Origin of the sequence: Streptomyces tendae (assembly GCF_008632955.1) — a bacterium.
Taxonomy (GTDB): Bacteria; Actinomycetota; Actinomycetes; order Streptomycetales; family Streptomycetaceae; genus Streptomyces.
This window is the reverse complement of sequence record NZ_CP043959.1, coordinates 913,329-1,370,642: the sequence shown is the minus strand read 5'-3', so window position 1 is coordinate 1,370,642 and position 457,314 is coordinate 913,329. Positions and strand designations below refer to the sequence as shown.

The window sequence follows — 457,314 nt, the reverse complement described above, 5'->3', positions numbered from 1 at the left end:
GCTGAGCCGGCTGCTGGCGGGCGTGGACGCGCCGACCGCCGGGAGCGTGACCGTGGGCGGGGTACCGGTGGCGTCGCTGGACCCGGAGCGGCTGCGCCGGCAGGTGGTGCTGGTGACCCAGGAACACCACGTCTTCCTGGGGTCGGTACGGGACAATCTGCGGATCGCCGAACCGGCCGCCGGGGACGCGGAGTTGTGGGCGGCGCTGGCCGTGGTCGGCGCGGACGGCTGGGTACGGGAGCTGCCGCACGGCCTGGACACCGAGCTGGGTGAGGGCGGTCACGCCACGGACGGCCCGCAGGCCCAGCAGCTGGCGCTGGCGCGTGTGGTGCTGGCCGATCCGCACACGCTGATCCTCGACGAGGCCACCGCGCTGCTCGACCCGACGACCGCCCGGCACACCGAGCGCGCCCTGGGCGCCGTGCTCCGGGGCCGTACGGTCATCGCCGTCGCGCACCGGCTGCAGACCGCGCACGACGCGGACCGGGTGGCGGTGATGGAGGACGGCCGGCTCTCCGAACTCGGCACGCACGACGCCCTGGTGGCGGCGGACGGGGTGTACGCCGCGCTGTGGCGGTCCTGGCACGGGGACCGGCCGGCCACCGCGCCGTGACGTCGGCGACACGGGTCCGTCACCGGGGTGACGGTGGCGGACCCGCGTCGGCCGGGTCTCCGTCCGCCGGGCCCCGGGCGACCGCCCGCTCTCCCCGTTCGTATACCGAACCCCGCCTCCCGGACACCGAACGGGTTCCGGCCAACTTTCTGACGCGCTCCTGACAGAAACCGCGATCCCCTGCCACTCTTCCCACGGCCGCTTCACAGCAACCCCACAGCTTCGTCTGCCTGTTGTCCGGCGGCCACTGCTCAGAGCACTTCCGTTCTGCCCGGCCGGCTGACCCGCCGACCGGTCTCCCCAGGCCGCGCACCCCGCGGCCCCGCAGAAGGAGTACGCGTTGAGAAGCAGGACGTCCCACAGACGCACCCCCCACGCCACACACCGCCGTGCCGCCGCCGTCGCCCTCGCCGGGGTGGCCGCGCTGATCGCCACGGCCGTGCAGTCCGGCACCGCCACCGCCGCCCCGGAGCAGACGCCCCGGGCGCAGAGCGCGGCCGCCCCGGGCACGGAGCCGGTCCGGCTCACCCCCGCCCAGCGCGCCGAGCTGATCCGCGAGGCGAGCGCCGGCACCGCGCGGACCGCCCGTGACCTCGGGCTCGGCGCGAAGGAGAAGCTCGTCGTCCGTGACGTCCTCAAGGACCGCGACGGCACCGTGCACGTGCGCTACGAGCGCACCTACGACGGACTGCCCGTCCTCGGCGGCGACCTGGTCGTCCAGGGCGACCACGCCGGCGAGGCCGACTCTGTCGTCAAGGCCACCCGGGCCGCGGTGAAGCCCGCCACCACCACCGCGAAGGTGCCGGCCGCGAAGGCCGAGCAGCAGGCCCTGTCCGCCGCGAAGGCCGAGCAGGCCGAGGGCGCGGACGTCGACCGGGCGCCGCGCAAGGTGATCTGGGCCGCCGACGGCAGGCCGGTCGTGGCCTACGAGACGGTCGTCGGCGGTCTCCAGCACGACGGCACCCCGCAGGAGCTGCACGTCGTCACCGACGCCACCACCGGCGAGAAGCTCTTCGAGTGGCAGGCCGTGCAGAACGGCACCGGCCACACCGTCTACAGCGGCACCGTCGACCTGACGACCACCCAGTCCGGGTCGACGTACAACCTCACCGACGGCGCGCGCGGCGGGCACAAGACGTACAACCTGAACCGGGGCAGCTCCGGCACCGGCACGCTGTTCTCCGGCCCGGACGACGTCTGGGGCAACGGCTCCCCGTCGAACGCGGAGTCGGCCGCCGCCGACGCCCACTACGGGGCCGCGCTGACCTGGGACTACTACAAGAACGTGCACGGCCGTTCCGGCATCCGCGGTGACGGTGTGGGCGCCTACTCCCGGGTCCACTACGGCAACAACTACGTCAACGCCTTCTGGCAGGACAGCTGCTTCTGCATGACCTACGGCGACGGCTCCGGCAACGTCAACCCGCTCACCGCCATCGACGTGGCCGGCCACGAGATGACGCACGGCCTGACGTCGGTCACCGCCCGCCTGGTCTACAGCGGCGAGTCCGGCGGTCTGAACGAGGCGACCAGCGACATCTTCGGCTCGGCGGTGGAGTTCGGCGCGAACAACTCCGAGGACGTCGGTGACTACCTCATCGGCGAGGAGATCGACATCAACGGCGACGGCACGCCGCTGCGCTACATGGACAAGCCGAGCAAGGACGGCGCCTCCAAGGACAGCTGGTACTCCGGCATCGGGTCGGTCGACGTGCACTACTCCTCGGGCCCGGCGAACCACTTCTTCTACCTGCTCAGCGAGGGCAGCGGCACCAAGACCATCAACGGGGTGACCTACAACTCGCCCACGTCGGACGGCCTTCCGGTCACCGGCATCGGCCGCGCCAAGGCGGAGAAGATCTGGTTCCGCGCGCTGACCACCAAGTTCACCTCGACCACCAACTACGCGGGCGCCCGCACCGGCACCCTGGCGGCCACCGGTGAGCTGTACGGCACGGACAGCGCCGAGTACAAGGCGGTGCAGGACGCGTGGGCGGGCGTCAACGTGGGCGCGCGCTCCGGTGGCGGCGGAGGCGGCGGCACCACCTTCGAGAACACCGCCGACGTGGCGATCCCCGACGCCGGCGCCGCGGTGACGTCCTCGATCACCGTCTCCGGCCGGACCGGCAACGCGCCCGGCAACCTCCAGGTCGCGGTGGACATCGTGCACACCTGGAGCGGTGACCTGGTGGTCGACCTGGTGGCCCCGGACGGCACGGCGTACCGGCTGCGCAACCGCACCGGCGGCTCGGCGGACAACATCAACGAGACGTACACGGTCGACGCCTCGTCGGAGACGGCCAACGGCACCTGGCGGCTGCGGGTGCAGGACACGGCCCGCTACGACACCGGCTACATCAACGGCTGGAGCCTGACCTTCCCGTAGACAGCGGAGGTCGGGGCGCCGCTCCGGGTGGTTCACACCGCCCGGGGCGGCGCCGCTTTTTGCCGTTCCCATACGTCCGTCGGGTTGCGCCTTTACCGAGGTCAGGCGGGTCCACCCGCGCGCACCGTTCGTTCGGACGTCACCTTTCGGCCAACATCATTCGACCCTCCTGACATGTACGCGTCGCAGGTGTCAGTCTTCCCTCGCTCGGCGCACCACCGGACGGCCCCCCAGCCGTCCGCACCCCCACTCACCCCCCGAGGAGCTTCGAGTGACTCCCCTCCACGCGCGTCGCCGTACCGCCCTGGCCGCCGCCACCGCCGTCGTGGCCGGTGCCCTGCTCACCACCGGCCTGGCCACCGGTGCCGCGACCGCCGACTCCGCCCCGGCCGGCAAGCCGGTCCTGGGCGGGGCCCCCGTGCTGCTGTCCGCCGCCGCCCGCACCTCCCTCATCCAGGAGCGGGAGGCGACGGCCACCGAAACCGCCGAGGCGATAGGCCTCGGCGCCAAGGAGAAGCTGATCGTCAAGGACGTCGTGCGGGACGTGGACGGCACCGTCCACACCCGCTACGAGCGCACCTACGACGGACTTCCCGTGCTCGGCGGCGACCTCGTCGTGCACGAGCCGGCCGGCGGCACCAGAACCGTCACCAAGGCCGTGAAGGCCGCCGTCAAGGTCTCCTCCGTGACGCCCGAGGTCACCGCGGGCAAGGCGAAGACGCAGGCGCTCGCCGCCGCCGAGGCCGCCGGGTCGGAGCGGGCCGAGGCCGGCTCCGCGCCCCGCAAGGTGGTCTGGGCCGCCCAGGGCACGCCCGTCCTCGCCTACGAGACCGTCGTCGGCGGCCTGCAGGCGGACGGCACCCCGAACGAGCTGCACGTGATCACCGACGCCACCACCGGCGAGAAGCTCCACGAGTGGCAGGGCGTGCACACCGGCACCGGCAAGGGCCTGTACTCGGGCACGGTCACCCTGGGCACCCACAAGTCCGGCTCGACGTACCAGCTGTACGACACCTCACGCGGCGGTCACAAGACGTACAACCTGGCGCGCGGCACCTCCGGCACCGGCACGCTGTTCACCGACGCGGACGACACCTGGGGCACCGGCACCGCCTCCAGCTCCTCCAGCGACCAGACCGCCGCCGTGGACGCCGCCTACGGCGCCCAGATCACGTGGGACTTCTACAAGAACACCTTCGGCCGCAACGGCATCAAGAACGACGGCAAGGCCGCCTACTCCCGCGTCCACTACGGCAGCAACTACGTCAACGCCTTCTGGCAGGACAGCTGCTTCTGCATGACCTACGGCGACGGCTCGGGCAACACCCATCCGCTGACCTCGCTGGACGTGGCGGGCCACGAGATGAGCCACGGCGTCACCTCCAACACCGCGGGCCTGCGCTACAGCGGCGAGTCCGGCGGCCTCAACGAGGCGACCAGCGACATCTTCGGCACGGGCGCGGAGTTCTACGCGGCCAACTCCTCCGACGCCGGTGACTACCTCATCGGCGAGAAGATCGACATCAACGGCAACGGCACGCCGCTGCGCCACATGGACAAGCCGAGCAAGGACGGCGCCTCCAAGGACTACTGGTCCTCCAGCCTCGGCTCGGTCGACGTGCACTACTCCTCGGGCCCGGCGAACCACTTCTTCTACCTGCTCGCCGAGGGCAGCGGCAGCAAGACCGTCAACGGCGTGAGCTACAACTCGCCGACGTACGACGGCTCCACGGTCACCGGCATCGGCCGCGCCAAGGCGCTGCAGATCTGGTACAAGGCACTGACCACGTACTTCACCTCGACGACCAACTACAAGGCGGCCCGTACGGGCACCCTGAACGCGGCGTCGGCGCTGTACGGCTCCAGCAGCACCGAGTACAAGGCCGTCGCGGCGGCCTGGAAGGCGATCAACGTCAGCTGACGCGTCGCGGCGGGCACACCGGGCGGCATCCTGAGCGCATCGCGCTCCGGGTGCCGCCCGGGCACGTGGGCCCACCACCTAGGCTTGTGTCCCATGTCTTCGGCGGACTTCACCTACGACCACGTCGGCGCGAGCCGCGATCCCGACTTCTGCCCTCCCGGGTTCCACCACCTCAGGGAGCGCACCCGGCTCGGCGAGGGGGAGAAGGTCTTCCGGCAGGCGGCGGAGGCGCTGCTCACCTGGGAGCTGCACCGGGAGATGGGGGTCGGCATCGACGCCTCCGCGGAGCGGGCGGCGCCGGACGTCGACGTCACCGTCACCCTTGCCGGAGTGGTGAAGGCGCCCTGCCGGGTGGTGTGGACGGTGGAGGAGCACCGCAGGGCGGGCTGGGCCTACGGCACGCTGGCCGGGCACCCCGAGTGCGGCGAGGAGGCGTTCGTCGTGCACCGCACGGGGGACGGGACGGTGTGGCTGACGGTCTCGGCGTTCAGCAAGGCGGCGCGGTGGTACAGCCGTGCGGGTGGGCCCGCTACGCGGCGGCTTCAGCAGGCGTATGCGCGCCACTGCGGCAAGACGCTCCGCCGCCTGGCCACCCACGGTGTCTCCGACACCTGACCTCCCCCGGGACGCAGGGGACTGTCCGGCGTCCCGGGGGAGGGCGATCGCGGCAGCCCCCGCCGCCTGCGGCCACCGGGGTGCCGGGCACTGTCGCACGCCGGGTGCGGGCCGGTGGGGGCCGGTCGCGCAGTTTCCCGCGCTCCTGAAGGGCGCGGCCCAGCCGCCGCCTGCGGGCAGTCGTGCCGCTGGGGCGGCACGGGTGGGCGCAGGCGGCACCCCGCAACGCCGAGCAGCGCAACGCCCCCAACGGCCACCGGGGTGCCAGGGACTGTCGCACGCCGGGTGCGGCCCGCCGGGGCCCGGTCGCGCAGTTCCCCGCGCCCCTGAAGGGCGCGGCCCAGCCGCCGCCTGCGGACAGTCGTGCCGCTGGGGCGGCACGGGTGGGCGCAGGCGGCACCCCGCAACGCCGAGCAGCGCAACGCCCCCAACGGCCACCGGCGTGCCAGGGACTGTCGCACGCCGGGTGCGGCCCGCCGGGGCCCGGTCGCGCAGTTCCCCGCGCCCCTGAAGGGCGCGGCCCAGCCGCCGCCTGCGGACAGTCGTGCCGCTGGGGCGGCACGGGTGGGCGCAGGCGGCACCCCGCAACGCCGAGCAGCGCAACGCCCCCAACGGCCACCGGCGTGCCAGGGACTGTCGCACGCCGGGTGCGGGCCGGTGGGGCCGGTCGCGCAGTTCCCGCGCCCCTGAAGGTGCGCGGCCCAGCCCCGGCCTGAGGGAGCGGGCGGCACCCGCACCCCCGCCCGGCCGGCGCGGCGTCACCGCATCAGTAAGCCCGCCGCCTCGGCGACGTCCTCCGGTGGCACCGCCACCAGCCCCAGCTCCGCGCCGGACGCCAGCATCCGATGGCTCGGCAGGATCCGCACCGTGTAGCCGAACGGCCCCGTCCGGTCCAGGGACAACGGGCCCTCGTACACCCACCCTCCCCCCGGCGCGGGCGCCCCCACCGGCTTCAGCGCCACGGCGGTCGCATCCGTGATGCGATCCTCCTCGTCCACCCGCCCGGACACCGCCTGCACCTCCACGTCCTCCGGCCGCAGGCTGCCGAGCCCCACCCGCACCCGCAGCGCGAGCGTGGTGCCGAGCTCCGCCGTGGCCATGGCCGTCGCGACGGACGTCTCCACGTGGTCGACGGTCACGCCCTGCCAGGCGCCCCGCACCGTCGCCTTCCACTCGGCGAGCTCCCGCGCCGCGTCCGGGCCCATCGCCCGGTGCGCGTGCGCGGCGGGCGTGTACAGCCGCTCGACGTACTCCCGCACCATGCGCCCCGCCAGCACCTTCGGCCCGAGCAGGCTCAGCGTCCGCCGCACCATCTCGATCCAGCGGTCCGGCAGCCCGCTGCGCCCGCGCTCGTAGAAGACGCGGGTCACCCGCTGCTCCAGCAGGTCGTACAGCGCCGCGGCCTCTATGTCGTCGCGCCGGTCCGGGTCGGTTCCGACGCCGTCCGCCGTGGGGATCGCCCAGCCGAAGTCGGGCTGGAACCACTCGTCCCACCAGCCGTCCAGCACGGACAGGTTGAGCCCGCCGTTGAGCGCGGACTTCATGCCGCTGGTGCCGCACGCCTCCAGCGGCCGCAGCGGGTTGTTCAGCCAGATGTCGCAGCCGGGGTACAGCTTCTGCGCCATGGCCATGCCGTAGTCGGGCAGGAAGACGATCCGGTGGCGGACCCGCGGGTCGTCGGCGAAGCGGACGAGCTCCTGGATGAGCCGCTTGCCGCCGTCGTCCGCCGGGTGCGCCTTGCCCGCGACGACGATCTGCACCGGCCGGTCGGGGTGCAGCAGCAGGTCCATCAGCCGGTCCCGGTCGCGCAGCATCAGCGTCAGCCGCTTGTACGACGGGACGCGCCGGGCGAAGCCGATGGTGAGCACGTCCGGGTCGAGCACGCCGTCGATCCAGCCCAGCTCGGCCGTCCCGGCGCCGCGCTGCCGCCAGGAGGCGCGCAGCCGCTCCCGCACCTCCAGCACCAGCAGTTCGCGCAGCGACCGGCGCAGCTCCCAGATGTCCTGGTCGGCGATGTCGGCGACGGAGTCCCAGCGGTCGGAGTCGCCGACGCTCAGCGCCTCCTCCGCGCGCTGGGTGCCGATCTGCCGGGCACCGAGCCGGTACACCTCGGGGGCGACCCAGGTGGGCGCGTGCACCCCGTTGGTCACGGAGGTGATCGGCACCTCCTCGGGGTCGAACCCGGGCCACAGCCCGGCGAACATCTCCCGGCTGACCTGGCCGTGCAGCAGGGAGACGCCGTTGGCCCGCTGGGCGAGGCGCAGGCCCATCACGGCCATGTTGAACAGGTTGGGCTCGCCGCCGGGGTAGGTCTCCATGCCCAGCCGCAGGATGCGGTCGACCTCCAGGTCGGGCAGTTCCGCGTGCGGGCCGAAGTGCCGGGCGACCAGTTCGCGGTCGAAGCGGTCGATGCCGGCCGGGACGGGGGTGTGCGTGGTGAACACGGTGCCGGCGCGGACCGCCTCCAGGGCCGCGTCGAAGTCCAGCCCCTCGGCGCGCAGCTCCGCCATACGTTCCAGGCCGAGGAACCCGGCGTGCCCCTCGTTGGTGTGGAACACCTCCGGTGCGGCGTGCCCGGTGAGCCGGCAGTACGTGCGCACCGCGCGGACTCCTCCTATGCCGAGGAGCATCTCCTGGAGCAGCCGGTGCTCGCTGCCGCCGCCGTAGAGCCGGTCGGTCACCCCGCGCTCGATGAGGTCGTTCTCCTCGATGTCGGAGTCCAGCAGGAGCAACGGGATCCTGCCCACCTGGGCCACCCAGATCCGGGCGCGCAGGGAGCGGTCGCCGGGCAGGGCGAGGGCGATCTGGGCGGGCGTGCCGTCGGCCTCCTTGAGCTGGTCCAGGGGCAGCTCGTGGGGGTCGAGGACGGGGTAGTGCTCCTGCTGCCAGCCGTCCCGGGACAGGGACTGACGGAAGTAGCCGTGCCGGTAGAGCAGGCCGACCCCGATGAGCGGGGCACCGAGGTCACTGGCGGCCTTGAGATGGTCGCCGGCCAGGATGCCGAGACCGCCCGAGTACTGCGGCAGGGCGGCGGTGATGCCGAACTCGGGGGAGAAGTAGGCGACGGCCGCCGGCAGCCGCTCGCTCCGCTGCTGGTACCAGCGGTCGCCGGTCATGTAGGTGTGCAGGTCGTCCGAGACCGCGGCGAGGCGGTCGAGGAAGTCACGGTCGCCGGCCAGCTCGGTGAGCCGCTCGGTCGACACGCTGCCGAGCAGGCGTACGGGGTCGCTGCCGGCCGCCGCCCAGCGTTCGGGGTCGACGGAGCGGAAGAGGTCACGGGTTCCGGTGTGCCAGGACCAGCGCAGATTGCGGGCCAGATCGCTCAGCGGCCGGAGGGGTTCGGGGAGCACGGGTCGGACGGTGAATCGACGGATAGCCTTCACAAAAGCCACCTCGGCGCGTTCGTGAGAGACGCGGTGTGCGTCCGGGTATCGCTGCCGACAGTACCGGCGCGGAGACGGTCCGCGGGGGAAGCCGGGAGACACGGGTACCTCGCCGGCCGTGTCCAAACGATTCACCGCACAGTGGACATGGCCGATTCCGCTCCTATGTGCGGCCTTGTCGTACTTCACCCGGCGCGACGCGCCGCCGCTCCGTGACGCCTGTCCTGCCGTGCGCCCCGGGCCGGCCGCCGGACGGGGCAAAGAACCGGCCGTTTCCGTCCGCCGGCCCGCCCGCGCCCCGGCCACCCTGGGACTGCGCGCCCCCTCGGATCCCTCCCGTCCCACTCTGCTCACCGGTCACGCGCGGCCGTACGGGGACGGCGCGGGCGTGTCGCCGTGCCCCGGTCCGGTCTGGCCGCCGAAACTCCGGGAGTGGACGCGGAAGACGCAGGTCACAGGTGTGACGGGCGGAGAGGTGAGGGTGCGCGGAACCCGTCCGCCGCGGGACCCGCGTGCGCGGGGCGCCGGCAACGCTCCAAGGCGCCCGCCACCCTCGCCGACCGGTGGGAACGAACCCATCGTGGGCGTGCTCCGGACCGGCCGCGCGCCGGGCGGCCCCGGCCGGTCTTGTGTGTCGACATACGCGTGAGTAGTTAACAAAGGGCCGGATTGCCCACCCGAACAGTGTGGGAAGGCTCCTGCGGGTACACCCCACTGAGACCCCGCAGGACCCACCTCCCCACAGTCATCCGCCCACCCTCGTTGACGCGGACAGGAGCGGTCATGCCCGCCAAGCACCACTCGTCATCCCCCCCGACGCCCGCAGCCCCGGCACCCGCGCGCCCCGGCGCCGCGCCCCGCCCGACCGCACCACCGGAACGGGCCACCCCGCCCGCCACGACCCGCCCGCCGCGACCGCGCCCGCCAAGGCCTCGCCCGTACCGCCGGCAGCTCCGGCACCTCCCCGGACGTCCGTGGGACGCATCCCGGTGCTGGACGTGCGCCCACTGGTGCGGCAAGGGCTCAGGCCCGCGAAGGCCGTCGTGGGCGAATCGTTCGAGGTGACGGCGACCGTGTTCCGGGAGGGGCACGACGCGGTGGCGGCGAACGTGGTGCTGAGGGATCCGGAGGGGCGCCCTGGCCCGTTCACGCCGATGCGGGAGCTGGCTCCCGGCACGGACCGGTGGGGGGCGACCGTCACCCCGACGGAGACGGGCCTGTGGACGTACGCGGTGGAGGCGTGGAGCGACCCGGTCGGCACCTGGCGGCACCACGCGCAGATCAAGATCCCGGCGGGCCTGGACACCGAGGTCGTCCTCGAGGAAGGCGCCCGGCTGCACGAGCGGGCGGCGGGGCAGGTGCCCGCGACCGAGGACCGGGAGGTGCTGCGCGGGGCCGTGGACGCTCTGCGCGACACGGCCCGTCCGGCGGCGGCCCGTCTTGCGGCGGCGTTGACGCCGGAGGTGGCGGCGGTGCTGGCCCGGCACCCGCTGCGCGAGCTGGTCACCAGCAGCGACCCGCTCCCCCTGCTCGTCGAACGCGAACGCGCCCTCTTCGGCTCCTGGTACGAGTTCTTCCCCCGCTCCGAAGGCACCCCCGAGCAGCCGCACGGCACCTTCGAGACGGCCGCCCGCCGGCTGCCCGCGATCGCCGCGATGGGCTTCGACGTCGTCTACCTCCCGCCGATCCACCCGATCGGCACGACGTTCCGCAAGGGCCCCAACAACAGCCTCGACGCCGGCCCCGACGACGTCGGTGTGCCCTGGGCGATCGGCTCCCCCGAGGGCGGCCACGACGCCGTGCACCCGCGGCTGGGCACGCTGGAGGACTTCACCCGCTTCGTCACCCGCGCCCGCGACCTCGGCATGGAGGTCGCCCTGGACTTCGCGCTGCAGTGCTCCCCCGACCACCCCTGGGTGCACAAGCACCCCGAGTGGTTCCACCACCGCCCCGACGGCTCCATCGCCTACGCCGAGAACCCGCCGAAGAAGTACCAGGACATCTACCCCGTCGCCTTCGACGCCGACATGGACGGGCTGGTCGCCGAGACCTGCCGGGTGCTGCGGCACTGGATGGACGCGGGCGTGCGGATCTTCCGGGTGGACAACCCGCACACCAAGCCGGTGGTGTTCTGGGAGCGGGTGATCGGGGAGATCAACCGCACCGACCCGACGTCATCTTCCTGGCGGAGGCCTTCACCCGCCCGGCGATGATGCACACCCTGGCCCAGATCGGCTTCCAGCAGTCGTACACGTACTTCACCTGGCGCACCACCAAGCAGGAACTGACGGAGTACCTGACCGAACTGTCGGGGGACGCCGCCTCCTACATGCGGCCCAACTTCTTCGCCAACACCCCCGACATCCTGCACGCCTACCTCCAGCACGGCGGCCGGCCCGCCTTCGAGGTCCGCGCCGTCCTCGCGGCCACCCTCTCCCCCGCCTGGGGCGTCTACAGCGGCTACGAACTGTGTGAGAACACCCCGCTGCGCGAGGGCAGCGAGGAATACCTCGACAGCGAGAAGTACCAGCTCAAACCCCGCGACTGGGACGCGGCCGCCCGCGAGGGCCGTACCATCGCCCCCCTCCTCACCCGGCTCAACACCCTCCGCCGGGAGAACCCGGCCCTGCGGCAACTGCGCGACATCCACTTCCACCAGGCGGACAAGGAGGAGGTCATCGCGTACTCGAAGCGCCGGGGCGACAACACGGTCCTGGTGGTCGCCAACCTCGACACCTCGCACACCCAGGAGGCCACGGTCTCGTTGGACATGCCGCAACTCGGCCTGGAGTGGCACGAGTCGGTGCCGGTGCGCGACGAGCTCACCGGCGAGACCTATCGATGGGGCAGTGCCAACTATGTGCGTCTCGGCCCGGGCGGGGCACATGTACTCGTCGTCGGCGGGGGGTCCGAGGAGGAGCCTCCCGGGACGCACAGCACGGTTCTGCGACCGTCCACCCCGCAGATCGGAGGGTCATCCGCCACATGAGCGTCAACGAACCCGTCCCGGACACCTTCGAGGACACCCCCGCCAAGGACCGGGACCCCGACTGGTTCAAACGCGCCGTCTTCTACGAGGTCCTCGTCCGCTCCTTCCAGGACAGCAACGGCGACGGCGTCGGTGACCTGAAAGGCCTGACCGCCAAGCTGGACTACCTGCAGTGGCTGGGCGTCGACTGCCTGTGGCTGCCGCCCTTCTTCAAGTCGCCGCTGCGCGACGGCGGTTACGACGTCGCCGACTACACCGCCGTCCTGCCGGAGTTCGGTGACCTCGCCGACTTCGTCGAGTTCGTCGACTCCGCCCATCAGCGCGGCATGCGCGTGATCATCGACTTCGTCATGAACCACACCAGCGACCAGCACCCGTGGTTCCAGGAGTCGAGGCGGGACCCCGACGGGCCGTACGGCGACTACTACGTGTGGGCCGACGACGACAAGCAGTTCCAGGACGCCCGGATCATCTTCGTCGACACCGAGGCGTCGAACTGGACGTACGACCCGGTACGCAAGCAGTACTACTGGCACCGCTTCTTCTCGCACCAGCCGGACCTCAACTACGAGAACCCGGCGGTGCAGGAGGAGATGATCTCCGCACTGAAGTTCTGGCTGGACCTCGGGATCGACGGGTTCCGGCTGGACGCGGTGCCGTACCTGTACCAGGAGGAGGGGACGAACTGCGAGAACCTCCCGGCGACGCACGCGTTCCTCAAGCGGGTCCGCAAGGAGATCGACACCCAGTACCCGGACACGGTCCTCCTCGCCGAGGCCAACCAGTGGCCCGAGGACGTGGTCGACTACTTCGGCGACTACGCCGCCGGCGGCGACGAATGCCACATGGCCTTCCACTTCCCCGTCATGCCCCGCATCTTCATGGCCGTCCGCCGCGAGTCCCGCTACCCCGTCTCCGAGATCCTCGCCAAGACCCCCGCCATCCCGTCGAACTGCCAGTGGGGCATCTTCCTGCGCAACCACGACGAGCTGACCCTGGAGATGGTCACCGACGAGGAACGCGACTACATGTGGGCCGAGTACGCGAAAGACCCCCGCATGCGCGCCAACATCGGCATCCGCCGCCGCCTCGCCCCGCTCCTCGACAACGACCGCAACCAGATCGAACTCTTCACCGCCCTGCTGCTGTCCCTGCCCGGCTCGCCGATCATCTACTACGGCGACGAGATCGGCATGGGCGACAACATCTGGCTCGGCGACCGCGACGCCGTCCGCACCCCCATGCAGTGGACCCCGGACCGCAACGCCGGCTTCTCCTCCTCCGACCCCGGCCGCCTCTACCTGCCCACGATCATGGACCCGGTCTACGGCTACCAGGTCACCAACGTCGAAGCCTCCATGGCCTCACCGTCGTCGTTGCTGCACTGGACCCGGCGCATGATCGAGATCCGCAAGCAGAACAAGGCGTTCGGCCTCGGCTCCTACACCGAACTGCCCTCCTCCAACCCCGCCGTCCTCGCCTTCCTCCGCGAGTACGAGGACGACCTCGTCCTCTGCGTCAACAACTTCTCGCGCTTCGCACAGCCCACCGAGCTGGATCTCAGTGCCTTCGAGGGCCGGCACCCGGTGGAGCTGTTCGGCGGGGTGCGTTTCCCGGCCGTGGGCGAACTGCCGTACCTGATGACCCTCGGGGGCCACGGCTTCTACTGGTTCCGGCTCCGCAAGGACGCCGCCTAGAACCCCGGGCGGGGCGGTTTCCCCCGCCCCGCCCGGGGCACGCATGAGTAACACCCCGCCCACCGGCGGCGCCCCGTGGCGCGCCGACAGAGGGGAAAGGACGCGACGCCATGTCGGAAGCCGTCACACGCACTGTCACGACCCCGCCCGGCCTCCTTGCGTCACTGGATCCACTGTTGCGGGAATGGCTGCCGAGACAGCGCTGGTTCGCGGGCAAGGGGCGCCCGGTCACCGGGTTCGGCCTGGTCGCGGCCACCGAGCTGCTGCCGCCCACCGCCAAGCTGGGCCTCTACCACCTGCTGGTGCGCGCCCACCAGCCGCTCCAGCCCGGGCACGGCGGCCAGGAGCAGCCCGGTGACTGCTACCAGCTGTTCATAGCCGTGCGCGAGGCGCTGCCGCCCCGGCTGGCGCCCGCGCTGATCGGTCATGTGACGCGGGGCCCCCTGGCCGGACGTACGGTCTACGAGGCTCTGCACGACACCCGGCCCGCCGACCTGCTCCTGGAGGCCCTGCGCACCCAGGCCCGGATCGGCGGGCTTCGTTTCGAGCGGGACCCGGGCCAGGAGGTCCGGCCCGGGCTGGTGCCGCGCCTGATGACCGTCGAGCAGTCGAACTCGTCGGTCGTCTACGGGGACACCTTCGTCCTGAAGCTGCTGCGCCGGGTGGTGCCCGGCGTCAACCCGGACCTGGAGCTGCCGCTGGCGCTGGCCCGCGAGGGCTGCCCCCGGGTGCCCCCGCCCACGGCGTGGATGGTCGCCGACGCCGAGGACACCGCCGGTCCCCCGCACGCCGCCGAGCCGTACGTGCTGGGCGTGCTGCAGCCCTTCGTGCAGGGCGCCACGGACGGCTGGGAGCTGGCGCTGCGGGAGCTGGCCAAGGGGGAGGACTTCGTCGCCGAGGCCCGGGCCCTCGGGCGGGCCACCGCCGAGGTGCACACCGCGCTGGCGCGTGCGCTGCCGACGGTCACCCTGGGCCACGCCCAGCTGCGCACCCTGGTCGACGGCATGACCGAGCGGCTGGAGGCGGCCGTGCACGCGGTGCCGGCGTTGCGGCCGTACGCGGACGGGCTGTGCTCCGCGTACACGGCGCTGGACGACCTGGCCTCCGAGGGCCGTACCTGGACCGCCCAGCGGGTGCACGGCGACCTGCACCTCGGGCAGTGCCTGCGCTCCCCGGCCGGCACCTGGTCGCTGATCGACTTCGAGGGGGAGCCGGCCCGGCCGCTGGCCGAGCGCCGCATGCCGCAGCCGGTGGTGCGGGACGTGGCCGGCATGCTGCGGTCCTTCGACTACGCGGCGCGTTCCGTGGACCCGCCGCAGCCGGACTGGGCCACGCACTGCCGGGCCGCGTACTGCGCCGGTTACGCCGAGGCCGCGGGCCGCGACCCGCGCACCGAGCCGGTGCTGCTGCGCGCGTACGAGACCGACAAGGCGGTCTACGAGGCGGTGTACGAGGCCCGGCACCGCCCCGACTGGCTGCCCGTGCCGCTGGCCGCCCTGCGCCGGCTGGCGTCGTCCGACCCGACCTGACCCACCCGACCCGCGTCCAGGAGGCTTCGCCCGTGACCCCCCGCCCCGAGTCCAGCGGTTCGCATCCGGAGCAGCCGGCCGATCAGCGGCGCACCGAGCCGCCGACGCCCGCGCGGAAGAAGACGGCCGCGAAGAAACAGCCCGCGACGGCCGCGGCGAAGAAGTCCGCCGCGCGGAAGACGCCCGCGAAGAAGACGGCCGCCGCCGCGGCGCAGAGCGCCCCGGCGGCCAAGGCCACGGTCCAGAAGGCGGCCGCGAAGAAGACGGCCAGGAAGACGGCCAAGAAGGCGGTCGGCAAGGCGCCGGCCGATAAGCAGCCGCCTGCCGGGACGGCCGCCGGAAGCCGGGTGAGGGACACCGCGCGGACGGCACCGGCACCCGTGGAGGAAGCGGCCGGGCAGCTCGCGCCGCCGGAGGCGGAGATCGCCGTGTCGCCCGCCGTGGACGCCGGTGACCGGGAGCGGCTGTTGGACGGGTGGCACCACGCCCCGCACTCCGTGCTGGGCGCGCACCCGGTCCCCGGCGGGGTGGCCTTCCGGGCGTTGCGGCCGTACGCGCGGGCGGTGACCGTCGTCTCCGGCGGCATGTCCGTCGCTCTGCACGACGACGGCGACGGATTCTTCTCGGGGCTGCTGCCGCTGCGCGAGGTCCCGGCGTACCGGCTGCTCGTCACGTATGAAGAGGCGGAGCTGGACACCGAGGACGCCTACCGCTTCCTGCCCACGCTGGGCGAGCTGGACCTGCACCTGATCGGTGAGGGCCGGCACGAGGAGCTGTGGACGGTGCTGGGCGCGCACCCGATGACGCACCAGGGCGTGGCCGGCACCCGGTTCTCGGTGTGGGCGCCGAACGCCCGCGGGGTGCGGGTGGCGGGCTCCTTCAACTTCTGGGACGGCACCGCCTTCCCCATGCGGTCGCTGGGCTCGACCGGGGTCTGGGAGCTGTTCGTGCCGGGGATCGGCGAGGGCGAGCTGTACAAGTTCGAGATCACCCGCCCCGACGGGTCGAAGACCCTGCGCGCCGACCCGATGGCGCGCCGTACCGAGGTGCCCCCGGCCACCTCGTCGATCGTGACGTCCTCGCATTACGAGTGGGGCGACTCGCAATGGCTGGAGCGGCGGGCGGAGCTGCCCGCGCACCGGGCGCCGTTCTCCGTGTACGAGGTGCACCTGGCCTCCTGGCGTCCGGGCCTCACCTACCGGCAGCTCGCCGAGCAGCTCCCCGCCTACGTCAAGGACCTCGGGTTCACGCACGTGGAGCTGATGCCGGTCGCCGAGCATCCCTTCGGCGGGTCCTGGGGCTACCAGGTCACCGGCTTCTACGCGCCCACGGCCCGGCTCGGCACCCCCGACGACTTCAAATACCTGGTGGACGCGCTGCACCGGGCGGGCATCGGCGTGATCATGGACTGGGTGCCCGCGCACTTCCCGCGCGACGAGTGGGCGCTGGCCGAGTTCGACGGCCGCCCGCTGTACGAGCACTCCGACCCGCTGCGTGCCGCGCACCCCGACTGGGGCACCCTGGAGTTCGACTTCGGGCGGCGCGAGGTGCGCAACTTCCTGGTGGCCAACGCCCTGTACTGGTGCGAGGAGTTCCACATCGACGGGCTGCGGGTCGACGCCGTCGCCTCGATGCTCTACCTCGACTACTCGCGCGAGCCCGGCGAATGGACGCCGAACGAGCACGGCGGCCGGGAGAACCTGGACGCGGTGGCCTTCCTGCAGGAGATGAACGCGACCGTGTACCGCAGGGTGCCCGGGGTCGTGACGATCGCCGAGGAGTCCACCGCCTGGGACGGCGTCACCCGGGCCACCCACCACCGCGGCCCCAGCGGCTTCGGCGGGCTCGGCTTCGGCCTGAAGTGGAACATGGGCTGGATGCACGACTCGCTGCAGTACATGAGCCACGAGCCGGTGCACCGCGCGTACCACCACGGCGAGATGACCTTCTCGATGGTGTACGCCTACAGCGAGAACTACGTGCTGCCGATCTCCCACGACGAGGTGGTGCACGGCAAGGGGTCCCTGGTGTCGAAGATGCCGGGCGACTGGTGGCGCCGGCGCGCCGACCTGCGCGCCTACCTCGGCTACATGTGGGCCCACCCGGGCAAACAGCTCCTCTTCATGGGCCAGGAGTTCGCCCAGGGCGCGGAGTGGTCGGAGGCGCACGGCCCGGACTGGTGGCTGCTGGACCCGCACTACGGCGCGGAGGCCGACCACCGCGGGGTGCGCGACCTGGTGCGTGACCTGAACACCGTCTACCGCTCCACCCCGGCGCTGTGGCAGTACGACACCGAGCCGTCCGGCTTCCGCTGGGTGACCGGGGACGCCGCCGACGACAACGTGTTCGCGTTCCTGCGGTACGACGCCGACGGCTCCCCGCTGCTCGCGGTGTGCCACTTCGCTCCGGTGGTCCGGCACGACTACCGGATCGGGGTCCCGGACGACGTGCCCGCCTGGCACGAGGTCCTGAACACCGACCAGGCCCGCTACGGCGGCGGTGGCGTCACCAACCCGGACCCGGTCAAGCCGGAGCCGCAGGGGTGGCACGGCCGGCCGGCGAGCATCCGGCTGACCCTGCCGCCCCTGGCCACGGTGTGGCTGCGCCCGGCCTGACAAGGGCCGTGGCTTTCACGCCAGTGCGTTCGCCAGCGGCTCCGGGAGCGGCTCGGTGTGCAGCACGCCGAGCCGCTGGGTGGCGCGGGTGAGCGCCACGTACAGGTCGCTGGTGCCGTAGCGGCCCGGTTCGACCACCAGCACCGAGTCGAACTCCAGCCCCTTGGCCTGGCGTGGTTCCAGCAGCACCACCTGGTGGGTGAGGTCCGGCTCGGCACCGGCGGTCACCCCGTCCAGCCGGGCGGCCAGGGCGCGGTGCAGCTCGCGCGGGGCGACGACCGCGAGGCGGCCCTCCTCGGGGGTGAGCTCCGCGACCGCCTCGGCGGTGGCGCCGGGCAGGTCGTCGGTGGCGCGGGCCCACGGCCGTACCCCGGTGGCGCGCACCGAGCTGGGCGGCTCGAAGCCGGGGTGCTCGGCGCGCACCATGGCGGCGGCGACGTCCATGATCTCCGCGGGGGTGCGGTAGTTGACGCCGAGCCGGTGGTGGTCCCAGCGGTCCTCGACGTACGGGGTCAGGATGCCCTCCCAGGAGCCGACGCCGCCCGCCTCCGAGGTCTGCGCCGGGTCGCCGACGAGGGTCATCGACCGGGTGGGGCTGCGCCGCATGAGCAGCCGCCACGCCATCGGGCTGAGTTCCTGCGCCTCGTCCACGATGATGTGCCCGAAGGCCCAGGTGCGGTCGGCGGCGGCGCGTTCGGCGGCGCTGCGGTGGTCCTCCTCCTCGTGCCGCTCGGCGAAGCGCTCGGCGTCGATGATGTCGTGCGCGGAGAGCACCTCGGAGGACTCCGGGTCGTCGTCCTCCTTGTCCTCGAACTCGAAGGTCCGCGAGGCGTACGAGACGTCCAGCACGCCCTGCGCGTAGGCGATCTGCCGCTGCCGCTCCTGTTCGGCCCGCTCGCGGGCCGAACGGTCGTCCTCGCCGAGCAGTTCGGCGGCCTCGTCGAGGAGCGGCACGTCGGAGACGGTCCAGTGCCGGGTGACCGGGCGGCGGATCGCGGCGGCGTCCTCGTCGGACAGGTAGCCCTCCGGGGCGGCGAGGAAGTCCGCGACCAGGCGCTGCGGGGTGACCCTCGGCCACAGCTGGTCGATCGCGGACCACACCTCGGGGTTCTCGGCGAGTTCGTCGCGGATCTGGGTGACGTCGCTCGGGTCGAGCAGGTTGGACCCGTCGTACGGGTCGGTGCCGATGCGCTCGGCGAGCATGTCGGTGAGGGTGTTGAGGATGTACCCCTCGAAGTACTCGCGGGCCACGTTGTGCGGCAGTTTCGCGGCGCGGGTGCGTTCCCGGGCGACGTTCACCAGGCCGTCGTCGAGCATCAGGATCTCGCGGTCGTGCTCGATCGCGATGACCGGGTCGGGCAGCGTCTGCCGGTCGCGTACGGCCTCGGCGAGCACGTCGGCCATCTCCGCCCGTCCCTTGACGGCGGCGGCCTCCGGGGTGTCGGTGCGGGTGGTGCGCACCCCGGGGAAGAGCTCGCCGACGGTCGCGAGCAGCACCCCGGTCTCGCCGAGGCTCGGCAGCACCTCGCCGATGTAGCCGAGGAACGCCGGGTTGGGGCCGACGATCAGGACGGCGCGGCGGGCCAGCAGCTCGCGGTGCTCGTACAGCAGGAAAGCGGCGCGGTGCAGGGCGACGGCGGTCTTGCCGGTGCCGGGGCCGCCCTCGACCACCATGACACCCCGGTGCGGGGCGCGGATGATCCGGTCCTGGTCGGCCTGGATGGTGCGCACGATGTCGCCCATGCGGCCGGTGCGCGCGGAGTTCAGCGCGGCGAGCAGCACGGCGTCGCCGGTGGGGTCCTCGTGCCCGGTGCGGGTGTCGTCGCCGAGGTCGAGGATCTCGTCGTGCAGGCCGGTGACCCGGCGGCCCTCGGTGGCGATGTGCCGGCGGCGCCGCAGCCCCATCGGGGTGTGGCCGGTGGCCAGGTAGAACGGGCGGGCGACACCGGCCCGCCAGTCGATGAGGACCGGGGTGCGTTCGGCGTCGTCGGCGCGCAGGCCGATGCGGCCGATGTGGTGGGTCTGCCCGGAGGTGAGGTCGATCCGGCCGAAGCAGAGGGAACCGTCCACCGCGTTGAGCGCGGCGAGCAGCCCGGAGCGCTCGGCGACCAGGATGTCCCGTTCCAGCCTGGCCTGCCGGGGGGTGTGCCCCTGGGCGAGGGCGTCCGCCACACCGGCCTCGGCGTCACCGCGCAGGAGGTCCACCTGTGCGTACAGTCCGTCGATGAATTCCTGTTCCTGCCGCAATTCATCGTCCGGAAATTCGGTGTTTGACAATTCCACTCCCGCCCGGATATACTGTGCTCACTGAACTTCTCCGCGACTTCTCATAACGAAGTCGCGAATTCACGAATATACGCAGAGAAAGCCCCCGGGCGCAATTGCCCGGGGGCTTTCTCTGTGTGGCTCGGGCGGCGGGCGTCAGAGCACGTCGCGCAGCTCCTCCCGCAGCCGCCGCTCCGCCCGCGCGCCCACCATCGACCGCAGCGGCTCCCCGTCCCGGAAGACCATGAAGGTCGGCATCGACAGCACCTTGTAGGCGTTGGTCGTCGCCGGGTTGGTGTCCACGTTCAGCTGGACGACCTTCAGCCGGCCCTCCTCCGCCGCGGCCAGCGACCGCAGCACCGGCGCCATCTGCCGGCACGGCGGGCACCAGTCGGCGGTGAACTCCACCAGCACCGGAAGACCGGCCCCGAGCACCTCCTCCGCGAAGTCCGCGTCCGTCACCTCGGGCACACCGCTCATCGCACTCCCCCTCCCAGTTCGCACACCGGTTCCGGACCTCCCGGGACCGACGCGTCGGCGGCCAGCGCCTCCCGTGCCGCCTCCGCCCGCTCGAGCTGCCGCCCGACCGTCGCCCGCACCGCCCGCAGCTCGCCGATGAGCGCGTCCAGCTCGTCGAGCTTGCGCCGGTAGACCTGGAGCGAGGCCGGGCAGGAGTCGCCCTCCGGGTGCCCGGCCCGCAGGCACTCCACGAAGGGCCGGGTCTCCTCCAGGTCGAACCCGAAGTCCTGCAGCGTGCGGATCTGCCGCAGCAGCTTCAGGTCGTTGTCGTCGTAGGTCCGGTAGCCGTTGCCGGACCGCCGTGCGGGCAGCAGCCCGCGGGACTCGTAGTACCGCAGCGTCCGCGTGGTGGTTCCGGCGCGTGCGGCCAGCTCGCCGATTCGCATGCCGTCGAACGTAAGGCTTGACGTGGGCGTCAACGCAAGGGCGTCCCACGACGGAAGAAGGCCGGGCGGCCGGACTCACGGGGGAGGAGTCCGGCCGCCCGGCGGCGGAGGCCCTGTCAGTGGGGGTGGGCCTCGGTGACCGGCCGGCCGGGGCGACGGGGGAAGTGTGTCCCGGCCGGCCGGGGTGCGCGGGTGCGGCGCCGGCCCGGTCAGGCCTTGGCCAGCTCCTTCTCGCTGCCCGCCTCGGACGCCGGGACGGAGTCGTCGCGGTCGGCGCCGTGGTCGTCCAGCAGCGTCCGCTCGTCGAACGGGGCGCGGCCGGCCAGCACCTCGGCCACCCGCTCCTTGTCGATCTCCTTGGTCCAGGTGCCGATCAGCACCGTGGCGATCGCGTTGCCGGCGAAGTTGGTCAGCGCGCGGGCCTCGCTCATGAAGCGGTCGATGCCGACGATCAGGCCGATGCCGTCCACCAGAGCGGGCTTGTGCGACTGCAGGCCGCCGGCCAGGGTCGCGAGGCCCGCGCCGGTGACACCGGCGGCGCCCTTCGAGGCGACCAGCAGGAACAGCAGCAGCGGGATCTGCTCGCCGACCGACATCGGGGTGCCCATGGCGTCGGCGATGAACAGCGAGGCCATGGTCATGTAGATCATGGTGCCGTCGAGGTTGAAGGAGTAGCCGGTCGGGACGGTGATGCCGACCACCGGCTTGCTGACGCCCAGGTGCTCCATCTTCGCGATGAGCCGCGGCAGCGCCGACTCGGAGGAGGAGGTGGACAGGATCAGCAGGAACTCGCGGCCCAGGTACTTGAACAGGGTCCACACGTTCAGGCCCGCGACGATCTTCAGCATCGCGCCGAGCACCACGAAGATGAACAGCACACAGGTGACGTAGAAGCCGAGCATCAGCACGGCGAGGCTCTTGAGCGCGTCCAGGCCGGCCGAGCCGGTGACCGCGGCCATGGCGCCGAAGGCACCGACCGGGGCCGCCCACATGATCATGGCGAGGACCCGGAAGACCAGCCGCTGGATGTGCTCGATCCCGCGCAGGACCGGCTGCCCGGCGTTGCCCATGGCCTGCAGGGCGAAGCCGCACAGCAGCGCGATCAGCAGGGTCTGCAGGACCTCGCCCTGGGTGAAGGCGGACACGATGGTGGTCGGGATGATGCCGAGCAGGAACTCGGTGGTGTCCTTCGCCTCCGCGTCGATCTGGGCGTGGCCGGTCTCCTTGACCGCGTCGGTGATCGCGAGGCCGCTGCCCGGCTCCAGGATGTTGCCGACGACCAGGCCGATGGCGAGGGCGACGACCGACATGACCATGAAGTAGCCGAGCGCGATGCCGCCGACCGCGCCGACCTTGGCGGCCTTCCGCACGGACCCGATGCCCAGCACGATGGTGCAGAAGATGATCGGCGAGATCATCATCTTGATCAGGTTCACGAACCCGGTGCCGATCGGCTTCAGCTCGACCGCGAAGTCGGGCGCGATCAGGCCGACGGCGATTCCGAGGGCGACCGCGATGATCACCGCGATGTAGAGATAGTGCGTGCGGTCCCGTTTGGCCTTGGGTGCGGCAGGTGCCGTATCGGCGGTGCTGGTCACGGCGGCCCTCCTTGACGTCGTCGTCGGCATCACCGGCGTGCGGCTCACGTCCGGGGGATGGTTCGCGGGGAACGCCGTGACTATGTCGCGCCTTGTGAGCGTGGTCACCCTTCCGTTCATTTAGTTCACCGCGGACGTGCGAGGCAGACTGGCGGGATGCGCCTCCCCCTCCCCCGGCCCCGCAGTCTCGCGGGGCAGCTGTTCGCCGTGCAGGCCGTGCTCCTCACGGTCGTGGTGGCGGGGTACGCGCTGGCCACCTACCTGAGCCACCGCAGCCAGGCCGAGGAGGCGGCGGGCCGGCAGGCCACCTCGGTGGCGCTCTCGGTCGCCGACTCGCCGTCCGTGCGGGAGGCGATCCGCTCGCCCGACCCGTCGGCGCGGCTCCAGCCGTACGCGCTGGAGGTGGTGCGGGACACCGACGTCGACTTCGTGACGATCATGGATCCGCGGGGCATCCGCTGGACCCACCCCGACCCCGCCCAGATCGGCCTGGTCTTCCAGGGGCACACCGGTCCGGCCCTGGAGGGCCGTACGTTCACCGAGACCTACACCGGCACGCTCGGCCCGTCGGTGCGCGCCGTCACCCCGGTACGGGACGGCGACCGGATCGTCGGCCTGGTCAGCGCCGGGATAAGGGTCGAGGAGATCGGCCGGCGGGTGCGGGAGCAGCTGACCGCGCTGCTGGTGGTCGCGGCCGGCGCACTCGGGCTCGGCGCGATCGGCACGTACGTGGTCAACGCCCGGCTGCGCCGTCACACCCACGGGATGAACGCCACCGAACTCAGCCACATGCACGACTACCATCAGGCCGCGCTGCACGCCGTGCGCGAGGGCCTGCTGATGCTGGACGGGCAGTACAGGGTGGCGCTGATCAACGACGGCGGACGGGTGCTGCTCGGGGTGGACCAGGAGGAGGACGTGGTGGGCAGATCGGTGGCGGAGCTGGGTCTGCCGGCTCCGTTGACGGGCGCGCTGCTCGCCTCCGAGCCCCGCATGGACGAGGTGCACCTGACGGCCGACCGGGTGCTGGTGGTGAACACCTCGCCGGTCAGCGGCGGCCAGCGGCGCGGCTCCGTGGTGACCCTGCGGGACGTGACCGAGCTGCAGTCGCTGATGGGCGAGCTGGACTCGGAGCGCGGCTTCACCCAGGCGCTGCGGTCCCAGGCGCACGAGGCGGCCAACCGGCTGCACACCGTGGTGTCGCTGATCGAGCTGGGCCGCGCGGAGGAGGCCGTGGACTTCGCGACCGCCGAGCTGGAGCTGGCGCAGGCGCTCACCGACCAGGTGGTGGACGCGGTGGGCGAGCCGGTGCTGGCGGCGCTGCTGCTGGGCAAGACCGCGCAGGCCAACGAGCGGGGCGTGGAGCTGGTGGTCTCGCCGGACAGCCGCCTCGACGACGGTCTGCTGCCCGACGCCCTGCCCGCCCGCGACCTGGTCACCATCCTCGGCAACCTGATCGACAACGCGGTGGACGCGGCGCAGGGCGGGGTGCGGCCCCGGGTGACGGTGACGGCGCTGACCGAGGAGGACGGCTCGGAGCTGGTCCTGCGGGTGCGCGACACCGGCCCCGGTGTCGCCCCGGACCGCGCGGAGGACGTGTTCCGGCTCGGCTTCACCACCAAGCCGGCCGGTCCGGGCGGCCGGGGTCTTGGCCTCGCCCTGGTCCGGCAGGCGGTGGCCCGGCACGGCGGCACCCTGTCGGTGGCCACGGGTGAGGAGGGCGGCGCGGTGTTCGACGTACGGATCCCGCTGCGGGACGCCCGCCGGGCCGCGGAGCCTTCCGCGGTCGGGCACGGCACGGGCGGTGCCGGGTGACCGGGCAGCCCATCCGGGTGCTGGTCGTCGAGGACGACCCGGTCGCCGCCGACGCGCACGTGATGTACGTCGGGCGGGTGCCCGGCTTCGAGCCCGTCGGCACGGCGCACACCGGGGCCGAGGCCCGCCGGATCCTCGACCGCACGCCCGTCGACCTGCTCCTTCTCGACCTGCACCTGCCCGACGTGCACGGCCTTCAGCTGGCCCGTTCGCTGCGCGCGGCAGGCCATCAGGCGGACGTGATCGCGGTGACGTCGGCGCGGGACCTGGCGGTGGTGCGCGAGGGGGTGTCGCTCGGCGTCGTGCAGTACGTGCTGAAGCCGTTCACCTTCGCCACGCTCCGGGACCGGCTGGTGCGCTACGCGGAGTTCCGCGCGGCGGCCGGCGAGGCCAGCGGCCAGGACGAGGTGGACCGCGCCCTGGCGGCGCTGCGCGCCCCGCGTCCGGCCGCCCTGCCGAAGGGCCTGAGTGGCCCGACCCTGGAGCGGGTGACGGTGGTGCTCCGGGACGCGGGCGAGGGGCTGACCGCCACGGGTGTCGCGGAGGCGGTCGGCATCTCCCGCATCACCGCCCGCCGCTACCTGGAACACCTCGTCGACGCGGGCCGCGCGGCCCGCCGCCCGCAGTACGGGACGGTGGGCCGGCCGGAGCTGCAGTACCGGTGGGTCACCGGCCAGTGAGCCGCGCCGGGCGGGGTGGCCGCGGGGTGAGCGGCGGGTTTGCGCCGCCGGTCCGCGGGCGGGCGGAGGGGCTGAGGGGGCCCGTGTCCCGTACGCCGATGCGAGTGACGGGTGCGTGTTCCGTCCGACGGGCGCGCGGGCCGTCGACGCGGCCTTACGCATATGCTCCTTGAGCTTGCCGTTCACCTGCGGGAGTGTTCTCCGGCGGGCGTGAACGCCCTGCGCCCCCGAAACCCGACCGACCGGTAGCCGTACGTTCCTACAACGAGTGATCCTGGCCGAACAGACCGTAGTCACCCCCTGCGTACGGGCCTAGCTTGTGGGCCGTGCGCCGACCTCCCCCTCGCAGTGACCGTCATCCGCCCCCGCCGTTCAACGCCCCCGCCGCCCGGCGGCTGAGGGCCGCGCTGGGTCTCGACCCGGACCACGTGGCCCAGGCGTTACGCGTCTCCTACGACCTGCCGTACGTCACGCCGGCCCTCGTCGCCGCCTGGGAACGCGGGAGGGCGTCCCCCTCCCGCCCCGAACTGACGGCACTCGCGGGCGTGTTGTGGTGCTCGCCGGGCGAACTCATCGGGCGCCCGCGCACCTTGCGCGAACACCGGGTCGCGCGGGGCCTGGCTCCCGAGGACGTCGCCCGCACCGCCGGGCACGAACTCCACGCGTATCTGCGGATGGAGGAGACGGGTCGGTGGCGCGGCACCGAACGCCAGTCGGCCGCCCTGGCCCGGATACTCGGCCTCTCCCTGGCCGACGTCATCGCCGTCACCGGCCGCGAGGACCAGCTCGCGGAACTGCTGCGCGCCGCGGCGACCACACGCTGGCAGGCGTACGTCCGGCCGGTGTCGAAGATCGCCCCGCTGGAGCGGCGGCTGCTGGAGACGGTGCTGCACCGGCTCCACCAGGACTACCAGGGCCACATGGCCGCCACCCTCAGCTGGGGCGGCGGCCCCGGCGACGCGGGCGACACGGGCCGCGACTTCCTCGACCGCATCGTCGACCACTTCTGGCACACGACGGCAGCGGAGGGCGGCCCGGCGCAGGTGTAGCGGGCGGCGTCGTGGGGGCCGGGACGCCGACCCCCACGGGAGGAACGGACCGGTCTAGAAGACCGACTCCGCCTCGTCCATGCGCTCCTTCGGGACCGTCTTCAGTTCCATGACCGCCTCCGCGAGCGGGACCATCACGACGTCCGTGCCGCGCAGCGCGGTCATCCTGCCGAAGTCGCCCCGGTGGGCGGCCTCCACCGCGTGCCAGCCGAAGCGGGTGGCGAGGACGCGGTCGTACGCCGTCGGCACACCGCCGCGCTGGACGTGACCCAGGATGACCGGCTTGGCCTCCTTGCCGAGCCGGCGCTCCAGCTCGTAGGCCAGCGCCGTGCCGATGCCCTGGAAGCGCTCATGGCCGAACTTGTCGATCTCGCCCTTGCCGTAGTCCATGGTGCCCTCGGCCGGGTGGGCACCCTCGGCGACGCAGATCACCGCGAACTTCTTGCCCCGGTCGAAGCGTTCCTCGACCATCTTGACCAGCTGCGCCGGGTCGAAGGGCCGCTCGGGCAGGCAGATCCCGTGGGCGCCGGCGGCCATGCCGGACTCCAGGGCGATCCAGCCGGCGTGCCGGCCCATGACCTCGACGACCATCACCCGCTGGTGGGACTCGGCGGTGGTCTTCAGGCGGTCCATCGCCTCGGTGGCGACACCGACGGCGGTGTCGAAGCCGAAGGTGCGGTCCGTGGAGGAGATGTCGTTGTCGATCGTCTTGGGGACGCCGACCACGGGCAGACCGGCGTCGGACAGCATGCGGGCCGCCGTCAGGGTGCCCTCGCCGCCGATCGGGATCAGCGCGTCGATGCCGAACTCGTGGATCATGTCGGAGGCGTTCTCACAGGCCTCGCGGAGCCGGTCGCGCTCCAGCCGGGAGGAGCCCAGTATGGTCCCGCCGCGGGCCAGGATGCCGCTGACCGCGTTGAGGTCGAGGGTGCGGTAGCGGCCGTCCAGCAGACCGGAGTAGCCGTCCTCGAAGCCGATGACCTCGTCGCCGTAGTTGTCCACCGCTCGGTGCACGACCGACCGGATCACTGCGTTCAGCCCAGGGCAGTCGCCGCCTGCGGTGAGGACTCCTATACGCATCGTGCTGTGTCTCCTGGTCGCTGTCGATACCGGTGAGCCACTGCCGATTCTTTCACGTCCCCCAGGGCACCGCCGACGCCGGATACGGGGGCGCCTTAACCAGCGGCGAAGGTATTGTCAAGAGGGATCCGCTCACCTGTGTGAGCGGTTTCGTGGCCCGGCCGTCGGCCCCGCCGTCGCCTTCGCGGCCCCGACGAGCCCCCGACGAAACGGAGAGCGCGCGTGACCCGCAGCGTGTACGTGACCGGCATCGACCGCGGCGACGGCCGCCAGGTCGTCGAACTCGGGGTCATGGAGCTGCTGACCCGGCAGGTCGACCGGGTGGGTGTGTTCCGTCCCCTGGTGCACGACGGGCCCGACCGGCTCTTCGAACTGCTGCGGGCCCGCTACCGGCTCACCCAGGACCCCGCGACCGTGTACGGCATGGACTACGCGGAGGCGTCCACGCTCCAGGCCGAGAGCGGCACGGACGAGCTGGTGTCCACCCTCGTCGACCGGTTCCACCTGGTCGCCCGCGACTACGACGTCGTCCTGGTCCTCGGCACCGACTACGCGGACACCCAGTTCCCGGACGAACTGTCGCTGAACGCCCGCCTCGCCAACGAGTTCGGCGCCTCGGTGATCCCCGTCGTGGGCGGCCGCAAGCAGACCGCCGAGGCGGTCCGCGCGGAGACCCGCAACGCCTTCCGCGCCTACGACACCCTCGGCTGCGACGTGCTCGCGATGGTCGTCAACCGGGTGGCGCGCGAGGACCGGGACGAAATCGCCGAGCGGCTCGCCACCCGGCTGCCCGTGCCCTGCTACGTGCTGCCCGACGAGCCCGCGCTGTCCGCGCCCACGGTCTCCCAGATCGCCCACACCCTCGGCGCGAAGGTGGTGCTCGGCGACGACTCGGGGCTCGCCCGCGACGCCCTGGACTTCGTCTTCGGCGGCGCCATGCTGCCGAACCTGCTCGCCGCCCTGACCCCGGGCTGTCTGGTGATCACCCCCGGCGACCGGGCCGACCTGGTGGTCGGCTCGCTGGCCGCGCACAGCGCCGGCACCCCGCCGATAGCCGGGCTGCTGCTGACCCTGGACGAGGTGCCCGGCGAGCGCGTCCTCACCCTCGCCGACCGGCTGGCGCCCGGCACCCCGGTGCTGTCGGTGCCCAGCAACAGCTTCCCCACCGCCGAGCAGCTGTTCTCCCTGGAGGGCAAGCTGAACGCGGCCACCCCGCGCAAGGCGGAGCGGGCGCTCGGCCTGTTCGAGCGGTACACCGACACCGCCGAGCTCACCCGCACGGTGTCCGCGCCCAGCAGCGACCGCGTCACCCCGATGATGTTCGAGCACAAGCTGCTCGAACAGGCCCGCTCCGACCTGCGCCGGGTGGTGCTCCCCGAGGGCACCGAGGAGCGGGTGCTGCACGCGGCGGAGGTGCTGCTGCGCCGGGGCGTGTGCGAGCTGACCCTGCTCGGTGACGTCGACCTGATCCGCAAGAAGGCCGCCGACCTGGGCATCGACCTCGGCGACACCCAGCTGATCGACCCGGCCGTCTCCGAACTGCGCGACTCCTTCGCGGAGAAGTACGCGGCGCTGCGCGCGCACCGGGGCGTGACCGTGGAGCTGGCCTACGACGTCGTCTCCGACGTGAACTACTTCGGCACGCTGATGGTGGAGGAGGGCCTCGCCGACGGCATGGTCTCCGGCTCGGTGCACTCCACGGCGGCGACCATCCGCCCGGCGTTCGAGATCATCAAGACCCGCCCGGACGCGGACATCGTCTCGTCGGTGTTCTTCATGTGCCTGGCCGACAAGGTGCTGGTGTACGGCGACTGCGCGGTGAACCCGGACCCGGACGCCGAGCAGCTCGCCGACATCGCGGTGCAGTCGGCGGTGACCGCCGCGCGGTTCGGGGTGGAGCCGCGGATCGCGATGCTGTCGTACTCGACCGGCACCTCCGGCTCCGGCGCCGACGTGGACAAGGTGCGCACCGCGACCGAGTTGGTGCGCGAGCGCCGGCCCGACCTGCGGATCGAGGGGCCGATCCAGTACGACGCGGCCGTGGAGCCGTCGGTCGCGGCGACCAAGCTGCCCGGCTCCGAGGTCGCCGGCCAGGCGACCGTGCTGATCTTCCCGGACCTGAACACCGGCAACAACACCTACAAGGCCGTGCAGCGCTCGGCCGGCGCGATCGCCGTCGGCCCGGTCCTCCAGGGGCTGCGCAAGCCGGTCAACGACCTGTCCCGGGGCGCCCTGGTGCAGGACATCGTCAACACGGTCGCGATCACCGCGATCCAGGCCCAGTCCCCGGCCCCGAGCGAGAAGGCAGCCGCCCAGTGAGCCCCTCCCGTGTCCTCGTCCTCAACTCCGGCTCCTCGTCGGTGAAATACCAGCTGCTGGACATGGGCGACAGCAGCCGGCTGGCCTCCGGGCTGGTCGAGCGGATCGGCGAGCGCACCTCGCTGGTGCGGCACACCCCGCTGGCGTCCGGCGGGGAGACCCGGGAGCGGACCGGCCCGGTCGCCGACCACGACGCCGCGCTGAAGGCGATGGCCGAGGAGCTGGCGGCGGACGGGCTGGGCCTGGACTCCCCCGAGCTGCTCGCGATCGGCCACCGGGTGGTGCACGGCGGCAAGTACTTCACCGAGCCGACGGTGATCGACGAGCGGGTGCTCGCCGAGATCGAGCGGCTGATCCCGGTCGCGCCGCTGCACAACCCGGCCAACCTCACCGGCATCCGCACGGCGACGACGCTGCGCCCGGACCTGCCGCAGGTCGCCGTCTTCGACACCGCGTTCCACACCACGATGCCGGAGTCCGCGGCCCGTTACGCGATCGACGTGGAGACCGCCGACCAGCACCGGGTGCGCCGCTACGGCTTCCACGGCACCTCGCACGCGTACGTCTCGCGGGCCACGGCCCGGCTGCTGGGGAAGGCGCCCGAGGAGGTGAACGTCATCGTGCTGCACCTGGGCAACGGGGCGTCCGCCTCGGCCGTGCGGGCGGGCCGCTGCGTGGACACCTCCATGGGGCTCACCCCCTTGGAGGGGCTCGTGATGGGTACGCGGTCCGGAGACATGGACCCGGCCGTCATCTTCCATTTGATGCGCGTCGGCGGAATGTCCGCCGACGACGTCGACACCCTTCTGAACAAGAAGAGCGGTCTGGTCGGTCTGTGCGGGGACAACGACATGCGGGAGATCCGGCGCCGGATCTCCGAGGGTGACGAACGGGCGAAGCTCGCCTTCGACATCTACATTCACCGTCTGAAGAAGTACATCGGCGCCTATTACGCCGTTCTCGGACGGGTGGACGCGGTGGCCTTCACCGCCGGGGTCGGCGAGAACGCGGCCGAGGTGCGCGAGGCCGCCGTGGCGGGCCTGGACGGGCTCGGCCTGGCGGTGGACGGCGAGCGCAACGCGGTGCGCGGCGGCGGGGCGCGGCTGGTCTCGCCCGAGGGGGCGAGGGTCGCCGTCGCGGTGGTACCCACGGACGAGGAAATGGAGATCGCACAGCAGACATACGCACTGGTCGGAAAGAACAACTGAGCAGCGACTTTCTCATGTGTACCTTCCGCCAGACGGAATATTCCGGAGCGAAACAAACCGATAGGATCGCCCCATGCGCCGTTCGAAAATCGTCTGTACTCTCGGCCCCGCGGTCGACTCCCACGAGCAGCTTGTCGCCCTGATCGAAGCCGGCATGAACGTGGCCCGCTTCAACTTCAGCCACGGCTCGCACGCCGAGCACCAGGGCCGGTACGACCGGGTCCGGGCCGCCGCCAAGGAGACGGGCAGGGCCATCGGTGTCCTCGCCGACCTCCAGGGCCCCAAGATCCGTCTGGAGACCTTCGCCGAGGGCCCCGTCGAGCTGGTGCGCGGTGACGAGTTCACCATCACCACCGAGGACGTACCGGGCGACAAGACGATCTGCGGGACCACCTACAAGGGGCTCCCGGGCGACGTCTCCCGCGGCGACCAGGTCCTGATCAACGACGGCAACGTCGAGCTGAAGGTCGTGGACGTCGACGGCTCCCGGGTGAGGACGATCGTCATCGAGGGCGGCGTCATCTCCGACCACAAGGGCATCAACCTGCCCGGCACGGCCGTGAACGTGCCCGCGCTGTCCGAGAAGGACGTCGAGGACCTGCGGTTCGCCCTGCGGATGGGCTGCGACCTGGTCGCCCTGTCCTTCGTCCGGGACGCCAAGGACGTCGCCGACGTCCACCGCGTGATGGACGAGGAGGGCCGCCGGGTCCCGGTCATCGCCAAGGTGGAGAAGCCGCAGGCGGTGGAGAACATGGAGGACGTCGTGATGGCGTTCGACGGTGTGATGGTCGCCCGTGGTGACCTGGCCGTCGAGTACCCGCTCGAGAAGGTCCCCATGGTGCAGAAGCGCCTGATCGAGCTGTGCCGGCGCAACGCCAAGCCGGTGATCGTGGCGACCCAGATGATGGAGTCGATGATCACCAACTCCCGTCCGACCCGCGCCGAGGCCTCCGACGTGGCCAACGCGATCCTGGACGGCGCCGACGCGGTCATGCTGTCCGCCGAGTCCAGCGTGGGCGCGTACCCGATCGAGACCGTGCGGACGATGTCGAAGATCGTCCAGGCGGCCGAGCAGGAGCTGCTCTCCAAGGGGCTCCAGCCGCTGGTGCCGGGCAAGAAGCCGCGTACCCAGGGCGGTTCGGTGGCCCGCGCCGCCTGCGAGATCGCCGACTTCCTCGGCGGCAAGGGCCTGGTGGCCTTCACCCAGTCCGGCGACACGGCCCGCCGGCTGTGCCGCTACCGGGCGGCGCAGCAGATCATCGCGTTCACGACGGACGAGTCCACGCGCAACCAGATGACCCTCAGCTGGGGCGTGGAGCCGCACGTGGTGCCGTTCGTGAACAGCACCGACGAGATGGTCGCGCTGGTGGAGCAGGAACTGGTCCGCCTGAGCCGCTTCAACGAGGGCGACATCGTGGTGATCACCGCCGGCTCCCCGCCCGGCGTCCCCGGCACCACCAACATGGTCCGCGTCCACCACCTCGGAGAAGTGACCTCCTGACCGGACACCCGCCCCACACACCCGAGGGCGCCCCCTGCGAACAGGGGGCGCCCTCGGTGTTCCGCGGCTCCCGGAAGGTCCGGACGGTCAGTCGGTGACGTACTGCTGAAGTCCCGGCACGTGCAGGGTTCCGCCGAACTGGCCCGCCTGCTGCACCGTCACCTTGGTGAAGTAGATCAGCGGGATGTTGAGCGGCGGCGGGTTCTCCGGGTCGAACGTGATCGGGATCAGTCCGAGCAGGTTGCCGGAGATGCTCTCGGTGTACATCACCGTGTCGCCGTCGCGGATCGTGGACGTCGAGCCCTTGGCCGCCTGGACGTGGTACGTCTTGCCGGACTGCTTGTCCTTGACGGTCTGGTGCAGGTCGCCGATGTCGGTGCCGTCGGATATGACGTACTTCAGCACCTTCTTGGTGGTGCCGTTGGCGGTCCGCACCTCGACGATGCCCTTGTAGTCGGCGCCCTTCAGCAGCAGCGAGCTGGCGTTCAGGTACCACGGGTCGTCGGGCAGCGGGACGTTGTTGTCGACCCCGCCCTCGGCGTCGGTGGCGACCGGGCAGTCCTCCAGGTCGACGCCGGACGACTCCGACGGGCTCGGCGACGCGGTGGCCTCCGGCTCCTCGGACTCCTCCTCGACGGCCTCCTCGGCCTTCTCCGTGAGGTCCTCGACCGCCTCGCCGGCCTTCTCGCCGGTGCCGGCGGTCTCCGCGGCCTTGGAAGGCTTCTGCGGCGACTCCTCGCCCTTGTCGTCCTTCTCCTCCGACCCGCTCGCGGGGGCGGACTCGGACGCGGACGGCGTGGGACTCGGGGTCTCCTCCTCCTTGTCGCCCGGGGTGAGGACGTCCTTGATGGTGTCCCCGATCTGCTCCAGCAGATTCCGGTCGGTCTCGGAGGGGGAGGGCGTGGGCTCGGTCCGCTCCGCGGCCTGTCCGCCCGCGGTCGCGGAGGGCGTCGGCGTGGGGTCGGCCTCGTCGTCGGAACCTGAATCCGGCGAAGAGCCCGAGCCCTTGTCCGTGCCCTCGTCCGGGGCCTGCTGGCCGGGGGCGGAACCGGTCGGGTCCGCCGAGGGCTCGTCGTCCTCGGAGCCGGTCCCGCTCGGGGTGGCGGACGGTGTGGGCGACGCGCTCGCGTCCTCCCCCTTCTCCGCCTTCTCGATGGCCTCCAGACACTCCTTGAACTCGTCGGCCGTGAGGTTCCTCGACGACGGCTGGTCGTCGGCCTGGGCGAGTGTCGGGGTGAAGCCCATCCCCATCAGCACCGCGGTAGGCATCGCCGCGAGGGCTATCGCCTTCCCCGCGGGCATGTGGAACCTGGTGAACAGCGGCTTCTTGGGTGCCGCGTGTCGCGGCCCGGTTCTCACACGGGATGCCTCCACATCAGCCCCGTGGGTCACCTCGTCAGCCGGCACTGTGCCTCCCGTTCGCCCCGTTCGCCGGGCTCGTTCCTGACAGATCCTTCGGCTCACCCGTCGCCGCGGCGCCCTCTGCGGGGCCGGTGACCGTGGTGTCGGGGAGGGCGCCCTCGGGTGCGCCGCCGTACCCGGCCTCGTCCGCCGGCGGCTCCTGCGCCGGCGGCTCGCCCGGCACCCACGACACCGCCATCGCCCCGCCCACGAGGGCGAAGAGGAAGCCGATGAGGAAGCCACCGAGGTTGGACACGGGGATGGACACCAACGCCAGCAGGATCGCCGCGACACCCGCGAAGACCCGGATGTGCTTCTGGAACCAGAGGCTGATGCCGAGGACGACGAGCAGCACGCCGATGATCAGGGACCCGGCGCCCGCGGTCGTCGCCATCGCCAGGGTCAGATGACCGATCCGCAGGTTCGCGTACGGGAAGTAGGCGATGGGGAGTCCGCCGAACATGATGAACAGACCGGCCCAGAAAGGCCGCTGGCCACGCCAGGCGCGGAACTGCAGCCGTCGGCGGGTGAACTGGCCGGAGGCGGCAGGAGTCTCGGCGCTCATGAGAAACAGCTCCCTGGATGGCGTTGCTGTGGTGGTGATGTGCGCCGCGCGTGAAAGCGCGGCGGGAAGGTGGACGGGCGGGGGCGCCACCGGCTCCCCCGCCCGTCAGCGAGTGCTTAGTAGCACTCCTTGACGCCCGTCGAGAGCGACATCTTCAGGCCGCTGAGCTTGAAGGTTCCGGCGGTGGTCGCCCACGCCGTCTGCTTCACGTCCTTCAGCACGGCCTTCTCGGCCTGCTGCGCGAACCCGAAGGGGTTGGCCTGCTCGCCGCCGCCCTTCATGCCCGGACCCTTGGTGGCGTCCTTGGCGGCAACACCGATGTCGATGTTCGTGAACGTCGCGTCGGCGTTCAGTTCGGCGACGTCGATGTACAGGTTCTTGGCCTCGACCGGCTGCGCGCCGTCGCCGGCCCGCAGGATCAGGCTGACGTTACCGAACACCGGAATGTTCGGGGTGACGACCGACTGGCACAGGCTCTTGATGGTCGCCGACTTGAAGGCCGAGACCGCGACAGGGTGAGCCGTCTTCTTGCCGTCCGCGGTGTAACCCTCGTCGATGGCGCCGTACTGAGAGAAGCCCTCTCCGACGAGCTCCTTCGTGGTCACCTTGAACGACTGGCCGGAAACGCTGAACGACGCCGCGAGGGCGCCCTGCGCGAGAGCGACACCTATGCAAGCCGTGGCGGCCACGCTGGGCACCATGACCACAGCGAACCGCTTCCATCTGGTCCCGCCACGCACCTGGGACTCCATATTTCCTCCTTCTCGGACGTACATCTCCTGTCCTGGCTCGCCGCCTTGACCGGCGGCCGAGTCGGGCAGGGATGGGAGAAGTGCTACGTCCTCGGGAAGGAGAGCGCCCGCACTCGGCGGCGCGGAGACCGCGCCCGAATCACCGGCGATCACCCCCGAGCGACAACCACTGGTCGCGCCTGACACGCATCACGCACAACCCTGCTGGACAGGCTTCACCCGCGGGCGAAGACCCCCCTGTCCAAGGAACGCCGTCCTTGCCGGCGCTCCTGCTCGGTGGGGACCCAGGAGTTCCCGTGGCCCGACCGGCTGTCGGGGTGCGGGTAATGGACCGAGCGTCGCCGATCGTGGTGCATTCTCGCCGCCCGCACAAGGGGGTTCGTTACTCGCTAGTAACGGCCGGATAACCGCAGGGCGACCCGCCGGACCCGAGCGGCGACGCTGGGTGCACCGGCAGGGGGGTGCATATCTGTTGATCGCTGGACAGAACCAGACAGAACAATGCCTGTGACTTACTAGCAGTAACAGCGGCCGCGATTACCAAGATTTGGTAAAGCGCGGCCGCTTCGGTTTCCGTCGACCAAGAAGCACCTCGGGCCCCACCGACCACCGGATCGGGCAGAACGGTCGTTAACGGGCGCCCGGGTGCGGGTGGTTCAGAACAGGGCCCGCGCCAGGGCCCGGCGCGCGGCGACGACGGCCGGGTGGTCGGCGCCCACCACCTCGAACAGCTCCAGCAGCCGCAGGCGTACGGTGTCCCGCTCGTCGCCCGCCGTGCGGGCGACGGTGTCGGTGAGCCGGCCGAAGGCGTCCTCGACATGACCACCCGCCAGATCCAGGTCCGCGGCGGCGATCTGCGCCTCGATGTCCGCCGGCTTCTCCGCGGCGTCCCTGCGCACCTGCTGCGGGTCCATGCCCCGCACCCGGCGCAGCAGTTCGGACTGGGCCAGCCCCAACTTCGCCTCGGGGTTGCCCGGGTCGTCGGCGAGCACGTTCTTGTAGGCCTGCACGGCGCCGTCCAGGTCGTCGGCGTCGAGCGCGCGGGCGGCGGCCTCGAGGAGGGCGTCGTAAGGGCCGACGGGGACCTCGGCGGCCGCCGGAGCGCCGCCGCCCGGCTCGGCGTCGGGGTCGACGACGAGTCCGGTCAGACCGAAGCGCTCCTCGGCGACCTGGACGAGCTGGTCGAGGGTCTGACGGATCTGGGCCTCGCCCGCGGCGCCCTGGAAGAGCGGCAGGGCCTGTCCGGCCACCACCGCGAAGACCGCCGGGATCCCCTGGATCCCGAACTGCTGCATCAGCATCTGGTTGGCGTCGACGTCGATCTTGGCGAGGAGGAAGCGCCCGTTGTACTCGACGGCGAGCCGCTCCAGTACGGGGCTCAACTGCTTGCAGGGCTCGCACCACTCGGCCCAGAAGTCGATGACGACCGGGACCTCGGTGGACCGCTGCAGGACGTCGCGCTCGAAGCCGGCTTCGTCGACGTCGATGACGAGATCGGCCGGGGAGACGGCACCTCCGCCGCCCTGCCGGGCCGCTTCGGCGCGCGCCTGCTCCGCCTTCGCCTTGGCCTCCTGGGCCGCCTTCACCGCGGCGAGGTCGACGACTCCGCTCATGGACATGTTCCGTGGCTGCATGCGTCTATCCTCCCCCGTACTGCGCGCGAGTGTGAAAAGCGCCCGGGAAAGCCAGGCGTACGTGTGGTGCGGTGCGCCGGGTCCCCACCCGGCGCGGTGGTCGTCGCTCGGGCACGCCGTGTTTCCCACGTGCTTTCGCTACGAGTCGTAGCGTAATGGCAAGGGACGGATGCGGGGCACCGCTTTCCGGTGATCTCCCTCACCAGGACACGGAATCCGCCGGTTATGGTCGAGCCATGCAGCGCCGCAATCCAGCCAGCCGCACCGGGCGCCCCCGCAGCGCCACGGCCGACGCCGCGATCCTCGACGCGACCCGGCAGGCGCTGGTGGACCTCGGCTGGTCCAAGCTCACCCTGTCGGACGTCGCGGTGCGCGCCGGGGTCGCCAAGACCACGCTGTACCGGCGCTGGTCCGGCAAGAACGAGCTCGTCGTGGACGCCGTCGCGGAGCTGTTCGACGAGCTGACGCTGCCCGACCGGGGGTCACTGGCGGCCGACATAGAGGGTGTGGTGCTGCAGTTCGCCGCGATCCTGGCCCGGCCCGAGGCCCGCAGCGGGCTGATGGCGGTGGTCGCCGAGGCCACCCGGGACGAGGCCCTGCGCGAGCGGATCCGGGCGTCGATCGTCGACCGGCAGAAGCGGCTGGTGGTGGCGGGGCGGGCCCGGGCACAGGAGCGGGGGGAGCTGCCGCCGGAGTCCGACGCGCTGCGGTCCGCCCGCGCGGTCGACCTGATCTTCGACATGGTGGCGGGCGCGGTGGTGCACCGGACCCTGGTCAGCAACCAGCCGGCCGACGAGGAGTGGGTGCGCGGGCTGACCCGGGTGCTGCTGTCGGGCCTCGCCGCGAGCGCCCGCTGAGCGTGTCCCGGGCGGGGGTGCGAGGCCCCGAATCCGCCACGGTCGGCCGACAGTCGTCCGTCACCCTCCGGTCTCGCGCTGCGACGATCCTGATCGGAGCGGTCGCCCGCACGCCCTGAACGCGCCGCGCCCCGGCGGGCGCGGGGCCTGCCGGGGCGGTGCGTCGTCCGGGGGCGGCTCAGAAGCCGGCGGGCTCCGTGTACACGCCCCACTCGTCACGCAGGACACCGCAGATCTCGCCGAGGGTCGCCTCCGCGCGCACGGCGTCGAGCATCGGCTCGATCATGTTGGCGCCCGAGCGGGCCGCCGCGACCATGGCGTCGAGCGCGCCGCGCACCTTCGCGTCGTCACGGCCCGCCTTGCGCTCGCCGAGCAGCCGTACCTGCTCGCGCTCGACCTCGTGGCTGACCCGCAGGATCTCCAGGTCGCCGGTGACCGACCCGGTGTTGACGTTCACCCCGACGACCTTCTTGTCGCCCTTCTCCAGCGCCTGCTGGTAGCGGAACGCCGACTCGGCGATCTCGCCGGTGAACCAGCCGTCCTCGATGCCGCGCAGGATGCCGGAGGTGATCGGGCCGATCGGGTGCTGCCCGTCCGGGTGGGCGCGCAGGCCCCGCTCCTTGATCTGCTCGAAGATCTTCTCCGCGTCGGCCTCGATGCGGTCGGTGAGCTGCTCGACGTACCAGGAACCGCCCAGCGGGTCGGCGACGTTGGCGACGCCGGTCTCCTCCATCAGCACCTGCTGGGTGCGCAGGGCGATCTCGGCGGCCTGCTCGCTGGGCAGCGCGAGGGTCTCGTCGAGGGCGTTGGTGTGCAGGGAGTTGGTGCCGCCGAGCACCGCCGCGAGCGCCTCCACGGCGGTCCGCACGACGTTGTTGTACGGCTGCTGCGCGGTCAGCGAGACGCCGGCGGTCTGGGTGTGGAACCGCAGCCACTGCGCCTTCTCGCTCTTCGCCCCGTAGACGTCCCGCATCCAGCGCGCCCAGATGCGGCGGGCGGCGCGGAACTTGGCGATCTCCTCGAAGAAGTCGACGTGCGCGTCGAAGAAGAAGGACAGTCCCGGCGCGAACACGTCGACGTCGAGTCCGCGGCTGAGGCCCAGCTCGACGTAGCCGAAGCCGTCGGCGAGGGTGTACGCCAGCTCCTGCGCGGCCGTCGAGCCGGCCTCGCGGATGTGGTAGCCGGAGACCGACAGCGGCTTGTAGGCGGGAATGCCGGCCGCGCAGTGCTCCATCAGGTCGCCGATCAGACGCAGGTGCGGCTCGGGCTGGAAGAGCCACTCCTTCTGCGCGATGTACTCCTTGAAGATGTCCGTCTGCAGGGTGCCGTTGAGCACGGCCGGGTCGACGCCCTGGCGTTCGGCGGCGACGAGGTACATGCAGAAGACGGGCACGGCGGGCCCGCTGATGGTCATCGAGGTGGTGACGTCGCCGAGCGGAATGTCCTTGAACAGGACCTCCATGTCGGCCGCCGAGTCGATCGCCACCCCGCAGTGGCCGACCTCACCCAGGGAGCGCGGGTCGTCGGAGTCGCGGCCCATGAGCGTCGGCATGTCGAAGGCGACGGAGAGGCCGCCGCCGCCGTTGCCGAGGATCATCTTGTAGCGCTCGTTGGTCTGCTCGGCGTTCCCGAACCCGGCGAACTGCCGGATGGTCCACGTCCGCCCCCGGTAGCCGGTCGGGTACAGCCCGCGGGTGAAGGGATACTCCCCCGGCCAGCCGATCCGCTCGAATCCCTCGTAGCTGTCCCCGGGCCGGGGCCCGTACACCGGCTCCACGGGGTCGCCGGAGAGCGTGGTGAAGTCTGCGTCGCGCTTGCGCGCGGCGTCGTACCGGGCCTGCCAGCGACGGCGGCCCTCCTCGATGGCGTCAGCGTCCATACCCTCGAATTTACTAGGACGTCCAAGTAAATGTCGATGGCAGACCGCCGCACGCTCGTCCGTACGGCGGTGCGACGCGCTGCGTCAGGCCTTGGCGACCTCGGGCGCGCCGTCCTCGACCTGGGCCTCCAGCTCGCGGCTGATCCTGCGCTCGACGAAGAACGCGGCCGTGGGGACGGTGCCGGCGAGCAGTACCCAGAGCTGCTTCTTGACCGGCCACTTCGCCTTGGAACCGAGATCGAAGGCGAAGATCAGGTACAGGACGTAGAGCCAGCCGTGCGCGATGCTGACCACCTGAGTGAAGTCGTCGGCGGCATCCAGCTCGAGCGCGTACTTGCCGATCATGCCGATGGTCAGTGCGACGAGGAGGACACCGGTGACGTAGGCCATGACCCGGTAGCGGGTCAGCACGCTCTTCTTCATGCCGTCGAGCGTAACCGCACGTTCCGGGCGATCTTCCGGGGGGTCACTCCCCCTCGAAATCCCCCGCGGCCAGCCGCAGTGGGCGGAGGATGGCGAAGAGTTCCGAGCATTCCTCGGCGTCGTAGGCGCTCAGGCCGAAGTCCATCGCCATGAGGTCGCGGGTGGCCGACTCGACGACCTCACGGCCCTTGTCGGTGATGGAGGCGAGGGTGCCGCGGCCGTCGTTGGGGTTGGGGCGCTTGGCCACCAGACCAGACCTGACCAGCCGGTCCACGGTGTTGGTCACCGACGTCGGATGCACCATGAGCCGCTCGCCGATCTTGGACATGGGCAGCTCGCCGGACTTGGAGAAGGTCAGCAGGACCAGCGCCTCGTACCGCGCGAAGGTGAGCCCGTACGGCTTGACCACCGCGTCCACCTGGGCCAGCAGGATCTGGTGGGCCCGCATGATCGAGGTGATCGCGGCCATCGACGGCACGCTTCCCCAGCGCTGCTTCCAGAGCTCGTCGGCACGGGCGATGGGGTCGAACGAGAGACTGAGCGGCTTCGGCACGGACCAGACCCTACCGGCGGGTCAGATGCCGGTCAGCCCCGTCTCGCCCTTCGGTCCACGGGGCGGACGGCACGGTGGTCGCACCGCTGCCGCCCACCCCACCCCGCACGGGGTCAGTCGGAGAGGTGCCGTTCGACGGTTTCCACCTTGGACGTCAGGCCGTCCCGCACGCCCGGGCGGATGTCCGCCTTGAGGACGAGGGAGACCCGCGGCGCGCGGGCCTCCACGGCGGCCACGGCGCGCTTGACCACGTCCATGACCTCGTCCCACTCCCCCTCGATCGAGGTGAACATCGCGTCGGTGCGGTTCGGCAGCCCGGACTCGCGCACCACGCGTACGGCGTCGGCGACGTACTCCCCCACGTCCTCGCCGACGCCCAGCGGCGTCACGGAGAAGGCGACGATCACGCGTTCACGACCCCTTCGCTCCGGGCGCGGGAGGCGATCACCGCGTCCTCGGCCTCACGCCTCAGCCGCCGCTCGGCGAAGAAGCCGCCGGTCGGCAGCACCGACATGACGAAGTAGTACGCCGCGGTGCCCAGCGACCACTTCGCGCGGTTCCAGGCGTCCGCCCAGAAGATCACGTAGAGGACGAACAGGATGCCGTGGATCGCGCCCATGACCGGGACGGCGTTGAAGTCGGTGGTCCGCTTCAGGACCGAGCAGACGAGCAGCAGCAGGAAGGAGATCGCTTCGGGGCCCGAGACCAGGCGGAGGCGGCGGAGGGCGGAGGCGGTCTTGATGTCCACGGGTCACCTTCGAAAGGGAGAGACGTCGGCGTCGACGGTGCGGTCGGCTTGTGAACGCGCGCACAAGCGTAGCCATTGTGGCAAACCCCGTGGGCGATCACCGCAGGGGGTCGGGGTGGGGCCCGTAGGGGTCGCGGAGAGCCCGTGCGGGTCGGATCAGGGTGTGACTCCCCCTGCGGGACCTGTCGGCGGGGCGAAGGGGCCGCTAACGTCGCAATGTGGCGATGTTCCGACTTCAGAGCAGCAAGGTGCTCGCCGTCGACATGACCGGGGACGCCGTGAAGGCGAAGAACGGCTCCATGGTCGCGTACGACGGGCAGATGGCCTTCAAGAAACTCACGGGTGGCGGCGAGGGCCTCCGGGGGATGGTGACCCGGAGACTCACGGGTGAGCAGATGACGCTCATGGAGGTGAAGGGGCACGGAACCTGCTTCTTCGCGGACCGCGCCTCCGAGATCAACCTGGTGACCCTCAACGGCGACAAGCTGTACGTCGAGTCCAGCAACCTGCTGGCGACGGACGGCGGCCTGCGCACGGGCACGACGTTCACGGGCCTGCGCGGCGCCTCCCAGGGCAACGGGCTGTTCACGACCACGATCGAGGGGCACGGCCAGGCCGCGATCATGTCGGACGGCCCCGCCGTGCTGCTGCGGGTCGGCCCGCAGTACCCGCTGACGGTCGACCCGGGCGCATACGTCGCCCACCAGGGCAACCTGCGGCAGTCCTTCCAGTCGGGCGTGACGTTCCGCACGTTCATGGGCGAGGGCGGCGGCGAGGCCTTCCAGATCCGTTTCGAGGGCGACGGAGTGGTCTACGTCCAGCCCAGTGAGCGCAACACCATCGCGGGGGACGTCTGACAATGGGCTTCCGGGAGATCAACTCCAAGATGATCGAGGCGACGGTCGCGCCCGGCCAACGGCTGTTCAGTCAGCGCGGCGCGATGCTCGCGTACAAGGGCGAGGTCGGCTTCACCCCGAACCTGCGCAGCGGCCAGGGCGGGGTGATGTCGATGATCGGCCGGCGCGTGGCGAACGAGGACACGCCCCTGATGACCGTCGAGGGCAACGGCACCGTGCTGTTCGGGCACGGCGGCCACCACATCCAGGTGATCAACCTTTCGGGGGACACCCTGTACGTCGAGGCGGACCGGCTGCTGGCCTTCGAGGGGACGCTGGAGCAGGGCACGGTGTTCCTCGGCTCCCAGGGCGGAGTGATGGGCATGGTCCGGGGCCAGGTCTCCGGGCAGGGCCTGTTCACCACCACACTCAAGGGGCACGGCGCTGTCGCCGTGATGGCCCACGGCGGTGTGATCGAGGTGCCCATCACCCCGCAGCGCGCGGTCTACGTCGACCCGCAGGCGTACGTCGCCCACCACGGTGACGTCCGCAACAAGCTGTCGACGGCACTCGGCTGGCGGGACATGGTGGGCCGGGGCTCCGGCGAGGCCTTCCAGCTGGAGCTGAGCGGCAGCGGCGCGGTCTACGTCCAGGCCTCGGAGGAGAAGCTGTGAGCACCTACGGAACGCCGGGCACCGGGACGGCGGCCTTCGACCCGGCGACCCTGCCCACCGACGACAACGTGAACGCCTACACCTTCTGCGTGGAGCTCAAGGGCACCCAGTGGTTCATGCAGAAGGGGAAGATGATCGCCTACTACGGCGCCATCGAGTTCAACGGCATCGGGCACGGGCGACTCGACCGACTTGTCCGTACGGCGTTCCATTCGCCACTGCACGCGAGCGACTGGGTGGTGGCGGAGGGCTCGGGCAAGATGCTCCTCGCCGACCGGGCCTTCGACGTCAATTCGTACGACTTGGACGACGGCAATCTGACCATTCGCTCGGGCAACTTGCTCGCTTTTGAGCCAAGCTTGTCGCTGAAGCAGTCGATCGTGCCAGGTTTTCTCACACTGATCGGAACCGGAAAGTTCGTGGCGGCGTCCAACGGACCGGTGGTGTTCATGGAACCGCCGATCAGGGTGGACCCGCAGGCGCTGGTCGGCTGGGCGGACTGCCCGTCCCCGTGCCACCACTACGACCACGGCTACATGACCGGCCTCCTGGGCGGTCTACGTGCGATGACGGGCCTGGGCGGGGCGTCCGGCGAGGAGCACCAGTTCGAGTTCGTCGGCGCCGGCACGGTGCTGCTGCAGTCGTCCGAGGCACTGATGACGGAGCAGGCCGTCGGGGCGCCTCCGCAGCAGCCGGGGGTGCCCGGAGGGGGCGGACCCGCCCGGTCCGGACCGGCCGGAAGCGGACAGCGCCTTCCCGGACAGCTCGGAGACCTCCAGCGTCGCTTCGGGCTGTGAGCGGTAGTGTGCGGGGTGTGACATCGAACGCCTGCACGTGACGTCACACGGAAGCCCTATTAGTTCGCCTTTCAACTTCCTTAGGTAGACTTCATTCATGGAGACCGAGACGGCCACCCGCTGGCTGACCAATGCGGAGCAGTGCGCCTGGCGCACCCACCTGGAGGTCAACAAGCTGTTGACCTACCAGCTCGAGAAGGATCTGCAGCCGTTCGGCCTGACAATGAACGACTACGAGATCCTGGTGAACCTGTCCGAGTCGGAGGACCGGCGGATGCGCATGAGCGACCTGGCCTCCGCCACCATGCAGTCCAAGAGCAGGCTCTCCCACCAGATCACCCGGATGGAGAACGCCCACCTGGTCCGCCGGGAGAACTGCGAGTCCGACCGCCGCGGACTGTACGCCGTCCTCACCGAGCACGGCATGGAGACGATGCAGAAGGTCGCGCCGCACCACGTGGCGTCGGTGCGCCGGCACTTCATCGACCTGCTCTCCCCCGAGGCGCTGATCGAGCTCGACAAGGCCCTCAAGCCCATCGCCGAGCACCTGCGGGGCCAGCGGGGACGTCTCTGACCTCCTCCTGACCGCCTACGCCCGGGGCGTGCCCCGGTCCGCGCCGGCGAGCGGCAGGCGGAGTTCGAAGAGGGCTCCGCCCGCCGGCGCCGCGCCCGCGGTGAGCGTGCCGCCGTGCCGTACGGCGACGTCCCGCGCGATGGCCAGGCCCAGACCGGCCCCGCCGTCGTCCCGGCTGCGCGCCGCGTCCAGCCGTACGAACCGCTCGAAGATCCGCTCCCGGTCGGCCTCGGCCACGCCCTCGCCGTCGTCGCCGACCCCGAGCACCGCCCAGGCGCCCTCACGGCGCACGGTCACCATGACCCGTTCACGGGCGTGCCGCGCGGCGTTGTCGAGCAGGTTGCCGAGCACCCGCCCGAGCTGCCCGGGCGACCCGGACACCTCCGCGGATTCCGCCTCCACCGTCACACCCGTGCGCCCCGCGGCCCCCTCCCGGGCCAGCGCGGCCAGGTCCACCCGGGTGTCGGCGGGCCGCTCCCCCGCGTCGAGGCGGGCGAGCAGCAGCAGGTCGGCGGCGAGGTTCTGCAGCCGCACGGTGTCCTCGACCGCGCCGTCCAGGTCGAGCAGCTCGGGGTGCGCGGCGGCAACCTCCAGCTGGGTGCGCAGGGAGGCGATGGGACTGCGCAGCTCGTGCGAGGCGTCGGCGACGAACCTGCGCTGCCGCTCCACGGACACCTCCAGGGCGGTGAGCGTGGCGTTGGTCGTGCGGGCGAGCCGGGCGACCTCGTCGTGCGTCGCCGGTTCGGGGACGCGGCGGCCCAGGTCCTCGGAGGCGGTGATCGCGGCCATCTCGCGGCGGATGCCCTCCACCGGGCGCAGGGCGCGGCCGGTGACCAGCCAGGTCACCGCGGCGACGACACCGAGCAGCAGCGGGAAACCGATGAGCATGGCGGTCAGCGCGGTGTCCACGGCGCTGTGCTCGGCGGCGAGCGGGGCGCCCGCGTGCACGGTGAGTCGGCCCCGGTCGGGGGTCTCCACCTGCACGGCGGCGAAACGGTAGTCCTCGGTGTCGCCGTCGACGGTGGCGGAGCCGTTGGCGAAGGTCGTCCCACGGTCGATCTCGCCGGGGGCGAGCGGGTCGTCGTCATCGTCGTCGGAACGGCCGGAGTCGTCGGCGCGGGCGTCCCGGTCGTCGTCACCGTCGTCGTCGCGGGCGTCGCCCCCCGCGGTCCCCGTCGGCGCGGGCGTCACCTCGGCGGTGCCCGTCCCGGTGATCCGCTCCAGGTCCTCCGAGGCGGCGACCAGGGTGCCGTCCTCGTCGACGATCTGCACCGGCGCGTCCTCGGCGTCCAGACCGGAGAGCTTGTCCAGCGGTGTGCGGACGGCCAGTTCGGAGGCGACGGCCTGCGCGGATCGCTCCGCCCGGGTGCCCGCCTCACCGGTCAGGTTGGCCCGCAGGGACAGCAGGACGGCGGTCCCCGCGGCGACCAGGGCCACGGCGACGACGAGCGTGGCGCCGAGCGTCGCCCGGGAGCGGACCGAGCCGAACAGACGGCTCACGGCGCCGTCTCCAGCCGGTAACCGGCGCCGCGCACCGTGCGGATGAGGTCCGCGCGCAGCTTGCGGCGCAGGGCGCTGACGTAGACCTCGACGATGTTGGGGTCGCCCTCGTAGGCGAAGTCCCAGACGTGCTCCAGGACGTCCGCCTTGGACACCACCTCGCCGGCCCGCAGCACCAGGTGCTCCAGCACCGAGAACTCCTTGGCGGTCAGCTCGATCTCGTCACCGCCGAGCCAGACCCGGCGGGCGGCGGTGTCCACCTTCAGGTCACCGTGCACATGGACCGGGGACGCGTCCGCGGCCGGCCGGCGGCGCAGCAGCGCCTTCACCCGGGCGACGAGGACCACGTACGAGAACGGCTTGGTGAGGTAGTCGTCGGCGCCGGTGTCCAGGCCCTCGGCCTCGTCGTACTCGCCGTCCTTGGCGGTGAGCATGAGGATCGGCACGTCGTGCCCGGCGGCGCGCAGGGCGGCGCAGACCCGGTAGCCGTTGAGGCCGGGCAGCATGATGTCGAGGATCACCAGGTCGTACGCTTCCGCCGTGGCCCGGTCCAGCCCCTCCCGGCCGTCGTGCACGACGTCGACGGCGTGGCCCTCGGCGGTGAGGCCCTTGGCGAGGGAGAGGGCGAGGCGCTTCTCGTCCTCGACGATCAGGAGTCGGAAGGGGCGGCGCGAAGCGCCTCCCTCAGGGCGGTGGTGGGAGACGGGTGGGCGCATGCGGTCCAGGGTCGCAAAGGGAAGCTGAAGATCACTTCAGGCTGCTTCAGCTTCCACTCAGCGTCGGTGGGCGACATTGATGTCGTACAGCGCGAAGCACACCGACTCGGGAGGAACGCACATGAAGCGCAACATCGTGATCGCCGTCGTCACGGCCGCGGCTCTGGTGGGCGGGGGCACGGCGACGGCCCTCGCGGTCGCCGGGGACGACGACGACTCGGCGTCGGTGACGCGGACGGACGACGACCGCGACGACCGTTCCGGCGAGGACGACGACGCGGGGCGCGCCGCCGTCCCCGGAGACGTGACCGCCGCGGAGGCCGTCGCCGCCGCGCTCAAGCACACCCCGGGCACGGCCGTCTCCGCCGAACTGGACGACGGCTCCTGGGAGATCGACGTCCTCGGCAAGGGCGACACCTGGCACAGCGTCAGGATCGCCCCGGACACCGGCAAGGTGCTCGGCGCCCAGAAGGACGACGAGGACGACGCCGCCGAGGTGCGCGCCGCGCTGAAGAACGCCTCGGTGACGGCCGGACAGGCCGCGGAGGTGGCGGAGTCCAAGGGCAGGGTCGTCTCCGTCGACCTGGACGACGACGGGGACGACCGCGGCTGGGACACGGAGACGCGCGCCTCCGGCGGGGACGAGCGGGAGTGGAAGGTCGACCTGAAGTCCGCCGCGGTCACGGCGGACCGCGACGACGACTGACGGTCCCTGGGGGCTGCGCCCCCGGACCCCCCTTGTCGGCCCTGGCGGGCCTCGTCCTCACACGCCGGAGGGGCTGATCTTCAGCCCCTCCGGCGTGTGAGGACCGGGGTCCGGGGCGGAGCCCCGGCGCGGGAGTCAGTTGCCGGTGAGTCCTTCCACCAGCTCGTCCGCCGCCCGGTACGGGTCGAGCTGACCCGTGACGATACGTTCCGCGAGCGCCCCCAGGCGGCGGTCTCCGTGGAGGTCGCCGATGCGTTCGCGGAGGGCCGTGACCGCGATGGTCTCGACCTCGCGGGCGGCACGCGCCTGGCGGCGCTCCGCGAGGACCCCCCGCTCCTCCATCCAGGCACGGTGCTTCTCCAGCGCCTCGACGACCTCGTCGACGCCCTCCTGGCGGGCGGCGACCGTCTTGACGATCGGGGGGCGCCAGTCGCCGGGGCCACGGGACTCGCCGAGGCCCAGCATGTGGTTCAGCTCGCGGGCGGTGGCGTCCGCCCCGTCGCGGTCGGCCTTGTTGACGACGTAGACGTCGCCGATCTCCAGGATTCCGGCCTTGGCGGCCTGGATGCCGTCGCCCATGCCGGGGGCGAGGAGGACCACGGAGGTGTCGGCCTGGGAGGCGATCTCCACCTCCGACTGGCCGACGCCCACCGTCTCCACCAGGATCACGTCGCAGCCGGCCGCGTCCAGGACGCGGATGGCCTGCGGCGCGGCCCAGGCGAGGCCGCCGAGGTGGCCGCGGGTGGCCATGGAGCGGATGTAGACGCCCGGGTCGGAGGCGTGCTCCGACATCCGGACGCGGTCACCCAGAAGGGCGCCACCGGAGAAGGGGGAGGACGGGTCGACGGCCAGGACGCCGACCCGCTTGCCCTGTTTGCGGTACGCGGTCACCAGCGCCGAGGTGGACGTCGACTTGCCGACGCCCGGGGAGCCGGTGAGGCCGACCACGTAGGCGTTGCCGGTGAGCGGCGCGAGAGTCGCCATGACCTCCCTGAGCTGCGGGGACGCCCCCTCCACCAGGGAGATCAGCCGGGCCACGGCCCGTGGCCTGCCCTCTCTGGCCTGGGCCACCAGAGTGGAGACGTCCTGCATCACAGCTCCGTTCACGTAAGGGAAGTCGGCAACAACCGGTTCAGGCCTTGGGTACCCGTACGATCAGCGCGTCACCCTGGCCGCCGCCACCGCACAGCGCCGCGGCGCCCACGCCGCCGCCCCGCCGCTTCAGCTCCAGCGCCAGGTGCAGCACCAGCCGCGCGCCGGACATCCCGATCGGGTGGCCGAGGGCGATGGCGCCACCGTTGACGTTCACCTTTTCGGTGGAAACACCCAGGTCCTTCATTGACTGGACGGCAACCGCGGCGAAGGCCTCGTTGATCTCGATCAGGTCGAGGTCGGAGACCTCCAGTCCCTCCTTCTTCAGGGCGTGGCGGATGGCGTTCGACGGCTGTGACTGGAGCGAGTTGTCGGGGCCGGCCACGTTGCCGTGGGCGCCGATCTCGGCGATCCACTCCAGGCCCAGCTCCTGCGCCTTGGCCTTGCTCATCACGACCACGGCCGCCGCACCGTCCGAGATCTGCGAGGAGGAGCCGGCGGTGATGGTGCCGTCCTTGGCGAACGCCGGGCGCAGCTTGCCGAGGGACTCCGCGGTGGTGTCGCCGCGGATGCCCTCGTCCTTGCTGAAGAGCACCGGGTCGCCCTTGCGCTGCGGGATCTCGACCGGGGTGATCTCGGCCTCGAAGACGCCGTTCTTCTGCGCGGCGGCGGCCCGCTGGTGGGACAGGGCGGCGATCTCGTCCTGCTCCGGGCGGGCGATGCCGAGACGGGTGTTGTGCTTCTCGGTCGACTCGCCCATGGCGATGTTCTCGAAGGAGTCGGTCAGACCGTCGTGCGCCATGGCGTCGAGCACCTGGACCGCGCCGTACTTGTAGCCCTCGCGGGACTTGGGCAGCAGGTGGGGGGCGTTGGTCATGGACTCCTGGCCGCCGGCCACGACCACGTCGAACTCACCCGCGCGGATCAGCTGGTCGGCCAGCGCGATGGCGTCGAGGCCGGAGAGGCAGACCTTGTTGATGGTGAGCGCCGGGACGCTCATCGGGATGCCTGCCTTCACGGCCGCCTGGCGGGCCGGGATCTGGCCCGCGCCGGCCTGGAGCACCTGTCCCATGATCACGTACTGGACCTGGTCGCCGCCGATCCCCGCACGGTCGAGGGCGGCCTTGATCGCGAAGCCGCCGAGGTCGGCTCCGGAGAACGACTTCAGCGAACCGAGCAGCCGACCCATCGGGGTGCGGGCGCCCGCCACGATGACGGACGTCGTGCCGTTCGTTGCGGATGATGCAGATGATGCAGAAGTCATGAGCTGCGGTCCCCTTCCGGCTGCACAGCCGAGGAGTGAACGAGGGTTTACTTCGAATGTACTGACGCGCGGTGGACCCCGTCATCGGCCTTTCGGTGTGATCGCGCGCACGTTGCGTAACCGCCGCGGGGGCGCTGCACTGATTTCATGCTGACGCGAATCGACCACATCGGGATCGCCTGCTTCGACCTGGACAAGACCGTGGAGTTCTACCGCTCCACCTACGGCTTCGAGGTGTTCCACTCGGAGGTCAACGAGGAGCAGGGCGTGCGCGAGGCCATGCTCAAGATCAACGAGACCTCGGACGGCGGAGCCTCCTACCTGCAGCTCCTCGAGCCGACCCGCGAGGACTCCACCGTCGCCAAGTGGCTCGCGAAGAACGGCGAGGGCGTCCACCACATCGCTTTCGGTACGGCGGATGTGGACGCGGACGCGGCCGACGTCAAGGAGAAGGGCGTACGCGTTCTGTACGAAGAGCCCCGGCGCGGCTCCATGGGGTCACGGATCACCTTCCTGCACCCGAAGGACTGCCACGGCGTACTGACAGAACTGGTCACTTCCGCGCCCGTTGAGTCGTCCGAGCACTGACCCACGTACATAAGGGCCGGTAGGGTTGGGTCTGGTCGCCGCTCGATGCGTGGTGACCGAGTCCCGTCGTGTTCGGCGACGGGATCGCCGGGGTCCGGGTGGCGGGGGGCGAGCGCGGGGCAGCAGCCCATGCTCCGCCGATGATCTGACACCATTCCCCGGGGGCTCCGTTCGGGATGGGCGGAGCTCGGCCAGACTTGCGACCAGGGGACGGATGGGACCGCGCAGTGCGGGGCTACGAGAGCCAGGAGCGAGAGCCGGCGGCTGACGTCGACCACCTCTCTCGGTTCGAAGCCGAGATGAAGCGGCTGAAGACCGAGCGGGAAAAGGCGATCCAGCACGCCGAGGACCTCGGCTACCAGGTCGAGGTGCTGCGCGCCAAGCTGCACGAGGCGCGCCGCACCATCATGTCCCGGCCCGCCTACGACGGCGGCGACATCGGCTACCAGGCCGAGCAGTTGCTCCGTAACGCGCAGCTGCAGGCCGACCAGCTGCGCGCGGACGCCGAGCGGGAGTTGAGCCAGGCGCGGGCGCAGACCCAGCGCATCCTCCAGGAGCACGCCGAGCAGGCGGCCCGTCTCCAGGCGGAGCTGCACCAGGAGGCGGTGACCCGGCGCCAGCAGCTCGACCAGGAGCTGGCCGAGCGCCGGCAGACCGTCGAGTCGCACGTCAACGAGAACGTGGCGTGGGCGGAGCAGCTGCGGGCCCGCACCGAGGAGCAGGCCCGCCGGCTGATGGAGGAGACCCGCGCCGAGCGGGAGCAGGCGCTGGCCGCCGCCCGCGAGGAGGCGGAGCGGCTCACCGCCGAGGCCCGCCGCCGGCTGCAGAGCGACGCGGAGGCGGCCCGCAGCGAGGCCGAGCAGCTGCTGCGCCGGGCCCGCGCGGACGCCGAGCGGCTGCTGAACGCCGCGTCCACGCAGGCGCAGGAGGCCACCGAGCACGCCGAGCAGCTGCGCACCTCCACGGTCAGCGAGTCGGAGTCGGCGCGCCGTCAGGCGCAGGAGCTCAGCCGGGCCGCCGAGGAGCGGATGGCCGAGGCCGAGACCGCGCTGCGCGAGGCCCGCTCCGAGGCGGAGAAGGTGCTCGCCGAGGCGAAGGAGGCCGCCGCCAAGGCGCTCTCCTCCGCCGAGGCCGCGAACGAGACGCGTACGCGCACCGCCAAGGAGCAGGTGGCGCGGCTGGTCAGCGAGGCCACCAAGGAGGCCGAGTCCACCAAGGCGGACGCCGAGCAGCTGGTCGCCGACGCCCGCGCCGAGGCCGAGAAGATCGTCGCGGAGGCCGCCGAGAAGGCCCGCACGCTCACCGCGGAGGAGTCCGCCACCCAGCTGTCCAAGGCGGCCAAGACCGCGGAGGACGTACTCAACAAGGCCTCGGAGGAGGCCAAGCAGACCACCCGCGCGGCGGCCGAGGAGGCCGAGCGGATCCGCCGGGAGGCCGAGGCCGAGGCGGACCGGCTGCGGGCCGAGGCGCACGACATCGCCGAGCAGCTCAAGGGCGCGGCGAAGGACGACACCAAGGAGTACCGCGCCAAGACGGTCGAGCTGCAGGAGGAGGCGCGCCGGCTGCGCGGCGAGGCCGAGCAGCTGCGCGCCGACGCGGTCGCCGAGGGCGAGAAGATCCGCGCGGAGGCCCGCAAGGAGGCCGTGGCGCAGATCGAGGAGGCGGCCAAGTCCGCCGAGGAGCTGCTCGCCAAGGCCAAGGCGGACGCCGACGAGCTGCGCTCCACCGCGCAGACGGACAGCGAGAAGGTCCGCACCGAGGCCATCGAGCGCGCCACGACGCTGCGCCGGCAGGCCGAGGAGACCCTGGAGCGCACCCGCAAGGAGGCCGAGCGGCACCGCGCGGAGGCCTCGGAGCAGGCCGACGCCCTCAAGGAGGACGCCGAGCGGGCCGCCCGCGAGCTGCGCGAGGAGACCGAGCGGGCCGTCGAGGCGCGCCGCGCGGAGGCCGCCGAGGAACTGACGCGGCTGCACACCGAGGCCGAGGAGCGGCTCGCCGCCGCCGAGCAGGCGCTGAGCGACGCGCGCGAGGAGGCCGAGCGGATCCGCCGCGAGGCGTCCGAGGAGAGCGAGCGGCTGCGCACCGAGGCCGCCGAACGGATCCGTACGCTCCGGCAGCAGGCCGAGCAGGAGGCCGAGCGGCTCCGCGACGAGGCCGCCGCGGACGCCTCGGCGTCCCGCGCGGAGGGCGAGGCCGTCGCCGTGCGGCTGCGGTCGGAGGCCGCGGCCGAGGCGGAGCGGCTGAAGTCGGAGGCGCAGGACAGCGCCGACCGGATGCGCGCGGAGGCGCAGGCGGCCGCCGAGAGGATCGGCACGGAGGCGTCCGAGACGCTGGCGGCAGCGCAGGAGGAGGCGGCCCGGCGGCGCCGGGAGGCCGAGGAACTGCTCGGCGCGGCCCGCGAGGAGGCCGACCAGGAGCGCGAGCGGGCCCGGGAGCAGAGCGAGGAGCTGCTGGCGTCGGCGCGCACCCGCGTCGAGGAGGCGCAGGCCGAGGCCGTACGGCTGGTCGAGGAGGCGGACCGCCGCGCCACGGAGATGGTGTCGGCGGCCGAGCAGCACGCCCAGCAGGTGCGGGACTCCGTCGCGGGGCTGCACGAGCAGGCGCAGGAGGAGATCGCCGGGCTGCGCAGCGCCGCCGAGCACGCGGCGGAGCGCACCCGCCGCGAGGCCGAGGAGGAGGCGGACCGGGTCCGCACCGACGCCTACGCGGAGCGGGAGCGGGCGAGCGAGGACGCGAGCCGGCTGCGGCGCGAGGCGCGGGAGGAGACGGAGGACGCCAAGGCGCTGGCCGAGCGGACCGTCTCGGAGGCGATCACGGAGGCCGACCGGATCCGTTCGGAGGTCTCCGAGTACGCGCAGCGGATGCGCACCGAGGCGTCCGACGCGGTCGCCGAGGCCGAGCAGGCCGCCGCGCGTACCCGGGCGGACGCCCGCGAGGACGCCAACCGGATCCGTTCGGACGCGGCGACGCAGGCGGACACGCTCATCACCGAGGCGCGCAGCGAGGCGGAGCGGCTCACCGAAGAGACCATCACGGAGACCGACCGGCTGCGTACCGAGACGGTCGCCGAGGCCGAGCGGGTGCGCTCGGAGTCGGTCGCCAAGGCGGAGAAGCTGATCGCGGACGCCACCGGTGACGCGGAGCGGCTGCGGGCCGAGGCCGCGGAGACGGTCGGGTCGGCGCAGCAGCACGCGGAGCGGATCCGGCGGGACGCCGAGCGGGTCAAGGCGGACGCCGAGACCGAGGTCGAGCGGCTGGTGTCCGGTGCGCGCGAGGAGGCCGAGCGGACGCTGGACGAGGCCCGCAAGGAGGCCAACAAGCGGCGTTCGGAGGCGGCCGAGCAGGTCGACACCCTCATCACGGAGACCACCGCCGAGGCGGACAAGCTGCTCACCGAGGCGCAGCAGCAGGCGCTGAAGACCACGGCCGACGCCGAGTCGCAGGCCGACACCATGGTCGGCGCGGCCCGCAGCGAGGCCGACCGGCTGGTGGGCCAGGCCCGGGTCGAGGGCAACTCGCTGGTGGAGAAGGCGCGTACGGACGCCGACGAGCTGCTGGTCGGCGCGCGCCGGGACGCGACCCAGATCCGGGAGCGCGCCGAGGAGCTGCGCGACCGCATCACGACCGAGATCGAGGAGCTGCACCAGCGGGCCCGCCGCGAGGCGGCGGAGACGATGAAGTCCGCCGGCGACCGCTGCGACGCGCTGATCAAGGCGGCCGAGGAGCAGCTGGCGAAGGCGGAGGCCAAGGCGAAGGAGATCGTCTCCGAGGCCAACTCCGAGGCGGGCAAGGTGCGGATCGCCGCCGTGAAGAAGGCCGAGGGTCTTCTGAAGGAGGCGGAGCAGAAGAAGGCCACGCTCGTGAAGGAGGCCGAGGAGCTGAAGGCCGAGGCGGTGCGCGAGGCACGGCGTACGGTCGAGGAGGGCAAGCGCGAGCTGGAGGTCCTCGTACGGCGCCGCGAGGACATCAACGCGGAGATCTCGCGTGTCCAGGACGTCCTGGAGGCCCTGGAGTCCTTCGAAGCCCCGGGCGGCGGCAAGGACAACGGCGTCAAGGCGGGGGCCGCGGCGGGTGCTACCCGTACGGGTGGCAAGTCAGGCGACAGCTAGCAAACCGGGTGAATTCCCTTGTACGGTGAGGGCTTTGACCATGGCTTTGGCAAGGCTTCCGGCGGCGAGCCACTCAAAAGGGGTGTCATCTTCCGTATCAAACGTGCATCCGCTCGATGACACAGCGCTTCGGCCCCTAGGATTCCACCTATCACCTCACCGGTCTCATTCGACAGGAACCCCATGAGCGACACTTCCCCCTACGGCTTCGAGCTTGTGCGGCGTGGGTACGACCGCGCTCAGGTGGACGAACGTATCTCCAAGCTCGTCTCCGACCGTGACAGCGCTCTCGCCCGCATCACCGCTCTGGAAAAGCGCATCGAAGAGCTCCACCTCGAGACGCAGAACGCCCAGGCCCAGGTCAACGACGCGGAGCCGTCGTACGCGGGTCTCGGCGCGCGCGTGGAGAAGATCCTCCGCCTCGCCGAGGAGGAGGCGAAGGACCTGCGCGAGGAGGCCCGGCGCGCGGCCGAGCAGCACCGCGAGCTCGCCGAGTCGGCCGCCCAGCAGGTGCGGAACGACGCCGAGGCCTACGCCGCCGAGCGCAAGTCCAAGGCGGAGGACGAGGGCGTCCGGATCGTCGAGAAGGCCCAGGGCGAGGCCTCGCAGCTGCGTTCCGACGCGCAGAAGGACGCCCAGTCCAAGCGCGAGGAGGCGGACGCCCTCTTCGAGGAGACCCGCGCCAAGGCCGCCCAGGCCGCGGCCGACTTCGAGACGAACCTGGCCAAGCGGCGCGAGCAGTCCGAGCGCGACCTCGCCTCGCGTCAGGCCAAGGCGGAGAAGCGCCTCGCGGAGATCGAGCACCGCGCGGAGCAGCTGCGCCTGGAGGCCGAGAAGCTGCGTACCGACGCCGAGCGCCGGGCCCGCCAGACGGTGGAGACCGCCCAGCGCCAGGCCGAGGACATCGTGGCCGACGCCAACGCCAAGGCCGACCGGATCCGTTCGGAGTCCGAGCGTGAGCTCGCCGCGCTGACCAACCGCCGCGACTCGATCAACGCCCAGCTGACGAACGTCCGCGAGATGCTGGCGACCCTCACGGGTGCCGCGGTCGCCGCCACCGGCGCGCCCGCCACCGAGGACGAGCCGATCTCCCGCGGCGTCCCGGCCCAGCAGTCCCGGTAACACCCCCGGACAGGGCGACCGGACCCCGGCGAAGCCCTCTGCCACTGAGGTGGCAGAGGGCTTTGTCCCGTTTTAGCGTGGCCGCATGATCGAGCTCGAGGGGCTGACCAAGCGGTACGGCGAGAAGGTGGCGGTGGACAGCCTGACCTTCACCGTCAGGCCTGGCATCGTCACGGGCTTCCTCGGTCCGAACGGCGCCGGCAAGTCGACCACCATGCGGATGATCCTGGGGCTCGACCACCCCACCTCCGGGGACGTGCGCGTCGACGGCACACACTACGACCGGCTGAAGGACCCGCTGACGAACATCGGCGCCCTGCTGGAGGCCAAGGGCGTGCACCCGGGGCGCAGCGCCTACAACCATCTGCTGTGGCTCGCGCAGAGCAACGGCATCCCCGAACGGCGGGTCCGCGAGGTGCTGGACACGGTCGGGCTGACGACGGTGGCGCGGAAGAAGGCCAAGGGGTTCTCGCTCGGCATGGGGCAGCGCCTCGGCATCGCCGCCGCGCTGCTCGGCGACCCGCGGATCCTGATGTTCGACGAGCCGGTCAACGGGCTCGACCCCGAGGGCATCCACTGGATCCGCACGCTGATGAAGTCGCTCGCCGCCCAGGGCCGCACGGTCTTCGTCTCCTCCCACCTGATGAGCGAGATGGCGCTCACCGCCGACCACCTCGTGGTCATCGGCCAGGGCCGGCTGCTCGCCGACACCTCGATGGCGGAGTTCATCGAACGCAACTCCCGCTCCTACGTCCGGGTGCGCAGCCCGCAGCGCGAACTGCTCCTGGACCTGCTGCACGGGGCCGGCATCACCGCCGTGGACGGCGTGGACGGAACGCTGGAGGTGGACGGCTCCAGCGCGGAGACCGTCGGGGACCTGGCCGCCCGCAGCGGCGTCGTGCTGCACGAGCTGAGCCCGCAACAGGCTTCCCTGGAGGAGGCGTTCATGCAGCTGACGGCCGAATCGGTGGAGTACCACGCCCACACGGGCGCACCCGTCCCCCCGCAGCAGTGGGGCGACACCTGGACGAAGGGCTGAGCATGGCGACGACCCAGGCCGTACGGTCGGAGTGGACCAAGATCCGGTCGGTGGCGTCCACCGTGTGGACGCTGTCGACCGCGGTGGTCGTCACCATCGCCCTCGGCATGCTGATCTCGGCCCTGTCGAAGAACGAGTTCGGCAACCTGAGCGAGCGGGAGCGGCTCTCCTTCGACCCGACGTTCATCAGCTTCGCCGGCACCAGCCTCGGCCAGCTCGCGATGATCGTGTTCGGTGTGCTGGTGGTGTCGAACGAGTACAGCACCGGGATGATCCGCGCCTCGCTGGCGGCCGTGCCGAAGCGCGGCACGTTCCTGTTCAGCAAGCTGGCCGTGGCCACCGCGCTGGCGTTCGTGGTGGGCATGGCGACCAGCTTCGCCACCTTCTTCCTGGGCCAGCTGATGCTCGGCGACCTCGGCACGTCCATCGGCGACGACGGGGTGCTGCGCGCGGTCATCGGCGGCGGGCTCTACATGACGCTCATCGCGCTGTTCTCCATGGGCGTCGCCGCGATGCTGCGCTCCCCCCTGCTGTCGCTGGGCATCCTGATGCCGTTCTTCTTCCTGATCTCCAACATCCTCGGCAACGTCAGCGCCACGGAGAAGGTCGGCCGGTTCCTGCCCGACCAGGCGGGCAGCCGGATCATGCGGGTGGTGACGCCGGTGGACGACGACACCCCGTACGGCCCCTGGGGCGGCCTCGGGATCATGGCGCTGTGGGTGATCGCGTCGGTCGCCGGCGGATACGTGCTGCTGAAGCGGCGTGACGCCCAGTGAGTGACCGCACCGGACCGGTTCTCACCCGGCCTTGAGCGGAACCGTCAGTGTCCCGATAAGCTCCTAACCCTTACGGGGGCGTGTGCCCTGCTGTCCTGAACCTTTCGATGGGTGCGGAGCATGATCGAGGCAGTCGGCCTGACCAAGCGGTACGGCGACAAGACCGCTGTGTACAACCTCTCCTTCCAGGTGCGTCCCGGTGCCGTCACCGGCTTCCTGGGCCCCAACGGCTCGGGCAAGTCGACGACGATGCGGATGATCCTGGGTCTGGACAACCCCACGGCGGGCCGGGTCACGATCGGCGGTTATCCCTACCGCAAGCTGCCCAACGCCCCCCGTCAGGTCGGTGCGCTGCTGGACGCCAAGGCGGTGCACGGCGGCCGGACCGCCCGCAACCACCTGCTGAGCCTGGCCCAGCTGTCGGGCATCCCGGCCCGCCGGGTGGACGAGGTGCTGGGCGTGGTCGGCCTGCACGAGGTGGCCCGCCGCCGGTCCAAGGGCTTCTCCCTCGGCATGGGCCAGCGCCTCGGCATCGCGGCGGCGCTGCTCGGCGACCCGCAGGTGCTGCTGTTCGACGAGCCGGTCAACGGCCTCGACCCCGAGGGCATCCTCTGGGTGCGCAACCTGATGAAGTCGCTCGCCGCCGAGGGCCGCACCGTCTTCGTCTCCTCGCACCTGATGAGCGAGATGGCGCTGACCGCGGACCACCTCATCGTGATCGGCCGCGGGCAGCTGATGGCCGACATGAGCGTGAAGGACTTCATCTCCGCCAACTCCGCCGGCTTCGCCCGGGTGCGCACCCCCGACAGCGAGCCGCAGCAGCGGGAGAAGCTGTCGGCGGCGATCACCGAGGCCGGCGGCCATGTGCTGCCGGAGCAGGACGGCGCGCTGCGGGTGACGGGACTGGCGCTGCCGCGGATCAGCGACCTCGCCCACGAGCACGACGTACGGCTGTGGGAGCTGTCGCCGCACCAGGCCTCCCTGGAGGAGGCGTACATGCGGATGACGCAGGGCGCCGTCGACTACCGCTCCACCATCGACCAGAAGGAGGGGCTGCAGCAGCCGCTGCCGCCCGGCGCCCAGCCGCCGCTCCCGGTGCCGGGGCAGGGGCAGCCCGGCTGGTACGCCCCGCCGCCGCCCCAGCAGGGCGGGCAGCCGTTCGCCCCGCCGCAGGGCGCCCCCGCGGGCCCCTACGGCGCACCGGCGGCGCCGGGAGCCGCTCTGGGCGCCGCCGCCGCGCCGAACCCGTACGCGCAGGCGCCGCAGGGCCCGGCTCCGGCCGCTCCCCCGGCCGTCGCGCCGCAGCCCGCCCCCTCCGCCGAGCCGACCGAGTCCGAGGACGCCCGATGAGCACGCCCCAGCCCCCGATGCCGCAGAGCGCCGCACCCGAGTGGCAGGCGGCCCCCGGTACCGCACCGTCCGCGCCCGCGTATCCCGGCTACACCTCGCCGATCCCGGTGGTGCGCACCCACCTCGGGCACGCGCTCGCCTCCGAGTGGACGAAGATCAAGTCCGTGCGCTCGACCCTGTGGACGACGGGCGTGTTCGTCGCGCTCGTGGTCGGCATCGGTCTGCTCACCGGCCTGGTGGTCGCGAGCGCCGACCCCGACCTGGGCGGCGAGAGCCCGCTGTCGCTGGGCTTCTTCGGACTGCTGCTGGGCTCGATGTGCCTCATCACACTCGGCGTGCTCACCACGGCCTCCGAGTACGGCACCGGCATGATCCGCACGACGATGGTCGCCTGCCCCACGCGCGGCCGGGTGCTCGCGGCGAAGGCGCTGGTGTTCTTCGTGCTGGCCTTCGTGGTGACGCTGGTGTGCGCCACACTCGTCGGTCTGCTGCACGTGTCGCTGCTGGAGGGGTACAACGCCAAGTCCCCCTCCGGCGAGGAATGGCTGAAGGGCACGGTCGGCGTCTCGCTCTACCTGGCGCTGCTGGGCACCCTGTCGCTGGCGATCGGGTCGATCGTGCGGCACTCGGCGGGCGCCATCACGATCATGATCGGCGCGGTGCTCGCCCCGCTGGTGATCGCGCTGTTCATGTTCTCCACCTCGCTGGAGGACGTGCAGCAGGCGCTGTTCGAGTACTCCATCCCGAACCAGATGAGCATCTTCTACGCCAACTCCCTGTCGGACTCCGGCCCGTCGGGATGGGACCCGCTGTGGATCATGCTGGTCGTCACGGCGGCCGCGCTCGGCGGGGCCTTCGCCCTGCTGCAGAAGCGGGACGTCTAGGAAGCGCTCAGAACCTCGGCGCGTTACGGGACCGCTGCACCCGCGTGGTGCGGCGGTCCTTCGCGTTCCAGCAGGCCTTGTGCCAGTGCCGGCGCTCGTCCACGCCCGAGTGCTCCGGCCAGGCCACCACGTGCGGCACCCCGTCCGGGATCAACTGGTCGCAGCCCGGGCAACGGTAGGCCTTCCCCTGGGCGCTGGAGCCGGCCACGTGCCGCACGCTCCAGGACTCGCCGTGCCAGTCCTCCGAGGACTGCCAGCCGCCGTAGCGCCCGGAGCGGTCGTCCTCGGCGCTCCGGCCGGACGAACCGGCTCCCTTGGGTCGGTTGCGACGCGGGGACACAGGACACCTCACGGGGCTATACAGGATGCACGGACCGCGTCCAGCCTACGCGTCGGACGCCGGGGTACGCGTAGGGCACCAATCGTCACAAGTCACTCCGTGGCATGTGGCGGCCCCTCGTGAGCGGCCCATTCTGCAGACAATCCGCAAAATCGCTCGCCCGGCCGTGTCCTCGGCACGTGTCGGGCGGTTATGCCCTGCGGGGGAGCTCCGCGTCGGAGCCAAGGAAGCAGGAAAAAGCAATGCGCGTTGGAAGTTTCGTGTTGGCCGCCCAGTTCCCCGGGCAGGGCGAGGGGGAGGCGCTGCACCGCGCCGTCCGCTCGGCCGAGGTGGCCGAGGAGTCGGGCCTCGACACGGTCTGGCTGGCCGAGCACCACTTCGTGCCCTACGGCACCTGTCCGTCCGCCGTCACCCTGGCGGCGATGCTGCTCGGCCGCACCCGCAGGCTGCGCGTCGGCACGGCGGTCAGCGTGCTGCCCACCGTCCACCCCGTCGCGCTCGGCGAACAGGCCGCGCTGCTGCACGTCGCCAGCGGCGGGCGGTTCTCCCTCGGCCTCGGCCGGGGCGGGCCGTGGGTCGACCTGGAGGTGTTCGGGGCCGGCCTGGAGGCGTACGAGAAGGGGTTCCCGGAAGCACTCGATCTGCTGATGCGCTGGCTGCGCGAACCGTCCGTCGGGGCGGACGGCGAGCGGTACCGGTTCCGCGAGGTGCCCGTGGTTCCCCGCCCGTCGGAGGCACTCACCGAGACCGCGGGCCCGGAGGTGGTGGTCGCCTGCACCTCCCCGTCGAGCGTGCGGCTGGCCGCCGAGCGCGGACTGCCGATGCTGCTCGGCATGCACGTCGGGGACGAGGAGAAGGCCGAGATGGTCGCCCTGTGGCGGCGCCACGCACGCGCCTGCGGGCGGCCGGCCGCGGAGATCGACGGCGCGGCCCACGTCTCGGCCGGCGTCTGCCAGATCGCGGACCGGCGCACGGACGCGGCGGAGACCCTGATGAAGGCGATGCCGGGCTGGCTGAAGCAGGGGCTGGAGGCGCATGTGACGGTGGACGGGCGGGAGCGCCGGATGCGCGACCCGCTGGCGTACACCGAACTCCTCTGCGGACTGCATCCGGTGGGCACCCCGCGGCTGTGCGCGGACCGGCTCGCCGCGACCAGCGAGCGGACCGGGATCTCCCGCTTCGCCCTGCTCGTCGAGGGGTCCGGCGACCTGGCGGCGACCGAGGAGAACGTACGGCGGCTGGGGGCCGAGGTGCTCCCCCAACTCGCCTGACGATCGTGGACGTTCCAAGGATGCTTGCCGCCCCGGTACAGACCGCACCTCCCGCGTACGGAGCGGCAAGCCATCGATGGAGCGTCAGCAGTCGCGAAGCTCCGGCGACTGGTTGAGCAGTTGGTTGCGCACCGAGGTGAAGCGGGCCAGCGTCTCGTCGACCGAGGAGTCAAGCGGGAACACGGCCACCCGGTGGCAGTTCTGGAAGGCCAGCCGAACACCGAAGTGCCGTTGCAGCGCGCCGCGTATCGCGTCACTCGCGAGCGCACGCAGCAGCTGACCGCGTGCCTGCTCGTCCGGCGGGGGCGTCTGGTTGTCGGCGAAGGCTCCGCCGTCGACCTTCAGCTGGGCCACCAGGGAGCTGATCATCTCCCACGCATAGGGCAGGGAGGTCCGGACGCAGTCGACGAAGTCAGCTTCGTCGACCTCGCCTCGCTCGGCCTGTTCGAGTAGGGCCGGTGAGACGTCGAGCGACATGGGTTCTCCTCTCGCACCCCCAACGCACAGGGGTTGCCTGACAGATAAGGGAGTGCGCGAGAACGGGCACGCTGCGTACACAGTTCGCGACCTCCCGTTCAATACCGTAAGCAACGGACCGTGACCGCACCAGGAGAATGCTCGGATGCGGAACTTCCTGTGGGCCGGTAATCGGCCACCGCACAACACGCGTTTTCCAGGAGATACAGGACGCGCCTCCCGAGCCCCGCGGGGCGCCTGTGAGGGCGAATCGCGCCGACCCCGGCCGGTCGAGTAGCGTTGCCGACCATGCGTCTCGTCATTGCCCGCTGCTCCGTGGACTACGCCGGGCGGCTCACCGCGCACCTGCCGTCGGCACCCCGTCTGATCCTGGTCAAGGCGGACGGCAGCGTCTCGATCCATGCCGACGACCGGGCCTACAAGCCCCTCAACTGGATGTCGCCGCCCTGCACCCTGAAGGAGGGCACCGGCGAGGAGGAGGGCGTCTGGACCGTCGTCAACAAGGCGGGCGAGAAGCTCATCATCACGATGGAGGAGGTTCTCCACGACTCCTCGCACGAACTCGGCGTCGATCCCGGCCTGATCAAGGACGGCGTGGAAGCACACCTTCAGGAGCTCCTCGCCGACCGCATCGAGACCCTCGGAGAGGGCTACACCCTGATCCGCCGCGAGTACATGACGGCGATCGGACCGGTCGACATCCTGTGCCGGGACGCCGAGGGGCAGACCGTCGCGGTGGAGATCAAGCGGCGCGGTGAGATCGACGGAGTGGAACAGCTCACCCGCTACCTGGAGCTGCTGAACCGCGACCCGCACCTCGCACCGGTGCGTGGCGTCTTCGCCGCCCAGGAGATCAAGCCGCAGGCGCGGGTGCTCGCCACCGACCGGGGCATCGGCTGCCAGGTCCTCGACTACGACGCCCTGCGCGGCATCGAGGACGACAAGCTCCGCCTGTTCTGAGCGCGGGGCCACGACGACAGGCCAGGGGGCCGGGTTCCGTACGGGAACCCGGCCCCCTGGCGTGTCCGGTGGCTCCGGCGGGTCAGATCAGCGTCTCGGCACCGTCGGGCGTGCCCGGGGCGGTGCTCTGGTCCGCGCTCGCGGAGGTCTCCACGGGGGCGGAGGAGGCGGTGTCGCTCGCTGTCGTTTCGGGCCCGTCCGGCGGCGGCTCGGATTCCGTCGGCGGCTCGGAGCTCGTGGGCGGCTCGGAGCTCGTGGGCGGCTCGGAGCTGGTGGGCGGCTGCGAACTCGTAGGCGGCTTCGAACTGGTGGGCGGCTTCGAGGGAGTCTTCGAAGGCGACTTCGTCGGCTCCCCCGGCCTCTTGGTGCCGGTCGCCCCGTCCGTCGGCTCGTCGGCCTCCGTGGCCGTCGGCGTCGGGTCGTCCGCAGTGCCGAGCGTGCCGTCCGGGCCCGGGTCGGAGGGCCGGCTGGTGGCCCGCCCGGTGTCACCCTTGTTGCCGGACGCCGGGTCCGCGTCGAGGCTGCCGTCGTCGTCGGCGCCCTGGCTCGCGGACGGGTTCACGCCCACGTTCTCGGACGGGTTCGCCGGGTCGTTCCCGGAGGTCGCGCCGAGGGTGACGACGGTGCCCAGCACGGCGACCAGCAGCGCGCCCGCGCCGGCCGCGACCAGGTTGCGCCGGGCCAGTCCCTTCAGCCCGCCCGCCTTGCCCGCCGGCGAGGGCGCGGTGGCCGGCACCCCGCGGGTGACGACCAGGCCGGTGTCGGCCGGGGGCTGCAGGTCGGGGAAGGCCATCGGCACACCGCGGGGCGGGGGCGCCGACTCCTCGACATGGGCCTCGGGCACCTCCTCCCCCGCGGTCGGCGCGAGCGCGAGCGGGACGCCGGAGCGGTCGGCGACCAGGGCCAGCGCCCTGCGGCCCGCGACCGTGCCGCGCTTGTCGGCGAGGGCACCGCGCAGGCCGATGGAGGCCTCCAGTTCGGCGCGCGCCCGGTCGAGCTGTCCGGCGCACAGCGCGTGGATGCCGAGCTCGTGGTGGAAGTAGGCCTGTTCCGCCACGTCCCCGGCGATCCGCGCGGCCTCCGCACCGGCGCGCAGCGCCCGCTCCCAGGCACTCCAGTGCATGCCCGCGGCGAAGGCGGGCGCGGCGGTGCGGGCGAGCTGCACGGCCGTGCTCGGCTCGCCCTCGGCGGAGCCCGGGGCGAGCGGGGAGAGGGCGGTGAGAGCGGCGAGGACCGCGTCGGACTCGGCGCAGACCCGTTCCGGGGTGACCGAGGGGTGCCCCGTCCACCAGGCGTAGTGCCGTGCGGCGGCGCGGGCCTGCTCGTCGGCGTCGTCGGCGTACCCGGCGGCCTCCAGCTGGGCCGGCACACCGGCGGCCAGCCGGTAGCGGGCGCCGACCGGGGAGACCAGTCCGCAGGCGACCAGCTCGCCGAGGGCGGCGTCGGCGTGGGTGTCGCCCACCAGGGCGGGCAGGTGCGCCTGGTGGGGCACCTCGCCGCCGAGTGCGACGGCGAACCGCAGGGTGGCGCGGGCGGAGGCGCTGAGCCGGGAGGCGAGCAGCGGCGCGGGGGCTGCGGCCTCGCCGAGCGCGGGCAGCGGCACCTCGTCGTCGTCGACCGGGTCGTAGGGCGCCTCGTCGGGCCGTACGTCCTCGAAGACGCCGAACTCGTCGACGGCGCCGGCGCCGGCCCGCAGCCGGTCGCGTTGCCGCAGCAGGGCGCCGGCCTGGACGAAGCGCAGCGGCAGCCCTTCGGACTCGAACCACAGGTCGCCCGCCCAGGTGGCCTCCTCGTCGGTGAGGCCGCGGCCGACGGCGTGGCCGAGCAGGTCGAGGCCGGCCGCGCGGTCGAGCCCGGACAGCTCGACGTCCTCGACGCCGGCGTCGGCGGAGGGGTCGGCCACGTCCGGGGTGACGGCGAACAGGAAGGCGCACTCGGGGGTGGCGTCCAGCAGCTGGTCGAGCGCGGCCCCGCCGAACTCCAGGTCGTCCAGGACGACGACGGCGCCGATCTCGCGGACGCGGGTGAGCAGTTCGTCCCGGTCCGGGCGGTGCAGGGGGGCGTCGTGGACGGCGTGGAAGAGGTCGTACAGCACGTCGTCGGAGGAGCGCCGGTGGCCGCTCAGGCGGACGACACCGTCGGGGGCCAGGTCGGCGCAGTCCTCGGCGACGACGTCGAGGAGCCGGGTGCGGCCCGAGCCTCCGGGACCCACCAGGCGCACCGAGCGGCCCCGGGCGAGCAGCCGCACCAGGTTCTCCCGCTCGTCCTGCCGGGCCAGCAGCGGCAGCGCGGGCTGCGCCGGGCCAGGGGGGACGGGCGGGGTCGCGGCGCGCTCCACCTCGGCGCGTTCGGCCTCGGTGAGCTTCACGGGAGGGTCCGGTCGCTCCGCGGGCGGGCAGGGCTCGATCTCGCTGCCGTCGACGGGGTTGACGGTCAGCAGGAAGTCGCCGGAGACGAGCTGCACCGTGCGGGCGGGCACGGGCGCGTGCTGTGCGAAGTCTGACGTGAGGGATTCCCTGGGAGGGCGCTGGCGCGGCGTGTCGCCGTCACCGCCGTGGCCGTACTCCTCGGGTCCCGTGTGGTTCGGGTCCATAGGTCCTAGCCCCCCAAAAGCGTCGTGGCTGAAGCCCTCCCCGGCCTCGCTGCACACCGCGCTGTCGCTTCTGGTCCGGGCCCGCTCGAGGGTTGCAAGGCAGCGGGCAGCCGAACCCTAAACCTTCGGTCAGTATCCACGACAGTCCGGGGTGCCAGGGCGTCCGAGTGGTCACGGTCTCGTGAGGATTGTGCGCGCGGGGAGGGGTTCGCGGGCGTCGGCCCGGGTCCTTCCGCTCGTCCTTTGCGCCCCCGTACGCCCTTACACGCGGGGCAGTGTGTCCACCCCGATGCCCCCCTCGATCGCCAGGATCCGGTGCAGCCGGGTGGCCACCAACAGGCGCTGCATCTGCGGCGGTACGTCGCGCAGCACCAGGCGCCGGCCGCAGCGGCCGGCCCGTCGGTGTGCCCCCATGATCACGCCGAGTCCGGTGGCGTCCCAGGAGTCCAGTTCGGACAGGTCCAGCACCAGGTCGCCGACGCCGTCGTCGACGGCCGAATGAAGGACCGTACGGGCGTCCGCCGCGCTGCGGACGTCGAGGCGGCCCCCGACGACCAGCTCGGCGTGGTCGCCCCTGATGTGCATATGCGCTCCCCGTGATGCGTCTCGTGCTCCGCGGTGTTCTGTCGGCCGGTATTGCAACCTCTGACTGCGTAACGACCTCGGAGGTTGCTACCTGTGAGCGAACCGATACCGAATTCACCCCGGCGTGTGACGCACGCCGGGGTGATCGCGGTCTCAGTGCTCGTAGAAGCCCTGCCCGCTCTTGCGCCCGATGTCACCGGCGTCAACCATCCGGCGCATCAGCTCGGGAGCTGCGAACTTCTCGTCCTGCGACTCGGTGTAGATGTTGCCCGTGGCGTGCAGCAGGATGTCCACGCCGGTGAGGTCGGCGGTGGCCAGCGGGCCCATGGCGTGGCCGAAGCCCAGCTTGCAGGCCAGGTCGATGTCCTCGGCGCTCGCCACGCCCGACTCGTACAGCTTGGCGGCCTCGACGACGAGGGCGCAGATGAGGCGGGTGGTGACGAAGCCGGCGACGTCGCGGTTGACCACGATGCAGGTCTTGCCGACCGACTCGGCGAACTCCCGTGCCCTGGCGAGGGTTTCGTCGCTGGTCTTGTAGCCGCGGACCAGCTCGCAGAGCTGCATCATCGGCACCGGCGAGAAGAAGTGCGTGCCGACGACCCGCTCCGGGCGCTCCGTCACGGCCGCGATCTTGGTGATCGGGATGGCGGAGGTGTTGGAGGCGAGCACGGCGTCCTCGCGCACCAGCTTGTCGAGCGTGCGGAAGATCTCGTGCTTGACCTCCAGCTTCTCGAACACGGCCTCGACGACGACATCCGCGTCCGCGCAGGCGTCGAGGTCGGTGGTCGTGGTGATGCGAGCGAGGGCGGCCTCGGCGTCCTCGGCCGCCAGCTTCCCCTTGGCGACGAACTTGTCGTACGACGCCTTGATCCCGTCCGTGCCCCGCGTCAGCGCCTCGTCGGTGACGTCACGCAGGACGACCTCCCAGCCCGCCTGTGCGGAGACCTGGGCGATGCCGGACCCCATGAGACCGGCCCCGATGACGGCGAGCTTGCGTGCCACTGTGCGACTCCCCTGATACGCGCTGTCCATGTTCTCCAGGAGCGGACATTAGCGGGCGTGGGGGGCCCTGTGACCGGTAAGTAACGCGCGTCACGTCTCACATGACGGACATCACACCGGCGGCACACACACGGAGAGCCGACGGTCCGTCAGACGCCGGGAGTGACGGGCGCGAAGCCGTCGCGACGCGTCGCGGACGGGTGCGAGGGTAGGGGTCCCGGTGTCCGCCCGACGAAGGAGAAGCCCGGCATGGCCGTGATCCACCGCACCACCCTGGAGCCGACCAAACTGGAGCTCCTGGCGGCCTGGCTGCCGTCGCGCCCCTGGTACCACGGCGCCCCGGAGGGCCCGCGGCTCGCCAGGGCGGGCGGTTTCCGCCTCGACGACCCCCGGGGCGAGGTGGGGATCGAGTTCCTGGTCGCCACGGACGCCTCCGGCTCCGCGCCGGCCGCCTACCTCGTGCCGCTCACCTACCGCGGCGCACCGCTCGACGGGGCGGAAGCGGCCCTCGTCGGCACCACGGAGCACGGCGTGCTGGGCCGCCGCTGGGTCTACGACGCATGCCACGACCCGGTGGCCGTCGCCGAGTTGGCGGCGCTGGTCGAGGGTCGGGCGGAGCCGCAGGCACAGAGCGCGAGCGACACCCCCGACCGGGAGGTCACCCGCGCCCTGGCGGGCGAGGGCCCCGTGCCGGCGGAGTTCCCCGCCGTCACGGACACCGGGGAGCACACCGAGCTCACCGCCCCGGACGGCACGGTGCTGCGGGTGCTGCGCACCCTGCGGCCCGCCCCGGACGGCACACCGCAGGCGGACCCGGGCGCCGCGGGCCATGTCGCCGGGGCGTGGGACGCGGAGGACGGCACCCGCGTACAGGGGCTCATGGTGCTGCTGCTCACGCCGCCGCCCGCCCCGTAGGGGAGCGCCCGGTGAACGTCGTGCCGTGCGGGGTCGCGCCGTGACGGTGCGCACACGCGTGCCCTGGGCCGCCGGGGCGTCACTAGGCTGACCTCATGGTCAACCTGACACGCATCTACACGCGGACCGGCGACAAGGGCACCACCCACCTCGGCGACATGAGCCGGGTCGCCAAGACCGATCTGCGCATCTCCGCCTACGCCGACGCCAACGAGGCGAACGCGGTCATCGGTACGGCGCTGGCCCTGGGCGGGCTCCCGGAGGAGGTCGTCACGGTCCTCACGCGCGTGCAGAACGACCTGTTCGACGTGGGCGCCGACCTGTCGACGCCGGTGGTGGAGGACCCGAAGTACCCGCCGCTGCGGGTCGAGCAGTTCTACGTCGACCGGCTGGAGGAGGACTGCGACCGCTTCAACGAGCAGCTGGAGAAGCTGCGCTCCTTCATCCTGCCGGGCGGCACCGCGGGCGCGGCGCTGCTGCACCAGGCGTGCACGGTGGTGCGCCGGGCCGAGCGCTCCACCTGGGCCGCCCTGGAGGCGCACGGCGAGACGATGAACCCGCTCACCGCCACGTACCTCAACCGCCTGTCGGACCTGCTGTTCATCCTGGCCCGCATCGCCAACAAGGAGACCGGCGACGTGCTGTGGGTGCCGGGCGGCGAGCGCTGAGCGCGGGACCCGGGCACTCAGCGGGGCCGCCCCTGCGTGGCGCGCACCGCGCGGAACGCTCCGAGCAGTGCCTCGGCGGCCCCGACGCACATCAGCACCACGCCCGCCCTGGAGGGCGTGACCACCGGCAGGTCCACTCCCCCGGTGTACCGCCACAGCAGCAGGCCGGCGAGCGCCGTGAGGACGCCCGCGAGCAGGGTGCCGTGCGCCGTGTTCACCGGCCCACCCGGTCCCGCTCCGCGCCGGCGGCGTCCCGCACGCTCTCCTCACTGCCCTTGGGTGCCTTCTTGGGCCAGATCCAGTAGGCCAGCGCCACCAGGCCGTGGATGCCGGCCGCCCGCCAGGCGGTGAAGCGCCAGGCCTCCAGGGAGGTGGAGCGGCCCGGGTCGTCGACGTACCAGATGGCGAGCTGGAGCAGCGCGGTCGCCACGGCGGCGGCCACCAGCGTGCCGAGCCACACCGTGGTCTCGTGGCGGGCGCGCGCCAGGCCGTATCGCGGCGGCCGCACCAGGGGGCGGCCGTCGAAGCGGTGCGCCGCGTGCCCGTCGAGCCAGCGCACCGTGCGGTGGCCGTGGCCGACCGTGTAACCGATGTAGAGCGCGGCGAGCCCGTGGGTCCAGTTCGGCTCCGCGCCGTTCTTCAGGTCCCACGCGGTGGCGGCCAGCAGCACGAGCTCCAGAAGCGGCTCGCACAGCAGCAGCGCCATTCCGGTGCGCCGCATCCGCAGCAGGTACCGGAAGGCCAGTCCGGCCGCCAGCAGCACCCAGAACCCCACCTCGCAGGCGATGATCAAGGCGACGATCACGGTTCGCTCCTCTCGGTCACCCTTCCAGGCTTCCGTGCGGAGCGGCCCGGCGCGTCGTCGCCGCCGACGAACCCGCGGTACATCGAAAGTCGCAGTCACCGGTCCGGGTCGGCGGCCGCGGCGGCTCAGGCGGCCCGGTAGCGGGTGGCGAGCTCGGGGCTCTGCCCCTCGAAGGCGGCCAGTCCGGCCCGGAAGGCCGCGTCGAGCAGACCGGTGTCCTCCACGCCCGGGGCGCAGACGGTCTCTCCCAGGTCCAGGCCGCGCAGGCTCGCGGTGACGACGTCCTCGGCCGTCATCCGGGGCACCGCGCTCAGGTCCAGGCCCTGCCGCTCGTGGAACTCGGTGGCCACCACGCCGGGGCAGAGGACCTGCACGGTGATCCCGGTGCCCGCGAGTTCCGTGCCGAGCATCTGGGACATCGCGACGAGATACGCGAGGCTCCCGCCGTAGACCACCCGGTGCGGCAGCCGGCCCTGCGGCGCGGGGCCGCCGAAGGCGATCATGCCGGCCACGTTGACGACCGTGCCCGTGCCGCGTTCGCGCATCCCGGGGATCGCGGCGCGGGTGAGCAGCGTGGGGGCGAGGACCTTCACGTGGACGAGTTCCGTGGCCCTGTCGGCGGGGAGTTCGGCGAACGGCATGTAGTGGGCGACACCGGCGTTGTTCACGAGCATGGTGAGCGGCTCGGCCGCGGCGGTCCGGGCGACCGTGTCGATGCCCTCGGGGGTGGACAGGTCGGCGGCCACGGTCCTGACCGTGACCTCGGGGTGCGCGGCGGCGAACTCCTCCAGGCGTTCCCGCCGCCGCCCGACGAGCACCAGGTCGTGGCCGTCGGCGGCCAGCCGCTCGGCGTAGGCCCTGCCGATCCCGGAGGTGGCACCGGTGACGAGTGCGAGCTCGGTCATCGTCGTTCCTTTCGTCCTGCTTCCGTCCACGGGTCCGAGCCTGCGCGCCGGCCGCGCGGCCGGCCAGTCGTCCGGTGTTCCTGGGAACGGCGGTACCAGGAACACCGGATGCGGGGCGGGCACACTGGGGGCATGGCGACGACGGAGTTCGGGCGGGCGGTGCGCCGCTGGCGTGACCGGGTCCCGCCGGAAGCGGCCGGTCTCCCCGCCGGCGGTCTCCGGCGCGCCCCGGGTCTGCGGCGCGAGGAGCTGTCCCAGCTGTCCGGGATCTCGGTGGACTACATCACCCGCCTCGAACAGGGGCGTGCCACACACCCGTCGGAGCAGGTCGTGGAGGCGCTCGCCCGGGCGCTGCGGCTGTCGGACGCCGAGCGGTCACACCTGTTCCGGCTGGGCGGTCTGCGCTCGCCGGGTCCGGAGTGTGTGCCCACCCGGCTCACGCCGGGCGTGCAGCGGGTGCTGGACCGGCTGACCGGCACTCCCGTCGCCGTCCACGACGCCACCTGGACGCTGCTGGTGGCCAACCCGCCCTACGCGGCCCTCATGGGCGACCCGTCCGGATGGCACGGCCACCGGCGCAACGGCGTGTGGCGCGCCTTCCTCGGCCACGGCGAGCGGGTGCGGCACACCGCGGGGTCCCGGGAGGCGCTGCGGCGCGCGCTGGTCGCCGACCTGCGTGCGGCCACCGCGCGCTATCCGGACGACCGGCGGCTCGGGCGGCTGGTCGCCGACCTGCGCCGGGACAGCGACCGGTTCGCCGAGCTGTGGGACTCCGGGATCACCGGCCGCCACGAGTCGGCCCGCAAGACGATCGACCATCCGCGGGCGGGCGCGGTCACCCTCGACTGCGACATCCTCACCCTGGAGGGCAGCGACCTGCACATCATGGTCTACACGGCGGAGCCCGGCACCGAGGACGCCGAGCGTCTCGCGCTGATCACCACGCTCGGCATCCAGGCCCCCGCCGGCTGAGGCGCACCGGGACCCGAGGGGCGGTGCCCCAGCGGCCGACGCGCTCCCGCGCCCCGTCGGACTGCCGAGGCGGGTCGGCTTAGATGGGGGGCATGGCCCTACGACAGCTCCGTCCGCCCCGTTTCGACGTGTCGGTGGCGCTCGCCGGGCTTCTGGGCGGACTGCTGCTGTGGGGCTTCGGGCTGGGGGTGCGGCCGGGCGACGACCCGCTCGTGCTGGTCGACGGCCGGTCGGCGCTCCTGGTGCCGCTCGCGGTGATGGCGTGCTGCGAACTGCTGCGCCGCAGTGCCCCGCGCACCGCGGTGCTGGCCGGCACCGTGGCGCTGGCCGCGGACACGGTGACCCGGGGCAGCATCGCCACCATCGTGATGTACACCGACCTGGTGTACGCCGCCGTCGTCTACGGCACGCCCGCCACCGCACGCCGGCTGCCGTGGATCACCGGCGTCGTGACCATCGCGGCGACGCTGGTGCCGTACGCCGTGTGGCGGGTGCCCGAGGCCCTGCTGCTGGGGCTGGTGGCGGGCGCGTTGACGTTCGCGCCCGCGTCGACCGGCCTCATCGTGCGCAACCACCGTGACGCCGCCGACGCGGCCCGGCTGCGGGCCGAACAGACCGCGCTGCTGGCGGAGATGGACCGGGTCCAGGCGGTGACCGCGGAACGCGCCCGGATGGCCCGCGAGTTGCACGACATGGTCGCCAACCACCTCTCCGCGATCGCCATCCACTCCACCGCCGCCCTCTCCCTGGACGACCCCGGCACCTCGCGGGAGGCGCTGACGGTGATCCGGCGGAACAGCGTGCAGGGACTGGCCGAGATGCGACGGCTCATCGGGATCCTGCGCGACGGCGCCGACGACCGGGAGCCGTCCGCGACCCCCACCCTCGACGGTCTGGGCGCCCTGGTGGCGGGCGCCCGCGCCAACGGACTCGACGTCACCCTGGACACCGAGCACGGCGCCGTGCCCGCACCGGTCGAGCTGGCCGCGTACAGGATCGTGCAGGAGTCGCTGACCAACGCCCTGAAGCACGCCTCGGCCGGTCCGGTCACCGTGTGCCTGCGGCGCCCGGCCGACGCCCTGGAGATCCGGGTGACCAGTGTCCACGGCGACCGGGACACCCCGCGCGCGCCGGGGTCGGGGGCCGGACTGGTCGGCATGCGGGAGCGGGCCGCCCTGCTGGACGGCACGTTCGAGGCCGGGCCGGAGAGCGGCCCGGACGGCACCCTGTGGGTGGTACGTGCCACCCTTCCCGTCACCGACGTCGAACAAGGAGAAGCCTGATGATCCGCGTCCTGGTCGCCGAGGACCAGTCCGCCGTGCGTGCGGGACTGGTCCTGATCCTGCGCAGCGCGCCGGACATCGAGGTGGTGGCGGAGGCGGCGGACGGCGAGCGGGCGGTCGAACTCGCGCGTGAACTGCGGCCCGACCTGGTGCTGATGGACGTGCAGATGCCGCGTCTCGACGGGGTGTCGGCGACCCGGATGGTGGTCGCGGAGGACCTCGCGGACGTGCTGGTGCTGACCACGTTCGACCTCGACGAGTACGTGTTCGGGGCGCTGCGGGCCGGCGCGGCCGGGTTCCTCCTGAAGAACACGGAGGCGAAGGACCTGATCGAGGCGGTGCGTACGGTGGCCGCCGGTGAGGGGATCGTCGCCCCGGCCGTGACCCGGCGGCTGATCGCCGAGTTCGCGGCGAAGCCGGCCCGGCCGGTGACGGCAGACCCGTCGGTGCTGGACGCGCTCACCCGGCGCGAGCGGGAGGTGCTGGCCTGCCTCGGGGAGGGGCTGTCCAACGCCGCCGTCGCCCGGCGCCTGGACATGGCCGAGGCCACGGTGAAGACGCACGTCAGCCGCCTGCTGGGCAAGCTGGAGCTGCGCAGCCGGGTGCAAGCGGCGGTTCTGGCCCAGGAGTTGGGGCTGTGAAGGTTTAATTCACGAACAACCGCGCACAGTGGTCCAGACCTATTGACCCGTGGTCCAGACCTTTCTATTCTCGCCGCACCGTGGGCACGAAGGCTCAGTCGTGCCCCCATCCCCCAGAAGGAGGCGCGGCATGCGCTTCAGACACAGAGTCGCGGCAGGGATCGCGACCCTCGTGCTCCCCTTCGCCGGCCTCGTAGGCCTCGCGAGCAACGCCCAGGCGGCGACGTCCGCGACCGCGACCTACGTCAAGACCCAGGACTGGGGCTCCGGCTTCGAGGGCAAGTGGACCGTCAAGAACACCGGCACCACCAGCCTCAGCTCCTGGACCGTCGAGTGGGACTTCCCCTCCGGCACCTCGGTCACCTCCGCCTGGGACGCCGACGTCACCTCCTCCGGCACCCACTGGACCGCCAAGAACAAGTCCTGGAACGGCACGCTCGCCCCCGGTGCCTCCATCAGCTTCGGCTTCAACGGCAGCGGCTCCGGCTCCCCCGCCAACTGCAAGCTCAACGGCGGCAGTTGTGACGGCGGCACCACCAACCCCGGCGACAACCCGCCGAGCGCCCCCGGCACTCCCACCGCCTCGAACGTCACCGACACCTCGGTGCGCCTGTCCTGGTCCGCGGCCACCGACGACAAGGGCGTCAAGAACTACGACGTGCTGCGCGACGGCTCCCGCGTCGCCACCGTGACCGGCACCTCGTACACGGACAGCGGCCTGGCCAAGGGCACGGACTACTCCTACACCGTGCAGGCCCGGGACACCGCCGACCAGACCGGCCCGGTCAGCGGCGCGGTGCGGGTCCGCACCACCGGCAGCACCGAGGAGCCGCCGCCCACCGGCGACAAGGTCAAGCTCGGCTACTTCACCGAGTGGGGCGTCTACGGCCGCAACTACCACGTCAAGAACCTGGTGACCTCGGGCACCGCCTCGAAGATCACGCACATCAACTACGCCTTCGGCAACGTGAAGAACGGGCAGTGCACCGTCGACGACACGTACGCCGCCTACGACAAGGCCTACACCGCCGACCAGTCGGTCAGCGGCCAGGCCGACACCTGGGACCAGCCGCTGCGCGGCAACTTCAACCAGCTGCGCCAGCTGAAGGCCAAGTACCCGCACATCAAGGTGCTGTACTCCTTCGGCGGCTGGACCTACTCCGGCGGCTTCGGCCAGGCGGCGCAGAACCCCGCCGCGTTCGCCCGGTCCTGCAAGCAGGTCGTGGAGGACCCGCGCTGGGCCGACGTCTTCGACGGCATCGACATCGACTGGGAGTACCCCAACGCCTGCGGTCTGACCTGTGACAGCTCCGGCCCGGCGGCGTTCAAGAACCTCTCCCAGGCGCTGCGCAACGAGTTCGGCCAGAACTACCTGGTCACCGCGGCCATCACCGCCGACGGCTCCAACGGCGGCAAGATCGACGCGGCCGACTACGGTGGCGCCGCCCAGTACCTCGACTGGTACAACGTGATGACCTACGACTACTTCGGCGCCTTCAACGCGCAGGGTCCGACGGCCCCGCACTCGCCGCTCACGTCGTACGCGGGCATCCCGCAGGCCGGCTTCAACTCGGCCGACGCCATCGCCAAGCTGAAGGCCAAGGGCGTCCCGTCCAAGAAGCTGCTGCTCGGCATCGGCTTCTACGGCCGCGGCTGGACCGGCGTCACCCAGTCCGCCCCCGGCGGCACCGCGACGGGCGCCGCGCCCGGCACGTACGAGGCGGGCATCGAGGACTACAAGGTCCTCAAGAACAGCTGCCCGGCCACCGGCACGATCGCCGGCACCGCGTACGCGCACTGCGGCACCAACTGGTGGTCCTACGACACCCCCGCCACCATCAACTCCAAGATGGCGTGGGCCAAGGCCCAGGGCCTCGGCGGCGCCTTCTACTGGGAGTTCAGCGGCGACACCAGCAACGGTGAGCTGGCGAGCGCCGTCGACGCCGGACTGAGGTAACCCCTCCCCGCCCCGGCAACGCGGATCGCCCCTCCTCCCGGCCGGGAGGAGGGGCGATGTGCTGCACGGACGTCAGCAGATCAGGCGACGTTCACCCGCTGGCCGGGAGGCGCCGCCTCCAGCCAGGCGAGGAAACCGGTCAGCGCGTCCTCGCTCATCGCCAGCTCCAGCCGCGTCCCCCGGTGCAGACAGGCCAGGATCACGGCGTCCGACAGCAGCGCCAGCTCCTCCTCGCCCTCGGGGAGGCGGCGGCCGGCCACCTCGATCGCGGAGCGCTCCAGGACACGGCGGGGACGGGGGGCGTAGGAGAAGACCCGGAACCACTCGACCCGGTCACCGTTGTAGCGGGCCACCCCGTACGCCCAGCCCTTGCCGCCGGCGTCCCCCTTCTCGGGGGCGTCCCAGCGCAGGCTGCAGTCGAAGGTGCCGCCGGACCGCTGGATGAGGCGGCGCCGCAGGCCGAAGACGAAGAGCCCCACCACCACGAGGGCCACGACGATTCCGCACACAGTCAGAGCGAGGACCATCGACACCGACCTCCTCGTCTCCTAGGTAACGGAACGGAAAAATCATCCAGATCTGCCTCAGCCGCGACCGGCTCCGGATCGCTCCGGTGCCGGCCGCGGCTGAGTGACGTCATCTCACCGCGCCGGGATCAGCGCCCCGCCGTCGCCGCCCGCAGACGGACGTCCGCGGCGCGCTGGGCCTCGGCGTCGTCCTCCGCCTTCGCGCGGGCGAGCTCCTGCTCCGCGCGCTGGACGTCGATCTCGTCCGACAGCTCGGCGATCTCGGCCAGCAGGGACAGCTTGTTGTCTGCGAACGAGATGAATCCGCCGTGCACCGCGGCGACGACCGTGCCGCCCTCGGGCGTGCGGATGGTCACCGGGCCCGACTCCAGCACACCGAGCAGCGGCTGGTGACCGGGCATGACGCCGATGTCGCCGGACGTGGTGCGCGCGACGACCAGGGTGGCCTCGCCGGACCAGACCTCTCGGTCGGCCGCGACCAGCGCGACGTGCAGCTCAGCAGCCAAGGTGGCTCCTCGGGTCACCACCCGGCGGTTGTGCCGGGTGTTGGTTACAAGTCTAGTGGGCGTGACAGAGGGGGCGGGACGTGCCCGCCCCCTCAAGGGTGAGCCGTTCGGCTCACGTCAGAGCGCGGGGGTCAGGAGACGCCCAGCTCCTTCGCGTTCTTCTTCAGGTCCTCGATGCCACCGCACATGAAGAACGCCTGCTCCGGGAAGTGGTCGTACTCGCCGTCGCAGATCGCGTTGAAGGCCGCGATCGACTCGTCCAGCGGGACGTCCGACCCGTCGACGCCGGTGAACTGCTTGGCGACGTGGGTGTTCTGGGACAGGAAGCGCTCCACGCGACGGGCACGGTGGACGACGAGCTTGTCCTCCTCGCCGAGCTCGTCGATACCGAGGATCGCGATGATGTCCTGCAGGTCCTTGTACTTCTGCAGGATGTTCTTCACGCGCATCGCGGCGTTGTAGTGGTCCGCCGCGATGTACCGCGGGTCGAGGATGCGGGACGTCGAGTCCAGCGGGTCCACGGCCGGGTAGATGCCCTTCTCGGAGATCGGACGGGAGAGAACCGTCGTCGCGTCGAGGTGGGCGAAGGTGGTGGCCGGGGCCGGGTCGGTCAGGTCGTCCGCGGGGACGTAGATCGCCTGCATCGAGGTGATCGAGTGACCACGGGTCGAGGTGATGCGCTCCTGGAGGAGACCCATCTCGTCGGCCAGGTTCGGCTGGTAACCCACCGCGGAGGGCATACGGCCGAGCAGGGTCGACACCTCGGAACCGGCCTGGGTGAAGCGGAAGATGTTGTCGATGAAGAACAGCACGTCCTGCTTCTGCACATCGCGGAAGTACTCCGCCATGGTCAGGCCGGCGAGGGCCACGCGCAGACGGGTGCCCGGGGGCTCGTCCATCTGGCCGAAGACCAGCGCCGTCTTGTCGATGACGCCGGACTCGCTCATCTCGTCGATGAGGTCGTTGCCCTCACGGGTGCGCTCACCGACACCGGCGAACACCGACACACCGTCGTGGTTGTTGGCGACGCGGTAGATCATCTCCTGGATGAGCACCGTCTTGCCGACGCCGGCACCGCCGAACAGGCCGATCTTTCCACCCTTGACGTACGGGGTGAGGAGGTCGATGACCTTGACGCCGGTCTCGAACATCTCGGTCTTCGACTCGAGCTCGTCGAAGTTCGGCGCCTTGCGGTGGATCGGCCAGCGCTCGCCCGTGTACTCCTCGTCGGAGTTCAGCACCTCACCGAGGGTGTTGAACACCTTGCCCGTGGTGAAGTCACCGACCGGCACCGAGATGGAGGAGCCGGTGTCGGTCACCGGGGCCTGGCGGACCAGACCGTCGGTGGGCTGCATGGAGATGGTGCGGACCAGGCCGTCACCCAGGTGCTGGGCGACCTCCAGGGTCAGCGTCTTGAGCTGGCCCTCGTTCGCCGGGTCGGCGACCTCGACGTGCAGGGCGTTGTAGATCTCCGGCATGGCGTCGACGGGGAACTCCACGTCGACGACCGGGCCGATGACCCGGGCGACGCGGCCCGTAGCCGTCGCGGTCTCAACAGTGGTGGTCATTAGTTGTCACTCCCCGCGGTCGCGTCGGCCAGGGCACTGGCGCCACCGACGATCTCGCTGATTTCCTGGGTGATTTCGGCCTGGCGGGCCGCGTTGGCAAGACGGGAGAGCGTGTTGATCAGCTCGCCCGCGTTGTCGGTGGCCGACTTCATCGCGCGCCGCGTGGCGGCGTGCTTCGAAGCGGCCGACTGGAGCAGCGCGTTGTAGATGCGGCTCTCCACGTACCGCGGCAGCAGCGCGTCGAGGACGTCTTCCGCCGAGGGCTCGAAGTCGTACAGCGGCAGGATCTCGCCCTTGGCGGCGTCGTCCTGGGCCACTTCCTCGAGGCGCAGCGGCAGCAGCCGGGAGCCGATCGCCGTCTGCGTCATCATCGACACGAACTCGGTGTAGACGATGTGGAGTTCGTCCACGCCGCCGTCCGCGGTCTCCGTCTGCAGCGCCTCGATCAGCGGAGCCGCGACCTTCTTGGCGTCCGCGTACGAGGGCTCGTCGGTGAAGCCGGTGAACGTCTCCGCGATCTTGCGCTCACGGAAGTTGTAGTGGGCCACACCGCGCCGGCCGACGATGTACGTGTCGACCTGCTTGCCCTCGCGCTCCAGGCGCTCGGTCAGCTGCTCCGCCGACTTGATGGCGTTGGCGTTGAAGGCGCCGGCCAGGCCGCGGTCGCTCGTGAGGAGCAGGACCGCGGCACGGGTCGGGTTCTCCGCCTCCGTGGTGAGCGGGTGCTTGGTGTTCGACCCGGTTCCGACCGCCGTGACCGCGCGGGTGAGTTCCTGCGCGTACGGCGTGGAGGCCGCCACCTTGCGCTGCGCCTTGACGACGCGCGAGGCGGCGATCATCTCCATCGCCTTGGTGATCTTCTTGGTCGCGGTGACGGATCGGATGCGACGCTTGTAGACCCGGAGCTGAGCTCCCATGAGTCAGGTCCCTTCCTTACGTCACTTGGCGGCGGACGGGGCGTCCTCGCCGAGCAGCTTGCCGTCGCTCGTCTCGAACTGCTTCTTGAACTCGGCGATCGCGTCGGCCACGGCCTGCAGGGTGTCGTCCGACATCTTGCCGCCCTCGCGGATGGAGGTCATGAGGCCCTGCTCCTTGCGGTGCAGGTACTCCAGGAGCTCCTTCTCGAACCGACGGACGTCGGCGACCGGCACCTCGTCCATCTTGCCGGTGGTGCCGGCCCAGACGGAGACGACCTGGTCCTCGGTCGACATCGGCTGGTACTGGTCCTGCTTCAGCAGCTCGACCATGCGCTGACCGCGCTCCAGCTGCGCCTTCGACGCGGCGTCCAGGTCGGAACCGAAGGCGGCGAACGCCTCCAGCTCACGGAACTGGGCGAGGTCCACGCGCAGACGGCCGGAGACCTGCTTCATCGCCTTGTGCTGCGCGGAACCACCGACTCGGGAGACGGAGATACCGACGTTCAGCGCGGGACGCTGACCGGCGTTGAACAGGTCCGACTCCAGGAAGCACTGGCCGTCGGTGATGGAGATGACGTTGGTCGGGATGAACGCCGAGACGTCGTTGGCCTTGGTCTCGACGATCGGCAGACCGGTCATCGAACCGGCGCCCATCTCGTCGGAGAGCTTCGCGCAGCGCTCCAGCAGACGGGAGTGCAGGTAGAAGACGTCACCCGGGTAGGCCTCGCGGCCCGGCGGGCGGCGCAGCAGCAGCGACACGGCGCGGTAGGCGTCGGCCTGCTTCGACAGGTCGTCGAAGATGATCAGGACGTGCTTGCCGTCGTACATCCACTGCTGGCCGATGGCCGAGCCGGTGTACGGCGCCAGGTACTTGAAGCCGGCCGGGTCGGACGCCGGGGCGGCGACGATGGTCGTGTACTCCAGCGCGCCGTTCTCCTCCAGCGCGCGGCGGACCGACGCGATGGTGGAGCCCTTCTGGCCGATGGCGACGTAGATGCAGCGGACCTGCTTCTTCGGGTCGCCGGAGCGCCAGTTGTCCCGCTGGTTGATGATCGTGTCGACGGCCAGCGCGGTCTTGCCGGTCTGACGGTCGCCGATGATCAGCTGACGCTGACCACGGCCGATCGGGGTCATGGCGTCGACGGCCTTGTAGCCCGTCTCCATCGGCTCGTGCACCGACTTGCGCTGCATGACCGTGGGGGCCTGCAGTTCGAGGGCGCGGCGGCCCTCGGTCTCGATCTCGCCGAGGCCGTCGATCGGGTTGCCGAGCGGGTCGACCACGCGGCCGAGGTAGCCCTCGCCGACGGCGACGGACAGCACCTCGCCGGTGCGGGTGACCGGCTGGCCCTCCTCGATGCCGCTGAACTCACCGAGGACGATGGCACCGATCTCGCGCTCCTCGAGGTTGAGGGCGAGGCCGAGGGTGCCGTCCTCGAACTTCAGCAGCTCGTTGGCCATGGCCGAGGGCAGGCCCTCGACCTTCGCGATGCCGTCACCGGCCAGGGTGACCGTACCGACCTCCTCGCGCGAGGCCGCGTCCGGCTTGTACGACTGGACGAAGTTCTCCAGCGCGTCCCGGATCTCCTCCGGCCGGATCGTGAGCTCCGCCATCTGAGTTCCCTGCTCTCCTTGTTGGGCCCGAAGTTTCACTTGGGGGGTATGGGGACTCCCCCCAATATGAGGTGAATCCTCTTCACGGCCCAACCAGGGCCGTAAGTGCGTACTGCTTACTGCTTACTGCTTATGAAGAATGTGATGCCTAGCTCGCCAGCCGGCGGCTCGCGTCCTCGAGCCGGTCCGCCAGGGAGCCGTTGATGACCTCGTCACCGACCTGCACCCGGATCCCGCCGACGACCGCGGGGTCGACGTCGAGGTTGAGGTGCATCCGCCGGCCGTAGAGCTTCGCGAGGGCGTCGCCCAGGCGCTGCTTCTGGCCGTCGCTCAGCGGTACCGCGGAGGTGACGACGGCCACCATGCGGTCCCGGCGGTCGGCGGCGAGCTTGGACAGGGACTCCAGTCCCGTCTCCAGGCTACGTCCACGCGGCGCGGTCACCAGTCGCGTCACCAGACGCTCGGTGGCCGCGTTCGCCCTGCCGCCGAGCAGGCTGCGCAGCAGCTCGCTCTTGGAGGAGGCGGGCGCACTGCGGTTGGTGAGCGCGGCACGCAGCTCGGTGCTGGAGGAGACGATCCGGCCGAACCGGAACAGCTCGTCCTCGACGTCGTCGAGCGCACCGGCCTTCTGGGCGGCGGTGAGGTCGGCGGTGTTCGCCAGCTCCTCCAGGGCGTCCACCAGGTCGCGGGACTGCGACCAGCGGGAGCGCACCATGCCGGCCACCAGGTCGGCGGCCGGACCGCTGACCTGCGAGCCGAGGAGGCGCCGGGCCAGGTCGGCCTTGGCGTCACCGGCCTGCGCCGGGTCGGTGAGGACCCGACGCAGCGACACCTCGCGGTGGAGCAGCGCGGTGACGGCGGCCAGCTCACCGGCGAGCGAGCCGGCGTCCGTGGACGTGGAGTCCGTCAGCGCGTCGAGACGCTCGCGTGCGGCTGCCAGGGCGTCGCGGCTCGCTCCGTTCATCGTGCGGCCTCGGCCTTCTGGTCGAGCTCGTCGAGGAAGCGGTCGATCACGCGGCTCTGCCGGGCGTGGTCCTCGAGGGACTCGCCGACGAGCTTGCCGGCCAGTTCGGTGGCGAGCTTGCCGACGTCCTGGCGCAGCGCGGACGCGGCGGCCTTGCGGTCGGCCTCGATCTGGGCGTGACCGGCGGCGACGATCTCCTCGCGCTGCCGCTGGCCTTCCGCGCGCATCTCGGCGATGAGCGTGGCGCCCTGCTCCTGCGCCTCCTGGCGCAGACGCGCGGCCTCGTGCCGGGCCTCGGCGAGCTGGGCCTTGTACTGCTCGAGGACGCTCTGGGCCTCGGTCTGCGCGGCCTCAGCCTTCTCGATACCGCCCTCGATGGCCTCGCGCCGCTCTTCCAGAACCTTGTTGATGTTCGGGAGGAGCTTCCAGGCGAGGAAGCCGAAGACGATGACGAAGGCGATCAGGCCGATGACGAGCTCGGGGATCGGCGGGACGAGGGGATTCTCCATCTCCTCGGCCGCGATCGTGAGCATCGGGCTCATGGGTTTGCCTTTCGTCTAGTCGGCGGGAAGTTGATCCGCGATTACTTGCCGTAGACGAACGGCATGACCAGACCGATCAGGGCGAGCGCCTCACAGAACGCGAAGCCCAGGATCTGGTTGGCGCGGATCAGGCCGGCTGCCTCGGGCTGGCGGGCGAGGGCCTGGGTGCCGTTACCGAAGATGATGCCGACGCCGACGCCGGGGCCGATGGCAGCGAGGCCGTAACCGATGGAGCCGAGCGAGCCGGAAACAGCGGCAAGGGTCTGGGACATGCCAGTTCTTCCTTTTCTTTACGGACCGGTGGGGGTTGGCCACCGGACGATCAGGGGGTGGTGGTGCGGGGGTGCGCTCAGTGGTGCTCGGCGAGCGCGCCCTGGATGTACGTGCACGTGAGGAGCACGAAGACGTACGCCTGAAGGGCCTGGATGAAAAGTTCGAAGGCCGTCATCACGATCGTCATGATGAAGCTGACGCCCGCGTAGGCGATGCCGACGCCGTTCAGCAGGTACCAGCTGGCGATCGTGAAGAGCAGCAGCAGGGTGTGGCCCGCGAACATGTTCGCGAAGAGACGCACGGCGTGCGTGAAGGGCCGCACCAGCAGGTTCGAGAAGAACTCGATGAGCATGGCCAGCGGCAGCACCGGGCCGAGCGACTTGTCGTAACCCGTGACGTTCTTGAAGAAGCCGACGAAGCCGTGCCGCTTGAACGTCAGCGAGACCCACAGGATGTACACGACGGCCGCGAGTACCGCCGGGTAGGCGATGATCGAGGTGACCGGGAACTGGGCGACCGGGATGATCGACCAGAGGTTCATCATCCAGATGAAGAAGAAGAGGGAGACGATCAGCGGAACGTACTTCTCTCCCTCCTTCTTGCCGATGGTCTCGTACACGACGCCGCGCCGGATGAAGTCGTATCCGGCCTCGGCGACCATCTGGAGCTTGCCCGGGACGACCTTCGGCTTACGGAAGGCGGCCCAGAAGAAGCCGATGATGACGAGCGAGCCGAGCAGGGCCAGCAGCATCGGCTTGTTGAAGTACAGGTTGCTGTCCGCGTCGCCCCAGAGGGGCTCGAACAGGAACGAGTGCAGGCCGGGAGCCGGGAAGCCACAGCCGTCGAAGATGTGGCAGTCGGTCTCGAAGGCGAGCACCTGCGTCGGGTCAGCACTCACCGCGGGCTCCTTCAGCGTGGCGCATAGGTACGGCAACCTCGTTGTGTCGGCGCGGCGCTGAGCCGCGGTTCGGCACGGGACTGGTGTTACGGATGTGGGGGCGGCTGGGGGGCATCTCGCCTCGCGATTGAGCAGGCGTCAGCAGGGATGCCCGCGCCCGCGATGCCGCAGTTGGCACCGGACGATAGCAGGGTCTTGCCGGCCTCTTTATCCCGCCCCTACCCGTCACGACGAGTGCCCCGATTTTTCGGACTTCGTGTCCGTCGTCGACTCGGGTTCGACGTAGAGAATCTTGGACTTCATGTGGGCCCGCGTCTGCGCCGCGATCCATGCCAGCGTGACGGCGACCAAGGTGATCGCGAAGGCCCGGGGGTTGAACAGCGTCGTGTTCTTGAAGACGGCGAGGAAGACGAACAGCAGCAGGATCTGTGCCGCGTAGAGCATCAGGCCCATCGCCTGGAAAAGATGCGGAAGCGATTTGGCGGTGCGCTGCAGGACGTAGAGACCGATCCCCATGAAGAGCATCGCCACCACGGTCGCGACGACGGCTCCGACCGCCCCCTTGCCGCCGGCCACCACAGCACTGATGACGGCGGCGACAGCACCGACGGCAGCCGTGGGCACGGCGGCCTGGGCCAGGATCCGGACGTCATTGGACGGCATGGCGGCAACTCCGCAATTCACAGGGGGCAGTGTGTCGTCATGGACGAGCGTAAACCCCCGGGCCGGGTGCGAATTCACCGCACCGGTGAGCCGTCACCGGGCGGCTCGTCGGCTCTCTTCGGGGTTCTCGTGAACGGTATCACAAACTATTTGATGCAGTCTTTACCTGAAAGGTGTGCGTAGAGTCACACATGAGGGGCAACTCGCGCGTCTGAGCGCGACAGGCGACCGTATGTCTGATATTGGGGCGGTTGGTGACCCCAACGCCGCCCCATCGAAGCACCACGACTTGGCAATGCTCTAGTCGAATTCTTACTTTGCCCGTGATCGGTCGGCCAGGCGTGCGCGGGGTCCCACGGCACTCGCGCCGTTGACACCGGCGACACCGGCCGCCACCGGTGTACGGGCCTCGGAGGCCTCCTCCGGGCCCTGGACCGGCTCCCCGCCCGGCTCCTGGGCGTCCTCGCGCCCCTCGGTCCCGGCCGTCCTCCCGCGCCGGTAGCGCGGCGGCACGAAGGCCTCGGCCCAGTGCGGGGCACGCGGCGTGAAGCGGGGCAGCAGAAGCAGCACCAGCCCGAGGGTGGAGAGGATCACCACACTCAGCACGATCCACATCGACGCCGAGTTCACCGAGTAGGTCAGCGCGCCGAAGGCGATCAGCGCCGACCAGAAGTACATGATCAGCACCGCCCGGCTGTGCGAGTGGCCGATCTCCAGCAGCCGGTGGTGCAGGTGCCCGCGGTCCGCCGCGAACGGCGACTGACCGCGCCAGGTACGCCGGACGATCGCCAGGATCAGGTCGGCGGCCGGCACCGCGATGATGGTCAGCGGCAGCAGCAGCGGGATGTAGACCGGCACCGTCTGGTGCACGGCCTCCTTCTCCGAGCCGGCGAACAGCTTCAGCGCGTCCGGGTCCACCTGGCCCGTCACGGAGATCGCGCCGGCCGCCAGCACCAGGCCGATCAGCATCGAGCCGGAGTCACCCATGAAGATCCGCGCCGGGTGCATGTTGTGCGGCAGGAAGCCCAGGCACATGCCCATCAGGATCGCCGCGAACAGCGTCGCCGGGGCGGCCGCCTCGATGCCGTACGAGTACCAGATGCGGTAGGCGTACAGGAAGAACGCGGCCGCCGCGATGCACACCATGCCGGCGGCGAGACCGTCCAGGCCGTCCACGAAGTTGACCGCGTTGATGGTGATGACGACCAGGGCGACGGTGAGGAGCGTGCCCTGCCACTGGGTGAGCGCGACCGAGCCGACGCCCGGGATCGGCAGCCACAGGATCGTCAGACCCTGCATGACCATCACGCCGGCGGCGATCATCTGCCCGCCGAGTTTGATCAGGGCGTCGATCTCGAACTTGTCGTCCAGTACACCGATCAGCCAGATCAGCGCGGCCCCGGAGAGCAGCGCGCGCGGCTCGTTGGAGTTCTCGAAGAGCTGGTCGAGGTTGGTGAGGTGGTCGGCGACCAGCAGGCCCGCGCACAGGCCGAAGAACATCGCGATCCCGCCGAGCCGCGGAGTGGGCTCCCGGTGCACGTCACGTGCCCGGATCTCCGGCATCGCCCCCGCCACGATCGCGAACTTCCGCACCGGTCCGGTCAGGAGGTACGTCACCGCGGCCGTGATGCAGAGCGTCAGCAGGTATTCACGCACGGGCTTCCCCACAGATCTCGCTGGCCTTCACAGCCCCACACCCTAGCGAGGGGCGCATAAGAGTGGAGACTTCCGGGTACCGACGATGGTTGCACGGACAGCCGTGCCGGGGCCGCTCCCCCGTCCGGCCCGCTCAGCGGGGTACGGCGGGAAGGCCGCCGCCAGCTCCCGCACGTCCTCCCGGGCCCGCGCCGGATCCGTACCGCCGCGCAGCACGCTCGCCAGCAGTCCGGCGACCAGCGTCATCTCCCGGGCGCCCATGCCCTGTGTGGTGACCGCGGCCGTGCCCAGACGCAGCCCGCGGTCGTCGTCGTGCGGCAGGGCGCAGCAGTCCAGGACCAGACCCGCCGCCGCCAGCTGGCCCCGCGCGGCGCGTCCGTCGACGCCGAGGGGGGCGGGGTCGGCGGTGATCAGGTGGGTGTCGGTGCCGCCGGTGGTGACCGCCAGCCCCTCGGCGGCGAGCGCGGCGGCCAGCGCCCGCGCGTTCGTCACCACCTGGTGGGCGTACGCGGCGAACGCCGGGGTCGCCGCCTCGCCGAAGGCGACCGCCTTGGCGGCGATGGTGTTCATCTGCGCGCCGCCCTGGGTGAAGGGGAACACCGCCCGGTCCACGCGCTCGGCCAGGTCCTCGCCGCAGAGGATCATCCCACCGCGCGGCCCCCGCAGCACCTTGTGCGTGGTCGCGCACACGATGTCCGCGTACGGCACCGGGCTGGGGGCCGCTCCCCCGGCGATCAGCCCCATGGGGTGCGCCGCGTCCGCGATCAGGTACGCGCCCACGTCGTCGGCGACCTCTCGGAAGAACGCGTAGTCGATGTGACGGGGGTAGGCGATGGAGCCGCACACGATCGCCTTGGGGCGGTGGGCGCGGGCGAGGGCGCGCACCTGCTCGTGGTCGATCAGGCCGCTCTCCGCGTCCACCCCGTAGCCGACGAAGTCGAACCAGCGGCCGGAGAAGTTGACCGGAGAGCCGTGGGTGAGGTGACCGCCGTAGGGCAGGCCGAGGGCGAGGACGGTGTCGCCGGGGCGCAGCAGGGCGGCATAGGCGGCGAGCACGGCGGAGGAGCCGGAGTGCGCCTGCACGTTGGCGTGGGCGGCGCCGAACAGCGCCTTGGCGCGGTCCACGGCGAGGCGCTCGGCGACGTCGACGATCTCGCAGCCGCCGTGGTGACGGTTGCCCGGGTAGCCCTCGGCGTACTTGTTGGCCAGCGGCGAGCCGAGGGCGGCCAGCACGGCCGGTGACATGAAGTTCTCGGCGGCGATCAGCTGCAGCGAGGCCGCCTGCCGTTCGCGCTCGCCGAGCAGCACCTCGGCGAGCTCGGGGTCCTGCCGGCGCAGGACATCGGCCTCGAGCGCATGGGTGACCGTCATCGTGGGCTCCCGGACGTCGGCACTGACGTACGACCAATGTAGGCCCGCCCGTCCCGGTGTGCCCGAGTTCTTGCACCCTCGTCCGGGAGGGGGCCCGTCGCTTCGTCCGGAAGGCGGCAGGCCGCTCAGGTCCGCGCCGGCACTCCGGTCAGCGCCGTCACCACCGGGTCCAGCGCCTGGTGTATCTCGTCGCCGATGGAGCGGAAGAAGGACAGCGGGGCGCCGTACGGGTCGTGGACCTCGTCCGCCTCGGCGGTGGGCGCCAGGAGCCAGCCGCGCAGGGCGGCGGCGGCACGGACCAGGGCGCGGGCGCGCATGACCAGCCCGTCCTCCAGGGGCGGCAGGGTCGCCGGGTCGATCGCGTCGACCAGGCGGGTGAACTCCTTCAGCGTGAAGGTGCGCAGCCCCGCCGAGTGGCCCATGGAGATGACCTGGGCGCGGTGGTCGCGGGTCGCGGTCAGCACGAGATCGGCGCGGATGACGTGCTCGTCGAGCAGTTCCCGGCCCGTGAAGCCGGAGGCGTCCGCGCCGTACTCCCCCAGCACCGTCTCCGCGTGTGCCTCCATCGGCGCGCCCTCGTGCCCCCAGGTGCCGGCGCTCTCGACGATCAGCCCGCCGCCCAGGACGCCGAGGCGCTGGTGCACGAAATGCCGGGTCAGCCGCTCCGTGATGGGCGAGCGGCACACGTTTCCGGTGCTGACGTGGAGGATGCGGAAGCTGTCGCGCGGAAACCCGAAGGTCGTCGTCACCTCCGCGTCGGATTCCCCGTTGCCTATGCCACGCCCCGCCTCAGGGGCCGTCAATTCGCCACCTCGAGGTCGGGTACCACCTTGCGCAGTTCGTCGGGCGAGAGGGCGCCCTCGCGCAGCAGCACCGGCACCGGCCGGGTGACGTCGACGATGGACGACGGCACGTTGCCCGGGGTGGGCCCGCCGTCCAGGTAGACGGAGACCGAGTCGCCGAGCATCTCCTGCGCGGCGTCGCAGTTCTCCGGCGCCGGGTGGCCGGTGAGGTTGGCGGAGGAGACGGCCATCGGGCCGACCTCGGTGAGCAGTTCGATGGCCACGGGGTGCAGCGGCATGCGCACGGCGACGGTGCCGCGGGTGTCGCCGAGGTCCCACTGGAGCGACGGCTGGTGGCGGGCGACCAGCGTCAGCGCGCCCGGCCAGAACGCGTCGACCAGTTCCCAGGCCATCTCCGAGAAGTCGGTGACCAGGCCGTGCAGGGTGTTCGGGGAGCCGATGAGGACGGGGCTGGGCATGTGGCGGCCGCGGCCCTTGGCCTGCAGCAGGTCGCCGACGGCCTCGGAGCTGAACGCGTCGGCGCCGATGCCGTACACCGTGTCGGTCGGCAGCACCACGAGCTCGCCCCGGCGCACGGCTGACGCGGCCTCGCGCAGACCGGTCGTGCGGTCGGTCGCGTCGTTGGTGTCGTATCGCCGAGCCATTTAGCGGGCCTCCTCGTACACGTGCTGCTGGGGGGAAGAAGTATGCGCCGTGCCGGTCACGGCAGCGCCTTGCGTGCGGTGGCGAACCGGGGGCGGTTGTTGAGGTCGGGGTGGTCGGCCGCGTCGGTCCAGCCGCGGTCCTCGGCGAAGATCCACGGCACCTGGCCGCCCTGGGTGTCGGCGTGCTCGACGACGACGACCCCGCCGGGACGCAGCAGCCGGTGCGCGGTGCGCTCCAGGCCGCGGATCAGCTCCAGGCCGTCCTCACCGGAGAACAGCGCGAGCTCGGGGTCGTAGTCGCGGGCCTCCGGGGCGACGTACTCCCACTCGGTGAGGGGGATGTACGGCGGGTTGGAGACCACCAGGTCGACCTGGCCGTCGAGGTCGGGGAAGGCCGTCAGGGCGTCGCCCTGGCGCAGTTCGACCCTGGACCCCTCCATGTTCCTGCGGGTCCACCTGAGGGCGTCCTCGGACAGCTCCACGGCGTACACACGGGACCGGGGCACCTCCTGCGCCAGGGCGAGCGCGATCGCGCCGGAGCCGGTGCACAGGTCGACGATGCACGGCTCGACGACGTCCATCGCGCGCACGGCGTCTATGGCCCACCCGACCACCGACTCGGTCTCCGGGCGGGGCACGAACACCCCGGGGCCGACCTGGAGCTCCAGGTAGCGGAAGTACGCCCGGCCGGTGATGTGCTGGAGCGGCTCGCGGGCCTCACGGCGGGCGATGACCTCCCAGTACCGGGCGTCGAAGTCGGCGTCCTTCACCGTGTGCAGCTCGCCGCGCTTGACGCCGTGCACGAACGCGGCGAGCTCCTCCGCGTCGGTGCGCGGCGAGGGCACGCCCGCGTCGGCGAGCCGCTGGGTGGCCTGGGCCACCTCGGCGAGCAGCAGGTTCACGCTGGTCCTCCGGGCTGTCTTCGGGTGCTTACGCGGCGGCGAGCTTGGCGGCCGAGTCCGCGTCGACGCAGGCCTGGATCACCGCGGCCAGGTCGCCGTCCAGGACCTGGTCCAGGTTGTACGCCTTGAAGCCGACGCGGTGATCCGAGATGCGGTTCTCCGGGAAGTTGTACGTGCGGATCTTCTCGGAGCGGTCGACGGTGCGGACCTGGCTGCGGCGGGCGTCGGCGGCCTCCCGCTCCGCCTCCTCCTGCGCCATGGCGAGGAGCCTGGAGCGCAGGATACGCAGTGCCTGCTCCTTGTTCTGCAACTGGCTCTTCTCGTTCTGGCAGGAGGCGACGACACCGGTCGGCAGGTGCGTGATGCGCACGGCGGAGTCGGTGGTGTTGACCGACTGCCCGCCCGGGCCGGAGGAGCGGTAGACGTCGATGCGCAGGTCGTTCGGGTTGATCTCGACGTCGACCTCCTCCGCCTCGGGGGTCACCAGGACGCCGGCGGCCGAGGTGTGGATGCGGCCCTGCGACTCGGTGGCGGGCACGCGCTGCACGCGGTGCACCCCGCCCTCGTACTTCAGCCGGGCCCACACGCCCTGGCCGGGCTCGATCTGTCCGCGGGACTTCACGGCGACCTGGACGTCCTTGTACCCGCCCAGCTCGGACTCGGTGGCGTCGATGATCTCGGTCTTCCAGCCGACGCGCTCGGCGTAGCGCAGGTACATGCGCAGCAGGTCGCCGGCGAACAGGGCGGACTCGTCGCCGCCCGCGCCCGCCTTGATCTCGAGGATGACGTCCTTGTCGTCGCTGGGGTCGCGCGGGACCAGCAGCAGCCGCAGCTTCTCGGTGAGCTCCTCGCGCCGCGCCTCCAGGTCCTTGACCTCGGCGGCGAACTCCGGGTCGTCGGCGCCCAGTTCGCGCGCGGTCTCGATGTCGTCGCCGTGCTGCTTCCAGGAGCGGTACGTGGCGACGATCGGGGTGAGCTCGGCGTAGCGCTTGTTCAGCTTGCGCGCGTTGGCCTGATCGGCGTGGACCGACGGGTCGGCGAGCTTCTTCTCCAGGTCGGCGTGCTCGGCGACGAGTTCCTCGACGGCCTCGAACATCTTGGGCTCCTGCTGGTACGTGGGTGAAGGGCGGGCGACCAAAAACGCCGGTCCCGGCCTGCCCCCGGGCGGGGGCGCGGCCGTGGACCGGCGATTCGGTGCTCGCTACTTCTTGGAGCCGGCGGCCTTGCCGAAGCGGGCCTCGAAGCGGGCCACACGGCCACCGGTGTCGAGGATCTTCTGCTTGCCCGTGTAGAACGGGTGGCACTCGGAGCAGACCTCGGCGCGGATGTTGCCGCCGGTGATCGTGCTGCGGGTGGTGAACGACGCGCCACAGGTGCAGCTGACCTGCGTCTCGACGTACTCGGGGTGGATGTCGCGCTTCAAGGTGTCTCCTAGGTTTCGGGAGGGCACCGGGTCGCATCCGCGGGATGCGGGGCGTGAACCGGGGCCGACGTACCAGTCTGCCAGGACTGGCGCCGTCTCCCAAAACGGGGGTGGCCCCGGGATCATTCCCGGGGCCACCCCGCGGTCCCAACGGACAGCCGAAGGCTCAGCCCAGCAGGTCGTAACTCTGGTAGCCGGTGCCCATGGAGACCCGCGCCGAGAAGAACGGCGCGGTGTTGCGGCCGGTGCCCCGGTACACGTACAGCGTGCCGCTCGGCGTGCGGGCCAGCAGGTCCGCCCTGCCGTCGCCGCTGACGTCGCCGACCGTGACGATCGCGTTGTACGTGGTGCTCTTCCACGTGGCCAGCTTGGTCCGGCCGGTGAAGGAGCCCGATCCGGCCTTGCCGGTGCCCTTGTACAGGTACAGGTCGCCGGTGCTGCGGACACGGGCCACCAGGTCGGTACGGCCGTCGCCGGTGAAGTCACCGTGACCGCGCAGGACGTCGAACCCGGCCCAGCCCGTGCCCGTCTTCAGACGGGCCGAGAAGGTGCCGTTGCCCTTGCCCGGGTACGTCCACAGCACGCCCGCGGAGTCCACGATCACCAGGTCGGGCAGGTAGTCGCCGGTCACGTCACCGGGGGTGACGATCTGGCGGACGGTCTTCCAGCCGGTGCTGAGCCGCTTGGTGGCCCAGCTGTTGCTGGAGATGACGTAGTGCGCCCAGTACAGGCTCCCGTCGGTGGCGCGGTAGACGAGGTCCTGGTAGCCGTCGCGGTCGAGGTCGGTCTGGAGGACGACGTTGACGCCCCTCCAGTCGCCCCACTCCTCCTGGGCGGCGAACTTCGAGCCCAGCGAGTTGCGGGAGTAGCCGATACCCGTGGACTTCTTGCGGGCCCACAGGTCGGCGCGGTGGTCGCCGTTGATGTCGGTGTCGTCGACGCGCGGGTAGGTGACGCCGACGTAGCTCGCCACCTTGGTGAAGACGCCGTAGGCGCCCTTCGCCACGCAGTCCTCGACGCCCCAGGAGACGACGCCCACGATCCGGTTGTTGACCACCAGCGGCCCACCGGAGTCGCCGTTGCAGGCGGTGGTGGTGCCGGCGTCGCTGCCGGTGGCGGGCGTGCCCGCGCAGACCATGTGCCCGCGGACGTAGTCGCTGCCCCAGGCGCCGGCGCACGTGGCGTCGGACTGGATGGGCAGCGTCGCCGTCTTCAGGTACTCGGAGATCTCGTTGTTGGTGGAGGTGGTGCGCCCCCAGCCGTAGACCCGGGCGTTGGTCCCGGGCGCGTACGAGGCCGTGTCGCCCGCCGTGGTCATGCGCAGCGGGGTCGCCTTCACCGGCACCGGCAGCGTGAGCACCGCGATGTCGTTGTCGATGGCGGCCTCGTTGTACGCCGGGTTGTGCCACTGGCGCCAGACGGCGGTCGCGGTGCCGCCGTGCAGGTCGCCGTCGGCGGACGGCAGCTGGGTGGCTCCCGTGACGACGGCGCCGTTCAGGTACCAGTTGTAGCCCTTGACGCAGTGCGCGGCGGTGAGGATCTTCGTCGGCGCGACGACGACGCCGCCGCAGAAGAAGCCCTCGTCGGCGACCGGGTCGTAGTAGTGCAGCTGCGCCATCCAGGGCGCGGAGGCGATCGTGGTGGTGGTGCCACCGATGATCTTCGCGTCGATGCCGGACCCGGTCTTGCCGCTCGTGCTGAGCGACGCCTTGTCCTTCGCGCGCGCGGCCTCGTCCGCCGCCATCGAACCCACGATGCGGCGGACCAGTTCGGCCTGGGACGGCGACTCCATCGCCGGAGCGACCGTCGGCCGCGGCGGCGCGGGTGCGGCCTGGGCGGCCGGCGCCGACAGCAGCGCCGCGCCGACGGCCGCGGCGGCACCGGCCGCGACGACGGCGAACCGGCGTCTGCGACGGCCGGGTCCGGACATGGGTGTGTCCATGCAATTCCCCCCTCGGGATGCTGAGTTCGGGCTCTGAATCCTGTTCAAGGACAGCCCGGAGCAGCGTGATCGTACACCTGTCCGACCACATCCGTGCACGAAAAACGGCCGTCCCGTGAAGGGACGGCCGTTCGTCGTGCCCGCGCGGGGGCCCGGGAAGGGGGTGACGTCAGTCGCCGTTGCCCGGCGCCGGCGTCGTCTTCTGGATCTGCATCAGGAACTCGACGTTCGACTTGGTCTGCTTCATCTTGTCGAGGAGCAGCTCGATCGCCTGCTGCTGGTCCAGCGCGTGCAGCACGCGGCGCAGCTTCCAGACGACCGCCAGCTCCTCGTTGCCGAGCAGGATCTCTTCCTTACGGGTGCCGGACGCGTCGACGTCCACCGCGGGGAAGATGCGCTTGTCGGCGAGCTTCCGGTCGAGCTTGAGCTCCATGTTGCCGGTGCCCTTGAACTCCTCGAAGATCACCTCGTCCATGCGGGACCCGGTGTCCACCAGGGCGGTGGCGAGGATGGTCAGCGATCCGCCGTCCTCGATGTTGCGGGCCGCACCGAAGAAGCGCTTCGGCGGGTACAGGGCGGTCGAGTCGACACCACCGGACAGGATGCGGCCGGAGGCCGGGGCGGCGAGGTTGTACGCACGGCCCAGACGCGTGATCGAGTCGAGCAGCACGACGACGTCGTGACCCAGCTCCACCAGGCGCTTGGCGCGCTCGATGGCGAGCTCGGCGACCGTGGTGTGGTCCTCGGCCGGACGGTCGAAGGTCGAGGAGATGACCTCGCCCTTCACCGACCGCTGCATGTCGGTGACCTCTTCCGGACGCTCGTCGACGAGGACGACCATCAGGTGGCACTCGGGGTTGTTGTGGGTGATCGCGTTGGCGACCGCCTGCATGATCATGGTCTTGCCGGTCTTCGGCGGGGCCACGATCAGACCGCGCTGGCCCTTGCCGATCGGCGACACGAGGTCGATGATCCGCGTGGTCAGTACGCCCGGGTCGGTCTCCAGGCGCAGCCGGTCCTGCGGGTACAGCGGGGTCAGCTTGTTGAACTCCGGGCGGCCGCGGCCGTGTTCGGGCGCCATGCCGTTGACGGAGTCCAGGCGGACCAGCGCGTTGAACTTCTCGCGCCGCTCGCCGTCCTTGGGCTGGCGGACCGCACCGGTGACGTGGTCGCCCTTGCGGAGGCCGTTCTTGCGGACCTGGGCGAGGGAGACGTACACGTCGTTCGGGCCGGGCAGGTAGCCGGAGGTCCGGATGAAGGCGTAGTTGTCGAGGATGTCCAGGATGCCCGCGACCGGGATGAGGACGTCGTCCTCGTTGATCTGCGGTTCCTGCACCTCGTCGCGGCCACGGCGGCCACGGCGGTCGCGGTAGCGGCCGCGACGGCCACGGCGGCCGCTACCGTCGTCGTCGTACCCGTCGTCCTGACGGTTCCCGCCACCCTGCTGGTTCTGCTGACGGCCGCCGCCCTGGCTCTGCTGCTGGTCGTCGCCCTTGCCCCGGCGGTCACCACGGTCGCCGCGGTCACCTCGGTCGCCGCGGTCACCACGGTCGCCGCGGTCGCGGCCGCGGTCACGGTCGCGCCGGTCGCGGCGGCGGCCCTCGCCGCCGTCGTGGTCGGACTTGCCCTCACCCTGCTGCTGCGCCGGGTTGTCGTTCTTGGTCTCGGTCTTCGCCTCGGCCGTGATCGTCTCGGCCGCGGCGGCCGGGGCGCCGGCCTCGGCGGTGGCGCGACGGCGGCGGCGCTCGGCGGGGGCGCTCTCGGCGGCCTGCTCGGTGTCGGAGGCCTTCGGCGAGGGCTGGCCGGGGATCTCGATCTGCTGCTGCGCCGCGGCCTTGTCGGCGGGCGCCTGCTCGTCCTTGGCCTCGGCCTTCTTGCCGGCCTTCTCCGCCTTCTCGGCCGTGTCACCCGTGCGGGTGCGGGAGGTGGCGCGGCGCTTGGGCTTGGTCTCGCCGGCGGCCTCGGCCTTGGCCGGGGCGTCCGCGGAGGGGGCGCCCGAACCGGCGGCCTGCGCCTCCTTGATGACCTCGATCAGCTGGCTCTTGCGCATGCGCGCGGTGCCCCTGATACCGAGGCCGGATGCGACCTGCTGCAGCTCGGCCAGCACCATGCCCTCGAGGCCGGTACCGCGGCGCCGCCGGGAGCCGGCACCGGTGGCAGGCGCGGAAGCGTCCGTGGCGGGCGCGGCAGCGGTCTCCTCGACACGTGCGCCCATCAGATCGGTGGTGTCGCTCACGAAGGGTCCTTCCCTGGAGCGGACGTCGGCCTGTCTGGCTCGGCGACCGGTTGTGCTGTCCGGCATCGTTCCCTGGTGTGTGGACCGTGCCGGGGCGGTGGTCCGCCTCAGCGGCGGAAGAGATATCTGGTGATGGCGCTACCTCGAGCCGTGGCACCCAGTGTCACGTGGCGCGGTCGCACCGGTTCCGAAGCTCCCCCAGAGGGGGTACCCCCACTGGCGGGCCGTTCAGTGTCCGCGTACGACGTACGGCCTGCGTGCGTCGCAGTGAACACAGTGCGGCTTGGGGGGCTCCCGGAAGAATGTCTGTCCCGGACGGGGACACGAGGCACCTCGCCATGGTGGGGTCGGGTGCAGACTTGAGGTTAACACTACCGGATCCAACAAACATTCCCCCTCTCCAAATCCGGCAACCGTGTCAGGTGGCGAGCGGAAGGACGCTCGCTCCCCGGACGTCGAGCCCGAGCCGGTTAGCGGCCCAGTCGGTGCCGGCCAGTGCTTCGACCTTGTCGGCCGTGCCCGCGTCGGCCAGCGCCATCACCGTGGGTCCGGCGCCGGAGATCACTGCGGGAATCCCGTCCCCGCGCAGCCGCTCCACCAGTGCGGCGCTCTCCGGCATGGCCGGGCGCGGTACTCCTGGTGCAGACGGTCCTCGGTGGCGGGCAGCAGCAGCTCGGGGCGCCGGGTCAGCGCCTCGACGAGCAGGGCCGCGCGGCCCGCGTTGGCGGCGGCGTCGACGTGCGGCACGGTGCGCGGGAGCAGTCCGCGCGCGGTCTCGGTGAGGACCGGCTTCGCGGGCACGAAGACCACCGGAACGATGGAATCGGCAGGCTCCATCCTGATCGCCCGGGCGGCGCCGCCCTCCAGCCAGGACAGGGTGAACCCGCCGAGCAGGCAGGCCGCGACGTTGTCGGGGTGGCCCTCGATCTCGGTGGCCAGCTCCAGCAGCGCGGTGTCGTCGAGCTTGGCGTCGGCGCCTATCGTGACGGCGCGCGCGGCGACGATCCCGGCGCAGATGGCGGCCGACGAGGAGCCGAGACCCCGGCCGTGCGGGATGCGGTTGGCGCAGACGATCTCCAGACCGCGCGGCTGTCCGCCGAGCAGGTCGAAGGCGGTGCGCAGGGAGCGTACGAGAAGGTGGCGCTCGTCCCGCGGGAGGGTTTCACTGCCCTCACCGGCGATGTCGATGTGCAGCCCGGAGTCCGCCACCCGGACGACGACGTCGTCGTAGAGGCCCAGCGCGAGGCCGAGGGCGTCGAAGCCCGGGCCGAGGTTGGCGCTGGTGGCGGGGACGCGCACCCGGACGGCGGCGGCGCGGAACGCGGGACCGGCCATCGCTCGAAGACTCTCCTTGAGCTGCGTGGACTGTCGAATGACGTTCGATGGACATTCGATGGCGTACGAGAACCCTCGGGCCGCCGCCGGCCGGGCTGGCCGGCCGCTTGCGGGCCGCCCCGGGTCACTGGCGGGGACCACGGGGACGACGCACTACCGCGGCATATGCGGCGGGCGGGTTCGGTACAGCCTATCGAAGGAAGGTTCACCTGCGACATAGGGCGCACAGGAGGCGCACGATGCGTGTCGTAAGCCCCCCGTGCACCCCCTGTGGTGAGCCTCCCCAGGCAGGCGCGTCCTTACGCCGGTTCCGGCGGATCCGCGTCGCTGTGAGCGCGCGGATCCGCACGGGCCGGACGGGCCGAGGCCCCGTGGGCCGGACGAGCCGGGTTGCCGTCCGCCGGACGAACCGGGCCAGGGCCGGCGTGGGCCGGACGAGCCGGGGCCGCCGTGGGCCGCACGACCCGAGTCGCCATGGGCCGCGCGGCCCCGCGCCTTGGGCCGGACGAGCCCGGGTTGCCGTGGGTCAGGCGAGACCGAGCCGCTGGGCGGCGGTGGCCGCGTCGACGGGGACGGTGACCGGCTGCGGGGCGCCGGCGACGGCCCAGTCGGGGTCCTTCAGACCGTTGCCGGTGACGGTGCAGACGATCTTCTGTCCGGGATCGACCTTGCCCTGCTCGGCCGCCTTCAGCAGACCGGCCACCGACGCGGCGGACGCGGGCTCCACGAAGACGCCCTCCTGGGAGGCCAGCAGCCGGTAGGCGCGCAGGATCTCACGGTCCGTCACCTCCTCGATGTGGCCGCCCGACTCGTCCCGCGCGGCGAGCGCGAAGTCCCACGAGGCGGGGTTTCCGATGCGGATGGCGGTGGCGATGGTCGACGGGTCCTTGACCACCTCGCCGCGCACGATCGGCGCACTGCCGGAGGCCTGGTAGCCCCACATGCGCGGGGTACGGGTGCTGACGCCGTCGGCGGCGTACTCCTTGTAGCCCTTCCAGTACGCGGTGATGTTGCCCGCGTTGCCCACCGGCAGGACGTGGATGTCGGGGGCGTCGCCCAGCATGTCCACGATCTCGAAGGCGGCGGTCTTCTGCCCCTCGATGCGCACCGGATTGACCGAATTGACCAGCGCCACCGGGTAGTTGTCGCTCAGCGCGCGGGCCAGCGTGAGGCAGTCGTCGAAGTTGCCGTCGACCTGGAGGATCTTCGCGCCGTGCACCAGGGCCTGGCCCATCTTGCCCAGAGCGATCTTGCCCTGCGGCACCAGCACGGCGGAGACCATGCCGGCGCGCACGCCGTACGCGGCGGCGGAGGCGGAGGTGTTGCCGGTGGAGGCGCAGATGACCGCCTTGGCGCCCTCCTCCTTCGCCCGGGAGATGGCCATGGTCATGCCGCGGTCCTTGAAGGACCCGGTCGGGTTCGCGCCCTCGACCTTGAGGTGGACCTCGCAGCCGGTGCGCTCGGAGAGCACCTGCGCGGGCACGAGCGGCGTACCGCCCTCACGGAGCGTCACGACCGGCGTGGTGTCCGACACCGGCAGCCGGTCCCGGTACTCCTCGATGATTCCGCGCCACTGGTGGGTCATTGCTGGTTACTCTCCTTCAACCCGCATGATGCTGGCGACACCACGCACGGTGTCGAGCTTGCGCAACGCCTCCACGGTCCCGCCGAGGGCCGCGTCGGACGCACGGTGGGTGACGACGACGAGCGACGCCTCCCCGTCCTTGCCTTGCTGGCGGACCGTGTCGATCGAGACACCGTGCTCCGCGAACACGGTGGCGACCTGGGCGAGAACACCCGGTTTGTCGGCCACGTCCAGGCTGATGTGGTAGCGCGTGACGACCTCGCCCATCGGCGAGACGGGCAGCGCCGCGTACGCGGACTCGCCGGGACCGGTGGTCCCGTTGATCCGGTTGCGGGCGACGGCGACCAGGTCGCCGAGCACCGCGGAGGCGGTCGGCGCGCCGCCCGCGCCGGGACCGTAGAACATCAGCCGGCCGGAGGCGTCCGACTCGACGAACACGGCGTTGTAGGCGCCCCGCACGGAGGCCAGCGGGTGGCTGAGCGGGATCATCGCCGGGTGCACGCGCGCGGTGACGGACGCCCCGTCCCCGGCCCGCTCGCAGATGGCGAGCAGCTTGATGGTGCAGCCCATCTCCTTGGCGGAGGCGAAGTCGGCGGCGGTGACCTCGGTCATGCCCTCGCGGTGGACATCGTCGAGGCGCACACGGGTGTGGAAGGCGATCCCGGCGAGGATGGCGGCCTTGGCGGCGGCGTCGAACCCCTCGACGTCGGCGGTCGGGTCGGCCTCGGCGTACCCGAGCGCGGTGGCCTCGTCCAGGGCCTCCTGGTAGCCGGCGCCGGTGGAGTCCATCTTGTCGAGGATGAAGTTGGTGGTGCCGTTGACGATGCCGAGCACCCGGTTGACCTTGTCACCGGCGAGGGACTCACGCAGCGGGCGGATCAGCGGGATGGCGCCGGCCACGGCGGCCTCGTAGTAGAGGTCCTTGCCGTGCTCCTCGGCGGCGGCGTGCAGCGCGGCGCCGTCCTGGGCGAGGAGGGCCTTGTTGGCGGAGACGACGGAGGCGCCGTGCTCGAAGGCGGTGCTGATGAGGGTCCGGGCGGGCTCGATGCCGCCGATGACCTCCACGACGATGTCCAGGTCGCCGCGTTTGACCAGGGCGGTGGCGTCGGTGGTGACCAGGGAGGGGTCGATGCCCTCGCGCACCTTGTCCGGGCGCCGTACGGCGACCCCGGCGAGCTCCACCGGGGCCCCGATACGGGCGGCGAGGTCGTCGGCGTGCGTCGTCATGATGCGCGCCACCTCTGAGCCGACCACTCCACAGCCCAGCAGCGCCACCTTCAGCGGACGCGTACGCATCATCCGACCTCGTTTCCTGATTACCGTCTCGGTTGCACCAGTCTCACTCACCGAACGGGACTTTCTGTGCCAAGTCCGGATCGTGAGACATCTATTTCATTTCCATGACCGCGCCGGCGAAAGATCTTCCGCCGGCGCGGTAGCCGTCCGCGGAGCCTCTCAGCCGACGTCGAGCCGCAGCAGGTCCTCCTCCGTCTCGCGCCGGACGACGACGCGCGCCTCACCGTCCTTGACGGCGACCACCGGCGGCCGCAGTACGTGGTTGTAGTTGCTGGCCATGGACCGGCAGTACGCCCCGGTCGCCGGCACGGCGATCAGGTCGCCCGGCGCCAGGTCGCCCGGCAGGAACGCGTCCTTCACCACGATGTCACCGCTCTCGCAGTGCTTGCCGACGACCCGGGCGAGCATGGGCTCGGCGTCGGAGGAGCGGGAGACGAGGGAGACGCTGTACTCGGCGTCGTACAGGGCGGTGCGGATGTTGTCGGACATGCCGCCGTCGACGGAGACGTACGTCCGCAGCCCGTCGAGCGGCTTGACGGTGCCGACCTCGTAGAGCGTGAAGGCGGTCGGCCCGACGATCGCGCGCCCCGGCTCTACGGAGATACGGGGGGTGCGCAGCTTCGCGGCCTCGCACTCGCGGGTGACGATCTCGGTGAGCGCCTTGGCGATCTCGTGCGGCTCGCGGGGGTCGTCGTCGCTGGTGTAGGCGATGCCGAGGCCGCCGCCGAGGTCGATCTCGGGCAGCTCGACGCCGTGCTCGTCGCGGATGTCCTTGAGCAGCCCGACCACGCGGTGCGCGGCGACCTCGAAGCCGGACATGTCGAAGATCTGCGACCCGATGTGCGAGTGGATGCCGATGAGCTCCAGGCTGTCCAGCTGCAGCGCGCGCCGCACGGCCTCGGCGGCCTGCCCGCCGGCCAGCGGGATGCCGAACTTCTGGTCCTCGTGGGCGGTGGCGATGAACTCGTGGGTGTGCGCCTCGACGCCCACGGTGATGCGGATCTGCACCCGCTGCCGGGTGCCGAGCTCGCGGGCGATGTGGGCGACGCGGACGATCTCCTGGAAGGAGTCCAGGACGATCCGCCCGACGCCGGCCTCGACGGCCCGGCGGATCTCGGCGACGGACTTGTTGTTGCCGTGGAAGGCGATGCGCTCGGCGGGCATGCCGGCGGACAGGGCCGTGGCCAGCTCGCCGCCGGAGCAGACGTCGAGGTTCAGCCCCTCCTCGTTCAGCCACCGCACGACGGCGCGGGAGAGGAACGCCTTGCCCGCGTAGAACACGTCGGCGTTCTCCCCGAAGGCGGTGCGCCAGGCGCGCGCCCGGGACCGGAAGTCGTCCTCGTCGAGGACGTAGGCGGGGGTGCCGTACTCCTCGGCGATCCGCTTGACGTCGATCCCGCCGACGGTGAGCACACCGTGGGCGTCACGGGTGACGGTCTGCGACCACACCTTGGGGTCGAGGGCGTTGAGGTCGGCGGGCGGCGCCGAGTAGTGCCCCTCGGGGAGGACGTCGGCGTGACGGGGCCCGGCGGGGTGTGCGGAACGGCTCATGGCAGGTCTTGGGCTTCCTAGAGATGTTCGGGTGCTTCGATGCCGAGCAGGGACAGGCCGCCGGCCAGCACCGTCCCGGCGGCTTCGGCGAGGGCGAGCCGGGCACGGTGGACGGCCGAGGGTTTCTCCTCACCGAGGGGCAGCACGGCGGGCAGCAGGGGCGCGAGGGCGTCGGCGACGGCGACGAGGTACCGGGCGAGGCGGTCGGGGGCGCGGTGCGCGGCGGTGGCGGCGAGGACGCGGGGGTGGTCGGCGAGGGTCTGGCACAGCGCCGGCTGGTCCGCCACGACCCCCGGCTCTCCCGTGAACCCAAGATCGGCGGCATTACGTACAAGCGCCCGACTGCGGGCATGCGCGTACCGCACCCGGAACAGCGGGTTGCTCTCACGCTGCACCAGATGCTCGTCCCCGATCCGGGGCCGGTCGTGCGGCGCGGGATGCAGCAGGGCCCAGCGGGCGGCGTCACGGCCGAGGGGAAGCGGATCGGAGGGCGCGGGCACGGGCCGAACCCCGACCTCGGCGTTCTCACCGCAGACACCGTCGACGTGGACGCCCAGCACACTCCCCCACTCGGCCTGGAGCGGACCCGCGCACTCGGCGTGCACGAGGGCGCCCTGCGACCGGAGGATCCGGGCCATGGCATCGAGCTGAACGACAGCGCGCACTTCGCGGGCCGCGACCAGCCGTACGACTCCCTGCCCGGTGAAGGAGTCTCCGTGCCCGTACCGGCCCCCGCATCGCAGAACCTCCGCCACGACCTCGACGGACGCGGCGCCCCCGAGGGAGATGTTGAGGAAGCCCGGCCCGGTGACGACGACGTCGCTGATCCCGTCGGCGTGGAGAAGCCGGGAACGCAGCAGCGCGGCGACCTGGGGGGCGGGCTGCCCGGCCGGGCGGGCGAGCTGGAGGGCGACGTTGGTCGCGTAGTCGCCGCATCCTCCGGGCCCGGGGGGCGTGACGACGACCCGCTCGGGCACGGTGACGGCGAGTTCCCCCTCGTCGACGGCACGGCGCACCGCGTGCAGCACGGTGCGGGAGAGCTCGACGGGGGTCACGGGACCAGCGTAGGCGAGGAGGGGGGTGGGTAGGCGAACAGGTTGGGCGCCTGTCCCGGGATGTGGACGCGCGTGGACACGGCCGGACCTGCGGTTCTCAGCTGCCGGCGTGCCCGGCGGCGGCCTCGGCGTCCCCGGGCCCGCGCACGCGTCCGAGAGGATCTGCGACGAGCGCGCGGACGAGCCGGACAAGCTCCTGCGGATCGAAGGGCTTGGCGAGAAAAGCGTCGACGCCGACGTCGAGCCCGCTCTCGACCTCGTGCTGCGTGCAGGCGCTGACGATGAGGAGGGGGATGTGGGCGGTACGGGGGTCGGACCGCAGCCGCCCGGCGGCTCTGAGCCCGTTGAGGCGAGGCATGACGACGTCCAGGGTGATGAGGTCGGGCCGCACCTGATGCACGACTTCCAGACACTCGGCACCATCGGCCGCGGTCACCACCTCGAAGCCCTCCAGCTCGAGGTTGACCCTGATCAACTGCCGGATGACCTTGTTGTCGTCGACCACAAGAACCCGGCCCGAAGTGCTCGGCACCACTCGAGAGTAGGTCGGGACCGGCCACCGCGTCCGGCGTTTGCCCACTTCCACCTCGACCGGGGTACGGGCCGCACGCCGGACCGCCGTCGGCCGGGCGACCGGCTGCACGCCGGACCGACCTCGGCCGGGCGACTCGCCGCACGCCGGACCGACCCCGACCGGCGCGGAAAGTGGTTCATGACCACCCCCGTGGAACTGGTAGTGTTCTACCCGTCGCCGCGATCACCGCGACCGACACGCCCCCGTAGCTCAGGGGATAGAGCAACGGCCTCCGGAGCCGTGTGCGCAGGTTCGAATCCTGCCGGGGGCACCCTGCATGAGGTGCCCAAAGACCCCGTCACCAGCGGAAACGCTGTGAGCGGGGTCTTCGCGTATGTGCAGGGCGAATGGGGCATGGAGTGGTGCACTGTGCAGAGCCAATGGTGGCGGGGGCGAAATCCTGGGTGCTCCTGACGGAGATGGGTGGTCGGCCAGTCGGCGGAGTGAGTTCGTCCCGGGTGCTCTCCGTTCCCCGGTCTTCTGCCGAAGCCTGCGCCCCAAGCCGCGCGGAGCCCGGCGGACCAAAATGTGGTGGCGGGCGGTCAAGGTGGGAGGAGAGTTCACTGCCAGTAATCCGCGCCTGGGCGGTAGTCGCGCTCGACGACTCCGCTCCCGTTGAGTTGGGGTGGTCGGCCTGACAGCGCGGTGAGGTCCGTGATGCCAAGCCAGCCCAGTCGCACGCTGCGCCGGGTCAACCGTCTCGCCGGTATGAGCGGTATGAGCGGCCGGCGAGATGGACGTGCCGCGTGTGGAGTGGGGTGGCCGGTCCAGGCGGCGACGAGGTCGTCGGTGTCCCCAGGGCTGCTCGCCCGCCCGGCGTCCTTGGTGCCGACTCGCTCGCTCCGTAATGACTATCGGACCTGCATACCGCCCGCGGTGGTGGCATCAGCAGTAGCATATGGAGCATGAGCGAGCCTACTCAGAAGTACTCCATCACGATGCCCCGTGACATCGCCGAGGCCGCTCGTGCGCGCAGTGGCCCCTCCGGCCTGTCGTCCTACGTCGCCGCGGCCGTCGCCCGCCAGATCGAGCGCGACAACCTCAACGACCTCATTCAGGTCGCCGAGGCTGAGCACGGCGCCATCACGGAGGAGGAGGTCCAGGCTCTGCGGGACCAGCTCCACCAGGCGCGCAAGCAGCAGCGCCAGAGCGGGGCGGACGCGGCGTGACGCACACCCCCGCCACCCCGGGCGGCACCCTGGTCCTCGACAGCGAAGGGCTGGCCAAGGCCGTCCTGCGTGACCGCGCAGTGACCGGCTGGCTCGCTCTGGCTCGCGCCGATGACCTGCGCGTGATCACATCGGCAGCCACCCTCGTCGAAGTGGTACATCCCCGCATCAACCGCCCGGCTCTGGAGTGGACCCTTTCGCGTCTGGTCGTCGAACCGGTCAGCGAGCCGATCGCCCGGCAGGCGGCCACGCTCCTTGCCGAAGCCGGCCTGCACGGCCACAAGTACGCCATCGACGCCATGTTGTGCGCCACCGCCCTCGCCGCGCCCGGCCCGGTCACGGTTCTCACCTCCGACCCGGACGACCTCACAGCGCTCGGCGGCGGGCGTATCACCGTGATCAAGGTCTGACGGCGGCGCTCAGCCCTCGAAGCCGGAATCAGCTGTCGCAGCGGGGGCGGCCAGGGCGAGCCGTTCGTCGGCGGCTGCGCCTGGATGCGGCAGTCCAGCGTGCCTGCCTGGCGTGGCCAGGTGCCGTCGCACTGTCCGCGCGGCCCCCGTCATCCTCCGCGGCTGGATTTGACCGGCACGAGCGCCCGGGTCTGGTGCCGTGACCTACGTATGGGGTGGCAGCGTCGGGTGCGCGTCCGTGGGGACGAGTTGGACCAGGCCTGCCCGGGTTCCGTGCGCCTCCGTGTGCGCCGCTCGGACTCGCCAGGTGCCTGGCGGGAGGGGCAGTGGGGCGTAGGACGGGGTGCCGCCGTCGGGGTATTCCTGGTTCAGATCCGAGCCCGCTTCGGCTGAGTCCATCAGGACCGCTGGGCCGTCGGTCGTCCAGGTGCCGTACTCCTCCCAGGGGGCGTCGGCCTCGTTGTCCGCTGCCAGCCGGCGTAGGAAGAGGTCGTGTTCGGGTACGTAGTGCGTCGTGGCTGGTTCGTCCCGCGTCCGCCCACTCCGGGGCGAGCCGTCCGCCTTCCTCAGCCACGCGTCGCCGTCACCAGCCAGCTCCGTGACCTCAGTCGCACCCCCGCCTCCGTCGCGTACGCCGTGAATGCCTCGGTTGCCGCATCCCGCGCGCGGGCGACCGCCTCAGCCGGTGTGTCGCGGAGCCAGTGGCGCATCGGGCCCCAGCCGAAGAGGAACGCCGACGCGTCGGCGGGGTCTGCACCCCAGAGTTGGTGGGTTTCCAGGGGTTCCACCTCGATCGACGTGTAGCCCGCCCTGGAGAGGACGTCCCTCGACCGCGCCGGGTCCGCGAAGGAGGCCGGGCCCGTCTTCGACGCCGCCGTCAGGTCCGGCAGGGGTGCGTACTGCGCCACCGCCTCGAAGATCCTGGCCTGGTCCAGGCGGTCGAAGGACTGGGGGCACACGAACGCCAGGCGGCCTTCCGGGCGCAGGGCGCCGGCGATGTTCGTGAACGCCGCCACCGGGTCCGTGAAGAACATGACGCCGTAGCGGCTCAGGGCGACATCGAACGTCGCCCGTTCGAAAGGGTGAACCTGGGCGTCGCCCTGGACGTGGGTCACATGGGTGAGGCCTTCGGTCTCGGCGGTCGCGCGGGCACGTTCCAGCATGGGGGTCGACAGGTCGATGCCCACCGCCCGGTGCGCGCTGCGTGCGGCCAGCCGGGTCACGTGGCCGTTGCCGCAGCCGATGTCCAGGACCGTGTCGGTGCCGCGCAGTGCGGCCGCGTCGAGGAGCGGGCCGTTCAGGGAGTCGTTCAACGCGTCGTAGCGCGCCTGGTGTTCGGCCCAGTGCCGGCCCTCGTAGCCGTTCCAGGCCTCGAACTGGTGCGTGTTCGCGATGGGGGTGTCCGCCATGGGGTCATCGTGCCCTGCGGGGATCGGTTCCGGGGCCGGTTCCAGGGGTGGATTGCTCCAGCCGCGTCCCGTGAGGGCTGTGGGGTAAGCACCATGAGTTCATGTATGTAAATTCTGTTCATTGTATTGATTCGGGTGCAACTCTCTGCATAGAGTCCCGCCACCTCGCCCGTACGGAATGGACGGAGCTTCCCGTGTCGAAGCAACTCCGCAAGCCAGTACGAACGCGGCGGCTCGGCGCGTTCGCCGCCGTGGTGGTCGCCGCCGCCGTCACCGCCACCGGGTGTTCCTCGGGCTCCTCCGGTCAACAGCAGGACGACTCCGCGCCGTTGGAGGTCTGGATCCGGCAGGACGCCGGAAGCCCCGCCGCCGAGTCGGCGGAGGCGCTCACCAAGGCGTTCTCCGAGGAGAGCGGCATCGAGGCGAAGCTCGTCGCGGTCGGCGTGAACGACTTCGAGACCAAGCTCCAGCAGCGCACCGCGCAGAAGGACCTTCCCGACATCGTCATCAACGACACCGGCCAGCTGGGCAACCTGGTGACCCAGGGGCTGGTCCGCGAGGTGGACCGGAAGGGCGTGGCCGGGAGCGGCGACATCGCCGACCGCGCCTGGGAGGCGGCGCAGGGGTACGACGGCAAGTACTACGGGGTGCCCTTCAACTCGCAGGCGTTCGCCCTGCTGATACGCAAGGACTGGCGGGAGAAGGTGGGGGCTCAGGTGCCCTCCTCCTGGGACGAACTCATCCAGCTCGCCGACACGTTCACCGACAAGGACCCCGACGGCAACGGCAAGAAGGACACCGCCGGCATGGTCGTGCCCGGCAGCACCACCCGGGGCTATCTGACCTGGTGGTTCTCCACCATGCTGTGGTCGGAGGGCGGTGACTTCGTCAAGAAGGACGGTGACGGGTACAGCGCCGCCGTCGACGACCCCGCCTCCGTCAAGGCCGTCGAGAAGCTCCAGGCCATGTTCTGCGACTCCAAGGTCGTGCAGCCCGGCGCCAGCACCGCCGACTCCGCCACCACCCACACCGTCTTCGAGAGCGGCAAGGGCGGCATCTACCTGACCGGGCCGTACATGCTGCCGCGCTTCGACGGCTCGCTGGGCAAGGACAAGTACGAGGTCGTCGCCGCCCCGCCCGGCACCGGTGGCGAGGCGGCCCTGGCCGAGGGCGAGAACGTCTACCTGATGGCCGGATCCGGCAACGAGAAGGGCCAGCAGGAGTTCGCCGAGTTCGCCGCCTCCCCCGCCGGGCAGAAGATCGGCCTCGGCGTCGACAACGGCGGCATCATCGTCCGGCTGCCGGTCAACACCAAGGTCGACGGTGCCGCGGAGCGCGACGACCCGCGCTGGGACGTCTTCCAGGAGGTCTACGACGACCACGGCCGCAACGCCCCCGCCCTGCCCAACTGGGCCACGGTTCGCCAGATCTCGTCCGAGGGACTGAACGGCGTGGTCTCCCAGTGCTCGCGCGACGTCGCCGGGGCGATGGGTGAGCTCGCCGACGAGATCGACGCCGAGCTGGAGAAGCAGGAGGCCAAGGGCTGATGACGGTGACCGAGGCGCGGGCGGCGTCGCGGAAGCCGGAGGCCCGACGCCCGTCCCGTACGGCTCCGCCGGTGCGGGCGCGGCTGCGGCGCGCCGCGACACCGTGGCTGTTCCTGGCACCTGCCCTGCTGCTGTTCCTCTACTTCAAGTTCATCCCCATGGCGCAGGCCGTGCGGATGAGCTTCGAGGAGGTGCGGCCGTTCCTCGGCAACACCTACGTCGGGGGCGAGAACTACGCCGAGATCGCCGGCAGTTCCGACTTCGGCGCCGCGGTGTGGCACACGGTCGTGCTGGCGGTGGCGACGACGGCCGGTTCCATCGTGCTGGGGCTGGCGCTGGCCCTGCTGCTGGAGGGCCAGACCCGCTCGCTGTGGTTCATCCGCTCCGCGATCTTCCTGCCGGTCGTCACGGCCATGGCGGTGGTCGCCGAGGTCTGGCGGGTCATGTACTACCCGGCGGAGGGCGGCGCGCTGAACTCGGTGCTCGGCGTCCTCGGTCTGGGACCGAGCGAGTTCCTCAACTCCCCTGACAGCTCGCTGGCGTCCATCGCCTTCGTCGGCATCTGGCGCGGGGCCCCGTACGACATGATGATCTTCCTCGCCGGGCTGGCCGGGGTGGACCGGGTGCTCTATGAGGCCTCCGCGGTCGACGGCGCCTCGCGGTGGCGGCGGATCTGGCACGTCACCCTGCCGGGGCTGCGGCCGGTGTTCGCCATTCTGCTGACGCTCGCCGCGATCCGGGGGCTGCGCATCTTCACCGAGGTGTTCCTGCTGACCAACGGCGGGCCCGACGGCTCCACCGAGGTGCTGCTGACCCTCACGTACAAACTCGGCCTCGAACGCAACGAGTTGGGGGTCGCCGCGGCCGGGACCGTACTGCTGTTCCTGGTGCTGCTGGTGCTGACCGTGGCGTCGCGCCTGCGCCGGAGGGAGGTCCGATGAGGAACGAGACCGCGCTCGGGCTGGCGGAGGCGCGCGGGCCGTGGGCCCGGGTGCTGCGGTTCGTGCTGTACACCGCCCTGTTCATGGTCTTCGCCGGGCCGCTGCTGGCGCTGATGATCGGCGCGTTCACCCCGACCGTGGACCCCACGCAGTTCACCCTGCTGCCCGACCGGCTGTCCCTGGACAACCTGGAACGGGCGATCGACCGCAACGTGCTGGACTACCTGCTCAACTCCTTCGTCGTGGTGGGCGGCGGGCTGGCGCTCCAAGTGCTGGTGAGCGTGTTCGCCGGGTACGCGCTGGCCCGCAAGCGGTTCCGCGGGTCGGCGGCGGTGCTGGTGCTCATCCTGGCGACGATGATGCTGCCGGAGGAGGTGCTGGCCGTCCCCCTGTCGGTGCTGCTGGCGGACCTGCCCGTGCTGCACGTCAGCCTGGTGGGCTCACTGGTCGGCATGATCGTGCCGGTGGCCGCCTGGGGCTTCTCCATCCTGGTGATGACCGAGTTCATGAAGGAGATCCCCAAGGAGCTGGAGGAGTCGGCGCGGCTGGACGGCGCGGGCGAGTTCCGTGTGTTCTGGCAGGTCGTGCTGCCGTTGTGCCGGCCCGCGCTCGGGGTGATCGGCATTTTCGGGTTCACGATGATCTGGGACCAGTACATGCTGCCGCTGCTGGTCGCCACCGACCCGGCGCAGTACACCCTGCCGCTGGCACTGCGCTCCCTGCGCTCGGACGACCAGGTGGGCATCGGGGTGCTGCTGATGGGCGCGTTCCTGGCGATGCTGCCGTCGGTGCTGGCGTTCCTGGCGCTCCAGCGGTCGTTCATCCGGGGGCTCACCTCGGGGGCTGTGAAGGGGTAGGACGCGGCACGCCGTGCAGCTGTGGGACACGGTGTGCCGCGCGCTGACGGGGAGCACCCTGCGGCGTGTCCCCCACGCGAGCTACGTGAGGTGTCCACCGGGAGGTGACGCCTTGCGCGCGGCGGATCCGTAACGTCGGGGCGGTCGGTGCGGCGGACACCTGCCGCGGTCCACAACCCCGTTCGTCGAGGAGCTGAGTCGTGCGCGTCGTGTGGCAGTTGCTGGCCGTGGTGGTGGTGTCCCTGATCGGGGGACAGTGCGTCGCCGCCGCCGAGGACAATCCGTGGCTCACGCTCGGTCTCGGCCTGGCGACGGCGGTGCTGGCCGTGTACGTCTACGCGTGGGTCGTGGGGCGGACCGAGCGGCGGACGGTCACGGAGGTGGCCCGGAAGGGCGCGGCGGGGGCCCTCTTCCGGGGGCTGCTGATCGGCGTGCTGGTGTTCGGGGCCGTGGTGGCGAACATCGCCTTCGTGGGCCACTACGAGGTGGACGGCTGGGGGTCGGCCACGGGCGCCGTGGGGCTGGCCGGATTCATGGCCGCCGCCTCCGTCACCGAGGAACTCCTGTTCCGCGGCGTAGTGTTCCGGATCATGGAGGAGCGTGCCGGCACCTGGGCCGTGCTGATCGTGACCAGTGTGCTGTTCGGCGCGTGGCATCTGGCGAACCCCGACGCGAGCCTGTGGGGCGTGGCCGTCATCACGCTGTCGGCGGGACCGATGCTGGGCGCCGCGTACGTCGCCACCCGCAACCTGTGGGTGCCGATCGGGCTGCACTTCGGGTGGAACTACGCCGCGTCCGGCATCTTCAGCACCGAGGTCTCCGGCAACGACACCCAGCAGGGCCTGCTGGACGCCTCCACGTCCGGGCCGACCCTGATCAGCGGGGGTGAGTTCGGGCCCGAGGGCAGCATGTACACCCTGGTGTTCTGCCTGCTCGTCGCCGCCGGGTTCCTGTGGCTGGCCCGTCGGCGGGGCACGATGACGGTCCGCCGCTCGAAGCGTGTCGACCCCGTGGTGCTCGCCGGTGACTCCTCTGCGGGGGCGCGGGAGGTCTGGGCCGGCTGCACGTCACGGTCCGGGACCTCCCGTTCGCCGTGCTGCTGTTCGCCACGGCGTTCGTGCCCGACTTCCACGGGAGCGGCACGGAGATCGGCAGCACGGTGGACCGGCCGTTCGACGCGGTGGCCGTCGTGGCGATCGGTCTGCAGTGCCTTCCGCTCGCCCTGCGGCGGCGGTGGCCGCTGATCTGCCTGGTCCTGGTGGCGGGCGGGTTCGCCCTCGACCAGCTGTGCGGCTACCACTCGGTCGCCGCGAGCGCGCTGCCCCTGGCGCTGCTCAGCACGGGTGCCCATCTGGAGCGGTACCGGCGCACGGCGGTGGCCGGCCTGTCGCTGGCGTACGTCGCCCTGGTCGCCGAGTTCGTGCGGCGCGGGACGGAGGAGCCGGCGGCCGAGTTCGTGTCGTTCTACGTGGCCCTGTGCCTGCTGTGGGGCGGCGGGGTGTGGCTGCGTTCCACCCGGCTCGCGGAGGCGGAGCGGCGCCATCAGGTGGCGGAGCAGAGTCGAGCCGCCGAACGGGCGCGTATCGCTCGTGAGTTGCACGACGTGGTGACCCATCACGTGACCGCGATGGTGGTGCAGGCGGAGGCGGCCCGCTACCTGACGGCCGCGCCCGACCGGCTCGACGAGACCCTGACCGCGGTCACCGACACCGGCCGCCGCGCCGTCGCCGATCTGCGGCATCTGCTGGACCTGCTCAACCCGGACCACGGTGTGGGTTCCCGTACCCCGCCCGTGGGGCGGCTGCTCACCCTGGTCGAGCAGACCCGCCGGGCCGGGCAGCCGGTGGAGTTCACCGAGAAGGGCACCCCGGCCACGTCGACGGGGAGTGCCGATCTCGTGGCCTACCGGGTGGTGCAGGAGGCCCTCACCAACGCCCTCAAGTACGCTCACGGGCAACGTACTTCGGTCCTGGTGCAGCACAGCGAGAGGGACATCACCGTGGAGGTCGGCACGGACGGTCCCGGAACGGCGGGCGGGACCTCACCGGGCGGCAGCGGGCGGGGGCTGGCCGGTCTGCGGGAGCGGGTGGACGTCCTCGGCGGCGAGTTCGACGCGGGTCCGCGGCCCGGCGGAGGGTTCGCCGTACGGGCGCGGATACCCAACGGGAGCGGCTCGTGAGCGGCACGCCCGTGCGGGTGCTCGTGTGCGACGACCAGACGCTGGTGCGCACCGGGCTGGTGACGATCATCGGCGCGCAGTCCGACATGGAGGTGGTGGGCGAGTGCGCCGACGGGCAGGCCGCCGTCGAGCTCGCCGCGAGGGTACGTCCTGACGTCGTCGTGATGGACGTCCGGATGCCGGTGCTCGACGGCATCGAGGCCACCCGGCTGCTGGCCGGCGCAGGGGTGCGGGACCCGGTCAAGGTGCTGGTGGTGACCACGTTCAACCTCGACGAGTACGTGTACGAGGCGCTGCGCGCCGGGGCGAGCGGCTTCCTGCTGAAGGACGCCCCGCCGGACCGGCTGCTGCTGGGCATCCGCACGGTGGCCTCGGGCGCGGCGCTGCTCGACCCGGACGTCACCCGGCAGCTGGTGGGCCGGTACGCCTCCCGGATCCGGCCCAGCGAGGACGGCGCCCGGCAGATCCCGCTGACCCCACGTGAGTTGGAGGTGCTGCGGCTCATCGCGGACGGGCTGTCCAACAGCGAGATCGCGGCGGCGCTGGTGATCAGCCAGGAGACGGTGAAGACGTTCGTGTCACGCATCCTGTCGAAACTGCAGCTCCGGGACCGGGTGCAGGCGGTGGTGTACGCGTACCGGCGAGGTCTGGTCAGCTGACCCGGGGGCCTGGGCCACGCCGGGTGCGTGAAGGATCAGTCGTGCGTCCCTTCGGCGACCTGACCGTCTCCGCGCGCCAGGGGGGTTCGGCCTGCCGATCGGCTGGTCCCGAGGTGGTCCGCCGATTGCGTGGGCGCGGGCCGGGCCCCCGTCGCCCCGCCACCGCCGGCGTCGGCCGCGGACGCCAGCTCGATCTCGTCGCCCGTCCGGACCCGGTCGTGGAACCACTCGGCGTCCGCCAGGCTCATGCCCACCCAGCCCGTGGTGCCGGACAGGGCCCGCAGCAGCCGGGCGTCGAAGGAGAGGGGTCCGGCGTAGACGCGCTCGCCGTCGGGGGTGCGCAGCTGGACCAGGTAGGGGACCTTGACGCTCTGGACCGTGGTCCTGGTGGTCCGCAACGGCAGTACCCCGCCGTCGGTCCGGGCGATCACGGTGAGCCGGGTGCCGGGCGGGAACCGGCCCGAGGCCCGCGTGTCGACGCGCAGGACGCGGCCGGCGAGGGTGAGGGTCCGCAGGCCCAGGTCCAGCCGGCCGGCCGAGGGGCGGGGCGCCCGGGAGGGGGCCGCGACGCTCGGGGACCGCGCGGCCGAGGGCGAGACGGCCGGTGTGGCGCCGGGCCGGTGCCGTGTCCCGCCGGGCGGCTCGGTGTGCAGGGTGAGGGCCACCACCGTCGCCGCGCAGGCCGCCGTGGCGGCCGTGCCGAGGGCGAGGACGGCCCTGCGGCGGCGTGAGCGGCGCCGGGCGCGGTCCCTGACCTCCGCGGCGGCCAGGCGCGGCGGCCTCTCGTGCCGGGAGGCCAGTTCCCGCAGGGCACCGCGGAGTTCATCCGACACGGCCGCCCTCCTCCCAGGCCGGCTCCTCGGCCTCGTCCACCGCCAGGTGCCTGGCCAGTGCCGCCCGGCCGCGGGACAACCGGGCCTTGACCGTCCCCACCGGCGCGCCGGTCTCGGAGGCTACCTGCTCGACACTGAGGTCGCACAGATGGTGGAGCACGACCGCCATCCGCTGGGCCTCCGGGAGTTGGCGCAGCGCGGCGACCAGAGCGGTGCGGTCGGGTCCGGGGCCGGGGGTCGCCTCCGGAGGCGGGGAGTGGCGCACCAGTTCAAGCCAGCGCTTGGCGCGGCGCCAGCGGCTCACGGCGAGGCGCATGGCGACGGTGCGCACCCACGCCTCCGGCGCCTCGTCGGCCAGCAGCCGGTGGCGCCGGTCCCAGGCGCGCACGAACGCCTCCTGCACCACGTCCTGGGCCTCGCCGAGGTCCCCCGTGAAGGCGAAGAGCTGGCCGGTGAGACGGGGGAAGGCGGCCGCGTAGAAAACGTCGAACTCGTCCTCGTCCATGCCCTCCACCCCAGTCTCGGATCACCGTCGTGGACCGTTCGTCACCGCCTCGCGGTCCGGCCCGGCAGGTCGCGCACATCGAAGCACGCCCGTCTGAGAAGACGCCGAACAAGGGCGCCGGGATCAGTCGGTCCGCCGTGCCGGTGGGGCTGGGCCCGGTGCGGGGCCGCGCGGGGTGTGACGTACGGCTCGTTCCGCCGGGCGGGCAAGGCGGCCGGCCCGGGCTTCGTGACGTTTTCCACAGTGCCACTACGTCCCGGTAACTCTGCCCAGCCGTCGGTGCCTTGACCGATGTGTTCCGTGTCACCCGAAAGGCAGAACGGGTCAAATCGGACATGGATCAGAGCCGGCCATGGCCGCTTCGGAGTTCGTACAGAACACTCGGAACCTCCCGGAGTACGACAGTTCGGACCAAAGAGAGCATGCGCGGCCATGACCCACTCCCCCGAAACGCCTGAAGTACCGATACGTCCCTACGCGGTGACCGCCGCGGAGGTCGTCCCCGGCGACCTGTTCGCCCTGACGCCCGAGGACGCGGCGCGGCACCACTGGTACGTCGTCACGCACACGCTGCCCGTCTCCCCGGAGGTGATCCGGGTCACGCTGCGGCCGCCGCTCGGCGGGGTGGACCGCGAGGAGGATCTGCGGCGCGAGCAGACGGTGACCGTAGCGGGGCGCCGGCTGGATGTGGCCGCGGTGCCGCGGGTGAGCTCGCTCTCCCTGGACGGCGTGGAGTTCCGCGACGGCGACCGGCTGGTCGTCCTGCGCGCGGTGGACCCAATGGCCGACGAGGTGACGTACGTACGCCGTTTCGGTGCCTGGCACCGGGACGCCGGGGAGGACTCCGGCGCGGGCGCGACCGACACGCAGGTGCGGCGCTGGGCCGCCGGCGCCGACTCGGAGGGACGGGTCGTACGGCACGAGCCGCGTCCCGCGCGGACGGCGGCGGCGGCCGGGCCGCGCCGGGTGGTGGTCACCGGGCTCGGTGCCGTCACCCCGCTGGGCGTCGGCACCGGCGCGTTGTGGCAGGGGCTGCTCGAAGGGCGGCACGGCATACGGGAGTTGACGGACGAGGAGTTCGACGGGCTGCCGGTGCGGATCGCCGGCACGGTGCCGGTCGACCCGGCCGGGCTGCTGCCCCGGCAGGCGGCGCGGCGGATGAACCGGGCTGCCCAGTTCGCGGTGCTGGCCGCGCGGGAGGCATGGGCCGACGCCGGGTACGCCGACGGCGGCACCCGTGAGAGCGGGCTGGACCCGGAGCGGGTCGGGGTGAGCCTCGGCGCCATCCTCGGGGACGCGTCGGTGCTGGTCGGCGGGGACCGTCGGCTGCGGGAGCGGGGGCCGCGGGGCGTCTCCCCGCTCACCACGCCGATGACCGTGCCGTCACAGGCGGCCTCGCAGGTGTCGCTCGACCTGCACATCACCGGGGAGGCCCGCACGGTGACCAGCGCGTGCGCCTCGGGCACGGAGGCGATCGGGCAGGCCGTGGACCGGATCCGGTACGGCAGGGTGGACATCGCCCTGGCGGGCGGTGCCGAGGCGGTCGTCACGCCCGCGATCATGGCGTCCTTCGCGGCGATGCGGGCGCTGGCGGAGGGTGACCCGAACCACGGGTCGCCGTCGCGGCCGTTCGCCAAGGACCGGGACGGGTTCGTCAACGGCGAGGGGGCGGGGGTGCTGGTGCTGGAGTCCGAGGAGCACGCGCGGGCCCGCGGGGCGCGGATCTACTGCGAGGCGGCCGGGTGGGGGCTGTCGGCGGACGCCCACCATGTGGCGGCTCCGGACCCGTCCGGCGACGGCATCGCGCTCGCGCTGCGGCGGGCGGTGCGGGACGCGGGCGGTGAGGTGGCGGACGTCGTCCATGTGAACGCCCACGCGACCGCCACGGTCGACGGGGATCTCGCGGAGGCGCGGGCCCTGCGGGCGGTGCTGGGCGGGCGGGACGTACCCGTGACCGCGCTGAAGGGGCACCTGGGGCATCTGCAGGGGGCCGCGGGCGGGGTCGAGGCGGTGGCCGCGGTGCTGACGCTGCGGCATGGGGTGGTGCCGGCGACGGTGGGGTGCGCGGAGGTGGACGACGGGATCGATCTGGACGTCGTCCGGGGCGCTCCGCGTCCGTTGCCGGACACCGGTGATCTTGTGCTGAGCAACTCGTTCGGGTTCGGGGGGCACAACGCGGTGCTGGCGTTGCGGCGGGTGGCGTAGCCCGGGTGCGCCTCTCGGGCGCCGCCGCGCTGGTGTGGGCCGGGGGGTGTTCGCGCAGCCCGGCGCTTACGGGGTGCCGCCGCGCCCACCCTCCCCCACTCTCGGCTCCGCTCGAGCGGGGGGACCCCCATCGCCCCAGCGGCACGACTGCCCGCGGTTGGCGACCCTTGCGGCCGCCGCCCGCCCGGGCCACCGGTGTCGGTCCAGCCGCCCGCGGCGGGGAGGGGACGGGGTGGGGGTGGGCGCCCGCAGCGGCCGGCGCGTCCGCACCGTCCACCACTCAGCACGCACTCTCGCGCCGGACCGAGGACGACCACCCCCACCCCGTCCCCGCACCACCCACCCACCGCAGGCACGGCGCGCACCCCCACCCCGGCCACGCACCACCCACACACCGCAGGCACGGCGCGCACCCCCACCGCCCAGGCGGGTCAGGCCGAGCGTTTGCGGGATGCCGTCTTCTTCGCGGACGTCTTCTTCGCCGGGGTCTTCTTCGCCGTCTTCGACGTCGTCGTCTTCGACGTCGCCTCCTTCTCGGCCTGCGACGTCTTCGACGTCGACTTCCGAGGCGACGACGCCGTCTTCTTCGCCGTGGACGTCGATTTCTTGCCGCCCGTCTCCTTCGGGGACGAACGCGACGTCTTGCGCTGCGGGAGCTCCTTGACCTCGGCGTCCTCGCCACGGGACTCCTTGGCCGCCCGGACGCTGTTCTCCAGGGCCGCCATCAGGTCCAGCACCTTGCCGCCGCGCTCCGGTGCGGGCACCTCCGGCGGGGCCTCGCCGGCCGCCTTCGCGGCGACGACCTCCTCCACCGCCTCGCGGTACTCGTCGTGCAGATCCTCCAGGTCGACCTCGCCGAGCGTGTCCATCAGCGCGTCCGCGAGGTCCAGCTCCTTGTCGCGCACGGTGACGTCCGTGTCCGGCGCGACCCCCTCGGGGGCGCGGACCTCGTCCGGCCACAGCAGCCCGTGCATGGCGATGGCGTCGCCGACCACGCGCAGCATGCCCAGCCGCTCCCGCCCGCGCAGGGCGTACTTCGTGATGGCCACCTTCTTGCTCCGCTTCAGCGCCTCCCGGAGCAGTGTGTACGGCTTCGCCGCGGGCGCGCCGCCCGCAGCGAGGTAGTACGCGGCGTCCATCTGGAGCGGGTCGATACGGTCCTCGGGCACGAAGGCGACGATCTCGATCGTCTTGGCGGTCGGGAGCGGCAGCCCCGCCAGGTCCTCGTCGGTGATCGGGATGATCGAGCCGTCCGAGTCCTCGTAGCCCTTGCCGATCTCCTGGCCCGTGACCTCACGGTCCTCCAGCTCGCAGAACTTCCGGTAACGGATCCGGCCGCCGTCCTCCGTGTGGATCTGGCGGAAGGAGATCGAGTGGTTCTCGGTGGCGTTCACCAGCTTGATCGGGATGCTGACCAGCCCGAACGAGATCGCGCCGTTCCAGATGGACCTCACGTGCAGCACCTCTCCGGTCGTCTGCCGATCAGTGTCGAAGCATTTGTCACAGTTTGCGTGAGATTCTCATCGTATGGCTCCCATCACCGAGGTGGAGGGGCGACGGCTCCCGCTCAGCAATCTGGAGAAGGTGCTGTATCCCGCCACTGGCTTCACCAAGGCGGAGGTACTGCACTACTACGCGACCGTCGCCGAGGTGCTGCTGCCGCATCTGCGGGAGCGGCCGGTGTCCTTCCTGCGCTATCCGGACGGGCCCGACGGCCAGGTCTTCTTCACCAAGAACGTGCCGCCCGGTACGCCCGACTGGGTCACCACAGCCGAGGTGCCGAGGTCCGAGGGGCCGGCCCGGATGGTGCTGGTGGAGGACCTGCCGAGCCTGATGTGGGCGGCGAACCTGGTCGCGGAGTTCCACACCCACCAGTGGCGGATCACCGACCCCGGACAGGCGGACCGCATCGTGTTCGACCTGGACCCGGGGGCGCCCGCGACCGTGGTGCACTGCTGCGAGGTCGCCCTGTGGCTGCGGGAGCGACTGGCGCGGGACGGGATCGAGGCGTACGCGAAGACGTCGGGGTCGAAGGGGCTGCATCTGCTCGCGGCGGTACGCGGGGCCTCATCCGAACAGGTGTCCGACTATGCGAAGGCGCTGGCCGTCGAGGCGGAGCGGGCGATGCCCCGGCTGGTGCTGCACCAGATGAAACGCAGCCTGCGCCCGGGGAAGGTCTTCGTCGACTGGAGCCAGAACGCGGCCCGCAAGACCACGGCCACCCCCTACACCCTGCGGGCGCGGGCCGAACCGCTGGTGTCGGCGCCGGTGACCTGGGAGGAGGTCGAGGAGTGCCGTTCCCCGGACCGGATGGCCCTGCTCGCCCCGGACATCCCCCCGCGGGTGCAGGACCACGGCGACCTGCTGGCCCCGCTGCTGGACCCCGACCACGCGGGCACGCTGCCCTGACCCGCGCTCACCCAGCCCGCGCTCGCCCCGGACGCACCGCCGCGCCTGCCTGGAACAGCACCGCCGACGCCCACCGCACACGCCACCTCACACCCGCGCCCACGTGTGCCGGTCACGGGCCGCCGCGTACAGCGCCTCCACGTCCGCCGGCTTCAGCACCCCTCCCCCGCGGGCCAGACCCGGCACGTCCGCGTCCGTCAGGACGCGCACCCCGCGCGGCGGACCGGTGACCGTCATCCGCTGGGCGCCGACCGGTACCAGCACCGGGCGGACCTCGGCCGTCAGGGCGTGGGAGGCCCGGTCGGCGTCGGCGCGCAACCGGTGCAGCAGGGGCTCGGGGGCCCGGCGGCCGAGGCCCACCAGAGGGTCGGCGACGGTCACGCGCTGTCTGTGGGCGTACAGCGCGTGCAGGGCGTACAGCCCGCCGGGGCCGATCAGCAGGTGGTGGACGCGGTGGCCGCCGGGGAGCGGCAGCGAGTGCAGGACATGAACGCCGGCGCCGTCCACGCGGTCCAGGGCGCCCCCCACGGTCTGCTGCGCGGCGAGCGCCCGCCGGCGCGGGTCGGGGCGCAGGCGGCGGGCCGGGCCGGGGTCGCGGTCGAGGCCGACCAGCAGGGCCTCGCCGGGACGGTTCGGGGCGAGGTCGTCGTCGGCGTGGAGGGCGAGCCGGGTCAGGTCGGCGGAGGTGGGGACCGGGGGCGGGCCGACGGTGACCGGGCCGGTGAGGAAGGGGGCCAGGGCGGTGAGCGCCTCCTCCTCGTACTCCTCGCCGAGCAGGTTCACGCGGGCGGCCTCACGGTCGTACCAGGCGATGGTCCTGCCGTCCGGGAGGCAGACGTACAGCCGGTCCCTGCCGTGCCGGCGGGTCGGCACGACGCGCGGTCGGTCCATGCGCCATCACCCCGCATCCATGGGACCAGGCGGGGTGCTGCCGGGGCAAGAAGCCGGTTACCTTGGACAGGAGTTGGGCGTGAGGGTGGGAGGACGCCGTTGCGTACCCGCAGGAGTCAACCCGACGTACCGGCCCCGGACAGTCCGTGGGACGAGATCGTGCCCGGCCTGTGGATGGGCGGGCACCAGGTCCGCGGGCCCGCCGGGCAGCTGGAGTCCGTGGTGGTGGACCGGCAGTTCGATCTCGTGCAGACCCTGCTGCGGCTGCCCGGTCACGGGCCGGACCCCGGGGTGGAGCACCACGTGTGGCCCATCCCGGACGGGCCGCTGGACGGCACCCAGCTGGCGGGAGTGATCCGGCTGGCCGAGGCGGCGTGCGAGGCGCAGGACGCCGGGCGCACGGTCCTGGTCCGCTGCTTCCACGGCTACAACCGCTCGGGCCTGGTCGTCGCGCACGCGCTGATGCGGCGGGGCCGGACGGCCGAGTCGGCGATCCGGCTGATCCGCTCCCGCCGCTCCTCCTGGGCGCTGCACAACGACCTGTTCGTCGACTACCTGCGGTCCGGGCTCACCACGGCCCGGCTGCTCGAGGAGCTGACGGAGTGACCGGCACCAGGCCGGCGCGTCCGGGGCGCGGAAGGGGCGGGTGACCCGGAGGGCGGAGCGCCGTCCCCGATGGCGCAGCAAGGCGGGCGGGCACCAAGGGTCGCTCCTAATGTGGCGACAAGTCACCTTCGACCTGTTGTCTCCCCCCATGGAGGTACTGCCATGTCACCGCGTCCCCCGCTCGCCCGCCGTCTGCCCATGGCGCTCGCCGTCGGGGCCCTCGCGGTCGCGACCGCCGTCACCCCCGCCCTCGCCGCCGACGACCCCGGCCAGAGCAACCAGAACAACCAGAGCAGTCAAGGGAACTGGAGCCAGCAGAGCGGCAACGGTAACGGCAACAGCAACAACAACAGCGGCTCCGGCCACAGCAGCGGGGACGACGGCGGCTCGGGCAACAACACCGGCTCGGGCTCCCACCAGCAGAGCGGCAACAGCCAGCAGGGCGGGGGCAACCAGCAGAGCGGGGGCAACCAGCAGAGCGGCGGCAACGGCGACTGGGGCAACCAGGCCGGCGGCAACCACGGCGACCAGGGCGAGTACCGCGGTGTCGTGACCACGCAGAAGCTGGCCCTGCGCAGCGCGCCCAACCGCGGTTCGCACGTCATCCGGTACGCCCACAAGGGCGAGGTCGTCTCGATCTTCTGCAAGGTCCCCGGCGACAAGGTGGACGGCAACCCGCTCTGGTACCTCCTCACGGACGGCACCTGGGCCTGGGGTCCTGCCCGGCACATCGACAACATCGGTCCCGCGCCACGCTGGTGCTGATGAGCACACCACGCGAAGCGTCACATCTGGGTAAGTTCCGGACATGAGCAAGGCCGGCATCACCCTGGCGACGGCGGATCCGCCCGCGCCCACCGTCCCCCTCACCGGGCGCCGCGGCGTGGAACTCGCCCTCATCGTCCTGGCCGTCGGGCTGTCGGTGTACGGCTACTGCGCCGTCGGCCTCGCCAGGAACGGCACCGTCCCGCCCGGCGCCGCCGGATACGGCGCCGGGCTCGGCGTGCTCGCCCTGCTGGCGCATCTGGCGGTGCGCTGGCGCGCCCCGCTGGCGGACCCGCTGCCGCTGCCGATCGGGGTCCTGCTCAACGGGCTGGGTCTGGTGCTGATCTACCGGCTCGACCTGGAGGCGCCCGGTGACCGGGGCGCCCCCACCCAGCTGATCTGGTCGACGCTGGGGGTGGCGCTGTTCATCGCGGTGATCCTGGTGCTGCGCGACCACCGGGTGCTCCAGCGGTACACCTACCTCTGCGTCACCGTCGCTCTGGTCCTGCTGACGGTGCCGATCCTCTTCCCCGCGGTGAACGGCGCGCGGATCTGGATCCGGGTGGCCGGATTCTCCATCCAGCCCGGCGAGTTCGCGAAGGTGCTGCTGGCGGTGTTCTTCGCCGCGTACCTCGCCGCGAACCGCGGCGCGCTCACCTACGCGGGCCGCCGCGTCTGGGGGATGCAGGTGCCCACCGGGCGGGTGCTCGGCCCGATCGTCGCCGTGTGGCTGGTCAGCGTGGGTGTGCTGGTCCTGGAGCGGGACCTCGGCACATCACTGCTGTTCTTCGGCCTGTTCGTGGTCCTGCTGTACGTCGCCACCGGCCGCACCGGCTGGATCGCCCTGGGCCTGCTGCTGGCGTCGCTCGGGGCGGTGGCGGTGGGCCGGCTGGAGCCGCACGTGCACCACCGGATCGAGACCTGGCTGCACCCGTTCGCCTCCATCGACGCCGGTGAGGGCCCCAACCAGATCGCGCAGTCGCTGTTCGCCTTCGCGGAGGGCGGCATCCTGGGCTCGGGACTGGGGCTCGGACACTCCGTGCTGATCGGTTTCGCGGTCAAGTCCGACTTCATCCTGGCGACGGCCGGCGAGGAACTGGGCCTGGCCGGGCTGTCCGCGATCTTCCTGCTGTACGGGCTGCTGGTGGAGCGCGGCTACCGGGCGGGGCTGGCGCTGCGCGACCCGTTCGGCCGGCTGCTCGCCGTCGGCCTCGCCTCCCTGGTGGCGCTGCAGGTGTTCGTGATCGCGGGCGGGGTGACCGGGCTGATCCCGCTGACCGGGATGGCCATGCCGTTCCTGGCGCAGGGCGGTTCGTCCGTGGTGACCAACTGGGCGATCGTGGCGCTGCTGGTCCGGCTCAGCGACAGCGCGCGGCGGCAGTCCGGCGCGGGTGCGCTCCGGTGACCCGGCACATCCGGCACGCCGCGCTGTTCTGCGCGCTGCTGCTGGTCGCCCTGCTGGTCAACGCGGCGCGGGTGCAGGTGCTGCACGCCGAGGACTACGAGGCCAACCCGGCCAACCGCCGTGCCGCCATCGCCCGCTACCAGCAGCCGCGCGGTGACATCCTGGTCGCCGGCCGGCCGGTCACCGGGTCCCGGGACACCGGGGAGCACCTGCGCTTCGAACGGACGTACAGGGACGGGCCGTTGTACGCGCCGGTGACGGGCTTCGCCTCGCAGGAGTACGGCACGACGCTGCTGGAGGACACCGAGGACGGGGTGTTGTCCGGTGCCGCCCCGGTGCTCGCGCCGCTCCCGCTGTGGAACGAGTTCACCCGCTCCCGCAGCGCGGGCGGTGACGTGCTGACCACGATCGACCCGCGGGCGCAGCAGGCTGCGTCCGAGGGCCTGCGCGGGCGGAAGGGCGCGGTGGCGGCGGTGGAGCCGTCGACCGGGCGGATCCTGGCGCTGGTGTCGGTCCCGTCGTACGACCCCGAGCCGCTGTCCGGGAACGGCAGGACGGCGCGGGAGGCCTGGGCGCGGCTGAACGCCGACCCGGACCGGCCGATGCTGAACCGGGCGGTACAGCGGACCTACCCCCCGGGGTCGACGTTCAAGGTGGTCACCGCGGCGGCGGTGCTGGACGCGGGCACGGTGAAGGACCTCGACAGGCCGACCCGCTCCCCCGACCCGTACCTCCTGCCGGGGACGACGACCCGGCTGGTCAACGGCTCCGGCGACTGCGAGGACGCCACGCTGCGCGAGGCGTTCGTGTGGTCCTGCAACACGGTGTTCGCCCAGCTCGGGGCGTCCGCCGGGGTGGCGCGGATGCGGGAGACGGCCGAGGGCTTCGGCTTCAACGACCCGGACCTGCGTATCCCGTTCCGGGTGGCGACCAGCACTTTCGACACCACGGTGGACGCGGCGCAGCTCGCGCTGTCGTCGATCGGGCAGTACAACACGCGGGCCACGCCGCTGCAGATGGCGATGGTCGCGGCGGCCGTGGCGAGCGGCGGGCAGGTGCGCGAGCCGTACCTGGTGGAGCGGACCACGCGGGCGAGCGGCGGCACGGTGGCGGCGGCCGGGTCGCGGTCGGTGCGGCGGGCCATGCTGCCGGCGACGGCGGCGCACATCCGGGAGCTGATGCGCGGTGTCGTGGAGGACGGCACCGGCAAGAAGGCGGCGATCCCCGGTGCCGTGGTCGGCGGGAAGACCGGCACCGCCCAGCACGGGCTGGGCAACTCCGGGACGCCGTACGCCTGGTTCATCTCCTGGGCGCAGCGCGAGGACGAGCTGGAGCCGAAGGTGGCGGTGGCCGTGGTGGTGGAGGACGCCGAGGGCAGCCGGCGGGAGATCAGCGGGGGCGGGACGGCGGCGCCGGTCGCCCGCGCCGTGATGGAGGCGGTACTGAAGAAGTAGGCGAACTACGGGGCGCGGGCCCGACGCCGTACACCTTCACCCTGCGTACCTCCTTCCCGCCCGGCGAAGGCCCGCACGCGCCGGGCGCACCGCTCGCCGACAAGTCGTGCGCGGGGGATTGACGGGCTTGCTGACAGGCAGTCTCATAAAGGTGACCTGCCGGTAACCCGAGACGCCCCCGAGGTGGAACCGTCATGACGACCCTGCCGGAAACCGACGCGCTCGACGGCCTGCGGGACGCGCTCGGGCAGCTGAAGGACCGGGAGCAGGTGGCCCGGCGGCTGCTGGAGTCCTCCGCGAAGCACTCCTTCGACCCGGACAAGGAGCTGGACTGGGACGCCCCCTTCGAGGACGGCAAGTGGTTCTGGCCGCCGGAGCTGGTCTCGCTGTACGGCACCCCGATGTGGCGGCGGATGAGCGAGGAGCAGCGCATCCTGCTCTCCCGGCACGAGGCGGCCGCGCTCGCCTCGCTCGGCATCTGGTTCGAGCTGATCCTGATGCAGCTGCTGGTCCGCCACATCTACGACAAGTCCGCGACCAGCGCGCACGTGCGGTACGCCCTCACCGAGATCGAGGACGAGTGCCGCCACTCGAAGATGTTCGCCCGGGTGATCGAGCAGAGCGGCACCCCCTGGTACCCGGTGAGCAGGATCCACCACAACCTGGGCCGGCTGTTCAAGACGGTCTCCACCACCCCCGGCTCGTTCACCGCGACCCTCCTCGGCGAGGAGGTGCTGGACTGGATGCAGCGGCTGACCTTCCCGGACGAGCGGGTGCAGCCCCTGATCCGGGGCGTCACACGGATCCACGTGGTCGAGGAGGCGCGGCACGTCCGGTACGCCCGTGAGGAGCTGCGGCGCCAGATGATGACGGCCCCTCGGTGGTCCCAGGAGTTCACCCGCGTCTCCTCCGGCGAGTTCGCCCGGGTGTTCTCGGTGGCCTTCGTGAACCCGGAGGTCTACACGAACGTCGGCCTGGACCGGCGCGAGGCGGTCGCCCAGGTGAAGGCGAGCGGGCACCGGCGGGACGTGATGCAGCAGGGGGCGAAGAAGCTCACGGACTTCCTGGACGACATCGGCGTGCTGCGCGGTGCGGGCCGTCGGCTGTGGCGGTCCTCGGGCCTGCTGGCGTAGGCGGCCGGGGTCTCCGGACGGGCCGGTCCGGCGCGTTCCGGGGTCGGATATCGGCCTGCCGGGGCGGGCGGCCGGCGCGGAGCCGCGGTTACGCTGCGGGCATGACCTCGCAGGCCCCCACCCCCGCCTACCGGCGCCTCAGTGTCGAGGAGCGCCGCAGCCAGCTGCTGGAGGCCGCGCTGTCCCTGTTCGCCCACCGCGCCCCGGAGGACGTGTCCCTGGACGACGTGGCGGAGGCGGCCGGAGTGTCCCGGCCCCTGGTCTACCGCTACTTCCCGGGCGGCAAGCAGCAGCTGTACGAGGCGTCCCTGAAGTCCGCCGCCGACGAGCTGCGGGACTGCTTCGACGAGCCGCACGTGGGGCCGCTGCTCCCCCGGCTGACCCGGGCCGTGGAGCGCTACCTCGCCTTCGTCGGCCGGCACGACACCGGCTTCAGCGCGCTGCTCCAGGGCGGCAGCGTGGTGGAGACCTCCCGCACCACCGCCCTGGTGGACGGGGTGCGCCGGGCCGCCGCGGAGCACATTCTCAGCCATCTCGGCGTCGCCGATCCGGGACCGCGGCTGCGGATGACCATCCGCATGTGGATCACCGCCGTGGAGGCCGCCTCCCTGATCTGGCTCGACGAGGACAAGCAGCCGCCGCCGGCGGAGCTGCGGGACTGGCTGGTGGAGCAGTTCGTGGCGCTGCTGACGGTCACCGCGCGGCGGGACGCGCAGACCGACGCGCTGGTGCGGGCGCTGGCCGCGGAGCTGTGACCCGCGGCCGATGGCCGAGACTGGTGGGGTGAAGAGCGAAGACACCCCCTTCGAGGGCGGCCCCATGGACGGGCGTGTCCTGCCCGTGCTGCTGGGCATCACCGGGCATCCGCCCAAGACGTACCGGATCCCCGTGCCGGCCCCGGACGGCGGCCCGCCCACGGTCCTCGTCTACCGCCGGGTACCCCGCGGGACGGGCAGGCTCACCGGGCTGACCGCCCGCTGGAAGTACCTCTACGACCCGACCGGGCGGGCCGGCGACGGACCGCGGTGGCCCTGGCGGAAGTCCCGCCCCGCTCCAGACGCCACGCCGCAGGGCAAGCCGGACGACGCGGACGGGTGACCGGGTTGCGCCGAACCGCGCACACTCGGCGAGCGGACCGCGCCTACCGCCTCGATGCTCGCGGTGCGGAGCGGACGAGCCGCCCCGCGTCGGAGGTGATGGCGTGTCAGGAATGCTTCTGCGTCTGGTGTGTACGGCGGCACTGGCGGCCGGGACCGTTCTCGCACCCGTGCCCGCGGCGGCCGACCCGGAACCGGGCGGCTCCCCCGCCGCGTCCGGCGGTCGCTCCGTCGCCGCACTGCTGACGGATCTTCAGACTCTGTACCGGGAGGCCGAGAAGGCCACCGAGCGCTACAACGCCACCGAGGAGGCGCTGGCCGAGCAGCGCGCCGAGACCGCGCGGCTGGACCGGGCGCTTGCCCGCACCCGGCTCTCCCTGCACGACAGCCGCGGCGCGGCCGGACGGCTGGCCCGGCAGCAGTACCAGAGCGTCACCGGCCTCTCCCCCTACCTGCGGCTGCTGCTGGCGCGCGACCCGCAGCGGGCGCTGGAACAAGGGCATGTGATCGGGCAGCTGGCGCGGGAGCGGGCGCAGACGGTGGGCCGGCTGACCGGTGACGCCAAGGAGGCCGACGAGCTGGCACGCAAGGCGCGCAAGGCACTGGACGAGCGGATCGCGCTGACCGAGCGCCGCAAGAAGGAACGCGACCAGGTCGTGGAACGGCTGCACGACGTCGAGGAGTTGCTGGCCTCGCTCACGGCGGACCAGCTGGCCCAGCTGGCCGAGCTGGAGCGGACCCGGGTCGCCGACGCCCAGCGGGAGCTGGTGGCGTCCGGGGCGCTGAGCGGCGCGGGCGCGCCGTCGGCGGCCGGTGAGCGGGCCGTGCGGTACGCGGTCGAGCAGCTCGGCAAGCCGTACGAGTGGGGGGCGGAGGGCCCGGCGACGTACGACTGCTCGGGGCTGACGTCCGAGGCGTGGCACTCCGCGGGCGCCCCGATCCCCCGGACCAGTCAGGAGCAGTGGGCGCGGCTGGAGCGGATCGCGCTGGCGGACCTGCGCCCCGGGGACCTCGTCGTGTACTTCCCGGAGGCCACGCACGTCGCCCTCTACCTGGGTGACGGCATGGTGGTGCAGGCGCCCAGGCCCGGCGCGCGGATCAAGGTGTCGCCGATCGCGGCCAACCCGGTGCTGGGGGCGGTGCGGCCCGACCCCGGCGGGGAGCCCGTGGAGCACTATGTGCCGCCGGAGCTCCCCGAGGGGGCGACGGACGGGTCCGACGAGGGCTACGGCGCCACCTACGCGCCGGCCGCGCCGGAGATCTCGGCCAGGTAGGCGCTGGTCTTCTCCGGCTCGTAGAAGAAGTTCTCGAAGTCGGCCGGGTTGTTGAAGCCGTTGGCGAAGCGGTCGGCGGCCGGCTGGAGCTGGCCTGCGGCGCCGATCAGGTTGAGGACGTGCTCCGGCGGCGGGGCGAGCATGGCGTTCGTCCACTTGGTGACGTGCCGCGCCGTGGCCCAGTAGCGGTCGAAGGTCTGCCGCATCCACTCCTCGTCGAACGGTTTGTCGCCGTGTTCGAGGATGGAGGCGAGGTAGGCGGCGGCGCACTTGGACGCGGAGTTGGAGCCCTGGCCGGTGATCGGGTCGTTGGCGACGACCACGTCGGCGACGCCGAGGACGAGACCGCCGCCGGGGAGACGCCCGACCGGGTTGCGGACGGTCGGGGCGTAACGGCCGGCCAGGGTGCCGCCGGCGTCGGTCAGCTCGACCTTGGTGGCACGCGCGTACTCCCAGGGCAGGAACTTCTCCATCAGTTCCAGGGTCAGGGAGAGGTGCTCGGCCGGGTCCTTGACGTCCTTGAAGGCGTCCAGCGGGCCGCCGGGGACGCCCTCCCAGAACAGGATGTCGGCGCGGCCGGAGATGGTGTACGTCGGCATGATGAACATCTCGCCGACGCCGGGGACCAGGTTGCAGCGGACCGCCTCGGTGTCCGGGTGCTCCGGGCGCGGGCCGAGGCCGTGCACGTAGGCGACGGCGAGGGCGCGCTGCGGCTCGCTGTACGGGGAGCGCTCGGCGTCCCGGGCGAACATCTGCACCAGCTCGCCCTTGCCCGCCGAGACGAGGACCAGGTCGTAGGCGCGGGAGAAGTAGTCGAGGTCGCCGACCGCGGCGCCGTGGATGACGAGCTGCCCGCCGCGCTGGGCGAAGGTCTCCATCCAGCCGGCCATCTTCACGCGCTGGTCCACGGACTGCGCGAACCCGTCGAGTCTGCCCAGCCAGTCGATGGCGCGCTGCGAGGGGCCCGGGTCGAAGGAGCCGGGGGCGGCGACCGAGACGCCGAGGCCCTGGATCTTCGGCGCCTGGGACTCCCAGAAGTTCAGCTGGAGGTCGCGCTCGTGCTGCAGGGCCGTGTGGAACATGCACTGCGTCGACATGACCCGTCCGGTGCGGATCTCGTCCGCGGTCCGGTTGGACATGAGGGTGACCTCGTACCCGTGCGACTGGAGTCCCAGGGCGAGCTGGAGACCGGACTGACCGGCCCCGACGACGAGTATCTTCCGCATACGGGGGACGCTCCTAAGGGGGCTACTCGGGGGTTTCGTCGAGCGCGTGGCCCACGAGGGACAAGAGGGTCTCGATGACCGAGATCCGGCGGCGCGCATCCATGATCATGACAGGTATGTGCGCGGGGATCGTGAGGGCCTCCCGCACGTCCTCCGGGGCGTAACGCTCGGTGCCGTCGAAGTGGTTGACGGCCACGACGTACGGCATCCCGCAGCTCTCGAAGTAGTCCAGCGCCGGCCAGCAGTCCTTCAGACGGCGGGTGTCGGCCAGCACGACGGCGCCGATCGCGCCGCGCACCAGGTCGTCCCACATGAACCAGAACCGCTGCTGACCGGGCGTGCCGAAGAGGTAGAGCACCAGGTCGTCGTCGAGCGTGATGCGCCCGAAGTCCATGGCCACGGTGGTGGTCAGTTTGCCCGGTGTGGCGGTGAGGTCGTCGGTCTCCTCGCTCGCCTCGGTCATCAGCGCCTCGGTCTGCAGGGGCGTGATCTCGGAGACGGCGCCGACGAGGGTGGTCTTGCCGACGCCGAAGCCGCCGGCCACCACTATCTTCGTGGCGATCGGTGCCCGGGTGGGGTCCGTCTGCCAGGGCAACAGGGGCTCGTCCGCTTCGACGAGCGGGGAGACGCCGTACGCGACGTCAGAGACGGCGGAGTCCACTCAGCACCCTTTCCAGCAACGCGCGGTCCGGGCGGCCCGTGCCGTGGCCGGTTCCCGTTCCGTAGACACGGATCTTTCCCTGGTCCGCCAGGTCGCTCAGCAGGACGCGGACCACGCCGAGCGGCATGCTGAGCAGCGCAGCGATCTCGGCCACCGTCCGCATGCGGCGGCACAGTTCGACGATGGCCCGCACCTCGGGCATGACCCGGGTGCCGAACCCCCCGGAGGTGAGCTCCCGGCGCTCCTCGGCGGCTTCGAGCGCGGCCGTGCCGGCGGTGGCGCCGACGAACGTCTCGACCAGCAGCACGTGGCCGAAGCGGGTACGGCCGCCGGTGAGCGAATAGGGGCGCACGCGGGCGGGTTTACGGTCCCCGCCGCGGACCGGGAGATGTTTCTTCGGGGCAGTGGTCATCGGGGACTCCCGGCGGACTCGTGCTCCGTACTCCCCGCGCTCTCCGCGTTCTCGAGGTTCTTGCGCAGTTCGCTGCGGAGTTCGGGGGTGAGGACGTGGCCGGCCCGGCCGACGAACAGGGCCATGTGGTACGCCACGACGCTCATGTCGCAGTCCGCGGAGCCGTGCACGCCGAGCAGCGAGCCGTCGCTGATCGACATGACGAAGAGGCTGCCCTCGTCCATGGCGACCATGGTGTGCTTCACGGGCCCGTAGTCCATCAGCTTCGAGGCGCCGATGGTGAGGCTGCCGATGCCGGAGACCACGGTGGCCAGGTCGGCGGAGGAACCGCGCGGCCCGGGCCGTGCGGTGCCCCGCTCACCGCGGACCGGGGCGGTTCCGCCGCCCGGGCCGCTGCGGGCGCGGGCGAGCGTCTCGTCGGAGGAGAGGAGCAGCAGGCCGTCGGAGGAGACGACCGCGACGGAGAGGATGCCGGGCACCTCCTCGACGAGATTCGTCAGCAGCCAGTGCAGGTTGCGGGCCTCACTGCTCAGTCCGAAGGTACTGGGCGCGGTCAACTGCTTGCCTCCTCGACAGTGCCCCCCGTGGCTTCTTCGGTTGTGGCGTCCGCCCCGGCCGGTGCCCGGTCGGGGCCGCCCCCGGTCGCCAGCTCGGCCTCGACGTCGCGCCTTCCGGCGTCCGCCCCGCGGCGGAACCCGCCGAGCCGCCGGCGCAGTGCCTCGGCGTCCACGGATCCCGAGCGCGGCCGCGGCGCCGCGACCGGTGCGCTGATCTTCGGCGTCCGCTTCGGCAGTCCCTTGTCGGTGACGGGTTCGTCGGCGGTGGGGCCGTCCGCGACCCGCGTGTGCTCGTGCCCGCCGGCGGCGTCGTCGGCGACGGGGCGGCCGGGCAGCCCGCTGCGGGGCTCCTCGGGGGCGGCCGGGGGTTCGGGGGCGATGTCCCCGGGCGCCTGTGCCGCTCCGCGAGCGGGTTCCGGACGTACGGCGTCGGCGTCGGGCCGGGTGCCGGCGGGGTCCTGCGTCCGCGGGCCGGAGTCGTGTCCGTCGCCCGGACGTACGGCCTCGCCGGGGAGCTGGGCGGTTCCGGCTCCGTGGCCGCCGGCCGCCGCGGGGCGGTCGGTGTTCTCGCCGCCGGACGCGGTACGGCCGTCCGGCTGGGCCGGGATGAACAGCTCCATGGTGGTCTCGGCGGGCCGCTCGACGGGGGCGGGGGCCTGGGCCTCACCCACGGCCGGTGCGTCGGGCGCGTCCGCGGCCGGTGCGTGGGGCGTGGGGCGGGCGGCGGCCTCGTTCGTCGGCGCCTCCTCCCCGGCTGCGGGGGCGCCGGGCTCGCGCACGGCGTCCGGCACGGTCTCGTCCGCACCCGGCGGCTCGGTGTCGGCCTGAACGGCTGCGTCGAGGTCCGGCGCAGGCGCGGCGGCCGGACGGGCGTCGCCCCGGGCCGGGTTCTCGAGGTCGTCGGTGAGGGGCGCCTCGTGCGCGGCTGCCCGGTCCTCGTCGTCCGGCGCGACGGTGTCCGTCCGCCCGTCGGCGGGGGCGGGGCCGGACGTCTCCGGGGCATCCGGGGCGGCCGGCGCGGCCGGGGCCGCTGCTTCCGTGGTGGCGTGGGCCTGGATGGAGCGTTCGGCCAGGTCGACCAGGGGGTCGCCGGCCGCCGAACGGCCCGGCAGGACGTTGGAGTTGGCCTCGGCGTCCGCGCCCGGCAGGGACACCGCGTGGGCGCCGCCGGGGACCGATGCGGGGACCGCGGTGGGCGTGGCGGGCGCCAGCAGGGGGTCGGGGAGGACGACGACCGCCGCGATCCCGCCCTGCTTCTGCTTGCGCAGCTGCACCCGGACACCGTGCCGGTGGGCGAGCCGGGCCACGACGTACAGGCCGAGGCCGAGACCGTCGTCGGACTCCGCGTCGTACGCCGCCTCCGGGTCGAACTCGGACAGCCGGGTGTTGAGCCGCTCCAGCCGGTCGGCGGCCATGCCGATGCCCTCGTCCTGGACGGAGAGCATGACCTCGCCGTTCTCCAGCAGCCAGCCGGAGACCTCGACGGGCATGTCGGGCGGGGAGAACGAGGTGGCGTTCTCCATGAGTTCGGCCAGCAGGTGGGACAGGTCGTCCGCCGCGAAGCCGGCGATGTTCGCGTGCGGCGGCAGCGCCGCGATCCGCACCCGCTCGTACCGCTCGATCTCGCTCACCGCGGCGCGGACGACGTCGACCAGCGGGACCGGGCCCGCCGTGTGCCGGCCGTGCTCGGTGCCGGCGAGGACCAGCAGGTTCTCGCTGTGCCGGCGCATGACCGTGGCGAAGTGGTCGAGCTTGAAGAGGGTGGCCAGGCGGTCCGGGTCGTCCTCCCGCTCCTCGAGCCCCTCGATCACGCCGAGCTGCCGCTCGACCAGGCCGAGCGTGCGCAGGGCGAGGTTGACGAACGTTCCGCCGATGCTGGTGCGCAGCCGCTCCATGTGGGCGGTGGCCTCGGCGAGTTCGGTGCGCAGTTCCTCGCGGGCGTCGGCCATCTTCTGCCGCTGCCCGACCAGGTGCTTGCGGTCGGCCTCCAGCGTGGCGATCCGCTGGGCGAGTCCGGCGGCGTGCGCGTGCAGGGCGTTGACGGAGCGGACGACCTGGGCGAACTCGTCGTTGCGGCCGGTGAAGGTGACCGGTTCCTCGGCGGTGGGGTCCTCCGCCTCCGCGAGGCGGGCCGAGCCCCGGCGCAGCACCGACAGCGGGCGGGTGAGGGTGCGGGCCATCGCCGTGGCGATGCCGACGGCGAGCAGCATGAGGGCGCCGAGGGCGGCGATCCTGATCTCCAGCTCGGTGACGTCGTCGTCGCGCAGCTGGGCGAGTTCCTTGGTGCGCTGGTCGAACAGCGCGGACTCGGCCCCGCGCATCGTCTCGATCCGCGCGGTGAGCGCCGCCGCCAGCTTCTTGGGGCTGGTGTTCAGCTCGGAGTCGGAGAGGGTCGGCTTGTCGGTGAGCTTCTCCAGGTACTTCTCCGCGGTGTCGACCTCGGGGCCGGTGACCGTCGAGTCGTAGGAGGCGCGGGCGGCCTTCGGCGCGGCGTCCCGGAAGTCGGCGAGGGCCGCGTCGGAGCGTACCCGCGCCTGGAGCGCGGCGGCGGACAGCGCGTGGCGCCGCTCCTCGTCGGCCTCCGAGGTGCTGGTGGAGGTGACCGGCAGCCCGGTGATCGGGTCGATCACGGTCTCCGTGGTGCTCGGCACGTTCAGCACGGCGAGCAGCAGCCCGCGGGTGGCGGCGGCCTGCTGGACGGCGGTGTCCAGCTCGGCGAGCGCGTGCGCGCCGGACCCGGCGCGGGGCGGGGTCTCGTCGGCCAGGCGTGCGGCGAGCCGGTGCAGCTGGGAGATGGCGGTGGAGTACGCCTGGTGGGCCTCCAGGGCGCTGCTCCTGCCGGTGAGCGCGGCCCGGCGCACGGTGGCGACGGCGTCGAGCTCCTCGCGCAGCGCCGTCGAGGTGTCGCTGTCGGCACGCAGTTCCTCGACCTGCCGGTCCACCCGGGCGCTGTGCTCCTCGGAGGGCGCCTTGGACTTGGGGCGGCCCGCCGCGATGTAGGGGACGACCTCGTCACGCTCGTCGGCGAGGGAGTGGGCGAGGGCGAGCGCGTCCTCGGTCCGCTCGGCGAGCGTGACCAGTTCCTGCGCGTCCTTCAGCTGTTGGGAGGCCGCCAGTACGGAGGGCGCGCCGGCCCCGGCGATCGCCGCGGCCACCACGGCCACGGCGACGACGAGGCGGTTACGTACGTGGGTGGGGCGGCCTTTGCCCACGGTGGGCGTCTGCTGCGCGTCCCCCGTGAGGGCCGCCTGCTTGTCCTTGCGACGAGGCCGCGTCTTCTGCACCGGTGCTCGCATTCCTGACTCGTGTACCCGTGGGTCCGCGTGACGCTCCGTCATCGGGCGCGGGCGCTCTTCCCGAGCCGCCGGCCGCGCTCGGACAGCGAGGCGCCCCCATCGCTCCCCGACCCTCCCAGTGCCCGTGGACAGTGGATGCGCATCACCTGACCCGCCACTCGAAGGAGTGAACATCGGAGGCGAGTTGAGGGGCAAGTTCCGTTGTGCTCCGCAGCGGACCCGCGCGGCAGGCCGGTTGGACGTCTGCGGCGGGCGGTGGCAATATTCGCCGCCACGTCTTCCCGGAGCCCTTCATTACCTCCCAAACCAGGCGTCTGACCTGCGCGCCTGTGGAGAACGTACGAACCCTGCCCGGCTTTTGCGGGCGTTGTGGGGAGCTCGTGCAGACTGGCCGGATGCGCACGGAACTTGTTTCGGAGCCCGGTGATCCGGGACGCCCCAACGAGGACTTCGCGAGCGTCGGACTTCCGGCCTCCGGGCAGGGCGGTTCGCTCGTGGTCCTGGACGGCGTCACGCCGCCGTCCGACGGGGGCGGCTGTCTGCATTCGGTGCCCTGGTTCACCGCCCGGCTGGGCGGCGCGCTGACCGAACTGACCGTTTCCCTCCCGGATGTTCCGCCGGCCGAGCTGCTGTCCCGGGCCATCGCGCGCACGGCCGGGAGCCACGCGGCGACCTGTGACCTTTCTCACCCCCGAACGCCGCAGGCGACGGTGGTGCTGGCGCGCTGGTCGTCCGACTCGGTGGACTGGCTCGTGCTGTCCGACTCGGTGCTGCTGGTGGAGTCGACGGACGGCACGGTCACGGCGGTCAGGGACGACCGGCTGGACCGGCTGCCCCTTTCGGCCCTGGCCAGCCACGCCGTCGTCGACACCACGCTGCGCAACAAGGAGGGCGGCTTCTTCACCGCCGCGGCGGACCCGGCGGTGTCCTCACGGGCGGTCACGGGCTCCCTCCCGCGCGGCGAGGTGCGCGCGCTGGCGGCGCTGACGGACGGCGCTGCGCGGTGGGTGGAGCGGTTCGGCGAGGGTGACTGGGCGGACTGCCTCGCCCTGATCCGCACTGAGGGCGCGCGGGCGCTGGTGGACCGGGTCCGGTCCCTGGAGCACGCGGACGCGGCCCGCGTCCCGCCCCGCCGCGGCAAGACCCACGACGACGCGACGATCGTCCACACCGACCTGCCACCCGCCTGAGGAGCTCCCCACCGACGGGCGGCGGCCGCCCGGACGACGAGCCGCCTGCGCGCGAACGGCCGGGCTTCACCCGCGCGGGGGACACCTGCGCGCCCCGGTCACGGGCCGGCCGCCGGTCACCGCGCCCCCGGCCGGGCGGCGGGGCCGTCTCCTACCGTTCCATCCCCCGGTTCAGCCGGTTGAGCAGGCGGGCGAGTTCCGTGACCTCCGTCGGGTCCCAGTCGGCGAACCGGCCGGCGTAGCGGGCGCGGCGGGCCTCACGCACCCTGCTCACCCGCCGCCGCCCCTCGTCCGTGAGGGTGACGAGCCAGGCGCGCCCGTCGGCGGGGTCCGGCTCGCGCCCCACGAGTCCGAGCTCTTCCAGGGCACGCAGCTGGCGGGACATCGTCGCCTTGCCCACGCCGATGTACGCGGCGAGTTCGGTGGCCCGCTGCCGGCCGCACTCATCCAGACGGACCAGCAGCCCGTACGCGGACGGCTCCAGGTCGGGGTGCACCTCGCGCGCCATCTCCCCCTGGCTGGCCCGCGCCCGGCGCAGCAGAACCGTCAACTCCCGCTCCAGGGCCAGGAACGCGGGCTCCTCCACACCGGACGCGGGCTCCGGCGAGGCGGCGCGTTCCCCGCCGCCGTTTACGTCTTCGTGCACGTGTGCCCCTGCCTCGGTTTCCGGTTCTGAACGTCTGGCGCCAAGTGGCGACGTCGCCGCAGCTCCATAAGTATTTCGCAGGCGTAGACCAACGGCAGCGCGGCGGTCCGCCCGCCCGCCGTGGTCGACGTCGGCAGTTTCTCTACCAGGCCATTACGTGGCATGCCCACTACATGCGATGTGGGTCACATTCCGGGTTCGCCCCACGACCGTTCGGAGATGCGTCATGCCTGTGTCCAGATCCCGGCTCGTCCGTATACGCGCGCTCGGGGCCGCCGGCGCCGTCCTGCTCGCGGCCCTCGCCCTCCCCTCGACCGCGGCCACCGCCGACGAGTCCGCCCCCACCGTCCCGCCGCGCGGCTCCGCCCACATGGGCATGGGCGTCCTCGCCCACGACGGCGAGGCCGGCCTGCCCACCGCGCGCTCCACCCAGACGGAAGGGGTGGACGTCTCCAGCCACCAGGGCAACGTCGCCTGGCCGACCCTGTGGAACAGCGGGGTCCGCTGGGCCTACGCCAAGGCCACAGAGGGCACGTACTACACCAACCCGTACCACTCCCAGCAGTACAACGGCTCCTACGACGTCGGCATGGTGCGCGGCGCCTACCACTTCGCGACGCCGGACACCGCGAGCGGCGCCGCCCAGGCGGACTACTTCGTGGACCGCGGCGGCGCCTGGTCCGCCGACGGCCGCACCCTGCCGGGCGTCCTGGACATCGAGTGGAACCCGTACGGCGACGCCTGCTACGGCAAGTCGGCGAGCTCGATGGTGAGCTGGATCCGCGACTTCCTCGACCGGTACCGCGCCCGTACCGGCCGCAGCGCCGTCATCTACACCGCCACCAGCTGGTGGCAGCAGTGCACCGGCGACTACGCGGGCTTCGCCTCCACCAGCCCGCTGTGGATCGCCCGGTACGCCTCCACCGTGGGCGACCTGCCCGCCGGCTGGGACACGTACACGATGTGGCAGTACACCTCGACCGGCCCGACGGTCGGCGACCACGACCGCTTCAACGGCACCCTCGACCGGGTGCAGGACTTCGCCGCCGGCGGCTGACCCGAACGGCTCCAGGCACCGGCCCGCACCCCGGGCACGGGAAAGGCCCGGGTCCTCGATACGAACGTGGCCCGGGCCAGAGGAAAGGCCCGGGCCTCCCTCACGGGACCCGGGCCCTCCCTCATCCGGCGGCCTCCGTCACGCGGCCACCGGAACCTCCGGCGCCGCCCCGTTCGTGGCGGGCGACAGCGCCAGCTCCAGCACCTGGCGGACGTCGGTGACGGCGTGCACGTCCAGCTTCTCCAGCACCTCCGCGGGGACGTCGTCCAGGTCGGGCTCGTTGCGCTTGGGGATGATCACCGTGGTGATCCCCGCCCGGTGCGCGGCGAGCAGCTTCTGCTTCACCCCGCCGATCGGCAGCACCCGCCCGGTCAGCGAGACCTCACCGGTCATCGCCACGTCCGTGCGGACCAGCCGGCCGGAGAGCAGCGAGGCCAGCGCGGTGGTCATCGTGATGCCCGCGCTCGGGCCGTCCTTGGGCACGGCGCCCGCCGGGAAGTGGATGTGCACGCCCCGGTCCTTCAGGTCGGCCACCGGCAGCTCCAGCTCGGCGCCGTGACTGCGCAGGAAGCTCAGCGCGATCTGCGCGGACTCCTTCATCACGTCGCCCAGCTGGCCGGTCAGGGTCAGCCCCGCCGCGCCCGTCTCCGGGTCGGCCAGGGAGGCCTCCACGTAGAGGACGTCCCCGCCGGCGCCGGTCACGGCGAGCCCGGTGGCGACACCGGGGACGGCGGTACGGCGCTCGGCCGGCTCCTGGGCGGACTCCGGCACGTGGTGCGGCCGCCCGATCAGGTCGCGCAGGTCGCCCTCGGTGACGGTGAACGGCAGCTTCTGCTCGCCCAGTTCGTGCCGGGCGGCGACCTTGCGCAGCAGCCGCGCGACCGACCGCTCCAGGGTGCGCACGCCGGCCTCACGCGTGTACTCGCCGGCCAGCTTGCGCAGCGCCCCTTCCTCGATCGTCACCTCGTCCGCCTCGAGACCGGCGCGCTCCAGCTGGCGCGGGAGCAGGTGGTCACGGGCGATGACGATCTTCTCGTCCTCGGTGTAGCCGTCGAGGCGGACCAGCTCCATGCGGTCGAGCAGGGCCTCCGGGATGGCTTCGAGGACGTTGGCGGTGGCGAGGAACACCACGTCGGACAGGTCGAGCTCGACCTCCAGGTAGTGGTCCCGGAAGGTGTGGTTCTGCGCCGGGTCGAGGACCTCCAGGAGGGCGGCGGCCGGGTCGCCCCGGAAGTCCGACCCCACCTTGTCGATCTCGTCGAGCAGGACGACCGGGTTCATCGAACCGGCCTCCTTGATCGCCCGCACGATCCGGCCGGGCAGCGCGCCGACGTAGGTGCGGCGGTGGCCGCGGATCTCCGCCTCGTCACGGACGCCGCCGAGGGCGACGCGGACGAACTTGCGGCCCATGGCGTGCGCGACGGACTCACCCAGCGAGGTCTTGCCGACGCCGGGCGGGCCCACCAGTGCCAGCACGGCACCGCCGCGCCGTCCGCCGACGACGCCGAGACCCCGGTCGCTGCGGCGCTTGCGCACCGCCAGGTACTCGGTGATGCGCTCCTTCACGTCCTGCAGACCCGCGTGCTCGGCGTCCAGGACGGCCTGGGCGCCCTGGATGTCGTAGGCGTCCTCGGTGCGCTCGTTCCACGGCATCTCCAGGACCGTGTCGAGCCAGGTGCGGATCCAGGAGCCCTCCGGCGACTGGTCGGAGGAGCGCTCCAGCTTGTCGACCTCCTTGAGCGCGGCCTCGCGCACCTTCTCCGGCAGGTCGGCGGCCTCGACGCGAGCGCGGTAGTCGTCGGACTCCTCGCCCTCCTGGTCGCCGTTCAGCTCGCGCAGTTCCTTGCGGACCGCCTCCAGCTGACGGCGGAGGAGGAACTCGCGCTGCTGCTTGTCGACGCCCTCCTGGACGTCCTTGGCGATGGTCTCGGCGACGTCCTGTTCGGCGAGGTGGTCGCGCAGCTGCTGGGTGGCGAGCTTCAGCCGGGCCACCGGGTCGGTGGTCTCCAGCAGAGCGACCTTCTGGTCGGTGGTGAGGAACGGCGAGTAGCCGGAGTTGTCGGCGAGCGCGGAGACGTCGTCGATGGCCTGGACCCGGTCCACGACCTGCCAGGCGCCGCGCTTGCGCAGCCAGGCGGTGGCGAGCGCCTTGTACTCCTTGACCAGTTCGGACACGTGTCCCGGCAGTGGCTCGGGCACGCTCTCGTCGATGCGGGTGCCCTCCACCCACAGCGCCGCGCCCGGCCCGGTGGTCCCGGCACCGATGCGCACCCGGCCCCGGCCGCGGATCAGGGCGCCCGGGTCGCCGTCGGCCAGCCGGCCGACCTGCTCGACGGTGCCCAGTACGCCGGTCCCGGCGTAGGTTCCGTCGACGCGCGGCACCAGGAGCACCCGGGGCTTGCCCGGTTCGTCGCGGGCGGCGGCCTGGGCGGCCTCCACCGCGGCTCGCACCTCGGAATCGCTCAGGTCCAGCGGAACCACCATCCCGGGCAGCACGACCTCGTCGTCGAGCGGCAGCACGGGCAGGGCGAGCGGTGTGGACTCAGCAGCCATGATCTCCCCTTCGGCAGTCAAGTTGAGCTATGCCGACTCAATGCAGGACAGCCGCCGAATGTTCCCGGACGCGCGTTCGCTGTCAGCGATCACCGGCCGAGGGCCCCCCACCGCCGGTCCCCGGGACGGGGGGACTGCCAGGATGAACGCATGTCCACCCCGTACGACATTCCCGAAGCTCCTGAAGTCCTGGACCGCCGCGAGGGCCCGTACGGCGAGGTCGTGCTGCGCCGGCACGGCGACCTGCTCCAGATCATCGCCAACGGCTGCTTCCTGATGGACACCTCCGACGGGCGCTCCGAGCGGCTGCTCGTGGACGCCGCCCTGGCCGCCCTCGACCCGGAGGCGACCGGTCCGCGGGTGCTGATCGGCGGGCTGGGCGTCGGCTTCTCCCTCGCCCACGCCGCCGGGCAGTCCCGCTGGGGGCGGATCACCGTGGTCGAGCGGGAGCCCGCGGTCGTCGAGTGGCACCGCGCGGGCCCGCTGTCGGCGCTCTCCGAGGAGGCCCTCGCCGACCCGCGCACGGAGATCGTCGAGCAGGATCTGATCGCTTACGTCAATGAGACATCCGACACGTTCGACGCGCTGTGCCTCGACATCGACAACGGGCCCGGATGGACCGTCACCGAGGACAACGAGGGCCTTTATTCGCCGAGCGGACTCGCGGCTTGTGCAAGGGTGTTGAAGCCGCGCGGGGTCCTCGCGGTATGGTCCGCCGAACCTTCCCCGGAATTCGAGGGAACCTTGCGGAATGCCGGGTTCCGGCAGGTGCGTACCGAAGAGATCCCCGTTGCCCGGGGCGTTCCGGACGTCGTGCACATCGGCGTCAGCCCTGGATAGCAAACGAGTGGTGCATCCCCGTACGCTGCTGCCTTGGCGCGGATCATTCAAGCGTCAATCGCAGTGATGCGCAGACGACGGATCACCCCACGGATTCCGGATAAAGCACACCTCAGGGGCGGGCGATGGAGCAGACACACACCTCCCACAACGGCACGGCGACGACCACCCCCGGCGCTCAGCGCAGGGTCCTGGTGGTCGAGGACGACGCGACGATCGTGGACGCCATCGCGACCCGCCTTCGTGCCGAGGGATTTCTGGTGCAAACGGCGGGCGACGGCCCGTCGGCGGTGGACACGGCGGAGGCCTGGCAGCCCGACCTGCTGATCCTCGACATCATGCTGCCCGGCTTCGACGGCCTGGAGGTCTGCCGGCGCGTGCAGGCCCAGCGGCCGGTGCCGGTGCTGATGCTCACCGCGCGCGACGACGAGACCGACATGCTGGTCGGCCTCGGTGTCGGCGCCGACGACTACATGACCAAGCCGTTCTCCATGCGGGAGCTGGCGGCCCGTGTGCACGTGCTGCTGCGCCGCATGGAGCGCGCGGCCCTCGCGGCCACCACTCCGCGCAGCGGCATCCTGCGCCTCGGCGAACTGGAGATCGACCACGCCCAGCGCCGGGTGCGCGTGCGCAGCGAGGACGTCCATCTGACGCCCACCGAGTTCGACCTCCTGGTGTGCCTGGCCAACACCCCGCGCGCGGTGCTCTCCCGTGAGCAACTGCTCGCCGAGGTGTGGGACTGGGCAGACGCCTCCGGCACCCGCACCGTGGACAGCCACATCAAGGCGCTGCGCCGGAAGATCGGCGCCGAGCGCATCCGCACGGTGCACGGCGTGGGCTACGCCCTGGAGACGCCGACGCCATGAGCGCAGGTCCGGGGGGCCACGGACAGGGACGGCAGGGGCGACAGGGACGGCAGGGCGGACCCGCGGGACAGCCCTGGGGCGGGGTGCGCCCGTTCTCGATCAAGACCAAGCTGGGCGCCCTGGTCGTCGTCTCGGTCCTGATCACCACCGGACTGTCGGTGATCGCCGTGCACACCAAGACGGAGCTGCGCTTCATCACGGTGTTCTCGATGATCGCCACGCTGTTGATCACCCAGTTCGTGGCGCACTCCCTCACCGCTCCGCTGGACGACATGAACGCGGTCGCCCGGTCCATCTCGCACGGCGACTACACCCGCCGGGTGCGCGAGAGCCGCCGCGACGAGCTGGGTGACCTGGCGCAGACCATCAACGTCATGGCCGACGAGCTGGAGGCCCAGGACAGCCAGCGCAAGGAACTCGTGGCCAATGTCTCGCACGAGCTGCGCACGCCCATCGCGGGCCTGCGGGCGGTGCTGGAGAACATCGTCGACGGCGTCACCCGGCCCGACCCCGAGACGATGCGCACGGCCCTGAAGCAGACCGAGCGGCTCGGCCGCCTGGTGGAGACGCTGCTGGACCTCTCGCGCCTGGACAACGGCGTGGTCCCGCTGAGGAAGCGCCGCTTCGAGGTGTGGCCGTACCTGTCGGGCGTGCTCAAGGAGGCCAACATGGTCGCCTCGGCCCGCGCCGGCATGGCCTCCGGATCCGGCAGCCACACCCGTACCGACGTCCATCTGCACCTCGACGTCACCCCGCCCGAGCTCACCGCGCACGCCGACCCGGAGCGGATCCACCAGGTGGTGGCCAACCTGATCGACAACGCGGTCAAGCACAGCCCGCCGCACGGCCGGGTGACGGTCCGGGCGCGCCGGGGCGCCGAGCCGGAGTCGCTGGAGCTGGAGGTGCTGGACGAGGGTCCGGGCATCCCGCGGACCGAGTGGCACCGGGTCTTCGAGCGGTTCAACCGCGGCAGCGTCAACCGTCCGCACGGTCCCGGCAGCGACGGCGGCACCGGGCTGGGTCTGGCGATCGCCCGCTGGGCCGTGGATCTGCACGGCGGCCGGATCGGAGTGGCGGAATCCGAGCGGGGTTGCCGGATCCGGATCACTCTTCCGGGCCCCACCTCCACCCCAAGTTGACGTAAAGTTCGAAGCTGAGCTTCAAGATCCACGGTGTTCGCCCTGACGGACACGTGTGATCAGGCACAGGCCCGCGCGCGGGGCGCGTCGGGCCCCGGTCGAGCGATGCCTGATACCGTCAAGAGAAGCGGAACCTCGCTTGTTTCCCGCCAATTCCAGCGCCGAAACACCCGTTGAGATGTGATGTGCACGACGTTGCTCGGGCCCGGCCTGACCTTCTCGCGCGCGGAGGCGTAGCCTTTATTTCCGCTGTCCATCATCTTGCGAAGCGGAAGAGGGCGGTTGACGCCGTGTCGCCACAGTCCCCCAGTAACTCGAGCATCTCGACCGACACCGACCAAGCGGGAAAGAACCCCGCTGCGGCCTTCGGTGCCAACGAATGGCTCGTCGACGAGATCTACCAGCAGTACCTCCAGGACCCGAACTCGGTGGACCGAGCCTGGTGGGACTTCTTCGCCGACTACAAGCCGGGCGCGCCTGCGACCTCGGCTCCGGCGGGTGACGCGGCCGCGGGGGCCGCTGTGACCCCCACCGCTCCGGCCCAGCCGGCCGCTCCCGCGAAGGCGGACGTGCCCGCCCCGGCCGCGCAGCCCGCTGCCGCCGCTCCGGCGGCCGCCAAGGCTCCGGCCCAGGCTCCCGCCCCGGCGAAGGCGGCCGCTCCGGCCGCCCCCGCCGCGAAGCCGGCCCCGGCCAAGAAGGCCGAGCCCGCGGGTGAGGCCAAGAGCGGGCCCGAGCGGGTGACCCTGCGCGGTCCGTCCGCCGCCGTGGCGAAGAACATGGACGCCTCGCTGGAGCTGCCCACGGCCACGTCCGTGCGCGCCGTCCCGGTGAAGCTGCTGTTCGACAACCGCATCGTCATCAACAACCACCTGAAGCGGGCGCGTGGCGGGAAGATCTCCTTCACGCACCTCATCGGCTACGCCATGGTCCAGGCCATCAAGGCCATGCCGTCGATGAACCACTCGTACGCCAAGGTGGACGGCAAGCCGACCCTGGTGAAGCCGGAGCACATCAACCTCGGCCTCGCCATCGACCTGGTCAAGCCCAACGGCGACCGCCAGCTCGTCGTCGCGGCGATCAAGAAGGCCGAGACGCTGAACTTCTTCGAGTTCTGGCAGGCCTACGAGGACATCGTCCGTCGCGCCCGCGACAACAAGCTGACGATGGACGACTTCACCGGTGTCACGGTCTCCCTGACCAACCCCGGCGGCCTCGGCACCGTCCACTCCGTGCCGCGCCTGATGCCCGGCCAGTCGGTCATCATGGGCGTCGGCGCCATGGACTACCCGGCGGAGTTCCAGGGCACCTCCCAGGACACCCTGAACAAGCTCGGCATCTCGAAGGTCATGACGCTCACGTCGACCTACGACCACCGGGTGATCCAGGGCGCCGCCTCCGGCGAGTTCCTCCGCCAGGTCGCGAACCTCCTGCTCGGCGAGAACGGCTTCTACGACGAGATCTTCGAGGCGCTGCGCATCCCCTACGAGCCGGTCCGCTGGCTCAAGGACATCGACGCCAGCCACGACGACGACGTCACCAAGGCCGCCCGGGTCTTCGACCTGATCCACTCCTACCGGGTCCGCGGCCATGTCATGGCCGACACCGACCCGCTGGAGTACAAGCAGCGCAAGCACCCCGACCTGGACATCGTCGAGCACGGCCTCACCCTGTGGGACCTGGAGCGCGAGTTCGCCGTCGGCGGCTTCGCCGGCAAGTCGATGATGAAGCTGCGCGACATCCTCGGCGTGCTGCGCGACTCGTACTGCCGCACCACCGGCATCGAGTTCATGCACATCCAGGACCCCAAGCAGCGCAAGTGGATCCAGGACCGGGTGGAGCGCGGCCACTCCAAGCCGGAGCGCGAGGAGCAGCTGCGCATCCTGCGCCGCCTGAACGCCGCCGAGGCGTTCGAGACCTTCCTGCAGACGAAGTACGTCGGCCAGAAGCGCTTCTCCCTGGAGGGCGGCGAGTCCGTCATCCCGCTGCTCGACGCGGTGCTGGACTCGGCGGCCGAGTCCCGCCTCGACGAGGTCGTCATCGGTATGGCCCACCGCGGCCGGCTGAACGTGCTCGCGAACATCGTCGGCAAGTCGTACGCGCAGATCTTCCGCGAGTTCGAGGGCAACCTCGACCCGAAGTCGATGCACGGCTCCGGCGACGTGAAGTACCACCTGGGCGCCGAGGGCACCTTCACCGGCCTGGACGGCGAGCAGATCAAGGTCTCCCTGGTCGCCAACCCCTCGCACCTGGAGGCGGTCGACCCGGTCCTGGAGGGCGTCTCCCGCGCCAAGCAGGACATCATCAACAAGGGCGGCACGGACTTCACCGTCCTGCCGGTGGCGATCCACGGCGACGCGGCCTTCGCGGGCCAGGGCGTGGTGGCCGAGACCCTGAACATGTCGCAGCTGCGCGGCTACCGCACCGGCGGCACGGTCCACGTCGTCATCAACAACCAGGTCGGCTTCACCGCGGCCCCCGAGTCCTCGCGTTCCTCCATGTACGCGACGGACGTGGCCCGCATGATCGAGGCCCCGATCTTCCACGTGAACGGCGACGACCCGGAGGCGGTGGTGCGCGTCGCGCGCCTGGCCTTCGAGTTCCGCCAGGCGTTCAACAAGGACGTGGTGATCGACCTCATCTGCTACCGCCGGCGCGGTCACAACGAGTCGGACAACCCGGCCTTCACCCAGCCGCTGATGTACGACCTGATCGACAAGAAGCGCTCGGTGCGCAAGCTCTACACCGAGTCCCTCATCGGTCGCGGCGACATCACCCTGGAGGAGGCCGAGCAGGCGCTGCAGGACTACCAGGGCCAGCTGGAGAAGGTCTTCACCGAGGTCCGCGAGGCCACCTCACAGCCGTCCACGGTGGCGCCCTCGGACCCGCAGGCCGAGTTCCCGGTCGCCGTGAACACCGCGGTGACCACGGAGGTCGTCAAGCGGATCGCCGAGTCCCAGGTGAACGTCCCCGACCACATCACCGTCCACCCGCGTCTGCTGCCGCAGCTGCAGCGCCGGGCGGCGATGGTCGAGGACGGCACCATCGACTGGGGCATGGGCGAGACCCTCGCCTTCGGCTCGCTGCTGCTGGAGGGCGTCCCGGTCCGGCTCGCCGGACAGGACTCCCAGCGCGGCACCTTCGGCCAGCGCCACGCGGTCATCATCGACCGCAGCACCGGCGAGGAGTACACGCCGCTGCAGTACCTCTCCGAGGACCAGGCGCGGCTGAACGTCTACAACTCCCTGTTGTCCGAGTACGCGGCCATGGGCTTCGAGTACGGCTACTCGCTCGCCCGCCCGGACGCGCTCGTGCTGTGGGAGGCGCAGTTCGGCGACTTCGTCAACGGCGCGCAGACGGTCGTGGACGAGTTCATCTCGTCGGCCGAGCAGAAGTGGGCCCAGACCTCCGGTGTGGTCCTGCTCCTCCCGCACGGCTACGAGGGCCAGGGCCCGGACCACTCCTCGGCCCGCCCGGAGCGCTTCCTGCAGCTCTGCGCCCAGAACAACATGACGGTCGCCATGCCGACCTCGCCGTCGAACTACTTCCACCTCCTGCGGTGGCAGGTGCACAACCCGCACCACAAGCCGCTGGTCGTCTTCACGCCGAAGTCGATGCTGCGTCTGAAGGCCGCCGCGTCGAAGGCGGAGGAGTTCACCACGGGCCAGTTCCGCCCGGTCATCGGCGACACGGTCGACCCGGCCGCGGTGAAGAAGGTCGTCTTCTGCGCCGGCAAGGTCTACTACGACCTGGAGGCCGAGCGGAAGAAGCGCGGCGCGACGGACACGGCGATCATCCGCATCGAGCGCCTGTACCCGCTGCCGGGTACCGAGCTCCAGGCGGAGATCAAGAAGTACCCGAACGCCGAGAAGTACCTGTGGGCCCAGGAGGAGCCGGCAAACCAGGGTGCCTGGCCGTTCATCGCGCTCAACCTGATCGACCACCTCGACCTGGCGGTCGGTGCCGACCTCCCGCACGACGAGCGCCTGCGCCGCATCTCGCGGCCGCACGGTTCGTCGCCCGCGGTCGGCTCCGCCAAGCGCCACCAGGCCGAGCAGGAGCAGCTGGTGCGTGAGGTCTTCGAGGCCTGACCGGCGGCGTCACGCGGTACGCGGGCGGGCCGCACCCCTTCACGGGGGTGCGGCCCGCCCGTTTCCCGGCACATATCCTTGGCCTCATGTACTTCACGGACCGTGGCATCGAGGAACTGGAGAAGCGGCGCGGGGAGGAGGAGGTCACCTTCGAGTGGCTCGCGGAGCAGCTGCGGACCTTCGTCGACCTCAACCCCGACTTCGAGGTCCCGGTGGAACGCCTCGCCACCTGGCTGGCCCGCCTGGACGACGAGGACGAGGAGTAGTCCGCCCCCCCGCGCCCACCCGCCCTGTCCCGGCGCCCTCATCTCCGCCGGCGAACGCTCACCACAACCCCATACCTCACCTCCCAAGGCACCGTTCACCAGAACGAGTGCCTTGACTTTCTCCTGCCGCGATATATCGTGAGTCGAGTAATACGCGATATGGCGCGATGCCTCGCGCCCCGGGTATCCACCCGCGATCAGGAGGTCGTCCCATGCCCGAGTGGTCCGTCGCAGACCCGGCCAAACTCACCTTCGACGCCCCCCTGACCCACCTCAACGTCCGCATCGTCAACGGCACGGTGAACGTGGTGGGGACGGACGAGACCGAGGCCCGCCTCCATGTCTCCGACATCGAGGGCCCGCCCCTGGTCGTCACGCAGAAGGACGGCGTCCTGACCGTCGCCTACGACGACCTCCCCTGGAAGGGCTTCCTCAAGTGGCTCGACCGCAAGGGCTGGCGGCGCAGCGCCGTCGTCTCCCTCGCGGTCCCGGCCGGCACCAAGGTCGAGGTGGGGGTCGTCGGCGCCACCGCCGTCGTCTCCGGCATCCGGGGCCCTGCCGCGGTGAAGGGCGTCGCGGGCGACACCACCCTCGTCGCCCTCTCCGGCCCGGTCCGCGCGGACACCGTCTCCGGCAGCGTGGAGGCGCAGTCCGTCACCGGCGACCTCCACTTCGCCTCCGTCTCCGGCGACCTCACCGTCGTCGAGGGCTCCGGCCCCTCCGTCCGGGCGGACACGGTCAGCGGCTCGATGATCGTGGACCTCGACCCCGAGGGCCCCACCGACATCCGGCTGACCAGCGTCTCGGGCGAGATAGCGGTCCGGCTGCCCGACCCGGCCGACGCCGACGTCGAGGCCAACACCGCGAGCGGCGCCATCTCCAACGCCTTCGACGACCTCCGGGTGCAGGGCATCTGGGGCGCCCACAAGCTCACCGGCCGGCTGGGCGCGGGCAGCGGGAAGCTGCGGGCCACCACCGTCTCCGGCTCCATCGCCCTGCTGCGCCGCCCACCCCGGGAGGACGAGCCCGACCGGCGGGACGGCTCGGGAGACAATGCCGGTACGACCGACAAGAAGGTGCTCTGACATGCCCCCCGTCTTCGCCCACGGACGCCTCCGCCTGTATCTGCTGAAGCTGCTCGACGAGGCTCCCCGCCACGGCTACGAGGTGATACGCCTCCTCGAGGAGCGCTTCCAGGGGCTGTACGCACCGTCGGCGGGCACGGTCTACCCCCGCCTGGCCAAGCTGGAGGCGGAGGGGCTGGTCACCCACACCACCGAGGGCGGCCGCAAGGTGTACTCGATCACCGACGCGGGCCGGGCCGAACTGGCCGACCGCAGCGGCGAGCTGGCCGACCTGGAACTGGAGATCCGCGAGTCGGTCGCCGAGCTGGCCGCGGAGATCAAGGCCGACGTCAGCGGCGCGGCGGGCGATCTGCGCCGCGAGATGCGGGCCGCGGCCGGCCGGGCCCGCCAGTCCCGGGGCGGGGACGCCCCGGGCGGCAAGGAGGGCGTGGCCGGCGACTTCGGCGACTTCTCGATGTTCGGCGACAAGGACGCCTGGCGCGCCGCGAAGGAGGAGATGCGCCGCGCCAAGCAGGAGTGGAAGGAGCAGGCCCGGCGCGCCAAGGACGAGAGCCGGCGCTCCCGTGAGGAGGCCCAGCGTGCCCGGCGTCAGGCCAAGGAGGCGCAGGACAAGGCGCAGGAGCAGGTGCAGCGCATCGTCCGGCAGGTGCAGGAGCAGGTGCAGGACCACGTCACCCGTGGCGACTGGCCGTCCGGTCTGCGCGAGGGCCTGGGCGATCTGGTCAAGGAGATGAGCGACTTCGGCAAGGACTTCGCCTTCGGCCGCACGGCCGCGGGCGAACCGGCGGCCTCCCGGCCGTCGTACTCCTCGACTCCCGAGGACTTCCCCGCCGACTACGCCCCCGCCTGGGGGCACGAGAGCGCCGCGGACTCCACCGGCGACCCGGCGCGCGACCTGGAGCGGCTGCTGGACCGCTTCCGGGACGACGTCCGGGACGCCGCCCGGGACCACGGGGTCACCGCGGACCAGCTCCGGGACGCCCGCCGCCATCTGTCGACGGCGGCCACCCGGATCGGGGCGCTGCTGCGCGCGCCGAAGCCCTGAGCCCGCGTCAGCCCGCCTTGGCCTCGCCGTCGCCGTACAGCACCCGGGTCACCGACGCGTAGGTCACCCCGTGGTCGGCCAGGACCTCGGCGGGCACGCCGGGGCGCGCGGTGAGGGCGAGCAGCAGGTGCTCGTCGCCGATGTGCCGGTGCCGCCGGGCGGTGGCGGTACGCAGCGCCCCGACGAGGACGTCCATGGCCGCCCGGTCGAAGGGCCGGTGCCCGGGCCACCGGCCACGGACCCGGCTCCCGGACAGTGCTCCGGGTCCGTGGGCCTCCTCCACCCGGGCGACGATCCCCGGTACGTCGATGCCCAGTCCGGCGAGGGCGTCGGTCTCGGCCTGGGTGAGTCCGCCCCGCCGCCGCGCCTCCTCCAGCGCCTCCCGTACGGCCTCGCGGCGCTCGCCGAGTCCGAGGGCGGTCAGAGCGAAGGAGGCCCGGCTGCCTTCACGGTCGAGCAGGGCGAGGAGCAGGTGCTCGGTGCCGACGTGTCCAGCTCCCGCCCGTTCCGCCTGGACGACGGCCCCTTTGACCACGTCGCGGGCGTCCTTGGTGAACCGCTCGAACATCAATGCCTCCCGTACTTCTTGTGCACGGCCTGCCTGCTGACCCCGAGTTCGGTCGCGATCTCCTGCCACGACCAGCCGTGGTTGCGCGCGTTGCGTACCTGCACGGTTTCCAGTTGTTCGAGCAGCCTGCGCAGCGCGGCGACGGCCCGCAGGCCGACCCGCGGGTCGCGGTCACCGGCCCGCTCGGCGAGATCGGTTGCCTCAGTCATGACGTCAACTTACGTTGACACACCGATGATGTCAACCACAGTTGACATACCGACGGCCGGCCCGGGGACACCGGACCGGCCGTAGGACGAGAGCAGGGGAAGGCTCCGCCTCAGTGGTTGGTGAGCACGATCTTGCCGAACAGCTCGCCGGACGCCATGCGTTCGAAGCCCTCGCGGGCCCGGTCCAGGGGCAGCGCCTCGTCGATGACGGGCCGCACCCCGGTGGCGGCGCAGAAGGACAGCAGGTCCTCCAGCTCGTCCTTGGTGCCCATCGTCGACCCCACGATCCTCAGTTCCAGGAAGAAGACCCGGGTCAGCTCGGCGTGCGAGGGCCGGTCACCGCTGGTGGCGCCGGAGATCACCAGCGTCCCGCCGGGGCGCAGCGACTTCACCGAGTGCGACCAGGTGGCCGCGCCCACGGTCTCGATCACCGCGTCGACCCGCTGCGGCAGCCGCGCACCGGGTTCCACGGCCTCCACGGCGCCCAGCTCCAGCGCCCGCTTGCGCTTGGCCTCGTCCCGGCTGGTGGCGAAGACGCGCAGGCCCGCCGCCTTGCCCAGCACGATCGCGGCGGTGGCGACACCGCCGCCGGCGCCCTGTACCAGCACCGAGTCGCCGGGCCGTACCCCGGCGTTGGTGAACAGCATGCGGTAGGCCGTCAGCCAGGCCGTGGGCAGGCAGGCCGCCTCCTCGAAGGAGAGCTCCTTGGGCTTGGGCAGGATGTTCCAGGTGGGCACGGCGACCTGTTCGGCGAAGGTGCCCTGGTAGCGCTCGGTCAGGATGGAGCGGGGCTCCCGGGGCCCCACGCCGTGACCGCTCTGTCCGATCACCGAGTGCAGGACGACCTCGTTGCCGTCCTCGTCGACACCGGCTGCGTCGCAGCCGAGGATCATCGGCAGCTTGTCCTCCGCGAGGCCGACGCCGCGCAGGGACCAGAGGTCGTGGTGGTTGAGGGAGGCGGCCTTGACCGTGACGGTGCTCCAGCCCGGCCGGGACTCGGGAGCGGGACGCTCTCCCGACTCCAGACCCGTGAGCGGCTGGTCGCGGTCGATTCGGGCGGCGTAGACAGCGAACATGACCTTGACGATAGGGTCCGCGCCCCGCCGAAGGAACCGTGCCGGCCTGTGACACACGCCCTCTTGCCCCGGGCAGGGTCACGTTGCCCCGGACCGGGTCACGCGTACCGACACCCCCGGAAAACGCGTGGGCCCCGTCCACAGGCGTGGCGGGGCCCCTCTCACATACGCTCAGCGCCGGGCGACGCCCTCCGCCCGGGCGGCGGCGGCCACGGCGGCCGTCACCGCGGGGGCGACCCGCTCGTCGAACGGGGACGGGATGACGTAGTCGGCGGCGAGGTCGTCACCGACGACCGCGGCCAGCGCCTCGGCGGCGGCCAGCTTCATGCCCTCGGTGATCCGCGAGGCCCGCACCTGCAGCGCGCCCGCGAAGATGCCGGGAAACGCCAGCACGTTGTTGATCTGGTTCGGGAAGTCCGACCGGCCGGTGGCCACGACGGCCGCGTACTTGTGCGCGACCTCCGGGTGCACCTCCGGGTTCGGGTTGGCCATGGCGAAGACGAACGCGCCCTCCGCCATCGACGCCACCGCGGGCTCCGGCACCGTGCCGCCGGAGACGCCGATGAACACGTCGGCGCCCGCCAGCGCGGACTCCAGCGGGCCGGAGATGCCGGCCTTGTTGGTGAACGACGCCAGCTCCGCCTTGATCGGCGTGAGGTCCTCGCGGTCCCGGGAGACGACGCCCTTGCGGTCGGCCACCGCCACGTCGCCGATGCCGGCCTCGACCAGCATCTTGGCGATGGCGACACCCGCCGCGCCCGCGCCGGAGATCACCGCCCGCAGCTCGCCCAGCGGACGCCCGCTCAGCCGCGCCGCGTTGCGCAGCGCCGCGAGCGTCACGACGGCCGTGCCGTGCTGGTCGTCGTGGAAGACGGGGATGTCCAGGCGCTCCTGGAGCCGCCGCTCGATCTCGAAGCACCGGGGGGCCGAGATGTCCTCGAGGTTCACGCCGCCGAAGGACGGGGCGAGCCGGACCACGGTCTCGACGATCTCGTCGACGTCCGTGCAGTTCAGCGCGAGCGGGACCGCGTCGACGCCACCGAACTGCTTGAAGAGGATGGCCTTGCCCTCCATCACCGGGAGGGAGGCCTCGGGCCCGATGTCGCCGAGCCCCAGCACGGCCGTACCGTCCGTCACGACGGCGACGACCGACGACTTCCATGTGTAGTCGTGGACGAGTTCCGGCTGCTCGGCGATCGCGCTGCACACCTTCGCGACGCCGGGCGTGTACGCCAGGGACAGATCGTCCTTGTCACGGACGGGCACGGTGGCCTGCACGGCCATCTTGCCTCCGCGGTGCAGCGCGAACGCCGGGTCGAAGGACTCCAGGGGCTCGGCCGCCCCTCCGCCCTGCTCGGAAGCATCCCGGTTCTCGCTGTCGCTGCGAGGATTCACAATCTCCGCTGCCACTTGGTTTTACCCCTTAAGTGTTCATTGTTTGAGGGTTGCCACTCCTGGTGAGGGGTGGGCGGGACCGCGCAAGGCCCGGAGGGATGATGCGTACGGGCCGAACACGACGGGCGCGCCGCACACGCGCCCTTGAGCCCCGGATGAGGGGTGTAAAGAACCTTCTTACCGGACGGACGCCGTCGGCGACGAGTCCATAACGCGAAGGTCACATGCCGACACCGCGAATCTTCGTCCGATATCAGGACAAGACCTGGACGAACTCCCAGCAAGCCCGCAAGTGCCCCATCATCTCGGCGGGTCGCTCGCGCAACCGGGATGTCGGAGAAGATCTTGCGGCCGGAATGGAGGATTCCCGAAGAGTCTCCGGTCGCGATGTACCCAAGTGGTCGGGTTCGGGGACCCGCCGTTATCCGATTTTGACATCACAGGCCCCCTGAACGGTCCAATCCGAATGGCAAGATGCGGTAATCACACGAGGTCGCGGCACTCGAAGGTGTGTGCCCCCGTCGACCCCGAGGCGATGCCGACAGGCAGTCGCCGGCCCATCGGCACTCCACCCATCCGCCGGAGGAACCCACCATGACCGCAAGCACCACCCGTCGTACCACCGCCGCGCGCTCACGGATTGCAGCGGTCGGCGCGATCGCGGTCGCAGGCGCACTGCTTCTCACCGGCTGCGGTGACCAGACCGACGACAGCGGCAGCAGTGGCAAGGACAAGGACTCGGGCAAGACCAGCTCGGCCCCGCTGTTCGACAAGCTGCCCAAGAAGATCCAGGACGCGGGCGTCCTGAAGGCCGGCACCAACGCCGAGTACGCCCCGATGGAGTTCCAGGAGGGCGGCAAGATCGTCGGCGTCGACCCGGACATCGCCGCCGCGCTGGGCGAGAAGCTCGGTGTCAAGGTGGAGTTCACCTCGGGCTCCTTCGACGGTCTCATCACCTCCCTGAACTCGGGCCGCTACGACATCGCGATGTCGTCCATCACGGACAACAAGCAGCGTCAGGAGGGCCTGGACGACAAGGGCAAGAAGCTCGGCCCGGGTGTCGACTTCGTCGACTACTTCGTCGCCGGCACCGCCGTGTACGTCCAGAAGGGCAACCCCAAGGGGATCAACTCCATCGAGGACCTCTGCGGGCAGCCGGCCGCCGTGCAGCGCGGCACCACGTACGAGAAGGCGCTGCAGGACCAGTCCAAGAAGTGCACGGACGCCGGCAAGAAGGCGGTCAAGATCCAGTCGTTCGAGAACGACACCGAGGCGCAGACCCGTGTGAAGTCGGGCGGCGCGGTGGCGGGCGTCAACGACTACCCGGTCGCGGTCGACCTGGTCCGCAAGGCGGACAACGGCAAGGCGTTCGAGATCGTCGGCGAGCAGGTGGACGCCGGTCCGTTCGGCATCGCGGTCAACAAGGACAACAAGGAGCTCACCGCGGCTCTGGAGGCCGCCGTCAACGCGATCATCGAGGACGGCACCTACACGAAGATCCTCGAGAAGTGGGGCGCCGAGACCGGCGCCGTCGACAAGGCCGTGGTCAACGGCGGCAAGTGACGCGCTCGGGCACGTACTGAAGGGCAGTCACAGTGAGCGACAAATTCGACAAGGAGACGGCCGACGCCCGACCGGCGGCCGTCGTCTCCAAGGACGACGGGGCCCCCGTGCCACCCGCGGTGATCAAGGCCATCCCGGTCCGCCACTACGGCCGGTGGGTCAGCGCCGCGGTGGTGCTGGCCCTGGTGGCCCTCCTCGTCAACGCCTTCGCCACCGCCGAGAAGATCCAGTGGCAGGCCGTCGGCGACTACGTCTTCGACGGCACCGTCCTGGCCGGCGCCGGCCGTACCCTGCTGATCAGCATCCTGGCGATGGTCATGGGTGTGGTCCTCGGTGTGATCCTCGCCGTGATGCGGCTGTCGAAGAACCCGGTGACCAGCTGGGTGGCGTGGGTCTACATCTGGTTCTTCCGCGGCACGCCGGTGTACGTGCAGCTCCTGCTGTGGTTCAACCTGGCGCTGATCTTCCCGATGCTCAACCTCGGCCCGTTCTACAAGGACGAGATGGTCGACGTCATGACGCCGTTCATGGCGGCCCTGCTGGGCCTCGGCCTCAACGAGGCGGCGTACATGGCGGAGATCTGCCGCGCCGGCCTGCAGTCCGTCGACGAGGGCCAGACCGAGGCGTCGCACGCGCTGGGCATGAGCCACGCCAAGACGCTGCGGCGCATCGTGATCCCGCAGGCGATGCGGGTGATCGTGCCGCCGACCGGCAACGAGTTCATCAACATGCTGAAGACCTCGTCGCTGGTGTACGCGGTGACGTACAACGAACTGCTGCGCGCCACCTCGACGATCGGCTCCACGTCGTACGCCGTGATGGAGATGCTGTTCGTGGCGTGCATCTGGTACCTGGTCATCACCAGCGTGTTCAGCGTCGGCCAGTACTACCTGGAGCGCCGCTTCGCGCGCGGCTCGTCCCGGAACCTGCCCGCGACTCCGTGGCAGAAAGTCAAGGTCAACCTGACGGCCTTCAGCCGCGAGAGGAGCAGCACGGTATGACGGCCATGGTGAAGGCCGAGGGCGTCCACAAGTCCTTCGGCGGGGTGCAGGTCCTCAAGGGCATCGACCTGGAGGTGAAGACCGGCGAGGTGTTCTGCCTCATCGGCCCCTCCGGCTCGGGCAAGTCGACCTTCCTGCGGTGCATCAACCACCTGGAGAAGATCAACGCCGGCCGGCTGTACGTCGACGGCGAGCTGGTGGGTTACCGCCAGAAGGGTGACAAGCTCTACGAGCTGAAGGACAGCGAGGTCGCCCAGCAGCGCCGGGACATCGGCATGGTCTTCCAGCGCTTCAACCTGTTCCCGCACATGACGGCCGTCGAGAACGTCATGGAGGCGCCGGTCCAGGTCAAGGGCGTCAACCGGGCGAGCGCACGGCAGCGGGCGCTCGAACTGCTGGAGCGGGTGGGCCTGGCCGACAAGGCCGGCAGCTACCCCTCACAGCTCTCCGGCGGCCAGCAGCAGCGGGTGGCGATCGCGCGGGCGCTCGCCATGGACCCGAAACTGATGCTGTTCGACGAGCCGACCTCGGCGCTCGACCCGGAGCTGGTCGGTGACGTCCTCGACGTCATGCGCGACCTGGCCGAGTCGGGCATGACGATGATCGTCGTCACGCACGAGATGGGCTTCGCCCGCGAGGTGGGCGACAGCCTGGTTTTCATGGACGGCGGTGTGGTGGTCGAGTCCGGCCACCCCCGGGACGTGCTGACCGACCCGCAGCACGAGCGCACCAAGTCGTTCCTGTCCAAGGTGCTCTGACCTCGGCACCGGCGCACGGCGAAGGGGCGGTACGGGACTCCCGTACCGCCCCTTCCGTCCGTGCTACTTCAGGGCCAGCAGCAGGGTGTCCGACGGGGAGCACCACACCGGGCGGGCCTCCGCGAAGCCCGCCTCGCGCAGTACGCGCGCGTGCCACGCCGGGGACGGCATGTCGCCGTCGGCGTGCTCCCCGTAGATCTCGAAGCGGCGGGCCGTCGGTCCGGCGAGGACAGGGTCCTTCGCGGCGAGCTGCCACCACTCGGCCCAGTCGAGGGCGCCCTCGGACCTGGCCTGATCCATGCGGGCGTGGCGCTGCGCGCGCTCGGCCGCGTTGATCCGGGGCGTGGTCTCGTCGATCATGTGGTCGGCGTTCATGAAGACACCGCCGTCGCGGACCAGGCCCGCGATGTGTCCGTAGAGGTCCGCGAGGGGTTCCCGGTGCAGCCAGTGCAGGGCCGTCGCGGTCAGTACGGCGTCGTAGGAGCCGTGCGGCAGCTGCTTCGCCCAGCCGGGGTCCTTCAGGTCGGCGGTGACGAAGGTGACCCGCTCGTCGCCGGCGAACGTGCCCTCGGCGACGGCGAGCAGCGCCGGGTCCAGGTCGACGCCGGTGCTGACGGCGTCGGGGAACCGGTCGAGCAGCCGGGCGGTGATGCTGCCGGTGCCGCAGGCCAGGTCCAGGACGCGCGGCGCGGTGCCGACGAGGGCCTCGACCATGTCGAGCATGACCCGGAAGCGTTCCTCCCGGTCGGGCATGTACCACTCCTGCTGCCGGTCCCAGCTCTCCTGCCAGGCCTGCCAGTCGGTGCCGGCCGTGGTGGTGTGCGGGTCCGTCATCGAGCCCCTCCCTCGCAGCGCTACGTAATACCCTGGACACACGATCGTCTGTTACCCGACCGCACGCACGACCATAGAGCCCCTGCGTAAGGACTACAAGTGGAACTGGCCTATTACTCGGATTACGCCGTACGTCTTGTGAACACCGAGGAACCGGCCCGGGGCACGGACGCGCTGACCTCGGTCGAGGCCGTCCGCGACCTGTTCGGCGGCAACCAGTCGGCCGCCCGGCGGGCCACCGACGCCGACGTGACGCGGTTCCGCTCGGTCCGGGCCAGGCTCCGCTCGGTCTTCGAGGCGGCGGACGGCGGCGACGAGACCCTCGCGGTGGACCTGCTGAACTCGCTGCTGCTGGAGTTCCCGGTGAGCCCGCAGATCTCCGGCCACGACTTCCGTGACGACGACGGCCGCCCGCTGTGGCACATGCACCTGGCCGACCACCCGTCCAACGCGACCGCGGGCTACGCCGCGACCGCCGCGATGGGCCTGGCCTTCCACCTCACCGAGTACGGCGTGGACCGCCTGGGCCTGTGCGAGGCCGCGCCCTGCCGCAACGCCTATCTGGACACCTCGACCAACCGCTCCCGGCGCTACTGCTCGGACCGCTGCGCCACCCGTGCCAACGTGGCCGCCTACCGGGCCCGCAAGCGTTTGGAGGCGGAGCGTCCGGAGAGCACCGGCCGCGCCGCGGTGAGCGCCCAGCCCACCGCGGCCAGCGGCGAGCGCCGGCCGGAGCCGCGCGGGCGGTAGCGGAAGCGGACCCGGCCCAGCACCAGTTCGTCGGGCACGACGCCGTAGTCGGTGCTGTCGCCGCCCGCGTACGCGTTGTCCCCGAGCACCCACCAGCCGCCCTCGCGCCGCTCGGCCGCCCGCTTGACGACCAGCAGGTCCTGCTGGAACGGGTGGCGCAGCACGACCACGTCGCCGCGTTTCACCCGCGCCCCGTAGTGCACAAGGAGCCGGTCCCCGTGGCGCAGCGTGGGCACCATCGACGGACCGGTCACCTCGGCCACCCCGAAGGGCAGCGGCGCCCTCACCCGCTCGGCGTCCTGCGACAGCTCCGGCATCTCCCGGCACCTCCCCGGTTCTTCCTCCACCAGTCTCAGTCTGACCCCCGACTTTTGTCCTAAGCCCCCGGGGGCACTCGCGAAAAGCCGTCCGTCACGGAGTAATGTCCCCTGTGAGAAGACGATCACGAGGAAGGAACGCTTCATGCTTTCCCGCCTGTTTGCCCCCAGGGTCAAGGTCAGCGCGCACTGCGACCTGCCCTGCGGTGTGTACGACCCCGCCCAGGCCCGCATCGAGGCGGAGTCGGTCAAGGCCGTTCAGGAGAAGATGGCCGGCAACGACGACCCGCACTTCCAGGCCCGCGCCACGGTCATCAAGGAGCAGCGCGCCGAGCTGGCGAAGCACCACGTCTCCGTGCTGTGGAGCGACTACTTCAAGCCGCCGCACTTCGAGAAGTACCCGGAGCTGCACCAGCTGGTCAACGACACCCTGAAGGCCCTCTCGGCCGCCAAGGCGTCGACGGACCCGGCCACCGGCCAGAAGGCGCTGGACTACATCGCCCAGATCGACAAGATCTTCTGGGAGACCAAGAAGGCCTGACCGGGCCCGACTGTTCCCGACGGCCGGCGGTCGGTGCACCATCGCAGGCCGTGGGCTCTTTCCGGAGGGGGCCCGCCGCAGTGTGCGGCGGGCCCCCTTCGGGCTTCCGGGCGGCGTCCGGACGTTTTCCCGGGACCGCCCGCGCGGGGCGTGGGATGCTGGGCGGATGGAGCTCGAGGACTTGGTCCGGCTGCGGCGGGCCCGGGACCGGATGGACCGGGAGTACGCCGAGCCGCTCGACGTCGCGGAGCTGGCGCGGACGGCCCTGATGTCCCCCGGCCACTTCCAGCGCAGCTTCCGCGCGGCGTACGGGCAGACGCCGTACGCCTATCTCATGACGCGGCGGATCGAGCGTGCCAAGGCGCTGCTGCGGCAGGGCGACCTCACGGTGACGGAGGTGTGCATGGCGGTCGGGTGCACCTCCCTCGGGTCGTTCAGCTCCCGGTTCACCGAGCTGGTCGGGGAGACGCCGAGTGCCTACCGGGCGCGCTCGCACGAGGAGAGCGCGGTCATCCCGCCGTGCGTGGCACGGATGTACACCCGCCCCCTGCGGGTCCGCAGGCGGGCCGATCCGAGCGGAACCTTCTAGCGTGGACGGCATGGACGGTATGGACAGGGCAACGGACGTGAGGCTCGCGCAGTGCTTCGTCGCGGTCGACGACCACGACAAGGCGCTGGCCTTCTACTGCGACGTCCTCGGGCTCGAGGTACGCAACGACGTGGGGTTCGAGGGGATGCGCTGGGTGACGGTCGCCTCGCCGGAGCGGCCGGACGTGGAGATCGTCCTGGAGCCGCCCGCCGCGAACCCCGACTCCTCCCCCGCCGACAAACAGGCGATGGCCGAACTGCTGGCCAAGGGCATGCTGCGCGGGGTCAACTTCACCACCACCGACTGCGACGCCCTCTTCGAGCGCGTACGGGCGTCCGGGGCCGATGTGCTGCAGGAGCCGGTGGACCAGCCGTACGGGGTGCGGGACTGCGCGTTCCGCGACCCGGCGGGGAACATGGTGCGCTTCCTGGAACGTCCCGCGGACTGAACGCCCGCCGCACCCCCGACGGCGGTGACTGCGGTGACTGCGGCGACGAGGCACAGGATCACCACGGGCGGGGCGCCGTACAGGGCCGAACGTCCCTGTACGGCACGGACTCGGCGTACGGGAGGGACGCCGGCCGGGCTGTCAGTCTCGCGGGCCGGAGGTCCGGGGCTCGCGCCACAGCGGGTACATGAGCGGTCCGTCCGGGAGCCTCAGGGGCTCGCCGACCGGTTCGAAGCCGAGGCGCCGGTAGAGCCGCGCGCTGCGCTCGCTGCTCGCCTCCAGGTACGCAGGGCGCCCCTCGCGGTCGCAGCGGTCGAGGACGGTGCCGATCAGCGCGGTGCCCAGTCCCTCGCCCTGCCGGCCGGGGGCCACGCCGATCATCCACAGATACTCGTGGGCCCGCCCCTGAGGGTGGATGCCCGCGGTGAGCCGGCCGATCAGCTCCACCCGCTCGTTGTCCGGGTCGACGGCCCGGCGCAGTTCCGCGAACTCGTCGCTGCCGTTCCCCTCGTCACCGTGGCCGGGGTCGTCCGCCGGTACGGACATCCACAGGGCGCACGCCGAGCCGTCCTCCGCGAGGTCGACGCGCCCCTCGGCGAGCGTGGCGTCGGTGAAGGCGGCCATCAGCCGGTGGTGCGTCGTACGGCGGTACTCCTCGCCGGGGAACACCCAGCTGCTGACCGGGTCGTCCTGGAACGCCTCGTCCAGCAGCCGGACCACCCGCTCCCGGTCGTCGCCGCCGGCCGTCCGGATCGCCACGCCCATGTCCGTCCCTTCGTCTCAACCATCGTTGCCCGTACGGGTGTTGAGCCTATCCAGGGCGGACGGAGGGAGGGAGGCGGGCCCCGCACACCGTGGGGAAGTGCGGGACCCGCCGGACCGGGACCACGCCGCCGTGCGGGTCAGGGCCGCCCGGCGGTGCGTGGTACCGGGGTCGGGGGGACGGCCGGGGCCGCCCCGTCAGGTGCTGCGCCGGGTCACGAACTCGGCCAGGGCCAGCAGCCCGCCCGCCGCCTCCGGGTCCGGCACCGCACGGGCCACCTCCTGCATCGCGCGGGCCATCCGGTCGGCCGCCTGGGTCTGCGCCCAGTCCCGGCCGCCGGCCAACTCCACCAGCCGGGTGAGGTGTTCGACGTCCTCCTCCCGGTGCGGGGCGGCGTACGCGGTGGCGAGCTCCGCGGCCTCCGGGGTGCCGGAGGTGAGGGCGGCGACGACCGGCAGCGACTTCTTGCGGGCGGCGAGGTCCGCCCCGGCCGGCTTGCCGGTGCGGCGCGGGTCGCCCCATATGCCGATCACGTCGTCGATCAGCTGGAACGCCAGTCCCGCCTCCCGGCCGAACGCGTCCATCGCCGCGACCTCCGCCTCGCCCGCGTCCGCGTACAGCGCGCCGACGGCGCAGGCGCAGCCGAGCAGGGCCCCGGTCTTCGCCTCGGCCATGGCGAGCGTCTCGGCGAGGGTGACCTCGTCGGGGGCACGCCGCTCCATGGCGGTGTCCACGTGCTGTCCCGCGCACAGTTCGACCACGCACTGGGCGAGCCGGGCCGCCGCGGCCGGGGCCGCCGGATGGGGGTCCTCGGCGAGCAGCCGCAGGGCGAGCGCCTGGAGGGCGTCCCCCACGAGGATCGCGTCGGCGTCCCCGAAGACCGTCCACACCGTGGGGCGGTGGCGGCGGGTGGTGTCCCGGTCCATCACGTCGTCGTGGACGAGCGTGAAGTTGTGGACCAGTTCCACCGCGGCCGCCGCCCGCAGGGCCGCCGTCCGGGCGGCGGGGCCGCCCAGCGCGGAGGCCGCGGCGAGCACCAGGGCGGGCCTGATCGCCTTCCCCGCGCCTCCGTCGGCCGGTGTGCCGTCCCCGTTCTGCCAGCCGAAGTGGTAGAGCGCGACCCGGCGCATCGGGGCGGGCAGTGAGCCGAGGGCGGTCCGCAGCACCGGATCGACCGCGGCCCTCGTCCGCTCCAGCAGGGTCGTCGCCTCGTGTCCGTCCGCGGGGTGGGGCTCCGGCGCGGTGGTGCTCTCCGGCGCGGTGCGGGCCGTGCGCTGCTCCGGCCGGCCCGCCTTCGGCTGGATCATCGACTCCGTCATCGGCTTCCCCCTGGGAGCGACTCGGTGGAGGAGCGGAGAGGTGGCGCTTCCGCCCCTGTCGAGCACGTTCCTCCGTGATGTACCCGCCCGGACGGGCGGGGACACGGCGCGGGCGACGGGAGCCGGCGGTCGGTCACCGCCACCGGCCGATCTCGACGTTCTCCAGGACGCCGAGCGCGTCCGGCACCAGGACGGCCGCCGAGTAGTAGGCCGTGACCAGGTACTTGATGATGGCCTGTTCGTTGATGCCCATGAACCGCACGGACAGACTCGGCTCGATCTCGTCGGGGATGCCGGCCGCCCGCAGACCGATGACGCCCTGGTCCTCCTCCCCGGTACGCAGCGCGATGATGGAGGTCGTACGGGCCTCGGTCACCGGGATCTTGTTGCACGGGTAGATCGGCACGCCCCGCCAGGTGGGGATGCGGTTGCCGCCCACGTCGATCGTCTCCGGGACGAGTCCCCGCTTGTTGAGCTCGCGGCCGAACGCGGCGATCGCGCGCGGGTGGGCGAGCAGCAGCTTGGTGCCCCGGCGCCTGCTGAGCAGTTCGTCCATGTCGTCGGGGCCCGGCACCCCGTCGTGCGGCTGGATGCGCTGGTCGTACTCGCAGTTGTGCAGCAGGCCGAAGTCGCGGTTGTTGACGAGCTCGTGCTCCTGGCGCTCCTTCAGGGCCTCGACGGTCAGCCGGATCTGCTGCTCCGTCTGGTTCATGGGCTGGTTGTAGAGGTCGGCCACGCGGGTGTGGATGCGCAGCACGGTCTGGGCGACGCTCAGTTCGTACTCGCGGGGCCGCGCCTCGTAGTCGACGAACGTGTGCGGGATGTCCGGCTCGCCGCTGTGGCCGGCCGCGAGGTCGATCTCCTTCTCGCCGTACTTGTTGGTGCGCTCGTCCGGGACGAGGCTCCGGCGCAGGTGCTCGCGCAGGGACTCCGACCGCTCGGCGACCTGCTCCACGGCCTCGCGCGGCAGCACCAGGACCGTGCAGGCGGTGAGGGTGCGGGCCGTGTACTCCCAGATGGCGTCCTCGCCCTGGAGCGCCTGCTCACCGAAGTAGGCACCGTCGGCCAGGACGCCGAGGGACTCGTCGTCGCCGTAGGGGCCGGTGCCGACGCGCTCCACCCGGCCGTGCGCCAGCAGGTACACCTCGTCGGCCGGGCTGCCGAAGGAGGCGATCACCTGGCCGGCCTCGATCTCGCGCTGCCGGCAGCGGGACGCCAGCTCGGACAGCACCTCCTCGTCCTCGTAGGACCGCAGGACCGGAAGCTCCCCCAGCTCCGCCGGGATGATCTCCACCCGGTCGCCCGTCTTCACGAACGTCAGCCGGCCGTCGCCCACGGCGTAGGTCAGCCGCCTGTTGACCCGGTACGTGCCGCCCTGCACATCGACCCAGGGCAGCATCCGCAGCAGCCAGCGGGAGCTGATCTCCTGCATCTGTGGCACGGACTTGGTCGTGGTGGCCAGGTTCCGCGCCGCTGCCGTACCGAGGCTCTGCTGCTGCCTGTCCTGCTCCGCGCGGACCTCTTCGCCTACCGACATAGGAAATTGCCCTCCCCAATAGATCTCCGCCCGGCCGCGCCGGGCGTCGCACTGCGTGATCAAGGGTTCCTCACCCAACGTGCCCGCGCCATTACACGAACGAGCGGGGTTGGATCTTGAGAGGGGTGGGCACACTCAGGCACCGTCCAACGGCGGTCGAACGGAGGGAAATTGTCCGGATCGACTCGCACAGCAGCCGAACGAGTACTTGAACTCCCGACTTTCGGCTATAGGCCCTGTATCGGACGGCCGCGCTCGGCGGCCGTCGCCGGCACGAAGGAGGGCGGTCATGGCCCCACCCATGTCCGCGAGCGCGTTCCTGCGCGCTCTCAAGGCGGAGGGCCTCACGGTCGTCGAGGTCGGCGACTGGCGTGACCACAACCGCAACCACAAGGGCCCGTGGGGCCCGGTGCACGGCGTGATGATCCATCACACCGTGACCAAGGGCAGCGCCGCGACGGTGGACATCTGCCGCAAGGGCTATTCCGGCCTGCCCGGACCGCTGTGCCACGGCGTCATCACCAAGGACGGCCGGGTCCACCTCGTCGGCTACGGCAGGGCCAACCACGCGGGGCTGGGCGACGACGACGTGCTGCGGGCGGTGATCGCCGAGAAGAAGACGTTCCCGTCCGACAACGAGGCCAACACGGACGGCAACCGGCACTTCTACGGCTTCGAGTGCGAGAACCTCGGCGACGGCAAGGACCCGTGGCCGGCGGCTCAGCTGGAGGCCATCGAGCGGGCCGCGGCCGCGGTCTGCCGCCACCACGGCTGGAACGAGAGATCGGTCATCGGCCACCTCGAGTGGCAGCCGGGCAAGGTGGACCCGCGCGGTTTCACGATGAACGCGATGCGCAACCGGATCCGCGACCGCCTGAAGTGACACGTCCGCCCGGCGACGCGGACCCCGCCGCCGGTGTTCCGCCCCTCCGGACACCCCCCACGCGCGGAACACCGGCGACGCCCCGCGCCGCGGCGGCCACCGGCCGACGGGAGCCGTCCGCCTACGGGCCGTCCGGCAGCGGCCGTGCCCCGCTCCGGGCGACAATGGCCCCCGTGACCAGCTCCGACGCCTCCGGCCCCGACGCCCTGACCGGCCTGCGCCCGCGGCTGCCCTCGCCGTTGCGGGAGGTCGTCGACGGGCGGTTCGAGCGACACGGGATCCGGCTGCTGCTGAAGCGGGACGATCTCATCCATCCCGAGCTGGTCGGCAACAAGTGGCGCAAGCTCGCGCCGAACCTCGCGGCGGCGGACGGGCGCACGGTGCTCACGTTCGGCGGCGCGTACTCCAACCACCTGCGGGCCACGGCCGCCGCCGGCCGGCTGCTCGGCCTGCGCACGGTCGGAGTGGTGCGCGGCGAGGAACTCGCCGGCCGGCCGCTCAATCCGTCGCTGGCCCGGTGCGCGGCCGACGGCATGAGGCTGCACTTCGTCCCGCGGTCGGTGTACCGCCGCAGGACCGACCCGGACACCCTCGGGGAAGTCCTGCGCGCGGCGGAAGCCGGGGACGCGTACGTGGTGCCCGAGGGCGGCAGCAACGCCGCGGCCGTCCGCGGGTGCCAGGACCTCGGCCGGGAGCTGGCGGGAGAGGCGGACGTGGCCGCGGTGGCCTGCGGCACCGGCGGCACGCTCGCGGGACTGGCCGCCGGGTTCGCCGGGGCCGGGCGCTCGCTGGGCATACCGGTGCTCCGGGGCGGCTTCCTCACCGGGGAGATACGGGCGCTGCAGACCGAGGCGTTCGGGGGCCCGCGCGGCGACTGGAGCCTGGACGAGCGCTTCCACGCGGGCGGCTTCGCGCGCGTCCCGGCCGCCCTGGAGGTGTTCGCCGCCGACTTCGAACAGCGTCACGGCGTCCCCGTGGAACGTATCTATGTCGCCAAGTTGCTTCATGCCCTTGTCACCCTCGTGGAAGAGGGCGCCTTCCCGCGCGGGAGCGCGGTCGCCGCGGTGATCACCGGCCGGCCATTCCCCTGAGCACGGCCGTCCCCGTGAGCCCGGTCTTCCCCCGGTCCTCCCGTCCGGACCGGCCCGCCCCCGGGTCCCGGGGGCGGCCTGGTCCGTCCCCCGGGACGGACAGCGGCCCTACTCCGTCTCCCGGAAGGCCGCGGCCTCCTCCAGATCCAGCCGGCGCAGCAGCGTCCGCAGCATCTCGTCCTCGATGTAGCGCCCGTCGCGCAGTTTGACGAACATGTCCCGCTCGGCGCTGATCATCTCCCGGGACAGCCGCCGGTAGGTGTCGTCCACCGACTCGCCCGTGACGGGGTTGACCTGCCCGAGCCGCTCCCAGACGGCGTTGCGGCGGCGCTCCAATACGATGCGCAGCCGGTCGGCCAGCGGCTCCGGCAGGGCGTTTCGCTCGTCGGCGAGCAGCTCGTCGAGGCGTTCCTCGGCCACCCGGGACGCCTGCGCCTGCGCGTTGGCCTCGGCCAGGGTCTCGGCCTGCTGATCACGTCCCGGGAGCTTCAGCAGCCGGATCAGCGGGGGCAGGGTCAGCCCCTGCACGACGAGGGTGCCGATGACGGTGGTGAAGGTCAGGAACAGCAGCAGGTAGCGGTGCGGGAAGTCCTCACCCTCGGCGGTGACCGGGATCGAGAAGGCGATGGCCAGCGAGACCACGCCGCGCATCCCGGCCCACGAGATCACGAACGGGGCCTTCCAGCCGGGCCGCCGCTCCCGCGCCCGGACCCGTGCCGAGAGCAGCCACGGCAGCCAGACCGCCGGGTACACCCACACGAACCGCACGAAGACGACCACCACGAAGACGACCACGGCGTACCAGGCGGAGGCGATCCCCTCGTGCTCGCCGAGCCCCCCCATGACGACCGGCAGCTGCAGTCCGATCAGGGCGAAGACGGCCGACTCCAGGACGAACGCCACCATCTTCCACACCGCCTCCTCCTGGAGCCGGGTGGCGAAGTCGACCTCCCACGCGCGGTGCCCCAGGTACAGGGCGACCACGACGACGGCGATGACACCGGAGGCCTCCACCTGCTCCGCGACGGCGTACGCGACGAACGGGATCAGCAGCGAGAGGGTGTTCTGCAGCAGCGTCTCCCTGAGGTGGGTGCGGAGCCAGTGCAGCGGCGCCATCAGCACCAGGCCGACCGCCGCACCGCCGATCGCCGCCAGCAGGAACTCGCCCACTCCCCCGGCCCAGCTCACGCCCTCGCCGACGGACGCGGCGACGGCCACCCGGAACGCGGTGATGGCGGTGGCGTCGTTGAACAGGGACTCGCCCTGCAGGATCGTGGTGATCCGCGAGGGCAGACCGACCCTGCGCGCCACCGCCGTCGCCGCGACGGCGTCCGGCGGGGCCACCACGGCGCCGAAGACCAGCGCCGCGGTCAGCGGCAGCGCCGGGACCAGCAGGTGCACGAACCAGCCCACGGCGAGGGTCGCGAACAGCACGTACCCGACGGACAGCAGGGCCACCGGCCGCAGCTGCGCCCGCAGGTCGAGATAGGAGCTCTCGACGGCCGCCGTGTAGAGGAGCGGCGGAAGGATCAGCGGCAGCACGATGTGCGGGTCCAGCGCGTAGTCGGGCACGCCGGGGACGTAGCTGACCACCAGGCCGGCCGCTACCAGCAGCAGCGGCGGCGGTACCGGTGTCCGCCGGCCGGCGGCGGCGATCGCTGCGCTGCCCGCCACGAGCAGCAGCAGGGGCATCACGTCCATGTCGGGCCCACCCTCGTTTTCCGCGCGGTCGTCCGCGCGCCCGTCGTAATCTGGCAATCATGAAACAGTGCACGCACCTCGACGCGCTGCCGCACCCGGAGCCGGCCCCGCTCGGCACGACGTGTCCGGAATGCCTGCGGGACGGCACAAACCCGGTGCAGCTGCGTCTCTGCCTCACCTGTGGCCACGTCGGTTGCTGCGACTCGTCGCCGAACCGGCACGCGACGCAGCACCACAAGGAGACCGGCCACCCCGTGATGCGGACCCACGAACCCGGCGAGGAGTGGCGCTGGTGCTTCGTCGACCACGTACTGGTGTGACGCGGCGGGCCCCGGCGCCGGACGGTTCGACGGTCCTACGCCTGGGTACGTCAATGCGGCGCGCGCACTTCCCATTTGGCCGCCGCAGACCCCTAGCCACGGAGCGTGTTCACAGTTTTACTATGAGTGACAGCATCGGGGTCGGGGTCCCGGCGACAGGACTGCCGGGAGCGCGATAGCGTCACCGCTGAACCACGTAGCGCGTTGCCCGGGGGCGAAACCAGGCCCTGAAACGCTTGTACCACCTTGGAGGTGAGGGTGTCCCAGATCGCAGGCGAGCCCGCGACCCAGGACTTCGTGGAAGTCCGGCTGCCGGCCGCGGGGGCCTACCTGTCGGTGCTGCGTACGGCCACGGCCGGTCTCGCGGCCCGTTTGGACTTCACCCTCGACGAGATCGAGGACCTGCGCATCGCGGTCGACGAGGCCTGCGCGATCCTGCTCCAGCAGGCCGTGCCGGGCTCGGTGCTCAGTTGCGTCTTCCGGCTCGTCGACGACTCGCTCGAGGTCACCGTCTCGGCGCCCACCACGGACGGCCACGCCCCGTCCCGGGACACCTTCGCCTGGACCGTGCTGTCCGCGCTCGCGGGGAAGGTCTCCTCCGCCGTCGACGAGGACAAGACCGTGTCGATCAGCCTCTACAAACAGCGCGGCGCGGGACCCGGGCCGGCGTGAGGAGCGAGGACGGGCCGGTGCGGGACGAAGAACGCGGCACACGGGAGCTGCCGGCCGAGCGCGTGCCGGACGGCATCGACGGCATCCCCGAGCAGGCCCGGCCGCATCCGGAGGACGACCCCTCGGAGGGTGTCCCGCCGGGCGGCGGGCAGGGCGGCGGCGCCGCGCGGGGCGCGTCCGCGGCCGGACCGGCCGCACCCGGCGGGGACGCCCCCGCCCGGGCCGAGCCGGTGGCGGGGGACGAGGCGAGCGCTCGGGGAAGGGCGACGGGCGGGACGATGAGCGAGCACGAGCGACAGGCCGAGGACCGGGCGGCGCCGCCCGCCACCGGCGCGCGGAGCGCACCGGGTGCGCCGGGCACGCACGCGCATCACCACCCGCACGACCGCAGCGGGGCGCGCGCCCTCTTCCTCGAACTGCGCGCGCTGCAGGACGGCAGTCCGGAGTACGCGGAGCTGCGCAACCGGCTGGTGCGCATGCACCTGCCGCTCGTCGAGCACCTGGCGCGCCGGTTCCGCAACCGCGGCGAGCCGCTGGACGACCTCACGCAGGTCGCCACCATCGGGCTGATCAAGTCCGTCGACCGCTTCGACCCTGACCGTGGCGTGGAGTTCTCCACCTACGCGACCCCGACGGTCGTCGGTGAGATCAAGCGGCACTTCCGCGACAAGGGCTGGGCGGTGCGCGTTCCGCGCCGGCTGCAGGAGCTGCGGCTGGCGCTCACCACGGCCACGGCCGAGCTGTCCCAGCTGCACGGCCGCTCCCCCACCGTGCATGAGCTGGCCGAGAAGCTGGCCATCTCCGAGGAGGAGGTCCTGGAGGGCCTGGAGTCGGCGAACGCCTACTCCACGCTGTCCCTGGACGTCCCCGACACCGACGACGAGTCCCCGGCGGTCGCCGACACCCTCGGCGCCGAGGACGAGGCGCTGGAAGGCGTGGAGTACCGGGAGTCGCTCAAGCCGCTGCTGGAGGACCTCCCGCCGCGCGAGAAGCGGATCCTGCTGCTGCGCTTCTTCGGCAACATGACCCAGTCGCAGATCGCGCAGGAGGTCGGTATCTCCCAGATGCACGTCTCCCGGCTGCTGGCCCGCACCCTGGCCCAGCTGCGGGAGAAGCTGCTCGTGGAGGAGTGAGCGGGCGACCGCCCGGCCGGAGAACGCCCGCGACGAGCGCGCGCCCGTGACGACCGCGCGGGCGGGTCACTTAGCGGCGTCGTCCGCGTTCCCGGGTCCGCGGATGCCGAGGGCCCGGGTCGTCTCGGCGTTGATCAGCAGCACCAGCGCGGTCACGGCCACCACGGCGAGCACGATCCCGGCGGGGATCGCCACCCCGTCGGACCGCAGCATGTTGTAGGCCACCGGCAGCGCCATGACCTGCGTGATGACGGCGGGCCCGCGGCTCCAGCCGCGCCGGGCGAACAGGCCGCGCGCGGCCAGCAGCGGCAGCAGCGCCAGGACGATCAGCGTGACCCCGCCGGTGACGGCCTGCTGCCGGTCGTCCGGCTCGCCCGTGAGCCCGAGGACCAGCATCCACACCCCGCCGGCCACCAGCGCGAGGCCTTCCAGCGCGGCCAGGGCCGCCGCGTACGTCAGACGGCGCGGGCGGGTGCCGGCGTCGTCGGGGGCGGTGGTGGAGGTCTGCTCGCTGCTCACCCCTGCAGGGTAGCCCGCGCCCGGGAGCCGCCCCGTGTCGAGGTTCACGCCCCGCCCGGTCCGCGGGGTGGACCTCGGTCTGGGCCAGGTACCGCTCAGTAGGTACGCTGCACGTCATGCGCGCACTTCTCGTGGTCAACCCGGCGGCAACCACCACCAGTGCGCGCACGCGCGACGTGCTGATCCACGCGCTCGCCAGCGAGATGAAGCTGGAGGCGGTCACCACCGGGTACCGCGGCCACGCGCGCGACCTGGGCCGGCAGGCGGCGGAGAGCGGCGAGGTCGACCTGGTCGTCGCGCTCGGCGGCGACGGCACGGTGAACGAGGTCGTCAACGGCCTGCTGCACGCGGGCCCCGATCCGGAGCACCTGCCCGGTCTCGCCGTGGTCCCCGGCGGCTCCACCAACGTCTTCGCCCGCGCCCTGGGGCTGCCCAACCAGCCCGTGGAGGCGACCGGCGTGCTGCTGGACGCCCTGCGCGAGGGCCGGGAGCGGACCGTGGGCCTGGGGCTGACCTCGGGCACCCCGGGCACGGAGGACGAGGCGGTCCCGGCCCGCTGGTTCACCTTCAACGCGGGGCTGGGCTTCGACGCGGGCGTGGTCGGCCGGGTGGAGCAGCAGCGGGAGCGGGGCCGGAAGTCGACGCACGCGCTGTACATGCGCCAGGTGGTGCGTCAGCTGCTGGGCGACCCGCACCGCCGGCGCGGGGTGATCACGCTGGAGCACCCGGGCGAGGAACCGGTCGAGGACCTGGTGCTGTCCATAGTCTCGAACACCTCGCCGTGGACGTTCCTCGGCAACCGCCCGATCTACGCGTCGCCCGAGGCGTCGTTCGACACAGGACTCGATCTCTTCGGTCTGAGCCGGATGTCCACCGCCGCGGTTGCCCGGTATGGCACCCAGTTGCTCACTTCGTCCCCGGAGCGCGGCCCTCGCGGCAGACACGCGGTGTCCCGGCACGACTTGACACGCTTCACCTTGCATTCGAAGGTGCCGCTGCCCCTTCAGATGGACGGTGACCACCTCGGGCTGCGAACCAGCGTGACGTTCACAGGCGTACGCCGTGCACTGCGTGTGATTGTGTGAGCAGAAAGGGCCAAAGTCCTTTCAGTCGAACGTTTAGGCCAGGGTCCACCCCATGGAAGTACGGCTGTGACCTAGTCGACACCGAAGAATCAAAAAAAACTTTTCGGAAGGGGTTGTATCCGCCGCCGAGGTTTGCGAGTCTCTTCTTGGCGATCGGGACGGCCCGCAACACCGGCCTCCACAGATCACCGGAACCCCTCTTCAAACCCAAGGACCACGCCAGGGAACCTGGCGGTCGGCCCTTCCCTTGTTGGGGGATTCGTGAAAGCGTTCACATTCACAAGCACTTGCAGTAATACCAAGGAGAGGTAGCAGCCATGGACTGGCGTCACAACGCCGTTTGCCGCGAGGAAGACCCCGAGCTCTTCTTCCCCATCGGCAACACCGGTCCCGCGCTGCTGCAGATCGAGGAAGCCAAGGCCGTCTGCCGCCGCTGCCCGGTGATCGAGCAGTGCCTGCAGTGGGCGCTCGAGTCCGGTCAGGACTCCGGCGTCTGGGGTGGTCTCAGCGAGGACGAGCGTCGCGCGATGAAGCGCCGCGCGGCCCGCAACCGGGCGCGTCAGGCCTCCGCCTGACGACCCCACCCCTGGTGACAGCCTGAGCTTGGCGGCGCGTGTGCGCTCGTCCGGATGATTCCGTGGACGGCGCACACGCATCTCCCGCCCCGAGCCGCAGCGCGCGGTTCCCCCCGAAGCCCGACCTCGTTCGAGCAGGGGAACCCGAAGGAACGAGCATCAGCCCCGGACCCCGGTCCGGGGTCTTTTGCTGTCCGGGGCCAGGTACGGCCGGCCCGCCCCCGACGGGGACCGGAACTTACGCGTCTCCCTGGACGGGGATGTCGAGGATCACCCGGGTCCCCCGGCCCGGGGCCGGGACCATGTCGAAGGTGCCGCCCAACTCGCCCTCCACCAGGGTCCGTACGATCTGCAGGCCCAGGTTGCCGGCGGTGTGCGGGTCGAAGCCCTCGGGCAGACCCACCCCGTCGTCCTGCACGGTCACCAGCAGGCGCGCCTCCCTGGACGTGCCGCCGCGGACCGCGGACACCTCGACGGTGCCGGTCTCGCCCTCACGGAAACCGTGTTCCAGGGCGTTCTGCAGCACCTCGGTCAGCACCATCGACAGCGGTGTGGCGACCTCGGCGTCGAGTATGCCGAAACGGCCCGAGCGCCGGCCGGTGACCTTGCCGGGCGAGATCTCGGCGACCATCGCGAGCACCCGGTCGGCGATCTCGTCGAACTCCACCCGCTCGTCCAGGTTTTGAGACAGCGTCTCATGGACGATGGCGATGGACCCCACCCGCCGCACGGCCTCCTCCAGCGCCGCCCTGCCGCGCTCGGAGCCGATCCGGCGGGCCTGGAGCCGCAGCAGCGCGGCCACCGTCTGGAGGTTGTTCTTCACCCGGTGGTGGATCTCCCGGATGGTCGCGTCCTTGGTGATCAACTCGCGCTCGCGACGGCGCAGTTCGGTCACGTCACGAAGCAGCACCAGCGACCCGATGCGGGTGCCCTTCGGCTTGAGCGGGATCGCGCGGAACTGGATCACCCCGTCGTCGGACTCGATCTCGAACTCGCGGGGCGCCCAGCCGCTGGCGACCTTGGCCAGCGCCTCGTCCACCGGCCCGCGCGAGGGGGCCAGTTCGGCGGTGGTCTGCCCGAGGTGATGGCCCACCAGGTCGGCGGCCAGACCCAGCCGGTGGTAGGCGGACAGGGCGTTGGGGGACGCGTACTGCACGACCCCGTCGGCGTCGAGCCGGATCAGCCCGTCGCCGACGCGCGGCGAGGCGTCCATCTCCAGCTGCTGGTTCGCGAACGGGAAGGAACCGGCCGCGATCATCTGGGCCAGGTCCGAGGCGCTCTGCAGATAGGTGAGCTCCAGCCGGCTGGGGGTGCGCACGGTGAGGAGGTTGGTGTTGCGGGCGATGACGCCGAGGACCCGTCCCTCGCGCCGTACCGGGATGGACTCCACCCGGACGGGGACCTCCTCGCGCCACTCCGGGTCGCCCTCGCGCACGATGCGGCCCTCGTCCAGGGCCGCGTCCAGCATGGGCCGGCGTCCGCGCGGGACGAGGTGTCCGACCATGTCGTCCTGGTAGGAGGTGGGGCCGGTGTTGGGCCGCATCTGGGCGACGGAGACGTAGCGGGTGCCGTCGCGCGTGGGGACCCACAGGACCAGGTCGGCGAAGGAGAGGTCGGAGAGCAGCTGCCACTCCGAGACCAGCAGGTGGAGCCACTCGAGATCGGTGTCGTCGAGGGCGGTGTGCTGGCGTACGAGTTCGTTCATGGAGGGCACGTCAGCGAGCGTACCCGCGGGATCATCCGGCCCGGAAACACCCGCGGGCCGCGGCGCCTGGGAGGGACCCTCAACCCTCCCGGCACCGCAGCCCGGAGCAATATCGGCCGTGGGGTGTGCGGTCCCGGTCGGCCGAAGGATGAGGAGCCGGGGCAGTCAGGGCAGAGAGCTCCGGATCCTCGGTCCGCCTTCCTGTGCGGGGAAGGCAGGTCTGTGTGTCCTGCTACGCATTGTGGACTAGACCACTGCCCCTGTAAATGCGTGGAACACCGTTCTTTTGTCGTCGCTCCGCGTCCACCTGGACGCAGTCGCGTCCGCACCGCACCCTAACCCGAGCGGGTGGCCGACGGGGGCGGTCGGCGGCGGGAATTTCGGCGGAACCACGCCCGAGGGCCCGTTCCACCTCGGTCGGCGGGCCCCGCTCTGCTAGATTGAGATTGGTCTAAACCACATGGTCCCGCACCGCCGGGACCCGTCCCAGTCGAGTCCACCGGAAGATCGGCAGGCCCACCGTGGAAGTTGTCATCGTTGCGGACGCCAAGGCGGGAGGCGAGACCGTCGCCGAGGCCATGGCCCAGCTGCTGCGGCGCAAGCCGGACGCCCTGCTGGGCGTGGCCACGGGGTCCACGCCGCTGCCCGTCTACGAGGCGCTGGCCGCGAAGGTCCGCTCCGGCGCCACCGACATCTCCCGGGCGCGGGTCGCCCAGCTCGACGAGTACGTGGGGCTGCCGGCCGACCACCCCGAGTCCTACCGCTCGGTGCTGCGCCGCGAGGTCCTCGAACCGCTCGGCATCCCGATGGAGTCCTTCCTGGGTCCGGACGGCACCGCCGAGGACGTGCTGGGCGCCTGCGAGCGCTACGACAGGGAGCTGGCCGAGGCCGGCGGCGTGGACCTGCAGCTGCTGGGGATCGGCACGGACGGGCACATCGGCTTCAACGAGCCGTGCTCCTCGCTCGCCTCGCGCACCCGGATCAAGACCCTGACCGAACAGACCCGGGTGGACAACGCCCGCTTCTTCGACGGCGACATCGACCAGGTGCCGCACCACGTCATCACCCAGGGCATCGGCACCATCCTGGAAGCCCGGCACCTGGTGCTGCTGGCCACCGGCGAGGGCAAGGCGGACGCGGTCGCAGCCACCGTCGAGGGACCGGTCGCGGCGGTGTGCCCGGCCTCCGCGCTCCAGTTGCACCCGCACGCCACCGTGGTCGTGGACGAGGCCGCCGCCTCCAAGCTGAAGCTCGCCGACTACTTCCGGCACACCTACGCCAACAAGCCGGACTGGCAGGGGCTCTGACCACCGCCCGTGGTCTGGACCAGCACCAGCCCCAGGGGTATACAAAAGGGATCACGGAGCGTACGGGGGGCATCTCCCCGTCCCGAGCCGTGCCACGATGTCAGCCGTGGCCGATGGGATGTCGGTCGCTTCGGCAGCCGGAGCCGGGAAGGCAGAGCATGAGCACCGACGTCAGCAGTGCGGAGAACGAGGGTGGGACCGCGGTCCGTACGGCGCGTGTGCCCAAGTACTACCGGCTCAAGAAACACCTGCTCGACATGACCGAGACGGCGCCTCCCGGCACCCCGGTCCCGCCCGAGCGCACCCTGGCCGCGGAGTTCGACACCTCGCGCACCACCGTGCGCCAGGCACTGCAGGAGCTGGTGGTCGAGGGGCGTCTGGAGCGCATCCAGGGCAAGGGCACCTTCGTCGCCAAGCCCAAGGTGTCCCAGGCCCTCCAGCTGACCTCGTACACCGAGGACATGCGCGCCCAGGGCCTGGAGCCGACGTCGCAACTGCTGGACCTCGGGTACATCACCGCCGACGACCGGCTCGCCGGCCTGCTGGACATCACGGCCGGCGGACGGGTGCTGCGCATCGAGCGGCTGCGCATGGCCAACGGCGAGCCGATGGCCATCGAGACCACCCACCTCAGTGCCAAGCGCTTCCCCGCGCTGCGCCGCAGCCTGACCAAGTACACGTCCCTCTACACCGCCCTCGCCGAGGTGTACGACGTCCATCTCGCGGAGGCGGAGGAGACGATCGAGACGTCCCTGGCCACCCCGCGCGAGGCGGGCCTGCTCGGCACCGACGTCGGCCTGCCGATGCTGATGCTGTCGCGGCACTCGCTCGACCGGGGCGGACAGCCGGTGGAGTGGGTGCGTTCGGTGTACCGGGGCGACCGGTACAAGTTCGTCGCGCGCCTCAAGCGCCCCCAGGACTGAGCCCCGAACACCCCTCAGGACCGAGACCGGGCGGGCGCCGGACGGCCTCCTGGAGCGGCCGCAAAACCCGACGAACCGGGTGGTTGACAGGATTTTCGTTGCTGTTGCCTCTCGGTTGGGCGGCTGCTGAGTACCGCCCCTCCAACGGGGGGTTACGACCGCCCCGCCCCCTCACCTACATTGCCGCGAGCCAACGTCGGCGATCAGTGAGGGGACGGGAGCCGTCTGATGTCACAAGCCCCAGAAACAACACGAGAGCCGGTGGTGACGCCCGTGCGCGTCGTCATCGGCCTCTGTCTCGTCGCACCGTTCGTGGCCATGCTGTGGGTCGGGTCCTACGCCAAGACCGACCCGGTCCTCATCGGTATCCCGTTCTTCTACTGGTACCAGATGGCCTGGGTGCTGATCTCGACCGCGCTGACGATGATCGCGTACAAGCTCTGGCAGCGTGACCAGCGCGCCCGCACGGCCCCGAAGGGCGGTGCGGAGCAGTGAACGACGGCGTGAACGGCGTGGCACTCGCCGTCTTCATCTTCTTCTTCGTACTCGTCACGGTGATGGGCTTCCTGGCCGCGCGCTGGCGCAAGGCCGCCAACGAGCACACCCTCGACGAGTGGGGCCTGGGCGGGCGCTCGTTCGGCACCTGGGTCACCTGGTTCCTGCTGGGCGGCGACCTGTACACCGCGTACACCTTCGTGGCGGTCCCGGCGGCGATCTACGCGGCGGGCGCGGCCGGCTTCTTCGCGGTGCCGTACACGATCCTGGTGTACCCGCTGATCTTCACCTTCCTGCCCCGGCTGTGGTCGGTGTCGCACAAGCACGGCTATGTGACGACCTCGGACTTCGTGCGCGGCCGGTTCGGCTCGAAGGGCCTGTCGCTGGCCGTCGCGGTCACCGGCATCCTCGCGACGATGCCGTACATCGCGCTGCAACTGGTCGGCATCCAGGCCGTGCTGGACGTGATGGGCGTCGGCGGCGGCGAGGACACCAACTGGTTCGTCAAGGACCTGCCGCTGCTGATCGCCTTCGGCGTGCTCGCCGCGTACACGTACTCGTCGGGCCTGCGGGCGCCCGCGCTGATCGCGTTCGTCAAGGACGCGTTGATCTACCTGGTCATCGCGGTGGCGATCATCTACATCCCGATCAAGCTGGGCGGGTTCGACGAGATCTTCGCCTCCGCGAAGGAGGCGTACAGCGAGACCAACCCGGCCACGGGCGCGCCGCGCGGGGCGCTGGTGCCGGGTGAGGCGGGCCAGTGGACGTACGCCACGCTGGCGCTGGGCTCGGCGCTCGCGCTGTTCATGTACCCGCACTCGATCACGGCGACGCTGTCCTCGCGCAGCCGCGAGGTGATCCGCCGCAACACCACGATCCTGCCGCTGTACTCGCTGATGCTGGGTCTGCTGGCGCTGCTCGGCTTCATGGCGATCGCGGCCGGGGTGAAGGTGCAGAACGGCCAGCTGGCCATCCCGCAGCTGTTCGAGAACATGTTCCCGGACTGGTTCGCCGGGGTGGCCTTCGCGGCGATCGGCATCGGCGCGCTGGTGCCGGCGGCGATCATGTCGATCGCGGCGGCGAACCTGTTCACCCGCAACATCTACAAGGACTTCATCAAGCCGGACGCGACCCCGAAGCAGGAGACCGCCGTCTCCAAGGTCGTGTCGCTGCTGGTGAAGGTGGGCGCGCTGGTCTTCGTCCTCACCATGGACAAGACGGTCGCCATCAACTTCCAGCTGCTGGGCGGCATCTGGATCCTGCAGACCTTCCCGGCACTGGTGGGCGGGCTGTTCACCCGCTGGTTCCACCGCTGGGCGCTGATCGGCGGCTGGGCGGTCGGCATGATCTACGGCACGGTCGCCGCCTACGGGGTGGCCTCGCCGACCCAGAAGCACTTCGGCGGCTCGGCCAAGGAGATCCCGGGGATCGGCGAGATCGGCTACATCGGTCTCACCGCCTTCGTGATCAACGTGGTGGTCACGGTGGTGCTCACGTTCGTGCTGCGGGCGGCCAAGGCGCCCGAGGGCGTCGACGAGACGAAGCCGCAGGACTACACGGCGGACGCGGGCGACCCCGGCGTCCGGACCGAGCTCCCGCCGGCCACGGCGGGCAGCACGCACTGAGGTCGCGGGTACCCGGGCAGCGGGCCGCCGGTGGAAAACCGGCGGCCCGCTGTCGTACCCGTGCGGCAGACTCCCCGCATGGACATCGTCATCCGGCCGGTGACGCCCGGCGAGTACGCGGACCTCGGTGAGATCACCGCGCAGGCCTATCTCCAGGACGGCCTGCTGGACTTCGGGGAGAGCGACGCCTACCTCGGTGAGCTCAGGGACGTGGCGAAGCGGGCGGCCGCCGCCGAGGTGCTGGTCGCCGTGGAGCACGGCACGCTGCTGGGCGGGGTGACCTTCGTCCCGGGGCCCGGGCCGATGGCCGACATGGCGCGGCCCGACGAGGCGGAGATCCGGATGCTGGCGGTGGCCTCCGCCGGCCGGGGGCGGGGCGCCGGGGAGGCGCTGGTGCGCGCCTGCGTCGACCGGGCACGGGCGATCGAGGGCTGCGCGCGGGTCGTGCTGTCGACCCAGCGCACCATGCGCGCCGCCCACCGCGTCTACGAGCGGCTGGGCTTCACCCGCGCCCCGGAGCGGGACTGGAACCCGTTGCCGGAGCTGGACGACATCATGCTCCTCACCTACGAGCTGACGCTCTGACACCGACTCGACACAACATATGGGGTTGCTGGCGGCACCCGACACAAGATGTATGCTCATGCTCGCTGTCGCCGCAGGGGAATCCGGTGCGAATCCGGAACTGTCCCGCAACGGTGTACCCCTGCCTGCCCACGGGCGCGCACGGGAGTCAGTCCGAGGACCTGCCGACAGTGCGCCCGGCCCGTCCGGTCCGGGTGCCCTGACGTCCGGGCCTCGCGGAATGGGCCGGTGGACGCGGCGCCGCGTGCGCTCGTGTGCTGCCCCCTGCGCTCTTCGAGGCCCCCGTGCCGAGCGAGGGAGAGCCCCACGTGACCATCGCGCCAGCCGATCCGGCTTCAGCGACCCGCGTGACCGAGGAGGGCGACGGCCCCGGGGCCGCGCTGCTGCGGACCCTGACCGAGCTGACCGCCGACCTGCCCGACGCCGACCCCGGCCGGGTGGCCGCGGCCGCGCTGCGGGGGCGGTCCGCCGCCGCCGACGAGGCGGAGCTGCGGGAACTGGCCACCGAGACGGCGGCCGGCCTGATCTCCGAGGACCCCGCCTACTCCCGCCTCGCCGCCCGGCTGCTGACCCTCGGCATCCGCGCCGAGGCCGCCTCGCAGGGCGTGACCTCCTTCACCGGGTCGGTCGCCACCGGGCACCGGGAGGGACTGATCGGTGACCGGACGGCGGCCCTCGTCCGGCTGCACGCGGCCCGCCTGGACGCCCTGGTCGACACCGCGGCCGACGACCGCTTCGGCTACTTCGGGCTGCGCACCCTGCACAGCCGCTACCTGCTGCGCCACCCGGTCACCCGCAAGGTCGTCGAGACGCCCCAGCACTTCCTGCTGCGGGTGGCCTGCGGACTCGCCGAGGACGACAGCGAGCGGGCGCTGGAGGAGGTCGCCGCCCTGTACGGGCTGATGAGGCGGCTGGACTACCTGCCCTCCTCCCCCACGCTGTTCAACTCCGGCACCCGCCACCCGCAGATGTCGTCCTGCTACCTCCTCGACTCCCCCAAGGACGAGCTGGACTCCCTCTACGACCGCTACCACCAGGTCGCCCGCCTCTCGAAGCACGCCGGCGGCATCGGCCTGTCCTTCTCCCGGGTCCGCGCCCGGGGCTCGCTGATCCGCGGCACCAACGGGCACTCCAACGGCATCGTCCCGTTCCTGAAGACGCTGGACGCCTCCGTCGCCGCCGTGAACCAGGGCGGCCGGCGCAAGGGCGCCGCCGCCGTCTACCTGGAGACCTGGCACGCGGACGTCGAGGAGTTCCTGGAGCTGCGCGACAACACCGGTGAGGACGCCCGCCGTACGCACAACCTGAACCTGGCGCACTGGGTGCCGGACGAGTTCATGCGCCGGGTCGACGCCGACGCCCAGTGGTCGCTGTTCTCCCCCGTCGACGTGCCCGAGCTGGTCGACCTGTGGGGCGAGGAGTTCGACGCGGCCTACCGCGCCGCCGAGGCGAAGGGCCTGGCCCGCAGGACGCTCCCGGCCCGCGAGCTGTACGGCCGGATGATGCGCACCCTCGCGCAGACCGGCAACGGCTGGATGACCTTCAAGGACACCGCCAACCGCACCGCCAACCAGACGGCCGAGCCCGGCCACGTGGTCCACTCCTCGAACCTGTGCACGGAGATCCTGGAGGTCACCGAAGACGGGGAGACGGCGGTCTGCAACCTGGGGTCCGTCAACCTCGCGGCCTTCGTCGACGGCGACGGCGTCGACTGGGAGCGCCTGGACGCGGCCGTCCGCACCGCGGTGACCTTCCTGGACCGGGTGGTCGACATCAACTTCTACCCGACCGAGCAGGCGGCCCGGTCCAACTCCCGCTGGCGCCCGGTCGGTCTGGGCGTGATGGGGCTCCAGGACGTCTTCTTCCGGCTGCGCGTGCCGTTCGACTCCCCCGAGGCGAAGGCGCTGTCCACCCGGATCGCCGAGCGGATCATGCTCGCCGCCTACGAGACGTCCGCCGGGCTGGCCGAGCGGCACGGCCCGCTGCCCGCCTGGGAGAAGACCCGTACCGCCAGGGGCGTGCTGCACCCCGACCACTACGGTGCCGAGCTCACCTGGCCGGAGCGCTGGGAGGCGCTGCGCGGCCGGATCGCGGCCACCGGCATGCGCAACGCGCTGCTGCTGGCCGTCGCGCCGACCGCCACCATCGCGTCCATCGCGGGCGTGTACGAGTGCATCGAGCCGCAGGTGTCCAACCTGTTCAAGCGCGAGACGCTGTCCGGGGAGTTCCTGCAGGTCAACTCGTACCTGGTGGAGGACCTCAAGCGGCTCGGCGTGTGGGACGCCCGCACCCGGGAGGCGCTGCGTGAGGCGCTGCGTGAGGGGCGGCTCGGTGCAGCACTTCGCGTGGATCCCGGAGGACGTGCGGCGGCTGTACCGCACGGCCTGGGAGATCCCGCAGCGCGGTCTGATCGACATGGCCGCCGCCCGTACCCCGTTCCTGGACCAGGCGCAGTCGCTGAACCTGTTCCTGGAGACGCCGACCATCGGCAAGCTCTCGTCGATGTACGCCTACGCCTGGAAGCAGGGGCTGAAGACCACCTACTACCTGCGCTCCCGCCCGGCGACCCGGATCGCCCGCGCGGCCCGCGCCGCCGTACCCGTCCCCGTCCAGCAGCCGGCCGACCCCGAGGCCGTCGCCTGCTCTCTCGAGAACCCCGAATCCTGCGAGGCCTGCCAGTGACCACCAGCGCGACCAAGAACCTGCTCGACCCCGGCTTCGAGCTGACCCTGCGCCCCATGCGCTACCCCGACTTCTACGAGCGCTACCGGGACGCGATCAGGAACACCTGGCACGTCGAGGAGGTGGACCTGCACTCGGACGTCGCCGACCTGGCGAAGCTGACGCCCGAGGAGCAGCATCTGATCGGCCGACTCGTGGCGTTCTTCGCGACCGGGGACTCGATCGTGGCGAACAACCTGGTGCTCACGCTGTACAAGCACATCAACTCGCCCGAGGCGCGGCTGTACCTGTCGCGACAGCTGTTCGAGGAGGCCGTGCACGTCCAGTTCTATCTGACGCTGCTGGACACCTATCTGCCCGACCCGGACGACCGGTCGGCGGCCTTCGCGGCCGTGGAGAACATCCCGTCCATCCGGGAGAAGGCCGAGTTCTGCTTCCGGTGGATGGACTCGGTGGAGAAGATCGACCGGCTGGAGTCCCGGGCGGACCGGCGCCGTTTCCTGCTCAACCTGATCTGCTTCGCCGCGTGCATCGAGGGCCTGTTCTTCTACGGCGCGTTCGCCTACGTCTACTGGTTCCGCAGCCGGGGCCTGCTGCACGGGTTGGCGACCGGCACCAACTGGGTGTTCCGCGACGAGACCATGCACATGTCGTTCGCGTTCGACGTGGTGGACACCGTGCGCAAGGAGGAGCCGGAGCTGTTCGACGAGGAGCTCGGCCGGCAGGTCACCGACATGCTGCGCGAGGCGGTCGAGGCGGAGCTGCAGTTCGCGCGTGACCTGTGCGGCGACGGGCTGCCGGGCATGAACACCGCGTCCATGCGGGAGTACCTGGAGTGCGTCGCCGACCAGCGGCTGGTGCGGCTGGGCTTCGCGCCGGTGTACGGGTCGGAGAACCCGTTCTCCTTCATGGAGCTGCAGGGCGTCCAGGAGCTGACCAACTTCTTCGAGCGCCGTCCGTCCGCGTACCAGGTCGCCGTGGAGGGCACGGTCGACCTGGACGAGGACTTCTAGGGCCCGGGTGCCGGGTCCGTCTCACGCCGCGCGTGCGTGGCGGCGGGAGGCGGCCCGGCGCACCGGACGGGACGCGGCCGGCGTGCCGGGCGGCTCCGTGACGGGGGCCGCCGCGGCCCGGCGGATCTGCCGGTCGATGCGGCGGTCGCGCAGGATGCCGATCACGGCGGGCGCGGTCATCAGGACGAACAGGCCGAGAACGGCCACCATCGAGATCAGTGCTTCCATCTGCGTCGCATTCATGTACACCACTGTCGCGCCGGACACTCCTGACCGGGAGTGGCAGGACTGCCGTACAGCCTCGATTTACTGCCAACCGTGCGGCACACTGAAGGCATGCTCCGGAATGTGGCGGCCGTCCTCCTCGACGGCGTGAACCCCTTCGAACTCGGCGTCGTCTGCGAGGTGTTCGGCATCGACCGCAGCGACGACGGGCTGCCGGTCTACGACTTCGCCGTGGCCTCGGCGGACGGGCCGTCGGTGCGCTCCAGTACCGGCTTCTCGCTCCAGGTCGAGCACGGTCTCGAACGCCTGGAGACGGCGGATCTGATCACCGTGCCGGCCGGCGCCTCCTACGCGACGCGGGAGTTCCCGCCCGAGCTGCTGGACGCGCTGCGCCGGGGCGTGGACCGTGGCGCGCGGGTGCTGAGCGTGTGCTCGGGGGTGTTCGTGCTGGCCGCCGCCGGACTGCTGGAGGGCCGCCGCGCCGCCGTCCACTGGAAGCACGCGGAGGAACTGAGCCACAAACACCCCCATCTGACGGCGGAGCCCGACGTGCTGTACGTCGACGAGGACCCGGTGTTCACCTCGGCGGGCACCGCCGCGGGCATCGACGCCTGTCTGCACCTGGTGCGCAAGGAGCAGGGGCCCGAGGTGGCCAACCGGATCGCCCGGCGGATGGTGGTGCCCCCGCACCGCGACGGCGGGCAGGCCCAGTACATCGAGCGCCCGCTGCCTCAGCCCGGGGGCGACTCCGTCGCCGAGGTGCTGGTGTGGATGGAGCGGCACCTCGACGAGGAGGTCACCGTCGAGCAGCTCGCCGCCCGCGCCCACATGTCCCCGCGCACCTTCGCCCGCCGTTTCCAGCAGGAGACCGGCACCACGCCCTACCGCTGGATCCTGGGCCAGCGCGTACTGCTGGCCCAGCACCTGCTGGAGCGGACGGACGAGACGGTGGACGCGATCGCCGGCCGCGCCGGCTTCGGCAACGCGGCCGCGCTGCGCCACCACTTCGTCCGCGCGGTGGGGACCACGCCGCAGTCCTACCGGCGCGCGTTCAGGGGCCCCGAGGCCGCCTGAACGCGCGCCGCCGGCCGGTCAGCGGGGCAGCGCCCGCAGCATCAGCCGGCGTGGCCGCAGGGTGATGCCGATGCGCGGCCGGGCGTCGGACCCGGACGCGTGCTCGAAGCGGTAGGCGCCGGCCACCACCGCGGTGATGAGCGTGAGCTCCGCCATCGAGAAGTGGTCGCTCGGGCACTTGCGGTTGCCCACGCTGAACGGGCTCATCGCGAACTTGGGCACGTCCTTCGACCGCCCCGGCAGCCAGCGGTCGGGGTCGAAGTCCTCGTTCCGCTCGTACGACCGCCGGTCGCGCTGGATGGCGAACGGGCTGTAGATCAGGTCCGCGCCCTTCGGAATGCGGTAACCGCCGAGTTCGGTGTCGGCCACCGCGCGGCGAGTCAATATCCATACGGCCGGATACAGCCGCAGGGTCTCCGTGACGACATTCGCGGTGTACGTCAGGTTACGCACGTCCTCGAATGCGACCGGGCGGTCGCCGACGACCGATTTCACCTCGTCGCGGATCTTGTCGCCGAGTTCCGGGTGCTCGGTGAGAACCAGGAGCAGCGACATGACCGTGGATCCGACGGTTTCGGCACCGGGGGTCAGGATGGCGATGACCTGATCGTGGATCTCCTGTTCCCCGATGGGGTCGCCATTGTCGTCCTTCGCGTCCAGCAAAGCCGTCAGCAAATCGTCCGGTTTTTGACCGCTTGCCCGGCGGTCGGCGATGATCTCGTCCACCAGGACATGCAAATCGGCCAACGCCCGGTTGAATTCCCGATTGGACGGGAGGGGCACCTTGTAGAGCGGTCCGAGCGGTACGACCATGCGCTGGTACATGCCACTGAACAGGGTGGCCAGATCGGTGCATATGCGGTCGGCGCGCTCGTCCATGTAGCTGCCGCGCATGAGGCAGCGGGCGGTGACGCGCACCGCCGCGCGGAAGGACTCCGCCGTGATGTCCAGCGGCTTGCCGGCCCGCCAGCGCTCCACCAGCGCGTAGGCCTCCTCGGCCATGATCGGGCCGTAGGCGGGGATCGCGTCGAGCCGGAACGCGGGCTGGATGGTGCGCCGCTGGCGCCGGTGCAGCGGTCCGTTGGCGGTGGCCACGCCCTCCTTGCCGAGCAGGCTCTCCAGCGACTCCCACAGGGGCCCGGCGATGATGTAGTCCGGGCTGAGCGCCACGGCGCCGGTGAGGGCGGGGGTCGTGACGGCGTACACGGTCTTGGGTCCGAGCTTCAGCCGGACGACGTCGCCGTGGTCGCGCAGCTGGGACAGGAAGGCCAGCGGGTCACGCACCAGCCGCCAGCCGTGGCCGAGGAGCGGGAGGGTGCCGCCGGCCACGGGCGGCTCGCGCAGTTCGGTCGTCGGGGCGTTCGGGGTTCCTACCGACTCGACGGTCATTTCTCACCTTCCGTTGCGTTGTTGACGTACGGGGGGGTGGACCGGTCGTCCCAGCTGTCGACCCGGTACCGGCCGGACTCGTGGTGGAACCAGTAGACGGAACTGAACCAGTTCCGCATGTTGCCGACGCAGGCGCGCACGGCGGCGCTCGTCTCCTTTCCGCCCACCGTCCCGTCGTCGAGGCGGTCGGCGAACCGTAATGCCTCCTTCTCGGCGTCCAGGAAATCGTTGACGCATTCCTCCACGCGGCGCCTCACATCGGCGATCGCCTCTTCGAGGGTCATTCCCTCGTGGGTGACGAGACTGATGCCGAGATTGTGCACCTCGTTGCCCGCGATTTCCTTGGGCAACGAACAGAGGTCGTTGTACCAGGCGGCGAATTCCTGACTGAGCAGGGCCGCTTTCCGATAGGCCGGGTTCTTCCTCACGTCGTCCGGGAGCTCGTATCCCGCGCTCGGTTCCAGAAGGTCGGTCCAGATCCAGTGCGCGAAGGTGAGTCGACGCAGTTCCAGGTATTCCTCGACGGTCGGTACGATCCCTTCCGTACGGTTGTGGAATTCCCGGTCGTATGCCTCGATGACGGTGTGGAAGTGGCGCGCGAAGCGGGCGTTCCAGCCGCCCGGCAGGAAGGCGTACAGCCGCTGCACGCTGTCGGCGAGCCCCGCGACCACGGGGTCCGCGTGACCGAGGTGGTCACCGGGACGGTCGAGGGCGTTGTGCAGCAGGTCCTTCAGGCGCCGCCAGGAGTCGGGGCGGCCGTGCACGATGTCGCGGTCATGACGGTCGTCCCAGACGAAGAACCAGGCACTGTAGTCCGCTATCGCCTGCAGGACCTCGTCGGGCGCGCCTATGTAGTAGCCCGCCATGAGGTCCGTGTAGCACAGGCCGTCGGCATATTCCTCCACCTTCTCCGGCGTCATCAGCCGCTTTTCGAGCAGCCATGCCCGGGTCGCCCTTTGGAGCTTCGGCCAATACGGGTGGAGTTGCCGGGGAAACGCCGCCTCGATCAGCGGAAGAGACAGCGCCGGTGGAACCGCGATGGTGGTCGGTGTCGATGTGGTGCCGTGTGACAAAGCATGCACGAACAATCCCCTCTCAGCCGCCAGTTGAGCGCCCGCCCCCCGAGCCGGGCGCACGCCGTGCGTATCCCCGCACCTCCATTCAGCACCACAAGTGACCGTTCTGGGAACGGATTTGCTTCTTTCACTACCTTTGGTTGCGCACAGACGAACGGCGCCCGTCCGGGATGTGCCGGATCGGGCGCCGTGCGCGCGGGGTGAAGCGAGCCGTGATACGACCGTCAGTCGTTGGCGACCACGGGGTAGCGCGGCTCGTTCTCGGCCATCTGCTGGAGCGCGGCCTTGCGCTCCCGCTTCGACAGCCGGTCGATGTAGAGGTAGCCGTAGAGGTGGTCCGTCTCGTGCTGCAGGCAGCGGGCGAAGTAGCCCGTGCCGCGCACCCGGACCGGGTTGCCCTTCTCGTCCTGGCCGGTCACCTCGGCGTAGTCGGGGCGGGCCAGCGGCGCGTACGCGGTCGGCACGGACAGGCAGCCCTCGCTGCTGTCGTCCAGCCGGCGCTGCTCGGCGGGCAGTTCGACGAGCTTGGGGTTGCAGACCACGCCGACGTGACGCACGCCCTCGTCGTCCGGGCAGTCGTACACGAAGACCTTGAGGTCGACACCGATCTGGTTCGCGGCCAGGCCCACGCCCTCGGCGGTGCGCTGGCTGGCGAACATGTCGGCGACGAGCTGCTGGAACTCCTCGCCGAAGTCCGTGACGTGCCGGCACTCCTTGTGCAGCACCGGATTGCCGACCACGGTGATCGGCCGGGAGGTCCCGCGCTCCCGCCAGGCCGCCTCGCGCTCCTCGCAGTCCTCCGTATCGATGACGTAGCCCTCGTCGTCGACGGGGAGCACGCCCGCGTGCTGCTGATCGGTGTCCTGCTGAGCCATGACCGACGTGTGCCTTCCTGAGATGACCGGAGGTGGTGTGACAAGGGTAAGCCGCAGCGCCCCGTGAGGGGCGCGGGACGGTGTCGATGTGCGGCTCCGCCGCGCGGGCGCGATCGGCCCTCACGGACCCGCACCCGGCGACGGTGTCAACACACCTCTTCGAGGTCCCGCCAGTCCCTGGAATCAGGACTGTCCGCGACCCACCCGTCCAGCAGTCCCCGCACCAGCGAAGCCGGCGCGGCAAGCCCGCACTCCCGCTCCGGCACCCACAACTGCCCGTCGGTGCGGTGCCCCAGCGGTCCGGGGTGGCCCGGCTCACTGTGGTCGTGCGGATCGAGATGCTCGCCGTCCCCCTCGTCGGAGGGCATCCGCGACTCCGAGCACATGCGGCACAGCAGCCGCACCGACGACGACCAGTCCTCGGCCGCGAACCCGGCGTCGGAGGCGAGCTGTTCCAGCGCGTCCCGGTCGGCCTCGGACGCGGCCTCCAGCAGCACCACCCAGGTGGGCACCGGCGAGGGCGCCCACAACTCGATCTCGTCGAACACCGGATAGGTGTGCCCGGCGGCGGTGCTCCGCTCGCCGTGCGGCACCCCGTCGTGCAGGACGACCTCGCCCCAGCGGCGCCCGGAGGACGGCAGCGGGATGGACAGCACCTCGATGCGGGCCGGGTCGAGCCGTCGTCCCCACACCACCTCGGCCTCCCCCTCCGGGGACAGCCGTACGGCCGCGCTGCCCAGGTCCATGCCGAGGGGCTCGCCGGAGCCGGTGGCGGAGCCGGGCACCTTGAGGCCGTACGCCTGCCAGGCCCGGCGGGCCAGCGGCCAGTCCTGCAGGGCCGTGGCGGCGATGCCCACGTTCCACCAGTCCGGCGCACCGGTGTCCCGGTCGAGCAGGGCCACGGCGCGCAGTCCCGCCGCGCGCGCCTGCTCCCAGTCGTGCCGGAACTTGTGCAGCAGCGCGAGGTTGAACCAGGACTCCGACAGCCAGGGCTCCAGATCGGCGGCCCGGGTCAGCAGCGCGCCCGCGTCCTCGTACCGGCCGTCGCCGATGAGCGTGAACGCGCGGTCCGTGGCCTGCCGCCAGGAGGCGGAGGGCCGGTGACGTCCCTTGCCGAAGATCCTCACGATTCCCGCCTGCCAGTTCCGTTCGGTGGGCCGGCCGCAGCGGTCGGCGCCCCCGGACACCCTCTCCTTCGCATCCAACCACGTACGGCCGCGACGCCGCTCATTACCCATGGGTTACCCAGCATGGCAGGCCGCCAGACCGTCTCGCCCGGGTCCCTCACCACGACCGGTCGACCTGCTCACGCGCCCCCTCCGTGTTCCGGGACAGCACCCTCGCCAGGGCCTCCACGACCTCCGGCGCGTACTCCCCGGCGGCCTTGAGCCGCAGTTCCTCCAGCGCGGTCAGCGGCCCTCCGGGCCCTCCTTCCCGGGACTTCTCGTCGTACGCGTTCACCGCCCGGACGATCCGGGCGGCCGGCGGCTGCTCGTGATGCGGGTCGGCCTGGCGTTCCACGATCACGGCGACCCGGGGGTCCACACCGGTCTGGCGCACCACCGCGCCGCCGAGGAGCGCGATCCGCCGCTGCTCGGTGACCGGCAGCTCGGCGGTGGCGCCCGCGGGGACCGGGTCGACGAGGCTGAGCTGGCCGATGTCGTGCATGAGCGCGGCGTACTCCAGCACGGTCAGCTCCGGTTCGGTCAGGCCCAGGTCCCGGCCCACCGCCTGGCTGAGCGCGGCGACCCGGCGGGAGTGGCCGTGCGGGGTGTACCCGGCGATCTCGGTGGCCCGCGCGAGGGAGGCGATGGTTTGCCGGTAGGTGGCCCGCACCGCGGTGTACCGCCGGTGCGACAGCTGGGCGAGGAGCAGCGGCACGGAGAACACCGGCAGCGCCCACAGCCCCACGACCGCCACGCCCAGCGCCATCACGGCGCCGGTGGCGACGACGGCGGCCCCGATCCCGGGCACGGCCCGCAGTTCGTCGCGCAGCAGCGGCGGGAAGGGCCAGCCGGTGCGGGAGTGGGACAGCGCGGCGGCGAGCACGGCGTCGCACAGCGCGGTCAGCGACAGCAGGACGAGCAGCAGCAGCGCGTGCGACGGTCCGCTGAAGTCGTCGAAGGCGCCGCGGGCGTGCAGCGGCTGGAAGCACACGGCGACGAAGCCGACGGTCAGCACCCGGCGGGTCACCGGGTCCAGGGCGGGCCCGTCGCCGCGCCCCACGTGCGGGACGCTGCCGAGCAGCGACGCGGCGAGCACCACGGTGACGACCTGGGCGGCGCCGTGGTGGGTACCGTGCCCCGCGGTCTCGCCGAGCAGCGCGTACGCCAGTGAGCCGGCGGCGGCGAGTGGCGCGGCCTCCCGGATGCCCCGGCCGCCCCGCCGGGTGAGCTCGCCGACGGCGACCAGCGTGCCGAAGGCCAGGGCCGTGCCGCGGTCCTCGATGCCGTCGTGGAGCGTCATCGCGAGCGACCCGGCGGCGAGGACGGCGGCGCACAGGTGCACGACCGTGTGCAGCCGGGGCCTCACTGGCGCGCCCCGGGGCGGCCGGTGACCGGTGCGGCGGGCCCGGGAACGGCCCGCTGCCCGGGTTCGTCGGCGGTCACCGCCGGGTGCCAGCCCGCACGGCCGATCGCACGGACCAGCGCCCGCACCATCCGCGGGTCGAAGTGGGTCCCCGCGCACCGCTGGAGCTCCTCCAGCGCCACCGGCACCGGGCGCGCCCTGCTGTAGCTGCGGGTGGAGGTCATGGCGTCGAAGGCGTCGGCGACGGCGACCACCCGGGCCGACTCGGGGATCTGACCGCCCGTCAGGCCGTAAGGGTATCCGGTGCCGTCGATCCGTTCGTGGTGGTGCAGCACCGCCGCGCGGGCCTCGCCGAGGAAGGAGATACCGCGCACCATCTCGTGCCCGTACTCGGGGTGCAGTTCGATCACCCGCCGTTCCTCGGGGGTGAGCGGGCCGTTCTTGGTGAGCAGCCGGGTGGGCACGCCGAGCTTGCCGACGTCGTGCAGGATGCCGGCGAACCTGAGCGTCTCGACGCGGTCGTCGTCCATACCGAGTTCCCGCGCGATCAGCATGGAGGCCCGGCCGACGCGTTCGCTGTGGCCGCGCGTGTAACCGTCCTTGATGTCGACGGCCTGCACCAGCGCGCGGATCGTGGCCTGGTGGGCGGCGCGCTCCCGGTGGTACTGCGCGAACGCCCACCACGAGACGCCCATCGGCAGCAGCACCAGCAGCGCCGCCACCGGGCCGTACGGGCTGCGCCACAGCAGGGCCATCATCAGTCCGGCGAGACCGTGCACGGTGAGCGGCGCGAGGGAGCCGAGGAACAGCCGCGACCAGGCGGCCGGGCGGCGGCGGCCCGGCCGCGCGCCAGTCCTCCGGGGCCGGCGCCGGCACGCCGCCGTCGAGCAGCGTGAGGACCAGGCAGAACGCGAGCACGGCGGCGCCCGCCGTCGCGAGGGCGCCGGGCATGTCGCAGTGCGCGACCGCGTCCCGGCCTCCGGTCTTGAGGTGGACCAGGCTCGCGGCCCAGACGGCGATCACCAGCTGTCCGGTGCGCCAGAGCCGGCGGGCGAGGCGGGGGCGGTGCTCGACGGGGAGCAGCAGCGCGCCGGGCAGCGCGACCAGCGCCGCGGCGGTCGGCGGCAGCAGGAAGGCCCCGGCGAGGAGCACGGGGTGGAAGGTGCCGCCCGGGTGCGGGCCGGCGACGAGCCGGGACCGGGCGAGGCGCTCGCAGCCGGCGTACAGGGCGGCGAGCAGGACGACCGGCCACCAGGGGAAGCGCGGGTCGGGCAGGGACGACAGCACCCCCGGCCGGGGCAGGCCCGGCAGGGGGAGCAGACATAGCAGACCCAGCAGGGTGACGCAGACGAGATACACCCGGGCCCGCGCCGGTAACGCCTCCATGAGCCCCTCCCCCGACCGCGCCGCGCGCGATGTGCCGCCTGCCAGGCTCGGAGCCTAGGCGGGGCGGGGGTGCCGCCGCGGGCGGACCGCACGCGGATTAGCACAATCGGGTGACGCGGCGTCCGGGGAGGGACGCGCGGTCAGGACTCCTGCGGAGCCGTGGCGACGTCCTGGTCGGGCACGGACTGACCGGAACGGATCAGCTCGATCCGGCCCATGACCTTGGACCGCAGGTCGCCCGGCACGTCGTCCTGTCCGCAACACCGCTTGACGAGCTTCTTCACGGCCTGCTCGAGCCCGTACTTCTCCAGGCACGGCGAGCACTCCTCGAAGTGGTGCTCGAACTTCACACAGTCGGAATCCGGCATCTCACGGTCGAGGAACTCGTAGAGATGATCGAGGATTTCGCTGCAATCCGTCTCGTGCGGCTCTCCGCAGCTCATGACCCCGAGCCTTTCGCTTCGTTCGACTCTCCGGCACCGGCCGGGACCAGTCCGCGCTCGCGCGCGTAGTCCTCGAGCATGCCGCGCAGCTGACGACGTCCCCGGTGCAGCCGGGACATGACCGTACCGATGGGTGTCCCCATGATGTCGGCGATCTCCTTGTACGCAAAGCCCTCTACATCGGCGAGATACACCGCGATGCGGAACTCCTCCGGGATCGCCTGCAGCGCTTCCTTCACGTCCGAGTCCGGCAGGTGGTCCAGCGCCTGCGACTCGGCGGAGCGCAGACCTGTGGACATGTGCGACTCGGCGCGCGCGAGCTGCCAGTCCTCGATCTCCTCGGCCGCACTGCGCTGGGGTTCGCGCTGCTTCTTGCGGTACGAGTTGATGAAGGTGTTGGTGAGGATCCGGTACAGCCAGGCCTTGAGGTTGGTGCCCTCGCGGAACTGGTGGAAGGACGCGTATGCCTTGGCGTACGTCTCCTGCACCAGGTCCTCGGCGTCGGCCGGGTTGCGCGTCATGCGCAGCGCGGCCGAGTACATCTGGTCGAGGAACTCGAGCGCGTCCCTCTCGAAGCGCGCACTGCGCTCCGCGGTCGACTCCGCGCCCTTGTCGCCCTGGCCCTCGGGCTGCTCCGCCTGGCCGTGTTCGGTCCCTGCGTCGGTACCGGGAACCGGACCCACCTCCTCCAATGTCGTCGCGAGACCGAGACCGGCCTCACCCGAATCGGAGGATAGACGACGATCCGGTCCGCCCGCCGCCCGAATGGGGGCGGTCTTGGCCGCGTGCAGCACCGTCCAGTCCAGGTCGGCGCGGGCACTGCGGCTCGGGCAGAACGTGGAACCCATGCGGTGGACTTCCTCTCCTACGGCGGCGGTGCCGTCACCGGCACATACGACCGTCCCAACAGCGGAAGCCTCGTTCGCATTCCCGGTGTCCGTGCCGCCCCGGGCGTCCCGGGCGTCTCAACGCAGGGAGCCGGTCCAGCCCACGACCGCGTCCGTGATCACCCGCAGGGCGTCCTCCTGGGTGAGGTCCGCCCGGCGGGGCACGGCGAATCCGTGGTCGGCCCACGCCACCTCGACCAGCTCGTGGGGCCCCTCGGGGAACTCGGCCGGTCTGCCGAAGGGGTCGTTGCCGCCCTGCACGACGAGCGTGGGCACGCCCGCGCCCAGCAGTTCCGGCGCGCGGGACTTCTCCGGCCTGCCCGGCGGGTGCAGGGGAAAGCTCAGCGCGAGCACGGCGTGGGCGCCCAGCTCCGTGGCGGTGCGGCAGGCGCGCCGGCGCTGCGGCCACCCGAGATCACCGGCAGCCCCGGCTCGGCCAGCGCGGGCCAGATACCGCGCCAGCCGGTGTCCAGGGTCTTCGGCGCCGGGGCGAGCTTCCTGCCGGCCACGCGCCAGGGCTGTTCGACGAGGGCGACGGTCACGCCGTGCGCGGGCAGGGCGGCGGCGAGCGCCACGAGGTCGCGGGCCTCGATGCCGCCGCCCGCGCCGTGACTCACGGCGAGGACGAGCCGGGCGCGGCCGGACGCGCGGTGCCAGGTGATCCGGGCGGTGCCCGTGTCGGTCTCGACGTCCTGGGTCCGCGCGGAGGTGTCGGTGCTCACGTCAGAAGAGTGTGCCCTCTTCGGGCGCGGCCAGCTCCTTCAGCAGCTCCGGTCCGTTGTTGCGGACGTTGCTGACGGCGGTGGCGACCGGGTAGGCGCGCATCAGTCCGGGCGGCGGCGGGGCCAGCAGCGCGCGCAGGTCGCCGGGGTCGGTCCTGGCCGGGTCGAGCCAGGCGTCCCAGCGGTCCGGGGTGAGCATCAGCGGCATCCGCGGGTGGATCTCGGCGAGGGCGTGCGGGCCGTCCGCCGGGGCCACGGCCAGCGGGCTCGTCTCCGCCTCGGTGGTGATCACGGAGCAGGTCACCCACCAGGCCCGGGGGTGGTCGTCGGGCAGCGTGCCGTCCCGCCAGAACTCGTACAGTCCGGCCATGGCGAACACCGAGCCGTCGGCCGGCGTCACGAAGTACGGCTGCTTGCGGGGCCGCTTCTTCTTCCCCTCGACCTCCAGGTCACGCTCCTGCTTGCCGGTGACCCACTCGTAGTAGCCGTCGGCGGGCAGGATGCAGCGGCGGGAGGAGAAGGCACGGCGGTAGGACGGCTTCTCGTGCACGGTCTCCGCGCGGGCGTTGATCATCCGGGCGCCGCCCTCGGGGGTCTTGGACCAGGACGGCACCAGTCCCCACTTCAGCTTGCGCAGCTGCCGAACCGGGCGCGGGTCCTCGGCGTCCTTCAGAGCACGGTCGAGGACGGCGTAGACCTCCTTGGTCGGCGCCACGTTGTAGTCCGGCTCCAGGGTCTCCTCGGGCTCCCACTTCTCGACCTCGAAGATCCCGGCGAGATCCTCGGGCCTCCGACTCGCTGCATACCGTCCGCACATACGTGCAACACTGCCAGACTCCGAACGCGCAGAGGGAGCGATCCGAAACACATGGCAAGCATGGTCAGCACCGCGTCCGTGTCCCTGATGTCCCTCGGCTCCCTCTGGGACGAGGTCTCGGGCACCCAGCCCGACCCGGACCTGTGGGTGATCGTCGCGACGCTGGTGGCCGCCGCTGCCGTGGTCGTGCCGCAGGCGCCCTGGCGGCTGGCCCGCAACGCCATCACCATCGCCCACGAGGGCGGGCACGGCCTGGTGGCGCTGCTCACCGGCCGCACGCTGACCGGGATACGCCTGCACTCGGACACCAGCGGCCTGACGGTGAGCCGGGGCAAGCCGACGGGCATCGGCATGATCCTCACGGCCGCCGCCGGCTACACCGCTCCCCCGCTGCTGGGCCTCGGCGGGGCCGCGCTGCTCGGCGCCGGCCGCATCACGCTGCTGCTGTGGCTGGCCACGGCACTGCTGCTGGCGGTGCTGGTGATGATCCGCAACGCCTACGGGGCGGTGTCGGTGCTGGTCACCGGGGGCACGTTCGTCCTGGTGTCCTGGCTGACGGGCCCCCAGGTGCAGGCGGCGTTCGCGTACGCGGTGGTGTGGTTCCTGCTGCTGGGCGGCGTCCGCCCCGCGTTCGAGCTCCAGTCCAAGCGGGCCCACGGCGGCGCCGGCGACTCGGACGCGGACCAGCTGTCCCGGCTGACTCACGTACCAGCGGGCCTGTGGCTGTTCCTGTTCCACGCGGTGTCCTTGTCCTCACTCCTGGGCGGCGGCCGCTGGCTCCTGGGCCTGTGACCGGGGGCGCCACGGGCCGGCACCCGGGGCCGGGCGGACAGGCCCGGGCGGGGGCTGCGCGGGGGCGGCCGGGTCCGCGCTCCGGTCGGTGGCGGGGCCGACGGGCGGACCGTGTTCCGGGTGGCGGGCACGGCGCGGCCTGTCCCCTCACCTCCTTATAAAGTGGCCCCATGGCCCCGAATCCCACGCACACCGCCCTCTGGCCCGCCCCGCACGCGAGCGGAGCCGTCGACGCGACGGTCCACGTGCCCGGGTCCAAGTCGGTCACCAACCGCGCCCTCGTCCTCGCCGCCCTCGCCTCCGAGCCGGGCTGGCTGCGCCGCCCGCTGCGCTCGCGCGACACGCTGCTGATGGCGGGCGCGCTGCGGGCCATGGGTGTGGAGATCGAGGAGGGGATCGGGCCCGACGGGACCGGCGAGGCCTGGCGGGTCGTCCCGGCCGGCCTGCACGGCCCGGCCACCGTGGACGTGGGCAACGCGGGTACGGTGATGCGGTTCCTGCCGCCGGTGGCCACCCTGGCCGACGGCCCCGTCCGCTTCGACGGCGACCCGCGCTCGCACGAGCGTCCCCTGAACGGCGTCATCGACGCGCTGCGCACGCTCGGCGCCCGGATCGACGACGACGACCGCGGCGCGCTGCCGATGACGGTGCACGGCGGGGGCGCGCTGGAGGGCGGGACCGTGGAGGTCGACGCCTCCTCGTCCTCACAGTTCGTCAGCGCGCTGCTGCTGTCGGCGCCGCGTTTCAACCAGGGCGTGGAGGTGCGGCACACGGGCGCGACGCTGCCGTCGATGCCGCACATCCGGATGACCGTCGACATGCTCCGCACGGTGGGCGCTCAGGTCGACACCCCCGAGTCGGGCGGCGAGCCGAACGTCTGGCGGGTCACGCCGGGCGCCCTGCTGGGCCGGGACCTGACCGTCGAGCCGGACCTGTCCAACGCGCAGCCGTTCCTCGCGGCCGCGCTGGTCACCGGCGGCAAGGTGGTGATCCCCGACTGGCCCGCGCGGACCACCCAGCCCGGTGACCGGCTGCGGGAGATCTTCACCGAGATGGGTGGTTCCTGCGAGCTGACCGAGTACGGGCTGCTCTTCACCGGCTCCGGGGCGGTGCACGGCATCGACGTGGACCTCGGCGAGGTGGGCGAGCTGACGCCGGGCGTCGCGGCTGTCGCGGCCCTCGCGGACTCCCCCTCGACCCTGCGGGGCGTGGCCCATCTGCGGCTGCACGAGACGGACCGGCTGGCCGCGCTCACCAAGGAGATCAACGAGCTGGGCGGCGACGTCACCGAGACGGCCGACGGCCTGCACATCCGCCCGCGGCGGCTGCACGGCGGCGTCTTCCACACCTACGAGGACCACCGCATGGCCACCGCCGGTGCGATCATCGGCCTGGCAGTCGACGGCGTCCAGATCGAGAACGTGGCGACCACGGCGAAGACCCTTCCGGACTTCCCCGAGCTGTGGACCGGGATGCTCGGGGCCTAGGGGTTCACCATGCGCCGCTACGGCAAGCACACCGACGAGGACGACATCCGCTCCCGCCCCAACCGCAAGGGCAACCGGCCGCGCACCCACATCCGGCCCAAGCACGAGGACGCCACCGAGGGCATGGTCCTCACGGTCGACCGGGGCCGGCTGACGTGCCTGGTCGAGGACCGGGTCATCACCGCGATGAAGGCCCGTGAACTGGGCCGCAAGGCGGCCGTGGTGGGCGACCGGGTCGCCATCGTGGGTGACCTGTCCGGCAAGAAGGACACCCTCGCCAGGATCGTGCGGATCGAGGAGCGCTCGTCGGTGCTGCGCCGTACCGCCGACGACGACGATCCCTACGAGCGGGTGGTCGTGGCCAACGCCGACCAGCTCGCCGTGGTGACCGCCCTCGCCGACCCCGAGCCCCGGCCGCGGCTGATCGACCGCTGCCTGGTCGCCGCCTTCGACGGCGGACTCGAGCCGCTGCTGGTCCTCACCAAGTCCGACCTCGCACCCCCGGACAAGCTGCTCGAGCTGTACGGCGCGCTCGACATCCCGTACGTCGTCACCAGCCGCGCCGAGCTGGAGAGCGGCGAGGCGGTGGAGCGGGTGCGCGAGCAGCTCGACGGGCGGATCACGGCGCTCGTGGGGCACTCCGGCGTCGGCAAGACGACCCTGGTGAACGCACTCGTCCCGGAGGACCAACGGCGGATCACCGGGCACGTCAACGCGGTGACCGGGCGCGGCCGGCACACCACCACGTCCGCGCTGGCGCTGCCGCTCGCGGGGGACGAGGGCTGGGTGATCGACACCCCGGGCGTGCGGTCCTTCGGGCTGGCGCACGTCGACCCCTCACGGGTGATCCACGCCTTCCCCGACCTGGAGCCGGGTACGGAGGGCTGTCCGCGCGCGTGCAGCCACGACGAGCCGGACTGCGCGCTGGACGCCTGGGTGGAGGAGGGCCACGCGGACCCGGCGCGGCTGTACTCGCTGCGGCGGCTGCTCGCCGCGCGGGAACGCACCGACGGGGACTGACCTCCGCCGTGTTTGCCCTGACCCGCGGCCGGTAAGTGCATAATCGCACCGAGCCGGACACGAACCTGACGAAGCGGTCACTGTACGCGGGGAATGCGGGAGGACACATGGCGTGGCTGCTGGTCATCGTCGCCGGGTTGCTCGAGACCGGTTTCGCCGTGTGTCTGAAGCTGTCGCACGGCTTCACCCGGCTCTGGCCCACCATCGCCTTCTGCGCGTTCGCGCTCGGCAGCTTCGGACTGCTGACCCTGGCGCTGAAGAAGCTGGACGTGGGACCGGCGTACGCGGTGTGGACGGGCATCGGGGCGGCGGGGACGGCCATCTACGGGATGGTGTTCCTCGACGACCTGGTGTCGACGCTGAAGATCGTCTCGATCAGCCTGGTGATCCTCGGTGTGATCGGACTGCAGCTCTCGGGCTCCGCGCACTGAGCGGTCCCCCTTTCATGGGATCCGTTCGCGGGGCCTCTCACGGCACCGGCCGACGATGCAGGGCACCCCGGACCAGCTCGGCCACCCCGTCGTCCGGCGCGGACGCGACGACGCAGGACAGGGCGAGGCGGATCACGAGCTCGCAGGACCGCGCGAGGTCCGCGGTGTCGCCCCGCGTGTGCCCGGGCCCCGCGAGCACGGCGACGGCCCGGTCGCGGACCAGGTGGACGAGGTCGGCGGGTGAGGGCAGGGGCCCGTCGGCGCGGCGCTGCGCGGGCAGGGCGGACCCGGACGGCACGGCCGCGAGGGCCGGCACGGGCAGGCGTTCGCTCCAGCAGCCGGTGAGCATGGCGCGCACCAGGGCGTTCTCGCGGGCGCTCGCCGTGGTCCACTCGGCGGTCGCGGTGAGCCGGTCGCGCGGGTCGGTGTGGGCGGTGAGGGCGCGGTCGACGCCGGCCAGGTAGCTGTCGGCCTCCCGGCGCACCAGGGCCCGCGCGAGGCCGTCCTTGCTGCCGAACTCGTTGTAGAGCGTCTGGCGGGACACCCCGGCCGCGGCGGCCACGTCCACCATCCGCACCGCGGACCACGGCCGACGGGCCAGGGCCGTGTACGCGGCGTCCAGCAGAGATTCCCGCGCTGCAGGCATCATCGCCTCCCTCGGGGCGAGCGGCCGACCCTGCGGTTAGATTTGACGCGCCGTCGGGCACTGTCAAGGGGTCGCGGAACCGGCCCCCGGTGGCCCGGAACCGATCTCGGCCGATACCGTTCGGGGCATGCCCGACTACCTCGACGACCTGCGTCTCGCCCATGTCCTCGCGGACGCCGCCGACGCCGCGACCATGGACCGGTTCAAGGCTCTCGACCTCAAGGTGGAGACCAAACCCGACATGACGCCGGTGAGCGAGGCGGACAAGGCCGCCGAGGAGCTCATCCGCGGCCACCTCCAGCGCGCCCGCCCGAGGGACGCGGTCCTGGGCGAGGAGTACGGCGTCGAGGGCACCGGGCCGCGGCGCTGGGTGATCGACCCGATCGACGGAACCAAGAACTACGTGCGGGGCGTCCCCGTGTGGGCCACGCTGATCTCCCTGATGGAGGCCGGCGAGGGCGGGTTCCAGCCGGTCGTGGGCGTCGTCTCGGCCCCCGCACTGGGCCGCCGCTGGTGGGCGGCGAAGGGGCACGGCGCCTACGCCGGACGCAGCCTGTCGTCGGCCACCCGGCTGCGGGTCTCCCAGGTGTCCCGCGTCTCCGACGCCTCCTTCGCGTACTCCTCCCTCACCGGCTGGGAGGAGCAGGGACGGCTGGACGGCTTCCTCGACCTCACCCGCGAGGTGTGGCGCACGCGCGCGTACGGCGACTTCTGGCCGTACATGATGGTCGCCGAGGGGTCGGTCGACCTGTGCGCGGAGCCGGAGCTGTCGCTGTGGGACATGGCGGCCACGGCGATCGTGGTGACCGAGGCAGGCGGCACCTTCACCGGGCTCGACGGCCGCCCGGGCCCGCACAGCGGCAACGCCGCCGCGTCGAACGGCCTGCTGCACGACGAGCTGCTGGGGTATCTCAACCAGCGCTACTGAGAAGGCCGGAGATCGCGCACGCGCCCCCGACCGGCCACGTGCGCCCTCTTGTTGACCCCCGCTTTGCCTGCCACTCTGAGAGTTCCCCCACTTGTGAACTTGTGAAATCACGAACGAGCGGGCCAACCGGCCCGTGACCTCGTGTTTTCCGGTAGGAGGTGGCTCCATCCATGCTCGTCCGTGACGCCATGAGCACCGTGGTCCTCACCATCGGCCCCGCCCACACGCTCCGCCAGGCCGCCGCCCTGATGTCCGCGCGCCGGGTGGGCGCGGCCGTGGTCCTCGATCCCGACGGCACCGGCATCGGCATCCTCACCGAACGGGACGTCCTCAACTCCGTCGGCCTCGGCCAGGATCCGGACGCCGAACGCGCCCACGCCCACACCACGACCGACGTCGTCTTCGCCACCCCCTCCTGGACCGTCGAGGAGGCGGCGGGTGCCATGGCCCACGGCGGCTTCCGCCATCTGATCGTCCTCGACCGGGGTGAGCCCGCGGGCATCGTCTCGGTCCGGGACATCATCCGCCTCTGGGCACCCGCCCGGCAGCCGGCCCAGCAGGTGCCGGCCTGACCGTACGCGGAACGGGCCGGACCCCCGAAGGGAGTCCGGCCCGTCGATCGACAAGCGGTCCAGCGCTGGAAATCAGCCGCGCAGGGCCTGCACCGCGGCCTCCAGCCGCTTGCCGAAGTCCTCGTCCGCCTGACGGAAGTTGTTGATCGCGCGCTCGGCGATGTCGTCGCGCGTCACACCCGAGATGGCGTTCGCCAGGTTGTTGACCAGGCGCTCCTTCTCGTCCTCGGTCATCAGCCGGTACAGGTTGCCCGCCTGGACGAAGTCGTTGTCCTCGGCGTGGACGGGCGTGACCGTCTCGCCGGTGACCCCGTTGAGAGCGACGGGCTGCCACAGCGCGCGGTCCGTCTGGAACGGGCCGCCGAAGCTGTTCGGCTCGTAGTTCTTCGCTCCCTTGTGGCGGCCGTCGTACAGGTGGCCGTCACGGGAGTGGGTACGCGCCTCGGTGGCGTGCGGGCGGTTCACCGGCAGGTGGTCGGCGTTGATGCCGACGCGGTAGCGGTGGGCGTCGCCGTACGCGAAGAGACGGCCCTGGAGCATCTTGTCCGGGGAGGGACCGATGCCCGGCACGAAGTGGGCGGGGCTGAAGATCGACTGCTCGACCTCGGCGAAGATGTTCTCCGGGTTGCGGTTGAGCTCCAGCTTGCCGAACTCGATCAGCGGGTAGTCCGCGTGCGGCCAGACCTTGGTCAGGTCGAACGGGTTGAAGCGGTAGGTCGCCGCCTCGGCCACCGGCATGATCTGGACGGACACGGTCCAGGACGGGAACTCGCCCCGCTCGATGGCCTCGCGCAGGTCGCGCTGGTGGGAGTCGGGGTCCTTGCCCGCGAGGACCTCGGCCTCCTCGGCGGTCAGGTTCTTGATGCCCTGGTCCGTCTTGAAGTGGTACTTGACCCAGAAGGCCTCGCCGGCCTCGTTGTTCCACTGGTAGGTGTGGGAGCCGAAGCCGTCCATGTGGCGGTAGGACGCCGGGATGCCGCGGTCACCGAACAGCCAGGTCACCTGGTGCGTGGACTCGGGCGACAGACCCCAGAAGTCGAAGACGTTGTCCGCCTCCTGCGAGCCGGTGTACGGGTCGCGCTTCTGGGTGTGGATGAAGTCGGGGAACTTGATGGCGTCCCGGATGAAGAACACCGGGGTGTTGTTGCCGACGAGGTCGTAGTTGCCCTCCTCGGTGTAGAACTTCACCGCGAAACCGCGCGGGTCACGCACGGCGTCGGCGGCGCCCAGGTTGCCCGCCACCGTGGAGAAGCGCAGGAAGACCTCGGTCTCCTTGCCCACCTCGGACAGGAACGCGGCCCGGGTGTACTTCGTGACGTCGGCGGTCACCGTGAAGGTGCCGTACGCGCCGGCGCCGCGGGCGTGCACCACGCGCTCCGGGATGCGCTCACGGTTGAAGTGGGCCAGCTTCTCGAGCAGGAGCTGATCCTGGACGAGGACCGGGCCGCCGACGCCCGCGGTCTCGCTGTTCTGGTTGTCGGCGACCGGAGCTCCGGCCTCCGTCGTAAGCGGTCCCTGCGTCACGTGCGCCTCCTGCGTCATTACTGCAACTTGTGCCTTGGCTAAAGCCGAGCTCGATCCTACAATGGACATTGTCTAAGTCAAGTAAAGCTCCAAAGTCACACCCGTTCGGGGTTCGACTCCCCCCTGCTGTTAGGCTGGTGCCTATGAGTGACCTTCTGGAACGGCTTCGCGGACGTGGTTGGCGGATGACCGCGCAGCGCCGTGTGGTGGCCGAGGTCCTCGACGGCGAACACGTCCACCTGACGGCCGACGAGGTGCACGCCAGAGCTGTCGCCAAGCTGCCCGAGATCTCCCGGGCGACCGTCTACAACACCCTGGGCGAACTGGTGTCGCTCGGCGAGGTGCTGGAGGTCGCCACGGACAAGCGGGCCAAGCGCTACGACCCGAACGCGCACCGCCCCCATCACCACCTGGTGTGCGCGCAGTGCGGAGCGATCCGCGACGTCCACCCGACCGGCAACCCGCTGGCCGACCTCCCCGCCACGGAGCGGTTCGGTTTCACGGTGTCCGACGTCGAGGTGACGTACCGCGGCCTCTGCCCGAACTGCGCGGCGGCCTAGCCGCCACCCGACGCACGAGGCCCCGGCACCTCAGGGTGCCGGGGCTTTTCGTCGCGCCCGCGCCGAGCGCTCCGCTGTCGTACACGAACGAACGACCGAGGACCGGAACCCTTTCGGATTCCGGCCCTCGGCCTTCAGTAGCGGGGACAGGATTTGAACCTGCGACCTCTGGGTTATGAGCCCAGCGAGCTACCGAGCTGCTCCACCCCGCGGCGATGAATGCAACGCTACGTCAAGACACCCGATGGAAGCAAATCCTTTCCCCGCAGGCTTCCCCGAGGCTCCTGAAGGGCGCGGCGACCGCGCCAGGGGGCCGGGAAGGCGCCCCGTAGGGGCGCGGGAGCTGCGCGAGGGCGGTCCGGGGCTCAGCCCTCGCATTCGGCCGCGCTAGGCGGACAGCTCCTCCCGGAGAGCGTCCCGCAACCGCGTCGCCCGTTCCGTGACCGCCTGAGGCCCCAGTTCCGCCGCCCGGTCCGCCCACCGCTGCCCCTCCGCCAGTTCGCCACGGCGGGCGTACACCAGGGCGAGCCGCAGAGCCGCACGGCCATGGCCGGCATCCGCCGCGCGGGTCCACCACACCGCCGCCTCCGGCTCGCTCCCCTCCCGCGCCAGCAGCAGCCCCAGGTTGAAGGCGCCGTTGCGCGAGCCGGCCTCCGCGGCCTCCCGGTACCACCGGGCCGCCTCGACGACGTCCCCGCGGGCCGCGGCCAGCATGCCGACCCGCACCTGGGCGCGCCGGTGCCCCTGGGTGGCAGCGCGCTCGTACCACTCCTCGCACTCGCTGCGCCGGTGCACCGGCTCCCCCAGCTCGTGCGCGGGCTCCGGCGGCCGGCGGGCGTCCAGCACCGTCGCCAGCCGGTACGCCGCCTCCGCGCTGCCGCCGCCCGCCGCGCACCGCAGGAACCGCTCGGCCTCAGCTTCCTCGCCTTCCCGCAGCCGCGCCATGCCGACCTGGAGCGCCGCCTCGGTGTGCCCGGCGCCCGCCGCCCGCTCGTACCAGCGCAGCGCGGCCCGCTCCTCGCCCCGCCCGGCGTGCAGGATGCCGAGGTTGAAGGCGGCGTCGACGCTGCCGGCCTCCGCGGCCTTGGAGAACCACGGCTCCGCGCCGGTCTCGTCCCCGGCGCGCAGCAGCAGGATCGCCAGCGCGTTCGCCGCCTCGCGGTGACCGGCGTAGGCGGCGCGGCGGTACCACTGCTCGGCCTGGGTGGTGCGCCCCTGGTCGGCGCAGAGCAGCCCGAGGTTGTAGGCGCCGTTGATGTCGCCGGCGTCCATGGCGGCCCGGTACCACCGCTCGGCGGTCTGCGTCTCGCCCCGCTCCGCGTGCAGCGCGCCCAGGGCGTTGGCGGCGTTGCCGTCACCGTCCTGCGCCGCCCGCAGCCACCACACGGCGGCGTTCTCGGTGTCCCCGGCGTCGCGCAGCAGGAAACCCAGCGCGCACGCGGCGCGCGGCTCGCCGTCCTTGGCGGAGGTCAGGTACCAGCGCCCGGCCTCCTTCAGCTCGCCGCGCTTCTCCAGGATCGTGCCCAGGTGCAGAGCGGCCCGGCGGTGTCCGCGTGCGGCGGCCTGCCGGTACCACTGCTCGGCCTCCTCGACCAGCGCGGCACCGGCGTCGGCGGAGTCGCGCGCGGCCCGGCGGTCCACGGCCCGGGCGAGCCGGTAGGCGCCCTCCCGGTGCCCGCGCTCCGCCGCGGCCCGCATCCAGCGCTCGCTGCCCTCCGCGTCGCCCCGGTGCTCCAGGAGGTCGGCGAGGGCGTACGCGCCGAGGGTGTGGCCCTGCTCGGCGGACTGGCGCAGCCAGTACTCGGCGGCGGGTTCGTCCCCGCGCTCGCGATGGTGGCGGCCGAGCGCGTGGGCCGCCGCCGTCGAACCGGCGACGGCGGCGATCCGCCACCATCCGGCGGCCTCGTCGGGGTAGCCCCGCTGGTGCAGCAGGACGCCCAGGTTGTTGGCGGCGGCGCGGTCGCCCGCGGCGGTGGCGGCACGCAGATGGGGTTCGGCACCGTCGAGGTCACCACGGCGCAGCAGCATCGCGCCGAGGACGCTCATCGCCTCGACGTCGCCGGCCTCGGCGGCGAGCCGCCGGCGCAGCTCCTCCGCCGCCTCCTCGGCCGCTTCCCCCGTCTCGTGAGGGGTCTCCTCCCGGGGGGAGGACTGCACAAAACGCCCTGACTCGAACAGAGTTGCCTTGTCCCCCATAACATCCATCGTCGCACCACCTGCAACCTGGGTACACCTGGTATACCGCAGTCAGTGAGGTCACTTCAGCGTTTTGTCGACATGCCCACAGAGAGACAAGTCAAACACAGATCGCTCAACTCCCGTCGGCGGCAGCGCCGTCGAGGAAGCGGGCACATGCGTTCGCCCACCACAAAGGCCCGGATTCCCTTGGGAATCCGGGCCTTTGGTGTCGCTTCCGCGCGACTTCAGTAGCGGGGACAGGATTTGAACCTGCGACCTCTGGGTTATGAGCCCAGCGAGCTACCGAGCTGCTCCACCCCGCGCCGTTGTGTTGCAACCGTAGCACGGCGCGGGGTGGGCCTGTGACCAGGCCGCCTGGTCAGCTGTTCGCCCGTGGACCGGAGCCCGGGTCCGCGCTCGGACTGCTCCGCGCGCCGCCGGACCCGCCGGACCCGCCGGACCCGCCGGGCTGCGCCGCCTCGGCCCTGCGCAACGCGTCCTCAAGGTCCTTCTGCGCCCGGCCGTAGGCCTCCCAGTCGTTGTTCTTCAGGGCTTCCTGGCCGGCCTCGAAGGCCTTCTGCGCGTCGTTCAGGGCCTCCTGGACCGTCGAGGGCTGTTCCGTGCTCGGCGGGGGCGTGGTGCCCTCGTCCTCGTCGGTGCCTTCGTCGGCCGGTGGCTCGACGGGTGTGCCCTCGCCGCCGAAGACCTTGTCGAGCGCCTGCTCCAGGGTGTCCTCGAACGCCGTCTGGCCGCCGTAGGTCACCAGCACCTTGCGCAGCAGCGGGTACTTCAGTCCGCCACCGCGGACGTAGACCGGCTCCACGTAGAGCAGTCCGCCGTCGAGCGGGACGGTCAGCAGGTTGCCGTACTCGACCTCGGAGTCGCCGCCTCTCAGCAGCCTGATCGTCTCGGCGATGTCCTGCTGGGAGTTGAACTGGCTCTGCACCTGCTTGGGTCCGGAGACCGTGGTGCTGGTCGGCAGTTTCAGGATTCTGATCTTGCCGTAGTCCTCGGTGCCCGGATCGGCGTTGACCGCCATGAACGCGCTCAGGTTGTCACGGCCGTTCGGGGTGAACGTCGTGGTGAGCGAGAACACCTGGTTCTGCTGGTCCGGCATCCGCATGCTCAGGTAGTACGGCGGGACCGTCTCACCCGTCTTGTTCGTCGGGTCGTCCGGCACCTGCCAGACCTCGCTGCCGGAGAGGAACGTGTTGGCGTCCTTCACGTGGTAGCGGGTCAGCAGCTCACGCTGGACCTTGAACAGGTCCTGCGGGTACCGCAGATGGTCCATCAACTCCTGGGAGATCTCGCTCCGCGGCTCCACGGTGTCCGGGAACGCCTTCATCCACGTCTTGAGGACGGGGTCCTGGGTGTCCCACTGGTAGAGCTTGACCTCGCCGCTGTACGCGTCGACGGTCGCCTTGACCGAGTTGCGGATGTAGTTGACCTGGTTCTGCTGGGCCACCACCGTCCGCTGGTCGTTGGTCGCGGTCAGCGAGTCGGCCGTGGTGTCGCCCAGCGTCGTGCGGGACGCGTACGGGTAGCCGTTGGTGGTCGTGTAGGCGTCGACGATCCACTGGATCCGGCCCCCCACGACCGCCGGGTAGGCGTCGCCGTCGATGGTCAGCCACGGCGCGATCGCCTCGACGCGCTCCTTGGGCGTGCGGTTGTACAGGATCCGCGAACCCTCGCCGATGGCACCGGAGTACAGGATCTGCGGCTCGCCGAACGCCACCGCGTAGGCGGCCCGGTTGACCGGGTTGTCGAGGTTGACGCCGCTGTCGCCCTGGTAGCTGTACGTCTTCTCGCCGCTGTCGTCGGAGTAGTCGATCTCCTTCTGGGGACCGCCGACGATGGAGTACGTGGTCGTCCGCTCGCCGTAGTAGACGCGCTGCTCGTACGTGCCGAGGTCGCCCTTGGACGGCAGGTCGGACTCGGTGAACGCCGGGCGCCCGCCGGAGTCGGCACTGGTGCCCTCCGCGGCCACGGCACCGTAGCCGTGGGTGTAGCGGAAGTGGTCGTTGATCCAGTTCCGCTTCGGGATGCCGTTGTAGTTCAGCTCGCGCAGGCCGATGACGGTGTCCTGCTCCTTACCGTCCTTGGCGTAGCGGTCGACGTCCAGGTTGGTCGGGAACGCGTAGTAGTTCCTGATCTGCTGGAGCTGCTGGAACGTCGGGGACACGATGTTCGGGTCCATGATGCGGATGCTGGCCGCGCCCGCCACGTCGTCCCGCAGCTTGGCCTGGTCCTTGGTGGTGGCCGTGCCCGGATAGTCGGTGACCTGCGAGTCGCCGATCCCGTAGGCCTCACGCGTGGCCGCGAGGTTCTTCTCGACGTACGGCGCTTCCTTGGCCTGCTCGTTGGGCTGAACCTGGAACTTCTGCACGATCGCCGGGTACAGGCCGCCGATGAGGATCGCCGACAGCACCATCAGGCCGAAGCCGATGACCGGCAGCTGCCAGGTGCGCCGCCACAGGGTGGCGAAGAACAGCAGCGCGCAGATCACGGCGATGCAGAACAGGATCGTCTTGGCCGGCAGGTAGGCGTTGGCGTCGACGTACCGCAGGCCGGTCCAGCTGTCGGTGGCCTTGAAGTCGCTGGACTTCACGGCCAGTCCGTACCGGTCGAGCCAGTACGCGACGGCCTTCAGCGCGACGAAGATGCCGAGCAGCACCGACAGGTGCCCGGTGGCCGCGGCCGTGGCGCGCGCGCCGGGGCTCGTGATGCGCAGCCCGCCGTACAGGTAGTGGGTGAGCGCGGCGGCGATCAGGCCCAGGATGGTGGCCGCGAAGCCGAAGCCGAGCAGGAACCGGTACCAGGGCAGGTCGAAGGCGTAGAAGGAGACGTCCAGATGGAACTGGGGGTCCTTCTGCCCGAAGGACACTCCGTTGACCCACATCAGCCAGGTGCGCCACTGGCTCGACGCGGAGGCACCCGCGATCAGGCCCACCAGCGCGGTGATGCCCAGCAGCAGCCACTTCTTGTACGGGGCGATGCCCATGCGGTACCGGTCGAGGTTCTGCTGCTCCATCGACATGGCGCTCAGCGGCGGCCGCAGGCGGTGTGCGAGCCAGATGTTGAAGCCGACCGCGACGGCCATCAGCAGACCGAAGACGAAGAAGAGCCCGACCTTGGTCCACAGGGTCGTGGTGAACACCGACGAGTAGTTGACCGAGCGATACCACAGCCAGTCGGTCCAGAACCCCGCGAACATGGTGAACACCATGCCGAGGACGGCAAGGACGCCCAGTGTCATGAGCAAGGTCCGGACCCGTCGGGACGGCCGGCCCACTCTGATCCGTGGCCCCGTCGGGCCTCCGCCGCGGTCCGGCATCTGGAAAGCCAAGGTAGGCACCTCGAAGTTCGCTGTTGATTCGTCGAGCCCGCGTCTTCACGGACCGTTCGTGGCCCCCCGTGTCGTGGGCCCACACCTATGCAACTTACTCACGCTTTACTCGGTTCCCGATTCCGGCCGGGAACGAGAGAGGATTGTGACCATGTCCAACACACCCATGGCCGCGAACCCGCTCACCCGGGCCGTGCTCGAGATCGACGAGTACGTCTCCGGACTGGGCTGGGACCAGCCCGCCCGCCTGTTCGCACTCGTAGACACTGCCCGGCTTCGGGCGGAACAGCCCTCCCTCGCGGACAAGCTCGGCCTGGACGGCGAGCAGGAGTCCGCCGCCCTCACCCCGATCGAGCAGGACGAGATCCCGACGGGCAAACCCCTCGACGAGTTCCTCGCCACCATCGCCTGGCCCGACGCCGTGACCGGCTGCGCCCTCACCGTGGAGCGGCTGATGCTGCCGCCGTCCGCGGAGGCGCAGGTCCCCGAGAACCTCGACGAGGCCGCGCTCGCCAAGTGGGTGTCCGAGCACCCCGAGCGGCAGGAGGTGCGGATGACGGTCGCGGTGCTGCGCGACGGCGCGCGCGATGCGGCACTGCGGCTGCGGGAGAAGGACTCCCCCACCGAGGTGCTCACCGGCTCCGATCTGGTGCCGGGTCTGGCCCAGGCCCTGACGGCGACGTTCGAGGAGTAGCCGGTCCGGTCAGGACGCGGAGCACGACGGCAGGTCGGCGGTGTCGCCCGCGCGGATGTCCTTCAGGGCGTCCAGGGCGTCGTCGATGGTGGCGACCTTCACCAGGGTGAGGCCCCCCGGGGTGTCCTTGGCGGCGGACGCGCAGTTCTCGGCGGGCGTGAGGAAGTACTCGGCGCCCTTGCCGCGCGCGCCGACCGTCTTCATCTCGATCCCGCCGATCGGTCCGACCTTGCCGTTGTCGTCGATCGTGCCGGTGCCCGCGACGAACTCACCGCCGGTCAGGCTGCCGGGGGTGAGCTTGTCGTAGATGCCGAGGGCGAACATCAGACCGGCGCTCGGGCCGCCGACGTCGGCGAGCTTGATGTCGACGGAGAACGGGAAGGTGTGGTCGGTGCCCGCCGAGATGCCGACGACGGCGCGCTTCTCGCCGGCGTCGTCGGAGGCGCGGGTGGTGATCGTCACCTTCTCGGTCCGCGTCGCCGTCCGCTTCTCCTTCTCGGCGGCCGCCTGCTCCTTGGCCGGCACGATGGTGAAGACCACGTCCTCGCCCGGCCGGTGCTCGGTCACCAGCTCGGCGACGTCGGTCGGCTCCTTCACGGCCTTGCCGTCGACAGCCTTGATCACGTCGCCCGCGTGCAGCTTGCCCTCGGCGGGCGCGTCCTTGACGACGGTCGAGACGATCACCCAGGACTTCACCGGGACGCCGAGTTCCTTCAGCGCCGCGACCTTGGCGCTCTCCTGGGACTGGCTGAACTCCTCGGCGTTCTCCTGGGTCGACTGCTCCTCCGTCTTGCCGTCCGGGTAGAGGGTGTCGTGCGGGACGACCTTGGTGTCGTGCGCGAGCCAGCCGTACACGGCCTCGACGAGGTTCATCCGGTAGTCGGCGCTGGTGACCCGCACGGTGGTCATGTTGAGGTGACCGTCCGTCGGGTAGGTCTTGTGCCCGGCGATCTGCAGCACCGGCTCGCCGTCGTGCTCACCCAGCGTGTTCACCGTCGGCCCCGGCGACATCTCCGCGTAGGGCACCGGGATGAAGACTCCCACGCACAGGAGCGCGATCAGCATCAGGGTGGAGGCGAGCATCGTCGCCGTACGGCGTGGCATGTCTCGACAGTACGGGACGGACCTGTCAGCGCACCGTCAGGGCCGCCCGGACGAGCGGCCCTGACCACGCCACGGGTCCTGACCCGCCGTTCCCTCGCTCAGCTGCCCGAGCGGGGCTTCTCCATGGCTTCCCGGAAACGGGCATATCCGATGAGTTCCGGACCGTCACCCCGCACCTTGCGGGTCCGGTTGGCCCAACTGCCCCACAGTCCCGCTCCGATCGCGGCCACCAGCGGAATCAGCAACCAGGCAAGCGCCGCCATGCCGACCTCCCAACCCCATGAGCGTCCGCAACACTGACTGATCAGCAGATTAACCATCCGCAGTGACAACGCTCACCTCAGGGGTGCGGTTACGCAACCGCAGGACAGCGCCCTCCGGATCGAGCCGGGATCCGAGCGGGGCCCTAGACGCCCACCCACTCCTCGGTGCCGTCCGAGAAGCGCTGGTGCTTCCAGATCGGGACCTCGTGCTTGATGTCGTCGATCAGCTTCCGGCAGGCATCGAAGGCCTCGCCCCGGTGCGCGCACGACACGCCGACGACCACCGCGAGGTCCCCGACCCGCAGCTCCCCCACCCGGTGGGCCGCCGCGAGCGCCCGCACGGGATACTCCGCGGCGACCTTCTCCGCGATGCGGCGCATCTCGTCCTCGGCGCTCGGATGGCACGAGTAGCCCAGCTCGTCCACGTCCGCGCCCCCGTCGTGGTTGCGCACGGTCCCCACGAAGAACGCCGTCCCGCCGGCCGCGTCGTCACCGACCGCGCGGAGGATCTCGTCCACCGACAGCGGGGTGTCGCGGATCGCGATCAGCTTGATCGGGTCCTGGGCGGGCTGCTCACCGGGGTGGTCCGTCGTGGATGCCATGCGCCCATCGTGCCCCACCCCGCCGACGGCACGGAACAGCGTCATCGCCCCATGCGCGCGCGTGCCCGTTCGGAGGCTCCTCCAAAGACACGTCGGAGGCTTCCCCGCAGTGGCGCGGACCGGCCGCGCCGGCGGTCAGATCCGCCGGCGCGCCTTCCGGGCCCGGCGCACCACCGCCGCGGCGCCGAGCAGCGCCACCGTGGCCCCCGCCGCGCCCGCGGCCGTCGCGTCCTTGCGGCCCAGCCGGCGGCCCGCGACCGTGTGCCGCCCGGAGACCTCGTCGAGCAGCTGCGCGAGCACCTCCTCGTTGGTGTACGCCGGACGCCACCCGGCGTCGTGCAGCCTGCTGCCGCTGATCACCCACGGGTACATGGTGTACGCCAGGTCCCCGGCCGGGGAGGGGGTGAGCCCGATGCGGTGCAGCCGGGCCGCCGCGCCGAGCGCCACCGCCGACGGCAGCTCCATCCGCCGGATGCCGCTGAGCTCCTCGACCTCCTCCTGTTCCAGCCAGCCGTCGCAGCCGACGGCCAGCTCGCCGTCGACCTTCTCCAGCACGGCGTACTCCAGGGCGCTGCACAGGTCGTCGACGTGGCAGAACTGCCACGCGGGCCGCGAGCCCGCCACCACCAGCAGCCGGGGCGATTCGAAGTACCTGGTCAGCGCGGTGTCGGTGCCACCCACCAGCACGGCGGGACGGACCACGGTGACGTTGAGCCCGGGGTGCGCGCGGGGCGCCCGACGGGCCAGCCGTTCGATCTCCAGGAGGTCGCCGACGCCGGTGGCCTCCGCGGTGGCGCGCAGCTCCGCGTCCTCCGCCAGCGGCAGCTCGTTGTCCGGGAGCGCCCCGTAGACCATGGTCGAGGTGCACAGCACCACCCGGTGCACGCCGGCGGCCGCGGCGGCGGTCAGCACCGTCTGCGTGCCGCGCACGTTGTAGGCCGTCCGGGCGGCCGCGTCGGTCTCCAGGTCCAGGTCGAGGGCCAGGTGGACCACCACGTCGGCCCCGCGCAGCCGGTCCGCGATCGCGGGGTCCCGGACGTCCAGGATGTGCCACTCGGCCTCGGCACACTCGCCGCGCCGCTCGTCGATGGCGACGACCTGCTTGACCTCCTCCGACGCGGCAAGCCGCGCGGTCAGCAGGGCGCCGACGCCGGAAGCGGCTCCGGTGACCGCGACGACGGGCCCGCGGGGCGGAGGACTGGTTGACTTGTTTCGCGCTGCGCGAACCTGCGGATCTGGGGAACTCACCGGGCGTCTCCAGCGGTTGTCTTCAGTACGAGCGCGGGCGACGCGTACGTACCAGGTGGCATCCATCCTGCCGCAGGCCCTCTGTCGGCGAAGCACCGAGGCCCGAACCGCTTCAGGTGTCTACGCTGGGTGGTGTTGTCGGGCAGCCGTGCCGCCGGAAAGAACCGGTGGCCCTACAAGCCGAGGAAACCCGTGAGTGACACCCCATTCGGATTCGGCCTTCCGCCGGAGGAGCCGGACGACGGCGACGAAGGCAAGAAGAAGGACCCGCAGAGCGGCGGTGGTCAGGGCCCGGCCAACCCGTTCGGCTTCGGCATGCCCGGGGCGGGCGGCTTTGGCGGCCCGGGCGCGGACAATCCGTTCGCCGCGATGTTCGGGTCGATGAACCCTGGCGACCTGGGAGCCGCGTTCCAGCAGCTCGGCCAGATGCTCTCCTACGAGGGCGGGCCGGTGAACTGGGACATGGCCAAACAGACCGCCCGGCAGACGGTCGCCCAGGGAACCTCCCAGGGTTCCAAGGACGCCAGCGTCGGCCCCACCGAACGCAAGGCCGTGGAGGACGCCGTCCGCCTGGCCGACCTGTGGCTGGACGACGCCACCTCCTTGCCGTCCGGCGCGAACTCCGCCGTGGCCTGGAGCCGCGCGGAGTGGGTCGAGGCGACCCTGCCCGCCTGGCGTGAGCTGGTCGACCCGGTCGCCGAGCGTGTCGGCAACGCGATGGGCGACGTCCTGCCGGAAGAGATGCAGGCCATGGCCGGCCCGCTGATCGGCATGATGCGCTCCATGGGCGGCGCCATGTTCGGCACGCAGATCGGGCAGGCCGTGGGCGTGCTCGCCGGTGAGGTCGTCGGCTCGTCCGACATCGGCCTGCCGCTGGGCCCGGCCGGCCGGGCCGCGCTGCTGCCGCTGAACATCGAGACCTTCGGCAAGGACCTGGGCGTCCCGCAGGAGGAGGTGCGGCTGTACCTCGCCCTGCGCGAGGCCGCCCACCAGCGGCTCTTCGCGCACGTCCCGTGGCTGCGGTCGCATCTGTTCGGCGCGGTCGACGGCTACGCCCGGGGCATCAAGGTCGACACCGGCAAGCTGGAGGACGTGGTCGGCCAGTTCGACCCGCAGAACCCGGAGCAGCTGCAGGAGGCCCTTCAGCAGGGCATGTTCCAGCCGGAGGACACGCCCGAGCAGAAGGCGGCCCTGGCCCGGCTGGAGACGGCGCTGGCCCTCGTCGAGGGCTGGGTGGACGCGGTCGTGCACGCGGCGGCCAAGCCGCGGCTGTCGTCGGCGGACGCCCTGCGGGAGACGCTGCGCCGCCGGCGAGCCTCGGGCGGTCCCGCCGAGCAGACGTTCGCCACGCTGATCGGTCTGGAGCTGCGTCCGCGGCGCCTGCGCGACGCCTCGCGCCTGTGGGCCTCGCTCACCGACGCGCGCGGGGTCGACGGCCGGGACGCCCTGTGGGCGCACCCGGACATGCTGCCGACGGCCACCGACCTGGACGACCCGGACGGCTTCGTGCACCGGGAGCAGATCGACTTCTCGGAGCTGGACAAGATGCTCGGTGAGGCCGCCGGCAAGCCCGACCTTCGCAAGAAGGACGCGGGGGACGCCCCGGAGGCGGACGCCCCGGACCAGGGTGACGAGGGCGGAAAGGGCGACGAGAGCAAGGGCGACGACAGCGAGTGAGCCTGCACGACGACGCGGTGCTGGTCCTGAAGGCGTACCAGGACCAGCCCGAGCTGCGGGACGCCTACCTGGAGCACCTCGCCGCGCATCCGGACGGCTTGTGGAAGGCGTGCGGGGCGGGTCATGTCACGGCGAGCGCCCTCGTGGTCGACCCCGAGCGCGGCCGGGTCCTGCTGACCCTGCACCGCAAGCTGCGGATGTGGCTGCAGATGGGCGGCCACTGCGAGCCCGGCGACGCCACGCTGGCCGCGGCGGCCCTGCGGGAGGCGACCGAGGAGTCCGGCGTGACGGGGCTGACGCTCCTCGCGGGCGGTCCCGTGCGGCTCGACCGGCATCCCATCCCGCCGCCCTGCCACTGCCACTTCGACGTCCAGTACGCGGCCCTGGCCGCCCCGGACGCCGTCCACGCGGTCAGCGACGAGTCCCTCGACGTGCGCTGGTTCCTATACGACGAGGTGCCGTCCGTGGCGGACGACTCCGTCGTCCGGCTGCTCCACGCGACGCGCGCGAGACTCGGTACCTGAAACGGAACGAAGGGGCCCCGCCCTCCTCGGGCGCGGCCCCCTCGTGTGTCCGGAGCGCTCAGCTCCAGACGTTGCCCTGGTTCTGGCCGCGGGCGCCCTGCTGGCCCATGCCGTACTGCGCGGCGACGCCGGAGCCGATGGTGGCGTTCTGCGGCGGCAGCAGTTCACTCGGCTGGACCAGTGCGAAGCCGCTGCCCATGAAGCTGAGCTCCCAGCCCTCGCCGGTGTTGCCGCGGCGGCGCCACACCCCCGAGGAATGCGTCTGGGCCTGCATCTGCACGCGCAGCGAGGTGGACCAGGCGACGATCGCGTCGGCGTCGCAGTTGACGTACTTGTCCGGCGTCACCTGGAGCAGCAGCGGCATGCCCGAGGTCATCAGCGCGACCTTGCCGCGGCCGGTGATGTTGAGCTGGTACTTCCCGGAGCCGGAGATGCCGTACAGGCTGTCGACGGCGATGACCTCGTGGTGCAGCGAGGAGTCCATCGCGAGGACGTAGCTGCTGTCGACGGTCAGGCCGTCCTGTTCCACGTCCATGATGTGGACGCGCTGGGCGAGGTTGGCGAGGTAGACGGTGCCCTGCCCGTGGCAGCGCATCAGGTCCAGTCCCTCACCGGTGTGCGCACGCGCGCGTGCGGCGCTGTTGCCCTGGAACTCGGCGTCGAACTCGACGAGTCCCTGGTAGGCGACCATGGTGCCCTTACGGGCGAGGACGTCGTCGTGGCCCTCGAGGCCGACCCGCAGCATCTGCTGGTTCTGCAGACTCCAGCGTTCCTGGGTCTGCTGGTCGTTGTAGGCGAAAAGCGGGCTCTGCATGGTGTGGTTGCTCCCCCTCAGCCCCGGAACCGGAGACGGTCGGTGCTGTCCTCACTGGGCTGGACGACGACGATGCCCTGACCGGAGAAGGCCATCTGGTAGGCCTCGCCGCTGCCGCGGCCGATCAGCGACTGGGCGCGGAAGCTGCGCTTGCCCTTCACCTTGAGGTTCGGGGACCAGGCGACCAGGGCGTCCGGGTCGACGTACGTCTCGTCCTCGCCACCTCCGCAGTCGACGACGATCGGCTTGCCGCGCGAGGTCAGCGCGACCCAGCCCTGACCGGAGATCTTGGTGTTCCACAGGCCCTGCCCGGCGAACTTCGCCAGGCCCTTGACCCGCTCCACACCCCAGGTGAGGTGGGCGTCGAAGGCAAGCAGGTTGGTGGCGTTGACCGAGATGCCGTCGCCGTTGAGGTTGATCACGACGACGTTGGCCCCGTAGTCGGCGAGGTAGAGCAGGCCGTCGCCGGAGCACTTCATCAGGGGCGCGCCCTCACCGGTGAGCCAGTCCTTGGCGATCTGGCGGACGGCCGGCGGGTTGGGCTCGTACTGGACGAACCCTTCGTAGGCGACCATCGACCCGACGCGCGCGAGGAGGTCGTTCCCGGTCTGCATGGCGACCTTCAGCATGTGGTTGCCGTGGTTCTCCATGCGGGCGGTGACGGGGGCGGGGGCGTAGCCCGCGAGTGGCTGGTTCATGACGGGCTCCCTCAGATCTCGTACGGCTGGACGACGATGAAGTTGCCGGGGGCGCCCCGGAACTGCAGGTTCACACTCTCCCCGGTGTCGCCAGGGTAGGAGTTGCGCCGCATCCGCACCTGGCTGGAGACGACCACCTGGGCCGCGGCCGACCAGGCGACCACGGCGTTGCAGTCGGCGAACGTGGTGGGCGTGACCGGCAGCACCACGGGCGTGCCGTGCGTCTTCACGACGATCGTGCCGGTGCCCTGGAACTGCATCGTGAACAGCGCGCCGCCGGGGATGCCGTGCCCCTCGATGCGGCGGACCTCGTACTGGAGGCCCTCGTCGAAGGCGAGGACATTCTCGGCGGAGACGCACACGGCGTCGCCCTGGAGTTCGATCGGGTGCAGCATCGTGGAGTTCTCGGCGAAGAACACCTGTCCCTGGCCGGTGCAGCGCATCAGCTGCATCTCCTGGCCGGTGGCGTTGCCCACGAGGCGGCCGGTGAAGCCTGCGCCCTTGTAGCTGAAGTCGACCTTGCCCTGGTAGAGCACCATGCTGCCCTGCCGGGCCAGCACGGGCTGGCCGCCGATGCCGAGGTCGGCGCGGACCAGCTTCTTGTTCTGCTGAGTCCAGCGCTGTCCGGTGGGCGTCTCCTTGTACGTCTGGAGCGCGCCGAGCACACCGGCGGCCTGCGGGGCACCCTGCGGCATCCCTTGGGGCATGCCCTGGGGTGCGCCGTAGGGGGCCTGCTGGTGGGGCACCTGGCCGGGCGGGGGCTGATGGCCGTAGCCGGGCGGCGGGGCGGGTGCCTGGGGTGCGACGGGCGGCTGGCCGTAGCCCGGCGGAGGCGCGGGGGCTCCCGCAGGCGCCGGGGGCTGACCGTAGCCGGGCGGAGGCGCTGCCTGCGGCGGGGCGGGCGGCTGGCCGTACCCCGGAGGTGGCGGGGCGTCTGGCCGAGGGGGCGGGAGCCGGGGCCGGGGCGGCACCGGCGCGCCTCCGGGCGGCGTGTGCATGGGCGCGACGATGGTGGGCGCGGAGTGCACCGGCGGCGCGGCGGGCGCGGGAGCCGGCGGGGGCGCGAAGCCCTGAGCGGCGGGCTGCGGCGCGGGGGCCGGGGCGGGAGCGCCGCCTCCGGGGACGCCGAACGCGGGCGGGGCGGCGGCCTGGGCCGGGGGCGCGAAACCGGGCGTGGCCGCCTGTGTCTGGGGGGCGGCCTCGGGCTCGTCGTCGGCCACCTGGCCGCCGAAGTTGCGCAGCAGCGCGTCCAGCCCGCCGTCGAAGCCCTGGCCGACGGCGGCGAACCGCCACACGTCCTTGAAGTAGAAGTCGCCGAGCATCACGGCCCGCTCGGTGGAGAACTCCGAGCCGTTGAACGGGTACCGCGCCACTTCCTCGCCACCCGCGACGATGCGGATGTACCCGGGCCCGACCTGCGACATCTGCCCGGCGCCGTCGATCGTCGCCGTGAAGGACAGCTTCCTGACCTGCTGCGGGATCCGGTCCAGCGTGACGCGGAAGGACTCCGTGTCGCCCGCCTGGGCACCCAGGAGCTGGATGGACTCCTCGGGGGACTTCGGCTGGTTGTAGAAGACGAAGTACCGGTCGTCGGAGAGCCGTTCGTCGGCGTCGAGCCCGAAGCAGCTGATGTCGAAGCTGAGCCCCGGTCCGGAGATCTGTACTCCTACGTACAGGTCCGTGCCCGCGGTGAGGTCACTGATCCTGGCCTTGTGGCCGCGTTGGAATTCCCTGGCCATGCGTACGACCGTCCCCCATCCCGAATGTGAGTGCGTCGCGCCAGGCTAACGGCAATTCCGGACACCGGAAGCAGTCGGTACAGACCCGGTACACAACGCGCGAGCGCGCTCGCGCCGCGTTCGTCTCGGGCGGTGGTCACTCGTCCCGGGCGCCCGGGACGTGCGGCAGCCGCTCGGCCGCGACCACGCCCTCGAGGTAGCCGCGGGCCCGTTCGGTGCGGGGGTATGCCTCCAGCAGCCGCCAGAAGCGGGGGCCGTGTCCGGGGACCAGGAGGTGGGCCAGTTCGTGGCAGAGCACGTAGTCGACGACGTACTCCGGCATGCCCTGGAGCCGGTGGGACAGCCGGATGCTCCCCTCGGCGGGGGTGCACGAGCCCCAGCGCGTGTTCTGGTTGGTCACCCAGCGCACCGAGTCGGGGCGGGCCCGGCCGTCGAAGTACTGCTCCGACAGCCGCCGCGCACGCTCGGCCAGCTCGGCGTCGCCGAGGGTGCGTTTGCTCTCCTGGGCGGCGAGCTTGTCGAGCATGACGCTCACCCAGCGCTGCTCCTCGGCCTCGGACATCCGGGCGGGGATGAGCACGACGGTGCGATCGCCCTCGCGGTACGCGGAGACCGTTCTGCGTCTGCGGGAGCTCCTGCGGACCTCGATCGCGCTCGCCCGTGAGCCGTCCGTCGGCTGGCTCGTCGCGCTGCGCTGTGATGTTCCGGCGCGGTGCAAGGGGTCGGCGGGCACGTCCCGACCGTACCTGTTGCACCCGGGGAAGTCCCGGCTCCGGGACGGTTCTCCGGCGATCCCGTCACCGGGCGCCGGATTTATACGACGAATTCGGGCGCCTGTGGACAACTTTCGGCCGCCTCCCGACGACCCGGGGCATGCTGGCAGCGCCGGCCGGACCGCGAGCGGACCGGCCCGGTCACAGGCACGTTCCAGGACATACGGGGGTCCTTCATGCATCCGATGATCAAGCCCGCTCTTCGGCGCGGGTGGCGTGATCGCAGCACCGTGCAGTTCGGGATGACACCGGCGCACGCACTGACGCTGGGGCCGGTGGACACGGCCACGGGCAGCCTGCTGGATCTGCTCGACGGCACCCGGGGACTGGATCTGCTGCGCGAGGAGGGCCGCCGCATGGAGCTTCCCGACGGCCATGTCGACCGGCTGGTGCGGCGGCTGTCCCATGCCGGGCTGCTGGACGACTCCCGGGGCGGCGGGCCGGCCGCCGACGCCCTGCGCGCGAAGGCCGACATGCTCGACCGGCTCCGCCCGGACCTGGCCTCACTCGGTCTGACCACCGTCGAGCCGGGCGAGCCGCCCCTGGTGCTGGCGGCGCGGCGCAGCATGCGGGTGCAGGTCAGAGGAGCGGGCCGGGTGGGGGCGGCGCTGGCGTCGCTGCTGTCCGGGGCGGGCGTCGGCGAGGTAGAGGTGCGGGACGTCGGGCAGGTCGAGCCGTGGGACGTGGCGCCCGGTGGTCTGCCCGCGGAGGCGGTCGGCGAGCGGCGGGAGGGGGCGGCCCGGCGGGCCGTGCGCCGGTGCGCGCCGGACCGGCCGCCACGCCGCGCCGCCCGCACCCCTCTCACCGAGGGTGATCCGGGCCACTCCCTCGTGGTGCTCACCCCGCGGGACGACGTCGCCGTGCACACGCCGGACCCGTCGTCCGCCGAGTCGCTCATGTCGTCGGGCACGCCCCATCTCTACGCCGGGGTGGTGGAGGGCACCGGTGTGGTCGGACCGCTCGTCCTGCCCGGCGAGACCGGCTGCGCCGGCTGCTTCCAGCAGGACCGCGTCGACCGGGACCCGGCGTGGCCGCGGCTGGTGGCCCAGTGGCGCTCGGGCCGGCAGCGCAGAGTGGGTGCCTGCGATCTGGCGCTGGCCGCCACTGTGGCGGGGCTCGCCGCCGCGCACGCGCTGGCCTTCCTCGACGGGCGGATGCCGTCCAGTGCGGGTGCGCGCTGGGAGGTGTCCCTTCCTCAGCTGCACTGGCAGCCCCGGCCGGTGGCGCCCCACCGTCACTGTCCGTGCGGGTCCGCTGACGCGGACCCCGGCAAAGGTAAGGGAGAACACATCCCCGCCGACGGGGGGTCGCACGAGACAATGGCCGGGCACGGGCCGTCGAAGGAGTCGCGCCGTCAGGCGGACGCGGAGCGGCCGGCAAGGACCTGGAGGGCGCATGTCTGATCTTCCCCGCAAGGCGGTCACCCGGACCGCCAAGCTGGCCGCTCTCCCGCTCGGCTTCGCCGGGCGGGCGACCTGGGGACTCGGCAAGCGGATCGTGGGCGAGTCCGCGGAGCTTGTCGGCCGTGAACTCCAGCAGCGCACCGCCGAGCAGCTCTTCAAGGTGCTGGGCGAGCTCAAGGGCGGCGCCATGAAGTTCGGCCAGGCCCTGTCCGTCTTCGAGTCGGCTCTGCCGGAGGAGGTCGCCGGTCCCTACCGGGCGGCCCTGACCAAGCTGCAGGAGGCCGCCCCGCCGATGCCGACCCGCACGGTGCACGCGGTGCTCGAGGAGCGGCTGGGTGAGGACTGGCCGGAACTGTTCCAGGAGTTCGAGGACAAGCCGGCCGCGGCCGCCTCGATCGGCCAGGTGCACCGGGCGGTGTGGCACGACGGCCGCGAGGTCGCGGTCAAGGTGCAGTACCCCGGCGCCGGCGAGGCCCTGCTGTCCGACCTCAACCAGCTGAGCCGCTTCGCCCGCCTGCTCGGCCCGCTGATCCCCGGCATGGACGTGAAACCGCTGATCACGGAACTGAAGGACCGGGTCTCCGAGGAACTGGACTACGGCCTGGAGGCGCAGGCGCAGCGGGCGCACGCCGAGGAGTTCGCCGGCGATCCCGACGTGGTCGTCCCGGACGTGGTCCACCAGTGCGAGCAGGTGCTGATCACCGAGTGGATCGACGGCACACCGCTGTCGGAGGTCATCGCGGACGGCACCGAGGAACAGCGGGACCGGGCCGGACAGCTCCTGGCCCGCTTCCTGTTCTCCGGTCCCGCCCGCACCGGCCTGCTGCACGCGGACCCGCATCCGGGCAACTTCCGTCTGCTGTCCGGGGGTCCCGGGGGTGAGGACGACTGGCGTCTGGGCGTCCTGGACTTCGGCACCGTCGACCGGCTGCCCGACGGGCTGCCCGCCCCCATCGGCGAGGCGCTGCGCATGACGCTGGACGGCGAGGCGGAGGCCGTCTACGAGATGCTCTGCGCCGAGGGCTTCGTCAAGGAGTCCGTGGAGCTGGATCCCGACGCCGTGCTCGACTACCTCTCGCCGATCATCGAACCGGCGCGCGCAGACGAGTTCACTTTCACCCGCGGCTGGATGCGCAGTCAGGCGGCGCGGATAGCGGACCCCCGATCCCCGGCGTACCAGCTGGCCAAGCAGCTCAATCTGCCGCCGGCCTACCTGCTGATCCACCGGGTGACGTTGAGCACCATCGGTGTGCTGTGCCAGCTGGGCGCCACGGTCCGGCTGCGTGAGGAGCTGGAGGACTGGCTGCCGTCGTTCCTCCCCGGGGAGCCGGGCGAGGAGGACGAGGTGGCACAGGCCTGACCGACCGGAGCGGCCGGTTCGACCGGTGTGCCGGGCGTGACCGGAGCGCGGCGGACATGGCGGACCGGGTCACCACCACCGCGAGTCCAGCCGGCCCTCGATCGCGCGCAGGTTCTCGCGGGAGCAGCGCTCGCAGTGGCGCAGACGGGAGCCGTCCTCCACGGAGAGGGTCCAGGTCGGCTGCGGGGCCGCGGCGCGCAGACCGCAGCGGGCGCAGACCAGCGGCTCGGGCTTGCTCGCGGAGCCGTCGTCGTCACTGCCACCGGGATGACTCGTCACCCGGCGACGATAACCCCGTGCGAAAGGCGCCGCCCGGCCAACACACTGCGGGGGCCGGTCCGTTCACACGGACCGGCCCCCGCGGGGAGATCGGGCCCCCCAGCTGGGAGGCCGTCGCTTCAGGCGGACGTACGCCTTACTGCATGACCGCCATGGCGAGCGCGCGGCGGGCGCGCCGCGAGGCGCGCTCGGCCCGGCGCTGCATCCGGCGCGCGGTCACCAGGCCGCTGGCCTGGCGCTCCCGCTGCGCCTCCTGCAGTCGCTCGTGCATATGCGCACGGGCCAGGGCTTCTGGGATGAGTTGCATCTCTCGGGTCCTGTTCTGGCGCGAGTCGTTCGCACCGCTGGTGGTGAAGTCTTCGGTCGCGGAGCCCGCGGGCTCGTGAGTGGACGGCGTCATCGGGGCCTGCTTCTGGGGGTCGTGCGTGAAGGGGCGATCGATCGTTCCGGGGGTGTTCATGCCGAGACCGGGTTCTTGCGCGGGCGGCCACGCGGCCGCTTCCGGGCGACGACAACGCCCTGGACGAACAGCTCGCCACCCCAGACGCCCCAGGGCTCACGCCGCTCCTTGGCACCGGCGAGGCAGGCCTCGACCAGCGGGCAGGTACGGCAGAGGGACTTGGCGTACTCGACGTCCGCGGGCGACTCGGCGAAGAAGACCTCCGGGTCGTAGGAGCGGCACGGGACGGGTACGCCGAGGTTCTCGATGGCGTCGTCGAGCGCGGTGAGCGCGGTGAGCGGAGTCAAGGTCGGGTCCTCCGTGGAGCCGGGCTTGGGGATCGTGTCGGAAGGCGGTACGGACGGAACGTGCGCTTCGAGTTGCACGGGTCGTCTTCCTCGTCTGGTCGTGTCCGGCCGGTCGGCCGGGTGGCGGCTGGTACCGGGTTCTTTTCTCTTGTCCCGAGGCGCCTTGCTCTGCCTCCCCGTTCAGGGAAAACAGAAGGGCCGCGGATCCCGGATGGGGTTCCGCGGCCCTGAAGGCGCCGGCCTGAGCGAATCAGGCTGGATCACTCCAGGGTTCTGGCCCACGGAAGGCCCACATCAGGTGGTGCTGCGTCGTCTGCTTCCGGAATCCGGCACCGGCCGCCGCAAAGGCATAGGCCTGCGCCTGTGCCACTACTGCTGCTTCCAGTGCCTTGGTCGGTCGCTCATCGCGCTCACGGACCACAAGGCCCGCGGACACGGGGGAGGACGCCGGACGCACGGCAGGAATGCCGGACAGACCGGTGCCCCGGTTGGAGGCGCCGAGCATGCACAGGGAGACGGCCGAGCGATCGGTCAGTTTGACGCTGGTGCTGATGTTGATGCTGATCACTGGACTCGCCTCCTCTCGGCGTCTAAGGGACCGGGCGAACCGGTCGCGGATATGCAAGTACAACACGGAATCAGGGCCTCCGAGAAGGCCGCTGTCCCCGTGCCTAAGAACCTATGGGGATTCCCGGGGCATGCGCAAACTATTTTTCCGACGAGTTCGGATCAGTCCTGATCTTGCCCCTCGGCGGGGTCGCGGCCCGCGCAGAGGGCCAGAACGTCGTCGCCGTAACGGCGCAGCTTGCGCATCCCCACGCCGGGAATCCGGGCCAGCTCCTGCTCGTCGTCGGGGACCGCCTCCGCGATGGCGATCAGCGTCTTGTCCGTGAAGACGCAGAAGGCGGGCTGTCCGCTGCGCTGCGCCTGGCCGGCGCGCCAGTCACGCAACCGCTCGTACAGTCCCTCGTCCATGTCGGAGGGGCAGTCCTCGCAGCGCATCAGTTTCATCTCGCCGCCGTCGGTCAGCGTGCGACCACAGATCCGGCAGCGGGCCGGGGTGCGCTGTCTGCGGCGCGGCGCCGCCTCGGCCGCGGCAGGCGTCCTCGTGTAGGTGCCGCGCTCCACGCTTCCCGCGCCGGCCGTGCCCACGCGGCCCGCGGGGGTGTTCGATCCCGGGCGCAGTCCGTCGAGGAACCGGCTGGGACGCCGGTTGGGCCGGCCGCCCGGCGATCGGGCGAGCGCCCAGGAGAGGTGAAGCCGCTCGCGGGCGCGGGTGACGCCGACATAGAGGAGACGGCGCTCCTCCTCGATCTGCTCGTCGGTCTTTGCGTAGGTGATCGGCATCATGCCCTCGGCGACGCCGACCAGGAAGACGACGTCCCACTCCAGGCCCTTGGCCGAGTGCAGTGAGGCGAGCGTGACGCCCTGGACCGTGGGCGCGTGCTGGGCGCCGGCCCGCTCGTCGAGTTCGACGACGAGATCGGCGAGCGTGGCGCCGCTCCGGGCGGCGGTGAAGTCCTGGGCGAGATGCACCAGGGCGGCCAGGGACTCCCAGCGCTCACGAACCGCGCCCGAACCGGCCGGCGGCTGCGGGGTCCAGCCCTCGCCCGAGAGCACGGCGCGCACCTGGGAGGGCAGGTCGGGGGCGTCGTCGAGGAGCGCGTCGTTGCCGCCGAAGCGGGCCGCCGCGCGCAGGGCGGTGATCGCCTTGCGCACCTCGGGACGGTCGAAGAACCGCTCGGCCCCTCGCAGCTGGTAGGGCACGCCCGCGTCGGCGAGGGCCTGCTCGTAGATCTCGGACTGGGAGTTGGTGCGGAACAGGACGGCGATCTCGCCGGCCGGGACCCCGGAGTCGATCAGTTCGCGGATGCGGCGCGCGGCGCCCTCGGCCTCGGCGGGTTCGTCGGTGTACTCGGTGAAGACCGGGTCGCTCCCCGCGGCGCGCTGCGAGACCAGCTCCAGGCGGTGGTCGGCGGCCCGGCCCCGGGCCTGGGCGAGCAGGCCGTTGGCCAGGCGGACCACCTGGGGGGTGGAGCGGTAGTCACGGACCAGCTTGACGACGGTGGCCCCGGGGTGACGGATGCGGAAGTCGAGCAGATGGTCGGGGGTTGCTCCCGTGAACGAGTAGATCGTCTGGCTGGCGTCGCCGACCACGCACAGGTTCTCCCGGTCGCCGAGCCAGAGCTCCAGCAGGCGCTGCTGGAGCGGGCTGACGTCCTGGTACTCGTCGACGACGAAGTGCTGGTACTGGGCTCTGACCTGCTCGGCGACGTCCTGCCGGTCCTGGAGGACGGCGACCGTGAGGAGCAGTACGTCCTCGAAGTCGATGACGGAGCGCTCGTGCTTGAGCTCCTCGTAGGCGGCGTAGAGCTGGGCGATCTCGGCGGGGTCGCGGGGCGCCTCCCGGCCGGCCTTGGCCGCGGCGGCCAGGTAGTCCGCGGGGACGGTCTGGGTGACCTTGGACCACTCGATCTCTGCGGTGACGTCCCGCAGCTCGCCCCGGTCGAGCCGGATGCGGCAGGCTGCGGCCGCGTCGGCGACCAGCTGGACCTTGCGGTCGACGAGGCGGGGCAGGGAGCCGCCGACCGCCTTGGGCCAGAAGTACTGGAGCTGGCGCAGCGCCGCGGAGTGGAACGTACGCGCCTGCACACCCACCGCGCCGAGCTGCCGCAGCCGGCCGCGCATCTCCCCCGCGGCGCGGTTGGTGAAGGTGACGGCGAGCACGCTGGAGGGCTGGAGGATCCCCGCCCGCACCCCGTAGGCGATGCGGTGGGTGATGGCCCGGGTCTTGCCGGTGCCGGCGCCCGCCAGCACGCACACCGGTCCGTGCAGCGCGGTCGCCACGGCGCGCTGCTCGGGGTCGAGACCTTCGAGCACCGCGTCGGCCGAGTCCGGTACCTGCGGGAAGAGGGTGGAGTGCGTTGCTGCTGTCACACAGCCATGCTGCCAGGTCGCCCGGGACGGGTGAGCCGGTTGTCCACAGGGAAGGCCCCGCAGTCGTACAAATGCGGCAAGCGTCACGTCCCCCGGCGGAGGGGACGGGGACGGAAGGAACGGGCCCGCGGACGGGAGGGACGGGCCCGGGCCCGGGAGGGACGGGCCCGGCGGCGGGAATGCCTGCGCTGTCAAGTACGTTCCCCCCACACCGAGGACTTCCCCGAGCCGCCGAAGGAGCGCGACAGGCATGCAGGGCACTGTGACGATGTACAGCACCACGTGGTGCGGCTACTGCCGCCGGCTGAAGAGCCAGATGGACCGCGAGGGCATCGCGTACACCGAGATCAACATCGAGCAGGACCCCGAGTCCGCGGCCTTCGTGGAGAAGGCCAACGGCGGCAACCAGACGGTGCCCACCGTCCTCTTCGCCGACGGCTCGACGCTCACCAACCCGTCGCTGGCGCAGGTCAAGCAGAAGATCGGCGCCTGAGCGAGCGTCCCGCACACGACGGAGCGGGGTGGCTGTCCCTCACGGGACCGGCCACCCCGCTCCGTCGTGTCTGACGGCGGTCAGAAGGCGTTGCGCATCGGCAGGTCCTCGCCGTACCAGCGTTCGATCAGCCGGGCCGCGATCGAGATGCCGTAGGGCGGGAGGACCTCGCCGGACTCGAAGGCGGCGCGGAGCTCGTCGCGGGAGAACCAGCGGGCCTCGTGGATCTCGTCGCCGTCCACGTTGATCTCGGTGGAGGTGGCGTGGGCGACGAAGCCGAGCATGAGGCTGGAGGGGAAGGGCCAGGGCTGGCTGGCGACGTACTCGACCTCGCCGACGCCGATGCCGACCTCCTCGTGGACCTCGCGGCGCACCGACTGCTCGATGGCCTCCCCCGGCTCGACGAATCCGGCGAGTGTGGAGAAGCGGCCCTCGGGCCAGTGGACCTGGCGGCCGAGCAGGATGCGGTCCTGGTCGTCGATCACGGCCATGATCACCGCGGGGTCGGTCCGCGGGTAGTGCTCGGCGCCGCAGGCGGGGCAGCGGCGGATGTGGCCGGCGGCGGCGATGACCGTGCGCTCGCCGCAGCGGGAGCAGAAGCGGTGCAGCCGCTGCCAGTTCTCCAGGGCGACGGCGTGCACCATCAGGCCCGCCTCGCGCGGCGACAGGAGGAGCCCCGCCTCGCGCAGGCCCGCGGGGCGGGCGGAGTCGTCCATGCGCCCGGGCAGGGCGTCCTTCTGCAGTGCGAAGTAGCTGACTCCGTCCTCGTCGGTGCCCAGGAAGTAGCGGTGTGCCTCGGTGAGCGGGGCCTCGAAGGACGGGGTCATGACGAGCTCGGTGCGCCCGTCGGGCGTCTCGTCGATGAGGACCTGGCCGCCGGAGACCACGAAGCAGCGGGTCGAGGGGTGGCTCCACGCCGCCGCGAGCCATGCCTCGTCGAGCCGGTGGTGTGCGGCGCGGTCGATGCCGCTCGGGGCGGTGAGCGAGATGGGGCGGTCGGCGGTGTGGTCGGTCCTGGTGGTCACGGGTGCTTCCAACTCCCCCGGAGGAACGGATCGGGTCGGCGGGCGGTCTGGCGGACGAAGGCGGGAGGGACCGGGTCCGGCGGGCGCGAGGCGCGGCATCGCCGGTGTGCCGCGCACGGGCGGGCGTTCCGGACGGCGTGGGTGGTCAGGGGGCGTGCCGCCAGTGCTCGGCGAGGTCGCCCCAGAGGTGGGCGCTGGTCTCGGCGCCCTTGAGCAGCAGGTCCAGCTCGACCTTCTCGTCGGGGGCGTGCCAGCCGTCGGACGGGACGGAGATGCCGAGGAAGAGCACCGGCGCTCCGAGGACGTCCTGGAGGTCGGCGGCCGGGCCCGAACCTCCCTCGCGCGTGAAGAGCACGGGCTTGTCGAAGGCGCGGCCCATCGCCCGGACCACGGACCGCAGGGCGGGGTGGTCGAGCGGGGTGAGGCAGGGGCGGGTGGCGGGGCTGAAGGTGATCTCGTGCCGGATGCCGTCCGGCAGCCGCCCGGGCACCCAGGCGCCGACCGCGTCCCGTACCTGTGCGGGATCCTGGCCGGCGACCAGCCGGAAGGACAGCTTCACCATGGCGGAGGACGGAATGATCGTCTTGCTGCCGGGGCCCTGGTAGCCGCCGCCGATGCCGTTGACCTCTGCGGTGGGGCGCGCCCAGATGCGCTCCAGGGTGCTGTATCCCACCTCGCCTCCGGTGCCGTGCGACCGGGCGGTGCGCAGCCACCGCTCCTCGTCGAAGGGCAGCCGGGCGAAGAGGTCGCGTTCACGGTCGGTGAGCTCGACGACGCCGTCGTAGAAGCCGGGGATCGCGACCCGGCCGTCGTCGTCGTGCAGGGCGGCGACCAGCCGGGCCACGGCGGTGGCGGGGTTGGGCACCGCCCCGCCGAAGGAACCGGAGTGGATGTCCTGGTCGGGGCCGTACAGCCGGATCTCGCACTCGGCGAGGCCGCGCATGCCGGTGCACACGGTCGGGGTGTCCTCGGACCACATGCCGGTGTCGGAGACGATCACGGCGTCGGCGGCGAGCCGGTCGGCGTGCTGTTCGACGAGCGCCCGGAAGTGCGGGGAGCCGGACTCCTCCTCGCCTTCCACCAGCAGCTTCAGGTGGACGGCGGGGCTGGTGCGGCCGGTGGCGGCGAGGTGGGCGCGCACGCCGAGGGTGTGGAAGAAGACCTGGCCCTTGTCGTCGGCCGCACCGCGCGCGTAGAGGCGGTTGCCGCGGACGAGGGGTTCGAAGGGGTCGCTGTCCCAGCCGTCCTCGCGCGCGGCGGGCTGCACGTCGTGGTGGCCGTACACCAGGACGGTCGGCGCCTCGGGGTCGTCGGCCGGCCACTCGGCGTAGACCGCGGGGGCCCCGGGGGTGTCCCAGATCTCGGCGGTGGGGAAGCCGGTGTCCTTGAGGGCGGCGACGAGCCATTCGGCGCTGCGGCGTACGTCGGGGGCGTGGTCGGGCTGGGCCGAGACGGAGGGGATGCGCAGCCACGCGGAGAGGTCGTCGAGGAACGCCGCGCGGTGTTCTGCGATGTAGGTACGGACGGCGTCGACGGCATTGTCAACGGGCTGGCTCATACCTACGAGCCTATCGGCCCGCGGGGGTGTCCTCCGAGTGCGGAATCTCACCGTACGGATCCTCCAGCAGCAGTCGCTCCAGTTCGGCGCGGCCAGGGAGGCGCTCGGGACGCACGACTTCGCCGGTGCGTACGTAGAGGAAGGCGGCGCTGACGGCCTCCAGCGGGACGCCCTGCTGCTCCGCCCAGGCGAGCCGGTAGACGGCGAGCTGGAGCGGGTCGGCGGTGCGTCCCCGGCCGGTCTTCCAGTCGACGATCTCGTACGTGACCGCGTCGGCGTCCTCGCCGCCCTCGTGCCGGTAGACGGCGTCGATGCGGCCGCGGACGACGCGTCCGGCGATCGACAGCTGGAACGGCGCCTCCACGCGGTGGGGGGTGCGGTGGGCGTACGGGGTGCGTTCGAAGGCCTCCTTGAGGGCCTCCAGGTCGCGCTCGTCGGCGATCTCGGCGTCGCTTCCGGGCAGTTCCTCCGGGTCGAGCATCGGCAGGGTCAGCTCTTCGAAGCGTGCCTCGACCCAGGCGTGGAACCGGGTGCCGCGGCGCGCGGCGGGCTGGGGCGGCCGGGGCATGGGGCGGGCCAGCTCCCGCGCGAAGCCGTCGGGGTCGTCGGCGAGCCGGAGCAGCTGGGATGCGGTGAGGGAGGCGGGTAGCCGGACCTCGGTGACGCTGTCGCGGGCGCGCAGCAGCTCCCCGGTGAGGGCGTCCAGGTCGCGGTCCCAGGAGGCGACGGCCCGGGCCTCCTCGGGGGTGAGGCGAGCCTCCTGGGGCGTGAGGCGGGGCTCCGGTGCCGTGACGCGGGGTTCCGCGGGCGCGGGGGCCGGCAACTGCGGGCCGCCGGGCACGCTTCGCGGGCGCGCGCGGGGCGCGTCCGAGGCCGTCGCCTGGTGCGGGACGACCGGGCGTTCCGTGGTCCACGCGTCCCAGTCGTCCGGGTCGGCGTCCGCACCGGGCCCGTCCTCGGCGAACTCCTCGGGGTAGTCGTCGGGGAGGTCCTCCGGGAAGGGTTCCTCGTCGTCCGGCGGGGGCGGCCAGTCGGGGTCGTCGTAGGTCTCCGCGTCGTGCACGGCCGCCGTACCACCGTCCGGGTGGGCGGCGAGACGGTCCAGGTGGGCGAGGACGGTCGCCGCGGCCGCACGGCGCCGGGCGAGGGCCGCGTCGTCCAGGGGCAGCGGCCAGGCCTGGTCGTCGCCTGCCCGCCGCAGGGCCGGGTTCTCCTCGTCCTCGGCGGGTTCGTCCGCCCACGCCTCGATCTCGCCGAACCCCGCGGCGCAGTGCTCGTAGAGGGCGAGCAGGAACGCGGAGGGCCCCCGGGGCTTCTTCTGGCTGGGGCCCCACCAGTGGCCGGAGCCGAGCAGCAGGGAGCGGGGGCGGGTGAAGGTGACGTAGCCGAGGCGCAGTTCCTCGGTGTGCTGGTGCTCCTTCATGGCCTCCTGGAAGGCCTTCAGTCCCCGGGAGTCCCAGGAGGGCACGTCGGGCAGGGTGTCGGCGTCGCCGCGCAGCCGGTGCGGCAGCACCTTGCCCTGGGCGGTCCACTTCTCACGGCCCCGGTCGCTGGGGAAAGTACCGGTGACCAGCCCGGGCACGGCCACGACGTCCCATTCCAGGCCCTTGGACTTGTGCGCGGTGAGCACCTTGACGGTGTTCTCGCCTCCCGGCAGCGCGTTGTCCAGGCCCTTCTCGTACTGGGCGGCGGTGCGCAGGAAGCCGAGGAAGGCGAGCAGGGTGGCCTCGTTGTCACCGGCGGCGAAGGACGCGGCGATGTCCAGGAAGTTGGCCAGGGTCTCGCGGCGCCGGGCGGCCAGGGCGTGCGGGGACGCGGACAGCTCGACCTCGAGGCCGGTAACGGCGAGGACGCGGTGGAGTACGTCCATGAGGGGGTCGGCAAGCGAGCGGCGCAGGTCGCGCAGCTCGGCGGCGAGGCGGGCGAAGCGCACGCGCGCGTCCGGCGAGAAGGGCAGCCCGTCGTCGTCCCCGCCACCCTCCAGCGGGGACTCCAGGAACGTGTCAAGGGCGTCGGCGAGCGAGATCACCTCGGCGGGGTCGACGCCCTCGACGGCTTCGGCGAGCCGCCGGTCGGGGTCGTCGTCGCCGTCCACGCGCGCGTGGGACACCAGGCGGCGGGCGCGCCGGCCGAGCAGGGCGAGGTCGCGGGGGCCGATGCGCCAGCGCGGGCCGGTCAGCAGCCGGACGAGGGAGGCGTTAGCGCCGGGGTCCTGGAGCACCTCGCAGACAGCGACGAGGTCGGCGATCTCGGGCAGGTGCAGCAGGCCGGACAGGCCGACGACCTCGACGGGGACGTCCCGGGCGACCAGGGCGGCCTGGATCTCGGCGAAGTCCGTCGCCGTGCGGCACAGGACGGCGATCTCGCCGGGCGCCTTGCCGGTGTTCACCAGGTGCGCGATCGAGTCCGCGATCCAGTCGATCTCCTCCGCGTGGGTGGACAGCAGGGCGCAGCGCACGGTGCCGTCACGCTCGGCGCCGGGCGCCGGGCGCAGCGCCTCCACGCCCGCGTGCATGGCACGCAACGGCTCGGCGAGGCCGTTGGCGAGGTCGAGCAGCCGGCCGCCGCTGCGGCGGTTCTCGCTGAGCGACTGGCGGGTGGCGGGGCGGCCGTCGGCGTGCGGGAAGTGCTCGGGGAAGTCGTCGAGGTTGGCGACGGAGGCGCCGCGCCAGCCGTAGATCGCCTGGCAGGGGTCGCCGACGGCGGTCACCGGGTGGCCGGTGCCGCCCCCGAAGAGCCCGGCGAGGAGGACGCGCTGGGCGACGGAGGTGTCCTGGTACTCGTCGAGGAGCACGACCCGGAACTCGTCGCGCAGCACGCGGCCCACCTCGGGGAGGGTGGCGAGCCGCGCGGACAGGGCGATCTGGTCGCCGAAGTCGAGCAGGTCGCGCTCACGCTTGGCGTCCCGGTAGCGCAGCACCAGCTCGGCGAGTTCGCGGCGCGCGGCGGCGGCCTCCGGCACCTTGCGCAGGTCGGCGTTGGTGAGCTTGGTGTTCTCCAGGGCGCGGAGCAGTTCGGCGTCGTGGGCGCGCAGGTCCTCGGGCCGCACCAGGTGCTCGGAGAGTTCCGCGTCGAGGGTGAGGAGGTCGCCCACCAGGTCGGGGAAGGAGCGGGTGAGGGCCGGGTAGAGGCCGGGGGCCTCGCGCAGCACGCGCGCGGCGAGCTGGTAGCGGGTGGCGTCGGCGAGCAGCCGGGAGGCCGGTTCCAGGCCGATGCGCAGCCCGTGGTCGGTGAGCAGACGGCCGGCGAAGGCGTGGTAGGTGGAGATCACCGGCTCGCCCGGAGGGTTGTCCGGATCGATGGCGTCCGGGTCGGTGACGCCGGCCTTGATCAGGGCGGTGCGGACGCGTTCGGCGAGCTCCCCGGCGGCCTTGTTGGTGAAGGTGAGGCCGAGGACCTGCTCAGGGGCGACCTGGCCGGTGCCGACCAGCCAGACCACGCGCGCCGCCATCACCGTCGTCTTGCCGGAGCCGGCTCCGGCAACGATCACCTGCGGGGCGGGCGGCGCGGTGATACAGGCCGTCTGCTCCGGGGTGAACGGGATCCCGAGGAGCTCCTTGAGCTGGCCGGGGTCGGTGATACGGGCGGGCACACACCGAATCTAGCGGCGGGCGCTGACACCGGGGGCGCCTGAGCCCGCCGGGAGAGAAGAACCGCAGGTCGGAAAGGGTGGTGCGATGCGTCACGCCTGTCACTCGACGACATGGCGGCCTTCGGGGCGGGCGCTGCACGAGGCGCGGAACGCGCAGTGGGCGCAGTGCTGGCCGGCGGTCGGGGTGAACCGTTCGTCGAGGACCTTGCCCGCGGCGGTGGCCAGCAGGTCGCCGACCCACTCCCCCTCCAGCGGCTCCTGGGCCTGCACCTTGGGCAGGGTCTCGCCGCCGTCCCGCTTGGCGGCACCCTGGCGCAGCTGCACGAGTTCGGCGCCGCCCGGTTCGGGGCGCACCCCGTCGAAGACGTCGTCCACGGCTCCCTCGCGGACGGCGAGCTGGTAGACGGCGAGCTGGGGGTGGCGTTCCACCTCCTTGGAGCTGGGCGCCTGCTTGCCGGTCTTGAAGTCGACGACGTAGGCACGTCCCTCGGCGTCGGCCTCGACGCGGTCCATCTGGCCCCGGATGCGGACCTGCAGGTCGCCGGAGTCCAGCGTGACGTCGAAGTCGTGCTCGCTGGCCACCGGGGTGCGGCCGGTGCGGTCCATGACGTGCCACTTCAGGAAGCGTTCCAGCGCGACGCGCGCGTTCTCCTTCTCCTGGGCCGACTTCCAGGGGGCGTCGAAGGCAAGCGCGTTCCACACGGAGTCCAGGCGTTCCATGAGGACGGCGAGGTCGGCGGGGGTGTGCCCGGAGGCCACCTCGTCGGCCAGGACATGGACGACGTTGCCGAAGCCCTGGGCGGCGGTGGCAGGCGCGTCGGCCTTCACCTCGCGGCCCAGGAACCACTGGAGGGCGCAGGTGTTGGCCAGTTGGTCGAGGGCGCTGCCGGACAGCACGACCGGCTGGTCGCGGTCGCGCAGCGGCACCTTGCTCCGGGTCGGTTCGTGCATGCCCCACCAGCGGTAGGGGTGCGCGGACGGGACCAGGGGGCGGCCGTCCTCGTCGGCGAGCGCGGCGAGCCGGGCCAGCCGCCGGGCGGCGGCCTCGCGCAGGGCGTCGGAGACGCGGGGGTCGACCGTGGTGGCGCGCAGTTCCGCGACGAGCGCGGCGACGGACAGCGGGCGGCGCGGGCGTCCGGTGACGTCCTTCGGTTCGACGCCGAGTTCGGTCAGGAAGCGGGAGGGCTGGTCGCCGTCGTCGGACGGGGCCTTCACGGCCGTCACCACGAGGCGGTCACGCGCGCGCGTGGCGGCGACGTAGAACAGGCGGCGCTCCTCGGCGAGCAGCGCGCCCGGGGTGAGGGGTTCGGCGAGCCCGTCGCGGCCGATGCGGTCGGCCTCCAGCAGGGATCCGCGGCGCCGCAGGTCGGGCCACAGTCCCTCCTGGACGCCCGCCACGACGACGAGGCCCCACTCCAGGCCCTTGGCGCGGTGGGCGGTCATCAGGCGTACGGCGTCGGGGCGGGCGGGGCGCCGGGTGAGGGTGTCGGCGGCGATGTCCTCGGCCTCGATCTCCTCGAGGAAGTTCAGCGTGCCCCGGCCGCCGGTGCGCTCCTCGGCGCGGGCGGCGGTGGCGAACAGCGCGCACACCGCGTCGAGGTCACGGTCGGCGTTGCGGCCGGCGGCGCCGCCGCGGCGGGCGGAGCGTTCCAGCCGGTGCGGCCACGGCGTGCCGTCCCACAGGTCCCACAGGGCCTCCTCGGCGGTGCCGCCGCCGGCCAGGCGCTCACGGGCCCGGCGCAGCAGGGCGCCGAGCCGCTGCGCACCGCGCGCGTAGGCGGGGTCGTGCACGGCGAGGCGCTCGGGCTCCGCCAGCGCGCGGGCGAGCAGCTCGTCCGAGGGTGGCGGCAGGGGGTTGCCCGCAGCCCGTTCCTCCTCGCGCAGGGCACGTCCGAGCCGGCGCAGGTCGGCGGCGTCCATGCCGGCGAGGGGGAGGTGAGCAGGGTGAGCGCGGTCTCGGTGTCGAGCCAGCACGGCTCGAACCGGCATCCTCGCCCGCGTCCTCGAACGCGTCCCCGGCATCCTCGCCAACGCCGTCCTCGAACGCGTCCCCGGCATCCTCGCGGTCGGCCGCCTCGGCCGCGGCCACCGCGCGCAGTGCGGTGAGCAGCGGAGCGACGGCCGGTTCGTGGCGCAGCGGCAGGTCGTCGCCGTCGACGTCCACGGGGACGCCCGCGGACGTGAGGGCGCGGCGGACGGTCGGCAGGGTGCGGGAGCCGGCGCGCACCAGGACCGCCATGTCGTTCCAGGGGACGCCGTCCTCCAGGTGGGCGCGGCGCAGGATGTCGGCGACGTTGTCCAGCTCGGTGCCGGCCGTCGGGTAGGTGTACACCTCGACCCGGCCGCCGTCCCGTACCGGCGTGGGCTCCCGGTGCAGGCGGACCTTCTCGGCGGGCAGCCGGGGCAGCGGCATCCGCCGGGTGACCTTCCGGGTCGCCTCCAGCAGGGCGGCGCCGGAGCGGCGGGAGGTGCGCAGCACCTGGACGGGGGCGGGCCGGCCGTCCGCGCGCGGGAAGGCGTGCGGGAACTCCAGGATGCCGCCGACGTCGGCACCCCGGAACGCGTAGATCGACTGGTCGGGGTCGCCGAAGGCGACGAGGGTGCGGCCGCCGGAGGCCAGGGCGCGCAGCAGCCGCACCTGGGCGGGGTCGGTGTCCTGGTACTCGTCGACGTAGACGGCGTCGTACCGGTCGGCGAGCAGCCCGGCGGTCTCGGGGCGCTGCGCGAGGAGCACCGCGCGGTGGACGAGTTCGGCGTAGTCGAGGACGCCCTGCAGGTCGAGGACGTCGAGGTACTCGGCGAGGAAGGCGGAGGCGGCGCGCCAGTCGGGGCGGCCGATGCGGCGGGCGAAGGCGTCGAGGGCCTCGGGGCCGAGCCCGAGTTCGCGGCTGCGGGCGAGGACCGCGCGGACCTCGTCGGCGAAGCCGCGGGTGGTCAGGCAGGCACGCAGCTCGTCCGGCCAGCGCACGTGCGAAAGGCCGAGCCGCTCCAGGTCGACCTGACCGGCGAGGAGCCCGCGGACGGTGACGTCCTGCTCGGGTCCCGAGAGCAGGCGCAGCGGCTCGACGAACAGCTCGCTGTCCTGGTGGGCGCGGACCAGGGCGTAGCAGAAGGAGTGGAACGTGGTCGCCTGCGGGGCCTGCGCCGCGCCGATGCGCAGGGCCATGCGGTCACGCAGTTCGACGGCCGCCTTGCGGCTGAAGGTGAGCACCAGAATGCGCTCGGGGTCGCCGCCGCGGGCGATCCGGGCGGCCACGGACTCGACCAGCGTGGTGGTCTTCCCCGTGCCGGGACCCGCCAGGACGAGCATCGGGCCGCTGCCGTGCTCAACCACGGAGCGCTGGGCGGCGTCCAGTCGGGGGGGATTCACGCGGGCCGGCGGGGTACGCACCAGTCGGTAGGCGCCACCGCTCCCCCGCCGCACCTGGGGGTGCGACAGGCCGCTGGTGGAGGAAGAGGAGCTCACGTGGTTCGCCGGTCCTGGTGGGTGTGCTGTTCGGCTGTCCGCCGCGTGTGGGGGACGGTGGACGAGGGGTGAGGGGGACACGCGCAGCCGACGCTACGCCGGGGGAAAGAGCGGAAGCAGGGTTTCCGCTTCTTCCCTCGCGTCACTCCGGGCACCCGTGTCCCTCGACTCACGAACGTACGTCATGCCGCGGATGTGCCTCATGTCCCCCTGAAGCATCACAGGTCACACGGCGGCGGCCGGGATGCCGGAAGCTGTCAGGTGTGACCCCCGGTGTCCACGCCGCCGTCCCACCGCGCGCGTCTCATGTCGAGGCGTGGCACATGGCCCTCCGCGGCCCGGCCCGCCTCCCGCAGCGGTGTGCCCTCCGCGCGGTAGTGGCCGAGAGCCGCAGTTCGTGGCCGGGCAGCAGGACGCCGTCCGCGCGGACCACGCGCCACCAGGGCACCGCGCCCCGTACAGCGCCATCACGCGGCCCACCTGCCGGGGCCCGCCCTCTCCCAGCCACTCGGCCACGTCGCCGTACGTCATCACGCGGCCCGGCGGGATCAGCTCGGCCACCTCCAGGACCCGCTCGGCATAGGCGGGCACGGCGTCCGGAGGCTGGTGGCCGTCGTCGGGCGGAAGGCTCTCCTCGCTCATCCGGACCATCCTGCCCCACCCCACCGACAACGCGACGCGTTCGCGCGCGTGGCCGGACGACTCGCCCCGGAGCAGCGCTTCGGGCAGACTGTGCCGCCCCGCTTGTGGACCCTGATGCCCCCTTGTGGCGGTACGGCATGCCACCATCGTGCGGGCGGTGACCGGTGATACGAGATCGAGAAGAGACGATGAAGCAGCAGGGTGCGCACCCCGAGGACACGGAGGGCACCCCTGACGCCTCGTCGCGCCCGGACTCGGACACCGCACGGCCCGACGCGGACGCCGCACGCCCGGACACCGCGCAGCGGGACGTCGCGCACATCGACGAGGTGGAGGGCGACGAACCGCTGCTCCCCGCGCGCGTGCACCGGCCGTCCGACCTCATGCGGCTCGTGGGCGGCGTGCTCGCCGTCGTGGTGCTGCTGGCGATCGCCGCGTTCGCCCACGGCACCACCTCGGGCCTGGAACAGGACATCAACAAGGGCACCGGACAGGCGCCCGATCTGCTCATCAAGATCGCCGGCCTGGCCTCCAGCATCGCCATTCTGCTGGTCCCGGTCGCCTTCGCCATCGAACGGCTGATCAAGCGGGACGGCCTGCGAATCGCCGACGGCGTCCTCGCCGCCGTCCTCGCGCACGGGGTGACGCTCGCCACCGACCTGTGGGTCGCGCGGGCCGCCCCCGGCTCGATCCAGGACGCGCTCACCCAGCCCTCCCCCGGCGACATCCACGCCCTCACCGACCCGGTGCACGGCTACCTCGCCCCCGTCATCGCGTACATGACCGCCGTCGGCATGTCCCGCAGACCTCGCTGGCGCGCGGTGCTGTGGGTGGTGCTGCTGCTCGACGCCTTCTCGATGCTCGTCACCGGGTACACCACCCCGTTCTCGATCACCCTCACGGTGCTGATCGGCTGGACCGTCGCCTACGGCACGCTCTACGCCGTCGGCTCGCCCAACGTGCGGCCCACCGGCCGCACCCTGATGGCGGGGCTGCGCACGGTCGGCTTCCGCCCCGTGACCGCCTCCCGGGAGGAGGCGCCGGACGCCGCCGAGAGCGGCGACCGGGGCCGCCGCTACTTCGTCACCCTGGAGGACGGCCCGCCGCTGGACGTCACCGTCGTGGACCGCGAACAGCAGGCGCAGGGATTCTTCTACCGCGCGTGGCGCAACCTCGCCCTGCGCGGCTTCGCCACTCGCAGGAGCCTGCAGTCGCTGCGCCAGGCGCTGGAGCAGGAGGCGCTGCTGGCCTACGCCGCCATCGCGGCCGGCGCCAACGCGCCCAAGCTGATCGCGACGTCGGAGCTCGGCCCCGACGCGGTGATGCTCGTCTACGAGCACACCGGCGGGCGCACCCTCGACTCGCTGGCGGACGAGGAAATCACCGACGACCTGCTGCACGGCACCTGGCACCAGGTGAAGGCGCTGCAGTCCCGCCGTATCGCGCACCGCAGGCTGGTCGGCGACGCCATCCTGGTGGACGGTTCCGGCACGGTGATCCTCACCGACCTGCGCGGCGGGGAGATCGCGGCCGGTGATCTGCTGCTGCGGATGGACGTCTCCCAGCTGCTGGTGACACTGGGCCTGCGGGTGGGCGCCCAACGCGCGGTGGCCTCCGCGCTGAGCGTCCTCGGTCCCGACGCCGTGGCGGACTGTCTGCCGATGCTCCAGCCGATCGCGCTGAGCCGCTCCACGCGCGCGACGCTGCGGAAACTGGCCCGGGAGCGCGCGGAGCGGGAACGGGAGGCCGTGCTGGAGGCTTCGCGGCATTCCCGTCCGGCCCGCGCCGACGACTCCGACGACGGCGGCACCGTCACGCTCGACAAGGCCGGCAAGAAGGCCGTCCGCGCGGAACAGCGGGCCGAGAAGCGCGCCATCGACGAGGCCCTGGACGAGGCGCGCGAGGAGGACCTGCTCAGCCAGATCCGGCACGAGGTGCTCCGGATCCGGCCCCAGGCCCCGGTCGAGCCGGCCCGTCTGGAACGGGTCCGTCCGCGCACGCTGATCAGCCTGATCGCGGGCGCGATCGGCGCCTACTTCCTGCTGACGCAACTCACGCACATCGAGTTCGGCCCGCTGATCGCCAACGCGGAGTGGGGCTGGGTCGCGGCGGCGGTGCTGTTCTCGGCGGCCAGCTACGTGGCGGCCGCGATGGCCCTGCTCGGGTTCGTGCCGGAGCGGGTGCCGTTCCCGCGCACGGTGGCGGCCCAGGTCGCCGGGTCCTTCGTGAAGATCGTCGCTCCGGCGGCGGTCGGCGGCGTCGCCCTGAACACGCGCTTCCTCCAGCGGGCGGGGGTGCGTCCGGGGCTCGCGGTGGCGAGCGTCGGCGCGTCGCAGTTGTTCGGTCTCGGCTGCCACATCCTGATGCTGCTGGCGTTCGGCTACCTGACCGGCACCGAGAAGACCCCTTCGCTGTCGCCGTCGCGCACCGTCATCGGCGGGCTGTTGACGGTGGCGGTGCTGGTCCTCGTGGTGACCTCGGTGCCGTTCCTGCGGAAGTTCGTCGTCACGCGCGTGCGCTCGCTCTTCGCGGGCGTCGTGCCGCGCATGCTGGACGTGCTGCAGCGGCCCCAGAAGCTGATCACCGGCATCGGCGGCATGCTGCTGCTGACGGCCTGCTTCGTGATGTGCCTGGACGCCTCGATCCGGGCGTTCGGCGACGACTCGACCTCGGTGTCCATCGCCAGCGTCGCCGTCGTGTTCCTCGCGGGCAACGCCCTCGGGTCGGCGGCACCGACGCCGGGCGGTGTGGGCGCCGTCGAGGCCACCCTGACCGTCGGTCTGATCGCGGTCGGGCTTCCCAAGGAGGTCGCCGCGCCCGCGGTGCTGCTGTTCCGGCTGCTCACGCTGTGGCTGCCCGTGCTGCCGGGATGGCTCGCCTTCAACCACCTCACGCGCAAGGCGGCCCTGTGACCGGCTGAGACGCCGGCCGCGGGCCGTCCTCCCTCGGACGGCCCGTGCCCCGCGCGTCCGGCCGGGGCCGACCGCAGGATGGGGTCATGCCCCACCCCTTCCGGCTGCGAGCCGCCGCCCTGACCGCCTGCGCCGTCCTGCTGCCCGCGCTGCTGGCCGGGTGCGCCGGGGAGGACGACGAACCGGCCGAGGACCTGACGCGGCAGAAGCTCGACTGGAAGGCCTGCCCCGCTCCCGACGAGGCCCAGGGCGGAGGCTCCTCCCCCTCCCCGCTGCCCGGCGCCCGGGGCGCGTGGGAGTGCGCGACGATGAAGGCACCGCTGGACTGGGCCGACCCCGACGGCGACACCATCGAGCTCGCCCTGATCCGGGCCCGCTCCAGCGGACCGGCGGGCGAGCGCATCGGCTCCCTGATCTTCAACTTCGGCGGGCCGGGCGGCTCCGGGGTGACCACGCTGCCCGCGTTCGGCCAGGACTACGCCACCCTGCGCACCCGGTACGACCTGGTCAGCTTCGACCCCCGCGGGGTCGGCCGCAGCGCGCCCGTGACCTGTCAGGACGACCAGCAGCTCGACGAGCACTTCCAGCAGGACGGCACCCCCGACGACAGCGCCGAGCGCACGGAACTGCTCGACAGCACCGAGGAGTTCAACGCGGCCTGCGAGGACAACTCCGGGCGGATCCTGCCGCACGTGCGCACCACGGACGCGGCCCGGGACCTCGACCTGATGCGCCAGGTGCTCGGCGACGACCGGCTGTACTACTTCGGCATCTCCTACGGCACGGAACTCGGCGGCGTCTACGCCCACCTCTTCCCCGACAAGGTGGGGCGCGCGGTCTTCGACGCGGTCGTCGACGCGGCGCAGAACTCCGAGCAGGCCTCGCTGGGCCAGGCGCGGGGCTTCCAGCTCGCGCTCGACAACTACGCGGAGGACTGCGTCTCCGGCACCGAGGAGTGTCCCGTCGGCGACAGCGTCCAGGACGTCCAGGACCGCATCGCGAAACTGCTGAAGGACCTGGACAGCCGGCCCGTCCCCGGGATCTTCCCGCGTCAGCTGACCGAGACGATGGCGACGAGCGGGATCGCGCAGGCCCTGTACTCCCAGGACTTCTGGCCGTTCCTCACCGACGGTTTGGAGCAGGCCTACGACGGTGACGGCACGATCCTGATGGTGCTCGCCGACTCGATGAACGGGCGCAGCGAGAACGGCGAGTACAGCAACCTCGTCCCCGCCAACACCGCCATCAGCTGCGCCGACGCCAAGCCCCGCTACACCCCGGCGGACGTGGAGCGGCTGCTGCCCGAGTTCCGGAAGGCGTCCCCGCTCTTCGGGGACTTCATGGCCTGGGGAATGATCACTTGCACCGACTGGGCGGTGCGGGGCGCCGCCGACCACCCGGACGTCAGCGCTCCCGGCGCGGCCCCGATCCTGGTGATCGGCAACACCGGCGACCCGGCCACGCCGTACGAGGGGGCGCGCAGCATGGCGCGGGCGCTCGGTGAGGGGGTCGGCGTGGAGCTCACGTACAAGGGGCAGGGGCACGGCGCCTACAACAGCGAGGACACCTGCGTGCGGAACGCGGTGCACGGCTATCTGCTGGACGGCACGGTGCCCCCGGCTGGGACCGTCTGCCCTGATCGTGCGGGAACGCCGAGCCGGCCCACGCGAAAGCGCAGCTCAGAGCGTTTTCCACAGGCCTCGCCGGTGGACGCCGGGACTGCCTACCATGGCCGGGACGCCGTTCGCCGCACGTAGCGGACGGCCTGCGAGGGGGGAAGTGGCACATGACCCGGTTCACCCGGTGGGCGGCCCTGACGGCCGCCGCCGCGCTGCTGACGGCGGGATGCAGCGGCGCGGGACCGTCGGACGACGGCGCGAAGAAGGACGACGGCAACGGCGGGAAGGCCGCGCTCGACTGGGGACGCTGCAAGGCCACCTCGGACGCCCCGGCACCGGGCGACGAGTGGCAGTGCGCCACGCTCCAGGTGCCGCTGGACTGGTCGAAGCCGAACGGCGAGACGATCGGTCTGGCCCTCATCCGGACGAAGGCCACGGGCGGCGACCGCGTCGGCTCCCTGCTGTTCAACTTCGGCGGCCCGGGCGGCTCCGGTGTCTCCACCCTGCCCGCCTACGCCGCCCTGACCGACGACCTGCGCGATCGGTACGACCTGGTGAGCTGGGACCCGCGCGGAGTGGCCGCGAGCGGGGGCGTCCGCTGCCGTGACGACAAGGCCATCCAGGCCGCCGAGTCCTCCGTGGACGGCACCCCCGACACCCCGGCCGAGGAGCGGGGGTTCCTCGCGGACGCCGCCGACTTCGGCGAGGGCTGCCAGGAGGCGGCCGAGAAGCTCATGGCGCATGTCTCCACCACCGACACCGCCCGGGACATGGACCGCATCCGGCAGGCCCTGGGCGACGACCGGATGCACTACTTCGGCATCTCCTACGGCACCGAGCTCGGCGGTGTCTACGCCCATCTGTTCCCGGAGAAGGTCGGCCGGATGACGCTCGACGCGGTGGTCGACCCGACCGCCGACACGATCGGTCACGCCAAGAACCAGACCCGGGGCTTCCAGACGGCCCTGGACAACTACCTGAAGTCCACCGGGAAGGACCCGGAGCAGGGCTCGCGCGAGATCGCGGACCTGCTGGACCGCATCGACGCCGAGCCGCTGTCGACGTCCTCCTCGGGGCGTGAGCTGACGCAGTCGCTGGCGCTGACCGGCATCGTCCTGCCGCTCTACAGCAAGTCCAGCTGGCCGGCGCTGACCAGCGCGCTGGAGGCCGCGCAGGACGGGGACGGCACGGCGCTGCTGGCCCTCGCGGACGGCTACAACGAGCGCGACGCCTCTGGGCGCTACGGCACCACGACCCACTCCCAGCGGGTCATATCGTGCCTGGACGACAAGCAGCGGCCGACTCTGGAGGAGACGAGGAAGCTGCTGCCGGAGTTCGAGGAGATCTCCCCCGTCTTCGGGTCCTTCCTCGGCTGGGACACGGCGGGCTGGTGCCACGACTGGCCGGTGCCGGGCCAGTTCGACACGCCGGAGGTGAGCGCCCCGGACGCGGCGCCGATCCTGGTCGTGGGCAACACGGGCGACCCGGCCACGCCATACGAGGGAGCGCGGCGGATGGCGGACGAGCTGGGCGAGGACGTCGGTGTGGTGCTCACCTGGAAGGGCGAGGGCCACGGCGCCTACGGCAGTGGCAGCGACTGCGTCGACTCGGCGGTGAACGCCTACCTGCTGGACGGCACGGTCCCGGAGGACGGCAAGGTCTGCTCCTGACGGCGTCGGGGGCTCCGGACACCCGGGAAGGTGCCCGAAGCCCCCGACGAGGACCCGGTGGCCGGCGCGGTCACGCGGACCGCCCCGGCCGGTGCGGTCTAGTAGACCGGCTTCTCCGGCTCGATCTGGTTGACCCAGCCGATGACGCCGCCGCCGACGTGGACGGCGTCGGAGAAGCCCGCGGACTTCAGGACCGCGAGGACTTCCGCACTGCGGACACCCGTCTTGCAGTTCAAGACGATCTTCTTGTCCTGCGGCAGGCCCTCCAGGGCGTTGCCCATGAGGAACTCGTTCTTGGGGATCAGCCGGGCGCCCGGGATGGAGACGATCTCGAACTCGTTCGGCTCGCGGACGTCGATGAGCTCGAGGTTCTCGCCGTCGTCGATCCACTCCTTGAGCTGCTTGGGAGTGATCGTGGAGTCGGCGGCCGCCGCCTGGGCCTCCTCGGACACGACGCCGCAGAAGGCCTCGTAGTCGATGAGCTCGGTGACGGTCGGGTTCTCGCCGCAGATCGCGCAGTCGGGGTCCTTGCGGACCTTGACCTGGCGGTACTGCATCTCCAGGGCGTCGTAGATCATCAGGCGGCCGACGAGGGGCTCACCGATGCCGGCGAGCAGCTTGATGGCCTCGTTGGCCTGGATGGAGCCGATGGACGCGCAGAGCACGCCCAGGACGCCGCCCTCGGCGCAGGAGGGGACCATGCCGGGGGGCGGGGGCTCCGGGTAGAGGCAGCGGTAGCAGGGACCGTGCTCGGACCAGAAGACGGAGGCCTGGCCGTCGAAGCGGTAGATGGAACCCCACACGTACGGCTTGTTCAGCAGCACGCAGGCGTCGTTGACCAGGTAGCGGGTCGCGAAATTGTCCGTGCCGTCGACGATCAGGTCGTACTGGCTGAACAGGTCCATCACGTTGTCGGCCTCGAGCCGCTCCTCGTGCAGAACCACGTTCACGTAGGGGTTGATCCCCTTGATCGTGTCACGCGCGGACTCGGCCTTGGGGCGGCCGATGTCCGACTGGCTGTGGATGATCTGGCGCTGCAGGTTCGACTCGTCGACCTCGTCGAACTCCACGATGCCGAGCGTGCCGACGCCCGCCGCGGCCATGTACATGAGACCCGGCGAACCCAGGCCGCCGGCGCCCACAAAGAGCACCTTGGCGTTCTTCAGCCGCTTCTGCCCGTCCATGCCCACATCGGGGATGATCAGGTGGCGGGAGTACCTGCGGACCTCGTCTACGGTGAGCTCGGGGGCCGGCTCGACCAGGGGTGGCAGCGACACGGGGACTCCGTTGGTCGGTCAATCACTACGGTTGTTCTCGCGACAACACTGCCACGCCCTTTTTCATTCCGAGACACCCGTTCCGACACGCGAGACGATGTCGTCCCAGTAGCCGGGCAGCGGCCCCCAGGGATCGGCCGGGCCGGCGTGGCCGGAGACGCGGTCGGAGTGGTCGGTGAAGTAGATGGTGGCGGCGCCCTGCCAGCGGGCGACGCGCAGGGCCTCCTCCAGGTGCGGCCGGGGCACGCCGTGCACGAAGTGGCAGAACCGCTCGGGCGGATGGTCCGCGGTCCACTCCGCGACCTGCGACCAGCGGTAGTCGCTCCAGGGGCCGGAGTAGGTGACCAGCTGGTCGGCGTGCTCGGCGTAGCCGGGGTGCGGATGCGTGCCGTGGCCGAGGACGACGTGGGCGCCCTCGCGGATGACCCGGAGGGTGGCGACGGTGCGCCGTACCTCGGGGAGCGCCGCGCGGTCGGCGGGGCAGCGGTCGAGGAGGAAGCCGTCGACCTGGTACCAGTCGAGGAAGCGGTGGGCGTCCGAGATGATCTCCCCGAAGCTCCGCAGCCCGTAGGCGGCGTCGACGTGCCCGAGGACGCGCACGCCGGCGTTGCGCAGGCGGCCCGCCGCCTGCAGGCAGTGCGGGTCCGGCTGGACCCCGGGGCCGTCGGCCACGTCGAGCACCACCCAGTGCAGGGGGGTTCCGGCGCGGTGGAGCCGGTTCCACTCGTCGGCGGCGAGGAGGGGGTGCGCGACCCCCGGGACACCGAGGCCGGTGCGGACGTCGGTGGTCGCGGTGCCCGGTCTGGAGCTGGTCAGATACGGCATGCCGCCTCCATCCAGATGTCCGCCAGCGACTCCTCGAGGTTGATCCGGGGCCGCCAGCCGAGCCGGTCGCGCGCGGTGCGCACGTCGGCCTGCTGCCAGGTTCCGCAGCCGTCGGGGTACGGGAACGCGGCGGGTGAGGTGGCCGTGTGGTGCTCGGATTCGCCGCGAGGGTGCCCGATGGTCGCCCGCAGATGGGAGGCGTGGGCGGTGTGCGTGGCGTGGACGGCCCCGACGTGGGGGCCGGGGAGCCCGTCGAGCTCGTTGAGGGCGCCGCCGTAGCCGGCCACCCGGGCGAGGATCCCGGCGGCGTCCCGGAGGCGGACGGCGCGCCCGGAGCCGATGTTGATGACGCCCTGCGCGGCGGAGAGCGAGGCGGCGTGCACGGCGCGCGCCACGTCGCGGACGTCCACGAAGTCGCGCTGGGCACCGAGACCGCCGAGCTTGAGCTCCCCGTCGCCGGACTGCATGGCGCGGCGCATGGCCTCGGCGAGGCGGCCGAGGGGCGACCCGGCGGGGGTGCCGGGGCCGACGGGCGAGAACACCCGCAGCACCACGGCGTCCAGGCCGGAGCCGAGGACCAGTTCGGTGGCGGCGAGCTTGCTGACGCCGTACGGGCCGCCGGGGCGGGGGACGGCGTCCTCGGCCGTGGAGGAGCCCGGCTGGCTGGGCCCGTACTCGGAGCCGCAGCCGATCTGCACGAGCCGCGCCCCGCAGCCGCTGCGGCGCAGTGCCTCGCAGATGGTGGCGACGGCGACGGTGTTGTGGCGGGTGAGTTCGCGGGCGCCGCCGCGTGTGGCACCGGCGCAGTTGACGACCACACCGGGGTGGACGGCGTCGAGGAAGCGGGTGAGGGCGCCGGGGCTTCCGGTGGCGAGGTCGAAGCGGACGTCGGCGTCGTCACCGCGGCCGAGGGCGGTGAGCTGGACGGCGGGGTCGGCCAGCAGGCGGTCGGCGACGAAACGGCCGATGTAGCCGTTGGCTCCGATCAGCAGGACCCTCATCGGTCGGCTCCTTCGCGGCAGGCGGTGGCGGGTCGGCAGGTCATGCGGGGATCTCCTTCGGGTGGGGTCGGGCGCGCCTGCGGTGCGGCTGCCGGTGGGGCGGGGTGTACGGGACGGGCGGCCGGCCGGTGCTCCGGGGTCGCGTCGGGCCGCGCCGCCCCGCCACTGCGGGGGGTCATCGCGGCTGCTCCGCGTGCAGGTGCGCCGAGGCGCGGGTGAGGGTGCGGGAGGCGTGGACCAGCAGGACCAGGGCGCCCGCACCGCAGGCGAGGACGGGGACGGCGGCGGGACCCCTGGCGGTCACCAGGGTCTCCACCGGTGCGCCCAGCAGGGCGCAGCCGGGAAGGCGGGCAGCGAAGACCGTGGCGACGGCCAGCACCTGGGCGACGGCGGTGAGCATGAGGATCACGCGCGGCGCGTGGGTGAAGCCGTGCACGGTGAGCAGGCGGGCGACGAGGAGGAGGGCGCCCAGGGTGAGGATCGTCGCGGACACGGGGGCCGTGCCGAGGAACGGCGAGCACAGGGCGACGATCGCGGCCAGGGCACCGATGAACAGGGCGACCGTGCCCAGCAGGACCGGGCGGACGGAGGCGGCGAAGTCCTCCAGAGCGCGGCTCGTGGCGAGCTTGCGGCGGGCGACGGTGAGGAAGAGGTGGGTGGTCCAGGTCGCGGGGAGGCAGGCCAGGGTGAGGGCCAGTACCGGCGCGAGGGCCAGCGGCCAGTGGCCCTCGGTGGTGCCGTCGGGGAGACCGTCGGGGCCGCCGGTGACGGCGGTGCGCAGCAGGCCGTCGCCCAGCACGGCGTACCCGACGAGCCAGCAGGTCCAGGAGCCGGTGGCCGCCCGGGGGACGATGTCCGCGGGGACGCTCAGCGGTCCCCGGCGCACCGCCGCGCGCAGGGCGAGGGTGACGGCGAGGACGCCGGCGGCCGCCGCGTAGAGACGGGTCTGGCCGTGGGTCCGGGACAGGCCGATCAGCGACGCCGCGCACAGGAGGCCGGGAAGCACGGGCAGGAGGAGGAGCGGGACTGTCCCCCGGGCGCTCCCCTCGCGGGACGGCGCGTCGGTCCCGGACGCTCCGTCAGACCCGGACGTCCCGGTCTCCGAGTCGCGCGGGACGCGGGCGTAGAGCTCCTCCGCCAGCGAGAAGACGTCGCGGTGGCGGAAGCGTGCGGCGGTCCGGTCGGTGATGCCGTGGGCCTCCAGGCCGGCCGCGATCTCCAGCGGGTCGACCGCGCGTTCGCACAGTTCGCGGTGGCGGTGCAGCAGCACCTTGACCGGGTCGGCCGCTCCGGGCGGGGTCCCGCGGTCGAGTGCGCTCAGGTCGGTCATCTGACGGTCTCCGTGGCGGGCACCGGCGTCTCCACGGCCCAGGTGGGGACGGCGCGGGGGGTGGGTTCGGTCCAGTGGCCGGTGACATGGGCCTCGGCGGGGGCGGCGAAGGGCTGGGGGTCGCCGGTGCCGTCGAGGACGGGCCGGCGTACCGGTGTCCGCGCGACGATCTCCAGGTAGAGGCCGTGGAACGCGGTGACGTTCTGCTCGACGGTGAACAGTTCGAGCGCCCGGGCGCGTGCGGCGGCGCCGAGCCGCGCGCGGCGCTCGGGGTCGCGCAGCAGCGAGACGCACGCCTCGGCGAGCGCCCGCGGATTGCGCGGCGGCACGACGAGACCGGTGCCGCCGATCACCTCGACGACCGCGCCGACGTCCGTGGAGACCGTCGCACGTCCGCAGAACATCGACTCGATCAGCCCCACCGGGAACCCCTCGACGACGCTGGAGAGCACGGTGACGGCGCCGCCCGCGCGAACGGCGGCGGCGGTCTCGGCGCCGGGGCCGCCGAGTTCCTCGAAGGACACCGGGTTCTGCCCGACGGCGTGCGGGCCGTCGGCCTCGTCCGGGAAGAGCTGCGCGGCCAGTGCCGTGCAGTGACCGAGGTAGGCGGCGCCCTCCGGACCCGAAGGGCGGCCGACTATCCGCAGCCGGCTCCTGGGCTCGGCCGTGCGGATCTCCGCGAAGGCGTGCAGCAGCGAGACCAGGTCCTTGGCGGGTTCCACCCGGCCGGTCCAGACGAGGGTGTGCGGGTCCGCCGTCCCTGGGTTCTCCCCCGCGTGCGCGAAGGGCGCGGGGTCCATGCCCGGGTGGACCGTGCGCAGTTTCGCGCGGTCGGCGCCGCAGCGCTCCTGCCAGCGCCGGGCGTGCGCGTTGCCGGGGGTGATCATCGCGGCCGTGCGATAGGTCTCGGCGGTCAGCCGGCCGTGGAAGGCGGCGAGCAGCGACCGGACCGCGGGCGAGGCGTCCGGGCGGGTGAGGTAGTGGGTGCGCAGGCGGACGCCGTACTCGGTGACCAGGAGGGGCACGCCGAAGAAGTGGTGGGCGAGCAGGCCCGGGAGTGCGGCGGTGCCGCCGGACGCGGCGTGGCAGAGGTCCACCGCGCCAAGGCCGTCCTCCTCGTACCAGTCGAGGGAGAGGGGGCGCAGGGCGCGCTCCAGGTGGGCGGCGACCGTCAGCAGATCCGGGACGCGGGCCTCGCGCGCGGTGCGCCGCGCGCCAGGCGCACGACAGGCGCGTTCCAGAGTGCGTACGGCCTGCTCGGAGCGGAGTGCGGCGACCAGTCCGCCCTCGTCGCGGGCCAGTTCGGCGAGTCCGTGGAGCGCGTTGGCGAAACGGTCCGCCTCGGCGGTGCCGGACTCTTTCGCGGTGCACAGGGCGGCGGCCAGTTCGCCGTAGTGCTCGGCGAAACGCCGGCGGGCGCGGCGGCCGTGGACCACCCCGTCGTCCTCGGCGGTCCACAGCGGCGCCGTGCGCACCCTGGTGACCTGCGGCGGCAGCTCCACCCAGCCCGCGTCCTCCTGGGCCTGACCGGTGCTGAACGCGTAGACGTCGAACTCGTGTCGGCCGAGCCCGCGCACCAGGCGTTCGCACCACACCCCGCCCTCACCGCCCACATACGGATAACCACCCTCCGTAAGCAGTCCGATGCGCACGTGTGCACCCCCGATCTCCCGTGTGGGGAGCCGCCGTTGGTTTGGCGGCTCGCAGCGGGACGAACGTATGCGGACGGGACGGTGGCGTGATGGACGGTTGTCCATCACGCCACCAAAAGGGGTGAACAGGCGTAACTTTCCCGCGCGGAGCGCGTTCGCCGTGCTGAGACCGGCTCACACCGGGCTCGCCCCGGTCTCACAACCGGCGCGCGGCCGGCTGACGTCCGTCGGCGGGGTGCGCCGGGCGGGACTCTAACCCTTGGGGTAGGGCCAGGCGTTGGGGCGGCAGCGGATTCCGTCGTGGTCGAGGAACTTGGTCTGCTGCTGCATCACCGGGGCCAGGTCGCCGTCCTTGTCGCAGGTGACGTGGTTGTGGCCCAGGCGGTGGCCGATCTCGTGGTTGATCAGCATCTGGCGGTAGGCGTACATCTTGTCGCCGTAGGTCTCCGCGCCCTGCGCCCAGCGGTACGCGTTGATCAGCACGCGTTCGGTGGCCGCGGAGTCGCAGGAGACGTTGTCCTCGGTGGTGTCCAGGCCCGACTTGGCGCACCAGTCGGCGGTCGTCTCGGGGCTGGCGAGAGTGATCACGAAGTCGGGGCTGCCGGAGTGGATCCGCTCGAAGGCGAGGGCGCCGTTGTGCGCCCAGCTCCGGTTGTCGTTGAGTGTCCGGTGCACGGCCTCGGCGAACAGGGCGCCGTCGAGATCGAGCCCCCGCTCCACGTCCACCCGGTACGTGATCTTCCGCCCCTTGCCGGGCGCCTTGTCGATGCCCTCTACGGCGTCGAACTTCCCCGTGCCCGCGCGGGTGGCGGCCAGGGGGAACTTGCGGTTCATCTGCTGCTCGTACGTCAGTGGCCGTGCCGTGGGCGCCCTGGGCGTCTCGCGGGCGTCCCCACGCGAGGCGGGGTCACGCGCGTCGCGCGCCTGCTCGGCGGAGGACTGCGCCTGTACGCCGGGGGCGTCGCGGTCGTCGGCGACCTGCCCGGCGACGACGACGGCCAGCACGGTGGTGACGGCGGCGGCCGCCATGCCGGTGAACGCGCGCCCCTTGCCGCCCTTGGTCTGCGCGGGGACGCCCGTCGGCGTCTCGTCCTCGGCGTCCGTGTCGGTGTCGCGGTCCGAGGGGATGCCGGGGTCGGGGGTGCTGTCCCACGCGGTGACGGCGTCGTACGGGTCGGCCTGGGTCCGGGCGGCGGGCCTGCGCGGGGTGAAGAGGTCGTCGGCCCGGTCGTCGAACGCCTCGACGTAGTCCTGGCGCGGTCCGTCGGCGGGCGCCCGGCGCTGGCGCGGGAGGGGCACGCCCTGCCGGGCGTCAGGCGCGCCGTGGCCCGCCCCGGTCGCGGTGCGCCCGTGCGGGTCTCCCCAGCCGCCGCCGGGCTCCTGCTGCTCGGGGTGACCGCCTCTTACCTGCGGAGTCCCGTGCGCGGGAGTCCCGTCCGCGTACCGCGGGACACCGTGAGTCTGCGTCCCGTCGCCGTAGCGCGGGACACCCTGGGGCGGGGTCCCGTCCCCGAACCGGGGAACGCCCCGCGCGGGAGTCCCGTCCGCGTACCGCGGCACACCCCGCGGCGGCGTGCCCTCCCCGAAACGGGGAACACCGCGCGCCGGGGTCCCGTCCGGCTGCCATCCGTCCGGCAGGCGCGGCACACCAGGTGCCGGCCTCCCGTGGCCCGGTGCCCCGTACCCGTATCCGTACGTCGCAGCGCCCGGAGTGCCCGGAGTGCCGGGCGGGCTCGGTGTGCCGTGCGCCGGAGTGGCGGACGGGCCGTCCGGGTAGGGCGCCCCATGGCCTTGGCCGGCACCGGACGGCGCTCGCCGCGGCTGCTGCTGCGCCGGCACCACCCCGTCGCGCTCGTCGTGACGCGTCTCACGGGCGTCACGGCCGCTGCGGCCGGCAGTGGTGGTGTCGGCGGTGTCGCCCTTCGGGGCGGGCCCGCGGCGGCTGTGGCGTCCCACGTCGCGCCTCAGCCCCTCGTGATCTCGGCGGTGGTCGGGCCGCCGGTGTCGGCGGACGGACCCGGAGCGCCCTGTGCGTCCGGCTGCACAGTATCCCCCTCGCCCGCGGAACCCGTTGCATCCCTCAGGAGTTCACGGAACGACAACGCCACGGTGTCCGGATACTCCATCATCGCCACGTGTCCCGCGTCCGGGAGTGTCACCAGCCGGGAGTCGCGGAAGGCGCGCGCGGACCGCTGGGCCATGCGGAAGCCGACGAGCTGGTCCCGGCCGCCGTAGACCAGCAGGGTCGGCGCGAGCACCCGCTCGGCCTGCCGCCAGAGTCCCTGCTGGCCACCCAGCGTGTAGGCGCTGACGAGCCCCCGCGCGGAGCGCGCCATCGCGTCCCAGAAGTACGGCAGCCGCAGCCGCCGCTCCATCTCCTCCACCGCGTGCCGGAACCCTTCCGGGGTCACCCGCCCGGGATCGCCGTAACAGAGCTGCAGGACGCCGCGGACCCGCTGCTCGGCCGTCCACTCCCGGGTGATCCGGGTGAACAGCGGTGCGACTCCGGGTACGGCCAGCAGCCCCGTGGGGACGGCGGTGCGCTGCACGCGCAGTTCCGGCAGCGCCGGTGAGACCAGGGTGAGGGTGCGGACGAGGTCGGGGCGCACGGCGGCGACCCGGGTCACGACCGCGCCGCCGAGCGAGTTGCCGAAGAGGTGCACCGGTCCGCGGCCGGATGCCTCCAGACAGCGGATCACCGCGCGGGCGTGCGCGGTGATCGAGTAGTCGCCGTCGTCCGGCGGCGGGGAGTCGCCGAATCCCGGCAGGTCCACGGCCTCGCTGTCGACGACGTCGTCCAGCAGGGCCATCAGGGCCGACCAGTTCAGCGAGGAGCCGCCGAGTCCGTGGACGAAGAAGGCGGGCGGGAGGCCTTCGTGGGCCGGCGGCCGGGATCTGACCGTCAGCGTCACGCCGGGCAGCCGCACCGACCTGAGCTGCTCTCCCTCCGCCACCCTGACCGCCGCCGGCTCGGGCAGCACGCTGGTGGGCGGCACGGAGGGCAGCTCGGACGCAGACATGCGGCAATGTTACGAGACGATCACGTCTTGGCTCACGTGTTCGGCATCACAGGATTGCCGAACATCCCGCGCGCCGCCCTCGCGCCCCTCTCACACCGGGTGCGCACCCGGTCGCACCCCGGCCGCCGATCGCATGGCGTCCGGATCGGGTGTCTCCTAGGCTCGTGAAGAGGGCACCCGTACGTGGCCCCTGCATGCGTCAGGGACGTGACCAGGAAGGGAGCCCAGTGATGGCCGTAGACCCCACCGACCCCGAGACGTTCGAGGAGGACGAGGACGTGCAGGAAGGCCTGGAGTACGACGTCGAGGCGCCCGAGGTCGACGCGGCCGAACAGCAGGCGGAGGTGTCGCCCGACCGCGACGACCCGCTGACCGAGGTCGACCCGGACCGGGCGAGCGAGGGGGACCTGGTGGAACAGGCCCGCGTCGTCTCCCTCGACGAGGACGACTACCGGTGAGGAGCGCGCAGGCCGGGGCGCGGGCCGGGACACCAGCCGCCCGGAAGGGGACAGTTCTTGCCCGCTCTGACAGCTTTTGAAACCGTCCGTACCGCTTCTTCCGCTGTCCGGTCCGTGAAATTCTGCACGTGCACCGCGCACATCAGGATTACCGAAAAGTACGATGGCGGCGCGGCTGACCCCGCATGTGGACGACAATGGGAGGCGGCGTGACAGCCATCGAGCAGACGGACGCGGTACGCCCGAGGGGTACACGCCTTCCGCGCCGTGCCCGACGGAACCAGTTGCTGGGCGCCGCCCAGGAGGTCTTCGTCGCGCAGGGTTACCACGCTGCCGCCATGGACGACATCGCCGAGCGCGCGGGTGTCAGCAAGCCGGTGCTGTACCAGCACTTCCCCGGCAAGCTCGACCTGTACCTGGCGCTGCTGGACCAGCACTGCGAGGCGCTGATCCAGTCGGTGCGGCACGCGCTGGCGTCGACGTCGGACAACAAGCAGCGGGTCCGGGCGACCATGGACGCGTACTTCGCGTACGTCGAGGACGACGGCGGAGCCTTCCGCCTGGTCTTCGAGTCGGACCTGACGAACGAGCCGGCCGTGCGCGAGCGCGTCGACAAGGTCACCAACGAGTGTGCGGAGGCCATCTGTGACGTCATCGCGGAGGACACCGGGCTGTCGCGTGCGGAGTCGATGCTCCTCGCGTCGGGGCTCGGCGGTCTCGCCCAGGTGGTGGCGCGGTCCTGGCTGCACAGCGACCGCAGCGTGCCCCGCGACCAGGCGGTGCAGCTGCTGGCCTCGCTGGCGTGGCGGGGCATCGCGGGCTTCCCGCTTCACGGCAACGAGCACCACTGACCGCAGGGGTGCGGCGGGCGTTTGTTCCCGTCGGCTGTTCGCTGTTGGCGTGGCCGGGCGAAGCGTGCAGGTCCCCTCACCGGGCTAATGTGTGCTGGTACGGCGCGGAAGGCCGCGCACTTCACTGACCGTCGGAGGGACATAGCCGTGGAGGTCAAGATCGGCGTGCAGCACGCGCCCCGCGAGATCGTTCTGGAGAGCGGTCAGAGCGCGGAGGAGGTCGAGCGCGTGGTGGCCGAGGCGCTGGCCGGGAAGTCGCAGCTGCTGAGCCTCGTGGACGAGCACGGCCGCAAGATCCTGGTCCCGGCCGACCGTCTCGCCTACGTGGAGATCGGCGAGCCGGCCCCGCGCAAGGTGGGCTTCGGCGCGCTGTAGCACGCGGAGCAGTTCGGCATACGGGAAGGCCCGGCGGTTTCCACCGCCGGGCCTTCCCGTGTCCCGGTCCCCCCTTGGCCGCGCGCCCATGGCCTGTCGGGGACCCTCCCGGGCGTGTCGCGCGGGGCCGCTGACGCGGACCACTCGGACGGAGTACGGCAGACCCCCTGGGGAGGATTGCATTCCGCAGGTCAGGGGTAAGACGGGCTACGACCTGAACGAGCAGGCCGGCCATGTGGGAGGGACCCCGACATGCTTCTGGAAGCGCTCAGCTCCGCGATCCTCGGCCTGGCCCTGGCCGTGGGGGCGTACCGCCGCCTGTCGCATCGGCTTCCGGCCCCCGTGCTGGTGCTGTCGACCGGTGTCGCCGGGGCCCTGTTCGGCGCTTTCGTCATGAACACCGCGCTGGACGCGGGCGGCCTGCTGACGATGCTGCTGGGCGCCGCGATCGTCTCGGTCGCCTCGCTGTCGCTGCTGCTGCGCCCGGGCCGGCTGCGCCGCTCGGCGACCGCCTGACCGGTCGCCGGCGGCGGCGTCCACGGACGCCTGACCCGCCGGTCCGCGGCATCGAGGGATGCGGTCAGGCGGCCAGGCCCAGCGCCGCCATGCGCTTGGTGTGCGCCTCGGTGATCCGGGAGAACATCCGGCCGACCTCGGCCAGGTCGAACCCGTCCGCGACCCCGCCCACGAGCATCGTCGACAGCGCGTCGCGGTCGGCGACCACCCGCTGGGACTGGGACAACGCCTCGCCCATCAGCCGGCGGGCCCACAGCGCGAGCCGCCCGCCCACACGCGGGTCCGCCTCGATCGCCGCGCGCACCTTCTCCACGGCGAAGCCGCCGTGCCCCGTGTCGTCCAGCACGGCCAGCACCAGCGCGCGGGTGTCGGAGTCGAGACGCGCCGCGACCTCGCGGTAGAAGTCGCTGGCGATGGAGTCGCCGACGTAGGCCTTGACGAGACCCTCCAGCCAGTCGGAGGGCGCCGTCTGCTTGTGGAAGCCGTCGTACGCGGCGACGAACGGCTCCATGGCGCGCGTCGGCTCCTCGCCGATCTCGGCCAGCCGGTCCCGCAGTCGCTCGAAGTGGTGGAACTCGGCCGAGGCCATCTTCGCCAGCTCCGCCTTGTCCCCCATGGTGGGCGCCAGCTTGGCGTCCTCCGCGAGCCGCTCGAACGCCGCCAGCTCCCCGTACGCGAGCGCGCCGAGCAGGTCCACGACAGCGGCACGGTACTGGGGGTCGGCGGAGGCGGCCGCCCAGTCCATGGCGGCGACGCCGGTCCGTGCGGCGGGGGTCTCGGGGGTTTCCGCGGCGGTGTCAGGGCTGTCAGAGCTCGTCATGCAGCGCACAATAGCCCGCTCGGCCTGCGCCGGAGGGCCGTGGTCGATCGGTGTGACGACGACTACGTGACCAAATCGGCCATGGCGTGTGCGGGAATCCGGGGTATGGTGGTATTGCGGCTGCTGAGCACTCCGGCGTATTAGGACGTGCTCGACGGGCCGCATGTATGAGGATGCCCGGTCGGTGGCCCGATCGGCTCCGACCCGACAGCCCTCCGAAGTCGTACGGCACATCGCGTACGCAATCCGGAGGGACACCTCAGCGGTACGAGCGCTCGAGCGTCGGCAGTGGTCCCGTGTCCTACGGCCTTCACCGTATGGCAGCCGTCGTCCCCGGCACGGTCCCTACACGACCCCCGCGCTCGCCTCGCACCGCGCACACAGAAGAGGCAGCACCCTGACTACGACGTTCCGAGAGCTCGGGATCCTCCCCGAGACAGCCGAAGCCCTTGAAGCCGTCGGCATCACCACCCCCTTCCCCATCCAGGAGATGACGCTCCCCGTGGCCCTGTCGGGCACGGACGTCATCGGTCAGGCCAAGACCGGCACCGGCAAGACGCTCGGTTTCGGCCTTCCGCTCCTCGAGCGGGTCACCGTCCCCGCGGACGTGGAGGCGGGCCGCGCGAAGCCCGAGGACCTCACCGACACGCCGCAGGCGCTGGTGGTCGTCCCCACGCGCGAGCTGTGCACGCAGGTCACCAACGACCTGCTGACCGCCGGCAAGGTGCGCAACGTGCGCGTCACCGCGATCTACGGCGGCCGGGCCTACGAGCCCCAGGTCGAGGCGCTGAAGAAGGGCGTCGACGTGATCGTCGGCACCCCGGGCCGCCTGCTCGACCTCGCCGGGCAGAAGAAGCTCAACCTGTCGGACGTCAAGGCCCTCGTCCTCGACGAGGCCGACGAGATGCTCGACCTGGGCTTCCTGCCCGACGTCGAGAAGATCATCAAGCTGCTTCCGGTGAAGCGCCAGACGATGCTGTTCTCGGCCACCATGCCGGGCGCGGTCATCGGTCTCGCCCGCCGCTACATGTCGCAGCCCACGCACATCCGCGCCACGGCGCCGGACGACGAGGGCGCCACGGTCGCGAACACCAAGCAGTTCATCTACCGCGCGCACAACATGGACAAGCCCGAGCTGGTCGCGCGGATACTGCAGGCCGACGGCCGCGGTCTGGTCATGGTCTTCTGCCGCACCAAGCGCACCGCGGCCGACCTCGCCGACCAGCTGAAGCAGCGCGGCTTCGCCTCCGGCGCGGTCCACGGCGACCTCGGCCAGGGCGCCCGTGAGCAGGCGCTGCGCGCCTTCCGCAACGGCAAGGTGGACGTGCTCGTCTGCACCGACGTCGCCGCGCGCGGCATCGACGTCGAGGGCGTCACGCACGTCATCAACTACCAGTCGCCGGAAGAGGAGAAGACGTACCTGCACCGCATCGGCCGCACCGGCCGCGCGGGCGCCAAGGGCACGGCGATCACCCTGGTCGACTGGGACGACATCCCCCGCTGGCAGCTGATCAACAAGGCGCTGGACCTGGGCTTCAGCGACCCGCCGGAGACGTACTCCACCTCTCCGCACCTGTTCACGGACCTGGGCATCCCCGAGGGCACCAAGGGCGTCCTCCCGCGCTCGGAGCGCACCCGGGCCGGACTGGACGCGGAGGAGCTCGAGGACCTTGGCGAGCCGGGCGGCCGCGCGCCGCGCGGACGGGGTGGCCGGGACGGGCGTGACAGCCGTGACGGCCGTGACGGGCGTGACGGGCGTCGCGGTCCCCGCTCCGAGGAGCAGGAGGCGTCGACGCGTACGCCGCGCCGCCGTCGCCGCACCCGGAGCGGTACCCCGCTGGACGAGGCGGGCCGGCAGTCCGCCGCTCCGGCCGCCGAGGTCGCCGGGGAGGCGGAGGCCGGCGAGGCCACCGCACGTACCCCGCGCCGCCGTCGCCGTACGCGCGGCGGGGCCACGGCCGCTCCGGCGGTCGCCGTGGAGCAGGAGGCGGCGGAGTCCGCCGTCGACACGGCCGAGGGCCCGTCGGTGGAGGTTTCCGACGCTTCCGAGAAGCCGCGTCGTCGTCGCACCCGCAGGGGTGCGGGGTCCGCCGCGCAGGACGCCACGGCCGTCGAGGCGCCGGTGACCGAGCGGGCGCCGGCCGCCGTCGAGGAGCCGTCGGTCCAGGAGTCCGCTCCCGAGGCCGCGGAGCCCCGTCGCCGCCGTACCCGTAAGACGGCCGACGCCGCCGAGACCGCGGTCGACACGGCCGAGGGCGCCGTCGACACCGAGCCTGTCGCGCCGCGTCGCCGCACCCGTAAGGCCGCGGCGAAGGCCGAGGACGTGGTCGAGACGGCCGAGGGCACCACCGAGGTGGCCGCCGAGGCTGCCGAGGCCAAGCCGCGCCGTACCCGCAAGAAGGCCGTCGCCGCCGAGGCCGACGTCGCGACCGAGGCCGAGGCCCCCGAGGCCGCGCCGAAGCGCACGCGGAAGACCGCCGCCAAGAAGGCCGAGGCGGCTGTCGACACCGCCGAGGGCACCGAGGCCAAGCCGCGCCGCAGGACCCGTAAGGCCGCCGAGGCGGAGCCCGTGGAGATCCCGGCGCAGACCGGGGCGGAGGCCGAGGAGAAGCCGCGGCGTACGCGGAAGACCGCGGCCAAGAAGGCTGCGGTCGCCGCCGACCCGGCCGAGGCCGCCGAGGCCAAGCCGCGCCGCACGCGCAAGACGGTCCCGGCGCAGACCGGCCCCGAGGCGGAGGCAGCCGAGGCCGCCCCCGCGCCGCGCCGCCGCACCCGCAAGGCCGCGACGGTCGCCCCGGAGGCGGAGTCCGCGGAGGGCTGATGCCACACCGACGCCGCCGGCCCGGTTCCCCCACGTGGGGCCGGGCCGTCGGCGTGTCCGCACCCGCTACCCTCGCCCCGTGACCAGCGCCTTCTCCCCCGCCCCGCCCCCCGGCGACCAGCCTCGCCGACTCCGCACCGCACGGGGCGAGTTCGCCGTCCTGGACCGACCGCCGACCGGTGAAGTCCCGCTGCGGGGAACCGTGTTGCTGCTGCCCGGCTACACCGGCAGCAAGGAGGACTTCACGCCTGTACTCGCACCGCTCGCCGCCCGCGGATATCGCGCCGTCGCCGTGGACGGGCGCGGCCAGCACGCGTCGGACGGACCCGCCGACGACGAAGCCGCTTACGCACAGGACGAGTTGGCGAAGGACGTGCTGGCGCAGGCGCGTGAGTTCGACGCGCCCCTCCACCTCGTCGGCCATTCGCTCGGCGGCCAGATCGCGCGTGCGGCCGTGCTCCTCGACCACTCCCCCTTCCGCTCGCTGACGCTGGTCTGCTCGGGGCCCGCCCGTATCTCGCACTCTCAGGAACAGCGGGTGAGGTTGCTGCGGGACGCGCTCGCCGTGATGTCGATGGAGGAGTGCTGGGAGGCCATCCTGGCCATGGGCCCGCCGGAGGAGGTGGGCGGACCGGCGCGCGGCATCGGCGGACCGGAGCAGTTGCGGAGGCGCTGGCTGAGCACGAAACGGGCGCAACTCCTCGCCGCCGGACGCCAGTTGTGCGCCGAGCCGGACCGGGTCACCGAACTGGCCGCCGTACCGCTGCCGATGCACGTCCTCTCCGGCTCGTCCGACGACACCTGGCCGGTGCCGGATCTCGACCACATGGCCCGGCGCCTGAGGGCCCACCGCACGGTCGTCGACGGCGCCGGCCACACGCCCATGGTCGACCGCCCCGCCCCGACGGCGCGGGCTCTCGCCGGCTTCTTCGACACCACGGAGTGTCAGCCGTCCCTCAAATGATCCTCAGGGATCACCTCAGGTCCGGTTCTGCCCGTACCGCCGCACCTAAGGTTCGTGGCACGTGATCGCCTCGGGGCGGTCCACCATGAATGGGGGCTCGATGACCCATGCCCGGAGTGCCTGTGTCCTGATCCTGGTGGCCATGGTCGGCTGCACGTCCACCAACGGCGGCGACGAGAAACCAGATCTTCCGACGCCGGCCGCCGCGGGCAGCCCGGCCGCGCGGCAGCCGGCACCGGTCACCCCGCCTCCGCTCGACGCCGGAGACGGCGAGAGCACGGCGGGGCGGTACGGTCCCGCCCACGGCAGCGCCGGCTTCTTCTACCCGGCCGGTACCCGGGGCATGGCCCTCACGGTCGCCGTCAGTTGCCGGGGCAGGGGCGGTGTGGAGGTGCGTCTGCCCGTGCCGCACGCCCACTTCCGGCTCGCGTGCGCCTCCGGCGAACCCGCCGTGACGTACCACCAGCTCGCCCTGCCCGCCGCGCACCGGGCCGGGAGCGTGCGCGTGACGGCGCCGTCCGGCGTCACCTGGGCGGTCACCGTCGGCCGGAGCGACCCCGCCGGGGAGGATCGGGCCACGGCGACCGGCTGACCGGCGCCCCTCGAAGCGCGCGAACCTCACCACGAGGCGCGCACGGACCCTCATCACGAGACGCGCGCGAACCCTCACCACGAGACGCGCGCGAACCCTCACCACGAGGCGCAGCGAACCTTGGCACCGGGTGGGCCGAATGTCGGCGTCTAGTACTGCGCCTGCAGGTGGTCCCAGAAGCCGTCGCGGAGGGAGCGGCGGAGGTCCGCCTGGCCGCGGAGGGAGTACTGGAGGAGGCCCTCCGCCTCGACCAGCAGGTCCTGGTCGACCGAGCCGGGCAGGTAGGGGTGGCCGGGGAGGAGTTCCATCATGGTGTCCCGGCCGCGGGAGACCAGCCACTTCGCGGCGATCTGCGCGCCGACGAAGCGGACGTCCTCCCGGGTGGGCCGGCCGGCCGCCGGCTCGTAGGCGGACGCCGTGCGCCGGGAGACGTACGGCTTGAAGAAGTCGAGGTCGAGGGTGCGCTGGCTGTCGACCTCCCAGAGCAGCGGCTCGGCCTGGTTGCGGCCCTCGGGCGCCTCGATGCCCCACAGGTGGACGCGGGCGCCGTATCCCTGGGCGGCCTCGACGGCGGAGACCAAGTCCTCGTCGCCGCCGAGCAGGGCCGCGTCGCTGATGGCGCGGTGCCGGGCCAGCGACTCCAGATCCGAGCGGATCAGGGAGTCGACGCCCTTCTGCTGGTTGTTGGCGTTGAGGTTGCCGAGGCGGACCTTGACGTCGGGCAGCTCGGCGATGGTCTGCTGCTCGGCGGTGTGGATGCGGCGCCGGGCGCCGTCGTACCAGTAGACGCGCAGCAGCCTGCTGTCGGCGAAGACGGTGCGGGCGCGGTCGATGAGCGCGTCGATGAGCCCTTCGGCGTCGAGGTCGAAGGCGCGGCGGTCCTCCGTCCCGGCGACGAGCCGCCCGGCAGCCGCGTAGAGGTAGCCGGCGTCCACGAAGATCGCGTGGGTCGAGGGCGTCTTGGCCACCTCGGCGAGCATGCGCTGGAGCAGCTCGTTCGTGCGGTCGATACGGGCGTGCAGTGCCGCGAGGTCGTCGTTCATCACCTCACATTGTCCCGCTGGTCACGCTACGAACACAACCGGTCCCGGTCGGTCTCCCTCGAAACACTTACTGGTCAGTATTTAGTCGATCGAAAAATTTCCTTAGCGTAGGGAATGTTTGCACCACACAGCTCGTTGCACCAGTCACGGAACACGGGCCCGTCCGGTCCCGTGTGCCTCCACCCAGTAGTTCTCCTTCAGGAGGATGACCAGACGAAGGGAGAAGCCCTTGCGCTTCGAAATCATGCGACTCGACGACGTCGACGGCACCACCGTGGACTCGACCGTTGTGGACGCCGCCTCCGTCAACCGCATCGTTCAGCAGGCCGCCGCTGTAGGGCAGCGTCTGTGGATCCGCCCGGCCGACACCCCGGCCTCGTAACTCCCGTACCGCGGTCCCGCGGCGGCACGCGCCGCGTCCCGGTGCACTGTACGCATGCATGAGGAGCCCCCGTACCACCTTGGGTACGGGGGCTCCGGTGTGTCCGGCGGTCCTCGTCAGGCGCCCTGGATCACCTGGGTCACGCCGTTGATGATCTGCTGCACGGCGATGGCGGAGAGCATCATGCCCGCCAGCCGCGTCACCAGGACGACCCCGCCGTCCTTGATGACCCGGATGATCAGCAGCGAGTACCGCATCACCAGCCACAGGACGACGTGGATGGCGAGGATCGCCGCCCACACCGACACCTGCCCCGTGACGCTGTCGGCCTTCTGCACGGCGAGGATGACCGACACGATCGCGCCCGGCCCGGCCAGCAGCGGCATGCCCAGCGGTACCAGCGCGACGTTGACGTCCTTGGTCTGCTGGGGCTCGTCGGTCTTGCCGGTGAGCAGGTCGAGCGCGATCAGCAGGAGCAGCAGACCGCCGGCGATCATCAGCGCCGGGACGGAGACGTGCAGGTAGTCGAGGATCTGATGGCCGAGCAGCCCGAAGACGGTGATCACACCGCCCGCCACACAGACGGCCTGGAAGGCCATGCGCCGCTGGACCTTGGCCGGGCGGCCCGCGGTCAGCGCGAGGAAGATCGGGGTGATCCCGGGGGGATCCATGATGACAAAAAGGGTCAGGAAGAGAGAGCCGAAGACGGCGACGTCGAACATGACTGCCTTGCGCGAGTACGAAAAGGGTGAGCGAAGAAGGGTGAGGCGCGGGTACGGGGCTCAGGCCCCGCCGGTCCCCGGCACCGGGAACGCCCCGGTCGCCCGCCGGGTGATCTCGCCGTAGACCTCGGGGTCCGTGGTGAACTCGCCGAGGACGCAGGTCTTCCGGCTGCCGTGGTAGTCGCTCGACCCGGTCGTCAGCAGGCCCACCTCGCCCGCCAGGCCGCGCAGTCGCGCCCGCGTCGCGGGGTCGTGGTCCATGTGGTCGACCTCGATGCCGTCGAGCCCCGTCTCGGCCAGCGACGCGATCGCGGACTCCGGCACGGTCCGGCCCCGCTTGCTCGCGGCCGGGTGCGCGAGGACGGCGACCCCGCCGGCGTTCTTGACCAGCCGCAGGGCCGCGAAGGGGTCGGTCTCGTGCTTCGGCATGTACGCCCGGCCGCCGTCGGCCAGCCATTCCGGGGTGAAGGCGTCGCTCACACTCGCCACGACGCCCAGTTCGACGAGCGCGCTCGCCACGTGCGGGCGCCCCACCGAGCCGTCGCCGGCGATCCGCGCGACCTGCTCCCAGGTGACCGGGACGCCCAGCTCGTTCAGCTTGGTGATCATGCCCTTGGCCCGCGGCACCCGGTCGTCCCGGACCAGCTCACGCTCCGCGAGCAGCGCGGGCTCCTCGGGGTCGAACAGGTAGGCCAGCATGTGCATGCTGATGCCGTCGAGCCGGCAGGAGAGTTCGGCGCCGGTGACCAGGGTGATGCCGGGCGGCAGCGCCGCGAGGGCCTCGGCGTGGCCGCGCGTGGTGTCGTGGTCGGTCAGGGCGACGACGTCGAGACCGGCGGACGCGGCCTTGCGGACCAGTTCGGCCGGGGTGTCCGTGCCGTCGGACGCGGTGGAGTGGGTGTGCAGGTCGATGCGCACGACGCGTTACTCCAAGCGTGACGGACGGATGAGGACGCTCCAGGATAACCGGATTTCCGGCCGCTCCTGTCACACCCGCACCCGGCATGCGCCCCCTACAACCCGAGGCGGGCGGACTACGCCTCCAGCAGCCGCGGCGACAGGGCGCCGCAGGGCACCAGCTCCACCTCGGCACCGGCGTCCCGCAGGTCGGCGAGCACCAGCTCGTCGTACATCAGCAGGCCCGACTTCTCGGGCCACACCACGGCCCACAGCCACAGGCCGAGCGCCTCGCCCGCGAACACGGCCCGGTCGTCCGGCGTGCCGGACACGTGCCAGAGGGGGGTCGGCCGGCCGACGGCGAGCACCTTGGCCTGGGGCGGCTTCTCGACGTCCATGGAGGGTCCGGGGTCGGGGCCGTCGATGCCCGCGTACCGCGCGCCCAGGCCGACGCCGAGTTCCTCGGCGACCAGGATCATCTCACCCATCCCGCCGAGCGGTCCGGGGCCGGTGCAGGCGACGGCCGTCGCACGGCCCCCGCTGCGGTCGTCGCCCGCGGAGGCCACCCCGGTGAAGAGCCAGCCCACCGGCAGCGGCCACGGCATCCACACCGGCACCTTGGTGCGGTGCACGACGACTTCGAGGGCTTCGACACTCGGCGGTATCACGGGCTGCAGCGGGTGCACGGTGCCGTGCACGTCGCACTGCCAGGCATCCGAGAAGAGGCCGGGAGCCCTGACCCGGCCACCGCACTTCGGGCAACTGGGTTCGCCCCTCATAGAGCCCCACGGTCCTAGCTCCGCCGCGCCACGTCAAGGACGATCACCCGTCCGGAGGGAACCGCAGGCCACGGACGAAATAGATGTAGTTTGCATTAATTAGCTTGGCTAAGCTACTGTGTGCATACGCCAACCATTAGTCGCCGATCCTCCGGCACCCCTCCACATCCCGGGATTGGAGCACCCATGGACCCCATCGACACGGGATCGGGCAGCATTCTCAGGCAGCCGAAAGCCGTGTGGGCGACCGCCGGTGCGTCCGTCGTCGCCTTCATGGGCATCGGGCTCGTCGACCCGATCCTGCCGTCCATCGCCGAGGGCCTCGACGCCACCGCCGGCCAGGTCTCCCTGCTGTTCACGTCGTACTTCCTGATCACCGCGCTGGCGATGCTGGTGACCGGCTTCGTCTCCAGCCGCATCGGCGGGCGCAAGACGCTGCTGCTGGGCCTGGCCCTGGTCGTGGTGTTCGCCGGGCTCTCCGGTACCTCGGGATCGGTCGGCGAGCTGGTCGGCTTCCGGGCCGGCTGGGGACTGGGCAACGCCCTGTTCGTCTCCACCGCCCTCGCGGTGATCGTCGGCGCGGCGGCCGGCGGCAGTTCGGCGGCCATCCTGCTCTACGAGTCGGCCCTCGGCCTCGGCATGGCCTGCGGCCCGCTGCTGGGCGCGGTGCTCGGCGACGCGAGCTGGCGCTACCCGTTCTTCGGCACGGCCTTCCTGATGGCCGTCGGCTTCGTGTGCATCTCGGTGTTCCTCAAGGAGCAGCCCCGTCCGGCCCGCAAGACCTCCCTGCTGGACCCGATCAAGGCGCTCGGGCACGGCGGGCTGGCCTCCGCGGCGGTCTCGGCGTTCTTCTACAACTACACGTTCTTCACCGTGCTGGCCTTCACGCCGTTCGTGCTGAACATGACCCCCTACCGCTCCGGCGCGGTGTTCTTCGCCTGGGGCGTGCTGCTCGCCGTCTTCTCGGTGATCGTCGCGCCGCGGCTGCAGAAGCGCTTCGGTTCGCTGCGGGTGCTGGGCGGCTCGCTGGTGCTGCTCGCGGTGGACGTGCTGGTGCTCGGCTACGGCGACCACACCACGGCCGTCGTCTGCACCGTGCTGTCGGGCGCCCTCATCGGCGTGAACAACACGGTGTACACGGAGCTGGCGCTCGGCGTGTCGGAGGCGCCGCGGCCGGTGGCGAGCGCCGGGTACAACTTCGTGCGCTGGTTCGCGGCCGCCGCCGCGCCGTTCTTCGCGCCGAAGCTCGAGGAGTGGACCGACGCCCGGATGCCGTTCGTGGTCGCGGCCGTGACGGCGGTGCTGGGCGCCCTGGTGGTGCTGGTGCGGCGCCGGGCACTCACCGCGGAGGCCGAGGAGCAGCAGCCCCGGCACGCCACCGAGGACGGGGTCGGCGTCTTCGCCAACTGAGCGACGCGCCAACGGCGTTGGTGAGCTTGCTCACTCCGGTGGCCCCACTTCGGGGCCCCACTCCGGGCCGGCTCCGGCGCTCAGTCCAGCGGCACGGACTTCCGGGACGGGTCCCTGAGGTCCGTGCCCTGGTTCAGCCAGCGCTCCTGGAGGGCCTGGGCGCCGTGCACCCGCTTCCAGGCGGCCTCGTTGGGCGTCATCGGCAGCAGCGGCAGGAACCGTACGGGCTCCAGGGGCGCGTCGAGTTCGAGGTCCTCGACCAGGCCGCCCGGCTCGGCGACCAGCACCGAGGTGAACGGGGCACCGGGCCACAGCGGTTCACCGACGTCGAGCGAGGCGCCGGGGGCCACGACCAACCCCTCGACCTGCGGGGACGCGGCCAGTACGGCGAGCGGGCGGAGCACCTTGTCGGTGTCGGCCGCGCCACCGCGCACCGACAGCACCAGCTCGGCGCGGGGGCCCGCGACCGGGTCCGCGATCACGGCCGTGGGGTCCGCCATGGGCTGCGCGGACATGCCGAGGGTGGCGTAGCGCACGATGTCCCCCTCCTGGAAGCGCAGCACCTCGATGCGGTCCGTGCCCAGGAAGGTGACCGCCGCGCGTGCGTCCGGCTCGCCCAGCGCGGTGCGCAGCCGGGCCTCGACCAGAGGAAGAACATCTGCCATGGGGCGAGCATAGAACTCGTCAGTACCGGGCAAAGCAGAGCCTTGACACAGCAGTCGGCTGATACGCTTGGCCGGTGGTTCGGGCAGCACGCGTCTCGCGCTCGACTATTGCCCGAACGCTGTGTGCACCCCCGCTCAAGGGGGGAATCCCCTCAGGGGATCGCGATCGTCCCTCACGAGGGACCGGCCGGAGGAGGTGGGGCTGGCATGGACCGAAGTCGACCGTGCAGTATCACCCGCTCTTCCGCCCGCTGAGGTAGCCGCTTCCCGTTCGGCTCCCGCCTTTCGCTTCGCGCGTCTTCATCGGAAGAGCACTCGTTTCGTTCTGACTGATCTGCCCCAGTAGCTGTATCAGCGACGAAGCTCGCCACCGCGACGGTGCGGTGCTGCCCGCTTTGTGGACGTGCCAAACATCCGCAGTCCAGGACGTCCTCATTCCGGGTTGTTCCACCCGTCGTTCCGGCGCCTTTCGTTGCCCGCTCGCGAAGGAGCCCGCCATGTCGATGATCCGCGACCTGCGCGCCGTGGTCCGTCCCGCCTCCCGTATCTCGCTCCGCAAGGGGAGCGGCCCGTACGACACCACGCGCGACGCCGCGACGGCCACCGCCGTCGTCGACTGCGCCGTCTACCGGGACGGCCGCCGCCTGGACACCGAGGACGGCCCGCTCGGCCCCCAGGAGGCGATGCGCCGGGTGCGCCGCGACGGGGGCTTCGTCTGGATCGGCCTGCACGAGCCGACGGAGGCCGAATTCGCGGGTATCGCCGCGGAGTTCGGGCTGCACCCGCTGGCCGTGGAGGACGCCGTCCAGGCCCACCAGCGGCCCAAGCTGGAGCGCTACGACGACTCCCTGTTCACGGTCTTCAAGACCGTCCACTACCTCGACCACGACCGCGTCTCCTCCAGCAGCGAGATCGTGGAGACCGGCGAGGTGATGTGCTTCACCGGCCGGGACTTCTTCATCACCGTCCGGCACGGCGGCCAGGGTTCCCTGCGGGCCCTGCGGCACCGCCTCCAGGACGACCCCGAACTGCTGGCCAAAGGCCCCTCGGCCGTGCTGCACGCCATCGCCGACCACGTGGTGGACGGCTACATCGCGGTCGCCGACGCGATGCAGGACGACATCGACGAGGTCGAGACGAAGGTCTTCTCACCCGGCCGCAAGGGCACCCCGCGCGGCACGGACGCCGGTGAGATCTACCAACTCAAGCGCGAGGTCCTGGAGTTCAAGCGGGCCGTGGCGCCGTTGCTGCGGCCGATGCAGCTGCTCAGCGAGCGGCCGATGCGGCTGATCGACCCGGAGATCCAGAAGTACTTCCGGGACGTCGCCGACCACGTGGCCCGGGTGCAGGAGCAGGTCATCGGCTTCGACGAGCTGCTGAACTCCATCCTCCAGGCCAACCTCGCGCAGGCGTCCGTCGCGCAGAACGAGGACATGCGCAAGATCACCTCGTGGGCCGCGATCATCGCCGTGCCGACGATGGTCTGCGGGGTGTACGGCATGAACTTCGACTACATGCCGGAGACCCACTGGAAGTACGGCTACCCGGTGGTCCTCGGCGTCACGGTCGCCCTCTGTCTCGGCATCCACCGCACGCTGAAGCGCAACGGCTGGCTCTGAGCCGCACGGACCCCGGCCCCCCGGGGGCGTGGATAGGCTGGCCCGTATGACTGGCGAGCTGCTCGAACGGGCCCTCATCGAGGAGGCCACGAAGAAGTCCGGCCTCATCTGGGTCAAGGGTCCCGGTGTCCCGGCCCGCGCGCTGTGGCACGTGTGGCACGAGGGCGCCGCCTGCGTGATCGGCGACGGCCCGGGCGAGCAGCCGCTGCCGGGGCTGGCCGACGGGGCGCCGGCCGAGGTGACGGTCCGCAGCAAGGACAAGGGCGGCCGGCTGGTGACGTGGGCCGCCACGGTCCGCGAACTGCCGTCGGGCTCCGAGGAGTGGACGGACGCCGTCGCCGACCTCAAGGGCAAGCGGCTCAACGCCCCCGACGGCGAGGCGATGCCCGAGCGCTGGGCCCGCGAGTGCCGCGTACTGCGTCTGGAGCCGACAGGCGCGACGTCACCGTTGCCCGACGGGGACCTGGCCGCGGCCCCGCTGCCGACCCCCGTGACCACCCGGCAGCCGATGCCGGCGGGGCTGCCGCGCCTCCTGGCGAAGCGCAGGCGGCGCCGCTGACCCGGAGGAGACGTCCGGTTCTGGACACCGGGTGTCCCAGGTGTCGGGCCCGGGCACCGGGTGTCCTGGGTGTCGGGGGCCCGGGCACCGGGTGTCCTGGGTGTCGGGGGCCCGGGCACCGGGCGTCAGGACGTCGGAAGCTGCTTGCCGTAGTCCAGGGTCTCGCCCTTGGCCGGCTTCTCCAGCGGGAAGTCGGTGCCCCACGCGGAGAAGGTGAGGGTGCCCGCCTCCCCGGCCCGCTCCAGACGCAGCGGATAGGGCTTCCCCTCGATGGAGACGTCCAGGGTGCCGCCCGCCCCCTCGTCGGCGGTGACCCGGACGGTGCGCACGCCGCCCTGCTCGTGGTGGCCGTCGGTGGCCAGCTCCCCGTGCAGCGTCAGCAGACCGCTGAGCAGCACGTTCTTGTCCGTGAAACCGATGAACTTGGTGTACGAGGGGTCGCCCTTGGGGACCTTGACGTACTTCGCGGCGAGTTTGTCCGCCGCCTTGGAGTCGTTCGTTCCGCCGCTGCTCCCCTGTCCCCAGAAGGCGGCGTCGGCCTTCAGGAAGAGCTCCTCGTCGACCCGCAGCAGGCGGAAGGTCTCCCCCTTGGTGGTGACCGAGCCGATGCCGCCCTGCTCCTTGAGACGCATGTCGAGCGTGTAGGTACGGCCGCTGGTGACGACCGTGCCGTGCAGCCGCACGGTGCCGACGGACGCGGCGGCCTTCTGGGCCTTGGCCTGGATCTGGTCGGCGGGGAGTCTGCCGACGCCGTTCGTTCCCTCGTTCGGATCCTCGGAGCATCCCGTGAGCGCCGTCCCCGCCACGAGCAGCGCGCACACGGCGCCTGCCAGCGTGGCCCTGCGGGTACGGCCCGGGGAGATCGGAATCACAGGTGGGCTGCCTCTCTGACGGGGGACCTGAACGGCGTACCGCAGAGTACCGGGGCCGGGGAGGCCGGACGGAGCCAGTCCGTCCGGACCGGCCACGGGAGCAGCACCGATCGGGACGGGCTAGCCTGAAGCCCACCCGAGCGGGCAATCCGGATAACGGACGCACCAGGTAGTACACGGCAAGGAAGCACTCCGCACGCACGCAAAGGAGCCGCCGGCATGGCAGCGGGCGCACCCCGGTTCTTCGTCTCGCACGTCTCCGGTGTCGCCGTCTTCGACCCGGCGGGCGACCAGGTGGGGCGCGTGCGCGACCTCGTGGTCATCCTCCGTCCGGGCCGGCGCCCGCCCCGGCTGCTCGGCCTGGTGGTCGAACTCTCCACCCGGCGCCGCATCTTCCTGCCCATGACCCGGGTGACCGCCGTACAGTCCGGCCAGGTCATCACCACCGGGGTGCTCAACGTGCGGCGCTTCGAGCAGCGGCCCACCGAGCGGCTCGTCTTCGGTGAGCTGCTCGACAGGCGGGTCACGCTGGTGGACAGCGGCGAGGAGGTCACCGTCCTCGACCTGTCGGTGCATCAGCTCCAGGCGCGGCGGGAGTGGGAGATCGACCGGGTCTTCGTGCGCAAGGGCAGGAAGGGCGGCGCGTTCCGGCGTGGCAAGGGCGAGGCACTGACCGTGGAGTGGTCCGCCGTCACCGGTTTCTCGCTGGAGGAGCACGGGCAGGGCGCCGAGAACCTGCTCGCCACCTTCGAGCAGCTGCGCCCCGCCGACCTCGCCAACGTGCTGCACCACCTCTCCCCCAAGCGGCGCGCCGAGGTGGCCGCCGCCCTCGACGACGACCGGCTCGCGGACGTGCTGGAGGAGCTGCCCGAGGACGACCAGATCGAGATCCTCGGCAAGCTGAAGGAGGAGCGGGCCGCCGACGTGCTGGAGGCGATGGACCCGGACGACGCGGCCGACCTGCTGGGCGAACTGCCCGAGGCGGACAAGGAGCGGCTGCTGAGCCTGATGCAGCCCGCGGACGCGGCCGACATGCGACGCCTGATGTCGTACGAGGAGCACACGGCGGGCGGTCTGATGACCACGGAGCCGATCGTGCTGCGGCCGGACGCGACCGTCGCGGACGCCCTCGCCCGGATCCGCGAGCCGGACCTCTCGCCGGCGCACGCGGCGCAGGTCTACGTCTGCCGGCCGCCGGAGGAGACGCCCACGGGCAAGTATCTGGGCACGGTGCACTTCCAGCGGCTGCTGCGCGACCCCCCGTACACCCTGGTCGGCTCGATGCTGGACGACGACCTGCAGCCGCTGGAGCCGGAGGCGACGCTGCCCGTGGTCGCCGGGTTCTTCGCCACGTACGACATGGTGGCGGCGCCGGTGGTCGACGAGGCCGGCTCGCTGCTGGGCGCGGTGACGGTGGACGACGTGCTGGACCACATGCTCCCGGACGACTGGCGGGAGCACGAGTTCCACATGGACGAGGGGGTGGTGCCCGATGGCGGCTGAGCGCGAGGGTCTGCGCGAGCGGCAGCCGGTGGGGGCCACGGCGGCCGGGCGGCCGCGCGCGCCGCGGCTGGACCAGCCGCGCCCTCCCCGGCGCCGGATCCTGCCCGAGTGGGACCCGGAGGCCTTCGGGCGGCTGTCGGAGCGCATCGCGCGCTTCCTGGGCACCGGACGGTTCATCGTCTGGATGACGGTCGTCATCATCCTGTGGGTGCTGTGGAACGTCTCCGCGCCGAAAGACCTGCGCTTCGACGAGTACCCGTTCATCTTCCTGACCCTGATGCTGTCGCTGCAGGCCTCCTACGCCGCCCCGTTGATCCTGCTCGCGCAGAACCGGCAGGACGACCGCGACCGGGTCAACCTGGAGCAGGACCGCAAACAGAACGAGCGGTCGATCGCGGACACCGAGTACCTGACCCGTGAGATCGCCGCGCTGCGCATCGGCCTCGGCGAGGTCGCCACCCGGGACTGGATCCGCTCGGAGCTGCAGGACCTGGTCAAGGAGCTGGAGATCCACCAGAACGGCCACAAGGAGCAGCACGGGTCATACCCGGCGATGCGGGCGGAACGGCCGCCGGGACGTGACGCAGACGACCGTTGACGTCCTTACCGGCGGGTGTACCCGGCGCCGTACCATCTCACTATGGCTACGGAAGACGCGGTGCGCGAAGCACTGGCGACGGTGAACGACCCCGAGATCAACCGGCCCATCACCGAGCTCGGGATGGTCAAATCGGTGGAGATCGGTGCGGACGGTGCGGTCGCGGTCACCGTGTACCTGACGGTCTCCGGCTGCCCCATGCGGGACACCATCACGCAGCGCGTGACGGACGCGGTCTCCGCGGTCGAGGGGGTGACCCGGGTCGACGTGACGCTGGACGTCATGAGCGACGAGCAGCGCAAGGAGCTGGCGAGCGCCCTGCGCGGCGGCCAGACCGAGCGCGAGGTGCCCTTCGCCAAGCCGGGCAGCCTCACCCGGGTGTACGCGGTGGCGTCCGGCAAGGGCGGTGTCGGCAAGTCCTCGGTGACGGTGAACCTGGCGGCGGCGATGGCGGCCGACGGGCTGAAGGTCGGTGTCGTGGACGCCGACATCTACGGCCACTCGGTGCCGCGCATGCTGGGCGCCGACGGGCGTCCCACCCAGGTCGAGAACATGATCATGCCGCCGTCGGCGCACGGCGTGAAGGTCATCTCCATCGGCATGTTCACCCCGGGCAACGCGCCCGTGGTGTGGCGCGGACCGATGCTGCACCGCGCGCTCCAGCAGTTCCTGGCGGACGTGTACTGGGGCGACCTGGACGTGCTGCTGCTGGACCTGCCGCCCGGCACCGGTGACATCGCGATCTCCGTCGCGCAGCTGGTGCCGAACGCGGAGATCCTGGTCGTCACCACGCCCCAGCAGGCGGCGGCCGAGGTGGCCGAGCGGGCGGGCTCCATCGCCGTGCAGACGCACCAGAAGATCGTCGGCGTGGTGGAGAACATGTCGGGGCTGCCCTGCCCGCACTGCGGCGAGATGGTCGACGTGTTCGGCACCGGCGGCGGCCAGACCGTCGCCGAGGGCCTGACCCGCACCACCGGCGCCAGCGTCCCGGTGCTGGGCGCCATCCCGATCGACGTCCGGCTGCGTGAGGGCGGCGACGAGGGCAAGCCCGTGGTGCTGTCCGACCCGGACTCCCCGGCCGGCTCGGCACTCCGCTCGATCGCCGGCAAGCTGGGCGGCCGGCAGCGCGGCCTGTCGGGCATGTCCCTGGGGATCACCCCGCGCAACAAGTTCTGAGGGTCCGTACGCCGAGGCCCGTACGTACGCCGAAGGGCGCCGTCCGCGTGGACGGCGCCCTTCGGCGTGCTGCCGCGTGCCCGGTCAGCCCTCGTACGCGGCGATGTCCTTGACCACGGCGAAGCCGAGGCCGTACGCGCTCATGCCCCGGCCGTACGCGCCGACGTGGACGCCCGCCCGGGTGGAGCCGGCCAGCACCCAGCCGTACTCGGACTCCCGGTAGTGGAACGACGTCGGTACGCCGTCCACGGGCAGCGACAGCGTCGACCAGTCCTCGCCCTCCAGGTCGTCCGCGAGGACCCAGGCGGTCTCGGTCTGCTGCTCCAGCCAGTCGTCGCGCAGGGAGTGGTCCATCTGGCCCGGCCAGGTGAAGGACAGCAGCCCCACACCGGCGAGCCAGGCGGCCGAGGAGACCGAGGTGGCCTCCAGCAGGCCGGTGCCGTCGGCGCTGCGGCGGACGGGGTTGGCCGCCACGGTCACCACGACCGCGAACCTCTCCTTGGCGTCCTGGTCGCCTCCGGCCGCGAACTCGCTGCGGACGGACGGCTCGTCGCCGTGTCCGAGCGATCCGTGCTCCACGGCCCCGTCGGCCGACAGGCCGACCTGCATCAGCCAGCGTGGCCCCGTGAAGGCCTCGTCCAGGCCGTACCACGGGAAGGGCGCACGCAGGTAGCCGTCGACCGTACGCCGGGCGGAGTGGACCGGTTGTCCGTCCTCCGCGGCCGGCGCCTGCGCGACTGCCGAACTCGTCGTGTCCATGTGCCCGGACGCCTCCTCGCTCTCGTCGGACCGGTCGGCCCGCCCCCCTTCGGGCGTACTCGTCCGTTCCGCACAACAACTCGGCAGCATAACCACCCTGCCGCCGCAGGCAGGGAAACCGCCCGGCGCGTGGGGCGTCCGGACGCCCGGAACGGGCCGTGCGCAGCTCGGGTGGAGTATGAAACGCGTCACGTACGCGCGGGCGCGCGCCGTGGGGACCGGCTCAGGTGGCGTCCATGTCGAAGGGCGGACGGTCGTCGGCCGCCGGCTTCTCGGGCTTCTTCGTCATGTCCACCCGCCCGCCGGAGGGCGCCGGGGCGGCCGGCGTGGCGGGCTCGGGGTCGCGGCCGTGGACGGCGTCGGCGACCTCGGCCATGTCCTTCTTCAGGTCGAAGCCGTTGCGGATCTCCTTCAGCCCCAGGTCGTCGTTGTCCAGCTGCTTGCGGATGAACGTCTTGGGATTGAGGTCCTCGAACTCGAAGTCCTTGAACTCCGGGCCCAGTTCCTGCCTGATGTCCTGCTTGGCGCTCTCCGAGAAGTCCCGGATCTTCCGGATCGTGCGGGTGACGTCCTGGATGACCTTGGGGAGCTTGTCCGGACCGAAGACGAGCACGGCGAGGACGATGAGCGTCACCAGCTCGAGCGGTCCTATGTCATTGAACACCTGAAGCTCCTCGCGATGCCTTCGGTCCTCGGCCCTCGGTGCCGGCCTGTGGTCTTCCGTGGTCCGGGCCGGGTCCACGGTACCCGGACCTCCCGCACGACCGGTACCGTGCGGGGCCCCCGGTGGTGTCAGCCGCCGTCCGAGGAGCCGAGCACCAGCGACACCTTCCGTTCCTCGCCGCCGCGCTCCAGGGTCAGCTCCAGCCGGTCGCCGGGGCGGTGGGCGCGGGTCTTCACGATCAGTTCCTCGCCGGAGTGCACGGGCCGGCCGTCGACCTCGGTGATGACGTCGCCGGGCCGGATGCCCGCGTCGGCGCCGGGGCCGCCGGTGCTGACCGGGGGGCCGCCGTCGCTGCCCTCGGTGGCGACGCGGGCGCCGTCGCCGCTGTAGTCCATGTCGAGGGTGATGCCGATCACCGGGTGGGTGGCCTTCCCGGTGTTGATCAGCTCCTCGGCGACCCGCTTGCCCTGGTTGATCGGGATGGCGAAGCCGAGCCCTATGGAGCCGGACTGTCCGCCGTCCGGGACGAGACCGCTGTCGGCCGAGCGGATGGCCGAGTTGATGCCGATCACCCGTCCCTTGGTGTCGAGCAGCGGGCCGCCGGAGTTGCCGGGGTTGATCGGCGCGTCGGTCTGCAGCGCGTCGACGTACGACACGTCGCTGCCGTCGCCCTTCTCGCCGCCCGCGGTGATGGGCCGCTCCCGGGCGCTGATGATGCCGGAGGTGACGGTGCCGGCCAGGTCGAAGGGGGCGCCGATGGCGACGACGGGATCGCCGACCTGGACGTTGTCCGAGTTGCCGAGCGGCAGGGGGCTGAGTCCGCGGACGCCCTTCACCCGGACGACGGCGAGGTCGTAGCCGCTGTCCCGGCCGACCACGGTCGCCTCGGCGGTGTCGCCACTGTTGAACGTGACGGTGATGTCGCCGTTGTCCCCGGCGGGGCCGACGACGTGGTCGTTGGTGAGGATGTGGCCCCGCTGGTCCAGCACGAACCCGGTGCCGGTGCCCGCGCTCCCGCCGCCGCTGACGTGCAGGGTGACGACGCTGGGCAGGGCCTGCGCGGCGATCCCGGCGACGCTGTTCGGGTCCCGGTCGGGAGACTCCACGCCGGCCTGGGGCAGTTCCACGGTGCCCACACCGCCGTTGCGCTCCAGCTGTACGCCCACCACCCCGCCGGCGACGCCGGACACGAGCGCGATCAGCAGGGCGATGCCGAGCAGGGTCCGCCTGCGCCGCCGTCGTCGCCTGCCTGCCTGCCACTCGGCGGGATCGGCCTGCTGCAGCGGAACGGCGGTCTCGGCGACCGCCCACGGGTCGTAGCGGGCCCAGGGCCCGGACGCGGGGGCGTCGGGCGCGGGCGGCGCCGTCTCGAAGGTGACGGGGGCTGTCGCGGGCGCGTCGGCCTGGGCGGGGACCCGGTGCTGCCCCGCGGCGGGCCCGTGCGGGGGCCCCTCCGGGGCCGTGGGGGGCGCCACCACGGCCATCCCGTGCGCGGGGGTGGTCGCGGGGTGCTGCACCGGCGGAGCAGGCGCCCAGGGCCCCGGCTCGCCGTAGGGCGGGGTGCTGTAGGGATCGGGATCGTGCAACGGCTTCGGCGCCTCGGCGGAGACGGACGCCGTGGCCCCGCCACCGGGGGCGGGCACACCGGGGGCGGGGGCGGCGGGCGCGTGACCCACAATGGCGGATGCGGAGGGCTCTCCGCCCGGGGCGGGCACGCCGGGGACGTCGGACGCGGGTCCCGGGGCGGTGGGCTGCACGTCAGGGGCGGACGCTCCGCCGCCCGCGGTCGCACCGTGCGCCGGAAGGCCGGCCGCAGCAGGTGCGCCGTGCGAAGCGGGCATACCGGGGCCGGGGACGTCGGACGCGGGCTCCGGGGCGGCGGATGCAGCGGGCTGTGGGTCCGAGGCGGACGCTCCCGCGCCCGCTGCGGTCACACCGCGAGCCGGGACGTCGGACGCGGGCTCCGGGGCGGCGGATGCAGCGGGCTGTGGGTCCGAGGCGGACGCTCCCGCGCCCGCGGTCGCACCATGCGCCGGAAGGCCGGCCGCAGCAGGTGCGCCGTGCGCAGCGGGCGCAGCCGGGCCGGGGGCGTCGGACGCGTCCCCGGGGGCGGCCGGAGTGCCGGGGGTGGCGATGGCCGCGTCTGCGGCGGACGCCGGGACGGTCCCGTCCAATGGGCCGACCGAGGCGGCGGGTGCACCGTCCGACGCGGCGTGCTGCTTCGTACCGGCTGCCGGCGCCGTCCCGGCCGCGTCCTTAGGGGGACGGGGGCGGTCCAGTTCGTAGTCGCCTTCGGGAGCGGCGTGGGCGGACTGCTGTACGCGGTCCGGGCGGGCCAGTTCGAAGTCGCCGTCGGGTCCCTCGGACCGCGCGGTCGGCTCCTCCCCGGGTGTGCCCGGCTTCCCCTCGTTCATGCTCTCCCCACGGCTGGACCGGCACGGATCGTCGGCACCGTGCTCCGGTCCGCCCGTGCGGTGGAGCCCGGCTCGGCGCCCGTCCGCACAGGGCCCGGGCGCGCCACCCGGAATCTAATCAGGTTCGCGCGCCCCTGCGCAGGAGACGGGTCAGCGGACCGTCCCTGAGCTGTGCGTGGGCGCCGGGGCCGGTGAAGGAGCGGCGGTGACCAGGCCGGGGGCCTTGAGCCCGACGGCCGTGGCCCAGGCGCTCAGGCCGAGCGGCGGGGTCGCGTTCAGCGGCCGTATCAGCGGGGACATGGCCGTGGCGCCGCCCTGCGGGGGTGCGGGGATGCCGGGCAGCAGCGGCGCGGCGACGCCGGTGGGGACGACGTGACCCGCCCCCAGACCGCTCTGGCCGCCCGCCACCTGTCCGAGCAGCGGGCCGACGCCCCGGCGCCGGGACTCGGGCGTCGTCGCCGCGCCCGCACCCTGGGTGCGCATCGGGGTGACGTTACTGCCCTTGCCCTGGCCGCGCGCCTCCGCGTCGACCGGGGTGACGGTGGTGACGCCGCCGAGGGCGATCGCGGCCAGCGACACCGCGCCGGCGGCGACGAAGGCGAGCCGCAGCCCGCGCGAGGACGGCCGGTCGGCGGCGTGCCGGTCGGCGAGGTCGGGGTCACCGGCCGCCGCCGCGGCGGCCGGCGGCTGGTGCCCTCGCACCGGCGCGTAGGCGAACTCGAAGCGCTCGGCGCGCCGGGCGCCGAAGACACCGGAGGACGGGCCGAACCGCCCGGAGGAACCGCCCGGCAGCGCGGAGCCGCCCAGCGGAGAAGCGCCGTCGCCGAACCCGCCCCCGGCCGGCAGCCCTTGCAGGCGGGCCAGGAGGCTCTCGGAGGGCGGCGGCGGGGCGGCAGCCGCGAAGACGGTCTTCAGGCGGCGCTGCTCGTCCACCTCCGTCTTGCACTTGGCGCAGGTGGCGACATGCGCCAGCACGCGCTCACGCGCGTCATGACCGAGCTCTCCGTCCACCAGGGCGGAAAGCCGGTCTCCCAGGTGATGCTCGGCGAGGTGACCCTCGGAAGACTTCGGCAGTGAACTGCTCACGCGCTCGCGCCCCCTCCTCCCAGTGCGGGGACACGCGGCACGAAGGAAGGGCGCTCCGCGCGCGCCTTGGGCGAGCGGTGCGCCAGGGCCTTGCGCAGCTGGGAACGGCCGCGGTGGATACGGGACCGCACGGTGCCGAGCTTCACGCCCAGGGTGGCCGCGATCTCCTCGTACGAGAGCCCCTCGATGTCGCACAGCACGACGGCGGCGCGGAACTCGGGGGCCAGGGTGTCGAGGGCCTGCTGGACGTCGGCGTCGAAGTGCGCGTCGTTGAAGACCTGCTGGGGCGTGGGCTCCTTGCTGGCCAGCCGCTCGGCCGCGTCGTCGCCGAGCGCGTCGAAGCGGATGCGCTGCTTGCGGCGGACCATGTCCAGGAAGAGGTTGGTGGTGATGCGGTGCAGCCAGCCCTCGAAGGTGCCCGGCGTGTACGTCGACAGGGACCGGAAGACGCGGACGAACACCTCCTGGGTGAGGTCCTCCGCGTCGTGCTGGTTGCCGGTGAGGCGATACGCGAGCCGGTACACCCTGCCGCTGTGCATGCTGACGATCTCCTCCCAGGTGGGCGGAGTCCACGCCTGCCCGTCCGCGTCGCCGGAGAAGGTCGCGGTGTGGGCCGGGTCGCCGGCGCGGTCATGGTCAGCAGCGGTGTTGTTCACGGATTTCGGCCTGCCCGCCGATCCGAGGAAGCGCCGCAGCACTCCTGCGCGATCCACAGGCGCAGCCGCACCTCCCCTGTCGGCTCTGGTGGTGTCCAGTGGAGCCCCTACCATAGCCACCTCGCCCGTTAGCTCCGGATAAGCGGTTTTACGAGAATTTGATCTGGGCTGCCACGGCTCGTACGGCTGCGTCTGCACTTGCTCGGCGTCCGCGTCCATTCCCCCGCCCCCCTTCCCGGCACGCTCTCTTTCTTCTCCCTTTGAACGACTGGTCCCATCTGCGGGTTCCCGACGCCAACGGATACAGTCACGCCCAGGCAACCACGGGGACAGGAGAGGGTCATTACCGCCAACCGGCAGACGAGCTGGGCGTTCGCCGACGCCTATGTCGCCGAGGACGAGACGCTGCGCTGGGCCCGCGACCGGGCCAGCGAGGCAGGCCTGCGCTCGGTGTCGCCCGGCACGGGCGCGGCCCTCAGGTTGCTCGCCGCCAGCGTGGACGCCAAGGCGGTCGCCGAGATCGGCACCGGCTGCGGGGTCTCCGGGATCCATCTGCTGCACGGCATGCGCCCGGACGGGGTGCTCACCACGGTCGACCAGGAGCCGGAGCACCAGCAGTCGGCCCGCCAGGCGTTCCGTGAGGCCGGCTTCGCCGGGAACCGGGCCCGCTTCATCCCCGGCCCGGCGCTGGACGTCCTGCCCCGGCTCGCGGACTCCGGCTACGACCTGGTCTTCTGCGACGGCGACCGGCAGGAGTACCAGGACTATCTCGCTGAATCGTTGCGTCTGCTGCGCCCGGGAGGCCTGGTCGCCTTCGAAGGCGTCTTCGCGAACGGACGCACCGTCGACTCGGGCCCCCAGCCGTCGGAGGTGCTGCGGCTGCGGGAGCTGGTGCGGACCGTTCGCGAGAGCCAGGAGCTGGTGTCGTCGCTGTTGCCGGTGGGGGACGGTCTGCTGTGCGCCGTCAAGCGGTGAGCCGCCGCGGGACGGTGTTCCTCGCGCTCCCGGAGCGGTGACCGGCCGACGCCGGAATTCCCCCCACGCCCGCGCAAACAGCCGCCCCGGCACCGCGTGCGGCACCGGGGCGACTGAAAGGGTATGGTCGCTTGCGCGTCAGCCGACGACCTTCTTGAGGGCGTCGCCGAGCGCGTCGGCCTCGTCCGGGGTCAGCTCGACGACGAGCCGACCGCCGCCTTCGAGCGGAACGCGCATGACGATGCCCCGCCCCTCCTTGGTCACCTCGAGCGGGCCATCACCCGTCCGCGGCTTCATGGCCGCCATGCTCGTTCCCCTTCCTGAAACCCAGCTAAACCGTCTGAGCCGACGGCCCACTGAAGGGCACCTGCGGTCCTTGAAGCAGGACACACGCCACCGGCATCGAACACATTGCTTCCCAGCCATTATCCCGCATGGCAGGACCCGATGACCAACATCAGTAGGCATCGCTTGGGCAACGCACGCGAGCAAAACCACTCAATTCGGCGATGTGGCTGCGATACTTCGCCGCCGCCCGGAGTTTCAGCGCTCTAAAACGGGCGGCATTTCTTTGACGCAGGTCACACACGGGCCGTCCGTCCCGACCGGTGATCTGGGTCATGCTGTCCTCCAGACGGGGAGGTACTCACCAGTACGTCCCGAGCCGCACACGGAGGGATACGACCATGGCCGACACCGTGCTCTACGAGGTCAGCGACGGACTCGCGACGATCACGCTGAACCGCCCCGAGGCGATGAACGCGTTGAACGTCGCGGCGAAGGTCGCCCTCCGGGACGCGGTCCGGTCCGCCGCGGACGACGACGCCGTACGGGCCGTGCTGCTGACCGCGGCCGGGGACCGGGCGTTCTGCGTCGGGCAGGACCTCAAGGAGCACATCGGGCTGCTGGCCGCCGACCGGGAGGACGGTTCGGGGCAGACCATGTCCACGGTGCGCGAGCACTACAACCCGATCGTCAAGGCGATCGCCGGGGCGCCGAAGCCGGTGGTGGCGGCGGTGAACGGGGTCGCGGCGGGGGCCGGTTTCGGGTTCGCGCTGGCCGCGGACCACCGGATCGTCGCGGACACGGCGGCGTTCAACACCTCCTTCGCCGGGGTCGCGCTCACCGCCGACTCCGGCATCTCCTGGACGCTGCCGCGGGTGGTCGGTCCGAGCCGCGCCACCGACCTGCTGCTCTTCCCGCGCAGTGTCTCCGCACAGGAGGCGTACGAGCTGGGGATCGCCAACCGGCTGGTGCCGGCGGCGGAGCTGCGCGCGGAGGCCGAGAAGACGGCCCGCGCGCTGGCCGAGGGGCCGACGGTGGCCTACGCGGCGCTGAAGGAGTCGGTGGCGTACGGGCTGAGCCACTCGCTGGAGGAGCTGCTGGAGAAGGAGGACGAGTTGCAGACTCGGGCGGGGTCCTCCGAGGATCACGCGATCGCTGTGCGGGCGTTCGTGAACAAGGAGAAGCCGAAGTATTTGGGTCGTTGAGGGGGACTGCGGCGCGGTGGCGCGGTTTCGCGCAGTTCCCCGCGCCCCTGACAAGGGCGTGGGGGCCGCGGCGCGGTTTTTGGGTGCGGGTTCGCCTTGGCTGAGTGCGCAGTTCCCCGCGCCCCTAGGGGGTGCTTCTCGCGTCGGTCAGGTTCTTGCTGTGCAGGTTTTCAGGTGGTCGTTGACGAGGCCGCAGGCCTGCATCAGGGCGTATGCCGTGGTGGGGCCCACGAAGCGCAGGCCGTGTTTCTTGAGGGCCTTGGACAGGGCCGTGGACTCCGGGGTCACCGCGGGGACGTCGGCGAGGGTGTCCGGCACCGGGCGGCCGGCCGGGTCGGGGGCGTGGGACCAGATCAGGGCGTCCAGCTCGCCGGGCGCCCAGCCGGCCAGCTCGCGCGCGTTGGCCAGCGTGGCGTCGATCTTCGCGCGGTTGCGGATGATGCCGGTGTCGGCCAGCAGCCGCTCGCGGTCCGCGTCGGTGAACTCGGCGACCTCGGCGATCCGGAACCCGGCGAAGGCGGCACGGAAGCCGGGGCGGCGGCGCAGGATGGTGATCCACGACAGCCCCGACTGGAAGGCCTCCAGGCTGAGGCGCTCGAAGAGGGCGTCGTCGCCGTGGACCGGGCGGCCCCACTCCTCGTCGTGGTACGCCAGGTAGTCCGGGGCGGACAGCGCCCAGGGGCAGCGCGGAAGGCCGTCCGGGCCGACCGGCACCTCGCTCGCGGCATCGCTCACCGCTGATCGTCCTCCGGGTGCGGGGCGGCCTTGTCCATCGCGACGTGCGCCGCGGCGGCACGGGCGCCCGCCAGCGCGGACTCCAGGTCGGCGATCCGGGCGTCCCGCTCGGCGAGCTCCGCGCCGAGGCGGCCGAGGGCGTCGTCCACGTCCGCCATGCGGTAGCCGCGGGCGGCGAGCGGGAAGCGCAGGCTGTCGATGTCCGCGCGGTTGACCGGGCGGTCCGGCGGCAGGGAGTCCTGGAGGCGCTCCGGTGCCGCCTCGGGCAGCGGGGCGCTGTCGCCGCCGCCCACCACGGCCAGGGTCACCGCGGCCACCACGACGGCCAGCGCGACGACCAGGAACAGGAACATAACCATCGCCGGGGCCCCCACGGTCGGATGAGTCGGAGTCGGATGTGTGGCTCCGATCGTGCCATGCGAGTCTGACAGTCGGGACCGCCGGGCGGACGGAGGCGGCCCGCACGGCAGGACGAGGAGAGGTCTCAAGGGGATGCTCAGGCTGGGCAGGCGGGAATTCGCACCGCACGAGCGGGTGATCATGGCGATCGTGAACCGGACCCCGGACTCCTTCTACGACCAGGGCGCCACCTTCCGCGACGAGCCGGCGCTCGCGCGCGTGGAGCAGGCGGTGGCCGAGGGCGCCGCGATCATCGACATCGGCGGGGTGAAGGCCGGGCCGGGCGAGGAGGTCACGGCCGAGGAGGAGGTGCGGCGGACCGTCGGTTTCGTCGCCGAGGTGCGCCGTCGCTTCCCGGACGTGGTGATCAGCGTGGACACCTGGCGGCACGAGGTCGGCGAGGCGGTCTGCGAGGCCGGCGCGGACGTGCTGAACGACGCGTGGGGCGGGGTCGATCCGCGTCTGGCGGAGGTCGCCGCGCGGTACGGCGCGGGGCTGGTGTGCACCCACGCGGGCGGCGCGGAGCCGCGGACCCGGCCGCACCGGGTGACGTACGACGACATCATGGCGGACATCCTCGACGTGACCGTGGGGCTGGCCGAGCGGGCGGTGTCCCTGGGGGTGCCGCGGGAGTCGGTGATGATCGATCCGGGGCACGACTTCGGGAAGAACACCCGGCACAGCCTGGAGGCGACCCGGCGGCTGGGCGAGATGGTGGCCACCGGGTGGCCGGTGCTGGTGTCGCTGTCCAACAAGGACTTCGTCGGCGAGACGCTGGACCGCCCGGTGAAGGAGCGGGTGGTGGGGACGCTCGCGACGACGGCGGTGTCGGCGTGGCTCGGCGCCCAGGTGTACCGGGTGCACGAGGTCGCCGAGACGCGGCAGGTGCTGGACATGGTGTCGTCCATCGCCGGGGACCGGGAGCCGGCGGTGGCGCGGCGGGGTCTGGCGTAGGCGGCCCGGGGGGCCGCTGCGGGGGCGGCGGGGTCGTTGCCCCGGCCGCCCCGTAGGGGTCCCGGGGCCGCTAGCGGCCCGCTTCCTTCGAGACCAGGGCGACCGCCTCGTCCACGTCGTCCGTGACGTGGAACAGGAGCAGGTCCTTCTCGGCCGCCTTGCCCTGGGCGATCACCGTCTTGCGGAGCCAGTCGACGAGGCCGCCCCAGTACTCCGTGCCGAACAGCACGATGGGGAACTGCGTGACCTTCTGGGTCTGCACCAGGGTCAGGGCCTCGAAGAGCTCGTCGAGCGTGCCGAGGCCGCCGGGCAGGACCACGAAGCCCTGCGCGTACTTGACGAACATCATCTTCCGGACGAAGAAGTACCGGAAGTTCAGGCCGATGTCGACGTAGCGGTTCAGGCCCTGCTCGAAGGGCAGCTCGATGCCCAGGCCGACCGAGAGGCCGTCGGCCTCCAGGGCGCCCTTGTTGGCCGCCTCCATGGCGCCCGGGCCGCCGCCGGTGATCACCGCGAACCCCGCTTCGACCAGGCCCCGGCCGAGCCGGACCCCGGCCTCGTACTCGGGCGAGTCGGCGGGGGTGCGGGCCGAGCCGAAGACGCTGATCGCGGGCGGAAGCTCGGCCAGGGTGCCGAAGCCCTCGATGAACTCCGACTGGATGCGCAGCACCCGCCAGGGGTCGGTGTGCACCCAGTCGGTGGGCGCGCGCTCGTCGAGCAGGCGTTGGTCGGTGGTGCTGGACTGCACCTGACCGCGCCGGCGGAGGACCGGCCCCAGTCGCTTCTCCTCCGGCGGCTGCCGCTTCCCCTCGGGGTTGCCCGTAGCCATGTGCGCTCCCTCCGATTGCCAGGTCGTACCGCCTCAGCGTAGATCTACGCGGGTTACGTGCGGGGGACGTCAGCATGTCCACGGGAGAGCGTTCCAAACGCGACGCCGTCCGTGCGGGTGTCAGGCGGTCAGCCAGGCCCGCAGCCGCTCCTCGCCCGCGAGGATCTTGGCGGTGTCGACGCGCTCGTCCCGCTTGTGGGCCAGGTGGGGGTTGCCGGGGCCGTAGTTCACGGCGGGTACGCCCAGCGCGGAGAAGCGGGAGACGTCGGTCCAGCCGTACTTGGGCTGCGGGGTGCCGCCCACCGCCTTGATGAAGGCAGCGGCGGCCGGGTGGGACAGGCCGGGCAGGGCCGCGCCGCTGTGGTCGTCGACGACGAACTCGGTGACGCCGCAGTCCGCGAAGACCTCCCGGACGTGCGCCACGGCCTCCTCCTCGGTGCGGTCGGGGGCGTAGCGGAAGTTCACCGTGACGACGCACTCGTCGGGGATGACGTTGCCGGCGACGCCTCCGGAGATGCCGACCGCGTTGAGGCCCTCGCGGTACTCCAGGCCGTCGATGACCGGCCACCGGGGCTCGTAGGAGGCCAGGCGGGCGAGGATCGGGGCGGCGGCGTGGACGGCGTTGGAGCCCATCCAGCCGCGCGCGGAGTGGGCGCGCTCGCCGGAGGTCTTCAGCAGCACCCGCAGGGTCCCCTGGCAGCCGCCCTCGACCTGGCCGTCGGAGGGCTCCAGCAGCACCGCGAAGTCCCCCTCCAGCCAGTCGGGGTGCGCCTCGGCGACGTGCTTCAGGCCGTTGAGGTCGGCGGCGACCTCCTCGTTGTCGTAGAAGACGAAGGTGAGGTCGCGGTTGGGCTCGGGGACGGTGGCCGCGATGCGCAGCTGGACGGCCACGCCCGCCTTCATGTCGCAGGTGCCGCACCCCCACAGGACGCCGTCCTCGTCGAGACGCGAGGGGACGTTGTCCGCGATCGGGACCGTGTCGATGTGGCCGGCGAGGATCACCCGCTCCGCGCGGCCCAGCCGGGTGCGGGCCACCACGTTGTTGCCGTGCCGGTCGACCGAGAGGTGCGGCAGGGTGCGCAGGGCCGCCTCGACGGCGTCCGCGAGCGGCTTCTCCGTGCCGCTCTCGGAGGGGAAGTCGACGAGCTGCGCGGTCAGGCGTGCGGCGTCCAGCGTGAGGTCAAGCGGGGTGTCGGCCATGCCGTCGACCCTAGCGCGGACGGGCTTCGGCCCACTGTCCGCACGGGGCTCACACGCGAACGTACTCTCCAGTACCTTGTACGCGTGCCAGAGCCGTCCCCCTCTCTCAAGCGCAAGCGCCGTGGCCGTCTGCTCCGCTGCGGCGCGGCCTTCGCGGTGCTGTCAGCGGTCGCCGGATACGTCGTGGCGCAGTACGTCACCGGAGGCACCGGCGGCCCGGGCTGCAAGGTCGTGTCCGGCAAGGGCGACGGGGCGACGTACGAGTTCACACCCGAGCAGGCGGTGAACGCGGCGACGATCAGCGCCGTGGGCACCGCGCGCGACCTGCCCGAGCGGGCCGTGACGATCGCGCTGGCGACCGCGCTCCAGGAGTCGGCGCTGCGCAACATCGACTACGGGGACCGTGACTCGCTGGGGCTGTTCCAGCAGCGTCCCTCGCAGGGCTGGGGCACGCCGAAGCAGATCATGGACCCGGCGTACGCGTCGGAGAAGTTCTACGAGCACCTGGAGAAGGTGCCGGGCTACACGCGGCTGCCGCTGACCGTCGCCGCGCAGAAGGTGCAGCGCAGCGGCTTCCCGCAGGCGTACGCCAAGCACGAGCCGGACGCGACGCTGCTGGCGGCCGCCCTCACCGGGCGCTCCGGGGCGACGCTGACCTGCGAGGGCCGGCCGGCGGCCACCCGGGCGGGGGGCGCGGACGCGGTACGGGCCGCCCTGGCCCGGGACTTCGGACGGGACGTGCTGGAGCCGGCCGGCGCCGAGGTGGACGACGGCGCCGAGGGGCGGCTCTCCGCCTCGGCGACCTCCCCGTCCGCGGATGCGGGGGGTGACGGCTCCGGCGGGCGGACCGTGACGCTCCCCGTCACCGCCGTCTCCGGCGACCGGCGGGACGCCGGTGAGCGGGGGTGGCAGCTGGCCCACTGGGCCGTGGCCAACGCCTCCGAGCTGCACATACGGAGCGTGTCGTACGCCGGGCGGGAGTGGGTCGCCGGGCACACGGACAGCCAGTGGCGTCCGCTGGACGGCAAAGGGGCCGCGGGCGCGGACGGCGGCGCGGACGCGGTCCGGATCACCACCGGCGACTAGCACCGGGCGGGCTCCGCGGAAGTGCGCGGCGGCCCGCGCAGGTGTGCGGACGTGCCCCCGCGCAGGAGTGCGGGAGATCACCCGCAGGCGTGGAAAGCGGCCGACAATGCGCCGCATTGCCGACTCTTTGCCCGGCGCCTGCGCAACTTCCGGGGCGGTCGCGCGGTAGTCACTGCGTCCGAGCCCGGCGACAGGCGGTCGACAGCCAGTGGGTCGTCACCGGGCGGCCGGACCTCATCGTTCTCTGCCGTCGAAGGAGCACCATGTCCCTCCCCCTGACCCGTCGGATCGCCCGTGCCGCGCTGATCGTCGCTGCGGGAGCGGCCGCCGGGGTCGGTGCCGCCGGTTCCGCGAGCGCGGCGCCGTCGCTGCCGGCCGCCCCGAACCTCGGGCTGAACGCCCTGGACGGTGCGCCGGGCAAGACCGTGGACAACGTGACGAAGGGCGTCGACAAGGCCGCGCCCGACGCGACCGACGTGGCGCCGGCCGCGGGCACGACCGTGAAGAAGGCCGTGCCGGTGGTGAAGGAACTGCCGACCGACTCCCTCGCGAAGGGCGGCGCGGCGAAGAAGCTGCCGGTGAAGGGCCTGCCCATCGGCTGACCCCACCGCCAAGGGGCGCCCCAGCGAAGACGACGGGGCCCGGGGAGACTCCCCGGGCCCCGTCGCCATGCGCCGCCGCGTCGGCGGACGACGCGGGGTGTCAGGGGGCCAGGCGGGTGACCGCCGACCGGATTCGTTCGTCCGTCGCGGTCAGGGCGACGCGGACGAAGCGGTCGCCGGCCGGGCCGTAGAAGTCGCCGGGGGCGACCAGGATGCCGCGGTCGGCGAGGTGGGCGACGGTGTCCCAGCAGGACTCGTCGCGTGTGGCCCACAGGTAGAGGCTGGCCTCGCTGTGCTCGATCCGGAAGCCGTGGGCGAGCAGTGCCTCGCGCAGGGCCGTGCGGCGGGCCGCGTACCGCTCGCGCTGGACGCGGACGTGCTCGTCGTCGCCGAGGGCCGCCACCACGGCCGCCTGGGTCGGGGCCGGCGTCATCATGCCGCCGTGCTTGCGGATCTCCAGCAGCGGGCCGAGCACCGCCGGGTCGCCGGCCAGGAACGCGGCGCGGTACCCGGCCAGGTTGGACCGCTTGGAGAGCGAGTGGACGGCGACGACGCCGTCGTAGGAGCCGCCGTTGACGTCCGGGTGGAGCACCGAGACCGGGTCGGCCTCCCAGCCCAGCTCGAGGTAGCACTCGTCGGAGAAGACCAGGACGCCGTGCTCGCGGGCCCAGGCGACAATCCTCGCCAGCTCCGCCTTGGGCAGCACCCGGCCCGTCGGGTTGGACGGCGAGTTGAGCCACAGCAGCTTCAGCCGCGAGGGGTCCAGCTCGGTCGGGTCGTCGTACGCCACGTACTCCGCGCGGGCCAGACGGGCGCCGACCTCGTACGTCGGGTAGGCCAGGCGCGGGTAGGCGACCTGGTCGCCGGGGCCGAGGCCCAGCTGGGTGGGGAGCCAGGCGACGAGCTCCTTGGAGCCGACGACCGGCAGCACGTGCCGGTGGGTCACCTCGCGGGCGCCCAGCCGGTGTTCCACCCAGCGGGTGATCGCGTCCCGCAGTTCCGGGGTGCCCCACACCGTGGGATAGCCCGGCGAGTCCGCCGCCGCGATCAGCGCCTTCTGGATGTGCTCGGGCACCGGGTCGACGGGCGTGCCGACCGAGAGGTCGACGATGCCGTCGGGGTGCGCGGCGGCCGTCCTCTTGTACGGCTCCAGCTTGTCCCAGGGGAAGGCGGGCAGCCGGTCGGAGACTGCGGACACGGGCGGGGGCTCACTTTCTGGTTCGGGAGACGCCTCGGTCCCGTACGGCGGACGGGGCCGTACGGGACCGAGGGCGACGCGTCGGTGCGGGGCCGATGCGGGACGGCTACGCCTGCGGCGGCAGCGCGGCGATGAACGGGTGGTCCCGCTCGATCAGACCGAGCTTGCTGGCGCCGCCGGGGGAGCCGAGCTCGTCGAAGAACTCGACGTTCGCCTTGTAGTAGTCCTTCCACTCCTCCGGAGTGTCGTCCTCGTAGAAGATCGCCTCGACCGGGCAGACCGGTTCACAGGCGCCGCAGTCGACGCATTCGTCCGGGTGGATGTACAAGGACCGCTGGCCCTCGTAGATGCAGTCGACCGGGCACTCCTCGATGCACGCCTTGTCCTTGACGTCGACACAAGGCTGCGCGATGACGTAGGTCACGCTGTCGTTCCTCCTCGATAGGGCGCTGGCGGGCCTCCTCAGGCTCCGCCGCCTGGCGCGCGGGAGCGCGGCGTCGTCGATGCCCGCCCCTAGTATCTCCGTTCCGGAGCATGATCCGAACAGGAGGGGTGAACTGACCTGTGGAAATCTCAGCCGCCGGGCGCCTCGAGGTCCGTATCACCACTGCTGACGTGGGGAAACGGGTCTCCGTACGGAGCTTGATCGAACATGGTCCTTCGGGTGAGAGGTTCGGCGACACGGTCGGCGTTCTCACATCATGGGACAACGGCGTGTTGCGGATCACAAGGAAGAGCGGGGAAAGCGTCCGCGTCGCCGAGTCCGCGCTGGTCGCGGGCAAGGTCGTGCCGGCCGCCCCGGCGCGTCGGCGCGGTCCCGCCGCGTCCTACGAGGAGCTGGCCCGGATCGCCGCGCGGGGCTGGCGGCCGGTGGAGAGCGAGCGGCTCGGCGGATGGGAACTGCGGGCCGCGGGTGGCTTCACCCGGCGGGCCAACTCCGCGCTGCCGCTCGGCGACCCCGGGATGCCTCTCGACGACGCGCTGGCGGCCGTACGCCGCTGGTACGCGGCCCGCGGGCTGCCGGCGTACGTCCAGACCGCGACGGGCGCCGAGGGCACGCAGGAGCCGCTGTGCGCGGAGCTGGAGCGGCGCGGGTGGGTCCGTGAGGTGACCGCCGAGCTGTGGACGGGGGCGCTCGCCCCGGTCGCGGACCTGGGTGACCCGTCGTCCGAGGTGCCGCTGTCGCGTGAGGCGGACGAGGCGTGGCTGTCCCGGTACCAGCGCAAGGGCGTGAGCGAGGTGGCCCTGCGGGTGCTGGTCGGGGGCTCCCCGGGGGCGCCGGCCGGGGGCCCGGGTGAGCCGTCCGTGTGGTTCGCGACGGTGCCGGGCGATCCGGGCGCGGCGGCTCCGGCCGCCATCGGACGGTGCGTCGTGGACGGCCGGTGGGCCGGGTTCGCGGCGGTCGAGGTGGATCCGGCGCAGCGGCGGCGGGGGCTGGCCACGGCCGTGATGGCGGCGCTGGCCCGCCGTGCGCTGGAGGAGGGCGCGTCGGCGGCCTGGCTCCAGGTCGAGGTGGACAACGAGGGCGCGCGGTCGCTGTACGGCCGTATGGGCTTCGCCCCGCACCACGCCTACCACCACTACCGCGAGCCGCGGACGTCTTCCTCGGAATCGTCGGCTCCGGCAGGTGACGGAGCGCTGTGAGCGGGCACGAACCGGATATGCGCTCCCCCTGGCCCCCACCGCCCGGACGCTCCGCCGAACTGCGCCGGCGGTTCGCCGAGGAGGCCCGCAGCGAGCGGCCCGGCCTGTCCGCGCTCTGCCTGCTGGTGGGCGCGGAGGGCGACGGCACGCTCGACGAGGCGGGCATGGACGCGGTGGAGATCGAGCTGGACCGGCTGGCCGGCGAGCTGCCGCACCGGCCCGGTTCGCCGCGTGCGTGGGCGCTGGCACTGCGGGACCTGCTGGGTGAGCGGTACGGCTTCCACGGCGTCCCGGACGACTACCGGCGGCTGGAGTCCTCGCTGCTGCACACGGTTCTGCGGCGGCGGCGCGGGCTGCCGATCCTGCTGTCGGTGGTCTGGATCGAGGTGGCACGGCGGGCGGGCGCGCCCGTCTACGGCGTGGCGCTGCCCGGGCACTTCGTCGTCGGCTTCGGGGACCCCGGGGGGCCGGAGGCCGGACAGGTGCTGGCCGACCCGTTCGACGGGGGCCGGGTGCTCACCGGGGCGGACGCGGAGCTGCTGGTCGCCGGTGTCACCGGGGGTCCTCTGGAGGCGTCCATGCTGACGCCGGCGGGGACGCTGGACGTGGTCGCGCGAATCCTGAACAACGTACGGGCCTGGGCGGCGACCCGTCCCGAGCGGACCGACGTGGCGCTGTGGGCCCTGGACCTCTCCCTGCTCCTCCCGTCCCGGCCCGCCCGCCTGCGCTACGAGCGGGCGCAGCTTCTCGTGCAGCGCGGCGAGTTCACGGCGGGCGCGGCGGAACTGGAGGCGTACGCGGAGGTCGTCGCCGCGGTGGACCCACCGGCAGCCGCCCGCGTCCGCAGCGAGGCCCACGCCGCCCGCGCCCTCCTCAACTGACGCCGGCGCCCCCGGCCCACCGGCCGGGGCGGCCCACACCGCAGCGCCGCCACGAGCCCGGACCCGACCACTGCACCTGCCCGCCCGCCCCGTCCTCCAAGGCCCGGCCGGCGTCCGCTACAGCCATCCCTTGTCGCGGGCGATGCGGACCGCCTCCGCCCTGTTGCGGGCCGCCAGTTTCTGGATGGCGGTGGAGAGGTAGTTGCGGACCGTGCCCGGGGAGAGGTGGAGGGCGGTGGCGAGGTCCGCGTTGGTGGAGCCGTCGGCGGCGGCGCGCAGGACCTCGCGTTCACGGTCGGTGAGGGGGTTGGCCCCCTCGGCGAGCGCCGCCGCGGCCAGAACCGGGTCGATGACCCTCTCCCCCGCCAGCACCCGGCGCAGGGCGTCGGCGAGCTGTGCCGCCGGGGCGTCCTTGACGAGGAAGGCGTCGGCGCCCGACTCCATGGCGCCGCGCAGATAGCCGGGCCGCCCGAAGGTGGTCAGGACGACCAGTTTCAGCGCCGGGAGTTCGCGGTGCAGCAGGACCGCCGCCTCGATACCGGTCGCGCCCGGCATCTCGATGTCGAGGAGCGCCACGTCCACGTCGTGGGCGCGGGCCGCCGCGAGGACCTCGTCGCCGCGCGCCACCTGGGCCACGACCTCGATGTCCGGCTCAAGGCCGAGCAGCGCGGCCAGGGCCTCGCGGACCATCGCCTGGTCCTCGGCCAGCAGGACCTTGATCATGCGGCTCCCACTCCCGGCGCCGGGTCGGCGGTCCTCTCCACGGGGACGCGGGCGACCAGCCGGAATCCGTGCCGGACGGGCCCGGCCTCCAGTGTTCCGCCCACGGTGCCCAGCCTCTCACCCAGGCCCCGCAGGCCGTTGCCGGGGGCGTACGAGGCGCCGGGGCTTCCCGAGCCGTTGTCCTCCACGGACAGTTCCAGCACCGCCCCCTCCAGCGTCTGACGGCGGACCAGACCGACCGTGCAGCGCCGGGCGCCGCTGTGCCGGACGACGTTGGTGACGGCCTCGCGCAGGGCCCAGGCGAGGGCGGACTCGGCGTCCTCGGGTACGTCGCCGGAGCCGGTCTCGTCGGGCAGGTCGGGGACGACTCCGGCGGCCCGCAACGCCAGCCGCGCCCCGGCCAGTTCACCGGCCAGGCGCAGCCGCCGGTAGCCGGTGACGGCCTCCCGGACGTCGACCAGTGCCTGCCGGCTGACCTGCTCGATGTCGGCGACCTGCCGGGCCGCCTCCTCCGGGTGGCCGGGGAGCATGCGGCCCGCCAGCTCGCTCTTGAGGGTGATCACGGACAGCGAGTGGCCGAGCAGGTCGTGCAGGTCCCGGGCGAGCCGCAGCCGCTCCTCGTTGGCGGCGAGGTGGGCGACGGTGGCGCGGGCCTCGCGCAACGCGATCGTGGTGCGGATCATCTCCCGTACGCCCGTCATGGCGAAGCCGCCGAGCAGCGCCGGGAGGAGCAGTCCCCACAGCAGGTCCACGCCGTCCGGCTCGGCGAACGCGAGCGTCGTCATCAGCGCACAGGCGGCGGGGATGGTCCAGCGGGACAGGCGCGTGGGCAGGGCCGCGCCGGACGCGATGGCGACGTACACGAACAGGACCAGCCACTCGCGGCCGAGGGAGAGGGAGAGCACGGCGGACTGGGCCGCGAGCACCGCGACGGAGCCGAGGATGAGCGCCGTGCGGTCGCCGCGGCCGGTGCGGAAGATCAGCAGCATGTACCAGGTGACGAAGACGGCGAGTCCGAGCCAGCCGAGGACGCGCACGCCCGCGGGGTGTCCGCCGCGCAGCAGGTCCGTCACCGGCGCGCTCAGGAACACCAGCCAGATGGCCGTCCACAGCACCTTGACGGCCCTCTGCCTGACGGTCTGGGGACGTTGTCCGAAGCCGATGCCGCTCATGCCCACGAGGTGTCCTTCCGGTACAGCCAGGCCGCGCCTCCGGTGAAGAGGACGAAGAAGACCAGCAGGACGGCGACGTCCCGTACCTCCGGCGCGTGACCCTGTTCCGTCGCCCGGCCGAGGGCGGCGTACGCGTGGGTGGGCAGCCAGCCGGCGATGTCCTGGAGCCACCGGGGGAAGGTGGTGGTGGGCATCCACAGGCCGCCGAGCAGGGACAGCCCGAAGTACACGATCATCGTGACGGGCCGTACGGCGTCCCCGGTGGCCGCGTACCCGATGGCCACGCCGAGGGCGGCGAAGACCATGCCGCCCGCCCAGATCGTCCCGGTGAGCGCGAGCCACTGCCAGGCGTCCAGCCGTACATCCTTCACCGCGGCGGCGACGACGAAGACGACGACGATCGACGGCAGGGCGGCCACGGCGGCGCTCGCGGTCTTGGCCAGCACGTAGCCCCGGCCGGGCAGGGGCGTGAGCCGCAGCTGCCGCACCCAGCCGTTCTCGCGTTCCCGGGCGATGCGTTCGCTGTTGCCCATCAGCACGGCCGTCAGGGCGCCGAAGGACGCCATGGAGACCATCAGGTAGGCGGGCAGGGTCAGGCCGCTGTCGTCGAGCGTGGCGGTGGCGTCGGCGGTGCTCGCGATCAGCAGGAACAGCACGCTGGGGTAGAGCACCGAGAAGAACAGGAACTTGCGGTTGCGCAGGACGCGGACGAGTTCGAGCCGGATCAGTCCACTCATGGCGCGACGGCCTCCTCGGTCTCGGTGAGGGTGACGAAGGCCTGCTCGAGCCCGAGCCCGGCGACTTCGAGGTTGCGGGGGCGGAGGCCCAGGCCGTAGAGGGCGTGGACGGTGGCGTCGGCGTCCGAGGAGCGCAGCCGGACCGTGCCGCCGGGCGACACGTCGACGGCCGTGACCGCGGGCAGCCGGCGCAGCGCGGCCTGGTCGGGTGTGCCGCCGGCCAGGTCGAAGGAGACGCGCCGTACCCCGGCGCTCGCCTTGATCTCGCCGGCGGTGCCGTCGGCCAGCAGCCGGCCCCGGTGCAGAACCAGCACGCGGTCGGCGATCGCGTCGGCCTCCTCCAGGTAGTGCGTGGCGAACAGGACCGTGCGCCCCTGGTCGGCCTGGTCGCGCATGGTGGCCCAGAAGGCCCGGCGGGCGGTGACGTCCATGCCGGTGGTGGGCTCGTCCAGGACGATCAGGTCGCTGTCACCGGCGGTGGCCAGGGCGAAGCGGAGCCGCTGGGCCTGGCCGCCGGACAGCTTGTCGGCCCTGCGGCCGGCGATACCGGTGAGTCCGGCGCGGGCGAGGACGTCGGGGACGGGGTGCGGCCTGGGGTGGAGTCCGCAGGCGAGTCCCACCAGTTCGGCGACGGTGACCTCGCCCATCAGCCCGCCGCTCTGCAGCATGGCCCCGACGCGTCCCGCGACGATCGCCTCGCGCGGGCCGGTGCCGCAGACGGTGACCGTGCCGCTGTCGGGGCGCTTGAGGCCGAGCAACAGGTCGAGGGCGGTGGACTTGCCGGCGCCGTTCGGGCCGAGGAGCGCCACGGTCTCCCCGGCGCGCAGGGTGAGGGTCACGTCGTCCACGGCCCGGACGTCGCCGTACCTCTTGATCACCCGGTCGAACACGACCGATTCTGTCGTCGTCATGCGCCCATCGTGGCCGCCGGGGGCTGACGCCCGGCAGTGCCGGCGGTCGTGACCCCGGGATGACAGATGTCATGCCGCACGGCCCGGACGTGCCCGTGCACGGCCGCCCTGCCGCGGTACGCCGGACGAAAGGGGTCGGCGCCGCACGGATGCTCCGTGCGGCGCCGCTTCCGTCGTGCGTCAGCTCGGGTTCGTCTCGATGACGGCGGTGCGGTCGGACGTGCTGATCAGCGCCTGGCGCAGGGCGCCGTAGACGTCCTGCGGGGTGACGGCGGTCTTCTTGCCGTTGCCCCGGGTGATGAGCACACCGTCGAACGCCTGGCCGTACAGCTCCTCCAGGGCCTTCAGGTCGGGCTTGTCGACCAGCTTGCCGTTGACCGCCTCGACGCGCAGGAACTTCCACAGCGACTTCTCGGGGCTCATCGGCACCGAGTGCGCCGGGTCGGTCTGCACGGTGACCCGGTCCGACATCGCGGGCTCGGCGAACTCCTTCATCATCCGGTCGACCTCGGCCTTGGTGACCTTCGGCTGCTGGGACGTCGTGGGCACGTTCACCGCGTTGGCAGTGCCGGTCTCCACCTGCGTGCGGTACGCGGCGGCGACCACGTCGGCCGCCTTGGCGGCGTCGATGCCCTTGCCGGCCTGCGGGTACACCGGGACGGCCTTGCCGGACTCGAACGTGATCGAGCCCTCCTTGACCGTGCCGGCGCCTCCGGCCGCGTTCTCCAGGGCGGCCTGGAGCTTCTCGTGGTCGACGGGGATCTCCGGCTCGACCACGCGCGACTGGCCGAACAGCGAGCCGATGACGTTGACCGGGTTGTAGTCGCTGGTGGCGGCCTTGCCGACGGTGGCGTCGATGTCGACCTGCAGACCGGCGTTGTCCGGCTGGAGTGCGAAGGTCTTGCCGTCGACGGACAGCTTCAGCGGCTTGTTCAGTCGGCCGTCGAGCGCGCCGTCCAGCTTCTTCACCGCCTCGTCGCGGGTGCCGCCGCCGATCTCGATGCCGAGCACCGTTGTGCCCTTCGGCACGTCGGAACGGTTCATCAGCAGGCCCGCGCCGTAGGCGACGCCGGCTACCAGGACCACGCCGGTGGCGAGCAGGACGAGCTTGCTGCGCCCCTTCTTCTTCGGCGCCTTGGAGGAGCTCGCCGGGGGCGGGCTCACGGGGTCGGGCAGCTTCGGCGGGGTGTGCGGGCCCGGGGCGTTCGGGCCCATGCCGGGCGCGTCGAAGGACGCGCTCGGCGGGATCACCGGGATGCCGCTGGTGACGGTCTGCCCCGAGACGTTGTCGTGGCGGGGCCCGTAGCCGGCGGCGCCGGGGTCGGCGAGCTTCTGCGGGGTGAGGATCGCGGTGTCGTCGCTCAGTCCGCCGCCGGGGCCGGTGCGCTCCTCCGCGAAGGGCGCGCCACCACCGGGGGCGCCCGCGCCGCGTGCGGCGCCCGGCGGGGTCATCGGACCGTCGCCGGTGACCGGGCCGCCGGTGGGGCCGGAGGGGGCCTGCGGGCCGCCGGGACGGCCGGGGCCGGGCACGCCGCCGGGCCGCGCCGCGGGGCCGCGCCGGTTGCCGCCGTCGGTGTCGTCCGCGAAGTACGGGAGGTCGTCGCGGCGCGGTTCGCCGCCACGGTTCGCGTCCGGACGGGCGCCGTTGCCGCCGGGGGCGCCGGCCAGCGCCTCGGTCACGTCGAAGGAGCCGGTGCCGCCACCGTGACCGGGAGCCACGGGACCGCCGGTGGGCCCGGCCGCCTTCCCGCCGCCGGGACGGTGGGCGCCCGGGGCGCCCATGGAGCCGACCACGCCGCCGGGCCGCGGGCCACCGGGTCGCGCGCCGGGACCGCCCGGCGCGGCGCCGCCGGCCGCCGGGCCCGCGCCGTTCGGTGCGGACGGGGTCTGCGGCGGGCCGGAGAGGGATGGGGTGGGGGCGCCGGAAGTGCCCGGAGCTGTCGCGCCGTTGGCCGGTCCCGTGGCCTGACCGGGCTTGCCCGCCGAGGACTTGCGGGGCGCGAACCAGTCGCTGGCCGGCTTCTCCTCGGTGGCGGGCCTTTCGGCGGCCTCGGGCCGCGCGGGGGGCTCGACCGGGTCGGCGGAGGGTGCGGCGGGAGCCGGCTCGGCGGCGGCCTCGGCGTCGGCGGCGGCTTTCCTGCCGTCCGCGTCCGTGACGGGCTTGCGCACGACGACCGGCGGAATCGGCCGTGACCCGGGGATGTTGATCCGGATCCGGGTCGTCAGCGTGGTCTCGGTCTTACGTTCCTCCGGCCGCGCGGCCGAACGGCCCGCGTCCGTGCCCTCGTCCGGAATCGCCGGGATCCCGTAGGGCGGTGTGCCCGACGGGTAGGCGGCTCCGCCGTGCCCGTTGGGCCCGGAGGACGGAGTGTCAGTTTCACGACTCAAGGCAGGTTCTCCCGGTTGGCTCCGCCGCCCGTCACGACCTCACGGTGGGGGTCCTCCCAGCTCGGGCGAGGCCGAGGGTTCGAGGGAGGCTCGGCGGCGCGCACCACCTTACTGGCCATATCCGGCCCGTATCCCAGTACCGCCGGGGAAACCCACACCGGACCATCACGCCCTTGGCTCGGCGAAGTGGTACGTCACTTGCGAAGTCGGGCGGAGCCGCCGTCCGGTTGCCTCCCGGCACCGAAGGTGGCGCAGATCACAGCCACGGCGATGCCACCGAGCAGGAAGAGGTAGGAGCCGCTTCCCGCGGCGAACACGAAGTCGCCTTCCGGACGGCTGACCGTGAGCAGGATGACCATGATCATCCAGCCGGCGGCGACCGCCACCCCGCCGGACCGGCCACGCGTCGCCCGGGACGCGCCGAGCACCAGGCCGGCCTCACCGGCCAGGGCCAGCAGCAGTCCGCCCGGGAACCACGCGGGCTGGACCAGCGCCCCGGCGATGCCCACCACGGCGCCCAGCACCAGCAGCCCGAGCAGGGTGGCGGCCCGTCCCGCGGAGGGCGGACGCAGCGGCTGCGCCATCAGGGGCACGCGGTCGCCGCTCATGACACCTCCCCCGCGCCGACGCCGGCGAACAGGTCGTCCTCCGGGCCCATGGGCCGCCCGCCGCGCACCAACTCGTAGTACTCGGTGATGAACAGCGGCTGCGCGAGCTCGTTGGACAACACGAAGTACGGCTGGTCGGCGACGGTGATCTGGGTGGCGTGGGCGCGCATCGCGGCGGCCTTGGCGCCGGCGTGCGCCGTGCCGTCGACGGCCGTGGTGACCCGCTCGTCGTCGACCACACCCGGAACGTCCTGGACCCCGCCCGCCTTGTCGAAGGGCAGGTCGGGAAGGTCACGCTCGAGCCGGGCGAAGGCGTCCTCGGCCACGGAGCGGGGCACGCGGTTCCAATAGACCTTGGGGACGTCCCACCCGGCCGCCGCGGCCAGTTCGACGGCGCGCATGGCGACGCGGTGGGTCTGGATGTGGTCGGGGTGCCCGTAGCCGCCGTTGTCGTCGTACGTGACCAGCACCTGCGGGCGCACCTCGAGGATCACCTCGGCGAGCAGCCCGGCCGCCTGGTCGACGTCGGCCTGCCAGAAGCAGCCGGGGTCGTCGTTGTCGGGCAGCCCCATCATCCCGGAGTCGCAGTACCGCCCGGCCCCGCCGAGCAGCCGGAAGTCCGTGACGCCGAGCGCCGCCATCGCCTCCCGCAGCTCACCGAGCCGGTGTCCGCCGAGGGCGGCGCCGCCGAGGTGCCGCAGTTCGGGCGGGATGACCTCGCCGCGCTCGCCGAGGGTGCAGGTGACCAGCGTCACGTGGGCGCCCTCGGCCGCGTAGCGCGCCATGGTCGCGCCGTTGTTGATCGACTCGTCGTCCGGGTGCGCGTGCACCAGCATCAGACGCCGCTCGGGCAGTTCCGTCATGGGCTCCACCCTATTTGGCGCGGGGCGCTTCCCGCGGACCCGTCCGGCCGCGCAAGGTGCGCGCCCAGGGGGCGTCGACGGCGGCGGCGTCGATCGCCACCAGCACGTTGCTGAGGAGGGCGTCCGCGAAGTAGCGGCGGATCTGCTCCTCGGAAGCGCCGGAGACGGCGCGGATGTACTCGACCTGTCTGGCGTAGCACCGGCGCACGGCCTCGCCGATGCCGGGCTCGGTCGCGCAGCCCTGGGCGTGCATGAGGGTCATCAGCACGTCCCGGTCGCCGATGACGTCGTCGTACGCGGTGGTCAGCGCGTCCATGACCGCCTGCGGGTCGGTGCTGCGCACGGAGGCCGCCGCCGTGGCGGCGGCCTCGCGCAGACGGTCCGAGCAGTGGTCGACCAGGGCGACGAACAGCGTCTCCTTGTCCTTGAACAGCCGGTAGAGGTACCCCTGCGAGATGCCGGCCGCCTTGGCGACGTCGGTCGTGGAGGTCCCGTAGTAGCCGCGGGCGGCGAACGTCCTGATGGCCGTCCGCATGACCGTGGCCCGGCGCTCGTCGGCGGTGGAGCGCTGCCGCGTCCTGGATTCCATGGAAGCAATCAACCACTTTCATGAAAGTGGCGTCAAAGCGTCCGGCGGGATCAGCCGGCGCCGAAGGCCGTGATCATGTCGTCGGCGGAGCCGCCGAGGGAGTCCATGGCGACGAGCGGGTTCCAGTAGTCGACGTAGCGGCTGATCTTCCCGTCCACGGTCTCCACCACGGAGATGTACGACTGGTTGTACGGTCGGCCGGTCTCCAGGGCGATGCCTTCGGACCGGAGTTCGGCGATGACCAGGGTCGGGTCGACGGTCTCGTGGATCCGCACGTCCTTCATCTCCAGGCGGAACGCCTTGGGGAAGTTGGCGATGTGCGCGAACAGCTCGCCCCGGCCCTGGAGCCGGGTGGGGTACCCCGGAGGCGCGTACGGGAACTCCAGCACCCCGTCCTCGGTGAACAGCTCGGTCCACTCCTCCGCCCGCCCGGAGGTCAGGAGGTCGAGGTGGTCGAGGAAGACCTGCCGGGCGGCGGCGCGGGTGGGGTCGGGGGTCTCGGGGGTGTCGGTCATGAGTGGGGTCACTTTCTCTCATGTAAGCGGTTGACCACTTACAACCTGGACCGAGCGGTGCCCCCGTCCGGAGAGGCGGGGGCACAGTCAACGTCTGGCGCCTCTCGGCGACAGATGTAAGTAATAGACCACTCACATACGACCGGTCAAACACACCCCGCCTGCGGGTGGCCCACTCCGTGACCGGAGCGCGAACGTTCGCGTTCCGGTGGTGTGAGGTCGATCTCCGCCCAGACGGTCTTGCGCGGATGCCGGCCCTCGGCGACCCCCCAGCGGTCGGCGAGCACGTCCACCAGCAGCAGTCCGCGCCCGCACTCCGCGGCGCCGTCCGGCTCCCGCAGCACGGGCTGACGGTCACCGCGCGTGTCGGTGACCTCGATGCGGAGCGTGGCGGCGACCACGTAGAGCGTCAGACGGAAGCTACGGCCGGGCACGCGTCCGTGCGTGGCCGCGTTGGCGGCCAGTTCGGCGACGACCTGGCCGGCCGTCTCGTACGGGACGCCCCAGCTCCGCAGCGCGTCCACCGCGAGCAGGCGCGCGAGGCGGGCGCCCCGCGCGGTCGACGACAACAGCAGGCTGACGTGCCGCACTTGGCCATCCGGCCGGGTCCCCTTGAGGGCGATTTCCTGGTTCACGTGACTCAGCGTGGCCGAACGGCCGTACCGTGATGGGTGATCGCGGCGCTGCGTAGAGTGACCGTCCACCGCTTGTCCGGGGGTGTCCGGGCTGTCGGCCGGGCCCGTGCGCAGAGTCCGCGACCAGGCAACGGCACCACGGAGGGGCACAGGCATGTCGGTGAACGGTGAGGCGGTACGGGTCGGTCCCGGTACGGCGGGGGCGGACGAGCCGGGCTGGGATGTGGACCCGGACGACGAGTGGGCGCTGGCCGTCGTGGCCACCGTGGGGCGCCAGTTGAAGCTCCGGCGCGAGGCCGCGGGCGTCCGGGTGCCGGAGTTCGCGCTGGCGGTCGGGTACGGGGAGGACCTCGTCTACAAGATCGAGAGCGGGAAGCGGATCCCGCGCCCCGAGTACCTGGACACGGCGGACGAGGTCCTGGGCGCGGGCGGCCTCGTCGCGGCGATGAAGGAGGACGTGCGGAAGGTCCGGTACCCGAAGAAGGTGCGGGATCTTGCTCAGATGGAGGCGCGGGCGGTGGAGCTTCAGCTTTACGACCCGCTTCACATCCACGGCCTGTTGCAGACGCCCGAGTACGCGCGGGCCCTGCTGTCCATGCGCCGACCCGCCTACTCGTCGGAGGAAGTCGAGCGCTTCGTCTCGGCGCGTGTGGCCCGCCGTTCGGTCTTCGAGCGCGACCCCGCCCCCGAACTCGGCTTCATCCTGGAGGAGTGGACGCTCCGGCGCCCTCTGGGCGGCAGGGAGGTGCTGCGCGCGCAGCTGGAGCACCTGCTGACCGTCGCACGGTTGGCCACTGTCGAGCTCCAGGTGATGCCGACGGAACGGCAGGAGCACGCCGGAGTGGACGGTGGCATCGAGGTGTTGAAGTTCGCCGACGGCACGGCGGTCGGGAGGTCACCGGCCATGGCAGGTGGGCGAGCGGTGTCGGACCTGCGCCAGCTTCGTATCCTTGAGCTGCGTTACGGCATCATCCGCGCTCAGGCACTGACACCGCGCGAGTCCATCGCCTTCGTCGAAGATCTGCTGGGGGAGACATGATCCGAAGCACGTCCTGTGACCTCGTGTGGTTCAAGAGCAGTTACAGCAGCGGCAGCGAGGGTGACTCCTGCGTCGAGATAGCCACCACCCCCGCCACCGTCCACGTCCGCGACTCCAAGGACACCGACGGCCCCCGCCTCACCTTCACCCCGGCCGCCTGGAATGACTTCCTCACCTCCGCGGGCGCCGACGGCCCGGCGTGACCTCACTGCGGCGCCCGCGCCCCCTCACGCGTTCTTGATGCTTGGGAACGGGCGGTCCGCCTCCAGTTCGAACGCCAGCTCCAGCAAGGTGCGTTCGGCACCCGGGCGGCCCGAGAACATCACGCCGATCGGCAGGCCGTCCGGTGTCGTGGACGCGGCCGGGAGGGAGATCGACGGGGTGCCGACGACGTTGTTGACCGGGGTGAACGCCACGTAGGCGAGGATCCGTTCGACCAGCGTGGCGTACGGGACGGACGGGGCGAGGTGGCCGAGCGGCGGGGTGGTGTGCGCCAGGACCGGGGACAGGATGACGTCCTGGCCCCGGAACGCCGCCGCGTAGGCCTCACGGGTGCGCTTCAGGCGGCGCACCACCGCGGGCGTGTTACGCCAGTTGCGGACGTACGTCTCGCGCAGGCCGCGGCTCAGACCGTCCATGCGGTGACGGTCGAAGCCCGTGCCCATGGTCCGGCCCGTGGCGCCGATGAGGAACGACAGCATGCCCCAGTAGGTGAGGAAGTCCCCGGTGAAGCGCGGGTCGATGGCCAGCTCCACCGGCGTCACCGTGTGGCCGAGGCGTTCGAGCCGCCGCGCCGTCTCCGTCACGGCCGCGCGGGTGTCCTCGTCGGTGCGGGCGCCGTTCGGGGAGTCCACCAGCAGGCCGACCCGCAGCCGGCGCTTCCCCGGGCCCTCCACCAGCCCCACGGACGGCAACTTCGCGTTCCGGTGGTGCAGTTCCGCCGCGGCGAGGAACGCGGCGCTGTCCCGGACCGTGCGGCTCACGACGCCGTCGACCACGATGTCGATGGGCAGCTGACGCCCTTGCGCGTTCGGCACGGTCCGGCCGCGGGTGGGCTTGAGTCCGACGAGCCCGCAGCAGGCGGCCGGGATGCGGATGGAGCCCCCGCCGTCGTTGGCGTGCGCGACCGGCACCGCACCGGCGGCGACCAGGGCGGCGCTGCCGCCGGAGGAGCCGCCCGCCGAGTGGCCGGTGTTCCAGGGATTGCGGACCGGCGGGCCCTCCTCGTACTCCGTGGTGGGGCTGAAGCCGAACTCGGGCAGCCGGGTCTTGCCGAGCACCGTGACGCCGGTGCTGAGCAGCTGGCGGGTGAAGGCGGCGTGCCGCCGGGCGGGCCGGGGCCGGAACGCGGCGCTGCCGTGTCCCGTGGGCAGGCCCGCGAAGTCGGTGTTGTCCTTCACGAAGGTCGGCACCCCGGCGAACGCGCCGCCGCCGGGGGCGCCGTGGGCCGGGATGTCGAGGTGCACCTGGACGGCGTCGAGCCGGGCGTCGGCGTCCCGGACCCGGGCCGCGGCGTCCTTGGCGACCTCGGCGGGGCTCACCTCGCCCCGGCGGATCGCCGCGGCGAGGCCGACCGCGTCCAGGTCGCCCAGGGCGTCGTCACGGAAGACGTGGACCGTGGTCCGCGCCTCGCCGCGTCCTTGGCTCTGTTCCTCGGAAGTCGTCACCGTAGGCTCCGCCCTGCGCGCGTGAATGCTGGCCCGTCCATCATTGCTTACCGACGGGTAACACGCGAGAGGCCGGCGTCGGCCGCGCTCAGAAGTTGAGGCTGCCGATCATCCCCGCGATGTTGGAGGTGACTTCGTTGATCGTGGGCGCGATCGTCGACGAGGCCAGGTAGAAGCCGAGCAGCATGCACACGATCGCGTGTCCTGCTTTCAGACCCGACTTCTTGATCAGCAGGAAGACGATGATCGCCAGCAGCACCACCGCCGAAATCGAGAGTGCCACGGCGGCTCACCTCCAAGGATCCCAGGGGCGCGGGGGTCACGGAACATGGGGGCAGTACGTCCACACAGCAGGCAGCAGGTTCCTACCCACTATGCGCTAACGATCATAACTATCCGTACGTGCGCATCGATCGGCGCACGGCCGCACAAGGGGGCGCATGGCCAATATGGTCAGGGCATGACGACCGAGACGGACTCCTTCCCCCGACTCCACGCACGCACCCTCCGCTTCACGCTCGGCGCGCCGCGTTCGTTCAGCGTGGCGCCCGACGGCTCACGTGTCGTGTTCCTCCGCTCAGGTTCCGGTACGGACCGGGCCAACGCCCTGTGGGTGCTCGACACGGAGGGGGGTGGGGAGCGCGTGGCGGCCGACCCGCGCGCCCTCCTGGGCGGCGCCTCCGAGCAGCTCTCCGCCGCGGAGCGGGCGCGGCGCGAACGCAGCCGCGAGTCGGGCGCCGGCATCGTCGGCTACGCCACCGACGCGGCGGTCGAGCTGGCGGCTTTCGCCTTGTCAGGGCGGCTTTTCACGGCCGAACTGCGGGCCGGGACGGCACGCGAACTACCCACCCCGGGACCGGTGATCGACCCCCGTCCGTCGCCCGACGGCCGGCATGTCGCGTACGTCGCCCGGGGCGCCCTGCGGGTGATCTCCGCCGAGGGGGCGGGCGACCGCGCGCTCACCACCCCCGAATCGGAGGACGTCACCTACGGTCTGGCCGAGTTCGTCGCGGCCGAGGAGATGAGCCGGTCGCGCGGTTTCTGGTGGGCCCCGGAGTCGGACCGGCTGCTGGTGGCCCGGGTGGACGACACGCCGGTGCGGCAGTGGTGGATCTCCGACCCCGCCCACCCGGAGCGTGACCCGCACCACGTCCGCTACCCGGCGGCCGGCACCCCCAACGCGGACGTCCGGCTGTTCGTGGTCGACCTCGAGGGGACGCGCACGGAGGTCTCCTGGGACCGGGCACGCTACCCGTACCTGGCGCGAGTGCACTGGTCAGCGGCGGGGGCCCCGCTGCTGCTCGTACAGGCGCGCGACCAGCGGGGCCAGCTGATCCTGGCCGTGGACCCGGAGTCCGGGGCCACCCGGATGGTGCACGCCGACGAAGATCCGGATTGGCTGGAACTTTTCCCCGGTGTGCCCTGCTGGAGCCCCTCCGGACAGCTCGTCCGGATCGCCGACGAGGGGGGTGCCCGGCGCCTCGCCGTAGGGGAACGACCGCTCACCGGTCCGCAGCTGCACATCCGTGCGGTACTCGACGTCTCGGACGACGACGTGCTGGTCTCGGCGTCGGCGGGGGCGGAGGCGGCCGATCCGGAGACCGGCCAGGTGCACGTCTACCGGGTGAACGAACTGGGCGTGGAGCGCGTCTCCGAGGAGCCCGGGGTGCACACCGCGGTGCGCTCCGGAGGGGTCACGGTGCTCGTCTCGGCGACCCTGGATCGGCCAGGTTCCCGCGTGCGGGTGCTCCGTGACGGGAAACAGACGGCGACTGTCCCCTCGTACGCCGAAGACCCCGGTATGTCCCCTCGGGTGACGCTGACACAGGGGGGCGCACGCCGCATCCCGTGCGCCGTGCTTATGCCTCGGGACTACGCCGGTGACACCCCTCTCCCGGTGCTCATGGACCCCTACGGCGGTCCGCACGGCCAGCGGGTGGTGGCCGCGCACAACCCGCACCTGACCTCGCAGTGGTTCGCCGACCAGGGTTTCGCGGTGATCGTCGCCGACGGGCGCGGCACCCCGGGCCACTCCCCCGCCTGGGAGAAGTCCGTCAAGGACGACATCGCCGCGGTCGTCCTCCAGGACCAGGTGGACGCGCTCCAGGCGCTGGCGGAGGACTTCCCGCTCGACCTGGGCCGGGTGGCGATCCGTGGCTGGTCCTTCGGCGGCTACCTGGCCGCGCTCGCGGCGCTGCGCCGCCCCGACGTGTTCCACGCGGCCGTGGTCGGCGCGCCCGTCACCGACCTGCGCCTGTACGACACCCACTACCAGGAGCGCTACGTCGGGCACCCGGACGAGCAGCCGGAGAACTACCGCCGCAACTCGGTGATCGACGACGCCGGCCTGGTCGACGCGGCCGAACCGCACCGGCCCATGATGATCATCCACGGCCTCGCGGACGACAACGTGGTCGTCGCCCACTCCCTGCGGCTGTCCTCGGCGCTGCTGGCGGCAGGCCGCCCCCACGAGGTGCTGCCGCTGTCCGGCGTCACGCACATGACGCCGCAGGAGGAGGTCGCCGAGAACCTGCTCCGCCTCCAGCTCGGTTTCCTCCGGCGCGCGCTGTCCCTCCCGGACACCCGCGCGCCGCGTTAACACCGGGGCAACTCCACGGAAGCGGTACCGATATACGGACGGGGAAGGCTGGTCAGCGTACGGCCGTGCGGGTGCCGTGAACGGGCCGGGGTGCGCCATGTCACCCCGGCCCGTGCCCGTGCGGCCACCGGCGCACCGGTCATCCGGGCCCGTCGCCCCGCCCCTCCGCCGGCACCACGTGCTTCTCCTCCGCGAAGTGGCACGCCGAGTCGTGGGCCGCGGGTCCCCCCTCCAGCCACTCCGGCACCGCGAGCGGCGGCACCTCCTGGGCGCACCGCTCCCGCGCCTTCCAGCAGCGGGTGCGGAACCGGCAGCCGGACGGGATGTTCGTCGGCGACGGCACATCCCCGGTCAGCACGATTCGCTCCCGGTGCTCGCGCGCCCGGGGGTCCGGGACCGGCACGGCGGACAGCAGCGCCTGCGTGTAGGGGTGCGTGGGATGGTCGTAGATCTCGGTGTCCGTGCCGGTCTCCACGATCCGGCCCAGGTACATCACCCCGACCCGGTCGGAGATGTGCCGGACGATCGACAGGTCGTGCGCGATGAAGACGTAGGACAGGTCGAACTCGCTCTGCAGCCGGTCCATCAGGTTGATGACCTGCGCCTGCACCGAGACGTCCAGCGCGGAGACCGGCTCGTCGGCGACGATCACCTCGGGGCGCAGCGCGAGGCCCCGCGCGATGCCGATGCGCTGCCGCTGGCCGCCGGAGAACTGGTGCGGATAGCGGTTGATGTACTCGGGGTTCAGGCCCACCACGTCCAGCAGGTCCTGCACCCGGCGCCGCCGGTCCCCCTTGGGCGCCACCTCGGGGTGGATGTCGTACGGCTCCCCGATGATGTCGCCCACCGTCATCCGCGGGTTGAGCGAGGTGTACGGGTCCTGGAACACCATCTGGATGTTGCGGCGCACCGCCTTGAGCGCCTTGCCGGACAGCCGGGTGATGTCCTCGCCCTTGTAGCGGATCGAACCGGCCGTCGGCCGCTCCAGGTTGACCAGCATCTTGGCGACCGTCGACTTGCCGCAGCCGGACTCCCCCACGATGCCCAGCGTCTCACCCCGGTCCAGGTGGAAGTCCACGCCGTCGACCGCCTTCACGGCGCCGACCTCCTTGCGGAAGACGATGCCCCGGGTCAGCGGGTAGTGCTTGACCAGGCCGCTGACCTCCAGGATCGGCTCAGCCATCCAGGCACTCCCTCCAGAAGTGGCAGGCGCTCCCGCGCGTGCCGGAGACCTCGTACAGCGGCGGGTCGTCGGTGGTGCAGACGTCCCGGGCCAGCGGGCAGCGGGGGTGGAAGGGACAACCGGGCGGAATGCGGGTGAGGTTGGGCGGCAGGCCCTTGATGGCGTAGAGCTCCCGGCCCTTGTCGTCCAGGCGCGGGATGGAATCCAGCAGCCCCCGGGTGTACGGGTGCGCCGGGGCCTTGTAGATGTCGTGCACAGGCGCCGACTCCACGATCCGGCCCGCGTACATCACCGCGATGCGGTCGGCGACGTCGGCGACCACCCCGAGGTCGTGGGTGATGAGGATCAGGCCCATCCGGTACTCCCGCTGGAGCTCCGCGAGCAGCTCCATGACCTGGGCCTGGACGGTGACGTCGAGAGCGGTGGTCGGCTCGTCGGCGATGATCAGGGCCGGCTCCAGGGCCAGCGCCATCGCGATCATGATGCGCTGGCGCATGCCGCCGGAGAACTGGTGCGGGTACTGCCGGACCCGCTCCCGGGCGGCGGGGATGCGCACCCGGTCCATCAGCTCGATCGCCTTCGCCCGCGCGTCCTTGCGGGACATGCCCCGGTGCACGGTGAACATCTCGCCCAGCTGGTCGCCGACGGTGAGCACGGGGTTCAGCGCGGACAGCGCATCCTGGAAGATCATCGCCATCTCGGCGCCCCGGATCCGCCGGCGCTCCTCCTCCTTGAGCTTCAGCAGGTCCCGGCCCTGGAAGACGACCTCGCCGCCGGTGATCCGCCCGGGCGGGACGTCGAGGATGCCCATGATCGCCTGGGCCGTCACGGACTTGCCGGAGCCCGACTCGCCCAGCACGGCCAGGGTCTCCCCCTCGTCCACGCCGTAGCTGACCCCGTTGACGGCCTTCGCCACACCGTCCCGGGTGCGGAACTCCACGTGCAGATCACGCACTTCGAGCAGCACCGCGGCTCACCTCAGCTTCGGGTCGAGGGCGTCGCGCACCGCGTCGCCGAGCATGATGAACGCCAGGACCGTGATCGCGAGGGCTCCGGAGGGCCACAGCAGCGCGTGCGGGGCGTTGCGGATGTAGGGCGAGGCGGAGGAGATGTCGATGCCCCAGGAGACGCTGGGCGGCTTCAGCCCGACCCCGAGGTACGACAGCGTCGCCTCCAGGGCGATGTACGTGCCCAGCGCGATGGTCGCGACGACGATGACCGGGGCCACCGCGTTGGGCGCGATGTGCCGCATCAGCAGCCGCGAGTGGGAGGCTCCGAGCGCCCGCGCGGCCTGCACGTAGTCGTTCTGTTTGGCGGTGATCACGGCGCCGCGGGCGATGCGGGAGATCTGCGGCCAGCCGAGCAGCACGATGAAGCCGATGACGGGCCAGACGGTGTTGCTGGTGATGACGGACAGCAGCACCAGGCCGCCGAGGACGACCGGGATAGCGAAGAAGACGTCGGTGATCCGGGACAGGACCGAGTCGGAGACGCCGCCGAAGTACCCGGCGAGCGCGCCCAGCACACTGCCGAGGACGGCGACCCCGAGGGTGGCGAGCACCCCGACCGCGACGGAGGTGCGGGCCCCGTACACGGTGCGGGTGTAGACGTCGCAGCCCTGCCCGTCGAACCCGAAGGGGTGGCCGGGCTGCGAGCCCTCCTGGGCCTTGGACAGGTCGCACTTGAGAGGGCTTCCGGAGGTGATGGCCGACGGCCACAGGGAGATGAAGACCAGGAACAGGATGACCAGCGCCGAGACGATGAACACGGGGTTGCGGCGCAGGTCGCGCCAGGCGTCGGACCACAGGGAGCGGGGGCGGTCCTCCGGTCCGGCGCCGTCCGGTCCGGGCCGTTTCTCCAGGGTCTCGGCCTCGTCGACGCCCAGGTCCATGGCGCCGCCCATGCCGGTGCCCGCGATGGCGGCCTCGGGTTCGTCGTGACGGTCAGACATAGCGGATCCTCGGGTCGAGTACGGCGTACAGGAGGTCGACGACGAGGTTGGCGACGAGGAAGACCAGCACCAGGACGGTGACGAAGCCGACCACCGTCTGGGTGTTCTGCCGCAGGATGCCCTGGTAGAGCTGGTAGCCGACACCGTGGATGTTGAAGATCCGCTCGGTGACGATGGCGCCGCCCATCAGGAAGCCGATGTCGGCTCCGATGAAGGTGACCACGGGGATCAGGGAGTTGCGCAGCAGGTGCCGGACGACCACCCGGCGCCGGGGCAGGCCCTTGGCGATCGCGGTGCGGACGTAGTCGGAGCGGCGGTTCTCCGCGATGGAGGTGCGGGTCAGCCGGGTGACGTAGGCGAGGGACACCGACGCCAGCACCAGGCCGGGCAGGATCAGCTCGTCGAAGGGCGCCTCGGAGGACACCGAGGGCCGGATCCAGCCCCACTTCACGCCGAGCAGCAGCTGCAGCAGCAGACCGGTGACAAAGGTGGGCACGGAGATCACCACGAGGGTCAGCAGCAGCACCCCGGTGTCCACCGGCCGGCCCCGGCGCAGCCCGGTGACCACGCCGAGGGTGACGCCGATGACGATCTCGAAGAGAATCGCGATCAGGGTGAGCCGGACGGTGACGGGGAACGCCGTCGCCATCAGCTCGGTGACCTCCTGGCCGTTGAAGGCCGTGCCGAAGTCACCGGTGAAGACGTTCCCCATGTACGTCAGGTATTGCTGCCAGACCGGCTTGTCGAGGCCGAACTCCCGCTCCAGGCGGGCGGCCGTCGCCGGGTCGCACTGCCGCTCCCCGCACAGTCCCGCGACGGGGTCGCCCATCACGTTGACCATGAGGAAGATCAGCAGCGTGGCCCCGATGAAGACCGGGATCATCTGGAGCAGCCGCCGGACGACGTAGCGCCCCATGCCGGCTCAGCTGACCTTGATCTCGTTGTAGACGGGGACGCTGAACGGGTTGAGCTTGACGTTCGACAGCCGGTCCGACCAGCCGGCGCTGCCGTTCTGGTACCAGAGCGGGATCGCGGCCATGTTGTCGCGGACCACTTCCTCCGCCTGCTGGAACAGACCGACGGCCTTGGCGGTGTCGGTCTCCTGGTTGGCCTGGTTCACCAGGTCGTCGAACTCCTTGTTCGACCACTTGCCGTCGTTGGAGGAGGCGTTGGTGTAGTAGAGCGGCTGGAGGAAGTTCTGGATGAGCGGGTAGTCCATCTGCCAGCCGGCGCGGAACGGCCCCGTCATCTTGCGGTCGGTGATCTCGTTGCGGAAGTCCGCGAAGGTGCCGACCGGGTTGGCGGTGCAGGCGCGCTCGTTGTCGAGGGCGTTGTTGATGGAGTTGCAGACGGCGTTGACCCACTCCCGGTGGGAGCCGGTGTCGGCGTTGAAGGTGATCGTCACCTTGCCGCCGGGCAGTCCGCCGCCCTCCTCGATCAGCTTCTTGGCCTCGTCCGGCTTGAACTCGCAGAACTCCCCGCACAGTCCGTCCTGGAAGCCGCCGTCCTCGCCGAGCACCGGGGAGGTCCAGTCGGTGGCGGGGGTCCGGGTATTCTGGAAGATCGTGTCGGTGATCTGCTTCCGGTCGATCGCCATGGACAGGCCCTGACGGACCTTCGTCGCGCCGTCGGTGTTCCAGGCTTCGTCGTAGAACGGGAAGGCGAGGGTCTGGATGATGCCCGCGGGGGTGTTGAGGTAGCGATCGCCCAGGTCGTTCTTCACGTTCTTCAGCTGCGCGGCGGGCACGTCGTCGACGAGGTCGAGGTTGCCGGCCAGCAGGTCGGTGTAGGCGGTGTTGTTGTCGGTGTAGACCTTCAGGTCCACGCCGCCGTTCTCCGCCTTGTCGTCGCCGGGGTAGTCGTCCCACGTGCGCAGGGACATCTGCGAGCCGCGGTTGTACGACTCGACCAGGTAGGGGCCGTTGCCGACGGGCTTCTTCACCCAGGCGTCGTGGTCGTCGAAGAACGCCCGGGGCAGCGGGGCGAAGGCGTTGTAGCCGAGGGTGTCGGGGAACGTGGAGAACTTCTGGGTGAGCTTGACGGTGAAGGTGCGGTCGCCGGTGACCTTCAGGCCGGACAGGGTGTCCGCGGTCTGCTCACCCTCCTCCGGGTGCACCTGGTCGTAGCCCTCGATGTAGCCGAAGAAGTACGAGTTGCGCTGGTTGTTGCGCAGGCCGGCGCCGTAGTTCCAGGCGTCCACGAAGGACTGGGCGGTGACCTTCTCGCCGTTGCTGAACGTCCAGCCGTCCTTGACGGTGATGGTGAAGTTCTGCGAGTCGTCGGTCTCGATGCTCTCGGCGAGCATGTCCTTGGCCTCACCGGTCTCCGGGTCGTACCGCTTCAGCCCCCGGAAGATCATGTCCAGGACCTTGCCGCCCTGGACCTCGTTGGTGTTCGACGGCTCCAGCGGGTTCTGCGGGTCGCCCCAGGAAGCGCTCAGCACGGCCGCGGAGTCGCTCCCGCCGTCTCCCCCGCCGCCGCATCCCGCCGTGGCGAGGGCGACCGCCGTCGCGCAGGCGGCCCATCTGGCGTGCGTGGTGATGCGCATGGGGTGCCTCCTCGTGCCCGGGTCCCTTCCCGGGTCAGCCTGGAAGCGGGGGCCCCGGCGCGCACGCCCGCCGGGTCCGTACGGGTACGGGGTGTCCTCCGGACGGCCGCACGGGGCCGAGCGGGGCCGCACCCCGAAGCCCCGGGGCGCGGGGCGTCCAGCCCCCGGCCCCACCGCGGCGGGGCGGCGCGGTCGCGAAGACTTGGGTGCCGGGCGCCGAGGCGCCGGACCCGCAGGCACGCGGAGGGGGCGGGCGGTGTGCGGCGGGTACGGCGGAGGGCCGGGGGCAGGAGGTGTCCCTCCTGGCCCCCGGCCCTCCGCCGACGGATCAGCTCTTGGAGATGTCCGACTCGTTCTCCAGGGCCTTCAGGCCCGGGTCCATCACGACGTCCTCGGTGCGGGCGCTGATCGTGCCCTCCTCCGGGTAGTGGCACGCCGTCAGGTGGCCCTCCTTGCTGCCCTGGATCCGCACCAGCGGCGGCTCCTCCGTGGCGCACTTCTCCGTCGCCTTCCAGCAGCGGGTGCGGAAGCGGCAGCCGGACGGCGGCGCGATCGGCGAGGGGACGTCACCGGCGAGACGGATCCGCTCCCTCTTGTCCGCGTCGATGTCGGCGTCCGGCACCGCGGAGAGCAGCGCGTGCGTGTACGGGTGGCGCGGCCGGTTGTAGATCGAGTCGCGGTCCGCGATCTCCACGATCTTGCCCAGGTACATCACCGCGACGCGCTGCGAGAAGTGCCGCACGATCGCCAGGTCGTGGGCGATGAAGACGAACGCGATGCCCATCTCCCGCTGCACTTCCTGCAGCAGGTTGACCACCTGCGCCTGGATCGACACGTCCAGGGCCGAGACCGGCTCGTCGGCGACGATCAGCTTCGGCTGCAGGGCGATGGCGCGCGCGACGCCGATGCGCTGGCGCTGACCGCCGGAGAACTCGTGCGGGAAGCGGTTGTAGTGCTCGGGGTTGAGACCCACGATCTCCAGGAGTTCCCGGACCCGCTTCTCACGGCCGCCGGGCGGGTTGATCCCGTTGATCTCCATCGGGCCGGAGATGATCGTGCCGACCGTCTGCCGCGGGTTCAGCGAGGCGTACGGGTCCTGGAAAATCATCTGGATCTCGGATCGGATCGGCGCCAGCTTCCGGCGGTCGGCCGAGCTGATGTCCTGGCCCTGGTACTCGATGGTGCCCGCGGTCGGCTCGTAGAGCCGGGTGATCAGCCGTCCGGTGGTGGACTTGCCGCAGCCGGACTCGCCGACCAGGCCGAGGCTCTCACCCGGGTAGACCTCGAAGTCGACGCCGTCGACGGCCTTGACCGCGCCGACGGTGCGCCGGATCGGGAAGCCGCCCTTGATCGGGAAGTGCTTGGTCAGACCGCTGACCTTCATCAGCGGCGCCTCGGAGCCGTTCCGCTGCTGCGGGACGGAGTCGGCGACCGCTGTGGTCGTCTTGCTGTTGTCGCTCATGGAAATGCCCCAGTCGCCGGTTTCCGCTCAGCCCAGCCGGGGCTGAATCGTCTCGATGAACACCTGCTGCCGCTGTTCCGCCGTCAGGTGGCAGGCGGCGGCGCGTCCCGGTGCGAGCGTCGGCCGCTCGCCCGAGCAGCGGTCCCCCGAGACCTTGTCGGTGAAGGCGCACCGCGGGTGGAACGGACAGCCCGTGGGCGGGTTCAGCAGGGAGGGCGGCGAGCCGGGGATCGGCAGCAGCGGCTCGTCGACGTCCGAGGACAGCCGCGGCATGGAGCCGAGCAGACCCCAGGTGTACGGGTGCTGCGGCGCCTTGAGCACCTCACGCGTGGTGCCCCGCTCGACCGCGCGGCCGGCGTACATCACCAGGATGTCGTCGGCCATGTTGGCGACCACACCGAGGTCGTGGGTGATCATGATGATCGCGGAGCCGAACTCCTGCTGCAGGTCCTTGAGCAGGTCGAGGATCTGCGCCTGCACGGTCACGTCGAGGGCCGTGGTCGGCTCGTCGGCGATCAGCAGGTCCGGGTCGCAGGAGAGCGCCATGGCGATCATCGCGCGCTGGCGCATACCGCCGGAGAACTGGTGCGGGTAGTCGTCGACCCGCTGCTGCGGGTGCGGGATGCCGACCTTCTCCAGAAGGTCGATGGCGCGCACCCGGGCGTCCCGCTTCGAGGCGCCGGTGTGCTTCATGAACGGCTCACCGATCTGGCGGCCGATCGTGTAGTACGGCGACAGCGCGGTCAGCGCGTCCTGGAAGATCATCGCCATCTTCTTGCCGCGCAGCGTCTCCAGCTGCTTCTCACTGGCGGTGGTCAGCTCCTGGCCGTCCAGCGTGATCGACCCGTCGATGGCGGTCTTCTTGCGGTTGTGCAGGCCGAGGACGGCCAGGTTGGTCACCGACTTGCCGGAGCCGGACTCGCCCACGATGCCGAGGGTCCTGCCGCGCTCCAGGTCGAAGGAGAGCCCGTCCACCGCCTTGACGATGCCGTCCTCGGTGGAGAAGTGGACCTTGAGGTCGCGCACCGAGAGGAAGGCTTCCCCCGCGGCGGCGGCCGCGGCCTCTTCGGGCTTGGTCTGAGTGGTCACGGTAGTTCTCCTAGGACAGACGCACGCGCGGGTCGATGACGGCGTACAAGGCGTCCACGATCAGGTTGAAGACAATGATCAGCGCGGCGCTGACCAGCATGACGCCCATCAGCATCGGCAGGTCCTTGTCGACGACGGAGGACAGCGCCAGCCGGCCGAGACCGGCCAGGCCGAAGGTCAGCTCGGTCACCATGCCGCCCGACAGCAGCGACGAGAGGTCGATGCCGAGGATGGTGATGATGGGGATGAGGGAGCCGCGCCACGCGTAGCGGAAGAACACGAAGTTGCCCGACATGCCCTTGGCGCGGGCCGCCTTGACGTGTTCCTCCTGGAGCTGCTCGATCATCGACGAGCGGCTCATACGCGTGTAGTTGGCGGTGAAGATGGTGGCCATGACGACCCAGGGGATCAGCAGGCCCATGAACCATCCGCCGAGATCCTCGGAGAACGGCACGTACTTGGGCTTGTCGAGCCAGCCCGTCTGGTAGACGAGGAAGAGCAGGACCAGCGGGCCGAGGAAGTAGATCTGCATCGAGCTGATGACCAGCGAGCCGGAGCTGAAGGTCTTGTCGATCCAGGTGCCGCGGAACTTGGCGGCCAGCATGCCCGCGCCGAGGCCGACGATCAGGAAGACGATCAGCGAGCCGACGGTCAGCGACAGCGTCAGCGGGAAGCGGTCGAGGATCGTGTCCCAGACGTTCTGGTTGTTGGCGAAGGAGACGCCGAAGCAGGGGGCGCTGCAGTGGCCGACGGCGAAGTCACGGCCGGCGAAGATGCCGATGAGGAAGTTCCAGTACTGGACCGTGACCGGCTTGTCGAGGCCCAGGTTCGTGTGGATGATCTCCAGCGCGTCCGGAGTGCAGTTCTTGCCACAGGCCAGCAGAGCCGGGTCCTGCGGGATGGCGAAGAACATGAAGAAGGTGAACGCACTGATCAGGACAAGGATCAGTGCCGCACCGAACGTCCGGCGAATGAGGAATTGAAGCATGGCAGGAAGCTGCTCTCAGGACGGCGGCTGTCGGAAGGAAGATCTGGGGGTGGCCTCCGGGGCCGGTGGTGGGCGTTCCGCCGCGCGCCCACCACCGGACTCCGGCCTGGCGGTTACTTCTTGAGGAAGATCCGGGTGACGTCCACGTAGCTCGAGTCCGAGCTGTAGCGGAGGCCGCCGATGTTCGAACCGAAGATCTGGAAGACCTTGGTGTAGTAGATCGGGGCAGCCGGGTTGACTTCCTTGGCGATGTACTCGCTCAGCTCGGCCCAGGCCTTGGTGGCCTCGTCGGTGTCGGTGATCTGCAGGATCCGGGCGATCTCCGAGTTGACGTGCTTGTCGTTGATGTGCGAGTAGTTCGACGCACCGTCCTGGATCTGCGTGCCGTCGTACAGCGGCGGCACCACGGTGGAGGCGGACGGCCAGTCCTGACCCCAACCGGTCATGTAGAGGTCCAGACCGTTGTTGACCTTACCGACCTGCTCGTACCAGGTGGCGGCGTCGATCTCCTTCTTCTGGATGTCGAGACCGATCTTCTCCAGCGCGTCGGTGATCAGCACGGCCTGCTGCTGACGGACCGGCGAGTTGGCGTAGGCGTAGACGAGCTTCTTGCCCTTGAAGCCGCCCTCGTCGATCAGCTTCTTGGCGGCCGCGATGTCACCGTTCATCTTCTTGTGCCGGTTGAACGGGTCGAAGTCGTCGCGGTAGCCCGGAGTGGTGGGCGAGGTCAGCGAGTTGGCGACCTCACCGCCGTAGGCACCGCCGTCGGCCTTGTAGATGGCCGTGGCGGGCAGGGCCAGGGTGATCGCGTCACGGAGCTTCTTGTCCTTGACGCGGTCCATGTTGAAGTTCAGCTGCCACACGTAGGGCGCGTAGCCCTGGATCGTGCGCTTCATGGCCGCCTTGTCGCTGACGACCTTCTGCAGCTGGGTGGTGGCGACCTGACCCGTGAACATCATCGCGTTCTTGGCCTCGCCCTGGTCGGCGAGAAGGGTCTTGGTCTGGTCCTCGTCGTCGTGGTTCATCTCGATGTTGAAACCGTCGACGTACTGGTGGCGCACGGAGTCGGACTTGGCGTCCCACTGCGTGTTCTTGACCAGCTTCATGGACTTGCCCGGCTTGAAGTCCGCGATCTTGTACGGGCCCGTGGCGACCGGGTCCTGGTCGTACTTCTCCTTGGTGTCCGTCTCCACGGGGACGACCGCGTAACCCGGCATGGTCAGCATCTGCGGCAGGTCGGGCTGCGCCGTCTTGAAGTGGAAGACGACCGTCTTGTCGTCCGGCGTCTCGAGGACGTTGTTGGGCAGGTGCTTGCCCTTGAACGGACCGTCGTAGGCCTTGCGGTAGGTGGTGCCCGCACCGGACAGCCACTGCTGCAGGTAGGTCGGACCGTCGGTGATGAACGAGGCGTAGAGGCGCTCGACCGTGTGGCGGATGTCCGCCGCGTTGATCGGGTTGCCGTTCTCGTCCTTCAGGTTGTCCTTGAGGGTGTACGTCCAGGTCTTGCCGCCGTCGGTGGTCTTGCCGGCGTCGGTGGCCAGGTCGCCGACGACGGTCAGGTTGCCCTGGTCGTCCTCGTCGTACTGGGTCAGACCGCGGAAGATGAGACGGCCGAGCAGCTTGCCGTCCGAGACGTAGGTCTGGCCCGGGTCCAGGTGGGAGAAGTCGTCCTCCTGGTACACGTTCACCGTGCCGCCGGGCTTGGCGCCGGGGATCTCGGCGGCCGGACCGGTCGACGCCTTCACGTCACCGATCTGCACCGGCTTGGACTGCGACTTGGCGTCGTCCTTGGTCTTGCTGTTGTCCTTCGCGGAGCTGTCGCTGCCACCGCCACCGCAGGCGGTGAGGGTCAGGGCGCCGGCGGCAACCGCGACTATCGCGGCCGTGGCGGCACGGTTACGGAAGATGCTCATGGAGACGGATCCACCTGCCTGTAGTAGTGAGCACTGCTGGTATGTGGCCGAAGCGGAAGCCGTGGGGCTGCCCGGCGCCGGCCGGTCGGGAGCGTGGGGGGTTCCCCTGTGGGCTCAGCGCCCCGTCTTGGGGTCGAAGGCGTCGCGCACCGAGTCACCGAGGAGGTTGAAGGCCACGACGAAGATCACCATCGCGATACCGGGGAAGAGCATGTAGTACGGGTCCTGCTCGATGATGCCGGCGCCGATGGCGAACATCCGGCCCCAGTCCGGCGTCGGCTCGACGTATCCGACGCCGACGAAGGAGAGGAACGCGATGCTGAGGATCGTGGAAGGCAGCGTCAGCGTCGCCTGCACCAGCGTCGGCGTGACGATGTTGGGCAGGAGTTCCTTGCGGATGATGCGCCAGGGCGAGGCACCGGAGATCCGGGCCGCTTCGATGAACTCACGGTCCCGCAGGGACAGCGTGGCGCTCCGGACGATCCGCGCCATGCTCATCCATCCGAGGAAGGACAGCACGATGATGATCGCGGAGGTGCGCACATAGGTGGGCGTCTCCTCGTCGGGGGCGACGAAGACGGTGGTGATGACGGGCATCGCGGCCACGAAGAACAGCTGGCTGGGCAGGGCCATGAAGAAGTCGGTGATCCGGCCGAGCCAGTAGTCGATCTTGCCGCCGAAGTAGCCGCCGGCCAGACCGATCAGCACGCCCAGCACCGTCATCAGGATCGTCGCGGCCAGGGCCGTGGCGAGCGAGGTGCGGATGCCGTACAGCAGCTGGGTGAACACGTCCCGGCCGAGGCCGGGTTCGATGCCGAACCAGAACTCTCCGTCGATGCCGCCGAAGGGCTTCGCCGGCATCGTGAACAGGTCGAGGAGGTCGGGGTTCTCCTGCCCGTACAGGGTGTACGGGTTCTTGCCGTAGACCTTCGCGATGAGCGGCGCGGCCGCGGCTATCACGAAGAAGAACAGGACGACGACGGCAGAGACCACACCGGTCCGGTCACGCTTGAAGCGCGCCCACATCAACTGCCCGGGACTGCGGCCTTCGAGCTTCTTCGGCTCTTCGGCGTCGCCCTGAGGGGCGTTCTCCTTGTCCAAGACCGTAGAGGTGGGAGCACCCTCAAGCTCGATTGGACTCGTCATCAATTCGTCCGTTTCACAGGTTGGAGGTCGTCGGGAGCACCTGCGGCCCGACGGCCTTCGCACGACGTACGTCTTGCGCAGCGCGCGAGGGGAACAACGACGGAGGGGCGGCAGCCGCCCCGGGGGAACCCTGGCGCGGTCGTGACCTACCGACCGGCCTCACGAGTCGTCAAGGAAGGGCGCGACGCCGCGCCGCCACCGGGACGACCGTGACGGGACTGGGCGCACCCGCGGGACCTCCACCCGCCACCGGGTACGACGCGACCCATTGGGCGCTTGTGGCACCTCGCATGGGTTCCTCCTCATGAATCCGCTGGTTCACCGCAAAAAGGAACACCGGAAAACCCCCGGCCCCTCGTCGGACCGAAGATCGTCAAGTGCCCCTGCGCTCGTGGATCGTCGCCGTCAGCTCACGACCCGTTCATCCGAGCTCTACGCGCCTAACTATCTGCCATGCACCACGACCGAGCCACACCCCCGAGGTTTCGGTTCGATCACAGCTCTCGCCTACATCTTCCAAAATCCGGACAAAGGGTTTGGCGAAAGATCCCTGCGAAACGGACTTGTTACACATCTACCGGAGCCCGGTGTCCGTATAGCGGACGTTTCGCGGGGGAAAACCGATTGCGCTCAGAGTGCCCGGCGTGCAGGGTGCCCGAGGGGGCATCCGGGCACTCGGCCCGCCGAGCCGGCGCGCCCGCGGCCGGTGGTCCCCGGATCCGGGGACCACCGGCCGCGGGCGCGCCGTTCCGGGAGCAGGGTAGTGCCGGGCCGGACCGTTTCGGCCTGATCAGCCCGTCATCAAGGGTTTTCCCTACCCTCCCCTTGCCGTCACCCTTTCGTCCCTCTCCGCCCCGTTCCCGCCGCCCTACGCCCCGGAGGGGACCCGGGGCCCGGAGACGCGAACGGCACCGGACACCCCCGCGAGGAGGTGTCCGGTGCCGTGTGCCGGGTGCGGCGGCGTCAGCCGTGCTTGGCGCGGCTCGCGGCGCGGGCGCGCTCGCGGGCGTCCAGGTTCACCTTGCGGATGCGGACGGCCTCCGGGGTGACCTCCACGCACTCGTCGTCGCGGCAGAACTCCAGGGACTGCTCCAGCGACAGCTTGCGCGGCGGGACGATCGCCTCGAACGAGTCGGCCGAGGACGACCGCATGTTGGTGAGCTTCTTCTCCTTGGTGATGTTCACGTCCATGTCGTCGGAGCGCGAGTTCTCACCGACGATCATGCCCTCGTACACCTCGGTGCCGGGCTCCGTGAAGAGCACGCCGCGCTCCTGGAGGTTGGTCATCGCGAACGCGGTGACCGCACCCGAGCGGTCGGCGACCAGCGAGCCGTTGTTACGGGTCGTCAGGGTGCCGAACCAGGGCTCGTGGCCCTCGTGGATGGAGTGGGCGATACCGGTGCCACGGGTCTGGGTCAGGAACTCGGTACGGAAGCCGATCAGACCGCGGGAGGGCACGACGAACTCCATGCGCACCCAGCCCGAACCGTGGTTGGACATGTTGTCCATCCGGCCCTTGCGCACGCCCATGAGCTGCGTGACCGCGCCCATGTGCTCCTCGGGCACGTCGATCGTCATGCGCTCGACGGGCTCGTAGGTCTTGCCGTCGACCTCCTTGGTGACGACCTGCGGCTTGCCGATGGTCAGCTCGAAGCCCTCGCGGCGCATCTGCTCGACCAGGATGGCCAGCGCCAGCTCGCCGCGGCCCTGCACCTCCCAGGCGTCCGGACGCTCGGTGTCCAGGACGCGCAGCGAGACGTTGCCGATCAGCTCGCGGTCCAGACGGTCCTTGACCTGGCGGGCGGTGACCTTGCGGTCCTTGACGACCGCCTTGTTGTCCGCGCCCTTGCCGGTGGCGCCGCGGCCGACCAGCGGAGAGGTGTTGGTGCCGATGGTCATGGAGATCGCCGGCTCGTCCACCGTGATCAGCGGCAGGGCGACCGGGTTCTCCGGGTCGGCCAGCGTCTCGCCGATCATGATCTCCGGGATGCCCGCGACGGCGCAGATGTCACCGGGGCCTGCCTTCTCGGCGGGCTTACGGGTGAGCGCCTCGGTCATCATCAGCTCGGAGATGCGCACGTTGCTCACCGAGCCGTCGCGCTTCATCCAGGCGACCGTCTGGCCCTTCTTCAGCTCGCCCTGGTGGACGCGGAGCAGGGCGATACGGCCGAGGAAGTTGTCGGCGTCGAGGTTGGTGACGTGGGCCTGGAGCGGCGCGCCCTCCTCGTAGGTGGGCGCCGGGATGTGCTCGAGGATGGTGGAGAAGAACGGCTCCAGGGAGTCGGAGTCGCTCGGCACCGTGCCGTCGGCGGGCTTGGTGAGCGAGGCGACGCCGTCACGGCCGCAGGCGTAGACGATCGGGAACTCGATCTGCTCCTCGTCCGCGTCCAGGTCGAGGAAGAGGTCGTAGGTCTCGTTGACCACCTCGTCGATGCGGGCGTCGGGCCGGTCCGTCTTGTTGATGCAGAGGATGATCGGCAGTCGCTGCTGCAGCGCCTTGCGCAGCACGAACCGGGTCTGCGGGAGCGGGCCCTCGGAGGCGTCCACCAGCAGCACCACACCGTCGACCATCGACAGGCCGCGCTCGACCTCGCCGCCGAAGTCGGCGTGGCCGGGGGTGTCGATGATGTTGATGGTGATGGGCTCCCCGCCGTCCTTGGGGTGGTACTTCACCGCCGTGTTCTTGGCGAGGATCGTGATGCCCTTCTCACGCTCCAGGTCGTTCGAGTCCATCATGCGGTCGTCGACCTGGTCGAGCTGGTGGGCGGCGAAGGCGCCGGCCTGCTTGAGCATGCCGTCGACGATGGTGGTCTTGCCGTGGTCGACGTGGGCGACGATGGCGACGTTGCGGATGTCGTGACGCGTTGTAGACGCAGCCATAAAAGGCGTATCTCCCGGAGTGCTGAGGAAGGCCCTGCACGAGAAGCTCTGGTGGGCGGGCCCTGCCGGGCTGTACACGCCTCGGCCTCACCCCATGGTACGGGCCCTCGGCACCTACGGCTCCCGCGGCCGCCGCGGGCACCCGCCACGACGGCCCTGACCGGCGCATACGGCCGCGCGATCTCAGTCCTCGGCGGACTCCTCGGCGCTCTTCGTGCCCGGGGTGCCGGCCGGTCCCTGCGCCGACTTCTTCAGGAAGCCCATGTCCTCGTAGACCGGGGTGGCGAAGCCGAAGGCACCGGCGTTGGCCAGGTTCTCCCGGGCCGCGACGAGCTCCGGGCGCTGGTAGAGCGGGATGGAGCCGGCGGCCGCCCAGATCCGGGAGTCGGCCTTGCGGATCAGGTCGCGGCGCTCGGCGTCGTCGAGGGTGGCGACGGCCTGGTCGAAGAGCTGGTCGACCTGGTCGGTGCCGACCCGGGTCCAGTTCTGCTCCACGTTCAGCGAGCCGTCGGCGGCCGCGACCGGCTTGGCGTAGACGGGCCGGGCGTCGGTGGCGGGGAAGGCGGTCGCGGGCCAGGAGTACAGGGCCAGGTCGAAGGCGCCGGAGGCGATGTGGTCCTTGAAGTAGCTGTCGTTGTCGACCTTGGAGACGTCGGTGCGGATGCCGATCTTCTTCAGCATCTCCGAGATCCGGTCGGCCACGCCGGCCAGCGTCTCGGAGCCGGGTCCCGACGGCAGCACGAAGCGCAGGACCAGCGCCTTGCCGTCCTTGGCGACGGGCGCGGTGTCCGCGCGGGCCGGGGCGGCGGTGCCCTTGGGCGCGTAGGCGCCGGCGGGGGCGCCGCCCTGTGTGAGCCGGCCGGTTCCGGTGCCCGAGTCGTGCGGGGCCTTGCCGTCGCCGTGGTTCTTCCCGTCGTCCTCGCCGACGATGTACGTGCCGTCGTCGCCGTCGCCGGAGCCTTCCGGGTCGCCGTCCTTGTCGGCCTCGGAGCCCGCCGCCTTCTCGCCCTCGTCCTTCTTCCCGTCCTTCTTCTCCTCCTTCACCGGCCCGCCCGGCACCCAGCCGGCGTCCGCGAGCAGGGCACGGGCCTCCTTGGCGTCCTGCTTGCCGAGGGCGCCGCTGTTGTCGGCGTAGGCGGCCTGGCCGGACAGCGCCAGGTGGCTGCCGACGGGCTCGGAGGGCAGACCGAGCGGCTTCAGGACGGACGCGGCGACGTCCTCGCGGTCCAGGGCGCGGGCCACGGCGCGGCGGACCCGCTCGTCGGAGAGGGGCCCCTCGGCGCCGTTCAGGGCGAGCTGGGTGAAGGCGGGCTCCAGTGACTTGCGCACCTCGAAGCCGCTGAGGGCCTTCTGCTGCCGGGCGTACTTCTCGGCCTTCTTGCGCAGCTTCTGGCGGGCGGAGACCTCCTCGTCGGCGGCGTCCTCGTCGGTGCCGTTGGCGACCGCCCAGGAGCGCAGCGCGTCCGCGGCGGAGCGGTCGGCCTCGGGGCCCATCAGGGGCGTGCTCTCGTTCTGCGGCAGGGCGGCGACGGTGATGCGCCGGGCGGCCTCGGGGCCGATCTCGGCGAGGTCGAGGGTGCCGTCGCTGAGGGCGGAGACGCGCTTGTCGTGCGGCACGGCGCGCAGCACGATCTTCTGCAGCTTGGGCGGGCTCCCCCACCAGCGCGGATTGCGGGCGAGGACGACCTCGTCCTCCTTGCTGTCGACCTTCTCCACCGTGAAGGGCCCGGCGGTGACCTTGATCTTCTTGCGCGCCCCGTCGTTGAAGGAGTCCGGGGTGCCCATGACCTCCTTGGGGTAGAGCGGGGTGAACAGCGACTTCCAGTCGGCGTAGGGGCGGCTGAAGGTGACCTTGACCTCGAGGTCGTTCTTGCCCCGCTCGACCTTCTCGATGCGGTCGTAGCCGGCGTTGCGGGCGGTCCAGTAGGCGGTGTCCTTGCCGGACAGGGCGCGCCACTGGGCGGCGAAGTCGGCGGCAGCGATCTCCCGGCCGTCGCTCCAGACGGCCTGCTGGGCCAGCCGGTAGACGACCACCTGTTTGGGCTCGGTGTCGACGACCTCGGCGGAGGCCAGGTAGTCGGCGTTGCGCACGGCCCGGCCCTGTTCGTCCGTGCGGTACATCGACGGCAGGACGGCCTCGGCGATCCGGGAGGTGGTGCCGTCGGCGTCGGCCTGGAAGGTGTTCAGGGTGTCCGGGACGGTGTCCACGGCCCAGCGCAGGGTGCCGCCGTCGGCGACGTCGGAGCGGTCCGCGCGCGCGACGTCCGCCCCGGCGAGTGGCTTGCCCGCCGGGTCGTCGGAGCCGCATCCGGCCAGCACAGGCACCGTGAGCATGCCGGCGGTGAGGAAGGCGACCGAGCGCAGGACCGCGCGCGGGCCGATGCCGTCGTGGGACATCTCTGGGTACCTCCGGAATGCCGCGGACATGAAGATCACGCTGGTGGTATTTGGCGCTCATCCGATGTATGCGGCCCACTGAAGAGGAAACGGTCCGGCAACCCCCGGCGACACGGCGGCCCCGGACGCCAAGCCCACCCGTGCGGCGCAACGCACCCGGCGCGACGCCGCCGGGCACCGCACGATGCACCCATGCGCCTCGGCCAATCGATGCACATCCCTTCACAGCGCAAGGTGTGACGCGCAACACTCGCAGGCGCATGACCGATGCACCGCCTTGGGCCTGGAAGACCCTGGAAGTGAGGTCACGTCATGTCCGTGCACGAGGAACTGACGACCGTCCAGCGCTGCCTCGACGACCTGATGCGGTCGGTGGGGCGCCTGGAGAAGCAGCTGGGCAGCGGCGGCCTGGAGATGCGTCGCGTCCGCTCCGACACCAACCACCTGCGCGAGAGCCTCGCGCTGCTCCGGGAGACCGCCGTCGCCACCGCGGGCCCGGCCAAGCGGCCCGACCTCGTGACCATCTCCGACACCCCCTACGACCCCTCGCTGTGGGTGGACACCGACGACGAGGGACTCGGGGCCCGCGACCGCCGCGCACCCTGACCCCCGCCCGAGAGCCCCGCCGATCACGGCACCCCCGACGCCTACCGGAGTGGACGACGTGGCCACTGGTACGGAACCCCCTGCGACCGAACCCGATCACCGCGGCGGCGTGAGATCCGGCACCCGCGCCGCGATCTCCGCCCCGCACCTGCGGACCGACCGCTGGTGGCTGGCCCCGGCCGCCACCGCGGCCGGGCTGCTCGCCTTCGTCGTCTACTCGACCTGGCGGGCCTTCGCGAACGCCGACTACTACGCGGCGCCCTACGTCTCGCCGTTCTACTCGCCGTGCCTGGCGGAGAACTGCGTGCCGATGCGCGGCGGGCCGAACTGGGAGCTGTTCGGCGGCTGGTGGGGCATCTCACCGGCGATCATCATCCTGATCTTCCCGCTCGGTTTCCGGCTGACCTGCTACTACTACCGCAAGGCCTACTACCGGGGCTTCTGGGCGTCCCCGCCGGCCTGCGCGGTCGCCGAACCGCACGCGAAGTACACCGGCGAGACCCGCTTCCCGCTGATCCTGCAGAACATCCACCGGTACTTCTTCTACGCGGCGCTGCTGGTCGCCTGCGTGCTCACCTGGGACACCGTGCTCGCCTTCCGCGACGAGCACTACGCATGGGGCCACATGGGCCTCGGCACCCTGGTGTTCCTGCTCAACATCGCCCTGATCTGGGCGTACACCGTCTCCTGCCACTCCTGCCGGCACATCGTCGGCGGCAAGCTGAAGCACTTTTCGAAGCATCCGGTGCGCTACCGGATGTGGCAGTGGGTGGGCCGGCTCAACGCCCGGCACATGCAGCTCGCCTGGGCCTCGCTGCTGAGCGTGGCGCTCGCCGACTTCTACGTCTATCTCGTCGCGTCCGGTGTCTTCGACGATCCGCGCTTCTTCTAGCTGGGGGCCTTACCTATGTCCGTGGTCGACCGACAGGAGTGGGACGTCGTCGTGGTCGGGGCCGGCGGCGCGGGCCTGCGCGCCGCGATCGAGGCGCGCGAGCGGGGCGCCCGTACGGCCGTGATCTGCAAGTCGCTGTTCGGCAAGGCGCACACCGTGATGGCGGAGGGCGGCATCGCGGCGGCGATGGGCAACGTCAACTCCGGGGACAACTGGCAGGTGCACTTCCGCGACACCCTGCGCGGCGGCAAGTTCCTCAACCAGTGGCGGATGGCCGAGCTGCACGCCCAGGAGGCGCCCCAGCGCGTCTGGGAGCTGGAGACCTGGGGGGCGCTGTTCGACCGGACCGAGGACGGCCGGATCTCCCAGCGCAACTTCGGCGGCCACGAGTATCCGCGCCTGGCGCACGTGGGCGACCGCACCGGCCTGGAGCTGATCCGCACCCTCCAGCAGAAGATCGTCGCGCTCCAGCAGGAGGACTTCCGGGAGACCGGTGATTACGAGTCCCGGCTGAAGGTCTTCCAGGAGTGCACGGTCACCCGGGTGCTGAAGGACGGGGAGCGAAGCGGGATGGGGGTCCCCCCGGCCGAAGGCGGGGGGAAGGTGAGCGGGGTCTTCGGTTACGAGCGGGAGTCGGGCCGCTTCTTCGTCCTGGAGGCACCGGCCGTGGTGATCGCGACCGGCGGCATCGGCAAGTCCTTCAAGGTCACGTCGAACTCCTGGGAGTACACCGGCGACGGACACGCGCTGGCGCTCCTCGCGGGGGCGCCGCTGCTGAACATGGAGTTCGTGCAGTTCCACCCCACGGGCATGGTCTGGCCGCCGTCGGTGAAGGGCATCCTGGTCACCGAGTCGGTGCGCGGCGACGGCGGGGTGCTGCGCAACTCCGAGGGCAAGCGGTTCATGTTCGACTACGTCCCGGACGTCTTCAAGGAGAAGTACGCGCAGTCCGAGGAGGAGGCGGACCGCTGGTACGACGACCCGGACCACAACCGCCGTCCGCCCGAACTGCTCCCCCGCGACGAGGTCGCCCGCGCCATCAACGCCGAGGTCAAGGCGGGTCGCGGCTCCCCGCACGGCGGAGTCTTCCTGGACGTCTCCACGCGCATGCCGGCCGAGGTCATCAAGCGCCGGCTGCCGTCGATGTACCACCAGTTCAAGGAGCTGGCGGACGTCGACATCACCGCCGAGCCGATGGAGGTCGGCCCGACCTGCCACTACGTGATGGGCGGCATCGCCGTCGACTCCGACTCGGCGGCGGCGCGCGGTGTGCCGGGGCTGTTCGCCGCCGGTGAGGTCGCGGGCGGGATGCACGGCTCCAACCGGCTCGGCGGCAACTCGCTGTCCGACCTGCTGGTCTTCGGCCGTCGGGCCGGCTGGCACGCGGCCGAGTACGCGAGCGCAGCGGGCTCCGCACGCCCCCGGGTGGACGACGCGGAGGTCGACACGGCCGCCGCGGAGGCGCTGCGCCCGTTCTCCGCGGAGGGCGAGGAACCGGCCGGGGGACCGCCGGAGAACCCCTACACCGTGCACCAGGAACTGCAGCAGACGATGAACGACCTGGTCGGCATCATCCGCCGCGAGCACGAGATGGAGCAGGCCCTGGAGAAACTCGCCGAGCTGCGGACACGGGCCCGTCGCGCGGGCGTGGAGGGCCACCGGCAGTTCAACCCCGGCTGGCACCTCGCGCTGGACCTGCGGAACATGCTGCTGGTCAGCGAGTGCGTGGCCCGGGCGGCACTGGAGCGCACCGAGTCGCGCGGCGGCCACACCCGAGAGGACCACGCCGGTATGGACCGCGCCTGGCGCAACGTCAACCTGCTGTGTTCGCTCGCCGACCCCTCGGGCGGACTCGCCGCCACGGACGCGGTGCCCGGCCGGATCACCCTGACCCGTGAGACCACCGAACCCATCCGCCCCGACCTGCTCGCCCTGTTCGAGAAGGACGAGCTGGTCAAGTACCTGGCCGAAGAGGAGCTCTACGAGTGAGCAGCTACGAGGCCCGCTTCAAGGTGTGGCGGGGGGACGTCGACGGAGGCGGCCTGGAGGACTTCGCGGTCGAGGTGAACGACGGCGAGGTGGTCCTCGACATCATCCACCGCCTCCAGGCCACCCAGGCCCCCGACCTCGCCGTGCGCTGGAACTGCAAGGCCGGCAAGTGCGGTTCGTGCTCGGCGGAGATCAACGGCCGCCCCCGGCTGCTGTGCATGACCCGTATGTCGGTGTTCGGCCGGGACGAGACGATCACCGTGACCCCGCTGCGGGCGTTCCCGGTGATCCGGGACCTGGTGACGGACGTCGGGTTCAACTACGCCAAGGCGCGCGAGGTCCCGGCGTTCGTGCCGCCGGCCGGGGTCGTGCCGGGCGAGTACCGGATGATGCAGGAGGACGTGGACCGCTCGCAGGAGTTCCGCAAGTGCATCGAGTGCTTCCTGTGCCAGGACACCTGCCATGTCGTCCGCGACCACGAGGAGAACAAGCCGGCGTTCGCCGGGCCGCGCTTCCTGATGCGGGTCGCGGAGCTGGACATGCACCCGCTGGACGCGGCCGAGGACACCGGCCTGGACCGCAGGCGCGCGGCCCAGGAGGACCACGGCCTCGGCTACTGCAACATCACCAAGTGCTGCACGGAGGTCTGCCCCGAGGGCATCAAGATCACCGACAACGCCCTGATCCCGCTGAAGGAACGGGCGGTGGACCGCAAGTACGACCCGCTGGTGTGGCTGGGGAACAAGATCCGCCGCCGGTCCTGAAGGGTCAGCGGACCCAGCCGTCCCGGTACTCGTCCCAGTTGGTCTCCGTCGCCGCGAAGTCGATGTACGGCGCGAGGCCGAAGAGCTCCCGGTCGGGGTCGGTCCGGGACAGTCCCAGCCGGGCTCCGCGCACGGCGGCGGCGACCGTCTCGGCGTGACCCCAGTGGCTGGGGTTGCTCTCGTAGTAGAAGGGCAGCCCCATCAGCAGGTGGGTGGTGGGCGGGGTGACCTCCAGCGCGAGCGACGTCTGCTGGGCCACGTACCCGCCGTAGGTGCTCTCGAAGGGGCGCGCGGTGTCGTACGACATCACGGCGATCTGGTCGACGCGCCGGGCCACCTGCCCGAAGAACTTCTGCGACCACCACTTGGGGTGGTCGGCGACGAAGCCGGCGACCGTGTGGAGGTGCGGCAGCGGGTCGATCTGGTGGGCGGCCACGGACAGCTGCGCGTCCCGGGCGCGGGTGACGGCGCGCAGGTCGTCCAGCAGGGAGAGGTAGTCCTGGTCGTCGGAGTGGAGGGGCTCCAGGTCGAGGTGGACGCCCTCGTAGCCGGTGTCGAGGACCTGCCCGGCGCTGCGCACCACCTCCTCGCGGGTGGCGCCGTCGCTCAGCTCCAGGCCGTCGGGGCCGCCGTTGGCGAGGACGTCCCCGAGGAACGCCTGGACGCGGACGCCCGGCAGTTCCCGGTGGACCGCGTCGATGAACCAACGGGCGCGCGGGTGGACCGACGCCGGCAGTGTGCCGTCGTGCTCCAGGGGACCGGTGTGGACGTAGAGGTCCCGGATGCCGGTGTCCTTCAGCCGGCCGGCGAGGGCCGTGACGTCGGCGTCCTTCTTGCGCCCGTCGACCCAGGCGTGCCCGAGCCACATGGCGTCCCGGTTCCGGGTGTGGGTGCCGTCCGCCGGGTCGCCCATGTAGTTGACGCGCAGCGTGGCCTCGATGGCGAGGAGCGGCACGACGATCACGAGCGCGAGCACGAGGGCGGTGCGTCTGGCCCGGCGCACCCAGGGTCTGCGGCGCTTCTTCGCGGGCTCGGGCGCATGCTCGGGCTCGGGCGTGGCCTGCGGGTCGTCCCTGCGCTCGCCCGCACCGGCCGTCCCGTCCCGCGACTCCGTGTGGTCCATGCCGCCGTTCCCCTCGTCGTCGGATGTTGCGGGTGAGGACGAGGGGAACGGGTGTCCTGGTTGCGGTCCCGGCACCATGATCACGAAGGGTCACGGCACGGTCGACGGGGCGTCAGAACAGGCTGAGCAGCGCCTCCGCCGGATCGGTGAGGACGGTGTCGGTGCCGGGCAGCGGCAGCTCGAACCACACGGTCTTGCCCCGGGGCGTACGGCGTGAGCCCCAGGCGGCGCTGAGCAGTCCGACGAGCTGGAGGCCGCGGCCACCCTCGTCGGTGTCACGGGCCCGCCGTCTGCGGGGCTGGACCAGGCCGGAGTCCCAGACCTCGCAGACCAGCGTGCGGTCGAGCAGCAGACGGAGTCTTATCTCTCCCTCTCCGTACCGCAGGGCGTTGGTGACCAGCTCACTGACCAGCAACTCGGTGGTGTCGACCAGGGGCTCCATGTCCCAGGCCAGCAGCTGGGCGCGAGCGTACTCGCGGGCCCGGCCCACGCTGCGCGGCTCACGCGGCAGGGTCCAGTCGCCCACGGAGTCGGCGGGCAGGCCCTGTACCCGTGCCATCAGCAGGGCGATGTCGTCCTCGCCGTGATGGGTGTCCAGGGTGTTCAGGACGTGGTCGCAGACGTCCTCCAGCGGGGCGGAGGGGTCCGTGAGGGCGCCCACGAAGGCCTGCAGGCCCTCGTCGAGGGGATGATCCCGGCTTTCGACCAGTCCGTCCGTGTAGAGCGCGAGCAGCGCGCCTTCGGGCAGTTCGACCTCCACCTCCTCGAAGGGCTCCCCGCCGACGCCGAGCGGCATGCCGGGCGGCACGTCCAGCATCAGCGCGGTCTCGCCGGGCTCCACCAGGACGGGCGGCAGATGGCCCGCGTTGGCGAAGGTGCAGCGCCGGGTGACGGAGTCGTACACGGCGTAGACGCAGGTGGCCAGGTAGACCTCGGAGAGGTCCGCCTCGCGCGGGCGGCGGGCGGCGCGGGTGGCCTGCTGGACACCTCCGGCGAACGCCTGGGAGGGGCCGCCGGGTGCGCCGAGGCCCCGGGCGATCTCGTCCAACTGGGACAGCACCTCGGCAGGTTCGAGGTCAAGCTGGGCCAGGGTGCGTACGGCGGTGCGCAGTTCGCCCATGGCGACGGCCGCGCGCAGGCCGCGGCCCATGACGTCGCCGACGACCAGGGCGGTGCGGTGGCCGGGCAGTTCGATGACGTCGAACCAGTCGCCGCCGACCTCGCTGGGCCGGCCGGTCGCCGCGTTGCCGGGGAGGTAGCGGCAGGCGATGTCCAGGCCGGACGCCTCCGGGTCGCCGGGCGGGAGCAGGGACCGCTGCAGTATCAGGGCGCGTTCGTGCTCGCGCCGGTACAGCCGGGCGTTGTCGATGCAGACGGCGGCCCGCGCGGCCAGTTCCACGGCGAGGTCGCGGTCCCGGTCCCCGAACGGCTCGCTGCCCTTGGTGCGGGCGAACTGGGCGAGGCCCACCACGGTGTCGTGGGCGACCATCGGCACCGCGAGCGTGGACTGCACCAGGCCGCCCTCCTCGCCGGGCACGGCCTGCGGGCGGGCGGTGCGCAGAGCGTCCGCGCAGGCCGAGTTGAAGGGGTAGTGGTGGACGGCACCCAGCTTCACCGGTTCCCCGGTGCCGCTGAAGGGTCCGTCGGAGACGGCGCTGGCGAAGGCGACCCGGCGCACCTCGGCGCTGCCGTCGGCGAGCCCCGGCGGGGTCTCGTCACCGGCCAGCAGGCCCTGGTACAGGTCGACGGTGGCCAGGTCGCAGAAGCCGGGCACCACCACGTCGAGGAGTTCGCGGGCGGTGGTCTCCAGGTCGAGGGAGTTGCCGATGCGCGCGCCCGCCTCGTTGAGAAGGGCGAGATTGCGCCGCGCGGCGGCGGCCTCCCGGGCGGCGGCGCGCCGGGCGGTGATGTCCGTGCCGAGCCAGGAGATGCCGATCGGACGGCCGCTTCCGCTGTGCACGCGGTAGAGGTTGACGGACCAGTGGCGGCGCTCGTCGGACCCCGGGACGAACCCGGTGACGTGCATGTCCGTGATCGACTCGCCGGTCTGCAGCACCCGGCGCAGGGTCGCCGCGACCCGCTCGGCCTCCCCGCGCGGCAGGTAGTCGTGGACCCCCTTGCCGCGGTGGTCGTCCGGGGTGCCGCCGAAGAGGGACGCGAAACGCTGGTTGGCCCGGCGGACCCGCAGGTCGGGGTCGATCAGCAGGAAACCGAAGGGAGATTGGCCGAATATGGCCTGCGAGGCGGCCAGATCCGTCTCGATACGGCGCAGGGTGCGGACGTCGACGACGATGCAGACGGCGGCCTTCTCGCCCGCCTCGGTCCGCGTCGGCATGACGTAGACCTCGGCGATGCCCTCCCGCTCGCGCTCGTCCCCGGCCAGGTCGGCGGGCAGCCGGAACGGCACCACACCCGTCCACTCCCGGCCGTCGAGGATCTCGGCCATCTTGCGCTGGCCGCGCTCCCTGCGGACGGGCTCGAGGAACGCCTCGATCGGGTCCATGCCGACGGCGCGCTCCGCGGGGATGCCGAAGATCTGCTCGGCGCGCAGGCTCCACTGGTCCACCAGCCCGTCGGGGCCGATGGAGAAGGAGGCGACCTTGATGTAGTCGTACATGGAGCCGGGCGGGGCGGTCTGCCACATCGCGTCACCGGACGGGGCATCGCCGGATACGAGGCCGTCGGCGGCCTCGTCCCTCAAGCCTCCCGTCGAGTCCTCGGACTCCGTGGCCTTCGCTGGTATCTCGCTCACGCGAACCGTCCCCTCCAGCTCACCGCGTCCGGTACCGGTCACCGGGGGCGGCTGCCCGCAGTATCCAGCACTACGGCGCCGCACAACACGGTGTTCACGATCACAGCACGGTCCCGATGCTTTTCGGTCCGCGCCGTGAGAACACTCCCAGTCTTCTAACCAGCGGACACGTCGTCGAATCCCCCAGTTCGACAACCGTCACGGACCGGAACCGGTCACGCGGTGCGACGGGGGCGCGCATCCCCCCGCGAACGACCGTGCGAGACCTCACCGTGGGACCGCGAGTTCGAACCACACCGTCTTCCCGCGCGGTCCCGCCCGGTGACCCCAGCGGCACGCGGAGACGGCCAGGAGCTGCAGTCCTCGCCCGCCCTCGTCGTCGGGGCGGGCCGCACGTTCGCGCGGGGGGTCGGGGAGCGGGTCGGACACCTCGACGAGGAGCACTCCCGGGCGCACGGAGGGCCTGGTCAGGCAGACGCCGACGGGGCCGGTGGCGTGCCGCAGGGCGTTGGTGACCAGTTCGCTGACCAGCAGCGCGGCCAGGTCCGAGACGGTGTCGAGCTGCCACACGCCGAGCTGGTCCCGCACGGCGCAGCGGGCCGTGTGCACGGCGCCGAGGTCCGTGGTGAAGGTCCACGTGACCCGGTCGCCGTCGGTGTGGGTGTCGGTGTCGGTCACACGGATCACCTCCTCGCCGCGCGGGCCAGGCAGTCCGACCGTGTCCGGTTCCATGTGGTCAATAGGCACGTACCCGTTATTTACGGGAGATACCGCGCACAACGGCGCGGGACCGGCGACACCGGCGCATCGCGGGCGCCCACGGGCCGTCATCTTCACGTCCGCGCGCGGTGATCGCGCTCACCCGCCCAGCGCACCGCCGGCCCGGAGGTCGTCGAACAGCAGCTGGTCGACCGGGGGCACCTGGGCCCGGTCCTCGTACGAGAACCAGGCGATCTCGTCGATCTCACTGCTCGCGGCCAACGTCCCCGCGTAGTCAGCGGTGTAGCAGCTCATCCGCACGACCGTGCCGTCCGGGGCGCCGGGCACCTCGGCCTCGTACGTGCCCACGTGCACCGCGGTGGCCGGGTCGAGGAGCACGGTCAACTCCTCCTTGATCTCGCGCAGCAGCGTCTCCACGTCGGTCTCGGCGCCTTCCCGCTTGCCGCCCGGGATGTAGAAGACGTCCTTGCCCCGTGGTCGTGCGCAGAGGATCCTGCCGTTCTCGATACGCACCCACGCCACCGTGTCGATCAGGGTCGACATCACTCCGCCTTCGTCGTCCGGCTCACGTGAGGACCCTAACGGCAGCGCGGACGCGACCTTTTTTGAGGCGACGTGCGCGACCCTGAACCGCGTCACCGTGCGCGGCGGCCCGGCGGCGGGCGCCCGGCCCGCTCCGCGGCCTCCGGGCCGGCGTTCCGGCGCGGGTCAGTGGGCGGAGGCGCCGTTCTGTCCGATGCGCTCGACCCAGTAGAGCTGTTTGTGCCCGCGGCCGTCGAGGCTGTCCGCGATCTTCTCCGCCTCGGCACGGGTGGCGTACCGGCCCACCCGGTAGCGGTTGCCGTTGTCGTCCTGACGCACGACGAGCCAGGGAAGAGTCACCGTGCCGTCGCTCATCGCTCCCCTCCACTTGCCTTCCGCGGCCAGTGCCGCGCCCCGCCCGGTAAGGAAACCGCAGTCCGCATATGCCCGAGCCTACGCCTTACCTTCACTGAGCGAATACGGGTTTTCACAAGGAGGCACGCAACCGGCCAGCACGGAGGGGGCGCACGGCGGCGGATGCGCCGTGCGTGGGGACCGACGTGTCCGGTCAGCGGCGTATGTGCGGCCTTGCCCGGTCCCAGGGGCGACCTGCGAGAACGGCCAGATTGCTTCGACCGGCAAGCGGTTGCGGCGTGCACGGTGGGCCGGAGCGGAGGGAGGACATGGGGCGCGGAGGGGAGCGCGAGGGGGTGATGGGGCGGATGGGGAGGTGCGGAAGAGGCCCCAGCCGGGGATGACAGGCCCTCAGGAACCCGGTCTCACGGCGCGCCGACGTGAGCCGCCGGCAGGGGCACCGCTTCTCGCCGGGCAGACCCGCCGCGAGAGCCCGTCGACCGCAGGCGCCGGATCCCAACACCACAGGCCCTTCGCGGACCCGCCACCAGGGCACGGACTCTCACCCCGCAACCCCCTCGCGGGCCCGCCGGCCAGGGCACGGACTCTCACCCGCAGGCCCTGCGCGGACCCGCCGGTCAGAGCACGGACTCTCACCCGTAAACCCTGCGCGGACCCGCCGGTCAGAGCACGGACTCTCATCCCGGAAGCCCCTCACGAGCCCGCCGGCCAGGGCACGGGGTCGTCACCCGCAGGCCCGTCGCGAGCCCGGGCCGCCGGGGCTCGGATTCCCGCCCCGCAGTCCCGTCGCCCGTCCGCCGGCCGGGGCGGGTGACTCCCGCTCCCGACCGCCTACTTCACCGGCAGGTGGTACGCGGCGCGGTAGCGGTCCGCGGGGATGACGACGTCGGCCGTCTCGACCGGGCGGCCCGAGGCGAAGTAGGTGCGCTGGATGACCAGGACGACATGGCCCGGGACGCCGCCGAGCAGTACCAGCTCCTCCGCGAGGCCGGGGCGGGCGCCGACCTCCTCCGTCACGTTGTCCACGATCACGTCGATGGCGCGCATGCGCTCGACGACGCCCATGCCGCCCAGCGGGCCCTCCTCGGGCAGCATCACGGGCGTCCGGCCGGTGAGCGCCAGCGGCTCCCAGGAGGTGGAGAGCATCATCGGCTCACCGGCCTCCCGGAAGAGGTACGTGGTGCGCATCACGCGGTCCCCGGGGTCGATGCCGAGCCGCTGGGCGATATCCACGCAGGCGTCCGTCTGCTCGCTGCTGGACTCCCAGGTGCCCCGCACGCCGATGTCGGCCTGCTCCTGACGGAAGGGCGTCGCCCCCCGCTCCGGGCGGAACCCGGAGCGGGCCACCCGCCGGGGCTCGGGCCGCTCACGCACATACGTCCCCGAGCCCGAGCGGCCCTCGACGAGCCCCTCGGCCATCAGCACCTTGCGCGCCTCCAGCGCCACCGTGTCCGAGACGCCGTACTCCTCGCGGATGCGGGCCTGGGAGGGGAGCCGGGTGTGGGGCGGCAGCAGACCCTCGACGATCTTCTGGCGGAGATCACCCGCGACGCGCAGGTACGCCGGCTGCTCACCGAATGTCACTGGCCGCTCCCATCAGCTTGTACAGACAGCAACAGAGTGGCAACCCTGGGTTGTCCGAAGCAAGCGCAGGCCAGAGAATCACTCGATGTGATGACTTCTGCCGCGTGAGGGCTTTACGCAGGCACTTTCTCCCCGCTATGGGCGCGCTCACACCTGCATGTCGCCGGCTTCCGGCTCACGCTCGGCGTCCTCGTCGTACGCGGGCGGCGAGGAGGCCAGGCCCAAAGCATCGCGGGTGGTGACGGACTGGGCGGGGTCGGTCAGCTCCCAGGCCTCCTCCTCACGCAGCCAGTAGCGGTCCGGGTCGGTGGCGTCCGCCGCCTTCCCCCAGGCGACGCGCGCCTTCCCGAGGTCCGCGATCAGGTCGTCCACCGGCTCCTGCGCCGCGGCCGGCCACGCGTGCGCGCGCAACTGCCGGATCTGCTCGGCGAGGGCCTCCTCGACCTGCCCGGCCCACTCCCGGTCGTCGCTCACGTCGTCGTCCGGGTAGTCGGACTCGGGCACCTCGTCCAGCGCGACGTTGAGCACCTCCGCCGCCTCCAGATAGGCCAGTTGGTGGGCGTCGAGCGTGGTCTCGTCGCGGCGCAGCGAGCCGGTGAAGCGGATCCCGTCCTCGCGGCCCAGCACACAGGCGATGGAGCGGTCACCGAAGGCCCAGCTCTGCCGCGACGGGGCGAAGTAGTAGACGCCGACCTCGCCCGGCAGGGCCCAGCTGTCCCTGACGTAGGCGTCCTGCAGCTCATAGCACCGGTCCTCCCCCATGTCGACGAGGCGGTCGTCCCCCGGGAAGTCGCCTTCGGGGACGGTGACGAGGGCGAAGACCTCGCCGTCGTGCCGCTCGGCGCAGGGCACCCGGTCGACCTCCGTGGTCCACCCCTCCAGTCCGCCGGGCGAGGTGAAGCAGTCGCCCTTGCGCAGGGAGAGGACGCTGTTGCCGCTCGTCCCGTCCCGGAAACCCTCCCAGGCGTCCATCGCGACGCCGCTGGCGAGCGAGACCGCCCACAGCACGAGCCCGAGCGACGACATCACGATCCCGGTGACCGCCATCCCCAGCCCGCGCTCACCCCGCCGTTTGATCTGCCGCAGCGCGATCAGACCCAGCACCAGCCCGAAGGCGGGCAGGAAGCACAGCAGACCGAGCACCAGGGCCGCGATGGCGACGCCGTTGACGGCGGCGGGCGGCCGGGGCCCGTACGGACCGTAGAGGCCGTACGGCGCGGGACCGGGCCGGCCCTGGTGGGGGAACTGCGGCGGCTGGGCGCCGCCTTCGTAGTGCGGCCCGGGGGGCGGAGGTATCGACACGAGGCGCATCGTAAGCGGACGAGGACGCGCCCCGCCCCCGGGATGCCTCCCCGAGGACAGCCCGCCCCCAGGGGACGTCCCCTGGGGGCGGGGTGCCCGGTCCCGCCGGACCGGGCGGTGCCGGCGGGGCCGGTGCCGGTCCGCTCAGCCCACGTACAGCAGGCGGTTGGGCGAACCGCTGCCCGGGCTGCCGACCACACCGGTGGTGGCGGCGGAGGTCAGCGCGGACGAGACCTGGGCGGGGCCGGCCGACGGGTTCCCGGCCAGGTACAGGGCCGCGGCACCGGCGACGTGCGGGCTCGCCATGGAGGTGCCGGAGATGGTGTTGGTGGCCGAGTCGCTGGTGCGCCAGGCGGAGGTGATGGAGGAGCCGGGCGCGAACAGGTCCACCACCGAGCCGTAGTTGGAGTAGCTGGCGCGGGCGTCGGTGGAGGTGGTGGCGCCGACCGTGATCGCCTCGGTCACCCGGGCCGGGGACTTGGTGGAGGCGTTGGTGGACTCGTTGCCGGCCGCGACGACGAAGGTGACACCGGCCGAGACGGCGTTGCGGACGGCCGCGTCGAGCGTGCTGTCCGCGCCGCCACCGAGCGACATGTTGGCGACGGCCGGCTTGACCGCGTTGCGCGCCACCCAGTCGATGCCGGCGACGACCTGGGCGGTGGTGCCGGAGCCGGAGTTGTTCAGCACCCGGACGCCGACGATGTTCGCCTTCTTGGCGACACCGTAGGAGGTCCCCGCGACGGTGCCGGCGACGTGCGTGCCGTGGCCGTTGCCGTCCTGGGCGACGTTGTCGCGGTCGACCGCGTCGTAGCCGTTGGACGCGCGGCCGCCGAAGTCGCTGTGGCTGATCCGGACGCCCGTGTCGATGATGTACGCCGTCACGCCCTGCCCGGCCGAGTCGGGGTACGTGTAGGCCCGGTTGACCGGGCGGTTGCGCTGGTCGATGCGGTCCAGGCCCCAGGAAGGCGGGTTGGACTGGGTCGCGGTGATCGTGAAGGTGCGGTTCTGCACCACCGAGGCGACGGCCGGGTCGGCGGCGAGACGTTTCGCCTCGGCCTCGGACGCCTCGATCTCGTAGCCGTTGAGCGCCTTGCTGTAGGTGCGCTCGATGTCGGCCCCGTACTTCTCCGCCAGGGCCCGGCCCTTGGTGGTGGTCGAGCGGGCCTCGTCGGCCTTCAGGGTCACGATGTAGCTGTCGGCGACGGCGTTCGCGGCGCCCGCGTACTGGATGCGGCCTTCGGGAGCGGCCGCTGCCGCCCCCGCGGGGAGTGCGGAGACCAGGCCCGCGACGAGTGCCACGGAGGCCGCGGCACCGAGGGTGGCCAGTCTTCGCCGGGGGTGACGCATCACTGCCATGTGAGGGTTCCTCCTCAGTCGGTGGTGCGCGTTCTGTGTGGGGGGTGGTGCGGTGACGCACGTGCCCGGACGCGACAGAGCACCCGCGAATGTCGGGAGCATGACAAGGGGTGGCCGCCACGTCCGTGTGCGTCAGCCGAAAGATTGAGGGTTCTACAGGAATTGCACAAGGGCGCCTCGGCGACGTACGGACTTCGCCGTTCCGATCCGGACACCGGACACCGGGGGCGGACGTCGGGCGGCGGGCGGCGGGCGGCGGGCACAGATGCGGCACAGGCAGCCCATGGACTCCGCCCACACCCCCGTTAACATGTTCGAACTCACCACGGATGTCCTCATTCACCGGCTGACCACCGGACGACCCTGCCCCTCAGCGCGATGTGCCACGTGCGCACAAAACGAAGACATAGGCCGAACAGTTGATAACCGAACCGACTCGAACACCGCCGCGGGACGACCGCGGGACGCAGCCCGCCGCGTGGCGCCGGCCCCGCGTGGTCCTGTGGACCGCGGCGGGTGCGGTGACGCTCGGCTTCCTCGTCGCACTGGAGATCGTGGCGCGCGGCTACGGCTTCTCCGGACCGATCACCGAGCAGTCCCGGGAGGTGATCTTCAAGCCCGAGTCGGGTCCGCTGCTGTACGGCGGGCTGGCGCTGACCATGGTGGTGCTCACCTGGCGGCAGCGGCTGATCGCGCTGGGCGTCGCCGCCGGTGTGGACGTCGTCTTCTTCCTGGTGCGGTGGGCGGCCGGCGCCGACCTGAACTTCGGCAACGGCGCGCTGTGGGTGGTCCTGGGCTGCGCGGTCCTCGGCCTCACCCGGCGCACCGGGCGCGAGCGCGTGCTGCTGCTGAAGGGCACCGGCCTCGGGCTGCTGCTGGTGGCCGGCCACAAGACCGGTGACACCTGGCTGCTGATCACCTCGGAGACCCGGCCGACCGTGCTCGACGCCTACGTGGCGGCCGCGGACCACGCCCTGGGCGACCCCTCCTGGATGATGGGCCGCCTGCTGGAGGCCACCGCGCCGGTCAGCACGGGCGTCCTGCACGTGGTCTACGGCCAGCTCCCGCTGGCCGCCGCCCTCGTCGGCCTCTACCAGCTGCGCCGGGTGGCCGTGGACCGCCGCTTCCCCGCCCACCACCTGGTGCGCACGTTCCTCGTGATCGGCCTGCTCGGTCCCGCGATCTACATGATCTTCCCGGTGGTCGGCCCGATCTTCGCCTACGGTGCGGACGGCGGCGCCTACGCGGTGGCGAACCTCTGGCCGGACACCCTGCCCCCGGTCACCGGCCCGCAGCCCATCCCGTTCGACGACATCACCCCGCGCAACTGCATGCCCAGCCTGCACACCGCCTGGGCCGTCACGCTCTTCGTCCACACCCGCCAGGGGTCACGGGCGATGCGGTACGCGGGCACGTTCTGGCTGGTCGGCACGCTCTCCGCGACGCTGGGCTTCGGTTACCACTACGGCGCCGACCTGCTCGCCGGCGTGGTGTTCGCGCTGACCATCGAGACGGCGGTGCGGTGCTCCGCACACGGCTGGAACCGGTCCGCCGTCCGGCTGGTCCTCCTCGGCTCCGCGGTCTTCGCCGCGCTGCTGTCGGCGTACCGCTGGATGCCGGTGGAACTGGCCGCCCGTCCGTGGCTGTACGGTCCGCTCCTCGTCCTGGCGACGGCCGCCGTGATCTACGCCTACGTCCGTACGGCGCGGGGGCAGGACACGGAGGTGTCCCCCCCGGGACCTCGGTCGGCGCGGACGGAGGCGGTGGAGCCGGCGGCGGCTGCCGAGTCGGTCGAGCCGAAGCAGTCCGCGGAATCGGCGACGACGATCGGGCTCCAGAAGACGGCCGAGTCACCGGAGTCCCCGGAGTCGCCCGGGTCCCCGGACGCACGGCCGGAACTCGTCTGACGCCCCGGGGCACGCCACAGCCCAACTACCAGGCCCACGCCCCATTGACAATGACGGACCGGCCGACGAACGCTGGCCGTCGCACTTCTGGACCTCGTGAGACAACGGTCGGGGGAGGAACGGCATGGCGAACAAGATCGGGATCCGCCCGCCGGACAAGAAGGAGACGACCGGCGAGAGCGGTGGCCACGGCGGCTCCTGACGGGTGCTCAGGATGGACCGCTACCTGACGGTCGCGGACGTCTCCGCGTCGGCGCGGCGGCTGATCGCCCGGTACCCGGGCGCCGGCCGCCTGCGCCGCGTGGGCACGTCCCGCGCCGGCCGCCCCCTGGAGATGCTCTCCGCCGGTCACGGGCCGCACCACGTCCTGGTGGTCGCCCGGCCGCACCCCGACGAGCCGGTCGGCGCCGCGACGGCGCTCGCGCTGACCGAGCGGGTGGTGCGCGGCGACGGACGTACCGCGGCGACCGACCTCACACGCGTCACCTGGGACATCGTGCTGTGCCTGGACCCGGACGGGGCCGCGCTGAGCGGCAGCCGGTGCCCCAGCTCGTCCCACGCCTCGCCGTCGTCCCCCCGCTCGACCCGCCAAAGCAACTCGGGAACACGATCGACATCCCCGAAACAGTCGTACATCCCGGCCCGGTCCACGGCCCGAGTATGCAGGCGCCCGGCCGGCCGCGCCCAGCCGGTCCTCCGGGCCGAGAGGCCCTTCAACCGGACACCGAAGTGGCCCCTTAACCGGGTGTCGTGGGGCTCCCGTTCGTCAGGCCGAGGCGGGTCTGTTCCTCCTCGACGATGCGGCGGGCCAGCTCGGTGTCCGACACGTCGACCGCGTCCGGGGTCGCTTCGGCCACGGCGCTGCGGCGGGCGTAGGCATCGAACAGGCGGGTCTTCTTCTCCAGCATCGTCACCATGCGCTCGTCCACTCCCCCGGTGGCAAGCAGGCGGTGCACGCGTACCGGCCTGACCTGGCCCATGCGGTGGGCCCGGGCGACCGCCTGGTGCTCGATGGTCGGCTTGATCTGCGGTTCGCAGATGACGACGACGGAGGCAGCCTGCATGTTGAGGCCCACGCCGGCCGCCTGCACCTGCGCCAGAAGCACCGCCGGCCCCTGCACACCGGCGAAGTCGTCGACGATCCGCTGTCGCCGCGCTGCCGTGACGCCTCCGGTGAGTGGGCCGAACACCGCGGCGTCGGCGGCGGAGTCCGCGGCGAGCGCTGCCTCCACCACGGCCAGCACGTCCTTGAAGTAGGAGAAGACCACCGTCTTCTGCCCGTTCTCGCCGGCCTCCTGGACGATCTCGCGGAGGCGGGCCAGCTTGGCCGACCTCTCGGGGCGTGCGTACGCGGCCCTGCGCATCGCCATGAAGTTTCCGGCGCGCACGGCTTCGCGGTACGCCTCCTCGTCCGCCGCGCTCAGCTCCTCCCACTCGTCGGTCCGCTGAAGACTGGGGAGTTCGGTCAGCACGTCCTCCTGGTTGCGCCTCAGGTAGACCGGGGCGACGGTCCTGCGGAAGGCGACCGATCCCACCAAGGCGCCTCGCTCGCCCAAGGAGTCCGCGACCTTCGCGTCGAGCATCCGGACCAGGTTGCGGAACTCCGCGGCCCGGTTCTCCATCGGGGTCCCGGTCATGAAGAGGCCGCGCTCACAGCGCTCGGTCCACAGCGCGACCGTCTCGGACCGCTTGGCCCTCGGGTTCTTCACGGAGTGCGCTTCGTCGACGACGAGCAGGCCGACCTCCCCGCCCCCGGGCAGCGGGAAGCCGCGCAGTGCGTCGAACGTCGTCACCCCCACCCCGCCCCGCCCTTTCCAGTCCGCGAACGCGTCGTGCCGGTCGGGACCGTGGAGCACCGTGACGCGCAGGGCGCTGCGGGCCTCGATCTCCCGGGTCCAGTTCACGAGAACGCTCGCCGGACAGACGACCATGAAGTGGCTCTGCCCTTCGGCGGCCAGGTGTGCCAGCACGGCGATCGCCTGGATGGTCTTCCCGAGGCCCATCTCGTCGCCGAGTATCACCTTGCGCTGGGCGAGGGCGAAGCGCGCGCCGAACGCCTGGTAGCCACGCAGGGAGACCCGGCGGTGCGTGTCGTCGAGGTGCTGGGTCCGTACCCGCTCGGCGATCTCCTCCGGCAGGAAGCCCTCGGCCGCGGCCGTGTCGGGCGGCCGGCCGGCGATCTCGGCGAGCAGGCTGTAGTACTCGGCGGAACGGAGTTCGAAGTCCACCCAGGCCGCGACGTCGGACGGGGATCCGCGCAGCAGGTCCACCGACGTCTGGGCGAGCAGCTCGGGCAGGCCCGCCTGCTCGGCCTCCTCCACCAGCGAGCGGATCTCGTCTACCGCCGCGAGGGCGCGCGCCCTCTTCTCCTGGCCGGCCAGCAGCATCCTGATACGTCCGGCGGCGGGCCGCGCCTCGGCCAGCAGCGGGCCGAGGCGCTCCGACAGGGCCGCGGCCCGGTCCACCGCGCGCCGGGCCTCCGGTCCCGCCTCCACCATGACGTGCAGGGCCATGACCAGTGCGGTGGTGCCCGTCTCCGGCCGGTCCACGTCCAGGTGGACGGCCACCGTCTCGTGCACGGCCTCGGAGAGCCGGCGAGCCGCGGCGAGCATCTGGTCGACCGTGCGCTGCCCCACCCCGGGAATCTGGCGCAGCCGGTAGGGACCCGCTTCGAGGACAGCGCCCACCGTGCGCAGGCCGCCGCCCTCCACGTTCCCCAGGCGCAGGCGTCCTTCGGTGACGTCCTGCAGCCGGGCGACGGGAATGGTGTCGAGCTCCCGCTTGACCGCCGCGTCGTGGATCGGCCGCAGCGCCGCCCTCACCGCGCCGACGGCCTTGCCGTGGTCGGCGGCCACGGCCCGCGCCGCTTCGTGCAGCCGCGTTCCCCTTGTGACGGTGTCCCGCTCGTCCCGCCCCACCCGAGCCCCTTTCACACTCCGCGCATCCTCCCACCACCCACGCCGATGTGATGGGTCGCCCCCAGGTCTCGGTACGCGGTCCGACGGACCGGCGGGCGGCCGACGCCGAGCGGGCGATTCCGCGTGGTACGCGGCAAGCCCGGCGGACGCCGCGTGGGCGGGGCCCTCGTCCTGGACTGCGAAGGCCTCTCCGCGCGCGTACGCCGGGACGCCGAGCCGCCGAGCCGCCGAGCTGACGAAACCGCCGCGCGCCGACCAGCGGAAACCCGGTACCGGGAATGCCGACGGGGCCGGACCGAAACCGGGCCGACCCCGCTGACCTGCACACGTGCCGGCTCGACCGAGACCGAGCCATGGCCGTGACTACACGTTGAAGCGGAACTCCACCACGTCGCCGTCCTGCATGACGTAGTCCTTGCCCTCCATGCGGGCCTTGCCCTTGGAGCGGGCCTCGGCGACGGAGCCGGTCTCGACCAGGTCGTCGAAGGAGATGACCTCCGCCTTGATGAAGCCCTTCTGGAAGTCGGTGTGGATGACACCGGCGGCCTCGGGGGCGGTGGCGCCCTTCTTGATGGTCCAGGCGCGGGACTCCTTGGGACCGGCCGTGAGGTACGTCTGCAGGCCCAGGGTGCGGAAGCCGACGTGGGCGAGCGTGGCGAGGCCGGGCTCCTCCTGGCCGACGGACTGGAGGAGTTCGAGGGCCTCGTCCTCGTCCAGCTCGGCGAGGTCCGCCTCCAGCTTGGCGTTGAGGAAGATCGCCTCGGCCGGGGCGACCAGCGCACGCTGCTCGTCCTTGAAGTCGTCGTCCGTCAGCTCGTCCTCGTCGACGTTGAAGACGTAGAGGAACGGCTTGGTGGTGAGCAGGTGCAGGTCGTGCAGCAGCTCCGCGCGCTCCGTGCCCTGGACGATGCCCTGGGAGAACAGCGTGTCGCCCTTCTCCAGGATCTCCTTGGCCTCCTCGACCGCCTTGACCTTCGGCGCGATGTCCTTCTTGATGCGCGACTCCTTCTGGAGGCGCGGCAGGACCTTCTCGATGGTCTGCAGGTCGGCGAGGATCAGCTCGGTGTTGATCGTCTCGATGTCGTCCTTCGGCGAGACCTTGCCGTCGACGTGCACGACGTTCTCGTCCTTGAAGGCGCGGATGACCTGGCAGATCGCGTCCGACTCGCGGATGTTGGCGAGGAACTTGTTGCCCAGGCCCTCACCCTCCGACGCGCCGCGCACGATGCCGGCGATGTCGACGAAGTCCACGGTGGCCGGGAGGATCCGCTGCGAGCCGAAGATCTCCGCCAGCCTGGTCAGCCGGGGGTCGGGGACGCCGACGACGCCGACGTTGGGCTCGATCGTGGCGAACGGGTAGTTGGCCGCCAGCACGTCGTTCTTGGTCAGGGCGTTGAACAGGGTCGACTTGCCGACATTCGGCAGACCGACGATTCCGATCGTGAGCGACACGTTGCGACTTCCCGTACGTGAGGATGGGGGCGAGGACCGGCCGGCTGGGCAGCGTGGACCGATCCACCAGTCTACGGCGTACCCGCGGGCGCCCGGCCGCTGTGTCGAACGCCCGCCCGATGCATGGCCGACGTCCGGCCGGCGCACGACGGGCACCCGGCCGGCGGCCGCCCGGCGTCCCGCCCACGCCTCGCCGACGTCCGGTTCTCGGCGTGTCTGACGGACAGCTCGGCACATAAAACGACCTAAGTTGGTCCAGTGGAGCAACACAGGACGCGACCCGCCCAGCACGGACCGCGACGCGACCCGGCGCCGGGCCCACCGCCACCGCCTCGTTCGTCACGGTCACCCAGGCCACCGCTGCCCCCGCAGGCGGGCCGGGCGGCGGGCGGCGGGGTGGCCAGGTCCCCGCGCTCCCAGCGGCCCTCCCGGCCGCCCGGGCGCCGGCCCGCTCCCCCGCCCGACGCCCGGCGCCTGCCGGGACCGCGCCTCACCGGACTCGGCAGCGGGCTGTTCTGCGGGGCCGTGATGCTGGCGCTCGGCTTGCTGACGGAGGCGCTGTTCGGCGCCTCGCAGACGGTCTACGGGGTGCTCTTCCTGCCCGTGTGCGTGCTGACCGCGCTGTGGGTGCGCGACGGGGACCTGCTGATCGCGCCCGTGGTGCTGCCGATCGCCTTCGCCGTGGGGATGGTGCCCGTCGCCGACGAGGGCGGCGGGAGCACCCTCGACCGGCTGATGGGCATGGTGACGGGCCTCGCCACCCAGGCGGGCTGGCTCTACGGCGGCACGCTGGCCGCCGGTGCGCTGGTGCTCGTCCGCCGGGTGCGGCGGGTGCGGGTGATCAACCGTCGGGCGAAGCAGAACCGGCCACGCGCCACGGCCTGACCCCGCACGGCACCCCGGTGCCGCCGGCACCGCGCGCACCGGCCGGCGGCACCGCCCCGCCTACACCCCCGTGGCCGCCCGCATCGCCGCCCCCACGATCCCCGCGTTGTTCTGCAGGTGGGCCGGGACGATCTCCGCCCTGATGCCCTCGATCTTGGGAAGGAACTTGTCGGCCTTGCGGCTGACGCCGCCGCCGATGACGAACAGCTCGGGCGAGAACAGCATCTCCACGTGGGCGAGGTACTTCTGCACCCGGTGCGCCCACTCGTCCCACGACAGGCCGTGGTCCTCCTTGGCCTTGGTGGCGGCCCGCTTCTCCGCGTCGTGGCCCTTCAGCTCCAGGTGGCCCAGCTCGGTGTTGGGGACGAGGACGCCGTCCACGAACAGGGCGCTGCCGATGCCGGTGCCGAAGGTCAGCACGATCACCGTGCCCTTGTGGTGCCGTCCGGCGCCGAAGTGCATCTCGGCGACGCCCGCCGCGTCCGCGTCGTTGACCACCGTCACCGGCAGGCCGCCCAGGCGGTCGCCGAGCAGCACGCGCGCGTCGGTGCCGATCCAGCCCTTGTCGACGTTGGCCGCCGTACGGATCGTGGCGCCGTCGGTGACGACACCGGGGAAGGTGATGCCGACCGGGCCGGTCCAGCCGAAGTGGTCGACGACCTCCTTCACGCCGTCGGCCACCGCGTCGGGCGTCGCCGGGTGCGGGGTGAGGACCTTGCAGCGCTCCTGCGCCAGGTCCCCCTTGTCCAGGTCGACCGGGGCACCCTTGATCCCGGAACCGCCGATGTCCACACCGAAGATCTGCATGGATCCACGTTACGACGTACGACGGACGGTCACGGAGTCGAACGCCGTGACCGCCGCCGCCCGCGGAGGGTGCTCAGGACTGCGCGCCGGTGCCCTTGCCGCCCCGCTCGGCCACCAGCGTGGCGGCTTCCTCCCGCAGGTCGCGGCGGAGCTCCTTGGGCAGGGAGAAGGTGATGGACTCCTCGGCCGCCTTGACGATCTCGACGTCCTCGAAGCCGCGCTGCGACAGCCACTCCAGGACCTGCTCGACCAGGACCTCCGGCACCGAGGCGCCCGAGGTGACGCCGACCGTGGTCACGCCCTCCAGCCAGGCCTCCTCGATCTCGTCGGCGAAGTCCACCAGGTGGGCGTCGCGGGCGCCGGCCAGCTTGGCGACCTCGACCAGCCGCTTGGAGTTCGAGGAGTTGCGGGAGCCGACGACGATCACCAGGTCGGCCTCGGCGCCCATCTGCTTCACGGCGAGCTGCCGGTTCTGCGTGGCGTAGCAGATGTCGTCGCTCGGCGGGGAGATGAGCTGCGGGAACTTCTCCTTGAGGGCGTCGACGGTCTCCATGGTCTCGTCGACGCTCAGCGTGGTCTGGGAGAGCCAGACGACCTTCGACGGGTCGCGGACCTCGACCTTCGCCACGTCGGCCGGGCCGTCGACGAGCTGGATGTGGTCGGGGGCCTCGCCGGAGGTGCCGATGACCTCCTCGTGGCCCTCGTGACCGATCAGGAGGATGTCGTAGTCGTCGGCAGCGAACCGGACGGCTTCCTTGTGGACCTTGGTGACCAACGGGCAGGTGGCGTCGATGGTGGCCAGCCGGCCGCGCTCGGCCTCCTCGTGGACGACCGGGGCGACGCCGTGCGCGGAGAACATGACGATGTTGCCCGGGGGGACCTCCTCCGTCCGTTCGACGAAGATCGCGCCCTTCTTCTCCAGGGTCTGCACGACGTACTTGTTGTGCACGATCTCGTGCCGGACGTAGACGGGAGCCCCGTACTGCTCCAGGGCCTTCTCGACGGCGATCACGGACTCGACTTCTCCCGCGCAGTAGCCCCGGGGGCGGCGAGCAGGACACGGCGGCCAGACGAAGCGGTCATGCGTCCCATCGTAAGGGCCGGGCCCCGGGTGTCCGGTCCCGGTGCGCCGACGGTGGCGGCGCACCGGTGTCGGCGGGGCGCACTAGTCTCGCGGGCATGGCTGTGAACACGTCCGCGGAAGCCCCCCTGCCGGTCGGGGAGGTGTCGCGGCTCATCGGAGGGTGGATCGACCGGCTCGGCGCCGTGTGGGTGGAGGGTCAGATCACCCAGCTGTCGCGGCGTCCGGGCGCGGGGGTGGTGTTCCTGACCCTGCGCGACCCGTCGTACGACATCTCGGTGGGGGTGACCTGCTACCGGCAGGTGTTCGACGCCGTCGCGGACGTCGTGAGTGAGGGCGCGCGGTGGTCGTGCACTGCAAGCCCGAGTGGTACGCGCCCGCGGGCAGCTCTCGCTGCGCGCCGCCGAGATCCGCCCGGTGGGGGTCGGGGAGCTGCTGGCGCGGCTGGAGCAGCTGAAGAAGTCGCTGGCGCGGGAGGGGCTCTTCGCGCCGGAGCGCAAGAAGCCGCTGCCGTTCCTGCCGCATCTGATCGGGCTGGTCTGCGGGCGCGCGTCGGCGGCCGAGCGGGACGTCCTGGAGAACGCCCGGCACCGCTGGCCCGCCGTCCGCTTCGAGGTGCGCAACGTGCCCGTGCAGGGGGTGCACGCGGTGCCGCAGGTGGTCCAGGCCGTGAAGGAGCTGGACGCGCTCGACGAGGTGGACGTGATCGTCGTGGCGCGCGGCGGGGCAGCGTGGAGGACCTGCTGCCGTTCTCCGACGAGCAGCTGGTGCGGGCCGTGGCCGCCTGCCGCACGCCGGTCGTCTCGGCGATCGGGCACGAGCCGGACAGCCCGCTGCTGGACCTGGTCGCCGACCTGCGCGCCTCCACACCGACCGACGCGGCCAAGAAGGTGGTGCCGGACGTGGGCGAGGAGTACGAGCGGGTGCGGATGCTGCGGGACCGCGCGCGGCGCTGCGTCGGGGCGCTGCTCGACCGCGAGGAGCGGGGGCTGGCGCACGCGCTGGCCCGGCCGTCGATACAGGATCCGCACCGGATGATCGACGCGCGGGCCGACGAGGTCACCATGCTGCTGGACCGGGCGCGGCGGGCGCTGCGCCACCAGCTGGACCGGGCCGACTCCGAGCTGACGCACACCCACGCGCGCGTGGTGGCCCTCTCCCCCGCGGCCACGCTGAAGCGCGGGTACGCGGTGCTGCAGCGGGAGGACGGGCACGCGGTGCGCGCTCCGGACGAGGTGGGGCCCGGCGAGGTGCTGCGGGCGCGGGTGTCCGCGGGCGAGTTCACTGTCCGAGTCGATACATAGGGTGGGCGGAATGACCGGCAAGACGGAGCAGACGGCCGCGGCGGCGGCGGAGGCGCTCGGATACGAGCAGGCGCGGGACGAGCTGATCGAGGTCGTGCGACGCCTGGAGGCGGGCGGTACGACGCTGGAGGAATCCCTGGCGCTGTGGGAGCGGGGCGAGGAGCTGGCCAAGGTGTGCCGGCGCCGGCTCGACGGGGCGCGGGCCCGGCTGGACGCGGCGCTCGCCGAGGAGGAGGCCGAGGAGGCGGACGAGGACGCCTGAGGGGCGGGCCGGAGCGGCTCGCCGAAGGAACAGCGCGTCGAGGGCGGAGTGGAACACATCACTCCGCCTTTTGTTGAAGGTTGAACTTCATAGGGGTACTGTCGAAGCGTCAACCGGACCGTGGTCCGCCTACGGGCTCACGGGCCACCGCTCATCCCCATGAAGGTTCACGCATGTCTCTCGTTCTCGACGCCGCCGCCCAGGACCTGCTGTTCCGTGAGGCGCGCACCGCCAACACGTTCACCGACGAGCCGGTGACCGACGAGCAGGTCCGGGCGATCCACGACCTGGTCAAGTACGGCCCGACCTCGATGAACCAGTCGCCGCTGCGTATCACACTGGTCCGCTCCCCCGAGGCCCGCGAGCGCCTGGTGCGGCACATGGCCGAGGGCAACCGGTCCAAGACGGCCGCCGCGCCGCTGGTGGCCATCCTCTCCGCGGACAACGAGTTCCACGAGGAGCTGCCGCACCTCTTCCCGCACTTCCCGCAGGCCAAGGACGCCGTTTTCGCCGAGCGCCCGGTCCGTGAGGGCTCCGCCGCCCTGAACGCCACCCTCCAGGCCGCCTACTTCATCATCGGCGTGCGCGCCGCCGGTCTGGCCGCCGGCCCGATGACCGGCCTCGACTTCGAGGGCGTGCGCAAGGAGTTCCTGGACGACGACCACACCCCGCTGATGGTCGTGAACATCGGCCGCCCCGGCCCCGACGCCTGGTTCCCGCGCAGCCCGCGCCTGGAGTACGAGCAGGTCGTCACCACCGTCTGAGCCCGAGCGGGACAGCACAAGGGGCGGGGCCCCGGATCGGCCGATCCGGGGCCCCGCCCCTTGTCGTGCGCGCGCCGCTCACTCCGTGCGCAGCTCACTCCGTGCGCAGCGCCTCCACCACCGTCGTCAGTTCCTCGAAGGACGCCGTGCCGGTCACCACGGTCGTCGAGCCCGGGGTGCCCTCCAGCACCAGGGCGTCGTACTGGTCGCCCTCGTAGCGCGTCCAGGTCCTGCCGTCGATCCGCTCCGTGACCCCGGTCTTCTCCGCGCGCTGCGTCGTGTCCTCGATGAACGCCGTCCGCTTGCCGGCGGACTGCTCGACCGCCACGTACTCGCCGTCGGGGGACCGGAAGCCCAGGTGCCATGCCTCGTCCTCGGCGCCCCGGTAGCGGACCGAGGTGGGCTTCCACTGCTCGGACAGGCCCTCGGGCGCGGCCACCGGGTAGGAGGCGGCGCGGCGGGCGGTCAGCAGGTCCACGCGGTAGTCGACCCGCTTGACGTCCGGCTCACCGTCCGTGTGCGGGATGAACAGCCACACCACTCCCGCCGCGAGCACGATGAGGGCCAGGGACAGGATCATGTCCCGGGCGGTCTTCTGCATGCTGTTCGTTCCTGCCACGCCCCCTATCGTCGCAGGTGCCGGGAGCGCTCATCCTTGGGGTCCCCTGCGCGCTCATCCGTGGGTCCCCCTGCTCATATTGTCTGCCTGGCGATAGAGTCGTGGCCATACCCTCATCCGGCCGTCGTCGTACAGAAAGGTGCGCTCCGATGACCGAACACCACCACCTGCCGTCCGAGCTCGATGTCCCTTCCGAGGCCCCCGACCGCAACCTCGCCCTGGAGCTCGTACGGGTCACCGAGGCCGCGGCGATGGCCGCGGGCCGCTGGGTAGGGCGCGGCGACAAGAACGGCGCCGACGGTGCCGCGGTGCGCGCCATGCGCACGCTGGTCTCCACCGTCTCGATGAACGGCGTCGTCGTCATCGGCGAGGGCGAGAAGGACGAAGCCCCCATGCTCTTCAACGGGGAGCGCGTGGGCGACGGCACCGGCCCCGAGTGCGACATCGCCGTCGACCCGATCGACGGCACCACGCTCACCGCCAAGGGCATGACCAACGCGATCGCGGTGCTGGCCGCCGCCGAGCGCGGTTCGATGTTCGACCCGTCGGCCGTGTTCTACATGGACAAGCTGGTCACCGGCCCCGAGGCCGCCGACTTCGTCGACATCAACGCCCCGGTGAGCGTGAACATCCGCCGGGTCGCCAAGGCCAAGCGGGTCACCCCCGAGGACGTCACCGTGGTGATCCTGGACCGGCCGCGGCACGACGGCATCATCAGGGAGATCCGGGAGACCGGGGCGCGTATCAAGCTGATCTCCGACGGCGACGTGGCCGGCTCCATCCTGGCGCTGCGCGAGGGCACCGGCATCGATCTGCTGCTGGGCGTCGGCGGCACCCCCGAGGGCATCATCTCGGCCTGTGCGGTCAAGTGCCTGGGCGGCACCATCCAGGGCAAGCTGTGGCCGAAGGACGACGAGGAGCGGCAGCGGGCGATCGACGCGGGGCACGACCTGGACCGGGTGTTGACCACGGAGGATCTGGTCACGGGGGACAACGTGTTCTTCGTGGCTACCGGCATCACGGACGGTGAGCTGCTGCGGGGGGTGCGCTACCGGTCCGAGACGGCCACCACCGACTCGATCGTGATGCGGTCCAAGTCGGGGACGGTGCGGCGGATCGACTCCGAGCATCGGCTCAGCAAGCTGCGGGCGTACAGCGCGATCGACTTCGACCGCGCCAAGTGACGATGCCGGCCGGTGTGGGTGCCTGCGGCGGCCTGGGGTTGGGCGCGCAGTTCCCCGCGCCCCTGGGTTAGCTGAGCCGCACGGCGCCGGGGAGGGACCGGAGTGCCCGGGCGGGTGCCGGTGCGTGGGGGTTGGGCGCGCAGTTCCCCGCGCCCCTGGGGAGGGCTGAGCCGGCCGGCGCCATTGTGCGCGCAGAGTCCCGCGCCACTGGGTGGGTCGGCTCGCTTGCGGTCACGCAGGAAAGGGGCGCTCCCTGTGCGGAGGGGGCGCCCTTTCCTGCGTGGCGGTCAGCCCGCCGCGGCTATGCGGCCCTGACGGGCGGCCTTCTTGAGTTCCATGTCGCGGCGCCGACGGCGGGCCAGGACCACACGCCGCTCGGCGGCGGTCAGGCCGCCCCAGACGCCGTAGGGCTCGGGCTGCAGCAGGGCGTGCTCGCGGCACTCCACCATGACCGGGCAGCGGGCGCAGACCCGCTTGGCCGCCTCCTCGCGGGACAGCCGCGCGGCGGTCGGTTCCTTCGACGGAGCGAAGAACAGACCCGCCTCGTCGCGCCGGCACACCGCCTCGGTGTGCCAGGGGGCTTCCTGATCCCTGTCCCGCGCTGCCACTCGCTGGGCCGGAACGGCGGCTACCTGCAGGGACGAATGCGGCGGTTGCAGCACGGTCTACTCCTGACGACGGCTTCGCGAGCTGGCGAGTGCCGTGGATGCACACGGGTCGGCCCGGCGTGAATCCCTGGCGCCCTCCAAGGAGACGATGCAGCAAGGCTTACCCGATGTGCGCGCGCCTATGCACAGAGTCCCCGACGGGCCTGGGCCCGCCCCGCGTTCAGTGCCCCAGGTGCTTGCGCATGCTGCGGTCCACCGTCCGCTGCACGCGGTCGAGGATGTCCTTCACGAGCTTGCCGCGCTTCGGCCGGGCCTCGACGCTGCCGAGGACGGCCCATCCGTCGACGTAGACCACCGGGGCGTTGTCGTCGTCCGAGTCCTGCGGGTCCACCTCGAAGGCGCCGAGCACACCGCCGCCGGAGCCGCGCAGCGACACGTTCTCCGGGACGCGTATCTCGACGCTGCCGAAGACGGAGAACGCCTTGATCATCACCTGCTGGTGGTCGAACAGCGCCTCGCTGAGGTCGATCTCCACGCTGCCGAAGACCGCGTAGGCGTGGATACGGCGGCCGGTCCGCCAGCGGCCCTTGCGGGCGGCGGCGCTGAACACCGCGACCACGTTGTCGTCGGGGTCGACCGGGAAGACGCCCCCGGTGGGACGCCCCGGCACGGCGGAGGGGGCCGCGCGCCGCTGGTGGGCGGCCGGCAGGTCCTGGATGAACACGTCCAACTCCCCCACCGTCTTGGCGGCCAGCACGCCCTCGACGCGCTCCGCGTGCTCGTCGGCGGTCAGGCGGCCCTCGGCGAGGGCCTCGCGCAGGAGGTCGGCGATACGGTCACGGTCGGCGTCGGAGGCGCGCAGGTCGGTGCTCCGCGGTGCCACGTCCGGCTGCTGGGCGTGCTTCTGAAGGTCCACGGCAGCAGCGTACCCAAACGCGATAGATCGCGACTACCCCGCTGCGGGCGCAACTGAGGACAACCTCACAGGATCGCCGTCCGAGCCAGGTCCTAGGCTGGGAAGGCCCGCCGACGGAGGCGGGCGGTCTTCCGTCGAGTGAGGAATGGGCGAGATGCCTGAGTTCGAGTACGCCGATCTGCTCCCCATGGGAGAGGACACCACCCCCTACCGGCTGGTGACCTCCGAAGGTGTCTCCACCTTCGAGGCCGACGGCCGGACGTTCCTCAAGGTGGAGCCGGAGGCGCTGCGCAAGCTCGCCGAGGAGGCCGTCCACGACATCCAGCACTACCTGCGCCCCGCGCACCTCGCCCAGCTGCGCCGCATCATCGACGACCCCGAGGCGTCCTCCAACGACAAGTTCGTCGCGCTGGACCTGCTGAAGAACGCGAACATCGCGGCGGCGGGCGTGCTGCCGATGTGCCAGGACACCGGCACGGCCATCGTCATGGGCAAGCGCGGACAGAACGTGCTCACGCGGGGCCGCGATGAGGAGGCCCTGTCCCGGGGCATCTACGACGCCTACAAGAACCTCAACCTGCGCTACTCCCAGATGGCTCCGCTCACCATGTGGGAGGAGAAGAACACCGGCTCCAACCTCCCGGCGCAGATCGAGCTGTACGCGACGGACGGGGACGCGTACAAGTTCCTGTTCATGGCCAAGGGCGGCGGCTCGGCCAACAAGAGCTTCCTCTACCAGGAGACGAAGGCCGTCCTGAACGAGGCCTCCATGATGAAGTTCCTGGAGGAGAAGATCCGTTCGCTGGGCACGGCCGCCTGCCCGCCGTACCACCTGGCGATCGTCGTCGGCGGTACGTCCGCCGAGTACGCGCTGAAGACCGCGAAGTACGCCTCCGCCCACTACCTGGACGAGATCCCGACCGAGGGCTCCCCGCTCGGGCACGGCTTCCGGGACAAGGAGCTGGAGGAGAAGGTCTTCGAGCTGACGCAGAAGATCGGCATCGGCGCGCAGTTCGGCGGCAAGTACTTCTGCCACGACGTGCGCGTGGTCCGCCTGCCGCGGCACGGCGCGTCCTGCCCGGTCGCCATCGCGGTGTCCTGCTCCGCCGACCGTCAGGCCGTCGCGAAGATCACCGCCGAGGGCGTCTTCCTGGAGCAGCTGGAGACGGACCCGGCGCGGTTCCTCCCCGAGACCACGGACGAGCAGCTGGAGGAGTCCGGCGACGTCGTGCGGATCGACCTCAACCAGCCGATGAAGGCGATCCTCGCGGAGCTCACCAAGTACCCGGTGAAGACCCGGCTCTCGCTGTCGGGCCCGCTGGTCGTGGCGCGCGACATCGCGCACGCGAAGATCAAGGAGCGGCTGGACGCGGGCCAGGAGATGCCGCAGTACCTCAAGGACCACCCGGTGTACTACGCCGGACCCGCGAAGACCCCCGAGGGGTACGCGTCGGGGTCCTTCGGGCCGACCACGGCCGGGCGGATGGACTCCTACGTGGAGCAGTTCCAGGCGGCCGGCGGGTCGATGGTGATGCTGGCGAAGGGCAACCGCAGCAAGCAGGTCACCGACGCGTGCGCCGCGCACGGCGGTTTCTACCTCGGCTCCATCGGCGGACCCGCGGCCCGGCTGGCGCAGGACTGCATCAAGAAGGTCGAGGTCGTCGAGTACGAGGAGCTCGGCATGGAGGCGGTCTGGAAGATCGAGGTCGAGGACTTCCCGGCGTTCGTCGTCGTCGACGACAAGGGCAACGACTTCTTCCAGGACCCGGCACCCCAGCCGACGTTCACGTCGATTCCGGTGCGGGGGCCCGGACTCGCCTGACCCCGGGGCTACGCTCCCGGACCCCCTTCGGCCCTGGCGGGCCGTCCTCAAGCGCCGGACGGGCTGGAAACAGCCCGCACGGCGCTTGAGGAGCGGAGTCCGGCGCAAAGCTCTGTCCGCATAGCGGAACCTCTGTGCTGCTTTCGGACAAACATGCCCCCGCGCCACCCCGTGCCGTTGACCCGATCAACAAGTTGCTGTGACTCTTCCTGACAGCCCGGCATGCACATGCCATGCCAGGTTCCCCGCGTGGCAACCCCACAGCCACCGTCCGGAGGAGTCCAGGTGAAACGAAGATTCGCCGCGGCGAGCACCCTGTTCGCCCTCGTGCTCGGCCTCGGCACGCTCCCCGCCGCGGCATCCGCGTCCAGCACGTCCCCCGCCTCCACCACCACCGCCCTCGCCGCGCCCGACGTCAGCATCACCGCGGTCCGGGCCCACCTCGACGAGCTCAGTGCCGTCGCCGCCCGCAACGGCGGCAACCGCCGGTCCACCACCCAGGGCTACCGCGACTCCGTCGCCTACGTGAAGGGCAAGCTCCAGGCCGCCGGATACACCGTCACCGAGCAGCCCTGCACCTCCGGCTGCACCAGCGGCGCCGGCCCCAACCTGATCGCCGAGTGGCCCCAGGGCGACGCGAACAGCGTCTACATGTTCGGCGCGCACCTCGACGGCGTCTCCGCCGGGCCCGGCATGAACGACAACGGCTCCGGCTCCGCCGCCCTGCTCGAGAACGCCCTGACGCTCGCCCGGCAGAACCCGGAGATGCGCAACCGGGTCCGCTTCGCCTGGTGGACCGACGAGGAGCAGGGACTCAACGGCTCCGATTTCTACGTCCGTTCGCTGTCGTCGACGGAACGCGCCCGGATCAAGGCGTACTACAACTTCGACATGGTCGCCTCCACCAACGGCGGCTACTTCGTCAACCACATCACCTCCGCGGCCGCCGCGCCGATGAAGGCGTACTGGGACTCCCTCGGTCTCCAGCCCGAGGAGAACACCGAGGGCGCCGGCCGCAGCGACGACTACTCCTTCGAGCGGTACTCCATCCCCACCTCCGGCTACGCGATGGGCGCGAGCGCCCGGAAGACCTCCGCGCAGGCCGCCAAGTGGGGCGGCACCTCCGGCGCGTCGTACGACCCCTGCTACCACCGGGCGTGCGACACCCTCACCAACATCAACACCACCGGCCTCGACCGGGCGGCCGACGGCATCGCGTACACCTTGTGGCAGCAGGCCGTGGGCACCGGTGGCGGCGGCACCTGCGACCCCGCCGGCGTCGTCGGCAACGGCGGGTTCGAGAGCGGCACCGCGCCGTGGACCGGGACCACCGCGGCCATCGCCGCCCACACCGCGCGGCCGGCCCACGGCGGCACCCGCTTCGCCTGGCTCGGCGGCAACGGCTCCACGAGCACCGAGTCGATCAGCCAGACGGTGACCGTGCCGGCCGGCTGCACGCGCGCGTCCCTGGGCTACTGGCTGCGCATCGAGACCGCCGAGTCCGGCTCGCGGGCGTACGACACCCTCACCGTCCGGGTGAACGGCACCACGCTGGCCACCCTGTCCAACGTGAACGCGGGCAGCGGCTACGTGCAGCGGTCGGCCGACCTGTCGGCGTACGCCGGGCAGACCGTCACCCTGACGTTCACCGCCACCGAGGACTACAGCCTGCAGACCGGCTTCCTGCTGGACGACGTGACCCTGCAGAGCGGCTGACACCCCCCACGGGTGCTCCGCCCCGCCGCGACGTCGCGGCGGGGCGGACGGCTCCCCCGGGGAATACGCTCGTCCGGGACCGCTGCTGTGGATCACGGAGGTACACGATGACGACCACGGACGACGACCGGAACTATCGCGTCGAGCACGACTCCATGGGTGAGGTGAGAGTCCCCGCCGACGCCAAGTGGCGGGCGCAGACCCAGCGGGCGGTGGAGAACTTCCCGGTCTCCGGGCAGCGGCTGGAACGCGCCCACATCGAGGCGCTGGCCCGGATCAAGGGCGCCGCGGCGAAGGTGAACGCCCGGCTCGGGGTGCTGGACAAGGACATCGCCGAGGCGATCCAGGAGGCGGCCGCGGAGGTCGCCGAGGGCCGGTGGGACGAGCACTTCCCGGTGGACGTGTTCCAGACCGGGTCGGGGACCTCGTCCAACATGAACACCAACGAGGTGATCGCGACCCTCGCCACCGAGCGCCTGGGCCGGGACGTGCACCCCAACGACCATGTCAACGCCTCGCAGTCGTCCAACGACGTCTTCCCCTCGTCGCTGCACATCGCGGCGACCGCCGCGGTCATCCGGGACCTGATCCCGGCCCTGGAGCACCTCGCGGCCGCCCTGGAGCGCAAGGCGGAGGAGTTCGCGGACGTGGTGAAGTCCGGGCGCACCCACCTGATGGACGCCACGCCCGTCACCCTGGGCCAGGAGTTCGGCGGGTACGCCGCCCAGGTGCGGTACGGCGTCGAGCGGCTGAAGGCCTCACTGCCCCGGCTGGCCGAGCTGCCGCTGGGCGGGACCGCCGTCGGCACCGGCATCAACACCCCGCCCGGGTTCTCCGCCGCGGTCATCGAGGAGGTCGCGCGGGCGACCGGGCTGCCGCTGACCGAGGCGCGCGACCACTTCGAGGCGCAGGGCGCCCGGGACGGCGTGGTGGAGACCAGCGGGCAGCTCCGCACGATCGCCGTCGGCCTGACGAAGATCGCGAACGATCTGCGGTGGATGGCGTCCGGGCCGCGCACCGGACTCGCCGAGATCGCCTTGCCCGACCTGCAGCCCGGCTCCTCGATCATGCCCGGCAAGGTCAACCCGGTGATCCCGGAGGCCGTGCTGATGGTCTGCGCCCAGGTCACGGGCAACGACGCGACCGTCGCCACGGCCGGCGCGTCCGGCAACTTCGAGCTGAACGTGATGCTGCCGGTGATCGCCAAGAACGTGCTGGAGTCGGTGCGGCTGCTCGCCAACGTCTCCCGGCTGCTCTCCGACCGCACGGTCGACGGGATCGTCGCGCACCGCGACCGGGCCCGGGAGTACGCCGAGTCCTCACCGTCCGTGGTCACCCCGCTCAACAAGTACATCGGCTACGAGGAGGCCGCCAAGGTCGCCAAGAAGTCCCTCGCGGAGCGCAAGACCATCCGGCAGGTCGTGCTGGAGGGCGGCTACGTGGAGCGTGGAGACCTGACGGAGGAACAGCTCGACGAGGCGCTGGATGTCCTGCGGATGACACGCCCGTAAAGCATCGCGCACCGGGGGTGAACCGTGACGGGTGCCGCAGCGCTGTGTGGTCCGGCCACCTAATATCTGCGCATGACAGAGGGTGGAACCACGATGCGCGGCGCGGCGGGCGGGGCGGCCCGCCCCTACTGGGCCCCGGGGACGCAGATCCTGTGGCGGTACCGGGAGAACGGCGGCGCGCGCATCCACATCGCGCGCCCCGTCACGGTCGTGCGCGACGACTCGGAGCTGCTGGCCGTGTGGATGGCGCCCGGCACCGAGTGCGTCAGGCCCGTGCTCGCCGACGGCACCCCGGTGCACCAGGAACCCCTCGCCACGCGGTACACCAAGCCGCGCGCGGTGCAGCGGGACCGCTGGTCCGGCACCGGTGTGCTGAAGCTGGCCCGGCCCGGCGAGCCCTGGTCGGTGTGGCTGTTCTGGGAGCCGGGCTGGCGGTTCAAGAACTGGTACGTGAACCTGGAGGAGCCGCTCGTCCGCTGGGCGGGCGGGGTGGACTCCGAGGACCACTTCCTGGACATCTCCGTGCAGCCGGACGGCGGCTGGCACTGGCGCGACGAGGACGAGTTCGCGCAGGCCCAGCGGGACGGTCTGATGGATTCCGCGCTGGCCGGACGGGTCCGGGAGGCCGGGCGCGCCGCGGTCGCGGTGATCGACGCCTGGGGGCCGCCGTTCGCGGACGGCTGGGAGAACTGGCGGCCGGATCCGTCCTGGACGGTACCGTCACTGCCACAGGACTGGGACCGCACACCGGTGCACGCGTCCCCGTGAGACCCTTGCTGCGCCCCCGGGCAGGAAACGTAGGATCGTCGTCCGCAAGGGCGCGGAGCAGCAACCACCGGAGCGCGCGCGAGGCTTGACCAGACGTCACCGAGGGGCGGCAGGACGTGAGCGAGGGGTACGGAAACACCGGAAGCGGCCAGGGACGGCCGGCCGGCGTCGCAGGAACAACCTCTGACCACACGCGAAATCCGTTCCGGGGGCACGTGTTCCGGGTATCGGAGTTTCGGCGGAGCGAACCGCGCGCACGGCGTGCGCCGGACGGATGGACTCGACACGCGTGACGGAGCAGCCGACCTCCTTCGAGCGCCCCCAGCCGGGCGTGGACCCCGCGGATCCCCGCGGGGCGTTCCTGCGTACCCCGACACCGGAGCGGGCGGCCGGCACCGGGGCCGCCTTACCGGTACAGGGCCGCGCCGCCGGTGAGCCTCCCGCGCCCGGAGCGGGGCCGGGAGCCGGCGCGCCCGGCACGGTCACGCCCGGTGGCTCCGCGCCCGGTCCCGCGGAGGGCCCGGGGTCCGAGCACTCCCAGCCGGGCACCGGCCCGGGCGCGGAGCCGGACGCCCACCGCCCGCGTCCCGCGCCGGACGGCATCCCGGTGCAGCCCGCCGACGGGCAGGGCCGCGTGGCCCGGCCGCCGGAGGGCAAGGAGCGCCGCACCGGCCAGGTGACGCGGCCGGGCCGGCCCACGCCGATGCGGCGGGACGGCGACCGGCTGCGCTTCGTCGGCGCGGCCACCCGGCGGATCGCCCGCGGCATCGACCTGGACGAGATCGTGATGGGGCTGTGCCGGGCCACCGTGCCCACCTTCTCCGACGCGATCCTGGTGTACCTGCGCGATCCGCTGCCGGTCGGCGACGAGCGGCCCACCGGTCCGCTGGTGCTGCGGCTGCGCCGCACCGACCGGATCCCGGCCGAGCGGGACACCGAGGGCGGCGGCTTCATGCCGGCCGCGCCGCCGGAGCCGTCCGAACTGGACTCGGTCGGCGAGGAGCTGTGCACGGTCCGGCCGGGCAGCGCGCTCGCCGAGGTGCTGCGCGGGGTGCGTCCGGTGTTCACGGACGCGCCCGCCGCCCGGGCGGCGCTGCCCGAACTGCTGGGCGAGGACGGCGCGTCGGCGGTCCCGGACGGCCAGCGGGCGATCCTCGCCCCGCTGCGCGGCCGCCGCCGGGTGATCGGCGCCGCACTGTTCCTGCGCCGCCCCGAGCGCATCCCGTTCGAGGCCGACGACCTGCTGGTCGCGGCCCAGCTCGCCACGCACAGCGCGCTGGGCATCGACAAGGCCGTGCTGTACGGGCGCGAGGCGTACATCGCGGACGAGCTGCAGCGCACGATGCTGCCGGAGACCCTGCCGCGCTGCACCGGCGTACGGCTGGCGTCGCGTTACCTGCCGGCCGCGGAGACCGCCCGGGTCGGCGGCGACTGGTACGACGCGATCCCGCTGCCCGGCAGCCGGGTGGCGCTGGTGGTCGGCGACGTGATGGGCCACTCCATGACGTCGGCGGCGATCATGGGCCAGCTGCGCACCACGGCGCAGACCCTGGCCGGGCTCGACCTGCCGCCGCAGGAGGTGCTGCACCACCTCGACGAGCAGGCCCAGCGGCTCGGTGTGGACCGCATGGCGACCTGCCTGTACGCGGTGTACGACCCGGTCGCGCACCGCATCACCATCGCCAACGCCGGCCATCCGCCGCCCGTGCTGCTGCACCTGGGCGGGCGCGCGGAGGTGCTGCGGGTGCCCGCGGGCGCCCCGATCGGCGTGGGCGGGGTGGACTTCGAGGCCGTGGAGCTGGAGGCGCCCGCGGGGGCGACCCTGCTGCTCTACACCGACGGCCTGGTGGAGTCCCGGCTGCGGGACGTGTGGACCGGCATCGAGCAGCTGCGGGAGAAGCTCGCCGCGACCGCGCAGCTCACCGGCCCGGACCACCCGCCGCCGCTGGAGGCGCTCTGCGACGAGGTGCTCGACATGCTCGGGCCGGGCGACCGGGACGACGACATCGCGCTGCTCGCCGCCCGCTTCGACGGGATCGCGCCGAGCGACGTGGCGTACTGGTTCCTGGAGCCGGAGGACGCGGCGCCCGGCCGGGCCCGCCGTCTGGCCCGGCGGCAGCTGTCCCGCTGGGGCATGGACGAGCTGAGCGACTCGGTGGAGCTGCTGGTCAGCGAGGTCGTGACCAACGCCGTGCGGTACGCGACCCGGCCGGTGACGCTGCGGCTGCTGCGCACCGACGTGCTGCGCTGCGAGGTCGGCGACGACGTGCCGCAGCTGCCGCGGCTGCGGCAGGCGCGCGCCACCGACGAGGGCGGCCGCGGGCTGTACCTGGTGAACCGGCTGGCCCGGCGCTGGGGCGCGACCCGGCTGAGCACCGGCAAGGTGGTGTGGTTCGAGCTGAACCACGGCTGAGGGGTCGCCGACGCGCGAGAGGGGCGCCCGGTGACCACACCGGGCGCCCCTCTCGCGCGTGCGGGGCGCCGCCGCGGGGGGTGCGGCCATGCGCCGGGCGCGGCGGGTCGTGGGTCGGTCGCGCGGTTCCGCGCGCCCCTTCAGGGGGTTGTCACTCCCGGTCGTTGTTCAGAGGTTCGTCCGGGCCGCCCGGGAGCTCGAAGGTCGGCGGCGGACTGGACGAGGTCGGGGGCTGCGTCGTCGGCGTCTGGCTCGGCGGCTCCGACGTCGGCGGCGCGGAGGAGGTCTGCGGCGGCGCCGAGGTGGTGGGTTCCTCCGTCGTCGGCTCCTGGCTCGGGGTCTGCGACGGCGTCTCCGACTGCGTCGGGCTCCTGGTCGGCTTGACGCCCGAGCCCTGCTCGGTCTCCAGGTCGAACTTCTTGACCTCGTCCATCACCCCGAAGGTGTACGCCGCCCAGATCTCGGCGGGGAAGCCACCGCCGTTGACGCGGTGGTCGACGCCGCCGGCCTTGTACATCGGCACCTGCGGATGCGGTTCCTTGTCGTCCTCGCCGAACAGGCCGACGGAGGTGACCAGCTCGGGCGTGTACCCGGTGAACCACGCCGACTTGTTGTTGTCGGACGTACCGGTCTTGCCCGCCACCTGCTGGCCGTCGCGCAGCGGGTTGTCGCGTACGGAGGCCTTGGCGGTGCCGTCGTCGACCACTCCGGTGAGCACCGAGGTGACCGTGTCGGCGGCCCGGCGGCTGATCACCGACTGGCCGACCGGGTCGGGCATCTCCAGGGTGCGGTCCTTGTGCTCGACCGTCTTCACGATCGACGGCGTGACCTTCTTGCCGTGGTTGGCGAGGGTGGCGTAGACGCCGGCCATCTGCAGAGGGCTCGCGCCCATGCTGCCCAGCGTCTGCGCGGGGTACGGGTCCAGGTCCTCGGACATGCCGAGCTCGCCCGCGACCCGCATCACCTCGGTCATGCCGACGTCGACGCCCATCTGCGCGAACACCGAGTTGACGGACTTGTTCATCGCCTCCTGGACGGGGATCTCGCCGTAGTTGGTGTCGTCCTCGTTGGGCGGCGCGAAGCCGACCTCCTTGCCGTCGTCCGTGACGGGGTGCTCGCTGTCGCCGTCGTACAGCGTGTCGGCCGTGATCGGCACGCCGTCCTGCGTCTCGGCGCCCTTCTCGACGGCCGCGGCGAGGATCACCGGCTTGAAGGTGGAGGCCGGCTGGTAGTCCTGGCGGGTGGCGTTGTTGGTGTAGTGCTTCACGTAGTCCACGCCGCCGTACATGGCCACGACCTTGCCGGTCCTCGGGTCCACGGAGACGGCGCCGGCCTGGACGTCGGCGTCGACCTTGCGCTTCTTCGGGTCGAGCTTGCTGGTGAGCCGCTCCTTGACCGCCTTCTCCAGCGCCTTCTGCTTCTTCTTGTCGATGTTGAGCGTGATGGTGTAGCCGCCGCGGTCCAGCAGCGCCTTGGCCTGTTCCAGGTCCTCCGCGACGCCCTGCTCGACGAGCTGCTTCTTGACCGCCGTGTTGGCCGCCTCGACCAGGTAGCCGGTCTGGCCCTCCATGCCGGGGGCCGCCTTGGGCTCCTGCGGCACCGGGAACTTCATGGCGCCCCGCTCGCCCGGGTCCAGCCACTTCTGCTCGACCATGTTGTCCAGGACGTAGTTCCAGCGCTGCTGGACGAGCTTCTTGCCGGTGTCGCTGGCGATCGCCCAGTCGTACTGGTTGGGCGCCTGGAGCAGCGCGGCGAGGTAGGCGCCCTGCTCGACGGTCAGGTCCTCGGCGTCGACCCGGTAGTAGGCCTGGGCGGCGGCCTGGATGCCGTAGGCGCCGCGGCCGTAGTAGCTGGTGTTGATGTACCCGGCCAGGATGTAGTCCTTGGACTTCTCCCGGTCCAGCTTCAGGGAGATGACCAGCTCCTTGAGCTTGCGGCTGACGGTCTGGTCCTGGGTCAGGTAGTAGTTCTTGACGTACTGCTGGGTGATCGTCGAGCCGCCCTGCGCGCCCTTGCCGGACAGGGTGTTCAGGACACCGCGGGCGGTGCCCTTCAGGTCGACGCCGCCGTCCTTGTAGAAGGTCTTGTTCTCGGCTGCGACGAAGGTCCGCTGGACGTCCTTGGGGACCCGGGCCAGGTCGACGATCTCGCGGTTGCGGTCGCCGTCGCGGGCCATGATGGTGCCGTCGCTGTACTCGTAGACGTTGCTCTGCAGCTCGGCGTCGGCGTTCCCCTCGGGGATGTCGATCACCATGTACAGCACGATGAAGGCGCCCATGCCGAGCAGGCACAGGGTGAAGAAGGTGCCGACGATCTTCTTCCAGGTGAAGAGGCGGCGTATGCCGGTGCGGCCGGCCGCACCGTCAGCGCGGCGGCCCTTGGGTGCCGCACGGCGCCCGCCGCGCTGTCGTGCGCGTCTTTCTTCCGCTCGTCCCATACGCCCGTTCCGCTCCGCTTCGTATCTGTGTGCACAGCAGGCACACGCGTTCGCCGCTCAGGTCAGCTCAGCAAGCTAGCACCGGGAGCTATGACAAAGGGCTGCCGATCCGGCCTTTACGGACGTGACAATCAGCACCCACCCCAAAGGAACCGACGTGCGAAACGCGCAGGAGGTTGCCGTGAACCGATAATGTGATATCACTTGGATAGGAAGTCGATAGGCGACCGACAGACGACACCACCGCACGAACAGCGCCGTGCGCAGCCGCACGGAGATACGGGGGAGCATCCATGCCCACGCACGACCCGCAGGTCACGGCCGACGTACCCGAGATGCCGGCCCCACGCGTCCGGGAGGTCAAGGCGCACAGCATCGGCGGCGGCCTCGCCCTGCTGCTGGGGCTGCTCGGCCTGGCGGCCGGCGTGGCGATGATCGTCGTCGCCACGACGGTGGACGGCACCGCCGCCAAGGCCGTCCTCATCGTCGGCGGCATCCTGGTCGCGCTCGCCGCGTTCATCGCGATGTGCGGACTGAACATGGTGGCGCCGGGCGAGGCCCGGGTGGTGCAGCTGTTCGGCCGCTACCGGGGCACCATCCGCGAGGACGGCCTGCGCTGGGTGAACCCCTTCACCTCCCGCACCAAGATCTCCACCCGGGTCCGCAACCACGAGACCGCGGTGCTGAAGGTGAACGACGCCTACGGCAATCCGATCGAGCTGGCCGCGGTCGTGGTGTGGCGGGTCGAGGACACCGCCCAGGCCACCTTCGAGGTGGACGACTACGTCGAGTTCGTCTCCACCCAGACCGAGGCGGCCGTGCGGCACATCGCCATCGAGTACCCCTACGACGCCCACGACGAGGACGGCCTGTCGCTGCGCGGCAACGCCGAGGAGATCACCGAGAAGCTGGCCGTCGAACTGCACGCGCGCGTGGAGGCGGCCGGGGTGCAGATCATCGAGTCCCGCTTCACGCATCTCGCCTACGCCCCCGAGATCGCCTCGGCGATGCTCCAGCGGCAGCAGGCCGGCGCGGTCGTCGCGGCCCGGCAGCAGATCGTGGAGGGCGCCGTGGGCATGGTCGAGTCGGCCCTGGCCCGCATCCAGGAGCACGACATCGTGGAGCTGGACTCCGAGCGCAAGGCGGCGATGGTGTCCAACCTGATGGTGGTGCTGTGCGGGGACCGCTCGGCGCAGCCGGTCCTCAACACCGGGACGCTCTACCAGTGACGGCACCGTCCGGGGGCCCGGCCCCGCAGCGCCGGCAGCAGCGCAAGCAGGTGCTGCTGCGACTGGACCCGGCGGTGTACGAGGCGCTGGCCCGCTGGGCCGGCGACGAGCTGCGGTCCGCCAACGCGCAGATCGAGTTCCTGCTGCGCCGGGCCCTCGCCGAGGCGGGCCGCCTCCCCGGCGAGGCCGGCCCCCTCCCCCGCCGCGGCCGCCCCCCGGCCGCCGGACCACCGGCCGCCGGACCACCGCCCGGCGGCCGCCCGCCCCCGGGCGGGACCGCGCCGCCGGGAGGCGGGACCGCGCCGCCGGGAGGCGGGACCGCGCCCTCCGACTGAACCGGCCCCCGCCGCACGAGGCGGGGGCCGGACGCATGTCCGCAGGCGTCCGAGAACCGGTGCGGACATGCGTCCGAGAGCCGGTGACAGAACCGTGACAATGCGGCCCCACCAGCGGCGGCGCACTCACCGGCACGGACTCCGCACCGCGCGTATACATCGTGCGTATACACCGTGTGTAGAGTGCTCCCCATGTCCATCGGTCACACCCTCCTGGGGCTCCTGGAGTCCGGCCCGCGTCACGGCTACGACCTGAAGCGCGCCTTCGACGAGAAGTTCGGTCACGACCGGCCGCTGCACTACGGCCAGGTCTACTCGACGATGTCCCGCCTGCTGAAGAACGGTCTCGTCGAAGTCGACGGCATCGAGGCCGGCGGCGGCCCTGAGCGCAAGCGGTACGCCATCACCGAGGCCGGCATCACCGATGTCGCCCGCTGGCTCGCCACGCCGGAGAAGCCCGAGCCGTACCTCCAGTCGACGCTCTACACCAAGGTCGTCCTCGCCCTCCTCACCGAACGCGACGCGGCCGACGTCCTGGACACGCAGCGCTCGGAGCACCTGCGCAGCATGCGCATCCTCACCGACCGCAAGCGCACGGGCGATCTCGCCGACCAGCTGATCTGTGACCACGCCCTCTTCCACCTCGAGGCCGACCTGCGCTGGCTTGAGCTCACCGCGGCCCGCCTCGACAAACTCCGTGAGGCGGTGGCCCGATGACCACGTCCGCACCCGCCGGTTCCCTGCTCACCGCGCAGGACCTGCACAAGATCTACGGCCCGACCAAGGCGCTCGACGGGGCCGGCTTCTCGATCCACCCCGGTGAGGTCGTCGCCGTGATGGGGCCCTCCGGCTCCGGCAAGTCCACCCTGCTGCACTGCCTCGCCGGCATCGTGACCCCCGACTCCGGGTCCATCACGTACAACGGGCGCGAGCTGACCGCGATGAACGACTCCGAGCGCAGCGCGCTGCGCCGCTCCGAGTTCGGCTTCGTCTTCCAGTTCGGCCAGCTCGTCCCCGAACTCACCTGCGTGGAGAACGTCGCCCTGCCACTGCGGCTCAACGGCACCCCCCGCAAGGAGGCCGAGCGGACCGCGCTGTCCTGGCTGGAGCGCCTGGAGGTCGCGGACGTCGGCGGGAAGCGCCCCGGCGAGGTGTCCGGCGGTCAGGGCCAGCGCGTCGCCGTCGCCCGCGCCCTGGTCACCAACCCGCGGGTGGTGTTCGCCGACGAACCGACCGGCGCGCTCGACTCCCTCAACGGCGAGCGGGTGATGGAGCTCCTCACCGAGGCCGCCCGTTCCACCAACGCCGCCGTCGTCCTCGTCACCCACGAGGCGCGCGTCGCCGCGTACTCCGACCGCGAGATCGTCGTCCGCGACGGCAAGTCCCGTGACATGGAGCGGGTCGTATGAGTGCTCGTCAGTGGGCGCGGGACCTCGGCCTGGGCGTCCGCTTCGCCCTCACCGGCGGCCGGGAGGGCTGGATCAGGGCCCTGCTCACCGCGGTCGGCGTCGGCCTGGGCGTGGCGCTGCTGCTGCTCACCACCGCGGTGCCGAACCTGCTCGACGGCCGGGACCGGAGGGAGGCCGCGCGCCAGGACAACGCCTACAGCGAGGACACCCTGCGCCCGGCGGACGACACCCTGATCATCGCGCACGCCAACAGCGACTTCCGGGACAGCGACATCCGCGGCCGTCTGGTGGAACCCGACGAAGGCCCCGGTGCCGCCCGGTGTGAGCGAACTCCCGTCGCCCGGCTGGTCGAATGAGCGAACTCCCGTCGCCCGGCTCGATGGTGGTCTCCCCCGCGCTGAGGAAGCTTCTCGCCTCCGACGAGGGCAAGCTGCTGCGGGACCGTATGCCGTACGACATCGTGGGCACCATCGGCGAACAGGGGCTGGTCGGCTCGCAGGAACTCGCCTTCTACGCGGGCTCCACGGGTCTGGCCGAGCGGCTCTCCGGCCCGACGGTCATGCGGATCAAGGCCTTCGGTGAGACGCAGCCCAACTCCAGCGAGCCGCTGGACCCGGTCCTCGTGATGCTGGTGCTGGTCATCTTCGTGGTGCTGCTGGTGCCGGTCGCGGTGTTCATCGCCACGGCCGTGCGGTTCGGCGGCGAGCGGCGCGACCGCAGGCTCGCCGCGCTGCGGCTGGTCGGCTCCGACAGTCGCATGACCCGGCGCATCGCCGCGGGCGAGGCGCTCGCCGGCGCGGTGCTCGGGCTGGGCTTCGGCACCCTGTTCTTCCTGGCCGGACGTGAGTTCGCGGCGTCCGTCGAACTGTTCCGCATGAGTGTCTTCCCGAGCGACCTCAACCCCTCGCCGCTGCTGGCCCTGCTGGTCGCCGTCGCGGTCCCGGCCGCCGCGGTGCTGGTCACCCTGGCCGCGCTGCGCGGCGTGGTCATCGAGCCGCTGGGCGTGGTCCGCACGACGCGGCCCGCCCGCCGCCGGCTGTGGTGGCGGCTGCTGCTGCCGCTCGCCGGTGTGGCCATGCTCGTGCCGATGATCGGACAGGGCCGCGACAACGGCGACTTCAACCAGTACCTGGTCGTCGGCGGTGTGCTGTGCCTCCTCGTCGGGGTCACCGCCCTGCTGCCGTGGGTCGTCGAGACGGTCGTCTCCCGGCTCGGTTCGGGCGGCCTGGCCTGGCAGCTGGCCGTGCGCCGGCTCCAGCTGAGCAGCGGTACGGCGGCCCGCATGGTCAACGGCATCGCCGTGGCGGTGGCCGGTGCGATCGCCCTGCAGATGCTGTTCGCGGGCGTCGACGACCAGTACACCCGTACGACCGGACAGGACGTGTCCCGGGCGCAGATGGAGGTCAACCTCCCGGACGGCGTCCCGTTCGCGCCCGCCGCGGCGAAGCTGGAGAAGACCCGGGGCGTGCGTGAGGTCCACGCGCTCTCCCACGGGTACCTCTACGAGCGTTCCTGGAAGTCGGAGGACACGGGCCTCGGGACGCAGCTGACCGTGGGCGACTGCAAGGCCCTGCGCCTGGTCGCGAAACTGTCCGCCTGCGAGGACGGTGACGTCTTCGCGGTCACCGGAGCCGACTACGACACCGACACGCAGGCCATGAACAAGCCGGGGCGCAAACTGCACCTGGAACCCGACAGCTACACGCCCGACGCGCCGGACAGCCTCTGGACCGTGCCGCGGGACGTGAAGACCGCCGTCTCCGTCATGGACCCCACCGGGATGATGCAGAGCGGCTTCCTGCTGACGCCCGGCGCGATGTCCCCGGAGGTCGCGGAGTCGGTCACCGCGCGGCTGTACCTCTCCATCGACGACTCGGTGCCCGACGTGCAGGAGTTCGTGCGCAACTCGGCCGCCGCCGTCGACCCGCTGGCCCACGCGACGACCTGGTCCGCCACCGAGCGCACCACCCGGTTCGACTCCATCCGCACCGGCCTGTTCGTCGGCGCCACCGCCGTGCTGTTCCTCATCGGGGCGAGCCTGCTGGTCTCCCAGCTGGAGCAGCTGCGGGAGCGCCGGAAGCTGCTGTCGGCCCTGGTCGCCTTCGGTACCCGGCGCCGCACGCTGAGCCTGTCGGTGCTGTGGCAGACGGCGATCCCGATCGGCCTGGGGCTGGCGCTCGCCGCGGTGGTGGGCACGACCCTCGGCGTGGTGCTGCTGCGGATGACCGCGACACCGGTCCACGTGGACTGGGGGAGCGTGCTCGGGATGACGGGTGTCGGCGCGGGCGTGGTCGCCCTGGTCACCCTGCTCAGCCTGCCGCCACTGCTGCGGATGATGCGCCCGGACGGCCTGCGCACCGAGTGACCCGCCTCCGGCCGGGGAGGGCGTTCAGTCCTCCACCGGCCGGACCGGCAGAGTACGCATCGCCTCACGCAGCGCCGCCGCCAGTTCCTCGTACTCCGTCGCCCTCGCCGTGCCCGTGCGCATGGCGAGGGCGATACGGCGTTTCGGGGCCGGGTCGGCGAAGCACGCGGTGAGCAGGCGGTCGGCGCGGCTGGTCTCCACCTCGACGGCGGTGCGCGGCAGCAGCGTCACCCCGAGACCGCCCGCCACCAGCTGCACCAGGGTGGACAGTCCGGCCGCGGTGGTGGTCGCCGCCACCCCCGCGCTGCCGGCCTCGCGGCAGATGTCGAGGGCCTGGTCGCGCAGGCAGTGCCCCTCGTCGAGCAACAGCAGGTTCAGCTCGCGCAGCACCGTACGGGGTATGCCCCGGCGGCCGCCGAGCCGGTGGCCGGGCGGGGTGACCAGGACGAAGTCCTCGTCGAACAGGGGAAGCTCCGTCACGCCGCCGACGCCCAGCGGCACGGCGAGCAGCAGCAGGTCGAGCCGCCCGGCGGCCAGCCCGTCGAGCAGGCTGGCGGTGTGCTCCTCGTGCACCTGGAGGTCGAGGCGGGGGTAGCGGTCGTGGACCAGCCGCAGGACCGTCGGCAGCAGATAGGGGGCGACGGTCGGGATCACACCGAGGCGCAGCACCCCCGTGAAGGGCGCCCGCACCGCGTCCGCCTCCTCCATCAGCAAGGCGACCTCCGCGAGCACACCCTTGGCGCGGGCGGCGAGCCGCTCCCCCGCCGGGGTGAGCAGCACCCTGCGCGTCGTACGCTCCACCAGCGTGACGCCGAGCGTCTCCTCCAGCGCCGACAGAGCACCGGACAGCGCCGGCTGACTCATCCCCAGGAACGCGGCGGCGTCCCGGAAGTGCAGATGCTCGGCCACCGCGGCGAACGCCCGCAGCTGCGCGAGGCTGGGCTGCCTGCGCCGGTCACCCACGGTCACTGATAGGTCCCTCCGATCAACCCGACCGAGTGTAGCTATTTCACTGATCAATGCACTCTGTGCCAACATCAACCAGGTCCAACCCATGGGAAACACCCGCAATTGGGGTGTTTCTTCGCTGCAAGGAGAGCCTGTGCTCACTGTCGGTGACAAGTTCCCCGAGTTCGAACTGACCGCCTGTGTCTCGCTGGAGAAGGGCAAGGAGTTCGAGACGATCAACCACAAGACCTACGAGGGCAAGTGGAAGGTCGTGTTCGCGTGGCCCAAGGACTTCACCTTCGTGTGCCCGACCGAGATCGCCGCATTCGGCAAGCTGAACGACGAGTTCGCCGACCGCGACGCCCAGGTGCTCGGCTTCTCCGGTGACTCGGAGTTCGTCCACCACGCCTGGCGCAAGGACCACGACGACCTGCGTGACCTGCCGTTCCCGATGATGGCGGACTCCAAGCACGAGCTGATGCGCGACCTCGGTATCGAGGGCGAGGACGGCTTCGCCAAGCGCGCGGTCTTCATCGTGGACCAGAACAACGAGATCCAGTTCTCCATGGTGACCGCCGGCTCCGTCGGCCGGAACCCGAAGGAGGTCCTGCGGGTCCTGGACGCCCTGCAGACCGACGAGCTCTGCCCGTGCAACTGGACCAAGGGCGAGGACACCCTGGACCCGGTCGCGCTGCTGGCCGGGGAGTGACCTGACATGTCCCTCGACTCCCTGAAGTCCCGCATACCGGACTACGCCAAGGACCTGAAGCTCAACCTGGGCTCGGTCATCGGCAACTCCGACCTGCCGGCCCAGCAGCTGTGGGGCACGGTGCTGGCGACGGCCGTCGCGTCGCGCTCGCCGATCGTGCTGCGCGAGCTGGAGCCTGAGGCGAAGGCGAACCTGTCGCCGGAGGCGTACACGGCCGCCAAGGCCGCCGCCGCCGTGATGGCGATGAACAACGTCTTCTACCGCACCCGCCACCTGCTGTCGGACCACGAGTACGGCAACCTGCGGGCCGGTCTGCGGATGAACGTCATCGGCAACCCCGGCGTCGACAAGGTCGACTTCGAGTACTGGTCCTTCGCCGTCTCCGCCATCAACGGCTGCGGCATGTGCCTCGACTCGCACGAGCAGGTGCTGCGCAAGGCCGGTGTGGACCGTGAGGTGATCCAGGAGGCGTTCAAGATCGCCGCGGTGGTCCAGGCCGTCGCGGCGACCCTCGACGCCGAGGCGGCGCTCGCGGAGTAACCCCGCGCCCGCCCCGTCACGTACGGGCCCGTCCACCCCGCCGGGGTGGACGGGCCCGTCGCCGTGTCCGCGCGCTCGCCGGCGCCAGGGTCTGTCTGACAATGTCCGTCTGCTGCGCGACGCCATGCACGCACTCTCGCCGCACCGGCCCCAGGCCCAAGTACAGCCAGTACGAGGGCCTGGGGCCGGCACGCCGAGAGCACGCACCTGACGCCGCGCCCCCGCCCTCCGGGCGACGACGGACATTGTCAGACAGGCCCTAGCGTTCGTCCGCGGGCCCCGGGGGCCGGTCGGCCTCCGTCACCGGAGGCTGCGGTTCGGGGGTCGCCGGGGCCGGGGCGTCCGGCGCGGACATGGCCGTCGCGCCCCGCGGCCGGGGCGAGTGCGCGAGGGCCGCCTCGTGGGAGTAGGCCCGCAGGTAGCCGACCACGGTGTTGGCGACCGCGACCAGCGGGACGGCGACCACCGCGCCGCCGATGCCGGCCACGATGCCGCCGGAGGCCACGGCCAGCACCACCGCGAGCGGATGGACCCGCACCGCGCGGCCGAGGATGAACGGCTGCAGGATGTGCCCCTCGATCTGCTGGACCGCGAGCACCACCACGAGCGTCATGACACCCGTGAACACGCCCTGGGTGACGAGCGCGACGACCACCGCCAGCGCACCCGAGACCACCGCGCCCACGAGCGGGATGAACGAGAACAGGAAGATGAAGACGGCAAGCGGCACCGCCAGCGGCACGTCGAGGAAGTAGATGCCGAGGCCGATGAAGATGGCGTCGATCAGCGCCACCACCACCGTGCCGCGCACGTACGCGGTCAGCGTGCGCCAGGCGACCGGGCCGGCACCGGCGACGCCGGGACGGGCGGCGGCCGGGACCAGCTTGAGCGACCAGTGCCAGATCCGCTTGCCGTCGTAGAGCAGGAACAGCGTCGAGAAGACCGCCAGCAGGATGCCGGTGAGCGCCTCGACGACGACCGTCACGCCCTCCAGGCCGGCCGAGGTGATCTGCTCGGTGTTGGCGCCGACCGCCTCCCGCAGGTTCTTGGCGATCTCGTTGATCTGCTTGTCGGTGACGTGGAAGGGGCTGTTGAGCAGCCAGTTGCGCAGCTCGTCGATGCCGTCCTGGATCTGGTCGGCGAGGGTGTCGACGTTCTCCATGACCTGCCAGGTCACGAACCAGCCGATGAGTCCCATGACGACGAAGCCGAACAGCGCCGTCAGCACGGTGGCCGGTCCGCGCGGCACCCCGAGCCGCGTCAGCCGCGACACCGTGGGCTGGAGCAGCGCGGTGATCAGCAGCGAGGCGACGAACGCCAGCACCACCAGCTGGACGGCGCTGATGATGCGCATCAGCACCCAGACGGTGCCCGCCAGCACCAGCAGGCGCCAGCCGGCCTCGGCGGCCACCCGTACCCCCCACGGCACGGCCTGTGCCGGGTCGGGGCGCGCGGGGAGGACGACCTGGGTGTACTCGGGGGGCACGGGCGGCCGGTCGGGGTCGGCGTGGCGCCCGGGGTCGTCGTCCGTCCCGTGTTCGCCCTGCACTTCGGCGCGGCGCTCCTCGAGCTTCTTGCCGACCTTCGTCAGTCCGGCTCCGACCCGCCCGAGCCACCCTGGCAGTTGCGACATGATCCGTCCTCTTCCCCCGTTTCCGCCCACCAGTCACCCCTGGAGCCGTCGCTCAGACGGTACATGGCGAAAGCCCCGCACCGTAGGACGGTGCGGGGCTGTACCGAGGTCACGCGCGCCCGTCGGTGACGGGGCGGGTCCGCGGGCCTAGTACCAGTGGTTGGCCTGCCAGAACTCCCAGGCGCCGCACGGGCTGCCGTAGCGGCTGTCCATGTAGTTGAGGCCCCACTTGATCTGGGTGGCCGGGTTGGTCTGCCAGTCGGCGCCGGCGGAGGCCATCTTGGAGCCAGGCAGGGCCTGCACCAGGCCGTAGGCGCCGGAGGAGGGGTTGGAGGCCGTGTAGTTCCAGCTGGACTCGTGGTCCACGATGTTGCTGAAGCACTGGAACTGGTCGGCCGGCACCATCTGGCGGGCGATGGCCTGGACCTCGGAGACCGAGTAGGAGGCCTGGACCGCGAAGGAGGACGCGTCCCGGGAGGCGGAACGGCTGGCGGCCTTCTCGGCCTCCTCGCGCTCCTTGGCCTCGCGCTCAGCCTTCTCGGCTTCCTTCTTCTTCGCGATCGCGGTCTCGGCGGCTGCCTTGCGGGCGGCCTCCTCCGCGTCCTTCTTGGCGGTCGCGTCCGCGGCGATGGCCATCGTTTCGGCCTGCTGCGTCAGCGACGCGGTCTGCACCTGCGCCTGCTGCCCTGCGGGGATGTCCGCGAGCAGCGTGGTGCCGGCTGCCGTCGCTTCGGCGTCGTTGTTCTGCGCTGCGGTGCTGCCCGAGGCAACGCCGACGACGCTTCCGACGGCGGTGACCGCCGTGGCCGAGGCCACTGCGAATCCCCGGACCGAGATCCGGCTCACACGGTTTCCTTCCAGCATCGCCCGCTTCGGTGACCCTCGCGGACGCAATCGTGCCCCTGACACTGGCCTCCCCAACTACGGGTCACGGGAGGCACGGGCCCGGTGGGCAACTCCTACGACAGGAGCGCCGCGTGGTGCTCGGGCGGCATACGACGACGCTATGGAGTTGAAACGGTGTTCTGCTGTGGTTCTGCACCGCTGGGGATGCAGCTGTGTCGTATGCGGGGCCTGACAGGAGTGAGACTCTGCCGTAACCGGGTGGGGCAAGGCAATTCTCTGTTGCGTGTGAAAGCTCACATGCTGTTTGCCCCCGGGGATTCCCGGAAAGCCGCACACACGCCGACGCCGCCCGGCTAGGCTCTTCGCCTTTCCGGACGGCGCCAACTACTGCGTAACCGACCCGCGTTGGGACGCGTAGGTCAGACGGTCCCGTCTTCGAGCATTTCGGTCACAAGGGCCGCGATCTGGGACCTCTCGGACCGCGTCAGGGTGACATGGGCGAACAGCGGATGCCCCTTCAGCTTCTCCACGACGGCGACCACACCGTCGTACCGGCCGACTCTCAGATTGTCCCGCTGCGCCACGTCGTGCGTCAGCACGACCCGGGAATTGGCCCCGATCCGGGACAGAACGGTCAACAGGACGTTCCGTTCGAGGGACTGGGCCTCGTCCACGATGACGAACGCGTCGTGCAGCGAGCGGCCCCGGATGTGGGTGAGCGGCAGGACCTCCAGCATGCCGCGCGCCGTGACCTCCTCGATGACCTCCCGGCTGGTGACCGCCGACAGCGTGTCGAACACGGCCTGGGCCCAGGGGCTCATCTTCTCCGCCTCGGAACCGGGCAGATAACCGAGCTCCTGCCCGCCCACCGCGTACAGCGGACGGAAGACCATCACCTTCTGGTGCTGCCGGCGCTCGAGCACGGCCTCCAGGCCCGCGCACAGCGCGAGCGCGGACTTGCCGGTGCCGGCCCGGCCACCCAGGGACACGATCCCGACCTCCGGGTCGAGCAGCAGGTCGAGCGCGATCCGCTGCTCGGCGCTGCGGCCCTTGACGCCGAACGCCTCCCGGTCGCCGCGCACCAGGCGGACGTTGCCCTCGGCGCTGACCCGGCCGAGCGCCTTGCCGCGCTCGGACTGGATGGTCAGACCGGTGTGCACGGGCAGCTCGGCCGCCTCGGGCACGTACACGTGTCCTTCCTCGAAGAGGACGTCCACCTGCTCGCCGGGCAGGGTCAGTTCGGACATCCCGGTCCAGCCGGAGGTGTCCGTGATGGCGAGCTCCGCGCGGTACTCCTCGGCGAGGAGACCGACGGAGGACGCCTTGATCCTGAGCGGGAGGTCCTTCGACACGACGGTGACGTCGAACCCCTCGGCCTGCAGGTTGCGGGCGACAGCGAGGATGCGGGAGTCGTTGTCCCCCAGGCGGTAGCCGCTGGGCAGCACACCGGGGTCCGAGTGGTTGAGCTCGACCCGCAGGGTTCCGCCGAGGTCCCCGGTCGGAATGGGAGCGTCGAGGCGGCCGTACCGCACCCGGTAGTCGTCAAGCAGGCGCAGTGCCTGCCGGGCGAAGTAGCCGAGCTCGGGATGGTTCCGCTTGGCCTCCAGCTCCGTCACCACGACGACGGGCAGCACGACCTCGTGCTCGTCGAAACGGCTCGGGGCATGGGGGTCGGCCAGCAGGACGCTGGTGTCGAGAACATAGGTGCGCCGGTCGGGCTTGTGGCGCTTTGCGCTGGTCACCACGGAAGGACGAACCCCCTCGGATGAGGTCGGGGAGCGACGAGGCGGAGCTGGACCGGTCGACGGCCGCCATGCACGGCGGGCCGAGAACCGGCCCTCCGCCGCTTCTTCCGTGCCGTGACCGCACGGGCGGGCTGGTGCAAAGGGCCTCCCGGGCGGACGGCTCCCATGCCGTCCGCTGAGATCCGACACCCGTGGTTCGGGCGTCGGCCTGACTCAGTTATGCCCTCGAACAAGCGCTGCCATGCCACGGACCGTCACGGCGCGCCGGTGAACGACACGTGACATGCGGTGACGCAGGGGTGGAGCGGGAGTGGTGTGGGGGCCGGACGGGGGTGTTCAGCCGCCGTAGCGCCGGTGGCGGGCGGCGTAGTCACGCAGCGCGCGCAGGAAGTCCACCTTGCGGAAGGCCGGCCAGAAGACGTCGCAGAAGTAGTACTCCGAGTGGGCGGTCTGCCACAGCATGAATCCGGACAGCCGCTGCTCGCCGCTGGTGCGGATGACGAGGTCGGGGTCGGGCTGGGCCTTGGTGTAGAGGTGACGTCCGATCATGTCGACGTCCACGGAATCGGCGAGCTCGTCCATCGCGACGCCCTGGTCGTGGGCGTCGAGCAGCATGGAGCGCACGGCGTCGGCGATCTCCTGGCGGCCGCCGTACCCGATGGCCACGTTGACCACTATGCCGTCGACGTGCGCGGTGGCCGCCTCGGCCTCCTTCAGGACCGTCTGCATCCCGGAGGGCAGCAGGTCGAGGGTGCCGACGTGGTGGACCCGCCAGCGTCCGTCGGCGGCGAGGGTGCGCACCACGTCCTCGATGATGCCGAAGAGCGGGACGAGCTCGTCCTTGGGCCGGTCGAAGTTGTCCGTCGAAAGCAGCCACAGGGTGACCACTTCGACGTCCGTCTCGGAGCACCAGCCGAGGAACTCCCCGATCTTGTCGGCGCCGGCCCGGTGTCCGTGCACGGTGCTGGAGCCCGCGGCCTTCGCCCAGCGGCGGTTGCCATCCATGATGACGCCGATGTGCTTGGGCACCTGAGCGGTGTCCAGGTGGCCTTCCACCCGGCGTGCGTACAGCCTGACCAGCAGGCTCCGCAGCTTGTCGCGCAGGTTCACGTGATCGTCAGCCCCTCCGTGCGAATCGGACAGGCGCGGCACCCCGCCGCGTCGCGCGGCAAACGGCCCGGTCTCGGCCGCGGGCGGTCCTGCCCGGATGGCGGTCCCCGAAGGCGAAGCGTACCCCCGCCGGGGCGGGGGTCCCCAACGTCCGGGGTGACCCGGTTTTGTCAGCTGTACTGCGGCGGCACGCCGTTTGCGGAGTGCCGCCGGAACCACTGTTTCGCGCTGTTCCGGCAGAGCAGCACCAGGACGGCGACCCCGGCGGCGAGCGGCAGGACGCCGAGCGGAACGCCCCGCGCCGCCCCGCCGAGCGCGAACAGGATCTGCAGGGAGGCCAGCACGATCGAGGCGACGCGCACGCCGTTGCCGGCCTTCGGGAACCGGAAGGCCAGTACGAACAGCACCGCGACCATCAGGTAGGTGCCGAATACCCGTCCCGCCTCTTCGGCTCCGGAGCCGGCGGCGACCAGGACGGTGAGCAGTACGGCGATCCCGAACGTCGCAAAGATGACGACCTGCGCGGCGCGTACGGGGCCGGGCATGCCGGCGGGCACGGCGTACCCGGGCTGGGGCGCGGAGCCGGGCCACCCGTAGGGCTGGGCGCCGGGCTGCCCGTACGGGGCCGGGGCGCTGGGCTGCCCGTACGGCGGCGGGGGCGTGGGCTGCCGTACGGCGGCGGGGTGCCGGGGGTCGCGTAGGGCGACGGGGCGCCGGGCTGGGGGGGTACGGGGGCTGGGCCGCCGGCTGGGCGGGGTACGGCGACGGGCCGCCGTACGCGGGCGCTGAGGAGGAGGGGTACGCCAGGCCGGCGGGCTGGGCCGGGGGCGCGGCGGGCGCCGGGTGGCCGGGGTGGGGCTGCTGCTGGGCGGGCGGCGGGCCGTACGGTCCCGGGCCACCGGGGGGCTGCTGAGGGGACGGTGCCGGATGCTCGTTCGACATGCCGCGACTCTAGTCAGCGTGCCGCGCGGGAAGCGGTGCGAGGGGAGGCCCCGGAGGGAGGCCCGGGGCCGTCACCGGACGGGGCGGACCGGCGCGGAAACCGCGGGCATGAAAAACGGGCCGGTCCGTGGGGGGGAGACGGACCGGCCCGAGGGGGGTTTCCACCATAACCCTTCGTAAGTGATGCTGCGTGCATCGGCGCGGCACAACTACTCTCCGAAACCGTCCGGCGACGCCGGGAAGGCCCCGGAGGGGCCGGTTCACCGGCTTTCGATGGCCGGAACGCAGCGAAATCGCGCTAAAACCGTGCGGTGAGGGGACTCTGTGCACGGTGTGACACCAACCCTGCACCATTCCGGCCACTCTTCCGGCCGTCCCCCCGACGGGTGACCCCGGGAGTGGCCGCGGCTTGACCGGCCGACCGGCCGAGGGGCCGATGGGCACCGCGCAGCCCCCTCCACTGCGCGGTGACCCTGCCGCGCAGCTTTGCTCGCGCGAATCAACTTGGTCCGAACCTAAGTGATCCGCCGCCGTGAAGGCCAGGCTCGTCCCATAACGATGCGGAAACTACCGGCGTGGGGTGTGGACGGCGAGGCCGGGCCGGCGGGCCTCGACGAGGTGCCGCGTGCTGTGGGCGACGAAGGGCCCTTCGGCCTCGATCCGCTCGTGCAGCGCCCGCAGCCGGGGCCGGTACGCCTCGACGGTGAAGCCGGGGACCATCCAGATCACCTTGCGCAGGAAGTGGACCACCGCGGCGACGTCGTGGAACTCCATGCGCAGCCGCTCGGCCCGCAGGTCGACGATCTCCAGCCCGGCCGCCTCGGCCGCCCGCCGCTCACGGTCGGGGTGCCGCGCGTGCCGTCGCTCCCCCGGCTGCGGACCGAGGAAGTACTCGACGACCTCGTAGGCGCTGTCGGGTCCGACGTGCTGGGCGAAGTAGGTGCCGCCGGGCCTGAGGACGCGGGCGATCTCGCTCCAGTGCGGCTTCACGGGGTGCCGACTGACGACGAGGGCGAAGGCCCCGTCGGCGAAGGGCAGCGGCGCGTCCTCGGCCGCCGCGACGACGGTGGCTCCACGGGGCCGCAGCAGGGCGGCGGCCTTACGGACGTTGGGCGGCCAGCCCTCGGTGGCGACGACAAGCGGGGGCCGCCGGCGTGCCCGGGCGAGGGCGAAGTCGAGGACCTCCCCTCCCCCGGTCTGGACGTCGAGCACGGGCCCGTCCGCGGTGCCCAGCCGGCCGGCCTTCAGGGTGGCGTACCCCCAGGAGGGCCGGGTCTCGGTGGCGCGCCCCTCGAACCAGGAGAAGTCCCACCCCTCGGTGGGCACGGAGGCGCCTTCGGCGAGGAGTGCGTCGAAGGCGCGGCTTCGGGGTCGGGGCTCTGGTTCGGGCTGGGGCTGGGAACGGGTCTCGGGCTGGGGGCGGGTCATGCGGCGAGGATGCCCGAGCGCCGGGCGGTCCGTCGCGGGGTTTTCCGCCCGGCGGCCGTGGGTTCAGGCGAGGAGGGGCCGTACCTCCTCGCCGGCGAAGCGGACGAAGCCGTCCGGGTCGGGCTCGTCGCCGGTGGGCTGGAGGACGACCGTGTCGGCGCCGGCCTCGGCCAGCCGCCGCACGGCCTCGGCGACGGCGCGGGCGTCCCCGGCGACCCCGAGGTCGTCGTCCGCGCCGTGGCCCTCGGCGACCAGTTCGGCCCGCAGCCGCTCGCGCGCCCCGTCCCCGGTGGCGGTCAGCAGATAGACGACGACCCGGTGGTCCGCGCCGTCACGCCCCGCCGCGACACGCCCCTCCTCGATGAGCCGGCGCGCCTGCCGCACACCGTCCGCCGAGGTGTCGGCGGTGAGGATGGTGCCGTCGGCGGCCTCACCGGTCAGCCGTACGGTCCGGGGCCCCATGCCGCCGGCCAGGACGTCGACGGGGCCGGGCGGGGGCCAGTCGAGGGCGACGTCGTCGAGGGTGACGTACCGGCCCTTGGTCGTGACCCTCTCCCCGGCCAGCAGGGCGCGGAGGGCGAGGAGATGCTCACGGAGCAGGGTGAGGGGCGACTCGGCCCGCACCCCGACCTGTCCCATCCAGTCCTGCACGCCGTGCCCGACGCCGAGGATCACGCGTCCTGGGAACATCCGGTGCAGGGAGGCGGCCTCCATGGCGGTGACGGCGACGTTCCGCAGGGGCACGGGAAGCAGCCCGATGCCGACGCGGACACGCTCGCTCCACGCGAGGGCGGCGGCACCGGTGGAGATGCCGCCCTCCCGGAAACAGTCCTCCCACAACCAGAGCTCCTCGAGCCCGGCCGCGTCGGCCGCCCGCACGACGGAGCGGAGCCGCTCGGGGGCGAGCTGGGGCCGGAACACAGCGCCGAGTGTCGTCATGCGGCTGTACCTACCCACACGTGCCCGCCCCGGCACACCCTTGCCGGGGCGGGCACGTCGTTCTAACGGTTGACGGCCTGAATCTCCTGGACGACGACGTCCTGCGTCGCTCCGAACTCACCGTCGGGCAGGTCGCCGCCCGCGCCGCCGGAGCCGGTCCAGTGGATCTCCCACGTGACCGTCGCCTGCAGCGGGAAGGTGCCGTCGCCGGAGGAACGGAGGTACTTCACTCCGCACGGCGGCGTGCGGTTCGCCTTGCCCTTCGCGTAGGGCTCGCCGATGCGGCCGTTGTTGATCTCGCAGACACCGGAGGCGGGGTACGTCTCGGCGTCCGGGGTGCCCGGCTCGATCTTCAGCGAGACCGGTTCGGCCGTGGCGGTCGCCTCGATGGGGATCGCCGGCACGGACGCGGTCACCGAGACCGGCTGGAACTGCGCGCCGTCCAGCCACGACCACGTCGGCAGGTTCACCTTGGTCGCCTGGGCGGGAGCGAGCGTGACCTCGGTGCCGGGGACGCGGATCTCCGCGTAGGCGAGCTGGGCGAGGATTTCCGGGGTGACGGCGTTCTCGATGTTCGCGGGCGGGGCGTCACCCTCGTCCACCCAGAAGTAGTCCTCGTCGCAGGAGTCCCAGCCGGGCGGGTAGCTCCTGTCGACGTATGCGCCCCACCAGTAGCCCTCGCCGGACTTGTCCTTGTTGAAGTCCTTCTCGGGGTCGTCCGGGTTCGTGTACTTCTTGCGCTGCTCGGCGTCCCACTCGTGGCCCGTCGACCCGGCCTCCCAGATCGGCTCCAGGTAGTTCTGCAGCTGCTCCGGCGTGTACTTGGGGGCGTACCAGCAGGGGGGCGGCGACCACGAGGTGGTCGAGGTGAGGCCGCCGACCTTGCCGCCCTTGCCGTTCTTCGAGTGATCGAACACGACACCGCCGGCGGTGACGGAAAGATTCCCGTCACCATCGAGGTTGGCACCTTGTTCCGTTTCGCCGTGGTTTCCGTGCTTGTCCCGGTCGGCGAAGGCCGCCTGCGCGGTGAAGAGGGAGGCACAGACGACCGCCAGAATCGTCGCGCCCCTGCCCGCTTTCCTTACGGCTGACACTCCTTGGCCCCCCTCTTTGAAACAATGTCGGTGGTCTGCCAGACGCCCTCTGCGTTCTTGGTGAGCGCCGCGTTGTAGAGCACGTAGCTGTTCGAGGTCGCCGGCGACTTGTCGACCTTGCCGGTCTTCTTGTTCTTGATGTACGACTTGCTCTCATCCGAGCAGTAAGTGACGTACGCCTTCTTGGCGCCGCTGAGCGTCGCCTTACGGTCGAAGTACCGCGTCTCACCCGTCCAGGTGTCATTGGCGTCGATGTAGCGCTGTGCGTAGGTGATGGCCGAGCTCAACGACTTGCCGGCGTTGTAGAAGCCGAGCGCTTCCGTGCCCGTGCTGCCCTTGAAGATGGCCTCGTCGACCGCGTTGATGCCTGCGGCGCTGTCGGCGAGGATCTCGTCCTTCGTCGGGTCGCCCGTTTTCCCGTCCTCGAAGACGTTCTTCGCGTCGGCCGGGAAGGTGATCTTCGGGCGTCCGTCGGAAGTGGACTCACTCGGTGTCGGCGAGGCCGACTTCTTGTCGCCCGTGTCGGCGCCGGCGATCGCGTCACTGTCCTTGGACGGGCTGTCGTCGTCGCTTCCGCACGCCGACAGCGTCAACGCCGCGGTGGCGGTCAGCGCGAGCGCTGCGAGCAGGGTGGGACGGCGGTTCACAGTCGGCTCCCGGTGGGGCGAGGCGTCACATCAGCACGCCAACGCTATCCATCGCGCCCGGTGCGGCACCAGAGCGGCCCGGGCAACTGCAACACAGCTAATACCGAATTGGGACGCAGGCGCGCTACGTCAGGGCCGGCACTTGGTGCTTCCCCGCTGCGATGTCAGTCGCTCCGTGACCCACACGCCGGTCGTGCTCTTGCTCGCCCGCGCTATTCAGTGGGGGGTACGTTCGCTGGGGGTGAGGGGAGGCGCGGTCGTGCGGTGGCGGGACGGGCGTGGGGAGTTGGTCGTGCGGGGCCCGGACGGAGCCGTGAGCGCGCGCGTGCCGTTGGAGATCGCGGCCTCCTATCGGGCGCGGACCCGGGGACTGCTCGGGCGGGACAGCCTGGACGGCGCCCTGTTGCTCTCCCCCGCCAACAGCATCCACACCTTCCGTATGCGCATGCCCATCGACGTCGCCTATCTGGACCGGCGGCTCCGGGTCGTCTCCGTACGCACCATGCCCCCCGGACGGCTGGGGCGGCCACGCGTCCGGGCGCGTCACGTGATCGAGGCCGAGGCGGGGGCCATGGAGGGGTGGGGGCTCGGAGTCGGATCGGTGGTGGAAGTGGTGCGCGGCGAGGACTGACCTTCAGCTCTCCCCGCGCGGGAAGGAGATCTCCACCCTTCGGTTCTTCTTGCGGCCGGCCTCCGTCGAGTTGTCGGCGATCGGATAGTCCTCTCCGTAGCCGCGCACCTCGTACGTGAGGTTCGCGTCGCTCAGCTCCTGGACGAGGATGCCGTGGACGGCGTTGGCCCGCTTGCGGGAGAGGACGTCGCCGTGGGCGGACGAGCCGAGGTTGTCCGTGAAGCCGAAGACGCGGATGCGGGTCGCGTTCTGGACCTTGATCTCCTCCGCGATGTCGGCGATGCGGGCCCTTGCCTGTGCACCGATCTTGGCGCTGTCCTTGCCGAAGAGGACCTCCGCCTGGAGGGCGAACTTCACGTCCGTGTTGGTGTCCTCGCGGCGCTCGTCACCGCTCTGGTCCTCCACGACGGACTTGATGTCCAGGACCTTGGGCTCGGCCAGCGTGGCCCCGTCCGGGAGTTTCAGGTCGGGGTCGTTCGCGTCCAGCTCCACGGGTGCGGAGGCACTGGCTTCCGTGCCGGGCGGAACGCTCGGTCCGTCGTCTGCGTGAGCCACGGCCGGGCCTGTGGCCAGAAGCGTGGCAAGGGTGCCGATGAGGAGGAGGCGCGTGTGTGTCATCCTCTGCCTCACCCAGAGATCTGGATGGTGCCGCTGGCGAACGTCGGCAGTTGGAAACCGACCTCGGACGAGTTTTCCGGCGGGGCCGGGAACTGCATGAACACCGGGATCGATTCCCCGGCCTTCAGACGTGGCATGTTCGTCGTAGTTAGCGGACGACCCTCGGTGTCCCGCAGAACGTAGTAACGCTTCTTGCTCGCACTGTCGACGAGCGTGGCACCACCGAGCGACCGTCCGTGCGCGATGATCTCCGTCTCGTTCCCCGAGGTTTGCACCGGGACACGCATGGGCTCGGAGCTGTCGTTCTTCATCTCCCCGTTCACCGTGACGAAGCCGCCTGCATCCCTAGTCGCCGAGGTGATTTTGAGAGTCAGCCCTCCCTCACCGCGCAGCTCCGCCAAAGTCTCATCGGCTCCCTCCTGAGTGCTCGGGTTGGAGTCACGCTCCTTCGAAGCAGAGGCTGAAGTTTTTGGCTTCCCGTCCCCACCGTCACCGCCTCCGCCACACCCGGTGACGCCCAGGGCCAGGCCGGCCGCAACAACCAGCGCGACGGGCCCCGTCCGGGCTTTCGTCGTGAACCGAACGCTCATACCCTGCATCCTCAGTCACTCGTCGTTTGCTTGTCAGTCGGCCAGGTGCACGTCGAAGAGATCTTCGGGCTTGGGCAGCAGATCCTGGGGAGTTTCTGGGTCAAGTTCCCAGTCCACACCGCCTTTGCAGTTGAGCGTGGGAAGCGCATCCTCCACGTCTGCCTCAGCCGCACTGGGGAGCTGGAAGTCGCAACGCGGTTCGATCACGGCGGTGGCCGTCGCCCGCGACTTCTTCGTCTCGGTGCCAGGCACGATGGAGTCCCCAACTGTTTTATTCGTCTGTACCTCAACCGTGTAGCCGAGGAGCCCATCCGGGCTGCAGCTCAGCACCGTGGCATCGTTGTTGGCCGCCAGCTGCTCGGCCCGCCAGCAGGACGGAGTGAGCCCTTCCGCCATCCCGTCGAAGATCTCCTGCCACATCTCGGGCTCCAGAAGGTGTCTCACCCACGCCCCAGAGAGCTGGTCACGCCTCTCCTGGGCAGCAGCGAGTGCCGCCGCATCGGCAGCGGTCTGGGCACCATTCCTGTTCGCTGCGGCTTGGCCGACTGCGAGATAGGCGAACGCGAGGAAGAGCAGGCCTCCCACCACCATGATGTAGATGGGGAATGCCTGCCCTGTGTCGGCGAAGGTACGTCGGCCCGTCAGCCGACGACTTCGTCGATCTTGTCCACAATGGCCTGGTAAATCGTCTGCCCGATGTCCGTCCCCGTGATCGCCAGCACGATGGCCACCACCACCGCGATGATGCCCAGGTACTCCACCGCCGTCTGGCCCCGGTCGTCGCGACGGGCCGCGCGGGACTGGAGGTGCCTGACCGTCGTGTTGATCCAGTTGCCCATGGTGTTCCCCTCCGGCGGACGCGGTGGCGGCCCGGGTCATGAGGCCGCCGTCGACGTCGGCACCGTACGCGCCGTCGGCCGGGGTCTGGAAGTGCCCCGGGACCCAATTCCGGGCCCACGTCCGGGCCCAACGTGTCGTCATGACAAGTCACCCCACTCCCGGTCGGAACCCGGTGCCCTCCCCAGCCACTTTGCCGTGGCTTCGGAACGGCTCGTGCTGTGCAGCTTGGCGAAGATGCGGTTGATGTGGTTCTTCACCGTCTTCTCGCTGATGAAGCAGGTGGCGGCGATCTGCTGGTTGTTCATGCCGGACGCGATGAGGTCCATGATCTCCGCCTCCCTCCCGCTCAGCCCGTACGTCGACCTGTCAGACACCGACTGTCCCACATCCGGTTGCAGTTGCGAAAGGTTTTCCGTAGAAGTAGCCCCTTCAGTGCGCCAACGCCGCCCAAGGGAAGGAGCGGAAGCCTCACTTCCGGCTCCCCTCCCCCGCAATTGCGCGAGCAACGCCCCCGCCGCCGTCGGCGTGACATGCGGTCTCCCCCGTCTGGTGTCCCGCACCGCCGCCACCAGTTCGTCCGCCGTGAACTCGCCGTGCACCAGGTAGCCGTTGGCGCCCCGACGCAGGGCCTCCTGGACGATCTCCGTCTCCCCGCTGTACGTCAGCATCAGCACCGCGGTGAGCGGTACCAGGTGCGGGAGGGCCGCGATGCCGTCGACCCCCGGCATGCGAACGTCCAGCAGGACCACGTCGGGGCGGTGGGCGCGGGCGGCCTCGTACGCCTCCTTGCCGTCCGCTGCCTCCGCCACCACCGTGAGGTCCTCGCGTCCGTCGAGGAGGGCGGTCAGGCCCGCGCGGACCACGGGGTTGTCGTCGGCCACGACCACGCGGAGGGGGTCGGGGGCCGGCGCCTCCCCGAAGGGGTTCGGCTCACCGGTCAAGGTGGACCTCCGTCGGACTCTTCGTCGTCACCGCCGCGAGCGGCAGCTCCAGGCGGACCTCCGTGCCACGGGTACCCTCTCCCCGCCCGAAGTGGATGCGGGCGCCGACCGAAGCGGCCCGCTCGGCCATCCCGACCAGGCCGAAGTGGCCGGAGCGGCGCAGGTCCGCGAGGTCGGTGCCGACGGGCAGGCCCGTGCCGTCGTCGCGGACGCTGACGCGCAGCACGTCGCCGTGGACGCCGTGGTGGACGCCGGCGTGGACGTCGACCCGGGTCGGCCGTGCGTGGCGGTGGGCGTTCTCCAGGGCCTCCGAGGTGATGGAGAGCAGTTGGCGGGCGACCGCCGTGGGGACGGGCGGGGCCGGTGTCTCGCCCGTCCTCGTGTACGACACCGGCACCTCACCGCGCGACGCGAAGAGCCGGACCGTGCACGCCAGTTCTCCCAGTACGTCCACCGCCCGCCCCGGATCCCCCTCCCTCCGCAGGTCCGTCAGCAGCTCACGCGACTCGGCGGCGGCCCTGCGGGCGGACCGGGCCACCAGTTCCGCCTGGCGCCTCACCAGGGCCGGGTCCATCCGGGCGGCGCCCGCCGAGCAGGCCAGGCCGTCCGCCGCCAGGGCCACCCCGTGCAGCGTCTTCGCCACGGAGTCGTGCATCTCCCGTGCCAGCCGTGCCCGTTCGGCGTCGACGGCCTCGGTGACGGCGAGGCGGGCGCGGACCGCGGCCAGGGCGCGGGTCGCCTCGCCGAGGTGGAGCATCAGCTTGCGCAGGCTGGAGCCGACGGCGCCCGCGATCACGCACAGGCCGGGCAGGATCAGGATCTCCGCGGGCTCCGTGTGCGGCTTGTCCAGTGCCGCGTGCACCAGCAGCAGGATCAGCCCCTGCAGCGAGGCGAAGACGGCGGCGCCGCGCCAGCCGTAGATGAGGCCCGCGAGCAGGGGCGTGCAGACACTGACGTAGGCGAGAGTGGTGTCGGGGCCGGCCGAGATCAGCAGCAGGGCGCCGAAGAGGGTGTCCGCCGCGAGCAGGGTGGGGTGGCGCAGGAGGAGGGGGCCGAAGCGTTCCCAGTCGCGGAAGAGGGCGTACGACACCATGAAGGTGACGACGACCGCGATGCCGACCAGGCGGGTGCCCCAGCCGGGGCCCGCGTTGAGCAGGGCAGAGGGGGCGGCCACGGCGATCATCGCCAGCCGGAAGCCGAACGCCTGCCGGCACAGGGCCTGCAGGGCGTTCACCTGCAGCTGGGTGTCCGGCTCCTGCGGGGCCGCGGCTGCCGTGACGCCGTCAGCTGCCGTGAGGCCGTCAGCTGCCGCAAGCCCATCAGCCGCCGTACGTCCTTCGGTCTCCGTACGGCCCTGCCCGCCCTCGCTCCCGCCCCGGCCAGGGGCGGCCGTGAGGCCCTGCGGGGAACGGGCGCACACCGGGACCGCCGCCGCCCGTCGTCCGGCCGGGCGACGGCGCCGCCACGTGTGGTGCCTGATCGTCGTCATCGCGTTCCGCCTCCCCCTACTCGCCCGTGAGGGAGCCGAAGTCGGTGCCGGAGCCGAGGATCAGGCCCGCGCCGAGGAGGATCATGGTGGCCGGGACCATGAAGGTGGTGATCATCATGGTGGCCTTGGGGACGGCGCGGGCGGCCTTGCGGCGGGCGTTCTGCGCGTCCGTGCGGCGCATGTCCTTGGCGAGCGCGACCAGCGTGTCCACGATCGGCGCGCCCAGCTCCTCCCCCTGCTGCAACGCCGTGACGAACATGGCCACCTGTTCGGAGTCGTTGCGGCGGCGCAGCTCCGCGAAGGCCTGCCTGCGGCTCATCCCCAGGTCCATCTGGCGCAGGGTGATGCGCAGTTCGTCCGCCCAGGGTCCCTCGTACCGGGTCGAGACGCGGTCCAGGGCCTGCCGGAAGCCGAGTCCGGCGCCGACCACGACCGCGAGCACGTCGAGGAAGTCGGGCAGGGTGCGTTCGATGACGTCCTTGCGGATGCGGATCGCCGACCAGATGCCGACCTCCGTCCAGAACGCGCCGAACGCGAGCAGCAGCAGCGCCACCAGGAGCTGGCCGCGCATCAGGAACACCAGGAAGCCGGTGCCGCCGAGGGCACCGTAGACGGCGCGGCGGGCGGCGTAGCGGTGGATGGTGAGGCCGCCGGGGTTGCCCGCGAGGTCGATCTTGCGGCGGTACTTGGCGACCTGCTTGGGGCCCATGAGGCGCAGTACGGCGGGGGCGTAGCGCATGCCCATGCGGTCGACGAGGGAGTCGACCGCGCCGGTGCGGGTGGAGCCGACCTCCAGGGCCAGCATCAGGTCGCCGGGGAGTTTCGCCTCCGCCCGGTACATGCGGATGCCGGCGAAGATGCCGCACACGGCGAGGGCCATCAGTGCGGCGAGCGCGAGTGCCATGTCGTCGTCCCCTTCCCGGCTCAGACGTCGATGCGGGACAGGCGGCGGATGAGGAGGAAGCCGACGGCGTACAGGCCGAAGGCGACGAGGACCGCCACCTGCCCGGCCGGGGAGCCGGTCATACGCTCCAGGGCGCCGTCCTTCACGCCGTTCATCAGGAACAGCGAGCCGACGCCGAGGACCGGCACGGCGTACGACGTCATGCTGACCTGGGAGAGCTGGGTGCGGATCTCGCGCCGGGTCTCCTTGCGCTCCTCCAGTGTCTCGGTGAGGTTGCGCAGCGCGCTCACCACCTGGCCGCCCGCCCGGTTGGCCAGCACCAGCGTGGTGACGAGGACGACCAGTTCGCGGGAGGGCAGGCGGTCGGCGAGTTCGCCGAGGGCGTCGTCCATGGAGGCGCCCATCGCCAGCTGGTTGGCCACCTTGCCCAGTTCCTCGCCGGCCGGGGCCTCCAGCTCCTCCGCCGCGATGCCGACGGCGGTGCGCAGGGCCAGGCCCGCCTGGGTGGCGTTGGCCAGGATGCGGGCGAGCTCGGGGAGCTGGTTGATGAACTTCTCGATGCGCTTCTGCCGCTGCCAGTTGAGGAACTGCACGGCCGCCCACACGCCGAGGAGCCCGGCGATCGGGCCGAAGAAGGGGGCGAGGGCGGCCTGCCCGACGAGCCACAGTCCGGCGACGGTGACGAGCATCGCGGCGAAGAACTCGCCGGGGGTGACGTCGAGGCCGGTGGCCACCAGGCGCAGCTCCAGCTTGCGGCCGAGGCGGGTGCGGCGCAGGCGGCGGTCCAGCGTGGGGAAGCGGCGCCGGCGTCCGGCGTCCGGCAGTTGCCCGGTGGCCGTCAGCCGGTCCACCAGGGCCTGCCGCTGCGCGCGGCCGGCCGCGTAGGAGTGCACCCCGACGACTCCGAGGACGCAGGTCAGCAGGGCGACACCGGTGGTCAGCGTGATGAGGTTCTGCAGCTCCATGGGGGCGGTACCTACCTGGCTTCTCGGGTGGCGAGCTGGTCGGCGGTGTGGGCGATGCCGAACGCCTGCGGGACGGGCTGGCCGGCCATGTACAGGCGGTCGGCGGTCCGCCGGGGCAGGGGATGGTGGACGAAGGAGCCGTGGACGCGGCCGTCGGGGGTCATCGGCAGCGCGTCGAAGCGGGCGACGGTCGCCAGCCGGTACGGCTCCCCGCCGTGGCTCTCCAGCAGGGCGATCTCGGTGATGCGGCGGGCGCCGTCGGCGAACCGGGTGAGCTGGACGATCACGTCGACGGCGCTGTTGATCTGGTCGTGCAGGGCGACGAAGGGGATCTCCACGTCGGACATGGAGGCGAGGGTCTGCAGCCGGGTCAGGGCGTCCTCGGCGCTGTTGGCGTGGACGGTGGCGAGGGAACCGTCGTGGCCGGTCGACATCGCCTGGAGCATGTCCAGGGACTCCCCGCCGCGGACCTCGCCGACGACGATGCGGTCGGGCCGCATGCGCAGGGAGTTGCGCACCAGGTCGCGGATGGTGACCCGGCCCTTGCCCTCGACGTTGGGCGGGCGGGACTCCAGGCGGATGACGTGCGGCTGCTGGAGCTGTAGTTCGGCGGAGTCCTCGATGGTGATGATGCGTTCGCCCTCGGGGATCAGTCCGGACAGGGCGTTGAGCAGGGTGGTCTTTCCGGTGCCCGTGGCTCCGGAGACGATGACGTTGAAGCGGGCCTGCACCAGTCCGGCCAGCAGGTACAGCATGGGCTCGTCGAGCGAGCCGAGGCCGATCAGCTCGTGGAGGGTGAAGGAGCGCGGGAAGCGGCGGATGGTGAGGACCGCCCCGGTCAGGGACAGCGGCGGGATGATGACGTTGACGCGCTCACCGGACGGCAGCCGGGCGTCGACCATCGGATTGGACTCGTCCACGCGCCGGTTGACGGTGGAGACGATGCGCTCGATGGTCTGCATCAGCTGGTCGTCGGAGGCGAAGCGCAGCGGAAGTTGCTCCACCCGGCCGCCGCGCTCGACGAAGATGGCGTCCGGGCCGTTCACCATGATCTCGGTGACGGACGGGTCCTCCAGCAGCGGTTCCAGGATGCCGAGGCCGAGGGCTTCGTCGACGACGCGGCGGATCAGCTGGGAGCGTTCGACCGTCGACAGGACGGGGCCCTCGCGGCTGATGATGTGGCCGAGGACGCGTTCCAGCCGGGCCCGGCGCTCGGCCGGGGCGAGCGCGCTCATCTCCGCGAGGTCGATCTCCTCCAGGAGCTTGGCGCGGTAGGACGCGACGAGGTGGCTGTCCTCGCCCCGCCCGGTCCTCTCCTCGGGGGAGTTGATACGTGCCCGCAGGCTCATGGGTCCCTCGCTCCTCGTCCTCGTCCCGGTCCTCGTCCGCTCACCGGTCCTCGTCATGGGCCGTACCGGCCCGGTGGTGGGGTCAGTGGTCGACGGGCATCGTGGCGCTCCTCCCCGCCGTCCCGAAGTCCCAGCCGGGGACGATGGACGGGATGTCGACCCGGGCGGTGACGGTGACCTCGTCGCCGCCCCCCGACGTGCCGCAGGAGGTGCCGCCGGCGAGCCAGGAGCTGACGGCCGCGGCGCAGGCCGCCTGGGCGCCCTGGTCCAGGGAGGCGCTGCGGGCGCCCGCGCGGGCGGCGGTGCCCGCCTGCTGGGCGGTGTAGGCGATCAGTCCGAGCTGGACGCCGGCCATCGCCACGAGGATCAGGACGGGCAGGAAGCCCAGGTATTCGAGCGCCACCTGTCCTCGGTCACGGCCACCGCCGCGCGGGCGCGGCATCTCAGACCTCTCCGGTGTTCCGGCCATCTCAGTCCGTCTCCTCCTCGACCGCGCCGGCGTGGCCGGTCACCTCGAAGGGGAACGACACGGTGCCGGGGAAGAGGACCGGGACGGTGAGCTTGACGTCGGCGGTGACCATGCCGCCGCCGGTCGCGCAGGTCACCGTCGCGCCGCTCCCCCAGGCACCCGACAGCTTGTCCTGTCCGGCCTCCTGGCAGGCGCCCTGGCGTGCGCCGGGAGACGCGGCGGTCCCGGCCCGCGCCGCCTCGTCGGCGGCGTTCCCGGCGAGTGTGAACGTGTAGCCGACCAGCACGAGCTGCCACAGCACGATCAGCGTCACCAGGATCGTCGGGGTCATGCCGAGGAATTCGACGGTGACCTGCCCGCGGTCGCCGGACGGCCGCCTCAGGACGCCGTGGCCGCACGACCGCCTCGGGTCGGTGGCCACCCCCCGGCGCCCCGGACCCGCCGCCCTTGTGCTCCGCGCGCCGCTCATCCCGTACCTTCCCGGCGCCGCCGGAAGCTCACCGCGCCCCGGTCGCCGCGCGCCCGGCCGCCCTTGTGGCCGGCCTGCGCCGCCCGGACCAGGCCGAGTTCGCCGGCCAGCGCCCACATCGCCTGCTTCACGCTGCTCCTGGCCTCCAGCTCGTGGACGCGTCCGGCGTCCACCACGCCCTGGAGCTCCTTGAAGTGGGCGGGGATCGTGGTGGCGGCGACCGCGGTGCCGGTGATCCGGGCGATGAGCGGCGGCTGGATCTCCGTGGACCGGTTGTGCCGGTTGACGACGACCGTGGTCTCCTCCGCCTTGCGGATCTGCAGCCGGTCCCACATCCGCACCGTCCGCTTGGCACCGCGTACGGCGATGACGTCGGGGGTGGTGACCAGCAGGGCCCGGTCGGCCGTCTCCACCGCTGCCGCGCCGGCCCCGCCGAGCTGCGCGCCGCAGTCGACGACGACGACCTCGTAGCGGGAGCGCAGGGCACCGACGATGTGGCGGGCGGCGCGGTCGGTGACCTCCTCGCCCCGTTCGCCCTCGGCGGGGGCGAGCAGCAGGGCGAGTCCGCTGTCGTGGCGGAAGACGGCGTCGGCCAGGACCCGCGGGGAGATGTCGGTGATCGCGGCGAGGTCGACGACGGACCGGCGGAACTGGACGTCGAGGTAGGAGGCGACGTCGCCGGTCTGCAGGTCCATGTCGACCAGCGCGGTGCTCCGTCCGGACGTCTGGGCGGCGAGCGCCAGCTGGACGGCGGTCAGGGTGGCGCCGACCCCGCCCTTGGCCCCGCTGACGGTGACGACGGTGCCGCCCGCACCGGGGAGCAGGTCGCCCCCGGCGCCCAGGTGGCGCCGTACGCCGGCCGACCACTGGGCGACCGCCGCGACCCGGACGGCGAGTTCCTCGTAGCCGACGGGGAGGGCGACCAGGCCGCGGGCGCCGTGGTCCATGGCGGCCTGGAAGAGGCCGGGGCTCGCGTCGGAGGTGACGAGGATGACGCCCACGGCGGGGAAGCGCAGGGCGACCTCGCGGATCAGCTCCAGCGCCGGGACGGGGCCGATGCGTTCGTGGACGACGACCACCTCGGGCAGTTCGTCGAGGGACTCGGCGGCCAGCCGGGAGAGGGCGTCGACGAGCTGCGTGGAGTCGGTGACCGGGGCGAGCGGCTCCGCGTCGGGGAGCTGGCTGAGCAGGGTGGTGAGGGACCGGACCGCGTCCGCGTCACCGACTGCCGGGAGGATCCTGGTGGACATGCGGGCCTCTCACTTGTCCTGCGCGAGTTCGTACGTCCGGTCCTTCTCGGGGACGCCGGCGTCGCCCCCGGGGGCGACCAGCGCGAGGCGGACCCGCTGGGCGAAGGACTCGGCGTAGGTGATGCGCTGGGCGTCGAGCGTGGACAGCGCGAAGGTGATCGGGACGGCGTCGGTGGGCTGCCGGCCGCGGTCGCTCTCGTCCGGCTGGAGGGCGGTGAGCCGGCCCACGTCGAGGACCTTGGCGCCGGTGACGATGATCTTCGACTGGTCGGGGTCGCCCTCGCGCTGTCCTTCGAAGGTGGCGTAGACGTTGACCGTGGAGCCCGGGGTGATCTTGCCGGCCACGCCGGTCGCCGCGTCGATCATGATGGCGACCTCCTGCTGCCCGGGCTGCAGGGCGGGCCGGTCCACGATCATGTCGCTCTGCAGCAGCGAGCCCTCGCGCAGGGTGGTCACGGCGATCTTGCCGCGGAGGTCGTCGAGGTCGGTGACGGCGTTGTCCGACAGCCACCGCTCGGGCATCTCGATCCGCTCGAACTGGTCCGCGCCGAGCGTGGTGTAGGGCGCGATGTCGGCCTTCAGACGGTACGCGGGGACCTCGGGGCCGACCTTGGAGCGCACGTCGTTGATGACGGAGAGCACGCCGGCGAACGCGCCGAGGGCGCACAGGACCGACAGGAGCAGGAGTATCACGCCGCGGCGCTGACGGGAGTTCATGAACCGTGCAACCTCGTTGGGGATAGCGGTCGAGCGGGATCGGGCGGGCTCGTGCGGTGGGCGTACGGGTCAGGAGCCCCGGGTGAGGGCCGGTCTGGCCTCGGGGGCGGGCGGGGTGGCCGAACAGAACACGCAGCGGTCGCCGATGACGTCGATGCCGCACCAGTGACAGGTGCCGCGCCGCACGGACGTGACCAGTTGGTAGAGCACGGACAGGTCGGGCAGGTAGGTGCAGAACTCGACGAGCTTGCCGGTGCCCCACCAGTCGCCCGACTCCGCGGGCAGCGGCGCCTCGCGCAGACCCTGCACCCGCCAGGCGGGCGCCAGGGTGGTGGTGACCCAGTCGGACTGGAGCTGGCCGCGGGCGACGAGCATCCAGGTGCCGAACTCCGGGCCGTCCAGCGTGGTGTCGGGGCCGAGCCGGACGAGGTGCGGCTGCGGATGGGCGAGGACGGCGAACTGGCTGCCGGGCATCCAGGACTTGGCGTGCTGCTTGAGGTCGACGGGCACCCGGTCGAGGCGGGCGACGGAGCCGAGCAGCGCCCCGGCGTGGAGGTAGTGGGTGAGCAGGCGGCCGGCCGAGGCCAGCACGCCGGGTCCGATGTCGCAGGAGGCGAGCTGGCGTAACTGGCGGGCCAGCACCGCGACGGCGAGCGGCGGCAGGTCGGGGCGGAAGATGGCTATCCGGTCGCTCTCCATCAGGGAGCGCAGGGTGTGCAGCCGCCGCAGGACGGCGGTCGGCGTGGCCTTGGAGCACACGACGACGACATGGCCGTACTGCTCGACGGTCAGCTGCAGTTCGGCCAGCACCTGGTCGAGCGGACGGGTGTCGACGTCCCGCAGCACCACGGCGGGCAGGGTCCGTTCGTCCTGCGCCGGCAGCGCCATGTCGGCGCCGGTCACGGCAACGGCAGTTGGCACGCGCGGCTCCCCGTTCTCCCCATGCCCGTCGGTCCACCGGGCGTTACTCCGATGCACCCTGGTGACTTCACTGCGTGACTACCTCAGCACTGTATCCACGGGTCCGTGACCGGAGAACAGCCTTTGAGCAGCCGAACGGCAACTCCTGGCACACAAGGTGCGTCAAAACGGGGCAGGTCGATCATCTCGCCGGTCTCGATCCGGCACCGACGGTGTGGGTCCTGTGCACCGGCTTGACGCGGGACCACGCCCCGGGTCCTCCGGGCCACGCTTCCCACCCGCCCCCCGCCCTACTCCCGTACGGGCGACGCCGTTTCCGGTCTGGACCTATTGACAAGGGGATTGGTCTGGACCACGGTGTGCACAACAACGGTGGCCACCGTCGCTTCCTCCTCCCCAACTCCCCCACCGGAGGCCCCAAGTGGACCGCGCACCTCGCACGCCCGGCCGCGGCAGACGCGCCTGGGCGGCAGCCCTCGTCTCCGCCCTGTCCCTCGTCCTCCCTCTCGCTGGCGCCGGCCAGGCGTCCGCGGCGGACGTCAACAACGCGAAGAACGCAGGCTTCGAGTCGGGCCTGAGCAATTGGACCTGTTCGGCGAACAGCGGCAGCGTCGTCCCCTCCCCGGTGCACGGCGGCTCGGCCGCGCTGAAGGCCACGCCCGCCGGGCAGGACAACGCCCGCTGCTCCCAGACCGTCGCGGTGCGGCCCGGCTCGACGTACCGCCTGACCGGATGGGTGCAGGGCGGGTACGCCTACCTGGGCGTGACCGGCACCGGCACGACCGATGTCTCCACCTGGACGCCGGACTCGGGCAGCTGGAAGCAGCTGTCCACCAGCTTCTCCACGGGCGCGAACACCACCTCCGTGACGGTCTACACCCACGGCTGGTACGGCCAGCAGCCCTACTACGCCGACGACGTGTCCGTGCTCGGCCCCGACGGAGGCGGCGGGGGCGACCCGGAGCCGACCGTGCCGGGCACGCCGGGCGGGCTGACCGTCTCCGGCACGACGGCCAGCTCCGTGACCCTGTCGTGGAACGCGGTGTCGGGGGCGACCGGTTACACCGTCTACCGCGACGGCAGCCGGGTGACGGCCGTGTCCGGCACGTCGGCGACGGTGACCGGGCTCGCGGCGTCCACGTCGTACAGCTTCCAGGTCGCCGCGGCCAACGCGGCGGGCGAATCGGCCAGGTCGGCCGCGGTGAGCGTACGCACCCGGGAGAACGGCGGGGGCGGGGGCGGTGACCTGCCCCGGCACGCGGTGACCGGCTACTGGCAGAACTTCAACAACGGCGCGGCCGTGCAGAAGATCTCCGACGTGCCGTCGCAGTACGACATCATCGCGGTCGCCTTCGCCGACGCCACCGGCACCCCGGGCGCCGTCACCTTCAACCTGGACTCGGCCGGCCTGAACGGCTACACCGTGGACCAGTTCAAGGCGGACGTGCGTGCCAAGCAGGCGGCCGGCAAGAAGGTCATCATCTCGGTGGGCGGCGAGAAGGGCACCGTCTCGGTGAACGACCCGGCCTCCGCGGCCAACTTCGCGAACTCGGTGTACGCCCTGATGCAGGAGTACGGCTTCGACGGCGTCGACATCGACCTGGAGAACGGCCTCAACGCGACCTACATGACGCAGGCGCTGCGGTCGCTGTCCGCGAAGGCGGGCCCGTCGATGATCCTGACGATGGCACCGCAGACCATCGACATGCAGTCGACGTCCGGCTCGTACTTCCGGACCGCGCTGAACGTGAAGGACATCCTCACGGTCGTCAACATGCAGTACTACAACAGCGGTTCCATGCTGGGCTGTGACGGCAAGGTGTACAGCCAGGGCACGGTGGACTTCCTGACCGCGCTCGCCTGCATCCAGCTGGAGAACGGCCTCGACCCGTCCCAGGTGGGCCTGGGCCTGCCGGCCTCCACCCGGGGCGCGGGCAGCGGCTACGTCGCGCCGTCCGTGGTGAACGCCGCGCTGGACTGCCTGACCCGCGGCACCGGCTGCGGCTCCTTCAAGCCGTCGAAGACCTACCCGGGTCTGCGCGGCGCCATGACGTGGTCGACCAACTGGGACGCCACGGCGGGCAACGCCTGGTCCAACGCGGTCGGCCCGCACGTCCACGCGCTGCCGTAACCGTCACCGCTGCCGCCCGGTCCGCCCCCGCCCACACCACCGTGGGCGGGGGCGCTCGCGTGCGGCGCCGAGTCCGTGTGAAACATTTCCCCGGCCCCACCGCATCGAAGAGGTGAGGCGGCGGGCGCGAAGCCGTACGAGCACTGGGGGACGAAGCATGAGACAGGCGCGGGCGGACGAGTACGCCGAGTTCGCGGCGGCGCGGGCCGGTCACCTGTACCGGTCCGCGTGCCTGCTCACCGCCGGGGACACGCACCTCGCCGAGGATCTCGTGCAGGAGACCTTCGGGCGGCTGTACGTCCGCTGGGGGCGCGTCTCCCGGGCCGACAACCCCGCCGCCTACGCCCAGACCGTACTCACCCGTACCTTCCTCGCCCACCAGCGGCGGCGCAGCAGCCGTGAGCGGGCGACGGACACGTTCCCCGACCTGCCGGGCGCCGCGGACGGGGACGCGCCGCTGCGGCTGACGCTGATGGCCGCGCTCGCCCGGCTGCCGTACAAGGACCGGGCCGTCGTGGTCCTGCGGTACTGGGAGGACCGCTCCGTGGAGCAGACCGCCGGTGTGCTGAACGTCAGCTCGGCGGCCGTGCGGACGCGCTGCGTCCGCGCGCTCGGCCGGCTGCGGGAGCAGCTGGGCGAGGACATCCAGGAGTACTCCCGCCCCTGACACCCGCTCCCGTCCCCTTCTTCGACCTCATACTTCTCACACCCCGCGGAAAGGGTGGTTCGTCATGCCCGAGAACATGCAGCAGGACCCCTTCGAGGACCGGTTCGCCGCCGCCCTGCGCGACACCGGCCACAGCATCCACACCGACGACCCGGCCGCCCTCGTCGCCGGGGGCCGGGTGCGCGGACGCCGGGCCCAGCTGCTGCGCCGCACCGCCGTGCTGGGGGGAGCGGCCGGTGTCGCCCTGGTCGGGGTGGGCGGTGCGCTGCTCCTGCCGGGCGGCTCGTCCGACCCGCGGCGGACCTCCGCAGCGGCGAGTTCCGCGTCCCCGGGCTCCTCGTCCGCCGGGGCCTCGTCCTCCTCGTCCGCGGGGCCCGCCTCGGGCGACGGGGCCTTCTCGGGCGACGACATCCTGCGTTCGCTCAAGGCACTGCTTCCGGAGGGCACCTTCAGTGAGGAGACCGCGCAGGGCACGGATTCGCCGTTGCCCCCGACCGCGCACGTGGTGTTCGACGACGGCGAGGGCGCGGCGGCCATCGGCCTGAGTCTCGGCCGTGTGGAACCCGGCAGCGAGCAGGCCCGCCAGGTGACGACCTGCCCGGACAAGACACAGGTCGACCACGACGGCTGCACCTCGGACCGGCTGCCCGACGGCTCCCTGCTCATGCTGTTCCAGGGCTACGAGTACCCCGACCGGCGGGTGGAGACCAAGTGGTGGAACGCCGAACTGGTCACCCCCGAGGGACAGCACGTGTCGCTGAGCGAGTGGAACGCGCCTGCGGAGAAGGACGCCCCGGTGTCCCGGCCGAAGCCCCCGCTCTCCGTCGAGAAGCTGAAGGAGGTCGTCACCGCCGACGTGTGGCGACGGGTCGTGGACGCCATGCCGGAGAGCCGCAAACCGTCCGTCACCCCCGAGGCGCCCCCCGCCGGGATGCCGGGCAAGACGATCGCCGACACGCTCGCCGGTCTGCTGCCCGAAGGGCTCAAGGTGATCACCGAGGGCGGCCAGGACAGCGGGTACGCCTACCTCGTCGTCAACGACGGCAAGGGCGCAAGCCTCGTCCAGATCAACGTGCAGCCCGGCATGGGCGACCTGGCCCGGGAGATCTTCGGGGGCGCCGAGACGCTGCCGAACGGCACCCTGATCACCGTCGGTGAGCAGCCCGGGGAGAAGGGTGGGGAGGGGGTCGTCATGTGGACCGTCGACACCCTGCGCCCCGACGGGCTGCGCGTCGTGATCAGCGCCTTCAACGCGCCCGCCCAGCACGAGGCCGCCACCCGCGACACCCCCGCGCTCACCCTCGCGCAGCTGCGGGAGATCGCGCTGAGCACGCGGTGGGACGCGGGGGCGTGAGACCGGCCGGCGGCCGTCCCGTCGGAAGGACTCCCACCGCCGCCAGGACTCCGACCGTCGGGAGAACTCCGGCTGTCAGAAGAACTCCGACCACGGCTGGTCCCAGATCTGCTTGACCGCCAGGACCAGGAAGAGCAGGCCCGCGACCGCCAGCATGCCGTTGCTCAGGGCGCCGTTGCGCCATTCGCGCGGGGTGCGGGAGGAGTTGAGCAGCCACATCAGGGTCAGGGCGAGGAACGGCATGAAGGCCGCGCCCAGGACGCCGTAGATGATGATCAGGCGGAAGGGCTCGTCCTGGAACAGCAGGATCATGGGCGGGAAGGTGAGCCACAGCAGGTACGCGCGGAACGTCCAGGAGCGTTCCCGGCGACCGGAGGCCAGCTCGTCGACGCGCGCCTGCCGCTCTCCGCGCTGCCGGGCCAGGAAGTCGGCGAACATCAGGCTGACGCCGTGCCAGACGCCGATCAGGGAGGTGAACGAGGCGGCGAAGAAGCCGACCAGGAACAGCGTGCCGGTGGTCGCTCCGTACCGGTCCTCCAGGACGTCACCGAGCTGGATCAGGCCCTGGTCGCCGCCGGAGATGGCGATGTTCGCCGAGTGCAGCAGCTCCGCGCCGACGAAGAGCATCGCCACGACGAAGACGCCGGTGGTGATGTAGGCGACCCGGTTGTCCAGCCGCATGACCTTCATCCAGCCGGTGCCGGTCCAGCCCTTGGCGTTGACCCAGTAGCCGTAGGCGGCCAGCGTGATGGTGCCGCCGACGCCGCCGATCAGGCCGAGGGTGTTCAGGACGGAGTCCTTCTCGTCGGGCAGGACCGGGAGGAGGCCGGCGAAGGCGTCGCCCAGGTGGGGCGTGACCCGGAAGGCCAGGTAGACGGTCACCACGAACATGACGCCCACCAGGACCGTCATGACCTTCTCGAACACCGCGTACTTGTTGAACCAGACGAAGGCCAGGCCGACGAGTCCGCAGGCGATGCCCCAGTACTCGAGGTCCATCACGTCCGGGAACAGCGCCTGGAGCGGCAGGGCGCTGGAGGACATGGCCGCCGCGCCGTAGACGAAGCCCCAGATGACGGCGTAGACGGCGAAGAACCAGGTGGTCCAGCGGCCCAGACTGGCCCAGCCGTCGAACAGGGTGCGTCCGGTGGACAGGTGCCACCGTCCGCAGGCCTCCGCGAGGGAGATCTTCACCAGGCAGCCGACGACGGCGGCCCACAGCAGGGTGTAGCCGAAGTTGCTGCCGGCGATGAGGGTGGCCACGAGGTCGCCGGCGCCCACGCCGGTCGCGGCGACGACGATGCCGGGGCCGATGTGACGCCAACTGGACCTGCGCGGGTGGGGGCCGGGCGCGGTCGCGCTCCCGGTGTCCTGGGTGTTTCCCGTGGTGTCCGCCATGGGGTCAAGAAAGCGGACGGGTGCCGGTCCGGCAAGAGGGCGTGCCGGGATCTTCACCGGATGCCCCTGCCGCCGCGGCCGGACGCGCACTCTTGACCTGATCATGTCAGGTCTCGACGATGTCGGCACCGCACCCCGCACGTCGCCATGAACCACCCCACCTCCCCACAGGAGAATTCATGCGACTCCGACCCCGCGGCGGACACCCCGCCGCGCTCGCCGCACTCCTCGCCCTCGCGCTCGCCGCGCCCCTGTCGCTCACCGCGGCCGGCCCGGCCGGTGCCGACGGGGCGCACCGGGCGGCCCCCTCCGCGGACGACATCCGCCAGTACGAGATCCACCGGCACACCACGCCCGTCACCCGTACGGCCATCCAGCAGGCCGGCGTCACCGTGGACGAGGCCGACGAGGAGACCGTGGTCGTCTCCGGCCGCGCGGACCAGATCCGCGCGCTGCGCGGCCAGGGCTACGAGATCACGCCGCTCGGCGCGGCACCGGACCGTTCCTCGGCCGCCGACGGACCGCGCCTGTTCGACTTCCCCTCGGCCGACTCCCGCTACCACAACTACGCCGAGATGAACGCGGAGATCGACCAGCGGATCGCGGCGCACCCGTCGATCATGAGCAAGCGGGTGATCGGGAAGTCCTACCAGGGCCGGGACATCGTCGCCGTCAAGGTGAGCGACAACGTCGGCACGGACGAGACCGAGCCCGAGGTCCTCTTCACCCACCACCAGCACGCCCGCGAGCACCTCACCGTCGAAATGGCCCTGTACCTGCTGCGCGAGCTCGGCGCCGGGTACGGCACCGACGCCCGGGTCACGAAGATGGTGCAGGAGCGGGAGATCTGGATCGTCCCCGACCTCAACCCGGACGGCGGCGAGTACGACATCGCCGCCGGCTCCTACCGCTCCTGGCGCAAGAACCGCCAGCCCAACTCCGGTTCGTCGTACGTGGGCACCGACCTGAACCGCAACTGGGACTACCGCTGGGGCTGCTGCGGCGGCTCCTCCGGCTCCAAGTCGTCCGAGACGTACCGGGGTTCGGCGCCCGAGTCGGCGCCCGAGGTGAAGGTGGTCGCCGACTTCGTGCGCGGCCGGGTGGTCGGCGGGGTGCAGCAGATCAAGGCCGGCATCGACTTCCACACCTACAGCGAGCTGGTGCTGTGGCCGTTCGGCTACACCTACTCCGACACCACCACCGGCATGACCGCCGACGACCACGCCGCGTTCAAGGCCGTCGGCCAGAAGATGGCCGCCAGCAACGGCTACACGGCCCAGCAGTCCAGCGACCTGTACATCACCGACGGGTCGGTCGACGACTACCTCTGGGGCACCCACAAGATCTTCGGCTACACCTTCGAGATGTACCCGCGGTCGGCGTCGGGCGGCGGCTTCTACCCGCCCGACGAGGTCATCGAGCGGGAGACGTCCCGCAACCGCGACGCCGTGCTCCAGCTGCTGGAGAACGCCGACTGCATGTACCGGGTGATCGGCAAGGAGAGCCAGTACTGCCGTTAGTCGCGGTCGCCCGCCCCGGCCTTGTCCATGGCGGTTTCCTCGGTCTCCGCCTGCTCTTCGGACCCGGCCGGCTCCTCGGCGTCGTCGTCGAAGTACGTGTCGAGGACGGCGTCCAGGGCGGTGTCCCACTCGGCGAACCGGCTCCGGGAGTCGGCGTCGATCTCCAGGGGGTACCAACGCCGGTCGGGGGTGTGGACGGTGACGGTGTACCGCTTGCCGAAGCGGGCCGTCTCCGTCTCCACCGCGCCGATCTCGTCCCAGCGGAACTCGCACTCCTGGTCGTCCAGCCGCAGCCGCACGCCGCGGTGGTCGGCGACGATGGCGGCACGGCGGTCGGACGCCTCGAAGACGGGGCCGTCGGGGACGGGCTCCGGCTCGTCCCCGGTGTCCTCGGACGCCGGGGCGGCCACGGTCTCCGCGGACTCCGCGCTCTCCACGGCCTCTCCGGCCTCGGGGGCCGCTTCCGCGGCGTCGTCCACGTCCTCCTCACGGCCGGTCGCGGGCGTGGTGAGCCCGGGGACGAATGCCGGGTCGAACCCGGCGCCTTCCAGGGGCTGGCTGCTCGTACCTATGCGCTGCTCCACACCGCAGGAGTATGGTCGACGATCCTGTGCGCGTCACAGCCAGCCCCGACTTCGTTATCAGACGCCTACACGGGCACCACGGCTCTCCGGGCCCGCCGGGGTCACACCACCAGGCTCAGCGCCGCCGCGACCACGAACCCGGCGACGGACAGCACGCTCTCCAGCACCGTCCACGTCTTGAGCGTGTCGCGCTCGCTGATGCCGAAGTACTTGGCGACCATCCAGAACCCGCCGTCGTTGACGTGGGAGGCGAAGATGGAGCCCGCCGAGATGGCCATGATGACGAGCGCCACGAACGCCTGCGAGTGGTCGCCCTCGGACAGCAGCGGCGCCACGATGCCGGCCGTCGTCACGATCGCCACCGTCGCCGAGCCCTGCGCGACCCGCAGCACCACGGAGATCAGGTACGACAGCACGATCACCGGCAGGCCGACGTCGTTGAAGGTGTCCGACAGCGCCTGCGCGACGCCGCTGCCCTTGAGGACGGCACCGAAGACGCCTCCCGCGCCGACCACCAGCAGGATGTTGCCGACCGGCTTGAGGGACGAAGTGGACACCGTCTCCAGGGACTTGCGGGACCAGCCGCGCCGGATGCCCAGCAGGTAGTACGCGAGGAACAGCGCGAGGGTGAGGGCCACGAACGGGTGACCGAAGAACTCGATCACCGAGCGCAGGGTGGACTCGTCCAGCGCGATGGAGGAGAAGGTCGCCGCGAGGATCAGCAGCAGCGGCGTACCGATGATGCCGAGGACCGTGCCGAGCGGCACCGGGGTCTCGCGCGGCTGGACGCCCGACGCGCGCTGTTCGGCGGCGACGGCGTCCTTGGCCTCCTGCGCGGCCTCGACCATGTCCTGCGGCACGGCGACGAAGATGCGCTTGCCGATCCAGGCGGAGTAGACCCACGCGGCGGCGACGGCCGGCAGACCGCAGACGACACCCATCAGGATGACCCAGCCGAGGTCGACGTGGAGCAGTCCGGCGGCGGCCACCGGACCCGGGTGCGGCGGCAGGAAGGCGTGAGTGACGGAGAGTCCGGCGAGGAGGGGGAGGCAGTAGAGCAGGATCGACTTGCCGGAGCGCTTGGCGGCGGCGTAGACGATCGGGGCGAGGACGAAGATGCCGACGTCGAAGAAGACCGGGATGCCGAAGATCAGACCGGTGAGGCCCATCGCGAGCGGCGCCCGCTTCTCGCCGAACAGTCCGAGCAGCCGGCTCGCCAGCACCTCGGCGCCGCCGCTGACTTCGAGGATCGCGCCGAGCATGGTGCCGAGGCCGATGATGATCGCGACATGGCCGAGGATGCCGCCCATCCCGGACTCGATGGTGGACACCGCGTCCGAGCGCTGGACCGTGCCGAAGAGTTCGGTGACCGACAGGCCCGCCAGCAGGCCGACGGCTATGGAGACGGCGAGCAGCGCCACGAACGGCTGGAGCCGCACCTTGATGATCAGGAAGAGCAGCAGCGCGATACCGATGGCGGCGACGGTGAGCAGGCCCGCGGTGCCGTCGACGAGGAGGAGGAACCCTCCGGTGTGCGGTGGTGTCTCCGCGGGCGCGGAGGCGGCGAGCGGGAGGGACGGATGGGACATGCGGGGGTCCTCTGGGTAAGGGCATGGGGCTTTCGGGCAGGGGGGATCGCGGCACGGCGTCCCGGGGTGCGGGACGCCGTGCCGTGACGACGTGCGGTGTGCGGTGGTGAGGGAGGGAGATCAGCCGAGGACGGCGAGGGCGTCGATCTCGATGAGGAGGCCGGCGGGCAGACCGACGTAGACGGTCGTGCGGGCGGCGGGCGGCTGGGTGAGGCCCTGCTCCTCGAAGTAGGCGTTGTAGAGCTCGTTCATCTCCGCGAAGTGGTCGACGTCGGTGAGGTAGACGCGGATCATCATCACGTCGTCCCAGCTCGCGCCGCCCTCCTCAAGGATCGCCTTGACGTTGGCGAGGGTCTGGAGGGTCTGCTCGCGCAGGGTCGGACCGGCGGGGGTGGGGGCCTTGCCCTCCTCGTGCGGGAGGAAGCCGACCTGCCCGGCGACCTGGAGGATGTTGCCCTTGCGGACGCCGTGCGAGAACTTCGCGGGCGGGGTGGTGTGGGTCTTGGGGGTCAGCGCGACTTTCTCGGTCATGCGGGGGTGTCCTTCACTTCAGTTCTGCCGGGGTCCGGCCGGAGTACTCGCCGCTGATGGCGTCCGCCGTACGGCGCACCAGCGGGAGCAGGGTGAGGAGTTCGTCGGCGGTGACGACGACGTTCGGCGCGGAGACCGACATCGCGGCGACCACCCGGCCGTCGGCGCCGCGGATCGGCGCGGCGACACAGTTGATGGACTCCTCGTGGCCGCCGAGGTCGGTGGCCCAGCCCTGTTCGCGCACCTTGGCCAGCTCCTGGAGGAACGCGGCCGCGTGGGGCGTCGAACGGGGCGTGTACATGGGGTAGTCGAGCTTCTCCGCGAGGGCGCGGCGCTCGGGCTCGGGCAGGTCGGCGAGGAGCAGCTTGGCCACGGCCGCCACGGTGATGGCGACGGGCTTGCCGATCCGGGAGTACATCCGCACCGGGTAGCGGCTCTCCACCTTGTCGATGTAGAGAACCTCGTTCTCCTCGTACACGGCGAGGTGGACGGTGTGTCCGCACGTCTCGTTGAGGCGTACGAGGTGGGCGTGGGCGATCTCGCGGACGTCGAGGTTCTCCATCGCCTCCTGGGCGAGCGCGAAGAGGCGGGCGCCGAGGCGGTAGCGCTGGTCGGACTGGCGGTAGACCAGGCCGTGCTCGTGGAGGGTGCGCAGCAGGCGCAGGGCCGTGGACTTGTGCACGCCGAGGCGGTCGGCGACCTGGCCGAGGTCGGCGGGGCCCTCCGCGAGCAGCGGAAGGATGCTCAGGGCGCGGTCTACGGTCTGGCTCATGGGGTGTGTGCCTCCTCTGCGGCCTCCGCGTCGGCTGCTGTCCAGCCGGGGCCGAGTCGCAGTCTCCCCCACGCGGGGTCGTCGAGGGCGGCGAGGCGGTCGGCGAGGGGCCGGGGCGGGGGTGGGGCGAGGTCACCGGGGGTGGTGAGGGTGGCGGCGGCGGCGAGGTGGCCGTGGCGCAGGCGGTCCCGAACGGGCAGACCCCGGAGGGTGGCCGAGAGGAAACCCGCGGCGAAGGCGTCGCCGGCGCCGACTGCCGCGACGACGTCGACGTGCAGGGCGCGTACGAACGTCGCCGTGCCGTCGGCGTCCTCGCACAGGCCGTCGGTGTCCTTGTCGAAGGCGACCGCTCCGCCCTTGCCCTGCTTGACGACCACGATCTCAGGTTCGGGGAGGGCCTCCCGCACCGCACGGGCGCCGCGCAGCCCCCATGCCTGGCGCGCCTCGTCCTCTCCGACGAAGACGATGTCCGCCCTGCGGGCCAGCTCCAGGAGCACATCCGGATCCTGGCCCTCGCCCCACAGGCCCGGGCGGTGGTTCACGTCGAAGGAGATCAACGGGCGCCCCGGCCGGGGGGCGGTCAGCTCGCGCGTCAGGGCCAGGCAGTCCGGCGAGAGTGCCGCCGTGATGCCCGAGAGGTGCAGGACGCGTCCGGCACGTACGGCGTCCGGGTCCACGCCGGCCGGCGACATCGCCGACGCCGCCGAGCCCGCCCGGTAGTAGGCGACCTCGTGGGTGTCGTCCGCGCGGTCGCCGGCCGTGCGGAAGTAGACGCCGGTGGGGCGGTCCGGGTCGCGGCGGACGTACGACACGTCGACGCCGTACGCGCCGATCGCCTCGACGAGGTGGTCGCCGAATCCGTCGGCGCCGACCCGGCTGACCCACCGGGTGGTGTGGCCCGCCGCCGCGAGCACGCACGCCACGTTGGACTCGGCGCCGCCGATCGCCCGGTCGAAGGAGGGGACGTCGGCGAGGCGGCCGGGCCGGGAGGGCAGGAACGTCACCATGGACTCGCCGAGCGCGACGACGTCCACGACGTCGGGGGCGTTTCCGGTTCCGGTGACGGTCACGATGGCGGGGCTCCTCGTCGGGGCGGGGACGCGGTGTCCGTTGACCGCGTGTGGCGGAGATGTTAGACAGCGGTGAGCGATATACGCAATGGGTGTTGCAAGTAATGCAACACCGCTGATCAGGGAGGCTTTGATGGTCCTCGATGCTCTCGCCCGCCTCGCCGAGGAACGGGTCGGCCACCGCTTCAAGGGCCTCCCGCCGGACGCCGGGGGGCTGACCGTCGGCGAGCTGGCCGCGCAGCGCCGGAACCTCTTCACCGACGGCTTCACCACGCCCGTGCTCGCCTTGTCCGCCGAGCGGCTGGAGCACAACCTGGTGGCGCTGGAGACGTTCGCCGAGCGGCACGGGCTGGCGTTCGCGCCGCACGGCAAGACCTCCATGGCGCCGCAGCTGTTCCACCGCCAGATCGAGCGCGGCGCGTGGGGCATCACACTGGCGGTGCCCCACCAGGTGCGGGTGGCACGGGAGTTCGGCATCGAGCGGGTCTTCCTGGCGAACGAGCTGGTGGACGCGGCGGCCCTGCGCTGGATCGCCTCCGAGATGGACGCCGACCCCCGCTTCCGCTTCGTCTGCTACGTCGACTCCGTGCGCGGGGTCGAGCTGATGGACGCGGCGCTGGACGGGGCGTCGCGGCCGGTGGACGTGGTGGTCGAGCTGGCCGCCGGTGAGGGCGCGCGCACCGGGGTGCGCACGGAGGCGGAGTGCGCGGCCGTCGCCGACGCCGTGGCCGCCGCGCGGGCGCTGCGGCTGGTCGGGGTCGCCGGGTACGAGGGCGAGGTGCCGCGGGCGGACCCCGAGCGGGTGCGGGCCTGGCTGCGGCGGCTGGTGGCGCTGGCCGGGGACTTCGACAAGGCGGGCCGGTTCGCGGGGCTGGACGAGATCGTGGTGAGCGCGGGCGGCAGCGCCTGGTTCGACGCGGTGGCGGACGTCTTCGCGGAGGTGCCGGAGCTGTCGGCGCCGGTGCTGAAGCTGCTGCGGTCCGGGGCGTACGTGTCGCACGACGACGGGCACTACCAGCGGCTGACCCCCTTCAACCGGGTGCCGGGCGAAGGCGGTCTGGAGCCGGCGTTCCGGCTGTGGACGCAGGTGGTGTCGCGGCCGTCGGCGGAGCAGGCGTTCACCAACGCGGGCAAGCGGGACGCCGCGTACGACCTGGATCTGCCGGTCGCCCGGGTGGTCCGCCGGGACGGGGCGGAGCGGCCGGCCACGGGGATCGAGGTGACCGCTCTGTCCGACCAGCACGCGTGGCTGCGCACCTCTTCGGAGGCGGATCTGGAGGTGGGAGACTGGGTGGGGCTCGGCCTGTCCCACCCCTGCACGTCCTTCGACAAGTGGGTGCTCATCCCCGTGGCGGAGGCGGACGGCACGGTCGTCGACTACATCCGTACCTTCTTCTAGGAGGCAGGACCGTGGAAGAGCTCGTCATCCGGGACGCGGACGTCGTCGACGGCTCCGGCGACCACTCCTACCGCGCGGACGTGGTGGTGGACGGCGGACGCATCGTCTCCGTCGTCAAGGAGGCGGCGGACGCCGGCTGCCAGCGTCCGAAGGCGCGGCGCGAACTGGACGCGGAGGGGCTGGTGCTCGCCCCGGGCTTCATCGACATGCACGCGCACAGCGACCTGGCGCTGCTGCGCGACCCCGACCACAGCGCGAAGGCCGCGCAGGGCGTCACCCTCGAAGTGCTGGGCCAGGACGGGCTGTCGTACGCGCCGGTGGACGACCGGACGCTGGGCGAGGTGCGGCGGGCGATCGCCGGGTGGAACGGCCCGGGTGACGACGTCGACTTCGACTGGCGGTCGGTGGGCGAGTACCTGGACCGGCTGGACCGGGGCGTCGCGGTGAACGCCGCGTACCTGATCCCGCAGGGGACCGTGCGCGCGCTCGCCGTCGGCTGGGAGGACCGGGAGGCCACGCCCGAAGAACTGGACCGCATGCGGCAGTTGGTCGCCGAGGGCATGGAGCAGGGCGCGGTCGGCATGTCGTCGGGGCTGACGTACACGCCCGGCATGTACGCCCCGGACGCCGAACTGACCGAGCTGTGCCGGGTGGTGGCGTCGTACGGCGGCTACTACTGCCCGCACCACCGCTCCTACGGCGCCGGCGCCTTGGAGGCGTACGCGGAGATGGTGGCGCTGACCCGGGAGGCGGACTGCCCGCTGCATCTGGCCCACGCCACCATGAACTTCGGCGTGAACAAGGGCCGGGCACCCGAGCTGCTGGCGCTCCTCGACGAGGCGCTGGGGGCGGGCGCCGACATCACCCTGGACACGTACCCGTACACCCCCGGCTGCACGACCCTCGTGGCGCTGCTGCCGAGCTGGGCGAGCGAGGGCGGGCCTGAGGAGATCCTGCGGCGGCTCGCGGACGAGGCGACGGCGGAGCGGATCCGGCACGACCTGGAGGTCACCGGCTCGGACGGTTGCCACGGCGTGCCCGTGGAGTGGGAGACCATCGAGATCTCCGGGGTCGGCGACCCGGCGCTGGACGCGTACGTCGGCCGTACGGTCCTTCAGACGGCGCTGGCGCGCGGGGCGGCGCCCTGGACGGTGGCGCGGGAGCTGCTGCTGAAGGACAGGCTGGCCCCGACGATCCTCCAGCACGTGGGCCACGAGGAGAACGTCCGGGCGATCATGCGGCACCGGGTGCACACGGGCGGCTCGGACGGCATCCTCCAGGGCGCCAAGCCGCACCCACGCGCCTACGGGACGTTCCCCCGCTACCTCGGGCACTACGTGCGGGAGCTGGGGGTGCTGTCGCTGGAGGAGTGCGTGGCGCATCTGACCTCGCGCCCGGCCGCGCGGCTGCGGCTGGCGGACCGGGGGCTGGTCCGCGAGGGCTACAAGGCGGACCTGGTGCTGTTCGACCCGCGCACGGTGGGTGCCGGATCGACCTTCGCCGAGCCGCGCACGCTGCCCACGGGCATCCCGTACGTGCTGGTCGACGGGCGGTTCGTGATCGAGGACGGGCGGCGCACGGACGTGCTGGCGGGGCGGGCGGTGCGCGGCACCCCGCGCTGACCGCCCGCCCCGCCGGGGCCGTCAGGGCTTGGGCACGGTGCAGCCGCTCGCGCTCAGGTCGAGCCGGTTGCCGGTGGTGAAGCAGGCGGTGAAGGGGTAGGTCTGCTGGGCGTAGTTGATGCCCTGGCGGACCGTGACACCCCCGTTCGCGTCGACCTCGCACGGGTTGTTGACCGTGCAGCGGCCCCCGTCCTCGTTGCCGGTGTTGTTGACGGCGACCACCTTGCCGGTGGCGTCGTCGACCACCGGGGAGCCGGAGGTGCCGCCGATGGTGTCGCAGGCGGAGGTGTAGCGGACCGAGTCCTTCCAGGTCCAGTCGCCCTCCTTCAGCCGGTACGCGAAGCCGTCGACGGAGCAGCTGTAGATCCGCTTCCAGTAGCCGGAGACCACGCTGATGGCCGTGCCGGCCGCCGGTCGGGTGCTGGAGAGGGTCAGCGGGTCGATCCCGTACGCGCTCTTGATCTGCGCGTACGTGCTGCTCAGGCGGTAGATCGCGGCGTCCGTGTCGGTCATGGTCGCGTAGACCAGCCGGTTGGCGCGCAGGGTGGCGACCTTGCTGCCGCCGGCGTTCAGCAGGCCGAAGGTGCGGCTGGACGCGCGGTCGGTGAGGACCTGCCCGGGCGAGGGGAAGCCGCTCTCCAGGCAGTGGCCGTTGGTCAGCACCAGGGCCGGGTCGGTGGCGGCCGAGTTCGGCATGCGGACGACGGAGCCGGAGCAGTTGCTCAGCGAGACGGTGCCCGCGAAGTTCACCGCGGCGGCCTTCGGCGCGGTGAGTCCGGACAGGGTGTCCGCGACGGCCCCGACCGTGTCGTTGACGACGTCCGTCAGCGACGTGGCCGGGGCCGTGCCCGTGGTCGTGTCCGCGCCCGTGGGGGAAGGCGCGGCGGCGACCGCGGGGGTCGCGCCCGCCCCGGCGAGGGCCAGGGCACAGAGCGCGACGACGAGAGGTTTTCTCATGTGGGGTCCCCTCATTGCGGCGTCGGGCGGCCGGATGGTCCCGGCCGCCCACAAAGTTGTCATGCGCATTGTCAGCATGAGGGCGCCGGGCGGGCAAGGACGTGTTTTCCGACGGCCGGCCCGGCGCGACGAGCCCCCGCCGACCGGGCGCAGGACGGCCTACAGGGTCACCGCCGGGCCGGACAAAGGGGCCGGGTGCGGGGAGGCCCGGTGTGGAGGTGATGGAGGCATGCACCCACGACCGTCACCCCGGGGATAAAACCACCCGAACCGACGCGTCTCACGTGGCGGAAAACACGGCCCGAAGGGCCATACCGGGCCGTAAGCTCCCAGCATGCAGGTGATCCAGTCGACCAAGCTCGCCAACGTCTGTTACGAGATCCGGGGCCCGGTGCTCGAGGAGGCGATGCGGCTGGAAGCTGCCGGTCATCGCATCCTCAAGCTGAACACCGGCAATCCGGCGGCGTTCGGCTTCGAGTGCCCGCCCGAGATCCTCGAGGACATACTGCGCAACGTGTCGTCGGCGCACGGCTACGGCGACGCCAAGGGCCTGCTGGCCGCGCGCCGCGCCGTCGTCATGCACAACCAGACGCTCGGCATCGAGACCGACGTCGAGCACGTCTTCATCGGCAACGGCGTGTCCGAGCTGATCGTGATGGCGATGCAGGGCCTGCTCGACGACGGCGACGAGGTACTGGTCCCCGCGCCGGACTACCCGCTGTGGACGGCGGCCGTCTCACTGTCCGGCGGCACGGCGGTGCACTACCGCTGCGACGAGCAGTCCGACTGGATGCCGGACCTCGCCGACGTGGAGCGCAAGGTCACCGACCGCACCAAGGCGATCGTGATCATCAACCCGAACAACCCGACCGGCGCGGTCTACGACGAGGCGGTCATCAAGGGCCTCACCGACATCGCCCGCCGCCACAACCTACTGGTCTGCTCGGACGAGATCTACGACAAGATCCTCTACGACGACGCCCGGCACATCCCGACCGCGTCGGTCGCCCCCGATCTGCTCACCCTCACCTTCAACGGCATGTCGAAGGCGTACCGGGTGGCCGGCTACCGGGTGGGCTGGATGTCGATCTCCGGCCCGCGCGCCCACGCCGACTCCTACATCGAGGGCCTGACGATCCTGGCGAACATGCGCCTGTGCGCGAACATGCCGGGACAGCACGGTGTGGTCGCCGCACTCAGCGGCCGTCAGACGATCAACGACCTGGTGCTGCCGGGCGGCCGGCTGCGCGAGCAGCGGGACGTGGCGTACGAGCTGCTGACCCAGATCCCGGGCGTGAGCTGCGTGAAGCCGAAGGGCGCGCTCTACCTCTTCCCGCGCCTCGACCCGGACGTCTTCAAGATCAAGGACGACCGGCGGATGGTCCTGGACCTGCTGCGCCGCGAAAAGATCATGGTCGTGCAGGGCACCGGCTTCAACTGGCCGGAGCGGGACCACTTCCGGGTGGTCACCCTGCCCTCGGTGACCGATCTGCGGGACGCGGTGGGCCGCATCGGCCGCTTCCTGGACGGCTACAGCCAGCACTGAGGACTGATCAATCTCAGCACCGCTTCAACTTTAGACTGATTCCAAGCTAGGATGGTTTCCTGCCAGCATCCAGGAGGCCATCCATGTACGAACCGATCCGCTCCAAGTCGGTCCACAGCACGATGGCCGGCCCCCACGACTTCCCCCACAGGTCCCGCGAGGAGGAGCTGGACATCCAGCTCGCGGGTCACCTCGCCGCCCTGCTCGCCGTCACCGACGAGCTGCGCGCGGCGGAGCCCTCGGCCGATCTGGAGACCGCGGCCGAGCGGCTCACCGAGGAGATCACCCGCCTGCGGGGAGGACGTACGCCGGCCCGTGCGTCGGCGGCCGAACCGGGCCGCGAGCCCGACACCGCGGCCCTGCACCGGCGGGCGCACGCACTCGCCGGACGCGCCCTGGTCGTCGCCGCGTCCCGGGCGGACACGGCGGCGGCGATCCTCGCCGCCGAGCGGATGGACGCGCACACCGCGGCTCAGCAGCCGCGCCCTCTCACGTCCTCCGCCCACTGAGCCCTTCCGGGGGCTCCCTCGCACGGCCCCGGTCCGCGCGCAACCCGCAGCGACGCGCGGACCGGGTGCCACACACGTCCGGGACCGGCTGCCACGCGGCCGGTCCGGTGCCGGTTCAGGGCGCCGGCACGACCCGGCCGGACACCGCTCCCGCGTCCCTCGCGCGGCGGGCGTCCTGAACTGGGCCGTCCGTACGGCCTGGCGCTCGGGGCGCGGCACGGTGTCGGTGCTGACCATGGCGAACGACACCCGGCTTGCGTAAGCCGCGCATCAGCCGGTCCGGCCCGCCGTGACCCCTCGCCCCGCCGCCGCGCGGGGCTTTCGTCAGACCCGGTCCAGAGGGCGGTGCGGGCCGCTGGGCAGGGTCACCTCGACCGGGTCGCCGGGGCGCACCACGCCGCCCTCCTTCACGACGCTCATGATCCCGGCCTTGCGGACCAGGTTGCCCTCCGCTTCACGGCCGACGACCTGCTTCAGCAGCCCGTCCTGGAAGGCGTCGATCTGCACGCAGGGGTTGCGCAGTCCGGTGACCTCCAGGACCGCTTCCTCCCCGACGCGCAGCAACGTGCCGACCGGCAGGCCCAGCAGGTCGATGCCGCGTGTGGTGATGTTCTCCCCGAGGCGGCCGGGCGTCACGGTGAAGCCCTCCCCGGCGAGCTCGTCGAACAGCTCCTCGTGGATGAGGTGTACCTGCCGCAGGTTCGGCCGGGTGGGGTCCTGCGCGACGCGCGAACGGTGCTTGACCGTCACGCCCGCATGCACGTCCCCCTCCACCCCGAGCCCGGCGAGCAGCCGTACGCTCTCCCGGTTCGGCTTGCTGAACGAGTACTCCCCGTTGCTGCTGACCGCCGTCACCGTCGCGCTCATACCTCAACTCCCCCCGTCGCCAGGCGTGATCGCTCCGAGCCTAACCCGTGGCACGCATCGCCTCGGCGATCTCGCCGGCCGCCGCGTCCGGGATCGCCGTGGCGGCCTCCTCGAGGACGAGCAGCCGGGCCCCGGGGATCTCGCGTGCGATCGCCTCGGCGTTCCCGACGGGGAAGAACGGGTCGCGGCGTCCGTGGACGACGAGTGTGGGGAGCTTGATCTCCGGCAGGCGCTCGCGCCAGCGGGGTGTGCAGTCCAGCCTGGAGAACACCATCCCGAGCTGGTTGGCCATCTGGACCGCCGGCGCGGTGCCGGGCGTGCGGTCCCAGACGCGCGCGGCGACCGCACGTGCGGCGACCGGGTCGTCGCCGAGGATCTCCGCACCGGCGGCGGCGAAGTCCGCGACCGCCTCGCGATCGCTCCAGTCGGGCATGGCGTGCCCGAACAGCCGGCTCATCGTCGCCTGGTCGTGGTCGGGGAGATCGTCGTCGGGCGGGCCGGGCGCGACCGCGCGGGTGCCGACCAGCGTGAGCGCCGAGAAGACGTCCGGGTGGTCGAGCGCGGCGACCTGGGCGACCATCCCGCCGACGCCGATCCCCGCGAGGTGCGCGGGCCGGCCGCCGAGCGCGCCGGCGAGGGCCGCCGCGTCGGCGGCGAGGTCGCGCAGGGTGTAGGCGGGGGCCTCCGGGACGAGCGTCGTCGACGCGCCGCTGTCCCGCAGGTCGTAGCGCACGACGCGGCGCCCGCCGGCGGCGAGGCGCTCGCACAGCGCGTCGGGCCAGGAGAGCAGCGTCGTCCCGCCCGCGAGCAGGACGAGCGGCGCGTCGTCGTCACCGAACGACTCGACGCCCAAGGTGACCTCATTGGCGTCGACAGTGGTGATGGTTCGAGTCATGACACGGCAGACTCCCCCCGCCGTCCGAACTCATCGCTCCACGCAGGAAGCGTGCGGTGGACGCAGTGGCCGACAGGCCGCCGCAGCCCCGCCCCGTGGCTGCGGTGGCCCCTGCGGTGTGCTGGGGTCTCACGGCGCAGCTGTCCGAGAACTTCGGGCCGTCCACGGTTCGGTGAGTGCCGAACCGTCCGGCCCGTAGCGTGCCGAGTCCCGCGCGGGAGACGCCCGCGCCCAGGACGCAGGAGGCGCCGCGTGCCGGAGACGGATCTGAAGCAGCAGCTCACCGAGCGGTTCCGAGAGGTCAACGGGGACCATCCGATGACCGACGCGGACGACGCGTACGTCAGCGCGCAGTTCGTCGTCCTGGAGGAACTGTGCGCGGTCCAGGGCCGCGACCCCGACGCGGTGCGCCGGCTGATGCTGGACGGACGTCTCCCGCTCCCTGGCTATCTGCGCTCCGACGGCGCCGAGATGGTGCCGGCCGACCTGTTCTCGCTCGCCGACGAGGCCGGCGGCGTGGACCTGCTCGAGGCGTGGTTCACCGCTCACTGGGCCGACCCCGTCACCGGAAAGGCCGAGTGGCACGCGTACCTCAGCGGACAGTACGTGTGTCTGCACTCGGTGACCCCGGCCACCATCCGGCGGAAGGACCGGCTGACGTCTGCGATCGGCGCCGCAGTCGACGATCCGGACGCCGATGCGGTGCGGCTGCACGCCCTGGTCGACGGGCTCGACGCCCTGGAACCGGCGTTCACGGCCTACGACCGTCTCCGCTTCGGCGGGCCCACGTCCCGCGACACCTGCATCGACGCCGTGCGCGCCCGCTTCCCGCGCCCCGACCGGCACCGGGCGTAGGCGGCGTTTTCCGCACGGGTGACCGAAGACGCCCCTGGGGGCGGGGAGGGGCACGGCAACGCCGGCAGGGTGTCCGGACACGCACGTGACCTTCACCGCGCACGACCACGCGGCCTGAGCGCCGGTGCGGGACCGCGCTCGGCCGGGCGCCCCGGTCCGCGTCGGTGCGGGCCGGGGCGTCCGTCGGGTCTCGGCACGTTCGTGAGCCCCTGGGCAGGGCCGTGCCGAAGGGGCGGGCGTGGACCCGCTGCCGCCGGTTCCCGTCGGGGCGGACGGGTGGGGCGGCTCCGGGACCGGTTCCCCGCACGCCGTTGTGCGGGGCCCCGCCGGTGTGTTCCGCGGCCGGCCGTGGCGTGACGATCGCTGGTCAGGGCATCCTCATACCGGCCGGCCGCGGGGTCTGTGCGGGCGTCAGCCCAGGCGCTGCACCAGCGCGTGGTACTGGTCCCACAGCTCCTTGGGCGTGTGGTCGCCGAAGGTGTTGAGGTGCTCGGGGACCAGGGAGGCCTCCTCGCGCCACACCTCCTTGTCCACGGTGAGCAGGAAGTCCAGGTCGCCGTCGGAGAGGTCGAGGCCGTCGGTGTCGAGGGCGCCCTTGGCCGGCAGCACGCCGATCGGCGTCTCGACGCCCTCGGCCTTGCCCTCCAGGCGCTCCACGATCCACTTCAGGACGCGGCTGTTCTCACCGAAGCCGGGCCACACGAAGCGGCCGTCGTCGTCCTTGCGGAACCAGTTGACGTAGTAGATCTTCGGCAGCTTGGACTGGTCCCCCCGCTGCGAGGCGGACTTGCCCACGTCGATCCAGTGGGCCATGTAGTCGCCCATGTTGTAGCCGCAGAACGGCAGCATGGCGAAGGGGTCGCGGCGCAGTTCGCCGACCTTGCCCTCGGCCGCGGCGGTCTTCTCGGAGGCCACGTTGGCGCCGAGGAAGACGCCGTGGTTCCAGTCGAAGGACTCCGTCACCAGCGGTACGGCGCTGGCGCGGCGCCCGCCGAAGAGAATCGCGGAGATCGGCACGCCCTTGGGGTCCTCCCACTCGGGCGCGATGATCGGGCACTGGGACGCCGGCGTGGTGAAGCGGGCGTTGGGGTGGGCGGCGGGCGTGCCGGACTCGGGCGTCCAGTCGTTGCCCTTCCAGTCGGTGAGGTGCGCCGGGGTCTCCTCGGTCATGCCCTCCCACCACACGTCGCCGTCGTCGGTGAGGGCGACGTTGGTGAAGACGGAGTTGCCCCACAGGGTCTTCATCGCGTTGGCGTTGGTGTGCTCGCCGGTGCCGGGGGCGACGCCGAAGAAGCCGGCCTCGGGGTTGATGGCGTAGAGGCGGCCGTCCTCGCCGAAGCGCATCCAGGCGATGTCGTCGCCGATCGTCTCGACCGTCCAGCCGGAGATCGTCGGCTCCAGCATGGCGAGGTTCGTCTTGCCGCAGGCGGACGGGAATGCGGCGGCGACGTACTTGGACTCCCCCTGCGGCGGGGTGAGCTTGAGGATCAGCATGTGCTCGGCGAGCCAGCCCTCGTCACGGGCCATGACGGAGGCGATGCGCAGGGCGTAGCACTTCTTGCCGAGCAGGGCGTTGCCGCCGTAGCCGGAGCCGTAGGACCAGATCTCGCGGTCCTCGGGGAAGTGCGAGATGTACTTGGTGGAGTTGCAGGGCCAGGGGACGTCCGCCCGGCCGGGCTCCAGCGGGGCGCCCACGGAGTGCACGGCCTTGACGAAGAAGCCGTCGTCGCCGAGCTCGTCGAGGACGGCCTGTCCCATACGGGTCATGGTGCGCATGGACACGGCGACGTACGCGGAGTCGGTGATCTCGACGCCGAGGGCGGACAGCGGCGAGCCGAGGGGGCCCATGCAGAAGGGGACGACGTACATGGTGCGGCCGCGCATGGAGCCGCGGAAGAGGCCCTTCTCGCCCTGGAAGATCTCCCGCATCTCGGCGGGGGCCTTCCAGTGGTTGGTCGGACCGGCGTCCTCCTCCTTCTCGGAGCAGATGAAGGTCCGGTCCTCGACCCGGGCGACGTCGGTCGGGTCGGAGGCGGCGTAGTAGGAGTTGGGGCGCTTGATCGGGTCGAGCTTCTTGAACGTGCCCTTGGCGACGAGCTCCTCGCACAGGCGCTCGTACTCGGCTTCCGAGCCGTCGCACCAGACCACGTTGTCCGGCTGCGTCAGCTCTGCGATCTCGTTGACCCAGGAGATCAGTCCCTGGTGGGTGGTGGGGACGCCGGGTTCCGCGATGTCGCGCGCCACGTGTGCTCCTAAATGAGGGGTTTTTGGTTGGAGGCCCCGTGGGGGCTGCGACCCGGATGCTGGAAGTGGTGACTTTGGCGCTCATCCGGTGTCGACCGCACTCATTTGATCATCCGACGCGAGCGCCCATCTGTCCAGAGGGCCGCACAGGTGAGCAACGTGACGCTGACCACGGTTGTCGTGCGGCTTTACGCGCACGTTGAGTGGACGAAACCGAATCTTTGCGTGACAGCACGGGGCGCCGACGTGAGACGATGGCCACTTGGGGCGCTCAACAGATGGCCGCCAGGTGTAACTTACGGTTCCGTAGGTACGATGCGAGACATGACTGCGCTCGCCCCCGACACGCCCAAGGACCCTCAGGCCGAAGGCCAGGGCCCGGTGGTGACCTCTCTGCCCCACCCCGTCAAACCCAAGCTGCGCGGCTGGCTCCACCTCGGCATGTTCCCCGCCGCCCTGGTCGCCGGACTGGCGCTCACCGCCTTCGCCGACTCCCCCCGCGGCCGCCTCGCCTGCGGCGTGTACGCGCTGACCGCCTGCCTGCTGTTCGGCGTGAGCGCGCTGTACCACCGGGGCGACTGGAGCCCGCGGATGGACGGCGTCCTGCGCCGCCTCGACCACGCCAACATCTTCCTGATCATCGCGGGCACCTACACCCCGTTGACGATCCTGCTGCTGCCGCACTCCCAGGGACGCTGGCTGCTGTGGGGCATCTGGGCGGCGGCCGCCGCCGGGATAATCTTCCGCGTCTTCTGGGTCGGCGCCCCGCGCTGGCTCTACACGCCCTGCTACATCGCGATGGGCTGGGCCGCGGTGTTCTTCCTCCCGGACTTCCTGCACACCGGCGGCGTCGCCGTGCTCGTCCTGGTCGTCGTGGGCGGCGTGCTCTACAGCGCCGGCGGCATCGTCTACGGCATCAAGAAGCCCAACCCCTCCCCCCGCTGGTTCGGCTTCCACGAGGTGTTCCACACCCTCACCCTGGCCGCCTTCATCGCCCACTACGTAGGGATCTCGCTGGTGGCGTACCAGCACGCCTAGGAGGCGCCCGGGGGCACCCCGCCACCCGCTACAGGCCGCGGCTTCGACGCCGCGGCCCTTTTCGTGCCCGCGCGGACGCCCACCCCGTGCGCGACGAATGACGGTAACCCTCTTTTGAGAGTTGCTCCCATTTCGTAGCGCGACGCTGTTGCTGCCCGTCGGGCCGCTCGGTGATCGGGACATGGCCGCCCCGGAGGCCGATGCACGACAATGACCACCATGACGGCCGCACGATCCCCCCTCGCCCCCGACGCACCGCCGCGCCCCGGACTGCGCGAACGGAAGAAGATCAAGACGAGGGAGGCCATCCGCACGGCCACCTACGCGCTGGTCGAGCAGCAGGGGTACGACTCCACGACGATCGAGCAGATCGCCGAGCGCGCCGAGGTGTCCCCGTCGACCGTCTTCCGTTACTTCCCCACCAAGGAGGACATCGTCGTCACCGACGAGTACGACGAGCCGCTGCTCGCCGAACTCGCCGCGCGGCCCGCCGACGAACCCTGGGCGGACTCCGTCCGGTACGTCCTCCGCAAGACGATCCAGCTCGCCGTGGCCGAGCAGCCGGACGTCACCGTGCTGCGCTCCCGCCTGATGGTGGAGGTCCCGGCGGTGCGCTCACGGATGGCGGAGAGCCTGTCGGAGACCGGACGGCTGCTCACCGAGGCGATCGCCGGCCGCACCGGACTCGATCCGGACGGCCTGGAGGCGCGGGTGCACGCCATGTCGCTGATGGGCGGCCTGCTGGAGGTCACCGCGTACTGGGCCGAGCACGGCCACCGGGACGACTACGCCGACCTGGCCGACCGGGCCGTCGACGTGATCATGCACGGCCCGCCCGCCGCTGCATCCTGAGGCGGCGTACGCCGGTCATGGCATCCTGACCGGGTGAACGGTCCCGAGATCCACGTCGAGTTCGCCCCCGAGCTGCTGGTCTTCGTGGCGCAGGCCCGCGCCACGGGCACCGTCCGGACCGCCACCGACGGCGTCGCCGGCCTCGGCCACGTCGTCGAGTCCCTCGGTGTGCCGCTGACGGAGGTGGGCTCGCTGCTGGTGGACGGCCGCGAGGTGCCCGTCGGACACGTCCCGGCCGCCGGCGAGTCGGTGACCGTCCGCCCGCACCCACACCCGCAGCGGGTGCCCGGCGCTCCCCTGCGGTTCCTGCTCGACGTGCACCTCGGCACCCTGGCCCGCCGGCTGCGGCTGCTCGGCGTGGACACCGCGTACGAGTCGACCGACATCGGCGACCCCGCCCTGGCCGCCCGCTCGGCCGCCGAGAAGCGGGTCATGCTCAGCCGCGACCGGGGCCTGCTGCGGCGCCGCGAGCTGTGGGCGGGCGCCTTCGTCTACAGCACCCGGCCCGAGGAGCAGCTGACGTACGTCCTCGACCGCTTCGCCCCCGAGCTGCGACCCTGGACCCGGTGCACCGCCTGCAACGGCCTGCTCCGCGCGGCAGGCAAGGAGGACGTCGCCGACCAGCTCCAGGAGGGCACGCACCGCACGTACGACGTGTTCGCCCAGTGCGCCGACTGCGGGCGCGCCTACTGGAAGGGCGCGCACCACGAGCAGCTGGAGGCGATCGTCGAGCGTGCGGTCGCGGCCCGCTCCGGCCGCCGCTGACCCGCGGCTCCCCCAGGCCCCAGGCCCTCCGGGCCCCCGGGTCAGGATGCGGCGGCCTGCCGGTACCGCCCGGCCCTACCCACGGCGGCGACGCACCCGCGGCGCCCGGCACGGAGACGTCCGCCACGTGCGAGCTGTCCGAGGTCTACGCGATCAACGGCGCCTGGGCCCTGACGGGCTTCCTCGTCGTCCCGCGCGTCCTGCGCCGGATGCCCCGTCGCGCGGCCGGTACCCGCTCCCGTAGAACCGGGGCCCCGGCACGAACCGAACCCTGATGGACCCCGTGGAGCCCGCCGGTGCCGCGGGCCGGCCCGGACGGACGGTGCGGCCGGCGCTCCCGGGCGACGACCGCACCGCAAGGGCTCCTCCCCCGCACCGCAGAGGGCTGCTCCCCGCACCACGAGGGTCGCCCGCCACAAGGGGCCGCCCCCGCCCCGCTCAGCCTCCCAGTGCCGTGCGCAGGCGGTCCGAGTCGGTCGTCGGGGCGTCGCAGGTGAAGTTGCGGCAGACGTAGGCGGCCGGGGCGCCGTCGACGAGGGGGCGGTCGGCGAGCAGCGGAAACTCGTCGCTCCCCGGGGTCCCCACGGCGACCACCGCGCCGGGCGCGGTGCCCAGAAGCGCCGTGCGGTGCAGGGTCGTCGTCGCCGGGTCGTCCGGGCCCTGTCCGACCACCGCGATCTCCCGGGGACCGTCCAGCACGGCCTCGGCGACGGCGAGGCCCCAGCCGATGAAGCGGGGGACGCGCGGGCCGAGCGCCTTCACCACGCCCAGGGCCCGTTCGGCCGGGGTGCGGTGCGGCTCGGAGCCGGTGTGCGCCGCGTAGCCCAGCAGGGCGCCGGCGGCGGCGGTCCAGCCGGACGGGGTGGCGTTGTCGGTGGGGTCCTGCGGGCGCCGGATCAGCCGCTCCGCGTCCGACGCCGTGTCGTACAGGGCGCCGGACCCCGCGTCCAGGAAACGGGTCAGGATGTGATCGACGAGCAGGCCGGTGAAGTCCAGCCACACGCCCTCGCCGGTCACCGACGCCAGAGCCAGGAAGCCCTCGGCGACGTCCGCGTAGTCCTCCAGCACCCCCGCGTTGGCGCCCACCTGACCGTCCTTGCTGGTCCGGGCGATACGGGCGTGCTCGTCCAGGTGCACCCGGACCAGCAGGTCACCGGCGGCGACCGCGGCCTCCACCAGGTCCGGCCGGTCGAAGTAGGCGCCCGTCTCGGCGAGCGCGGCGATCGCCAGGCCGTTCCAGGCCGCGACCACTTTGTCGTCCCGGCCGGGGGCGGGCCGCCCCGCGCGCGCCGCGAGCAGCCGCTCCCGGACGCCGTCGATCCGGGCCGCGTCGAACGCCTCGTCGCGCTGCGGCAGTTGCAGCACCGACGCGCCCTCCTCGAAGGTGCCCTCCTCGGTCACCCCGAAGTACCGGGCGGCCAGCTCCGCGTCGTCGTCGCCGAGCACCTCGCGCAGTTCCGCGGGCGTCCACACGTAGTAGGCGCCCTCGACGTGCCGCCCGGTGCCGTCGTCGCTGTCCGCGTCCAGCGCCGACGCGAACCCGCCCTCGGGGGTGCGCAGTTCACGGACCATGAAGTCGGCCGTCTCGAGCGCCACCCGGCGCGCGAGCTCGGAGCCGGTGGTCCGCCACAGGTGGGCGTAGACCCGGCAGAGCAGGGCGTTGTCGTAGAGCATCTTCTCGAAGTGCGGCACCACCCAGTCGCGGTCCACGGAGTAGCGGGCGAAGCCGCCGCCGAGCTGGTCGTAGATGCCGCCGCGCGCCATCCGCTCGCAGGTGTCCGCCGCCATCTGCAGCGCGCCCTCCGCGCCGGTGCGGGCGTGGTGGCGCAACAGGAACTCGATCACCATGGACGGCGGGAACTTCGGCGCGCCGCCGAACCCGCCGCGCTGCGGGTCGTACTCCCGCGTCAGCCCGAGCAGCGCCTGCGCCAGCTCCTGCTCGCCGGGCACCCGGTCGTCGCCGTAGGCCAGCTCCCGGCCGGCCAGGTCCCGGGTGATCTTCCCCGCGACGTCGCCGACCTCGTCCCGCCGCTCCTCCCAGGCCTGCCGGACCCCCTCCAGCACCTGTCGGAACGACGGCATGCCGTGCCGGGGGGCGGGCGGGAAGTACGTACCGAAGTAGAAGGGCTCGGCGTCCGGCGTGAGGAACACCGTCATCGGCCAGCCGCCGTGCCCGGTGGCCGCCTGCACCGCCTCCATGTACACGGCGTCGACGTCCGGGCGCTCCTCGCGGTCCACCTTGATGCTGACAAAGTGCGCGTTCATGTCGTCGGCGGTGGCCTGGTCCTCGAAGGACTCGTGGGCCATCACGTGGCACCAGTGGCAGCTGGAGTAGCCGACGCTCAGCAGCACCGGCACATCGCGCCGCCGCGCCTCGGCGAAGGCCTCCTCGGACCAGGTCCACCAGTCCACGGGGTTGTCGGCGTGCTGGAGGAGGTAGGGGGACGTGGCCTGCGCAAGTCGGTTCGCCATGCCTCCATCCTCGCGCACGCCGGCCGCCCGCCGCGGGACGGACGCCGCCCCGGCCCGTCGTGCGGCACCCGGAGGGCCCCGGGCCCCGCGGCGGCACGGCGGGCGCGGGCCCCGGCCGTGTGAAGGGATCGTGACGGCACGGCCGTTGATCGCCGCACCCTCGCGCCGGGGGCCCGGCCGCAGCACACTCGTAGGCGACGAAGTCGCCGTCGGAGGGGGACGTGACATGCGGGACGGCCATCGGGCGGAAGCCGAGCGGCTGTTGGCACGGGCCGTGGAGGAGGAGGTGCGCCGGACGGGCGGGCGCACCGACGGGAAGGTGCTGCTCTCACGGGCGCGCGGGGCGCTGGACACGATGGCGCTCACGGCGGCCGAGGAGTACGAGGCGTACACCCGCGCCCTGGACGAGACGGAGGCCGGCCGGCTCACCTTCCGGCAGCGCTACGCCCGCGAGGGCGCCGGGACGCCGCTGCTGGTGGCCGGGGTGGCGGGCCTCGCGGCCGTGGTCGCCGACATGGCGCTCGGGACGGGCACCGGGACCGCGCTCGGCGCCGGGGTGGCCGTCGGCGTGGCCGGCGCGGCGGCGACGGTGGTCAAGGTGGCCGGTGCGCATGTGCCCGCCGCGCACCACCGGGCCGGTGCGGCCGGCCAGCCGGGCGGGCCCGACCAGCTGCGCCTGCAGTGGCTGACGGCGCTGGAGGTGCGCGGGATCCGCCCGTTCCTGGACCAGCAGCGGGTCCTGACCGCGGCCACGCCGCCGAAGAAGAACGGGCCGCGGCTGCGTGGCGCCGACAAGAGCGCGGCGGCCCGGGGGCGCAGCGTCCTGGAGCAGTCGTTCGGGCAGCTGCCGGAGCCGCTCGGGGCGTTCGCGGGGCGGCGGCAGGAGATGGCACGGATCCGGCAGTGGGTGCAGGCGGCCCGCGCGAGCACCGGGACCCGGCCCACGGTGGTGGTGCTGCACGGGGTGTCCGGCAGCGGCCGGACGACGCTGGCGGTGCGGGCGGCGCACGACCTGAGGGACCACTTCCGCGGGGCCTGCGTCGTCGACCTGCGCGGCGACAGCGGCGGCGAGCCTCCGCTGTCCACCCGGGACGCGCTGCTGCACCTGCTGAACCGGCTCGGGGCGCCGCGTGAGCAGCTGCTGTTCCGGGAGCGGTCCTCCCCGGACCAGCAGGTCAAACGACTGAGCGAGCTGTACCACCAGCATCTGACCGGGACGCCGGTCACCATCGTGCTGGACGACGCGTCCGACCCGCAGCAGGTCCGCACGCTGATTCCGGACCGTTCCGACAGCCTGGTCCTGGTCACCTCCCGCGCCCCGCTGGGGCTGCCGGAGGACCTGCCCGCGACGGTGCACCAGCTGCCGGTGGAGCCGCTGGACGCGCCGGGCGCGGAGGAACTGCTGGCCGCCGCCGCGCAGGACGACGCCGGCCCGTACGACGCCGAGGCCACCGACCGGGTGCGGGAGCTGTGCGGGGGGCTGCCGCTGGCGCTGCGGCTGGCCGGCGCCGCCCTGGGGCCGCGCTCACCCCTCGCCCTCGCCACCGACCTCGGCGCCTACGGGCCGGTCGAGCCGGTCGAGCGCGCCCTGTGGCTGCGCTACACCGACCAGCCGGAGACCGTACGGCGGCTGCTGCGCCGGCTGGCCCTGGCGGGGCGCGCCTCGCTCGGCGCCGCCGCGGCCGCCGCGCTGCTCTCCACCGACGAGGCGGAGGCGACCCGGCACCTGGCCGCGCTGCACCGGGCCGGGCTCGTCGACCGCGTACGGCACAGCCGCTACCGGCTGCACGACCTGGTGCGCACGTTCGCACTGGCCCGGCTGCTGGACGAGGAGCACCCGGACGAGCGCGCGGCCGCGCAGGAGCGGCTGATCGTGAACTACGCCGAGCTCGCCGACTCGGTGCTGCGGCTGGTCGACGGCAACATGTCGACCCGCTCCGACCGGTTCGGCTCGTACGGTTTCACCTCGCTGGACGAGGCGCTGCGCTGGCTGGACGACGAGTCCAGCTTCATCACGGCGGCGCTGCGGCACGCGGAAGGCGTGGACCGGGGCGCGGTGCTGAACCTGCTCGGCGCCCTGTGCGACTACTGCCTGCTGCGCGGCGACCTCTACCGGCTGGGCGAGATCAACGAGCTGGCGCAGGCCGTGGACGAAGGGCTGCTGGTCCGCTCCGTGCAGTGGCGCACCGGCATCGCGGCACGTCAGCTGGGCGAACTGGACAAGGCGCGGACCACCCTCACGTCGGTGGTGGACCTGTACCGGGAGGCGCAGCACGAGGCGGGGGCGGCGCGGGCACTCACCTCGCTCGGCATCACGCTGCACCACCAGGGCAACCTGACGGAGGCGTCGGCGCGGCTGAGGGAGGCGCTGGAACTGCAGGCGTCCGACGCGCTGGCCACGGACCGCGCCTGGACGATGCACGCGCTGGCGGCGGTGGAGCGCGACCGGGCCCGGCTGGCCGAGGCGCTCGAACTGCTCACGGAGTCGCTGGTGCTGCACCGGGCGGGCGAGTCCGTGCACGGTCAGGCGTGGGCGCACTTCCAGCTGGGTCAGCTGCATCTGCGCCGGGGCGACGTGCCGCGCGCGGAGGGTGAGCTGCGCACCGCCCTCGACCTGTACGGCCGCACCCGCGACGAGCGTGGCGAGGCGTGGGCGCTGACCGAGCTGGCGCGGGCCCGGCTGGTCGACGGCGACGCGGGTCCCGCGGTGGAGGAGCTGCGCCGGGCCGCCGCCCGGCACCGGGAGAACGAGGACGCGCGTGGCGAGGCGTGGACGCTGTACTACCTCGGCCAGGCCCTGGAGGAGACCGGTGACCTGGACCGGGCGGTGCGCGAGCTGGAACGCGCCCGCACGATGTTCTCCCGCATGCGGGACGTCTACGGCCTGGCCTGCGCCCGGCACCACTCGGCGCGGGTGACCCGGGACCAGCGGGCGGCGCAGACGGGCAGCCTGCGTAACTCGGGCTTCGCCCGTCAGCTCCTGGTCGACGCGCGCGCCGACTTCCAGCGGATCGGGGTGGCGCACGGCGAGGGGTGGACGTGCCTGGAGCTGGCGGTCGTCGACGCGGGCAACGCGCGCACCCCGCAGGCGCTGGCGCTGTGCGACGAGGCGGTGACGCTGTTCGCCTCCTACGGCGACCGGCGCGGCGAGGACTGGGCACGCTTCCTGCGCTGCACGCTGCTGCCGTACGCGGCGCCGGGCGGCACGGAGGTCGGTACGGCGGTGGCCCAGCAGGAACTCACGGAGCTGGGTCGCGCCGGCCACCCGGCCCGCGACCCCAAGCTCACCGACTGCGTCGAGGCGTACCAGCTCCTGCTGGAGCGGGGCGTCACCCTGGAGGCCGGCTGGCAGGCCTGGAACCTCGGCCTGGTCCCGGCCCGTCAAGCGCACGAGATCATGGGCGTCCCGGTCCCCGTGGACGCGTAACCCGCGTCGGACGCCGGCCGGCGGGGCACTCCCCGCCGCGCGGGGCGCGCCCCCCGGCGACAACGGCCTTGACGCGGGCCGGCGTCCCCCGCGGGGCGCTCGGGCCGGGGCGCCTCACCCCGTCGGCGCCGCTGCGGCCGGGAAGCGGCGCGAGGCGTGCCTGAAGCGGCACCCGGCCGGGGTGCCGGGTGCCGTGCGTGTGCGGGGCCTCAGGCCGTGGACTTGGAGCCGTCGGAGACGGCGCCGTCCTTGTCGTCGGGCTCCGCGAAGTTGACCCGGCCCATGTGCCGGCTCATCGACTTCATCAGCCCCCAGACCGCCAGGGCCATCACCGCGAACACGATGAAGCCGAGGACACCGGGGGTGACCTTGTCCTCGTCGAATTCCGCGGCGAGGGGGACCAGGTGCGTCATTGCCAGGCTTGCGCTTGCGCTCATGTCAGCCATTGTCCCGGATGCCCGCGAAGAGGTCGTCCTCGGGGAGGGAGGTGTCCACGAGCGACTTCGCGAGCTCGTACTCCTCGGTGGGCCAGACCTCCTTCTGGAGGTCCAGCGGCACCCGGAACCAGCCCCCGTCGGGGTCGATCTGCGTGGCGTGCGCGATCAGCGCCTTGTCCCGGATCTCGAAGAAGTCGGCGCACGGCACGTGCGTGGTGAGCGTGCGCTCCTTGCGCTCGAACTCGTCCCACCGCTTCAGCCAGTCCCCGTACGGCGACTCCAGGCCGCGCTCCAGCATGGCCTGGTGCAGCGCCTCGGTGCGGGGGCGGTTGAAGCCCTGGTTGTAGTAGATCTTCAGCGGCTGGAAGGCCGGGCCGAACTCGTCCTCCGGGTACTTCCCGGTGTCCGCCGCCCCCTCGAACGCCACCATCGTGATCTTGTGGGTCATGATGTGGTCGGGGTGCGGGTAGCCGCCGTTCTCGTCGTAGGTGGTGATCACCTGCGGCCGGAAGGAGCGGATCTTGCGGACCAGCTCACCCGCCGCCTTGTCGACGTCCTCGAGGGCGAAGCAGCCCTCCGGCAGCGGCGGCAGCGGGTCGCCCTCGGGCAGACCCGAGTCGACGAAGCCCAGCCACTCCTGCTTCACACCGAGGATCTCCCGGGCCTCGTCCATCTCCTTCTTGCGCACTTCGTGGATGTGCTCCTCGATGTACGGGTCCCCCTGGAGCTTGGGGTTGAGGATGGAGCCACGCTCCCCGCCCGTGCAGGTCACGACCAGCACGTCCACCCCCTCGGACACGTACTTCGCCATGGTGGCCGCGCCCTTGCTCGACTCGTCGTCGGGGTGGGCGTGCACGGCCATCAGTCGCAGCTGGTCAGTCAAGACTCAATCCTCAAGTCGTGGGCCGCCCTGGGTACGGCGGCGCAGTCGCAGGCTTCTATAGTGACGGAACCGGGGGGCGAAAAATTCCGGAGCGCCGCTCCCGGGGACGGTCCGGGGACGCCGGCCTCTTCCTGCCGAGGAGACGATCATGAGTACGTCGAGCACGCGGCTGCCCGAGGGCCGTTACGGCCGCTCCTCGGACCAGCGTGCCGACCGCACCCTCAAGGTCGTCGGCGGAGTGCTCGCCGTCCTCTTCGTCGCGCTGATCGGCTGGTTCGGCTACCACTACGTCGCCCAGAACGAGATCAGCGGCGAGCTGATCGGCTTCGAGGTCGGCGAGGACGCGGTGAAGGTGCACCTGGAGGTGCACAAGGACGCGGGTGTCGTCGGCTACTGCACCGTGCGCTCCCAGGCCGAGGACGGCGCCGAGGTCGGCCGCGCCGACTTCCGCTTCGGCAAGGACACCACCCGCGTCGACCAGGTCGTCACCCTGCGCACGACCTCCCGCGGCACCAGCGCCGAGCTCGTCGGCTGTCACGCCGAGTGATGTGGCGGGGAAAACCTCGCCACTGACCTGCACCGACGGGAATTCGTGCGCTTATGTCCTCCCCCTGCGGGCACTGAATTGTTAGGCTCGTGGTTTCGCCCGTCCCCGGGGGTCCATCCTTCTGGGTAGGGCGATGCTTTGTATTCCCAGTACCTACGAGGAGCACCTGTGACCCAGACCAGCGAGAACGTCACCTGGCTGACCCAGGAGGCGTACAACAAGCTCAAGGACGAGCTTGAGTACCTTACTGGTCCCGCGCGCTCGGAGATCGCCGCCAAGATCGCCGCCGCGCGCGAGGAGGGCGACCTGCGTGAGAACGGCGGGTACCACGCGGCCAAGGAGGAGCAGGGCAAGCAGGAGCTCCGTGTGCGCCAGCTCACCCAGCTCCTCGAGAACGCCAAGGTCGGCGAGGCCCCCGCGGCCGACGGCGCCGTGGCGCCGGGCATGGTCGTGACGATCGCCTTCGACGGTGACGAGGACGACACGCTGACCTTCCTGCTCGCCTCCCGCGAGTACGCGAGCTCCGACATCGAGACCTACTCGCCGCAGTCCCCGCTGGGCTCCGGCGTGATGGGCCACAAGGTCGGCGAGGACGCGGAGTACGAGCTGCCCAACGGCAAGAAGGCCTCGGTGACGATCCTGAAGGCCGAGCCCTACAGCGGCTGACCCGCCTCACGCGAGTCCCCACGAACCCCCGGCGCCACCGGCGCCGGGGGTTTCGTCATGCGGCGGCCGAGCGGTACTTACGGACGGCGAGCGTGCGGAAGACCGCGATGATCAGGATCGAGTAGATCACCGACGCCCACACCGGGTGCTGCATGGGCCAGGCGTCCGAGGTGGAGACGCCCGGGTTGCCGAACAGCTCGCGGCAGGCCTGGACGGTGGCGCTGAACGGGTTCCAGTCCGCGATGTGCCGCAGCCAGGGCGTCATGTTGCTGGAGTCCACGAACGCGTTCGACACGAACGTGACCGGGAAGAGCCAGACCAGCCCGCCGGAGGTGGCCGCCTCGGGGGTGCGGACCGACAGGCCGATGACCGCGCCGATCCACGTGAACGCGTACCCGGTGAGGAGCAGCAGTCCGAACGCGCCGATGACCTCGCCGATGCTGGTGTGGGTGCGCCACCCGACCAGCAGGGCGACGACGGCGAGCACGAGCAGGGTGAGCGCCGTCTGCACCATGTCGGCGAGGGTGCGGCCGGTCAGCACCGCGCCGCGCGCCATCGGCAGGGAGCGGAAGCGGTCGATGAGCCCCTTGTGCATGTCCTCGGCGATGCCCGCGCCGGCCCCCGCCGTGGCGAAGGTGACGGTCTGGGCGAAGATGCCGGCCATCAGGAACTCGCGGTAGACCTGCGGGCTGGTGCTGCCGCCGATGTCCATGGAGCCGCCGAACACGTACGAGAAGAGCACCACGAACATGATCGGCTGGATCAGCCCGAAGATGACCACCTCGGGGATGCGCATCATGCGGATCAGATTGCGCTTGGCGACGACCAGCGAGTCGCGGATCGACTGACCGATGGCGTTGCCGGGGGCCGCGACCCGCACGGCGTCGGTGACGGCACTCACTTCGCGGCCTCCTCGTTCTGGCGCTGTCCGCGTCCCTTGCGTCCCTTGGCCCCCTTGGCCTCCGTCTCGGTGGAGCCCGCGCCGGTGCGCGGCGCGTCGTCGCCCTCGCCGTCCCCGCTCTCGGCGACATGACCGGTGAGCGAGAGGAACACGTCGTCGAGGGTGGGGCGGCGCAGTCCGATGTCGTCGATCTCGATGCCCTCGGCGTCGAGCTCACGGATGATCTCAGCGAGGAGCTTCGCACCGCCGGAGACCGGCGTGGTGATCTTGCGCATGTGCTCCTCGACGGAGGTGTCGCCCTGACCGAGCCCGCGCAGGCTGTACTTGTCCAGCAGGGCGGCCGCCGCGCGGATGTGCTCGCGCTCGTGCACCACGACCTCGACGCGCTCGCCGCCGGTGCGGGCCTTGAGCTGGTCGGAGGTGCCCTGGGCGATGACCCGGCCGTGGTCGACGACCGCGATGTCGTGCGCGAGGTGGTCGGCCTCCTCCAGGTACTGCGTGGTGAGCAGCAGGGTCGTCCCGCCGGAGACGAGCTGCTTGATCACCTCCCACAGCTGCTGGCGGTTGCGCGGGTCGAGGCCGGTCGTCGGTTCGTCCATGAACATCACGGGCGGGGAGACGACCAGGGCGGCGGCGAGGTCGAGGCGGCGGCGCATGCCGCCCGAGTAGGTCTTCGCGGTGCGGTCGGCCGCGTCCGCGAGGTGGAACTGCTCCAGCAGTTCGTCCGCGCGGGCCCGGGCCGCCTTCGCCTTCATCTGGTACAGCTGCCCGACCATCTGGAGGTTCTCCCGGCCGGTCAGGTACTCGTCGACGGCGGCGAACTGGCCGGACAGGCCGATCGAGCGGCGTACGGCGTCGGGCTGCTTCAGCACGTCGAGGCCGGCGACGACGGCCTTTCCGCTGTCGGGCCGCAGGAGGGTGGTGAGGCAGCGGACGGTGGTGGTCTTGCCCGCGCCGTTCGGCCCGAGCAGCCCCAGGACGGTGCCCTCGGGGACCTCGAGGTCCACGCCGTCCAGTGCCCTTACGTCGCCGAAGGTCTTGACCAGACCTTCGGCATAAATGGCGCCTGGCATATGAATCTCCACGTCATCGTGATTCTTCGGAAAAGCCTAGGTCGGTGCGCCGGTGTCCGCCGAGATTTTCCGCCCCCGCACGGCAGTGGGGCGTCAGCGGCCGGACCACGACATGCGACACACCATAACGCGATGTATCGCGTCTCTCAATGGGATTACCCGAAGGGGTGAAGCCGCTTCCGGCGTCAGCCCGTCACCGTGTAACCCGCCTCGCGCAGGGCCTGCTCGACCTCGGCGCAGTGCGCCGGGCCCTTCGTCTCCAGGTGCAGCTCGACCTCCGCCTCCGTGAGCCCGAGCCGGGGGTCGGTCCGTACGTGGCTCACGTCGAGGACGTTAGCGTCGACCACTGACAACGCCCCGAGAAGCGAGGCGAGGGCACCCGGCCGGTCGGTCAGCCGCAGCCGTACGGCCAGGTAGCGGCCCTGCGCCGCCATGCCGTGCCGCAGCACCCGCTCCATCAGCACCGGGTCCACGTTGCCGCCGGACAGCACCGCGACGACCGGACCCTCGAAGGCGTCCGGGCGGCTCAGCAGCGCCGCGACCGGGCTCGCCCCGGCCGGTTCGACGATCATCTTGGCCCGCTCCATACACAGCAGCAGCGCGGCCGACAGCTCGTCCTCGGTGACCGTGCACACCTCGTCCACCAGCTCGCCGACCAGCTCGAACGGCACGTCGCCCGGCCGCCCCACCTTGATCCCGTCGGCCATCGTCACCGGGTGGCCCAGGGTCACCGGGCGCCCGGCGGCCAGCGAGGGCGGATACGCGGCCGCGCCCTCCGCCTGCACCCCCACGATCCGCACGTCGGGCCGCAGCGACTTCACCGCGACCGCGATCCCGGCGGCCAGCCCGCCCCCGCCGACCCCGACGACGATCGTGCGCACCTCGGGGCACTGCTCCAGGATCTCCAGTCCCACCGTGCCCTGGCCCGCGATGACGTCCGGGTGGTCGAAGGGGTGGATGAACACCGCACCCGTCTCACGCGCGTACTCCTGGGCCGCGGCCAGCGACTCGTCGACCACCTGACCGTGCAGGCGCACCTCGGCGCCGTACTCCCGGGTCGCGCTGATCTTCGGCAGCGGGGCGCCCTTGGGCATGAACACCGTCGAGCGCACCCCGAGCAGCGACGACGCCAGGGCCACGCCCTGCGCGTGGTTGCCGGCGCTCGCCGCGACGACCCCCGCGGCCCGCTCCTCGGGGAGCAGCCCGGCGATCCGCACGTACGCGCCGCGCAGCTTGAACGACCCGGTCCGCTGGAGGTTCTCGCACTTCAGCAGCACCGGCGCGCCCACCTGCCGGGAGAGGTGCCGGCTGCCTTCCAGCGCGGTCGTGCGGGCCACGCCGGAGAGCATCTTGTGAGCGCCGCGCACGTCGTCGAGAGTGACGGTGCGCAGCCGGTCGGCCGTGCTGTAGCTCATGCCTCCAGCATCGCAGTTCGCCGGGCGCGGCGGCCGGTGTGACCAACCCGCGGACGACCGCTTCGCACAGCCCCGGTACGGTCCGCCCCCCGGCCGCGTACCCTGTCGTCCCATCAGCAGCCCATCACGAAGTGAGCCCCCCGCCATGCCCACAACACCTGAAATGTCGATGGACATGACGACCGATCTGACGGCGGTCGGTGACACCGGTCTTCTCGACACTCTGCAGCACGAGGTGGCGCTCTTCGCCCGCCGCGCCGAACAGACCCGGCTCGGTGGGGTCGGCCAGGTGCGCAACTCCATGGACCGCGCCGCCTACCTGCTGCTCAACCGTCTCGACAAGGAGGGGCCGATGGGCGTCAAGGCGCTCGCGGCCAGCATGGGGATCGACTCCTCGACGGTCACCCGGCAGGTGGCGCCGCTCGTCGACACCGGCCTGGTCACGCGCGCCTCGCACCCCGAGGACGGGCGCGCGGTCGTGCTCCAGCTCTCCCCGCGCGGGCAGGCCCGTCTGGAGGAAGTGCGCGCGTCGCGACGCCAGTTGATGGCCGAGCTGACCAGCGACTGGGCGCCCGAGGAACGGGAGGCGTTCTGCACGCTCCTCACCCGTTTCAACGGCGCGCTGTCCTCCCGGATGTCCGCCCAGGACCGGGGCGACGCCTGATCCACCGGGAGCCGTGACCGGACCTCCCCGGCCGCGCGGAAGCGCGCCGGCCGTGGCGAAGGGCCCGCCTCCACCCGTGCGCGCCTCTTGACCGGGAGGCGCTCCCTGGCCTGATATGTGGAGGGGGTTCGTGTCCGCGGCGCGGTACGGGACCGGCTCTCTCCGGGGCTACGGGAGGTGTGGGTGCGACCACGGCATGCGCTCGACGACGTCCGCGCCCAGGAGTTCCGGGCGTACGTCGCGGGCGCGGGCGGACGGCTGCTGCAGACCGCGACCCTCCTCACCGCCGAGCCCCCTGACGCCAACCCGCGGGCGCGGCGCCTGCTGACCCTGGCCCTGGCCCGTACGTACGCCGGCTGGGACGGGCTGCACGGCGAGGACCCCTACGACCACACCCGCCGGTATCTGGTGACGCGGTTCGCGCTGAGTGCCTGGCACCGGCACGGCGCGCTCCGTCCCCGGCCCCGCCCCGGCGGCCCGCTGGCCGTGCTGAGCCCCCAGGAGCGTCTGGTCCTGGTGCTGCGGCTGCACGAGGGCATCGCCGAGGAACAGACCGCGGCGATGCTGGGGCTGCCCCTCGATCGCGTACGGGCCGCGCACGACCGCGCGATGGCGGCCGTGCTGCGTCCGCCGGCACGCCCCGCCCCCGCACCGGTACGCGTCGACACGGTGCCGTCATGACCGGGGAGGCGGGATGAACCGGGCGGACCGCGAGGCGCGCGTACGGCGGCTGATGGAGCAGGCGCCACCGGCCGTGCCGCCCGACCTCGTCCTGGACGCCGTGCGGCGCGGGGCCCGCAGGGAGCGGCGTCGCGCCCTTGCCCGCCGCGCCCTGTGGCTGCTGCTGTGCGCGGCGACGGTGGCGTTCGTGGTGTGGGCGCTCACCGTCCGGCCGTGGGTGGAGCCGCCGTCCGAGACGACTCCACCTCTGACCGGCTGGTGAGGACGACCATCAGGGCCCGTCCGGCGGATCATGCCGAAGGCGCGGGGTCTCACCTGGGCCGTGAAGCGCCGTCGGTCACCTCCGACATGGTCCGCCGGACAGGCCCCTAGCGGCCGAGCGCCTGCTGGAGGTCCTCCAGCAGGTCGTCGACGTTCTCGATGCCGACGGACAGGCGCACCAGGTCGGCCGGCACCTCGAGCTGCGAACCGGCGACGGACGCGTGCGTCATCCGCCCGGGGTGCTCGATCAGCGACTCGACGCCGCCCAGGGACTCACCGAGGGTGAAGACCTTGGCGCGGTTGCAGACCTCGACCGCCGCCTCCTCGCCGCCCTCGACGCGGAAGGAGATCATGCCGCCGAAGGCACGCATCTGCTTGGCGGCGACCTCGTGACCGGGGTGCTCGGGCAGACCCGGGTACAGCACGCTCGTCACGCGCGCGTGACGGCTGAGCATGTCGGCCACGCGCGTGGCGTTCTCGCTGTGGCGGTCCATGCGCACCGAGAGCGTCTTGGTGCCGCGCAGCACCAGCCACGAGTCGAAGGGGCCGGCGACCGCGCCCATCGCGTTCTGATGGAACGCCAGCTCCTCGCCCAGCTCCGCGTCGGCGGTGATCAGGGCGCCGCCGACGACGTCCGAGTGGCCGCCCATGTACTTGGTCAGGGAGTGCACGACGACGTCCGCGCCGAGCGCGAGCGGCTGCTGCAGGTACGGCGTGGCGAAGGTGTTGTCGACGACCAGCCGCACGCCGGCGTCCCGGGCCACCTGGGCGACGGCGGCGATGTCGGTGATGCCGAGCAGCGGGTTGGAGGGGGTCTCCACCCAGATGACCTTGGTCTTCGGGGTGATCGCGGCCCGCACGGCGGCCGGGTCGGAGGTGTCGGCGACCGACCACTCCACGCCCCAGCGGGCGACGACCTTGGCGAACAGGCGGAACGTGCCGCCGTACGCGTCGTTCGGGATGACCACGTGGTCACCGGGCGCGAGCAGCGTGCGCAGCAGGCAGTCCTCGGCCGCCAGCCCGGACGCGAACGCGAGCCCGCGGCGTCCGCCCTCGAGGGCGGCCAGGTTCTCCTCCAGCGCGGTCCTGGTCGGGTTGGCGCTGCGGCTGTACTCGTAACCGCCGCGCAGGCCGCCGACGCCGTCCTGCTTGTAGGTGGACACCTGGTAGATCGGCGGGACGACCGCGCCCGTCAGGGGGTCGGCGGTGTTGCCCGCGTGGATCGCGAGCGTCTCGAAGTGCTGACTGATGTGCCTGTCGCTCATGGGCCCGAGGGTAGTGCGCGCTGCGGGGTGATGACGTCCGCGGCCTGCCGGGCGGGGCTGCGGGGCGGGCCGGAGGGCGGATGCGGGGGTTTTTCCACAGGTTCGGGCACCGGGTTGGCCATCGGGCGGCGTGGTCTGGTTCGCTTGTGGCATGGAGATTCTGTGGGTGCTGATCGCGCTCGTCATGCTGTTCGTCGTGGTGACGCCGTTCCTCAGGCGCCGGCGCGGCGCGGTGGGCCTGGTTCCGCCCGGCCACCCGGACGCGGCGGACCCGGCGAACTACGGCTTCGCGCTCCAGGAGGAGCTGGACGTCCGCATGCCCGGACCCGACCAGGACCTGCTGGACGTGCTGGACGTGGTGCAGCGCACCCAGGACTACCGCGCGGCGCAGCAGTTGCTGGCCGGCACGGCGGCGGACGGCGAGACGCGCTGGCAGCGGATCCAGGCGTTCGCGGGTGCCGCGTCCCTGGAGCTGGCGCAGCGGCCCGGCGGTGTCTCCGAGGCGCCGGGCGGCCAGTGGCTGCGGGTGTGGCGCACGGAGGCCCCGAAGGACGCGGGCGGTGCCGCGGTGCACGCCGAGTTCCTGGTGCAGCAGGCGTGGCGCACGGCGGCGCCCGGCACGGACGAGTTCCGGATCATCATGGAGGAGGCGAAGGCGGCGTGCGGCGAGGCGGCGCTGCTGGCCCCCGGCGACCCGGTGCCGTACATCGTGGAGCTGTCCGCGGCCCGCGGGCTCGGTTATCCCCGGCAGGAGTTCGAGCAGGTCTGGCTGAAGATCCTGGACCGCGCCCCGGCGCACATGGGCGCGCACCTGGCCGCGCTGCACTACTGGTGCGAGAAGTGGCACGGCTCGCGGGACGAGGCGTACGCGTTCGCGGAGGCCGCGGCGGCGCGGGCGCCGCAGGGGTCCCTGCTGGCCGCCATGCCGCTGTTCGCTGTGTTCGAGCACCTCCCGGAGGTGAATCTGGTCTCCGGCTTCTACCAGAGCGAGGTCGTCACCAGGGCGATCCACGGCGCGCTGCACGCGGTGCACTCGGCCCGTCCCGACGACCCGATGCTGGCGCACGTGCGCCACATGCTGGTGTTCTTCCTGGTCCGCGCCGAGCGCTGGGCCGAGGCGATGAACCAGCTCATACACGTCGACGGCCATGTGGGCGCCCTGCCGTGGACCCTCTCCGCCGACCCGGCGGCCGAGTTCGCGGTCTACCGCGCGATGGCCGTCGCCGGCTACGAGGCGAACGGCGGCAGCCCGGCCACGCTGCCGCACTGACGTCAACACCCGCGCGACGCCCCGGCGTTTGTCCGGATATTGCCCCGTCCGCACCCATATTCTTGACCCCTGCGAGGTCGGCGCCGGCCTCGGGTCGAGGAGTCGGATGTGGCGAACGTACGGGTCTACGAACTGGCCAAGAAGGTCGGGGTCGACAGCAAGGTCGTCCTGGACAAGATGACCGAACTGGGCCACCTCGTGCGGTCGGCGTCGGCCACGATCGAGGCGCCGGTGGTGCGGGAGTTGATCGACGCGCTGAGCGCCGTGCAGGAGCGCATGCCGGAGCAGCGCGCGTCGGAGCCCCGGTCCTGTCCCGGACCGCCGCCGGCCGGTTCGGTGCTGCGCCCGCAGCACCACGAGTGGGACCCCACGTCCCGCTGGAAGCCGCTGCAGCCCTTCGACCCGCGCCGGGTCGGGCCGTACACCGTGCTGCGGCGGATCGGCAGCGGCTCGATGGGCAGGGTGTTCCTCGGCCAGTCCCCGGCCGGACGGCTGCTCGCCGTCAAGGTAGTCAAGGAGGAGCTGGCCGACGACCCGGAGTTCCGCAGGCGCTTCCAGCGGGAGGTCGCCGCGGCGCGGGGCGTGAACGGGTTCTACGCGCCCCCCGTCGTGGACGCGGACACCGGCGGGGACATCCCCTGGCTGGCCACGGCGTACGTCTCGGCGCCCTCCCTGAGGGACCTCGTGGACGCGTGCGGGCCGCTGCCCCTGAAGGCGCTGCGCTGGGCGGCCGCCCAATTGGTCGAGGCGCTCCGGTCGGTGCACGCCGCGGCGATCGTGCACCGTGATCTCAAGCCGTCCAACGTGCTGGTGGGCGTCGACGGCCTGCGCGTGATCGACTTCGGGCTGGCCCTGGCGGCCGCCGCCGCGGCCAGCAAGCTGACGGTCGCCCACGCCACCCTCGGCACCCCCGCCTACATGTCGCCCGAGCAAGCCTTGGACGCCCGGAAGGTGACGCCCGCCAGCGACGTGTACGCGCTGGGCGCCGTGCTGGTCTTCGCCGCGTCCGGGCACAGCCCCTATCCGGGCGGCGACCCCGTCCGCACGATGATCCGCATGCAGACCGAGGCACCCGACCTCAGCGGCGTACCGGAGGCGTTCGTGGACGTCGTCGCGCCGTGCCTGCGCCGGGACCCCGCCGGGCGCCCGGAGCTGGGTGAGCTGCTGGACCGGCTCGCGCGGGACATGGAACCGGGCCCGGACGGGATGTACCGGCCGTCGGAGCTGCTGCCGCCGGCGGCCTTCGAGTTCCTCGGCCTCCAGGACGTGTGACACGGCCCGCCGTGACCTCCTCGTGGCGGCCGTCCCCGCCGCCACGCCACGACGTAACACCCCCCGTCGGCTTCCGACGAACGGAGCAAGAGTGCAGGAAGTCATCTACCTGTCCGACCGGAAACTCTCGCAGTTTCTGCCCGGACTGCGGTCCGCCTGGCCCCGGCAGCGGGTCAGCGTCTCCACGCCGTTCGGCGGAATGGAGGTCGACCCGTCGCCCGGTCCCGCGTCCGACCTGTGGGGCAGGCATCTGCTGCGGGTGGTGCGCCGGGTCCAGGAGTCGGCGCGCTGGTACACGGAGTCGGGGACGCGGCCGGGGCAGTGGATCGCCTTCGAGGCCCCGCTCAACTACTTCGTGCTGGAGGGAGCGGACCCCTCCATGGTGTTCTTCGCGGACGCCCCCGCGGCGGATCAGCCCGTCCGGCTGCTGCTGCACGGCTCCCGCGAGCACCTGATCGCGAGGCCGCTGCCGCGCGTCACCGACAAGACCATGGAGTCCGGCGCCCTGGTGCGCGATCTCCTCGGCTCCGACGCCAGCGCGCCCGGGGCGCTGCTCGCCGCCCTCTCCGACGACCTCGGCGCCGGACCGGACGGCCGGCGCCCCTCGCTCGTCACCGCGCTGCGCGGGCTGCTGGCCCGCATCGACGCGCAGACGCATCCGGAGATGGCGGCGTCGATGCGGGGTTACGCCCGCGTCACCACCGGCTTCACCGCCACCGACGGACCGGGCCTGCTCGTCGCCAGCCCTCTCTACGTGGAGTACGACGACCCAGCCTGACCCCGGGGCCGGGCGGGGCGTCCCTGGGCGCCTCGCCCGCCACGGCCCACGGGCCCGGTATCCATGGCCCGCGGGTCCCGTGCCCGCGGCCCCCGGGAACCCGTACCCACGGCGTCGGGCCACGGACGTGCCCGTCCCGCGCCGACACCGCACAACGCGCCGGCCGCACCGGAGCAGGAGGCCGACCGCCTCCGTCATCCGGGGCATGGGACGGCCGCACAGCGCCGCCACCCGGGTCCGCCGGCCCCGATGGGAACCGCGACGGCGGTCCGCTCCGCGCGTCGGGCGTGGGGCGGACCGCCGGCCAGGCCGCCTCGCGGCGGCGCACCGCTCAGATCGTCGCCGTGTCGATCACGAAGCGGTAGCGGACGTCACTGTTCTCGACGCGCTCGTAGGCCTCGTTGATCTCGGACGCGGCGATCAGTTCGATCTCCGCGCCGATGCCGTGCTCGGCGCAGAAGTCCAGCGTCTCCTGGGTCTCGGCGATGCCGCCGATCATCGAGCCGGCCAGCGACCGGCCGCCGCCGATCAGCGAGAACAGGTTGAGGGACACCGGCTCCTCGGGGGCGCCGACGTTCGCCAGGGTGCCCTCGGGCTTGAGCAGCGACAGGTACGCGCCGAAGTCCAGCGGGGCCGACACGGTCGACACGATCAGGTCGAAGGAGCCCCGCAGCTCCTCGAAGGTCTTCGGGTCGCTGGTGGCGTAGTAGTGGTCGGCACCCAGCCGCAGCCCGTCGTCCTTCTTGCGCAGGGACTGCGACAGCACCGTCACCTCGGCGCCCATCGCGTGCGCGAGCTTGACGCCCATGTGGCCCAGGCCGCCCATGCCGACGATCGCGACCTTGCGGCCCGGTCCGGCGCCGAAGCGCTTCAGCGGGGAGTACAGCGTGATCCCGGCGCACAGCAGCGGCGCGGCGACGTCGAGGGCGAGGCCGTCCGGGATGCGCACGACGAAGTTCTCGTCGACGACGACCTTCTCGGAGTAGCCGCCGTAGGTGGGCTCGCCGTCCCGGCCGATGCCGTTGTACGTCGGGGTCTGGCCCTGGACGCAGTACTGCTCCTTGCCGGCCCGGCACATCTCGCACTCGCGGCAGGAGTCGACCATGCAGCCGACACCCACCCGGTCGCCGACCTTGAACCGGGTCACGCCGGGGCCGACCTCGGACACGACGCCCGCTATCTCATGGCCGGGGACCATCGGGAAGATCGCCTCGCCCCACCCCTCACGGACCTGGTGGATGTCCGAGTGGCAGATCCCGGCGAACTTGATGTCGATCAGCACGTCGTGCTCGCGCACCGCGCGCCGTTCGATGGTCGTGCGCTCCAGGGGCGCCTTCGCGGCGGGCGCGGCGTACGCGGCGACAGTGGTCATACGAAGTTTCTCCTCCTCAAGGGGGCGTGCGGCCCGGTCCTTGCTCCGCCCGGGCCCGCACGGGGTCCAGCCTGCGACAACGGACGGCGCGTACCCAGACTTCCTGGTTTCGTACGCACGCTGTGCGTACCACTGGCGGGGACAGGCTGACGTGCGTACGAACGGGCACCATGGACACATGGACGAGCAGACCGGCGAGCCGGCCGGCGCCCCGGGCCGCGGCCTGGACCCGCGTGCCGAGCTGAGCGAGTTCCTGCGCACCCGCCGGGCGCGCCTGAAGCCGGAGGACGTGGGCCTGCCGGACGTCGGGCGGCACCGCAGGGTGCCGGGCCTGCGCCGGGAGGAGCTGGCCCAGCTCGCCGGGGTGTCCGTGGCGTACTACACGCGCCTGGAGCAGGGCAACGGACGGAACGTCTCGGCGGAGGTGCTGGACGCGATCGCCCGCGCGCTGCGGCTGAGCGACGCCGAGCAGGCGCACCTGACGAACCTCGCGCGGCCCGGCCGGCACCGGAAGCGGCCGGCGCCCCGCAACCGGCAGGCCCGCCCGGCGCTGCGGCAGCTGCTGGACGCCATGGAGACGGTCCCGGCGTACGTGGTGGGGCGGCGTTCGGAGATCCTCGCCTGGAACCGGATGGCCGCCGCGCTCTTCGGGGACTGGGGCAGACTGCCGGCGCAGGAGCGGAACTGGGCCCGGCTGGTCTTCCTCGACCCGGGCTACCGGGACCTGTTCGTGGAGTGGGACCAGAAGGCCTGCGACATGGTCGCCTACCTGCGCATGGACGCGGGCCTGCGGCCCGACGACCCCCTGCTGTCCTCGCTGGTCGGGGAACTGTCGGTGAAGAGCGAGGAGTTCCGCAGGCTGTGGGCCCGGCACGACGTCAAGGAGAAGAGCCACGGCGTCAAGCGCCTGCGACACCCGCTGGTCGGTGAACTGACGCTGCTGTGGGAGTCGTTCCGCCCGGCCGGCGAGGCGGAGCAGTCGCTGGTCACGTACTTCGCGGAGGCCGGGTCGGCGTCGGCCGAGGCGTTGCGCCTGCTGGGCAGCTGGAACGCGGACGCGCTGCCGTCGGGGACACGGACGGCGGCCGGCTGAGGGACGGGAACGGCCCGCGGGAAGCGCGTCGCTTCCCGCGGGCCGTCCGTGACCCGTGCGCCGCGTCGGGCGCCGGGTCCGGGGCCTACTTGCCGAAGTAGGCGTTGTGGATCGTGATCGTGGACGCGTTGCCCTTCTTGTCCGTGATCCTGGCGCGGAAGGAGATCGCCTTGCCCTTCGAGGGGTTCTTGACGGTGATCCTCCCCTTCGTGACCGTGGTCTTCTTCCAGGTCTTGCCGCCGTTGTAGGAGACGTACACCGCGAGGGACTTGAGGTTCCTGCCCTTGGCGGCGCCCTCCACGACGACCGGGAAGGTGGCCTTCTTGCCGGCCGTGACCTTGCTGTCCAGCCCCGTGGCCGCGACGAACCGGGCGGAGGAGACGGGCAGCTGCCTGGTGCCGGAGACCTTCTTGGAACGGAAGGTCCAGCTCGCGTCGACGCGGGTGGACACGGCGGCGAGCTTGGCGCTGCGCTTGACCGAGGCGGTCAGCCGGTACGCGGCGTCACCGGAGGGGACCTTGAAGCTCTCGTAGCCGGACAGCGGGTCCTTGAGCGAGCCGACCTTCTTGCCGTTGCGGTAGAGGGTCGTGACGGCGGACGTGAAGTCCGTCGAACCCACGTGGCCCTTGCCGTCGGCGAACAGCGGGATCATGCCGTAGAGGCTGTTGCCCTCGCGGAAGACGCCGTAGCCGGCCGCGAGACGGGGACCGAAGACCGCCGTGTTGACGGTCTCCTTGTAGGACGTGCCGCCCTTGTAGGCCTTGCGCGCACCGATCAGGTAGCCGGCGTCGTAGACGGGCCAGCCGTCCGCGTCGTGACCGGACTGCTGCTCGAAGTCGAGGTCCCACTTGACGCCGTTCACCGTGGACAGGTGCAGGGTGCGGGTGGCGGGCAGCTTCTGCGCCTGGCCGAAGCCGGACGCGCTCTCACTGCCGGGCAGCCAGCCGAACGCGCCGACGGAGCCCTCCTTGCCCTTCGCCGCCGCGCCCATGGCGACCTTCACCGTGGCGAAGTCCTTCGCCCTGTAGTTCCGGGTGAAGCCGGTGGCCAGCTTCTTCACCTTGCCGCCGGTGACGGTGCTGTACTGCTCCTTGCCGCCCTTGCTGTAGTGGGCGTCCCACTGCTGGAGCAGCGTGCCGTCGGTGACCTGCGGGCCGAGGTGGGCGGAGCGGAAGCCGGCGAACGAGTCCAGCCACCAGCCGAATCCGGACGAGCCGTCCTCGGTCCCCAGGCTGTACTCGGCCGAGGCGAACTCGGGCCGGGCGCCCTTGACCGGCAGGGTGACATCGACCGGCTTGGCCTTGCGGGCGTCCACCGTGACGGTGGTGTTCTTGGTGACGTCCAGCTTCGGCTGGGCGATCCAGTCGGCGCCCCGCCACTTCTCCGGGTCGGAGCCGACGAGGACGCTGGCGTCCAGGACGTAACCGCCCCGGGGCACGCGGACGGTGACCGCACCGTCGGCCTCGTACGGCATGTAGCCGCGGCCCGTGGCGAGGCCGGACAGGCCCGCCAGGAACGTCGTGTAGTTCGAGGCCGGCTTGCCCGCCCGGTCGAGGAACTTCAGTGTGAGGTCGTACGACTCGACCTCGCGCTCCACCGCGGCGGCGGTGCGCACGGCCTGACCGCCGCCGGTGGCGACCACGTACGCCGAGTAGGCGCCGTCGACGGTGCCGCCGAGCCGGGTGTCGGCGGTGACGTCGACGGAGGCCCTGCCGCCCGCCGGGACGGTCACGGTGGTCGCGCCGAGGGTGAAGAACCCGGCCGGCGCGGCCTTGCCCTTGGGGTCGGTGGCGGTGGACGTCAGCTTCAGCGTGACGTCCTCGGTGCCGAAGTTGCGGTAGGTGACCTGACGGGTGACCGGCTTGTCGTCGGTGTGCGGCCACTGCTGCACCCCGAAGCTCAGCGACACCGGCTCGGCGATCACGGTCTGCGCGATCGCCTTGTCCACCTGGATGCGGCCCGAACCCTGCTCGAAGGGGGTGTACTTGCCGCCCTTGGTGGAGCCGGTGAGCGCGCCCTTCAGCTCCGCCGAGGTCCACTCCGGGTGCTGCTGCTTCAGGATCGCCGCGGCGCCCGCGACGTGCGGGGTGGCCATCGACGTGCCGGAGATGGTCATGTACCCGGCCGGCTTCTCGCCGACCTCCTTGGCGATCTCGTTGCCCGTCGCCGAGGCGGCCGTGATGTCCACGCCGGGGGCGGTGACGTCCGGCTTGATGGCTCCGTCGCCGACGCGCGGGCCGGTGGAGGAGAACTCGGCGAGCTTGTCCTTGTCGTCGACGGCGCCGACGGTGAGGGCGGCGTCCGCGCTGCCGGGCGAACCGATCGACTGCGGGCCCTCGTTGCCGGCGGCGATGGCGAACAGGATGCCCTTCTCGGCGGACAGCTTGTCGACCGCGGCCTCCAGCGGGTCGACCTCCGGGGTGTCCATGCCGCCGAGGCTCATGTTGACGATGTCGGCGCCCTGCGCGGCCGCCCACTCCATGCCGGCGAGGATCCCGGAGTCGTCACCGAAGCCGCCGTCGTCGAGGACCTTGCCGTTGAGGATCTTCGCGCCGGGCGCGACTCCCTTGTACAGGCCCTTCGACCGGGCGCCCGTGCCGGCCGCGATGGACGCGACGTGGGTGCCGTGGCCGACCACGTCCCCGGTGGTCGGGGCGGTGGTGAAGTTCTTGGCCGCGGTCACCTGGCCCTTGAGGTCCGGGTGGTTGGCGTCCACGCCGGTGTCCAGGACGGCGATCCTGACGCCCTTGCCGTCGAAGCCGGCCGCCCAGGCCTTCGGGGTGCCGATCTGTGCCACCGACGTGTCCAGGGACGCCTTGCGGACCCCGTCGAGCCAGACGTGGGCGATCCCGGAGGCGGTACGGTCCCCGTCGGTGACCGCGTCCCACAGTCCGGTGGTGTCGTCCTGCGGCGTCTGCACGGCGTCGGCGTTCAGCGAGGTGAGGCTCCGGCGGACCGTGCCCGCGTCGCGGACCTCGGCCTTGGCGGCCTGCGCGCCGCCCTTGTAGCCGACGATGACCTTCAGGCCGCGCTTGTGCGCGTCACGGGTCGCCGCCTTGTTCAACTCGGTGACGTCGAACAGCCGCTGGTCCAGCTTGCCGGTGGCGACCAGCCGGGCGGCGTCCGCCGGAATCACCAGCGTGTGGCCGTCGCTGCGGCGGACCTGGACGGGTATGTGCTCCCGGCCCTCGGCCCGCTCCAGGCCCACCACGCGGCCCTTGGCGTCCACCGCGACCCGGTCACCCGTGATGAGGGTGATCCGGTGCTTGCCCTTCGGCGCGGCCGCACTCGCCGCCGAGCCGGCCGTGCCCTCCCCGTCGGCCGACGCCGGGCCGGCCATGCCCGCCGCGAGCGCGACGGCGGTCGCCGTGGCGATCGTGGCCGCGCACGCTCTTTTCACTTGTCTGCGCAAGGTTCCCCCTAGCGAAGTCGCCGGGTGGCGGAAGCATCACCCGGCCGGGGGTGGTCTCGTACGCCTGCGCGCACCCCCCGGTGCTCGGAGTATGCCGAGGGGTGATCAAGCGGCTCAAGGGCGATCGGCGGAGGTCGGGAAGTCGCCGGGTGACTGTGATGTCACCGACGGAACTCCGTTACGAAACCGCGTGGTTGGGGGCATCGGGGCGGGTGTCGCGAAACGGCCGACGCCCCCGTCGCCGCTCCTGGAGGAGGGGACGAGGGCATCGGCCGTGGTGGTGTGGGGTGTTCCGCCGAGGGAGGGTGGATCAGGCCTCGGAGCCCGCCTTCCACTGCTCCCAGCTCATGTTCCAGCCGTTGAGGCCGTTGTCCGGGGCGATGGTCTTGTCACCGGTGTTCTGGACGACGACGACGTCACCGACGATCGAGTTGTTGTAGAACCAGGCGCCCGGGGTGCTCGGGTCGTTCGCACCCTTGGCGTCGGCCAGGCCCACGCAGCCGTGGCTGGTGTTGACACTGCCGAAGATGGACTTGGCGCCCCAGTAGTTGCCGTGGATGAAGGTGCCGGAGGTCGACAGACGCATGGCGTGCGGCACGTCCTTGATGTCGTACTCGCCCTTGCCGTCGTCGTCGGTGAAGCCGACCGTGGCGCCGTTCATCCGGGTCTCCTTGAACTTCTCGGAGATCACCATCTGGCCCTCGTACGTCGTGTTCTCGGGCGCGCCGGCGGAGATCGGGATGGTGCGGACGACCTTGCCGTTCTGCGTGACCTTCATCTGCTTGGTCTTGGCGTCGACGTAGGAGACCTGGTTGCGGCCGATCTTGAAGGTGACCGTCTTCTGCTGGACGCCGTAGACGCCCTCGGCGCCCTCCACCCCGTCGAGCGCCAGCTTCAGGGTGACGGTGGAGCCCTCCTGCCAGTACTGCTCGGGACGGCAGTCCATGCGGTTGGCGTTGAACCAGTGGCAGGCGACCTCCTGGCCGCTGGTGGAGGAGACGGTGATCCCCTTCTGCACGGCGGCCTTGTTGGTGATCGCCTTGTCGAAGTTGATCGACACGGGCATGCCGACGCCGACCGTGGTGCCGTCGTCCGGGGTGAAGTTGCCGATGAAGCTGTTGGCCTGGGAGACCGTGGTGAAGGAGGCGTTCTCGTGGGCGACGAGACCCTCGGCGTCCTGGGCGGTGGCCGTCAGTTTGTAGGTGGTGGCGCGCTCGAGCTGGCCGCTGGGCTTCCAGCTCTTCTTGTCGGCCGATATCTCACCGGAGACGGCGGTGCCGTCGGCGGTGGTCATCGTGACCTCGGTGAGCGTGCCCTTGTCGACGGTCACGGTGGCCGAGTTGTTGATGGAGGCGTTGGTCGAGCCGTCCTTCGGCGTGATCTTGATCTGCGCCTCGGAGGACTTCTGGGCCGCCGCCTCGTCGACCTGCGCCTGCGAGGTGTCCTTGCCGTCGGTGCCCGAGGCCTTGTCGTCCCCTCCGGAACACGCCGAGAGCACCAGTACTCCGCCGAGCAGAGCGGACGCGGCCGCCAGACCCCTGCGCCGCCGCTTACCGTCCGTCATCACACGCTTCTCCATCGTTGCCAGAATCCCAACCCCACGAGGCCCCGGCGGGAGCCGAGGCGCCTCGTCCACACGTTTCAACGCTACGACCGGGTGATCCGGTTCCCGAGGCCCACGCGTGTGGGACTCACCACGTCCGCCGGTGCGGACGGCGGGAACGCCGGTCAGTGCGCGGATTGAGACGTGCCGATCCCGGGTGGCGGTTGCCTCCCGGGGTCAACATTTCCTCAAGTCGCGTCAGTATTTCCCCAAGTCGCGTCAGCCGCTTCGGCCCGCCCGGTCCTCGTCGTCGTAGGACTCGTCGTGGAACTCGTCCTCATCCTCGTCGTCGACGTCCCATTCCGGCGAGTCCGGGTCGTAGTCGATCCGCTCACTGCTCCAGGAAGCCTGGTGCAGTTCCACCCCCGGCACCCCGGCGACCAGCCCGAACGGGTCCACGAGATGAGCCAGGGCTTCCGCTGTGTCCTCTGTCACAGTCCTTTCGGCGTGCGTCCGTTCCGCGTCCGGCAGCCCCTCGTCGTCCGCGATTCCCCGCAGCGCGGCACCGGTGACCGCCTCCTCGTCGTCGATCTCGAGGACCAGCTCCACGCGAAGCCGTACAAACCGTGATGTCTCTGGAGTGCTCATGCCCGGAGCGTACGGGGACCTGCGCCCGTGACTTTCCCGTGACCCGCGCCGTTCACTACCATCAGCCCACACGGCCAATTCGCCAGCGCCACAAGGGGATCGATATTCCGTGTCATCCGCGCTCCGTCCGTTGCTGACCGCCACCGCCGCAGGCACGCTGCTGTGCGCCCTGTGGTTCGTCCCGTCCGCGAACGCGACCTCGGACACCCCGGCGGACAACGCTCCGTCGGCGAGCCCGTCCCCGCAGGTCACCGAGCAGGCGAGAGGGGTGTCGGCGGCCACGTCGGCGTCACTGGAGAGCACCGGCCAGGAGGTCCGCCTCGCGGACACGGGCAGTTTCGACAGCACCCCGTACATCGTCGGCGGCACGGCCTTCCTGGCCATGGGCGCCGGCTTCGTCGTCTACTCGGTCCGCCGGGAGCGCCTGGAGTTCTGAGGGCCTCCCCCATGGCGTACCGGGGCCCCGCGGACGCCTCCGCGGGGCCCCGCCGTTTCAGCGCAGCGGCCCGGTGACCCGCTCCACGGCCGCCACCAGCCGCCCGTCCCGTACGAACGCCTCCGCGGCGGCGAGGTCGGGGGCCAGATAGCGGTCGGGGCCGGGGCCGCCCACGCCCGCCTGCCGCAGCGCCTTCAGCACCTCCCGCGTCGCCGGGGCGGGGGTGAGCCCCTCGCGCAGCTCCACGGCCCGGGCGGCGGCGTACAGCTCGACGGCGACGACCCGGGTGAGGTTGTCGACGGCCGTGCGCAGCTTGCGCGCCGCCGACCAGCCCATGGAGACGTGGTCCTCCTGCATCGCGGAGGACGGGATGGAGTCGGCGGACGCCGGTACGGCCAGCCGCTTCAACTCGCCGACCAGCGCGGCCTGCGTGTACTGCGCGATCATCAGCCCGGAGTCGACACCGGCGTCGTCGGCGAGGAAGGGCGGCAGTCCGTGGCTGCGGTTCTTGTCCAGCAGCCGGTCGGTGCGGCGTTCGGCGATGGAGGCGAGGTCGGCGACGGCGATGGCGAGGAAGTCCAGTACGTAGGCGACCGGCGCCCCATGGAAGTTGCCGTTCGACTCCACCCTTCCTCCCCCGGCGCCGAAAGCCTGGGAGGTGCCCCCGGGCAGTACGACCGGATTGTCGATCGCGGCGGCGAGTTCGCGCTCGGCGACCAGCCGGGCGTGCGCCAGGGTGTCCCGTCCGGCGCCGGCGACCTGCGGGGCGCAGCGCACCGAGTAGGCGTCCTGGACGCGGGGCGCGTCGTCCTGGTGATGTCCCGTCAGGCCCGAACCGTCCAGCACGGCCAGCATGTTGGCTGCGCTGGCGGCCTGTCCCGGGTGCGGGCGGATGGCGTGCAGCTCGGGGGCGAGCACCTTGTCGGTGCCGAGCAGCGCCTCCATGCTGAGGGCGGCGGTGACGTCGGCGGACTTGTAGAGGAGGTCCAGGTCGGCGAGGGCCATGACCAGCATGCCGAGCATGCCGTCGGTGCCATTGAGGAGGGCGAGCCCTTCCTTCTCGCGCAGGACGACGGGACGGATGCCGTGGGCGGCGAGCAGTTCGCCGGCCGGCCGCACCACGCCGTCGGGCCCTTCGGCCTCCCCCTCGCCCATCAGGGTGAGCGCGCAGTGCGAGAGCGGGGCGAGGTCGCCGGAGCAGCCGAGCGAGCCGTACTCGTGCACCACCGGGGTGATCCCGGCGTTGAGCACGTCGGCCATGGCCTGCGCGACCTCGGGCCGGACGCCGGTGTGGCCCGAGCAGAGGGTCTTCAGACGCAGGAACATCAGGGCGCGGACGACCTCCCGCTCCACCCGCGGTCCCATGCCGGCGGCGTGCGAGCGGACGATGTTGCGCTGGAGCTGAGCGCGGAGTTCCGGGCTGATGTGCCGGGTCGCCAGGGCGCCGAAGCCGGTGCTCACCCCGTAGACGGGGTCCGGCTTCGCGGCCAGGGCGTCCACGATCTCGCGGGCCGCGGCGAGGGCGGCCACCGCCTCAGCGGACAGGTCGACGCGGGCGCCGTCGCGCGCCACGGCCAGCACGTCGGACGCGGTCACGTCCGACGTCCCCACCACCACAGTGTGCATATCCATATTCAGGAGCCTACGCAGTGAATTCCGCACTGTCACCACCGGATCGGGGTCACACCCCTTACCGCTACGGCGCGTGTCGCCCCCGGAAGCGGCGGCGCTCCCCGTCCGTCTCCCCCGACGGCGCGTCCGCGAGCCGCACCACGGGATCGTCCGGCCCCTCCCGCCCCGCCACCACGGGGTGCGCGGCCCTCTCCGCCTTCGCCCGGTACTGGGCGGCGTCGGCCAGCCGGAACAGCCGCCGCGCGGAGCGCACCGGCCCGATCGGGTCCTCCGTGGACGCCACCCCGCACGCGACGCCGTCCCCGATCCCCAGTTCCACCGCCCGCCGGCACACCTCGTCGGCCGCCTTGACGACCTCGTCGGCCGACGGACCCACCGCCAGCAGACAGAACTCGTCCCCGCCGAGCCGCGCCGCCAGCGCCCCCGGCAGCATGGCCCCGCAGAGCGAGAGCACGGTCCCGAACCGCTCCAGCAGCCGGTCGCCCACGGAGTGCCCGAGCGTGTCGTTGACCCGCTTCAGCCCGTTCACGTCGCACACCACCAGGCTGACGACGGCCCCGTCCCGCCGGTGCCGCTCCACCGCCTCGTCCAGCCGGGAGTCCACGGCACGCCGGTTGGCCAGCCCGGTCAGCGAGTCCGTGAACGCCAGCCGCCGCGCCTCCTCCAGCCGCTCGGTCTGCGCGATGCCCGCCGCCACCACGGAGGCCAGGACCGTCGCGAAGTCGGCGTCGGCGCGCCCGAAGACCGGCTCTCCGAGCGGCCGGGCCACGTACAGCTCGCCCCACGCCCGCCCGTGCAGCACGATCGGCGCGACCACGCAGCAGCCGCGCCCGCGCCGCCGCAGCGCCGCGACCCGCTGGTGGCAGTATCCGGCGCCCCCCTCCTCCGGGCCCTGCGCGGTCTCCACCCAGGCGTCGGGCTCGCCCCCGCCCGCCCACTGCTCGTGCAGGAACTCGGTGATCTCCGCGAACTGGTGCACCGGGTACGACTCGTCCTCGGGGAACTCCTCCTCCCCCTCGGCCAGCTCCCCGACGTTCACCAGCACCCGCAGCCGTCCGAGCTCCCGCTCCCACACGGACAGCGCGGCGAAGCTCCCGCCCAGCGCCCGGCGGGCCCCGCCGGCGGCGGCCCGCCACGCCTCCCGCGAACTGTGCGCGGCGGCCATGCCCTGAGCCAGCGCCACCACGGCCGCCAGCCGGCTGTCCTCACCCATTCCCCCAGATTAGGGAGATTTCCTGATTATCGAGACATCGAGGACGAGGCGTCCTTCACTCCCCCGGCCACTCCGGCCGCCGCTTCTCGTTGAAGGCGGCGACGCCCTCCGCCCGGTCCCCGGAGAACGCCACGGACCGCCAGGCGGCGTCCTCGACATCCAGTCCGGCCGGCAGGTCGAGCCCGTGCCCGAGCCGCAGCGCCCGCTTGGCCGCCCGCAGCCCCACCGGCGAGTTCCCGGCGATCCGCGAGGCCATGGCGAGCGCCTCCTCCCGGTCCCGCCCCTCCTCCACCAGCGCGTCCACGAGCCCGATCTCCCGCGCCTCGACGGCCTCCACCCGGCGCGCGGTGAAAATGAGCTCGGCCGCCCGCGCCGCTCCCACCCGCCGGGGCAGCAACTGCGTACCGCCCCCGCCCGGGATGACCCCGACGGACACCTCGGGCAGCCCCATGACGGCCGTACGGTCGGCCACGATCACGTCGCACGACAACGCCAGCTCGCACCCGCCCCCCAGTGCGAACCCGTGCACGGCGGCCACGACGGGCACCGGCAGGTGCAGCACCCCCGTGTAGGCGGCCCGCGCCACCGGCCGCTGCCGCACCAGATCCGCGTCGCTGAACGAGTTCCGCTCCTTCAGGTCGGCGCCCACGCAGAACGCCCGGTCGTGCGACGAGGTCAGCACCACCGCCCGTACGTCCCGGTCCTCACCCAACGCCGCACAGGCCCCGGCGATCGAACGGGCCATCTCCGTGGACACGGCGTTCATGGCCTTCGGCCGGTCGAGGACGAGCTCCGCGACATGCCCCCGCTCATGCCGGCGCACCAGCACGAACTCCCCGAACCGTTCCTCACTCATGACACCCTCCGGTTAACCTGGGTTAACTTCGCTCGCACCGATCATGACAGCCGGGAGCCGCCGAGGAAAAGGGTCCACCCGTTCGAGTGACATACGAGCGACTGAGGTCCGCCGGCTCCGACAGGCGCGTAGCGTGCGCACACCGCGGCGCGTAGGGGGCGCACGCAGGGGGAGGCAGAGCGATGACACCGGACGAGACCCGCACCGTCCTACGAGGACGCCACCGCAAGCCACGCCGGCGCCGGGCCCTGCTGGCCACGGCCGCGCTGACCCTGGCCGCGGGCGCCGCCACCCTCATCCGCGTGGCCGTGCCGGACGCGCCGGACACAGGCACGGAAGCAGGCCCCCGCCCACTCGCTCCCACCAGTGCCTCGCCCCACTCCCCACCCCAGGCCACCCCGCGAGAACCCCGGCATCCCCTCAGCCGAGCCCGTCCTCCCCAGACCTCTGGGCGGCAAGGCGTCAGCTCCCCTCACACCACCCGGGAGCAGCAACACCCCACCCCCCGCACCCCCGTCGCGCGAACCGGCCGAGGAGCCGACCCTCCAGCGGCCGTCCTCACCACCGCCACCACCCCGGCCGACGACCGAGCCGCCACCACCCCCGCAGACGACTTCCGCCCCGCCCCCACAGGAACCGGACGACGACGACGCCCCGGCCCTCTGCCTGCCCCTGCTCAATCTCTGCCTGGGCGGCTGAGCCGACGCGTCACTCGGACTCGGAGCCGTTGCGGCGGGTGAGCAGCCAGGGCTCCACCACACCGAGGCCACGCACGGGCCGCTGCCACATCGGCTGGAGCGCGAAACGGTACGAGGGCGGCTCCTCGCCCTCCTTCTCCGCCGCGGCCACCGCTTCGGCCGCCGCGGCCTCGCTGGCCGGTGCGTCACCGGTGCGGATCAGCTCCTCGGCGAAGGCGGTGTCCACGAGCACGGCGTCACGGGGCGCTATGGAGGTGAGCCGGGAGGCGAGATTGACGGTCGTGCCGAACACATCGCCCATTCGGGTGGTGACCGTGCCGAAAGCCATGCCGACCCGGAGCTCCGGCATGGTGTTGTCGTTCGCCATGGTCTCGATCAGCCGCATGGCGATCTCCGCCGCGGTCCCGGCGTCGTCGGCGGCGTAGAGCACCTCGTCGCCCAGCGTCTTGATGAGCCGCCCGCCCCGCGCCGCCACCAGGTCGGCCGCGGTGGTCTCGAACGCCTCGACCAGCTCGCCGAGCTCCTCCTCCTCCATCCGGCGGGTCAGCCGGGTGAACCCCACGAGATCGGCGAAGGCGACGGCGAGACGCCGGTCCACCATCTCCTCGTCGTCGGCGCCCTGCACGACCCGCCCGGCCGAGGCGGCCAGCTGCCGCCGCCAGACGTAGACCAGGAACTCCTCCAGCTCGGGCAGCAGCAGCTCGACGATCGGATACGTGACCTCGGTGCGGGTCATGCCGGGCTCGGGCGGCTCGGTCAGCCCCTCGAGGAAGGAATCGATCTGCCATTCGGCCAGACGCGCGGTGGTCTGCCCCGTGGACCGGGCCACCTGCACGGCCATCGCCTCACTCAGCAGCCCGGCCTCCACGAGACCGGCGAGGCGCCTCAGAGCAAGGACGTCCGCCTCCGTCAGGGCCTTCGCCTGACCGACGTCCGCGAAGCCCATCGCACGCCAGAAGCGGGTGGCCAGTTCCATCGTGACGCCGGCGCTGCGGGCCGCCTGGAACGGCGTGTACCTGCGCTCGGCGCCCAGGATGAGCTGCTCGAGGCGCAGAGCAAGCGGATCCTCGCCGTCGCCCTGCGCGTCCGCACCGGAACCCGAGTCGTCGACGCTCACGCGTTGCTGCCCTTCCGATCTGCCACGGTCATGTCTCGACCGGGCTCAACTCTACGGCAGGTGTGCGCCAGCTCACTCCGTCAGGTTGGGCCGTGGGAGCAGCGCCCCCCGGGGCCCTTTTTCAGCCACCCCGCCGGGCCAAGGGGTGCTGCACACCCCGGTGCCCCCATGAGTACCCGGCGCCTAAGGGGTGCCGCCCCAGCGGCACGACTGCCCGCGACTCGCGTACGGCGGGGAGGGGACGGGGTGGGGGCGGTCGCCCGCAGCGGCCGGCGCGTCCGCACCCCGCACTCTCTCCGGGCGACCCAGTCGCGCCGGACCGAGGACGACCGCCCCCACCCCGGCCCCGCCCCACCCACCGAACCCTGGGCGCTACGCCCGCCCCCACCGCACGGAACGATGGCCGCAGGCGCTGCACCAGCCCCCACCGGACAGAAGCCCGCGCCACAGCCCCCCAGACGCTGCACCAGCCCCCACCGGACATAAACCCCCACCGCGGACAAAACCCCCGCCGCAGGCACCGCCCCCTCCCCCCGTCACGTCACATCCGCAGATGAATGATGTCCCCCGCCCCCACCGGCTCCTGCACCCCGCCTCCGTAGCCAGCACCAGCCGCCCGTCCCCGTCCACCGCGACCGCCTCCCCCACCAGCGCCCGATCCCCCGGCAGCTCCGCCCGCACGACCCGCCCAACGTCGCGCACCCCGCCGCGTACGCCTCCTGCAGCCCGCACGCCCCCGCGTCGCCCCCGCGCCCCGCCACCGCCCGTACCACTCCTCCAGCGCCCGCAGCATCCCCCGCAGCAACGGATCCCGGTCCGTGCTCACCGCCCCCGCCAACGCCAGCGACCCCGCCGTGGCCACCGGCAGCTCGTCGGCCCGCAGGCTGACATTGACGCCCACCCCCACGACAACGCCCCCGTCCCCCGTGGCTTCCACCAGGATCCCCCCGGCCTTGCGCTCTTCGCCCCGCACGGTGACCAGCACATCGTTCGGCCACTTCAACGCCGTGTCGACCCCGGCCGCCCGCGCCAGCCCCGTGGCCACGGCCACCCCCGTCAGCAACGGCAGCCACCCCCACCGCTCCACCGGCACCTCCCGCGGCCGAAGCAGCACGGAGAAGAACAGCCCGGACCGCGCGGGCGCGACCCACCGCCGGTCCAGCCGCCCCCGCGCGGCGGTCTGCTCCTCCGCGACGAGAACGACCCCCTCCTCCAGCTTCTCGGCCGCCGCCCGCGCCACGAGGTCGGAGTTGGTGGACCCGGTGCGCTGCACCACCTCCACCTCGCGCCACATCGCCCCCTCCCGCACCAGCCCGCGCCGCAAGGCGGTGGCGTTGAGGGGCGGCCGGTCGAGGTCGGACCACCGGCTACGACCGGTCCCAGGGGATTCGGAGTCATCTCGGGGTGTCATGCAACCCACACTAGGTGTGGGAAACACCGCACTGCCGAACTCACGGCCCCCCACTACGCTACGGATGAGTAACCGTCCCCCCTTTTGAGCAGGCAGGGAGCCGCATCCCGATGTCCGAGCCGGAAGAGCAGCAGCCTGACATCCACACGACCGCGGGCAAGCTCGCGGATCTTCAGCGTCGCATCGAAGAGGCGACGCACGCCGGCTCCGCACGCGCCGTCGAAAAGCAGCATGCCAAGGGCAAGCTGACGGCCCGTGAGCGGATCGACCTCCTGCTCGACGAGGGCTCCTTCGTCGAACTGGACGAGTTCGCCCGGCACCGCTCCACCAACTTCGGCCTCGACGCCAACCGCCCCTACGGCGACGGCGTCGTCACCGGCTACGGCACGGTCGACGGCCGCCCGGTCGCCGTCTTCTCCCAGGACTTCACCGTCTTCGGCGGAGCCCTCGGCGAGGTCTACGGCCAGAAGATCGTGAAGGTCATGGACTTCGCGCTGAAGACCGGCTGCCCGGTCATCGGCATCAACGACTCCGGCGGCGCCCGCATCCAGGAGGGCGTGGCCTCCCTCGGCGCGTACGGCGAGATCTTCCGCCGCAACACGCACGCGTCCGGCGTCATCCCGCAGATCAGCCTGGTCGTCGGCCCCTGTGCGGGCGGCGCGGTCTACTCCCCCGCGATCACCGACTTCACGATCATGGTCGACCGGACCAGCCACATGTTCATCACCGGCCCGGACGTCATCAAGACGGTCACCGGTGAGGACGTCGGCTTCGAGGAGCTGGGCGGCGCCCGCACCCACAACTCCACCTCGGGCGTGGCCCACCACATGGCCGGCGACGAGAAGGACGCGATCGAGTACGTCAAGCAGCTCCTGTCCTACCTCCCCTCCAACAACCTCTCGGAGCCCCCCTCGTTCCCCGAGGAGGCGGACCTGACGGTCACCGACGAGGACCGCGCACTCGACACGATCGTCCCGGACTCGGCGAACCAGCCGTACGACATGCACACGGTCATCGAGCACGTCCTCGACGACGCCGAGTTCTTCGAGACGCAGCCGCTGTTCGCGCCGAACATCCTCACCGGCTACGGCCGGGTGGAGGGCCGCCCCGTCGGCATCGTCGCCAACCAGCCGATGCAGTTCGCGGGCTGTCTGGACATCACCGCGTCCGAGAAGGCGGCCCGTTTCGTGCGGACCTGCGACGCCTTCAACATCCCGGTGCTGACCTTCGTCGACGTCCCCGGCTTCCTGCCCGGCGTCGACCAGGAGCACGACGGCATCATCCGCCGCGGCGCCAAGCTGATCTACGCCTACGCCGAGGCGACGGTCCCCCTCATCACGGTCATCACCCGCAAGGCGTTCGGCGGCGCGTACGACGTCATGGGCTCCAAGCACCTGGGCGCCGACCTCAACCTCGCGTGGCCGACCGCCCAGATCGCGGTGATGGGCGCCCAGGGCGCCGTCAACATCCTGCACCGCCGGACCATCGCCGAGTCGGACGACGCCGAGGCGACCCGCGCCCGGTTGATGCAGGAGTACGAGGACGCCCTCCTCAACCCCTACGTCGCGGCCGAGCGCGGCTACGTCGACGCGGTGATCATGCCGTCCGACACCCGCCGCCACCTCGTCCGCGGCCTGCGCCAGCTGCGCACCAAGCGCGAGAGCCTGCCCCCGAAGAAGCACGGCAACATCCCCCTGTAAGGAGCCGCTGTGATCAAGGTCGTACGGGGCAACCCGACCCCGGAGGAGCTGGCCGCCGCACTGGCGGTGGTCCGGGCGCGCGCCGCGGCGGCGGCCGCCCTGCCGTCCGGCGCGCCCACGGTCCGTGACGCCTGGTCCGACCCGTCCCGCATCGCCGCCCGCCGGGTGCCCCAGCCGGGCCCGGCGACGTGGTCACGGACGTACTGGCCGGGCGCCTGAGGAGACGGGCCGTACGCACACGCGTACGGCCCGCTGCCGTGCCCCGGCATCGCCCCGCCCCACCCCCGCCAAGTTGAGTACGCGTACTCAGGCGCCCTCGGCCGGCTCCGCCGCACGCTGGAGGAATGCTGTGGTCCGACCCCGAGAACAAGCCGCCCAAGGAACTGCGTGACACGCAGGAGATGCTGCGGCGGCTGGGTGTTCTCATGGCGCTGGCCATGGTGCTCGCGATGCTGGTGATCGGTGTGAGGTGACCCGCCGCCTTCCACGGCGGGAGGCACCCGGCGCCTCTGCGCCGGACGGGACGCCTCCGACGCGGGACAGCGCGCCACCCGCGGACAGCGCGTCACCGGCGCGGGATGAGGCATCCGGGCGACATCGATACGCTGACGGCATGACAGATCAGCCGCGTCGCCGCCTCGTGCTCGCCTCCCAGTCCCCCGCCCGGCTCGGACTGCTCCGCCAGGCGGGACTGGCTCCCGAGGTGATCGTCAGCGGGGTCGACGAGGACGCCGTCTCCGCCCCCACCCCCGCCGAACTGGCGCTCGCCCTGGCCGAGGCCAAGGCCTCCGTCGTCGCCGCGAAACCCGAGGTGAAGGGCGCGCTGGTGATCGGCTGCGACTCGGTCCTCGAGCTGGACGGCCAGGCCCTCGGCAAGCCCGCGGACGCCGAGGAGGCCACGGCGCGCTGGAAGGCCATGCGCGGCCGCACGGGCACCCTCCAGACGGGCCACTGCGTCTACGAGACGACCGGCGGGCGCTACGCCTCCGCCACCGCCTCCACGGTCGTCCGTTTCGGTGAACCGTCCGACGAGGAGATCGCCGCCTACGTGGCCTCGGGCGAACCGCTGCACGTGGCCGGGGCGTTCACCCTGGACGGCCGCTCGGCCCCGTTCATCGACGGCATCGACGGCGACCACGGCAACGTGATCGGCATCAGCCTGCCGCTGGTACGGCGCCTGCTGGCCGAACTGGGCGTCGGCATCACGGAGCTGTGGGCGCCGCCGGAGGACTGACCGGAGCCCCGGGTCCGCCTGGCCCGGCCCCCTCCGCACCGCCGGGGCCGCCCTTCTCCGGGGCGGCGTCCGCGGACGCGCCGGGCCGTCCGTCGTACGTCATCAGGAGCAGCACGATGAGCGTGAGGACGACGACCATGATGAGGAACGCGGGCCAGCCGACCAGACCCCAGGCGAAGGCGCCGAGCAGCGCGTGCACGACCGCGGCGCTGATCAGCAGCACCCGGCCGAAGCCGGCCGGGGCGCGGTCGCGCAGCGCGACCAGCAGGGCCACCAGGCCGCACGCGGCGAAGTAGAGCCCGAAGACCACTCCGCCGGCCTTCGAGGACACCGCCATCATGTCCGGGTCGAGACCGGCCAGCGACATGTCCTGCCGGTCGACGACGACGCCCAGGAACCAGTTCACCGCCCCGATGCCCAGCGCCTCGGCGAACAGCACGAGCGCGACGATCCACGCCACCGGTCTGCGGACCACCGGCCCCCACCCACTTTCGAGCACGACTGTGGTTACCCCGAGTATGTTCGGGACGACGCGAAGGCTACTAACGGGTAAACGTCCGTACAAGGGTCCGACGAAGGGCAAAGAATCATTGGGCCATTCGTAGGGACTCCACAAAGAATCGAAGTGGGCCGCAGCACGCTCTCACAGAGACCTTGACCACACAGGAGGGCTAGGGTTTCCGGGAGGAGTCCTGCGTACCGAGGTGCGACAAGGGATTTCGCCGGTCGAGCAAGCCTCGCATCACGCTCCGTGTGGGCAAGCTCACCACTGGGGACGGGTCGAAGTGCCGTGTCGGCAGTCCCTAAACTCGGCTTGTTTCAAGGAGGGAGCCTCAATCGTGCGCAAGGTGCTCATCGCCAACCGTGGCGAAATCGCTGTCCGCGTTGCCCGGGCCTGCCGGGATGCCGGAATCGCGAGCGTTGCCGTCTACGCCGACCCGGACCGGGACGCTCTGCATGTCCGCGCCGCGGATGAGGCGTTCGCCCTGGGCGGTGACACTCCGGCCACCAGTTATCTGGACATCGACAAGGTGCTGAAGGCCGCGCGGGAGTCGGGGGCCGACGCGATCCACCCCGGCTACGGCTTCCTCTCGGAGAACGCCGAATTCGCCCAGGCCGTACTGGACGCGGGCCTCATCTGGATCGGCCCGCCCCCGCAGGCCATCCGCGACCTGGGTGACAAGGTCGCGGCCCGGCACATCGCGCAGCGCGCCGGCGCCCCCCTGGTCGCCGGTACGCCCGACCCGGTGTCCGGCGCCGACGAGGTCGTCGCTTTCGCCGAGGAGAACGGCCTGCCGATCGCCATCAAGGCCGCCTTCGGCGGTGGCGGGCGCGGCCTGAAGGTCGCCCGCACCCTCGAGGAGGTCCCCGAGCTGTACGACTCGGCCGTCCGCGAGGCGGTCGCCGCCTTCGGCCGCGGCGAGTGCTTCGTCGAGCGGTACCTGGACAAGCCCCGGCACGTGGAGACCCAGTGCCTGGCCGACCAGCACGGCAACGTGGTCGTCGTCTCCACCCGTGACTGCTCGCTGCAGCGCCGGCACCAGAAGCTGGTGGAGGAGGCCCCGGCGCCGTTCCTCTCGGACCAGCAGGTCGCGGAGCTGTACCGCGCGTCCAAGGCCATCCTCAAGGAGGCCGGTTACGTCGGTGCGGGCACCGTGGAGTTCCTCGTCGGCAACGACGGCACGATCTCCTTCCTGGAGGTCAACACCCGCCTCCAGGTGGAGCACCCGGTCACCGAGGAGGTCGCCGGCATCGACCTGGTGCGGGAGATGTTCCGCATCGCCGACGGCGAGGAGCTCGGCTACGGCGACCCGCAGCTGCGCGGCCACTCCTTCGAGTTCCGCATCAACGGCGAGGACCCGGGCCGCAACTTCCTGCCCGCCCCCGGCACCGTCACCACCTTCGACGCGCCGTCCGGCCCGGGCGTGCGTCTGGACGCGGGCGTGGAGTCCGGCTCGGTCATCGGCCCGGCCTGGGACTCCCTGCTGGCCAAGCTGATCGTCACCGGCCGCACCCGCAAGGAGGCCCTGGAGCGCGCCGCCCGTGCGCTGGAGGAGTTCAAGGTCGAGGGCATGGCCACAGCCATCCCGTTCCACCGTGCGGTGGTGAAGGACCCGGCGTTCGCCCCCGAACTGACCGGCTCCGCCGACCCGTTCACGGTGCACACGCGCTGGATCGAGACGGAGTTCGTCAACGAGATCAAGCCGTTCGCCGCGGCGGTTGACGCCGAGGCCGACGAGGAGGCGGACCGCGAGACGGTCGTCGTCGAGGTCGGCGGCAAGCGCCTGGAGGTCTCCCTGCCCGCCTCGCTCGGCATGAGCCTGGCCCGTACCGGCCTCGCCGCCGGCGCCAAGCCCAAGCGCCGCGCCGCCCGCAAGTCCGGCCCGGCGGCCTCCGGTGACACCCTCGCCTCCCCGATGCAGGGCACGATCGTCAAGGTCGCGGTCGAGGAGGGCCAGGAGGTCAAGGAGGGCGACCTGGTCGTCGTCCTGGAGGCGATGAAGATGGAGCAGCCCATCAACGCCCACCGCTCCGGCACCGTCAAGGGCCTGAGCGCGGAGGTCGGCGCCTCCGTCACCTCCGGTGCGGCGATCTGCGAGATCAAGGACTGACACCGGCTGACGCGGCAGCGCCCGGCGTCCTCCCACGGAGGACGCCGGGCGCCGTCACGTCCGGGCCGTCCCGGTCAGCGCCGGCGCAGGTCCGCCACCCGGGCCGCCCGCTCGGCGCCCTGCCCCTGGTCCGCCGCGGCGCCCAGGGCCACGGCGGTACGCAGTCCGGGTGCCTGGCGGCGCGGGCCGGGCAGGGGGACGTCACGGCGCTGGCGGCCCGACGGCGGGCCGTCACCCCCCGCGCCGGCGGAACCCCCCGGCGCCCCCGCGACGGCGATCTGCACGCCCTGGTCCGCGAGCGCCTGCAGTTCGGTCGCCGCCCGGTCGTCGTGCGCGGGCGGTTCGTCCGTCACCAGACGGGTGATCAGGTCGGTCGGCACGGTCTGGAACATGGTGTCCGTGCCGAGCTTGGTGTGGTCGGCGAGGACCACCACCTCGGCCGCCGCCTGCACCAGCGCCCGGTCGACGGACGCCGACAGCATGTTGGACGTGGACAGCCCGCGCTCGGCGGTCAGACCGCTGCCCGAGAGGAAGGCGCGGGAGACCCGCAGCCCCTGGAGGGACTGCTCGGCACCGCTGCCGACGAGGGCGTAGTTCGAGCCGCGGAGCGTGCCGCCGGTCATCACGACCTCGACCCGGTTGGCGTGGGCCAGCGCCTGGGCGACCAGCAGGGAGTTGGTGACGACCGTCAGCCCGGGCACCCGGGCCAGCCGGCGGGCCAGCTCCTGCGTGGTGGTTCCCGCGCCGACCACGATGGCCTCGCCCTCCTCCACGAAGTTCGCGGCGAGGTCGGCGATGGCGGTCTTCTCGGCGGTCGCGAGATGTGACTTCTGCGGGAAGCCGGACTCTCGCGTGAAACCGCCCGGCAGCACCGCACCGCCGTGCCGGCGGTCGAGGAGTCCTTCTGCCTCCAGCGCGCGCACGTCCCGCCGTACGGTCACTTCGGAGGTCTGGACGACGCGGGCGAGCTCACGGAGCGACACGGCCCCGTTCGCTCGCACCATTTCGAGGATCAATTGGCGACGTTCTGCAGCGAACACGAAACTGACAGTAACGTCGACGACCGTCTGCTTTCAGCAGTTTGCGCTGAATAGCAGAAGTTGTTCGCACGGCCCCACAGCAAGTGGTATAGGGCCGTGTCAGCCTTCCCCGGCCGCCTTCCGGGTGTGCAACTGCCGTGCCACCTCGGCGATCGAGCCCGACAGCGAGGGGTACACGGTGAAGGCGTTCGCGATCTGTTCGACGGTCATGTTGTTGTCGACCGCGATCGAGATGGGGTGGATGAGTTCCGAGGCGCGCGGCGCGACGACGACACCGCCGACCACGATGCCGGTGCCGGGGCGGCAGAAGATCTTGACGAAGCCGTCGCGGATGCCCTGCATCTTGGCGCGCGGGTTGCGCAGCAGCGGCAGCTTCACCACGCGCGCGTCGATCTTCCCGCCGTCCACGTCGGCCTGCGAGTAGCCGACGGTGGCGATCTCGGGGTCGGTGAAGACGTTGGACGAGACGGTCTTCAGGTTCAGCGGCGCGACCGCGTCCCCCAGGAAGTGGTACATCGCGATACGGCCCTGCATCGCCGCCACCGAGGCCAGGGCGAACACGCCCGTGACGTCACCGGCCGCGTAGACACCCGGAGCGGTGGTCCGCGACACCTTGTCGGTCCAGATGTGACCCGAGTCGCGCAGCCGCACCCCGGCCTCCTCCAGGCCCATGCCCTCGGAATTCGGGATGGCGCCCACGGCCATCAGGCAGTGCGAGCCGGTGATGACCCGGCCGTCCGCCAGCGTCACCTCGACCCGGTCCCCCACCCGCTTGGCGGACTGGGCACGCGACCGCGCCATCACGTTCATGCCGCGCCGCCGGAAGACGTCCTCCAGCACGGCCGCCGCGTCCGGGTCCTCACCGGGCAGCACACGGTCGCGCGAGGACACCAGCGTCACGCGGGAGCCGAGGGCCTGGTAGGCGCCGGCGAACTCGGCACCGGTGACACCGGAACCGACCACGATGAGCTCCTCGGGAAGCTCGTCGAGGTCGTACACCTGAGTCCAGTTCAGGATCCGCTCCCCGTCGGGCTGCGCGTCCGGCAGCTCACGGGGATGGCCGCCGGTCGCGATCAGCACCGCGTCCGCCGTGAGCGTCTCCTCACTGCCGTCGGCGGCGGTCACGACGACCTTGCGTGACCCGTCGAGCGCCTGCATCCCGTCCAGCCGCCCCCGCCCGCGCATGACACGGGCGCCGGCGCGCGTCACGGAGGCGGTGATGTCGTGCGACTGCGCCAGGGCGAGCCGCTTCACACGCCGGTTGACCTTGCCCAGGTCGACACCGACCACCCGGGCGGCCTGCTCCAGCGGCGGGGTGTCGTCGGCGACGATGATCCCCAGCTCCTCGTAGGAGGAGTCGAAGGTGGTCATCACCTCGGCCGTGGCGATCAGGGTCTTGGACGGCACGCAGTCGGTCAGCACCGACGCACCGCCCAGGCCGTCGCAGTCGACGACGGTCACCTCCGCGCCGAGCTGCGCGGCGACCAGCGCCGCTTCGTATCCGCCGGGTCCGCCACCGATGATCACGATCCGAGTCACGTACTCCATTGTCCCGCACACTTCACCGTGCGACCGCCCGGGGGTGCTCCCCCTCGGTCACATCGCCCCCGCCACCCCCTGCCGTACCCTTCCCCCATGTCGCTCTACGCCGCTTATGCCGGCAACCTCGACGCACGGCTGATGTCCCGCCGCGCCCCGCACTCCCCGTTGCGGGCCACCGGCTGGCTCAACGGCTGGCGGCTGACGTTCGGCGGCGAGCACATGGGCTGGGAAGGCGCACTGGCCACCCTCGTCGAGGACCCGCTCTCCCAGGTCTTCGTCTCCCTCTACGACATCGCGCCCATGGACGAGGAGTCCCTGGACCGCTGGGAGGGAACCGGCCTGGACATCTACCGCCGCACCAGGGTCCGCGCGCACACCCTCGACGGCGAGGAGCAGGCCTGGACCTACGTCCTCAACTCCTACGAGGGCGGACTGCCCTCGGCGCGCTACCTGGGCGAGATCGCCGACGCGGCGGAGTCCGCGGGGGCACCCCACGACTACGTGATGGAACTGCGCAAGCGACCCTGCTGACGGAAACGACAAGACAACGATCGCCATCCCGTCACCTCCCGCATCTACGCGCGTAGGCGAATACCGGCTACCCTCATCGACGTGAACGCTTCTCTTCTTCCGGACGACATCCAGGGCGACCCGTACGCCGCAGCCGACGCCGCCGCAGCCCGTCTGCGCGAACTCACAGGCGCCGAGACCCACGACGTCGCCCTCGTGATGGGCTCCGGGTGGGCCCCGGCCGTGGACGCGCTCGGAACGCCCGAGGCCGAGCACCCGGTCACCGAGCTGCCCGGCTTCCCGCCGCCGGTGGTCGAGGGCCACGGAGGCAAGATCCGCTCGTACCGCATAGGCGCGAAGCGCGCCCTGGTCTTCCTGGGCCGCACGCACTACTACGAGGGCCGCGGGGTGGCCGCCGTCGCCCACGGCGTCCGCACGGCGGTCGCGGCGGGCGCGAAGACGATCGTGCTGACCAACGGCTGCGGGGGCCTGCGCGAGGGGATGCGCCCCGGCCAGCCGGTCCTGATCAGCGACCACATCAACCTGACGGCGACCTCTCCGATCGTCGGCGCCAACTTCGTCGACCTCACCGACCTGTACTCCCCGCGTCTGCGCGCCCTGTGCAAGGAGATCGACCCCTCCCTCGAGGAGGGCGTCTACGCCCAGTTCCCCGGCCCGCACTACGAGACGCCGGCGGAGATCCGTATGGCGCGCGTCATCGGGGCGGACCTGGTGGGCATGTCCACGGTCCTGGAGGCCATCGCCGCGCGCGAAGCCGGCGCCGAGGTCCTCGGCATCTCCCTGGTGACCAACCTGGCCGCCGGCATGACCGGCGAGCCGCTGAACCACGAGGAGGTCCTCCAGGCGGGCCGCGACAGCGCGACCCGCATGGGCGCCCTGCTGACCCAGGTCCTGGGCCGCCTGTAAGGCCACGCACACTGCGGTCCCGGCCCGTCTCTCTTCACAGCCCGATGCGCAAGTCATCCCCGGACGCCCCCGTCGCGCACACCCGGTGCGGGGGCGAGCCGGGGGATGTTCGCGCGGCCCGGCGCTCACGGGGTGCCACCGCGCCCCCCGTGCCCGCGATGGGCGACGGCCGCGCCGCCTGCGGCGGAGGGTGATGGCTGCCACGGTGCGGGTGTGGTCGCCGACGGCGGGAGGGGGCGGGGTGGGGGCGGTCGCCCGCAGCGGCCGGCGCGTCCGCACCCCGCACTTCTCCAGACGACCCAGTCGCGCCGGACCGAGGACGACCGCCCCCACCCCGGCCCCGCACCCCCCACGCACCCCAGGCGCCACAGCCACCCCCACCGGACAGGAACCCTGCGCCGCAGGCATCCACCCCCAGCCCACACGACGACCGAGAGAGGCCGACCGAACCGTGGAAGACGACGCGCTCATCGCACAGGCCCAGGCATGGCTCGCCGAGGACCCCGACCCGGACACCCGCGAGGAACTCGCCCGCCTCATCGACGCCCACGACCTCCCCGAACTCACCGCCCGCTTCAGCGGCACCCTCCAGTTCGGCACCGCCGGCCTCCGCGGCGAACTCGGCGCCGGCCCCCTGCGCATGAACCGCTCCGTGGTCATCCGCGCCGCCGCCGGCCTCGCCGCGTACCTCAAGAAGCAGGGAACCCCCCACAGGGTCGACACGGCCGGCCTCGTCGTCATCGGCTACGACGCCCGCCACAAGTCCGCCGCCTTCGCCGAGGACACCGCGGCCGTGATGACCGGCGCCGGCCTCCGCGCCGCCGTCCTCCCCCGCCCCCTCCCCACCCCCGTCCTCGCCTTCGCCATCCGGCACCTCGGCGCGGTCGCCGGCGTGGAGGTCACCGCAAGCCACAACCCGCCCCGCGACAACGGCTACAAGGTGTACCTGGGCGACGGCTCCCAGATCGTCCCCCCGGCCGACGCGGAGATCGCCGCCGAGATCGAGGCGATCACCTCCCTCACCACCGTCCCCCGCCCCGCCACCGGCTGGGAGACCCTCGACGACACCGTCCTGGACGCCTACCTCGCCCGCACGGACGCGGTCCTCTCCCCGGCCTCCCCCCGCACGGCCCGCACCGTCTACACCGCGATGCACGGCGTGGGCAAGGACGTCCTCCTCGCCGCGTTCGCCCGCGCGGGCTTCCCCACTCCCGACCTGGTCACCGAGCAGGCCGACCCCGACCCGGATTTCCCGACCGTCGCGTTCCCCAACCCGGAGGAGCCCGGCGCGATGGACCTCGCCTTCGCGAAGGCCCGCGAGACGGACCCGGACCTGGTCATCGCCAACGACCCGGACGCCGACCGCTGCGCCGCCGCGGTGAAGGACGGCGGCGACTGGCGCATGCTCCGCGGCGACGAGGTCGGCGCGCTCCTCGCCGCCCACCTGGTCCGCCGCGGGGCGACCGGCACGTTCGCGGAGTCGATCGTCTCGTCGTCCCTCCTCGGCCGCATCGCCGAGAAGGCGGGCCTCCGCTACGAGGAGACCCTGACCGGCTTCAAGTGGATCGCCCGTGTCGACGGCCTGCGCTACGGCTACGAGGAGGCCCTCGGCTACTGCGTGGATCCGGACGGCGTACGCGACAAGGACGGCATCACGGCGGCCCTCCTCCTCACGGAACTGGCGTCCGAACTCAAGTCGGACAACCGCACGCTCCTCGACCTCCTCGACGACCTCGCCGTGGAGCACGGCCTGCACGCCACGGACCAGCTCAGCGTCCGCGTGCAGGACCTGGGCCTGATCGCCGCCGCGATGCGCCGCCTGCGCGAGCACCCCCCCGCCGAGCTGGCGGGCCTGCGCATCACCAAGGCCGAGGACCTCAACGAGGGCACGGCGGCGCTCCCGCCCACGGACGGCCTCCGCTACACCCTGGACGGCGCGCGGGTCGTCGTCCGCCCCAGCGGCACGGAGCCGAAGCTGAAGTGCTACCTGGAGGTGGTGATCCCGGTCGCCACGAAGCAGGCCCTCCCGGAGGCCCGCACGAAGGCAACGTCCCTCCTGACCACGATCAAGCGGGACCTGTCCGCGGCGGCAGGCATCTGAAAGAAGGGGGCGGGCCACAGGCCCGCCCCCTTCCGGACGCCCTCAGACGTCACGTCACGCCACCTCAGCCCAGCGCCGCCAGCACGGCCAGCAGCACGGCCCCCGCCACGGCGGGCGCCATGATCTCGTAGGCCCACCGCACGGTGACCTCCCCCTGCGCGCTCTCCTCGCCCTGCCTCCGCTCGTGCAGCTCACGCAGCTCGGCCATGGCCTGGTCGGTCTCGGACCGCCGGGGCCCGTCGGCCACGGCACCCGCGCCGACCCCGCCGAAGCCACCCAGGCCGCCGGCGCCACCCAGGTCACCGGTGGCACCCGATCCGCCCCGGCGCCCGCGCCGCCCCGTGTCACCGCGCATGGCCTTCGCCGCCGCCCGCGCCTCCTGACGGTTCGCCTTGCTGCGGGCCCGCAGCGAGACGGGCAGCGCCCACAGCTGGTACTTCGCGCCCGAGTCGTCGACGACCTCGTTGGAGTACCCGGACCGCAGCGAGACGACCCGCCCCCACGGCAGCACGATCACGCGCAGCGGGTTGCGGACGCGCAGCCGGTCGTCGTTCACGTAGACGGCGGGACGCAGGGTGTAGGCGACGACCACGGGGACGAGGAACAGCATCGCGGCGAGGGCGAGCCACGGGGTGCGCCCCCCGCCGACGACCAGCCCGTCGATGCCGAGCCAGCCGATGAGGGCGAGCACGAGCACACCGCCGGCGATGCCCGCGGGCGAGCGGTAGATGCGGTCCTTGTACGGGGTCGTCGCGGGCCCGGACGGCTTCGTGGGCTCCGGCTCGCGCGACTGGTCGTCGGGGGTCGTCATGCCCCCGATTCTGCACGACCCGCCCCGAAACCCTGACCCCACGCCCTTCCCCACCCCCGCACCCTCGCCCCCACCACACGCCCCGCCCCGCCCGAACCGGCCTCCCGCGCTCCCCCCCCAACCCCCGCGGCCCCGGATCCCGCTCCGGGGCTGTACAGCCGCTACGCGCGTAGATATGCTCGTCTGGTGACCATGCCCACCACTGCACCCCACGCTCTGAGCGACGTCACCGCGTCCGACAGCACGCTGCGCCGGTTCCTCCACGGGCTGCCCGGCGTCGACGCGGTCGGCCTGGAGGCGCGTGCCGCCTCCCTCGGCACCCGCTCGATCAAGACGACCGCGAAGGCGTACGCCATCGACCTCGCCATCTCGATGGTCGACCTGACGACGCTGGAAGGCGCGGACACCCCGGGCAAGGTCCGGGCGCTCGGCGCGAAGGCGGTCCGCCCCGACCCGACCGACCGCACCACGCCCGCCACGGCCGCGGTCTGCGTCTACCCCGACATGGTGGCCACGGCGAAGAAGGCCGTCGCCGGCTCCACCGTCAAGGTCGCCTCGGTCGCCACCGCCTTCCCGGCCGGCCGTGCCCCGATCGCCGTCAAGCTGGCGGATGTCCGCGAGGCCGTCGCCGCCGGCGCGGACGAGATCGACATGGTCATCGACCGCGGCGCGTTCCTCGCCGGCGATTACCTGAAGGTGCACGACGAGATCACCGCCGTGAAGGAGACCTGCGGGACGAGCGCCCGCCTGAAGGTCATCTTCGAGACCGGCGAGCTGTCGACGTACGACAACATCCGCCGCGCGAGCTGGCTCGGCATGCTGGCCGGGGCGGACTTCATCAAGACCTCGACCGGCAAGGTCGCGGTCAACGCGACCCCCGCGAACACCCTCCTGATGCTGGAGGCGGTCCGTGACTTCCGCGCCCAGACCGGCGTCCAGGTCGGTGTGAAGCCGGCCGGCGGCATCCGTACCAGCAAGGACGCGATCAAGTTCCTGGTCCTGGTCAACGAGACCGCGGGCGAGGACTGGCTGGACAACCACTGGTTCCGCTTCGGCGCCTCCTCGCTGCTGAACGACCTGCTGCTGCAGCGGCAGAAGCTGGCCACCGGCCGCTACTCCGGCCCCGACTACGTGACGGTGGACTGATCACCATGGCACCTGTTTTCGACTACGCCCCGGCGCCCGAGTCCCGCTCGGTCGTCGACATCGCCCCGTCCTACGGCCTGTTCATCGACGGCGAGTTCACCGAGGCGGCCGACGGCAAGGTCTTCAAGACCGTCTCCCCCTCCTCCGAGGAGGTGCTCTCCGAGGTCGCCGAGGCCGGTGAGGCCGACGTCGACCGCGCGGTGCGGGCGGCCCGCAAGGCGTTCGAGACGTGGTCCGCGCTGCCCGGCTCGGAGCGCGCGAAGTACCTCTTCCGCATCGCCCGCATCATCCAGGAGCGCAGCCGCGAGCTGGCCGTCCTGGAGACCCTGGACAACGGCAAGCCGATCAAGGAGACCCGCGACGCGGACCTCCCCCTGGTCGCCGCGCACTTCTTCTACTACGCGGGCTGGGCCGACAAGCTGGAGCACGCCGGCTACGGCGCGAACCCGAAGCCGCTGGGCGTCGCGGGCCAGGTCATCCCCTGGAACTTCCCGCTCCTGATGCTGGCCTGGAAGATCGCACCGGCCCTCGCGACCGGCAACACGGTCGTCCTGAAGCCCGCCGAGACCACGCCCCTCTCCGCCCTCTTCTTCGCGGACATCTGCCGCCAGGCGGGCCTGCCCAGGGGCGTCGTCAACATCATCACCGGTGACGGCCGCGCCGGAGCCGCGCTGACGGCCCACCCCGACGTGAACAAGGTCGCGTTCACCGGCTCGACCGCCGT

Annotated in this window: 397 protein-coding genes, 3 tRNA genes, 16 pseudogenes and 1 riboswitch (2 of these 417 running past the window's edge); of the genes and pseudogenes, 183 read left to right on the top strand and 233 right to left on the bottom strand. The window is 72.0% G+C overall.

The window, feature by feature from the left end; all coding sequences use genetic code 11:
* The 4 genes from F3L20_RS06485 to F3L20_RS06470 all read left to right on the top strand — a co-directional run.
* Positions 1–613: the end of an ABC transporter ATP-binding protein gene (locus tag F3L20_RS06485; RefSeq protein WP_150152984.1), read on the top strand. The gene continues 1,151 nt to the left of window position 1, outside the view; only the last 613 of its 1,764 coding nucleotides appear in the window; the start codon falls outside the window, past its left edge; its stop codon occupies positions 611–613.
* Between the two features lie 340 nt (positions 614–953).
* A complete protein-coding gene (locus F3L20_RS06480; RefSeq protein WP_150152982.1) occupies positions 954–2,999 on the top strand; it encodes a M4 family metallopeptidase in 2,046 nt (681 codons plus the stop codon).
* A gap of 271 nt (positions 3,000–3,270) precedes the next feature.
* Entirely contained in the window at positions 3,271–4,920 is a 1,650-nt protein-coding gene (locus tag F3L20_RS06475; protein ID WP_150152980.1) for a M4 family metallopeptidase, read from the top strand.
* A gap of 93 nt (positions 4,921–5,013) precedes the next feature.
* Positions 5,014–5,535, top strand: a complete 522-nt coding sequence (locus F3L20_RS06470; protein ID WP_145830161.1) for a DUF1990 domain-containing protein — start codon at positions 5,014–5,016, stop codon at positions 5,533–5,535.
* A 758-nt stretch (positions 5,536–6,293) separates the two neighbouring features.
* Here F3L20_RS06470 and F3L20_RS06465 read toward each other — a convergent pair.
* On the bottom strand, positions 6,294–8,918 hold the full coding sequence (locus tag F3L20_RS06465) for a glycosyltransferase family 1 protein (protein WP_150152978.1): 2,625 nt from the start codon (positions 8,916–8,918) through the stop codon (positions 6,294–6,296).
* Positions 8,919–9,701: 783 nt separating this feature from the next.
* On the opposite strand from F3L20_RS06465, the pseudogene F3L20_RS06460 reads away from it, so the two are divergent.
* The 4 genes and pseudogenes from F3L20_RS06460 to glgB all read left to right on the top strand — a co-directional run bounded on the left by F3L20_RS06460 (position 9,702) and on the right by glgB (position 17,748).
* A pseudogene (locus F3L20_RS06460) lies at positions 9,702–11,907 on the top strand (maltotransferase domain-containing protein).
* Positions 11,904–13,604, top strand: coding sequence for a maltose alpha-D-glucosyltransferase (gene treS, locus F3L20_RS06455; RefSeq protein ID WP_145827431.1), 1,701 nt, complete (start codon positions 11,904–11,906; stop codon positions 13,602–13,604). The pseudogene F3L20_RS06460 and the gene treS overlap by 4 nt, the downstream one beginning before the upstream one ends.
* Positions 13,605–13,714: 110 nt before the next feature.
* The gene (locus F3L20_RS06450) at positions 13,715–15,133 is read left to right on the top strand and encodes a maltokinase N-terminal cap-like domain-containing protein (RefSeq protein WP_150152976.1); all 1,419 of its coding nucleotides are present in this window, start codon (positions 13,715–13,717) and stop codon (positions 15,131–15,133) included.
* Positions 15,134–15,165: 32 nt separating this feature from the next.
* A complete protein-coding gene (gene glgB / locus F3L20_RS06445; protein WP_150152974.1) occupies positions 15,166–17,748 on the top strand; it encodes a 1,4-alpha-glucan branching enzyme in 2,583 nt (860 codons plus the stop codon).
* Between the two features lie 15 nt (positions 17,749–17,763).
* Here the strand turns inward: glgB and F3L20_RS06440 are convergent, their stop codons facing one another.
* From F3L20_RS06440 to F3L20_RS06425, 4 genes are all read right to left on the bottom strand, one after another.
* On the bottom strand, positions 17,764–19,995 hold the full coding sequence (locus tag F3L20_RS06440) for a HelD family protein (RefSeq protein ID WP_206338862.1): 2,232 nt from the start codon (positions 19,993–19,995) through the stop codon (positions 17,764–17,766).
* Between the two features lie 174 nt (positions 19,996–20,169).
* A complete protein-coding gene (locus F3L20_RS06435) occupies positions 20,170–20,493 on the bottom strand; it encodes a thioredoxin family protein (RefSeq protein WP_150152970.1) in 324 nt (107 codons plus the stop codon).
* On the bottom strand, positions 20,490–20,918 hold the full coding sequence (locus F3L20_RS06430) for a MerR family transcriptional regulator (RefSeq protein ID WP_150152968.1): 429 nt from the start codon (positions 20,916–20,918) through the stop codon (positions 20,490–20,492). Before F3L20_RS06430 ends, F3L20_RS06435 begins: the two co-directional genes overlap by 4 nt.
* A gap of 209 nt (positions 20,919–21,127) precedes the next feature.
* Positions 21,128–22,516: a cation:dicarboxylate symporter family transporter gene (locus tag F3L20_RS06425; protein ID WP_150152966.1), complete on the bottom strand. Its 1,389-nt coding sequence runs from the start codon at positions 22,514–22,516 to the stop codon at positions 21,128–21,130.
* 156 nt (positions 22,517–22,672) lie between these two features.
* Between F3L20_RS06425 and F3L20_RS06420 the strand changes: the two genes are divergently transcribed.
* The 3 genes from F3L20_RS06420 (at position 22,673) to F3L20_RS06410 (ending at position 26,060) form a co-directional block, all read left to right on the top strand.
* A complete protein-coding gene (locus F3L20_RS06420; protein ID WP_150152964.1) occupies positions 22,673–24,331 on the top strand; it encodes a sensor histidine kinase in 1,659 nt (552 codons plus the stop codon).
* The gene (locus tag F3L20_RS06415) at positions 24,328–25,011 is read left to right on the top strand and encodes a response regulator (RefSeq protein WP_150152962.1); all 684 of its coding nucleotides are present in this window, start codon (positions 24,328–24,330) and stop codon (positions 25,009–25,011) included. Before F3L20_RS06420 ends, F3L20_RS06415 begins: the two co-directional genes overlap by 4 nt.
* 317 nt (positions 25,012–25,328) lie before the next feature.
* The gene (locus F3L20_RS06410) at positions 25,329–26,060 is read left to right on the top strand and encodes a helix-turn-helix domain-containing protein (RefSeq protein WP_150152960.1); all 732 of its coding nucleotides are present in this window, start codon (positions 25,329–25,331) and stop codon (positions 26,058–26,060) included.
* A 54-nt stretch (positions 26,061–26,114) separates the two neighbouring features.
* Here the strand turns inward: F3L20_RS06410 and F3L20_RS06405 are convergent, their stop codons facing one another.
* Positions 26,115–27,140, bottom strand: a complete 1,026-nt coding sequence (locus tag F3L20_RS06405) for an ATP-dependent 6-phosphofructokinase (protein WP_145827422.1) — start codon at positions 27,138–27,140, stop codon at positions 26,115–26,117.
* 222 nt (positions 27,141–27,362) lie between these two features.
* Here F3L20_RS06405 and pta point away from each other — a divergent pair, with 222 nt between their 5' ends.
* The 3 genes from pta (at position 27,363) to pyk (ending at position 32,168) form a co-directional block, all read left to right on the top strand.
* On the top strand, positions 27,363–29,459 hold the full coding sequence (pta, locus tag F3L20_RS06400) for a phosphate acetyltransferase (RefSeq protein WP_150152957.1): 2,097 nt from the start codon (positions 27,363–27,365) through the stop codon (positions 29,457–29,459).
* Positions 29,456–30,667 carry an acetate kinase gene (locus F3L20_RS06395; protein ID WP_150152954.1) on the top strand — a complete coding sequence of 404 codons (1,212 nt, stop codon included), beginning with the start codon at positions 29,456–29,458 and terminating at the stop codon, positions 30,665–30,667. The genes pta and F3L20_RS06395 overlap by 4 nt, the downstream gene beginning before the upstream one ends.
* Before the next feature lie 73 nt (positions 30,668–30,740).
* Positions 30,741–32,168 (top strand): pyruvate kinase, encoded by a 1,428-nt coding sequence (gene pyk, locus F3L20_RS06390; protein ID WP_150152952.1) that lies wholly within the window; start codon positions 30,741–30,743, stop codon positions 32,166–32,168.
* Between the two features lie 87 nt (positions 32,169–32,255).
* On the opposite strand, the gene F3L20_RS06385 is transcribed toward pyk, so the two are convergent.
* The 4 genes from F3L20_RS06385 to F3L20_RS06365 all read right to left on the bottom strand — a co-directional run bounded on the left by F3L20_RS06385 (position 32,256) and on the right by F3L20_RS06365 (position 36,520).
* Positions 32,256–33,575: a hypothetical protein gene (locus tag F3L20_RS06385; RefSeq protein WP_150152949.1), complete on the bottom strand. Its 1,320-nt coding sequence runs from the start codon at positions 33,573–33,575 to the stop codon at positions 32,256–32,258.
* Complete coding sequence (locus F3L20_RS06380) at positions 33,565–34,134, bottom strand: DUF6114 domain-containing protein (RefSeq protein ID WP_150152946.1); 570 nt, start codon at positions 34,132–34,134, stop codon at positions 33,565–33,567. The genes F3L20_RS06385 and F3L20_RS06380 overlap by 11 nt, the downstream gene beginning before the upstream one ends.
* 116 nt (positions 34,135–34,250) lie before the next feature.
* Positions 34,251–34,886 (bottom strand): DUF6230 family protein, encoded by a 636-nt coding sequence (locus tag F3L20_RS06375; protein WP_150152943.1) that lies wholly within the window; start codon positions 34,884–34,886, stop codon positions 34,251–34,253.
* Between the two features lie 656 nt (positions 34,887–35,542).
* Positions 35,543–36,520 (bottom strand): tetratricopeptide repeat protein, encoded by a 978-nt coding sequence (locus F3L20_RS06365; RefSeq protein WP_150152940.1) that lies wholly within the window; start codon positions 36,518–36,520, stop codon positions 35,543–35,545.
* A gap of 236 nt (positions 36,521–36,756) precedes the next feature.
* Between F3L20_RS06365 and F3L20_RS06360 the strand changes: the two genes are divergently transcribed.
* The gene (locus F3L20_RS06360) at positions 36,757–37,377 is read left to right on the top strand and encodes a TetR/AcrR family transcriptional regulator (protein WP_150152937.1); all 621 of its coding nucleotides are present in this window, start codon (positions 36,757–36,759) and stop codon (positions 37,375–37,377) included.
* Between the two features lie 178 nt (positions 37,378–37,555).
* Here the strand turns inward: F3L20_RS06360 and F3L20_RS06355 are convergent, their stop codons facing one another.
* The 5 genes from F3L20_RS06355 to F3L20_RS06335 form a co-directional block, all read right to left on the bottom strand.
* On the bottom strand, positions 37,556–39,256 hold the full coding sequence (locus tag F3L20_RS06355; RefSeq protein ID WP_150152934.1) for an acyl-CoA mutase large subunit family protein: 1,701 nt from the start codon (positions 39,254–39,256) through the stop codon (positions 37,556–37,558).
* Positions 39,257–39,340: 84 nt separating this feature from the next.
* On the bottom strand, positions 39,341–39,679 hold the full coding sequence (locus F3L20_RS06350) for a DUF3817 domain-containing protein (protein ID WP_145827412.1): 339 nt from the start codon (positions 39,677–39,679) through the stop codon (positions 39,341–39,343).
* A gap of 43 nt (positions 39,680–39,722) precedes the next feature.
* Positions 39,723–40,232 (bottom strand): MarR family winged helix-turn-helix transcriptional regulator, encoded by a 510-nt coding sequence (locus F3L20_RS06345; RefSeq protein WP_145827411.1) that lies wholly within the window; start codon positions 40,230–40,232, stop codon positions 39,723–39,725.
* A 113-nt stretch (positions 40,233–40,345) separates the two neighbouring features.
* A complete protein-coding gene (locus F3L20_RS06340; protein ID WP_150152931.1) occupies positions 40,346–40,639 on the bottom strand; it encodes an MTH1187 family thiamine-binding protein in 294 nt (97 codons plus the stop codon).
* Positions 40,636–40,980 carry a DUF3817 domain-containing protein gene (locus F3L20_RS06335; protein ID WP_150152928.1) on the bottom strand — a complete coding sequence of 115 codons (345 nt, stop codon included), beginning with the start codon at positions 40,978–40,980 and terminating at the stop codon, positions 40,636–40,638. The genes F3L20_RS06340 and F3L20_RS06335 overlap by 4 nt, the downstream gene beginning before the upstream one ends.
* A 224-nt stretch (positions 40,981–41,204) precedes the next feature.
* Here F3L20_RS06335 and F3L20_RS06330 point away from each other — a divergent pair, with 224 nt between their 5' ends.
* From F3L20_RS06330 to F3L20_RS06315, 4 genes are all read left to right on the top strand, one after another.
* Positions 41,205–41,837, top strand: a complete 633-nt coding sequence (locus F3L20_RS06330; RefSeq protein ID WP_145827408.1) for an AIM24 family protein — start codon at positions 41,205–41,207, stop codon at positions 41,835–41,837.
* A gap of 2 nt (positions 41,838–41,839) precedes the next feature.
* Complete coding sequence (locus F3L20_RS06325; protein WP_150152925.1) at positions 41,840–42,490, top strand: AIM24 family protein; 651 nt, start codon at positions 41,840–41,842, stop codon at positions 42,488–42,490.
* Positions 42,487–43,287, top strand: a complete 801-nt coding sequence (locus F3L20_RS06320; protein ID WP_150152922.1) for an AIM24 family protein — start codon at positions 42,487–42,489, stop codon at positions 43,285–43,287. Before F3L20_RS06325 ends, F3L20_RS06320 begins: the two co-directional genes overlap by 4 nt.
* 97 nt (positions 43,288–43,384) lie before the next feature.
* Positions 43,385–43,861, top strand: a complete 477-nt coding sequence (locus F3L20_RS06315; protein WP_145827405.1) for a MarR family winged helix-turn-helix transcriptional regulator — start codon at positions 43,385–43,387, stop codon at positions 43,859–43,861.
* A gap of 15 nt (positions 43,862–43,876) precedes the next feature.
* Here F3L20_RS06315 and F3L20_RS06310 read toward each other — a convergent pair whose 3' ends face one another.
* Positions 43,877–45,361, bottom strand: a complete 1,485-nt coding sequence (locus F3L20_RS06310) for a sensor histidine kinase (protein WP_150152919.1) — start codon at positions 45,359–45,361, stop codon at positions 43,877–43,879.
* Entirely contained in the window at positions 45,358–46,077 is a 720-nt protein-coding gene (locus F3L20_RS06305) for a response regulator transcription factor (RefSeq protein WP_150152916.1), read from the bottom strand. The genes F3L20_RS06310 and F3L20_RS06305 overlap by 4 nt, the downstream gene beginning before the upstream one ends.
* 121 nt (positions 46,078–46,198) lie before the next feature.
* Between F3L20_RS06305 and F3L20_RS06300 the strand changes: the two genes are divergently transcribed.
* Positions 46,199–46,783: a PepSY domain-containing protein gene (locus tag F3L20_RS06300; RefSeq protein ID WP_150152912.1), complete on the top strand. Its 585-nt coding sequence runs from the start codon at positions 46,199–46,201 to the stop codon at positions 46,781–46,783.
* Between the two features lie 135 nt (positions 46,784–46,918).
* Here F3L20_RS06300 and meaB read toward each other — a convergent pair whose 3' ends face one another.
* The gene (gene meaB, locus F3L20_RS06295; protein WP_145827401.1) at positions 46,919–47,875 is read right to left on the bottom strand and encodes a methylmalonyl Co-A mutase-associated GTPase MeaB; all 957 of its coding nucleotides are present in this window, start codon (positions 47,873–47,875) and stop codon (positions 46,919–46,921) included.
* A 40-nt stretch (positions 47,876–47,915) separates the two neighbouring features.
* A complete protein-coding gene (locus F3L20_RS06290) occupies positions 47,916–49,139 on the bottom strand; it encodes an acetyl-CoA C-acetyltransferase (protein ID WP_145827400.1) in 1,224 nt (407 codons plus the stop codon).
* A 147-nt stretch (positions 49,140–49,286) separates the two neighbouring features.
* Here F3L20_RS06290 and mce point away from each other — a divergent pair, with 147 nt between their 5' ends.
* The 7 genes from mce (at position 49,287) to F3L20_RS06255 (ending at position 59,007) form a co-directional block, all read left to right on the top strand.
* Positions 49,287–49,727 carry a methylmalonyl-CoA epimerase gene (mce, locus tag F3L20_RS06285; protein ID WP_024884548.1) on the top strand — a complete coding sequence of 147 codons (441 nt, stop codon included), beginning with the start codon at positions 49,287–49,289 and terminating at the stop codon, positions 49,725–49,727.
* 227 nt (positions 49,728–49,954) lie between these two features.
* Positions 49,955–53,836: a polarized growth protein Scy gene (scy, locus tag F3L20_RS06280; RefSeq protein WP_150152909.1), complete on the top strand. Its 3,882-nt coding sequence runs from the start codon at positions 49,955–49,957 to the stop codon at positions 53,834–53,836.
* 183 nt (positions 53,837–54,019) lie between these two features.
* Positions 54,020–54,958: a cellulose-binding protein gene (locus tag F3L20_RS06275; RefSeq protein ID WP_024884546.1), complete on the top strand. Its 939-nt coding sequence runs from the start codon at positions 54,020–54,022 to the stop codon at positions 54,956–54,958.
* 85 nt (positions 54,959–55,043) lie between these two features.
* Positions 55,044–55,997: an ABC transporter ATP-binding protein gene (locus F3L20_RS06270; RefSeq protein WP_150152906.1), complete on the top strand. Its 954-nt coding sequence runs from the start codon at positions 55,044–55,046 to the stop codon at positions 55,995–55,997.
* A 2-nt stretch (positions 55,998–55,999) separates the two neighbouring features.
* Positions 56,000–56,773, top strand: coding sequence for an ABC transporter permease (locus tag F3L20_RS06265; protein ID WP_024884544.1), 774 nt, complete (start codon positions 56,000–56,002; stop codon positions 56,771–56,773).
* Between the two features lie 120 nt (positions 56,774–56,893).
* Positions 56,894–58,123, top strand: a complete 1,230-nt coding sequence (locus F3L20_RS06260; RefSeq protein ID WP_150152903.1) for an ABC transporter ATP-binding protein — start codon at positions 56,894–56,896, stop codon at positions 58,121–58,123.
* Entirely contained in the window at positions 58,120–59,007 is an 888-nt protein-coding gene (locus F3L20_RS06255; protein WP_150152901.1) for an ABC transporter permease subunit, read from the top strand. Before F3L20_RS06260 ends, F3L20_RS06255 begins: the two co-directional genes overlap by 4 nt.
* Positions 59,008–59,014: 7 nt before the next feature.
* On the opposite strand, the gene F3L20_RS06250 is transcribed toward F3L20_RS06255, so the two are convergent.
* On the bottom strand, positions 59,015–59,347 hold the full coding sequence (locus tag F3L20_RS06250) for an ATP/GTP-binding protein (RefSeq protein ID WP_145827394.1): 333 nt from the start codon (positions 59,345–59,347) through the stop codon (positions 59,015–59,017).
* A gap of 242 nt (positions 59,348–59,589) precedes the next feature.
* Here F3L20_RS06250 and F3L20_RS06245 point away from each other — a divergent pair, with 242 nt between their 5' ends.
* Positions 59,590–60,618 carry an LLM class flavin-dependent oxidoreductase gene (locus F3L20_RS06245; protein WP_150152898.1) on the top strand — a complete coding sequence of 343 codons (1,029 nt, stop codon included), beginning with the start codon at positions 59,590–59,592 and terminating at the stop codon, positions 60,616–60,618.
* An 84-nt stretch (positions 60,619–60,702) separates the two neighbouring features.
* On the opposite strand, the gene F3L20_RS06240 is transcribed toward F3L20_RS06245, so the two are convergent.
* A complete protein-coding gene (locus F3L20_RS06240) occupies positions 60,703–61,095 on the bottom strand; it encodes an SCO5389 family protein (protein ID WP_024884539.1) in 393 nt (130 codons plus the stop codon).
* Between the two features lie 288 nt (positions 61,096–61,383).
* Between F3L20_RS06240 and nucS the strand changes: the two genes are divergently transcribed.
* Positions 61,384–62,055, top strand: a complete 672-nt coding sequence (nucS, locus tag F3L20_RS06235) for an endonuclease NucS (protein WP_145827392.1) — start codon at positions 61,384–61,386, stop codon at positions 62,053–62,055.
* Positions 62,056–62,137: 82 nt separating this feature from the next.
* On the opposite strand, the gene F3L20_RS06230 is transcribed toward nucS, so the two are convergent.
* The 3 genes from F3L20_RS06230 to F3L20_RS06220 form a co-directional block, all read right to left on the bottom strand.
* Positions 62,138–64,648 (bottom strand): ATP-binding protein, encoded by a 2,511-nt coding sequence (locus F3L20_RS06230; protein WP_150152895.1) that lies wholly within the window; start codon positions 64,646–64,648, stop codon positions 62,138–62,140.
* A 261-nt stretch (positions 64,649–64,909) separates the two neighbouring features.
* The gene (locus tag F3L20_RS06225; protein WP_019524073.1) at positions 64,910–65,233 is read right to left on the bottom strand and encodes an STAS domain-containing protein; all 324 of its coding nucleotides are present in this window, start codon (positions 65,231–65,233) and stop codon (positions 64,910–64,912) included.
* A 153-nt stretch (positions 65,234–65,386) separates the two neighbouring features.
* Complete coding sequence (locus F3L20_RS06220; RefSeq protein ID WP_150152892.1) at positions 65,387–66,235, bottom strand: 3-hydroxyacyl-CoA dehydrogenase family protein; 849 nt, start codon at positions 66,233–66,235, stop codon at positions 65,387–65,389.
* A gap of 249 nt (positions 66,236–66,484) precedes the next feature.
* Here F3L20_RS06220 and F3L20_RS06215 point away from each other — a divergent pair, with 249 nt between their 5' ends.
* Complete coding sequence (locus tag F3L20_RS06215) at positions 66,485–67,150, top strand: maltokinase N-terminal cap-like domain-containing protein (protein ID WP_150152889.1); 666 nt, start codon at positions 66,485–66,487, stop codon at positions 67,148–67,150.
* A 95-nt stretch (positions 67,151–67,245) separates the two neighbouring features.
* Complete coding sequence (locus tag F3L20_RS06210; protein WP_150152885.1) at positions 67,246–67,818, top strand: cob(I)yrinic acid a,c-diamide adenosyltransferase; 573 nt, start codon at positions 67,246–67,248, stop codon at positions 67,816–67,818.
* Positions 67,819–67,835: 17 nt separating this feature from the next.
* Here the strand turns inward: F3L20_RS06210 and F3L20_RS06205 are convergent, their stop codons facing one another.
* The 3 genes from F3L20_RS06205 to F3L20_RS06195 form a co-directional block, all read right to left on the bottom strand.
* Positions 67,836–68,036, bottom strand: a complete 201-nt coding sequence (locus tag F3L20_RS06205; RefSeq protein ID WP_150152882.1) for a DUF5708 family protein — start codon at positions 68,034–68,036, stop codon at positions 67,836–67,838.
* Complete coding sequence (locus F3L20_RS06200; RefSeq protein ID WP_150152879.1) at positions 68,033–68,623, bottom strand: hypothetical protein; 591 nt, start codon at positions 68,621–68,623, stop codon at positions 68,033–68,035. The genes F3L20_RS06205 and F3L20_RS06200 overlap by 4 nt, the downstream gene beginning before the upstream one ends.
* Positions 68,624–68,748: 125 nt before the next feature.
* Positions 68,749–69,528: an SDR family NAD(P)-dependent oxidoreductase gene (locus F3L20_RS06195; RefSeq protein WP_150152876.1), complete on the bottom strand. Its 780-nt coding sequence runs from the start codon at positions 69,526–69,528 to the stop codon at positions 68,749–68,751.
* A gap of 132 nt (positions 69,529–69,660) precedes the next feature.
* On the opposite strand from F3L20_RS06195, the gene F3L20_RS06190 reads away from it, so the two are divergent.
* The 4 genes from F3L20_RS06190 to F3L20_RS06175 all read left to right on the top strand — a co-directional run bounded on the left by F3L20_RS06190 (position 69,661) and on the right by F3L20_RS06175 (position 74,381).
* On the top strand, positions 69,661–70,500 hold the full coding sequence (locus tag F3L20_RS06190) for a helix-turn-helix transcriptional regulator (RefSeq protein WP_150152873.1): 840 nt from the start codon (positions 69,661–69,663) through the stop codon (positions 70,498–70,500).
* Between the two features lie 92 nt (positions 70,501–70,592).
* The gene (locus F3L20_RS06185; protein ID WP_150152870.1) at positions 70,593–71,783 is read left to right on the top strand and encodes a sensor histidine kinase; all 1,191 of its coding nucleotides are present in this window, start codon (positions 70,593–70,595) and stop codon (positions 71,781–71,783) included.
* Positions 71,783–72,424: a response regulator gene (locus tag F3L20_RS06180; protein ID WP_150152867.1), complete on the top strand. Its 642-nt coding sequence runs from the start codon at positions 71,783–71,785 to the stop codon at positions 72,422–72,424. The genes F3L20_RS06185 and F3L20_RS06180 overlap by 1 nt, the downstream gene beginning before the upstream one ends.
* Positions 72,425–72,554: 130 nt before the next feature.
* A complete protein-coding gene (locus F3L20_RS06175; RefSeq protein WP_150152864.1) occupies positions 72,555–74,381 on the top strand; it encodes a glycoside hydrolase family 18 chitinase in 1,827 nt (608 codons plus the stop codon).
* An 80-nt stretch (positions 74,382–74,461) separates the two neighbouring features.
* Here F3L20_RS06175 and F3L20_RS06170 read toward each other — a convergent pair whose 3' ends face one another.
* The 25 genes and pseudogenes from F3L20_RS06170 to F3L20_RS06050 form a co-directional block, all read right to left on the bottom strand.
* Positions 74,462–74,908 carry a DUF2550 domain-containing protein gene (locus F3L20_RS06170; RefSeq protein ID WP_145827380.1) on the bottom strand — a complete coding sequence of 149 codons (447 nt, stop codon included), beginning with the start codon at positions 74,906–74,908 and terminating at the stop codon, positions 74,462–74,464.
* 128 nt (positions 74,909–75,036) lie between these two features.
* The gene (locus tag F3L20_RS06165) at positions 75,037–75,414 is read right to left on the bottom strand and encodes a F0F1 ATP synthase subunit epsilon (RefSeq protein ID WP_145827379.1); all 378 of its coding nucleotides are present in this window, start codon (positions 75,412–75,414) and stop codon (positions 75,037–75,039) included.
* 131 nt (positions 75,415–75,545) lie between these two features.
* Positions 75,546–76,982: a F0F1 ATP synthase subunit beta gene (atpD, locus tag F3L20_RS06160; protein ID WP_150152861.1), complete on the bottom strand. Its 1,437-nt coding sequence runs from the start codon at positions 76,980–76,982 to the stop codon at positions 75,546–75,548.
* Entirely contained in the window at positions 76,982–77,899 is a 918-nt protein-coding gene (locus F3L20_RS06155; RefSeq protein WP_150152859.1) for a F0F1 ATP synthase subunit gamma, read from the bottom strand. The genes atpD and F3L20_RS06155 overlap by 1 nt, the downstream gene beginning before the upstream one ends.
* 21 nt (positions 77,900–77,920) lie before the next feature.
* On the bottom strand, positions 77,921–79,510 hold the full coding sequence (gene atpA, locus F3L20_RS06150; RefSeq protein WP_150152856.1) for a F0F1 ATP synthase subunit alpha: 1,590 nt from the start codon (positions 79,508–79,510) through the stop codon (positions 77,921–77,923).
* A gap of 148 nt (positions 79,511–79,658) precedes the next feature.
* Positions 79,659–80,474, bottom strand: coding sequence for a F0F1 ATP synthase subunit delta (locus F3L20_RS06145; protein ID WP_145827375.1), 816 nt, complete (start codon positions 80,472–80,474; stop codon positions 79,659–79,661).
* The gene (locus tag F3L20_RS06140; protein WP_150152854.1) at positions 80,471–81,016 is read right to left on the bottom strand and encodes a F0F1 ATP synthase subunit B; all 546 of its coding nucleotides are present in this window, start codon (positions 81,014–81,016) and stop codon (positions 80,471–80,473) included. The genes F3L20_RS06145 and F3L20_RS06140 overlap by 4 nt, the downstream gene beginning before the upstream one ends.
* Before the next feature lie 41 nt (positions 81,017–81,057).
* Positions 81,058–81,288, bottom strand: a complete 231-nt coding sequence (atpE, locus tag F3L20_RS06135) for an ATP synthase F0 subunit C (protein WP_024884520.1) — start codon at positions 81,286–81,288, stop codon at positions 81,058–81,060.
* A gap of 77 nt (positions 81,289–81,365) precedes the next feature.
* Complete coding sequence (atpB, locus tag F3L20_RS06130) at positions 81,366–82,187, bottom strand: F0F1 ATP synthase subunit A (RefSeq protein ID WP_024884519.1); 822 nt, start codon at positions 82,185–82,187, stop codon at positions 81,366–81,368.
* 225 nt (positions 82,188–82,412) lie between these two features.
* Positions 82,413–82,850, bottom strand: coding sequence for a hypothetical protein (locus F3L20_RS06125; RefSeq protein ID WP_024884518.1), 438 nt, complete (start codon positions 82,848–82,850; stop codon positions 82,413–82,415).
* A 312-nt stretch (positions 82,851–83,162) separates the two neighbouring features.
* A complete protein-coding gene (locus F3L20_RS06120) occupies positions 83,163–84,506 on the bottom strand; it encodes an MraY family glycosyltransferase (protein ID WP_150152851.1) in 1,344 nt (447 codons plus the stop codon).
* A 138-nt stretch (positions 84,507–84,644) separates the two neighbouring features.
* Positions 84,645–85,877 (bottom strand): annotated as a pseudogene (gene glyA, locus F3L20_RS06115) (serine hydroxymethyltransferase); the annotation flags it as partial.
* A 125-nt stretch (positions 85,878–86,002) separates the two neighbouring features.
* The gene (locus F3L20_RS06110) at positions 86,003–86,680 is read right to left on the bottom strand and encodes a protein-tyrosine-phosphatase (protein WP_150152848.1); all 678 of its coding nucleotides are present in this window, start codon (positions 86,678–86,680) and stop codon (positions 86,003–86,005) included.
* Positions 86,677–87,324, bottom strand: coding sequence for an L-threonylcarbamoyladenylate synthase (locus tag F3L20_RS06105; protein WP_145827370.1), 648 nt, complete (start codon positions 87,322–87,324; stop codon positions 86,677–86,679). The genes F3L20_RS06110 and F3L20_RS06105 overlap by 4 nt, the downstream gene beginning before the upstream one ends.
* A 56-nt stretch (positions 87,325–87,380) precedes the next feature.
* Positions 87,381–88,226 (bottom strand): peptide chain release factor N(5)-glutamine methyltransferase, encoded by an 846-nt coding sequence (gene prmC, locus F3L20_RS06100; RefSeq protein WP_093768131.1) that lies wholly within the window; start codon positions 88,224–88,226, stop codon positions 87,381–87,383.
* A gap of 28 nt (positions 88,227–88,254) precedes the next feature.
* Positions 88,255–89,322 carry a peptide chain release factor 1 gene (prfA, locus tag F3L20_RS06095; protein ID WP_145827368.1) on the bottom strand — a complete coding sequence of 356 codons (1,068 nt, stop codon included), beginning with the start codon at positions 89,320–89,322 and terminating at the stop codon, positions 88,255–88,257.
* Positions 89,323–89,427: 105 nt separating this feature from the next.
* Positions 89,428–89,649: a 50S ribosomal protein L31 gene (gene rpmE / locus F3L20_RS06090; protein ID WP_024884511.1), complete on the bottom strand. Its 222-nt coding sequence runs from the start codon at positions 89,647–89,649 to the stop codon at positions 89,428–89,430.
* 166 nt (positions 89,650–89,815) lie between these two features.
* Complete coding sequence (locus F3L20_RS06085) at positions 89,816–91,591, bottom strand: trypsin-like serine protease (RefSeq protein ID WP_240810849.1); 1,776 nt, start codon at positions 91,589–91,591, stop codon at positions 89,816–89,818.
* A 169-nt stretch (positions 91,592–91,760) separates the two neighbouring features.
* Positions 91,761–93,827 carry a transcription termination factor Rho gene (gene rho, locus F3L20_RS06080; protein WP_150152846.1) on the bottom strand — a complete coding sequence of 689 codons (2,067 nt, stop codon included), beginning with the start codon at positions 93,825–93,827 and terminating at the stop codon, positions 91,761–91,763.
* 418 nt (positions 93,828–94,245) lie between these two features.
* Positions 94,246–95,162, bottom strand: a pseudogene (gene thrB / locus F3L20_RS06075) (homoserine kinase).
* Positions 95,163–95,688: 526 nt separating this feature from the next.
* Positions 95,689–96,747: a threonine synthase gene (gene thrC, locus F3L20_RS06070; RefSeq protein ID WP_145827365.1), complete on the bottom strand. Its 1,059-nt coding sequence runs from the start codon at positions 96,745–96,747 to the stop codon at positions 95,689–95,691.
* A 6-nt stretch (positions 96,748–96,753) separates the two neighbouring features.
* The gene (locus F3L20_RS06065; protein WP_150152843.1) at positions 96,754–98,046 is read right to left on the bottom strand and encodes a homoserine dehydrogenase; all 1,293 of its coding nucleotides are present in this window, start codon (positions 98,044–98,046) and stop codon (positions 96,754–96,756) included.
* 156 nt (positions 98,047–98,202) lie between these two features.
* On the bottom strand, positions 98,203–99,594 hold the full coding sequence (gene lysA, locus F3L20_RS06060) for a diaminopimelate decarboxylase (protein ID WP_150152841.1): 1,392 nt from the start codon (positions 99,592–99,594) through the stop codon (positions 98,203–98,205).
* Positions 99,595–99,611: 17 nt separating this feature from the next.
* A complete protein-coding gene (gene nrtL, locus F3L20_RS06055; RefSeq protein WP_150152839.1) occupies positions 99,612–100,649 on the bottom strand; it encodes an ArgS-related anticodon-binding protein NrtL in 1,038 nt (345 codons plus the stop codon).
* 97 nt (positions 100,650–100,746) lie between these two features.
* Positions 100,747–101,229, bottom strand: a complete 483-nt coding sequence (locus tag F3L20_RS06050; RefSeq protein ID WP_206338908.1) for a response regulator — start codon at positions 101,227–101,229, stop codon at positions 100,747–100,749.
* A gap of 193 nt (positions 101,230–101,422) precedes the next feature.
* Here F3L20_RS06050 and F3L20_RS06045 point away from each other — a divergent pair.
* The 3 genes from F3L20_RS06045 to F3L20_RS33930 all read left to right on the top strand — a co-directional run bounded on the left by F3L20_RS06045 (position 101,423) and on the right by F3L20_RS33930 (position 102,802).
* Positions 101,423–101,494, top strand: a tRNA-Arg gene (locus tag F3L20_RS06045).
* Positions 101,495–102,128: 634 nt separating this feature from the next.
* On the top strand, positions 102,129–102,392 hold the full coding sequence (locus tag F3L20_RS06040; protein WP_150152836.1) for a CopG family transcriptional regulator: 264 nt from the start codon (positions 102,129–102,131) through the stop codon (positions 102,390–102,392).
* Entirely contained in the window at positions 102,389–102,802 is a 414-nt protein-coding gene (locus F3L20_RS33930) for a type II toxin-antitoxin system VapC family toxin (RefSeq protein ID WP_167534477.1), read from the top strand. The genes F3L20_RS06040 and F3L20_RS33930 overlap by 4 nt, the downstream gene beginning before the upstream one ends.
* Before the next feature lie 204 nt (positions 102,803–103,006).
* Here F3L20_RS33930 and F3L20_RS34425 read toward each other — a convergent pair whose 3' ends face one another.
* Positions 103,007–103,372, bottom strand: coding sequence for an Imm21 family immunity protein (locus tag F3L20_RS34425; RefSeq protein ID WP_276615866.1), 366 nt, complete (start codon positions 103,370–103,372; stop codon positions 103,007–103,009).
* A complete protein-coding gene (locus F3L20_RS06020; RefSeq protein ID WP_150152827.1) occupies positions 103,369–104,211 on the bottom strand; it encodes a class I SAM-dependent methyltransferase in 843 nt (280 codons plus the stop codon). The genes F3L20_RS34425 and F3L20_RS06020 overlap by 4 nt, the downstream gene beginning before the upstream one ends.
* 194 nt (positions 104,212–104,405) lie before the next feature.
* Here F3L20_RS06020 and F3L20_RS06015 point away from each other — a divergent pair, with 194 nt between their 5' ends.
* The 6 genes and pseudogenes from F3L20_RS06015 to F3L20_RS05990 all read left to right on the top strand — a co-directional run bounded on the left by F3L20_RS06015 (position 104,406) and on the right by F3L20_RS05990 (position 110,394).
* Positions 104,406–105,758 (top strand): sugar ABC transporter substrate-binding protein, encoded by a 1,353-nt coding sequence (locus F3L20_RS06015; RefSeq protein WP_240810848.1) that lies wholly within the window; start codon positions 104,406–104,408, stop codon positions 105,756–105,758.
* Positions 105,758–106,699 carry a carbohydrate ABC transporter permease gene (locus F3L20_RS06010; protein ID WP_145827340.1) on the top strand — a complete coding sequence of 314 codons (942 nt, stop codon included), beginning with the start codon at positions 105,758–105,760 and terminating at the stop codon, positions 106,697–106,699. The genes F3L20_RS06015 and F3L20_RS06010 overlap by 1 nt, the downstream gene beginning before the upstream one ends.
* On the top strand, positions 106,696–107,556 hold the full coding sequence (locus tag F3L20_RS06005; RefSeq protein ID WP_150152825.1) for a carbohydrate ABC transporter permease: 861 nt from the start codon (positions 106,696–106,698) through the stop codon (positions 107,554–107,556). Before F3L20_RS06010 ends, F3L20_RS06005 begins: the two co-directional genes overlap by 4 nt.
* A gap of 200 nt (positions 107,557–107,756) precedes the next feature.
* Positions 107,757–108,554, top strand: a pseudogene (locus F3L20_RS06000) (lysostaphin resistance A-like protein); the annotation flags it as partial.
* Between the two features lie 95 nt (positions 108,555–108,649).
* Entirely contained in the window at positions 108,650–109,735 is a 1,086-nt protein-coding gene (locus tag F3L20_RS05995) for a sensor histidine kinase (protein ID WP_240810847.1), read from the top strand.
* The gene (locus tag F3L20_RS05990; protein WP_150152821.1) at positions 109,732–110,394 is read left to right on the top strand and encodes a response regulator; all 663 of its coding nucleotides are present in this window, start codon (positions 109,732–109,734) and stop codon (positions 110,392–110,394) included. Before F3L20_RS05995 ends, F3L20_RS05990 begins: the two co-directional genes overlap by 4 nt.
* Before the next feature lie 35 nt (positions 110,395–110,429).
* Here F3L20_RS05990 and F3L20_RS05985 read toward each other — a convergent pair whose 3' ends face one another.
* Entirely contained in the window at positions 110,430–111,227 is a 798-nt protein-coding gene (locus F3L20_RS05985; protein WP_240810846.1) for a hypothetical protein, read from the bottom strand.
* Positions 111,217–111,732 (bottom strand): SigE family RNA polymerase sigma factor, encoded by a 516-nt coding sequence (locus F3L20_RS05980; protein ID WP_150152819.1) that lies wholly within the window; start codon positions 111,730–111,732, stop codon positions 111,217–111,219. The genes F3L20_RS05985 and F3L20_RS05980 overlap by 11 nt, the downstream gene beginning before the upstream one ends.
* Positions 111,733–112,164: 432 nt before the next feature.
* Between F3L20_RS05980 and F3L20_RS05975 the strand changes: the two genes are divergently transcribed.
* The gene (locus F3L20_RS05975) at positions 112,165–113,937 is read left to right on the top strand and encodes a beta-ketoacyl-[acyl-carrier-protein] synthase family protein (protein WP_150152817.1); all 1,773 of its coding nucleotides are present in this window, start codon (positions 112,165–112,167) and stop codon (positions 113,935–113,937) included.
* A 431-nt stretch (positions 113,938–114,368) separates the two neighbouring features.
* On the opposite strand, the gene F3L20_RS05970 is transcribed toward F3L20_RS05975, so the two are convergent.
* Positions 114,369–115,400: a Ku protein gene (locus F3L20_RS05970; protein ID WP_150152815.1), complete on the bottom strand. Its 1,032-nt coding sequence runs from the start codon at positions 115,398–115,400 to the stop codon at positions 114,369–114,371.
* Between the two features lie 64 nt (positions 115,401–115,464).
* Between F3L20_RS05970 and ligD the strand changes: the two genes are divergently transcribed.
* Positions 115,465–116,346, top strand: a complete 882-nt coding sequence (gene ligD / locus F3L20_RS05965) for a non-homologous end-joining DNA ligase (protein ID WP_150152813.1) — start codon at positions 115,465–115,467, stop codon at positions 116,344–116,346.
* Positions 116,347–116,433: 87 nt separating this feature from the next.
* Here ligD and F3L20_RS05960 read toward each other — a convergent pair whose 3' ends face one another.
* Positions 116,434–117,237, bottom strand: coding sequence for an NERD domain-containing protein (locus F3L20_RS05960; protein ID WP_150152811.1), 804 nt, complete (start codon positions 117,235–117,237; stop codon positions 116,434–116,436).
* A 99-nt stretch (positions 117,238–117,336) separates the two neighbouring features.
* On the opposite strand from F3L20_RS05960, the gene F3L20_RS05955 reads away from it, so the two are divergent.
* The 8 genes from F3L20_RS05955 to F3L20_RS05920 all read left to right on the top strand — a co-directional run bounded on the left by F3L20_RS05955 (position 117,337) and on the right by F3L20_RS05920 (position 124,971).
* Positions 117,337–117,843 (top strand): protein-tyrosine phosphatase family protein, encoded by a 507-nt coding sequence (locus F3L20_RS05955; RefSeq protein WP_150152809.1) that lies wholly within the window; start codon positions 117,337–117,339, stop codon positions 117,841–117,843.
* Between the two features lie 162 nt (positions 117,844–118,005).
* A complete protein-coding gene (locus F3L20_RS05950) occupies positions 118,006–118,608 on the top strand; it encodes an SH3 domain-containing protein (RefSeq protein WP_150152807.1) in 603 nt (200 codons plus the stop codon).
* Between the two features lie 43 nt (positions 118,609–118,651).
* Positions 118,652–120,013, top strand: a complete 1,362-nt coding sequence (locus F3L20_RS05945) for an FtsW/RodA/SpoVE family cell cycle protein (protein ID WP_150152805.1) — start codon at positions 118,652–118,654, stop codon at positions 120,011–120,013.
* Positions 120,010–121,467, top strand: a complete 1,458-nt coding sequence (locus F3L20_RS05940; RefSeq protein WP_150152803.1) for a penicillin-binding transpeptidase domain-containing protein — start codon at positions 120,010–120,012, stop codon at positions 121,465–121,467. Before F3L20_RS05945 ends, F3L20_RS05940 begins: the two co-directional genes overlap by 4 nt.
* A 194-nt stretch (positions 121,468–121,661) precedes the next feature.
* Positions 121,662–122,600, top strand: coding sequence for an AurF N-oxygenase family protein (locus F3L20_RS05935; protein ID WP_150152801.1), 939 nt, complete (start codon positions 121,662–121,664; stop codon positions 122,598–122,600).
* Between the two features lie 101 nt (positions 122,601–122,701).
* Positions 122,702–123,355, top strand: coding sequence for a TetR/AcrR family transcriptional regulator (locus F3L20_RS05930; protein ID WP_150152799.1), 654 nt, complete (start codon positions 122,702–122,704; stop codon positions 123,353–123,355).
* A 28-nt stretch (positions 123,356–123,383) separates the two neighbouring features.
* Complete coding sequence (locus tag F3L20_RS05925; protein ID WP_145827324.1) at positions 123,384–123,698, top strand: hypothetical protein; 315 nt, start codon at positions 123,384–123,386, stop codon at positions 123,696–123,698.
* 103 nt (positions 123,699–123,801) lie between these two features.
* Positions 123,802–124,971: a C40 family peptidase gene (locus F3L20_RS05920; protein ID WP_167534476.1), complete on the top strand. Its 1,170-nt coding sequence runs from the start codon at positions 123,802–123,804 to the stop codon at positions 124,969–124,971.
* Here F3L20_RS05920 and F3L20_RS05915 read toward each other — a convergent pair.
* The 5 genes from F3L20_RS05915 to F3L20_RS05895 are packed head-to-tail and all read right to left on the bottom strand — an operon-like array spanning position 124,935 to position 131,123.
* Positions 124,935–126,197, bottom strand: a complete 1,263-nt coding sequence (locus F3L20_RS05915) for a styrene monooxygenase/indole monooxygenase family protein (protein ID WP_150152797.1) — start codon at positions 126,195–126,197, stop codon at positions 124,935–124,937. The two genes, F3L20_RS05920 and F3L20_RS05915, sit on opposite strands and share 37 nt — an antisense overlap.
* Before the next feature lie 22 nt (positions 126,198–126,219).
* Positions 126,220–126,858, bottom strand: a complete 639-nt coding sequence (locus tag F3L20_RS05910) for a GTP-binding protein (RefSeq protein WP_167534475.1) — start codon at positions 126,856–126,858, stop codon at positions 126,220–126,222.
* Positions 126,839–127,270 carry a DUF742 domain-containing protein gene (locus tag F3L20_RS05905; RefSeq protein WP_150152795.1) on the bottom strand — a complete coding sequence of 144 codons (432 nt, stop codon included), beginning with the start codon at positions 127,268–127,270 and terminating at the stop codon, positions 126,839–126,841. The genes F3L20_RS05910 and F3L20_RS05905 overlap by 20 nt, the downstream gene beginning before the upstream one ends.
* Entirely contained in the window at positions 127,267–127,827 is a 561-nt protein-coding gene (locus tag F3L20_RS05900; protein ID WP_150152793.1) for a roadblock/LC7 domain-containing protein, read from the bottom strand. The genes F3L20_RS05905 and F3L20_RS05900 overlap by 4 nt, the downstream gene beginning before the upstream one ends.
* Complete coding sequence (locus F3L20_RS05895; RefSeq protein ID WP_431193186.1) at positions 127,824–131,123, bottom strand: nitrate- and nitrite sensing domain-containing protein; 3,300 nt, start codon at positions 131,121–131,123, stop codon at positions 127,824–127,826. The genes F3L20_RS05900 and F3L20_RS05895 overlap by 4 nt, the downstream gene beginning before the upstream one ends.
* A 395-nt stretch (positions 131,124–131,518) precedes the next feature.
* Here F3L20_RS05895 and F3L20_RS05890 point away from each other — a divergent pair, with 395 nt between their 5' ends.
* Positions 131,519–132,313 carry a protein phosphatase 2C domain-containing protein gene (locus tag F3L20_RS05890; protein ID WP_150152789.1) on the top strand — a complete coding sequence of 265 codons (795 nt, stop codon included), beginning with the start codon at positions 131,519–131,521 and terminating at the stop codon, positions 132,311–132,313.
* Between the two features lie 151 nt (positions 132,314–132,464).
* Here F3L20_RS05890 and F3L20_RS05885 read toward each other — a convergent pair whose 3' ends face one another.
* Positions 132,465–132,959: a MarR family winged helix-turn-helix transcriptional regulator gene (locus F3L20_RS05885; protein ID WP_150152787.1), complete on the bottom strand. Its 495-nt coding sequence runs from the start codon at positions 132,957–132,959 to the stop codon at positions 132,465–132,467.
* A 226-nt stretch (positions 132,960–133,185) separates the two neighbouring features.
* Between F3L20_RS05885 and F3L20_RS05880 the strand changes: the two genes are divergently transcribed.
* Entirely contained in the window at positions 133,186–134,016 is an 831-nt protein-coding gene (locus tag F3L20_RS05880) for a lysozyme (RefSeq protein ID WP_150152785.1), read from the top strand.
* A gap of 138 nt (positions 134,017–134,154) precedes the next feature.
* On the opposite strand, the gene lon is transcribed toward F3L20_RS05880, so the two are convergent.
* Complete coding sequence (gene lon / locus F3L20_RS05875; RefSeq protein WP_150152783.1) at positions 134,155–136,569, bottom strand: endopeptidase La; 2,415 nt, start codon at positions 136,567–136,569, stop codon at positions 134,155–134,157.
* A 150-nt stretch (positions 136,570–136,719) separates the two neighbouring features.
* Between lon and F3L20_RS05870 the strand changes: the two genes are divergently transcribed.
* From F3L20_RS05870 to F3L20_RS05835, 7 genes are all read left to right on the top strand, one after another.
* Entirely contained in the window at positions 136,720–137,409 is a 690-nt protein-coding gene (locus F3L20_RS05870) for a spermidine synthase (RefSeq protein WP_150152781.1), read from the top strand.
* 125 nt (positions 137,410–137,534) lie between these two features.
* Positions 137,535–138,275: a response regulator transcription factor gene (locus tag F3L20_RS05865; RefSeq protein ID WP_019522934.1), complete on the top strand. Its 741-nt coding sequence runs from the start codon at positions 137,535–137,537 to the stop codon at positions 138,273–138,275.
* Positions 138,272–139,414, top strand: coding sequence for a sensor histidine kinase (locus F3L20_RS05860; RefSeq protein WP_382684908.1), 1,143 nt, complete (start codon positions 138,272–138,274; stop codon positions 139,412–139,414). Before F3L20_RS05865 ends, F3L20_RS05860 begins: the two co-directional genes overlap by 4 nt.
* 290 nt (positions 139,415–139,704) lie before the next feature.
* Complete coding sequence (locus F3L20_RS05850) at positions 139,705–143,502, top strand: multifunctional oxoglutarate decarboxylase/oxoglutarate dehydrogenase thiamine pyrophosphate-binding subunit/dihydrolipoyllysine-residue succinyltransferase subunit (RefSeq protein ID WP_150152777.1); 3,798 nt, start codon at positions 139,705–139,707, stop codon at positions 143,500–143,502.
* A gap of 86 nt (positions 143,503–143,588) precedes the next feature.
* Positions 143,589–143,768: a DUF6104 family protein gene (locus F3L20_RS05845; protein ID WP_023586593.1), complete on the top strand. Its 180-nt coding sequence runs from the start codon at positions 143,589–143,591 to the stop codon at positions 143,766–143,768.
* Between the two features lie 212 nt (positions 143,769–143,980).
* On the top strand, positions 143,981–144,853 hold the full coding sequence (locus tag F3L20_RS05840; protein ID WP_150152775.1) for a DUF4097 family beta strand repeat-containing protein: 873 nt from the start codon (positions 143,981–143,983) through the stop codon (positions 144,851–144,853).
* Position 144,854: 1 nt separating this feature from the next.
* Entirely contained in the window at positions 144,855–145,898 is a 1,044-nt protein-coding gene (locus tag F3L20_RS05835) for a helix-turn-helix transcriptional regulator (protein ID WP_150152773.1), read from the top strand.
* 7 nt (positions 145,899–145,905) lie between these two features.
* Here the strand turns inward: F3L20_RS05835 and F3L20_RS05830 are convergent, their stop codons facing one another.
* From F3L20_RS05830 to F3L20_RS05815, 4 genes are all read right to left on the bottom strand, one after another.
* Positions 145,906–146,466 (bottom strand): Clp protease N-terminal domain-containing protein, encoded by a 561-nt coding sequence (locus F3L20_RS05830; protein ID WP_150152771.1) that lies wholly within the window; start codon positions 146,464–146,466, stop codon positions 145,906–145,908.
* Positions 146,466–146,675 carry an HTH domain-containing protein gene (locus tag F3L20_RS05825; RefSeq protein ID WP_145827309.1) on the bottom strand — a complete coding sequence of 70 codons (210 nt, stop codon included), beginning with the start codon at positions 146,673–146,675 and terminating at the stop codon, positions 146,466–146,468. The genes F3L20_RS05830 and F3L20_RS05825 overlap by 1 nt, the downstream gene beginning before the upstream one ends.
* Positions 146,676–146,785: 110 nt before the next feature.
* On the bottom strand, positions 146,786–147,751 hold the full coding sequence (locus tag F3L20_RS05820; RefSeq protein ID WP_150152769.1) for a zinc-binding dehydrogenase: 966 nt from the start codon (positions 147,749–147,751) through the stop codon (positions 146,786–146,788).
* A 171-nt stretch (positions 147,752–147,922) separates the two neighbouring features.
* Positions 147,923–149,161 (bottom strand): NAD(P)-dependent malic enzyme, encoded by a 1,239-nt coding sequence (locus F3L20_RS05815; RefSeq protein WP_150152767.1) that lies wholly within the window; start codon positions 149,159–149,161, stop codon positions 147,923–147,925.
* A gap of 579 nt (positions 149,162–149,740) precedes the next feature.
* On the opposite strand from F3L20_RS05815, the gene F3L20_RS05805 reads away from it, so the two are divergent.
* From F3L20_RS05805 to F3L20_RS05795, 3 genes are read left to right on the top strand one after another with little or no spacing between them, the layout of a single operon-like run.
* Positions 149,741–150,709, top strand: coding sequence for an ABC transporter substrate-binding protein (locus F3L20_RS05805; protein ID WP_150152765.1), 969 nt, complete (start codon positions 149,741–149,743; stop codon positions 150,707–150,709).
* A gap of 32 nt (positions 150,710–150,741) precedes the next feature.
* Positions 150,742–151,710 carry an amino acid ABC transporter permease gene (locus F3L20_RS05800; protein ID WP_150152763.1) on the top strand — a complete coding sequence of 323 codons (969 nt, stop codon included), beginning with the start codon at positions 150,742–150,744 and terminating at the stop codon, positions 151,708–151,710.
* Positions 151,707–152,468, top strand: coding sequence for an amino acid ABC transporter ATP-binding protein (locus F3L20_RS05795; RefSeq protein ID WP_145827304.1), 762 nt, complete (start codon positions 151,707–151,709; stop codon positions 152,466–152,468). The genes F3L20_RS05800 and F3L20_RS05795 overlap by 4 nt, the downstream gene beginning before the upstream one ends.
* Positions 152,469–152,531: 63 nt before the next feature.
* Here the strand turns inward: F3L20_RS05795 and F3L20_RS05790 are convergent, their stop codons facing one another.
* Positions 152,532–153,302, bottom strand: coding sequence for a class I SAM-dependent methyltransferase (locus tag F3L20_RS05790; RefSeq protein ID WP_150152761.1), 771 nt, complete (start codon positions 153,300–153,302; stop codon positions 152,532–152,534).
* Positions 153,303–153,401: 99 nt separating this feature from the next.
* Between F3L20_RS05790 and F3L20_RS05785 the strand changes: the two genes are divergently transcribed.
* Complete coding sequence (locus F3L20_RS05785; RefSeq protein WP_145827302.1) at positions 153,402–154,052, top strand: CGNR zinc finger domain-containing protein; 651 nt, start codon at positions 153,402–153,404, stop codon at positions 154,050–154,052.
* Here F3L20_RS05785 and sodX read toward each other — a convergent pair.
* Positions 153,935–154,369: a nickel-type superoxide dismutase maturation protease gene (gene sodX / locus F3L20_RS05780; protein ID WP_150152759.1), complete on the bottom strand. Its 435-nt coding sequence runs from the start codon at positions 154,367–154,369 to the stop codon at positions 153,935–153,937. The two genes, F3L20_RS05785 and sodX, sit on opposite strands and share 118 nt — an antisense overlap.
* Positions 154,370–154,514: 145 nt before the next feature.
* Between sodX and sodN the strand changes: the two genes are divergently transcribed.
* From sodN to F3L20_RS05765, 3 genes are all read left to right on the top strand, one after another.
* Complete coding sequence (gene sodN / locus F3L20_RS05775; RefSeq protein WP_006136256.1) at positions 154,515–154,910, top strand: superoxide dismutase, Ni; 396 nt, start codon at positions 154,515–154,517, stop codon at positions 154,908–154,910.
* Between the two features lie 166 nt (positions 154,911–155,076).
* Positions 155,077–155,499, top strand: coding sequence for a helix-turn-helix domain-containing protein (locus F3L20_RS05770; protein WP_024884434.1), 423 nt, complete (start codon positions 155,077–155,079; stop codon positions 155,497–155,499).
* Between the two features lie 19 nt (positions 155,500–155,518).
* The gene (locus F3L20_RS05765; protein ID WP_145827462.1) at positions 155,519–155,947 is read left to right on the top strand and encodes a VOC family protein; all 429 of its coding nucleotides are present in this window, start codon (positions 155,519–155,521) and stop codon (positions 155,945–155,947) included.
* A 141-nt stretch (positions 155,948–156,088) separates the two neighbouring features.
* On the opposite strand, the gene F3L20_RS05760 is transcribed toward F3L20_RS05765, so the two are convergent.
* The 3 genes from F3L20_RS05760 to F3L20_RS05750 form a co-directional block, all read right to left on the bottom strand.
* The gene (locus F3L20_RS05760; RefSeq protein ID WP_150152757.1) at positions 156,089–156,712 is read right to left on the bottom strand and encodes a GNAT family N-acetyltransferase; all 624 of its coding nucleotides are present in this window, start codon (positions 156,710–156,712) and stop codon (positions 156,089–156,091) included.
* A 195-nt stretch (positions 156,713–156,907) separates the two neighbouring features.
* On the bottom strand, positions 156,908–158,029 hold the full coding sequence (locus F3L20_RS05755; RefSeq protein ID WP_150152755.1) for a family 2 encapsulin nanocompartment cargo protein polyprenyl transferase: 1,122 nt from the start codon (positions 158,027–158,029) through the stop codon (positions 156,908–156,910).
* 133 nt (positions 158,030–158,162) lie between these two features.
* Complete coding sequence (locus F3L20_RS05750; RefSeq protein WP_150152753.1) at positions 158,163–159,566, bottom strand: family 2B encapsulin nanocompartment shell protein; 1,404 nt, start codon at positions 159,564–159,566, stop codon at positions 158,163–158,165.
* Positions 159,567–159,867: 301 nt separating this feature from the next.
* Between F3L20_RS05750 and F3L20_RS05745 the strand changes: the two genes are divergently transcribed.
* Positions 159,868–160,449: an N-acetylmuramoyl-L-alanine amidase gene (locus F3L20_RS05745; RefSeq protein ID WP_145827461.1), complete on the top strand. Its 582-nt coding sequence runs from the start codon at positions 159,868–159,870 to the stop codon at positions 160,447–160,449.
* Between the two features lie 164 nt (positions 160,450–160,613).
* Complete coding sequence (locus F3L20_RS05740) at positions 160,614–161,540, top strand: 1-aminocyclopropane-1-carboxylate deaminase/D-cysteine desulfhydrase (protein ID WP_150152751.1); 927 nt, start codon at positions 160,614–160,616, stop codon at positions 161,538–161,540.
* Between the two features lie 108 nt (positions 161,541–161,648).
* On the opposite strand, the gene F3L20_RS05735 is transcribed toward F3L20_RS05740, so the two are convergent.
* A complete protein-coding gene (locus F3L20_RS05735; protein WP_150152749.1) occupies positions 161,649–163,241 on the bottom strand; it encodes a Na+/H+ antiporter in 1,593 nt (530 codons plus the stop codon).
* 59 nt (positions 163,242–163,300) lie between these two features.
* On the opposite strand from F3L20_RS05735, the gene F3L20_RS05730 reads away from it, so the two are divergent.
* From F3L20_RS05730 to F3L20_RS05720, 3 genes are all read left to right on the top strand, one after another.
* Positions 163,301–163,561, top strand: a complete 261-nt coding sequence (locus F3L20_RS05730; protein ID WP_150152747.1) for a UBP-type zinc finger domain-containing protein — start codon at positions 163,301–163,303, stop codon at positions 163,559–163,561.
* Between the two features lie 258 nt (positions 163,562–163,819).
* Positions 163,820–164,233: an anti-sigma regulatory factor gene (locus F3L20_RS05725; RefSeq protein ID WP_004925829.1), complete on the top strand. Its 414-nt coding sequence runs from the start codon at positions 163,820–163,822 to the stop codon at positions 164,231–164,233.
* Between the two features lie 17 nt (positions 164,234–164,250).
* Positions 164,251–165,366 carry an RNA polymerase sigma factor SigF gene (locus tag F3L20_RS05720; protein WP_167534474.1) on the top strand — a complete coding sequence of 372 codons (1,116 nt, stop codon included), beginning with the start codon at positions 164,251–164,253 and terminating at the stop codon, positions 165,364–165,366.
* Positions 165,367–165,432: 66 nt separating this feature from the next.
* Here the strand turns inward: F3L20_RS05720 and F3L20_RS05715 are convergent, their stop codons facing one another.
* On the bottom strand, positions 165,433–165,885 hold the full coding sequence (locus F3L20_RS05715; protein WP_150152743.1) for a hypothetical protein: 453 nt from the start codon (positions 165,883–165,885) through the stop codon (positions 165,433–165,435).
* Between the two features lie 116 nt (positions 165,886–166,001).
* Between F3L20_RS05715 and F3L20_RS05710 the strand changes: the two genes are divergently transcribed.
* Together F3L20_RS05710 and F3L20_RS05705 are read left to right on the top strand one after the other, a co-directional pair.
* Positions 166,002–166,970: a diacylglycerol/lipid kinase family protein gene (locus tag F3L20_RS05710; protein ID WP_150152741.1), complete on the top strand. Its 969-nt coding sequence runs from the start codon at positions 166,002–166,004 to the stop codon at positions 166,968–166,970.
* A gap of 317 nt (positions 166,971–167,287) precedes the next feature.
* A complete protein-coding gene (locus F3L20_RS05705; RefSeq protein ID WP_003992873.1) occupies positions 167,288–167,545 on the top strand; it encodes a WhiB family transcriptional regulator in 258 nt (85 codons plus the stop codon).
* A gap of 238 nt (positions 167,546–167,783) precedes the next feature.
* Here F3L20_RS05705 and F3L20_RS05700 read toward each other — a convergent pair whose 3' ends face one another.
* Positions 167,784–169,250 (bottom strand): sensor histidine kinase, encoded by a 1,467-nt coding sequence (locus F3L20_RS05700; protein ID WP_150157231.1) that lies wholly within the window; start codon positions 169,248–169,250, stop codon positions 167,784–167,786.
* A 521-nt stretch (positions 169,251–169,771) separates the two neighbouring features.
* On the opposite strand from F3L20_RS05700, the gene nagB reads away from it, so the two are divergent.
* The 7 genes and pseudogenes from nagB to F3L20_RS05665 all read left to right on the top strand — a co-directional run bounded on the left by nagB (position 169,772) and on the right by F3L20_RS05665 (position 177,880).
* Complete coding sequence (nagB, locus tag F3L20_RS05695; protein WP_150152739.1) at positions 169,772–170,557, top strand: glucosamine-6-phosphate deaminase; 786 nt, start codon at positions 169,772–169,774, stop codon at positions 170,555–170,557.
* A 158-nt stretch (positions 170,558–170,715) separates the two neighbouring features.
* A complete protein-coding gene (locus F3L20_RS05690) occupies positions 170,716–171,480 on the top strand; it encodes a GntR family transcriptional regulator (RefSeq protein WP_024884420.1) in 765 nt (254 codons plus the stop codon).
* A gap of 228 nt (positions 171,481–171,708) precedes the next feature.
* Positions 171,709–171,975: a DUF3311 domain-containing protein gene (locus F3L20_RS05685; protein WP_150152737.1), complete on the top strand. Its 267-nt coding sequence runs from the start codon at positions 171,709–171,711 to the stop codon at positions 171,973–171,975.
* Positions 171,972–173,600: a monocarboxylate uptake permease MctP gene (gene mctP / locus F3L20_RS05680; RefSeq protein ID WP_145827289.1), complete on the top strand. Its 1,629-nt coding sequence runs from the start codon at positions 171,972–171,974 to the stop codon at positions 173,598–173,600. Before F3L20_RS05685 ends, mctP begins: the two co-directional genes overlap by 4 nt.
* Before the next feature lie 78 nt (positions 173,601–173,678).
* Positions 173,679–174,185, top strand: coding sequence for a GNAT family N-acetyltransferase (locus F3L20_RS05675; protein ID WP_150152735.1), 507 nt, complete (start codon positions 173,679–173,681; stop codon positions 174,183–174,185).
* A gap of 15 nt (positions 174,186–174,200) precedes the next feature.
* A riboswitch (cobalamin riboswitch) is annotated at positions 174,201–174,368 on the top strand.
* 125 nt (positions 174,369–174,493) lie between these two features.
* A pseudogene (locus F3L20_RS05670) lies at positions 174,494–176,867 on the top strand (ribonucleoside-diphosphate reductase subunit alpha).
* A 56-nt stretch (positions 176,868–176,923) separates the two neighbouring features.
* The gene (locus F3L20_RS05665; RefSeq protein ID WP_240810927.1) at positions 176,924–177,880 is read left to right on the top strand and encodes a ribonucleotide-diphosphate reductase subunit beta; all 957 of its coding nucleotides are present in this window, start codon (positions 176,924–176,926) and stop codon (positions 177,878–177,880) included.
* Between the two features lie 21 nt (positions 177,881–177,901).
* On the opposite strand, the gene F3L20_RS05660 is transcribed toward F3L20_RS05665, so the two are convergent.
* Positions 177,902–178,123 carry a hypothetical protein gene (locus tag F3L20_RS05660; RefSeq protein ID WP_167534473.1) on the bottom strand — a complete coding sequence of 74 codons (222 nt, stop codon included), beginning with the start codon at positions 178,121–178,123 and terminating at the stop codon, positions 177,902–177,904.
* A 93-nt stretch (positions 178,124–178,216) separates the two neighbouring features.
* On the opposite strand from F3L20_RS05660, the gene F3L20_RS05655 reads away from it, so the two are divergent.
* On the top strand, positions 178,217–179,179 hold the full coding sequence (locus tag F3L20_RS05655) for a GlxA family transcriptional regulator (RefSeq protein ID WP_150152728.1): 963 nt from the start codon (positions 178,217–178,219) through the stop codon (positions 179,177–179,179).
* A gap of 18 nt (positions 179,180–179,197) precedes the next feature.
* Here F3L20_RS05655 and F3L20_RS05650 read toward each other — a convergent pair whose 3' ends face one another.
* From F3L20_RS05650 to F3L20_RS05605, 10 genes and pseudogenes are all read right to left on the bottom strand, one after another.
* Positions 179,198–180,568 (bottom strand): cytochrome P450, encoded by a 1,371-nt coding sequence (locus F3L20_RS05650; RefSeq protein ID WP_150152726.1) that lies wholly within the window; start codon positions 180,566–180,568, stop codon positions 179,198–179,200.
* Positions 180,565–181,650, bottom strand: coding sequence for an epi-isozizaene synthase (gene cyc1 / locus F3L20_RS05645; protein ID WP_145827283.1), 1,086 nt, complete (start codon positions 181,648–181,650; stop codon positions 180,565–180,567). The genes F3L20_RS05650 and cyc1 overlap by 4 nt, the downstream gene beginning before the upstream one ends.
* A gap of 218 nt (positions 181,651–181,868) precedes the next feature.
* A complete protein-coding gene (gene def / locus F3L20_RS05640) occupies positions 181,869–182,519 on the bottom strand; it encodes a peptide deformylase (protein WP_150152724.1) in 651 nt (216 codons plus the stop codon).
* Positions 182,520–182,665: 146 nt separating this feature from the next.
* Complete coding sequence (locus F3L20_RS05635) at positions 182,666–183,646, bottom strand: tetratricopeptide repeat protein (protein ID WP_145827458.1); 981 nt, start codon at positions 183,644–183,646, stop codon at positions 182,666–182,668.
* Between the two features lie 157 nt (positions 183,647–183,803).
* Positions 183,804–185,051: an HD-GYP domain-containing protein gene (locus F3L20_RS05630; RefSeq protein WP_150152722.1), complete on the bottom strand. Its 1,248-nt coding sequence runs from the start codon at positions 185,049–185,051 to the stop codon at positions 183,804–183,806.
* Positions 185,048–186,434 (bottom strand): annotated as a pseudogene (locus tag F3L20_RS05625) (HD-GYP domain-containing protein). The gene F3L20_RS05630 and the pseudogene F3L20_RS05625 overlap by 4 nt, the downstream one beginning before the upstream one ends.
* Positions 186,435–186,574: 140 nt before the next feature.
* Complete coding sequence (rsrA, locus tag F3L20_RS05620) at positions 186,575–186,877, bottom strand: mycothiol system anti-sigma-R factor (RefSeq protein ID WP_145827279.1); 303 nt, start codon at positions 186,875–186,877, stop codon at positions 186,575–186,577.
* Positions 186,874–187,560: a sigma-70 family RNA polymerase sigma factor gene (sigR, locus tag F3L20_RS05615; RefSeq protein ID WP_206338907.1), complete on the bottom strand. Its 687-nt coding sequence runs from the start codon at positions 187,558–187,560 to the stop codon at positions 186,874–186,876. The genes rsrA and sigR overlap by 4 nt, the downstream gene beginning before the upstream one ends.
* A gap of 282 nt (positions 187,561–187,842) precedes the next feature.
* Positions 187,843–188,486, bottom strand: a pseudogene (locus tag F3L20_RS05610) (alpha/beta hydrolase family protein).
* Between the two features lies 1 nt (position 188,487).
* A complete protein-coding gene (locus F3L20_RS05605) occupies positions 188,488–189,303 on the bottom strand; it encodes an SOS response-associated peptidase (RefSeq protein ID WP_150152720.1) in 816 nt (271 codons plus the stop codon).
* Between the two features lie 60 nt (positions 189,304–189,363).
* Here F3L20_RS05605 and F3L20_RS05600 point away from each other — a divergent pair, with 60 nt between their 5' ends.
* The 4 genes from F3L20_RS05600 to F3L20_RS05585 all read left to right on the top strand — a co-directional run bounded on the left by F3L20_RS05600 (position 189,364) and on the right by F3L20_RS05585 (position 193,033).
* On the top strand, positions 189,364–190,095 hold the full coding sequence (locus tag F3L20_RS05600; protein WP_150157230.1) for a M50 family metallopeptidase: 732 nt from the start codon (positions 189,364–189,366) through the stop codon (positions 190,093–190,095).
* A 170-nt stretch (positions 190,096–190,265) separates the two neighbouring features.
* Complete coding sequence (gene aroA, locus F3L20_RS05595) at positions 190,266–191,582, top strand: 3-phosphoshikimate 1-carboxyvinyltransferase (protein WP_150152718.1); 1,317 nt, start codon at positions 190,266–190,268, stop codon at positions 191,580–191,582.
* Between the two features lie 9 nt (positions 191,583–191,591).
* Positions 191,592–192,602, top strand: a complete 1,011-nt coding sequence (gene rsgA, locus F3L20_RS05590) for a ribosome small subunit-dependent GTPase A (RefSeq protein ID WP_150152716.1) — start codon at positions 191,592–191,594, stop codon at positions 192,600–192,602.
* Between the two features lie 107 nt (positions 192,603–192,709).
* Positions 192,710–193,033: a DMT family transporter gene (locus tag F3L20_RS05585; protein WP_024884399.1), complete on the top strand. Its 324-nt coding sequence runs from the start codon at positions 192,710–192,712 to the stop codon at positions 193,031–193,033.
* A gap of 37 nt (positions 193,034–193,070) precedes the next feature.
* On the opposite strand, the gene F3L20_RS05580 is transcribed toward F3L20_RS05585, so the two are convergent.
* On the bottom strand, positions 193,071–193,682 hold the full coding sequence (locus F3L20_RS05580) for a TetR/AcrR family transcriptional regulator (protein ID WP_150152714.1): 612 nt from the start codon (positions 193,680–193,682) through the stop codon (positions 193,071–193,073).
* A 124-nt stretch (positions 193,683–193,806) separates the two neighbouring features.
* On the opposite strand from F3L20_RS05580, the gene hisN reads away from it, so the two are divergent.
* Positions 193,807–194,607, top strand: coding sequence for a histidinol-phosphatase (hisN, locus tag F3L20_RS05575; RefSeq protein ID WP_150152712.1), 801 nt, complete (start codon positions 193,807–193,809; stop codon positions 194,605–194,607).
* Positions 194,608–194,777: 170 nt separating this feature from the next.
* On the top strand, positions 194,778–195,179 hold the full coding sequence (locus F3L20_RS05570; protein WP_150152710.1) for a CBS domain-containing protein: 402 nt from the start codon (positions 194,778–194,780) through the stop codon (positions 195,177–195,179).
* Between the two features lie 72 nt (positions 195,180–195,251).
* Here the strand turns inward: F3L20_RS05570 and F3L20_RS05565 are convergent, their stop codons facing one another.
* The gene (locus tag F3L20_RS05565; protein ID WP_240810844.1) at positions 195,252–196,703 is read right to left on the bottom strand and encodes a catalase; all 1,452 of its coding nucleotides are present in this window, start codon (positions 196,701–196,703) and stop codon (positions 195,252–195,254) included.
* 143 nt (positions 196,704–196,846) lie between these two features.
* Here F3L20_RS05565 and F3L20_RS05560 point away from each other — a divergent pair, with 143 nt between their 5' ends.
* Positions 196,847–197,263 (top strand): Fur family transcriptional regulator, encoded by a 417-nt coding sequence (locus F3L20_RS05560; protein WP_145827269.1) that lies wholly within the window; start codon positions 196,847–196,849, stop codon positions 197,261–197,263.
* Between the two features lie 138 nt (positions 197,264–197,401).
* Here F3L20_RS05560 and F3L20_RS05555 read toward each other — a convergent pair.
* The 4 genes from F3L20_RS05555 to F3L20_RS05540 form a co-directional block, all read right to left on the bottom strand.
* Positions 197,402–197,475 (bottom strand) — tRNA-Met (locus F3L20_RS05555).
* A 175-nt stretch (positions 197,476–197,650) separates the two neighbouring features.
* Positions 197,651–199,468: a tetratricopeptide repeat protein gene (locus F3L20_RS05550; protein ID WP_206338861.1), complete on the bottom strand. Its 1,818-nt coding sequence runs from the start codon at positions 199,466–199,468 to the stop codon at positions 197,651–197,653.
* Positions 199,469–199,690: 222 nt separating this feature from the next.
* Positions 199,691–199,764, bottom strand: a tRNA-Met gene (locus tag F3L20_RS05545).
* 56 nt (positions 199,765–199,820) lie between these two features.
* Positions 199,821–202,775: a UPF0182 family membrane protein gene (locus F3L20_RS05540; protein WP_240810926.1), complete on the bottom strand. Its 2,955-nt coding sequence runs from the start codon at positions 202,773–202,775 to the stop codon at positions 199,821–199,823.
* Positions 202,776–202,938: 163 nt separating this feature from the next.
* On the opposite strand from F3L20_RS05540, the gene F3L20_RS05535 reads away from it, so the two are divergent.
* Positions 202,939–203,481, top strand: a complete 543-nt coding sequence (locus tag F3L20_RS05535) for a PPA1309 family protein (RefSeq protein ID WP_150152702.1) — start codon at positions 202,939–202,941, stop codon at positions 203,479–203,481.
* 9 nt (positions 203,482–203,490) lie between these two features.
* Here F3L20_RS05535 and F3L20_RS05530 read toward each other — a convergent pair whose 3' ends face one another.
* The 4 genes from F3L20_RS05530 to F3L20_RS05520 all read right to left on the bottom strand — a co-directional run bounded on the left by F3L20_RS05530 (position 203,491) and on the right by F3L20_RS05520 (position 206,698).
* Complete coding sequence (locus tag F3L20_RS05530) at positions 203,491–204,585, bottom strand: YlbL family protein (RefSeq protein ID WP_150152700.1); 1,095 nt, start codon at positions 204,583–204,585, stop codon at positions 203,491–203,493.
* A 98-nt stretch (positions 204,586–204,683) separates the two neighbouring features.
* A complete protein-coding gene (locus F3L20_RS33925) occupies positions 204,684–204,848 on the bottom strand; it encodes a hypothetical protein (protein ID WP_167534472.1) in 165 nt (54 codons plus the stop codon).
* 143 nt (positions 204,849–204,991) lie between these two features.
* Entirely contained in the window at positions 204,992–205,450 is a 459-nt protein-coding gene (locus F3L20_RS05525) for a molybdenum cofactor biosynthesis protein MoaE (RefSeq protein WP_150152698.1), read from the bottom strand.
* 135 nt (positions 205,451–205,585) lie between these two features.
* Entirely contained in the window at positions 205,586–206,698 is a 1,113-nt protein-coding gene (locus tag F3L20_RS05520) for an SDR family oxidoreductase (protein ID WP_024884388.1), read from the bottom strand.
* A gap of 192 nt (positions 206,699–206,890) precedes the next feature.
* Between F3L20_RS05520 and F3L20_RS05515 the strand changes: the two genes are divergently transcribed.
* The gene (locus F3L20_RS05515; RefSeq protein WP_150152696.1) at positions 206,891–208,375 is read left to right on the top strand and encodes a zinc-dependent metalloprotease; all 1,485 of its coding nucleotides are present in this window, start codon (positions 206,891–206,893) and stop codon (positions 208,373–208,375) included.
* Positions 208,372–208,899, top strand: a complete 528-nt coding sequence (locus F3L20_RS05510) for an NUDIX hydrolase (protein ID WP_150152694.1) — start codon at positions 208,372–208,374, stop codon at positions 208,897–208,899. The genes F3L20_RS05515 and F3L20_RS05510 overlap by 4 nt, the downstream gene beginning before the upstream one ends.
* Positions 208,900–208,957: 58 nt before the next feature.
* On the opposite strand, the gene F3L20_RS05505 is transcribed toward F3L20_RS05510, so the two are convergent.
* From F3L20_RS05505 to F3L20_RS05490, 4 genes are all read right to left on the bottom strand, one after another.
* A complete protein-coding gene (locus F3L20_RS05505; protein WP_145827260.1) occupies positions 208,958–209,713 on the bottom strand; it encodes an AIM24 family protein in 756 nt (251 codons plus the stop codon).
* Between the two features lie 17 nt (positions 209,714–209,730).
* A complete protein-coding gene (locus F3L20_RS05500; protein WP_024884384.1) occupies positions 209,731–210,411 on the bottom strand; it encodes an AIM24 family protein in 681 nt (226 codons plus the stop codon).
* A gap of 11 nt (positions 210,412–210,422) precedes the next feature.
* Positions 210,423–212,150, bottom strand: coding sequence for a TerD family protein (locus F3L20_RS05495; RefSeq protein WP_150152692.1), 1,728 nt, complete (start codon positions 212,148–212,150; stop codon positions 210,423–210,425).
* A 136-nt stretch (positions 212,151–212,286) separates the two neighbouring features.
* Complete coding sequence (locus tag F3L20_RS05490; RefSeq protein WP_145827257.1) at positions 212,287–212,883, bottom strand: M48 metallopeptidase family protein; 597 nt, start codon at positions 212,881–212,883, stop codon at positions 212,287–212,289.
* A gap of 216 nt (positions 212,884–213,099) precedes the next feature.
* Here F3L20_RS05490 and F3L20_RS05485 point away from each other — a divergent pair, with 216 nt between their 5' ends.
* Positions 213,100–214,326, top strand: a complete 1,227-nt coding sequence (locus F3L20_RS05485) for a TOMM precursor leader peptide-binding protein (protein WP_150152690.1) — start codon at positions 213,100–213,102, stop codon at positions 214,324–214,326.
* Complete coding sequence (locus tag F3L20_RS05480) at positions 214,319–215,686, top strand: ABC1 kinase family protein (RefSeq protein ID WP_150152688.1); 1,368 nt, start codon at positions 214,319–214,321, stop codon at positions 215,684–215,686. The genes F3L20_RS05485 and F3L20_RS05480 overlap by 8 nt, the downstream gene beginning before the upstream one ends.
* Before the next feature lie 69 nt (positions 215,687–215,755).
* On the opposite strand, the gene F3L20_RS05475 is transcribed toward F3L20_RS05480, so the two are convergent.
* The 5 genes from F3L20_RS05475 to F3L20_RS05455 all read right to left on the bottom strand — a co-directional run bounded on the left by F3L20_RS05475 (position 215,756) and on the right by F3L20_RS05455 (position 219,649).
* A complete protein-coding gene (locus tag F3L20_RS05475; RefSeq protein ID WP_150152686.1) occupies positions 215,756–215,965 on the bottom strand; it encodes a hypothetical protein in 210 nt (69 codons plus the stop codon).
* Positions 215,966–216,101: 136 nt separating this feature from the next.
* The gene (locus tag F3L20_RS05470; protein ID WP_145827253.1) at positions 216,102–216,425 is read right to left on the bottom strand and encodes a hypothetical protein; all 324 of its coding nucleotides are present in this window, start codon (positions 216,423–216,425) and stop codon (positions 216,102–216,104) included.
* Positions 216,422–216,790 carry a WhiB family transcriptional regulator gene (locus F3L20_RS05465; RefSeq protein WP_145827252.1) on the bottom strand — a complete coding sequence of 123 codons (369 nt, stop codon included), beginning with the start codon at positions 216,788–216,790 and terminating at the stop codon, positions 216,422–216,424. Before F3L20_RS05465 ends, F3L20_RS05470 begins: the two co-directional genes overlap by 4 nt.
* Positions 216,791–216,962: 172 nt before the next feature.
* Positions 216,963–217,280: a hypothetical protein gene (locus F3L20_RS05460; RefSeq protein ID WP_145827251.1), complete on the bottom strand. Its 318-nt coding sequence runs from the start codon at positions 217,278–217,280 to the stop codon at positions 216,963–216,965.
* A 161-nt stretch (positions 217,281–217,441) separates the two neighbouring features.
* Positions 217,442–219,649 carry an ATP-dependent DNA helicase UvrD2 gene (locus F3L20_RS05455; protein WP_167534471.1) on the bottom strand — a complete coding sequence of 736 codons (2,208 nt, stop codon included), beginning with the start codon at positions 219,647–219,649 and terminating at the stop codon, positions 217,442–217,444.
* Between the two features lie 250 nt (positions 219,650–219,899).
* On the opposite strand from F3L20_RS05455, the gene F3L20_RS05450 reads away from it, so the two are divergent.
* Positions 219,900–220,142, top strand: coding sequence for a mycoredoxin (locus F3L20_RS05450; RefSeq protein ID WP_024884374.1), 243 nt, complete (start codon positions 219,900–219,902; stop codon positions 220,140–220,142).
* Between the two features lie 80 nt (positions 220,143–220,222).
* Here F3L20_RS05450 and nudC read toward each other — a convergent pair whose 3' ends face one another.
* The 5 genes and pseudogenes from nudC to F3L20_RS05425 form a co-directional block, all read right to left on the bottom strand.
* Positions 220,223–221,167 (bottom strand): NAD(+) diphosphatase, encoded by a 945-nt coding sequence (gene nudC / locus F3L20_RS05445; protein WP_150152684.1) that lies wholly within the window; start codon positions 221,165–221,167, stop codon positions 220,223–220,225.
* Positions 221,168–221,312: 145 nt separating this feature from the next.
* Complete coding sequence (locus F3L20_RS05440) at positions 221,313–222,725, bottom strand: dipeptidase (RefSeq protein ID WP_150152682.1); 1,413 nt, start codon at positions 222,723–222,725, stop codon at positions 221,313–221,315.
* Between the two features lie 10 nt (positions 222,726–222,735).
* Complete coding sequence (locus F3L20_RS05435) at positions 222,736–226,317, bottom strand: ATP-dependent helicase (protein WP_150152680.1); 3,582 nt, start codon at positions 226,315–226,317, stop codon at positions 222,736–222,738.
* 99 nt (positions 226,318–226,416) lie between these two features.
* Positions 226,417–229,783 (bottom strand): annotated as a pseudogene (locus tag F3L20_RS05430) (ATP-dependent helicase).
* Between the two features lie 257 nt (positions 229,784–230,040).
* Positions 230,041–230,425 (bottom strand): annotated as a pseudogene (locus F3L20_RS05425) (MGMT family protein).
* A gap of 188 nt (positions 230,426–230,613) precedes the next feature.
* Between F3L20_RS05425 and F3L20_RS05420 the strand changes: the two are divergent.
* From F3L20_RS05420 to F3L20_RS05410, 3 genes are all read left to right on the top strand, one after another.
* Positions 230,614–233,337, top strand: a complete 2,724-nt coding sequence (locus F3L20_RS05420) for a lysylphosphatidylglycerol synthase transmembrane domain-containing protein (RefSeq protein ID WP_150152678.1) — start codon at positions 230,614–230,616, stop codon at positions 233,335–233,337.
* 86 nt (positions 233,338–233,423) lie between these two features.
* Positions 233,424–235,094 (top strand): alpha/beta hydrolase, encoded by a 1,671-nt coding sequence (locus F3L20_RS05415; protein WP_150152676.1) that lies wholly within the window; start codon positions 233,424–233,426, stop codon positions 235,092–235,094.
* Positions 235,095–235,123: 29 nt separating this feature from the next.
* On the top strand, positions 235,124–236,626 hold the full coding sequence (locus tag F3L20_RS05410) for an alpha/beta hydrolase (protein ID WP_150152674.1): 1,503 nt from the start codon (positions 235,124–235,126) through the stop codon (positions 236,624–236,626).
* A gap of 98 nt (positions 236,627–236,724) precedes the next feature.
* Here F3L20_RS05410 and moeZ read toward each other — a convergent pair whose 3' ends face one another.
* From moeZ to F3L20_RS05375, 7 genes are all read right to left on the bottom strand, one after another.
* Positions 236,725–237,903, bottom strand: a complete 1,179-nt coding sequence (gene moeZ / locus F3L20_RS05405; protein ID WP_150152672.1) for an adenylyltransferase/sulfurtransferase MoeZ — start codon at positions 237,901–237,903, stop codon at positions 236,725–236,727.
* A gap of 63 nt (positions 237,904–237,966) precedes the next feature.
* Positions 237,967–238,728, bottom strand: a complete 762-nt coding sequence (locus F3L20_RS05400) for a spherulation-specific family 4 protein (RefSeq protein WP_150152670.1) — start codon at positions 238,726–238,728, stop codon at positions 237,967–237,969.
* Positions 238,716–239,729: an NAD-dependent epimerase/dehydratase family protein gene (locus F3L20_RS05395; RefSeq protein ID WP_145827241.1), complete on the bottom strand. Its 1,014-nt coding sequence runs from the start codon at positions 239,727–239,729 to the stop codon at positions 238,716–238,718. Before F3L20_RS05395 ends, F3L20_RS05400 begins: the two co-directional genes overlap by 13 nt.
* A gap of 175 nt (positions 239,730–239,904) precedes the next feature.
* Positions 239,905–241,059, bottom strand: coding sequence for a hypothetical protein (locus tag F3L20_RS05390; RefSeq protein ID WP_150152668.1), 1,155 nt, complete (start codon positions 241,057–241,059; stop codon positions 239,905–239,907).
* Complete coding sequence (locus F3L20_RS05385; protein WP_150152666.1) at positions 241,056–242,711, bottom strand: DUF3492 domain-containing protein; 1,656 nt, start codon at positions 242,709–242,711, stop codon at positions 241,056–241,058. The genes F3L20_RS05390 and F3L20_RS05385 overlap by 4 nt, the downstream gene beginning before the upstream one ends.
* Positions 242,712–242,963: 252 nt before the next feature.
* Positions 242,964–244,667, bottom strand: coding sequence for a DUF3152 domain-containing protein (locus tag F3L20_RS05380; RefSeq protein ID WP_167534469.1), 1,704 nt, complete (start codon positions 244,665–244,667; stop codon positions 242,964–242,966).
* Between the two features lie 8 nt (positions 244,668–244,675).
* On the bottom strand, positions 244,676–245,731 hold the full coding sequence (locus F3L20_RS05375) for an alpha/beta fold hydrolase (RefSeq protein WP_150152662.1): 1,056 nt from the start codon (positions 245,729–245,731) through the stop codon (positions 244,676–244,678).
* Between the two features lie 230 nt (positions 245,732–245,961).
* Between F3L20_RS05375 and F3L20_RS05370 the strand changes: the two genes are divergently transcribed.
* The 4 genes from F3L20_RS05370 (at position 245,962) to F3L20_RS05355 (ending at position 247,931) form a co-directional block, all read left to right on the top strand.
* The gene (locus tag F3L20_RS05370; RefSeq protein ID WP_150152660.1) at positions 245,962–246,189 is read left to right on the top strand and encodes a hypothetical protein; all 228 of its coding nucleotides are present in this window, start codon (positions 245,962–245,964) and stop codon (positions 246,187–246,189) included.
* 209 nt (positions 246,190–246,398) lie between these two features.
* The gene (locus F3L20_RS05365; protein WP_150152658.1) at positions 246,399–247,040 is read left to right on the top strand and encodes a TetR/AcrR family transcriptional regulator; all 642 of its coding nucleotides are present in this window, start codon (positions 246,399–246,401) and stop codon (positions 247,038–247,040) included.
* Between the two features lie 147 nt (positions 247,041–247,187).
* Complete coding sequence (locus F3L20_RS05360) at positions 247,188–247,415, top strand: DUF3107 domain-containing protein (protein ID WP_019522837.1); 228 nt, start codon at positions 247,188–247,190, stop codon at positions 247,413–247,415.
* Between the two features lie 252 nt (positions 247,416–247,667).
* Positions 247,668–247,931, top strand: coding sequence for a hypothetical protein (locus F3L20_RS05355; protein WP_150152656.1), 264 nt, complete (start codon positions 247,668–247,670; stop codon positions 247,929–247,931).
* 64 nt (positions 247,932–247,995) lie between these two features.
* On the opposite strand, the gene F3L20_RS05350 is transcribed toward F3L20_RS05355, so the two are convergent.
* On the bottom strand, positions 247,996–248,751 hold the full coding sequence (locus F3L20_RS05350; protein ID WP_150152654.1) for a ferritin-like fold-containing protein: 756 nt from the start codon (positions 248,749–248,751) through the stop codon (positions 247,996–247,998).
* Positions 248,752–249,241: 490 nt separating this feature from the next.
* On the opposite strand from F3L20_RS05350, the gene F3L20_RS05340 reads away from it, so the two are divergent.
* From F3L20_RS05340 to F3L20_RS05330, 3 genes are all read left to right on the top strand, one after another.
* Entirely contained in the window at positions 249,242–251,572 is a 2,331-nt protein-coding gene (locus F3L20_RS05340; RefSeq protein ID WP_150152650.1) for a DEAD/DEAH box helicase, read from the top strand.
* Between the two features lie 79 nt (positions 251,573–251,651).
* Entirely contained in the window at positions 251,652–252,536 is an 885-nt protein-coding gene (locus F3L20_RS05335; protein ID WP_150152648.1) for an alpha/beta fold hydrolase, read from the top strand.
* 100 nt (positions 252,537–252,636) lie between these two features.
* Positions 252,637–253,128, top strand: coding sequence for a hypothetical protein (locus F3L20_RS05330; RefSeq protein WP_150152646.1), 492 nt, complete (start codon positions 252,637–252,639; stop codon positions 253,126–253,128).
* Between the two features lie 149 nt (positions 253,129–253,277).
* On the opposite strand, the gene F3L20_RS05325 is transcribed toward F3L20_RS05330, so the two are convergent.
* A complete protein-coding gene (locus F3L20_RS05325; protein WP_145827230.1) occupies positions 253,278–254,171 on the bottom strand; it encodes an NYN domain-containing protein in 894 nt (297 codons plus the stop codon).
* Positions 254,172–254,400: 229 nt separating this feature from the next.
* Here F3L20_RS05325 and F3L20_RS33915 point away from each other — a divergent pair, with 229 nt between their 5' ends.
* Entirely contained in the window at positions 254,401–254,553 is a 153-nt protein-coding gene (locus F3L20_RS33915) for a hypothetical protein (protein ID WP_167338165.1), read from the top strand.
* 116 nt (positions 254,554–254,669) lie between these two features.
* Here F3L20_RS33915 and F3L20_RS05320 read toward each other — a convergent pair whose 3' ends face one another.
* The 3 genes from F3L20_RS05320 to F3L20_RS05310 form a co-directional block, all read right to left on the bottom strand.
* Positions 254,670–255,275, bottom strand: coding sequence for a MarC family protein (locus tag F3L20_RS05320; RefSeq protein ID WP_150152644.1), 606 nt, complete (start codon positions 255,273–255,275; stop codon positions 254,670–254,672).
* A 60-nt stretch (positions 255,276–255,335) separates the two neighbouring features.
* Entirely contained in the window at positions 255,336–256,193 is an 858-nt protein-coding gene (locus F3L20_RS05315; protein ID WP_150152642.1) for a PHP domain-containing protein, read from the bottom strand.
* Positions 256,194–256,309: 116 nt separating this feature from the next.
* Positions 256,310–256,951 carry a DUF6758 family protein gene (locus tag F3L20_RS05310; protein WP_150152640.1) on the bottom strand — a complete coding sequence of 214 codons (642 nt, stop codon included), beginning with the start codon at positions 256,949–256,951 and terminating at the stop codon, positions 256,310–256,312.
* 186 nt (positions 256,952–257,137) lie between these two features.
* On the opposite strand from F3L20_RS05310, the gene F3L20_RS05305 reads away from it, so the two are divergent.
* Positions 257,138–258,361 (top strand): MFS transporter, encoded by a 1,224-nt coding sequence (locus F3L20_RS05305; protein WP_150152638.1) that lies wholly within the window; start codon positions 257,138–257,140, stop codon positions 258,359–258,361.
* An 80-nt stretch (positions 258,362–258,441) separates the two neighbouring features.
* Here the strand turns inward: F3L20_RS05305 and F3L20_RS05300 are convergent, their stop codons facing one another.
* On the bottom strand, positions 258,442–259,026 hold the full coding sequence (locus tag F3L20_RS05300) for a suppressor of fused domain protein (protein WP_150152636.1): 585 nt from the start codon (positions 259,024–259,026) through the stop codon (positions 258,442–258,444).
* A 497-nt stretch (positions 259,027–259,523) separates the two neighbouring features.
* Between F3L20_RS05300 and F3L20_RS05295 the strand changes: the two genes are divergently transcribed.
* Positions 259,524–260,645 (top strand): magnesium and cobalt transport protein CorA, encoded by a 1,122-nt coding sequence (locus F3L20_RS05295; RefSeq protein ID WP_145827224.1) that lies wholly within the window; start codon positions 259,524–259,526, stop codon positions 260,643–260,645.
* Between the two features lie 46 nt (positions 260,646–260,691).
* Complete coding sequence (locus F3L20_RS05290; RefSeq protein WP_150152634.1) at positions 260,692–261,204, top strand: hypothetical protein; 513 nt, start codon at positions 260,692–260,694, stop codon at positions 261,202–261,204.
* A 125-nt stretch (positions 261,205–261,329) separates the two neighbouring features.
* Here F3L20_RS05290 and F3L20_RS05285 read toward each other — a convergent pair whose 3' ends face one another.
* A complete protein-coding gene (locus F3L20_RS05285; protein WP_150152632.1) occupies positions 261,330–262,076 on the bottom strand; it encodes a hypothetical protein in 747 nt (248 codons plus the stop codon).
* Positions 262,077–262,295: 219 nt separating this feature from the next.
* Between F3L20_RS05285 and F3L20_RS05280 the strand changes: the two genes are divergently transcribed.
* Genes F3L20_RS05280 through F3L20_RS05270 form a run of 3 tightly spaced genes read left to right on the top strand, consistent with a single transcriptional unit; the run spans position 262,296 to position 265,353 of the window.
* A complete protein-coding gene (locus F3L20_RS05280; RefSeq protein ID WP_150152630.1) occupies positions 262,296–263,579 on the top strand; it encodes a magnesium transporter MgtE N-terminal domain-containing protein in 1,284 nt (427 codons plus the stop codon).
* Positions 263,569–264,177 (top strand): DUF1003 domain-containing protein, encoded by a 609-nt coding sequence (locus F3L20_RS05275; RefSeq protein ID WP_145827220.1) that lies wholly within the window; start codon positions 263,569–263,571, stop codon positions 264,175–264,177. Before F3L20_RS05280 ends, F3L20_RS05275 begins: the two co-directional genes overlap by 11 nt.
* A 42-nt stretch (positions 264,178–264,219) precedes the next feature.
* Positions 264,220–265,353, top strand: coding sequence for an Mrp/NBP35 family ATP-binding protein (locus F3L20_RS05270; protein ID WP_145827219.1), 1,134 nt, complete (start codon positions 264,220–264,222; stop codon positions 265,351–265,353).
* An 84-nt stretch (positions 265,354–265,437) separates the two neighbouring features.
* Here the strand turns inward: F3L20_RS05270 and F3L20_RS05265 are convergent, their stop codons facing one another.
* The 5 genes from F3L20_RS05265 to sigE form a co-directional block, all read right to left on the bottom strand.
* Positions 265,438–266,112 (bottom strand): hypothetical protein, encoded by a 675-nt coding sequence (locus tag F3L20_RS05265; protein WP_150152628.1) that lies wholly within the window; start codon positions 266,110–266,112, stop codon positions 265,438–265,440.
* A 223-nt stretch (positions 266,113–266,335) separates the two neighbouring features.
* Positions 266,336–266,776, bottom strand: a complete 441-nt coding sequence (locus tag F3L20_RS05260; protein WP_150152626.1) for a sec-independent translocase — start codon at positions 266,774–266,776, stop codon at positions 266,336–266,338.
* A gap of 128 nt (positions 266,777–266,904) precedes the next feature.
* Complete coding sequence (locus tag F3L20_RS05255; RefSeq protein WP_150152624.1) at positions 266,905–268,617, bottom strand: trypsin-like peptidase domain-containing protein; 1,713 nt, start codon at positions 268,615–268,617, stop codon at positions 266,905–266,907.
* 723 nt (positions 268,618–269,340) lie between these two features.
* Positions 269,341–270,276, bottom strand: coding sequence for an anti-sigma factor family protein (locus F3L20_RS05250; RefSeq protein WP_150152622.1), 936 nt, complete (start codon positions 270,274–270,276; stop codon positions 269,341–269,343).
* Positions 270,273–270,932 (bottom strand): RNA polymerase sigma factor SigE, encoded by a 660-nt coding sequence (sigE, locus tag F3L20_RS05245; protein WP_145827454.1) that lies wholly within the window; start codon positions 270,930–270,932, stop codon positions 270,273–270,275. The genes F3L20_RS05250 and sigE overlap by 4 nt, the downstream gene beginning before the upstream one ends.
* Before the next feature lie 276 nt (positions 270,933–271,208).
* Between sigE and F3L20_RS05240 the strand changes: the two genes are divergently transcribed.
* Positions 271,209–271,907 carry an O-methyltransferase gene (locus F3L20_RS05240; RefSeq protein ID WP_145827215.1) on the top strand — a complete coding sequence of 233 codons (699 nt, stop codon included), beginning with the start codon at positions 271,209–271,211 and terminating at the stop codon, positions 271,905–271,907.
* A gap of 138 nt (positions 271,908–272,045) precedes the next feature.
* On the opposite strand, the gene F3L20_RS05235 is transcribed toward F3L20_RS05240, so the two are convergent.
* Positions 272,046–272,213 (bottom strand): DUF3117 domain-containing protein, encoded by a 168-nt coding sequence (locus F3L20_RS05235; protein ID WP_003966491.1) that lies wholly within the window; start codon positions 272,211–272,213, stop codon positions 272,046–272,048.
* A 151-nt stretch (positions 272,214–272,364) separates the two neighbouring features.
* Positions 272,365–272,529, bottom strand: a complete 165-nt coding sequence (locus tag F3L20_RS33910; protein WP_167534468.1) for a hypothetical protein — start codon at positions 272,527–272,529, stop codon at positions 272,365–272,367.
* 64 nt (positions 272,530–272,593) lie between these two features.
* On the opposite strand from F3L20_RS33910, the gene F3L20_RS05230 reads away from it, so the two are divergent.
* Positions 272,594–273,397: an enoyl-CoA hydratase/isomerase family protein gene (locus F3L20_RS05230; RefSeq protein WP_150152620.1), complete on the top strand. Its 804-nt coding sequence runs from the start codon at positions 272,594–272,596 to the stop codon at positions 273,395–273,397.
* A 147-nt stretch (positions 273,398–273,544) separates the two neighbouring features.
* On the opposite strand, the gene F3L20_RS05225 is transcribed toward F3L20_RS05230, so the two are convergent.
* Together F3L20_RS05225 and F3L20_RS05220 are read right to left on the bottom strand one after the other, a co-directional pair.
* The gene (locus F3L20_RS05225) at positions 273,545–274,132 is read right to left on the bottom strand and encodes a DNA-3-methyladenine glycosylase I (protein WP_024884332.1); all 588 of its coding nucleotides are present in this window, start codon (positions 274,130–274,132) and stop codon (positions 273,545–273,547) included.
* Positions 274,129–274,491, bottom strand: a complete 363-nt coding sequence (locus F3L20_RS05220; protein ID WP_145827213.1) for a DivIVA domain-containing protein — start codon at positions 274,489–274,491, stop codon at positions 274,129–274,131. The genes F3L20_RS05225 and F3L20_RS05220 overlap by 4 nt, the downstream gene beginning before the upstream one ends.
* Positions 274,492–274,624: 133 nt before the next feature.
* Between F3L20_RS05220 and folP the strand changes: the two genes are divergently transcribed.
* Positions 274,625–275,485 (top strand): dihydropteroate synthase, encoded by an 861-nt coding sequence (gene folP, locus F3L20_RS05215; protein ID WP_024884330.1) that lies wholly within the window; start codon positions 274,625–274,627, stop codon positions 275,483–275,485.
* A gap of 70 nt (positions 275,486–275,555) precedes the next feature.
* Here folP and F3L20_RS05210 read toward each other — a convergent pair whose 3' ends face one another.
* Together F3L20_RS05210 and dapE are read right to left on the bottom strand one after the other, a co-directional pair.
* Entirely contained in the window at positions 275,556–276,314 is a 759-nt protein-coding gene (locus F3L20_RS05210; RefSeq protein WP_145827211.1) for a TIGR00730 family Rossman fold protein, read from the bottom strand.
* Between the two features lie 120 nt (positions 276,315–276,434).
* Positions 276,435–277,514, bottom strand: coding sequence for a succinyl-diaminopimelate desuccinylase (dapE, locus tag F3L20_RS05205; RefSeq protein WP_150152618.1), 1,080 nt, complete (start codon positions 277,512–277,514; stop codon positions 276,435–276,437).
* Between the two features lie 84 nt (positions 277,515–277,598).
* Here dapE and F3L20_RS05200 point away from each other — a divergent pair, with 84 nt between their 5' ends.
* Both F3L20_RS05200 and F3L20_RS05195 read left to right on the top strand, forming a co-directional pair.
* The gene (locus F3L20_RS05200; RefSeq protein WP_240810843.1) at positions 277,599–278,600 is read left to right on the top strand and encodes a heavy metal transporter; all 1,002 of its coding nucleotides are present in this window, start codon (positions 277,599–277,601) and stop codon (positions 278,598–278,600) included.
* A 263-nt stretch (positions 278,601–278,863) separates the two neighbouring features.
* Positions 278,864–279,202, top strand: a complete 339-nt coding sequence (locus F3L20_RS05195; RefSeq protein WP_150152616.1) for an ATP-binding protein — start codon at positions 278,864–278,866, stop codon at positions 279,200–279,202.
* A gap of 100 nt (positions 279,203–279,302) precedes the next feature.
* Here the strand turns inward: F3L20_RS05195 and F3L20_RS05190 are convergent, their stop codons facing one another.
* Both F3L20_RS05190 and fdxA read right to left on the bottom strand, forming a co-directional pair.
* On the bottom strand, positions 279,303–280,400 hold the full coding sequence (locus F3L20_RS05190) for a bifunctional succinyldiaminopimelate transaminase/glutamate-prephenate aminotransferase (RefSeq protein ID WP_150152614.1): 1,098 nt from the start codon (positions 280,398–280,400) through the stop codon (positions 279,303–279,305).
* Between the two features lie 106 nt (positions 280,401–280,506).
* Entirely contained in the window at positions 280,507–280,824 is a 318-nt protein-coding gene (gene fdxA / locus F3L20_RS05185; protein WP_004926152.1) for a ferredoxin, read from the bottom strand.
* A gap of 140 nt (positions 280,825–280,964) precedes the next feature.
* On the opposite strand from fdxA, the gene F3L20_RS05180 reads away from it, so the two are divergent.
* Positions 280,965–282,044, top strand: a complete 1,080-nt coding sequence (locus F3L20_RS05180; protein ID WP_150152612.1) for a GNAT family N-acetyltransferase — start codon at positions 280,965–280,967, stop codon at positions 282,042–282,044.
* 17 nt (positions 282,045–282,061) lie between these two features.
* Positions 282,062–282,925 carry a transglutaminase-like domain-containing protein gene (locus tag F3L20_RS05175; RefSeq protein WP_145827206.1) on the top strand — a complete coding sequence of 288 codons (864 nt, stop codon included), beginning with the start codon at positions 282,062–282,064 and terminating at the stop codon, positions 282,923–282,925.
* A gap of 117 nt (positions 282,926–283,042) precedes the next feature.
* Here F3L20_RS05175 and F3L20_RS05170 read toward each other — a convergent pair whose 3' ends face one another.
* The 10 genes from F3L20_RS05170 to F3L20_RS05120 all read right to left on the bottom strand — a co-directional run bounded on the left by F3L20_RS05170 (position 283,043) and on the right by F3L20_RS05120 (position 292,066).
* Positions 283,043–283,648: a response regulator transcription factor gene (locus F3L20_RS05170; RefSeq protein WP_150152610.1), complete on the bottom strand. Its 606-nt coding sequence runs from the start codon at positions 283,646–283,648 to the stop codon at positions 283,043–283,045.
* Positions 283,645–284,820, bottom strand: coding sequence for a sensor histidine kinase (locus F3L20_RS05165; protein WP_150152608.1), 1,176 nt, complete (start codon positions 284,818–284,820; stop codon positions 283,645–283,647). The genes F3L20_RS05170 and F3L20_RS05165 overlap by 4 nt, the downstream gene beginning before the upstream one ends.
* Entirely contained in the window at positions 284,817–285,557 is a 741-nt protein-coding gene (locus tag F3L20_RS05160; RefSeq protein WP_150152606.1) for an ABC transporter permease, read from the bottom strand. The genes F3L20_RS05165 and F3L20_RS05160 overlap by 4 nt, the downstream gene beginning before the upstream one ends.
* A complete protein-coding gene (locus F3L20_RS05155) occupies positions 285,554–286,468 on the bottom strand; it encodes an ABC transporter ATP-binding protein (RefSeq protein ID WP_150152604.1) in 915 nt (304 codons plus the stop codon). Before F3L20_RS05155 ends, F3L20_RS05160 begins: the two co-directional genes overlap by 4 nt.
* Positions 286,469–286,648: 180 nt before the next feature.
* Positions 286,649–288,856, bottom strand: coding sequence for a hypothetical protein (locus tag F3L20_RS33905; protein ID WP_167534420.1), 2,208 nt, complete (start codon positions 288,854–288,856; stop codon positions 286,649–286,651).
* Between the two features lie 194 nt (positions 288,857–289,050).
* On the bottom strand, positions 289,051–289,464 hold the full coding sequence (locus F3L20_RS05140) for a DUF6113 family protein (protein WP_150152598.1): 414 nt from the start codon (positions 289,462–289,464) through the stop codon (positions 289,051–289,053).
* Positions 289,461–290,327 (bottom strand): N-acetyl-1-D-myo-inositol-2-amino-2-deoxy-alpha-D-glucopyranoside deacetylase, encoded by an 867-nt coding sequence (mshB, locus tag F3L20_RS05135; RefSeq protein WP_150152596.1) that lies wholly within the window; start codon positions 290,325–290,327, stop codon positions 289,461–289,463. Before mshB ends, F3L20_RS05140 begins: the two co-directional genes overlap by 4 nt.
* A gap of 10 nt (positions 290,328–290,337) precedes the next feature.
* Complete coding sequence (locus tag F3L20_RS05130; RefSeq protein WP_150152594.1) at positions 290,338–290,916, bottom strand: TetR/AcrR family transcriptional regulator; 579 nt, start codon at positions 290,914–290,916, stop codon at positions 290,338–290,340.
* Between the two features lie 50 nt (positions 290,917–290,966).
* The gene (locus tag F3L20_RS05125; protein ID WP_150152592.1) at positions 290,967–291,431 is read right to left on the bottom strand and encodes a nuclear transport factor 2 family protein; all 465 of its coding nucleotides are present in this window, start codon (positions 291,429–291,431) and stop codon (positions 290,967–290,969) included.
* A gap of 146 nt (positions 291,432–291,577) precedes the next feature.
* Complete coding sequence (locus F3L20_RS05120; protein ID WP_382685047.1) at positions 291,578–292,066, bottom strand: ATP-binding protein; 489 nt, start codon at positions 292,064–292,066, stop codon at positions 291,578–291,580.
* Positions 292,067–292,220: 154 nt separating this feature from the next.
* Between F3L20_RS05120 and F3L20_RS05115 the strand changes: the two genes are divergently transcribed.
* Together F3L20_RS05115 and F3L20_RS05110 are read left to right on the top strand one after the other, a co-directional pair.
* Positions 292,221–293,105, top strand: a complete 885-nt coding sequence (locus F3L20_RS05115) for a helix-turn-helix domain-containing protein (RefSeq protein ID WP_150152590.1) — start codon at positions 292,221–292,223, stop codon at positions 293,103–293,105.
* Positions 293,102–293,308, top strand: a complete 207-nt coding sequence (locus F3L20_RS05110; RefSeq protein ID WP_150152588.1) for a DUF397 domain-containing protein — start codon at positions 293,102–293,104, stop codon at positions 293,306–293,308. The genes F3L20_RS05115 and F3L20_RS05110 overlap by 4 nt, the downstream gene beginning before the upstream one ends.
* Positions 293,309–293,332: 24 nt before the next feature.
* Here the strand turns inward: F3L20_RS05110 and F3L20_RS05105 are convergent, their stop codons facing one another.
* Both F3L20_RS05105 and F3L20_RS05100 read right to left on the bottom strand, forming a co-directional pair.
* The gene (locus F3L20_RS05105) at positions 293,333–294,772 is read right to left on the bottom strand and encodes an amidase (RefSeq protein ID WP_150152586.1); all 1,440 of its coding nucleotides are present in this window, start codon (positions 294,770–294,772) and stop codon (positions 293,333–293,335) included.
* A gap of 88 nt (positions 294,773–294,860) precedes the next feature.
* Positions 294,861–295,055 carry a hypothetical protein gene (locus tag F3L20_RS05100; protein ID WP_006132006.1) on the bottom strand — a complete coding sequence of 65 codons (195 nt, stop codon included), beginning with the start codon at positions 295,053–295,055 and terminating at the stop codon, positions 294,861–294,863.
* Between the two features lie 177 nt (positions 295,056–295,232).
* Between F3L20_RS05100 and F3L20_RS05095 the strand changes: the two genes are divergently transcribed.
* On the top strand, positions 295,233–297,371 hold the full coding sequence (locus F3L20_RS05095; protein ID WP_150152584.1) for a S9 family peptidase: 2,139 nt from the start codon (positions 295,233–295,235) through the stop codon (positions 297,369–297,371).
* Positions 297,372–297,510: 139 nt separating this feature from the next.
* On the opposite strand, the gene F3L20_RS05090 is transcribed toward F3L20_RS05095, so the two are convergent.
* The 12 genes from F3L20_RS05090 to F3L20_RS05035 form a co-directional block, all read right to left on the bottom strand.
* Positions 297,511–298,554, bottom strand: a complete 1,044-nt coding sequence (locus F3L20_RS05090; RefSeq protein ID WP_150152582.1) for an ABC transporter ATP-binding protein — start codon at positions 298,552–298,554, stop codon at positions 297,511–297,513.
* A complete protein-coding gene (locus tag F3L20_RS05085) occupies positions 298,547–299,521 on the bottom strand; it encodes an ABC transporter ATP-binding protein (protein ID WP_145827194.1) in 975 nt (324 codons plus the stop codon). Before F3L20_RS05085 ends, F3L20_RS05090 begins: the two co-directional genes overlap by 8 nt.
* Before the next feature lie 6 nt (positions 299,522–299,527).
* Positions 299,528–300,505, bottom strand: a complete 978-nt coding sequence (locus F3L20_RS05080) for an ABC transporter permease (protein WP_150152580.1) — start codon at positions 300,503–300,505, stop codon at positions 299,528–299,530.
* Positions 300,498–301,421, bottom strand: coding sequence for an ABC transporter permease (locus tag F3L20_RS05075; protein ID WP_150152578.1), 924 nt, complete (start codon positions 301,419–301,421; stop codon positions 300,498–300,500). Before F3L20_RS05075 ends, F3L20_RS05080 begins: the two co-directional genes overlap by 8 nt.
* A gap of 6 nt (positions 301,422–301,427) precedes the next feature.
* On the bottom strand, positions 301,428–303,053 hold the full coding sequence (locus F3L20_RS05070; protein WP_150152576.1) for a peptide ABC transporter substrate-binding protein: 1,626 nt from the start codon (positions 303,051–303,053) through the stop codon (positions 301,428–301,430).
* A 328-nt stretch (positions 303,054–303,381) separates the two neighbouring features.
* Positions 303,382–304,515, bottom strand: a complete 1,134-nt coding sequence (locus F3L20_RS05065; protein ID WP_145827190.1) for an ABC transporter ATP-binding protein — start codon at positions 304,513–304,515, stop codon at positions 303,382–303,384.
* 27 nt (positions 304,516–304,542) lie between these two features.
* The gene (locus F3L20_RS05060; protein WP_145827189.1) at positions 304,543–305,604 is read right to left on the bottom strand and encodes an ABC transporter ATP-binding protein; all 1,062 of its coding nucleotides are present in this window, start codon (positions 305,602–305,604) and stop codon (positions 304,543–304,545) included.
* Between the two features lie 10 nt (positions 305,605–305,614).
* Positions 305,615–306,592 (bottom strand): ABC transporter permease, encoded by a 978-nt coding sequence (locus tag F3L20_RS05055; protein ID WP_145827188.1) that lies wholly within the window; start codon positions 306,590–306,592, stop codon positions 305,615–305,617.
* 113 nt (positions 306,593–306,705) lie between these two features.
* Positions 306,706–308,505 (bottom strand): ABC transporter substrate-binding protein, encoded by a 1,800-nt coding sequence (locus F3L20_RS05050; protein ID WP_145827187.1) that lies wholly within the window; start codon positions 308,503–308,505, stop codon positions 306,706–306,708.
* Positions 308,506–308,619: 114 nt separating this feature from the next.
* Positions 308,620–309,651, bottom strand: a complete 1,032-nt coding sequence (locus tag F3L20_RS05045; RefSeq protein ID WP_145827186.1) for an ABC transporter permease — start codon at positions 309,649–309,651, stop codon at positions 308,620–308,622.
* Between the two features lie 963 nt (positions 309,652–310,614).
* Positions 310,615–312,531, bottom strand: coding sequence for a translational GTPase TypA (typA, locus tag F3L20_RS05040; RefSeq protein ID WP_145827185.1), 1,917 nt, complete (start codon positions 312,529–312,531; stop codon positions 310,615–310,617).
* 183 nt (positions 312,532–312,714) lie between these two features.
* Positions 312,715–314,928, bottom strand: coding sequence for an ABC transporter family substrate-binding protein (locus tag F3L20_RS05035; RefSeq protein ID WP_150152574.1), 2,214 nt, complete (start codon positions 314,926–314,928; stop codon positions 312,715–312,717).
* 312 nt (positions 314,929–315,240) lie between these two features.
* On the opposite strand from F3L20_RS05035, the gene F3L20_RS05030 reads away from it, so the two are divergent.
* From F3L20_RS05030 to F3L20_RS05015, 4 genes are read left to right on the top strand one after another with little or no spacing between them, the layout of a single operon-like run.
* Positions 315,241–315,534, top strand: a complete 294-nt coding sequence (locus tag F3L20_RS05030) for a hypothetical protein (protein WP_150152572.1) — start codon at positions 315,241–315,243, stop codon at positions 315,532–315,534.
* Positions 315,535–315,592: 58 nt separating this feature from the next.
* Positions 315,593–316,426 (top strand): hypothetical protein, encoded by an 834-nt coding sequence (locus tag F3L20_RS05025; RefSeq protein WP_145827182.1) that lies wholly within the window; start codon positions 315,593–315,595, stop codon positions 316,424–316,426.
* 15 nt (positions 316,427–316,441) lie between these two features.
* Positions 316,442–318,415 (top strand): fumarate reductase/succinate dehydrogenase flavoprotein subunit, encoded by a 1,974-nt coding sequence (locus tag F3L20_RS05020; RefSeq protein WP_150152570.1) that lies wholly within the window; start codon positions 316,442–316,444, stop codon positions 318,413–318,415.
* Complete coding sequence (locus F3L20_RS05015) at positions 318,412–319,179, top strand: succinate dehydrogenase/fumarate reductase iron-sulfur subunit (RefSeq protein WP_150152568.1); 768 nt, start codon at positions 318,412–318,414, stop codon at positions 319,177–319,179. Before F3L20_RS05020 ends, F3L20_RS05015 begins: the two co-directional genes overlap by 4 nt.
* Before the next feature lie 4 nt (positions 319,180–319,183).
* On the opposite strand, the gene F3L20_RS05010 is transcribed toward F3L20_RS05015, so the two are convergent.
* The 8 genes and pseudogenes from F3L20_RS05010 to F3L20_RS04975 all read right to left on the bottom strand — a co-directional run.
* Positions 319,184–320,302 carry a glycoside hydrolase family 18 protein gene (locus F3L20_RS05010; RefSeq protein WP_150152566.1) on the bottom strand — a complete coding sequence of 373 codons (1,119 nt, stop codon included), beginning with the start codon at positions 320,300–320,302 and terminating at the stop codon, positions 319,184–319,186.
* Positions 320,303–320,414: 112 nt separating this feature from the next.
* A complete protein-coding gene (locus F3L20_RS05005; RefSeq protein WP_150152564.1) occupies positions 320,415–323,054 on the bottom strand; it encodes a SpoIIE family protein phosphatase in 2,640 nt (879 codons plus the stop codon).
* 267 nt (positions 323,055–323,321) lie between these two features.
* Complete coding sequence (locus F3L20_RS05000) at positions 323,322–323,786, bottom strand: ATP-binding protein (RefSeq protein WP_206338906.1); 465 nt, start codon at positions 323,784–323,786, stop codon at positions 323,322–323,324.
* A 126-nt stretch (positions 323,787–323,912) separates the two neighbouring features.
* A complete protein-coding gene (locus F3L20_RS04995; protein WP_145827177.1) occupies positions 323,913–324,317 on the bottom strand; it encodes an NUDIX hydrolase in 405 nt (134 codons plus the stop codon).
* A gap of 165 nt (positions 324,318–324,482) precedes the next feature.
* On the bottom strand, positions 324,483–324,671 hold the full coding sequence (locus tag F3L20_RS04990) for an SPOR domain-containing protein (RefSeq protein WP_145827176.1): 189 nt from the start codon (positions 324,669–324,671) through the stop codon (positions 324,483–324,485).
* 831 nt (positions 324,672–325,502) lie between these two features.
* The gene (locus tag F3L20_RS04985) at positions 325,503–326,255 is read right to left on the bottom strand and encodes a GntR family transcriptional regulator (RefSeq protein ID WP_150152562.1); all 753 of its coding nucleotides are present in this window, start codon (positions 326,253–326,255) and stop codon (positions 325,503–325,505) included.
* A gap of 147 nt (positions 326,256–326,402) precedes the next feature.
* Positions 326,403–327,566: a DUF4190 domain-containing protein gene (locus F3L20_RS04980; protein WP_150152560.1), complete on the bottom strand. Its 1,164-nt coding sequence runs from the start codon at positions 327,564–327,566 to the stop codon at positions 326,403–326,405.
* A 138-nt stretch (positions 327,567–327,704) separates the two neighbouring features.
* Positions 327,705–328,913: pseudogene (locus tag F3L20_RS04975) on the bottom strand (S8 family peptidase); the annotation flags it as partial.
* A 494-nt stretch (positions 328,914–329,407) separates the two neighbouring features.
* On the opposite strand from F3L20_RS04975, the gene F3L20_RS04970 reads away from it, so the two are divergent.
* Both F3L20_RS04970 and F3L20_RS04965 read left to right on the top strand, forming a co-directional pair.
* Positions 329,408–330,820: a phosphatase PAP2 family protein gene (locus F3L20_RS04970; RefSeq protein ID WP_240810842.1), complete on the top strand. Its 1,413-nt coding sequence runs from the start codon at positions 329,408–329,410 to the stop codon at positions 330,818–330,820.
* 214 nt (positions 330,821–331,034) lie between these two features.
* Positions 331,035–331,356, top strand: a pseudogene (locus F3L20_RS04965) (M14 family zinc carboxypeptidase); the annotation flags it as partial.
* A gap of 201 nt (positions 331,357–331,557) precedes the next feature.
* On the opposite strand, the gene F3L20_RS04960 reads toward F3L20_RS04965, so the two are convergent.
* Positions 331,558–333,738 carry a DEAD/DEAH box helicase gene (locus tag F3L20_RS04960; RefSeq protein WP_150152554.1) on the bottom strand — a complete coding sequence of 727 codons (2,181 nt, stop codon included), beginning with the start codon at positions 333,736–333,738 and terminating at the stop codon, positions 331,558–331,560.
* Positions 333,739–334,101: 363 nt separating this feature from the next.
* Positions 334,102–335,190, bottom strand: coding sequence for a redox-regulated ATPase YchF (gene ychF, locus F3L20_RS04955; RefSeq protein WP_150152552.1), 1,089 nt, complete (start codon positions 335,188–335,190; stop codon positions 334,102–334,104).
* Between the two features lie 258 nt (positions 335,191–335,448).
* On the opposite strand from ychF, the gene F3L20_RS04950 reads away from it, so the two are divergent.
* Entirely contained in the window at positions 335,449–336,075 is a 627-nt protein-coding gene (locus F3L20_RS04950) for a DUF6542 domain-containing protein (RefSeq protein ID WP_150152550.1), read from the top strand.
* Between the two features lie 60 nt (positions 336,076–336,135).
* On the opposite strand, the gene ppgK is transcribed toward F3L20_RS04950, so the two are convergent.
* Both ppgK and F3L20_RS04940 read right to left on the bottom strand, forming a co-directional pair.
* Positions 336,136–336,882 carry a polyphosphate--glucose phosphotransferase gene (ppgK, locus tag F3L20_RS04945; protein WP_150152548.1) on the bottom strand — a complete coding sequence of 249 codons (747 nt, stop codon included), beginning with the start codon at positions 336,880–336,882 and terminating at the stop codon, positions 336,136–336,138.
* 73 nt (positions 336,883–336,955) lie between these two features.
* A pseudogene (locus tag F3L20_RS04940) lies at positions 336,956–337,974 on the bottom strand (4-hydroxy-3-methylbut-2-enyl diphosphate reductase).
* Positions 337,975–338,061: 87 nt separating this feature from the next.
* Here F3L20_RS04940 and F3L20_RS35550 point away from each other — a divergent pair.
* The 4 genes and pseudogenes from F3L20_RS35550 to F3L20_RS04925 all read left to right on the top strand — a co-directional run.
* Positions 338,062–338,328 (top strand): annotated as a pseudogene (locus tag F3L20_RS35550) (exodeoxyribonuclease VII large subunit); the annotation flags it as partial.
* Positions 338,294–339,267 (top strand): annotated as a pseudogene (xseA, locus tag F3L20_RS04935) (exodeoxyribonuclease VII large subunit). The pseudogenes F3L20_RS35550 and xseA, both read left to right, overlap by 35 nt.
* 10 nt (positions 339,268–339,277) lie before the next feature.
* On the top strand, positions 339,278–339,529 hold the full coding sequence (locus F3L20_RS04930; RefSeq protein WP_145827163.1) for an exodeoxyribonuclease VII small subunit: 252 nt from the start codon (positions 339,278–339,280) through the stop codon (positions 339,527–339,529).
* Between the two features lie 173 nt (positions 339,530–339,702).
* On the top strand, positions 339,703–340,293 hold the full coding sequence (locus F3L20_RS04925; protein ID WP_150152546.1) for a malonic semialdehyde reductase: 591 nt from the start codon (positions 339,703–339,705) through the stop codon (positions 340,291–340,293).
* A 94-nt stretch (positions 340,294–340,387) separates the two neighbouring features.
* Here F3L20_RS04925 and F3L20_RS04920 read toward each other — a convergent pair whose 3' ends face one another.
* Positions 340,388–340,894 (bottom strand): DUF4245 domain-containing protein, encoded by a 507-nt coding sequence (locus F3L20_RS04920; RefSeq protein WP_150157225.1) that lies wholly within the window; start codon positions 340,892–340,894, stop codon positions 340,388–340,390.
* A 167-nt stretch (positions 340,895–341,061) separates the two neighbouring features.
* Between F3L20_RS04920 and glpX the strand changes: the two genes are divergently transcribed.
* Positions 341,062–342,096 carry a class II fructose-bisphosphatase gene (glpX, locus tag F3L20_RS04915; protein ID WP_150152544.1) on the top strand — a complete coding sequence of 345 codons (1,035 nt, stop codon included), beginning with the start codon at positions 341,062–341,064 and terminating at the stop codon, positions 342,094–342,096.
* Between the two features lie 287 nt (positions 342,097–342,383).
* Here the strand turns inward: glpX and F3L20_RS04910 are convergent, their stop codons facing one another.
* Both F3L20_RS04910 and F3L20_RS04905 read right to left on the bottom strand, forming a co-directional pair.
* Complete coding sequence (locus F3L20_RS04910) at positions 342,384–342,758, bottom strand: WhiB family transcriptional regulator (protein WP_145827159.1); 375 nt, start codon at positions 342,756–342,758, stop codon at positions 342,384–342,386.
* Positions 342,759–342,924: 166 nt separating this feature from the next.
* Positions 342,925–343,620 (bottom strand): DUF1707 SHOCT-like domain-containing protein, encoded by a 696-nt coding sequence (locus F3L20_RS04905; protein ID WP_150152542.1) that lies wholly within the window; start codon positions 343,618–343,620, stop codon positions 342,925–342,927.
* A 145-nt stretch (positions 343,621–343,765) separates the two neighbouring features.
* Between F3L20_RS04905 and F3L20_RS04900 the strand changes: the two genes are divergently transcribed.
* The 5 genes from F3L20_RS04900 (at position 343,766) to F3L20_RS04880 (ending at position 351,850) form a co-directional block, all read left to right on the top strand.
* Entirely contained in the window at positions 343,766–345,442 is a 1,677-nt protein-coding gene (locus F3L20_RS04900) for a fumarate hydratase (RefSeq protein ID WP_150152540.1), read from the top strand.
* 285 nt (positions 345,443–345,727) lie between these two features.
* Positions 345,728–347,158 (top strand): M28 family peptidase, encoded by a 1,431-nt coding sequence (locus F3L20_RS04895; protein WP_167534464.1) that lies wholly within the window; start codon positions 345,728–345,730, stop codon positions 347,156–347,158.
* A 107-nt stretch (positions 347,159–347,265) separates the two neighbouring features.
* Positions 347,266–348,669, top strand: a complete 1,404-nt coding sequence (locus F3L20_RS04890) for a class II fumarate hydratase (protein ID WP_150152538.1) — start codon at positions 347,266–347,268, stop codon at positions 348,667–348,669.
* A 72-nt stretch (positions 348,670–348,741) separates the two neighbouring features.
* Entirely contained in the window at positions 348,742–349,437 is a 696-nt protein-coding gene (gene fomD / locus F3L20_RS04885) for a cytidylyl-2-hydroxypropylphosphonate hydrolase (RefSeq protein WP_150152536.1), read from the top strand.
* A 274-nt stretch (positions 349,438–349,711) separates the two neighbouring features.
* The gene (locus F3L20_RS04880; RefSeq protein WP_150152534.1) at positions 349,712–351,850 is read left to right on the top strand and encodes a SpoIIE family protein phosphatase; all 2,139 of its coding nucleotides are present in this window, start codon (positions 349,712–349,714) and stop codon (positions 351,848–351,850) included.
* A 151-nt stretch (positions 351,851–352,001) separates the two neighbouring features.
* Here the strand turns inward: F3L20_RS04880 and F3L20_RS04875 are convergent, their stop codons facing one another.
* The gene (locus F3L20_RS04875; RefSeq protein WP_167534463.1) at positions 352,002–354,287 is read right to left on the bottom strand and encodes a transglycosylase domain-containing protein; all 2,286 of its coding nucleotides are present in this window, start codon (positions 354,285–354,287) and stop codon (positions 352,002–352,004) included.
* A 293-nt stretch (positions 354,288–354,580) separates the two neighbouring features.
* Between F3L20_RS04875 and F3L20_RS04870 the strand changes: the two genes are divergently transcribed.
* From F3L20_RS04870 to F3L20_RS04850, 5 genes and pseudogenes are all read left to right on the top strand, one after another.
* Positions 354,581–355,516, top strand: a complete 936-nt coding sequence (locus F3L20_RS04870) for an SPFH domain-containing protein (protein WP_150152532.1) — start codon at positions 354,581–354,583, stop codon at positions 355,514–355,516.
* On the top strand, positions 355,462–355,851 hold the full coding sequence (locus tag F3L20_RS04865; RefSeq protein WP_431193185.1) for a hypothetical protein: 390 nt from the start codon (positions 355,462–355,464) through the stop codon (positions 355,849–355,851). Before F3L20_RS04870 ends, F3L20_RS04865 begins: the two co-directional genes overlap by 55 nt.
* Positions 355,852–356,043: 192 nt before the next feature.
* Positions 356,044–356,568, top strand: a complete 525-nt coding sequence (locus F3L20_RS04860) for a PadR family transcriptional regulator (RefSeq protein ID WP_024886691.1) — start codon at positions 356,044–356,046, stop codon at positions 356,566–356,568.
* On the top strand, positions 356,565–357,260 hold the full coding sequence (locus F3L20_RS04855; protein WP_150152530.1) for an ABC transporter ATP-binding protein: 696 nt from the start codon (positions 356,565–356,567) through the stop codon (positions 357,258–357,260). The genes F3L20_RS04860 and F3L20_RS04855 overlap by 4 nt, the downstream gene beginning before the upstream one ends.
* A pseudogene (locus F3L20_RS04850) lies at positions 357,257–359,625 on the top strand (ABC transporter permease). The gene F3L20_RS04855 and the pseudogene F3L20_RS04850 overlap by 4 nt, the downstream one beginning before the upstream one ends.
* A 24-nt stretch (positions 359,626–359,649) precedes the next feature.
* On the opposite strand, the gene F3L20_RS04845 reads toward F3L20_RS04850, so the two are convergent.
* On the bottom strand, positions 359,650–360,594 hold the full coding sequence (locus tag F3L20_RS04845; protein ID WP_382689199.1) for a LysR substrate-binding domain-containing protein: 945 nt from the start codon (positions 360,592–360,594) through the stop codon (positions 359,650–359,652).
* A gap of 133 nt (positions 360,595–360,727) precedes the next feature.
* Between F3L20_RS04845 and F3L20_RS04840 the strand changes: the two genes are divergently transcribed.
* Both F3L20_RS04840 and F3L20_RS04835 read left to right on the top strand, forming a co-directional pair.
* Positions 360,728–361,282, top strand: coding sequence for a peroxiredoxin (locus tag F3L20_RS04840; protein WP_024886687.1), 555 nt, complete (start codon positions 360,728–360,730; stop codon positions 361,280–361,282).
* Between the two features lie 6 nt (positions 361,283–361,288).
* The gene (locus F3L20_RS04835) at positions 361,289–361,822 is read left to right on the top strand and encodes an alkyl hydroperoxide reductase (protein ID WP_150152528.1); all 534 of its coding nucleotides are present in this window, start codon (positions 361,289–361,291) and stop codon (positions 361,820–361,822) included.
* A 259-nt stretch (positions 361,823–362,081) separates the two neighbouring features.
* On the opposite strand, the gene F3L20_RS04825 is transcribed toward F3L20_RS04835, so the two are convergent.
* From F3L20_RS04825 to F3L20_RS04785, 9 genes are all read right to left on the bottom strand, one after another.
* Positions 362,082–363,455 carry an AI-2E family transporter gene (locus F3L20_RS04825; RefSeq protein ID WP_150152526.1) on the bottom strand — a complete coding sequence of 458 codons (1,374 nt, stop codon included), beginning with the start codon at positions 363,453–363,455 and terminating at the stop codon, positions 362,082–362,084.
* A gap of 147 nt (positions 363,456–363,602) precedes the next feature.
* The gene (locus tag F3L20_RS04820) at positions 363,603–364,301 is read right to left on the bottom strand and encodes a transglycosylase SLT domain-containing protein (RefSeq protein WP_240810838.1); all 699 of its coding nucleotides are present in this window, start codon (positions 364,299–364,301) and stop codon (positions 363,603–363,605) included.
* A 419-nt stretch (positions 364,302–364,720) separates the two neighbouring features.
* Positions 364,721–366,046 carry a PhoH family protein gene (locus tag F3L20_RS04815; RefSeq protein WP_150152524.1) on the bottom strand — a complete coding sequence of 442 codons (1,326 nt, stop codon included), beginning with the start codon at positions 366,044–366,046 and terminating at the stop codon, positions 364,721–364,723.
* A 336-nt stretch (positions 366,047–366,382) separates the two neighbouring features.
* The gene (locus tag F3L20_RS04810; protein WP_150152522.1) at positions 366,383–367,156 is read right to left on the bottom strand and encodes an isoprenyl transferase; all 774 of its coding nucleotides are present in this window, start codon (positions 367,154–367,156) and stop codon (positions 366,383–366,385) included.
* Positions 367,157–367,326: 170 nt separating this feature from the next.
* A complete protein-coding gene (locus F3L20_RS04805; RefSeq protein ID WP_150152520.1) occupies positions 367,327–367,701 on the bottom strand; it encodes a hypothetical protein in 375 nt (124 codons plus the stop codon).
* A gap of 964 nt (positions 367,702–368,665) precedes the next feature.
* Positions 368,666–369,526, bottom strand: a complete 861-nt coding sequence (locus F3L20_RS04800; protein WP_150152518.1) for a class I SAM-dependent methyltransferase — start codon at positions 369,524–369,526, stop codon at positions 368,666–368,668.
* Between the two features lie 63 nt (positions 369,527–369,589).
* On the bottom strand, positions 369,590–370,465 hold the full coding sequence (locus F3L20_RS04795; RefSeq protein WP_150152516.1) for an LLM class flavin-dependent oxidoreductase: 876 nt from the start codon (positions 370,463–370,465) through the stop codon (positions 369,590–369,592).
* Positions 370,466–370,527: 62 nt separating this feature from the next.
* Positions 370,528–371,559 (bottom strand): hypothetical protein, encoded by a 1,032-nt coding sequence (locus F3L20_RS04790; protein ID WP_150152514.1) that lies wholly within the window; start codon positions 371,557–371,559, stop codon positions 370,528–370,530.
* A complete protein-coding gene (locus F3L20_RS04785) occupies positions 371,547–372,206 on the bottom strand; it encodes a hypothetical protein (protein WP_150152512.1) in 660 nt (219 codons plus the stop codon). The genes F3L20_RS04790 and F3L20_RS04785 overlap by 13 nt, the downstream gene beginning before the upstream one ends.
* Before the next feature lie 241 nt (positions 372,207–372,447).
* Between F3L20_RS04785 and F3L20_RS04780 the strand changes: the two genes are divergently transcribed.
* Entirely contained in the window at positions 372,448–372,837 is a 390-nt protein-coding gene (locus F3L20_RS04780; RefSeq protein WP_150152510.1) for a DUF192 domain-containing protein, read from the top strand.
* Positions 372,838–372,840: 3 nt separating this feature from the next.
* On the opposite strand, the gene F3L20_RS04775 is transcribed toward F3L20_RS04780, so the two are convergent.
* From F3L20_RS04775 to F3L20_RS04710, 14 genes are all read right to left on the bottom strand, one after another.
* On the bottom strand, positions 372,841–373,455 hold the full coding sequence (locus tag F3L20_RS04775; RefSeq protein WP_150152508.1) for an OmpA family protein: 615 nt from the start codon (positions 373,453–373,455) through the stop codon (positions 372,841–372,843).
* Between the two features lie 8 nt (positions 373,456–373,463).
* Positions 373,464–374,045, bottom strand: coding sequence for a hypothetical protein (locus tag F3L20_RS04770; protein WP_150152506.1), 582 nt, complete (start codon positions 374,043–374,045; stop codon positions 373,464–373,466).
* A gap of 33 nt (positions 374,046–374,078) precedes the next feature.
* Positions 374,079–374,690 carry a pilus assembly protein TadG-related protein gene (locus F3L20_RS04765; RefSeq protein ID WP_150157221.1) on the bottom strand — a complete coding sequence of 204 codons (612 nt, stop codon included), beginning with the start codon at positions 374,688–374,690 and terminating at the stop codon, positions 374,079–374,081.
* Positions 374,687–374,884: a Flp family type IVb pilin gene (locus F3L20_RS04760; RefSeq protein ID WP_145827138.1), complete on the bottom strand. Its 198-nt coding sequence runs from the start codon at positions 374,882–374,884 to the stop codon at positions 374,687–374,689. The genes F3L20_RS04765 and F3L20_RS04760 overlap by 4 nt, the downstream gene beginning before the upstream one ends.
* A 138-nt stretch (positions 374,885–375,022) precedes the next feature.
* A complete protein-coding gene (locus F3L20_RS04755; protein WP_150152504.1) occupies positions 375,023–375,826 on the bottom strand; it encodes a response regulator in 804 nt (267 codons plus the stop codon).
* Positions 375,816–377,315 carry a sensor histidine kinase gene (locus tag F3L20_RS04750; protein ID WP_431193184.1) on the bottom strand — a complete coding sequence of 500 codons (1,500 nt, stop codon included), beginning with the start codon at positions 377,313–377,315 and terminating at the stop codon, positions 375,816–375,818. The genes F3L20_RS04755 and F3L20_RS04750 overlap by 11 nt, the downstream gene beginning before the upstream one ends.
* A 16-nt stretch (positions 377,316–377,331) precedes the next feature.
* The gene (locus F3L20_RS04745; protein WP_150152500.1) at positions 377,332–378,219 is read right to left on the bottom strand and encodes a DUF5936 domain-containing protein; all 888 of its coding nucleotides are present in this window, start codon (positions 378,217–378,219) and stop codon (positions 377,332–377,334) included.
* A 20-nt stretch (positions 378,220–378,239) separates the two neighbouring features.
* Positions 378,240–379,184, bottom strand: a complete 945-nt coding sequence (locus F3L20_RS04740; protein WP_150152498.1) for a type II secretion system F family protein — start codon at positions 379,182–379,184, stop codon at positions 378,240–378,242.
* A gap of 11 nt (positions 379,185–379,195) precedes the next feature.
* Entirely contained in the window at positions 379,196–380,533 is a 1,338-nt protein-coding gene (locus tag F3L20_RS04735) for a CpaF family protein (protein ID WP_150152496.1), read from the bottom strand.
* Positions 380,534–380,615: 82 nt separating this feature from the next.
* Positions 380,616–381,002 carry a TadE/TadG family type IV pilus assembly protein gene (locus tag F3L20_RS04730; RefSeq protein WP_382682828.1) on the bottom strand — a complete coding sequence of 129 codons (387 nt, stop codon included), beginning with the start codon at positions 381,000–381,002 and terminating at the stop codon, positions 380,616–380,618.
* 1 nt (position 381,003) lies between these two features.
* Positions 381,004–381,333 carry a pilus assembly protein gene (locus tag F3L20_RS04725; RefSeq protein WP_240810836.1) on the bottom strand — a complete coding sequence of 110 codons (330 nt, stop codon included), beginning with the start codon at positions 381,331–381,333 and terminating at the stop codon, positions 381,004–381,006.
* 134 nt (positions 381,334–381,467) lie between these two features.
* On the bottom strand, positions 381,468–382,721 hold the full coding sequence (locus F3L20_RS04720; protein ID WP_150152492.1) for an AAA family ATPase: 1,254 nt from the start codon (positions 382,719–382,721) through the stop codon (positions 381,468–381,470).
* 9 nt (positions 382,722–382,730) lie between these two features.
* Positions 382,731–383,438, bottom strand: a complete 708-nt coding sequence (gene cpaB, locus F3L20_RS04715) for a Flp pilus assembly protein CpaB (protein ID WP_145827132.1) — start codon at positions 383,436–383,438, stop codon at positions 382,731–382,733.
* Positions 383,439–383,507: 69 nt separating this feature from the next.
* On the bottom strand, positions 383,508–384,341 hold the full coding sequence (locus F3L20_RS04710; RefSeq protein ID WP_150157220.1) for a hypothetical protein: 834 nt from the start codon (positions 384,339–384,341) through the stop codon (positions 383,508–383,510).
* Positions 384,342–384,780: 439 nt separating this feature from the next.
* On the opposite strand from F3L20_RS04710, the gene F3L20_RS04705 reads away from it, so the two are divergent.
* The 3 genes from F3L20_RS04705 to F3L20_RS04695 all read left to right on the top strand — a co-directional run bounded on the left by F3L20_RS04705 (position 384,781) and on the right by F3L20_RS04695 (position 388,511).
* Positions 384,781–386,490: a chitinase gene (locus F3L20_RS04705; RefSeq protein WP_150152490.1), complete on the top strand. Its 1,710-nt coding sequence runs from the start codon at positions 384,781–384,783 to the stop codon at positions 386,488–386,490.
* Positions 386,491–386,647: 157 nt separating this feature from the next.
* Positions 386,648–387,157, top strand: coding sequence for a SigE family RNA polymerase sigma factor (locus tag F3L20_RS04700; RefSeq protein ID WP_150152488.1), 510 nt, complete (start codon positions 386,648–386,650; stop codon positions 387,155–387,157).
* A gap of 64 nt (positions 387,158–387,221) precedes the next feature.
* Positions 387,222–388,511: a hypothetical protein gene (locus F3L20_RS04695; RefSeq protein ID WP_150152486.1), complete on the top strand. Its 1,290-nt coding sequence runs from the start codon at positions 387,222–387,224 to the stop codon at positions 388,509–388,511.
* A 75-nt stretch (positions 388,512–388,586) separates the two neighbouring features.
* On the opposite strand, the gene F3L20_RS04690 is transcribed toward F3L20_RS04695, so the two are convergent.
* On the bottom strand, positions 388,587–389,909 hold the full coding sequence (locus F3L20_RS04690) for an Nramp family divalent metal transporter (RefSeq protein ID WP_150152484.1): 1,323 nt from the start codon (positions 389,907–389,909) through the stop codon (positions 388,587–388,589).
* Positions 389,910–390,088: 179 nt separating this feature from the next.
* Here F3L20_RS04690 and F3L20_RS04685 point away from each other — a divergent pair, with 179 nt between their 5' ends.
* Positions 390,089–391,429, top strand: a complete 1,341-nt coding sequence (locus tag F3L20_RS04685) for a M14 family metallopeptidase (RefSeq protein WP_150152482.1) — start codon at positions 390,089–390,091, stop codon at positions 391,427–391,429.
* On the opposite strand, the gene F3L20_RS04680 is transcribed toward F3L20_RS04685, so the two are convergent.
* The 5 genes from F3L20_RS04680 to F3L20_RS04660 form a co-directional block, all read right to left on the bottom strand.
* On the bottom strand, positions 391,426–392,013 hold the full coding sequence (locus F3L20_RS04680) for a hypothetical protein (protein WP_150152480.1): 588 nt from the start codon (positions 392,011–392,013) through the stop codon (positions 391,426–391,428). The genes F3L20_RS04685 and F3L20_RS04680 overlap by 4 nt on opposite strands.
* 101 nt (positions 392,014–392,114) lie before the next feature.
* Positions 392,115–393,602 (bottom strand): GntP family permease, encoded by a 1,488-nt coding sequence (locus F3L20_RS04675; RefSeq protein ID WP_145827125.1) that lies wholly within the window; start codon positions 393,600–393,602, stop codon positions 392,115–392,117.
* 120 nt (positions 393,603–393,722) lie between these two features.
* Complete coding sequence (locus F3L20_RS04670) at positions 393,723–394,133, bottom strand: RidA family protein (protein WP_024886653.1); 411 nt, start codon at positions 394,131–394,133, stop codon at positions 393,723–393,725.
* A gap of 13 nt (positions 394,134–394,146) precedes the next feature.
* Positions 394,147–394,905, bottom strand: a complete 759-nt coding sequence (locus tag F3L20_RS04665; RefSeq protein ID WP_145827123.1) for an IclR family transcriptional regulator — start codon at positions 394,903–394,905, stop codon at positions 394,147–394,149.
* On the bottom strand, positions 394,902–395,975 hold the full coding sequence (locus F3L20_RS04660) for a sugar kinase (RefSeq protein ID WP_276615860.1): 1,074 nt from the start codon (positions 395,973–395,975) through the stop codon (positions 394,902–394,904). Before F3L20_RS04660 ends, F3L20_RS04665 begins: the two co-directional genes overlap by 4 nt.
* A 133-nt stretch (positions 395,976–396,108) precedes the next feature.
* On the opposite strand from F3L20_RS04660, the gene F3L20_RS04655 reads away from it, so the two are divergent.
* Both F3L20_RS04655 and F3L20_RS04650 read left to right on the top strand, forming a co-directional pair.
* Positions 396,109–397,374: an alanine racemase gene (locus tag F3L20_RS04655; RefSeq protein WP_150152478.1), complete on the top strand. Its 1,266-nt coding sequence runs from the start codon at positions 396,109–396,111 to the stop codon at positions 397,372–397,374.
* Positions 397,375–397,385: 11 nt separating this feature from the next.
* The gene (locus F3L20_RS04650; protein ID WP_150152476.1) at positions 397,386–398,996 is read left to right on the top strand and encodes an N-acyl-D-amino-acid deacylase family protein; all 1,611 of its coding nucleotides are present in this window, start codon (positions 397,386–397,388) and stop codon (positions 398,994–398,996) included.
* 21 nt (positions 398,997–399,017) lie between these two features.
* Here the strand turns inward: F3L20_RS04650 and F3L20_RS04645 are convergent, their stop codons facing one another.
* The gene (locus F3L20_RS04645) at positions 399,018–399,953 is read right to left on the bottom strand and encodes a S1 family peptidase (RefSeq protein ID WP_150152474.1); all 936 of its coding nucleotides are present in this window, start codon (positions 399,951–399,953) and stop codon (positions 399,018–399,020) included.
* Between the two features lie 334 nt (positions 399,954–400,287).
* Between F3L20_RS04645 and F3L20_RS04635 the strand changes: the two genes are divergently transcribed.
* Both F3L20_RS04635 and F3L20_RS04630 read left to right on the top strand, forming a co-directional pair.
* The gene (locus F3L20_RS04635) at positions 400,288–401,499 is read left to right on the top strand and encodes a pyridoxal phosphate-dependent aminotransferase (protein ID WP_150152468.1); all 1,212 of its coding nucleotides are present in this window, start codon (positions 400,288–400,290) and stop codon (positions 401,497–401,499) included.
* An 83-nt stretch (positions 401,500–401,582) separates the two neighbouring features.
* Positions 401,583–402,008 carry a hypothetical protein gene (locus F3L20_RS04630; protein ID WP_150152465.1) on the top strand — a complete coding sequence of 142 codons (426 nt, stop codon included), beginning with the start codon at positions 401,583–401,585 and terminating at the stop codon, positions 402,006–402,008.
* Positions 402,009–402,332: 324 nt separating this feature from the next.
* Here F3L20_RS04630 and F3L20_RS04625 read toward each other — a convergent pair whose 3' ends face one another.
* Together F3L20_RS04625 and F3L20_RS04620 are read right to left on the bottom strand one after the other, a co-directional pair.
* Positions 402,333–402,875: an MOSC domain-containing protein gene (locus F3L20_RS04625; protein ID WP_150152462.1), complete on the bottom strand. Its 543-nt coding sequence runs from the start codon at positions 402,873–402,875 to the stop codon at positions 402,333–402,335.
* Positions 402,876–402,915: 40 nt separating this feature from the next.
* Entirely contained in the window at positions 402,916–403,758 is an 843-nt protein-coding gene (locus tag F3L20_RS04620) for an alpha/beta fold hydrolase (protein WP_150157218.1), read from the bottom strand.
* A gap of 264 nt (positions 403,759–404,022) precedes the next feature.
* Here F3L20_RS04620 and F3L20_RS04615 point away from each other — a divergent pair, with 264 nt between their 5' ends.
* Positions 404,023–404,625: a DUF6058 family natural product biosynthesis protein gene (locus tag F3L20_RS04615; protein WP_150152459.1), complete on the top strand. Its 603-nt coding sequence runs from the start codon at positions 404,023–404,025 to the stop codon at positions 404,623–404,625.
* 411 nt (positions 404,626–405,036) lie between these two features.
* Here F3L20_RS04615 and F3L20_RS04610 read toward each other — a convergent pair whose 3' ends face one another.
* Positions 405,037–406,869: a phosphoenolpyruvate carboxykinase (GTP) gene (locus tag F3L20_RS04610; RefSeq protein WP_150152456.1), complete on the bottom strand. Its 1,833-nt coding sequence runs from the start codon at positions 406,867–406,869 to the stop codon at positions 405,037–405,039.
* A 324-nt stretch (positions 406,870–407,193) separates the two neighbouring features.
* Between F3L20_RS04610 and trhA the strand changes: the two genes are divergently transcribed.
* The 3 genes from trhA (at position 407,194) to F3L20_RS04595 (ending at position 409,524) form a co-directional block, all read left to right on the top strand.
* Positions 407,194–407,907, top strand: coding sequence for a PAQR family membrane homeostasis protein TrhA (trhA, locus tag F3L20_RS04605; protein ID WP_150152453.1), 714 nt, complete (start codon positions 407,194–407,196; stop codon positions 407,905–407,907).
* Between the two features lie 219 nt (positions 407,908–408,126).
* Positions 408,127–408,759, top strand: coding sequence for a TetR/AcrR family transcriptional regulator (locus F3L20_RS04600; protein WP_150152450.1), 633 nt, complete (start codon positions 408,127–408,129; stop codon positions 408,757–408,759).
* Between the two features lie 33 nt (positions 408,760–408,792).
* Complete coding sequence (locus F3L20_RS04595) at positions 408,793–409,524, top strand: Mut7-C RNAse domain-containing protein (RefSeq protein WP_150152447.1); 732 nt, start codon at positions 408,793–408,795, stop codon at positions 409,522–409,524.
* A gap of 438 nt (positions 409,525–409,962) precedes the next feature.
* Here the strand turns inward: F3L20_RS04595 and F3L20_RS04590 are convergent, their stop codons facing one another.
* A complete protein-coding gene (locus tag F3L20_RS04590) occupies positions 409,963–411,996 on the bottom strand; it encodes a thioredoxin domain-containing protein (protein ID WP_167534461.1) in 2,034 nt (677 codons plus the stop codon).
* A gap of 226 nt (positions 411,997–412,222) precedes the next feature.
* On the opposite strand from F3L20_RS04590, the gene F3L20_RS04585 reads away from it, so the two are divergent.
* Positions 412,223–415,423, top strand: a complete 3,201-nt coding sequence (locus F3L20_RS04585) for a tetratricopeptide repeat protein (RefSeq protein WP_150152441.1) — start codon at positions 412,223–412,225, stop codon at positions 415,421–415,423.
* 209 nt (positions 415,424–415,632) lie between these two features.
* Here the strand turns inward: F3L20_RS04585 and F3L20_RS04580 are convergent, their stop codons facing one another.
* On the bottom strand, positions 415,633–415,869 hold the full coding sequence (locus F3L20_RS04580) for a hypothetical protein (protein WP_167534460.1): 237 nt from the start codon (positions 415,867–415,869) through the stop codon (positions 415,633–415,635).
* Positions 415,862–416,743, bottom strand: a complete 882-nt coding sequence (gene mca, locus F3L20_RS04575) for a mycothiol conjugate amidase Mca (RefSeq protein ID WP_150152435.1) — start codon at positions 416,741–416,743, stop codon at positions 415,862–415,864. The genes F3L20_RS04580 and mca overlap by 8 nt, the downstream gene beginning before the upstream one ends.
* Positions 416,744–416,891: 148 nt before the next feature.
* On the opposite strand from mca, the gene F3L20_RS04570 reads away from it, so the two are divergent.
* Together F3L20_RS04570 and greA are read left to right on the top strand one after the other, a co-directional pair.
* A complete protein-coding gene (locus F3L20_RS04570; RefSeq protein ID WP_145827108.1) occupies positions 416,892–417,290 on the top strand; it encodes a DUF4307 domain-containing protein in 399 nt (132 codons plus the stop codon).
* Positions 417,291–417,458: 168 nt separating this feature from the next.
* Complete coding sequence (gene greA, locus F3L20_RS04565; protein ID WP_145827107.1) at positions 417,459–417,956, top strand: transcription elongation factor GreA; 498 nt, start codon at positions 417,459–417,461, stop codon at positions 417,954–417,956.
* A gap of 55 nt (positions 417,957–418,011) precedes the next feature.
* Here the strand turns inward: greA and F3L20_RS04560 are convergent, their stop codons facing one another.
* From F3L20_RS04560 to ilvA, 3 genes are all read right to left on the bottom strand, one after another.
* On the bottom strand, positions 418,012–418,857 hold the full coding sequence (locus tag F3L20_RS04560) for an ABC transporter permease (RefSeq protein WP_145827106.1): 846 nt from the start codon (positions 418,855–418,857) through the stop codon (positions 418,012–418,014).
* Positions 418,854–419,930 (bottom strand): ATP-binding cassette domain-containing protein, encoded by a 1,077-nt coding sequence (locus F3L20_RS04555; protein ID WP_150152432.1) that lies wholly within the window; start codon positions 419,928–419,930, stop codon positions 418,854–418,856. The genes F3L20_RS04560 and F3L20_RS04555 overlap by 4 nt, the downstream gene beginning before the upstream one ends.
* A 185-nt stretch (positions 419,931–420,115) precedes the next feature.
* Positions 420,116–421,345 carry a threonine ammonia-lyase gene (gene ilvA / locus F3L20_RS04550; RefSeq protein WP_150152429.1) on the bottom strand — a complete coding sequence of 410 codons (1,230 nt, stop codon included), beginning with the start codon at positions 421,343–421,345 and terminating at the stop codon, positions 420,116–420,118.
* Positions 421,346–421,520: 175 nt separating this feature from the next.
* Here ilvA and F3L20_RS04545 point away from each other — a divergent pair, with 175 nt between their 5' ends.
* The 3 genes from F3L20_RS04545 to F3L20_RS04535 all read left to right on the top strand — a co-directional run bounded on the left by F3L20_RS04545 (position 421,521) and on the right by F3L20_RS04535 (position 422,952).
* Positions 421,521–422,009, top strand: coding sequence for a MarR family winged helix-turn-helix transcriptional regulator (locus F3L20_RS04545; protein WP_382682863.1), 489 nt, complete (start codon positions 421,521–421,523; stop codon positions 422,007–422,009).
* A gap of 183 nt (positions 422,010–422,192) precedes the next feature.
* Positions 422,193–422,690 carry a sigma factor-like helix-turn-helix DNA-binding protein gene (locus tag F3L20_RS04540; RefSeq protein ID WP_150152423.1) on the top strand — a complete coding sequence of 166 codons (498 nt, stop codon included), beginning with the start codon at positions 422,193–422,195 and terminating at the stop codon, positions 422,688–422,690.
* A 13-nt stretch (positions 422,691–422,703) separates the two neighbouring features.
* Positions 422,704–422,952: a hypothetical protein gene (locus tag F3L20_RS04535; protein ID WP_150152420.1), complete on the top strand. Its 249-nt coding sequence runs from the start codon at positions 422,704–422,706 to the stop codon at positions 422,950–422,952.
* A gap of 106 nt (positions 422,953–423,058) precedes the next feature.
* On the opposite strand, the gene F3L20_RS04530 is transcribed toward F3L20_RS04535, so the two are convergent.
* A complete protein-coding gene (locus tag F3L20_RS04530) occupies positions 423,059–424,216 on the bottom strand; it encodes a cystathionine gamma-synthase (protein ID WP_145827101.1) in 1,158 nt (385 codons plus the stop codon).
* A 151-nt stretch (positions 424,217–424,367) separates the two neighbouring features.
* Between F3L20_RS04530 and F3L20_RS04525 the strand changes: the two genes are divergently transcribed.
* The 3 genes from F3L20_RS04525 (at position 424,368) to F3L20_RS04515 (ending at position 427,536) form a co-directional block, all read left to right on the top strand.
* The gene (locus tag F3L20_RS04525; protein ID WP_150152417.1) at positions 424,368–425,486 is read left to right on the top strand and encodes a hypothetical protein; all 1,119 of its coding nucleotides are present in this window, start codon (positions 424,368–424,370) and stop codon (positions 425,484–425,486) included.
* 108 nt (positions 425,487–425,594) lie between these two features.
* Positions 425,595–426,758, top strand: coding sequence for a translation initiation factor IF-2 N-terminal domain-containing protein (locus tag F3L20_RS04520; RefSeq protein WP_150152414.1), 1,164 nt, complete (start codon positions 425,595–425,597; stop codon positions 426,756–426,758).
* 91 nt (positions 426,759–426,849) lie between these two features.
* Positions 426,850–427,536: an SAVMC3_10250 family protein gene (locus F3L20_RS04515; RefSeq protein WP_150152411.1), complete on the top strand. Its 687-nt coding sequence runs from the start codon at positions 426,850–426,852 to the stop codon at positions 427,534–427,536.
* 331 nt (positions 427,537–427,867) lie between these two features.
* Here F3L20_RS04515 and F3L20_RS04510 read toward each other — a convergent pair whose 3' ends face one another.
* Positions 427,868–428,908: an NAD(P)-dependent alcohol dehydrogenase gene (locus F3L20_RS04510; RefSeq protein ID WP_150152407.1), complete on the bottom strand. Its 1,041-nt coding sequence runs from the start codon at positions 428,906–428,908 to the stop codon at positions 427,868–427,870.
* 178 nt (positions 428,909–429,086) lie between these two features.
* On the opposite strand from F3L20_RS04510, the gene F3L20_RS04505 reads away from it, so the two are divergent.
* A complete protein-coding gene (locus F3L20_RS04505; RefSeq protein WP_150152404.1) occupies positions 429,087–430,001 on the top strand; it encodes a helix-turn-helix domain-containing protein in 915 nt (304 codons plus the stop codon).
* 85 nt (positions 430,002–430,086) lie between these two features.
* Here the strand turns inward: F3L20_RS04505 and F3L20_RS04500 are convergent, their stop codons facing one another.
* The 3 genes from F3L20_RS04500 to F3L20_RS04490 form a co-directional block, all read right to left on the bottom strand.
* Entirely contained in the window at positions 430,087–433,401 is a 3,315-nt protein-coding gene (locus tag F3L20_RS04500) for a S8 family peptidase (protein WP_150152401.1), read from the bottom strand.
* Between the two features lie 322 nt (positions 433,402–433,723).
* Positions 433,724–434,977: a L,D-transpeptidase gene (locus tag F3L20_RS04495; protein WP_150152398.1), complete on the bottom strand. Its 1,254-nt coding sequence runs from the start codon at positions 434,975–434,977 to the stop codon at positions 433,724–433,726.
* Positions 434,978–435,235: 258 nt separating this feature from the next.
* Positions 435,236–435,604 (bottom strand): hypothetical protein, encoded by a 369-nt coding sequence (locus F3L20_RS04490; protein ID WP_150152395.1) that lies wholly within the window; start codon positions 435,602–435,604, stop codon positions 435,236–435,238.
* A gap of 109 nt (positions 435,605–435,713) precedes the next feature.
* Here F3L20_RS04490 and F3L20_RS04485 point away from each other — a divergent pair, with 109 nt between their 5' ends.
* Positions 435,714–436,040: an LAETG motif-containing sortase-dependent surface protein gene (locus tag F3L20_RS04485; RefSeq protein ID WP_167534459.1), complete on the top strand. Its 327-nt coding sequence runs from the start codon at positions 435,714–435,716 to the stop codon at positions 436,038–436,040.
* A 57-nt stretch (positions 436,041–436,097) separates the two neighbouring features.
* Here the strand turns inward: F3L20_RS04485 and hutH are convergent, their stop codons facing one another.
* From hutH to F3L20_RS04460, 5 genes and pseudogenes are all read right to left on the bottom strand, one after another.
* A complete protein-coding gene (hutH, locus tag F3L20_RS04480) occupies positions 436,098–437,666 on the bottom strand; it encodes a histidine ammonia-lyase (RefSeq protein WP_150157217.1) in 1,569 nt (522 codons plus the stop codon).
* A 70-nt stretch (positions 437,667–437,736) separates the two neighbouring features.
* Entirely contained in the window at positions 437,737–438,885 is a 1,149-nt protein-coding gene (locus tag F3L20_RS04475) for a GGDEF domain-containing protein (RefSeq protein ID WP_150152392.1), read from the bottom strand.
* Positions 438,886–438,940: 55 nt separating this feature from the next.
* Positions 438,941–439,741: an enoyl-CoA hydratase/isomerase family protein gene (locus F3L20_RS04470; RefSeq protein WP_150152389.1), complete on the bottom strand. Its 801-nt coding sequence runs from the start codon at positions 439,739–439,741 to the stop codon at positions 438,941–438,943.
* Positions 439,742–440,449: 708 nt separating this feature from the next.
* Positions 440,450–441,556 (bottom strand): adenylate/guanylate cyclase domain-containing protein, encoded by a 1,107-nt coding sequence (locus tag F3L20_RS04465; protein WP_150152386.1) that lies wholly within the window; start codon positions 441,554–441,556, stop codon positions 440,450–440,452.
* Between the two features lie 541 nt (positions 441,557–442,097).
* Positions 442,098–442,967: pseudogene (locus F3L20_RS04460) on the bottom strand (biotin--[acetyl-CoA-carboxylase] ligase).
* 110 nt (positions 442,968–443,077) lie between these two features.
* Between F3L20_RS04460 and F3L20_RS04455 the strand changes: the two are divergent.
* The 4 genes from F3L20_RS04455 to F3L20_RS04445 all read left to right on the top strand — a co-directional run bounded on the left by F3L20_RS04455 (position 443,078) and on the right by F3L20_RS04445 (position 445,901).
* On the top strand, positions 443,078–444,667 hold the full coding sequence (locus F3L20_RS04455) for an acyl-CoA carboxylase subunit beta (RefSeq protein WP_150152383.1): 1,590 nt from the start codon (positions 443,078–443,080) through the stop codon (positions 444,665–444,667).
* Between the two features lie 9 nt (positions 444,668–444,676).
* Positions 444,677–444,886, top strand: coding sequence for an acyl-CoA carboxylase epsilon subunit (locus tag F3L20_RS04450; RefSeq protein WP_145827087.1), 210 nt, complete (start codon positions 444,677–444,679; stop codon positions 444,884–444,886).
* Between the two features lie 125 nt (positions 444,887–445,011).
* On the top strand, positions 445,012–445,140 hold the full coding sequence (mmpB, locus tag F3L20_RS35220; protein ID WP_086703397.1) for a morphogenic membrane protein MmpB: 129 nt from the start codon (positions 445,012–445,014) through the stop codon (positions 445,138–445,140).
* A gap of 140 nt (positions 445,141–445,280) precedes the next feature.
* The gene (locus F3L20_RS04445) at positions 445,281–445,901 is read left to right on the top strand and encodes a Maf family protein (RefSeq protein WP_150152380.1); all 621 of its coding nucleotides are present in this window, start codon (positions 445,281–445,283) and stop codon (positions 445,899–445,901) included.
* Here F3L20_RS04445 and F3L20_RS04440 read toward each other — a convergent pair.
* On the bottom strand, positions 445,870–446,376 hold the full coding sequence (locus F3L20_RS04440) for a hypothetical protein (protein WP_150157216.1): 507 nt from the start codon (positions 446,374–446,376) through the stop codon (positions 445,870–445,872). The two genes, F3L20_RS04445 and F3L20_RS04440, sit on opposite strands and share 32 nt — an antisense overlap.
* 364 nt (positions 446,377–446,740) lie before the next feature.
* Between F3L20_RS04440 and F3L20_RS04435 the strand changes: the two genes are divergently transcribed.
* Positions 446,741–448,513: an acetyl/propionyl/methylcrotonyl-CoA carboxylase subunit alpha gene (locus F3L20_RS04435; protein WP_150152377.1), complete on the top strand. Its 1,773-nt coding sequence runs from the start codon at positions 446,741–446,743 to the stop codon at positions 448,511–448,513.
* A gap of 74 nt (positions 448,514–448,587) precedes the next feature.
* Here the strand turns inward: F3L20_RS04435 and F3L20_RS04430 are convergent, their stop codons facing one another.
* Entirely contained in the window at positions 448,588–449,553 is a 966-nt protein-coding gene (locus tag F3L20_RS04430; protein ID WP_150152374.1) for a DeoR/GlpR family DNA-binding transcription regulator, read from the bottom strand.
* A gap of 99 nt (positions 449,554–449,652) precedes the next feature.
* Positions 449,653–451,101: an NAD(P)H-quinone dehydrogenase gene (locus F3L20_RS04425; RefSeq protein ID WP_145827083.1), complete on the bottom strand. Its 1,449-nt coding sequence runs from the start codon at positions 451,099–451,101 to the stop codon at positions 449,653–449,655.
* An 87-nt stretch (positions 451,102–451,188) separates the two neighbouring features.
* Here F3L20_RS04425 and F3L20_RS04420 point away from each other — a divergent pair, with 87 nt between their 5' ends.
* The 3 genes from F3L20_RS04420 to F3L20_RS04410 all read left to right on the top strand — a co-directional run bounded on the left by F3L20_RS04420 (position 451,189) and on the right by F3L20_RS04410 (position 454,633).
* Positions 451,189–451,626 carry a gamma-glutamylcyclotransferase gene (locus F3L20_RS04420; protein WP_150152371.1) on the top strand — a complete coding sequence of 146 codons (438 nt, stop codon included), beginning with the start codon at positions 451,189–451,191 and terminating at the stop codon, positions 451,624–451,626.
* Positions 451,627–451,707: 81 nt separating this feature from the next.
* On the top strand, positions 451,708–452,532 hold the full coding sequence (locus tag F3L20_RS04415; RefSeq protein WP_145827081.1) for a purine-nucleoside phosphorylase: 825 nt from the start codon (positions 451,708–451,710) through the stop codon (positions 452,530–452,532).
* Between the two features lie 451 nt (positions 452,533–452,983).
* Entirely contained in the window at positions 452,984–454,633 is a 1,650-nt protein-coding gene (locus F3L20_RS04410) for a phospho-sugar mutase (protein WP_150152368.1), read from the top strand.
* A gap of 64 nt (positions 454,634–454,697) precedes the next feature.
* Here the strand turns inward: F3L20_RS04410 and F3L20_RS04405 are convergent, their stop codons facing one another.
* Entirely contained in the window at positions 454,698–455,444 is a 747-nt protein-coding gene (locus tag F3L20_RS04405) for a PH domain-containing protein (protein ID WP_150152365.1), read from the bottom strand.
* Between the two features lie 192 nt (positions 455,445–455,636).
* Here F3L20_RS04405 and deoC point away from each other — a divergent pair, with 192 nt between their 5' ends.
* Positions 455,637–456,590: a deoxyribose-phosphate aldolase gene (gene deoC, locus F3L20_RS04400; RefSeq protein ID WP_150152362.1), complete on the top strand. Its 954-nt coding sequence runs from the start codon at positions 455,637–455,639 to the stop codon at positions 456,588–456,590.
* A 5-nt stretch (positions 456,591–456,595) separates the two neighbouring features.
* Positions 456,596–457,314, top strand: the 5' portion of a protein-coding gene (locus F3L20_RS04395; protein ID WP_150152359.1) for an aldehyde dehydrogenase family protein. Its footprint extends 718 nt past the window's final position; 719 of the gene's 1,437 nt are visible here — the first part of the coding sequence; the start codon lies at positions 456,596–456,598; its stop codon lies off the right edge, out of view.

Coding starts and splice junctions, on each gene's coding strand:
- F3L20_RS05770 (WP_024884434.1), top strand. CDS start 155,077: ATGGAGCTCGAGGACTTGGTCCGGCTGCGGCGGGCCCGGGACCGGATG.
- F3L20_RS05090 (WP_150152582.1), bottom strand. CDS start 298,554: ATGGCTGAGCCGATCCTGGAGGTCAGCGGCCTGGTCAAGCACTACCCG.
- F3L20_RS04670 (WP_024886653.1), bottom strand. CDS start 394,133: ATGACCGAGAAAGTCGCGCTGACCCCCAAGACCCACACCACCCCGCCC.
- F3L20_RS06255 (WP_150152901.1), top strand. CDS start 58,120: ATGAGCACGCCCCAGCCCCCGATGCCGCAGAGCGCCGCACCCGAGTGG.
- F3L20_RS04805 (WP_150152520.1), bottom strand. CDS start 367,701: ATGCCCGGCCCCGTACGCGCCGCGCAGGTCGTCATCTTTGCGACGTTC.
- hutH (WP_150157217.1), bottom strand. CDS start 437,666: ATGCACACTGTGGTGGTGGGGACGTCGGACGTGACCGCGTCCGACGTG.
- F3L20_RS05275 (WP_145827220.1), top strand. CDS start 263,569: ATGGCGGCTGAGCGCGAGGGTCTGCGCGAGCGGCAGCCGGTGGGGGCC.
- F3L20_RS04775 (WP_150152508.1), bottom strand. CDS start 373,455: ATGACACACACGCGCCTCCTCCTCATCGGCACCCTTGCCACGCTTCTG.
- F3L20_RS05480 (WP_150152688.1), top strand. CDS start 214,319: ATGTCTGATCTTCCCCGCAAGGCGGTCACCCGGACCGCCAAGCTGGCC.
- F3L20_RS05255 (WP_150152624.1), bottom strand. CDS start 268,617: ATGCCCGCTTCGCACGGCGCACCTGCTGCGGCCGGCCTTCCGGCGCAC.
- F3L20_RS04495 (WP_150152398.1), bottom strand. CDS start 434,977: ATGACGGACGGTAAGCGGCGGCGCAGGGGTCTGGCGGCCGCGTCCGCT.
- F3L20_RS05420 (WP_150152678.1), top strand. CDS start 230,614: ATGAAGCAGCAGGGTGCGCACCCCGAGGACACGGAGGGCACCCCTGAC.
- F3L20_RS05075 (WP_150152578.1), bottom strand. CDS start 301,421: ATGGGGCGCTACGTCGTCCGGCGGCTGCTCCAGATGATCCCGGTCTTC.
- F3L20_RS05370 (WP_150152660.1), top strand. CDS start 245,962: ATGGCCGTAGACCCCACCGACCCCGAGACGTTCGAGGAGGACGAGGAC.
- F3L20_RS05710 (WP_150152741.1), top strand. CDS start 166,002: ATGCGCGCACTTCTCGTGGTCAACCCGGCGGCAACCACCACCAGTGCG.
- F3L20_RS06175 (WP_150152864.1), top strand. CDS start 72,555: ATGCGCTTCAGACACAGAGTCGCGGCAGGGATCGCGACCCTCGTGCTC.
- F3L20_RS06315 (WP_145827405.1), top strand. CDS start 43,385: ATGGAGACCGAGACGGCCACCCGCTGGCTGACCAATGCGGAGCAGTGC.
- F3L20_RS05605 (WP_150152720.1), bottom strand. CDS start 189,303: ATGTGCGGACGGTATGCAGCGAGTCGGAGGCCCGAGGATCTCGCCGGG.
- F3L20_RS04760 (WP_145827138.1), bottom strand. CDS start 374,884: ATGGGCAACTGGATCAACACGACGGTCAGGCACCTCCAGTCCCGCGCG.
- F3L20_RS05400 (WP_150152670.1), bottom strand. CDS start 238,728: ATGCCGTATCTGACCAGCTCCAGACCGGGCACCGCGACCACCGACGTC.
- F3L20_RS06270 (WP_150152906.1), top strand. CDS start 55,044: ATGATCGAGCTCGAGGGGCTGACCAAGCGGTACGGCGAGAAGGTGGCG.
- F3L20_RS05935 (WP_150152801.1), top strand. CDS start 121,662: ATGACGACCCTGCCGGAAACCGACGCGCTCGACGGCCTGCGGGACGCG.
- aroA (WP_150152718.1), top strand. CDS start 190,266: ATGGCCCCGAATCCCACGCACACCGCCCTCTGGCCCGCCCCGCACGCG.
- F3L20_RS33910 (WP_167534468.1), bottom strand. CDS start 272,529: ATGACCCAGATCACCGGTCGGGACGGACGGCCCGTGTGTGACCTGCGT.
- F3L20_RS06170 (WP_145827380.1), bottom strand. CDS start 74,908: ATGGTCCTCGCTCTGACTGTGTGCGGAATCGTCGTGGCCCTCGTGGTG.
- F3L20_RS05805 (WP_150152765.1), top strand. CDS start 149,741: ATGACCGCAAGCACCACCCGTCGTACCACCGCCGCGCGCTCACGGATT.
- F3L20_RS05080 (WP_150152580.1), bottom strand. CDS start 300,505: ATGTCTGACCGTCACGACGAACCCGAGGCCGCCATCGCGGGCACCGGC.
- F3L20_RS05665 (WP_240810927.1), top strand. CDS start 176,924: ATGCGCTACCCCGACTTCTACGAGCGCTACCGGGACGCGATCAGGAAC.
- folP (WP_024884330.1), top strand. CDS start 274,625: ATGCTCAGGCTGGGCAGGCGGGAATTCGCACCGCACGAGCGGGTGATC.
- F3L20_RS04585 (WP_150152441.1), top strand. CDS start 412,223: ATGCGGGACGGCCATCGGGCGGAAGCCGAGCGGCTGTTGGCACGGGCC.
- F3L20_RS05755 (WP_150152755.1), bottom strand. CDS start 158,029: ATGACGGAGTCGATGATCCAGCCGAAGGCGGGCCGGCCGGAGCAGCGC.
- F3L20_RS05020 (WP_150152570.1), top strand. CDS start 316,442: ATGTCCGTGGTCGACCGACAGGAGTGGGACGTCGTCGTGGTCGGGGCC.
- F3L20_RS06420 (WP_150152964.1), top strand. CDS start 22,673: ATGCGCCTCCCCCTCCCCCGGCCCCGCAGTCTCGCGGGGCAGCTGTTC.
- F3L20_RS04825 (WP_150152526.1), bottom strand. CDS start 363,455: ATGTCGCAACTGCCAGGGTGGCTCGGGCGGGTCGGAGCCGGACTGACG.
- F3L20_RS04930 (WP_145827163.1), top strand. CDS start 339,278: ATGACCGGCAAGACGGAGCAGACGGCCGCGGCGGCGGCGGAGGCGCTC.
- F3L20_RS04995 (WP_145827177.1), bottom strand. CDS start 324,317: ATGTCGACCCTGATCGACACGGTGGCGTGGGTGCGTATCGAGAACGGC.
- F3L20_RS04880 (WP_150152534.1), top strand. CDS start 349,712: ATGGACTCGACACGCGTGACGGAGCAGCCGACCTCCTTCGAGCGCCCC.
- F3L20_RS05760 (WP_150152757.1), bottom strand. CDS start 156,712: ATGGGCGTGGCGATCCGGACGGCCGGCGGCGACGACCGGGAGCGGGTG.
- F3L20_RS05750 (WP_150152753.1), bottom strand. CDS start 159,566: ATGTCGGTAGGCGAAGAGGTCCGCGCGGAGCAGGACAGGCAGCAGCAG.
- F3L20_RS05265 (WP_150152628.1), bottom strand. CDS start 266,112: ATGGACACGACGAGTTCGGCAGTCGCGCAGGCGCCGGCCGCGGAGGAC.
- F3L20_RS06260 (WP_150152903.1), top strand. CDS start 56,894: ATGATCGAGGCAGTCGGCCTGACCAAGCGGTACGGCGACAAGACCGCT.
- F3L20_RS05865 (WP_019522934.1), top strand. CDS start 137,535: ATGGAGCAGACACACACCTCCCACAACGGCACGGCGACGACCACCCCC.
- fomD (WP_150152536.1), top strand. CDS start 348,742: ATGACAGAGGGTGGAACCACGATGCGCGGCGCGGCGGGCGGGGCGGCC.
- F3L20_RS05070 (WP_150152576.1), bottom strand. CDS start 303,053: ATGCGCATCACCACGCACGCCAGATGGGCCGCCTGCGCGACGGCGGTC.
- pyk (WP_150152952.1), top strand. CDS start 30,741: ATGCGCCGTTCGAAAATCGTCTGTACTCTCGGCCCCGCGGTCGACTCC.
- F3L20_RS05415 (WP_150152676.1), top strand. CDS start 233,424: ATGCCCCACCCCTTCCGGCTGCGAGCCGCCGCCCTGACCGCCTGCGCC.
- F3L20_RS05235 (WP_003966491.1), bottom strand. CDS start 272,213: ATGGCGGCCATGAAGCCGCGGACGGGTGATGGCCCGCTCGAGGTGACC.
- F3L20_RS06245 (WP_150152898.1), top strand. CDS start 59,590: ATGCGCGTTGGAAGTTTCGTGTTGGCCGCCCAGTTCCCCGGGCAGGGC.
- lon (WP_150152783.1), bottom strand. CDS start 136,569: ATGGCTGCTGAGTCCACACCGCTCGCCCTGCCCGTGCTGCCGCTCGAC.
- F3L20_RS05835 (WP_150152773.1), top strand. CDS start 144,855: ATGCCCCCCGTCTTCGCCCACGGACGCCTCCGCCTGTATCTGCTGAAG.
- F3L20_RS04625 (WP_150152462.1), bottom strand. CDS start 402,875: ATGAGCGCGACGGTGACGGCGGTCAGCAGCAACGGGGAGTACTCGTTC.
- ppgK (WP_150152548.1), bottom strand. CDS start 336,882: ATGCAGATCTTCGGTGTGGACATCGGCGGTTCCGGGATCAAGGGTGCC.
- F3L20_RS05685 (WP_150152737.1), top strand. CDS start 171,709: ATGTCACAAGCCCCAGAAACAACACGAGAGCCGGTGGTGACGCCCGTG.
- F3L20_RS04580 (WP_167534460.1), bottom strand. CDS start 415,869: ATGGCTGACATGAGCGCAAGCGCAAGCCTGGCAATGACGCACCTGGTC.
- F3L20_RS04795 (WP_150152516.1), bottom strand. CDS start 370,465: ATGACGACACTCGGCGCTGTGTTCCGGCCCCAGCTCGCCCCCGAGCGG.
- nucS (WP_145827392.1), top strand. CDS start 61,384: ATGCGTCTCGTCATTGCCCGCTGCTCCGTGGACTACGCCGGGCGGCTC.
- F3L20_RS06155 (WP_150152859.1), bottom strand. CDS start 77,899: ATGGGAGCTCAGCTCCGGGTCTACAAGCGTCGCATCCGATCCGTCACC.
- F3L20_RS05355 (WP_150152656.1), top strand. CDS start 247,668: ATGCTTCTGGAAGCGCTCAGCTCCGCGATCCTCGGCCTGGCCCTGGCC.
- F3L20_RS06350 (WP_145827412.1), bottom strand. CDS start 39,679: ATGAAGAAGAGCGTGCTGACCCGCTACCGGGTCATGGCCTACGTCACC.
- F3L20_RS05840 (WP_150152775.1), top strand. CDS start 143,981: ATGCCCGAGTGGTCCGTCGCAGACCCGGCCAAACTCACCTTCGACGCC.
- F3L20_RS04920 (WP_150157225.1), bottom strand. CDS start 340,894: ATGCAGAAGACCGCCCGGGACATGATCCTGTCCCTGGCCCTCATCGTG.
- F3L20_RS04855 (WP_150152530.1), top strand. CDS start 356,565: ATGACCACGTCCGCACCCGCCGGTTCCCTGCTCACCGCGCAGGACCTG.
- F3L20_RS05140 (WP_150152598.1), bottom strand. CDS start 289,464: ATGAGCGGCGACCGCGTGCCCCTGATGGCGCAGCCGCTGCGTCCGCCC.
- F3L20_RS04730 (WP_382682828.1), bottom strand. CDS start 381,002: ATGGCCGGAACACCGGAGAGGTCTGAGATGCCGCGCCCGCGCGGCGGT.
- F3L20_RS04505 (WP_150152404.1), top strand. CDS start 429,087: ATGGACGAGCAGACCGGCGAGCCGGCCGGCGCCCCGGGCCGCGGCCTG.
- F3L20_RS05705 (WP_003992873.1), top strand. CDS start 167,288: ATGGACTGGCGTCACAACGCCGTTTGCCGCGAGGAAGACCCCGAGCTC.
- F3L20_RS06225 (WP_019524073.1), bottom strand. CDS start 65,233: ATGCACATCAGGGGCGACCACGCCGAGCTGGTCGTCGGGGGCCGCCTC.
- F3L20_RS04770 (WP_150152506.1), bottom strand. CDS start 374,045: ATGAGCGTTCGGTTCACGACGAAAGCCCGGACGGGGCCCGTCGCGCTG.
- F3L20_RS05280 (WP_150152630.1), top strand. CDS start 262,296: ATGGCAGCGGGCGCACCCCGGTTCTTCGTCTCGCACGTCTCCGGTGTC.
- F3L20_RS04455 (WP_150152383.1), top strand. CDS start 443,078: ATGTCCGAGCCGGAAGAGCAGCAGCCTGACATCCACACGACCGCGGGC.
- F3L20_RS05160 (WP_150152606.1), bottom strand. CDS start 285,557: ATGAGTGGACTGATCCGGCTCGAACTCGTCCGCGTCCTGCGCAACCGC.
- F3L20_RS05980 (WP_150152819.1), bottom strand. CDS start 111,732: ATGGACGAGGACGAGTTCGACGTTTTCTACGCGGCCGCCTTCCCCCGT.
- ligD (WP_150152813.1), top strand. CDS start 115,465: ATGGCTCCCATCACCGAGGTGGAGGGGCGACGGCTCCCGCTCAGCAAT.
- F3L20_RS05530 (WP_150152700.1), bottom strand. CDS start 204,585: ATGCCACGCCGTACGGCGACGATGCTCGCCTCCACCCTGATGCTGATC.
- F3L20_RS05950 (WP_150152807.1), top strand. CDS start 118,006: ATGTCACCGCGTCCCCCGCTCGCCCGCCGTCTGCCCATGGCGCTCGCC.
- F3L20_RS04925 (WP_150152546.1), top strand. CDS start 339,703: ATGTCTCTCGTTCTCGACGCCGCCGCCCAGGACCTGCTGTTCCGTGAG.
- F3L20_RS06290 (WP_145827400.1), bottom strand. CDS start 49,139: ATGACTTCTGCATCATCTGCATCATCCGCAACGAACGGCACGACGTCC.
- F3L20_RS04740 (WP_150152498.1), bottom strand. CDS start 379,184: ATGGAGCTGCAGAACCTCATCACGCTGACCACCGGTGTCGCCCTGCTG.
- F3L20_RS05470 (WP_145827253.1), bottom strand. CDS start 216,425: ATGAACACCCCCGGAACGATCGATCGCCCCTTCACGCACGACCCCCAG.
- F3L20_RS04860 (WP_024886691.1), top strand. CDS start 356,044: ATGTCCATCGGTCACACCCTCCTGGGGCTCCTGGAGTCCGGCCCGCGT.
- F3L20_RS06450 (WP_150152976.1), top strand. CDS start 13,715: ATGTCGGAAGCCGTCACACGCACTGTCACGACCCCGCCCGGCCTCCTT.
- F3L20_RS04685 (WP_150152482.1), top strand. CDS start 390,089: ATGCGACTCCGACCCCGCGGCGGACACCCCGCCGCGCTCGCCGCACTC.
- F3L20_RS05740 (WP_150152751.1), top strand. CDS start 160,614: ATGGCCCCCGTGACCAGCTCCGACGCCTCCGGCCCCGACGCCCTGACC.
- F3L20_RS04735 (WP_150152496.1), bottom strand. CDS start 380,533: ATGAGCCTGCGGGCACGTATCAACTCCCCCGAGGAGAGGACCGGGCGG.
- F3L20_RS06190 (WP_150152873.1), top strand. CDS start 69,661: ATGGCGACGACGGAGTTCGGGCGGGCGGTGCGCCGCTGGCGTGACCGG.
- F3L20_RS05495 (WP_150152692.1), bottom strand. CDS start 212,150: ATGGCCAGGGAATTCCAACGCGGCCACAAGGCCAGGATCAGTGACCTC.
- F3L20_RS05170 (WP_150152610.1), bottom strand. CDS start 283,648: ATGATCAAGGTCCTGCTGGCCGAGGACCAGGCGATGGTCCGCGAGGCC.
- F3L20_RS06325 (WP_150152925.1), top strand. CDS start 41,840: ATGGGCTTCCGGGAGATCAACTCCAAGATGATCGAGGCGACGGTCGCG.
- F3L20_RS05880 (WP_150152785.1), top strand. CDS start 133,186: ATGCCTGTGTCCAGATCCCGGCTCGTCCGTATACGCGCGCTCGGGGCC.
- F3L20_RS05220 (WP_145827213.1), bottom strand. CDS start 274,491: ATGGTTATGTTCCTGTTCCTGGTCGTCGCGCTGGCCGTCGTGGTGGCC.
- F3L20_RS04655 (WP_150152478.1), top strand. CDS start 396,109: ATGGTCCTCGATGCTCTCGCCCGCCTCGCCGAGGAACGGGTCGGCCAC.
- mshB (WP_150152596.1), bottom strand. CDS start 290,327: ATGACGGAACTGCCCGAGCGGCGTCTGATGCTGGTGCACGCGCACCCG.
- F3L20_RS05055 (WP_145827188.1), bottom strand. CDS start 306,592: ATGCTTCAATTCCTCATTCGCCGGACGTTCGGTGCGGCACTGATCCTT.
- F3L20_RS05230 (WP_150152620.1), top strand. CDS start 272,594: ATGGCCGACACCGTGCTCTACGAGGTCAGCGACGGACTCGCGACGATC.
- F3L20_RS05125 (WP_150152592.1), bottom strand. CDS start 291,431: ATGACCGACACCCCCGAGACCCCCGACCCCACCCGCGCCGCCGCCCGG.
- F3L20_RS05790 (WP_150152761.1), bottom strand. CDS start 153,302: ATGACGGACCCGCACACCACCACGGCCGGCACCGACTGGCAGGCCTGG.
- F3L20_RS04510 (WP_150152407.1), bottom strand. CDS start 428,908: ATGACCACTGTCGCCGCGTACGCCGCGCCCGCCGCGAAGGCGCCCCTG.
- F3L20_RS05310 (WP_150152640.1), bottom strand. CDS start 256,951: ATGAGGGGCGAACCCAGTTGCCCGAAGTGCGGTGGCCGGGTCAGGGCT.
- F3L20_RS06140 (WP_150152854.1), bottom strand. CDS start 81,016: ATGAGCCCGATGCTCACGATCGCGGCCGAGGAGATGGAGAATCCCCTC.
- F3L20_RS05700 (WP_150157231.1), bottom strand. CDS start 169,250: ATGAACGAACTCGTACGCCAGCACACCGCCCTCGACGACACCGATCTC.
- F3L20_RS04555 (WP_150152432.1), bottom strand. CDS start 419,930: ATGCCAGGCGCCATTTATGCCGAAGGTCTGGTCAAGACCTTCGGCGAC.
- F3L20_RS04645 (WP_150152474.1), bottom strand. CDS start 399,953: ATGAGAAAACCTCTCGTCGTCGCGCTCTGTGCCCTGGCCCTCGCCGGG.
- mmpB (WP_086703397.1), top strand. CDS start 445,012: ATGCTGTGGTCCGACCCCGAGAACAAGCCGCCCAAGGAACTGCGTGAC.
- F3L20_RS05410 (WP_150152674.1), top strand. CDS start 235,124: ATGACCCGGTTCACCCGGTGGGCGGCCCTGACGGCCGCCGCCGCGCTG.
- F3L20_RS04800 (WP_150152518.1), bottom strand. CDS start 369,526: ATGACCCGCCCCCAGCCCGAGACCCGTTCCCAGCCCCAGCCCGAACCA.
- F3L20_RS06430 (WP_150152968.1), bottom strand. CDS start 20,918: ATGCGAATCGGCGAGCTGGCCGCACGCGCCGGAACCACCACGCGGACG.
- F3L20_RS05175 (WP_145827206.1), top strand. CDS start 282,062: ATGCGCTCCCCCTGGCCCCCACCGCCCGGACGCTCCGCCGAACTGCGC.
- F3L20_RS06375 (WP_150152943.1), bottom strand. CDS start 34,886: ATGGAGTCCCAGGTGCGTGGCGGGACCAGATGGAAGCGGTTCGCTGTG.
- prfA (WP_145827368.1), bottom strand. CDS start 89,322: ATGTTCGAGGCCGTCGAGGAACTCGTCGCCGAGCACGCCGACCTGGAG.
- F3L20_RS04750 (WP_431193184.1), bottom strand. CDS start 377,315: ATGACGACGATCAGGCACCACACGTGGCGGCGCCGTCGCCCGGCCGGA.
- lysA (WP_150152841.1), bottom strand. CDS start 99,594: ATGAGCCGTTCCGCACACCCCGCCGGGCCCCGTCACGCCGACGTCCTC.
- F3L20_RS05165 (WP_150152608.1), bottom strand. CDS start 284,820: ATGAGCGGCATCGGCTTCGGACAACGTCCCCAGACCGTCAGGCAGAGG.
- F3L20_RS06145 (WP_145827375.1), bottom strand. CDS start 80,474: ATGAACGGAGCGAGCCGCGACGCCCTGGCAGCCGCACGCGAGCGTCTC.
- F3L20_RS05000 (WP_206338906.1), bottom strand. CDS start 323,786: ATGGAACCGGACACGGTCGGACTGCCTGGCCCGCGCGGCGAGGAGGTG.
- F3L20_RS04890 (WP_150152538.1), top strand. CDS start 347,266: ATGACGACCACGGACGACGACCGGAACTATCGCGTCGAGCACGACTCC.
- F3L20_RS04545 (WP_382682863.1), top strand. CDS start 421,521: ATGACGACCGATCTGACGGCGGTCGGTGACACCGGTCTTCTCGACACT.
- F3L20_RS06195 (WP_150152876.1), bottom strand. CDS start 69,528: ATGACCGAGCTCGCACTCGTCACCGGTGCCACCTCCGGGATCGGCAGG.
- F3L20_RS04725 (WP_240810836.1), bottom strand. CDS start 381,333: ATGACCCCGACGATCCTGGTGACGCTGATCGTGCTGTGGCAGCTCGTG.
- deoC (WP_150152362.1), top strand. CDS start 455,637: ATGCCCACCACTGCACCCCACGCTCTGAGCGACGTCACCGCGTCCGAC.
- F3L20_RS05860 (WP_382684908.1), top strand. CDS start 138,272: ATGAGCGCAGGTCCGGGGGGCCACGGACAGGGACGGCAGGGGCGACAG.
- rsgA (WP_150152716.1), top strand. CDS start 191,592: ATGCGCCGCTACGGCAAGCACACCGACGAGGACGACATCCGCTCCCGC.
- F3L20_RS05585 (WP_024884399.1), top strand. CDS start 192,710: ATGGCGTGGCTGCTGGTCATCGTCGCCGGGTTGCTCGAGACCGGTTTC.
- F3L20_RS05350 (WP_150152654.1), bottom strand. CDS start 248,751: ATGACGAGCTCTGACAGCCCTGACACCGCCGCGGAAACCCCCGAGACC.
- F3L20_RS06040 (WP_150152836.1), top strand. CDS start 102,129: ATGAGCGAGCCTACTCAGAAGTACTCCATCACGATGCCCCGTGACATC.
- F3L20_RS06300 (WP_150152912.1), top strand. CDS start 46,199: ATGAAGCGCAACATCGTGATCGCCGTCGTCACGGCCGCGGCTCTGGTG.
- F3L20_RS05450 (WP_024884374.1), top strand. CDS start 219,900: ATGCAGGGCACTGTGACGATGTACAGCACCACGTGGTGCGGCTACTGC.
- F3L20_RS04980 (WP_150152560.1), bottom strand. CDS start 327,566: ATGCGCCTCGTGTCGATACCTCCGCCCCCCGGGCCGCACTACGAAGGC.
- F3L20_RS04900 (WP_150152540.1), top strand. CDS start 343,766: ATGGGCGAGATGCCTGAGTTCGAGTACGCCGATCTGCTCCCCATGGGA.
- F3L20_RS05830 (WP_150152771.1), bottom strand. CDS start 146,466: ATGTTCGAGCGGTTCACCAAGGACGCCCGCGACGTGGTCAAAGGGGCC.
- F3L20_RS04475 (WP_150152392.1), bottom strand. CDS start 438,885: ATGGGTGAGGACAGCCGGCTGGCGGCCGTGGTGGCGCTGGCTCAGGGC.
- thrC (WP_145827365.1), bottom strand. CDS start 96,747: ATGACCCACCAGTGGCGCGGAATCATCGAGGAGTACCGGGACCGGCTG.
- F3L20_RS04675 (WP_145827125.1), bottom strand. CDS start 393,602: ATGTCCCATCCGTCCCTCCCGCTCGCCGCCTCCGCGCCCGCGGAGACA.
- F3L20_RS06360 (WP_150152937.1), top strand. CDS start 36,757: ATGCAGCGCCGCAATCCAGCCAGCCGCACCGGGCGCCCCCGCAGCGCC.
- F3L20_RS06405 (WP_145827422.1), bottom strand. CDS start 27,140: ATGCGTATAGGAGTCCTCACCGCAGGCGGCGACTGCCCTGGGCTGAAC.
- F3L20_RS04490 (WP_150152395.1), bottom strand. CDS start 435,604: ATGAGCACTCCAGAGACATCACGGTTTGTACGGCTTCGCGTGGAGCTG.
- F3L20_RS05330 (WP_150152646.1), top strand. CDS start 252,637: ATGACCCATGCCCGGAGTGCCTGTGTCCTGATCCTGGTGGCCATGGTC.
- F3L20_RS05500 (WP_024884384.1), bottom strand. CDS start 210,411: ATGAACCAGCCACTCGCGGGCTACGCCCCCGCCCCCGTCACCGCCCGC.
- F3L20_RS05110 (WP_150152588.1), top strand. CDS start 293,102: ATGATCCGAAGCACGTCCTGTGACCTCGTGTGGTTCAAGAGCAGTTAC.
- F3L20_RS05485 (WP_150152690.1), top strand. CDS start 213,100: ATGCATCCGATGATCAAGCCCGCTCTTCGGCGCGGGTGGCGTGATCGC.
- F3L20_RS05300 (WP_150152636.1), bottom strand. CDS start 259,026: ATGGCAGATGTTCTTCCTCTGGTCGAGGCCCGGCTGCGCACCGCGCTG.
- F3L20_RS05795 (WP_145827304.1), top strand. CDS start 151,707: ATGACGGCCATGGTGAAGGCCGAGGGCGTCCACAAGTCCTTCGGCGGG.
- F3L20_RS04420 (WP_150152371.1), top strand. CDS start 451,189: ATGTCGCTCTACGCCGCTTATGCCGGCAACCTCGACGCACGGCTGATG.
- hisN (WP_150152712.1), top strand. CDS start 193,807: ATGCCCGACTACCTCGACGACCTGCGTCTCGCCCATGTCCTCGCGGAC.
- F3L20_RS06275 (WP_024884546.1), top strand. CDS start 54,020: ATGAGCGACACTTCCCCCTACGGCTTCGAGCTTGTGCGGCGTGGGTAC.
- F3L20_RS04630 (WP_150152465.1), top strand. CDS start 401,583: ATGTACGAACCGATCCGCTCCAAGTCGGTCCACAGCACGATGGCCGGC.
- F3L20_RS05010 (WP_150152566.1), bottom strand. CDS start 320,302: ATGGACCACACGGAGTCGCGGGACGGGACGGCCGGTGCGGGCGAGCGC.
- F3L20_RS04600 (WP_150152450.1), top strand. CDS start 408,127: ATGACGGCCGCACGATCCCCCCTCGCCCCCGACGCACCGCCGCGCCCC.
- F3L20_RS05550 (WP_206338861.1), bottom strand. CDS start 199,468: ATGGATGTTATGGGGGACAAGGCAACTCTGTTCGAGTCAGGGCGTTTT.
- F3L20_RS04570 (WP_145827108.1), top strand. CDS start 416,892: ATGAGTACGTCGAGCACGCGGCTGCCCGAGGGCCGTTACGGCCGCTCC.
- F3L20_RS04525 (WP_150152417.1), top strand. CDS start 424,368: ATGGAGATTCTGTGGGTGCTGATCGCGCTCGTCATGCTGTTCGTCGTG.
- atpE (WP_024884520.1), bottom strand. CDS start 81,288: ATGTCCCAGACCCTTGCCGCTGTTTCCGGCTCGCTCGGCTCCATCGGT.
- F3L20_RS04535 (WP_150152420.1), top strand. CDS start 422,704: ATGAACCGGGCGGACCGCGAGGCGCGCGTACGGCGGCTGATGGAGCAG.
- F3L20_RS06005 (WP_150152825.1), top strand. CDS start 106,696: ATGAGGAACGAGACCGCGCTCGGGCTGGCGGAGGCGCGCGGGCCGTGG.
- F3L20_RS06230 (WP_150152895.1), bottom strand. CDS start 64,648: ATGGACCCGAACCACACGGGACCCGAGGAGTACGGCCACGGCGGTGAC.
- F3L20_RS05895 (WP_431193186.1), bottom strand. CDS start 131,123: ATGCGAGCACCGGTGCAGAAGACGCGGCCTCGTCGCAAGGACAAGCAG.
- F3L20_RS04700 (WP_150152488.1), top strand. CDS start 386,648: ATGAGACAGGCGCGGGCGGACGAGTACGCCGAGTTCGCGGCGGCGCGG.
- F3L20_RS05675 (WP_150152735.1), top strand. CDS start 173,679: ATGGACATCGTCATCCGGCCGGTGACGCCCGGCGAGTACGCGGACCTC.
- F3L20_RS04870 (WP_150152532.1), top strand. CDS start 354,581: ATGCCCACGCACGACCCGCAGGTCACGGCCGACGTACCCGAGATGCCG.
- rsrA (WP_145827279.1), bottom strand. CDS start 186,877: ATGAGCTGCGGAGAGCCGCACGAGACGGATTGCAGCGAAATCCTCGAT.
- F3L20_RS06215 (WP_150152889.1), top strand. CDS start 66,485: ATGGCCGTGATCCACCGCACCACCCTGGAGCCGACCAAACTGGAGCTC.
- F3L20_RS05730 (WP_150152747.1), top strand. CDS start 163,301: ATGAAACAGTGCACGCACCTCGACGCGCTGCCGCACCCGGAGCCGGCC.
- F3L20_RS04695 (WP_150152486.1), top strand. CDS start 387,222: ATGCCCGAGAACATGCAGCAGGACCCCTTCGAGGACCGGTTCGCCGCC.
- F3L20_RS06010 (WP_145827340.1), top strand. CDS start 105,758: ATGACGGTGACCGAGGCGCGGGCGGCGTCGCGGAAGCCGGAGGCCCGA.
- F3L20_RS05580 (WP_150152714.1), bottom strand. CDS start 193,682: ATGATGCCTGCAGCGCGGGAATCTCTGCTGGACGCCGCGTACACGGCC.
- F3L20_RS05690 (WP_024884420.1), top strand. CDS start 170,716: ATGAGCACCGACGTCAGCAGTGCGGAGAACGAGGGTGGGACCGCGGTC.
- F3L20_RS05390 (WP_150152668.1), bottom strand. CDS start 241,059: ATGACCGACCTGAGCGCACTCGACCGCGGGACCCCGCCCGGAGCGGCC.
- F3L20_RS04690 (WP_150152484.1), bottom strand. CDS start 389,909: ATGGCGGACACCACGGGAAACACCCAGGACACCGGGAGCGCGACCGCG.
- F3L20_RS05325 (WP_145827230.1), bottom strand. CDS start 254,171: ATGAACGACGACCTCGCGGCACTGCACGCCCGTATCGACCGCACGAAC.
- F3L20_RS05295 (WP_145827224.1), top strand. CDS start 259,524: ATGTCGATGATCCGCGACCTGCGCGCCGTGGTCCGTCCCGCCTCCCGT.
- dapE (WP_150152618.1), bottom strand. CDS start 277,514: ATGGCCGACACCCCGCTTGACCTCACGCTGGACGCCGCACGCCTGACC.
- F3L20_RS05845 (WP_023586593.1), top strand. CDS start 143,589: ATGTACTTCACGGACCGTGGCATCGAGGAACTGGAGAAGCGGCGCGGG.
- F3L20_RS05375 (WP_150152662.1), bottom strand. CDS start 245,731: ATGTCTGCGTCCGAGCTGCCCTCCGTGCCGCCCACCAGCGTGCTGCCC.
- F3L20_RS06085 (WP_240810849.1), bottom strand. CDS start 91,591: ATGGACACACCCATGTCCGGACCCGGCCGTCGCAGACGCCGGTTCGCC.
- F3L20_RS06265 (WP_024884544.1), top strand. CDS start 56,000: ATGGCGACGACCCAGGCCGTACGGTCGGAGTGGACCAAGATCCGGTCG.
- F3L20_RS05155 (WP_150152604.1), bottom strand. CDS start 286,468: ATGACGACGACAGAATCGGTCGTGTTCGACCGGGTGATCAAGAGGTAC.
- F3L20_RS05095 (WP_150152584.1), top strand. CDS start 295,233: ATGACGACCGAGACGGACTCCTTCCCCCGACTCCACGCACGCACCCTC.
- F3L20_RS05305 (WP_150152638.1), top strand. CDS start 257,138: ATGGACCCCATCGACACGGGATCGGGCAGCATTCTCAGGCAGCCGAAA.
- F3L20_RS05650 (WP_150152726.1), bottom strand. CDS start 180,568: ATGACCGTCGAGTCGGTAGGAACCCCGAACGCCCCGACGACCGAACTG.
- F3L20_RS05525 (WP_150152698.1), bottom strand. CDS start 205,450: ATGGCATCCACGACGGACCACCCCGGTGAGCAGCCCGCCCAGGACCCG.
- F3L20_RS05870 (WP_150152781.1), top strand. CDS start 136,720: ATGTCCACCCCGTACGACATTCCCGAAGCTCCTGAAGTCCTGGACCGC.
- F3L20_RS04875 (WP_167534463.1), bottom strand. CDS start 354,287: ATGGGACGAGCGGAAGAAAGACGCGCACGACAGCGCGGCGGGCGCCGT.
- F3L20_RS05050 (WP_145827187.1), bottom strand. CDS start 308,505: ATGAGCATCTTCCGTAACCGTGCCGCCACGGCCGCGATAGTCGCGGTT.
- F3L20_RS05440 (WP_150152682.1), bottom strand. CDS start 222,725: ATGAGCCAGCCCGTTGACAATGCCGTCGACGCCGTCCGTACCTACATC.
- def (WP_150152724.1), bottom strand. CDS start 182,519: ATGGCTCAGCAGGACACCGATCAGCAGCACGCGGGCGTGCTCCCCGTC.
- F3L20_RS04425 (WP_145827083.1), bottom strand. CDS start 451,101: ATGGAGTACGTGACTCGGATCGTGATCATCGGTGGCGGACCCGGCGGA.
- F3L20_RS05655 (WP_150152728.1), top strand. CDS start 178,217: ATGCTCCGGAATGTGGCGGCCGTCCTCCTCGACGGCGTGAACCCCTTC.
- F3L20_RS06380 (WP_150152946.1), bottom strand. CDS start 34,134: ATGAGCGCCGAGACTCCTGCCGCCTCCGGCCAGTTCACCCGCCGACGG.
- F3L20_RS05660 (WP_167534473.1), bottom strand. CDS start 178,123: ATGAATGCGACGCAGATGGAAGCACTGATCTCGATGGTGGCCGTTCTC.
- F3L20_RS05535 (WP_150152702.1), top strand. CDS start 202,939: ATGTCCAACACACCCATGGCCGCGAACCCGCTCACCCGGGCCGTGCTC.
- F3L20_RS05030 (WP_150152572.1), top strand. CDS start 315,241: ATGTCCGTGCACGAGGAACTGACGACCGTCCAGCGCTGCCTCGACGAC.
- treS (WP_145827431.1), top strand. CDS start 11,904: ATGAGCGTCAACGAACCCGTCCCGGACACCTTCGAGGACACCCCCGCC.
- F3L20_RS05395 (WP_145827241.1), bottom strand. CDS start 239,729: ATGAGGGTCCTGCTGATCGGAGCCAACGGCTACATCGGCCGTTTCGTC.
- F3L20_RS05290 (WP_150152634.1), top strand. CDS start 260,692: ATGACTGGCGAGCTGCTCGAACGGGCCCTCATCGAGGAGGCCACGAAG.
- atpA (WP_150152856.1), bottom strand. CDS start 79,510: ATGGCGGAGCTCACGATCCGGCCGGAGGAGATCCGGGACGCGCTGGAG.
- F3L20_RS06305 (WP_150152916.1), bottom strand. CDS start 46,077: ATGCGCCCACCCGTCTCCCACCACCGCCCTGAGGGAGGCGCTTCGCGC.
- F3L20_RS04835 (WP_150152528.1), top strand. CDS start 361,289: ATGTCCCTCGACTCCCTGAAGTCCCGCATACCGGACTACGCCAAGGAC.
- atpD (WP_150152861.1), bottom strand. CDS start 76,982: ATGACCACCACTGTTGAGACCGCGACGGCTACGGGCCGCGTCGCCCGG.
- cpaB (WP_145827132.1), bottom strand. CDS start 383,438: ATGAACTCCCGTCAGCGCCGCGGCGTGATACTCCTGCTCCTGTCGGTC.
- F3L20_RS05960 (WP_150152811.1), bottom strand. CDS start 117,237: ATGGACCGACCGCGCGTCGTGCCGACCCGCCGGCACGGCAGGGACCGG.
- F3L20_RS04405 (WP_150152365.1), bottom strand. CDS start 455,444: ATGACGACCCCCGACGACCAGTCGCGCGAGCCGGAGCCCACGAAGCCG.
- F3L20_RS04745 (WP_150152500.1), bottom strand. CDS start 378,219: ATGGCACTCGCGCTCGCCGCACTGATGGCCCTCGCCGTGTGCGGCATC.
- F3L20_RS06365 (WP_150152940.1), bottom strand. CDS start 36,520: ATGCAGCCACGGAACATGTCCATGAGCGGAGTCGTCGACCTCGCCGCG.
- F3L20_RS05820 (WP_150152769.1), bottom strand. CDS start 147,751: ATGTTCGCTGTCTACGCCGCCCGAATCGACCGCGACCAGCCGCTCACG.
- F3L20_RS06180 (WP_150152867.1), top strand. CDS start 71,783: ATGATCCGCGTCCTGGTCGCCGAGGACCAGTCCGCCGTGCGTGCGGGA.
- F3L20_RS04590 (WP_167534461.1), bottom strand. CDS start 411,996: ATGGCGAACCGACTTGCGCAGGCCACGTCCCCCTACCTCCTCCAGCAC.
- F3L20_RS05890 (WP_150152789.1), top strand. CDS start 131,519: ATGCGCACGGAACTTGTTTCGGAGCCCGGTGATCCGGGACGCCCCAAC.
- F3L20_RS06240 (WP_024884539.1), bottom strand. CDS start 61,095: ATGTCGCTCGACGTCTCACCGGCCCTACTCGAACAGGCCGAGCGAGGC.
- F3L20_RS04470 (WP_150152389.1), bottom strand. CDS start 439,741: ATGAGTGAGGAACGGTTCGGGGAGTTCGTGCTGGTGCGCCGGCATGAG.
- F3L20_RS06210 (WP_150152885.1), top strand. CDS start 67,246: ATGGTCAACCTGACACGCATCTACACGCGGACCGGCGACAAGGGCACC.
- ilvA (WP_150152429.1), bottom strand. CDS start 421,345: ATGAGCTACAGCACGGCCGACCGGCTGCGCACCGTCACTCTCGACGAC.
- F3L20_RS05930 (WP_150152799.1), top strand. CDS start 122,702: ATGACCTCGCAGGCCCCCACCCCCGCCTACCGGCGCCTCAGTGTCGAG.
- glpX (WP_150152544.1), top strand. CDS start 341,062: ATGACCGAACACCACCACCTGCCGTCCGAGCTCGATGTCCCTTCCGAG.
- F3L20_RS04990 (WP_145827176.1), bottom strand. CDS start 324,671: ATGAGCGACGGCACGGTGACTCTTCCCTGGCTCGTCGTGCGTCAGGAC.
- typA (WP_145827185.1), bottom strand. CDS start 312,531: ATGGCTGCGTCTACAACGCGTCACGACATCCGCAACGTCGCCATCGTC.
- F3L20_RS04445 (WP_150152380.1), top strand. CDS start 445,281: ATGACAGATCAGCCGCGTCGCCGCCTCGTGCTCGCCTCCCAGTCCCCC.
- F3L20_RS04665 (WP_145827123.1), bottom strand. CDS start 394,905: ATGAGCCAGACCGTAGACCGCGCCCTGAGCATCCTTCCGCTGCTCGCG.
- F3L20_RS05745 (WP_145827461.1), top strand. CDS start 159,868: ATGTCCGCGAGCGCGTTCCTGCGCGCTCTCAAGGCGGAGGGCCTCACG.
- meaB (WP_145827401.1), bottom strand. CDS start 47,875: ATGCAGGACGTCTCCACTCTGGTGGCCCAGGCCAGAGAGGGCAGGCCA.
- sodN (WP_006136256.1), top strand. CDS start 154,515: ATGCTTTCCCGCCTGTTTGCCCCCAGGGTCAAGGTCAGCGCGCACTGC.
- F3L20_RS05270 (WP_145827219.1), top strand. CDS start 264,220: ATGGCTACGGAAGACGCGGTGCGCGAAGCACTGGCGACGGTGAACGAC.
- F3L20_RS05130 (WP_150152594.1), bottom strand. CDS start 290,916: ATGGAATCCAGGACGCGGCAGCGCTCCACCGCCGACGAGCGCCGGGCC.
- trhA (WP_150152453.1), top strand. CDS start 407,194: ATGACTGCGCTCGCCCCCGACACGCCCAAGGACCCTCAGGCCGAAGGC.
- F3L20_RS05065 (WP_145827190.1), bottom strand. CDS start 304,515: ATGAGCGACAACAGCAAGACGACCACAGCGGTCGCCGACTCCGTCCCG.
- F3L20_RS05765 (WP_145827462.1), top strand. CDS start 155,519: ATGGACAGGGCAACGGACGTGAGGCTCGCGCAGTGCTTCGTCGCGGTC.
- F3L20_RS05915 (WP_150152797.1), bottom strand. CDS start 126,197: ATGCGGAAGATACTCGTCGTCGGGGCCGGTCAGTCCGGTCTCCAGCTC.
- F3L20_RS05195 (WP_150152616.1), top strand. CDS start 278,864: ATGTCCCTCCCCCTGACCCGTCGGATCGCCCGTGCCGCGCTGATCGTC.
- F3L20_RS05570 (WP_150152710.1), top strand. CDS start 194,778: ATGCTCGTCCGTGACGCCATGAGCACCGTGGTCCTCACCATCGGCCCC.
- F3L20_RS04720 (WP_150152492.1), bottom strand. CDS start 382,721: ATGTCCACCAGGATCCTCCCGGCAGTCGGTGACGCGGACGCGGTCCGG.
- F3L20_RS05600 (WP_150157230.1), top strand. CDS start 189,364: ATGGTCAGCACCGCGTCCGTGTCCCTGATGTCCCTCGGCTCCCTCTGG.
- F3L20_RS04530 (WP_145827101.1), bottom strand. CDS start 424,216: ATGAGCGACAGGCACATCAGTCAGCACTTCGAGACGCTCGCGATCCAC.
- F3L20_RS05735 (WP_150152749.1), bottom strand. CDS start 163,241: ATGGACGTGATGCCCCTGCTGCTGCTCGTGGCGGGCAGCGCAGCGATC.
- F3L20_RS06065 (WP_150152843.1), bottom strand. CDS start 98,046: ATGATGCGTACGCGTCCGCTGAAGGTGGCGCTGCTGGGCTGTGGAGTG.
- F3L20_RS05505 (WP_145827260.1), bottom strand. CDS start 209,713: ATGCAGAGCCCGCTTTTCGCCTACAACGACCAGCAGACCCAGGAACGC.
- F3L20_RS33925 (WP_167534472.1), bottom strand. CDS start 204,848: ATGGCGGCGCTTGCCTGGTTGCTGATTCCGCTGGTGGCCGCGATCGGA.
- sodX (WP_150152759.1), bottom strand. CDS start 154,369: ATGCCGGAGCTGTCGCAGGACGCCGAGCGGGTGAGGGCGCCGCTGCCC.
- F3L20_RS05035 (WP_150152574.1), bottom strand. CDS start 314,928: ATGTCCCACGACGGCATCGGCCCGCGCGCGGTCCTGCGCTCGGTCGCC.
- F3L20_RS05975 (WP_150152817.1), top strand. CDS start 112,165: ATGACCCACTCCCCCGAAACGCCTGAAGTACCGATACGTCCCTACGCG.
- F3L20_RS04635 (WP_150152468.1), top strand. CDS start 400,288: ATGCAGGTGATCCAGTCGACCAAGCTCGCCAACGTCTGTTACGAGATC.
- F3L20_RS06330 (WP_145827408.1), top strand. CDS start 41,205: ATGTTCCGACTTCAGAGCAGCAAGGTGCTCGCCGTCGACATGACCGGG.
- F3L20_RS05115 (WP_150152590.1), top strand. CDS start 292,221: ATGTCGGTGAACGGTGAGGCGGTACGGGTCGGTCCCGGTACGGCGGGG.
- F3L20_RS05560 (WP_145827269.1), top strand. CDS start 196,847: ATGAGTGACCTTCTGGAACGGCTTCGCGGACGTGGTTGGCGGATGACC.
- F3L20_RS06435 (WP_150152970.1), bottom strand. CDS start 20,493: ATGAGCGGTGTGCCCGAGGTGACGGACGCGGACTTCGCGGAGGAGGTG.
- F3L20_RS05320 (WP_150152644.1), bottom strand. CDS start 255,275: ATGTTCGACGTCGCCGTCTTCGGCTCTCTCTTCCTGACCCTTTTTGTC.
- F3L20_RS06470 (WP_145830161.1), top strand. CDS start 5,014: ATGTCTTCGGCGGACTTCACCTACGACCACGTCGGCGCGAGCCGCGAT.
- F3L20_RS05945 (WP_150152805.1), top strand. CDS start 118,652: ATGAGCAAGGCCGGCATCACCCTGGCGACGGCGGATCCGCCCGCGCCC.
- F3L20_RS05905 (WP_150152795.1), bottom strand. CDS start 127,270: ATGACCACTGCCCCGAAGAAACATCTCCCGGTCCGCGGCGGGGACCGT.
- F3L20_RS05210 (WP_145827211.1), bottom strand. CDS start 276,314: ATGGCTACGGGCAACCCCGAGGGGAAGCGGCAGCCGCCGGAGGAGAAG.
- F3L20_RS06355 (WP_150152934.1), bottom strand. CDS start 39,256: ATGGACGCTGACGCCATCGAGGAGGGCCGCCGTCGCTGGCAGGCCCGG.
- F3L20_RS06105 (WP_145827370.1), bottom strand. CDS start 87,324: ATGGCTCGGCGATACGACACCAACGACGCGACCGACCGCACGACCGGT.
- F3L20_RS05540 (WP_240810926.1), bottom strand. CDS start 202,775: ATGCCGGACCGCGGCGGAGGCCCGACGGGGCCACGGATCAGAGTGGGC.
- F3L20_RS05340 (WP_150152650.1), top strand. CDS start 249,242: ATGACGCTCCCCGTGGCCCTGTCGGGCACGGACGTCATCGGTCAGGCC.
- F3L20_RS05045 (WP_145827186.1), bottom strand. CDS start 309,651: ATGACGAGTCCAATCGAGCTTGAGGGTGCTCCCACCTCTACGGTCTTG.
- F3L20_RS06125 (WP_024884518.1), bottom strand. CDS start 82,850: ATGCCGTCCAATGACGTCCGGATCCTGGCCCAGGCCGCCGTGCCCACG.
- mce (WP_024884548.1), top strand. CDS start 49,287: ATGCTGACGCGAATCGACCACATCGGGATCGCCTGCTTCGACCTGGAC.
- F3L20_RS06185 (WP_150152870.1), top strand. CDS start 70,593: ATGGCCCTACGACAGCTCCGTCCGCCCCGTTTCGACGTGTCGGTGGCG.
- F3L20_RS05825 (WP_145827309.1), bottom strand. CDS start 146,675: ATGACTGAGGCAACCGATCTCGCCGAGCGGGCCGGTGACCGCGACCCG.
- F3L20_RS06020 (WP_150152827.1), bottom strand. CDS start 104,211: ATGGCGGACACCCCCATCGCGAACACGCACCAGTTCGAGGCCTGGAAC.